Source organism: Luteibacter sp. CQ10 (genome assembly GCF_040900725.1).
In the GTDB taxonomy this organism is placed as follows: domain Bacteria; phylum Pseudomonadota; class Gammaproteobacteria; order Xanthomonadales; family Rhodanobacteraceae; genus Luteibacter.
This window is the reverse complement of the sequence record NZ_JAEUYM010000004.1, coordinates 1-378,755: the sequence shown is the minus strand read 5'-3', so window position 1 is coordinate 378,755 and position 378,755 is coordinate 1. Positions and strand designations below refer to the sequence as shown.

331 protein-coding genes, 6 tRNA genes, 1 other RNA gene and 2 riboswitches are annotated in these 378,755 nt (G+C 67.2%); of the genes, 230 read left to right on the top strand and 108 right to left on the bottom strand.

Annotated elements, in window-relative coordinates; translation table 11 throughout:
* Positions 1–682: 682 nt before the first annotated feature.
* The gene (ahcY, locus tag JNG39_RS17525) at positions 683–2,116 is read right to left on the bottom strand and encodes an adenosylhomocysteinase (protein WP_368313253.1); all 1,434 of its coding nucleotides are present in this window, start codon (positions 2,114–2,116) and stop codon (positions 683–685) included.
* A gap of 17 nt (positions 2,117–2,133) precedes the next feature.
* A riboswitch (S-adenosyl-L-homocysteine riboswitch) is annotated at positions 2,134–2,216 on the bottom strand.
* Positions 2,217–2,309: 93 nt separating this feature from the next.
* On the opposite strand from ahcY, the gene ppc reads away from it, so the two are divergent.
* Both ppc and JNG39_RS17515 read left to right on the top strand, forming a co-directional pair.
* Positions 2,310–5,015: a phosphoenolpyruvate carboxylase gene (gene ppc, locus JNG39_RS17520; protein ID WP_368313252.1), complete on the top strand. Its 2,706-nt coding sequence runs from the start codon at positions 2,310–2,312 to the stop codon at positions 5,013–5,015.
* A 93-nt stretch (positions 5,016–5,108) separates the two neighbouring features.
* Positions 5,109–7,067 carry a Cache 3/Cache 2 fusion domain-containing protein gene (locus JNG39_RS17515; protein WP_368313251.1) on the top strand — a complete coding sequence of 653 codons (1,959 nt, stop codon included), beginning with the start codon at positions 5,109–5,111 and terminating at the stop codon, positions 7,065–7,067.
* A gap of 153 nt (positions 7,068–7,220) precedes the next feature.
* Here JNG39_RS17515 and JNG39_RS17510 read toward each other — a convergent pair whose 3' ends face one another.
* The 3 genes from JNG39_RS17510 to JNG39_RS17500 all read right to left on the bottom strand — a co-directional run bounded on the left by JNG39_RS17510 (position 7,221) and on the right by JNG39_RS17500 (position 11,400).
* Positions 7,221–9,080, bottom strand: a complete 1,860-nt coding sequence (locus tag JNG39_RS17510) for an ATP-binding cassette domain-containing protein (protein ID WP_368313250.1) — start codon at positions 9,078–9,080, stop codon at positions 7,221–7,223.
* Positions 9,081–9,171: 91 nt separating this feature from the next.
* Complete coding sequence (locus tag JNG39_RS17505; RefSeq protein WP_368313248.1) at positions 9,172–10,203, bottom strand: aldose epimerase family protein; 1,032 nt, start codon at positions 10,201–10,203, stop codon at positions 9,172–9,174.
* Positions 10,204–10,218: 15 nt separating this feature from the next.
* Entirely contained in the window at positions 10,219–11,400 is a 1,182-nt protein-coding gene (locus tag JNG39_RS17500; protein WP_368313247.1) for a XylR family transcriptional regulator, read from the bottom strand.
* A 159-nt stretch (positions 11,401–11,559) separates the two neighbouring features.
* On the opposite strand from JNG39_RS17500, the gene xylA reads away from it, so the two are divergent.
* Genes xylA through JNG39_RS17475 form a run of 5 tightly spaced genes read left to right on the top strand, consistent with a single transcriptional unit; the run spans position 11,560 to position 18,227 of the window.
* The gene (xylA, locus tag JNG39_RS17495) at positions 11,560–12,876 is read left to right on the top strand and encodes a xylose isomerase (RefSeq protein ID WP_368313246.1); all 1,317 of its coding nucleotides are present in this window, start codon (positions 11,560–11,562) and stop codon (positions 12,874–12,876) included.
* 13 nt (positions 12,877–12,889) lie between these two features.
* Complete coding sequence (gene xylB, locus JNG39_RS17490) at positions 12,890–14,395, top strand: xylulokinase (protein WP_368313245.1); 1,506 nt, start codon at positions 12,890–12,892, stop codon at positions 14,393–14,395.
* Positions 14,396–14,425: 30 nt separating this feature from the next.
* Entirely contained in the window at positions 14,426–15,442 is a 1,017-nt protein-coding gene (xylF, locus tag JNG39_RS17485; protein ID WP_368313244.1) for a D-xylose ABC transporter substrate-binding protein, read from the top strand.
* Positions 15,443–15,497: 55 nt separating this feature from the next.
* The gene (locus JNG39_RS17480; RefSeq protein WP_368313242.1) at positions 15,498–17,045 is read left to right on the top strand and encodes a xylose ABC transporter ATP-binding protein; all 1,548 of its coding nucleotides are present in this window, start codon (positions 15,498–15,500) and stop codon (positions 17,043–17,045) included.
* A gap of 36 nt (positions 17,046–17,081) precedes the next feature.
* The gene (locus JNG39_RS17475) at positions 17,082–18,227 is read left to right on the top strand and encodes a sugar ABC transporter permease (protein WP_368313241.1); all 1,146 of its coding nucleotides are present in this window, start codon (positions 17,082–17,084) and stop codon (positions 18,225–18,227) included.
* 116 nt (positions 18,228–18,343) lie between these two features.
* Here JNG39_RS17475 and JNG39_RS17470 read toward each other — a convergent pair whose 3' ends face one another.
* From JNG39_RS17470 to metE, 3 genes are all read right to left on the bottom strand, one after another.
* Positions 18,344–18,868: a DUF4142 domain-containing protein gene (locus JNG39_RS17470; RefSeq protein WP_368313239.1), complete on the bottom strand. Its 525-nt coding sequence runs from the start codon at positions 18,866–18,868 to the stop codon at positions 18,344–18,346.
* Positions 18,869–18,993: 125 nt separating this feature from the next.
* Positions 18,994–20,217, bottom strand: coding sequence for a methionine adenosyltransferase (gene metK / locus JNG39_RS17465; RefSeq protein WP_368313238.1), 1,224 nt, complete (start codon positions 20,215–20,217; stop codon positions 18,994–18,996).
* Between the two features lie 239 nt (positions 20,218–20,456).
* Positions 20,457–22,748: a 5-methyltetrahydropteroyltriglutamate--homocysteine S-methyltransferase gene (metE, locus tag JNG39_RS17460; protein WP_368313237.1), complete on the bottom strand. Its 2,292-nt coding sequence runs from the start codon at positions 22,746–22,748 to the stop codon at positions 20,457–20,459.
* Positions 22,749–22,897: 149 nt separating this feature from the next.
* Positions 22,898–23,112: riboswitch (cobalamin riboswitch) on the bottom strand.
* Between the two features lie 42 nt (positions 23,113–23,154).
* On the opposite strand from metE, the gene JNG39_RS17455 reads away from it, so the two are divergent.
* A complete protein-coding gene (locus tag JNG39_RS17455; RefSeq protein WP_368313236.1) occupies positions 23,155–24,444 on the top strand; it encodes a glycosyltransferase in 1,290 nt (429 codons plus the stop codon).
* Positions 24,445–24,539: 95 nt separating this feature from the next.
* Here JNG39_RS17455 and JNG39_RS17450 read toward each other — a convergent pair whose 3' ends face one another.
* Positions 24,540–25,520 carry an aldo/keto reductase gene (locus JNG39_RS17450; protein ID WP_368313234.1) on the bottom strand — a complete coding sequence of 327 codons (981 nt, stop codon included), beginning with the start codon at positions 25,518–25,520 and terminating at the stop codon, positions 24,540–24,542.
* A 124-nt stretch (positions 25,521–25,644) separates the two neighbouring features.
* On the opposite strand from JNG39_RS17450, the gene JNG39_RS17445 reads away from it, so the two are divergent.
* From JNG39_RS17445 to JNG39_RS17425, 5 genes are all read left to right on the top strand, one after another.
* Positions 25,645–28,029 (top strand): membrane-bound PQQ-dependent dehydrogenase, glucose/quinate/shikimate family, encoded by a 2,385-nt coding sequence (locus JNG39_RS17445; RefSeq protein WP_368313232.1) that lies wholly within the window; start codon positions 25,645–25,647, stop codon positions 28,027–28,029.
* Positions 28,030–28,585: 556 nt separating this feature from the next.
* On the top strand, positions 28,586–30,652 hold the full coding sequence (gene fusA, locus JNG39_RS17440; RefSeq protein ID WP_368313230.1) for an elongation factor G: 2,067 nt from the start codon (positions 28,586–28,588) through the stop codon (positions 30,650–30,652).
* Between the two features lie 116 nt (positions 30,653–30,768).
* The gene (locus JNG39_RS17435; RefSeq protein WP_368313229.1) at positions 30,769–31,962 is read left to right on the top strand and encodes a molybdopterin molybdotransferase MoeA; all 1,194 of its coding nucleotides are present in this window, start codon (positions 30,769–30,771) and stop codon (positions 31,960–31,962) included.
* The gene (locus JNG39_RS17430; protein WP_368313227.1) at positions 31,959–32,492 is read left to right on the top strand and encodes a molybdenum cofactor guanylyltransferase; all 534 of its coding nucleotides are present in this window, start codon (positions 31,959–31,961) and stop codon (positions 32,490–32,492) included. The genes JNG39_RS17435 and JNG39_RS17430 overlap by 4 nt, the downstream gene beginning before the upstream one ends.
* Entirely contained in the window at positions 32,489–32,824 is a 336-nt protein-coding gene (locus JNG39_RS17425) for a hypothetical protein (protein ID WP_368313225.1), read from the top strand. Before JNG39_RS17430 ends, JNG39_RS17425 begins: the two co-directional genes overlap by 4 nt.
* 46 nt (positions 32,825–32,870) lie before the next feature.
* On the opposite strand, the gene fdhD is transcribed toward JNG39_RS17425, so the two are convergent.
* Both fdhD and JNG39_RS17415 read right to left on the bottom strand, forming a co-directional pair.
* Positions 32,871–33,725: a formate dehydrogenase accessory sulfurtransferase FdhD gene (gene fdhD / locus JNG39_RS17420; protein ID WP_368313223.1), complete on the bottom strand. Its 855-nt coding sequence runs from the start codon at positions 33,723–33,725 to the stop codon at positions 32,871–32,873.
* Positions 33,718–36,051 carry an FdhF/YdeP family oxidoreductase gene (locus tag JNG39_RS17415; protein WP_368313221.1) on the bottom strand — a complete coding sequence of 778 codons (2,334 nt, stop codon included), beginning with the start codon at positions 36,049–36,051 and terminating at the stop codon, positions 33,718–33,720. The genes fdhD and JNG39_RS17415 overlap by 8 nt, the downstream gene beginning before the upstream one ends.
* 305 nt (positions 36,052–36,356) lie before the next feature.
* On the opposite strand from JNG39_RS17415, the gene JNG39_RS17410 reads away from it, so the two are divergent.
* The 7 genes from JNG39_RS17410 to JNG39_RS17380 all read left to right on the top strand — a co-directional run bounded on the left by JNG39_RS17410 (position 36,357) and on the right by JNG39_RS17380 (position 43,484).
* Positions 36,357–37,682, top strand: coding sequence for a carbohydrate porin (locus JNG39_RS17410; protein ID WP_368313219.1), 1,326 nt, complete (start codon positions 36,357–36,359; stop codon positions 37,680–37,682).
* Positions 37,683–37,722: 40 nt separating this feature from the next.
* Positions 37,723–38,631 carry a LysR family transcriptional regulator gene (locus tag JNG39_RS17405; RefSeq protein WP_368313217.1) on the top strand — a complete coding sequence of 303 codons (909 nt, stop codon included), beginning with the start codon at positions 37,723–37,725 and terminating at the stop codon, positions 38,629–38,631.
* Between the two features lie 140 nt (positions 38,632–38,771).
* Positions 38,772–39,854, top strand: coding sequence for a 4-oxalomesaconate tautomerase (locus JNG39_RS17400; protein ID WP_368313215.1), 1,083 nt, complete (start codon positions 38,772–38,774; stop codon positions 39,852–39,854).
* A 29-nt stretch (positions 39,855–39,883) separates the two neighbouring features.
* Positions 39,884–40,606 (top strand): PIG-L deacetylase family protein, encoded by a 723-nt coding sequence (locus tag JNG39_RS17395; protein WP_368313214.1) that lies wholly within the window; start codon positions 39,884–39,886, stop codon positions 40,604–40,606.
* Complete coding sequence (locus JNG39_RS17390; RefSeq protein WP_368313213.1) at positions 40,603–41,295, top strand: 4-carboxy-4-hydroxy-2-oxoadipate aldolase/oxaloacetate decarboxylase; 693 nt, start codon at positions 40,603–40,605, stop codon at positions 41,293–41,295. Before JNG39_RS17395 ends, JNG39_RS17390 begins: the two co-directional genes overlap by 4 nt.
* 6 nt (positions 41,296–41,301) lie before the next feature.
* On the top strand, positions 41,302–42,174 hold the full coding sequence (locus JNG39_RS17385; protein ID WP_368313211.1) for an amidohydrolase: 873 nt from the start codon (positions 41,302–41,304) through the stop codon (positions 42,172–42,174).
* A gap of 20 nt (positions 42,175–42,194) precedes the next feature.
* Positions 42,195–43,484 carry a dicarboxylate/amino acid:cation symporter gene (locus JNG39_RS17380; protein WP_368313210.1) on the top strand — a complete coding sequence of 430 codons (1,290 nt, stop codon included), beginning with the start codon at positions 42,195–42,197 and terminating at the stop codon, positions 43,482–43,484.
* A gap of 34 nt (positions 43,485–43,518) precedes the next feature.
* Here JNG39_RS17380 and JNG39_RS17375 read toward each other — a convergent pair whose 3' ends face one another.
* Entirely contained in the window at positions 43,519–44,439 is a 921-nt protein-coding gene (locus JNG39_RS17375) for a glycosyltransferase family 2 protein (protein WP_368313208.1), read from the bottom strand.
* 125 nt (positions 44,440–44,564) lie between these two features.
* The gene (gene dusB, locus JNG39_RS17370) at positions 44,565–45,548 is read right to left on the bottom strand and encodes a tRNA dihydrouridine synthase DusB (protein ID WP_368313206.1); all 984 of its coding nucleotides are present in this window, start codon (positions 45,546–45,548) and stop codon (positions 44,565–44,567) included.
* A gap of 114 nt (positions 45,549–45,662) precedes the next feature.
* Between dusB and JNG39_RS17365 the strand changes: the two genes are divergently transcribed.
* Positions 45,663–45,863 (top strand): hypothetical protein, encoded by a 201-nt coding sequence (locus tag JNG39_RS17365; RefSeq protein ID WP_368313204.1) that lies wholly within the window; start codon positions 45,663–45,665, stop codon positions 45,861–45,863.
* Here JNG39_RS17365 and JNG39_RS17360 read toward each other — a convergent pair.
* From JNG39_RS17360 to JNG39_RS17330, 7 genes are all read right to left on the bottom strand, one after another.
* Entirely contained in the window at positions 45,853–47,118 is a 1,266-nt protein-coding gene (locus JNG39_RS17360) for a S8 family serine peptidase (RefSeq protein ID WP_368313202.1), read from the bottom strand. The genes JNG39_RS17365 and JNG39_RS17360 overlap by 11 nt on opposite strands.
* On the bottom strand, positions 47,115–47,753 hold the full coding sequence (locus JNG39_RS17355; RefSeq protein WP_368313201.1) for a zf-HC2 domain-containing protein: 639 nt from the start codon (positions 47,751–47,753) through the stop codon (positions 47,115–47,117). The genes JNG39_RS17360 and JNG39_RS17355 overlap by 4 nt, the downstream gene beginning before the upstream one ends.
* On the bottom strand, positions 47,750–48,328 hold the full coding sequence (locus JNG39_RS17350; protein ID WP_368313200.1) for a sigma-70 family RNA polymerase sigma factor: 579 nt from the start codon (positions 48,326–48,328) through the stop codon (positions 47,750–47,752). The genes JNG39_RS17355 and JNG39_RS17350 overlap by 4 nt, the downstream gene beginning before the upstream one ends.
* Before the next feature lie 75 nt (positions 48,329–48,403).
* Positions 48,404–49,159 (bottom strand): hypothetical protein, encoded by a 756-nt coding sequence (locus tag JNG39_RS17345; protein WP_368313199.1) that lies wholly within the window; start codon positions 49,157–49,159, stop codon positions 48,404–48,406.
* 27 nt (positions 49,160–49,186) lie between these two features.
* Positions 49,187–49,585: a c-type cytochrome gene (locus JNG39_RS17340; RefSeq protein WP_368313268.1), complete on the bottom strand. Its 399-nt coding sequence runs from the start codon at positions 49,583–49,585 to the stop codon at positions 49,187–49,189.
* 53 nt (positions 49,586–49,638) lie between these two features.
* Complete coding sequence (locus JNG39_RS17335; protein WP_368313198.1) at positions 49,639–50,991, bottom strand: cytochrome C; 1,353 nt, start codon at positions 50,989–50,991, stop codon at positions 49,639–49,641.
* A gap of 38 nt (positions 50,992–51,029) precedes the next feature.
* Complete coding sequence (locus JNG39_RS17330; RefSeq protein ID WP_368313196.1) at positions 51,030–51,569, bottom strand: cytochrome b; 540 nt, start codon at positions 51,567–51,569, stop codon at positions 51,030–51,032.
* A 171-nt stretch (positions 51,570–51,740) separates the two neighbouring features.
* On the opposite strand from JNG39_RS17330, the gene JNG39_RS17325 reads away from it, so the two are divergent.
* The 12 genes from JNG39_RS17325 to JNG39_RS17270 are packed head-to-tail and all read left to right on the top strand — an operon-like array spanning position 51,741 to position 63,963.
* Complete coding sequence (locus JNG39_RS17325; protein ID WP_368313266.1) at positions 51,741–52,178, top strand: FdtA/QdtA family cupin domain-containing protein; 438 nt, start codon at positions 51,741–51,743, stop codon at positions 52,176–52,178.
* Complete coding sequence (locus JNG39_RS17320) at positions 52,163–53,293, top strand: DegT/DnrJ/EryC1/StrS family aminotransferase (protein ID WP_368313195.1); 1,131 nt, start codon at positions 52,163–52,165, stop codon at positions 53,291–53,293. The genes JNG39_RS17325 and JNG39_RS17320 overlap by 16 nt, the downstream gene beginning before the upstream one ends.
* Complete coding sequence (locus JNG39_RS17315) at positions 53,290–54,546, top strand: O-antigen translocase (RefSeq protein WP_368313194.1); 1,257 nt, start codon at positions 53,290–53,292, stop codon at positions 54,544–54,546. The genes JNG39_RS17320 and JNG39_RS17315 overlap by 4 nt, the downstream gene beginning before the upstream one ends.
* Positions 54,543–55,481: a glycosyltransferase gene (locus tag JNG39_RS17310; RefSeq protein WP_368313192.1), complete on the top strand. Its 939-nt coding sequence runs from the start codon at positions 54,543–54,545 to the stop codon at positions 55,479–55,481. Before JNG39_RS17315 ends, JNG39_RS17310 begins: the two co-directional genes overlap by 4 nt.
* The gene (locus JNG39_RS17305) at positions 55,478–56,599 is read left to right on the top strand and encodes a hypothetical protein (RefSeq protein WP_368313191.1); all 1,122 of its coding nucleotides are present in this window, start codon (positions 55,478–55,480) and stop codon (positions 56,597–56,599) included. The genes JNG39_RS17310 and JNG39_RS17305 overlap by 4 nt, the downstream gene beginning before the upstream one ends.
* 14 nt (positions 56,600–56,613) lie before the next feature.
* On the top strand, positions 56,614–57,516 hold the full coding sequence (locus JNG39_RS17300) for a Wzz/FepE/Etk N-terminal domain-containing protein (RefSeq protein WP_368313190.1): 903 nt from the start codon (positions 56,614–56,616) through the stop codon (positions 57,514–57,516).
* Complete coding sequence (locus tag JNG39_RS17295) at positions 57,476–58,312, top strand: class I SAM-dependent methyltransferase (RefSeq protein ID WP_368313188.1); 837 nt, start codon at positions 57,476–57,478, stop codon at positions 58,310–58,312. The genes JNG39_RS17300 and JNG39_RS17295 overlap by 41 nt, the downstream gene beginning before the upstream one ends.
* Positions 58,313–58,325: 13 nt before the next feature.
* Entirely contained in the window at positions 58,326–59,486 is a 1,161-nt protein-coding gene (locus tag JNG39_RS17290; protein WP_368313186.1) for an amidohydrolase family protein, read from the top strand.
* A complete protein-coding gene (locus JNG39_RS17285; protein ID WP_368313185.1) occupies positions 59,486–60,202 on the top strand; it encodes a class I SAM-dependent methyltransferase in 717 nt (238 codons plus the stop codon). Before JNG39_RS17290 ends, JNG39_RS17285 begins: the two co-directional genes overlap by 1 nt.
* The gene (locus JNG39_RS17280) at positions 60,199–61,713 is read left to right on the top strand and encodes a radical SAM protein (protein WP_368313184.1); all 1,515 of its coding nucleotides are present in this window, start codon (positions 60,199–60,201) and stop codon (positions 61,711–61,713) included. The genes JNG39_RS17285 and JNG39_RS17280 overlap by 4 nt, the downstream gene beginning before the upstream one ends.
* 10 nt (positions 61,714–61,723) lie before the next feature.
* Positions 61,724–62,848: a glycosyltransferase family 4 protein gene (locus tag JNG39_RS17275; RefSeq protein ID WP_368313183.1), complete on the top strand. Its 1,125-nt coding sequence runs from the start codon at positions 61,724–61,726 to the stop codon at positions 62,846–62,848.
* A complete protein-coding gene (locus JNG39_RS17270) occupies positions 62,845–63,963 on the top strand; it encodes a glycosyltransferase family 4 protein (protein WP_368313182.1) in 1,119 nt (372 codons plus the stop codon). Before JNG39_RS17275 ends, JNG39_RS17270 begins: the two co-directional genes overlap by 4 nt.
* A gap of 90 nt (positions 63,964–64,053) precedes the next feature.
* On the opposite strand, the gene JNG39_RS17265 is transcribed toward JNG39_RS17270, so the two are convergent.
* Together JNG39_RS17265 and JNG39_RS17260 are read right to left on the bottom strand one after the other, a co-directional pair.
* Positions 64,054–65,277 (bottom strand): nucleotidyltransferase family protein, encoded by a 1,224-nt coding sequence (locus JNG39_RS17265; protein ID WP_368313180.1) that lies wholly within the window; start codon positions 65,275–65,277, stop codon positions 64,054–64,056.
* A gap of 4 nt (positions 65,278–65,281) precedes the next feature.
* Positions 65,282–66,724, bottom strand: coding sequence for a radical SAM protein (locus JNG39_RS17260; protein ID WP_368313179.1), 1,443 nt, complete (start codon positions 66,722–66,724; stop codon positions 65,282–65,284).
* 100 nt (positions 66,725–66,824) lie between these two features.
* Here JNG39_RS17260 and JNG39_RS17255 point away from each other — a divergent pair, with 100 nt between their 5' ends.
* Both JNG39_RS17255 and JNG39_RS17250 read left to right on the top strand, forming a co-directional pair.
* Positions 66,825–67,859, top strand: a complete 1,035-nt coding sequence (locus JNG39_RS17255; protein ID WP_368313177.1) for a serine kinase — start codon at positions 66,825–66,827, stop codon at positions 67,857–67,859.
* Positions 67,859–69,511, top strand: a complete 1,653-nt coding sequence (locus tag JNG39_RS17250) for an ATP-binding cassette domain-containing protein (protein ID WP_368313176.1) — start codon at positions 67,859–67,861, stop codon at positions 69,509–69,511. The genes JNG39_RS17255 and JNG39_RS17250 overlap by 1 nt, the downstream gene beginning before the upstream one ends.
* Before the next feature lie 9 nt (positions 69,512–69,520).
* Here JNG39_RS17250 and JNG39_RS17245 read toward each other — a convergent pair whose 3' ends face one another.
* Positions 69,521–69,655, bottom strand: coding sequence for a hypothetical protein (locus tag JNG39_RS17245; RefSeq protein WP_368313174.1), 135 nt, complete (start codon positions 69,653–69,655; stop codon positions 69,521–69,523).
* A gap of 67 nt (positions 69,656–69,722) precedes the next feature.
* Here JNG39_RS17245 and JNG39_RS17240 point away from each other — a divergent pair, with 67 nt between their 5' ends.
* The 5 genes from JNG39_RS17240 to JNG39_RS17220 are packed head-to-tail and all read left to right on the top strand — an operon-like array spanning position 69,723 to position 75,944.
* On the top strand, positions 69,723–72,290 hold the full coding sequence (locus tag JNG39_RS17240) for a TIM-barrel domain-containing protein (protein WP_368313173.1): 2,568 nt from the start codon (positions 69,723–69,725) through the stop codon (positions 72,288–72,290).
* Positions 72,291–72,293: 3 nt separating this feature from the next.
* Entirely contained in the window at positions 72,294–73,196 is a 903-nt protein-coding gene (locus JNG39_RS17235; protein WP_368313171.1) for a glycine betaine ABC transporter substrate-binding protein, read from the top strand.
* The gene (locus tag JNG39_RS17230) at positions 73,193–74,308 is read left to right on the top strand and encodes an ABC transporter permease (protein WP_368313170.1); all 1,116 of its coding nucleotides are present in this window, start codon (positions 73,193–73,195) and stop codon (positions 74,306–74,308) included. The genes JNG39_RS17235 and JNG39_RS17230 overlap by 4 nt, the downstream gene beginning before the upstream one ends.
* Positions 74,305–75,234, top strand: a complete 930-nt coding sequence (locus JNG39_RS17225) for an ABC transporter ATP-binding protein (protein ID WP_368313169.1) — start codon at positions 74,305–74,307, stop codon at positions 75,232–75,234. The genes JNG39_RS17230 and JNG39_RS17225 overlap by 4 nt, the downstream gene beginning before the upstream one ends.
* A gap of 5 nt (positions 75,235–75,239) precedes the next feature.
* Positions 75,240–75,944, top strand: coding sequence for an ABC transporter permease (locus JNG39_RS17220; protein ID WP_368313167.1), 705 nt, complete (start codon positions 75,240–75,242; stop codon positions 75,942–75,944).
* 153 nt (positions 75,945–76,097) lie between these two features.
* Here JNG39_RS17220 and JNG39_RS17215 read toward each other — a convergent pair whose 3' ends face one another.
* Positions 76,098–78,149 (bottom strand): M13 family metallopeptidase, encoded by a 2,052-nt coding sequence (locus JNG39_RS17215; protein WP_368313166.1) that lies wholly within the window; start codon positions 78,147–78,149, stop codon positions 76,098–76,100.
* Positions 78,150–78,364: 215 nt separating this feature from the next.
* On the opposite strand from JNG39_RS17215, the gene JNG39_RS17210 reads away from it, so the two are divergent.
* The 3 genes from JNG39_RS17210 to JNG39_RS17200 all read left to right on the top strand — a co-directional run bounded on the left by JNG39_RS17210 (position 78,365) and on the right by JNG39_RS17200 (position 82,671).
* Complete coding sequence (locus JNG39_RS17210) at positions 78,365–79,141, top strand: TenA family transcriptional regulator (RefSeq protein WP_368313164.1); 777 nt, start codon at positions 78,365–78,367, stop codon at positions 79,139–79,141.
* Positions 79,142–79,248: 107 nt separating this feature from the next.
* The gene (locus JNG39_RS17205) at positions 79,249–81,945 is read left to right on the top strand and encodes a putative bifunctional diguanylate cyclase/phosphodiesterase (RefSeq protein WP_368313163.1); all 2,697 of its coding nucleotides are present in this window, start codon (positions 79,249–79,251) and stop codon (positions 81,943–81,945) included.
* Positions 81,946–82,002: 57 nt separating this feature from the next.
* Positions 82,003–82,671 carry an HAD family hydrolase gene (locus JNG39_RS17200; protein ID WP_368313162.1) on the top strand — a complete coding sequence of 223 codons (669 nt, stop codon included), beginning with the start codon at positions 82,003–82,005 and terminating at the stop codon, positions 82,669–82,671.
* 128 nt (positions 82,672–82,799) lie between these two features.
* Here the strand turns inward: JNG39_RS17200 and JNG39_RS17195 are convergent, their stop codons facing one another.
* The 3 genes from JNG39_RS17195 to rsmI all read right to left on the bottom strand — a co-directional run bounded on the left by JNG39_RS17195 (position 82,800) and on the right by rsmI (position 86,014).
* Positions 82,800–83,171, bottom strand: a complete 372-nt coding sequence (locus JNG39_RS17195; protein WP_368313160.1) for a YraN family protein — start codon at positions 83,169–83,171, stop codon at positions 82,800–82,802.
* A 35-nt stretch (positions 83,172–83,206) separates the two neighbouring features.
* Positions 83,207–85,024 (bottom strand): penicillin-binding protein activator, encoded by a 1,818-nt coding sequence (locus tag JNG39_RS17190; protein ID WP_368313158.1) that lies wholly within the window; start codon positions 85,022–85,024, stop codon positions 83,207–83,209.
* A 162-nt stretch (positions 85,025–85,186) separates the two neighbouring features.
* The gene (gene rsmI / locus JNG39_RS17185) at positions 85,187–86,014 is read right to left on the bottom strand and encodes a 16S rRNA (cytidine(1402)-2'-O)-methyltransferase (RefSeq protein WP_368313157.1); all 828 of its coding nucleotides are present in this window, start codon (positions 86,012–86,014) and stop codon (positions 85,187–85,189) included.
* Positions 86,015–86,065: 51 nt separating this feature from the next.
* Here rsmI and rnpB point away from each other — a divergent pair.
* The 16 genes from rnpB to lpxC all read left to right on the top strand — a co-directional run bounded on the left by rnpB (position 86,066) and on the right by lpxC (position 103,399).
* Positions 86,066–86,431, top strand: an RNA gene (gene rnpB, locus JNG39_RS17180) — RNase P RNA component class A.
* A gap of 296 nt (positions 86,432–86,727) precedes the next feature.
* Complete coding sequence (gene mraZ / locus JNG39_RS17175) at positions 86,728–87,174, top strand: division/cell wall cluster transcriptional repressor MraZ (RefSeq protein ID WP_247370374.1); 447 nt, start codon at positions 86,728–86,730, stop codon at positions 87,172–87,174.
* Positions 87,175–87,219: 45 nt separating this feature from the next.
* Positions 87,220–88,143, top strand: a complete 924-nt coding sequence (gene rsmH, locus JNG39_RS17170; RefSeq protein ID WP_368313155.1) for a 16S rRNA (cytosine(1402)-N(4))-methyltransferase RsmH — start codon at positions 87,220–87,222, stop codon at positions 88,141–88,143.
* Positions 88,140–88,412, top strand: coding sequence for a cell division protein FtsL (gene ftsL / locus JNG39_RS17165; protein ID WP_368313154.1), 273 nt, complete (start codon positions 88,140–88,142; stop codon positions 88,410–88,412). Before rsmH ends, ftsL begins: the two co-directional genes overlap by 4 nt.
* Positions 88,409–90,214 (top strand): peptidoglycan D,D-transpeptidase FtsI family protein, encoded by a 1,806-nt coding sequence (locus JNG39_RS17160; RefSeq protein WP_368313152.1) that lies wholly within the window; start codon positions 88,409–88,411, stop codon positions 90,212–90,214. The genes ftsL and JNG39_RS17160 overlap by 4 nt, the downstream gene beginning before the upstream one ends.
* The gene (locus JNG39_RS17155; RefSeq protein WP_368313150.1) at positions 90,211–91,704 is read left to right on the top strand and encodes a UDP-N-acetylmuramoyl-L-alanyl-D-glutamate--2,6-diaminopimelate ligase; all 1,494 of its coding nucleotides are present in this window, start codon (positions 90,211–90,213) and stop codon (positions 91,702–91,704) included. The genes JNG39_RS17160 and JNG39_RS17155 overlap by 4 nt, the downstream gene beginning before the upstream one ends.
* Entirely contained in the window at positions 91,701–93,065 is a 1,365-nt protein-coding gene (gene murF / locus JNG39_RS17150) for a UDP-N-acetylmuramoyl-tripeptide--D-alanyl-D-alanine ligase (protein ID WP_368313148.1), read from the top strand. Before JNG39_RS17155 ends, murF begins: the two co-directional genes overlap by 4 nt.
* Entirely contained in the window at positions 93,055–94,137 is a 1,083-nt protein-coding gene (mraY, locus tag JNG39_RS17145) for a phospho-N-acetylmuramoyl-pentapeptide-transferase (protein WP_247370358.1), read from the top strand. Before murF ends, mraY begins: the two co-directional genes overlap by 11 nt.
* A gap of 6 nt (positions 94,138–94,143) precedes the next feature.
* Positions 94,144–95,364 carry a putative lipid II flippase FtsW gene (ftsW, locus tag JNG39_RS17140; protein ID WP_368313146.1) on the top strand — a complete coding sequence of 407 codons (1,221 nt, stop codon included), beginning with the start codon at positions 94,144–94,146 and terminating at the stop codon, positions 95,362–95,364.
* Entirely contained in the window at positions 95,361–96,446 is a 1,086-nt protein-coding gene (gene murG / locus JNG39_RS17135; RefSeq protein WP_368313145.1) for an undecaprenyldiphospho-muramoylpentapeptide beta-N-acetylglucosaminyltransferase, read from the top strand. The genes ftsW and murG overlap by 4 nt, the downstream gene beginning before the upstream one ends.
* Positions 96,443–97,885: a UDP-N-acetylmuramate--L-alanine ligase gene (gene murC, locus JNG39_RS17130; RefSeq protein ID WP_368313143.1), complete on the top strand. Its 1,443-nt coding sequence runs from the start codon at positions 96,443–96,445 to the stop codon at positions 97,883–97,885. The genes murG and murC overlap by 4 nt, the downstream gene beginning before the upstream one ends.
* Complete coding sequence (locus JNG39_RS17125) at positions 97,882–98,856, top strand: D-alanine--D-alanine ligase (protein WP_368313141.1); 975 nt, start codon at positions 97,882–97,884, stop codon at positions 98,854–98,856. The genes murC and JNG39_RS17125 overlap by 4 nt, the downstream gene beginning before the upstream one ends.
* Positions 98,853–99,590: a cell division protein FtsQ/DivIB gene (locus JNG39_RS17120; RefSeq protein WP_144915655.1), complete on the top strand. Its 738-nt coding sequence runs from the start codon at positions 98,853–98,855 to the stop codon at positions 99,588–99,590. The genes JNG39_RS17125 and JNG39_RS17120 overlap by 4 nt, the downstream gene beginning before the upstream one ends.
* Positions 99,591–99,598: 8 nt before the next feature.
* Complete coding sequence (gene ftsA, locus JNG39_RS17115; RefSeq protein WP_144915653.1) at positions 99,599–100,834, top strand: cell division protein FtsA; 1,236 nt, start codon at positions 99,599–99,601, stop codon at positions 100,832–100,834.
* 136 nt (positions 100,835–100,970) lie between these two features.
* Complete coding sequence (gene ftsZ / locus JNG39_RS17110) at positions 100,971–102,155, top strand: cell division protein FtsZ (RefSeq protein WP_368313139.1); 1,185 nt, start codon at positions 100,971–100,973, stop codon at positions 102,153–102,155.
* Positions 102,156–102,487: 332 nt separating this feature from the next.
* On the top strand, positions 102,488–103,399 hold the full coding sequence (lpxC, locus tag JNG39_RS17105) for a UDP-3-O-acyl-N-acetylglucosamine deacetylase (protein ID WP_368313137.1): 912 nt from the start codon (positions 102,488–102,490) through the stop codon (positions 103,397–103,399).
* A 295-nt stretch (positions 103,400–103,694) separates the two neighbouring features.
* On the opposite strand, the gene JNG39_RS17100 is transcribed toward lpxC, so the two are convergent.
* Entirely contained in the window at positions 103,695–104,153 is a 459-nt protein-coding gene (locus JNG39_RS17100) for a DciA family protein (protein WP_368313135.1), read from the bottom strand.
* 31 nt (positions 104,154–104,184) lie between these two features.
* On the opposite strand from JNG39_RS17100, the gene JNG39_RS17095 reads away from it, so the two are divergent.
* Positions 104,185–105,117 carry a M23 family metallopeptidase gene (locus JNG39_RS17095; RefSeq protein WP_368313133.1) on the top strand — a complete coding sequence of 311 codons (933 nt, stop codon included), beginning with the start codon at positions 104,185–104,187 and terminating at the stop codon, positions 105,115–105,117.
* A gap of 131 nt (positions 105,118–105,248) precedes the next feature.
* Positions 105,249–107,960, top strand: coding sequence for a preprotein translocase subunit SecA (gene secA / locus JNG39_RS17090; RefSeq protein ID WP_368313132.1), 2,712 nt, complete (start codon positions 105,249–105,251; stop codon positions 107,958–107,960).
* Positions 107,961–108,010: 50 nt separating this feature from the next.
* On the opposite strand, the gene JNG39_RS17085 is transcribed toward secA, so the two are convergent.
* From JNG39_RS17085 to JNG39_RS17055, 7 genes are all read right to left on the bottom strand, one after another.
* Positions 108,011–108,862, bottom strand: a complete 852-nt coding sequence (locus JNG39_RS17085) for a symmetrical bis(5'-nucleosyl)-tetraphosphatase (RefSeq protein ID WP_247370312.1) — start codon at positions 108,860–108,862, stop codon at positions 108,011–108,013.
* Positions 108,863–108,919: 57 nt separating this feature from the next.
* The gene (gene apaG / locus JNG39_RS17080; protein ID WP_144915634.1) at positions 108,920–109,303 is read right to left on the bottom strand and encodes a Co2+/Mg2+ efflux protein ApaG; all 384 of its coding nucleotides are present in this window, start codon (positions 109,301–109,303) and stop codon (positions 108,920–108,922) included.
* A 52-nt stretch (positions 109,304–109,355) separates the two neighbouring features.
* Positions 109,356–110,135 (bottom strand): 16S rRNA (adenine(1518)-N(6)/adenine(1519)-N(6))-dimethyltransferase RsmA, encoded by a 780-nt coding sequence (gene rsmA, locus JNG39_RS17075; protein WP_368313129.1) that lies wholly within the window; start codon positions 110,133–110,135, stop codon positions 109,356–109,358.
* Positions 110,132–111,127, bottom strand: coding sequence for a 4-hydroxythreonine-4-phosphate dehydrogenase PdxA (gene pdxA, locus JNG39_RS17070; RefSeq protein WP_368313128.1), 996 nt, complete (start codon positions 111,125–111,127; stop codon positions 110,132–110,134). Before pdxA ends, rsmA begins: the two co-directional genes overlap by 4 nt.
* Positions 111,128–111,132: 5 nt before the next feature.
* Positions 111,133–112,518, bottom strand: coding sequence for a peptidylprolyl isomerase (locus tag JNG39_RS17065; protein WP_368313126.1), 1,386 nt, complete (start codon positions 112,516–112,518; stop codon positions 111,133–111,135).
* Between the two features lie 31 nt (positions 112,519–112,549).
* A complete protein-coding gene (locus JNG39_RS17060; protein WP_368313124.1) occupies positions 112,550–115,066 on the bottom strand; it encodes an LPS-assembly protein LptD in 2,517 nt (838 codons plus the stop codon).
* Between the two features lie 119 nt (positions 115,067–115,185).
* Positions 115,186–115,746: a cob(I)yrinic acid a,c-diamide adenosyltransferase gene (locus tag JNG39_RS17055; protein ID WP_368313122.1), complete on the bottom strand. Its 561-nt coding sequence runs from the start codon at positions 115,744–115,746 to the stop codon at positions 115,186–115,188.
* Positions 115,747–115,800: 54 nt separating this feature from the next.
* Here JNG39_RS17055 and ubiH point away from each other — a divergent pair, with 54 nt between their 5' ends.
* The 3 genes from ubiH to JNG39_RS17040 all read left to right on the top strand — a co-directional run bounded on the left by ubiH (position 115,801) and on the right by JNG39_RS17040 (position 119,308).
* Positions 115,801–117,012 (top strand): 2-octaprenyl-6-methoxyphenyl hydroxylase, encoded by a 1,212-nt coding sequence (gene ubiH / locus JNG39_RS17050; RefSeq protein ID WP_368313121.1) that lies wholly within the window; start codon positions 115,801–115,803, stop codon positions 117,010–117,012.
* Positions 117,009–118,217, top strand: a complete 1,209-nt coding sequence (locus JNG39_RS17045) for a UbiH/UbiF/VisC/COQ6 family ubiquinone biosynthesis hydroxylase (RefSeq protein ID WP_368313119.1) — start codon at positions 117,009–117,011, stop codon at positions 118,215–118,217. Before ubiH ends, JNG39_RS17045 begins: the two co-directional genes overlap by 4 nt.
* A 296-nt stretch (positions 118,218–118,513) precedes the next feature.
* Positions 118,514–119,308, top strand: a complete 795-nt coding sequence (locus JNG39_RS17040; protein WP_368313117.1) for a dienelactone hydrolase family protein — start codon at positions 118,514–118,516, stop codon at positions 119,306–119,308.
* Between the two features lie 349 nt (positions 119,309–119,657).
* Here JNG39_RS17040 and JNG39_RS17035 read toward each other — a convergent pair whose 3' ends face one another.
* Positions 119,658–120,656 (bottom strand): polyprenyl synthetase family protein, encoded by a 999-nt coding sequence (locus JNG39_RS17035; RefSeq protein ID WP_368313115.1) that lies wholly within the window; start codon positions 120,654–120,656, stop codon positions 119,658–119,660.
* 269 nt (positions 120,657–120,925) lie between these two features.
* Here JNG39_RS17035 and ssb point away from each other — a divergent pair, with 269 nt between their 5' ends.
* Together ssb and JNG39_RS17025 are read left to right on the top strand one after the other, a co-directional pair.
* On the top strand, positions 120,926–121,525 hold the full coding sequence (gene ssb, locus JNG39_RS17030; protein ID WP_368313114.1) for a single-stranded DNA-binding protein: 600 nt from the start codon (positions 120,926–120,928) through the stop codon (positions 121,523–121,525).
* A gap of 382 nt (positions 121,526–121,907) precedes the next feature.
* Positions 121,908–122,681 (top strand): hypothetical protein, encoded by a 774-nt coding sequence (locus JNG39_RS17025; RefSeq protein WP_368313113.1) that lies wholly within the window; start codon positions 121,908–121,910, stop codon positions 122,679–122,681.
* Positions 122,682–122,751: 70 nt separating this feature from the next.
* Here the strand turns inward: JNG39_RS17025 and JNG39_RS17020 are convergent, their stop codons facing one another.
* On the bottom strand, positions 122,752–123,660 hold the full coding sequence (locus tag JNG39_RS17020; protein WP_368313111.1) for a LysR family transcriptional regulator: 909 nt from the start codon (positions 123,658–123,660) through the stop codon (positions 122,752–122,754).
* A gap of 97 nt (positions 123,661–123,757) precedes the next feature.
* Here JNG39_RS17020 and JNG39_RS17015 point away from each other — a divergent pair, with 97 nt between their 5' ends.
* On the top strand, positions 123,758–124,627 hold the full coding sequence (locus tag JNG39_RS17015; RefSeq protein WP_368313110.1) for an aldo/keto reductase family oxidoreductase: 870 nt from the start codon (positions 123,758–123,760) through the stop codon (positions 124,625–124,627).
* 81 nt (positions 124,628–124,708) lie between these two features.
* On the opposite strand, the gene JNG39_RS17010 is transcribed toward JNG39_RS17015, so the two are convergent.
* On the bottom strand, positions 124,709–125,836 hold the full coding sequence (locus JNG39_RS17010; protein WP_368313108.1) for an aminotransferase class I/II-fold pyridoxal phosphate-dependent enzyme: 1,128 nt from the start codon (positions 125,834–125,836) through the stop codon (positions 124,709–124,711).
* 111 nt (positions 125,837–125,947) lie between these two features.
* Here JNG39_RS17010 and JNG39_RS17005 point away from each other — a divergent pair, with 111 nt between their 5' ends.
* The 5 genes from JNG39_RS17005 (at position 125,948) to ligD (ending at position 131,603) form a co-directional block, all read left to right on the top strand.
* Entirely contained in the window at positions 125,948–126,826 is an 879-nt protein-coding gene (locus JNG39_RS17005) for an EamA family transporter (protein ID WP_368313107.1), read from the top strand.
* Positions 126,827–127,329: 503 nt separating this feature from the next.
* Positions 127,330–127,584, top strand: coding sequence for a hypothetical protein (locus JNG39_RS17000; RefSeq protein ID WP_144915597.1), 255 nt, complete (start codon positions 127,330–127,332; stop codon positions 127,582–127,584).
* Between the two features lie 147 nt (positions 127,585–127,731).
* Positions 127,732–129,642, top strand: coding sequence for a CocE/NonD family hydrolase (locus tag JNG39_RS16995; protein WP_368313105.1), 1,911 nt, complete (start codon positions 127,732–127,734; stop codon positions 129,640–129,642).
* Positions 129,643–129,808: 166 nt separating this feature from the next.
* Positions 129,809–130,729, top strand: a complete 921-nt coding sequence (locus JNG39_RS16990) for a Ku protein (protein ID WP_368313104.1) — start codon at positions 129,809–129,811, stop codon at positions 130,727–130,729.
* 1 nt (position 130,730) lies between these two features.
* On the top strand, positions 130,731–131,603 hold the full coding sequence (gene ligD / locus JNG39_RS16985) for a non-homologous end-joining DNA ligase (protein ID WP_368313103.1): 873 nt from the start codon (positions 130,731–130,733) through the stop codon (positions 131,601–131,603).
* 125 nt (positions 131,604–131,728) lie between these two features.
* Here ligD and JNG39_RS16980 read toward each other — a convergent pair whose 3' ends face one another.
* From JNG39_RS16980 to JNG39_RS16965, 4 genes are all read right to left on the bottom strand, one after another.
* The gene (locus JNG39_RS16980) at positions 131,729–132,949 is read right to left on the bottom strand and encodes an AGE family epimerase/isomerase (RefSeq protein WP_368313102.1); all 1,221 of its coding nucleotides are present in this window, start codon (positions 132,947–132,949) and stop codon (positions 131,729–131,731) included.
* Positions 132,946–133,923 (bottom strand): carbohydrate kinase, encoded by a 978-nt coding sequence (locus JNG39_RS16975; protein ID WP_368313101.1) that lies wholly within the window; start codon positions 133,921–133,923, stop codon positions 132,946–132,948. The genes JNG39_RS16980 and JNG39_RS16975 overlap by 4 nt, the downstream gene beginning before the upstream one ends.
* A gap of 81 nt (positions 133,924–134,004) precedes the next feature.
* A complete protein-coding gene (gene fucP / locus JNG39_RS16970; RefSeq protein WP_368313265.1) occupies positions 134,005–135,234 on the bottom strand; it encodes an L-fucose:H+ symporter permease in 1,230 nt (409 codons plus the stop codon).
* Positions 135,235–135,354: 120 nt separating this feature from the next.
* Complete coding sequence (locus JNG39_RS16965) at positions 135,355–136,404, bottom strand: LacI family DNA-binding transcriptional regulator (RefSeq protein ID WP_368313099.1); 1,050 nt, start codon at positions 136,402–136,404, stop codon at positions 135,355–135,357.
* 169 nt (positions 136,405–136,573) lie between these two features.
* Between JNG39_RS16965 and JNG39_RS16960 the strand changes: the two genes are divergently transcribed.
* From JNG39_RS16960 to JNG39_RS16945, 4 genes are all read left to right on the top strand, one after another.
* Positions 136,574–138,922 carry a GH92 family glycosyl hydrolase gene (locus JNG39_RS16960; protein ID WP_368313098.1) on the top strand — a complete coding sequence of 783 codons (2,349 nt, stop codon included), beginning with the start codon at positions 136,574–136,576 and terminating at the stop codon, positions 138,920–138,922.
* Positions 138,923–139,028: 106 nt separating this feature from the next.
* Positions 139,029–140,825 carry an ATP-binding protein gene (locus tag JNG39_RS16955; protein ID WP_368313097.1) on the top strand — a complete coding sequence of 599 codons (1,797 nt, stop codon included), beginning with the start codon at positions 139,029–139,031 and terminating at the stop codon, positions 140,823–140,825.
* Positions 140,822–141,268 carry a response regulator gene (locus tag JNG39_RS16950; RefSeq protein WP_368313096.1) on the top strand — a complete coding sequence of 149 codons (447 nt, stop codon included), beginning with the start codon at positions 140,822–140,824 and terminating at the stop codon, positions 141,266–141,268. Before JNG39_RS16955 ends, JNG39_RS16950 begins: the two co-directional genes overlap by 4 nt.
* Positions 141,269–141,293: 25 nt before the next feature.
* Positions 141,294–142,844 carry a response regulator gene (locus JNG39_RS16945; RefSeq protein WP_368313094.1) on the top strand — a complete coding sequence of 517 codons (1,551 nt, stop codon included), beginning with the start codon at positions 141,294–141,296 and terminating at the stop codon, positions 142,842–142,844.
* 32 nt (positions 142,845–142,876) lie between these two features.
* On the opposite strand, the gene JNG39_RS16940 is transcribed toward JNG39_RS16945, so the two are convergent.
* Positions 142,877–144,025: an alpha/beta fold hydrolase gene (locus JNG39_RS16940; RefSeq protein ID WP_368313093.1), complete on the bottom strand. Its 1,149-nt coding sequence runs from the start codon at positions 144,023–144,025 to the stop codon at positions 142,877–142,879.
* A gap of 109 nt (positions 144,026–144,134) precedes the next feature.
* On the opposite strand from JNG39_RS16940, the gene JNG39_RS16935 reads away from it, so the two are divergent.
* Entirely contained in the window at positions 144,135–145,010 is an 876-nt protein-coding gene (locus JNG39_RS16935; protein WP_368313092.1) for a LysR family transcriptional regulator, read from the top strand.
* Positions 145,011–145,182: 172 nt separating this feature from the next.
* On the opposite strand, the gene JNG39_RS16930 is transcribed toward JNG39_RS16935, so the two are convergent.
* Positions 145,183–146,589, bottom strand: a complete 1,407-nt coding sequence (locus JNG39_RS16930; RefSeq protein ID WP_368313091.1) for a sigma-54-dependent transcriptional regulator — start codon at positions 146,587–146,589, stop codon at positions 145,183–145,185.
* Between the two features lie 67 nt (positions 146,590–146,656).
* Positions 146,657–148,303: a PAS domain-containing sensor histidine kinase gene (locus JNG39_RS16925; RefSeq protein ID WP_368313089.1), complete on the bottom strand. Its 1,647-nt coding sequence runs from the start codon at positions 148,301–148,303 to the stop codon at positions 146,657–146,659.
* A gap of 287 nt (positions 148,304–148,590) precedes the next feature.
* On the opposite strand from JNG39_RS16925, the gene sucC reads away from it, so the two are divergent.
* Together sucC and sucD are read left to right on the top strand one after the other, a co-directional pair.
* Positions 148,591–149,751, top strand: coding sequence for an ADP-forming succinate--CoA ligase subunit beta (gene sucC, locus JNG39_RS16920; RefSeq protein ID WP_368313087.1), 1,161 nt, complete (start codon positions 148,591–148,593; stop codon positions 149,749–149,751).
* A gap of 14 nt (positions 149,752–149,765) precedes the next feature.
* Entirely contained in the window at positions 149,766–150,638 is an 873-nt protein-coding gene (gene sucD / locus JNG39_RS16915; protein ID WP_320550892.1) for a succinate--CoA ligase subunit alpha, read from the top strand.
* An 87-nt stretch (positions 150,639–150,725) separates the two neighbouring features.
* On the opposite strand, the gene JNG39_RS16910 is transcribed toward sucD, so the two are convergent.
* Positions 150,726–151,760: a reprolysin-like metallopeptidase gene (locus tag JNG39_RS16910; protein ID WP_368313084.1), complete on the bottom strand. Its 1,035-nt coding sequence runs from the start codon at positions 151,758–151,760 to the stop codon at positions 150,726–150,728.
* A gap of 498 nt (positions 151,761–152,258) precedes the next feature.
* Here JNG39_RS16910 and JNG39_RS16905 point away from each other — a divergent pair, with 498 nt between their 5' ends.
* Positions 152,259–155,258, top strand: coding sequence for a TonB-dependent receptor (locus JNG39_RS16905; protein WP_368313083.1), 3,000 nt, complete (start codon positions 152,259–152,261; stop codon positions 155,256–155,258).
* Positions 155,259–155,352: 94 nt separating this feature from the next.
* On the opposite strand, the gene JNG39_RS16900 is transcribed toward JNG39_RS16905, so the two are convergent.
* From JNG39_RS16900 to JNG39_RS16875, 6 genes are read right to left on the bottom strand one after another with little or no spacing between them, the layout of a single operon-like run.
* Positions 155,353–156,465, bottom strand: coding sequence for an NAD(P)/FAD-dependent oxidoreductase (locus tag JNG39_RS16900; RefSeq protein WP_368313082.1), 1,113 nt, complete (start codon positions 156,463–156,465; stop codon positions 155,353–155,355).
* Complete coding sequence (locus JNG39_RS16895) at positions 156,462–157,217, bottom strand: L,D-transpeptidase (protein ID WP_368313081.1); 756 nt, start codon at positions 157,215–157,217, stop codon at positions 156,462–156,464. The genes JNG39_RS16900 and JNG39_RS16895 overlap by 4 nt, the downstream gene beginning before the upstream one ends.
* Before the next feature lie 13 nt (positions 157,218–157,230).
* Entirely contained in the window at positions 157,231–158,064 is an 834-nt protein-coding gene (locus JNG39_RS16890; protein WP_368313079.1) for a MurR/RpiR family transcriptional regulator, read from the bottom strand.
* A gap of 9 nt (positions 158,065–158,073) precedes the next feature.
* Positions 158,074–159,165, bottom strand: a complete 1,092-nt coding sequence (locus JNG39_RS16885) for a dipeptide epimerase (protein WP_368313078.1) — start codon at positions 159,163–159,165, stop codon at positions 158,074–158,076.
* A gap of 12 nt (positions 159,166–159,177) precedes the next feature.
* The gene (locus tag JNG39_RS16880) at positions 159,178–160,647 is read right to left on the bottom strand and encodes an SH3 domain-containing protein (RefSeq protein ID WP_368313076.1); all 1,470 of its coding nucleotides are present in this window, start codon (positions 160,645–160,647) and stop codon (positions 159,178–159,180) included.
* A 13-nt stretch (positions 160,648–160,660) separates the two neighbouring features.
* On the bottom strand, positions 160,661–161,809 hold the full coding sequence (locus JNG39_RS16875) for a DUF819 domain-containing protein (RefSeq protein WP_368313075.1): 1,149 nt from the start codon (positions 161,807–161,809) through the stop codon (positions 160,661–160,663).
* 207 nt (positions 161,810–162,016) lie between these two features.
* Between JNG39_RS16875 and JNG39_RS16870 the strand changes: the two genes are divergently transcribed.
* The 4 genes from JNG39_RS16870 (at position 162,017) to JNG39_RS16855 (ending at position 169,312) form a co-directional block, all read left to right on the top strand.
* Positions 162,017–163,480, top strand: a complete 1,464-nt coding sequence (locus JNG39_RS16870; protein WP_368313263.1) for a transglutaminase-like domain-containing protein — start codon at positions 162,017–162,019, stop codon at positions 163,478–163,480.
* Positions 163,481–163,549: 69 nt separating this feature from the next.
* The gene (locus JNG39_RS16865; RefSeq protein ID WP_368313261.1) at positions 163,550–166,516 is read left to right on the top strand and encodes a carboxypeptidase regulatory-like domain-containing protein; all 2,967 of its coding nucleotides are present in this window, start codon (positions 163,550–163,552) and stop codon (positions 166,514–166,516) included.
* Between the two features lie 224 nt (positions 166,517–166,740).
* The gene (locus tag JNG39_RS16860; protein ID WP_368313074.1) at positions 166,741–167,436 is read left to right on the top strand and encodes a M15 family metallopeptidase; all 696 of its coding nucleotides are present in this window, start codon (positions 166,741–166,743) and stop codon (positions 167,434–167,436) included.
* A gap of 259 nt (positions 167,437–167,695) precedes the next feature.
* Positions 167,696–169,312, top strand: a complete 1,617-nt coding sequence (locus tag JNG39_RS16855; protein WP_368313073.1) for an NAD+ synthase — start codon at positions 167,696–167,698, stop codon at positions 169,310–169,312.
* A 171-nt stretch (positions 169,313–169,483) separates the two neighbouring features.
* Here JNG39_RS16855 and JNG39_RS16850 read toward each other — a convergent pair whose 3' ends face one another.
* Entirely contained in the window at positions 169,484–170,311 is an 828-nt protein-coding gene (locus JNG39_RS16850; protein WP_368313072.1) for an outer membrane protein assembly factor BamD, read from the bottom strand.
* Positions 170,312–170,380: 69 nt separating this feature from the next.
* Here JNG39_RS16850 and rluD point away from each other — a divergent pair, with 69 nt between their 5' ends.
* The gene (gene rluD / locus JNG39_RS16845) at positions 170,381–171,358 is read left to right on the top strand and encodes a 23S rRNA pseudouridine(1911/1915/1917) synthase RluD (RefSeq protein WP_368313070.1); all 978 of its coding nucleotides are present in this window, start codon (positions 170,381–170,383) and stop codon (positions 171,356–171,358) included.
* 3 nt (positions 171,359–171,361) lie between these two features.
* A complete protein-coding gene (pgeF, locus tag JNG39_RS16840) occupies positions 171,362–172,078 on the top strand; it encodes a peptidoglycan editing factor PgeF (protein ID WP_368313068.1) in 717 nt (238 codons plus the stop codon).
* Positions 172,079–172,183: 105 nt separating this feature from the next.
* Here pgeF and otsA read toward each other — a convergent pair whose 3' ends face one another.
* The gene (gene otsA / locus JNG39_RS16835; RefSeq protein ID WP_368313066.1) at positions 172,184–173,599 is read right to left on the bottom strand and encodes an alpha,alpha-trehalose-phosphate synthase (UDP-forming); all 1,416 of its coding nucleotides are present in this window, start codon (positions 173,597–173,599) and stop codon (positions 172,184–172,186) included.
* The gene (otsB, locus tag JNG39_RS16830; RefSeq protein WP_368313065.1) at positions 173,596–174,372 is read right to left on the bottom strand and encodes a trehalose-phosphatase; all 777 of its coding nucleotides are present in this window, start codon (positions 174,370–174,372) and stop codon (positions 173,596–173,598) included. Before otsB ends, otsA begins: the two co-directional genes overlap by 4 nt.
* Before the next feature lie 172 nt (positions 174,373–174,544).
* On the opposite strand from otsB, the gene clpB reads away from it, so the two are divergent.
* A complete protein-coding gene (gene clpB / locus JNG39_RS16825) occupies positions 174,545–177,127 on the top strand; it encodes an ATP-dependent chaperone ClpB (protein ID WP_368313063.1) in 2,583 nt (860 codons plus the stop codon).
* A 52-nt stretch (positions 177,128–177,179) separates the two neighbouring features.
* Here the strand turns inward: clpB and JNG39_RS16820 are convergent, their stop codons facing one another.
* Positions 177,180–179,669, bottom strand: coding sequence for a TonB-dependent receptor plug domain-containing protein (locus tag JNG39_RS16820; RefSeq protein WP_368313061.1), 2,490 nt, complete (start codon positions 179,667–179,669; stop codon positions 177,180–177,182).
* A 330-nt stretch (positions 179,670–179,999) separates the two neighbouring features.
* Here JNG39_RS16820 and JNG39_RS16815 point away from each other — a divergent pair, with 330 nt between their 5' ends.
* The 21 genes from JNG39_RS16815 (at position 180,000) to JNG39_RS16715 (ending at position 196,701) form a co-directional block, all read left to right on the top strand.
* Complete coding sequence (locus JNG39_RS16815) at positions 180,000–180,284, top strand: FmdB family zinc ribbon protein (protein WP_368313060.1); 285 nt, start codon at positions 180,000–180,002, stop codon at positions 180,282–180,284.
* A gap of 92 nt (positions 180,285–180,376) precedes the next feature.
* The gene (locus tag JNG39_RS16810) at positions 180,377–180,910 is read left to right on the top strand and encodes a DUF3011 domain-containing protein (protein WP_368313059.1); all 534 of its coding nucleotides are present in this window, start codon (positions 180,377–180,379) and stop codon (positions 180,908–180,910) included.
* A gap of 161 nt (positions 180,911–181,071) precedes the next feature.
* Complete coding sequence (aspS, locus tag JNG39_RS16805) at positions 181,072–182,841, top strand: aspartate--tRNA ligase (RefSeq protein ID WP_368313057.1); 1,770 nt, start codon at positions 181,072–181,074, stop codon at positions 182,839–182,841.
* 16 nt (positions 182,842–182,857) lie between these two features.
* A complete protein-coding gene (locus JNG39_RS16800; RefSeq protein WP_368313055.1) occupies positions 182,858–183,490 on the top strand; it encodes an esterase/lipase family protein in 633 nt (210 codons plus the stop codon).
* A 192-nt stretch (positions 183,491–183,682) separates the two neighbouring features.
* Positions 183,683–184,429, top strand: a complete 747-nt coding sequence (locus JNG39_RS16795; protein WP_144915503.1) for a YebC/PmpR family DNA-binding transcriptional regulator — start codon at positions 183,683–183,685, stop codon at positions 184,427–184,429.
* Between the two features lie 46 nt (positions 184,430–184,475).
* Entirely contained in the window at positions 184,476–184,997 is a 522-nt protein-coding gene (gene ruvC / locus JNG39_RS16790; RefSeq protein ID WP_368313054.1) for a crossover junction endodeoxyribonuclease RuvC, read from the top strand.
* Positions 184,994–185,590: a Holliday junction branch migration protein RuvA gene (gene ruvA, locus JNG39_RS16785; protein WP_368313052.1), complete on the top strand. Its 597-nt coding sequence runs from the start codon at positions 184,994–184,996 to the stop codon at positions 185,588–185,590. Before ruvC ends, ruvA begins: the two co-directional genes overlap by 4 nt.
* Before the next feature lie 5 nt (positions 185,591–185,595).
* Entirely contained in the window at positions 185,596–187,494 is a 1,899-nt protein-coding gene (locus JNG39_RS16780; protein ID WP_368313051.1) for a potassium transporter Kup, read from the top strand.
* 36 nt (positions 187,495–187,530) lie between these two features.
* The gene (gene ruvB, locus JNG39_RS16775; protein WP_368313049.1) at positions 187,531–188,571 is read left to right on the top strand and encodes a Holliday junction branch migration DNA helicase RuvB; all 1,041 of its coding nucleotides are present in this window, start codon (positions 187,531–187,533) and stop codon (positions 188,569–188,571) included.
* Entirely contained in the window at positions 188,568–188,957 is a 390-nt protein-coding gene (ybgC, locus tag JNG39_RS16770; RefSeq protein WP_368313048.1) for a tol-pal system-associated acyl-CoA thioesterase, read from the top strand. The genes ruvB and ybgC overlap by 4 nt, the downstream gene beginning before the upstream one ends.
* Positions 188,958–189,005: 48 nt before the next feature.
* A complete protein-coding gene (gene tolQ, locus JNG39_RS16765; protein WP_247370031.1) occupies positions 189,006–189,686 on the top strand; it encodes a protein TolQ in 681 nt (226 codons plus the stop codon).
* 16 nt (positions 189,687–189,702) lie between these two features.
* Positions 189,703–190,146 (top strand): protein TolR, encoded by a 444-nt coding sequence (gene tolR / locus JNG39_RS16760; RefSeq protein WP_144915485.1) that lies wholly within the window; start codon positions 189,703–189,705, stop codon positions 190,144–190,146.
* Positions 190,133–191,068 (top strand): cell envelope integrity protein TolA, encoded by a 936-nt coding sequence (locus JNG39_RS16755; RefSeq protein ID WP_368313046.1) that lies wholly within the window; start codon positions 190,133–190,135, stop codon positions 191,066–191,068. Before tolR ends, JNG39_RS16755 begins: the two co-directional genes overlap by 14 nt.
* 127 nt (positions 191,069–191,195) lie before the next feature.
* Entirely contained in the window at positions 191,196–192,512 is a 1,317-nt protein-coding gene (gene tolB / locus JNG39_RS16750) for a Tol-Pal system beta propeller repeat protein TolB (RefSeq protein WP_368313044.1), read from the top strand.
* Positions 192,513–192,765: 253 nt separating this feature from the next.
* A complete protein-coding gene (gene pal / locus JNG39_RS16745; RefSeq protein ID WP_368313042.1) occupies positions 192,766–193,275 on the top strand; it encodes a peptidoglycan-associated lipoprotein Pal in 510 nt (169 codons plus the stop codon).
* Between the two features lie 3 nt (positions 193,276–193,278).
* Complete coding sequence (gene ybgF / locus JNG39_RS16740; protein WP_368313041.1) at positions 193,279–194,115, top strand: tol-pal system protein YbgF; 837 nt, start codon at positions 193,279–193,281, stop codon at positions 194,113–194,115.
* 4 nt (positions 194,116–194,119) lie between these two features.
* Positions 194,120–194,812, top strand: a complete 693-nt coding sequence (gene queE / locus JNG39_RS16735) for a 7-carboxy-7-deazaguanine synthase QueE (RefSeq protein ID WP_368313039.1) — start codon at positions 194,120–194,122, stop codon at positions 194,810–194,812.
* Between the two features lie 19 nt (positions 194,813–194,831).
* Positions 194,832–195,515 carry a 7-cyano-7-deazaguanine synthase QueC gene (gene queC / locus JNG39_RS16730; RefSeq protein ID WP_368313037.1) on the top strand — a complete coding sequence of 228 codons (684 nt, stop codon included), beginning with the start codon at positions 194,832–194,834 and terminating at the stop codon, positions 195,513–195,515.
* A gap of 92 nt (positions 195,516–195,607) precedes the next feature.
* Entirely contained in the window at positions 195,608–195,796 is a 189-nt protein-coding gene (locus JNG39_RS16725) for a DUF3606 domain-containing protein (RefSeq protein ID WP_368313035.1), read from the top strand.
* Positions 195,793–196,044 carry a hypothetical protein gene (locus JNG39_RS16720; protein WP_368313034.1) on the top strand — a complete coding sequence of 84 codons (252 nt, stop codon included), beginning with the start codon at positions 195,793–195,795 and terminating at the stop codon, positions 196,042–196,044. Before JNG39_RS16725 ends, JNG39_RS16720 begins: the two co-directional genes overlap by 4 nt.
* 60 nt (positions 196,045–196,104) lie before the next feature.
* Positions 196,105–196,701, top strand: coding sequence for an HAD family hydrolase (locus JNG39_RS16715; protein ID WP_368313032.1), 597 nt, complete (start codon positions 196,105–196,107; stop codon positions 196,699–196,701).
* 22 nt (positions 196,702–196,723) lie between these two features.
* On the opposite strand, the gene JNG39_RS16710 is transcribed toward JNG39_RS16715, so the two are convergent.
* The 8 genes from JNG39_RS16710 to JNG39_RS16675 form a co-directional block, all read right to left on the bottom strand.
* Positions 196,724–196,799, bottom strand: a tRNA-Lys gene (locus JNG39_RS16710).
* A gap of 60 nt (positions 196,800–196,859) precedes the next feature.
* Entirely contained in the window at positions 196,860–197,804 is a 945-nt protein-coding gene (locus JNG39_RS16705) for a DedA family protein/thiosulfate sulfurtransferase GlpE (RefSeq protein ID WP_368313030.1), read from the bottom strand.
* 77 nt (positions 197,805–197,881) lie between these two features.
* Positions 197,882–199,291 carry a sensor histidine kinase gene (locus JNG39_RS16700; RefSeq protein WP_368313029.1) on the bottom strand — a complete coding sequence of 470 codons (1,410 nt, stop codon included), beginning with the start codon at positions 199,289–199,291 and terminating at the stop codon, positions 197,882–197,884.
* A 101-nt stretch (positions 199,292–199,392) separates the two neighbouring features.
* Positions 199,393–200,403: a phosphate/phosphite/phosphonate ABC transporter substrate-binding protein gene (gene phnD, locus JNG39_RS16695; protein WP_368313028.1), complete on the bottom strand. Its 1,011-nt coding sequence runs from the start codon at positions 200,401–200,403 to the stop codon at positions 199,393–199,395.
* A 51-nt stretch (positions 200,404–200,454) separates the two neighbouring features.
* A complete protein-coding gene (locus JNG39_RS16690) occupies positions 200,455–201,240 on the bottom strand; it encodes a LuxR C-terminal-related transcriptional regulator (RefSeq protein ID WP_368313026.1) in 786 nt (261 codons plus the stop codon).
* Positions 201,241–201,327: 87 nt separating this feature from the next.
* A complete protein-coding gene (locus JNG39_RS16685; RefSeq protein ID WP_368313024.1) occupies positions 201,328–203,235 on the bottom strand; it encodes an ATP-binding protein in 1,908 nt (635 codons plus the stop codon).
* Positions 203,236–203,347: 112 nt separating this feature from the next.
* Positions 203,348–203,920, bottom strand: a complete 573-nt coding sequence (locus tag JNG39_RS16680; RefSeq protein ID WP_368313260.1) for a nucleoside deaminase — start codon at positions 203,918–203,920, stop codon at positions 203,348–203,350.
* The gene (locus JNG39_RS16675) at positions 203,917–205,644 is read right to left on the bottom strand and encodes a glutamine--tRNA ligase/YqeY domain fusion protein (protein WP_368313023.1); all 1,728 of its coding nucleotides are present in this window, start codon (positions 205,642–205,644) and stop codon (positions 203,917–203,919) included. The genes JNG39_RS16680 and JNG39_RS16675 overlap by 4 nt, the downstream gene beginning before the upstream one ends.
* A gap of 101 nt (positions 205,645–205,745) precedes the next feature.
* On the opposite strand from JNG39_RS16675, the gene JNG39_RS16670 reads away from it, so the two are divergent.
* Together JNG39_RS16670 and JNG39_RS16665 are read left to right on the top strand one after the other, a co-directional pair.
* On the top strand, positions 205,746–206,018 hold the full coding sequence (locus tag JNG39_RS16670) for a DUF2007 domain-containing protein (protein ID WP_368313021.1): 273 nt from the start codon (positions 205,746–205,748) through the stop codon (positions 206,016–206,018).
* Positions 206,019–206,043: 25 nt separating this feature from the next.
* Positions 206,044–206,562 (top strand): adenine phosphoribosyltransferase, encoded by a 519-nt coding sequence (locus JNG39_RS16665; protein ID WP_368313020.1) that lies wholly within the window; start codon positions 206,044–206,046, stop codon positions 206,560–206,562.
* On the opposite strand, the gene JNG39_RS16660 is transcribed toward JNG39_RS16665, so the two are convergent.
* Together JNG39_RS16660 and oxyR are read right to left on the bottom strand one after the other, a co-directional pair.
* The gene (locus JNG39_RS16660; protein ID WP_368313019.1) at positions 206,556–207,149 is read right to left on the bottom strand and encodes a hypothetical protein; all 594 of its coding nucleotides are present in this window, start codon (positions 207,147–207,149) and stop codon (positions 206,556–206,558) included. The two genes, JNG39_RS16665 and JNG39_RS16660, sit on opposite strands and share 7 nt — an antisense overlap.
* Positions 207,150–207,205: 56 nt before the next feature.
* Complete coding sequence (oxyR, locus tag JNG39_RS16655) at positions 207,206–208,132, bottom strand: DNA-binding transcriptional regulator OxyR (RefSeq protein WP_368313018.1); 927 nt, start codon at positions 208,130–208,132, stop codon at positions 207,206–207,208.
* Between the two features lie 152 nt (positions 208,133–208,284).
* On the opposite strand from oxyR, the gene JNG39_RS16650 reads away from it, so the two are divergent.
* From JNG39_RS16650 to JNG39_RS16630, 5 genes are all read left to right on the top strand, one after another.
* The gene (locus JNG39_RS16650; RefSeq protein ID WP_144915438.1) at positions 208,285–208,833 is read left to right on the top strand and encodes a peroxiredoxin; all 549 of its coding nucleotides are present in this window, start codon (positions 208,285–208,287) and stop codon (positions 208,831–208,833) included.
* 194 nt (positions 208,834–209,027) lie between these two features.
* Positions 209,028–209,570, top strand: coding sequence for a carboxymuconolactone decarboxylase family protein (locus JNG39_RS16645; RefSeq protein WP_144915435.1), 543 nt, complete (start codon positions 209,028–209,030; stop codon positions 209,568–209,570).
* Positions 209,571–209,734: 164 nt separating this feature from the next.
* Entirely contained in the window at positions 209,735–210,094 is a 360-nt protein-coding gene (locus JNG39_RS16640; protein ID WP_368313017.1) for a DUF1428 domain-containing protein, read from the top strand.
* Positions 210,095–210,189: 95 nt separating this feature from the next.
* Positions 210,190–212,868 (top strand): M1 family metallopeptidase, encoded by a 2,679-nt coding sequence (locus tag JNG39_RS16635; protein WP_368313016.1) that lies wholly within the window; start codon positions 210,190–210,192, stop codon positions 212,866–212,868.
* 121 nt (positions 212,869–212,989) lie between these two features.
* Positions 212,990–213,997 carry a LacI family DNA-binding transcriptional regulator gene (locus JNG39_RS16630; RefSeq protein WP_368313015.1) on the top strand — a complete coding sequence of 336 codons (1,008 nt, stop codon included), beginning with the start codon at positions 212,990–212,992 and terminating at the stop codon, positions 213,995–213,997.
* 6 nt (positions 213,998–214,003) lie between these two features.
* Here the strand turns inward: JNG39_RS16630 and JNG39_RS16625 are convergent, their stop codons facing one another.
* Complete coding sequence (locus JNG39_RS16625; protein WP_368313014.1) at positions 214,004–215,137, bottom strand: Gfo/Idh/MocA family protein; 1,134 nt, start codon at positions 215,135–215,137, stop codon at positions 214,004–214,006.
* 131 nt (positions 215,138–215,268) lie between these two features.
* Between JNG39_RS16625 and JNG39_RS16620 the strand changes: the two genes are divergently transcribed.
* Entirely contained in the window at positions 215,269–216,171 is a 903-nt protein-coding gene (locus tag JNG39_RS16620; protein ID WP_368313013.1) for a phytanoyl-CoA dioxygenase family protein, read from the top strand.
* A gap of 7 nt (positions 216,172–216,178) precedes the next feature.
* On the opposite strand, the gene JNG39_RS16615 is transcribed toward JNG39_RS16620, so the two are convergent.
* Entirely contained in the window at positions 216,179–217,069 is an 891-nt protein-coding gene (locus tag JNG39_RS16615) for an alpha/beta hydrolase (RefSeq protein WP_368313011.1), read from the bottom strand.
* Between the two features lie 36 nt (positions 217,070–217,105).
* Here JNG39_RS16615 and prmC point away from each other — a divergent pair, with 36 nt between their 5' ends.
* Together prmC and JNG39_RS16605 are read left to right on the top strand one after the other, a co-directional pair.
* On the top strand, positions 217,106–217,924 hold the full coding sequence (gene prmC / locus JNG39_RS16610; protein WP_368313009.1) for a peptide chain release factor N(5)-glutamine methyltransferase: 819 nt from the start codon (positions 217,106–217,108) through the stop codon (positions 217,922–217,924).
* Between the two features lie 263 nt (positions 217,925–218,187).
* Positions 218,188–218,742, top strand: coding sequence for a hypothetical protein (locus tag JNG39_RS16605; protein WP_368313008.1), 555 nt, complete (start codon positions 218,188–218,190; stop codon positions 218,740–218,742).
* A gap of 89 nt (positions 218,743–218,831) precedes the next feature.
* Here JNG39_RS16605 and dxs read toward each other — a convergent pair whose 3' ends face one another.
* Entirely contained in the window at positions 218,832–220,727 is a 1,896-nt protein-coding gene (gene dxs, locus JNG39_RS16600) for a 1-deoxy-D-xylulose-5-phosphate synthase (protein ID WP_368313007.1), read from the bottom strand.
* 76 nt (positions 220,728–220,803) lie between these two features.
* Complete coding sequence (locus JNG39_RS16595) at positions 220,804–221,376, bottom strand: HNH endonuclease (protein WP_368313006.1); 573 nt, start codon at positions 221,374–221,376, stop codon at positions 220,804–220,806.
* Positions 221,377–221,677: 301 nt separating this feature from the next.
* Here JNG39_RS16595 and JNG39_RS16590 point away from each other — a divergent pair, with 301 nt between their 5' ends.
* A complete protein-coding gene (locus tag JNG39_RS16590) occupies positions 221,678–222,439 on the top strand; it encodes a SapC family protein (protein WP_368313004.1) in 762 nt (253 codons plus the stop codon).
* A gap of 202 nt (positions 222,440–222,641) precedes the next feature.
* Here the strand turns inward: JNG39_RS16590 and JNG39_RS16585 are convergent, their stop codons facing one another.
* The 3 genes from JNG39_RS16585 to JNG39_RS16575 form a co-directional block, all read right to left on the bottom strand.
* Positions 222,642–223,118 (bottom strand): GNAT family N-acetyltransferase, encoded by a 477-nt coding sequence (locus JNG39_RS16585; protein WP_368313003.1) that lies wholly within the window; start codon positions 223,116–223,118, stop codon positions 222,642–222,644.
* Positions 223,119–223,257: 139 nt separating this feature from the next.
* A complete protein-coding gene (locus JNG39_RS16580; RefSeq protein WP_368313001.1) occupies positions 223,258–225,033 on the bottom strand; it encodes an acyl-CoA dehydrogenase C-terminal domain-containing protein in 1,776 nt (591 codons plus the stop codon).
* Positions 225,034–225,053: 20 nt separating this feature from the next.
* Positions 225,054–225,545 carry a hypothetical protein gene (locus JNG39_RS16575; protein ID WP_368313000.1) on the bottom strand — a complete coding sequence of 164 codons (492 nt, stop codon included), beginning with the start codon at positions 225,543–225,545 and terminating at the stop codon, positions 225,054–225,056.
* Between the two features lie 158 nt (positions 225,546–225,703).
* On the opposite strand from JNG39_RS16575, the gene JNG39_RS16570 reads away from it, so the two are divergent.
* Together JNG39_RS16570 and JNG39_RS16565 are read left to right on the top strand one after the other, a co-directional pair.
* Complete coding sequence (locus JNG39_RS16570; protein WP_368312999.1) at positions 225,704–226,183, top strand: SET domain-containing protein; 480 nt, start codon at positions 225,704–225,706, stop codon at positions 226,181–226,183.
* A 100-nt stretch (positions 226,184–226,283) separates the two neighbouring features.
* Entirely contained in the window at positions 226,284–226,829 is a 546-nt protein-coding gene (locus JNG39_RS16565) for a type 1 glutamine amidotransferase domain-containing protein (RefSeq protein WP_368312998.1), read from the top strand.
* Between the two features lie 92 nt (positions 226,830–226,921).
* On the opposite strand, the gene fusA (JNG39_RS16560) is transcribed toward JNG39_RS16565, so the two are convergent.
* Positions 226,922–228,961 carry an elongation factor G gene (fusA, locus tag JNG39_RS16560; protein WP_368312997.1) on the bottom strand — a complete coding sequence of 680 codons (2,040 nt, stop codon included), beginning with the start codon at positions 228,959–228,961 and terminating at the stop codon, positions 226,922–226,924.
* Positions 228,962–229,254: 293 nt separating this feature from the next.
* On the opposite strand from fusA (JNG39_RS16560), the gene JNG39_RS16555 reads away from it, so the two are divergent.
* Both JNG39_RS16555 and JNG39_RS16550 read left to right on the top strand, forming a co-directional pair.
* Positions 229,255–230,247 carry a hypothetical protein gene (locus JNG39_RS16555; RefSeq protein ID WP_368312996.1) on the top strand — a complete coding sequence of 331 codons (993 nt, stop codon included), beginning with the start codon at positions 229,255–229,257 and terminating at the stop codon, positions 230,245–230,247.
* A 130-nt stretch (positions 230,248–230,377) separates the two neighbouring features.
* Positions 230,378–232,366 (top strand): hypothetical protein, encoded by a 1,989-nt coding sequence (locus JNG39_RS16550; RefSeq protein ID WP_368312995.1) that lies wholly within the window; start codon positions 230,378–230,380, stop codon positions 232,364–232,366.
* Here JNG39_RS16550 and JNG39_RS16545 read toward each other — a convergent pair.
* Positions 232,359–232,850 carry an RDD family protein gene (locus JNG39_RS16545; RefSeq protein ID WP_368312993.1) on the bottom strand — a complete coding sequence of 164 codons (492 nt, stop codon included), beginning with the start codon at positions 232,848–232,850 and terminating at the stop codon, positions 232,359–232,361. The genes JNG39_RS16550 and JNG39_RS16545 overlap by 8 nt on opposite strands.
* A 189-nt stretch (positions 232,851–233,039) precedes the next feature.
* On the opposite strand from JNG39_RS16545, the gene JNG39_RS16540 reads away from it, so the two are divergent.
* The 6 genes from JNG39_RS16540 (at position 233,040) to JNG39_RS16515 (ending at position 240,999) form a co-directional block, all read left to right on the top strand.
* Complete coding sequence (locus JNG39_RS16540) at positions 233,040–233,396, top strand: hypothetical protein (RefSeq protein WP_368312992.1); 357 nt, start codon at positions 233,040–233,042, stop codon at positions 233,394–233,396.
* Positions 233,397–233,429: 33 nt separating this feature from the next.
* The gene (xerD, locus tag JNG39_RS16535; RefSeq protein WP_368313258.1) at positions 233,430–234,356 is read left to right on the top strand and encodes a site-specific tyrosine recombinase XerD; all 927 of its coding nucleotides are present in this window, start codon (positions 233,430–233,432) and stop codon (positions 234,354–234,356) included.
* 96 nt (positions 234,357–234,452) lie between these two features.
* Positions 234,453–235,190: a DsbC family protein gene (locus JNG39_RS16530; protein WP_368312991.1), complete on the top strand. Its 738-nt coding sequence runs from the start codon at positions 234,453–234,455 to the stop codon at positions 235,188–235,190.
* Positions 235,191–235,397: 207 nt separating this feature from the next.
* On the top strand, positions 235,398–239,261 hold the full coding sequence (purL, locus tag JNG39_RS16525; RefSeq protein WP_368312989.1) for a phosphoribosylformylglycinamidine synthase: 3,864 nt from the start codon (positions 235,398–235,400) through the stop codon (positions 239,259–239,261).
* Positions 239,261–240,097 (top strand): glycosyltransferase family 2 protein, encoded by an 837-nt coding sequence (locus tag JNG39_RS16520; protein WP_368312988.1) that lies wholly within the window; start codon positions 239,261–239,263, stop codon positions 240,095–240,097. The genes purL and JNG39_RS16520 overlap by 1 nt, the downstream gene beginning before the upstream one ends.
* Positions 240,094–240,999 carry a DMT family transporter gene (locus JNG39_RS16515; RefSeq protein WP_368312986.1) on the top strand — a complete coding sequence of 302 codons (906 nt, stop codon included), beginning with the start codon at positions 240,094–240,096 and terminating at the stop codon, positions 240,997–240,999. Before JNG39_RS16520 ends, JNG39_RS16515 begins: the two co-directional genes overlap by 4 nt.
* A gap of 65 nt (positions 241,000–241,064) precedes the next feature.
* Here JNG39_RS16515 and JNG39_RS16510 read toward each other — a convergent pair whose 3' ends face one another.
* The 6 genes from JNG39_RS16510 to JNG39_RS16485 all read right to left on the bottom strand — a co-directional run bounded on the left by JNG39_RS16510 (position 241,065) and on the right by JNG39_RS16485 (position 245,334).
* The gene (locus JNG39_RS16510; RefSeq protein ID WP_368312984.1) at positions 241,065–242,207 is read right to left on the bottom strand and encodes an aldose epimerase family protein; all 1,143 of its coding nucleotides are present in this window, start codon (positions 242,205–242,207) and stop codon (positions 241,065–241,067) included.
* A gap of 169 nt (positions 242,208–242,376) precedes the next feature.
* Complete coding sequence (locus tag JNG39_RS16505; RefSeq protein ID WP_368312983.1) at positions 242,377–242,871, bottom strand: hypothetical protein; 495 nt, start codon at positions 242,869–242,871, stop codon at positions 242,377–242,379.
* Positions 242,868–243,131 carry a cell division topological specificity factor MinE gene (minE, locus tag JNG39_RS16500; protein ID WP_144915366.1) on the bottom strand — a complete coding sequence of 88 codons (264 nt, stop codon included), beginning with the start codon at positions 243,129–243,131 and terminating at the stop codon, positions 242,868–242,870. The genes JNG39_RS16505 and minE overlap by 4 nt, the downstream gene beginning before the upstream one ends.
* 2 nt (positions 243,132–243,133) lie before the next feature.
* On the bottom strand, positions 243,134–243,946 hold the full coding sequence (gene minD, locus JNG39_RS16495) for a septum site-determining protein MinD (protein WP_368312981.1): 813 nt from the start codon (positions 243,944–243,946) through the stop codon (positions 243,134–243,136).
* Between the two features lie 36 nt (positions 243,947–243,982).
* Positions 243,983–244,753 (bottom strand): septum site-determining protein MinC, encoded by a 771-nt coding sequence (gene minC, locus JNG39_RS16490; RefSeq protein WP_368312980.1) that lies wholly within the window; start codon positions 244,751–244,753, stop codon positions 243,983–243,985.
* Positions 244,750–245,334, bottom strand: a complete 585-nt coding sequence (locus tag JNG39_RS16485) for a GNAT family N-acetyltransferase (protein WP_368312978.1) — start codon at positions 245,332–245,334, stop codon at positions 244,750–244,752. The genes minC and JNG39_RS16485 overlap by 4 nt, the downstream gene beginning before the upstream one ends.
* A 195-nt stretch (positions 245,335–245,529) precedes the next feature.
* Here JNG39_RS16485 and JNG39_RS16480 point away from each other — a divergent pair, with 195 nt between their 5' ends.
* The 7 genes from JNG39_RS16480 (at position 245,530) to JNG39_RS16450 (ending at position 253,534) form a co-directional block, all read left to right on the top strand.
* Entirely contained in the window at positions 245,530–246,801 is a 1,272-nt protein-coding gene (locus tag JNG39_RS16480; RefSeq protein WP_368312977.1) for a sensor histidine kinase, read from the top strand.
* The gene (locus tag JNG39_RS16475) at positions 246,798–247,439 is read left to right on the top strand and encodes a response regulator transcription factor (RefSeq protein WP_144915358.1); all 642 of its coding nucleotides are present in this window, start codon (positions 246,798–246,800) and stop codon (positions 247,437–247,439) included. Before JNG39_RS16480 ends, JNG39_RS16475 begins: the two co-directional genes overlap by 4 nt.
* Before the next feature lie 225 nt (positions 247,440–247,664).
* Entirely contained in the window at positions 247,665–249,035 is a 1,371-nt protein-coding gene (locus tag JNG39_RS16470) for a polyketide cyclase (RefSeq protein WP_368312976.1), read from the top strand.
* 114 nt (positions 249,036–249,149) lie between these two features.
* Positions 249,150–250,085 (top strand): ABC transporter ATP-binding protein, encoded by a 936-nt coding sequence (locus JNG39_RS16465; RefSeq protein WP_368312975.1) that lies wholly within the window; start codon positions 249,150–249,152, stop codon positions 250,083–250,085.
* A complete protein-coding gene (locus JNG39_RS16460) occupies positions 250,082–250,816 on the top strand; it encodes an ABC transporter permease (RefSeq protein ID WP_368312974.1) in 735 nt (244 codons plus the stop codon). Before JNG39_RS16465 ends, JNG39_RS16460 begins: the two co-directional genes overlap by 4 nt.
* Before the next feature lie 4 nt (positions 250,817–250,820).
* Complete coding sequence (locus JNG39_RS16455) at positions 250,821–252,671, top strand: GldG family protein (protein ID WP_368312972.1); 1,851 nt, start codon at positions 250,821–250,823, stop codon at positions 252,669–252,671.
* A gap of 2 nt (positions 252,672–252,673) precedes the next feature.
* Positions 252,674–253,534 (top strand): cytochrome c oxidase assembly protein, encoded by an 861-nt coding sequence (locus JNG39_RS16450; protein ID WP_368312971.1) that lies wholly within the window; start codon positions 252,674–252,676, stop codon positions 253,532–253,534.
* Here JNG39_RS16450 and ppk2 read toward each other — a convergent pair.
* The 3 genes from ppk2 to hemA form a co-directional block, all read right to left on the bottom strand.
* Entirely contained in the window at positions 253,528–254,298 is a 771-nt protein-coding gene (gene ppk2, locus JNG39_RS16445) for a polyphosphate kinase 2 (protein ID WP_368312969.1), read from the bottom strand. The two genes, JNG39_RS16450 and ppk2, sit on opposite strands and share 7 nt — an antisense overlap.
* Positions 254,299–254,467: 169 nt before the next feature.
* Positions 254,468–255,550, bottom strand: coding sequence for a peptide chain release factor 1 (gene prfA, locus JNG39_RS16440; RefSeq protein ID WP_368312967.1), 1,083 nt, complete (start codon positions 255,548–255,550; stop codon positions 254,468–254,470).
* A gap of 29 nt (positions 255,551–255,579) precedes the next feature.
* Positions 255,580–256,851: a glutamyl-tRNA reductase gene (hemA, locus tag JNG39_RS16435; RefSeq protein ID WP_368312965.1), complete on the bottom strand. Its 1,272-nt coding sequence runs from the start codon at positions 256,849–256,851 to the stop codon at positions 255,580–255,582.
* Between the two features lie 164 nt (positions 256,852–257,015).
* Here hemA and JNG39_RS16430 point away from each other — a divergent pair, with 164 nt between their 5' ends.
* From JNG39_RS16430 to JNG39_RS16385, 10 genes are all read left to right on the top strand, one after another.
* Entirely contained in the window at positions 257,016–258,707 is a 1,692-nt protein-coding gene (locus JNG39_RS16430; protein WP_368312964.1) for a tetratricopeptide repeat protein, read from the top strand.
* Between the two features lie 110 nt (positions 258,708–258,817).
* Positions 258,818–259,432 (top strand): lipoprotein insertase outer membrane protein LolB, encoded by a 615-nt coding sequence (lolB, locus tag JNG39_RS16425; RefSeq protein ID WP_368312962.1) that lies wholly within the window; start codon positions 258,818–258,820, stop codon positions 259,430–259,432.
* A 67-nt stretch (positions 259,433–259,499) separates the two neighbouring features.
* Complete coding sequence (ispE, locus tag JNG39_RS16420; RefSeq protein WP_368312961.1) at positions 259,500–260,891, top strand: 4-(cytidine 5'-diphospho)-2-C-methyl-D-erythritol kinase; 1,392 nt, start codon at positions 259,500–259,502, stop codon at positions 260,889–260,891.
* Positions 260,892–260,931: 40 nt separating this feature from the next.
* Positions 260,932–261,008 (top strand) — tRNA-Gln (locus tag JNG39_RS16415).
* 50 nt (positions 261,009–261,058) lie between these two features.
* Positions 261,059–262,015 carry a ribose-phosphate diphosphokinase gene (locus tag JNG39_RS16410; RefSeq protein WP_256452143.1) on the top strand — a complete coding sequence of 319 codons (957 nt, stop codon included), beginning with the start codon at positions 261,059–261,061 and terminating at the stop codon, positions 262,013–262,015.
* Positions 262,016–262,096: 81 nt separating this feature from the next.
* The gene (locus tag JNG39_RS16405; RefSeq protein ID WP_247369721.1) at positions 262,097–262,732 is read left to right on the top strand and encodes a 50S ribosomal protein L25/general stress protein Ctc; all 636 of its coding nucleotides are present in this window, start codon (positions 262,097–262,099) and stop codon (positions 262,730–262,732) included.
* Positions 262,733–262,834: 102 nt separating this feature from the next.
* Positions 262,835–263,413, top strand: a complete 579-nt coding sequence (gene pth / locus JNG39_RS16400) for an aminoacyl-tRNA hydrolase (RefSeq protein WP_368312959.1) — start codon at positions 262,835–262,837, stop codon at positions 263,411–263,413.
* A 151-nt stretch (positions 263,414–263,564) separates the two neighbouring features.
* Positions 263,565–264,656 (top strand): redox-regulated ATPase YchF, encoded by a 1,092-nt coding sequence (gene ychF, locus JNG39_RS16395; protein ID WP_247369701.1) that lies wholly within the window; start codon positions 263,565–263,567, stop codon positions 264,654–264,656.
* A gap of 113 nt (positions 264,657–264,769) precedes the next feature.
* Entirely contained in the window at positions 264,770–265,225 is a 456-nt protein-coding gene (locus tag JNG39_RS16390; protein ID WP_368312957.1) for a RidA family protein, read from the top strand.
* A gap of 53 nt (positions 265,226–265,278) precedes the next feature.
* Positions 265,279–265,572 carry a hypothetical protein gene (locus JNG39_RS16385; RefSeq protein WP_368312955.1) on the top strand — a complete coding sequence of 98 codons (294 nt, stop codon included), beginning with the start codon at positions 265,279–265,281 and terminating at the stop codon, positions 265,570–265,572.
* On the opposite strand, the gene JNG39_RS16380 is transcribed toward JNG39_RS16385, so the two are convergent.
* From JNG39_RS16380 to JNG39_RS16365, 4 genes are read right to left on the bottom strand one after another with little or no spacing between them, the layout of a single operon-like run.
* The gene (locus JNG39_RS16380) at positions 265,565–266,038 is read right to left on the bottom strand and encodes an N-acetyltransferase family protein (protein ID WP_368312953.1); all 474 of its coding nucleotides are present in this window, start codon (positions 266,036–266,038) and stop codon (positions 265,565–265,567) included. The genes JNG39_RS16385 and JNG39_RS16380 overlap by 8 nt on opposite strands.
* Before the next feature lie 50 nt (positions 266,039–266,088).
* The gene (locus tag JNG39_RS16375; RefSeq protein WP_368312952.1) at positions 266,089–266,616 is read right to left on the bottom strand and encodes a phage tail protein; all 528 of its coding nucleotides are present in this window, start codon (positions 266,614–266,616) and stop codon (positions 266,089–266,091) included.
* A 29-nt stretch (positions 266,617–266,645) separates the two neighbouring features.
* On the bottom strand, positions 266,646–267,194 hold the full coding sequence (locus JNG39_RS16370) for a phage tail protein (RefSeq protein ID WP_247369649.1): 549 nt from the start codon (positions 267,192–267,194) through the stop codon (positions 266,646–266,648).
* Between the two features lie 10 nt (positions 267,195–267,204).
* The gene (locus tag JNG39_RS16365) at positions 267,205–267,729 is read right to left on the bottom strand and encodes a phage tail protein (protein ID WP_368312950.1); all 525 of its coding nucleotides are present in this window, start codon (positions 267,727–267,729) and stop codon (positions 267,205–267,207) included.
* A 373-nt stretch (positions 267,730–268,102) separates the two neighbouring features.
* On the opposite strand from JNG39_RS16365, the gene JNG39_RS16360 reads away from it, so the two are divergent.
* Together JNG39_RS16360 and JNG39_RS16355 are read left to right on the top strand one after the other, a co-directional pair.
* Positions 268,103–273,325: a putative Ig domain-containing protein gene (locus tag JNG39_RS16360; RefSeq protein ID WP_368312949.1), complete on the top strand. Its 5,223-nt coding sequence runs from the start codon at positions 268,103–268,105 to the stop codon at positions 273,323–273,325.
* 249 nt (positions 273,326–273,574) lie between these two features.
* Positions 273,575–274,042 (top strand): MarR family winged helix-turn-helix transcriptional regulator, encoded by a 468-nt coding sequence (locus JNG39_RS16355; protein ID WP_247369629.1) that lies wholly within the window; start codon positions 273,575–273,577, stop codon positions 274,040–274,042.
* On the opposite strand, the gene JNG39_RS16350 is transcribed toward JNG39_RS16355, so the two are convergent.
* From JNG39_RS16350 to JNG39_RS16340, 3 genes are read right to left on the bottom strand one after another with little or no spacing between them, the layout of a single operon-like run.
* Entirely contained in the window at positions 274,039–274,422 is a 384-nt protein-coding gene (locus JNG39_RS16350) for an STAS domain-containing protein (protein ID WP_368312947.1), read from the bottom strand. The genes JNG39_RS16355 and JNG39_RS16350 overlap by 4 nt on opposite strands.
* Positions 274,419–274,844: an ATP-binding protein gene (locus tag JNG39_RS16345; protein ID WP_368312946.1), complete on the bottom strand. Its 426-nt coding sequence runs from the start codon at positions 274,842–274,844 to the stop codon at positions 274,419–274,421. The genes JNG39_RS16350 and JNG39_RS16345 overlap by 4 nt, the downstream gene beginning before the upstream one ends.
* Positions 274,825–276,738 (bottom strand): SpoIIE family protein phosphatase, encoded by a 1,914-nt coding sequence (locus JNG39_RS16340; RefSeq protein ID WP_368312945.1) that lies wholly within the window; start codon positions 276,736–276,738, stop codon positions 274,825–274,827. Before JNG39_RS16340 ends, JNG39_RS16345 begins: the two co-directional genes overlap by 20 nt.
* 101 nt (positions 276,739–276,839) lie before the next feature.
* Between JNG39_RS16340 and JNG39_RS16335 the strand changes: the two genes are divergently transcribed.
* The 47 genes from JNG39_RS16335 to JNG39_RS16105 all read left to right on the top strand — a co-directional run bounded on the left by JNG39_RS16335 (position 276,840) and on the right by JNG39_RS16105 (position 312,394).
* A complete protein-coding gene (locus JNG39_RS16335; RefSeq protein WP_368312944.1) occupies positions 276,840–277,325 on the top strand; it encodes an acyl-CoA thioesterase in 486 nt (161 codons plus the stop codon).
* 175 nt (positions 277,326–277,500) lie between these two features.
* Positions 277,501–277,586: transfer RNA gene (locus tag JNG39_RS16330), tRNA-Tyr, on the top strand.
* An 18-nt stretch (positions 277,587–277,604) separates the two neighbouring features.
* Positions 277,605–277,678: transfer RNA gene (locus tag JNG39_RS16325), tRNA-Gly, on the top strand.
* A 26-nt stretch (positions 277,679–277,704) separates the two neighbouring features.
* Positions 277,705–277,780, top strand: a tRNA-Thr gene (locus tag JNG39_RS16320).
* 63 nt (positions 277,781–277,843) lie between these two features.
* Positions 277,844–279,034, top strand: coding sequence for an elongation factor Tu (gene tuf, locus JNG39_RS16315; protein ID WP_247369619.1), 1,191 nt, complete (start codon positions 277,844–277,846; stop codon positions 279,032–279,034).
* 90 nt (positions 279,035–279,124) lie between these two features.
* Positions 279,125–279,200: transfer RNA gene (locus JNG39_RS16310), tRNA-Trp, on the top strand.
* A gap of 13 nt (positions 279,201–279,213) precedes the next feature.
* On the top strand, positions 279,214–279,612 hold the full coding sequence (gene secE / locus JNG39_RS16305) for a preprotein translocase subunit SecE (RefSeq protein WP_144917079.1): 399 nt from the start codon (positions 279,214–279,216) through the stop codon (positions 279,610–279,612).
* 8 nt (positions 279,613–279,620) lie between these two features.
* Entirely contained in the window at positions 279,621–280,181 is a 561-nt protein-coding gene (gene nusG, locus JNG39_RS16300) for a transcription termination/antitermination protein NusG (protein WP_144917078.1), read from the top strand.
* Positions 280,182–280,371: 190 nt separating this feature from the next.
* Complete coding sequence (gene rplK, locus JNG39_RS16295; protein WP_247369617.1) at positions 280,372–280,800, top strand: 50S ribosomal protein L11; 429 nt, start codon at positions 280,372–280,374, stop codon at positions 280,798–280,800.
* Positions 280,801–280,803: 3 nt separating this feature from the next.
* On the top strand, positions 280,804–281,511 hold the full coding sequence (gene rplA, locus JNG39_RS16290; RefSeq protein ID WP_247369614.1) for a 50S ribosomal protein L1: 708 nt from the start codon (positions 280,804–280,806) through the stop codon (positions 281,509–281,511).
* Positions 281,512–281,858: 347 nt separating this feature from the next.
* Positions 281,859–282,383, top strand: a complete 525-nt coding sequence (gene rplJ / locus JNG39_RS16285; RefSeq protein WP_247369611.1) for a 50S ribosomal protein L10 — start codon at positions 281,859–281,861, stop codon at positions 282,381–282,383.
* Between the two features lie 47 nt (positions 282,384–282,430).
* Complete coding sequence (gene rplL / locus JNG39_RS16280) at positions 282,431–282,802, top strand: 50S ribosomal protein L7/L12 (RefSeq protein ID WP_144917075.1); 372 nt, start codon at positions 282,431–282,433, stop codon at positions 282,800–282,802.
* A 235-nt stretch (positions 282,803–283,037) separates the two neighbouring features.
* A complete protein-coding gene (gene rpoB, locus JNG39_RS16275; RefSeq protein WP_368312942.1) occupies positions 283,038–287,210 on the top strand; it encodes a DNA-directed RNA polymerase subunit beta in 4,173 nt (1,390 codons plus the stop codon).
* Positions 287,211–287,235: 25 nt separating this feature from the next.
* Complete coding sequence (gene rpoC / locus JNG39_RS16270) at positions 287,236–291,450, top strand: DNA-directed RNA polymerase subunit beta' (protein ID WP_368312941.1); 4,215 nt, start codon at positions 287,236–287,238, stop codon at positions 291,448–291,450.
* Between the two features lie 169 nt (positions 291,451–291,619).
* Positions 291,620–291,994: a 30S ribosomal protein S12 gene (gene rpsL / locus JNG39_RS16265; RefSeq protein WP_045829438.1), complete on the top strand. Its 375-nt coding sequence runs from the start codon at positions 291,620–291,622 to the stop codon at positions 291,992–291,994.
* 18 nt (positions 291,995–292,012) lie between these two features.
* Complete coding sequence (gene rpsG, locus JNG39_RS16260) at positions 292,013–292,480, top strand: 30S ribosomal protein S7 (protein ID WP_144917072.1); 468 nt, start codon at positions 292,013–292,015, stop codon at positions 292,478–292,480.
* A gap of 32 nt (positions 292,481–292,512) precedes the next feature.
* On the top strand, positions 292,513–294,642 hold the full coding sequence (fusA, locus tag JNG39_RS16255; RefSeq protein WP_368312940.1) for an elongation factor G: 2,130 nt from the start codon (positions 292,513–292,515) through the stop codon (positions 294,640–294,642).
* A 50-nt stretch (positions 294,643–294,692) separates the two neighbouring features.
* Positions 294,693–295,883: an elongation factor Tu gene (tuf, locus tag JNG39_RS16250; RefSeq protein WP_368312938.1), complete on the top strand. Its 1,191-nt coding sequence runs from the start codon at positions 294,693–294,695 to the stop codon at positions 295,881–295,883.
* A 470-nt stretch (positions 295,884–296,353) separates the two neighbouring features.
* Positions 296,354–296,665: a 30S ribosomal protein S10 gene (gene rpsJ / locus JNG39_RS16245; RefSeq protein WP_014402136.1), complete on the top strand. Its 312-nt coding sequence runs from the start codon at positions 296,354–296,356 to the stop codon at positions 296,663–296,665.
* A 20-nt stretch (positions 296,666–296,685) separates the two neighbouring features.
* Positions 296,686–297,327, top strand: coding sequence for a 50S ribosomal protein L3 (gene rplC / locus JNG39_RS16240; RefSeq protein WP_089978135.1), 642 nt, complete (start codon positions 296,686–296,688; stop codon positions 297,325–297,327).
* 11 nt (positions 297,328–297,338) lie between these two features.
* Positions 297,339–297,941 carry a 50S ribosomal protein L4 gene (gene rplD, locus JNG39_RS16235; RefSeq protein WP_368312936.1) on the top strand — a complete coding sequence of 201 codons (603 nt, stop codon included), beginning with the start codon at positions 297,339–297,341 and terminating at the stop codon, positions 297,939–297,941.
* Entirely contained in the window at positions 297,938–298,231 is a 294-nt protein-coding gene (gene rplW / locus JNG39_RS16230; RefSeq protein ID WP_144916958.1) for a 50S ribosomal protein L23, read from the top strand. Before rplD ends, rplW begins: the two co-directional genes overlap by 4 nt.
* An 18-nt stretch (positions 298,232–298,249) precedes the next feature.
* Entirely contained in the window at positions 298,250–299,071 is an 822-nt protein-coding gene (rplB, locus tag JNG39_RS16225; RefSeq protein ID WP_144916959.1) for a 50S ribosomal protein L2, read from the top strand.
* A 12-nt stretch (positions 299,072–299,083) separates the two neighbouring features.
* Positions 299,084–299,356, top strand: a complete 273-nt coding sequence (gene rpsS, locus JNG39_RS16220; RefSeq protein ID WP_029213892.1) for a 30S ribosomal protein S19 — start codon at positions 299,084–299,086, stop codon at positions 299,354–299,356.
* Complete coding sequence (gene rplV / locus JNG39_RS16215; RefSeq protein WP_144916960.1) at positions 299,356–299,691, top strand: 50S ribosomal protein L22; 336 nt, start codon at positions 299,356–299,358, stop codon at positions 299,689–299,691. The genes rpsS and rplV overlap by 1 nt, the downstream gene beginning before the upstream one ends.
* A gap of 15 nt (positions 299,692–299,706) precedes the next feature.
* Positions 299,707–300,438: a 30S ribosomal protein S3 gene (gene rpsC / locus JNG39_RS16210; protein ID WP_144916961.1), complete on the top strand. Its 732-nt coding sequence runs from the start codon at positions 299,707–299,709 to the stop codon at positions 300,436–300,438.
* A gap of 12 nt (positions 300,439–300,450) precedes the next feature.
* Positions 300,451–300,864 carry a 50S ribosomal protein L16 gene (gene rplP / locus JNG39_RS16205; RefSeq protein ID WP_144916962.1) on the top strand — a complete coding sequence of 138 codons (414 nt, stop codon included), beginning with the start codon at positions 300,451–300,453 and terminating at the stop codon, positions 300,862–300,864.
* The gene (gene rpmC / locus JNG39_RS16200) at positions 300,864–301,049 is read left to right on the top strand and encodes a 50S ribosomal protein L29 (protein WP_144916963.1); all 186 of its coding nucleotides are present in this window, start codon (positions 300,864–300,866) and stop codon (positions 301,047–301,049) included. The genes rplP and rpmC overlap by 1 nt, the downstream gene beginning before the upstream one ends.
* Before the next feature lie 11 nt (positions 301,050–301,060).
* A complete protein-coding gene (gene rpsQ / locus JNG39_RS16195) occupies positions 301,061–301,321 on the top strand; it encodes a 30S ribosomal protein S17 (protein ID WP_144916964.1) in 261 nt (86 codons plus the stop codon).
* A 13-nt stretch (positions 301,322–301,334) separates the two neighbouring features.
* The gene (rplN, locus tag JNG39_RS16190) at positions 301,335–301,703 is read left to right on the top strand and encodes a 50S ribosomal protein L14 (RefSeq protein WP_144916965.1); all 369 of its coding nucleotides are present in this window, start codon (positions 301,335–301,337) and stop codon (positions 301,701–301,703) included.
* Positions 301,704–301,717: 14 nt separating this feature from the next.
* On the top strand, positions 301,718–302,029 hold the full coding sequence (gene rplX / locus JNG39_RS16185; protein ID WP_144916966.1) for a 50S ribosomal protein L24: 312 nt from the start codon (positions 301,718–301,720) through the stop codon (positions 302,027–302,029).
* Positions 302,030–302,041: 12 nt separating this feature from the next.
* Entirely contained in the window at positions 302,042–302,581 is a 540-nt protein-coding gene (gene rplE / locus JNG39_RS16180) for a 50S ribosomal protein L5 (protein ID WP_045831134.1), read from the top strand.
* 20 nt (positions 302,582–302,601) lie between these two features.
* Positions 302,602–302,907 carry a 30S ribosomal protein S14 gene (gene rpsN / locus JNG39_RS16175; protein WP_144916968.1) on the top strand — a complete coding sequence of 102 codons (306 nt, stop codon included), beginning with the start codon at positions 302,602–302,604 and terminating at the stop codon, positions 302,905–302,907.
* Positions 302,908–303,083: 176 nt separating this feature from the next.
* The gene (gene rpsH / locus JNG39_RS16170) at positions 303,084–303,479 is read left to right on the top strand and encodes a 30S ribosomal protein S8 (protein WP_144917013.1); all 396 of its coding nucleotides are present in this window, start codon (positions 303,084–303,086) and stop codon (positions 303,477–303,479) included.
* 11 nt (positions 303,480–303,490) lie between these two features.
* On the top strand, positions 303,491–304,018 hold the full coding sequence (rplF, locus tag JNG39_RS16165; RefSeq protein ID WP_144916969.1) for a 50S ribosomal protein L6: 528 nt from the start codon (positions 303,491–303,493) through the stop codon (positions 304,016–304,018).
* Positions 304,019–304,048: 30 nt separating this feature from the next.
* Complete coding sequence (rplR, locus tag JNG39_RS16160; RefSeq protein WP_144916970.1) at positions 304,049–304,399, top strand: 50S ribosomal protein L18; 351 nt, start codon at positions 304,049–304,051, stop codon at positions 304,397–304,399.
* Between the two features lie 120 nt (positions 304,400–304,519).
* Entirely contained in the window at positions 304,520–305,029 is a 510-nt protein-coding gene (rpsE, locus tag JNG39_RS16155; RefSeq protein ID WP_144916971.1) for a 30S ribosomal protein S5, read from the top strand.
* Positions 305,022–305,219 (top strand): 50S ribosomal protein L30, encoded by a 198-nt coding sequence (gene rpmD, locus JNG39_RS16150; protein ID WP_144916972.1) that lies wholly within the window; start codon positions 305,022–305,024, stop codon positions 305,217–305,219. The genes rpsE and rpmD overlap by 8 nt, the downstream gene beginning before the upstream one ends.
* A 6-nt stretch (positions 305,220–305,225) precedes the next feature.
* On the top strand, positions 305,226–305,657 hold the full coding sequence (gene rplO, locus JNG39_RS16145) for a 50S ribosomal protein L15 (RefSeq protein WP_368312930.1): 432 nt from the start codon (positions 305,226–305,228) through the stop codon (positions 305,655–305,657).
* A gap of 5 nt (positions 305,658–305,662) precedes the next feature.
* The gene (gene secY, locus JNG39_RS16140; protein ID WP_247369572.1) at positions 305,663–306,988 is read left to right on the top strand and encodes a preprotein translocase subunit SecY; all 1,326 of its coding nucleotides are present in this window, start codon (positions 305,663–305,665) and stop codon (positions 306,986–306,988) included.
* Between the two features lie 123 nt (positions 306,989–307,111).
* The gene (gene rpsM / locus JNG39_RS16135) at positions 307,112–307,468 is read left to right on the top strand and encodes a 30S ribosomal protein S13 (protein ID WP_144916975.1); all 357 of its coding nucleotides are present in this window, start codon (positions 307,112–307,114) and stop codon (positions 307,466–307,468) included.
* Positions 307,469–307,480: 12 nt separating this feature from the next.
* On the top strand, positions 307,481–307,867 hold the full coding sequence (gene rpsK / locus JNG39_RS16130) for a 30S ribosomal protein S11 (RefSeq protein ID WP_007513384.1): 387 nt from the start codon (positions 307,481–307,483) through the stop codon (positions 307,865–307,867).
* Positions 307,868–307,878: 11 nt separating this feature from the next.
* On the top strand, positions 307,879–308,505 hold the full coding sequence (gene rpsD, locus JNG39_RS16125; RefSeq protein ID WP_029213873.1) for a 30S ribosomal protein S4: 627 nt from the start codon (positions 307,879–307,881) through the stop codon (positions 308,503–308,505).
* Between the two features lie 16 nt (positions 308,506–308,521).
* On the top strand, positions 308,522–309,520 hold the full coding sequence (rpoA, locus tag JNG39_RS16120; RefSeq protein ID WP_046967234.1) for a DNA-directed RNA polymerase subunit alpha: 999 nt from the start codon (positions 308,522–308,524) through the stop codon (positions 309,518–309,520).
* 208 nt (positions 309,521–309,728) lie between these two features.
* Positions 309,729–310,115 carry a 50S ribosomal protein L17 gene (rplQ, locus tag JNG39_RS16115; protein ID WP_144916976.1) on the top strand — a complete coding sequence of 129 codons (387 nt, stop codon included), beginning with the start codon at positions 309,729–309,731 and terminating at the stop codon, positions 310,113–310,115.
* Between the two features lie 365 nt (positions 310,116–310,480).
* Positions 310,481–310,981, top strand: coding sequence for a disulfide bond formation protein B (locus JNG39_RS16110; protein WP_368312928.1), 501 nt, complete (start codon positions 310,481–310,483; stop codon positions 310,979–310,981).
* A 42-nt stretch (positions 310,982–311,023) separates the two neighbouring features.
* Positions 311,024–312,394, top strand: coding sequence for a class II 3-deoxy-7-phosphoheptulonate synthase (locus JNG39_RS16105; protein WP_368312926.1), 1,371 nt, complete (start codon positions 311,024–311,026; stop codon positions 312,392–312,394).
* A 111-nt stretch (positions 312,395–312,505) separates the two neighbouring features.
* On the opposite strand, the gene queG is transcribed toward JNG39_RS16105, so the two are convergent.
* Positions 312,506–313,567, bottom strand: coding sequence for a tRNA epoxyqueuosine(34) reductase QueG (queG, locus tag JNG39_RS16100; protein ID WP_368312924.1), 1,062 nt, complete (start codon positions 313,565–313,567; stop codon positions 312,506–312,508).
* Positions 313,568–313,602: 35 nt separating this feature from the next.
* Here queG and JNG39_RS16095 point away from each other — a divergent pair, with 35 nt between their 5' ends.
* From JNG39_RS16095 to JNG39_RS16075, 5 genes are all read left to right on the top strand, one after another.
* Entirely contained in the window at positions 313,603–315,072 is a 1,470-nt protein-coding gene (locus JNG39_RS16095) for an NAD(P)H-hydrate dehydratase (RefSeq protein ID WP_368312923.1), read from the top strand.
* A gap of 4 nt (positions 315,073–315,076) precedes the next feature.
* Entirely contained in the window at positions 315,077–315,526 is a 450-nt protein-coding gene (tsaE, locus tag JNG39_RS16090) for a tRNA (adenosine(37)-N6)-threonylcarbamoyltransferase complex ATPase subunit type 1 TsaE (protein ID WP_368312921.1), read from the top strand.
* Positions 315,527–315,667: 141 nt separating this feature from the next.
* Complete coding sequence (locus JNG39_RS16085) at positions 315,668–317,230, top strand: N-acetylmuramoyl-L-alanine amidase (RefSeq protein ID WP_368312919.1); 1,563 nt, start codon at positions 315,668–315,670, stop codon at positions 317,228–317,230.
* A 187-nt stretch (positions 317,231–317,417) separates the two neighbouring features.
* Entirely contained in the window at positions 317,418–319,247 is a 1,830-nt protein-coding gene (gene mutL / locus JNG39_RS16080) for a DNA mismatch repair endonuclease MutL (protein ID WP_368312918.1), read from the top strand.
* Positions 319,248–319,331: 84 nt separating this feature from the next.
* The gene (locus tag JNG39_RS16075; protein WP_368312916.1) at positions 319,332–320,159 is read left to right on the top strand and encodes a DUF1684 domain-containing protein; all 828 of its coding nucleotides are present in this window, start codon (positions 319,332–319,334) and stop codon (positions 320,157–320,159) included.
* Between the two features lie 112 nt (positions 320,160–320,271).
* Here JNG39_RS16075 and JNG39_RS16070 read toward each other — a convergent pair whose 3' ends face one another.
* Complete coding sequence (locus JNG39_RS16070) at positions 320,272–321,054, bottom strand: enoyl-CoA hydratase/isomerase family protein (RefSeq protein ID WP_368312915.1); 783 nt, start codon at positions 321,052–321,054, stop codon at positions 320,272–320,274.
* A gap of 146 nt (positions 321,055–321,200) precedes the next feature.
* Between JNG39_RS16070 and JNG39_RS16065 the strand changes: the two genes are divergently transcribed.
* Genes JNG39_RS16065 through JNG39_RS16050 form a run of 4 tightly spaced genes read left to right on the top strand, consistent with a single transcriptional unit; the run spans position 321,201 to position 323,619 of the window.
* Positions 321,201–321,920, top strand: a complete 720-nt coding sequence (locus JNG39_RS16065; RefSeq protein WP_368312913.1) for an FKBP-type peptidyl-prolyl cis-trans isomerase — start codon at positions 321,201–321,203, stop codon at positions 321,918–321,920.
* A 60-nt stretch (positions 321,921–321,980) separates the two neighbouring features.
* On the top strand, positions 321,981–322,166 hold the full coding sequence (locus tag JNG39_RS16060) for a DUF1289 domain-containing protein (protein ID WP_368312912.1): 186 nt from the start codon (positions 321,981–321,983) through the stop codon (positions 322,164–322,166).
* Positions 322,166–322,771: a CoA pyrophosphatase gene (locus tag JNG39_RS16055; protein WP_368312911.1), complete on the top strand. Its 606-nt coding sequence runs from the start codon at positions 322,166–322,168 to the stop codon at positions 322,769–322,771. Before JNG39_RS16060 ends, JNG39_RS16055 begins: the two co-directional genes overlap by 1 nt.
* On the top strand, positions 322,771–323,619 hold the full coding sequence (locus JNG39_RS16050; protein ID WP_368312910.1) for a sulfurtransferase: 849 nt from the start codon (positions 322,771–322,773) through the stop codon (positions 323,617–323,619). The genes JNG39_RS16055 and JNG39_RS16050 overlap by 1 nt, the downstream gene beginning before the upstream one ends.
* 133 nt (positions 323,620–323,752) lie before the next feature.
* On the opposite strand, the gene JNG39_RS16045 is transcribed toward JNG39_RS16050, so the two are convergent.
* Positions 323,753–324,784: an oxidoreductase gene (locus JNG39_RS16045; protein ID WP_368312909.1), complete on the bottom strand. Its 1,032-nt coding sequence runs from the start codon at positions 324,782–324,784 to the stop codon at positions 323,753–323,755.
* Between the two features lie 110 nt (positions 324,785–324,894).
* Here JNG39_RS16045 and JNG39_RS16040 point away from each other — a divergent pair, with 110 nt between their 5' ends.
* Positions 324,895–325,698, top strand: coding sequence for an SDR family oxidoreductase (locus JNG39_RS16040; RefSeq protein WP_368312907.1), 804 nt, complete (start codon positions 324,895–324,897; stop codon positions 325,696–325,698).
* A 4-nt stretch (positions 325,699–325,702) separates the two neighbouring features.
* Here the strand turns inward: JNG39_RS16040 and JNG39_RS16035 are convergent, their stop codons facing one another.
* Genes JNG39_RS16035 through JNG39_RS16025 form a run of 3 tightly spaced genes read right to left on the bottom strand, consistent with a single transcriptional unit; the run spans position 325,703 to position 328,240 of the window.
* Complete coding sequence (locus JNG39_RS16035; protein WP_368312906.1) at positions 325,703–326,476, bottom strand: metallophosphoesterase; 774 nt, start codon at positions 326,474–326,476, stop codon at positions 325,703–325,705.
* Positions 326,473–327,420: a diacylglycerol kinase family protein gene (locus tag JNG39_RS16030; RefSeq protein WP_368312904.1), complete on the bottom strand. Its 948-nt coding sequence runs from the start codon at positions 327,418–327,420 to the stop codon at positions 326,473–326,475. The genes JNG39_RS16035 and JNG39_RS16030 overlap by 4 nt, the downstream gene beginning before the upstream one ends.
* Before the next feature lie 40 nt (positions 327,421–327,460).
* Positions 327,461–328,240 carry a phosphatase PAP2 family protein gene (locus JNG39_RS16025; RefSeq protein ID WP_368312902.1) on the bottom strand — a complete coding sequence of 260 codons (780 nt, stop codon included), beginning with the start codon at positions 328,238–328,240 and terminating at the stop codon, positions 327,461–327,463.
* Positions 328,241–328,354: 114 nt separating this feature from the next.
* On the opposite strand from JNG39_RS16025, the gene JNG39_RS16020 reads away from it, so the two are divergent.
* From JNG39_RS16020 to prpC, 4 genes are all read left to right on the top strand, one after another.
* Positions 328,355–329,932: an alpha/beta hydrolase gene (locus JNG39_RS16020; protein WP_368313257.1), complete on the top strand. Its 1,578-nt coding sequence runs from the start codon at positions 328,355–328,357 to the stop codon at positions 329,930–329,932.
* A gap of 126 nt (positions 329,933–330,058) precedes the next feature.
* A complete protein-coding gene (gene prpE / locus JNG39_RS16015; RefSeq protein ID WP_368312901.1) occupies positions 330,059–331,960 on the top strand; it encodes a propionate--CoA ligase in 1,902 nt (633 codons plus the stop codon).
* Between the two features lie 159 nt (positions 331,961–332,119).
* Positions 332,120–333,007, top strand: coding sequence for a methylisocitrate lyase (gene prpB, locus JNG39_RS16010; protein ID WP_368312899.1), 888 nt, complete (start codon positions 332,120–332,122; stop codon positions 333,005–333,007).
* 13 nt (positions 333,008–333,020) lie between these two features.
* The gene (gene prpC / locus JNG39_RS16005; RefSeq protein WP_368312898.1) at positions 333,021–334,178 is read left to right on the top strand and encodes a 2-methylcitrate synthase; all 1,158 of its coding nucleotides are present in this window, start codon (positions 333,021–333,023) and stop codon (positions 334,176–334,178) included.
* 128 nt (positions 334,179–334,306) lie between these two features.
* On the opposite strand, the gene JNG39_RS16000 is transcribed toward prpC, so the two are convergent.
* Positions 334,307–336,322, bottom strand: a complete 2,016-nt coding sequence (locus tag JNG39_RS16000) for an FAD-dependent oxidoreductase (RefSeq protein WP_368312896.1) — start codon at positions 336,320–336,322, stop codon at positions 334,307–334,309.
* Between the two features lie 281 nt (positions 336,323–336,603).
* Here JNG39_RS16000 and JNG39_RS15995 point away from each other — a divergent pair, with 281 nt between their 5' ends.
* From JNG39_RS15995 to JNG39_RS15970, 6 genes are all read left to right on the top strand, one after another.
* Positions 336,604–337,524 carry a hypothetical protein gene (locus JNG39_RS15995; protein WP_368312894.1) on the top strand — a complete coding sequence of 307 codons (921 nt, stop codon included), beginning with the start codon at positions 336,604–336,606 and terminating at the stop codon, positions 337,522–337,524.
* Between the two features lie 95 nt (positions 337,525–337,619).
* Positions 337,620–337,964, top strand: coding sequence for a hypothetical protein (locus JNG39_RS15990; protein ID WP_368312892.1), 345 nt, complete (start codon positions 337,620–337,622; stop codon positions 337,962–337,964).
* The gene (locus tag JNG39_RS15985; protein WP_368312891.1) at positions 337,961–338,650 is read left to right on the top strand and encodes a C39 family peptidase; all 690 of its coding nucleotides are present in this window, start codon (positions 337,961–337,963) and stop codon (positions 338,648–338,650) included. The genes JNG39_RS15990 and JNG39_RS15985 overlap by 4 nt, the downstream gene beginning before the upstream one ends.
* Positions 338,647–339,279, top strand: a complete 633-nt coding sequence (locus tag JNG39_RS15980; protein ID WP_368312890.1) for a hypothetical protein — start codon at positions 338,647–338,649, stop codon at positions 339,277–339,279. Before JNG39_RS15985 ends, JNG39_RS15980 begins: the two co-directional genes overlap by 4 nt.
* A gap of 3 nt (positions 339,280–339,282) precedes the next feature.
* Positions 339,283–340,680 (top strand): acetate kinase, encoded by a 1,398-nt coding sequence (locus JNG39_RS15975; protein ID WP_368312888.1) that lies wholly within the window; start codon positions 339,283–339,285, stop codon positions 340,678–340,680.
* Between the two features lie 150 nt (positions 340,681–340,830).
* On the top strand, positions 340,831–341,688 hold the full coding sequence (locus tag JNG39_RS15970; protein WP_368312886.1) for a hypothetical protein: 858 nt from the start codon (positions 340,831–340,833) through the stop codon (positions 341,686–341,688).
* Positions 341,689–341,865: 177 nt separating this feature from the next.
* Here JNG39_RS15970 and JNG39_RS15965 read toward each other — a convergent pair whose 3' ends face one another.
* On the bottom strand, positions 341,866–342,543 hold the full coding sequence (locus tag JNG39_RS15965) for a TerC family protein (RefSeq protein ID WP_368312885.1): 678 nt from the start codon (positions 342,541–342,543) through the stop codon (positions 341,866–341,868).
* Between the two features lie 284 nt (positions 342,544–342,827).
* Between JNG39_RS15965 and JNG39_RS15960 the strand changes: the two genes are divergently transcribed.
* From JNG39_RS15960 to JNG39_RS15940, 5 genes are all read left to right on the top strand, one after another.
* Positions 342,828–344,279, top strand: coding sequence for a bifunctional 2-methylcitrate dehydratase/aconitate hydratase (locus JNG39_RS15960; protein ID WP_368312884.1), 1,452 nt, complete (start codon positions 342,828–342,830; stop codon positions 344,277–344,279).
* Positions 344,280–344,474: 195 nt separating this feature from the next.
* Positions 344,475–345,572: an OmpA family protein gene (locus tag JNG39_RS15955; RefSeq protein WP_368312882.1), complete on the top strand. Its 1,098-nt coding sequence runs from the start codon at positions 344,475–344,477 to the stop codon at positions 345,570–345,572.
* A 162-nt stretch (positions 345,573–345,734) separates the two neighbouring features.
* Positions 345,735–347,312 (top strand): hypothetical protein, encoded by a 1,578-nt coding sequence (locus tag JNG39_RS15950; protein ID WP_368312881.1) that lies wholly within the window; start codon positions 345,735–345,737, stop codon positions 347,310–347,312.
* Positions 347,313–347,389: 77 nt separating this feature from the next.
* Positions 347,390–347,917, top strand: a complete 528-nt coding sequence (gloA, locus tag JNG39_RS15945) for a lactoylglutathione lyase (RefSeq protein WP_368312879.1) — start codon at positions 347,390–347,392, stop codon at positions 347,915–347,917.
* A 13-nt stretch (positions 347,918–347,930) separates the two neighbouring features.
* Positions 347,931–348,590, top strand: a complete 660-nt coding sequence (locus tag JNG39_RS15940; protein WP_368312877.1) for a rhomboid family intramembrane serine protease — start codon at positions 347,931–347,933, stop codon at positions 348,588–348,590.
* 100 nt (positions 348,591–348,690) lie between these two features.
* Here the strand turns inward: JNG39_RS15940 and rapA are convergent, their stop codons facing one another.
* The 8 genes from rapA to JNG39_RS15900 all read right to left on the bottom strand — a co-directional run bounded on the left by rapA (position 348,691) and on the right by JNG39_RS15900 (position 361,956).
* Positions 348,691–351,522 carry an RNA polymerase-associated protein RapA gene (rapA, locus tag JNG39_RS15935; RefSeq protein ID WP_368312875.1) on the bottom strand — a complete coding sequence of 944 codons (2,832 nt, stop codon included), beginning with the start codon at positions 351,520–351,522 and terminating at the stop codon, positions 348,691–348,693.
* 183 nt (positions 351,523–351,705) lie between these two features.
* Entirely contained in the window at positions 351,706–352,383 is a 678-nt protein-coding gene (locus tag JNG39_RS15930) for a Fe2+-dependent dioxygenase (protein ID WP_368312874.1), read from the bottom strand.
* An 18-nt stretch (positions 352,384–352,401) separates the two neighbouring features.
* On the bottom strand, positions 352,402–354,702 hold the full coding sequence (locus JNG39_RS15925) for a catecholate siderophore receptor Fiu (RefSeq protein WP_368312873.1): 2,301 nt from the start codon (positions 354,700–354,702) through the stop codon (positions 352,402–352,404).
* A gap of 203 nt (positions 354,703–354,905) precedes the next feature.
* Positions 354,906–355,898: a diguanylate cyclase gene (locus JNG39_RS15920; RefSeq protein WP_368312871.1), complete on the bottom strand. Its 993-nt coding sequence runs from the start codon at positions 355,896–355,898 to the stop codon at positions 354,906–354,908.
* The gene (locus tag JNG39_RS15915; protein ID WP_368312869.1) at positions 355,895–356,464 is read right to left on the bottom strand and encodes a chemotaxis protein CheB; all 570 of its coding nucleotides are present in this window, start codon (positions 356,462–356,464) and stop codon (positions 355,895–355,897) included. Before JNG39_RS15915 ends, JNG39_RS15920 begins: the two co-directional genes overlap by 4 nt.
* Positions 356,461–357,300, bottom strand: a complete 840-nt coding sequence (locus JNG39_RS15910; protein ID WP_368312867.1) for a protein-glutamate O-methyltransferase CheR — start codon at positions 357,298–357,300, stop codon at positions 356,461–356,463. The genes JNG39_RS15915 and JNG39_RS15910 overlap by 4 nt, the downstream gene beginning before the upstream one ends.
* Position 357,301: 1 nt before the next feature.
* A complete protein-coding gene (locus JNG39_RS15905; protein WP_368312866.1) occupies positions 357,302–360,949 on the bottom strand; it encodes a response regulator in 3,648 nt (1,215 codons plus the stop codon).
* Positions 360,950–361,047: 98 nt separating this feature from the next.
* Positions 361,048–361,956 carry a lysostaphin resistance A-like protein gene (locus JNG39_RS15900; protein WP_368312865.1) on the bottom strand — a complete coding sequence of 303 codons (909 nt, stop codon included), beginning with the start codon at positions 361,954–361,956 and terminating at the stop codon, positions 361,048–361,050.
* Positions 361,957–362,056: 100 nt separating this feature from the next.
* On the opposite strand from JNG39_RS15900, the gene JNG39_RS15895 reads away from it, so the two are divergent.
* On the top strand, positions 362,057–363,718 hold the full coding sequence (locus JNG39_RS15895; RefSeq protein ID WP_368312863.1) for an FAD-dependent oxidoreductase: 1,662 nt from the start codon (positions 362,057–362,059) through the stop codon (positions 363,716–363,718).
* 121 nt (positions 363,719–363,839) lie between these two features.
* Here the strand turns inward: JNG39_RS15895 and JNG39_RS15890 are convergent, their stop codons facing one another.
* On the bottom strand, positions 363,840–365,441 hold the full coding sequence (locus JNG39_RS15890; protein WP_247369314.1) for a peptide chain release factor 3: 1,602 nt from the start codon (positions 365,439–365,441) through the stop codon (positions 363,840–363,842).
* 178 nt (positions 365,442–365,619) lie between these two features.
* On the opposite strand from JNG39_RS15890, the gene leuS reads away from it, so the two are divergent.
* The 9 genes from leuS (at position 365,620) to JNG39_RS15845 (ending at position 377,688) form a co-directional block, all read left to right on the top strand.
* On the top strand, positions 365,620–368,367 hold the full coding sequence (leuS, locus tag JNG39_RS15885) for a leucine--tRNA ligase (RefSeq protein ID WP_368312861.1): 2,748 nt from the start codon (positions 365,620–365,622) through the stop codon (positions 368,365–368,367).
* Positions 368,368–368,369: 2 nt separating this feature from the next.
* Positions 368,370–368,903, top strand: coding sequence for an LPS assembly lipoprotein LptE (gene lptE / locus JNG39_RS15880; RefSeq protein ID WP_368312859.1), 534 nt, complete (start codon positions 368,370–368,372; stop codon positions 368,901–368,903).
* A 19-nt stretch (positions 368,904–368,922) separates the two neighbouring features.
* Complete coding sequence (gene holA, locus JNG39_RS15875) at positions 368,923–369,927, top strand: DNA polymerase III subunit delta (protein WP_368313255.1); 1,005 nt, start codon at positions 368,923–368,925, stop codon at positions 369,925–369,927.
* On the top strand, positions 369,924–370,565 hold the full coding sequence (gene nadD, locus JNG39_RS15870; protein ID WP_368312858.1) for a nicotinate-nucleotide adenylyltransferase: 642 nt from the start codon (positions 369,924–369,926) through the stop codon (positions 370,563–370,565). The genes holA and nadD overlap by 4 nt, the downstream gene beginning before the upstream one ends.
* 287 nt (positions 370,566–370,852) lie before the next feature.
* Complete coding sequence (gene rsfS, locus JNG39_RS15865) at positions 370,853–371,191, top strand: ribosome silencing factor (protein WP_247375295.1); 339 nt, start codon at positions 370,853–370,855, stop codon at positions 371,189–371,191.
* A gap of 6 nt (positions 371,192–371,197) precedes the next feature.
* Positions 371,198–371,668 carry a 23S rRNA (pseudouridine(1915)-N(3))-methyltransferase RlmH gene (rlmH, locus tag JNG39_RS15860; protein ID WP_368312856.1) on the top strand — a complete coding sequence of 157 codons (471 nt, stop codon included), beginning with the start codon at positions 371,198–371,200 and terminating at the stop codon, positions 371,666–371,668.
* A gap of 12 nt (positions 371,669–371,680) precedes the next feature.
* Positions 371,681–372,238 (top strand): nucleoside triphosphate pyrophosphatase, encoded by a 558-nt coding sequence (locus JNG39_RS15855; protein WP_368312854.1) that lies wholly within the window; start codon positions 371,681–371,683, stop codon positions 372,236–372,238.
* A 53-nt stretch (positions 372,239–372,291) separates the two neighbouring features.
* Entirely contained in the window at positions 372,292–373,776 is a 1,485-nt protein-coding gene (gene rng, locus JNG39_RS15850; protein ID WP_368312853.1) for a ribonuclease G, read from the top strand.
* A 45-nt stretch (positions 373,777–373,821) separates the two neighbouring features.
* Entirely contained in the window at positions 373,822–377,688 is a 3,867-nt protein-coding gene (locus tag JNG39_RS15845; RefSeq protein ID WP_368312852.1) for a YhdP family protein, read from the top strand.
* 601 nt (positions 377,689–378,289) lie between these two features.
* On the opposite strand, the gene JNG39_RS15840 is transcribed toward JNG39_RS15845, so the two are convergent.
* Entirely contained in the window at positions 378,290–378,517 is a 228-nt protein-coding gene (locus JNG39_RS15840; RefSeq protein WP_368312850.1) for a hypothetical protein, read from the bottom strand.
* Between the last annotated feature and the right edge of the window lie 238 nt (positions 378,518–378,755).

Below are 378,755 nucleotides of genomic sequence, written 5' to 3'. Positions count from 1 at the left end.
CCAACGACGTGCCGCGATGAAACACATCGCCCAAGGCCATGAGATCTCACCGGCCTGCCCGTGACCGGGCACCGGAAACGCTTTGATCGAGGAAGCAGGCGACGCCCTACCACGTCTTACGGGCGCACGTGACCACGCCGGGTAAGAACCGCAAGAAACATCTCAAGCCCGAACGGCGGGCGCCGCGGTTCGTCAACCGTGTCTGGAAGAACGCCAGACGGCCCGGTAACCGTTGAGGGTGTCGCCGCGGGGAAGCGGCAAGCGGGGTAATGCCTTAGACTTCGACATAGCCGAATCAACTCCGATTAAGTTGGTTGGGTCAGCGGGCCTCGCGGTGTGCTACCACCCTTGGCCCGCGCTTCTCACCGCATCGAGCGATGGTTGCCTGTGCAGCGCATTCGACACACGGCGCAGGCAACGACACGAAACTACCAAAACACGTCCGTGTTGTATGTAGTCGCCTGACATCCCCATCAGCCGTCGCCTGCTACCGAAGGGGGTGGGAGCCGATCGTATCGGCGAATCCTGCGAAGCGAGCGCTCCAGGCGATACGTAACGCTGAGTTGTTTCTCAGTCGGATCCGCTCATGATGTATCGATGCAACCCATAACGCTAAGCCGCGTTCGAGACAAAAGAAAGGCGCCCCAAGGGCGCCTTTCTCACGAGTCAACAACCCGCCCGATCAGTAACGATAATGATCCGGCTTGTACGGCCCTTCCACCGGCACGCCGATGTAGTCGGCCTGTTCCTTGGTGAGCGTGGTGAGCTTCACGCCGATCTGCGCGAGGTGCAGGCGGGCCACTTCCTCGTCGAGCTTCTTCGGCAGGCGATACACGGTCTTCTCGTATTTGTCCTTGTTCGCCCACAGGTCGAGCTGGGCGAGGGTCTGGTTGGAGAAGCTGTTCGACATCACGAAGCTCGGGTGGCCGTGGGCGCAGCCGAGGTTCACCAGGCGGCCTTCGGCGAGCATGTAGATGCTGTTGCCGGTGGAGGCGAAGGTGTAGCGGTCCACCTGCGGCTTGATGGTCTCGCGGGTGGCATCCTTCGACGCGTTCAGGCGATCCATCTGGATCTCGTTGTCGAAGTGGCCGATGTTGCAGACCAGGGCGTTGTTCTTCATCTTCGCCATGTGCTCGAGCGTGATGATGTCCTTGTTGCCCGTGGTGGTGACGTAGATGTCGGCCATGCCGAGGGTGTCTTCGACGGTGGTGACCTGGAAACCTTCCATCGCCGCCTGCAGGGCGTTGATCGGATCGATTTCGGTGACGATCACGCGGGCGCCGAAGCCCTTGAGCGAATGCGCGCAGCCCTTGCCCACGTCACCGTAGCCGCACACCACGGCGACCTTGCCGGCGACCATGAGGTCGGTGGCGCGCTTGATGCCGTCGGCGAGCGATTCGCGGCAGCCGTAGAGGTTGTCGAACTTGCTCTTGGTGACCGAATCGTTGACGTTGATGGCCGGCACCAGCAGCTTGCCGGCTTCGGCGAGCTGGTAGAGGCGGTGCACGCCGGTGGTGGTCTCCTCGGACACGCCCTTCCACTCGGCGGCGATCTTCTTGAACCAGCCCGGACGCGCGGCGGCCGTCTTCTTGACCAGGTTCTTGATGACCTGCTCTTCGTGGTTGCCGCTCGGGGTGTTGACCCAGTCGCTGCCGTCTTCGAGCTCGACGCCCTTGTGGATGAACAGGGTGGCGTCGCCGCCGTCGTCGACGATCAGCTGCGGGCCCAGTTCGCCCGGGTGGGTGAGCATGTCGAGCGTGCATTCCCAGTATTCCTCCAGCGACTCGCCCTTCCAGGCGAACACCGGCAGCTCGCCGGCGGCCAGGGCGGCGGCCACGTCGTCCTGCGTGGAGAAAATGTTGCACGAGGCCCAGCGGACCGAGGCGCCCAGCTCGCGCAGGGTCTCGGCGAGCACGGCGGTTTCCTTGGTGACGTGCAGCGAGCCGGAGAGGCGCACGCCCTTGAGGGGCTTCTCGGCGGCGTAGCGGGCGCGGATCTGCATCAGGCCCGGCATTTCCTCTTCCGCCATGCGAATGCGGCGGCGGCCGAGGTCGGCCAGGGAGATGTCACGGACCTTGTAGTCCTGGAAGGACGAATCTTTGGTGACGGCGTTCATGGGCGTAGCTCCGGAAGATCACGGGGGCGCCGTTGTGCGGGAAGCCGCGCCGAGCCTGGCCTTCGGGGGAACCCCTCCGGTCGCAGCGCCCCTCGGCGGGCGAAACGGTCCATCATTCTATCGCGGAATCCGCATGAAGGGATGAACACGCGAAATTAGGTACTCTCGGGATTCCACACCCAGCGAGAGTCCGATGGAAGCCGCACGCGATCCTGAATTCCTGCCCCACGACGGCCCCCTGCGCGAGGACGTGCGTCGACTCGGCGCCCTCGTGGGCCAGATGCTCGCCGAACAGGGCGGGCAGGCCTTCTTCGAGCGCGTGGAGAACGTGCGCACCACGGCCATCCAGCGCCGCCGTACCGGGGCCGACGTGGAGGCCCTGGCCGACCACCTCACCGGCCTGGACGCCGCCGACGCGGAGGCCCTGGCCCGGGCTTTCGCCACCTATTTCCAGGCGGTGAACGTTGCCGAGCGCGTGCACCGCATCCGCCGCCGCCGCGATTACCAGCGCGAGGGCGGGGCGCACCAGCCCGAGTCGCTGGCGGCCGTGCTGGCGCTGCTGAAGGAGGAAGGCGTCAGCCGCGAGGAACTGATCACGCTGCTGGGGCGCCTGGACGTCGAGCCGGTGTTCACCGCGCATCCCACTGAGGCCGTGCGCCGCTCGTTGCTGGAGAAGGAGCAGGAGATCGTCCGCGCGCTGGTCGACGAGTTCGACCCGACGCGCACGCCGCAGGAACGTCGCGACGACGACGCGCGCATCCTCATGGCGCTCTCGGCGGGCTGGCAGACGGCCGAGGCCTCGCCCGTGCGGCCCAGCGTGTCGGACGAGTTCGATCACGTGGGCTTTTATGTGTCCCGGCCGATCTATCGCGTGCTACCCGCGCTCTACGAATCGCTGCAGCAGGCCATCGACGAGACCTACGGCGAAGGCGTGACCCCGCCGCGCGTGCTGCGCTTCGCCACCTGGGTCGGCGGCGACATGGACGGCAATCCCAACGTCAACGCGCAGACCATCGCCTCCACGCTCTCCGCGCAGCGCAGCCTCGTGCTGGAACGCTACGTCGAGGACGTGAACGCGCTCGGCCGCCTGCTCAGCCAGACCGACGACCGGGTGAAGCTCGATCCGGCGCTGGGCAAGCGACTCGATGCCTACCGTGCGACGTTCCCCGCGGCGGCCGAACGTATCCGTCCCCGTCACGCCGACATGCCGTATCGGTCGTTCCTGGTTTTTGTCGCCGCGCGACTGGAAGCCACGCTCGACGACGCCGCGAACGGCTATCGCTCCGCGGATGAATTCATCGACGACATCGTGACGGTGGAGAACAGCCTGCTTCACCACGGTGGCCGCCATGCGGGTGCCTATGCGGTCACGCGCCTGCTCTGGCGGGCTCGCACGTTCGGCTTCCATCTCGCAAGGCTCGACGTGCGCCAGGATGCCCGCGTGCACGACGACGCGCTGGCGGCGCTGCTGGGCGACGCCGGGTGGGCGGATCGCGACGCGGCGTCGCGGGTGAAGACCTTGCGTCCCTACGCGGCGGGCGAGCGCAGCTTCGTCTCCGGCGCGGACCACGACGCGGCCGGGCTGTTGCGCGAGGTGTTCGCCACCCTGGCGGATTCGCGCAAGCGTTACGGCACCGAGGCCACGGGCCTCTACATCATCAGCATGGCCGAGACCGCCGCCGACGTGCTTGCCGTGCTCGCGTTGGCGCGGCGGGGCGGCCTGCTCGAGGACGGGCGCGTGCCGCTCGACGTGGCACCGTTGTTCGAGACCATCGACGACCTCAAGGGTGGCCCGGATACGCTGCGCGAACTGCTCGACGATCCGGTCTACCGCGCGCACCTGAAGTCGCGCGGCGACCGGCAATGGATCATGTTGGGCTATTCGGACAGCGGCAAGGACGGCGGCACGGTCGCCTCCAAGTGGAGCCTGCAACGCGCGCAGGTCGAGTTGCTGGAAGTCGCCTCGAAGGCGGGCATCCGCGTGGCGTTCTTCCATGGTCGCGGCGGCTCCGCCAGTCGTGGTGGTTCGCGCATCCTGCCCGCCCTGATGGCGTCGCCGCGCGGTTCCGTGGCCGGCGTGCTGCGCGTGACGGAGCAAGGCGAGGTGATCCACCGCAAGTACGGCATCCGTGCGCTCGCGGTGCGCAACCTGGAGCAGACGCTCGGCGCGGTGATGCGTGCCTCGCTGCGCCCACGCGTGGCCGAGGTGCGCGAGAACGGCTGGAAAGACGTCATGGCGAAGCTCTCCGATGCCAGCCGCAAGGCGTATCGCGAGCTCGTCGATCGCGAGGGCTTCGTCGATTACTTCCGCGGCGCCACGCCCATCGACGTGATCGAGCGCATGACGCTCGGCTCGCGCCCCGCGCGTCGTCGCAGCATGAAGGGCGTGGAAGACTTGCGCGCGATTCCCTGGGTGTTCTCGTGGACGCAATGCCGCGCGGTGCTCACGGGGTGGTACGGGTTGGGGTCCGCCCTCGACGCGATGGCGAAAGAGGGCGCGGAAGCCACGCTCCTGCAGATGGCCAACGACTGGCCTTTCTTCTCCACGATGCTCGACGACGTGGAGATGGTGCTGGCCAAGACCGACATCGATATCGCCGAGGCGTTCTCGAAGCTGGCCGGACCCTTGCACGAGCGGTTCTTCCCGCTGGTGCGCGAGGAGTTCGAGCGCACGGTGGGCTGGGTGTTGAAGCTGAAGGGGGCGAGCGAGTTGCTGGCGGGCGAACCGCGCCTGGCGACGTCGATCCGCCTGCGCAATCCGTACGTGGATCCGATGAGCCTGCTCCAGGTGGATCTGCTGAAACGCTGGCGGGCGTCGGGTGGCAAGGACGATGCGCTGCTGGGGGCGCTGGTGGCTTGCGTGAACGGGGTGTCGCAGGGGCTCCAGAACACGGGTTGATCGAGCTCAGGATTAAAGCTCGCCCGTCCCCTGCCGACACAGGAACATGGAGACCGCGTGCCGCGCGGTCCCGCTGCCATCGCAGGGCCTTCTATGAACGAATCCATCCGTCGCGCCTCCCGGCGCGGCTTGAGCGTGGGTGCCCGGCTGACGCTGCTCGTGGTGGGCATCGTCGCCGTGGGCATCGCCGTACTTACCGTGGTGATCACCACCCTCGTCTCGCGCGAGCTAGAGACGCGTGCGCGCGACGATCTCGCCCGCGGCAACCGTTCGATCATCGCCACAGTGAACACCTTCGGCGGCGCGTTGCTCGCCGAATCCGACCGCTTCCTCGCCATCTTCGAAGGCTACTACCCGCGCGGCGTCACCGTGGACGCCAACCGCCGCGTGCCCTTGGCCGGACGCTCGGTGCCCGTGCTGATGCACGACGGCAAGACGCTCAACGGCGATTTCGCCGCGGTGGACGATTTCTCCGCGCGTACCCACGTGATCGCGACGCTGTTCGTGCGCGATGGGCAGGACTTCGTCCGCGTGGCCACCTCGTTGAAGAAAGAGGACGGCACGCGCGCGGTGGGAACGTCGATCGACCATGCGCACCCGGCGTTTCCGCTGTTGCTGTCGGGCAAGGGGTACGGTGGTCCGGCCGTGCTGTTCGGCAAACCGTTCGTCACCCGTTACGAACCGATCCGCGATGCGTCGGGCACGGTCATCGGCGTGTTCTTCGTCGGCGTGGAGATCGCCAGCGAGATGGAGGGTCTGCGTCGCGAGATATCGGCCATCCGCATCGGCTCGAGCGGCCATTACGTCGTGGTGGATGCCGCGGCGGGCAAGCGCTATGGGTCGTTCGTCGTCGATCCGTCGGGCACGACGGCAGAGGGCGCCGCCCTGAAGGTACTCGATACCGACGGCCGGCCCGTGTTCGGCCGCATGCTGTCGGCGAAGCAGGGCGAGCTTCGCTATCGCGTGGCCGGTGGCGAGAAACTGGCCGTTTTCGCCACCGACCCGGCGTGGAGTTGGCTGGTGGCGGGCGTGGTCGACCTGGACGAGCTGTACGGTCCGGTGACGCGCTTGCGCACGATCGCGGCAGGCACGGCCGTCGTGCTGGTGGCCGTGCTTTCCCTGTTGCTGGTGATCGTGGTGCGCACGCGCATCACGCGGCCGTTGTCGGTGTCGGTCGAAGCCGCGGAGCGGCTGGCTTCCGGCGACCTCACGACGCGCCTGGCGAGCGAGCGCGGCGACGAGATCGGCCAGCTCATGAACGCCATCGACGGCATTGGCAACGGCCTGGGCGACATCGCCCGCTCGGTACGTAGCGCGTCGGTGAGCATGGCGGCCAGCACGGCGGAAATCGCGGCGGGCAACGTCGATCTGTCGCAACGTACGGAAACGCAGGCCCATGAATTGCAGCTCACGGCGACGAGCCTGGATCTGCTTACCCGCACCGTGCGCGACAACGCGGGGAATGCCGCGCGCGCGAGCACGTTAGCGGAAGGCGCGAGCGTGGCCGTGGTGCAGGAGGCCGGCGCGCTGCGCGAAGCGGTCGAGGCGATGAACGGCATCCAGGCGTCGGCGCAACGCATCGTCGACGTGATCGGCATCATCAACGGCATCGCGTTCCAGACCAACATCCTTGCGTTGAACGCGGCCGTCGAGGCGGCGCGCGCGGGCGAGCAGGGCAAGGGCTTCGCGGTGGTGGCGGAAGAAGTGCGAAACCTCGCGCAACGCAGCGCGACGGCGGCACGGGAGATCGAGTCGCTGATCACCGAGTCGGTGCAGCGCGTGGATGAAGGCCATGGCCTGGTGACCGAGGCCGGACGCGCCATGGAAGGGGTGATCGGCCGTATCGGCGACGTGAGCGGGCTGATGGGAGAGATCAGCCGCGCGTCGCAGGCGCAGTCGGAGCAGATCGGACGGATCAACCACGCGGTGTCGCGCATGGACGACTCGACGCAACAGAATTCGGCGCTGGTGGAGGAGGCGGCCGCGGCGGCGAAGAGCCTGGAGGGGCAGGCGGCGGAGTTGGCGCGGGTGGTGGAGGTATTCCGGCTTTAGAGCCGATGTGGCTCCGGCGCCTTCCCGAGCGTGGTCGCGCTGGGTTCCTGCGTGCGCAGGAACGACGAGCTGCAAGATCGTGGCGCGACGCACCTATCCCTCACGTCGTTCCTGCGCACGCAGGAACCCAGCGCGATGCATCCGGTTTTCGCCTCAGCCTTCGAGTTCTTCCCACCGGGCAAAGGCGGTCTCGAGCTCGGCCTGCAGCTTCACCAGCGCGTCGTTGGCCTTCGTGATCGCCGCCGCGTCCTGCTGGAAATACGCCGGATCGTTCATCGCCGCGGTGCGCTTAGCGATCTCCGCTTCGAGCTGCTCCAGTTTCGCGGGTAGGAGTTCCAGCTCACGCTGCTCCTTGAACGAGAGCTTCTTCTTTGGCGCCACCGGCGCGGGAGCCGGCGCGGCCGACTTCGGCGCGGCGGGCGCGGCCTTGACCTGGGCCACGGGCTTCTGCCGCAACCAGTCGCTGTAGCCGCCCACGTAGTCGCCGATGGCGCCGTCGCCTTCCAGCACCAGCGTGCTGGTCACCACGTTGTCGATGAAGTCGCGATCGTGCGACACCAGCAACAACGTGCCGGTGTATTCGCCGAGCAGTTCCTCGAGCAGTTCGAGGGTTTCCACGTCGAGGTCGTTGGTGGGTTCGTCCATCACCAGCAGGTTCGACGGCTGCGCGAACAGCTTCGCCAGCAGCAGGCGATTGCGCTCGCCGCCGGAAAGGCGCGTGATCGGCGCGCGGGCACGTTCGGGCGAGAACAGGAAATCCTGCAGGTAGCCGATGATGTGCTTGCGCTGGCCGTTGAGCTCGATGTATTCGCGGCCCTCGGCCACGTTGTCCAGCGCGTTCATCGAGTCGTCGAGCGCGATGCGGTGCTGGTCGAAATAGGCCACCTGCAGGCCGGTGCCGAGCGTGACCTCGCCCTCCTGCGGTTTGAGCTGGCCGAGCAGGATCTTCAGCAGCGTGGACTTGCCGGCGCCGTTCGGGCCCATGATGCCCACGCGGTCGCCGCGCATGATCGTGGTGGTGAAGTCGCGGATCAGCGTGCGGCCGCCGTAGGCCTGGGTGATGTGCTCGGCGTCGACCACCTTGCGACCCGATGCCTGGGCGTTGGCGAGGTTCATCTTCGCGGTGCCGGCGCCCTCGCGTCGCTCGGAACGCTCGCGGCGCATGGCCTTCAACGCGCGCACGCGGCCCTCGTTGCGGGTGCGGCGGGCCTTGATGCCCTGGCGGATCCACACCTCCTCCTGCGCGAGCTTGCGGTCGAAGTGCGCGTTGGCCTGGGCCTCGGCGTGCAGGCGTTCTTCGCGGCGGCGCAGGTAGTTGTCGTAGTCGCCCGGCCAGCTGGTGAGCTGGCCGCGGTCGATCTCCACGATGCGCGTGGCGAGCGAGCGCAGGAAGCTGCGGTCGTGGGTGATGAAGACGATGGCGCCGGCGAAGTTCTTGAGGAAGCCTTCGAGCCAGGCGATGGCCTCGATGTCGAGGTGGTTGGTGGGTTCGTCGAGCAGGAGCAGGTTCGGGTCTCGGACCAGCGCCTGGCCCAGCAGCACGCGGCGCTTCATGCCGCCGGAGAGATCGGCGAAATCGGTGTGCGCGGGAAGCTCCAGGCGTTCGATCACCTGCTGCACGCGGGAATCGAGATCCCAGGCGTTCTGCGCCTCGATCTTCGACTGCACCTCGCCCAGGCCGTCCATGTCGCCCTCTTCGAGCAGGTGGTGGTAGCGGGCGAGCAGGTGGCCCAGCTCGCCCAGGCCGTCGGCCACCACGTCGAACACGCTGCCGGAGGTGTCCTGGGGTACTTCCTGGGTGAGGCGGGCGATGCGGGTGCCACCTTGCAGGCGGATCTCGCCGTCGTCGGGGTGCAGCTCGCCGGCGATGAGCTTGAGCAGCGTGGATTTACCCGCGCCGTTGCGACCGACGACGCAGACGCGCTCGCCGGCGTCGAGGGAAAGGCCGACCTGTTCGAGCAGGAGCGGGCCGCCGACGCTGTAGTCGACGTTGAGGAGTTGGATGAGGGACATCCCCCTATGTTACCCGGATGGGCCCGCTTCGCAGGATTCGCCGATACGATCGGCTCCCACCCCTTCGGTAGCTAGCTCCCCAACCGAGGGATCAGACGGTATCGATGCGGTACCGGGTGTGCTGACGCCAGGTCTGTCCGGGGCGCAGGATCGCCCCTTCGGCCTCGGCCGTGTTCACCTGGTTCGGAAAGGCTTGCGCCTCCAGGGCGAATCCGGCGAAGGGCTTATAGTCCTCCCCTTGCCGGGCCGGCTGCCCGGTGAGCTTCTGCCCACTGTAGAACTGCAATCCGGGCCGGTCGGTCTCCAGGGTGAGGCGACGGCCGCTCCAGGGCTCGGTCACCACGGCGGCGGCGCGGGAGCCCGCGTTCAGCACGTAGCAATGGTCGAAACCGCCCACGAGCTTCAGCTGCGGATCGGGCCAGTGCAGGCGCGAGCCGATCGGCGCCGCCTCGCGGAAATCGAACGCCGTGCCGGCCACCGGCTGACGCCCGACGGGAATGGCCCCGGCCTCGATGGCGAGGAATTCGTCGGCGTCGATGCGGATGACGTGGTCGCGGATGTCCGGTCGCCGCTCGTTGAGATTGAAATAGGGGTGCGCGGTGAGGCTGAGCGGTGTCGGCGCATCGGTGGTGGCGACATAGCGCAGGTCGAGCGTGCCGTCGTCTTCCAGGCGCATGCGCAGGTCGACGCGCACCTCGCCCGGAAAACCACCGTCGCCCTCGGGGGATACCAGCCTCAGGGCGAGGCCGTCGCCGTCCGGTTCCACGTCCCAGCGTTGCAGGTGGAAGCCGTGCACGCCGCCGTGCAAGTGATTGCCGTGGTCGTTGCGGTCGACCTTGTAATCCACCCCGTCGAGGGTGAAGCGGCCGCCGCGGATGCGGTTGGCCCAGCGACCCACGATGGCGCCCATGTAGGCGTCGGACGCGATGTATTGCGAGGCGTCGGCATGGCCGAGCAGCACCTCGCCCACGCGGCCCTGGCGATCGGGCGCCTGCCAGGAGAGCAGCGTGCCGCCGAGGTCGGTGACGTCCACCTGTGAGCCGGTGGCGTTGCGGAGGGTCCAGCGATGCAGGGTGCGGCCGTCGGGCAACTGGCCCCAGGCGGTGGCTGAGGAAACGGGCATGGGCTCAGGGCGGACTCAGGTAGCGGCCGTCGGGGTGCGATGGAGGTCGAGGTACTGGCGCGGGGTGCAGTCGTACTCGCGACGGAACACCGCGTACATGTATTGCAGCGAGGTGAAACCGCAGCGCACCGCGATCTCGGCGAGCGGGGCCTCCGAGTCGGCGATAAGCTGGCAGGCGGTGTCGAGCTTGTGCTGCAGGATGGCCTGGTGCACGGTCTGCTTCAGCTCGCGCTTGAAGTGTTCCTCGAGCACGGTGCGCGACACGCCCACATAGTCGGCCACCTGCTCGGTCTTGATGCCGAGGCAGCCGTATTGGCGGATGTAGTGGCTGGCGCGCATCACGTGCGGACTGCGCAGCGGCTGGTATTTGCTGGACGCCTGCACGCTGATGCCCACCGGCGGCACGAGCACGCGGGCGGTGGAACAATCCACGCCGCGCAGCATCTGGTGCAGCAGGTGCGCGGCCGTGCGGCCCATTTCCTCGGCGCCCTGGATCACGGAAGTGAGCGGGATGCGCGTGAGCAGTTGGGCCATCGGATCGTTATCGATGCCGACGATGGCCACCTGGCCGGGCACCGCGATGCCGCCGATCACGCAGGCCTGGAGCAGCTGCCGGGCGCGGGCATCGGTGGCCGCGATGATGCCGATGGGCTTGGGCAACGCGGTGAGCCAGGCCACCAGTTCTTCCACCGCCGTGCCCCAGCCGCCGGCGGTGGTCGACTGGCCCTCGTAGACGATGCCTTCGACCGATTCCTCTTCCACGATGGACGCGAACGCGCGTTCGCGCTCCTGGGCCCACCGGCTTCCGGGATTCTGCGGGATGCCGTAGAAGGCGAACCGGCTGAGCCCCTGCTCGATGAGGTGGTCGTAGGCCAGGCGCACCAGCCGGGCGTTGTCGGTGGCGATGTAGGGCACGCCGACCGGGTAATCGGCCGGATCCTGGTACGAACCGCCGACCGCGACCACGGGGATGTGCAGGTCGCGCAGCGTCGCCTCGGCCTCGGGATCGTCGAAATCGGCAATGACGCCATCGCCCTGGAACTGGTGGATGTCCCGCATGCGGCTGCGGAAGTCCTCTTCCATGAAGAGGTCCCACTCGACGCGGGTACTGTTGAGGTAGTGTCCGATGCCGGCGATGACCTGGCGGTCGTACACCTTGTTGGCGTTGAACAGCAGTGCGATGCGATGCGGTGACATGGCCTGGGAAAGTAGCAGGATCACGGGGTCGGGGACATGACGCAGCGCGGCAATGAAAAAGCCTGCCGCCCCGTCGGAAATCGCAATTGCGCGAAAACGGCGCGCTGGCCGAGCATCGAAGGAATCCCTTACTCCCCATTGGTTCGTCAAGGAATCGTTATGTCGTATTTCTCGAGCATCCCGAAGATCGCCTTTGAAGGCCCCGGTTCGGACAACCCGCTGGCCTTCCGCCATTACGACGCCGGGCGCGTGGTGCTGGGCAAGACCATGGCCGAGCACCTGCGCCTGGCCACCTGCTACTGGCACACCTTCGTCTGGCCGGGCTCGGACGTGTTCGGCGCGGGCACCTTCGAGCGGCCCTGGCAGCAGCCCGGCGAGCCGATGGCGAAGGCGCGCGAGAAGGCCGATGCGGCCTTCGATTTCTTCTCGCGCCTGGGCACGCCGTTCTACACCTTCCACGACACCGACGTGGCGCCCGAGGGCAACGGCCTGGCCGAGTACCGCAACAACTTCGCCGCCATGGTCGACGTGCTGGAGAAGAAGCAGGCCGAGACCGGCATGAAGCTGCTGTGGGGCACCGCCAACCTGTTCAGCCATCCGCGTTACGCCGCCGGTGCCGCCACCAATCCGCAGCCCGAGGTGTTCGCCTATGCGGCCACGCAGGTGCGCCACGCGATGGAGGCCACGCATCGGCTGGGCGGCGCCAACTATGTGCTGTGGGGCGGCCGCGAGGGCTACGACACGCTGCTCAACACCGACCTCAAGCGCGAGCGCGCGCAGATGGGCCGGTTCTTCCAGATGGTGGTCGAGCACAAGCACAAACTGGGCTTCAAGGGCACGATCCTCATCGAGCCCAAGCCGCAGGAGCCCACCAAGCACCAGTACGATTACGACACCGCCACGGTGTACAGCTTCCTCAAGGAATTCGGTCTCGAGAACGAGGTGAAGACCAACCTCGAGGCGAACCATGCCACGCTGGCCGGGCACTCGTTCCACCACGAGGTGGCCACCTCGATCGCGCTGGGCGTGTTCGGATCGATCGACGCCAATCGCGGCGACCCGCAGAACGGCTGGGATACCGATCAGTTCCCCAACAGCGTCGAGGAAATGACCCTCGTCACCTATGAGATCCTGCGCGCGGGCGGCTTCACCACCGGCGGCTTCAACTTCGATACCAAGGTGCGTCGCCAGAGCCATGCGCCGGAAGATCTCTTCTACGGCCACATCGGCGCCATCGACACGCTGGCGTTGGGCCTGGAGCGTGCGGCGAAGATGATCGAGAAGGACACGCTGGCCGAACTGAAGGCGAAGCGGTACGCGGGCTGGGAGGGCGACTTCGGCTCGTCCATCCTGGAGGGCGGTTTCACGCTCGCCTCGCTGGCCGACGAGGCCGTCGCGCGCGACCTGCACCCGACGCACGTATCGGGCCACCAGGAGTTGCTCGAAAACATCGTCAACCGCTATATCTACGGGTGATATGAAACACGACATGGACGCTTCGGCTCGTTTTTACCTCGGCATAGACCTCGGCACCTCATCGGTGAAGGCCGTGCTTCTCGACGGCGCCGGCGCGGTGCGGGCCACCGCGTCCAGCCCGCTGTCGGTTTCCCATCCGCAGCCCCGGTGGTCCGAGCAGGATCCGCACGCATGGTGGTACGCCACCGAGACGGCGGTGACGGACGTCCTCAAGGCGGTGGACGCGCGTCGCGTCGCCGCCATCGGACTTTCCGGCCAGATGCACGGCGCCACCTTGCTCGACGACGCCGACCGCGTCCTGCGTCCGGCCATCCTGTGGAACGACGGCCGTTCCGACCTCGAGTGCGAGGCGCTCGAGCGCGTGCCGGGCTTTCGCGACATCACTGGCAACCTCGCCATGCCGGGATTCACCGCGCCCAAGCTCGCGTGGGTGCGCAAGCACGAGCCGGAGGTGTTCGCGAAGGTGGCGAAGGTGCTGCTGCCGAAGGATTACCTTCGCCTGCGGCTCACCGGCGATTACATAACCGATGCGTCCGACGCGGCGGGCACGCTATGGCTCGACGTGCGTAAGCGCGCATGGAGCGACGCGATGCTCGAGGCGACCGGCCTCGACCGTTCGCACATGCCGCTGGTGTTCGAGGGCAGCCACCCCGCCGGGCGCCTGCGCAAGGAACTCGCCGATCGCTGGGGCATGGACACCGTGCCCGTCGCCGCCGGCGGTGGCGACAACGCCGCCGGCGCGGTCGGCGTGGGGATCGTGCGACATGGGCAGGCCATGCTTTCGCTGGGCACGTCGGGCGTGTACTTCGCCGTGTCCGACGGCTTCCGCGCCAGTCCCGAAACGGCGGTGCACAGTTTCTGCCATGCGCTGCCCGATACCTGGCACCTGATGTCGGTGATGCTCAACGCGGCGAGCTGCCTGGACTTCACCGCGCGCCTTACCGGATTCCGCGACGTTCCCGCGTTGCTGGCGGACGCCGAGGCGAAGGGCCTGCACGAAAACGGCCCGTTGTTCCTGCCTTACCTCACCGGCGAACGCACGCCGCACAACGACGCGCACGCGCGCGGCTCGTTCACGAACCTCGGCCCCGACACCGACCGGGCCGACCTGGCGAACGCCACGCTCGAGGGCGTGGGCCTGGGCCTGCTCGACGGCCTGCTGGCCGTGGAAGGCACCGGCCTGGTCGCCGACGAGATCACGGTGATCGGCGGCGGCTCGCGCAGCGCCTACTGGACGCAGATGCTCGCCGACATCCTCGGCAAGCGGCTGGTGCTGCGCAGCGGCGGCGAAGTGGGCCCGGCCCTCGGCGCCGCGCGGTTGGCCCGCCTGGCCGTGGAGCCGGATGCGTCGCTGGACGAGGTATGCCCGATGCCGGGGGTCACCGCCGTGCGCGAGCCCGATGCAGCGCGTCATGATTATTTCCTGCAAACGCGCCACCCTCTGTTCCGCCTCAGTTACGAGCGGATGAAACCGTTGTATTCCCACGCCGCCCAACGCGACGATTCCCGCCCTTCCTGAACGGGCGACCCCTTACGCATGGAGAAGAGCATGAAACCCAAGGCCCTACCAACGTTGCTGGCCGTATCGATGGCCGCGGCCGGCGTGTTCGCCGCACCGCAGGCGCATGCGAGCAAGGATAAACCGGTGATCGGCTTCTCCATCGACGACCTGCGCGTGGAGCGATGGACGCGCGATCGCGACTATTTCAAGGCGGCGGCCGAGGCGAAGGGTGCCACCGTTTCCGTGCAGTCGGCCGACGCCAACGAGCAGAAGCAGATCCAGCAGATCGAGAACCTGATCGCGCGCAAGGTCGACGTCATCGTGATCGTGCCGTTCAACGCCAAGACGCTCACCACCGTGGTGGCCGAGGCGAAGAAGGCCGGCATCAAGGTGATTTCGTACGATCGCCTCATCCTCAACGCCGACGTCGACGCCTACATCTCGTTCGATAACGAGAAGGTCGGCGAGATGCAGGCCCAGGGCGTGGTCGACGCCACGGGCGGCAAGGGCAATTACTTCCTGCTCGGCGGCGCGCCCACCGACAACAACGCGAAGATCCTGCGCGAAGGCCAGATGAAGGTGCTCGATCCCCTCGTCAAGAGCGGGGCCGTCAAGATCGCCGGCCAGCAGTGGACCAACGAATGGCTCGCCTCGAACGCGCAGTCGATCATCGAGAACGCGCTCACCGCCAACAAGAACAACATCCAGGGCATCGTCGCGTCCAACGACGGCACCGCCGGCGGTGCCGTCGCGGCGCTGCAGGGCCAGAAGCTCGCTGGCAAGGTGGCCGTCTCGGGCCAGGATGCCGACCTCGCCGCCGTCAAGCGCATCAAGGCGGGTACGCAGACCATGACGGTCTACAAGCCGATCAAGCAGATCGCCACCGACGCGGCCAACCTGGCCGTGCAGTTCGCCAAGGGCGAAGCGCCCCAGTTCACCTCCAAGATGAACAACGGGAAGAAGGACGTGGACACCATCCTGCTCACGCCCCAGCCGCTCACGAAGGCCAACGTCGACATCGTGGTGAAGGACGGCTTCTACACCCAGGCCCAGGTCGGCAACTGACCGCCGTACGATCCGGCGGCGCCCGTCCGGGCGCCGCCATGCATAAGGAACGACCGTGAGCGACTACCTCTTCGAGATGCGCGACATCGTCAAGGAGTTTTCCGGCGTGCGCGCGCTCAACGGCATCAGCCTCGCGGTGCGGCCCGGCGAATGCGTGGGCCTGTGCGGCGAGAACGGTGCCGGCAAGTCCACCCTGATGAAGGTGCTGTCGGGCGTGTATCCCCATGGCACGTGGGAAGGCGAGATCCTTTTCGACGGCAAGCCGCTGAAGGCGGCTTCGGTGCGCGACAGCGAGGCCGCGGGCATCGTCATCATCCACCAGGAATTGATGCTGGTGCCGCAGCTTTCCGTGGCCGAGAACATCTTCCTCGGCAACGAGAGCACGAAGTTCGGCGGCGTGATGGATTACGACGCCATGTACGCCAAGGCCGAGGCCCTGCTCGCCCGGCTGAAGCTGAAGGACGTGAACGTGGCCGCGCCGGTGATGAACTACGGTGGCGGCTACCAACAGCTGTTCGAGATCGCCAAGGCGCTGGCGAAGAACGCGCGCCTGTTGATCCTCGACGAGCCGTCGTCGTCGCTGACCTCGGCGGAAACCGACATCCTGCTGTCGATCATCGAAGACCTGAAGCGCGAAGGCGTGGCCTGCGTGTACATCTCGCACAAGCTCGACGAGGTGGCGCGCGTGTGCGACACGGTCACCGTGATCCGCGACGGCAAGCACATCGTCACCAAGCCGATGAGCGAGATGACCACGCATTCGATCATCACGGCGATGGTCGGCCGCGAGATCGAGAACCTGTTCCCGCGCGTCGAGCACGCCATCGGCGACGTGGTCTTCGAGGCGCGGCACGTCACCTGCTGGGACGTGACCAACCCGCAACGCAAGCGCGTCGACGACATCTCGTTCAAGCTGCATCGGGGCGAAATCCTCGGCATCGCCGGTCTCGTCGGCGCGGGCCGCACGGAGCTCGTATCGGCCATCTTCGGTGCGTACCCGGGTCGCTACGAGGCCGAGCTGTTCCTGGAAGGCAAGCCGATCAAGGTGAAGAACCCCGAGCAGGCGATCAAGGCCGGGCTCTCGCTCGTGCCGGAGGATCGCAAGCGCCAGGGCATCGTCCCGCTCATGGGCGTGGGTGACAACATCACCCTGGCCGTGCTCTCGCACTATGCGCATGCGGGCACCATCGACCGGCAGGCCGAGCTGCAGACGGTGGATGCCGAGATCAAGCGCCTGCGGGTGAAGACGGCGAGCCCGGAGCTGGCCATCGTGGGGCTGTCCGGCGGCAACCAGCAGAAGGCGGTACTCACCAAAATGCTGCTGCCCGACCCGAAGGTGCTCATCCTCGACGAGCCGACGCGCGGCGTCGACGTCGGGTCCAAGTACGACATCTACACGCTGATGTTCGAACTGGTGGCTCGCGGCGTCGCCATCGTCATGGTGTCGTCGGAGATGCCCGAAGTGCTGGGCGTGAGCGACCGCGTGCTCGTCGTAGGCGAGGGCAAGCTGCGCGGCGACTTCAAGAACGTCGGCCTCACCCAGGAGCAGGTGCTCGCCGCGGCCATTTCGCATGCGGCCGAAGGACCGGCGCACGCCGCCTGACAACCCATTCCACGCGTCATCAGGAAGATTTCCTCCATGCAGTCGCAGAAAATCCAGCAGTTGTTCGTTCGCTACAAGATCCTCGCCCTGTTGATCGCCGTCGCGTTGATCTGGGTGTTCTTCCACGTCAAGACCGAACAGGCCTTCATCACGCCGGGCAACCTGTCGAACCTGTTCCGGCAGATGGCCATCACCGGCATGCTCGCCTGCGGCATGGTCTTCATCATCATCGCCGGCGAGATCGACCTGTCCATCGGCTCGCAGCTGGGCCTGCTCGGCGGGGTGGTGGCCATCCTCACCGTGAACATGGGGTGGGGCACCTGGCCGTCGATCGGCGCGGTGCTGGTGCTTGGCCTGCTGATCGGCGCGTTCAACGGCTTCGTGGTGACGAAGATGCGGGTGCCGTCGTTCATCGTCGGCCTCGGCGGCATGCTCGCCTTCCGCGGCATCGTGCTTTACGTGACGGGCAGCTCCACGATCGCACCGGCGCCGGACGACCTCATCGCGCTCGGCCAGGGATTCGTGCCTCCCATGCTGTCGCGCTGGATCGGCGCGGTGATCTTCCTCGCGCTGATCGGCCTCACGGTCCGCCGTCGCGTGCGCCGTTCGAAACTGGGGCTGCACCAGGCCGCGGTGTGGATCGACGTGGCGCGGCTGGTCGCCATCGGCGCGGTGATGGCGGGCTTCATCCGCATGCTCAACGACGCCAACGGCATTCCCATTCCGGTGATGATCCTGCTCGCGCTGCTGGCCGTGTTCACCTACGTCTCCACCCAGACCGTGTTCGGTCGCCACGTGTACGCCGTGGGCGGCAACATGGAAGCCACGCGCCTGTCGGGCGTGAACGTGGCGCGGGTGAAGCTGGTGGTGTTCGCGTTGATGGGTTTGATGTGTGCCTTCGCGGGCATCATCACGGTGGCGCGTACCGGTTCGGGATCGCCCTCGGCGGGCACGGGCGGCGAGCTGGATGCGATCTCCGCCTGCTTCATCGGCGGCACGTCGATGCGCGGCGGTTCGGGCACGGTCTACGGCGCGCTGATCGGCGCGCTGGTGATGGCGAGCCTGGACAGCGGCATGCAGCTGATGGACGTCGACAACTCGTGGCAGATGATCATCAAGGGCGTGATCCTGGTGCTGGCCGTGTGGGTGGACGTGCTGTCGGGGTCCAACCGCAACGGTTAATGCCGCTTCGTCGGCTTTTCGCCGATACGATCGGCTCCCACCCCTTCGGTAGCAGGGTGCCTCAACCTGCCTACCGAAGGGGTGGGAGCCGATCGTATCGGCGAACGCGGATCGCCTCAGCGCGTCGGTAACGCCTTCGCCATCTCCAGGTGATGCTTCAGCGTCGGCAAGGTCTTCTTCGCGAACGCCTTCATCTCCGGGTTCGATCCCTTCTCGATTTCCACCTCGAACGACGCCACCGCTTCCTCGTGGTCGGCGATCATCTGCTTGCGATAGGCCGCGTCGAACTCGGCGCCCTTCATGCGCGACATCGCATCCAGCGCCTTCTGCGCGTCGGGCAGCGGCTTGTCCACGAGCGAATAGCCCTTGTCGCCGGACTTGAGCGAGCGCAGTTCGTCGTTGGCCTTGCCATGGTCCTCGATCATGGTCTGCGCGAAGTTCTTCACCTGGCTCGACGACGACTGCTTCGTCGCCAGTTCGCTGAAGGCGACCTCGGCCAGGCCGGACGCTCCGGCATTCTTGAAGAAGCCCGCATCGGTGGGCGTGCCGCCCTGGGTGTCCTTTTCCTGCGCGAGGGCAGCCAGCGGCAGCGAGGCGGCGAGGAAGGCGATGGCGAGCAGGCGGGGGGCGGGCTTGGGCATGGTGGCGTCTCCTGGGGTTGCTTCACCGCAAGATGTCGCATCCCGCCCATGAAGCCGCCGTGAGACCCACGAAAAAAACGGGCGCCCGAAGGCGCCCGTCGAGGTGTCTCTGACGATCGTGCCGCTTACTTGCGCGCGGCGACCTTGCCACCCAGGCCCGCGGCGTCGCGCAGGAGGTCGGCCTTGTCGGTCTTCTCCCACGAGAACGCGGTGTAGGTGCTGCCGTCGGCGCCCTTCACTTCGTACGGCTTGCGGCCGAAGTGGCCGTAGGACGCGGTCGGCTGGTAGATCGGGTGCACCAGGTCGAGCATCTTGATGATGCCGTACGGGCGCAGGTCGAAATGCTTGCGCACCAGCTTCTCGATCTTATCGTCGGAGATCTTGCCGGTGCCGAAGGTGGTCACCGAGATCGAGGTGGGTTCGGCCACGCCGATGGCGTAGCTGACCTGGATTTCGCAACGGTCGGCGAGGCCGGCAGCGACGATGTTCTTGGCGACGTAGCGCGCGGCGTAGGCGGCCGAACGGTCGACCTTCGACGGATCCTTGCCCGAGAACGCGCCGCCGCCGTGACGGGCCCAGCCGCCGTAGGTGTCGACGATGATCTTGCGGCCGGTGAGGCCGCAGTCGCCCACCGGGCCGCCGATGACGAACTTGCCGGTCGGGTTGATGTGGAACTTGGTGTCCTTGTGCAGGAGCTTCGCCGGCAGCACGGGCTTGAGGATCAGCTCACGCACGCCTTCGACGAGGTCTTTCTGCTTCACGCCCGGATCGTGCTGGGTGGAAAGCACCACGGCGTCGATGGCGATGGCTTCGCCGGCTTCGTTGTAGCGCAGGGTGACCTGGCTCTTGGCGTCCGGACGCAGCCAGGGCAGCGGCGAGTTCTTCTTCTTGCGGACCTTGGCCTGCTGCTCCACGAGGCGGTGGCTCAGGTGGATGGCGGCTGGCATGTATTCGCTGGTTTCGTTGGTGGCGTAGCCGAACATCAGGCCCTGGTCGCCCGCGCCCTGTTCTTCCGGCTTCTTGCGGTCCACGCCCTGGTTGATGTCGGGCGACTGCTTGCCGATGAGATTGAGCACGCCGCAGGTCTCGCCGTCGAAGCCGACTTCCGACGAGTCGTAGCCGATGTCGAGGATCACCTTGCGGGTGAGGGCTTCGAGGTCGATCCATGCGCTGGTGGTGATCTCGCCGGCGACGATGGCGACACCCGTCTTCACGAGCGTCTCGCAGGCCACCCGGGCGCGCGGATCCTGGGCCAGGATGGCGTCGAGAACGGCGTCGGAGATCTGGTCGGCGATCTTGTCCGGATGGCCTTCGGAGACCGACTCGGAGGTGAAGAGGTAGTTGCTCATCGCGGGGATATATCCTTCTTTACGGATAAAGAGATAAAAGGGGCGCGCCATGATACACGCCCCCGCGCCGGTTTGCAGCGGCAAGGGTAAACCCCGGGGGTGACGATTGCATGGTGGTTAAGGCGCCGGGGGCCCTCTGGCCCCGTTCGCCGATACGATCGGCTCCCACCCCTTCGGTAGCAGTCTTCCTACCGAAGGGGTGGGAGCCGATCGTATCGGCGAATCCCGCGAAGCGAGGCCTAGACGGCGGCGGCGATCCTGGTCCGGGCCGCCTTGGCCACCGCCACCATCCCCGCCAGCGCCTCGGCCACTTCCGGCCATCCCCGCGTCTTCAGCCCGCAATCCGGGTTGATCCAGAGCTGGTCCGGCCGGAGCACCTGGAGAGCACGTGCCACCAGGTCGGCCATCTCGGCCTGGGCCGGCACCCGGGGCGAGTGGATGTCGTAAACGCCCGGCCCGATGCCGTTGGGGTACCGGAACCGCGTAAACGCGTCGAGCAATTCCATGCGCGAACGGCTGGTCTCGATGGAGATCACGTCGGCGTCCATCGCGGCCACGGCCTCGATGATGTCGTTGAACTCCGAGTAGCACATGTGGGTGTGCACCTGGGTGGCGTCGCTGACCCCGCCGGCGGTGATGCGGAACGCCTCCACGGCCCAGTCGAGATAGGCGGCCCAGTCGGCCCGGCGTAGCGGCAGGCCTTCGCGCAGGGCCGGTTCGTCGATCTGCACGATGCCGATGCCGGCCTTCTCCAGGTCGTGAACTTCGTCGCGCAGGGCGAGGGCGATCTGCCGGCAGACCTCGGCGCGCGGGAGGTCGTCGCGCACGAACGACCATTGCAGCATCGTCACCGGGCCGGTGAGCATGCCCTTCATCGGCTTGTCGGTGAGCGATTGCGCGAAGGCCGACCAGGCTACCGTCATCGGCGCGGGGCGGGCCACGTCGCCGTAGATGATGGGCGGCTTCACGCAGCGCGAGCCGTAGCTCTGCACCCAGCCGAAGGCGGTGAAGGCGTAGCCGTCGAGCTGTTCGCCGAAGTACTCCACCATGTCGTTGCGCTCGGGCTCGCCATGCACCAGTACGTCGAGGCCGACTTCTTCCTGGAAGCGCACGGCGCGGCGGATCTCGTCGCGCAGGATCGTCGCGTAGGCCCCGTCATCGAGCTTGCCCGCGCGATGCGCGGCGCGGGCGTTGCGCAGTTCGAGCGTTTGCGGGAACGACCCGATCGTGGTGGTGGGCAGGTCGGGCAGGCCGAAACGCTCGCGCTGCACGGCGGCGCGAAAGGTGAAGGCGGAACGGCGCCGGCCGAACTGGGGCGTGAGGCCGCGAACGCGGGCGCGCACGTCGGGGCGGACCACGACCGGTGACGCCAGCCGCTCGGCGACCACGGCGTGCTGCCGTGCGAGTTCCTGGCTGGCCGCGTCATCGCCGTTGACAGCATCGGCGTAGCGGCGCAGCTCGCCGATCTTCTGGCGCGCGAAGGACAGCCAACGGCCCCGTTCGCCGGGTAGCCGGGTTTCTTCCGAGGCGTCGATCGGCACGTGCAGCAGCGAGCACGAGGTGGATAGCCAGAGGCGATCACGGGAAAGGCGCGAGCGCAGCGTTTCGATACGGGGAAGGATGACGGCCGGATCGCTCAGCCACACGTTGCGGCCGTCGAGGATGCCCGCCGAGAGCACCCGTCCCGGCGGAAGCGCGTCGAGCACGGCATCGAGCTGTTCCGGCGCGCGGGCGAGGTCGACGTGCAGGCCCGCGACGGGAAGCGACGCGGCGAGCGCGAGGTTCGCTCCCAGGGCGCCGAAATACGAGGCGAGCAGGATGCGCGTGCGGCCGTGCGCGGCGATGGCGTCGTAAGCGCGGCGCAGCGCGTCGCGGGTGGCGTCGTCGAGATCGAGCACGAGCACCGGTTCGTCCACCTGCACCCAGTCGGCGCCGGCATCGGCCAGCGCGTCGAGCACGCCGAGCCACGCGGGCAGGAGGGCGTCGAGCAGGTCGAGCGGATCGCTGCCGTCGGTCGTCTTCGACAGGCGCAGGAAGCTGACCGGTCCCAGCAGCACGGGGCGCGCGACGTGCCCCGCCGTGGTGGCTTCGACGTATTCGGCCACGGCTTTTCGCGGGCGGGCCGCGAAGGTCTGTCCCGAGACGAGTTCCGGCACGATGTAGTGGTAGTTCGTGTCGAACCACTTGGTCATTTCCAGCGCGTGCAGATCCACCTCGCCGTCCTGGCGGCCGCGGGCCATGGCGAAGTAGCCGGCCAGGGGGTCCCGCTCGTGCAGCGCCCGGTAGCGTGCCGGGATGGCGTCGACCGCCACGGCGGCGTCGAGCACGTGGTCGTACAGCGAGAAATCGTTGACCGGCACGCTGTCGGCGCCCGCGTCGCGGGCGAGCTTCCAGTGGCGATGGCGCAGTCGCGAGGCGACCTCGAGCAGGTCGGCGGCGGTGGTGTCTCCTTTCCAGTGGCTTTCCAGCGCGCGCTTCAATTCGCGGCGTCGGCCGATGCGGGGAAATCCGGGGTAGGTCACGTGTGGCATGGCTATGCATTCCTCTTCATGGCAAAGAGGAGGGAAGGGCGGCTCGCCACGCGGCGCCGGGGCGTCGTGGGATGGGCCGTCGACCTTCGCCCCCGCGGGCGAACCGGTGCCGCCCTTGGGGAAGGGCGGACCCAGGTCGGACGGGGAGACGCATCTCCCCGGCCTGCGGCAGGTCTTCGGGCTCGTGGATGTGGCATCGCTGATGCCGCCTCGTCCGTCGCTTCCCAGGGCCGGGGCCCCAGTGCCGTGACGGCGTCGTCTCCACATACCGCTGCGGGGCAGCGCCGGACTCGCACCGGCTTCCCTCTTAGCTTTATCTTCGTATTCGAATACAAAGATAAAGACCGCTGGCGCCGCGAAAATTAGCCGTCCGGACGGCCGAAGTCAAATGCGTCACCATGGGCGGATGAAGCCACGGCACATCGTGTTCGCCACGGTCGGATCGCAGGGCGATCTGTTTCCCTTTCTCGCCGTGGGCCGCGAGCTGGCCGCGCGCGGCCACCGCGTGACGGTGGGCGCGCATGCCATGCACCGTGCCGCGGTGGCCGAGGCCGGCCTGGGGTTCGTGATGGCGAGTGGCATCGCCGAACCCGACGACAAGGCCGCCTTCGCGGCAAAGGCCTTCCATCCGCTGCGCGGGCCGCGTTTCGTGGTGCGCGACCTGGCCGCGGCCGACGTGGCGGCGAGTTACGCGGCCCTGGCGCCGGTGTGCAGGGACGCCGATGCCATCGTCACCACGACGCTCGCCTTCGCGGGGCAGATCCTCGGCGAGACCTCGCGCGGGACGTGGTTGTCGGCCGTGCTGTCGCCATCGGTCTTCCTGTCCGCCGACGATCCGCCCGCGACGGGCGTGGCCTGGTTCGATCGCTACCTGCGCGGTTCACCCCGACGTGGCGCGTGGTTGCGGCGCGCGGCGGAGGCGGTGACGTCAACCTGGACGGCGCCGGTACGGGCCTTCCGGCGTTCGCTGGGCCTGGCACCCGTGTCGGTCGGGGGCGATCCGTTCCATCGCGGGCAGCACGCGCGCGATGGCGTGCTGGCGATGTATTCGCCGTTGCTCGGCGCCCTGCCTGCCGATGCCCCGGCGCGCACGACGCTGACGGGCTGGTGTCGGTACTCACCGGCCGACGGCCTGCTCGACGCGGAGCTACGTGCGTTTCTCGACGCGGGCTCGCCGCCGGTGGTGTTCACCCTGGGCTCGGCGGCGGTGCATGCGGGTGAGGCCTTCCTGCGCGAGAGCATGGAGGCGGCGCGCATGCTCGACCGGCGTGCGGTGTTGCTCACGGGGTCACCGGTGTTGCGCGAGCGCCTGGGTGCATGGCATGAGAGCGTGTTCGCCGTGGACTACGCGTCCCATGGCGCCCTGTTCGAGCGCGCCGCCGCGATCGTGCATCACGGCGGCATCGGTACGACGCATGAGGCATTGCGCGCGGGGCGCCCTTCGCTCGTGGTGCCCCACGGATTCGACCAGCCGGATAACGCGGCACGCATCGCGCGCCTGGGTGTGGGAGCGGTGTTGCCCGCGTGGCGGTATCGGGCGGATCGGGCCGCGGTCCTGCTTCGCGGCCTTCTTGGCGAAGCATTGACTCGCGATCGGGCGATGCGTGCAGCCGACCGTCTGCGCGTCGAGGACGGGGCGCGGAATACGGCTGATGCCATCGAAGGGGCGATGCATCGTGGCGGCCGCGCTCCGTAGGATTCGCCGATGCGATCGGCTCCCACTCCTTCGGTCGCCGCCTTGCTACCAAAGGGGTGGGGGCCGATCGCATCGGCGAACCTTCGGAGCGAGGCCTACTGGAATCCCTCGACCGGATGCGGCGCGTAAGCGCCTTCCAGCGTCGCGATCTCCTCCTCGGACAGCTTCAACTCGATCGCCGCCACCGCATCGTCCAGGTGCTGCGGCTTCGACGCCCCCACGATCGGCGCGGTAACACCACGACGTTGCGCCACCCACGCCAGCGCGACCTGCGCGCGCGGCACGCCGCGTCGCTCGGCCACGGCCTTCACCGCCTCGACGATGGCGCGGTCGGAGTCTTCGGTGGCCTTGTACAGCGTGCCGCCGAACACGTCGTTGTCCTGGCGGAAGCTGGTTTCGTCCCAGTCGCGCGTGAGGCGGCCGCGGGCGAGCGGGCTCCACGGAATCACCGCGATGCCCTGGTCGACGCAGAACGGGATCATCTCGCGCTCTTCCTCGCGCTGGAGGAGGTTGTAGTGGTCCTGCATGCTCACGAATTCCGTCCACCCGTGCAGGCGCGAGGTGTAAACCATCTTCGCGAACTGCCACGCATGCATCGACGACGCACCGATGTAGCGCGCCTTGCCCGCCTTGACCACGTCGTGCAGCGCCTCGAGGGTTTCCTCAACGGGCGTGGTGGGGTCGAAGCGATGGATCTGCAGCAGGTCGACGTAATCCGTTCCCAGGCGCGACAGCGAATCGTCCACCGAGTGGAAGATCGCCTTGCGCGAGAGGCCTCCGAGGTTCGGCCCCTTGCCCCACCGATAGAACGTCTTCGTCGCGATCACCACCTCGTCGCGACGCGCGAAGTCCTTAAGCGCGCGTCCGACGACTTCTTCCGACGTGCCATCGGAGTAGGCATTGGCGGTATCGAAAAAGTTGATGCCCAGGTCGAGCGCCTTGCGGATGAACGGGCGGCTCTGCTCTTCGTCGAGGGTCCATGCATGGTTGCCACGGTCGGGAATGCCGTAGGTCATGCAGCCGAGCACGAGCGGTGACACCTCGAGGCCTGTCTTGCCGAACTTGACGTATCGCATGGGGGATTGCTCCGTGGGAGAAAGGCGGTCTACACGGCACCTATACCTGCCGTGGTTATCTTTATCAGCTTAGCGCGACCCGGCGCGACGTGCTGCGAGTCGCACGTTCTTTCGGAGAAGCGCCATGTCGACCATCATTTCATCACCTCGCCCACCACGCATCAGTGGTGCGGTGATCGCCATCCTCGGATTGCTGCTCGCCGCGGGCGGCGTCTGGCTGGTCGCCTTGGGCGGCTCGTTCTATTACCTCGTCGCCGGTGCGGCGGTGCTGGTCACCGGCGTGCTTCTGTGGCGTGGGTCGTCCGGCGCGCTGTGGCTGTATGCGTTGACGCTGCTCGCGACCGTCGTCTGGGCCGTCGGCGAAGTGGGCCTCAACGGCTGGTCGCTCGAACCGCGCCTGTTCGTGCCGATGCTGTTGGGCATCTACCTGCTGATGCCCTGGGTGCGGCGCAGGCTGACGCCAACGCGCGGAGGCGCGGTGGTGGTGATCGTCGCCGTGCTGGCATGCATCGCCGTCGGCACGGCGGGATTCATGCAGCCGGTGGGCACGCGCGGTGAGACGGTGGCACGCAACCTGCCCGACGGCGCGGATGCCTCCGTGCCCGATGGCGACTGGCAGTTCTACGGCCGCACGGCGAAGGGCGACCGCTTCTCGCCGCTGGACCAGATCAACGCGGGTAACGTGAAGAACCTCAAGCTCGCCTGGACGGCGCGCACCGGCGACACGATGCGCCCTGGCGAAGACAAGGGCGGCACCGACGCGGGCCACGAGTTCAACTTCGAGAACACGCCGATCAAGGTGGGCAACACGCTGTACGTCTGCACGGGCCACAGCTGGGTGGTGGCGTTCGACGCGGCGACCGGTGAGAAGAAGTGGAGCTTCGATCCCAAGGCGAACACCGACGCCGACGTCTACCTCGCCTGCCGCGGCGTCGCTTATTACGAGGCCCCCGCGGGCACGGCCACCGATTGCCCGCGCCGTATCCTGGCCCCGGTGCTCGATGCGCGACTGATGGCGTTGAACGCGGATACCGGCAAGCCGTGCGAAGACTTCGGCGAGCACGGCTTCGTCTCGCTCACGCAGTATCTCGGCCACGTGCCGGCGGGGTTCCATTTCGTCACCTCGCCGCCGCTGGTGCTGAAGGATCGCGCGATCCTCGGCGGCTGGGTGTACGACAACCAGGCCGAGAACGAGCCGTCCGGCGCGGTGCGCGCATTCGACCCGCTCACCGGCAAGCTCGTCTGGGCCTGGGACGTCGGCCACGACCCGCAGAACTGGCAGCCTGGCCCCAACGACCAGCTCACCCGCGGCACGCCGAACGCGTGGGGTGTGTACACGGCCGATCCCGACCTGGGCATGGTCTACCTGCCCATGGGCAACGCCACCCCGGATTACTTCGGCGGGCATCGCCGTCCGTTCGACGAGAAATACTCCAGTTCCACGGTGGCGCTCGACATCGAGACGGGTGAGCCGAAGTGGGTGTTCCAGAACACGCACCACGACCTGTGGGACATGGACGTGCCGACCGGCCCGTCGCTGGTGGACCTGCCCAGCGCGGGCGGCACGATTCCCGCCCTGGTGCAGACCACCAAGCGCGGCGAATTCTTCGTACTCGATCGCCGCACCGGCAAACCGGTGACCGCCGTCACGGAAAAGCCGGTGCCGCAAGGTGCGGTGCCCGGCGACCACACCTCGCCGACGCAACCGTATTCCACCGGCATGCCGTCGCTCACGCCCGAAGACCTCACCGAGCGCAAGTTGTGGGGTGCCACGCCCTTCGACCAGCTCATGTGCCGCATCGAGTTCCGCAAGGCGGTCTACAAAGGCCAGTTCACGCCGCCGCAGTTGAGCGACACCATCGTGTATCCCGCGTTCGACGGCGTGATCGACTGGCACGGCGCGTCGATCGATCCGTTCAACAAGCTGGTGATCGCCAACGCGAACTACATCCCCTTCATGATCAGCCTCGCGCCACGCGGGCCCGCTGAAGCGAAGGGACTGGTGAAGCCGTGGGACGGCACGGGCAACGAGCCGCCGGTGGGCGGCGGACTGGCCCCGCAATACGGCACGCCGTACGTCGGCAAGGTGCATCCGTGGCTCAATCCCATCGGCGTGCCGTGCAATCCGCCGCCGTGGGGCACGCTGGCCGCCATCGACCTGGTCACGCACAAGCTCGTGTGGGAACGCCCGATCGGCACCACGCGCGATACCGGTCCCTTCGGCACGCACGTCAACGCGCCGCTGCCGACGGGTATCTTCAACATCGGCGGCAACATGACCACGCGCGGCGGGCTGATTTTCATCGGCGCCACGGCGGACGATTACCTGCGCGCGATCGACGAGCGCACGGGCCAGGAGCTGTGGAAAGCGCGGCTGCCGGCGGGCGGCCAGGCCAATCCGATGTCGTATTCGGTCAACGGCAAGCAGTACGTGGTGATCGCGGCTGGTGGGCACAGCGGCTTGGGGACGCGGTCGGGGGATTACGTGATGGCGTATGCGTTGCCTTGAAGGGCCGTAGGCGGCGTCTTCGCGGATACCGGTCGCCACGCGCTAGGCTCCTGCGTGCGCAGGAGCGACGGCTTCCCTCACCGTCATCCCTGCGCACGCAGGGATCCAGCGCGAGGCAACCGGTTTTCGCAGCAGCGTGCCTACGGCTCTTGAAATCCACGGTAGCGCCCCGACCTAGCGAACCAGCGGTTGCCGCCAGCGAAGCGCCGGCGTAGCATCCGCCCCTCGAATCCGGAGCCATCCATGTCCCCGTGCAAGCACGCATTGATCCACCTGCCAACGAACGCCCCTCGGGCGCGTCGCGGGTGCGCGCGCGCCGGGAACGGCGGAGCCTCGTCGTAAGACGGGCCCCGGCCTCCATCGGATACCGAAAGCACCCGCAAGGGTGCTTTTTTTTTGCCTCTCGAAAACCGGAGCCACGTGCCATGAAGAACTGCCGCGAACCCCGATCCTGACCCGTTCCGCTCACGCCAGGGGCGACGGGAAAGCCTCGGGGAGTGCCTCGCTCGAGCCCATGCATCGAGCCCCTGGCGATCCTTGAAGGAACCGTTCAACCATGAGTACCCGAGACACCATTCCCGTCGGCCGTTGGCGCAACCTCGGCATCATCGCGCACGTCGACGCGGGCAAGACGACGCTGACCGAGCGCCTGCTCTACAAGACCGGCACGATCCATCGCACCGGCGAAGTGCACGACGGCGCCACGACCACCGATCACATGGAACTGGAGCGCGAGCGTGGCATCACGATCGGCGCCGCCGCCGTGCGCGCGAACTGGACGCCGGAAGGCGGCCAGCCGCATCGCCTCACGCTCATAGATACCCCCGGACACATCGACTTCGCCATCGAGGTGGAGCGTTCGCTGCGCGTGCTCGACGGCGCCGTGGTGGTGTTCTCGGGCGTCGCCGGCGTGCAGCCGCAGTCGGAAACCGTGTGGCACCAGGCGCGTCGGCATGGCGTGCCGCTGATGGCGTTCGTCAACAAGATGGATCGCCCCGGCGCGGACTTCGACGCGACCGTCGCGCAGATGCGCGACAAGCTCGGCGCGAATCCGTGGGTGGTGGCGTTGCCGGTGATCGACGGCGAGCACATCGTGGGGCTCGTGGACCTGGTCGGCGAGCGCACCTGGCGTTTCGACGACGCCGGCAAGCCGAGCGTGCATGCATGGAACGACGACGAACGCGCGACGCATGCCGCCGCGCGCGCCGACCTGGTGGCCGCCGTGGCCGATCGCGACGAGGCCCTGGCCGAAGCGTGGCTCGCCGAACGGCCCATCGACGCCGACGAACTGACGGCCGCCTTGCGTCGCGGCACGCTCGCGGGTCTCGGCCAGCCGGTGCTGCCGGGCTCGGCGTTCCGCAACGTCGGCATCGAGCCGCTGCTCGACGCGTTCGTGGCCTATCTGCCGTCCCCGGCGGATCGCCCCGCCGTGCCCGCGCACACCGACGACGGCGACACCGCGATCGCGCCCGACGCGAACGCGCCGCTGGCCGCGCTCGTCTTCAAGGTGGTGAACCAGTCGCATGGTCCGCTGGCCTTCGTGCGCGTGTATGCCGGTCGCCTGCACGTCGGCGACGCGGTGTGGCGCAGCGGTACCGATCGCGTGCAGCGCGTCGGCCGGCTGGCCGTGGTGCGCGCGGACGAGACCGAAGCGGTGGAATCCGCCGAGGCGGGCGACATCGTCGCCATCGCGGGCTGGAAGGACGTGGCCACGGGCGAGACGTTGTCCGACTCGCAGCATCGCGTGCGGCTGGAAGCCATCCAGGCGCAACCGGCGGTGCTTTCCTGGCGGCTGTCCCCGGAAAAATCGGCGGACCTGCTCAAGCTCGGCAACGGGCTGGCGCGTCTCGCGCAGGAGGACCCGTCCTTCCGCGTGGGCACCGACCCGGATACCGGCGAGACGCTGGTCTGGGGCATGGGCGAACTCCACCTGGAAGTGATGGTGGAACGCCTGCGTCGCGAGTGGGGCGTGCAGGTGCGCACGGGTTCGCCGCGCGTGGCTTACCAGGAAACGCCGGCCCGCGCGTCGGGGCCGGTGGAGGGCAAGCTCGCCAAGCAGACCGGTGGCAGCGGCCAGTACGCGCGCGTGGTGCTGTCGGTGTCGCCGGTGGAAGGCGATGCCAACCGCTACGAAGACCGCACCACGGGTGGCGTCATTCCGAAGCCGTTCCAGCTGGCGGTGGAGAAGGGCGTGCACTCGGCGCTGCTGAACGGGCCGCGCGGCTATCCGGTGGTGGGCGCCGAGGTGCTGGTGCTCGACGGCCAGGCGCATGCGGTGGACTCCAACGAGGGAGCGTTCCATCGTGCCGCGCAGATGGCGGTGAAGGCGGCGCTGGAGGCGACCGGCACCGTGCTGCTGGAACCGGTGATGCGCGTCTCGGTGAGCGCGCCGGGCGTGGCGGTGGGCGACGTGCTGGGCGACCTGCAACGGCGGGGCGGCCAGATCGTCAACCTCACCGATCGCCAGGAACGCACGGAGATCGACGCCGACGTGCCGTTGGCCCAGATCGACGGGTACAGCACGGCGTTGCGTTCGCTGAGCCAGGGACGGGCGTCGGCCACGGTGGCGTTCCATGCCTACCGGCCGGCAGCGGTGCAGGAGGGTTCGCGCAAGTCCGCGTGATGCGCTTCGCGGGATTCGCGGACACGGTCGGCTCCCACCTCTTCGGCAGCCAGGTTTCGTCAACCTGGCTACCGGAGGGGTGGGAGCCGATCGTACCGGCGATGTAGTCTTGCTCCATGATCGCCTACCCCGACGCGCTGTCCCTGCTCATCGCCGCTACGCCGCGCCTGGGCGATGAAGACGTGCGGCTGGACGACGCGATGGGTCGCGTCCTCGCCGCCGACGTCGTCAGCCCGCTCGCGTTGCCGGGCTTCGACAATTCGGCCATGGACGGTTTCGCCTTGCGCATGCCCGACGAGGGATGGCGCGCGGGACGCACATTCCACGTCGCCGCGATGCACGCGGCCGGCGATGCGACGGCCGCCTATCCCGGTGCCGAGGCGTGCGAGATCGCCACCGGCGCGCGCATCCCCGAGGGTTTCGACACCGTCGTTCCCGTCGAACGTTGCGAACGCGACGGTGACGTCGTGCGGTTGCTCCGCGACGAGACGCCGGGCCTGAACATCCGTCGCGCCGGCGATGACGTGGCGGTCGGCGACATCGCGCTTCCGGCGGGAAAACGCATCGACGCCGCCGCGATCATGTTGCTCGCGGCCTTGGGCATCGATGGCGTCACCGTGACGAGGCGCCCCCGCGTGGCGGTCATCACCACCGGTAGCGAGCTGCATGCCGATGGCCCGCTGCCCGAAGGGGGCATCCACGACTCGAACGGCCCTTATCTCATGGCGAGCCTCGCGCGCTGGGGCGCCACGGTGGTGGCCCGCGCTCGCGTGCCGGATACCGGCGACGCGTTCCGTCATGCGCTTCGCGTGGCGCTGGATGCCGAGGCCGATCTCATTCTCACCACCGGTGCCGTCTCCGCCGGGCGTTTCGATTTCGTGCCGACGACGCTGGCGTCGCTCGGTGCGCGCGAGCTGTTCCATAAGGTGGCGATCCGCCCGGCGAAACCCCTGATGGCCGCGCGATTCGACGACGGCCCGTTGGTGATCGGCCTGCCCGGCAATCCCATCGCGGTGGCGACGGGCTACCGTTTCTTCGTCGCGCCGACATTGCGTGCGATGGCCGGCATGGCGCCGGAACGGCCCCTTCGCCTGCGCCTGGCCGAGGCGCCGGCAGTGCGCGAAGGCATGCACCATTTCCAGCTCGGCACCATCCGCTCCGACGGCGGGGAGCCGGTGGCGTCGCTGCTGGCCGTGCAGGCCGCCTATCGCATCGCGCCGTTCACCCGTGCCGATGTCTGGCTGACGGCGGCGAACGCCTTCGGCGACGTCGTCACCGCGTGGCCGCTCGATCCCGCGGACGCGCCGTGATCGGCGGCCTCATCCTCGCCGGTGGACTCTCCTCGCGCATGGGCCGCGACAAGGCCATGCTGACCGTCGGTGGCGAGACGCTGCTCGATCGCACCACGCGCATTTTGCGCGAGTCCGGTGTGGATCGCGTGGACGTGAGTGGCGCGCGGCCGGGAGGCATCCCGGACCGCTACGCACAGTCTGGACCGCTGGGCGGCATCGCCAGTGCCGCGTCGGTGCTTCCCGACGGTGCATGGCTGATCGTGCCCGTGGACATGCCGCGCCTGCATTCCGACGTGCTCTTGCCCCTGATGGCAAGCTCCGCGCGTGCGGCGTGTTGGTCGCAGCATCCGTTGCCGATGATGCTGCGCCTGGACGACGACATGCGTCGACTGCTCGAGCGGATGATGGAGGAGGCCGATTCGAGGGGGCGGTCGCCTTTCGCGTTGCGTGCGCGGCTTGCGGGAGACGTGCTTCCGCTCGACGGTCTGGACACGCGCGGGCTGGTCAACTGCAATACCCCGGACGAATGGCAGGAGGCGAACGCATGAGGGTGCAGCTGGAAAACGACACGATCCGCATCCGGGTCGACGAGGACGAATTGGCGGAGTTGCTCGGCGACGTGGCGCTGCTCGGCTCCACGGCGTTCGGGAGGGCATTCACGATGCGCTATGCCATCGATGCGACGGATGGGGAGGTGTCGTTGGACGGCACGGCGCACGAGTGGCGGCTGGGGGTGCCGCGCGCGCAGCTGCTGGAATTGAAGTCGCGCTTGCCGAGCAAGGATGGTCTGGTGTTCGAGATTTCGGGAAACAACACGGCGGCGACACGGGTGCTGTTCGACGTGGACGTGAAGGATAGCCTGCGTCGTCGCAAGTCCTGATTCGCCGATACGATCGGCTCCCACCCTCCGGTAGGTCGTTAACCTCCTACCGGAGGGTGGGAGCCGATCGTATCGGCGAATCAAGGTCGAGCAAACGCCTGGGATGGCTATAGACATTGAACCGCCCCGGTCTCGCGAACCCGATGAGCGTGACCCGGCACTCGCGCGCCAGGTGCACCGCCAACGCCGTCGGCGCTGAAATCGCCACCACCACGGCCATGCCCGCCACGGCCGCCTTGGTCACCATCTCGTAGCTCGCGCGACTGGTAATCACCACGAAGCCGTCCCGCGTGCCGATGCCTTCGACGCTCATCGCGCCGATGAGCTTGTCCAGCGCGTTGTGCCGTCCCACGTCCTCGCGCACGAGCACGATGTCGCCGTTCGCGCGCGCCCATGCCGCCGCATGCACCGAACCGGTGAAGGCATTGATGGGTTGACGTTCACGCAGGCCCTGCAACGCGCGCTCGACCGCCGTGGCATCGAGGACGGGACCTTCACCGACGGGCGCCGGATGCCGCACGACATCCTCGAGTTCGCGGGAACCGCATATTCCGCATCCGCTTCGCCCCGGCATGAGCCGTTCGGCGCTTTTCGCGGCAGCCGGCGTCGTCGGCGATGCGCGTCGCACATCGACCAGCACGCCTTCCAGCATCTCGCGCACGTCGATCGAGGCGATGTCACCGATCGACGCCACCAGCCCCTCGGTCAACGCGAATCCCCGTGCGAAATCCTCGATATCCACGGGCGAAGCCATCATCACCGCGAACGGTTCCCCGTCGACGTGCATCGCGACGGGCACCTCCTCGGCGAGCCGGTCGGTGTCTTCGACGATGCGCCCGCCCTCGGCGCGCCACACCGGCCGCGTGGCGCAACCGGCGGGCGGCACGCCCTCGTCACGCATGCGCGGTCTTGCGCCGATGCGAAGGGTCGGGTGGCAGGGTGGACGCCTCGATGCGCACCGGCACCGACTTGTAGGTGGGCGTGCCCGAATGGCTGTCGTGGTTTTCCAGCGAGATGAGCGCATTGCCCTCGGGGAAATACATCGCCACCGAACCCTCGGCGATGTCGTAGGCCACGGCGGTGTAGCCGCGTACCGCACGCTGGCGGCCGTCGGCCACGTTGGCGCCGGTGGCGAAGATGTCGATGCGGTCGCCGTGCTTCAGGCCGCGCGCGGCCAGGTCCTTCTCGTGCATGAACACCACGTCGCGGCGTCCGCTCACGCCGCGGTAGCGGTCGTTCAGGCCGTAGATCGTGGTGTTGTACTGGTCGTGGGAGCGGATCGTGGTAAGCACCAGGCCGTTCTTCGGCGTGCCGGGATCTTCGTCCAGCCCCGGTGCCAGCAGGAAGTGCGCCCGCTTCTCCGGCGTGGCCCAGTCGCGCTCGCTGGCGGCGACGCGCAAACGGAAGCCGCCGGGCACGCGCACCCGTTCGTTGAAGTCGAAGAAGATCGGAAAGACCTTTTCGATATCGTCGCGGATGAAGTCGTAATTGCCGACGAGGCGATCCCAGTCGACCTTCGTCGCGGGCAGCGTGGCCTTGGCGATGCCGGCGACGATCCACGGTTCGGAGCGCAGGTGCTCGGACGCGGGCGTCAGCGAGCCGGCGGAGGCGTGCACCATCGACATGGAATCCTCCACCGTCACCGACTGCGGGCCGCCGGCCTGCTCGTCGAGTTCGGTGCGGCCCAGGCAGGGCAGGATGAACGACTCCTTGGCCAGCAGCAGGTGCGAGCGGTTGAGCTTGGTGGTGATGTGCACCGCGAGATCGAGCGTGCGCATCGCCTCGAAGGTTTCCTCGGTATCGGGCATCGCCACGGCGAGATTGCCGCCCAGCGCGACCATCGCCTTGGAGCGGCCTTCGCGGATGGCGAGGATCGACGCCACGGCGTCGTGACCGTGCGCGGTCGGCGGCTCGAATCCGTAGGTCTTTCGGATGCCGTCGTTGAGTTCGGCGTTGGGCTTCTCGGTGATGCCCACCGTGCGGTCGCCTTGCACGTTGCTGTGGCCGCGCACGGGACAGATGCCCGCGCCCTGGCGCCCCATGTTGCCGCGCAGGAGCAGGAGGTTGGCGATCTGCTGGACGTTCTCGGTGCCGTGCTTGTGCTGGGTGATGCCCATGCCGTAGCAGACGATCACGTTCTTCGCGTGGGCGTAGATGTCCGCGGCGTGCTCGATCTCCGCTCGGGTGAGGCCCGAGGCGCGCTCGATGTCGGCCCATTCGGTGCGGCGCACGTCGTCGGCGAGGGCGTCGAAGCCAAGGGTATTGTCGCGGATGAACTCATGGTCGAGCACCGGCTCCTCGCCGGCGTCCCGCGCGCGCTCGTCGGCCGCGATGAGCGATTTCATCATGCCCTTGAGCGTGGCGATGTCGCCGCCGACCTTCACCTTGTAATACGTGGACGCGATGCGCGTCGACTTGCCGGTGAGCATCTCGGCCGGGTGCTGCGGCGAGGTGAACCGTTCGAGGCCGCGCTCGGGCAGGGGATTGATCACCACGATCGGCACGCCGCGCAGCGAGGCGGCACGCAAGGTGGTGAGCATGCGCGGATGGTTGGTGCCGGGGTTGTGACCGAAGCTGAAGATCGCGTCGCAGTGGTCGAAATCCTCGAGCGTCACCGTGCCCTTGCCCGAGCCCACCGACCTGGGCAGGCCGACGCTGGTGGCCTCGTGGCACATGTTCGAGCAGTCGGGGAAATTATTGGTGCCGTACTCGCGCACGAACAGCTGGTAGAGGAAGGCGGCCTCGTTCGACGCGCGGCCGGACGTGTAGAACTCGGCCATGTTCGGGTCAGGCAGCGCGCGCAAGGCGGCGCCGATGCGGCGGAAGGCCTCGTCCCATTCCACCGGTTTGAAGGTGTCGGTCGCGGCGTCGTAAGCCATCGGATGCGTGATGCGGCCGAGGCCTTCCAGGGCGTAGTCGCTGAGTTTCCACAGCTCGCTCACGGGGTTGCTGGCGAAGAACTCGGGACGCACCCGCTTGGCGGTGGCTTCCCAGGAGACGGCCTTGGCGCCGTTCTCGCAGAACTCGAACGAAGAGGTTTCCTTCGGATCGGGCCAGGCGCAGCCGGGGCAATCGAAGCCCGTGGGCTGGTTGACCTTATGCAGCGCCATGGACTCGCGCGCGATGGCCATCTGGCCGCTGAGGGCGCGGGCCACGGCGCCCAGGGCGCCCCAGCCGCCGGCGGGGCTGTCGTATGGCTCGATGCCGGGAACCTTGGTGTCGCTCATGGCACGCTCGTCGGATGGTGGCTATGGGGAGTGATTCTACGCCCGGGAGACCGGCGCCACGGCGAGGTGCGGCCCGTCGTTGGCGACGCGTGTTGCAGTACCGCATGATGTCTTGCCGAAAATGCGCATGCCGGGCGGTGAAAGCCGCCCTGCCGCATGGTTCTTGGGATTGTGCAATGCACAAAGATCATGGCGTAACCGAAGTCATGAGTAACTTGCATAGCTGATAATCCTCGCTTCGCGTTGTTCCCGCACGGGCGCGGCGGCGAGGATGCCCCCGTTCTTGCTGGGGGGAACCCACGTCCATGTCACACCGTCTCGCTTTCGTTCTTGTGTTTCTCGCGCTGCTCGGCGTTTCCGCCGCGGACGCGCAGACCGTGCCCGGGACCGCGCCGAAGAGCGACGACAACCTCGTCGAGCGCCTGAAGGACGAGGGCGTGAAGCTGCGCTTCGTCTGGGCCAACGACTGGGCGGCGAGCGTGCGCGGTGGCGAACGCGTCGGTGCGACCAACGGCGGCGGTGCGGTCGGCGGTGCCGACTTCGACACCGGCAAGTTGTTCGGCATCAAGGGCGGCACCATCCGCCTCACCTTCGCGCGTTACTACGGCCACAGCGTGGCGGCCGACGACATCGGCGTGATCCAGAAGATCCAGGGCTACTGGTATCCGAAGCGCCAGTGGCAGCTCGCCCAGCTGAGCTGGGAGCAGCAGTGGGACAACCACGTCAACCTCATGGCCGGCCGCATGAACGCGACATGGCAGTTCGCCCGCTCGACTTACGGCTGCCGATTCGTCAGCGCGCCCGATTGTCCTTACCAACTCACCAATACGGCGGGCGGCTTCACCGGGTTCCCCTACGTGAACTGGGGTGCGCGGGTGAAATACCAGCCCGACGCGCGCTACGTTTCGATCGGCGCGTTCGAGATCAATCCCGAACGTCGCAACAACCATGGCCTCGTCTGGAGCCTGCACGACTCGAGCGGCGTTCTGGTGCCCGTCGAGGTGGGTTACGCGACCAGCTTCAAGACCGATCCGTATCCCCGCCACCTGAAGATCGGCGGCTGGTACAACTCGGCGGATTTCACCGACCCCGAGCTCAACGCCAGGGGCCAGCATCGCGCCCTGCTCGGCGGCACGGCGCGCACGTACGATGGCGGTCGCTACGGCCTCTACGTGCTGGGCGACCAGGTGGTCTACAAGCCCGACCCGAACAGCGACACGCGCAACCTCGCGGTCTTCGGCTCGCTGACCGGCCCCCTGGACAACGCCGAGAACTATACGTTGCAGTCCACCGCCGGCTTCATCTGGACAGGCCTGTCCGCGTCCAGGCCCACGGATTCGCTGGGTTTCCAGGCCACCTGGTTCCGTTTCAGCCGCAAGGCCGTCGGCTTCGAGAACGACGTGATCGCCCGGAACCATGGCAGCGGCACGTTCAGCCGCAACGAGCTGATGACCGAGCTGAACTACAGCTACAAGCTGTTGCCCTCGTTGAGCCTGGTGCCGAACCTGCAGTACATCGTGCATCCGGACATCCTGGGCAACACCGTGGGCGTCCGGAAGGTCTCGTCCAACGACATCGTGGTCGGCCTGCGCGTGATGCTCAACCTGGGTGGTCCAGGCAGCCCCAAGTGAGCCTGGGTCATAATCGGGCCGACACAGGCTGCCGTGCGCCGTGACCTTGGACCTGAAACACCTGCAAAGCTTCATCCGCATCGTCGAGTTCGGCAGCCTCACGCGTGCCGCGGCGACGCTGGACGTGTCGCAGTCGCTGCTCAGCCGCCAGGTACGCCAGCTCGAGATCGAGCTGGGCACCCACCTGCTCGAACGCAACGGACGCGGCGTGGTGCCCACCGAGGCCGGCCGCGAGCTGGTCGAACACGGGCGCGGCATCCTGCGCCAGGTGGAGGTGGCACGGCTTTCCCTGGGCAGCGTGCGTGGCGTGCAGGGCGGCAAGCTCGCCATCGGCGTGCCGCCGAGCGTGGGCTCCCTGCTCACGGTGGAGCTGGTCACGCGCTTCCGCGAGCGCTACCCCGCCGCGCAGATCAGCGTGGTGGAAGCCTTGAGCGCGAGCCTGCTGGAATGGCTGCAACTGGGGCGCCTGGACTGCGCGCTGCTGTACAACCCGGCGGTCAACGCCAACATGCGCTTCCGGCACGTGCACTCGGAAATGCTGCATCTCATCGGCAGCGCGCGTGACGGCATGCCGGAGAAGGTGCCGCTGGCCACGCTGGCCCAGTACCCGCTGATCATTCCCTCGCCGCTGCACTCGGTGCGCCAGCTGATCGAAGCCGATGCCGCGCGCTACGGCGTGGCGCTCGACATCCGCCTGGAAATCGATTCCGTGCGATCGCTGCTCGATCTGGTGGAGCGCGGGCTCGGCTACGGCGTGCTGTCGCGCAACGCGCTGTTCGCCCGCCGTGGCGACCACGGCCTGCAGGCGGTGCCTATCGTGATGCCCAGCATCATGACCCGCCTCGTGGTGGCCACGCCCACCCAACGTCCGATGAGTTCCATCACCGAACGCGCGCTCGCGCTGGTCGACGAGCTGATCGCCGAAGGCCGGCTCAACCCGGACGCCTGACGGCTCGTTGTGCATTGCAACATATGCATGTTTTGAGCGGTGGCATGCAATTCATGCATATCAGATAAGCGGCGGATCGCGTTGTTCGGCCGGCCGGGGGTGACGACCATCAACGCCATACCGTGATGGCGTATCGACCGATGTCCCACGAAATTCCCTGCTGGTACATGCGCGGCGGCACCTCCAAGGGGCCGTTCTTCCTCGCCAAAGACCTCCCCGCCGACGCGGCGACCCGCGACGCGGTGATCCTCGCCGCCATGGGCTCGCCGGACGACCGCCAGATCGACGGGCTGGGCGGAGCCAAGTCGCTCACCAGCAAGATCGGCATCCTGTCCATTCCGGCCGACGATGCCGCCGACCTCGATTTCCTGTTCGGCCAGGTCGGCATCGCGGAGGCCTCGGTCGACACCACCCCCAACTGCGGCAACATGCTCGCGGCCGCGTTGCCGGCGGCGATCGAGGCGGGCCTGCTGCGGGCCGACGAAGGCACCACCACGCGTCGCGTGCGTACGGTGAACACCGGCGTGGTCGCCGAGATCACCATCCTCACGCCCGGTCGGCGCCCACGGTACGACGGCGAGGCGCGGATCGACGGCGTGCCGCGCCCCGCGGCGCCGGTGACCTGCGGTTTCCTCGATACCGAAGGCTCGCTGGCCGGCAGCCTGCTGCCCACGGGTAACCTGCGCGACACCATCGATGGCGTGGAAGTGACGCTGATCGACAACGGCATGCCGGTGATGATCGTCCATGCCGCCGCCCTCGGCGTGCGGGGCGACGAATCGCCCGCCGATCTCGACGCGAACGTCGCGCTCAAGGCGCGCATCGAAGCGCTGCGGTTGAAGGCCGGCCCGCTGATGAATCTCGGCGACGTGACGAAGAAGCCAGTGCCCAAGATCACGCTCGTGTCGAAGGCCGCGCACGGCGGCGCGATCGGCACGCGCACCTTCATCCCGAAAGACGTGCACACGTCCATCGGCGTGCTCGGCGCCGTCACCGTCGCCACGGCGGCGGTGCTGCCGGGCACGGTCGCCCATGACGTGGCGTCGCCGGGGGAGGGCGACTCGCGCTCCCTGTCCATCGAACATCCCACGGGCGAGTTCAGCGTCGAACTCGGCCTGGAGGGCGACCGCGTCGTGCGCGCCGCCCTGTTGCGCACCGCGCGCCTGCTGATGCGCGGCAGCGTGCCCGTCTCTCCCTCGATCTGGCCCGGCCCGTCCGCCTGATCGCTCCCCCTTTCCCCACGGAGTCCCCCATGTCCGAGAACCGCACCGCGCTCGTCGTGAGCGCCCATTCCGCCGACTTCGTCTGGCGCGCCGGCGGCGCCATCGCGCTGCACGCCGAGAAAGGCTGGAAGGTGCACATCGTCTGCCTGTCGTTCGGCGAGCGCGGCGAGTCCGCCAAGCTCTGGCGGCAGCCGGGGATGACGATGGACAAGGTGAAGACCGACCGCCGCCGGGAAGCCGAAGAGGCCGCCGGCATCCTCGGTGCCAGCGTGGAATTCCTCGACATCGGCGACTATCCGATGCGCGCCGACCTCGACGTGGTGTTCCACCTGGCCAAGGTCTATCGCGAGCTGCGTCCGTCCTTCGTGCTGAGCCACTCGCTGAAGGACCCCTACAACTTCGACCACCCGCTGGCCACGCACGTCGCTCAGGAGGCCCGGGTGGTGGCCCAGGCCCACGGTCACGATCCGGCGGTGCCGGTGATCGGCGCGCCGCCCGTGTTCCTGTTCGAACCGCACCAGCCGGAACAGTGCGAGTGGAAGCCGGAGCTGTTCCTCGACATCACCTCGGTATGGGACAAGAAGAAGGCCGCCTTCGAAACGATGCGCGCGCAGGAGCATCTGTGGGAGTACTACACGCGCGTCGGCCTCCAGCGCGGTGCGCAGGCCACGCGCAACTCCGACTTCAAGATCACCTACGCCGAAGCCTACCAGCGCGTGTTCCCGCACGTGACGCAGGGCACGCTGGCATGATCGGCGTCGTCGTCCGCAACCGCCCGTCGATTACCCCCGAGCAGGCGCAGTCGCTGGCTTCGATGGGCGTGGCGACGGTGCACGAGGCGCAGGGCCGCATCGGCCTGCTGCAGCCGCCGATCGCGCCGATCCAGCGCGACGCCTGCGTGGCCGGTTCGGCGGTGACCGTGCTCGCCCAGCCCGGCGACAACTGGATGCTGCATGTGGCGGTGGAGCAGTGCCGGCCCGGCGACGTGCTGGTGGTGGCCTGCACCACCGAGAACACCGACGGCATGTTCGGCGACCTGCTCGCCACCTCGTTGATGTCGCGTGGCGTGGTCGGCCTGGTGATCGATGCCGGCGTGCGCGACAGCGCCGAACTGCGCAAGATGGGCTTTCCCGTGTGGGCCCGTGCCGTGCATGCGCGCGGCACCGTGAAGGCCACGCTCGGCTCGGTCAACGTGCCGGTGGTGATCGGCGGCCAGGTGGTGAAGCCCGGCGATGCCGTCGTGGCCGACGACGACGGCGTGGTGGTGGTGACCCACGCCACCGTCGATGCCGCCATCACCGCCGCGCGCAAGCGCACGCTCAACGAGGAGTCCAAGCGCGAGCGCCTCGCGGCGGGCGAGCTGGGCCTCGATATCTACGACATGCGCCCGAAGCTGGCCGATGCCGGCTTGCGCTACATCGACGACCTCCCGAACGACTGAAGAGCCATGAAGAGCTGCCTCCCTCCCGACCCGAATCCCGTCAAGCCGCGGCACGCGCTGCCGCCGAATGCCTGCGACGCGCATTGCCACGTCTTCGGCCCCGCCGACGTCTTCCCCTACGCCCCGGACCGCAGCTACACGCCGCCGGATGCCCCCTACGAGCACCTGGTGAAGCTGCACGACTTCCTCGGCCTCCAGCGCGGCGTGATCGTGCAGGCGAGCTGCCACGGCACCGACAACACCGCGATGATCGACGCCATTGCCCGGGGCAACGGTCGCTACCGCGGCGTGGCCATCGTCGACGACGGCATCGACGAGCGCGGCCTCGAAGCGCTCGATGAGGGCGGCGTACGCGGCGTGCGCTTCAACTTCGTGCAGCACCTGGGCGGCCGCCCGGACATGAAGGTGTTCTGGCGCGTGCTCGACAAGGTGGCCCAGATGGGCTGGCATGTCGTGCTGCACCTCGATGCCCAGGACATCGTCGAGCTCAACGACGACGTGCTGGCGAAGATCAGGGTACCCTTCGTGATCGACCACATGGCCCGCGTGCAGGCCGCCAAGGGCCTGGACCAGGCGCCGTTCCGCCTGCTGGTGGCGCTGATGCGCGACAATCCGCTGGCCTGGGTCAAGGTGTGCGGCGCCGAGCGCGTGTCGGTGGGCGAGCGTCCGTTCGACGACGCCATCCCCTTCGCGCAGGCGCTGATCGACACCGCGCCCGACCGCGTGCTGTGGGGCACGGACTTCCCGCATCCGAACATTTCCAAGGACATGCCCAACGACGGCGAGCTCGTCGACCTGATGTTCCGTTTCTGCCCCGACGACGGGCTGCGCCGGAAGCTGCTCGTCGACAATCCCGCACGCCTGTACGACTTCGCCTGATCCGCCCACCGAGTCCCCCCATGCCCGATACCACCGTCCACCTCCCGCCGGCGACGCCGCGCAAGCCCTTCTACCGGCAGCTCTACGTCCAGGTGCTGGTGGCGGTGGTCATCGGCGTGATCCTCGGCTACCTCTCGCCGAGGTACGCGGTGGCGATGAAGCCGCTGGGCGATGCCTTCATTTCGCTCATCCGCATGGTGATCGGCCCGATCATCTTCTGCACGGTGGTGACCGGCATCGCGGGCATGCGCGACATGCGCAAGGTCGGCCGCGTCGGCGGCAAGGCGCTGCTGTATTTCGAGGTCATCTCCACCATCGCACTGTTCTTCGGGCTGGTGGCCGGCCACGTGTTCCATCCGGGCACGGGCTTCGACGTGGACCCGTCGACGCTGAAGTCGGGGGAGATCGGCAACCTCGTGGCGCAAGGCCACAACATCGAGTCGATCCAGTTCGTCTTGTCGATCATCCCCACCACCTTCGTCAACGCGTTCGCCAAGGGCGACGTGCTGTCGATCCTGCTGGTCTCGGTACTGTTCGGTTGCGCGCTCGCCGCGATCGGCGAGCGCGGCAAGCCGGTCTACGACGTGATCGAAGCCGGCGCGCAGGTGTTCTTCAAGATCGTGCACTACATCACCGGCGTGTCGTCGATCGGCGCGTTCGGCGCCATGGCCTTCACCATCGGCAAGTACGGCGTGGTGTCGCTGGTGCCGCTGATGGAACTGATCGGCAGTTTCTACGTGGTGTGCATCCTGTTCGTGGTGCTCATCCTCGGCATCGTCGCGCGCATCGCGGGTTTCAGCATCATCCGGTTCTGCGGCTACATCCGCGACGAGCTGTTGATCGTGCTGGGCACCAGCTCGTCGGAAGTGGTGCTCGCGCCGCTCATGCGCAAGATGGAAGACCTCGGCTGCCCGAAGGAAACCGTGGGCCTGGTCGTGCCGACCGGCTACTCGTTCAACCTCGACGGCACCAACATCTACCTGACCATGGCGATCCTGTTCATCGCTCAGGCGCTGAACATCGATCTGACCCTGCAGCAGCAGATCACCGTGGCCATCGTCGGCATGCTCACCTCCAAGGGTGCCAGCGGCGTGGCCGGTGCCGCGCTGGTGATGCTCGCGTCCACCCTGAGCGTGGTGCCGGTGGTTCCGGTCGCGGGCATGGTGCTGATCCTCGGGATCCACCGCTTCCTCGGCACGGGGCTGGCCATGACCAACCTCGTCGGCAACGGCGTCGCGGCGATCGTGGTGTGCGCGTGGGAGCGGGAACTGGACCGGACGAAGTTGAACGCCGTGCTGTCGCGGCGTTGAGTCGTCGGACAACCTTCGGCGGCGCGTCCTTCTTCTAGCGCTGGCCCAGGGCCACGCGACCCGCGCGTACGACTTCCTTGCCGGCTCGCCAACTCCACGGAAGAAAGGCGAGCATCGCACCGGGCATGCCATGCCATAGCGTGCGCAAGGCGAGCTTCGGCTGGCCCGAACCGGTATGCAGCCGGGCCAGCACCAGCAGGCTTTCGGCCCGGCGGCGTCGGGCCACGGCCCTCAGGCGTCGGGTGGGAAGGGTATCGGCGTATCTGGCATACAGCTGCACCCAGCCTTCGTAGGCGAGCGTGCGGTTCGCGCTGTAGTTGGCGCCGTCGCCCACGCGGATCACGGCGAGGGATTCGTCGACGGTGACGACGGGACTGCGCAGCGCCAGGCGCACGTAGAGGTCGTAGTCTTCGCCGAATCGTTGCCCTTCGTCGAAGCCGCCCACGTCGAGCACGAGGTGCCGGTCGGCCATGACGGTGTCGATGGCGATGGCCGCTTCGATCGTGAGCAGGCGCTCGGTGATGTCGCCCGCGTGTGCGACCCAGGGGGCGAGATCGTCGCGAGGAAACGGATGGCCGTCGGGTCGGATCACGTCCGCCGCGGTGTAGCTCCATCGGCAATCGGGCGAGCCGCGCAGCGCGTCGAGTTGCCTTGCGAGCTTGGTCGGCCGCCAACGGTCGTCCGAATCCAGGAAAGCCAGGTAACGTCCGCGTGCCTTTCCGATGGCCGCGTTGCGTCCGATCGACGGGACGCCGGTATGCGGAAGCCAAAGCACGGTGATACGCGGATCGTGGAGCGAACGCAGGTAGGCACGGGTGTCTTCCGACGAGCCGTCGTCGGCGACGATCATCTCCCAGTCGTCGAACGTCTGCCCGATGGCCGAAGCGACGGCTTCACGCAGGTAATCCGTGCGGTTGTATGTCGGCAGGATGATCGAAACGGTGGGGGAGTCCATGCGTACGCGGTAACGGAGGCGGTGTCCGCGTGAGTGACGGTTCGGCGGGGGAAGGTTGTCGCGACGACCGTACGCCTCGCCGCAGGCCGGTGCCTACCGCCGGGCGTCCGATGTCCGCGGGGAAGTCATGCGGCCTTGAGGCCGGCCGAGAGCGCGTCGAAGTAATCCCGCGTCAGCCGCAACTGCGTCGCCGCGTCTTCCGCACGATTCACCACCTGACGGAACGCCGCGTTCTCGGGACGATCCTTCGCGTACCACCCCAGGTGCTTGCGCGCGATGCGCACGCCCATCGTTTCGCCGTAGAACGCGTAAAGATGTTCGAGGTGGCCGACGAGGATGTCGCGCACCTCCGCGGGCGAAGGCTCGGGCAGGAAGCCGCCGGTCGCCAGATGGTGCGCGATCTCGCGGAAGATCCAGGGACGGCCCTGCGCGCCGCGGCCGATCATCACGGCGTCGGCGCCGGTGAGGCGGAGTACCTCCCGCGCCTTCGCCGGGTCGACGATGTCGCCGTTGGCGAGCACGGGGATGGACACGCTGGCCTTCACCGCCGCGATGGTGGCGTATTCGGCCTCGCCTTCGTACTTGTCGGCGCGCGTGCGGCCGTGCACCGACAGCGCGGCGATGCCGGCGTCCTCGGCGATGCGCGCGATGGTGAGCGCGTTGCGGTGCTCGCGATCCCAGCCGGTGCGGATCTTCAGCGTGACGGGCACGTCCACCGCCTTCACCACGGCGTGGAGGATGCGCGCCACCAGGGGTTCGTCCTGCAGCAGGGCCGAGCCCGACCACACGTTGCAGACCTTCTTGGCCGGGCAGCCCATGTTGATGTCGACGATCTGCGCGCCGTTGTCGGCGTTGTAGCGCGCCGCCTCGGCGAGCATGCCCGGGTCGTAGCCGGCGATCTGCACGCTGACCGGCTCGGGCTCGCCGTCGTGGTCCATGCGGCGCAGCGACTTGCGCGTGTTCCACAGGCGCGGGTCGGCGGTGGTCATCTCGGACACCGCAAGGCCCGCCCCCATGCGCTTGCACAGGAGTCGGAACGGCTTGTCGGTGACGCCGGCCATGGGGGCGAGGACCACGGCCGGCGCGATGGCGTAGGGGCCGATGCGCATCGGGCGATTTTACACCCAAGCCATCCGTTGGGCCGGTATTGCACCATCCGGGGTATTGCCCGTTCTCCGCCGGCCCCCTATGGTCGGGGTGACGACGGCCAAGGGAGCCAGGGCATGCGGACCGCAAGGACATCCATCGCGCTCATCGCGGGCCTGGTGCTGGCGCTGGGCTGTGCCGTCGCCAGGGCGCCGGAGGCCCGGCCCTCCGACGCGGTCGTGAAGGCCTCCCGCGTCGATCACGCCGGGGGTGACCCGTGTCCGGCCCACCGTCAACGCTCGACCTTCTGCCGGATGTTCCGTCCGCTCAGCGCCTGATCGCCTCGACCGCCGCCGCGGCGTTCACCTGGAGCATGCCGTGGGTGACCGTGCTGGTGTCGAGCAGCACGTCGTGCACGCGCTTGGCGTCGATGGTGGGCGACACCGCCAGCAGCAGGGCGACGATGCCGCTCACGTGCGCGGTGGCCATCGACGAACCCGAGGTGAAATCGTAGCCGCCGCCGGGCTGGGTGGTGAGGATGTCGTTGCCCGGGGCGCTGAGCACGCCTTTCGGCGCGGGCGTGTTCGCGGTGGAACGCACCACGATCACGCCGGGCGCGCTGTCCGGGAATCCGAGGGAATCGCCATCGGGCGGTAGCGCGGCGATCACGATGCGGCCCTGCGAGATCAGGTGCGACAGCAGCTTGCCCAGCAGGGGATCGGCCGGACCGCCCAGGCTGAGGTTGACGATGCGCGCGTCGGTGTCGCCGACGGCGCCGAGCGCCTTGGCGAGCGTGAACGAGTTGCAGCGCGCGCCCCCTTTGGGGTCGGGGTACCAGCAGGCCTTGTAGACGCTGAGCTTCGCTTTCGGCGCGATCCCCACCATGCCCTGGTGGTTGTCGCCCACCGCGGCGATCACGCCGGCCACCTCCGTGCCGTGGCGATCGTCCGCGAACGCGGGGTCGTTGGCGCTGACCGCGTCGCCGGCGACGGTGACGTGCCCGGCGAGGTCGGGGTGCGTGGTGTCGGCCCCCGTGTCGACGATGGCCACGTGCACGCCGTTGCCCTGGGTCACCGCGTGCGCGACGGCCGCTTGCGTGTCGACGAAGCCGTGCTGGAGGTCGGTGTAGGGATCGTTGTAGTGATGTTCCGGCTCGGTCGTCGTCGAGGCGTAGACGGTGTAATCCTGCAACGGCTGGGCCAGGCGCACGCGGTCGTCCTTGCCCAGGTCGGCGATCAGCGCGTCGCGATCGACGCCTGCCGGCGGGCGCAGCACGATGCAGTACAGCCCGAGCGCGCGGATGGGCCAACCGCCCATTTCGTTCCAGCCGTAGCGCTTGCGCAGGTCGGCCAGCAGCGATCGGGCGCGTTGGCCCACGCCGTAGGTGGGCGGCGGCGCGTAGCCGATGAGGCTGGAACCGGCACGCGGCGGCGCCGGTGCGAGCGGGTTGTCGACAGCGAGCACGATGTCGCGCGTGGCGTCCATGCCGGTCACGCCGTCGGGCGGCTGCACGTCGTTCTGCGCCGGGCTTGCGATGGCGCAGAGCGGTGCCGCCGCCAGCGCGATGGCCAGCGCCACGCGGAAGAGATTCATGGCGAGCCCGTGGCCGGTTCGGCGAAGCGGATGCCCGCGCCGTGCAGTCGCTTGATCACGTCGGCCTGGGACGCCTGCGCGTCGTCGGAAACGACGGTATAGGCGCCGACGCTGTTGGGACCGCCGACCACGCTCAGGTGCTGGTCGCGGAGCAGCGTGTTCCAGCGGTCCACGCTCATGCTCTTCTCCGGCACCACGTGCAGCGCACCGGCCGGCGCGGGCGCCGACGGCGAGCTGAGCGTGCGATAGCTGGCGGGCGAACGGTCGTTGGTCCACAGCTTCATGCCGAGCACGCCGATGCCTACCGCCTGGACGAGCACGGCGGCCGCGAGCAGGCGAACCACCCACGAAGCGTTGGCGACCTTGCGCACGGGGGCACGCTGCGGATCGTCCGCGTCGATGCGGGCGAGCAGGCGGCGCAGGCCCAGCTCGGGATCGGGCTCGACGATGGGGTCGAGCGCCATGGCCAGGTGCAGGCGCTCCTGCAACTCGAACTCACGGCGGCAGTCCGCGCAGCCCGCCAGGTGTTCGGCGAACCACGCCTTCTGCGAGGCGCCGGCGCTGTCCTGGAGCACCCAGGGCATGGCTTCCCAGGCGCGGGCGCACTCGGTGCCGTCTGCGGTGGGACGGGTCATGACAGTTTCTCCTTGGACGGGGCCGTTTCGCCGGCCAGGCCCGGTAGCAGGTTGCGCAGTTTCACCCGCGCGTGGAACAGGCGCGCCTTCACGGTGCCGACAGGGCACTGCATGATCGCGGCGACGTCGTCGAGGCTATGCCCGATGCCGTAGACCAGTTCGACCACCACGCGCTGCTCGGGCGAGAGGCGGTCGAGGCCGCGGCCCAGCCAGTCGCGCATTTCGCGATCTTCGCCCGGATCGTGCGAGGGCACGCGGTCTTCCGGGATGCTGTCCTCGTCGACGGGCTCGCTGCCGTGCTGGCGCAGCGATTTCAGGCCGCAGCGATAGGCGATGCCCATGATCCAGGTGGAGACCCGCGAGTCGCCCTGGAACGTGCCGGCCTTCTGCCAGACGATCCAGAAGCAGTCGTTGATCACTTCCTCGATGATGTCGGCCCGCCGCGTGAGGCGGTTGAGGAAACGCGTGAGCCGGCCGTGGTAGGCGCGGTACATCGTGGACAGCGCGGCACGGTCGCCATCGGCCATGCGCTGCAACAGGATGCGGTCTGTGGGTTCGGTATCGGCCTGGCTCATGGGGGGGTCACGGCGTGGTTCTCGGACTCGTGAGTACCCACGCGGAAGAAAAAAGTTGCCGAGGCCCTCCGGGCGTCAGAAGCTGCGGGCTACCGTGGCGAGCCAGGGCGAGGCCTCGCGCTCGAACGGCCGCCGGTCGCGGTCGGCCATCACGCGAAGCAATTCCACGCGCCAGGCCCCGTCGGACCAGGCCAGGCCCGCGTTGCCGTAGGTGTAATGGCCGGACCCGGTGCCGTAGCGCTGGCCGTCATAGTAATGGTACGGCGTCACCAGGTAGCGGGCCACGCCGGCGCCGGCGGCCAGCGAGAGGTGGTCGGTCAACGGCCAGCGCAGGCCCACGTCGAGGGCGGCGCGTGGCGAGCCACCCCCATGCAGGCGCTCGGCCGCGCTGAGTCCCACGGTGAGCACGTCGCGGAAGATCACCGTGCCGCCCAGTTCCACGCGTTCGAATGCGCGCCAGGCGGGATTGTTCGGATAGCGGTAATAGAGCGCGGCGGCCTGGACCTGCCAGTCGTCGTCGATCCGCCACGCCTTGGCTCCTTGCAGCAGCGCTTCGGAGAAGCGCCCGATGGGCTTGGTCTGATAGCTGGCCGAGGCGCCGAACGACCACCCCGAGGACGTGAACCCGTTCACCGCGCCCTGGACGACGGGGCCGGGCGCGGACACGGGAATGCCCCGGTCGACCAGTTGCGAGCTGACCGCCACCGTCGCCGTCCAGTCGTCCGCGATCGCCGCACCGGGCAGGGCGGCGAGGGCGGCGAACAGCAGGAAGGCACGGCGTGCGGCCGTGCCTTCGCGAACGTCGGGGGATGGCTGTATGTCAGCCGTCATGGAATGGCGGTCGGCCCGTGGCCCGGTTCATTTCAGGGTCGCCAGGTACGACAGCAAGTCGTCGAGGTCCTTGGCGTTGTCCAGGCCATCGTATTTCATTTTCGAGCCGGCCACGGCCTGCTTCGCCGGTTGCGAGAGATAACCGTGGAGCTCGTCGGGGGTCCAGGTCTTTCCGCTGTTGCGCATCGCGTCGGAATAGTTGAAATCGCCGATGGAACCGGCCTTGCGGCCGACGATACCGAACAGGCTGGGACCTTTCTTGTTCGTTCCCTCCTTCACGCTGTGGCATTCGGCGCATTCGGACTTGAACACGTCCTTGCCGGCCGCGGCGTCGCCGGCGCGGCTGGCGGGGGAGGCCAGCAGCGTGCCGAGGAGGAGGACGCCCGCGGCGGCGAGGCGCGCGGGCAGGGGGCGGGTGGGGAGCATCGTCACGCTGGATTTCCTTCGTTGGGCTCGGGACGTCGAAAACGGGGAGGGCATCAGAACGCGAGGCTGGCCGTGACCACGAAGCCGTTGATGTCCTTGGCGTTGAGCGGCTGGACGCCCGGGGGGGCGCCGAAGATGTTCGAGCTTCGCCCGTTCAGGCGCAGGGTGCGGAACCAGGTCGCGGCAAGCTTCAGGTTGCCCTTGCTGATCCACGCGTCGTCCTTGCCGAACGGCGCCCAGAAGATCGTGAAGAAGTTCGTCGTGGCGTCCGGATCGGGCAGCACGGGGGAATAGCGCGCGGGATCGTCGGAGCCGGTGCCGCGCAGGTGCGACACGGTGATGCCGTAGGTCTGCCTGAACGTGTACGTGGCCGACATGATCTCGTCGCGAGCGGACCCGCGCGCCGGGGCGAGGGTGCCCGGTTCGAGCGGATTGGCCGGGCGGCTGCCGAAATGGCGGTGTTCGTAGATGTTGACGTAGCTGGCCTGGAGGATGTGTTCGCGGTTGCCCAGGTACTGGTACGTGAGGTCGTAGCCGTAATCGTTCAGTTCGTCGGTGGGGGCGGCGCGCGGAAGCCGGCGCTTGGTGGTGAGCGCGACCACGCCGGCGGAGAAGAACTGCTTGCGCATGTCCTTCATGTAGGCGAGGCGGAAATAACCGGTGTTGCTGAGGTGGCCCGGATCGGAGCCGGGGCTGAAACCGAGCTTGTCCTGGCCTTCCTGCGAGAGCGAGCGGTAGGTGCCCGCCTCGGCGTACCACACCTTGTCGTACACCGTGTACAGCGACGCGCCGATCACGTGGTTGTTCAGCGCGTTGGGCGCCGACGGATTGAGCAGCGTGCCGGTGCGGCCGCCCTGCGAGATGCCCGAGAAGCCGGGGAAAGCACCGATCGGGTCCTGGAAGCCCGGGCTGTTGTTCACGGTGACGCCGACGAGGGCGCTCTTGCCGGCGAAGGTGAGTTCCTTGGCGACGTAGCGCAGGTCCACGCTGCTCAACTGCGTGTTGTAGGTATTGTGGCCCGTGTGCACGGCCTGCACCTTGACGATGCCGCCCACGTTCTCGGTGAGGCGGCCGGCGATGAACAGGTCGCCCTCGGTGAGGTCGGTGGTGCCCCTGCCCTTCGCGGGGGCGACGTGGGTCTCCACCAGTTGCAGCGACAAAGGAATCTTGGTGCCTTTACCGTCGGTGTCGGTGTAGCCGCCGAGCTTGAAGCGCATGCCATAGGGCGTGAGCGCCGGACCGTAGGAACCGGCATGGCAATCCGCGCACGAGGCGCCGGTCTGGCGGGCGAAGGCCGGAATGGCGTGCGCGCCGTGGCTCACCAGCGAAAGCAGCAGTGCCAGGGCGGCCCCCCAGCCGGCGCGGCCGGCGCGGCGTGCCCGTCGTCGGAAGGAAAAAGGTCCCATGGATACAACTCCTCGTGTCGATGAAAGGGAGGCGGCCGTCACGGCCACATGCGGCGAAGCACGCCGTCGCGGCGGACCACGTGGTGCCAGAGGGCGGCGCCCGCGTGCAGGCAGGCCACGCCGAGCAGCACCCAGGCCACGTCGACGTGCCACGCCTGCAGGCGATCGGCGAGGTCGTCGTCGGCGGCCACGATGTGCGGCAGGGTGAAGCCGAAGAAGTGGATGGTCTGATCGGCGGCGCTGCTCAGCGCCCAGCCCAGCAAGGGCATGGCCAGCAGCAGCGCGTAGAGCAGCACGTGGGTAACGCCTGCGCAGATGTGCAGGAAGGTCGGCATCGGCACGGGCGGCGCGCCGCGCAGGGTGAGGCGCAATGCGAGCCGGACGGCGATCAGCAGCAAGACGAGCAGGCCGATATGGCGATGGCCTTCGAGCAGCCACAGGCGCAGGGCGCGTCCGGAGACTTCCTCGCGAAGCAGCGCCACGCACGCGCCGGCCGCCACCAGCAGGGCCATGAGCCAGTGCAGCCAGCGAATCGGCCGCGGATAGGGAGTGGCGGTGCCGCGTGTGTCCCGAACCATGCGTTGCGAACCCTTCTGGTGGTGTCCCCGCGAAGGCCCGTGCCGGGCCGTCGTACCGGATGAGTGCCGGGCGGGCTCCGAAAGGTTGTGCGCCCGTGCATGCAACCTTTGCAGGGCGTGCGCGGCACTCAGCTTCGACGGTCGCGACGCGGCCACGCGGGACCGATGACCATGGAGATCGAACGCATCCAGCTGGAGACGCACGGCGACCGCCGGGGCATGCTCGTGGCGCTGGAACCGAAGCTCAACGTGCCGTTCGACATCCGGCGCGTCTATTACATTTTCGCCACGCGCGAAGGCGTGCGCCGCGGCCAGCACGCGCATCGCCGGCTGACGCAGATGGCCGTGGCGGTGCGCGGCTCGGTCACCGTGATGCTCGACGACGGCACCGGGGCCGTGGAGACGCGCCTGAGCGATCCGTCGCAGGGGCTCCTGATCGGCCGCATGGTCTGGCGCGAGCTGTACGACTTCAGCGACGACTGCGTGCTGATGGTGCTCGCCGACCAGCCCTACGATCCGGGTGACTACATCGCCGAGTACGACCAGTTCCTGCGCGAGTCGCAGATCCCCGCCTATGCCGAGACCGTGGTGGCATGGCCGGGACGCTGACGGACGAGGTGCCGTTCCTCGACCTGCGCGAGGTGAATGCGCGCCACGCCGACGCGCTCAAGGCCGCGGTGGCCCGCGTCATCGATTCGGGCTGGTACGTGCTGGGCCGGGAGCTGGAGGCGTTCGAACGCGAATTCGCCGCATGGTGCGGCACGCGACACGCGCTGGGCGTGGGCAACGGCCTCGACGCGCTTACGCTGATCCTGCGGGCGTATCGCGATCTTGGCGAACTCTCGCCCGGCGACGAGGTGATCGCGCCGGCGAATACCTTCATCGCCAGCTTCCTCGCGGTCGACGAGGCGGGCCTGCGCGCGGTGCCGGTCGAACCCGACGAGGCCACGTTCAACCTCGATCCCGCGCGCGTGGAAGCGGCCATCGGTCCACGCACGCGCGCCATCCTCGCCGTGCACCTGTACGGACAGCTCGCCGATATGGGCGCGCTCGGCGACATCGCGAAGCGGCACGGCCTGTTGCTGATCGAGGATGCCGCGCAGGCCCATGGCGCGACGCGCGGCGGCGTGCGCGCGGGCGCGTTCGGCGATGCCGCGGGCTTCAGCTTCTTCCCGTCGAAGAACCTCGGCGCGCTGGGCGACGGCGGTGCCGTCGTCACCTCCGACGAGCGGCTGGCCCGGCGCGTGGCGGCCCTGCGAAACTACGGCTCCGAGGTAAAGTACCGGCATCCGCACCGCGGCGTGAATTCGCGGCTGGACGAGATCCAGGCGGCGATGCTGCGGGTCAAGCTCCAGCACGTGGACGAAGACGTCGCGACGCGCCGCGCGGTCGCTCGCCGCTATCTCCATGGCATCCAGCATCCCGCCATCGGCCTGCCGCGCGACGTGACCGGCGAGTCGCATGCGTGGCACCTTTTCGTCGTGCGCTGTGCGCGGCGCGATGCGCTCCAGCGCCACCTGCGCGAATGCGGCGTGCACACGCTGGTGCACTATCCCGTGCCCGCGCATCGCCAGGGTGCCTACGAGGGCGCGTGGGACGTGGCGTTGCCGATCACCGACCGCCTCAGCGCCGAGGTGCTGAGCCTGCCGATGGGACCGACGCTGGACGCCGACGCGATCGAACGCGTCATCGATGCCTGCATGGCTTTCGAGGCCGATCCGTGAACATCGCGCGCGCCGGCGCCTGGTCCGCCATCGGCACCGCGGCGCGCCTGGGCGCGGCGCTGGTCACGGTCAAGCTCGTCGCATGGCTCGCCGGTCCCGCCGGCGTCGGCCGGCTCGGCCAGTTCATGAGCCTCATGTCCGTGCTGGCGGTGTTCGCCGGCGGCGGCATCAACGCCGGCATCGTGAAATACGTGGCGGAATACCGCGACGATCCCGAGCGGCTGTCGCGCCTCCTCGCCTCCGCGCTCGGCTACGCCATCGCGGCTTCGTGCGTGATGGGCTGCGTGGCCCTGCCGTTCAGCCGTCCGCTCGCGACCTGGCTGCTGGGCGACCCCGGTTACGACGGCCTGATCCGCATCCTTGCGGTGGCGTTGATCGGCATTGCGCTGGTGAACTACGTGCTGGCCGTGATCAACGGCTTCATGGACGTGCGCCGCCTGGCCTTCATCCAGGTGGCCGGATCGATCCTCAGCGTGGCGCTCGCCCTGTGCCTGGCCCATGCGTTCGGCCTGTACGGCGCGCTGCTCGCGCTCGTGCTGGGTCAGCTGTTCTGGCTGCTGGTCGGCCTGCCGGCATGGTGGCGCAGCCCATATTTCAACACGCGCATGCTACGCGTCCGCTTCGACGCGACGATGACGCGGCGCCTCGCGGCCTTCTCGATCATGTCGTTGACCTCCGCGCTGCTGCCGCCGCTGGTCAACATCGCCGTGCGGGACCACCTCGCCGCCTCGCTGGGTTGGGAACAGGTGGGTTACTGGCAGGCGGTGACGCGCGTCTCCGATGCCTACCTGCTGTTCATCACCACCGCGATCAACGTCTACTATCTGCCGCGGCTCGCGGCGACGAGCGACCCGGGCGCGATCGGGCACGAACTGCGGCAGGCATGGCGCTGGCTGATGCCTGCCGTGGTCGTCATGGCCCTGGGCATCTACCTGTTGCGCGACGCCATCACCCGCCTTCTCTTCAGTGGCGGCTTCGCCGCCGCCAACGATCTCTACGCGCCGCAACTGGCGGGCGACGTGGTCAAGATCGCGGCCTTCGTGATGTCGTACCTGATGCTCGCCAAGGCGATGACCCGGCTCTACGTCGTGTCCGAATGCGTCTTCGCGACGAGCTACCTGGTGCTGGTCTACCTGTGCAGCGCGCGCTTCGGCCTCATCGGCGCGATGTACGCGTTCGCGATCAACTACCTGGCGTACTTCGCGTTCAACGCGGTCGTGGTGCGCCGTTTCCTCGGAGGGGCCGCCCGATGAACCGCCATCTCACCGACGAATCGCCGCTGGTCTCGATACTCATCCCCGCCTACAACCACGAGGACTTCGTCGAGCGCTGCCTCGACAGCGTGCTGGAGGACCCTTATCCGGCCAAGGAAATCGTGATCATCGACGACGGTTCGACCGACAAGACGGCCGAGCGCATCGCGGCGTGGATCGCGCGGCACGGGCACGAGGTGCCTTGCGAGTTCGTACAGCGGGACAATCGTGGCATCGCCACTACGCTCAACGAGCTGGCGGCGCGTGCGCGCGGCGAGCTGCTGCGCATCGGCGCGAGCGACGACTATTTCCTTCCCGGGGGGCTGCGCACGCTCGTTCGCTATCTCCAAGAGCATCCGCGCAAGGGCGCGGTCATCGGCGACTCCATCGTGGTCGATCGCGAGGGCCGGAAGATCCACGACAGCGGCATGTGCGACCTGCATCGGGCCGACAAGCGCGATTACCGCAGCGACGAAGGCATCCGGCGCGCGGTGATCTCGCGCTGGGCGGTGGGCGGCCCGGTCACGCTGCTTCGCCGCAGCGAACTGGAAACCGTGGCGCGCTGGACCGAGGGCCTGCGCATCGACGACTGGGACCTCTTCCTCCGCCTCGCGGCGCGCGATGCCCTGGGCTTCATCGATGCGCGCGTGTGCGCCTATCGGCTCCATGGCCGCAACATCAGCAAGACGAAGCATCGGGCCACGCGCATCCTCCACCTCGAGGAATCGCGCGACGTGGCGATACGGCGGCTACCGCTCTTCGACGAACCGTCCCGCACGCTGCTCCGCGCGCAGATCCACTACATCGGTGCGAAGATCGCCTTCCTTCAATCGCAGTACCGCCACGTAGCCGTTCGACTGGCCTGCTACGCGGTGCTGCGTCTCCGCTGGCACCTGCACCTGCCGGGACCGCATCCGCGGGCGGAGCGCGTATGAGGTCGCCCATCGCCTTGCCGTCGACCTACGTGGCGTGGCCGATGCTGCTGTCCTGCGCCGTGACCTGGGCGACTTACGCCTTGCCGCCCGGTTACGGCGACGGCGTGGTCCTGCTCGCGCTGGCAGCCGTGGCGGTGCTGGTCGCCGACCTGGCGTCGCGCGACCGGGTGCCGTCCGGTGCCGACTTCCGCGGCCGGCGTTACGTCGGCACGCGCGAGGGCTTCGTCGGCCTCGCGTTCGGCCTGGCGGTGTTCGTCTTTTGCCTGCTCGACGTCGCGCTGTTCCCGGCCGCGTTGCTGCACGACCCAGGGTCCTACGCCACCATGACAGGCGGCCACGAACATATCCGGCGCATCGCCGACATGTGCTGGACGCTGCCGGTCATCGGCATGCTCTGCACGCGCGTGCGCGTGCTCCGCCATGCCCTGGTGATCGCCGGCCTGGTGTTCCCCGTGCTGGTGATCGACCGCAACCGGATATTCGCGTCGTTGTTCTCCATGGCGCTCGTGATGCTGCTGCGCCGGGACGAACGGCGGCCGGTGCCGTGGAAGGCCGTCCTCCTGCTGGGCGTCATCGGTTGCGGCGCGTTCGCGGTGCTGGGGATGGTGCGCTCGGGTTCCGTCGCCCAGGTGCTCTTGCCGTTCGGTCCGCTGTACAAGCAGGCCCCCGCGGGCGTGCAGTGGCTGCTGCTCTACGTCACCGCCGGGCCTTACAACTTCGCCTCGATGCTCGCCAAGGGCTACCGCGATCCGGCCGTGCTGTTCGGGCAACTGTTGCCCGGCAGCGGCGTCGCGATGCCCCTGCCGCTGGATGCGTCGAACGTGAACGTGGGCACCGAGTTCCTGCCGTTCCTGTTGGCCGGCGGCCCCGTGCTCGCGATGGCCGCGTTCGGCCTGCTCTACGCGCTGATGCGCTGGAGCGTGCGCCGGCTGCACGGCGGACCTCCGTCGTTCTTCGGCCTGCTGATCTTCCTGCGCATGGCGTACGTCTGCGCGATGGCGCCGTTCGCGCCGCAGGCCTTCATCTGGATGAACTTCGGGTTCATCGGCCTGTGCCTGCTCATGCAACTGGCCGCGGCGTGGCTGCCCGATCGCCGGCTGCATACCCTCCCTCCCTGACGAGTCGACGCTTCATGCAACAGAACGAGATCTACCTGATCGACATGTGGCGCATCGTGCGTCGGCGGTGGCCGTGGACGGTCGGCGTGGCGTTGGCGACGATCGCCGCGACGTTCGCCGGGCTGCACATGGCCAGGAGCCAGTGGGAAGCCGTCGCCGCGATCCAGGTGGGGCAGGTGGGCACCGTGCCGCAGGGCGTCGATCCGAGGGTGGAGCCGTTCCAGCGCGTCCTGCTGCGTCTGCAGGGCAAGGCGTTCCAGGACGATGTGCTTCACGGCCTCGGCCTGGCCGACGAGAGCGACGAGGCGCGGCTGTACCGCGCGCGCACCACGCTGGATCCCGACCTCTACGCCAACGTGATCCGTGTGCACGTCCGGGGGTATTCCGCGGAGGACGCCCGCCAGCTGGCGATGGCGACGGTCGATCGCCTCGTGGCCTTGCACGCCGCCATGAGCCGGGCGCAACTCGAGGCCACGCGAAAGCGCTCCGCCGACATCGACCGGACGATCGCCGCGGCCGAGCAGGAGCGTGACCGGCTCACTCGCGACGCGGCCACCGCCGCGCACGGCGACGCGATGCTCGCGAGCCTGGCGCTGGCCAATGCCGATGCCGGCCTGCGCACGATGAAGCAGATCCGCGCCGACCTCGACGCACGGATGCTGCCCTCCGCCACGTTCCCCACGTCCATGCCCTGGCCGGTCACCGTGTCGCCGGGTCCCGTCGCGCCGGCGAAGGTCCCGCTGATGGCCATCGGCGTGCTGGCCGGGCTCTTCCTCGGCGTGGTGGCCGCGACGGCGGTGGACGCCCTTTCGCGTTCAACCAAACGCGAGCGGGCGGGCACTTACGGTGCAGAAGCCCGGCGCGGCGGAGAACGATATGAACCTGCGGCAACCCCTGGCGGCATCGACGCCGCTTGAGCAACGGCTGGCCCAGACCCAGCAAGCCTTCGATAGCGTGGCCGCCGATTACGACGGCCCGCGCGGCAACAATGAACTGATCCAGCGCATGCGCGACACCCTGTGGAACACGGTGCGCGAGAAGATGCCGTCGGGTTCGCGCCTGATCGACCTGGGTTGCGGCACCGGCATCGACGCGATCGAGTTCGCCCGCAGCCGCTTCCACGTCACCGCCACCGACTGGTCACCGCGCATGGTCGAGCGCACGCGCGCCCGCGCCGACGAAGCCGGCGTCGCGTCGCGCGTCGACGCGCGCCACCTCGGCGTGCAGGAGCTGGATCGGCTCGAAGGCGAGTTCGACGGCGCCTACTCCAACTTCGGTCCGCTCAACTGCGCGCCGGACCTGCGCGCCACGGCGACCGAATGCGCACGCCTCATCCGCCCCGGCGGTACGCTGGTGTTCTCGGTGATCGGACGCATCTGCCCGTGGGAGATGGCCCATTACTCGCTGCGCGGCCGTTTCCGCCGCGCGTGGGTCAGGGCCGCGCGCGGCGCCACGGCGGTGGGCATGAACCGCCACACGATCTGGACCTGGTACTACCTGCCGCGCGAGTTCTACGCCGCGTTCGCCGAGCACTTCGCGCTGGAGGAATACCGTGCGTTGAGCCTGTTCATGCCGCCGCCGTATATGGTGGATCGCTATCGAAAGCGGCCGTCGTGGTATGAGCGGCTGGGTCGTGTCGACGACCGTGTCGGCCACCTGCCGCTGCTTCGCGACATGGGTGACCATTTCTTGATCGTGATGCATCGCCGTTGAGCCCGGGCACGCCATGGACGTGATCTTCCACGGTGCGGCCGTCGTGCGCGACGGCCGCGCGGTACGCGAACCGCTGGCGGTTCGCGCAGGCCGCGTCGCGGATGCGCCGGGGCGGGGCGGCTTCGTCGTGTCGCTGCACGATCACCTGATCTTTCCCGGACTGGTGAACGCTCACGAGCACCTGCAGGTGAACGCCGTGCCGCCGTTGCCGGCCGACCGTACGTTCGCCAACAGCTACGACTGGATCGACGCGTTCCAGGCGCATTTCGACGATCCCGCCGTGGCCACCGCGCTGGCCGTGTCCAAGGCGACGCGCATGCGTCATGGCGCGCTGAAGAACCTGCTGGCTGGCGCCACTTTCGTGGCGCATCACGATCCGTGGCATCCCTCGCTCGACGCCGACGATTTTCCGGTATCGCTGCTGCGCGGGCACGGTTGGGGCTATGCGTTGAACGGGCCGGTCTTCGGACCCGACGTGCGCGGGGGCTTTCTCGCCACGCCATCGTCGAACCCATGGATGATCCACCTGGCCGAGGGCACGGACGAGCGTGCACGCGCCGAGCTCGCGCAACTGGATGCGATGGGCTGCCTGGCGGCCAACAGCGTGCTCGTGCACGGCGTGGGCCTCGACGACGAAGGCGTCGATAGGGTGATCGCATGCGGCGCGGCCGTGGTCTGGTGTCCGGCGAGCAATCGTCGCCTGCTCGGCCGCACGCTCGATCCGCGCCGGCTGTACGCGGCCGGGCGACTCGCCCTCGGCAGCGATTCGCGGCTGTCGGGATCGCGCGACCTGCTCGATGAACTGGCCTCGGCGACTGACGAGGGATTGCCGATGTCGGCCTTGCTCGACCTGGTGACGACCGCCGCCGCACGCATCCTGCGGGTGGCGGGGCGGGGCCACCTCGACGACGGTGCCGTGGCAGACCTGCTGATCGTCGCCGACCACGGCGCGTCGGCTCCCGGCAGCCTCGTGGGACGGCGACGCGCGGACCTGCGCGCCGTCGTGCGCGACGGCCGTCCTTGCGTGGCCGATCCCGACTTCGCGCCGTGGTTCGAGGCCGCGGGCATCGAAACCCTTGCCGTATCGCTGGACGGCAAACCGAAACTCCTCGATCGCCGTTACGCCGACCCGGCGATGTTCGCGCTCGAGCCGGGACTGGAGTACCTGCACTGATGCACGCCGACACCCCTGTCCTCGATCCCGTGCCGGCCTACGCGCTCTGGGCGGCATCGTATCCCGCGCACGCGCACAACCCGCTGATGCACGCGGAGGAGCGCGCGATGCTCGCGGCCATGCCCACGTCTTTGGAAGGCATGGCGGTGGTGGATGCCGGATGCGGCAGCGGCCGATACCTCCGCCACGTGCTCGCACGTGGCGCGGCGTCGGCGACGGGCGTCGATCTGTCGCCGGAGATGTTGCATCGCGCGGAAGAATGGATCCGCGCCGACCAGCGCGAACGGCTCACGCTCCGGCAAGGCAGCATCACGGCGTTGCCGCTGGGCGACGGCGTGGCGGACGTGACCGTGTGCGGACTGGTGGTGGGCCACGTGCCCGATCTCGACGCCGCGCTCGCCGAGCTGTGTCGCGTGACGAAACCGGGCGGCGAGATCCTGTGCAGCGATTTTCATCCGGTGGGGCAGGCGCTGGGCTGGCGTCGCGACTTCCGCGCCGACGGACGCCGCTATGCGGTACGGCATACCACGCACGCCTACAGCCGCTGGCACGACGCGTGCGCACGGCTCGGCCTGGTCGTGGAGGGCGTCTTCGAGCCGATGCTCGATCCGGCCGACATTCCCCCCGGTGCGCGTTTCGACCCGGTCGCCCTCGAAGTGCCCGTCGCCCTGGTCTTCCGCCTGCGGCGTTCCTTCCTTTCACGGCATGGCGCATGAATCCCTCGCCTAACACACTCCTGGTCAATCCCACCATCACGTCGCGCGCGAGCGCGCGCTTTCCGTTGTCGCTGCTCAACCTCGCGGCGTCGCTGGACAAGCGCGGCAGCAGCACCATCGTCGACGGCAACATCGAACGCGACACGGTCGAGGCGACCTTGCGCCAGCTCGAGGGCGGAGGGTTCGACGCCGTGGGCATCAGCGTGATGGGCGGCCCGCAGATGGCGCCGTCGATCGCGGTGTCCACGGCGATCCGCGAGCGGTATCCCTCGCTGCCGATTGTCTGGGGCGGTTATTTCCCCACGCTGTACACCGATACCGCGCTGGGCGCGCCCTACGTGGATTACGCGATCCGCGGGCAGGGCGAGGACACCCTGCCGGACCTGTTGGCCGCGCTAGCCCGTCCGGATCGCGACGTGTCGCGCATCGGCGGCCTGTCCTGGAAGCAGGCGGACGGCGGCATCGTGCACAACCCCAATCGCAAGTTCACGCACGAGGACCCGGGCATCGTGCTGCCGTACGACAAGCTCGGCGACCCGCGCCGGTACCTCGCGCGTACCTTCCTGGGCCAGCGCACGGCGGCGCACCAGGCCGCCATCGGTTGCCGCTTCCGCTGCACGTTCTGCGGCGTGGCGGCGATGTTCGGCGGCACCACCAAGCTGCCCGCCGTGGCCCGCCTCGAGCGCGACCTGAAGTACCTCAAGTACGAACTGGGCGCGGATTCGATCCAGTACTTCGATCACAACTTCTTCGACCGCGAGGAGGAGATGATCCCGCTGCTCGAGGTGATGGCCCGGTACGAGCTGCCCTGGTGGTGCTACGCCCGTTCGGACGCGTTGCTCAACATGTCGGAAAGCACCTGGAAACTGGTGCGCAAGAGCCGCCTGCGCATGGCCTACATCGGCGCGGAATCGCCTAGCGGCGCCATGCTCAAGGAGATTCGCAAGGGCACCCGGCCCGACCAGACGCTGGAGGTGGCCGAGCTGTGCCGGCGCCACGGCGTGATCCCCGAACTGTCGTTCATGGTGGCGCCACCGGAAAACACGGTGGAGGAAACCGAGCATACGTTCGAGTTCATCCGCGAGCTGAAGAAGATCAATCCCGCGTCGGAAATCATCGTGTACATCTACACGCCGCTGCCGGAGGGCAGCAAGCACGAGAAGGATCGCGGCAAGCGCGCGTCGACGCCATTGCTCGACCTCCACGGCGAGCCGGTGGTGTTTCCCGCCACGCCCGAGGAATGGACGCAGAAGCGCTGGGTGGATTACGCCTGCCATGCCGACGCCCCGTGGCTCACCGACGACCTGCGCCGGCATATCCAGGATTTCGTGACGGTGCTGCGCTGCAAGTTTCCCACCGTGCAGGACATGCGCTCGCCGCCGTGGGCCAAGCGCGGGCTGAGCGCGATGGCGTCGTGGCGCTACCGGCGCCGCCGCTACGACAAGCCGTGGGAGCTCAATCTCGCCAACCGGCTCGTTCGCCTGCGCTTGCCGCAGGTGTCCGGGCTCTGAGGACATCACCATGCGTGCCGTGCAGTTGAACCTGCATCCTGCGCCGGCGGATTGCCCGCCGGGCGACCTGTTCGACCGCTGGCCGTCGCTGGCCGACATCCCCGAGGCCGTGGCGTCGGGAGGCACGCGAGTGGCCGTGGTGCAGGCGGCCGCCTGCGACGAGCGCTTCGTGCGTCGTGGCGTCGACTATCGGTTTACCGACGTGCGCGGCCTCGAATCGGCGCACGCGCGGGGACGCCACTACGCGAACCTGCTGCGTGCGCTACGCGCCGACGTGGCGCACGTTCATAGCCTGGCCTATGGCGAAGACGTGCTGGCGATCTCGCGCGTGATGCCTTCCCTGCCGATCGTGGTGCAGGACCACGCCGATCGCGTGCCGCGCTGGTGGCAACGCCCCGCCTGGCGCCGCCAGTATCGCGTCGTCGACGCGGTGGCCTTCACCGCGCCGGGCCTGGCCGGCCGTTTCGAGCGGGTGAAGGCATTTCCGCCCTCGTTGCCGGTGGTGGCCGTTCCCGAAAGCAGCAGCCGTTTCACGCCGGGCGACCGTACCGCGGCGCGGGCATCCTGCGGCCTGGGAGGCGATCCTTGCGTGCTCTGGGTCGGTCATCTCGCGCGCGGCAAGGACCCCCTGACCGTGCTGGAGGGGTTTGCGCGACTTGGCGAGCGGCTGCCCGCCGCGCGCCTGTACTGCGTGTTCGGCAGCGCGCCGCTGCGCGACGAGGTGACCGCGCGGATCGAGGGCGACGCGCGCTTGCGTGGACGCGTGGCCCTGCTGGGCCGCGTGGAACACGCGCAGGTGCAGGTGCTCATGCGCGCCGCCGATATCTTCGTCGCCGGCAGTCATTCGGAAAGCTGCGGCTTCGCCTTGCTGGAAGCGCTGGCGAGCGATCTCGTGCCGGTGGTGACCGATATTCCCTCGTTCCGCGAACTCACCGGCAATGGCGCCGTGGGCGAGCTCTGGCCGGTGGGCGATGCGGCCGCGCTGGCCGAGGCGCTGTTTCGTACCGCCATGGCGCCGCCGGCGATCGGGCGTGTGCGCGCGCATTTCCAGGTGGAGCTTTCGTTCGCCGCGCTCGGTCGGCGATGGGCGTCGGTCTACGCGCGCGTCGCCGCGAAACGCAGGCATTCGGCATGAAGATCGCCATCGTCCTGCCGGGTGGGGTCGACCGCGGCGGCGAGCGACGGGTGATTCCCGCCTTTCTCGCCCTCATCGAGCGGCTGGCCTCGCGTCACGAGGTTCACGTCTACGTGTTCCACCAGGAACCGAGGCCCGCGCGATGGCCCTTGCGTGGCGCGACCGTCCACAACATCGGCGACGGCTGGACGCAGGCACGGGCGATCCGCGCCATTCGCGCGGAACATCGCGTCGCGCCGTTCGACGTGATCCAGGCGCTTTTCTCCGGCTCGTGCGGATGGGTCGCCGCCGTGGCCGGACTCACCCTCGGCGTGCCTTACACGGTGCATATCGCGGGCGGCGAGCTGGTCGCCCTGCACGGTATCGGCTATGGCGGTCGCCGCCGCTGGCGCAGCCGCCTGCGCGAGGCCTTCGTGCTGCACGCCGCCGCGTCGGTGAGCGCGGCGAGCGCGCCCATCGTCGAGGCGCTGGCCGGGTTGGGCGTGGGCGCGCGGCGCATTCCGCTGGGGGTGTGCCTGCAACGCTGGCCGGCCCGCGCGCCATGCGGACGCCGGCACGCGTCGTTGCGCCTGCTGCACGTGGCGAGCCTCAATCGGGTGAAGGATCCGCACACGCTGTTGCGTGCGCTGGCGATGCTGGTCGATCGCGGCGTGGACTTCGAAATCGACATCGTCGGCGTCGATACGCTGGACGGCGAGGTACAGGCCTTCGCTCGCGTGCTGGGCCTGGCCGATCGGGTGCGCTTCCTCGGGTTCCATACCCAGGATGCGATGCGGCCGTTGATGGAAGAAGCGGACCTGCTGGTGATGTCCTCGTTGCACGAGGCCGGTCCGCTGGTGCTGCTCGAAGCGGCGGTGGCGGGCGTGCCGTCGGTGGGAACGGCCGTGGGTCACTACGTGGAGTGGGCGCCCCGCGCGGCGTTGGCGGTGCCGACGGGCGATGCGGTTGCGCTGGCGGATGCCATCGAGCGGGTCGCCGGTGACGAAGCGCTTCGTCTGGAACTGGCAAGAGAGGCGCAGCGGATCGCCTTGCGCGAGAATGCGGATTACACGGCGCGGATGTTCGAAGGGATGTACGAGGCACGGGTGAAGCGGATGGGCGTCACCGCTTCGTAGCGTTCGCCGATGCGATCGGCTCCCACCCCTCCGGTAGGCAAGTTTCGATGACCCGGCTACCGAAGGGTGGGAGCCGATCGTATCGGCGAATCAGGGTGCGAAAGCCTGGCTACCCTGCGCCAACGCGCCCCGAACGACGTAAAGCGTATCCATCCGCGGCACCGGCCGCGTCAGCGCCGTGACGACCCGTCGCAGGTGCCCTTGGCGCACCCATTCCTGCCCCTGCAACCAGGCCTGCGTGCGCAACATGTCCACCCGTTCCTCGCGGCTCTCGCGCGATGGCCTCACGCGGCGCAGCAGCAACGTCGCGAGGTCGCCCGGCGTACGCACCCACTCCACGCCGGGGAGCAGGTGCAGCCACAGGTGGGAGCATGACGTGCTGGTGAGCGTTTGCCGCGACGAAAGGGTGCGCAGCAAAGGCGTGGTATCGCGACGCAACCGCTGGAGCACGGCGCGCGGTACGGTGCCCGGGAAATACCGGTCGACCAGCCGCAGTGGCGGATAGGCCCACCAGGGCGCTTCGTCGCCCTGCCACAGCGGTTCCCATGCCGCGCGGCGCATGCGTCGCGACAGCTGGGCCATGTCGTGCAGGTGCAGCAGGCGCAGGCTGCGCCCGCAAATGCTGCCCGCCGCGTGCAGCAGCAGGTGGGTCATGAGTGCGCCGGACGAAGGATAGGGGTTGATGCCGGGTACCGCGTCCGGCGCCCATACGATCGACGTGACGTCCACCACGCGGATCGGCAGGCGCTCGTGGATGCGCGTGTGAAGCTCGATGTTGATCGGCGTGTCGCGATGCTCGCCGAACGCCGTCGCGGGTCGAACGCCTGCCGGCTTGAACACCACGTGCTTCCACTGGCGATACGTTTCCTCGTAGCCGAACCCGGCCAGCACCGCCGCCGCCGCGTCGGCGTGCTCGGGTCGTACGAGCAGGTCGATGTCGGCCATGGGCCGTTCGCCCGCGACGTAGATGCCCAGCCCGTGCAGCGCGCTGCCCTTGAGCGCCATCATCGGCACGCCGAGATCGCGTGCTCGCGTGTCGATCCGCGTGAGCAGGTCGGCGATGCGGCGTTGGCGCAGTTCGACGTGCTCGCGCTGGGTGGCGAGGAAGTCCTGCCACTCACGCGCCGGCCAGACCGAACAGCCGGCCAGCAGCGGCGCCACGCCGTGGGCGACGGCCGCGGCGGCGGCGACGCGCCACGCCGTGTCGTTCCACGCGGGCACGTCGGTGCCCTGGCCGGCACGCGCCAGTTCGTCGGCCAGCGTTTCGGTGGTAAGCGACAGATCCGACTTCACCTGCTCGAGCGGCGGCAGCATGGCGTCAGCTCCCGGCCGCGATGCGTACGAACGGCGTGGGACGTTCGCTGCGGTGCTCGCGTTCGCGCGAAACCAGTTCATCCCAGGCCGTGTCCAGGGCGTCGCCGTCGCCGGCCAGCTGGGCGAGCACCTGGCGGTGGAGCACGTCGCGCACGTCGCGGTAGAACGCGGTGTCGTAGGCGCCGCGGAACATCATGTCCAGGTCGTCGCTCTCGTCCCAATGCGTCTTGCTGCCGAGCTGCGCGCGTACCTCCTCGAAGAATTTCGTGCCGGGAAGGGGATACGACACGCTGACGCCGATGTCGTCGGGCGCGGCGTCTCGCACGAGGGCGCGCGTGGCGAGGATGTCCTCCAGCTCCTCCCCGAGGTAACCCAGCTGGATGAAGAAACCGACGCGGATGCCCTGTGCGCCGAGACGTCGGCGTGCCGCTACCAGATCGGCCACCTTGGTGCCCTTGGTCATGCGGTCGAGTACGCGCTGGCTGCCGCTTTCCGCGCCGATCCACGCTTCCGCGCAACCCGCCGCCGCCAGTGCCTTCGCCATGCGTTCGCTGGCGAGGTCGGCGCGGGTCTGGATCATGAAGGGCACGGACCCGTCGCTCTCGGCGAGGTGCCCGGCGAACGCCGTGACCCAGTCGATGTGGAAGCCGAAGATGTCGTCGGCCATCCAGATGTGGTCCGGACGGTAGGTTCGCTTCAGGAAGGTCATCTCGGCCGCGACGTCCTTGGCGTCGCGCTGGTTGTAGTGGTTGCCCCAGATCGGTTTCGCGCACCAGTTGCAGCGGAACGGACAACCGCGCGACGCGGCCATGTTGAGGCTGAAATAGCCGTGGCGGTCCATCCACAGCGTGCGATAGGCCTCGACGTCGACCAGGTCCCAGGCCGGCAGGCCGCTGATGCGCGGGTCGGGCGGCACCACGCCGAGGCGGATCAGGCGGGTATCGCCCTGCGCGGCGGTCGCCACGCCCGGCAGGCCGTCGGTCCATGCGGCGGCATCGATGGCGGGGTCGCGCTCCAGGCGGTCCACCAGGGCCATCAGGGCCGCGATGCCCTCGCCGGTCAACACCGCGTGGGCGCCCGCGGCGAGAAACGCCTCGGGGTGATCCGACGCGTCGGATCCGGCGACCAGCACGCGGGCGCCACGCGCCCGTGCTTCGCCGATCATCCGGCATGCGGCCTCGCGCATGCGGCTCAGGCACATCTTGGTGAGGTAGTTGAAATTGTCTTCGTAGAAGACGACGAGTTCGGGCGAGGCGGCCGCCAGGCTCGGCGCGTAGTCTTCGACGCCTTCGGCGAGCATCGCGTCGAACAGCGACACCTCGTGGCCCATGCGACGCAACAGGGCGGCGATCTGGAGGGTGGCCAGCGGTGGATACGGCTTGCCCCGTTCCCATTGCTTGCGGTCGTAGCGAAGGAAGTAGGAATGGCCGACCTGAATCTTCAGCATGTGACTAACGCCTTTCGCGTCGTACGGACTTCGTGTAAGTGCCGGGGGATGGCGGGGAGGTTGCGGCAACCTTTCCCCTCCGGCGGCGCACCCACCGGGCATGACGACGATCACGGATGCCGACGCGACCGAGCCCGACGCCGATCCCTTCGGCGAACGCGCGGTCCTTTCCCATGCCGCGCGCTGGACGATCCTCGGGGCGAGCTTCCACGTGGAATCGGACAGCGAAGCCTTGCTCGCGTTGGCCGCGGAGGCGTACGAAGGGCTGCCCGCCCACCGTTTCGCGGCGGTGGCGCCGATGTTCCACGTCGAGCTTCGCCTCGTACCGGCGCGTGAGCGGGAGGCGGTTTCCGTGCCTCCACGCGTTCGCATGCGGGCGGGAGCGGGCCTGCTGTGCGGCGTCATGGACGAGTCCAACCACGTGGCGATCGCGCCCGGGCAACGGCGCGCGCTGGTCACGGTATCGGCCGACATGCTCGCCCGGCATCCCTATCACGTGCGCTACGAACTGATCGAGTTCGCGGTCTACCTGCTCGCCGCGCGCGGACAGGATCTCGTTCCCCTGCATGGCGCGTGCTTCGGACTGCAAGGGCGCGGCGTGCTGCTGCTGGGGCCGAGCGGCACCGGCAAGTCGACGCTGGCCTTGCATGCGCTGCTCGACGGTTTCGACTTCCTCGCCGAGGACGGCGTGTTCGTCGAGCCCAAGCAGATGCGCGCCACGGGCGTGCCGAATCACCTGCACGTACGCGACGATTCGCTGCATTGGGCGCAGGGCGAGGCGCGCCGCTGGCTCGACGAGGCCCCCGTCATTCACCGGCGCAGCGGCGTCGCCAAGCGCGAAGCCGATCTGCGCACCGGACCCGGCCGGCTCGCCGCGCGGCCGCTCGACCTCGTCGCCGTGCTGCTGTTGAGCGGACGCGTGGGCTCGGACGTTCCCATGCGCAGGCTGGCACGCGAGGAGGCGGTCGCCCGTCTCGTCGCCGACCAGCCCTACGCCGCCGGGCAACCGCACTGGCAGCGTTTTCTCGACCAGGCGCTGGCGCGCGGCGTGTACCTGCTCGACCGCGGCGCGCATCCGCGTGACACCCTGCGCCTGCTCGCGTCGTTGCTGGCGGCGGACGCGGCGGTCGCCTGATGACGGCGTTGCGCGAGCTGCGCGCCCTGTGGCACGTGCTGCCACGCGGCGAGACCGGCGCGTTCGTCGCGTATGTCCTGCTGTCGGTGGGCGCGGCGCTGGCCGGCAGCCTGTCGGCCGTGTTTCTGGTGCCGCTCGTGCATCCGGGAGGCCACGTCTCGCCCGTGGAAGGCGTGCAGGCGAACGCGCTGTGGTTCGCCGTGAGCGGCATCGTCTTCGCGCTGATGCGCTGGCAGTCGTCGCGCATCGGCGCACGCCAGGTGGGGCGATTGATCCATCACCTGCGCACGGGCGTGCATGCGCGCCTGCTCGACGCGCCCTTGCCTGAACTGGCGCACCTGCGCTCGGCGGAAATCGCCAACGTGCTCACGCACAACGGCGAATCGCTGGCGCAGGCCTTCCGCGCGATGCAGCAGATCGCGGTCACGGCGATCACGTCGCTCGCGAGCTTCGGTTTCGCCATAGGGATCTCGCCGGTACTGATGCTCACGGTGCCCTTCGTGCTCGTGCTGGTTCTCGCGACCTCGCGCCTTGCCGTCCGCGAACTCTCCGCGGTGGGCAAGCGCTATGTGGCCGACTACACCAGCCTGTTCTGGCACAGCGAGGATTTTCCGCGGCGCCTGCGCCACATCCGTTCGTTCGGCAGGGAAGCGGCGGAGCGGGACAGCTACGGCGACGTGTCGGCCAGCCTCGCCGACGGTTACCGTCGCCAGCTGGAACTGGTGGCGTCCAGCCGCGTCGTGATCGAACTCGCGGCCGCGGTGGGCATCCCCGCGATGTTCCTGCTGGCGCAGCGGTGGCATGGCGTCAGCAGCGAGTCGCTGATCGCGGTGGGGTTGCTGCTGGGCCGCCTGCTTCCCTACCTCATGTCCACCCGCGAGGCCTTCCAGCAATGGCGTGCCGCCATGCCCGCCCTGGCGCTCTGGCAGCGGTACATGGGCCTGCATGCCGGCGCGGAAAACGGCGGCGCCGCCGTCGCCTCGCCGGGCGAATTGCTCATCCGGCGCCTGCGCATCCGTCCACCGGCGGACGGCCTGCGCGTGGAGGGAATGCGCCTGGCGGCCGGCGAACTGACCCTGGTGAGCGGCGATTCGGGCATCGGCAAGAGCAGCCTCGTCGACGTGCTCTCGGGCATGGTGCCTGCCGAATGCTTCGATGCGGAACACGACGGCGTACCGATCGACGCGGCCGCCTATCGCGCGCTGATCGCCCGCGGCGCCTACGTGTGCCAGAACGTGCGCCCCTGGCAGCGCACGGTGCGCGAATGCCTGGCGTGGGCCGCCCCCGAAGCCAGCGAGGCGCAGATGCGCGAGGCGCTCGCCGACGTGGGCCTCGCGCGGCGTCTCGACGCCGGCGGCAAGGCTCTAGAGACGACCTTGAACGATGCCGACGGCAGGCTTTCGGGCGGCGAACTCCAGCGCCTGCTGGTGGCCCAGGTCATCCTGCGCCGGCCGGTTCTGGCGATCCTCGACGAGGCGACCAGCGCGCTCGACGCGGCGTCGGAGCTGGCCGTGCTGGGCGTGCTGCGACGACGCCTGCCGCGCAGCATCCTGCTGGTCGTCTCGCACCGTCCCGCCGTTGCCGCGCTCGCCGACCAGGTGGTGCGCATCGACACCGACGGCGTCGCCGTGACCGGCTCCCTGACCGCCTGAAGCGCCGCGTCATGCATGCGTTCGCCGCACGGGCGTACGCGCCAGCAGGCGGCCGGTACGGGTGACGATGTGCGGCGGCGTCGCGTCGCTCGGTCGCGCGACGGAAGCGGCGACGGCGATGTTCGAGCGGGCGGTTCGTGACATCCTTCACCGCCCGCATGCGGCAACGCGTCATAATGACGGCTTCGCCAGCCCGCAGGTCACTTCGTCCATGGAAGCCGCCGCCGCGCAACCCGAAGCCGTCGTCGAACGGGGCGACGTACGTTTCACCGTCCTCACGCCCCGCGTCATCCGCCTGGAATGGGGCGTCTTCCGCGACGACCGCACCCAGGTCGTGGTGCACCGCGCGCTCGACGTGCCGCCTTATCGCATCGACGAAGACGACGCCACGCTGCACATCGACACCGGTCTGCTCCATCTTCGCTACGTGAAGGGCTCGGGCCGCTTCACCGCGAGCAACCTCGAAGTGGCGGTGCGGCGTCCCGGTGGCGGCGACATCGTCTGGCGTCCCGGCGACGTGCAGGCCGCCAACCTCGGCGGCACCTATCGCACCCTCGACCGCTACGACGGCGACACCTGGCCGGACGGCAGCAAGCTGCCGCTGGAAGACGGCCTGATCGCGCGCGACGGCTGGCACGTGGTGGACGACACGGCGAGCTTCGGCCTCGACGACGACGGCTGGGTGCTCGAACGTCCCGAGGGCGAGCGGCAGGATCTGTATTTCTTCGGCTACGGCATCGATTATCGCGCGGCCCTGGCCGACTTCGCCGCCATCGCCGGCCCGCAGCCGCTGCCGCCGCGCTTCGTCTTCGGCTATTGGTGGTCGCGCTACTGGAATTACTCCGACGAGGAGCTGCGCACGCTCGGCGCGCGTTTCGAGAAAGAGCGCATTCCCCTCGACGTGCTCGTGCTCGATATGGACTGGCACACCACCCCGGGCCTCTCGCTGCGTCCCGGCCACGAGGAGTACGACGCTTTCGGCCAGCAGTCCGGATGGACCGGCTACACCTTCAATCGCAGTCTGTTTCCCGACCCGGCGGCGTTCATGCGCTGGGCCCACGGCGAGAACCTGCGCATCACGGTGAACCTGCATCCGGCCTCCGGCGTGATGCCGCACGAGGAAAAGTACGAGGCGATGGCGAAGGCGCTCGCGTGGGATACCTCTACGCAGGCGCCGATCCCGTTCGAGGGCACGTCACGCCCGTACATGCGGGCGTTGTTCGACACGATCCTGCATCCGCTGGAAAAGGAGGGCGTCGATTTCTGGTGGCTCGACTGGCAGCAGTGGCCCGAATCGAAGGCCCATCCGGGGCTGTCGAACACATGGTGGCTCAACCACCTGTTCTATACGGAGATGCAGCGCGACGGCGATCGCCGTGGCCTGATCTACCATCGCTGGGGCGGCCTCGGGAACCACCGTTATCCGATCGGTTTCTCGGGTGACAGCGTGATCTCGTGGACGTCGCTGGCCTACCAGCCGCATTTCACGGCCATGGCGTCGAACGTGCTCTACGGTTACTGGAGCCACGATATCGGCGGCCACACCTTCCACAAGCACATTCCCCGACCCGAGCGGCACCTGGAGCCGGAGCTCTACGCGCGCTGGATGCAGCTGGGCGTCTTCAGCCCCGTGTTGCGCACGCATTCGGCCAAGGAAGCCAGCCTGCACAAGGAACCGTGGCACTTCGGGCCGCCCTGGGGCGACGCGATCTTCGCGGCCATCCGCCTGCGCTACCAGCTGGCGCCGTACATTTACGCCGCCGCGCGGCAGGCCTACGACACGGGCATGTCGCTGGTGCGGCCGATGTATTACCAATGGCCCGAGCTCGACGAAGCCTACGCCCATCCCTCGCAATACATGTTCGGCGACGACATACTCGTGGCGCCGGTGACCGATCCGGTCGGCGAGGACGGCACCGTGGTGTTCCCCGTCTGGTTGCCCCCGGGCCTGTGGTACAGCCGCGACGGTGCCGAGGCGTTCGAAGGCGGCGGCGTGTTCGAGCGAGCGTACGCCCTGGAGGAAATCCCCATCTTCGTGCGCCCCGGCAGCGTGGTGCCGTTGTATCCGGAGGGCTTGCGCGACTTGGCGAGCGTGCCGGATACGTTGATCCTCCAGGTCTTTCCCGGCGACGAAGGCGCGACCGTGCTCTACGACGACGACGGTGCCAGCCAGGGCTACCAACGCGGCGAGTTCGCGCGCACGCGGGTGCGCAGCCGTCGGGGCGACCGCGCCCATCGCGTGCATATCGACGCGATGGACGGCCGGTACCGGGGCCGGCCGCATTCGCGATCCTATGTCGTGGAACTGCTGGACGCGGGCATTCCCGAACGCGTCGAGGTCAACGGCGAAGCGCTGCCGTACAGCGCCTCGCCCGCGCCGCGCACCTGGCTGTTCGACACGGCGTCGCTCTGCATCCGTGTCGACCTGGGCACGGTGAGCGTCGACGAGGCGCACGACGTCGTGGCCCGCTTCGCCCCCGAACACGCCTTGCCCAAGGGCCTGCTGCATCGCATCCGCCGGGCGGAGTTCGCCGTGCGTTATCTCAAGCAGGTATGGGGAGACATCTCCGCGCTGCCCGACGACGTGAACCTGGCCGGGCAGGCCGATCGCGTGCTCGCCTATGCGGTGGAGCATGGCGACGACCAGGGCAGGGCGCAACGGTTCACCGCGGCGGTACAGGCGTTCGAATCGCGTTTCGCGGGCCTCGTGGCGAGCGTGGCGGCCACGCCCATCGACGAAGCCTACAAGCGTACCTTCGCCGACCTCGTGGGCCGTTGATCGTTGCGCCGCGCGATCGTCTCGCTGCTGCTCGCGCTGGCCGCCTTCGCATCGCATGCGCAGGCGGTGCGCGTGGGCTCCAAGGCCGACAACGAAGGCGCGTTGCTCGGACAGATCGTGCTGCAGGTGCTCCGGCACGAAGGCATCCCGGTCGTGGATCGCACCCAGCTCGGGCCGACGTCGATCGTCCGGCGCGCGCTGGTCAACGGCGATCTGGACGTCTATCCCGAGTACACCGGCAATGCCGGCTTCTTCTTCCATCGTGAGTCGGACCCGGCGTTTCGCGATCCGCGTCGCGCGTACGCACTCGCCGCCTCGCTGGACGAGGCAGCGAACCGGCTCGTGTGGCTCGCGCCCGCGCCCGCCGACAACCATTGGGCGATCGGCGTGCGCGGTGACGTGGCGCGCGCGGCCGGGTTGGCGACGCTGGACGATTTCTCGCGATGGGTGCGTGCCGGCGCACGGGTGAAACTGGCCGGTTCGGCGGAGTTCGTCGAAAGCGACGCGGCGCTACCGGCCTTCCAGCAAGCGTATGGCTTCACGTTGCGCGGCGATCAATTGCTCGTGCTGGCCGGGGGCGACACCTCGGCGACGATCAAGGCGGCGGCCGAAGGCATCTCCGGGGTGAACGCCAGCATGGTCTACTCCACCGACGGCGCGATCGCGGTGACGGGGCTGACGGTGCTCGACGATCCCAGGCACATCGAAATGGTCTACCAGCCCGCGCCGGTGGTGCGGGAGGACGTGCTGCGCCGCTATCCCGCGATGCGCGCGCCGCTGGAGGCTGCCTTCCGTGCGTTGACGGTCGAACGCCTGCGCCGGCTCAACGCGCGCACGCAGATCGATGGTGAGGATGCGGGGAAGGTGGCGGCCGACTACCTGCGGCAGGAGAAGCTGCTGCCATGAGCCGCCGCCTCGCCCTTCCGGTCGTGGTGCTCTGCGCCGTCGGGCTCCTCGCCGCGCTGGCCCTGCCGTTCGCGCACGTCGCGCCCAACCGCCTGCTGAGCGGCGAGGCACGCAGCCCCCACGCGTCGATGCTGGCGCTGGCCTGGGTCGTGCTCGCGGTGACCTCGTGGGATCGGTGGCCTCGCGGCGTCTCAGTCGCCTGCACGGCGGTGTTCGCCGTGGCGTTGCCCTGGTTGCTGGCGGGCGATGCCTCGCTGTGGCTCGCGACGGCGCGCGCCACCACGCGCGTGCAGGCCGGCTTCTGGGCGATGTGGCTTTCCACCGGGCTCCTGCTGCTCGACCGACTGCGCGCATGGCGCCCGGGCTGGCGCGTGGCGACGTGGGCGGCCGTCGTCGGCGTGACGGTGCTGTCCGCCGCCATGGGGCGCTTCGACGGCGTGGCGGTCGTACGTGAATTCCACGCGCAACACGATGCGTTCGTCGACGCCTTGCTGATTCATTTGCGCCTGTCGGCCTCGACCTTGCTCATCGCCCTGGTCGTCGGTGCGCCGCTCGGCTTCCAGGCATGGCGTGCCCGTCGCACGGGGGGCGCGCTCGTCGGCGTGCTGGCCTTCCTGCAGACCGTGCCTTCGCTCGCCCTGTTCGCCTTGCTGATCGGGCCCTTTGCCTGGCTCGCGCGACAATGGCCGGCCCTCGGCGCGCTGGGCTTCGGCGGGACGGGCGCGGCGCCCGCCGTGTTCGCCCTGGTGCTCTACGCCTTGCTGCCGGTGGTGCGCTATACGATGGCGGGCCTCGACGCCGTGCCCGCCGACACGCGGGAAGCGGCACGCGGGCTGGGCATGACGCGCTGGCAATTGCTGGCCCGCGTGCAGTTGCCGCTGGGCTGGCCCGTGCTGCTCGCCGGCCTGCGCATCGTCGCGGTGCAGACCATCGGCCTGGCCGCCGTAGCCGCGCTGATCGGCGCAGGCGGCCTGGGGCGTTTCGTTTTTCTCGGTATCGGACAAGGGGCGGCCGACATGGTGTTGCTGGGTACGCTGGCGATCATCGCGCTGGCGCTGGCGGTGGACCTGCTGTTCCAGGGGTTGCTCGCATGGACGGAGCGCCGCGCATGATCGAATTCGACGGCATACGCAAACGCTTCGGCGGCCACGCCGTGATCGACGGCCTGTCGCTGCGCGTGGACGACGGCGAATTCTTCGTGCTCGTGGGCCCGTCCGGTTCGGGCAAGTCCACGCTGTTGCGCATGGTCAACCGCTTGGTGCTGCCCGACGAAGGGACGATACGCGTGGATGGCGAAGACGTGGCGAGCGTGCCGGTCGAGCGGCTGCGTCGCGGCATCGGCTACGCCATCCAGTCAGTGGGCCTGTTTCCGCATCGCACGGTGGCGGAGAACATCGCTACCGTGCCGCGCCTGCTCGGCTGGTCGAAGGAGGCCATCCGCGATCGCGTGGACGAACTGCTGGCGCTGCTGCGCCTGGACGAGCCCGGCATGGCGTCGCGCTATCCGCGCACGTTGTCGGGCGGTCAGCAGCAGCGCGTGGGCGTGGCGCGCGCGCTCGCCGCGCGTCCGCGCATCGTGCTGATGGACGAACCCTTCGGCGCGCTCGATCCGCTCACGCGCGAATCCTTGCAGGCCAGCCTCAAGGCGATCCAGCGCGAGACGAAGACCACCATCCTGTTCGTCACCCACGACATGGACGAGGCCTTCGGCCTGGGCGATCGCGTGGCGCTGATGCTTGACGGCAGGCTGGTGCAGACCGGCACGCCGAGCGAGCTGATCCGCGAACCCGTGAACGATCGCGTGCGCGATTTCGTCGGCGGCGCGCGGGCCCGGTTGCGCGAGCTGGCGCTGCATCGCGTGCGCGAGCGCATGCATCGGGGAGGCGTCGCGGACGGCGAGGCCGTGGACGCCGATGCGACCTTGCAGGACGCCCTCGGCGCGATGCTCATGCAAGGGCGCGAGCGCCTGCCGGTGAGCGAGGGCGGGCATGCGGTCGGTACGATCGACCTGGCCGACATGGTGGAGCGCCGCCGGTGAAGGCGGTGCTTCCGGCTATCGCGCTGGCGTTGCTGCTGATGGCGATGCCGCATGCGGGCGGGTGGTTCCATGCGTGGATGCCGGAGCTCTCGCATCCGCTGTACACGCGCACGTCGTTCGTGGCACTGACGGCGTCGCACGTCGCGCTCGTGCTGTCGGCGACCGTGCTGTCCACGGTGGTGGGGCTGTCGCTCGGGATTCTCGCCACGCGACCGGCGGGGCGGTCGCTGTTGCCGACGGTGCGCGCGGTGGCGGTGATCGGCCAGACCTTTCCGCCGGTGGCGGTGCTCGCCATCGCCGTGCCGCTGCTCGGTTTCGGTGCCGCGCCGACCTTCGTGGCGCTCGCGCTCTATGGCGTGCTGCCCGTGCTGGGGCAAACCGTGGCGGGACTCGATGCGGTCTCGCCCGCCGCGTTGCACGCGGCCGACGGCATGGGCTATGGGCGCTGGCGTCGATTGCTCGACGTGGAGTTGCCGTTGGCGGCGGGTCCGATCATGGCGGGCGTGCGCCTGTCGGCGATCGTCAGCGTGGGCACGGCGACCATCGGTTCAGCGGTGGGGGCGACGACGCTGGGATCGCCGATCGTCGAGGGATTGGTGGGCAACAACACCGCGTACGTGGTGCAGGGGGCGTTGCTGGTGGGAGCGTTGGCGTTAACGGTGGATGGGGTGCTGGGCGTGGTGGAGCGGAAGATACGGCGAGGGGTTTAGAGCCGCATCGTCGCTCACGGATAAGCGACTTCACGGCGCTGGGTCCCTGCGTGCGCAGGAACGACGAGCGGCAACATGAACTCCCGTCGCCCCTGCGTACGCAGGGGCCCAACGCCGTGTTTTCCGGTTTTCGCGACTCGGTCGCTACGCGCTTTACCAGATCCGCACGCGCTGCGTCGGATCCAGGTACAGCTTCTGCCCCGGCTGCGGCTTGAACGCGTCGTACCACGGATCGAGGTTGCGCACCGTCTGCGCGCGGAACGGTCCCGGCGCATGGCCGTCGCCGATCACCTGCTGGCGCAACGCCGCGTCGCGGGTCTTCGTACGCCAGCTCTGCGCGAAGGCGAGGAAGAAACGCTGGTCGCCGGTGAGGCCGTCGATCACCGGCGCGGGCTTGCCGCCGAGGCTTTCCTTGTAGGCCGCATAGGCGATGGCCAGGCCCGGCAGGTCGGCGATGTTTTCCCCCAGCGTCTGCTGGCCGTTGATGTGCAGGCCGGGCAGCGGCTCGTACTGGTTGAACTGCTCGACGAGGCGCTGGCCGGCTTCCTTGAAGTGTTTCTGGTCCGCGTCCGTCCACCAGTTGGCGAGACGTCCCTGCGCGTCGAATTCGGCGCCGGTGTTATCGAAGCTGTGGCTGATCTCGTGACCGATCACGGCGCCGATGGAACCGTAATTGGACGCGGCGTCGGCCTTCGGGTCGAAGAACGGCGCCTCGAGGATCGCCGCCGGGAAATTCAGCGCGTTCTGCAACGGCAGGTTCACCGCGTTGACCGTCTGCGGCGTCATCCACCATTCGTCGCGATCCACCGGCTTGTCCAGCTTGGCGACCTGATGCCGGTATTCGGCAAGTTCCGCGCGGTTGTGGTTGCCGAAGGCATCGTCGGGGCGGATCTCGAGCTTGCCGTAGTCGCGCCAGGTATCCGGGTAGCCGACGCCGACCTTGATGGTGGCGATCTTGGCCTTGGCCTTCTGGCGGGTGGCGGGCGACATCCAGTCGATGGTGTCCACGCGGGCGTCGAAGGCCTTCAGGATGTTCTTGACCATGTCCTGCACTTCCGCGCGCGAAGAGGCCGGGAAGTATTTCTTCACGTAGATCTGGCCCACGGCGTCGCCGAGGTCGGCGTTGGTCAGGCCCAGCGCGCGCTTCCAGCGATCGCGCTGCTTGGGGGTGCCCGTGAGCGTCTTGCCGTGGAAGTCGAACGAGAGCTGGTCGAAGGCCTTGGGCAGCACGAAGGCGTTTTCGTCGAGGGCGTGGAAACGCAGCCAGGCCTTCCAGGTGTCCAGCGGCTCGCTGGCCACCAGGGCGGCGAACTTCGTCACCGTGGACGGCTGCCAGACGATGAAGGTGGGCTGGTCGTCGAGGCCGGCCGCCTTGAAGTAGGCGTTCCAGTCGATGCCCGGCGCCTTGGTGGCGAATTCGGCGCGCTTCCAGGGGTTGTTGGCCTTGTGGATGTCCTCGCTTTCGACGATGGAGAGCTGGGCCTGGGCGATCTTCGTTTCCAGCGCCACGACGGCCTTCGCCTTGGCGGCGGCGTCCGGCGTACCGGCCTGGGCGAGCAGGGCCTGGACGTAGGCGGCGTACTTCGTGCGCGCCTCCACCATGTCCTTGTCGTCCTTGAGGTAGTAGTCGCGGTTGGGCATGCCCAGGCCACCCTGCAGCAGGTACGGGTAGTTCTTCGACGGGTCGTCCAGGCCCTGGGCCACGAACAGGCCGAGCAGGTGGCCGGTGTCCAGGTGGGTGGCGTTGATGGGATCGAGGTCGGCACGCAACTGCGCGCCGAGGGCGGTGGAGAGCGCGGGCTTGTCCTTGATGGCGTCGATGGCCGCGAGTGCCGGCTCGATCGGCTTGAGACCCGCCTTCTCGATGGCGGCCTCGTCCATGAACGCCTTGTAGTAGTCGGCGATCAGCCGTTCGTTGCTGCCCGCCGGCGCGTTGGCCGCCGCCGCTTCCTTGACCAGGTCGGCGTTGCGCTTCTCGGCCTTCTCGAACACCTGCAGAAAGATGCCCGTGCTGGCCCGATCGGCGGGGATCTGTGCCGTCTTTTCCCAGGCGCCGTTGGCGTAGGCGTTGAAGTCATCGCCCGGCTTGACGGAGCGGTCCATGCCTTTCTGGTCCACGCCCGAGGGAGCGCCGGCGGCGAGGACCGCGGAAGAAGCCAGCGAGCAGGCGATGGCTGAAGCGAGCAGCCGGGGGAGGGTGGCCATGGGTGCGGTTCCTTGAGGACGTGGACGCACACGATAAGCCCAGGCCTCCCGCTTTTGTCCATGACCGATGGACTAGCCGTCGCGCTTTCCGGGCGTTGGCGGGGGTTGTGCGCTAATGGCCGTCCGGCCTCGCAACGGGGCCGGCCAGGGTGTGGGCCGAGGGTCGCCCCCGGTCCGCCCGGACCATCCCACAGCTGATCCCAGGAGATCGCTATATGAACGCACGTTTCGAACTGACCGGCCCGCAGACCGACATCGCCAGTTATCCGCAGTGGGCCCAGGACATGGTGTCCGACTGCGCCGACGCCCGGCACGACATCGTCAGCCACGAGATGTGGACGGCGATGTGCGCCGCCACGCTCGACGCGGAAACCACCCGCAACTTCATGGTGGGCGTGTGGCCGGTGATCGAGCGCTTCCCGGGCTACATGTCCCACAGCCTGCTCAAGACCCGTTACGGCCGCAGCCCGGGCGACGACCTCGCCCGGCGCTGGCTGGTGCGCAACATCCGGGTGGAGCAGAACCATGCCGAGTACTGGCTCAACTGGGCCGAAAGCGCCGGAGTGTCGCGCGACGAGGTGCTCAATGCCGAGCCGCCCAAGGGTTCCCAGGCCCTGGCCGCCTGGTGCGAGGAGGTGACCCGCAACGATTCGCTGGCCGCGGGCATCGCCGCCACCAACTACGCGGTGGAGGGCGCCACCGGCGATTGGTCGCAAATCGTCTACGACAGCAAGGCCTACGCGGAAAGTCTGCCGATTAACGGCCGCAAAGCCGGGCTGCGGTGGCTTCAGCTCCACGCCGCATATGACGATACTCACCCCTGGGAAGCCCTGGAGATCGTTTGCACCCTGTTGGGACGCAACCCTCCGGTGGACCAGGTGGAGCACATCCGGGAGTGCGTCCGCCGCAGTTACGTCAGTATGAGCATCACGCTGGACCGCTGCATGGATGGCCTGACCTCGATCCGCAGGTTGAACGAGGCTGCCGCGTAACGCCAAAGTAGGGGACGATGTGGCGCACCATCACCAGGCAACGAACGACCGGGGTATCGATGCGATCCGCTGAAACCAGTCAGACATTGCCGCTCGCAAGGCGCCTGATGCCGCTGGCGTACGCGTTGGTCGCGGTCGTGGGTCTCGTGCTGGCCCTCACCTGGGGTGCGCTGCAGGTCCAGGTGACTCTCGCCGGTTTCCTCAACGGCGAGAGTCTCTGGTCCAAGGCGCAGAAAGAGTCGGTCATCACCCTCGACGCCTACGCCTCGCATGGCCGGCCGGGCGACCTGGCCGACTTTCGCCGCAACTACGCCGTGATGATGGCCGATCGCCAGGCCCGCGACGCGATCGCCAGCGGGCATTTTTCGCATGCGGAAGTGAAGGACGCCTTCGCCCGCGGCGGTGTGATTCCCGAAGCCATCCCGGGGATGGTGTTCATCTTCCAGTATTTCGACGGCATGCCCTATGTGCGCGAGGCGGTTGCCGAGTGGCGGTCGGTCGACGGCAGCCTGGCCGAGTTGAAGGAGATCGCCGACCGGCTGGAGCGCGGCTACGCGTCGCGCACCGTGCAGCCCGCGGACGTCGGCGCCGAGCGCGAGCGCATCGGCGCGCTCAACACCTATATCGAGCCCAGGGCCAAGGCGTTTTCGCTTTACATCGCCAACGGCGCCTCGTGGCTGGGCCGCGTGCTATTCGTCACCGTGCTGGGCGTGGCGATACTCGCTTCCCTGTTGTGGCTGCGCATGGCCACGCGCGTGCTCGCGGGCATTCGCGGCACCGAGGAACGCTACAGCCTGCTGTTCGACAGCGCCGCCGATGCCATCTTCATGGTCGACGAGGCCTCCGGGCGCATCCTCGACGCCAACCGCCGCGCCGCCAGCTGGATCGGCTGCGCGCGACACGAACTGAGCGGCATCCAGCTCGCCAGCCTCTTCGTCGAAGGGTCGGCCTATTCGGGCGTGGGCACCTTGCGCGGGGCCGACGGCATGCTGCGTCCGGTGGAAACCCAGAGCAGCCTGGTCGTGTGGGGCTCACGGCAGGTCTGCCAGGCCATCGTGCGCGACATATCCGACCGCGTGGCGATGGAGCAGGAGCGCAAGATCGCCGCGGAGGCACTGGCCAGCATCGCCGAAGGCGTGATCATCGCCGACGCCGACCGCCGCGTGACCACGGCCAACGATGCCCATACGGCGCTCACCGGCATGTCGGTGCAGGCACTGCGGCGCACCCGCTTCGACGCCACCCGCACGTTGCCCGACGGTCGGCCGCTGCCGGCGTCGCTGTGGGAGGCCGTGGCGGCGGGGAACAACTGGCAGGGCGAGGTGGAAAGCCGCCGCGCCGACGGCACCACGTATCCGGAATTGATGAGCATCAGCTCCATCCGCGATGCGGAGGGCCGTCCCCAGCACTACGTGGCGGTGGTCTCGGACATGACGGCGCGCAAGGCCGATCGCCAGCGCCTGCAACACCTGGCCACGCATGATCCGCTCACCGGCCTGGTCACCCGCTCGGAATTCGAGCGTCTCTGCGCCGAGGCCATCACGCGCGCCGCGCACGAACGCGGGGCGGTCGCGGTGCTTTTCGTCGACCTGGATGCGTTCAAGGTCATCAACGACAGCTACAGCCATGCCATCGGCGACGCCTTGCTCATGCGCGTCGCCGAGCGCATCCGGGCGCAGCTTTCGACCCACGACGTGGCCGGCCGCATCGGCGGCGACGAGTTCACCATCCTGCTCGGCGACCTGCGCTCGCGCGAAGAGGCCATGCTCGTCGCCGAGGCCCTGCTGGGCGCGCTCGCACGACCGTTCGACCTGGACGATTACGAGCTCTACGTGAGCGCGAGCATCGGCATTGCCGGTTATCCGCTCGATGGCAACGACCCGGTCACCCTCATCGCCAACGCCGACGCGGCCATGTACGTGGCCAAGACGGAAGAGCGCAATGCCTTGCGCTTCTATACGCCCAAGATGCACGCCGATGCGCGCCGTCGCCTGAAGCTCGCCTCGGAGTTGCGCCAGGCGCTCGCGCGCAACGAGTTCCAGTTGCTCTACCAGCCCAGCGTGGAAATGCGCACGGGCCGCATCGTGGCGGTGGAGGCCCTGATCCGCTGGCGCCACCCGGAACGCGGCAGCGTGCCGCCGGACGAATTCATTCCCATCGCCGAGAGCCTGGGACTGATTCGCCAGATCGACCAATGGGTGATGGAGAACGCCTGCGCGCAACTGGTGCTCTGGGACCAGATGCGCATGCCGCCACTGCGGATGGCGGTGAACGTGTCGGCCGGATCTTTCGCCCATCCCGAATTCCTCCCTGGCGTGAGCCAGGCCCTGACGAAGACCGGCGTGCCGGCCAACCGGCTGCTGGTCGAGCTGACCGAAAGCGCGATCCTGCGCCTGGGCGAGGACACCGAGCGGGCGATGCTCGCGCTGCACAAGCTGGGCGTGGCGGTGGCCATCGACGACTTCGGCACCGGGTATTCCTCGCTGGCCTACCTGAAGTTGCCGGCCGTGGCCTACCTCAAGATCGATCGCTCGTTCATCGCCGGCCTGCCCACCAACGGCAACGACGTGGCCATCACCGAGGCGATGCTGGCCATCGCCCGCAGCCTCGACCTGCACACGATCGCCGAGGGCATCGAAGGCGAGGCGCAGCACGATTTCCTGCTGCGTGCCGGTTGCCAGGAAGGCCAGGGCTTCCTCTATTCGCGTCCCTTGCCGCCGGACGAGATCGAACGGTTGCTGGTACCCCGCGCATCCGCCGCGTCGGGCAAGCGCCTTTCGCTGGTGCCGCCGAAGCGGGCCTAGGGTTTACCGTGGCGAACCCCATATGATGTCCATCGTTTTCACGAAGGACGTTTTCCCGTGTCTTCCCGCGATGCCATCGTTTTCCTGTTCGACGTCGACAACACCCTGATCGACAACGACCGTTTCAGCGCCGACCTGGCCGACCGCCTGGAACGCGACTTCGGCGCCGAGGGGCGCGAGCGCTACCGGGCCATCGACAAGGAGATCCGCGGACAGGTCGGTTACGCCGACTACCTGGGCGCGTTGCAACGGCTACGCGGCAAGGACAGCGATCCCCGGTTCATGGGGATGTCGTTCTTCCTGCTCGATTATCCGTTCGACGAGCGCCGGTTCCCTGGCGTGCTCGAAACCGTCGACCACCTGCGTACGCTGGGACGTCCGGTGATCATGTCCGACGGCGATACGGTGTTCCAGCCGCGCAAGATCCGCCGGGCCGGATTGTGGGACGCCTTCCGCGGCGACGTGCTGATCTACGTGCACAAGGAAGAGATGCTCGACCACATGCGGGCGACTTATCCGGCCGATCACTACGTCATGGTGGACGACAAGCCGCGCATCCTCGTGGCGATGAAGAAGCTTCTGGGCGACAAGGTGACCACGGTGTTCGTGAAGCAGGGGCACTATGCGGTCGAGAGCGAGTTCAATGGCACGCCGCCCGATATCACCGTGGCTTCGGTGGCCGAATTGGCGGCGCTGGGGCGCGAGGCGTTTCTCGCTCCGGCCTGACGTCGACGCGGACCCTTCGCCGATGCGATCGGCTCCCACCCCTTCGGTAGGCAGGTCGTCGGAGCCGTTTGGCTGGAAAGTCGTCGCGGCTTTGCTACCGAAGGGTGGGAGCCGATCGTATCGGCGAATCACGGTTCGAAGGCGCCACGGATCCACTCGACGTTCGACCCCTCGAACGCCACCACGTCGAACCGGCAAGGCCGCAACGCATCGCGCGGCCGTCGCGCTAGCCACACAAGCGCTGCGCTCACGATGCGCCGCCGCTTGGTCGCCGTGATCGACGCCAACGCTCCGCCGAACGCCGCGCCGCGCCGGTAACGCACCTCGACGAACACCAGCGTGTCATCGTCGCGCATCACCAGATCGATCTCCCCGTGCCGGCAGAGGAAATTCGCCTGCACGAAGCAAAGTCCGCGCGTTTCCAGAAACGATCGCGCCGCGCCCTCGAAACGATCTCCGGTGGCGCGGCGCGCGGTGGTCTTGCGGGAGGTGGTATTCAACGCGGACTCCTTTCCGCGCCGGGGTAGGGAGGGGATCAGCCGCCGCCGTTCTCGACGTCGGGGGCCGTGGCCGGCGCTTCGAGTTCGAGGCTACCGGCGACCGGACGGGCCACGCCGTCGGTGAAGCGCGCCCAGATGAGTACGCGACGCACCCGTCCGAATTCGTCGGCCACCAGCTGGCCAGTGGCGCCGGGCAGGTAGCTGCCGGGATGGCCCCGCATCCAGTCGACGTAGGGCACCAGGCCCCAGGCGTCCATGCCGAACGCGAACAGGCGGGCGGCCACGCCGCGCGTGGCCGGGATGGCATTGGCCAGGTCACCGCGACGGGCCAGGCCCGGTTGCGCGTCGAACAGCCAGGGCGCATCGCAGAACTCCACGCCTTCGAGGTCGCGATCCGACGAGGGATCGTCGTTGCCCGCGTATACGTGCGAGGTGGCGAACACCGGAAGGGTGTTTTTCGCCAGGCGCAGCTGGGGCAGCAGCAGGCGGGCCTGCTGCGGCTTCATGCTGATGAACACGCCGGCATCGGCCTGCTCCTCGGGGCTTTCGCCGACGTTGATGCCGGAGAGCTGCGAGGCGAAATCGATGCTTGCCGCATCCAGCGTGACCTGGCTCACCAGCGTGCCGCCGCGGGCCTGCCATTCGGCCTTGAAGGCGTTGCCGGCGCGGCGTGCGAAATCGTCGGTGGAGACGATCACCACCGCCTTGTGCAGGCCGCGATCGGCCATGTGGTCGGCGACCTGGGCGCCCTCGGTTTCCGGCAGCAGGCCGAACTCGCTGGCGCCGGACGGCGGCAGGTTCTTGTTGTCGCTGGGATAGTTCAGGGTGAGCATCGGGGCGGGCAGCGCGCCCTTGGCGAAGATCGCCGACACGCCCTCGCGGTTGAGCGGGCCGACGACGAAGTTCGCACCGTCGGCCACGGCCTTGTCGTAGGCGGACACGGCGTGCGCCGCGTCGTTGCCCGAGTCGTACACCACTACCTGCGGCCGCGGTGCGTTGGCGTGCGCCGAGTCGACGTAGTTGGTGAAGAAGCCGTCGCGGATCGCGGCCCCCGCGCCGGCCAGAGGGCCGCTCAGCGGCAGCAGGAGCGCCACCTTGTTCGGCACCTTGTAGCCTTCGCGCACGTTCTTGTCGCCCGTGACCGTACCCACCGCCTGGTCGAGTACGGCCGGGCTGCGGGTGGCGCTGCCGAGACGGCTCTGCGCTTCCACCACCCAGGGCCGCATCGGATCCTCGGCGGCCATCGGCGCCAGCCGTTCGGCCAGCGGCTGCGCGCCGAGGCCGGTAAGCAGGGTGAGGATCTCGCGGCGGTTTTCCTCGCGGTCGATGCCGTGCAGCTGTCCGTCCATCTCCACGCGGGTCTGCGCGGCGCTCCACGGATCGCCCGAGGCCGCCTGCGCGCGGGCGCGCAATTCGGCCAGCCGCTGGGCGATCTGCGCCGAGACACGCGACGACGGCTTGCCGGTGAGCGAGAGGGCGGTAGCGGGGTCGTTCTTCTTCAGCGCGATCTCGGCGCGCAGGGCGTCGAAGCGCAGGGCGTCCTCGCCTTCCAGGCGGGAGCGGCGGATGTCGGCCACCACCGGCGCGGCCCGGTCGAGCGCACCTTCCTGGCGATAGGCCTCGGCGGCGAGGAGCTTGAAGTAATCGCGGTGCGCGCCGTCCTGTTCGGCGAGGGCGAGATAGGCCTGCGCGGCCTGGTCGAACTGGCCCTTGGTGTAGAGGGCCTGCGCCGCCTGCGTCGCCTCGCCCGACGGCGCGGCGCCATGCGGTTGGGTGGTGCCGCCCGGCGTTACGCAACCGGCGAGGCCGGCGGTCAGGAGGAAGCCGAGGGTGGTGGCACGCATCGCTCGCATCGCGTTTTTCCTTGGTTGGACGCCGTCAAACGCCCGGATCATAGCTGATCGATCTGAATGGCCGGTGTGATGTGCCGGTCATACCGATTCGCCGATGCGATCGGCTACCACGCCTGCTACCGAAGGGGTGGGAGCCGATCGCATCGGCGAAGGGTGCTCGCCTCAGGCCCCGTAAAGCGCCTTCCGCGGCGCCCCCGTGATCGCCGCCGCCAGCTTCGCCGCCTTCGCCGGCGGCAGTTCCTCTTTCAGGATGCCGAACACGCGAAGCCCTTCGGCGATGCGTTCGTCCTCGCCCGTCTCGCGGCCGGCCACCATCACCACGAATTCGCCCTTCTGCTGGTTGGGATCGGCCTTCACCTGCTCGACCAGCCCGGCCAGCGGTGCACCGAGTACCGTTTCGAAGAGCTTGGTGAGCTCGCGGGCTACCACGGCTTCCCGGTCTGCGCCGAACGCCTCGCGCATGTCTTCCAGGCTTTCGACGATGCGGTGCGACGACTCGTAGAAGATGAGCGTGCGCGATTCACCGGCCAGTTCGGCCAATCGCGAGCGGCGGGCGCCGGCCTTCGCGGCGAGGAAGCCCTCGAACACGAACCGGTCGCTCGGCAATCCGGCCACGGACAGCGCGGCCACCACGGCGCTGGGTCCCGGCACGGGGCTTACCTTCAATCCGGCCATGCGCGCCGCGCGGACGAGGCGGAAGCCCGGGTCGCTGATCAGCGGCGTGCCGGCGTCGGAGACCAGGGCCACGTCGACGCCCCCGCGCATGCGCTCGACGAGGCCGTCGACGGCGGTGCGTTCGTTGTGGTCGTGCAGCGCCACCAGCGGCGTGTCGATGCCCAGGTGCTGCAGCAGGGGGCGCGTGTGCCGGGTGTCCTCGGCGGCGATCACCGCGACCCTGCGCAGCGTCTCGATGGCGCGCGCGCCGATGTCGTCGCGATTGCCGATGGGCGTGGCGACGACGTGCAGGATGCCGTGGCGGGCTGTGGACATCGTGGGTTCCGGTGGGGGCGACCGGGCATTCTATGCCCTATACTCCGCGATGGAGTCGGCCGGACAGTCGCGTCGCGCCTCGTGCGCGTCGAGGAAAGTCCGGGCTCCACAGGGCAGGGTGCCAGGTAACGCCTGGGCAGCGTGAGCTGACGGCCAGTGCAACAGAGAGCAGACCGCCGATGGCCCCGCGAGGGGATCAGGTAAGGGTGAAAGGGTGCGGTAAGAGCGCACCGCGTGCGGGGCTAACGTCGCACGGCACGGTAAACCCCACCCGGAGCAAGACCAAATAAGGGAACCATGACGCGGCCCGCGTCGTTCCCGGGTAGGTTGCTGGAGCCTGGCGGCGACGCCAGGCCGAGAAGAATGACTGTCACGTCGCAAGACGCACAGAACCCGGCTTACAGGCCGACTCCTTTTTCTTCCGGCACGGGCGGAGCGTCTTCCACGACGCTCCGCCCGCGTTTTACCTAAACCCCCATTCAGTCAAGGCCCGAATTTCGTCTCCGGGCGCAGCCCTATGTGTCAGCCCTCGTCGTAAAAAACCCCAACGATTCAACCACCTTCCGCCGGTTCCTCATAAATGGCTGGAATTGGTGATGAACCGCGCCTTTCTCCTTGATTCACAAGAAAAATTTCCTTGACAGTCTCAAGGGGCGAGACTATCGTGGGCTCCGGTGTGAAATCGTGGGATTTAGTGGGGTAACCAGCCAGTCATGTTCCAAGGCGAAACCGCCATCACGGTCGACGACAAGGGTCGTCTGACGATTCCGACCTCGTATCGGGATCTGGTGGCCGACGCCTGCGCGAACCGGCTGGTGATCGCCTACAACCCCTTCGAGACGGGCTGTCTGTGGATCTTTCCGTACGCGGAGTGGGAACAGGTCCGCGACCAGGTCAACGCGCTCCCCAGCGTCAAGGCCGTGCATCGCGCGCTGCAGATGAAGCTGGTGGGCGCCGCCGCCATCGTCGAGCCCGACGGTGCGGCACGCGTGCTCCTGCCGGCCAGCCAACGGGCCGCCGCTGGCATAGAAAAAAAGGCCGTGTTGCTCGGCATGGGCAACAAGTTCGAACTCTGGAGCGAACAGGCCCACCTCGCGAAGATCCGCCAGACCATCGGCGAGGACGAGATAAGCGACGACATGGCGGAGCTGCGGTTGTGACGACGAACTGATCATTTGACTGAAGTACGGGAGCGGGATGTGGCGATGGCGGGGCGCGAAGTGCACATCCCGGTGATGCTCGACGAAGTGGTGGAGGGCCTCGCCTTGCGCGAGAACGGGCGCTATCTGGATGGGACATTCGGCCGCGGCGGTCACGCCCGGGCCATCCTTTCCCGTCTCTCCGCCGACGGCCGCCTGTTCCTCATGGATCGCGATCCCACGGCCATCGCCGTGGCCGAAGCCGGTCTCGCCACCGATCCGCGCGTCAGCCTGCGCCACGACAATTTCGCCACCATGGGCGAATGGGCCGCGCTCGAGGGCGGCCTCGACGGCATCCTGCTCGACCTCGGCGTTTCCTCGCCGCAGCTCGACGACGCCAGCCGCGGCTTCAGCTTCATGGCCGATGCGCCGCTGGACATGCGCATGGACCCCACCCGCGGCATCAGTGCCGCCGATTTTCTCGCCCAGGCCGACGAAGCCGAGATCGCCGACGTGCTGTGGACCTTCGGCGAAGAGCGCTTCAGCCGCCGCATCGCCCGCGCCATCGTCGAACGCCGCGCCACCTCGCCGATCATGCGCACCGGCGAGTTGTCCGAGCTGGTGGCCCGTTGCGTCGGCCGCCGCGAGCCGGGCAAGAATCCGGCCACGCGCACCTTCCAGGCGCTGCGCATCCGCGTCAACGCCGAACTGGAGTCGATCGAGCGCGGCCTCGAGGCCGCGTTGGAACGGCTCAACGTCGGCGGCCGCCTCGCCGTCATCAGCTTCCACTCGCTGGAAGACCGCACGGTGAAGCAGTTCATCCGTTCGCACGAAGGCCGCGTGCAGGGCAACCGCCGCGCGCCGCCCACCGAAGCGAAGCCCGCCCGCCTCAAGCCGGTCGGCAAGGCGATCTTCCCCTCCGCCGCCGAGATCGCCGCGAATCCGCGGTCGCGCTCGGCGGTGCTGCGCATCGCGGAGAAGCTCGCATGAAGGTCTTCGGCGCCCTCTGCCTGACGATCCTGCTGCTGGCGGTCATCGCCAGCGCGATCGGCGTGGTGTGGACGCGCCACGAAAGCCGCGTGCTCTTCGTCGAGCTGTCGCGCCTGCAGAGCCAGAAGGACGATCTCGGCGTCGAGTATGGCCGCCTCGAGCTGGAGCAGGCCACCTATGCCGAGCCCAGCCGCATCGATGCGGAAGCCCGGGCGCGCCTCGGCATGTTCACGCCGAAACAGCAGGACATCCAGTTGGTGCGCCGATGAAGGCCCGTTACGGCAAGGCAGTAGTGCCCAGCCGCCGTCGCGGCCAGGGCCCGAGCCCGCGCAAGCGCATGACCGTCATGGTGGCGCTGCTGTGCGTGGCCGCCTCCGGCCTGGTCGTGCGCGCGTTCGACCTGCAGGTGGTGCGCAAGCAGTTCTACCAGGACCAGGGCGATGCCCGCTTCCTGCGTGAGATGCCCATCGCGGTGTCGCGCGGCACCATCTTCGACCGCAACGGCGAACCGCTGGCGGTGTCCACGCCGGTCGCCTCGATCTGGGCCAACCCGCCCGAGGTGCTGGAAAACGCCGACCGCATTCCCGAGCTGGCCCATGCGCTGCATGTCGACGCCGACGACCTCAAGCAGAAGATCGAGGCGCGCGCCGACAAGGAGTTCATGTACATCGCCCGCCAGATGCGCCCGGAAGAGGCGCAGGCCATCGTCGACCTCAAGATCCCCGGCATCGCCTCGCAGCGCGAATACCGCCGCTACTACCCGTCGGGCGCGGTGAACAGCCACATCCTCGGCTTCACCAACATCGACGATCACGGCCAGGAAGGCCTGGAACTGGCCTTCGACGAATGGCTGGCCGGCAAGCCGGGCGCCAAGCGCGTGATCCGTGACCGCATGGGCCACGTGGTGGAAGACGTCGAACTGGTCCGCGAGCCGCAGCCGGGCCGCGACCTCACGCTGTCCATCGACCGCCGCATCCAGTACCTCGCCTACAGCTCGCTGAAAGAGGCGCTGGAAAAGAACAAGGCCGACTCCGGCTCCATCGTGGTGATGGACGTGCACACGGGCGAAGTGCTCGGCATGGCCAACCTGCCGTCGTTCAACCCCAATGCGGTGCGCGGCAGCACGCCGCAGGAGCGCCGCAACCGCGCCGTCACCGACGTGGTGGAACCGGGTTCGACGATGAAGGCCTTTACCATGGCGGCGGCGCTCACCAGCGGCAAGTACACGCCCACCTCGCCGTTGATCGAGACCTCGCCCGGCAGCTGGATGATGGGCGGTCATCCCGTGCGCGACACGCACAACTGGGGCACGCTCACGCCCACGGGCGTCATCACCAAGTCGTCCAACGTCGGCGCGGCCAAGATCGCGATGACGCTCGATACCGATTTCCTCTACGACATGTACAAGTCGTTCGGCCTGGGCAACAGCACGGGCAGCGGCTTCCCCGGCGAAGCCTCCGGTTACCTGCCGGTGGGTCGCACCTGGAAGCCGATCGAGAAATCGCGCCTGGCCTACGGTTACAACCTCAATGTCACGCCGATGCAGCTGGCCGCCGGTTACGCCGCCATCGCCAACGGCGGCGCCTACCGCGCGCCGAGCTTCATCAAGGGCGCCGACAATCCGCCCAACCAGATCATCACGCCCGAGGTGGCGCACGAGCTGGTTCGCATGCTCGAGACCGTGCTCGCCCCCGGCGGCACGGGCTACGGTTTCGCTTCGGTCGCCAATTACAGCGTGGCGGGCAAGACCGGCACCTCGCACAAGAACTCGGCGGGCGGCTACTTCGCCAACAACTACATCTCCCTCTTCGTCGGCATGATCCCGGCCAGCAACCCGCGCGTGGTCACCGTCGTGGTGATCAACGATCCCAAGGGCGGCCATTACTATGGCGGTTCGGTCGCCGGCCCGGCCTTCGCCCAGGTGATGCAGGGCGCGGTCCGCCTCCTCGACATTCCGCCCGACAACGTCGGCCGCTGGTACGCCGGCGGGCCGAGCCAGGGCGGCATGATCAGCACCAGCAACGCGCCGCCCCAGGCGGACGAGAGCGCGGCGGAAGAGGTGGTCCCATGACCCTTCGCCTCGCCGAGCTGCTCGACGGGTTCGCCGACACCCAGGGTGCCGGCGATATCGTCGTTTCCGGCCTCGCGCTGGATTCGCGCGAGATCGCGCCCGGCCATGCCTTCGTCGCGCTGCGCGGCCTCAAGAACCACGGCATCGAGTTCGCCGCGAAAGCGGTGCATCAGGGCGCCGTCGCCGTCCTCGCCGAGCCGCCGTTCGACGCCGTCGACGCGGGCGTACCCGTGGTCACCGTGAAGGGGCTGCGCGAGCAGGTCGGCACCATCGCCGCGCGCTTCTACGGTGATCCGTCGAAGGCGCTGGACATCGTTGGCGTCACCGGCACGAACGGCAAGACCTCCACCGTGCAGCTGATCGCGCAGGCGCTGGCCTTCCTCGGCCGCAAGCCGGCCACCGTCGGCACGTTGGGCGCGGGTTTGCACGGCGCCATCGTCGAGGGTGAGCGCACCACCCCCGACGCCATCCGCATGCAGGCGCTGTTCGCCGAATTCCGCGATGCCGGCGCCACGCACGTGGCGATGGAAGTCTCCTCGCATGCGCTGGAGCAGGGCCGCGTCAACGCGGTGGCCTTCGACGTGGCGGTGTTCACCAACCTCACCCGCGACCACCTCGACTACCACGGCACGATGGAAGCCTACGGCGCGGCCAAGGCGAAGCTGTTCGCCTTCGAGGGCCTGCGCGCGGCGGTGATCAACGTCGACGACGCCTTCGGCCTGAAGCTCGCCAAGGGCTTGCCCGAAGGCGTGGCGAAGCTGCGCACCTCGATGGCGCACGACGCCACCGAAAAGGATGCCGAGATCCGCGCCGACATCGTGGTGACTTCGGCCAAGGGCCTGTCGTTCAACCTCAACACGCCGTGGGGCATGCGCACCGTGCGCAGCGCGCTGCTCGGTCGCTTCAACGTCGCCAATCTGCTCGCCGTGGCGGCGGTGCTCGGCGCGCTGGGCGAACCCTTCGATCGCATCCACGCCGCGCTGGAGTCGCTGCAGCCGGTCAACGGCCGCATGAGCCGCCTCGGCGGCGACGGCAAGAAGCCGCTCGTGGTGGTCGACTACTCGCACACCCCCGATGCCCTGAAGCAGGCGCTGCTGGCGCTGCGTTCGCATACCAAGGGTCGCCTGATCTGCGTGTTCGGCGCGGGTGGCGATCGCGACCAGGGCAAGCGCCCGATCATGGCCGGCATCGCCGAGCGCCTTGCCGACGTCGTGATCGTCACCGACGACAATCCGCGCACCGAAGACGGCGATGCCATCGTGGCCCAGATCGTGGCCGGCTTCGCCCACCCCGACACCGTGATGGTCGAGCGCGATCGCGCCTCGGCCATCGCCCTGGCCCTGGCCGACGCGAAAGCCGACGATGTCGTGCTGATCGCCGGCAAGGGCCATGAAACCTATCAGGAAGGTCCGGAGGGCAAGCGTCCCTTCGACGACCTCGCCGTCGCCGCCGAGGCGATGGCGCCCCGTGCCAAAGGAGTTCGCGCATGATGCGCCTTTCCGCCGTCGCCCTCTGGACCCGCGGCCGCCTGCAGGGCGCCGACGCCGAGGTGACCGGCTTTTCCATCGATACCCGTACGCTGACGCCGGGCGACCTCTTCGTGGCCCTGCCGGGCGAACGCGTCGACGGCCACGATTACGTCGCGCTCGCGGCCCAGAAGGGTGCCGTGGGTGCCCTGGTCACCCGCCCCGTGGACGCGCCGATCGCCCAGGTGATCGTCGACGACACGCAGATCGCGCTCGGCGACCTCGCCAGCGCGGTGCGTGCGCAGAGCAACGTCAGGGTGATCGGTATCACCGGTTCCAACGGCAAGACCACGGTGAAGACGCTCACCGCGTCGATCCTGTCGCGCCATGGCCGCACGCACGTCAACGAAGGCAACTACAACAACGAGCTGGGCATGCCGCTCACCTTGCTGGCGATGCCCGGGGACGCGAAGTACGCCGTGCTCGAAATGGGCGCCGGCAAGCCCGGCGACATCGCCTACCTTGCCGCCATCGCGCGGCCCGATATCGGCCTCGTCAATTCCATCGCGCCCGCGCATCTTGAACGCATGGGCACGATCGAAGGCGTCGCCGAAACCAAGGGCGCGCTGTATCAGGCGTTGCCGTCCGACGGCGTGGCCATCGTCAACGCCGACGACGAACGCTTCGCGCCTTTCTTCATGGGCCTGGCGGGCTCCCGCCGCGTGCTGCGCTACGCGCTGAACCATCGCGCCGACATCGGTGCCGACATCGTCGAGGAGCGCATCGACGGCACGCACTTCGTGCTCTCCACGCCGCACGGCGACGGCGACGTGCGCCTGCCGCTGGCGGGTCGTCACAACGTGGCCAACGCGTTGGCCGCCGCCGCCATCGCCATCGCGCTCGACGTGCCGGTGGAAACGATCGTCGAGGGGCTGGAGCAGGTGCCGCGCGTGGCCGGACGGCTCAACCTCGAGCCGATGCCCGGTGGCTGGACGCTGATCGACGACAGCTATAACGCCAACCCGGGATCCGCCGCCGCCGCCATCGACACGCTGGCGCTGGCCGACGGCGAACGCTGGCTGATCCTCGGCGACATGGCCGAACTCGGCCCCGACGCGGTGAACATGCACGCGAGCATCGGTGCATGGGCGCATGAGCGTGGGGTGCAGCGCCTCTTCGCCGTGGGCTTGAAGAGTGCCGCCGCCGCGCAGGCCTTCGGCCAGGGCGGTATGCATTTCCCATCGCAGGAGGACCTCGTGGAGGCTGCCTGCAAGCAGATCCACGCGGGCGTTACCGTCCTCGTGAAGGGGTCGCGCTCCTCCGGCATGGACCGGGTCGCCGCGGCCATGAAGAAGTACGCTGAAGGAGCATCCCATGCTGCTTGAACTGGCGGAATGGATGGCTCGGCACTTCACGTCGCTGCATCTGTTCCAGTACATCACCTTCCGCGCGATCATGGCGGCGCTCACCGCGCTGTCCGTGTCGCTGCTGCTGGGCCCCGCGCTCATCCGCAAGCTGGCCGCGCTGAAAGCCGGCCAGGTGGTGCGCAGCGACGGTCCGCAGACGCACCTGTCCAAGGCCGGCACGCCGACCATGGGCGGCCTGCTGATCCTCTTCGCCATCGGCATCTCCACGCTGCTGTGGGCCGATCTCGGCAACCGCTACGTGTGGACGGTGCTGTTGGTTACCGTGCTGTTCGGCGTCATCGGCTTCTACGACGACTACCGCAAGCTCGTGCTGAAGGACAGCCGCGGCCTCGCCAGCCGCTGGAAATACTTCTGGCAGTCGGTGTTCGGCCTCGCCGCCGCCGTCTTCCTGTACCACACCGCGCAGCTGCCGGCCGAAACCGCGCTCTACGTGCCGTTGTTCAAGCAGGTGGCGCTGCCGCTCGGCGCGCTGTTCGTGGTGATCGGCTATTTCATCATCGTGGGCTTCTCCAACGCGGTGAACCTCACCGACGGCCTCGACGGCCTCGCGATCATGCCGAGCGTGCTGGTGTCCGGCGCGCTCGGCGTCTTCGCCTACCTCGCTGGCAACAAGCTGTTCTCCGAATACCTCGGCATCCCGTCGATCCCGGGCGCGGGCGAGCTGGCGGTGTTCTGCAGCGCGCTGGCCGGTGCCGGCCTCGGCTTCCTGTGGTTCAACACGTATCCGGCCCAGGTGTTCATGGGCGACGTCGGCGCGCTCGCCATCGGCGCCGCGCTGGGTTGCGTGGCCCTCATCGTGCGCCAGGAAATCGTGCTGCTGGTGATGGGCGGCGTGTTCGTGATGGAAACCGCCTCGGTGATGCTCCAGGTCGGCAGCTTCAAGCTGCGCGGCAAGCGGATCTTCCGCATGGCGCCGATCCACCACCACTTCGAATTGAAGGGATGGCCCGAACCGAGGGTCATCGTCCGTTTCTGGATCATCAGCGTCGTGCTGGTGCTCATCGGTCTCGCCACGTTGAAGGTGCGCTAAGCGATCATGTTCGGCTTCGGCAACAAACAGGCACAGCGCCGCCAGGGCCCGCGGGGAAGCTTCGACATCCCGTTGCTGCTCGCCGCGCTCTCCCTGGCCGCGATGGGCGTGGTGATGGTCACCTCCAGCTCCATCGCCGTGGCCGACGGCTCGCACGTGGGTGCGTTCTACTTCCTGAAGAAGCACATCGGCTTCCTCGTGGGCGGATGCATCCTGGCCGGCGTCGCCATGCGCACCGAACTGAAGGTCATCGAAAAGCACAGCACGCTGCTGTTGCTGCTCGGCGTCTGCGGCCTGCTGCTGGTGTTCGTGCCCGGCTTCGGCATGCGCATCAACGGCGCGCGCCGCTGGATCAACCTCTTCATCACGAGCTTCCAGCCCGTCGAGGCGATGAAGCTCATCCTCGTCGCCTACCTGTCGAGCTACCTCGTGCGCCACCGCGAGGCCGTGGAATACGACCTGTTCGGTGTGGTCAAGCCGATCGGCGTGGCCGGCTTCATCGTGCTGCTGCTCCTGGCCCAGCCCGACTTCGGTTCGGCCGCCCTGGTGGTGGCCACCACGGTGGGCATGGTCTGGCTGGCCGGCGCACGCATGCGCAACCTGCTGGTGCTCGGCACCCCGCTGGTACCGCTGCTGATCTACGCGGCCACGGCCGAGGATTACCGAATCAAGCGTCTTACGTCCTTCCTCGACCCGTGGAAAGATCCGTTCAACGACGGCTTCCAGCTTACCCAGGCGCTCATCGCCGTGGGCCGTGGCGAATGGACCGGCGTCGGTCTGGGCTCGAGCGTGCAGAAGCTGTTTTACCTGCCCGAGGCGCATACCGACTTCATCCTCGCCGTGCTCGCCGAAGAGCTGGGCCTGGCGGGCATCGTGGTGGTGATCGGCCTCTACATCGTGCTCGTCGGCCGTGGCCTTTACATCGGCCTGAAGGGCGTGGAGCTCGGCCAGCGTTTCTCCGGCTACGTCGCTTACGGCATTTCGCTGATGCTGGGCTTCCAGGCCATGGTGTCCATCGGCGTGAACCTCGGCGTGCTGCCCACCAAGGGCCTTACCCTTCCGCTCATCAGCTCGGGCGGTTCGTCGGTGCTGATGACCTGCGCGATGGTCGGCGTGCTGTTGCGCGCCACCTTCGAGATCAATCGCGCCGAAGACGCCCGCCAGTCCGCCGTGCGCCAGCCGGCCGCGGCGGTGCCGACCTCGTCGCCGATCGGCGGTGTCGCATGAGCGGCCCGGTGCTGATCATGGCCGGCGGCACGGGCGGCCACATCTATCCGGGCCTCGCCGTCGCCGACGAACTGCGTTCGCGCGGCATCCCGGTCGCCTGGCTGGGCGCCGAGGGCGGCATGGAGACCCGCGTGGTGCCGGCGCACGGCCTCGACCTGCACACCGTCGCCGTCGGCGGCCTGCGCGGAAAGGGCCTGAAGACCCGCCTGCTCGCGCCGCTGATGCTCGTTCGCGCGCTGTTCGCCTCGCTGGCGGTGCTGCGCAAGGTGAAGCCGCGCTGCGTGCTGTCCATGGGCGGCTACGTCGCCGGACCGGCCGGCGTCGCCGCGAAGCTGGCGGGTATCCCGCTGGTGGTGCACGAGCAGAACGCCGTGGCCGGTTTCACCAACCGCAAGCTCGCCGCATTCGCCAAGCGCGTGCTCACCGGTTTTCCCAACGTCCTGCCGAACGGCGAGTGGGTCGGCAATCCGGTGCGTGCGCGCATCGCCGCGCTGCCCCCGCCGACACAGCGCCTTGCCGGCCATGTCGGCCGTCCGCGCCTGCTCGTGCTCGGCGGCAGCCTCGGCGCGCGCACGCTCAACACGGTGGTGCCAAAAGCACTCGCGCGCATGGAGGCCATGGGGGCCACGGTGCCCGACGTGGTTCACCAGACCGGCGAGCGCCACCTGCAGGACACGCTCGACGGCTACACCGCCGCCGGTAGCGCGGCGAACATCGTCGCCTTCATCGACGACATGGCCGGCGCCTACGAATGGGCCGACCTCGTGCTGTGCCGGGCGGGCGCACTCACCGTGGCCGAACTCTGCGCCGCCGGCCAGGACGCCGTGCTGGTGCCGTTCCCCCACGCCGTCGACGACCACCAGACGGTCAACGCGCGCGCGATGGTCGACGTGGGCGCCGCCCGCATCCTGACCGACGCCGCCCTGGCCGCCAACGATTCGCCGGATCTGCTCGCGAAACTGCTCGACGACCTGTTGGGCGATCGCGCGCGGATCCTCGCCGCCGCCAACGCGTCCCGCACGCTGGCCAAACCCGACGCCGCATCCACGATTGCCCGTCACTGCATGGAGGTATCCGCATGACGCCCGGTCGTTTGCGCGCCCACGACGATTTCATGACCTCGTTCCGCCGCGTCCATTTCATCGGCGTGGGCGGCGTCGGCATGAGCGGCATCGCCGAGGTGCTGAGCAATCTCGGCTACGAGGTGTCGGGTTCCGACCGCGCGCCGTCCCCCACCACCGAACGCCTCGCCGGTCTCGGCGTCGACGTGCGCATCGGCCACGATGCTTCGAACATCGACGGCGCCGACGTGGTGGTGACCTCCAGCGCCATCCGCCAGGACAATCCCGAGCTGCTCGCCGCCCGTGCGCAGCGCATTCCGACCGTGCCGCGCGCGGAGATGCTCGGCGAGCTGATGCGCTTCCGTCGCGGCATCGCCATCGCGGGCACGCACGGCAAGACCACCACCACCAGCCTCGTGGCCAGCGTGCTGGCCGAGGCCGACTACGATCCCACCTTCGTCATCGGCGGCCAGCTCAACGCGGCCGGCGCCAACGCCCGGCTGGGCACCGGCCAGTACATCGTGGCGGAAGCCGACGAATCCGACGGCTCGTTCCTCATGCTCTCGCCGGTGATCGCGGTGGTCACCAACATCGACGCCGACCACCTCGAGAACTACAACAACGACTTCGCCCAGGTGAAGAAGGCCTTCGGCGATTTCCTGCATCGCCTGCCGTTCTACGGCATGGCCGTGCTGTGCATCGACGACGAGGAAACCGCGAAGCTCGCCGAAGACACCTCGCGCCGCATGATCACCTACGGCATCGACAACCCGAAGGCCGACGTCGTCGCGGCCAACGTGCGCCAGGTCGGTTTCCAGATGCATTTCGACATCCGCCTGCCGGGTCATGCGGGGGCGTTGCCGGTCACGCTCAATCTGCCGGGCCGGCACAACGTGCAGAACGCGCTCGCCGCGGCGGCGGTCGGCTGGCAGCTCGGCGTCGAACCGCAGGCCATCGCGCACGCGCTGGCGCACTTCGAAGGCGTCGGCCGTCGCTTCCATCGCCGTGGCGAGATCGCCCTCGACAGCGGCCACGCACTGCTGGTGGACGATTACGGCCACCATCCCCGCGAACTCGCCGCGGTGTTCGCCGCCGCGCGTGGTGGTTGGCCGGAACGCCGCCTGGTGGTGGCCTTCCAGCCGCACCGCTACAGCCGCACGCGGGACCTGCTCGACGACTTCGCCAACGTGCTGGCCGAGGTCGACGTGCTGGTGCTCACCGAGGTGTACCCGGCCGGCGAATCGCCGATCGCCGGCGCCGACGGCAAGGCGCTGGCCCGCGCCATCCGTGCGCGCGGCAAGACCGATCCCGTGCTGGTCGACCACCCGCGCGACCTGCGCGACACGCTGTCCGCACTGGCGCGCGACGGCGACCTGATCCTGCTGCTGGGCGCCGGCGACATCGGCGCCGCGGCCGTCGAGCTCGGCAACACCGGTAACCTGAGGACCCGCACTCCATGAGCACCACCCGTTTCCCGCGCCTGGTCAACGATGCCGCCGACTTCGGCCGCGTGGCCGTGGTCATGGGCGGCAATTCGGCCGAGCGCGAGGTGTCGCTCAACTCCGGGCAGGGCGTGCTCACCGCCCTGCGCGCCCGCGGCGTCGACGCGCACGCGATCGACGGCATTCCCGCGCTGCTCGACGCGGTGCGCGCGGGCCACTTCGCGCGCGTGTTCAACATCCTGCACGGCGCGGGCGGCGAGAACGGCGAACTCCAGGGCGCCCTGCAATCGCTGGGCATTCCCTACACCGGCTCCGGCGTGCTCGGCTCCGCGCTGTCGCTCGATAAGGTACGGGCGAAGCTCGTATGGCTGTCGCTCGGCCTGCCCACGCCGAAGTTCAAGGCGCTGCCGCGCGGTGCCGACGTGCATGCCGCGGCGCGCGAGATCGGTTTTCCGCTGATCGTGAAGCCGGCCTGGGAGGGCTCCAGCGTCGGCATCACGCGCGTCTTCCAGGAATCCGATCTCGACGCCGCCGTTGAGCTGGCACGTCGCTACCCCGGCGACCTGCTGATGGAAACCCTGATCGAAGGCGACGCGGCCGAGGGCGGTGAATTCACCGTCGGCATCCTCGGCCGCGAGGTGCTGCCCACGATCAAGATCGTTCCGGCGAGCGCGTACTACGACTACAACGCCAAGTACATCGCCGACGACACGCAGTACATCTGCCCGGGTCTTTCCGGCGCCGCCGAAGACGACATGCGTGCGCTCGCGCTGCGCGCGTTCGACGCGCTGGACTGTTTCGGCTGGGGGCGCGTCGATATCATGCGCGACCGGCACGGGAAGAACTGGCTGCTCGAAGTGAATACCGCGCCGGGCATGACCTCGCATTCGCTCGTGCCGAAAGCCGCCGCCGTCGCGGGCCTGGATTACGAAGGCCTGTGCTGGCGCGTACTGGAAACCTCCATGGAACGGGAGGGCGCGAAGGCATGAAGGGAGCCGCCGCCACGCGGATCGTCGCCTGGGGCATCGCCATCACGTTGGTGGTGTTGCCCGTGGTCGGCGTGATGCAAGGCTGGTTCGCCGCCGGGCGCTGGCCGGTGACGCAGCTCAAGGTCGAAGCGGAGTTCGCGCACGTCAGCGCCGAACAGATCCGCAGCGCCGTGCTGCCGCGCCTGGGCAAGGGCTTCTTCGCCACCGACCTGGAAGACGTGCGCCGTGCCATCGGTGCGCTGCCGTGGGTGGAGTCGGTGGAAGTGCGCAAGCGCTGGCCCGACACGCTGCTGGTGCGCATCTACGAGCGCCAGCCCTTCGCGCGCTGGAACGGCGACCGCCTGATCAGCCGCCAGGGCCAGGTGTTCGACGCACCGGGCGCCGACCAGATGGGCGACCTGCCGCGGCTGTCGGGACCGGACTCGCGATTGGCCGAGGTGGTGAGCTTCTACGCGCAGGCGCGCAAATCGTTCGAGGGCAGGGCGCAGATGTCGGTGGTGGGCGTGACGCTTTCCGAGCGCGGCAGCTGGAGCGCGATTACCGACAGCGGCGCGGAGATCGTGATCGGCGACCGCGACCAGGCCGATCGTCGCCTGTCCCGCTTCCTCGACGTCTACCCACAACTCGTCGCGGGTCATCGTGGCGGTTTCGCCTACGCCGACCTGCGTTACACCAACGGATTCGCCATTCGGTGGCCCACGGAAAACACGGCCACCCCACAGGTCGGAAGCTGAGCTAAGACATGAGAAACAAGAACGACAAACAGCTCGTCGTCGGCCTCGACATCGGCACCTCCAAGGTCGTCGCGATCGTCGGCGAATACGAACCCGGCGAGCCGATCGAAGTGATCGGCATCGGCACCCACGTGTCGCGTGGCATGAAGCGGGGCTCGGTGGTGGACATCGAATCCACCGTGCATTCCATCCAGCGTGCGGTGGAAGAGGCCGAGCTCATGGCCGGCTGCGATATCCGCTCGGTCTACGCCTCGATCTCGGGCAGCCACCTGGAGACGCGCAATTCCCACGGCACCGCGGCCATCCGCGACCGCGAGGTGATGGCCGGCGACCTGGAACAGGTGCTCGAAGCGGCCAGCGCCGTGGCGATCCCCGCCGACCGCAAGGTGCTCTACAAGGAATCGCAGGAATACCGCATCGACGGCCAGGACGGCATCCGCCACCCGGTCGGCATGAGCGGCGTGCGCCTGGAAGCGAGCGTGCACCTGGTCACCGGCGCGGCCAGCTCGGTGCAGAACATTTCCAAGTGCATCCAGCGTTGCGGCCTCTCGGTCGACGAGCTGGTGCCGGCCGCCGTGGCCAGCGCGAAGGCCGTGCTCACCGAGGATGAACTCGAACTGGGTGTGTGCCTCGTCGACATCGGCGCGGGTACGACCGATATCGCCATCTATACGCAGGGCGCGATCCGCTACACGAAGTCGCTGCCGGTCGGGGGTGACCAAGTCACCAACGACATCGCGTACGGCGTGCACACACCGACCGCTCACGCGGAAGAGATCAAAATCAAATACGCGTGCGCGCTCGCCCAGCTCGCCCATGCCGAGGAAACCATCCAGGTGCCCAGCGTCGGCGATCGTCCGCCGCGTCGCCTGGCTCGCCAGGCGCTCGCCCAGTCGGTGCAGGCGCGCTACGAGGAAATCTTCGAAATGGTGCAGGACGAATTGCGCCGCTCGGGTTACGAAAGCCTCGTCGCGGCGGGCATCGTGCTCACCGGTGGCGCCGCCCGCATGGAAGGCGCGCTCGAGCTGGCCGAGGAAATCTTCCACAAGATGGTTCGCGTGGGCGTACCGCAGCACGTGTCGGGCTTGGGCGAGGTCGTGTCCAGCGAACTGCATTCCACCGGCGTGGGCCTGCTGCTGCACGGATCGCGATCCAGCGGCGGCAGCCGGGCCATGAATTCGGCGGTGGGCAACGTAGGCAACGTGGTCGAGAAGTTCCGCAGCTGGTTCACGAAGAACTTCTGACCGGCGACAGGTTTTTCATCGGTACCCGACGGATAAGGGGGGTGCCGGGGCAAGAGGATGGCCCGCAACCCGCGGTCGGCAGGAGCCGGTCACGGGAATCAACCAAAAAAACTAAAAGTTCTGCGGAGGACGGGAAATGTTCGAACTCATCGAAAAACTGGCACCGAATGCGGTCATCAAGGTCATCGGCGTGGGCGGTGGCGGCGGCAACGCCGTGGCCCACATGGTGAACTCCAACATCGAAGGCGTCGAATTCGTCGTCGCCAACACCGACGCGCAGGCGATGAAGACCTGCGGCGGTCGCACGCACCTGCAGCTCGGCGGCAACGTCACCAAGGGTCTCGGTGCGGGCGCCAACCCCGAAGTGGGCCGCCAGGCCGCGCTGGAAGACCGTGAGCTCATCGAGGAAATGCTCGAAGGCGCCGACATGGTGTTCATCACCGCCGGCATGGGCGGTGGCACCGGCACGGGCGCCGCGCCGGTCGTGGCGCAGTTGGCGAAGGAAAAGGGCATCCTGACCGTCGCCGTCGTCACCAAGCCGTTCCCCTTCGAAGGCCGTCGCCGCATGCAGGTGGCGCTCAAGGGCATCGAAGACCTCTCGCAGCACGTCGATTCGCTGATCACCGTGCCCAACGAGAAGCTTCTTTCGGTGCTCGGTCGCGAAGTGACCCTGCTCAACGCCTTCAAGGCGGCCAACGACGTGCTGCTGGGTGCGGTGCAGGGCATCGCCGACCTGATCACGGCCCCGGGCCTGATCAACGTCGACTTCGCCGACGTGCGCACCGTCATGAGCGAGATGGGCATGGCGATGATGGGCTCGGGCACCGCCCGCGGCGACGATCGCGCGCAGGCGGCCGCCGAGTCGGCCATCAACAACCCCCTGCTGGAAGACGTGAACCTCGCCGGCGCCTGCGGCATCCTGGTCAACGTGACCGCCGGTCCGAATCTCACCATGCGCGAATTCGACGAGATCGGTCGTGTGATCCACGACTTCGCATCGGAAGATGCCACCGTCGTGATCGGCACCTCGCTCGACCCCGAGATGCAGGACGACGTGCGCGTCACCGTGGTGGCCACCGGCCTCAATCGTGGCGTTGCCGCCAAGCAGCCGATGCGCCAGCCGGTGCCTCAGCAGGTGGAGATGCGCCAGCGTCCGCGTCCGGTCGTTTTGCGCACGGGCACCGGCAACGAAGTGGTCGACTACGCGCAGGCCGAACCGGCGCCTTCCATCCGCGCCGAAGCCGCCCAGCCCGCCAAGAACGCCGAACCGGCGATCGACTACCTGGACATCCCCGCGTTCCTGCGTCGCCAGGCCGACTGATCGGTTTTTTCGTCGTCTAAAGGCACGTTAAGGAAAACGTGGGCACGACCCCGGCATGGAGCCGGGTCGCCCACCGCTCCACCGCCGCTCCCGTCCGGGCGGTGGGGCGGTGCCGCCTCGCCGCAGGGAAAGCGTGGAATCAATTCAATAAGTTGCAAGTTCTTGATGCGGCGCGCAATTCAGTCGCATGGCAAATGAGAATGGCTCTCAGGAATTACTGAAGGAACGGTGAAGCGAGGTTGGACTGTACCGTCCGGTTTGTTTATTCCGAGGTTAAGACTGTGTTAGCATGTACGGTACTTAAGGCTGCTGCCGGCAAGGTTTGACCCAACATGATTAAGCAGCGCACGCTCAAGAACATCATTCGTGCCACCGGCGTCGGTCTCCATACCGGCGACAAGGTCTACATGACGCTTCGCCCGGCGGCACCGAACACGGGTATCGTGTTCCGTCGAATCGACCTCAATCCCGTGGTCGAACTGAAGTCGCGCCCCGAAAACGTGGGTGACACGCGACTCTCCACCACGTTGATCAACGGCGATATCCGCGTTTCCACCGTGGAACATCTGCTTTCGGCGATGGCCGGCCTCGGTATCGACAACGCGTACGTCGATCTTTCGGCGCCGGAAGTGCCGATCATGGACGGCAGCGCGGGCCCCTTCGTGTTCCTCATCCAGTCCGCTGGCATCGAGGAGCAGGACGCGGCCAAGCGCTTCATCCGCATCAAGAAGCCGATCATCGTCGAAGACGGCGACAAGTGGGCCAAGCTCGAGCCGTTCGACGGCTTCAAGGTGGGCTTCTCTGTCGAGTTCGACCACCCGCTGTTCAACAAGCGCAATTCGCAGGCCGAGATGGATTTCTCGACCACCTCGTTCGTCAAGGAAGTGAGCCGCGCCCGCACCTTCGGCTTCATGCGTGATATCGAAGCCCTGCGTGAGCGCAATCTCACCCTTGGCGGCTCGATGGACAATGCCGTGGTGCTCGACGACTACCGCGTGCTCAATGAAGACGGCCTTCGTTACGACAACGAATTCGTCAAGCACAAGATTCTCGACGCCATCGGCGACATCTACATGCTGGGCCACAGCCTGATTGGCGCCTATTCCGCGCACAAGTCAGGGCATGAGCTCAATAACAAGCTCCTCCGCAGGCTGATGGCCGACGCCACCGCGTGGGAAGAGGTCAGCTTCAAGGATCCCGCGAAGGCCCCCATCTCCTACGCGCATCCGGCCCAAGCCGTCTGAGCCGGTTCAGCAGCGATACCGAGAAGGCCGCGAGCGATCGCGGCCTTTTTTGTTTTTCGAGCCAGGGCATCGCACGCTCGGACACCGGGCGCTGGGTTTCAGCGATCCGGTCACCTACGATTTTTCTGGGATGGTGGCCGCCACCGTACCGCCCCATCGATGATCGATAACAGACCGCGCGCGTCAAATTTACGTGCAATTTAGGTGTCGACACGCTTCATGCGTGCTATAAAGTTCGCCACCTTGACGATCCGGTGCCGCTTACGCATCGCCGAGTCGCGAGGTAAGTGCTGGATTACTTAGGCTTTTCGGCCTTGGAGGCCAACTCAAGGAAGAGATCCCTCAAAAGGGGATCGGAAAGTGTCGCCGCGGCGGCCCGAAGGTGTCGGGCGACCTCGGTGGGAAGCGGTTTGTTCGGTTCGGGGGCGGGTTCCTCGACCGGCAGGGGGGCCACTTTCACGGCAACCGAGTGGGCCTGCGCGCCGAGCGCGCGCGCGGCCTCGAGGATCTGCGTCTGATAAAGGCGCACCCGCGAGGCCCAGGCCGATGAGGGCGCAAGGAAGACGAGCCGGCCGTCGCGCAGGTCCGCGAAGCGGATGTGATCGCGCATCGGAGCGGGAAACGTCGCGCGCAGCTGCCGGTCCAGCACGTCGAGGTCGCGGGCCCTATGGGCCAACGATGCGACGGACGCCACTTGAGCGATGGACGTGAGTCCACGCGTGGAGCGGCGGGGCGGCTGGGACGGCGGTGGCATGGACCGGCTTGAACGATTCGATGTGGAACGTATGCAGATCATACTCGTGTCACGCGGCCGTAAAGGGCCGAAAACACTCGACCTCACCTGTCGGCGCATGCGCTGCAAGGTGGCAGTCATGGTGCTGGCGGGCGTCCTTGGCATCGCGGGACTGGGCGCCGGCATGGCCCTGGCGGTGGCGGGGCCGAAAGACCGGGCCCTTGGTGCCATCGGCCGCATCGGCGACCAGGTGGCCGGCCAAGATGCCTCGGTGGCCGCCGTCAGGCGCGATGCGCAGCGTGAACTCAACGCCTTGGCGGTCAAGCTCGGGCAACTCCAGGCCCAGTCGGTGCGTCTCAACGCCCTGGGCGAGCGGCTGACCCAGGTCGGCAAGCTCGACGACGGCGAATTCAACTTCGACGAAGACCCGGGCCAGGGTGGTCCGGAGATCGCGACCGATGCGCCCGCCTACGCCTTCCCCTCCGCGCTCGACCAGAGCATCGATCAGTTGTCCGGTCAGTTCGACGCCCAACAGGCGCAACTGCAGGCGCTCAACGACATGCTTCTCGATCGCAAGATCGAATCGGGCCTGCGTCCCGCCGGCATGCCGGTGAGCGGCTACATTTCTTCGTACTTCGGCGGCCGGGCCGATCCGTTCAGCGGCCACAGCGCACGTCATACGGGTATCGACATCGCCGCGCCCAAGGGTACGCCCGTGACGGCGGTGGCCGAAGGCCTCGTCACCTTTGCGGGTCAGCGCAGCGGCTACGGCGATGTGGTCGAAATCGACCACGGCAACGGGTACATGACCCGCTACGCCCACAACAGCGTGCTGATCGCCAAGCCGGGCCAACGGGTCCATGTTGGCGACGAGATCGCCAAGGCCGGCTCCACGGGGCGGTCGACCGGGTCTCACGTGCATTTCGAGGTCTGGTACCACGATCGGGTGGTCAATCCGCTGGCGTACGTTCGCAGCCATCGCTGAGAAAGGGTTGAATCCCAACCGCGGCGCCGCCATCCGGAGGAAAGCCGGGGACGCACGTAGTATGATCGTCCCTTCTTGTGGGCGGCTTCCGAGCCACTCGCACCCTTTTCGTTTTCAGATCCGGATGATCGATGTTCAATCGTGCCCTGACGAGTATTTTCGGCAGCCGTAACGACCGCGTGCTGCGCGACCTGTCCAAAACGGTCAAGCGCATCAACGCCCTCGAGCCGGAGTACGAGAAGCTTTCCGACGACGCCTTGCGCGGCAAGACCGAGGAATTCCGCCAGCGTCTCGCCGCTGGCGAGACGCTCGACAAGCTGCTGCCCGAGGCCTTCGCCATCACGCGCGAGGCGGCCAAGCGTGTGCTCGGAATGCGCCACTACGACGTCCAGCTGATCGGCGGCATGGTGCTCCATTCGGGCCGCATCGCCGAAATGCGCACGGGTGAAGGCAAGACCCTGGTGGGCACCCTGCCGGTTTACCTCAACGCGCTGGAAGGCAAGGGCGTCCACGTCGTCACGGTCAACGACTACCTGGCTCGCCGCGATTCCGCGCAGATGGGCAAGCTGTACAACTTCCTCGGCCTCACGGTCGGCGTGGTGTATCCGGGCATGGACCACGCCGACAAGCGCGGTGCCTACGCGGCCGACATCACCTACGGCACCAACAACGAATTCGGTTTCGACTACCTGCGCGACAACATGGCGCTTAGCAAGGAACAGCGCCACCAGCGCGGCCTGCACTACGCCATCGTCGACGAAGTCGACTCCATCCTCATCGACGAGGCGCGCACGCCGCTGATCATCTCCGGCCCCGCGGAGGATTCCCCGCAGCTGTACATCTCCGTCAACAAGATCGTGCCGCACCTGGTGCGCCAGGAGACCGAAGAGGCGGCGGGCGACTACTTCGTCGACGAGAAGCAGAAGCAGGTGCACATGTCCGAAGAGGGCATGGAGCACGCCGAGCAGTTGCTGCGCCAGGCGGGTGTCATCGAGCCGGAGAGCGGCCTGTACGACTCCAAGAACCTGGCCGTGGTGCATCATCTCAACGCGGCCCTGCGCGCGAACGCCATCTATCAGCGCGATGTCGATTACATCGTGCGCGACGGCGAGGTCATCATCGTCGACGAGTTCACCGGCCGTACGCTGGCAGGTCGCCGTTGGTCCGACGGCCTGCACCAGGCGGTCGAGGCGAAGGAAGGCGTGCCCATCCAGCGCGAGAACCAGACCCTGGCGACGGTCACGTTCCAGAACCTGTTCCGCATGTACAAGAAGCTGGCCGGCATGACCGGTACGGCCGACACCGAAGCCTACGAATTCCAGAGCGTTTACGGTCTCGAGGTGGTGGTGATCCCCACCCACAAGCCGATGGTGCGCGTCGACAACCCCGATGCGGTTTTCCTTGGCCCCGACGCCAAGTTCAAGGCCGTCATCGCCGACATCAAGGCGTGCCACGAGCGTGGCCAGCCGGTGCTCGTGGGTACGGCATCCATCGACGTGTCCGAACTGGTGTCGGGCCTGCTCAAGAAGGAACGCATCCCGCACGAAGTGCTCAACGCCAAGCAGCACGAGCGCGAGGCGCACATCGTCGCCCAGGCCGGTGCGCCTGGCGCGGTGACCATCGCCACCAACATGGCCGGCCGCGGTACCGACATCGTGCTCGGCGGCAGTTTCGAGGCCGAACTCGCCGCGCTGCCAGCCAATGCGTCCGACGCCGATCGCGAAAAGATCAAGGCGGCCTGGAAGCAGCGCCACGAGCAGGTGCTCGCGTCCGGCGGCCTGCACATCATCGGCACCGAGCGCCACGAGTCCCGCCGCATCGACAACCAGCTACGTGGCCGTTCCGGTCGCCAGGGCGATCCGGGTTCCTCGCGCTTCTACCTGTCGCTGCAGGACAATCTCATGCGCATCTTCGGCGGCGAGCGCATCGGCCGCTGGATGCAGATGTTCGGCATGAAGGAAGACGAGGCGCTGGAAGATCGCCTCATCACGCGCCAGATCGAAAAGGTGCAGCGCAAGGTCGAACAGCACAACTTCGACATCCGCAAGAACCTTCTCGACTTCGACGACGTCGCCAACGACCAGCGCAAGGTGATCTACGCGCAGCGCGACGAACTGCTCGAACTCGACGACATTTCCGATATGGTCCGCGACATCCGCCTCGACGTCGTGGAAGGCATGGTGCGTCGCTTCGTACCCGCCGAGAGCATCGACGATCAGTGGGACCTTCCCGCTCTCGACCGCGAGCTCGCCAGCGAATTCAACCTGCGCCTCGATCTGCCGACGTGGGTGGAGCAGAAGCAGGACGTGGACGCCGAGGGCATCCTCGAGCACGTTCGCGAGGCAGTGGATGCCCTGTTCGCCGAAAAGGAAGCCCAGATCGGTGCGGAGACCATGCGCTCGCTCGAGAAGCACGTGATGCTCTCGGTGGTCGACAATGCCTGGAAGGAGCATCTCGCCAGCATGGATTACTTGCGCCAGGGCATCTATCTGCGCGGCTACGCGCAAAAGCAGCCCAAGCAGGAGTTCAAGCGCGAATCGTTCGAGCTGTTCTCCGACATGCTCGACCGAATCAAGACCGAAGTGGTGCAGATGCTCGCGCGCATCCGTATCCGCAGCGAAGACGAAGTGGCCGCCATGGAAGCCGAGCAGCAGCGCGCGGCCGAAGCGCAGCGCCTGCAGTTCCAGCACGCCGACGCGCAGGCGATGGCCCAGAACGGCGGTGAGACCGAGGCGACGGCGATGGCACCGATCTTCGCGGAGGGTCCGAAGGTGGGGCGCAATGATCCCTGTCCGTGCGGCTCGGGCAAGAAGTACAAGCACTGCCACGGTCAGCTGAGCTGATACGAAAAACCCGCCGAAAGGCGGGTTTTTTGTTTGGGATAGGGAGCGATTCAGTCCCCGCCGCCCTTGGGCTTCTGCCGATACGACTCCGCCTGCACGGTGATGTAGCTCGGCTCTTCGCCATCGATCCGCATGGCCGTTAGCTGTCCGCCCCAGACGCAACCCGTGTCGATCGCATACACGCCTAGCCCCGCGAAGCGTCCGAGCGCCGACCAGTGCCCGCAGACGATCTTCGTCTCGCGCCGACGCATGCCGGGTACTTCGAACCATGGATACATGCCGGGCTTCTGCGTGCCCGGCGTACCCTTGCCTTCGAAGTCGATGCGGCCGTTCACGTCGCAATAGCGCATGCGGGTAAGCGTATTGATGGCGGCGCGATGACGTTCCACGCCCTGGAGGCGGTTCGTCCAGCCGGGGGGGCGATTACCGAAGAGGTTTTTCAGGAGTCGCTGATAGCGCGGACCGCCCAGTTCGCGCTCGACTTCGAGCGCGGCGCGTTGGGCCTGGCGGAGCGTCCAACTGGGCGCAAGGCCTGCGTGCACCATCGTCCAGCCCAGCGTCTCGTCGTGGTGCAGCAGTTTCTGCATGCGCAGCCACTCGAGCAGCACCGGCGCGTCGTCGGCGAACAGCACCTCGCGCAATTCGGGATTGACGCGGGCTTGCGCATCTTCGCGTCTCTGCCCGATCGCGAGCAGGGACAGGTCGTGGTTGCCCAGTGTGATGACGCTCTGTTCGCGCAGCGAATGAATGAGTCGCAACGTGGCAAGCGACTCGCCCCCGCGGTTCACCAGGTCGCCGCAGAACCACAGGCGGTCGTTCGCCGGATCGAAGCGAATCTTCTCCAGCAGGCGCTGGAGTTCGGGGTAGCAACCCTGGACGTCGCCAATCGCGTAAACGGCCATCAGTCGAGTCGCTCCATGGCGCCGTTGCCGGCGTGCGGGCTTTCCATATGTTCGATCCTAATGGAGCGTGCGCGGGATCGATAGCACGAAGGCAGGGATCATCGCATCGAAGTGTGTGCCGTCGTCGGCCACCATGCGGTAGCTGCCCTGCATGGTACCGACGGAAGTCTCCAGGACGGCGCCCGAAGTGTATTGATAGGTGTCGCCGGGGCGCATCCACGGCTGCTCGCCGACCACGCCGTCGCCTCGGACCTCTTCGACCTTGCCGTTCGCGTCGGTGATGACCCAGTGACGCGTCATCAGCTGCGCGGCCGTGCCGCCCGCGTTGCGCAGCGTGATCGTGTAAGCGAACACATAGCGGTTGTCGGCGGGTTGCGACTGATCGGGGACGAAGCGGGTTTCGACCTCCACGTCGATCGTGTAGGGGGATTTGGAATTCATGGACCGATTGTCGAGGACGGGGAGGGGGCGGGCAAGTAGGCCCGCCGGGCCTTCACATGGCGTTAGCGAGGCGAACGAATTCGCCGGGAGCGAGTGTTTCCGCCCGTGCACGGGGATCGATTCCCAGCTCACGAATGGTGGCTTCGCCGACGAGGCCCTTCAATGTGTTGGAAAGCGTTTTGCGGCGCATGGCGAAGGCGGCCTTCACGACGGCGTGAATCTTCGCCGGATCGCCCTGCGGCCGTTGCTCGGGCGGCAGCGGCACCAGGCGCACCACGGCGGAATCGACTTTCGGTGGCGGCCTGAACGCGCCGGGCGGCACGGTGAAGAGCGGCGTGACCTTGCAGGCCAGCTGCAGCATGACGCTGAGGCGCCCGTAGACCTTGCTGCCCGGTTCGGCGGCCATGCGGTCGACCACTTCCTTCTGGAGCATGAAATGCATGTCCTGGATGGCCGACGCATGCTCGACGCAATGGAAGAGAATGGGGCTCGAAATGTAATAGGGCAGGTTACCCGCGACGCGCAGCCGTTCGGCGCCCAGTTCCCTCGCAAGCGCCGTGAAATCGACCTTGAGGACATCCGAATGCACGATGCGCAGTTCACCGACGGCGTCGGCACGCGCCTGCAGGCCCGGGATGAGGTCGGTGTCCAGCTCGATCGCGGTCATCTTCTTCGCCACGGCCAGCAGCGGCAGGGTCATGGCGCCTTCGCCGGGGCCGATCTCGACGACCGTGTCGCCGTCCTTCGGCGCGATGGATGAAACGATGCGGTCGACGTAGCGCTTCTCGTGCAGGAAGTGCTGGCCGAAACTCTTCTTGGGACGAGCGTTCATGCGGAAGCCCCGCGACGGGCGAGGTCGATAGCAAGGCGCGTCGCGGCGAACAGGCTGGCGGGATCGGCACGACCGGTGCCGGCGAGGTCGAGTGCCGTGCCGTGGTCGACGGACGTGCGGATGAAAGGGAGGCCGAGCGTGACGTTGACCGTGCGATCGAAGGCCTCGCTCTTGAGCACGGGCAGGGCCTGGTCGTGGTACATGGCCAGCACCGCGTCGTAGCGTTCGCGCATCGCCGGCACGAAGGCCGTATCGGCGGGCAACGGGCCCAGGAGGGTCATGCCTTCGCCACGCAGGCGGTCGAGCAGGGGAATGATGGTGTCCAGTTCCTCGCGGCCCATGTGGCCGCCCTCGCCGGCGTGCGGGTTGAGGCCCAGCACGGCGATGCGGGGGTGGCCGACGCCGAAGCGGCGGGCCAGGGCATCGTGCACGATGCGAAGGGTGCGCTCGAGCAACGGCGCGGTGATCGTGCCCGGTACGGCCGAAAGCGGCAGGTGCGTGGTGGCGAGGGTGACGCGCAGATCCGGGCTGGCGAGCATCATCACCACGTCGGCGTGCGCACGCTCGGCGAAGAACTCGGTGTGGCCGCTGAAGGCCATGCCGGCCTCGTTGATGCTGGATTTCTGCACCGGGCCGGTCACCACGGCATCGAAACGGCCGGCCAGGCAGCCGTCGGCGGCCACCGCAAGCATCTCGAGCACGTGGCGCGCGTTCGCCGGATCGGGGCGTCCGGCCACTGCCGGCGCGCCCAGCGGTACGTGATGCAGGCGGATGCATCCCGGTGCGCGCGTCGTCAGGCGCGAGCCGTCGTCGTCGAGGATGTCGAGTTTGACGCCACAGGTGTCCGCGGCCCGCTGGAGCAGGCCGCGATCGGTGATGGCGATCAGATCGGCGGGGAGCTCGCTCGCGCCGAGGCGGGCGAGCAGTTCGGGACCGACCCCGGCGGGCTCACCGGCGGTGACGGCGAGCCTCGGCAGGGTGGTCGCGTTCATGCCGGTTACTGCGCGGGCTGTGCCGCGGTCGTCGACGCCTGCTTGTCGTCGGGGTCTTTGAGTTCCGGCACGCGGATGTCCACGAACGACGACGAGCGCAACTCACGCAGGTAGTTCTCGTAGGCCTCGTCGGCCTTGCGGTTGCCGATGGCCTGGCGGGCCTGGTCACGCTGGAGCTGGTCGGTGAGATCGCTCTGCCGGGTACCGAGGCGCTGCAGCACGATCCAGCCGGCGTCGGTCTGGATGGGATGCGACACCTCGTTGTCCTTGAGCTGTTCGATGTTGTTGGCGATCGCGGCACCCCACGCATCCTTGGCGAACCAGCCCATGTCGCCACCGTTGTTCGCGGTGGTGTTGTCCTTGGATTCGTCCTTCGCGATCTTGGCGAAGTCCTCGTGCTTGTCGGCGACGCGGGTGTAGATGTCCTGCGCCTTCTTCTCGGCCTGCTCCGGGGTGACGATCTCGGAGGGTTTGATGAGAATCTGCCGGGCGTGGTACTCGGTGACGATCTGGCGTCCCGGTGCGCGCGTTTCCACGAGCTTGAGAATGTGGAAGCCGGTGGGGCCGCGCAGGGCCGGCGTGGTCTCGCCCGCCTTGAGCGAGGCCACGGCATCGGCGAACGCCGGCGGCACCTCGTCGAGACGGCGCCAGCCGAGGTCGCCGCCGTCGAGGGCGTCGGGCGCATCGGAGAAGCGGATCGCGGCGGCGTTGAAATCCATGCCGCCCTTGATCGCCTTGATGGCTTCCTCGGCCTTGGCCTGGGCCTGGGCGATGTCGTTGGCGCCGCCTTCGGCCGGCGTGCTGATCTGGATGTGGGCCAGATGCACTTCGCCCGCCTTGTAGGTGGGGCTGGCCAGCAGGTTGTTGACCTCGGCGTCGGTGACGGTCACCTGGTCGCGCACCACGCTTTCATGCAGCTTCTGGGCGATGATCTGGTCGGACAGCTGCTGGCGGAAGCCGGCGTAGCTGTAGCCGTCCTGTTCGACCGCGGCGCGGAGCTGGTCGAGCGACATCTTGTTCTGCTGCGCTACGTTGGCGGCGGCCTGGTCGACTTCCTGGTCGGAGACGTGGATGTTCTGGTCGCTGGCGCGCTGCACCTGCAGCTTCATCAGGATGAGGCGATCGAGCACCTGGCGGGCCAGGACGTCCTTGGGCGGCAGCTGCTGGGGATTCTGGGCGTACTGGCGCACGATGGCGTTGATGGCCTCGTCCAGTTCGCTCTGCAGGATGACGTCTTCTTCCACCACCGCGACGATGCGGTCGAGAGAGCCGTTGCCGATGCTCATGCTTCCCTGCTGCGGCTGGGCCGAGGGCAGGAGCTGGGCGTTGGCAGCCGGAACCACCGCCAGGACGGCGGCGGCGAGCAGGGAATAGGCGAGGATCTGCTTCATCGAGTAAGGGTGCCCGGGGCCTTTGCCCCTCTTATTGATAGCCAAGGATAGCACGGCGCAGGTAGGCGCCCGATTGCGGGTTGAGCGAGCCCAGGCCCTTGAATTCCACCTCGAACATGATCGCGTTGGCCGTGGAGCGGGTGTAGTCGTGCACGTAATGGCGGCCGAGTACGCGGAAGGCGACGCAGCAGCTGTCGTACTCGACGCCCACCGCCGCATCCAGGGTGCGATGCGAATAGGTGAAGGTGCTGAACGACGCACCGTTCGCCAGGGTGACCGGTACCACGTCGCGGCGGGCGAACACCCACCGCGCCAGCGCACGCCAGCGTTCGGACACGGGGTAGACCACCGACGTGTCGAATTGTTCCATCACGTTGCGGCGGTAGCGGTAGGAGAAGTTGATGATGCCGTCGCCCTTGATCCGTCGCTGGATCTGCAACGTGGCCAGGTCGGTATCGCGGCCCTGCTCGAACGGCAGGCCCTGGTCGTTCAGGTAGGGGCTGGCCTTCTTGTTCGGGTTCCACTGGTAGGAGCTGTTCAACCGCCACTTGTCGTTGAACTGGACGGCCAGCTGGGCCACGTAGTCGGATTTCTCGAACGTGGTGGGCGCGACGTAAGGCGCGATCTGGACGCGCTGGTCGTTGAAGTAGTGGATCTGGCCGACGCTGGCCGAGAGCCGTTCCACGCCGTTGTCGTCGAGCAGGCGCGTGGTGAGGGCCGCCGTGAGGTTGTTGGCGTCCATCTGCCGGTCGGCGCCGGAGAAGCGGTTGGTGGTGAACAGCTGCCAGAAGTCGAACGACATCTCGCTCGTGTCGAACAGCGGCAGGTTGTCCTGGTTGCGGTAGGGCACGTACAGGTAATACAGGCGCGGTTCGAGTGTCTGCGTGTAGCCGGTGCCGAACAGGCTCGTCTGGCGGTCGAAGATCAGGCCGGTGTCGAGGCTGGCGATGGGCAGTGAACGCGACGGGCTGCGCTGCGTGTAGTTGAATTTCTGGTAGTCGCTGTCGAGCTGGTATCCGGTGTAGCGGTATTCCACGCGCGGGCGCACGAACCAGGACGCACCCGAGAAATCCGCGGCGAGGTACGGGGCGATATCCAGACGATTGCCGTCCACCTGCCCCGGCACGAGCGGGTTGGGATTGACCGGCGCACGGTCCACCTTGCGGAATGCGACCACTTCGGAATCGACGCCGACGTCGAGCCAGTTATTGGCCGGCGCGTTGAGGTTGAACGTGCCGCGCGGCCAGCGACGGTAGGGCACCACGTAATTGGGCAAGCCGGCATCCACGTTCTGGTAGTCGTCCACGCCCAGCGATGCGCTCCAGTACTTGCCGCCCTTGGATACATAGGCGCTGGACGACAGCAACCCGATCGCCGACGAATAGAGGTCGTTGCTGAAATCGCGGAAGTATTGGTTGTCCGACGCGTGGTTGATGTTCGCGCCGAAGTTGAAGCCGTTGCCCAGGTTCGTCGAGTTGGTGATCTGCAGCAGGTAGCGCTGCGTGGAGCCGTCGCGGTCGCTGGTGCCGCTGATGTCCTCGTCGGGCCCCTTGTCGTGCGCCATATATTCGAAGTACACGCGGCCGTTGGTGCGCGGTTCCAGGTAGCGGAACTCGCCGCCCAGCATGAAGCCGCGGTCGGAGTAGTAGCGCGGATCGATGGTGGCGTCGTAGTTGGGCGCCAGGTTCAGGTAGTACGGCAGCGACAGGTATGTGCCCGAATGGCTCGACGAGCCGAAGGTCGGGTACAGGAAACCGCTCTTGCGGCGGTCGTCGAGCGGAAACGTGAAGTAGGGCAGGTACATGAACGGCACGCCCTTGAAGCGCATCGTCGCGCTGCGCGCCACGCCCACGCCCGTTTCCTTGTTGAGGTTCATGGTCTTGGCACGGAACTCCCACATGCGGCTGCCCACGTCGCAGGTGGAGTACGAGGCCATGGTGAAGCGGCCGTGCTGGGGATCCATCACCTTGGCGTGGGCGGCCACGCCGTTGCCGCGCGATTGCAGCAGCTGGTAGCGAACGTTGTCGGCGTCGCCCTGGTTGGGCGTGGTGGTGCCCGTCATGTGGTCGGCCGAGACGAGCATGCCCGCCTCCTGGTAGCGCACGTTGCCGCGGGCGTCGTAGGCCGTGGAGTCGGCGTTGTAGGTGACGTCGTCGGCGCGCAGCACCTGGTCGGCGCGCTCCAGGCGTACGCCGCCGGTCATGTGGTAGAGGTTGGGCTCGGGGCTCTCGACCTTGACGCCGCTGGTGTTGCCGTCGTCGATGCCCGAATGGACGTCGGTGACGGCGGTGTCGCGCAGCGTGGTGTCCTTGGTGATCGCCGGCTCGTAGAAGTCGAGCATCGCGTTCGGCCGGCACATCGCGTAGCTCAGCGGCCGGGGCGGGCAGATGAACGAGCCGAGCGGGCAGGTGTCCGCAACGGGCGCCGTGCCGGCCGCGACGGGTTGTGCGGGCGCCTTGTGCGCGCCCCAGGCGGCGCCGGAGACCACGAAGGCGACGGCGGTCGCCAGCAGGCGGCGTTTAGGCAGGATGCTGATGCGTGACGTCACGGGCGGGAGTCTTATCCGTTCAAAGGGCGCCAACTTAGCAGAATCGCCGTCCCGGCCGCACGGTGTGCATCCCCTGGGTGCGACGCCGGTCAGGAATGGCCTGAGCTTACACCCGCGTGTCAGCTTCGCGGGCGGCGCTCGTGCTGCCAGAGCACCTCGCCGTGGCCGCTGCGCCGGGCCAGTACGCGGGCCAACACGAAAAGCAGGTCGGAAAGGCGGTTCAGGTAACGCTGCGCCTCGGGCCGGACGGGCTCGACACGGCCCAGGGCCACCACGTCGCGCTCGGCGCGCCGGCAGATGGTACGGGCCAGGTGACAGGCGGCCGCCGCCGCGCCGCCGCCGGGAAGGATGAAATCCTTGAGCGGAGGCAGGTCGGCGTTGAATCCGTCGAGCACGGCTTCCAGGCGGTCGATGTCGCGACCCTGGACCATTTCCATGCCGGGAATGCACAGCTCGCCGCCCAGATCGAAGAGTTCGTGCTGGATCTGCACGAGCGCCTCGCGGATGTCGTCGTCCACCCCTGCGGCGGCGAGGGTCATGCCCAACGCGCTGTTCAGTTCGTCGACGGTGCCGTAGGCGTTCACGCGAAGGGAGTCCTTGCCCGTGCGGCTGCCGTCGCCCAGGCCGGTGCTGCCGTCGTCGCCGGTGCGGGTGTAGATCTTGGAGAGTCGATTGCCCATCGGACGATTCTAGCGGCCCGGACCACCGGGGCGGCAGGGGTTTATCATGCGTGCATGACCCCATCCCATCCCATCCTCATCGTCGGCGGCGGCCTGGTGGGCGCCAGCCTCGCCATCGCGCTGGATACCGCGGGCATTCCCGCCACGCTGGTCGAAGCCGCGGCCCCCCGCCTGGGCGACCAGCCCAGTTACGACGAGCGCAACCTGGCCCTGGCGCGGGCCACCGTGAACGGCCTGAAGGCCATCGGCGTGTGGGATGTCGCCGCGGCGCGCGCCACCCCCATCCTGCACATCCACACCAGCCGCGCCGGGGACTTCGGCAGCGTGCGCATGGATGCGGCCGATGAGGGCGTCGATGCCCTCGGTTGGACGTTGCCCGCGCGCGAACTCGGCGATGCGCTGCTGCGCCGCCTCGATCGTTGCCGCCTGCTCACGCGGATGGCACCCGCTCGCGTCGAAGGCATTCGGGCGGTCGACGGAGGGTGGGCCGTCACGGTGGCGGAGTCCGGCGGCGCGTCGCGCGAGGTCGTCACGCCGCTGCTGGTCGGTGCCGACGGCACCGCGTCCGGCGTGCGTGAGCGGCTGGGCATCGCCGCTAGGGAGCATGATTACCGCCAGTCGTTGTTCGTGAGCACGATGATGCCCGAGCGCGACCCACGGGGACGCGCCTTCGAGCGATTCACCGACCACGGTCCGGTGGCCGTGTTGCCGCTGGCCGAACGGCGCGTGGGCGTGGTGCTCACGGTCGACTCGGCGGAAGTGGACGCGGTAGCGGCGATGGACGACGCGGCCTTCGCGGCCTTCGCGCAGGAGCGGTTCGGCTGGCGGCTCGGCCGCCTCTCGCGGCCCGGCAAGCGTTTCCCCTACGCCATTCGCCGTGTGGCGGCCGATTCGGTGGTCGCAAATCGCGCGGTGCTCGTGGGCAACGCCGCGCAGACCATTCATCCGATCGGCGCCCAGGGCTTCAATCTCGGTTTGCGCGATGCGCTCACCCTGGCCGAACTCGTGGCCGATACGGTCGATCCGGGTTCGGAGGCGTTGCTCGCCGAATACGCCCGTCGTCGTGCGCCGGACCGGGACGGCACCATGGCGATGAGCCACGGACTGATCCGCCTGGCCTGCCTCGAGCAGCCGTTCCTCGGCCCCCTCCGCTCGCTCGCCATGTTGGCACTGGACCGGGTGCCGCCACTGCGCCACGCCCTGGGTCGCCGGGGCATGGGATTTCGCGCCAACGCGCCGTTCGCTGTGCGGGAGAAAACACCATGAATACCGTCTGGCAGGACGGCCCGCGTCGCCGTGGCGGCATGGCCGACGTCGCGGTGGTCGGCGGCGGCATGGTCGGTGCCGCCGCGGCGCTCGCGCTGGCTCGGGCCGGGTTCGAGGTGGTGCTGGTCGATGCGCGCGCACCGGCGGCGTGGTCGGCCGATGCGGAGCCCGACCTGCGGGTGGTCGGGCTCGCTCCCTCGTCCATCCGGCTTCTCGACGGGCTGGGGGCCTGGGACGGCATTCGTCGGGCGCGCGCCTCGGCCTACGAGCGCATGGTGGTCTGGGATGCCGAAAACGGTGCCACGATCCATTTCGACGCGGCCGACGAAGGCCGCGACGTGCTCGGTTACATCGTCGAGAACGACCTCGTGCAGGCCATGCTCTGGCAGGGGCTCGACGAGGCCGGCGTGCGTCGCGTCGTCCCTGGCGAGGTGGTTGCCTGCGAAACGCGCGACGATCACGCCCGCCTCGCACTGGCCGACGGCCAGACGATTCCGGCGCGGCTGGTAATCGCGGCCGACGGCGTGCACTCGCCGTTGCGAGCCATGGCCGGCATCGGTACGCATGGCCGCGACTACGCCCAACGCGGCGTCGTCGCCCACGTGGAAACCACCCTGCCGCACCAGCGCACCGCGTGGCAGCGTTTCCTGCCCACCGGCCCCCTGGCCTTCCTTCCGCTGGCCGATGGACGCTGCTCCATCGTCTGGTCGCTGCCCGACGCCGAGGCCGCCCGCGTGCTGGCACTCGACGACGAGGCGTTCCGCAACGAACTGGGCGTGGCGAGCGATTTTCGCCTGGGGCCGATCGGTGCCGTCACGCGACGCATGGGTTTCCCGCTTCGCCTCAAGCTGGCCGATCGGTACGAATCCGGGCGTATCGTGTTGCTTGGCGATGCCGCCCACACGGTGCATCCGCTGGCCGGGCAGGGAGTGAACCTCGGCCTGCGCGACGTGGCCGAACTGCGCGACACGCTGGTTGCGGCCCGCGATGCGGGGCGCGACATCGCCGCCACCCACGTGTTGCGCCGCTACGCCCGCCGCCGACGCAGTGCCGATGGCCTCGATGCATGGTCGTTCGATGCGCTGGCGCGCGTGTATGGGTGGAAGGCTTCGCCGCTGGTTGCCGCGCGTGGCCTGGGTATTCGCCTGCTCGATGGATGGGCGCCGTTGAAACGGCAGTTGATGCGCCACGCTGCTGGCGGGTGAGCGGGTCGCGGATCGTTCGCCGATACGATCGGCTCCCACCCCTTCGGTAGCGGGATCGTCGGGACGGGCTGGCTGCCCGAAGGGCTTCCCTTGTGTCGGCAGTGGGCTCATCGACCGCCCCGGTTATCCGATGGTCTCGTACCGCTTCGGTAGCCGGCTCGTCGAAAGTCCGCTGCAGGCGGATGGGAGCCGGCCGTGGCGGCGATCCTGACCACGCCGTGACCTCGCATGGGTATCGCATCGGTGACGACCGGGCAGACGCTATGCTTCCCTCATCTTCCCAGGGAGTCACTCCGATGCGTCGCTCGCTGCTTGCCCTATCCCTCATGGTTCTCGGTGGCGCGGGCTCCGCGCACGCTGCGATGGTCGCCAAGCCGGTCCAGTGGACCGACCAGGGCGTCACCTACAAGAGCTTCCTGGTCTACGACGATGCCGTGAAGGCGAAGCGCCCGGGCCTTGTGATGGTGCCGAACTGGTTCGGCGTGAACGACATGGCCGTCGCCAAGGCCAAGGACATCGCGGGCAAGGACTACGTGATCCTGCTCACCGACATGTATGGCGAAAATATCCGCCCGAAGAACGAGAGCGAGGCCAGTGCCGCGGTAAAGCCGCTTTACGGCGATCGAAAGATCATGCGCGAACGCGTCACCCGCGCCTTGCAGGCGTTGAAGGCGCAGGAGACGACGGCACCGATCGATCCGGCGCGCCTGGCCGCCATCGGCTTCTGCTTCGGGGGATCGAGCGTGCTCGACCTGGCCCGCGCCGGCGCCGACGTGGCCGCGGTGGTGAGTTTCCACGGCCTGCTCGCCGACGATTCGAAGCTGCCCGGCAACATCCACGCCGCCGTGCTGGCGCTCAACGGCGCCGACGACCAGAACGTGCCGGCGTCGCAGCGGGAGGCCTTCGAGAAGGAGATGACCGCCGCCAAGGTCGACTGGGCGTCGACCGACTTCGGCGGCGCGGTGCATTGCTTCACGGAGAAGGAAGCCACCGCCGCCACCGGCAATTGCCGTTATGACGACAAGGTGGCCAAGCGGGCTTATGCGGCGATGCGGGCGTGGCTGACCGAGGCGTTTGCCAGGAAAGGCTGAGGCGGCCGGGTTCGCCGATACGATCGGCTCCCACCCCTTCGGTAGACACTTTCCTACCGGAGGGTCGGGAGCCGATCGTACCGGCGAGCGCCAACAAGGCTCTGTAGCCGGTGATAGAACCGTGCCTCCTCCTACCGGCGGGTTGGGAGCCGATCGTATCGGCGAGCGCCAACAAGGCGCTGTAGCCGGTGATAGAACCGTGCCTCCTCCTACCGGCGGGTTGGGAGCCGATCGTATCGGCGAGCGCCCACAAGGCGCTGTAGCCGGTGATAGAACCGTGCCTCCTCCTACCGGAGGGGTGGGAGCCGATCGTATCGGCGAAAAGCCAACGAAGCGCTGAAGCGGAAACTCAGAACCGCCGCTCCACCGCGTAATCCGCCAGCGCCAGCAGGGCATCCCGGTGCGCCGACGGGGCCAGCGCGCCTAGTGCTTCCCTTGCCGCCGCCGCATGCGCTGCCGCCTTGGCGTGCGTGCGCTCCAGCGCCCCGGAATCGCGGATCGAGGCGACGATGCGATCCAGCGAATCCAGCCCGCCATGCTCGATGGCATGACGCAAGGACGCCAGCTGCTCGGCGTCGGCCGACTGCATGGCATAGATCAGCGGCAGGGTGGGCTTGCCTTCGGCGAGGTCGTCGCCGATGTTCTTGCCGAGGGTTTCGGCATCGGACACGTAGTCGAGCAGGTCGTCGGCGATCTGGAAGGCGTAGCCCAGTTCCATGCCGTAGCGGCGCAGTGCGGCCGTCTGCGTGTCGTCGAGGCCACCCAGGACGCCGCCCAGTTCGGTCGCCGCGGCGAACAGCACGGCTGTCTTGCGCTCGATGACCGCCAGGTAGGCCGCTTCGTCGACGTCGGCGTTGCCGATGTTGAGCAATTGCAGCACCTCGCCCTCGGCGATGGTGTTGGTGGTGTCGGCGAGGATGCGCATGATGCGCATGTCGTCGAGCTCGACCATCAGCTGGAACGAGCGCGAGTAGAGGAAATCGCCCACCAGCACGCTGGCGGCGTTGCCCCACAAGGCATTGGCCGTCTTGCGCCCGCGCCGCATGTCCGACTCGTCCACCACGTCGTCGTGCAGCAGGGTGGAGGTGTGGATGAACTCGATGATGGCGGCGAGCTTGGCGTGCTCCTTGCCCCCGTACCCGGCGGCTCCGGCCGCCAGCACGTGGAGCATCGGGCGCAGGCGCTTGCCGCCGCCGGCGATGATGTGGTCGGCGATGCGGTTGATCAGCACCACGTCCGAGGCCAGGCGGCTACGGATCAGCGCATCGACCTGGGCCATGTCGTCGGCGGCGAGGGCGCGGACGCCGGCGAAATCGAGGGAGGGCTGGCTTTCGGCGATGGAGTGCATGGTGCCTTGGGATGGGGTACGGGCGGATCAGCGGACATTATAGGGGTAGCCCGGTTGGGGAGCGTTCACGAAACCGGGCCGGCTTGTCCGATGTTGCCCTCGGAGTGGTGAAGGCCGTGACCGCGCCGGCGCGGACGGGTGTTTACGGCGGGGCCCCCATCGCAGAAACTACACGGTCCGCCCCCGCACCGGCGCCCCGTCGCCTATATCATCGGAGGGCGCCCTCCGGGTCATCCGGGCGGACCAGACACGCATCACGAGGGAAATCCATGGCACGCGGCATCAACAAGGTCATCATCGTCGGCAACCTCGGCGCGGATCCGGAGACGCGCTACACCGGCAGCGGCACGGCGATCACGTCCTTGCGCATCGCCACCTCCGAGAACTGGACCGACAAGCAGTCGGGCGAGAAGCAGGAACGCACCGAATGGCACCGCGTGAAGCTGTTCGGCAAGCTCGCCGAAATCGCGGGCGAATACCTGAAGAAGGGCCGCCAGGTCTACATCGAAGGCTCGCTGCGCACCGACAAGTACACCGACAAGGACGGCGTCGAGCGCTACAGCACCGACATCATCGCCAACGAGATGCAGATGCTCGGGGGCCAGGGTGGCGGTGAAGGCGGCGGCTTCGGCGGCGGCCAGGGCGGTGGCCAGCGTTCGCAGTCCCGCGGCAACTTCGGCGGCGGCCAGGGCGGCGGTGGCGGTGGCGGCAACTGGGGCGGCGGTGGCGGCCAGCAGCGCAGCGGCGGCAACGTCGGCGGCGGTTCGCGCGGCGGCGACGATTACGGCCAGCAGCGCGGTGGCGGCGCCCCGCAACGCTCGGCTCCGCCGGTCAACGAAGGCTTCGACGACGACGATATTCCGTTCTGAGGCATCTCCCCGCGAGTCCTCCGTAAAGCCCCCGACGCATCGGGGGCTTTTTTCTTGGCTCGTCGCGAACGTTCGTCTGGCTTCGCGCGACGGGCATCCATATTTACCACCTCATCGTGCCGGCACGCTCCTATCGTGACCTCTGGTACTGGGTCCGTTCGCGGGTGAGGTGAAAAGAATGGAAGTGCTTCGCTCCATGAATGCATGGGTTTCGGCAGGCGAGCACGTGGCGGCGCCGGCCGTGGATGCCTCGGGAGGGCGCTCTCCGGCGACGGCGGAACCCGTGGTTCGCAAGGTGGACGATCCGTGGATGAATGCCGCGTGCGGACGGCCGTCGACGACGGCGTCGCGCCCTCGCCGCGCGGCGGCCGTGGGGAGCACGGTGATCACCGCGCTGAACGCGAACGCGAAGCCGGAAACGAAGGCCAGGGCGACGCTGCCGAATGCCCTTTATCGTCTCTCGTACTCGTTGCCCGGTGTCGGCAACGGCCTGACCCAGCTGACTTTTCCCATGAAAATCGATGCGGCCCAGCAAAGGAGGGGGCCGAACGATGCGGGACACTATTACGCCATGCAATTCGACGTAAACGACTTGAAGGGACGCCGTGCGGCGACCGGTTATATCGGTTTGCAGCCGCGCCAGGATGGCAAGGCGTTGGTGGCTTTTTCCGGTTTCGGTAAATCGTTCCGTGCACCGTCGGGGATACCGAGTGCGGACGGAGGGCCGGGCGCGAGCAACGCGACGCTCATCGATTTCCGGTTCGGCCATACCTACGAACTCACGATCGAAAGGGATGCGGGCGATCGCCGGATGCTGAGCGCATTCGTGCGCGACGTTACCCGCGCGGCGAACCCGGGTGCCCCACGGTACGTCAAGAGCTTGCGTATGGATCGGGACGTGCTGTTGGCGGGCAGGCAGACCGGATTCGTCGAACACTACGGCAAGAGCCTCGGCAGGAGTTCGGACATCGCCTATACGGCGGGCACTTTCCATGCGCCCTTCGGCACCTCCGAGCAAGGCAAGATCCTGCATGGTTCGCTGACGCAGGGTGAGTTGCACGGACGTTTCCAGCATTCGACCCTTGGCCATCGCAGCATCACGACGGTCGGGCGACGAATCGTGGAGGTGGCACTCGGGATTCGTGGCGCAAGCTGAGGACGTTCCATGCGCGTGCAGCGACAGGGTTCGAGTGGCCAGGCGCGGAGGTGTTGGCGAGTCCGCCGTACTAACGAGGTTCCCGACGGGATCGCACGAACTCCACGAAGGCTCTCAACGGCGACGGCAGATGCCGACGCCCGGGGTAATACAGGAAGGGACCGCTGAACGTCTGACACCACGACTGCAGTATGGGTACCAGGGCGCCGCTGTCGAAGTGCGGCTGCAGCCAGTCTTCGAACAGGTGGATGATGCCGAGGCCGCCGACGGCGGCTTCCACGGCGAGGTCGAACGATGCCCCGGGGCGTACGAGCAATGGGCCGCTCGGGTCTACGCGGATGACTTCATTCCCGCGCTCGTATTCCCAAAGGGGCTTGGCGCCTCCCGAGAACTGGCCGCGCAGGCATGCGTGCTTCAGCAGGTCGCTCGGATGCTGCGGTGTGCCGTGCAGGTCGAGGTAGGACGGTGCGGCGGCGGTGGCCAGGCATTGCGTGCGTGGGCCGATGGGCAGGGCGATCATGTCCTGCTCCAGGCGCTCGTCGTAGCGGATGCCGGCGTCGCACCCCGAGGCCACCAGGTCGACGAAGCTGTCTTCGATCATCACCTCGACGCGAACCTCGGGATAGGCCTTCAGGAAGGCCACCAGGATCGGCGCGAGTACCGTGCGCGCGACGTTGGCCGGGACGTTGAGGCGCAGCGTGCCGGTGGGTCGGTCGCGGTCCTGGTTCACCACGTCGAGCGCGGCTTCCAGTTCGCCGAGGGCGGGAGCGAGCCGTTCGGCCAGGCGCGCGCCTACCTCGGTGGGCGCGACGCTGCGCGTGGTGCGGTTGAGCAGGCGCGCGTCCAGCCGGGCTTCGAGTCGCCGCACCGCTTCGCTCAGGCGTGACGGGGAGGTATTTCCCGCACGGGCGGCCTCGCGGAAGCCGCCCGCGCGTACCACGGCGAGAAAGGCGATGAGGTCTTGCGGATCGGCGTCCATTGTTCGGTTTTCCGTACAGCCCGTGCCGATTCCACCGGATTATCGTGCAACCGGTCAATCCCTATGCTCGTCGACGTAGTCAACCCTGGAGACGCAGATGAGCAACGTAAGCAAGGCCGGCACCTATGCCCTCGGCGACCGCCGCGTGAACCGCATGGGCTACGGCGCCATGCAACTGGCCGGGCCGGGCGTGTTCGGTCCGCCGAAGGATCGCGCCGCCGCGCTGGCGGTGCTGCGCGAGGCGGTGGCCTCGGGCGTGAACCATATCGACACCAGCGATTTCTATGGCCCGCACGTCACCAACCAAATCATCCGCGAGGCGCTGGCGCCCTATGCGGACGATCTCACCCTCGTGACGAAAGTGGGCGCGACACGCGGCGATGACGCCTCGTGGAACCCCGCGATGCGTCCGGACGAACTGCGCAGAGGCGTGGAGGACAACCTCCGCCACCTCGGCGTGGACGTGCTGGATGTGGTGAATTTCCGCAACATGGGGGCCATCCACGAGCCGAAGGAAGGGTCGATCGCCGAGTCGTTCGGCGCGCTGGCCCGCCTTCGCGAGGAGGGCAAGATCCGCCACCTCGGCTTGAGCAACGTGACGCTCACCCAGGTCAAGGAGGCCCAGGGCATCGCGCCGGTCGTGTGCGTGCAGAACCAGTACAACCTCGTGCAACGAAGCGACGACGCGCTGGTGGACGAACTGCACGCGATGGGCATCGCCTACGTGCCGTTCTTCCCGCTGGGTGGCTTCTCGCCGCTGCAGTCCGATGCGTTGTCGGCGGTGGCCGAACGCCTGGAAGCCACGTCGATGCAGGTGGCACTGGCTTGGCTGCTGCATCGTTCGCCGAACGTGTTGCTGATACCGGGGACGTCGTCGGTGGGGCATTTGCGCGAGAACCTGGCGGCGGCCGAACTGGAACTGTCGGCTGAAACCGTGGACGAACTCGAGGCGATCGGCAGGCCGTAAGCCCCGTGTGGGAGCCGACTTCGCCGGTGATGCCAGGTTGCGGCAATCCCCATCACCAGCGGAGCCCGCTCCCACGAGGTATCAACCGGTCAGGTACCGGTCGACTGATTCCAGCGCTTGCGCGCAATCGCTACGGCCGAAACCGATGCGGAATCGATCCGCGGGCGTGGGCATGAGACGCGACGCGTAATTCGATGCGGGCAGCAGCAAGACGCCCGCTTCGTCCACCAGTCGGTCCGCGAAGGTCTCCACGCCCTCGGCTCCCAGGTAACGCGGATAGGCCACGCAACCTCCGTCGGGCCGGTACCACTCGAAGCGATCCGCCCAGCGCGCGAAGAACCGGTCGAGCAGATCGAGGTTGCCGTCGATCGTCGCGCGGATGCTGGCGAGTATCGTGTCGCGCGCTTTCAGGGCGATCGTCGCCAGGACTTCCGACGGCCCCGCGTTACAGATCGAGAGATAGTGCTTGTAGCGCTCCATGCGCTGCAGCACGTCGCGATCGCGGCAGGCGATCCACCCGATGCGCAGGCCGGGCAGGCCGTAGGCCTTGGACATCACGCCCAGCGACACGCCGCGCTCGTAGGCGTCCACCGCGGCCGGCAGGTGCACGGCGCCCGTCGGGCCGAGCTCGCGGTACACCTCGTCGCTGAACAGCCAAAGGCCATGTCGGCGGCAAAGGTCGACGAGGGCATCGAAACGTTCGCGCTCGAGGATCTTGCCGGTGGGGTTGTGCGGGAAGTTGATCGATACCAGGCGCGTGTTCGGGCGGATGGTGGCGGCGACGGCATCGATGTCGAGCGACCAGCCGTCGCGAGGGTCCAGCGCCACGCCGCTCACGTCGCAGATCGAGGCGGGGACGGTTTCCGCCGATTGATAGTTCGGCGTGACCACGATGGCGTGGTCGCCGGCGTCGAGCAGCACCTTCATCGCCACGTAGAGGCCTTCCTCCGCGCCCGCGAAGCAGAGCACGTCGTGGGCCGCGCGTGCCTCGTAGAGCCCGGCGATGGCCTGCCGCAGCTCCGGGTCGCCGTAGGTCTGGGTGTAACCCAGGTGCAGCGTGTCGAAGCGTTCGCGATCGTCGGGGGCGGCCAGGGCAAGCAACGCCGAGAGGCGCATGCTTTGCGCGTCGGATGCCGCAAGGTTGTAGCGCGCCGCGAACTCCCAGCGCGAGAAGTAGGTTTCCAGGCGGAAGTCGGGAAGGGCGGTCATGGCGGCGTTCCGGAAGTGACGAGACTATTTGTCTCAAATTTATAAAAAGTATTCAACGGGTGCGGGTCCGTCGCTCTCCCGCGGGCGGAGCGATGTCGATACAGTTCGCCGATGACCCACCATCGTCCCGTTCCCTGGCTCCCGGCCTTGGCCGTCCTCGGCTCCATCGTTTCGCTGTCCGTCGGCACGTCGTTCGCCAAGCGGCTGTTTCCGCTCGTGGGCGCCGAGGGTACCTCGGCCTTGCGCGTCGGGTTCTCCGCCCTGGTGCTCCTGGCTCTGTGGCGCCCCTGGCGCTGGCCGCTCAGCCGTCGCGATGCCGGCTACGTGATTCGCTATGGGCTCACCCTGGGCCTCATGAACCTGCTCTTCTACATGGCATTGCGGACGATTCCCTTCGGTATCGCGGTCGCCATCGAGTTCAGCGGGCCGTTGGCGGTGGCGATGCTGTCGTCGCGCCGCGCGGTCGACTTCGTCTGGCTGGCCTGCGCCATCGTCGGCCTGACCATCCTGCTGCCGCTCGGCCACGACGCCGCCCTCGACCGGACCGGCGTCCTGTTCGCGCTCGGCGCGGCGATCTGCTGGGCACTGTACATCCTGTTCGGCAACCAGGCCGGCCACCTGCATGCGGGGCACTCGGTGTCGCTGGGACTCGTCGCGGCGAGTCTTATAGTGGTGCCGTACGGCGTGGCCCACGCCGGCGCGAGCCTGCTCGACCCCTGGGTGCTGCTGGCGGGCCTGGGAGTGGCCGTGGTGTCCAGCGCGATACCCATGTCCCTGGAAATGATGGCGCTCAAGCGCCTGCCCGGGGAGACCTATGGCGTGATGGTGAGCATGGAGCCGGCGGTGACCGCGTTGCTGGCCATGGTCCTGCTCGGCGAGCATCTCGTCCCCTCGCAATGGCTGGCCATCGGTTTCATCGTGGCGGCCTCCGTCGGCAGCACGATCACCGTCGGACGGGCCCCGCCGCCATCGGCCGAACTGGCCGGATAGCGCTTCGAATGACCTTCGGAGACGGGCAATTGACAACCCGTACGTGGCTAGTCTCACTGGCGATTCGCAGGACACGAACGTGCTCGATGGCGCCGTGAACCGGGCCTGTACGCCGATGTTCGGACCTCCACGCGTGCCTCTCACCTCTCGCGGATCATACGTTTGCGTGATAATCGCCGTTGCTGCCGACCGTCCGTCCCGCCCCATCGCCCGGCGTCGTGCGGTTTTGGGGTGTAAACTGCAACTTCGTAATGACAAAATGATTCGCCGGCCGCGTGCGTGAAGACCCGATTCCTCTGAAAATGAGCGGGAACGTGTCTTGCCTCCGGCTGGGCTCGCTTCACCGTTGTCCGATCCTTTCGCGCGACCGTCCCGGATGGGAGCGCCCAGGGGTGTTACATTGATCCGCCGGCAGGAGCGGCGAAAGCCGTAGTGGGCCCTTCGTTCGAGGGGTACCTGCGCCGTGCCTGCATCCATAAATAACGAATGAGGAGTCTCCCATCATGAAGCTTGCTTCGATCACTGTCCTGGCCTTCGCCGCCGTCGCCGCCCTGTCGGGTTGCAACAAGTCCGACGATTCGGCCGCCAACGCCCCGGCCGCCGCTTCCACCGCCCCGGCTGCCGCCTCGACCGCCGCTGCCGCTCCGGCGGACAACAGCGCCGCTCCGGCCGCTGCGTCGACCGCCGCTCCGACCGAGGCTCCGGCCGCCGCCGGCACGGCTGCTCCGGCCCCGGCTTCGACCGCCGCCCAGCAGTAATACGCCTCATCGAAAGCCCGTCGCGCCTCCAAAGGCGTGGCGGGCTTTTTTCATGCCACGGGAAAGCATGACCGATGGCCTAGGTGATGCCATGCCGGATAGGGCAGGCTTGGAGGGTTTCGTCCCAGCCAACCGCAGGAAGGTCCCATGCCCGTCTCGCGTCGTCCCCTGTTCGTATCGCTAGCCCTCTCGCTGGCGGTCGCTTGCCCCTTCGCCGCTGCCCAGACCGCGCCGATGACGCCGGACATCCCGGCGAAGTTCGACCAGCCGACCGCCGCCAACGATTACGTCAAGCGGACCGTCGAGATCCCGATGCGCGACGGCGTGAAGCTGCATACCGTCATCGTGATTCCCAAGGGCGCGAAGCACGCGCCGATCCTGCTGACCCGCACGCCCTACAACGCCGATAGCCGGGCCGCTCGCAGCGATTCACCCACCATGCGCAACCTGCTGCCCGAGGGCGACGAGGTGTTCGTCGATGCCGGTTACATCCGCGTGTTCCAGGACGTGCGCGGCAAATACGGCTCCGAGGGCGACTACGTCATGACCCGGCCGCTGCGCGGCCCGCTCAACGACACCAAGGTCGACCATTCCACCGACGCCTGGGACACCATCGACTGGCTCAGCAAGAACGTGCCCGAGTCGAACGGCAAGGTCGGCATGCTGGGCTCCTCGTACGAGGGCTTCACCGTGGTGATGGCCCTGGTCAACCCGCATCCGGCGCTCAAGGTGGCCGCGCCGGAAAGCCCGATGGTGGACGGCTGGATGGGCGACGACTGGTTCCACTACGGTGCCTTCCGCCAGACCAACTTCGATTACCTCACCGGCCAGAACACCAAGCGCGGCAAGGGCACCTCGGTGCCGCGCGAGGGTTACGACGATTACGCCAACTTCCTGCGCGCGGGCTCCGCCGGCGACTACGCCCGCGCCAACGGTCTCGACCAGCTGCCTTTCTGGCGCAAGCTCAGCGAGCATCCCGCCTACGACGCTTTCTGGGAAGAGCAGGCGCTGGACCGCGAGATGGCGAAGCAGCCGCTCAAGGTGCCCACGATGTGGCTGCAGGGCCTGTGGGACCAGGAAGACATGTGGGGCGCCATCCATAGCTATCAGGCGATGGAGTCCAAGGACAGGAACAACGACATGAACTACCTGGTAATGGGCCCATGGCGGCACAGCCAGGTGAATTACAACGCCTCGTCGCTGGGTGCCCTCAACTGGAGCGGCGATACCGCGTTGCAGTTCCGCCGCGACGTGCTGCTGCCGTTTTTCAACCAGTACCTCGTCGACGGCGCGCCCAAGGCGAAGACACCGCCGGTGTTCATCTACGACACCGGCGCGGATCACTGGGACCGCTTCAACGCCTGGCCGCAGGGCAAGACGACGAAGCCGCTTTACCTCGAAGCGAATGGCGGCCTCTCGTTCACCGCCCCGGCCGAGGGTGCGGCGAAGTACGACGAATACGTGTCCGACCCGGCCAAACCCGTGCCCTACGTGCCGCGCCCGGTGCACTTCGCCGATCGCCAGTCGTGGACGACCTGGCTGGTGCAGGACCAGCGCTTCGTCGACGGCCGCCCCGACGTGCTCACCTACGTCACCGAGCCGCTGAAGGAACCGCTGCGCGTGGCCGGCGCGCCCCAGGTGAACCTCTACGCCTCCACCAGCGGCACGGACAGCGACTGGGTGGTGAAGCTGATCGACGTCTACCCGGACACGAACGCCTCGTCGCCGACGATGGGTGGCTATGAGTTGAGCGTGTCGATGGACATCTTCCGTGGCCGCTATCGCGAGAGCTTCTCGGCGCCGAAGGCGCTCACGGCGAATACCCCCTTGCAATACCGGTTCGGCCTGCCCACCGTAAACCACACCTTCCAGCCCGGCCACCGGGTGATGGTGCAGGTGCAGTCGTCGTGGTTCCCCCTGTACGACCGCAACCCGCAGACCTACGTGCCGAACATCTTCTTCGCCAAGCCGTCGGATTACGTGAAGGCGACGCAGCAGGTGTGGCACACGGCGGGGATGGCGAGCGCCATCGAGTTGCCGGTGGTGCAGGGTAAGTAACGACGGGCCAGCTTGCTTCGCCGATACGATCGGCTCCCACCCCTCCGGTAGTGAGCTTGCTACCGGAGGAGTGGGAGCCGACCGTGTCGGCGAAGGGGCTAGCCTCGACCTCGCATCCACATGCCCGGGGTGATCCTCAGGGTCCCGTGAGCCCGAGGATCGCCCCATGGCCCGTCCCATCTGGACCGGAACGCTCTCGTTCGGCCTGCTCAACGTGCCCATCCGCCTGATGTCGGGCGAGCGGCGCAACGACCTGCATTTCCGCATGCTCGACCAGCGCGACAACACGCCGGTCCGCTATGAGCGCGTCAATGCCGAGACCGGCGACGAAGTGCCGTGGAAGGAGATCGTCAAGGCCTTCGAGTACCAGAAGGGTAGCTACGTGGTGCTGGAGGAGGAAGACATCCGCCACGCGGCCAGCGACGCCCATGAAACGGTGGAGATCGACACGTTCGTCGACGGCACCGAGATATCCCCGGCTTACTACGAGAAGCCTTACGTGCTGGTGCCGGCGAAGAAAGCCGAGAAGGGTTACGTGTTGCTCCGCGAGACCCTGAAGAAGACAGGCAAGGTCGGGATCGGCCGGGTGGTGATCCGTACCAAGGAATACCTCGCCGCGGTGTATCCGCAGGGCGATGCGCTGCTGCTCAACCTGCTGCGCTACGCGTCGGAAATCGTGGATGCCGGCGAGTACGCGCTGCCGGACAAGGCGGCATCGGATTACCGGATTTCGTCGCGCGAGATGGACATGGCGGTCGACCTTATCAAGTCGATGTCGGGCAAATGGAAGCCGACGGATTACCGCGACGAATTCCGCGACAAGTTGCGCAAGGCGATCGAGAAGCGGCTCAAGAGCAAGGGCGTCACCGCCACGGTCGACGACGAGGACGAGCGCACGCCGGAGAACGCCACCACCAACGTCGTCGACTTCATGGCCTTGCTGAAGAAGAGCATCGGCGCCAAGGAGCGCACGCCGGCGAAGAAGACCGCCGCCAAGAAGGCGCCGGCCAAGAAGGCGGCGAAGAAGGCCGCGACGAAGAAGACGCCCGCGCGCAAGGCGCCAGCGAAACGACGCCGGGCGAGCTGACATGGCGGCGCTCACCATCGCGGGCGTCAACGTGACCCATCCGGAGCGCGAGGTGTTCGGGCCCGGTGGGCCGAGCAAGGGGGAGATGGCGGCGTACTACGAGAGCGTCGCGGCATGGATGCTTCCTGAGCTCGCGCGTCGACCGCTGTCGCTGGTGCGTTGCCCCGGCGGCCTGGGCAGCGCGTGTTTCTTCCAGAAACACCATGCCGACACGCTGGGCCGTCACGTCAAACCCGTGGTGCTGGAAGAGAAGGGCGGCGATGAAGCGCAGTACATCTATGTCGAGGACGTCGCCGGGGTCATCGAACTGGTGCAGATGAACACCCTCGAATTCCATCCCTGGGGTTCGCACGTGGACGATCCGGACAAGCCCGATCGCCTCATCTTCGACCTGGATCCCGCCAAGGGCGTGCCTTGGAAAGACGTCGTGGCGGCGGCGCGCGAGATACGCGAGCGCCTGGGCGATATCGGCCTGACGAGCTTCGTGCGCACGTCGGGCGGCAAGGGCTTGCACGTGGTGGCGCCGTTCCGAAGAGGACCGTCGTGGGACGCGGTGAAAGCCTTCTGCGAAGGCATCGCCGATGCCATGGTCGCCGATGCGCCGAAGCGCTACATCGCGCAGGCGAGCAAGGCCAAGCGCGAGGGCCTGATCTTCATCGACTGGCTGCGCAACGCGCGTGGGGCGACGAGCGTTACCGGGTGGTCGCTGCGGGCGAGGGAAGGGGCGCCGGTGGCGATGCCCGTGCGCTGGGAGGAGATTGCCCGCCTCAAAACGGGCGCGGCGTTCGATATGAAGAAGGCGCTGAAGCGGGCGAAGACGCTGGAGACCGATCCGTGGGCCGACATGGCCAACCTGAAGCCATCGCTCCCGTAGCGACTCACGGCCCTGGGTTCCCGCGTGCGCAGGAGCGACGAGCTACGAGATGGTAGTCCGTCGCTCCTGCGCACGCAGGAGCCCAGCGCCATGCGCGCGGTTTTCGCGAGGAGCCGGTTCGGCTCTTACTTCCCCTGCATCCGCCGCAACGACGCCATCACCTCGTAGCAAGCGCCCATCGTGTGATAGTCGGTCTTGCCGGCGGGGCTCTTCTCGTCGTCGTACTTCTCGTTCTTGCGTGTGAGGATGCGATACCAGGCGCCGTACTTATGGTCGACCAGGTGTTCCCAGCTGTACGCCCAGATCTTCTCGTACCACTGGTCGTAGGACGCATCGCCGGTGGCTTCGAAAAGCAGTTGCGCGGCGGCCAGCGACTCGGCCTGCACCCAGAAATACTTGTCGTCGTCGCACACCACGCCCTCGGGATCGAAACCGTAGGCGATGCCGCCGTATTCCTTGTCCCAGGCGAATTTCAGCGCATCGTCGAACAGGTGGCGCGCGGTCGGCACCAGCCAGTCCTTGTGGCGCGACGTGCCCTTGGTGTAACGCTCGAGCATCATCAGCAGCTTGGCCCACTCGGTCTGGTGGCCCGGCTGGAAGCCCCACGGGCGGAACAGGTGCTTCGGATTGTCGATGTTGTATTCCCAGTCGATCGACCAATCCGGGTGGTAATGCTCCCAGATCAGCTTCTGCGGGGTCAGGCCCGCCTGGCGCTGGGTCATGTTGTTCGCCAGGAGCATGGCGCGATCGAGGTAGCGATCGTCCTTCGTGGCTTCCCACGCGGCGATCATGGCCTCGGTCATGTGCATGTTCGCGTTCTGGCCGCGATAGGTGGTGAAGTTCCAGTCCTTGTCGGCCTCGTCGCGATACAGGCCGTGCTCCGGTTCCCAGTAGCGCTTTTCGAGCAGGTCCCAGATCTCGTTCTGCCAGCCCTTCGCTTCCTCGAAGCCCACCTTCACGCCGCACGAGTAGGCCAGCAGCATGAAGGCCAGGCCGTAGCAGTGGTTCATCTGGTCGTCGCGCTTGCCGTCCTGGATCGTCCAGGCGTAGCCGCCGGTTTCGGGATTCAGGTGAACCTCGCGCAGGTACTTCAGGCCGTGCATCGCCAGGTCCTTGTCCTCGGGCTTGTGGAACTCGAGGTAGGCCATGGCGTGGTTGAACACGAAACGCGTGCTCGACACGAGATGGCGATGGCCGCGGTCGTAGACCGAGCCGTCGTCCTTGAAGTACTGGAAGAACCCACCGGCCTTGTCGACCTCGTTGGGCGCATAGAACTTCATGGTGGTGGCGACGTGCTCGCGCAGGACGTCGACGTTATGGAAATCGGGGAGGGGGACGTTCGTCATGCGTGCTTCTCCATGAAGGCCTTCACTTCGGCCTGGTCGGGGATGGCGGTGAACGAGCCTTTGCGGGTGGCGGTGATCGCGCCGCAGGCGGCGGCGTAACGGATCAGCGCGACGAGGCGTGCCTCGTCGGCCACCAGCGCATCGAGGTCGGCCGGCTTGACGCGCTGGTCGGCGAGGCGGGCGAGCAGGCCGCCCACGAAGGCGTCGCCGGCGGCGGTGGTATCCACCGCGTCCACCCGGTAGCCGTGGATCACGCCCCGCGCCGTGCGCGTGAACCAGCGCATCGGCTCGGCGCCGTCGGTCACCAGCAGCAGGCGCGCGTGGCCCTGCCACAGGCGTTCGAGTACGGATTCGTCGTCGCCGCCGTCGTGCACGGCGGCGAACTCCTCGGCGCTGAGCTTGATCACGTCGGCTTCGGACAGCGTCTGCCACAGGCGCGGCAGCTGGTCTTCGCCCTTGGGCCACAGGGCCGGGCGAAGGTTCATGTCGAAGCTGACCAGCGCGCCCGCCTCGCGGGCCCGCTGCATGCCCACGATCGTGGTCCGGGCGATGGCCGCCTCGGTCAGCGAGTTGGAACAGACGTGGAAGACGGCCAGGCCGTCGAACGCGTTGGCGCGGAAGTGCTCCGGGCGGAACAGCAGGTCGGCGGCGGGCGGACGGTAGAAGCTGAAGCTGCGGTCGCCCTTGGCGTCGTGGGCCACGAAGGCCAGTGCCGTGGGCGCCTCGTCGGTGCGGGCGACGTCCTCGGTGCCGACGTCGAGGTCGGTGAGGCTCTTGAGCAGGAAGTCACCGAACATGTCGCGGGCCAGCATGCCCGCGAAGCGCGCGCGACCGCCCAGGCGGGCGGCGGCGACGGCCACGTTGGCGGGCGCGCCGCCGGCGAAGGGTACGAAAGCGGGAGGCTGACCGGCGCCGCCCTGGGGCTGTGCGTGGAAATCGATCAGCGCCTCGCCGAAGCAGAGGATGGAAGACATGCGAACGGCGTGTCCTTGGGGGCGAGGGATGGAAAAAACACGGTGGCCGGCATCGTGCCGGCCACCGTCATGCGGATGGGATCAGCGCGACGCGACGGGCACGTTGCGGACCTTCGAGCCGCTCAGGCCATAGAACACGATGTACGCGTAGCAGATGAGCGGAATGAAGAAGGCGTGTTGCAGGCCGATGGCATCGGCGATCACGCCCTGCAGCCAGGGAATGATTGCGCCGCCCACGATGGCCATGATCAGCAGCGACGAGGCCTTGCCGGTCAGCGGGCCCATGCGCTCGATGCCCAGCGAGAAGATCGTCGGGAACATGATCGAGTTGAACAGGCCGATGACGACGATGCTGTACACCGCGACGGTGCCGGTGGTGACCATGGTGGTGATCACCAGCAGGGCGTTGATCACGGCGAACACGGCCAGCAGCATGCGCGGCGAGAACCTGGCCAGCAGCGCCGAGCCGATGAAGCGGCCGACCATCGCGCCGCCCCAGTAGAACGCCACGTGGCTGGCGGCGACCGCGCCGGTCATGTTGCCGATTTCGGGCAATTGCAGGTAGTTGATCATGAAGCTGCCGATCGACACCTCGCCGCCCACGTAGAAGAAGATGCCCAGCACGCCGAAGAACACGTGCGGGGTCTTCAGGGCGTCCATCAGCGAGTGCTGGCTGTCGTCGGCCTTCTCGGTGGTTTCTTCCAGGGCGGGCAGCTTGAACAGGTAGACGCCGATCGCCAGCAGCACGAGCACCACGGCCAGGCCGATGTACGGACCCTGCACGGTGGAGGCTTCGTGCGCGCGATAGGAGATCTGCTCCGCGGCGTTCATCTTCGCGATGTCGGCGCTGCTCTTGACCTCGCTGGAGAGGATGAGGAAGCCGCCGAAGAACGGCGCGAGGAAGGTGCCGAACGAATTCAGCGCCTGGGCCAGGGTGAGGCGGCTGGAGCTGGTCTTCTCGGGGCCGAGCAGCGCCACGTAGGCGTTGGCGGCCACCTGCAGCACCGTGATGCCCGTGGCGAGGATGAACAGCGCGCCGAGGAAGAAGCCGTACACGCGCATGCCGGCGGCGGGCCAGAACAGTGCCGCGCCGATACCGGAGACGATCAGGCCGGCGACGATGCTCTTCTTGTAGCCCAGCGCGGCGACGACCCGGCCGGCGGGCAGCGACATGATGAAGTAGGCGCCGAAGAAGGTGAACTGGATGAGGAGCGCCTGGGCGTAGTTCAGTTCGAACACGGCCTTCAGGTGGGGGATGAGGATGTCGTTCAGGCAGGTCAGGAACCCCCACATGAAGAAGATCGTCGTCATCACGCCCAGGGCAAGGGGGAAGTAGGTGTAGCGGGTATCACCCGTACCCGCCGAAGACGACGAGCTGGGCAATGGCGAAGGACCTGTGGCCATGGGGCGCTCCTTTGTTTGTTATTGGTATTAGGGTGAAGTCGGCGGGCAGCTGCTTTCGCGCACTACCAGCCGGACGGGGGCGATCGTATAGGCCGTATCCGTCTCGGGATTGCCCAATCGTTGCAGGATCAGTTCGGCGCTGCGCCTGCCCAGGCCCCGCGGGTCGACCGCGATGGTGGTGAGGGGAGGCACGCAGACCGAGGCTTCGGCGACGTCGTCGAAGCCCGTCAGGGCGAAATCCTCGCCGGGACGGCGTCCGCGGCGCGTGAGCCCCAGCATCAGGCCCAGCGCCACGGCGTCGTTGTAGCAGACCGCCGCGGTCGGCGCCGGATCGCGCGCGAACAGCGCGCCGGTCTGGCGCGCCGCTTCCAGGCGCGTCGGCGCGCTCTCGATGAGCCAGTTCGGCTCCACCGTGAGGCCCGCGTCGCGCATGGCGCTCATGTAGCCGCGGCGGCGCTGTTCCACGGAGCTGGAATCGCGGTGGCCGCCGAAGAAGGCGATGCGCCGGTGGCCGAGCGCGATCAGGTGCTCGGTGGCCAGGCGCGCGCCGTGTTCGTTGTCCATTTCCAGCGTGTCCCAGCGATGGGTGCCTTCGTCGTCGGGCAGTTCGCGGTTGAACACGAGAAGGGGGGTGTGCATGCCCACGGCGGAAAGCACGCGCTCGCCTTCGCTGCCCTCGGCGGGCGACAGGATGATGCCCGCCGGGCCGTGCTCCACCAAGGAGGTGAGCACGGCCTGCTGGCGCTCGGGCGATTCACCCGTGTTGCCCAGCAGGGTGACGTAGCCGGCGCTGGCCAGCGATTCGTCGGCGCCGGCGGCGAATTCGGCGAAGAAGGGGTTGCCCAGGTCGTTCACCACCAGCCCGATGCTCGATGAGGTGCGGCGGCGGAGGTTGGCGGCGGCCCGGTTGTAGACGTAGCCTTGCCGCTTGAGCTCGGCCTCGACGCGGGCCCGGGTGGCGGAGTTGACGAGCGGGCTGCCGCGCAGCACCAGCGAGACGGTGGCTCGCGATACATCGCAACCTTGGGCGATATCGGCCAGCGTCACCTTGCGGCGCTGCGGGGTGGTCCTCGGCATCGTTACTCCTTCAAACGATCTAAACCGGGCGATGATCGCGCGGTGGTGTCTTGGATGCATCACGCACTGCAACATGCGCGACGTCGGCATCTTTGCTACTTTCTGACTGTTTGTCACGATCCAAATGATCCTGACCGCGAATCACGCGTCCATTCGAGGGGTACCACCGATGCCGAACCCGTCCCGCCTGCGCCGCGGCCTGCTTGCCGCCGCCCTGTACCTGGCCCTGCCCGGGCTCGCCCTGGCCGCGTCCTCCGGCAAGGGGCACGACGCCGTCGCCTCGGTCGACCCGCTGATCGGCACGGGTGGCGACGGCCACACCTTCCCCGGCGCGACGGTTCCCTTCGGGATGATCCAGCTTTCGCCGGATACGGCCATGCCGGATTTCAAGCACGCGTACAAATACGCCGCCGGCTACCAGCACGGCGATTCGAGCATCATGGGTTTTTCCCATACGCATTTCTCCGGCAGCGGCCATTCCGACCTGGGCGACGTGCTCGTCATGCCCATCGCCGGCGACGTGAGGCTGGACCCCGGTTCCCCCGACCAGCCCGGTAGCGGTTACCGCTCGCGTTTCGACCACGCGAGCGAGAAAGCCGAGGCAGGGTACTACGCCGTCACCCTGGCCGACTACGGCGTGCGTGCCGAGTTGACCGCCGGACGGCGGGTGGGCTGGCACCGCTACACCTTCCCCAAGGGCAAGCCCGCCCACCTCCTGCTCGACCTGCGCCCCAGCATCTACGATTACGATGGCAAGGTGCTGTGGTCGTCGCTGCGCGTGCGCGAGGACGGCACGGTCACCGGCGGCCGCACCACGCGTGGCTGGGCCCCGGGCCGCCAGTTGTATTTCGCCATGCGCTTCAACCAGCCGCTGGCCTCGCGCAGCCTGAAGAACCGCGAGCAGAACGTGCCCTACCGGGGCTTTTCCGGTCCGGGCAACCGCGCCGAAGACACCGACGGCCTGAGCGGCCGGGCGCTCGAGGGCGTGTTCGACTTCGGCAACCTCGACAAGCCGCTGGTCGTGAAGGTCGCCATTTCCTCGGTGAGCGAGGACAACGCCGTCGCCAACCTCGACAAGGACGGCGCCGGCTTCGACTTCGACGCCCGCCGCGGCGAAGCTCGCGACGCCTGGGAGAAAACCCTGTCCGTGGTCGACGTGCAGGCCCCCGCGCAGACCCGCAAGACGTTCTACACGGCGATCTACCACGCCATGCTCTCGCCCACGCTGTCGATGGACGTCGACGGCCGCTACCGCGGCCCGGACGACCAGGTGCACCAGGCCAAGGGCTTCGACTTCTATTCCACCTGGTCGCTGTGGGACGTCTACCGCGCCCAGCAGCCGCTGATGACCCTGCTCGAGCCGGAAAAGAGCAGCGATTTCGTCAGCTCGCTCATCGCCGCGCGCGAGGCCAGCCCGTTCGGCATCCTGCCCGTGTGGGCATACCAGGGCATGGAAACCTGGTGCATGATCGGCTACCACGCGGTGCCGGTGATCGCCGATGCCTATATGAAGGGCATCCGCGGTTACGACGCGAACAAGGCCCTGGAGGCCATGGTGGCCAGCGCCACCTACGGGCCCTATGGCGGCCTGGACGATTACATGAAGCTCGGCTACGTGGCGATCGACCGTTCGCCGGAAGCGGCCTCCAAGACGGTGGAATACGCCTTCGACGATTGGTCGCTCGCGCAGATGGCCAAGGCCATGGGCAAGGACGACATCGCCGCCACCTTCAACAAGCGCGCCGGCAACTGGAAGAACAGCTTCGACACCAAGACCGGCTTCCTGCGCGCGCGCAAGAGCGACGGCAGTTACCGGGAGCCGTTCGACCCCTCGTCGGCCGCCTACGGCAGCGACTACACCGAAGGCAACGCCTGGCAGTATTCCTGGTACGTGCCGCAGGACGTCGCCGGCCTCATCGACGCGCTCGGCGGCGCCGATGCCTTCGTCAAGAAGCTCGATTCGGTGTTCGACGCCAAGGTCGACCCCAAGTCGTTCGCCCACGTGGAGGACATCACCGGCCTCATCGGCTGGTACGCCCACGGCAACGAGCCCAGCCACCACGTGGCATACCTCTACGACTATGCCGGCCAGCCCTGGAAGACCCAGGAGCGCCTCACCGAGATCATGAAGAGCCAGTACTCGCCGACGCCGACGGGGCTGGTGGGCAACGACGATCTCGGCCAGATGTCGGCCTGGTACACCTTCACGGCGCTGGGCTTCTACCCGGTGGCGCCGGGCAGCAACCAGTACGTGATCGGCCGCCCGTTCGTGGAAAAGGCCACGCTCAACCTTTCCAACGGCAAGCGTTTCACGGTCAGCACCGACCACCTCGACGCGAAGCACCCGTATGTCGGCAAGGTCACGCTCAACGGCAAGCCCCTGGACCGCACCTTCATTCGCCACGAGGAGATCGTGGCCGGCGGTGAGCTGCATTTCTCGATGCAGGAGGCCCCGGCGAAGGATTGGGCGACCGGCAGGGGCGCGCAGCCGTACTCCATGAGCCAGCCCGCGAACTGACGGGTTTCTTTCGCTCCCGTCACGCGGACTTCACGGATGTAAACCGCCCCCGCGTTTACAATGCCCGTTCTGGCCGAACGGGAATCGTCGCGGGGATGACGGAAGCATGATCGAACGCATTGGGTTGCGCTGGCGGCTGGTAGGCCTGCTCGCCGCCGTGCTCGCCATCGTGGCTTTGCCGTACGTGGTGACCCGGTCCAGCGCCGAAGATGCGCTGAATTCGCGCGACTGGGTGACCCATACGGCCGACGTGAAGGCCAACGTCTACCGGCTCGATGCCGTCCTGCGCAGCAGTGAGGCGGCCATGTACACCTTGCTGGCCGGGGCGGAACACGACCCCGAACTCGACGAACGGATCGAGGCCCCACGCCGGAAAGTGCCGGAGATCCTCGCCTCGCTTCGTGAGATGACGCGCGACAACGCCGATCAGCTCAACCGGCTGGGCAACATCGAATCCATCGCGAGCGGGCGGCTCGCGCTCACCGACCAGGCCATGGTGCGCCTGAAGTCGGGCGACCGTGCCGGCGCGTTGGCCTCGATGGAGGATGCACGCCACATGTTTCCGGTGCGCGCCAAGGTGCTCGAGCTGCTCGACGAGGAGTCCAAGCTGCTCGGCGCGCGTCGTGCCCAGGCCCAGGGCCTGGCGTCCAACAACCGCGTGGTGCTGCTGGTGGCGGCGCTGGCCCAGATCGCCCTGCTCGGCATCGTGGTGATGGTGTCCGAGCGGCAGATCGCCATCCGCCTCGCCGCCGAATCGAAGACGGCCGAGGCTGTGATGCGCTCGCAGCTCATCGTGCAGGCGGTGCGCGAGCCGATCGCCATGCTCGACGGGGAATTGCGCACGCTGCTGGTCAATACCGCCTTTGCCGAACTCTATGGATTCGATACCGAAAGCGGCATCAACCACCCGTTGAACGAGATCGGCGAGGGGGCGTGGAGCGATACGGCGCTGCTCCAGCGACTGGCCGACGTGATCGCGCGCGATCGCGAGCTGTGGGATTACGAACTCACCCAGCGCACCGTCGACGGGGTCGATCGCTTCGTGGTGATCAACGCGCGCCGCATCGAGCAGCCCGACGACGCCACGCCGGCGGTGTTGCTGACCGTGAGCGACATCACCGCGCGAGCGCTCGTCGAACAGAAGGTCAACGAACTCAACCGCCAGCTCGAAGGCAAGGTCGAGCAGGTGTCCGACGTGAACCGCGAGCTGGAGGCCTTCAGCTACTCGGTGTCGCACGACCTGCGCGCGCCGTTGCGGCATATTTCCGGCTTCGCCGCCAAGCTGGAAGCCCACCTGGGCGACCGCGCCGACGACCGCATGCGCCACTACATCGACGTCATCGGCAGTTCGTCGCGGCGCATGGCGCAGCTCATCGACGACCTGCTGGTCTTCTCGCGTCTCGGCCGCGGCGCGCTGCGCCTGCAACCGGTCGACATGCAGTCGCTGGTGGAAGAAGCGCGCTCGCTGGTGGAATCGGACGTGGGCACCCGTCGCCTCGAATGGCGCATCGCGCCGATGCCCATCGTCATCGGCGACGAGAACATGCTGCGCACCGTGTGGCAGAACCTCATCGGCAACGCCGTGAAATACACCGGCAACCGGGAAGTCGCCCGGATCGAGATCGGCCTGGACCGCACGAGCGCGGGCGACTACGAATTCTTCGTGCGCGACAACGGTGCCGGCTTCGACATGCAATACGCGGGCAAGCTGTTCGGCGTGTTCCAGCGCCTGCACCGTGCCTCCGAATTTCCCGGCAACGGCATCGGGCTGGCGAACGTGCGACGCATCGTTGCCCGCCATGGCGGACGTACCTGGGCCGAGGGCGAGATCGACCGCGGCGCCACCTTCCATTTTTCTCTACCGGCCTCGGACGTTCCGGGCGCAAGAACGGGTGATTCATGAACAAGCGCGACCTGCGCACCATCCTCCTCGTCGAAGATTCGATGGCCGACGCCGAAATGGCGATCGACGCGCTTCGCGAGGCGAAACTCGCCAATCCCGTGGTGCACGTCGAGGATGGGGTGGAGTGCCTCGACTGGCTGCATCGTCGAGGCGCGCACGCCAATCGTGGTGACAGCGAGCCGGCGGTGATCCTGCTCGACATCAAGATGCCGCGCATGGACGGTCTCGAAGTGCTCCAGCATCTTCGCTCCGAAGAGCAGTGGAAGCGCCTGCCGGTGGTGATCCTCTCGTCGTCGCGCGAAGAGAGCGACCTCGCGCGCAGCTGGAACCTGGGCGTGAACGCCTACGTGCTCAAGCCCGTCGACGTCAATCAGTTTTTCCAGGCGGTGCAGACCCTGGGGCATTTCTGGGCCGTGCTCAACCAGCGCCCGGACGGCGAGTAATCGGGCAGGGGCAGCGGATACCGTCATGAATGGCCAAGGGCAAAAGGTCAGGATCCTCCAGGTGGAAGACAGCCCGCTCGACGCGGAGCTGGTGTTGACCGAACTGGACCATGATGGCCTCGATTACGAGGTGCATCTGGTCGACGACGAGAAAGCTTACGTCGAGGCGCTGGACTCGTTCCATCCCGACATCGTGCTTTCCGATCTGAGCTTGCCGGGATTCAGCGGCGAGCGTGCGCTGGAGATATTGCGCGCGCGCGACGCCGCCGTTCCCTTCATCTTCATTTCGGCCACGCTCGGCGAGGAAGCCGCGATCGAGGCGCTGCGCAACGGCGCCACCGATTACATCCTCAAGCAGAACACCGCGCGCCTGGCCTCGGCGGTGCGCCGCGCGCTGCGCGAGGCGGAAGAGCAGCGTGCGCGTGCGCGCGCGGAGCAGGAACTGATTCGGGCGCAGCGTTTCGAAAGCCTCGCCTTGCTGGCCGGCGGCCTCAGCCACGACCTGCGCAACCTGCTGCAGCCGCTTCTGCTTGCCGGCGACACGCTGGAAGACTACGCCGACGATCCGCGCCTCGCTCGCCTGGGGACGCTCGTGCGCGATTGCGGCCGTCGTGGCCTGGAGATGGTGTCGTCGATGCTGTCGTTCGCGCGTGGCGCGCGACGCGCGGAACAGGTTCGCCTGGGTGCGTTGCTGGATGCGTTGAAGCTGCTCATGCAGGGCAGCGTGCCTCGCACGATCGACATGAGCATGGACATCGTCGATCCGGACGTGTCGTTCGAAGGCAACCACACCGAACTGCAGCAGTGCCTGCTCAACCTCTGCCTCAACGCGATACAGGCGATGCCCGAAGGCGGTTCGCTACGCATCGAAACGGCGCAGGTGAACCTGGCCGACGATTTCTTCGTGGAAAACGAGACGGCCGAGCCGGGCCGCTACCTGCGCCTGTCGGTGATCGACACGGGCGCGGGCATGCCCGAACCCGTATTGCGGCGACTGTTCGAGCCGTTCTTCACGACGAAGGAGGGCGGTACCGGGCTGGGCCTGCTGTCGTGCAAGCGCATCGTGGCCAGCCATGGCGGCCTGATGCGCGTGCGTAGCCGCGAGGGCGAGGGCACGCAGTTCCATCTCTACCTGCCGTTGGCCGTGGAGCACGAGGATACCTTGCCGGGCATGGAATCCATGCTGCAGGGCGAGGCCGAACGCGTGCTCGTGGTGGTCGAGGAAGCCGTGCAGCTGTCGCTGCTGGTGGATACCCTCGACGCCTACGGTTATCAGGCGGGTGCGAGCCAGAGCGGCACGGCGGCGCTGCAATGGATCGAAGCGCACGGCGTGCCCGACCTCGTGGTGATGGACGCCGACATGAACCTGTTCACCGGCGTGCGCACGCTGGCCGCGTTGCTGGATCACGGTTATCGCGGCGCGGTGCTGCTGCTGGCTCGGTCGGATTCGCCGCCGAACCTCGACGAACTGCCGCAACTCGATCACCTGTACGTGCTCAACAAGCCCGTGCCGTCGCATGCGCTACTGCGCACCGTGCGCGAGGCCCTCGATGCGAGCGGTGCGGAAACGGGCTGAACCCTGACCACGCGTCCCGCAGAGACGCGTGGTCACGCCGTCAGCTGCTTGCTCCGCAGCCAGTCGCGAATGGCCTGGACGAGTTCGGCCTTGCGCTCCAGCGGCAGCCAGTGCGCTCCCTGGAGGTTCGTCACGGTGAGGTCGGCGCAGGCCGCGCGCATCGGATCGCCCAGATGATTGCCCTGGATGGTGTTCATCGGGTCGTAGGTACCGTTGACGAACAGCACGGGCATCGCGAGATGTCCGCCGTTCGGCGCCTTGGCCGCATAAGCCGTGTTGGCATCGTCGTTGAGATACCACGCGCAGGGCGGGCGAAACCCGTGTGCCTCGAACGATTTCACCAGCGTGTCGAAGTCCGCCGCCGGCCAAAGCGCGGGATCGGGCCGGGTCGGCGGTGCACGATGCGCGGGGCCGAAGCGTCCGCCCTTTGACGTGACACTCGCGTTCGCCGCCGGCTCGCGCATCGTCGACGGATTGCCGGGCCGGAAGATGGAGGCCAGCGAGGACGCCTTGTCGGCGTCCAGATCGGCCACGGCCGAGGCGAAGTGCGTGGTGTAGTAGCGGTAGTAATCCCACTGACCATCGGGGAACCGGTCCGCCGGGTAGATCGACCGGTCGACCAGCGGCACCAGCGTGCGCAACGTGTTGCCGGTGGGGAAATACGGCACCGAGATCAGTACGGCGCCGCGGCAGCGCGCGGGTTCGTGCGACACCAGCGAGGCGACGGCGACGCTTCCCCAATCGTGCCCGATCCAGATCGCCGGCGTGCCGCCGAGATGATCGTGCAGCTCGATCATGTCCGCCACCACCTGTTCCTGCGTGTAGGCCCCGGTGGCCGCCGGCGCGGAGGATCCGCCGTAGCCGCGCATGTCGGGCGCGATGCAGCGCCAGCCTTCGGCGGCGAACGCGTCGATCTGCGCCCGCCAGACCAGGCTCAGTTCCGGCCAGCCGTGGAGGAAGAACATCAGCGGTCCGTCGGCCGGTCCTTTCTCCAGGTAATGCGTGGCATGGCGCGGCGTGGCGAACGTGTGCGAGGTCGGCGCGGGCGAGGGCGCGGCCCAGGCGGCTTTCGGCAGGACGCTCATCGCGAGCATGCCGAGCAGGAACGTGCGTCGGTCGAGCGTCGGCGCGTGCGTGGATGGGAGGTGCGGCGGGTCGGCACGATCATCGGTCGGGGTCATGGAAGGATCGTAGGATGGAAGGGTATTCGCCACTATCACTACAATCGCGAACGAGGCTGTAAGCCGCACTTCAAGGTGAGCGATGCGAGCGAGGGATTCCTTAGAGGGAGTGGCCATCTTCGTCGCCGCGGCGGAGGCGGGCAGTTTCTCGGAAGCCGCCCGGCGCCTGGGCATGTCGCCCTCCGCGGTGAGCCAGGCCATCGGTGCGCTGGAAAAGCGGCTCGGCACGCCGCTGTTCCGTCGCTCGACCCGTAGCCTGAGCCTGACCGACGTCGGCGACGACTACCTGCGCACGGTGGCGCCCGCGCTCGCGTCGCTGCGACAGGCCGCGGACGACGCCTCGGGCCGGAGCGGACGACCGGCCGGGCCGCTGCGCCTGACCATGCCGCGGGCGCCTTTCGAACTGCACATCGCGCCGGTGCTGGTGGCTTTCCAGGAGCGTTATCCCGACGTGGATCTCGAGATCGCGGTCGAGGCGCGCCTGGTGGACATCGTCAAGGAGGGCTACGACGCCGGTTTGCGCTACGGGGAACACCTCGACGGGGACATGGTCGCCGTCTGCGTCGCGCCCGCCGCGGAGGCGATTCTCGTCGCGTCGCCGGTTTATCTCGATGCCCGGGGCGTGCCGGGGATGCCGGACGACCTGCGCGAGCATCGCGCGATCGCCTGCCGCAGCCAGGGTACCGGCCTGGTCATCCCCTGGACCCTGCGCCGCGGAGGCGACACCGTGTCGTTCGTGCCATCGTCGGCGGCGGTCGTGCACGACCTGGCGTCGCAGATCGCCCTGGCCGTCGCGGGCCTGGGCATCGCCAGCGTGCCGGCCGGGATGGCGGCCGACCCCGTCGCCGCCGGAAAGCTCGTGCACGTGATGCCCGCATGGTCCCACCCGATCGGCGAGCTCTACCTGTACTTCCCGAGCCGGCGCCACCAGTCGGCGGCGTTGCGGGCGTTCGTGGCTTTTCTCAGGGAAAACAAAAGCCGATGAGCGGTGTCGATATCTCGGGCGAGAGGCGCCGGGTTCCTGCGTGCGCAGGAACGACGAGTAACGAGATTCCACGTTGCCTACGAAATGGCCTCACGTCGTTCCTGCGCACGCAGGAACCCAGCGCCTTCCGTCGGAGCAGGCGAACGCGCTCCATCGGCTCTTCGCTAAGCGATCAATCGATCCCGAGCTTCTTCAACTTGTACCGCAACGCCCGGAACGTGATTCCCAGCTTCTTGGCCGTCGCCGTCTTGTTGTAACGCGACTCTTCCAGCGCCTTGATGATCGTGTCGCGCTCGATGTTCGAGATGTAATCCTCGAGCGAACCGTCATGGCCGGCGGCCACCGGCGCGGGAATGCCCGCCGCCGCGGCGAGCACCGATTCCGGCGTGGCCTGCGCGGGCGCCGCGGCAGGCGCGCGTTGCGGCAGCATCAGGTCGTCGGCCTCGATGGTGTCGCCCTCGCACATCGCCATCGCGCGCTCGAGGATGTTTTCCAGCTCGCGCACGTTGCCGGGGAAGTGATACGCCTCCAGCGCCGCCAGGGCCTCGGGACGCAGGCGATTCGGTGCCGTGCCCGCTTCGTCGGCGAGCTGGCGCAGGACGAAGTCGGCCAGTTTCGGCACGTCGCCGCGGCGCTCGCGCAGCGGCGGCACGCGCAGTTCGATGACGTTGATGCGGTAGAAGAGATCCTGGCGGAACAGGCCCTGCTCGACGAGCGCGGCGAGGTTCTTGTGCGTGGCCGAGAGGATGCGCACGTCGACGGGAATCTCGTCGCGGCCGCCGATGGGACGCACGGCTTTTTCCTGGATCGCGCGCAGCAGTTTCACCTGCATGTGCAGCGGCAGCTCGGCGACTTCGTCGAGGAACAGCGTGCCGCCCTGGGCGGCCTGGAACAGGCCTTCCTTGTCGGCGTGCGCGCCGGTGAAGCTGCCCTTGCGATGGCCGAAGAACTCGCTTTCCATCAGTTCGGAGGGAATGGCGCCGCAGTTCACCGGCACGAAGGCACCGGCCGAGCGCGGGCCCAGCTCGTGGATCAGGCGGGCGACCAGTTCCTTGCCCACGCCGGATTCGCCGGCGATGTAGACGGGGGCCTGGTTGCGGGCGAGCTTGGCGATCTTGCCGCGCACCTCGGCCATCACGGGCGAATCGCCGATGAGGCGGTCGGCACCGGGACCGCCGGCCGCCTTGGCCCCGCTTTCCGCCTTGCGCTCCTCGGACAGGCGCAGCGCGGTGCGTACGAGGCGGCGCAGCAGGTGGATGTCCACCGGCTTGGAGACGAAGTCGAAGGCGCCGGCCTTCAACGCGTTGACCGCGGCATCGACGTTGCCGTAAGCGGTGATCATCGCCACGGGCATGTCGGGATAGCTGGCCGCGATCAGTTCGATGATCTCCTGGCCGCTGCCGTCGGGCAGGCGCATGTCGGTGAAGCAAAGGTCGTAACGACGCCCCGCCAGGGCGTTTCGCGCATCCGTGACGCTGCCCACGGCGTCGACGTCGAGTTCCATTCGGCCCAGGGTGATGGTCAGCAACTCACGGATGTCCCGCTCGTCGTCGATGACCAGTACGGTCTGCTTGCTCATGGGGTCCGGAAAATTCGGTGAATATTCTCAATGTACCCGCCCCGGCCGCGAGAGCAAAGCGCCGGGCTCATGCCTGGGCGGCGGCGGGCAGCGCCGCGGCGCTGCGCGCCGGGGGCGTGAGGCTCACCCGGAAGCAGCTGCCACCGCCCGCCACGCGCACGTATTCGAGGGCGGCCTGGTTGGCTTCGCTCATCTGCCGGGCAAGGTAAAGCCCCAGCCCCGTGCCGTATTCGTGCGTGGTGAAGAAGGGCTCGAAGATCTGCGCGGCCACCTTGGGCGGAATGCCGGGACCGCGGTCGATGACCTCGACGATGGGTACGCCGGCCTCGGAGTGCCGGGCCACCACCATCACCCGTGCCGGCTCGCCGGGCAGGCGGCCGTAGCGCAGGGCGTTCTGCACGAGGTTCCAGATCACCTGCTGGAGGTGCTGCGGATCGGCCACCGCGGCCACGGGCTCGCTGCCCGAGACGGCGCGCAGGATGTCGGCCCCCAGGTCGTTGCCCTGCTTGTACTCGGCCACGAAGTGATGCACCCACTGGCTGAGATCGAGCGTTTCGGGGCGCGAGCGCTCGCGCCGCGAGAGCTGGAGGATGTTCTCGATGATCTCGTTGAGCCGCGAACAATGGTTGTTGATGATCTCGACCATGCGCAGGTCGGTATCGTTCATGTCCGTGGATTCGGCGAGCAGCTGCGCCGAATAGTGGATCGCCGCGAGCGGATTGCGGATTTCGTGCGCGATGGAGGCCGACAGGCGCCCGAGCGAACTCAGGGTGAGTTCTTCCGCGCGGCGCGACACCAGCGAGGTGTCGTCGAGGAAGATCAGCACGTGGGAGTCGTCGTTGGGCGCCAGGCGGGAGAAGCGCGGCACCACCTCGGGCGTGCCGTCGGCCAGCATGGTGGCGCTCTCGTCGAGCTTGCCCGAGGTGCGCCAGTGGTACAGGCGACGCGAAAGCTCCGGGGCGAGGGTGCCCAGGTCGCGCTGGTCGGCCGAGGGGTTGCCCATCAGCATCCAGGCCGATTCGTTGAGCTGGTGGATGCGGTTGCTCTCGTCCACCAGCAGCACGCCGGTTTTCATGCGGCGGATGATCAGCTCGTTGACCTGGGCGAGGTTGGCCAGGTCGAGGCCGCGCTGCTCGGCGAGGGCCTCGGAGGCGCGGATGTTGCGCCCGAGCAGGTAGCACAGCGTGGCGCAGGCGAAGTAGGCCGCGCCGAACAGGCCGTATTCCGCCAGTTCGCGGTCCGTCGTGCCCGAGGCGTCGGCCAGGTCGAACACGGAATGGCCGAGCATGCCCAGGGTGGCGAGCGCGGCGAAGAACATGGACAGGCGCAGCGGCAGAAGCAGGGCGCCGGTGGCGATGTTCACCGCCAGCATCATCGATACGCCCATGCGCACGTCGTGCATCAGCACCAGGGCCAGCAGGGCGGCCACGATGTCCAGCACCAGCCCGGTGGAGACGATGAGGATCGGACGGTTGAGCGATCGGCGGGTGCGCGCCACCAGCACCAGGGCGGCCAGCAGGTAGGCCATGCCCAGCAGGCGGGCGAGCAGAGGTTCGGGCAGCGCGGGCCAGGTCAGGTGCTCGGGCCGGAAGGCCAGGGCGGTGTAGACCGCCGCCTGGCCCAGCCGGAAGTAGTTGAAAAAGAACAGTTCGTGACGCGGGCTGGTCGGCGCTGTGCCGGTCTTGGCCGCCTTGGTCGGCGCGGGCGTGGACACCGGTGATGTTCTCCGCGGGCGGGCCCGGCGGGGCCCTCGATGCCCGTCAGTATAGGGGCGGCCCCGGCGCCGGCAACACGCGTCGGCGGCAGTGTGACGGGGGTCCGGAAAGCCCCCGTGCGGCGGCGTATGCGGCGGCGCCCCTTTCCTTCCGGGGCGCCATCCGGGAAAATACGCGGCCGTATTGCGTGAAAAAGGCGCAATCGCTCCACCTCCCCACTCCCGTGCGAGTCGTTCGCGGCCGCGCGCTTTTCTCACGAGTTTTTCCCGTTCGCTCGAGGTATCGAATGAATTTCCACGAGTACCAGGCCAAAGAACTGTTCGCGAAGTACGGCATCGCCGTGCCCCCGGGCAAGGTCGCCAACTCTCCCGACGCCGCCGTCGACGCCGCCAAGCACCTGGGCGGTTCGCAGTGGATGGTCAAGGCCCAGATCCATGCCGGCGGTCGCGGCAAGGCCGGTGGCGTCAAGTTCTGCCGTAGCCTGGACGACGTCCATGCCGCCGCCAAGGGCATGCTCGGCACCAACATGGAAACCTACCAGTCGGCCGGCCGCGCGCTGCCGGTGAACCTGGTGCTGGTGACCGACGCGACCGACATCGCGAAGGAACTCTACCTCTCGATCCTCACCGATCGTGACACCAAGGCCATCTCGTTCATCGCCTCCAAGCACGGCGGCGTCGACATCGAGCAGGTCGCTCACGATACCCCCGAAGACATCCACACCCTCGTGGTGGACTACGTCGAGGGCCTGCAGCCGTACCAGGCGCGCGAGCTCGCGTTCAAGATGGGCCTGGAAGGCAAGCAGGTGAACCAGCTGGTCAAGATCATGCTGGGCCTCTACAAGCTCTTCAACGAGAAGGATCTCGCCCTGGTCGAGCTGAACCCGCTGGCGATCCTCGCCGACGGCAACCTCGCCGCCCTCGACGGCAAGGTCAATTCCGACGACAACGCCGAGTTCCGTCACCCGGACCTCGCCGCCATGCGCGACCTCACGCAGGAAGACGCCGCCGAAGCGGCCGCCGTCCAGCACAACCTCAACTACGTCACCATGGACGGCTCGATCGGCTGCATGGTGAACGGCGCGGGCCTGGCCATGGCCACCATGGACGTCATCAAGCTGGCGGGCGGCGAGCCGGCCAACTTCCTCGACGTCGGCGGCGGCGCCACCAAGGAGCGCGTCACCGAGGCGTTCAAGCTCATCCTGTCGTCCGACAAGGTCAAGGCCATCCTGGTCAACATCTTCGGCGGCATCGTGCGTTGCGACCTCATCGCCGAGGGCATCATCGCCGCGGTGAAGGAAGTGGGCCTGAAGATCCCCGTGGTCGTGCGCCTGCAGGGCACCAATGTCGAGCAGGGCCGTGAACTGCTGGCCAACTCGGGCCTGGCGATCACGCCGGCCGACGATCTCAACGATGCGGCCCAGAAGGCCGTGGCCGCCGCGGCCTGAGGAGCGAAAGCAACATGAGCGTCCTGATCAACAAGAACACCAAGGTCATCGTGCAGGGCTTCACCGGCCAGCAGGGTACCTTCCACGCCCAGCAGGCGATCGACTACGGCACCCAGATCGTGGGTGGCGTCACCCCGGGCAAGGGCGGTGCCGAGCACATCGGCAAGCCGGTCTTCAACACCGTGCGCGATGCCGTCGACCAGACCAAGGCCGACGCCTCGGTCATCTTCGTGCCGCCTCCGTTCGCGGCCGACTCGATCCTCGAAGCGATCAACGGCGGCATCAAGGTCATCGTGGCCATCACCGAGGGCATTCCGGTGCTCGACATGATGCGCGTGAAGAACGTGCTCAAGTCGCACCCCGATGTCGTCCTCGTCGGTCCGAACTGCCCCGGCGTCATCACCCCGGGCGAGTGCAAGATCGGCATCATGCCGGGCCACATCCACAAGCCGGGCAAGGTCGGCATCGTGTCGCGCTCGGGTACGCTGACGTATGAAGCCGTGTTCCAGACCACCAACGAAGGCCTGGGCCAGTCCACCTGCATCGGCATCGGCGGCGATCCGATCAACGGCCTGAACTTCATCGACTGCCTGAAGCTCTTCCAGGACGATCCGCAGACCGAAGGCATCATCATGGTCGGCGAGATCGGCGGCAGCGCCGAGGAAGACGCGGCCGAGTTCATCGGCCAGTACGTCAAGAAGCCGGTGGTGTCGTTCATCGCCGGTGCCTCGGCCCCTCCGGGCAAGCGCATGGGCCATGCCGGCGCCATCATCTCCGGCGGCAAGGGCACGGCGGCGGCGAAGTTCGCCGCACTGGAAAAGGCGGGCGTCACCACGGTGAAGTCCCCGGCCGACCTCGGCAAGACCCTCGCGGGCCTGATGAAGTAAGCCGTTCGCTCCGGTTCGCCGGTGCGGGAAAAAAGCCGCGGCCTTCGGGCCGCGGCTTTTTTCATGGCCATGACGGCGAGGGAGCCGTTATCCCTCGATGACGACCCGTTCATGGAACGGCACGTCCGCCCCGGCGATCACATAGTTGCGGACGCGCCGCTCGTTTTCCTTCGTGTATGCGTAGCATTTCGACCGCAGGCCGAAGGCGTACGGGTACATGTTGCTTTCGCACCACCAGCCACCCCAATAGAGGATGGCGCTGTCGGCGTGCTCGGCACCCAGCAGATGGCCTGCTTCATGAGCCACTACGCGGTACGATCCGTCGAGCGAGGCGATGGCCGCCGAGCCGCCCTGATACGCGAGCCCATAAGCTCCCGAGGGCAGCACCGGGCCCGTCAGCAGCACGAACTTCTCCATGTGCGTTTCGGACGCCTGCTCCACCAGGCGAACCCACGCGGACCCACGTTGAGCGATCAGTTCGAGCGCATTCGCGTTCCTCATGTCCAGGTTCGTGATGTCGTGTGGCGCAGTGTAGTAATGCGACGTGACGGCCTTCTCCACCTCGGACTGGTGGTAGTGCACGACGATACGCATGGAGGGCAGCACGTTGTCCGTCATGTCCTTCAACCACCATGCGACGTAGTCGGCGTGGATGTCGTCCGCCGTATGCCGTTCGCGCAGGTTGTCGTGAAGGAAGAAATGCACGTCCAGCGTGCGCACCCCCTCGACCGGCGTCGGGTCGACCGACTTCCTCACGCGAACCTTGGACGGTGAGTCGATCGCGCTGAGGCCTCGCGATGCTCTCTCGCCGTCGCCGATGTCGATGTGGTCGTCGCTTCCCGTCAATACGACCTCCTTTCCATCGAGCGTGCCGGCGTACACGACATGTGTCGTGCCGTCGGGAAATACGGCTTCCACGGGCAGCCTGCGGTCGACGGTAAGCGAGCCGGCGCGCTCGTCGCCGTCGTCGGCGTGCGCCGCGCGATGGTGGACGGATAGCGTCACCGGAAGACCGTTCGATACGCTCGCGTCGAAACGGGCGGTCACGTCCGTTTCCGCGGCGTACACGGGCGGGATCGCCAGCGCGATGCAGGCGAAGAGGCGGCGGAGGTGGGTTCTCATAGTGTGTTTCATCACGTCTCCATGTGATCGTGTCGGTGGAAGCGCGCGAACTTAGGTGATTTCACGTCGCAATGCACGTGAACGACGCGGGTCGCGGTCGAGGCCTACGCGATCAGGCGCCCCGTCGGAGGTTTCGCCTGAAACAAGCAGTGCATCACGATGAAATCATTTGGACGCCTAAATGCTTGACACGCCGTCCGGATGATGTGCTAGCTTTGACGCATAGCAGCATGTGCCGAAGGGGTTCATCATGCGCCACTCCAACGTTGCCAGCGTCTCCCGCTGGGCCCTCGCGCCTTGCGCGCGATGTACGCACTCGCATTGACGACATGACGCCGGGCGGTCGATCGCCCCTCGTCTAGCCGACCGATTCCACGAACCGACGCCTTTCCGGCGCAACGGGCGCTCATGTTCGCCCGACCGTCACCCTCGCATCGTCACGCCCCGGCGTGGCGCGATGACGGCCGTCCCCCTCTCATCGTGCACTTCAGGAGTTCCATGCTTTCCTTCCGACGATCGATCCTCGCGGCTTCGCTGCTCGCCGCCCTTTCTCCCGCCGCATTTGCCCAGTCAACCACCGGTTCGATCTACGGCCAGGTCGATGGAGGGCGGGGCGATGTCGTTCGGGTGACGAGCGATACGGGGGTGTCCCGTGACGTGCCCGTCGACGACCGGGGACGCTACAGCGCGGCGCAGCTTCCGCTGGGTACGTACTCGGTGTCGGTGGTGCATGCGGGTGCGGTCACGAGATCCCGCGATAACGTGAGCTTGCGCGTGGGATCGGGTGTGGAGGTATCGTTCACCGCGACCGAGGCCACCGACCTGGGTGGCGTCGACGTGCGGGCGAACGCCCTGCCATCCATCGACGTTTCCACGGTGGACTCGCGCACCGTCGTCACCTCGCAACAGTTGGCCAAGTTGCCGTTGGGGCGCAGTTCCGAGGCCATCGCGCTGCTGGCCCCGGGTGCCGTGAACAACAGCGGCAGCTACACCAGCGCCACGGGCAATTCGCTGGTGTCGTTCGGCGGTTCGGCGGCGAGCGAAAACGCTTATTACGTCAACGGGTTCAATACCACCGACCCGTTGCGCGGCTTCGGCGGCATCTCGTTGCCGTATGGTGCCATCGAGCAGGAGGAGGTTTTCACCGGCGGCTACAGCGCGCAGTACGGACGTTCCGACGGTGGCGTGATCAACGTCGTGGGCAAGCGTGGCACCAACGAGTGGCATGCGGGAGCGCAGCTCATATGGGAGCCGAACGGACTGCGTGCCGACGGAAAGAACAGCTACTACACCAACGGCCTGCCGCCGCAACCGGTGGCGGGCCGCCTGTTCCAATTGAATTCCGCAAGCACGCGCACGTCCACCACGGCGAGTCTCTACGGCGGCGGCCCGTTGGTGAAGGACAAGCTCTACATCTTCGCGGCCGCGGAAGTGGAGCGGCAGACAGGTGCGGTCGCCAACGACGTGACGCAGGCCACCCCTTACCGCTCTTATCGCTATCAGCTGCCACGTTGGTACACCAAGCTCGACTGGAATATCAACGACAGCAACATCGTCGAAGTGACCGGTGCCTCGGACAAGACCGAACGCTCGGGAACGATCTATTCCTACGATTATGCCGACGGCCACCGCGGCCCGCGCCTGTCCGGCGCCAATAACGAGAAGTTCGGCGGCGACGTCTACACGGCCAAGTACACCGGCTACCTCACCGACAATCTCACGATCAGCGCGCAGTACGGCAAGATGCGCACGAACAATTACGTCTCGCCGTCCGGTTACGACGAAAACGCGGTCTACATCGACGATGCGCAGTTCCAGAATCCGGCGTTGACCGGGGGTGTTCCGCGAACGTCGGGCCAAACGGTGACGTCGCTATCCAATCCCGGTCGACGCAACGAGACGACCAACACCCGCTTCGACGTGCACTACACGCTCGGCGACCACACCATCACGCTGGGCATCGACAACCAGCAGGCCCGTGCCTTCGACCAGGGCACGGCCACGTCGGGACCGGGTTACTCGTGGGACTACCAGCAGGGCAACCCCTCGTTGCCGATTTCCACCGGCCTCGGGGTGGACGCGCCGGGCAACTACCCCGGCGGTGAGGATGGCTATTACGTGATACGCGGCGTGTCGTCGAGCCTCGCCACGGTGCGTTCGAGCCAGCGCGCGCAGTACGTGGAAGACGCGTGGCAGGTGTCCGACCGCTGGCTGCTCACGCTGGGCCTGCGCAACGACCAGTTCACCAACTACAACGCCAACGGCGACCAATACATCAAGCAGACGTCGCCGCAGTGGGCGCCGCGCCTGGGCTTCAGCTGGGACGTGAACGGCGACGCGAGTTTCAAGGTGTACGGCAATGCCGGACGCTACTACCTCGCGCTGCCGTTGAATCCCGCGCTCAACGCGGCCGGCGGTGCATTGAGCACGTCGCAGTATTTCACCTACCAGGGCATCGCGCCGGACGGACAGCCGACGGGATTGACGGCCATCGCGCCCGGCGTTCCCGTGTCGGCCAACAACAACTTCGGCCAGCTTCCCGATCCGAAGACCGTCGCGGCCCGTGGCATGAAGCCGGAAAACCAGGACGAGTACATCCTCGGCTTCACCAAGACCTTCGGCCCGGAGTGGGTCTACGGGGCGAAGCTCACCTACCGCAAGCTGCGTAACGCCATCGACGATTACTGCGACATCCAGCGCATCGTCGAGAAGGGACAGTCGCTCGGGCTGAACATCGACACGGCGCAGGCGAACAGCTGCTACCTGTTCAATCCCGGCCAGGCGAACACGTTCGTGTTGCTCGATACCGCGGGCAACCACGTCGACGTGCCGATCACCAACGGGGAGCTGGGTTTCGATCGTCTCAAGCGCTCCTACTACAGCCTGGAGCTGCTGCTCGAGCATCCGTTCGACGGCACGTGGTATGCCCGGGCCAACTACGTGTTCTCGCGCAGCTACGGCAATACGGAAGGCCAGCTTCGCTCCGACCTCAATCAGACGGCGGCGTCCACGAGCGAGGACTGGGACAATGCGTACATCATGGAGCACACCAACGGTCCGCAGAGCAACGACCACACGCATCAGTTCAAGCTGTTCGGGTATTGGCAGGTCGCGCCCGAGTGGCTGGTGTCGGCCAACGTGAGCATCGTCTCCGGCACGCCGCGTCATTGCCTGGGCTACTACGGTCCGGATCACGAGGACCCGGGCAAGTACGGCGGCCATTACCATTACTGCGATGGCGAGCCGTCGCCGCCGGGTACGCAGGGGCGCACGCCCTGGATCCGTCAGATCGACCTGGGCGTGAGCTGGCGCCCGGGCTTCGCCGAAGGAAAGCTCGCCTTCAACGCCAACGTGTTCAACCTGCTCAACGAGCAGCGGGCGTTGCAGCAGTATCCTTACTCGGAAGCGGGACCGGGCCTGCCCGAGCCGCAGTTCGGGGTGATCACGCAGCGGCAGGCGCCGAGGTATGGGCGGTTGAGCGTGTCTTACGATTTCTAGGAGCCGATTCGACGTCTCGCGAGAATCGGACGCCAGGCGCTGGATTCCTGCGCACGCAGGAATCCAGGGCGAAGAGCTCCAGCACGCGGAGAGGTCACAGGCGCGAGGGCGAAAGTATGTCCCGGGTGATGCCCGCATCCACCAGGTGCGCGGGCAACTCCCGCCCCAACACCAGCATCGCGCAGGCCTCGCCCATCGCCGCGCTGGTCTGGATGCCGTAGCCACCCTGTGCCGCCAGCCAGAAGAACCCCGGCGCATCCGCGGCATAGCCGCCCACCAGGTCGCCGTCGGCGACGAAGCTGCGCAATCCCGCCCAGGTGCGAGTGGGCCGGCGAATCGACATCGTGGTGGCATGCTCGATGCGATGGATGCCCAGGGCGATGTCGTAGTCCTCCGGCTGCACGTCGTGCGGATGCGTGGGATCGGCGTTGGCGGCCGAGCCCAGCAGCAGGCCCGCGTCGGGCTTGAAGTAGAACGATTCGTCGACGTCCACGACGAACGGCCAGCCCGCCGTGGCGACGTCCGCGGGCGGTTCGAACAGGAACGCCGAGCGGCGCCGCGGTTCCAGGCCGATCGGCGTCACGCCGGCCAGCGACGCCACGCCATCCGCCCATGCTCCCGCGGCGTTCACGACGATCGCTGCCCGGATCTCGTCGTCGATCCTCCAGCCGTGCCCGTCGCGCTCGATCGAGCGCACCTCGGCATGCATGCGGAGGTCCGCGCCTCGTGCTTTCGCGCCGCGAAGGAAGGCCTGGTGCAGTTCGTTCACGTCGATGTCCGCGGCGTCCGGTTCCCATAGCCCCAGGTAGGCGGACGCCGGTCGAAGCACGGGAACGCGGGCGAGGATGTCTTCCCGGTCGAGCAAAGCCAGGGAAGGCGTGCGCGTGCGCAAGCGTCGATAGTCCGCATGCAACGCGTCGGCCTGGTCTTCCCGAGCCACCACCAGCGAGCCCCGGCAGTGCAGGATCGGCTGTGCGGCGAAACCCTCCGGCGGACGCGACAGGAACGGGCGCGTGGCCCGGGTGAGCGCGCGAACCTGGGCCGAACCGTACGTTTCGCTGAAGTGGGCCGCCGAACGTCCCGTGGTGTGCATGCCCGCGAACGCCTCGCGCTCCAGGACGAGCACGCGGGCGTGGGGCGCGAGGAAATACGCGAGCGACGCGCCGGCGATGCCGGCACCGATGACGACGACGTCATGGGTGCTCATGGGGCGGGGAGGTTCCAGGCATCGCGCAGGCGAACGTAGTCGTCTTTCGGAAGCAGGACGAAGACGGGCTTCTTCGTGGGATCGAGCCAGGCCAGCAGGCGTTCCATCGCGCCTTCCGTCATCGCCGTGCAGCCGACGGTCGGCGAGGTGGGCGACTTCCACAGGTGGGCGAAGATGCAACTGCCCGCCCCCTTCTTGCCGTCGGCGTTGTGTTCGATGACGAAGCCGATCCGGTAGGCGCGATCGCCGTTGAAATGCAGGTCGCGGCGCATCGCCTCGGTCGCGCCGGCCACGGCTTTCGGGCCGACCTTGGCCTCGTCCACCAGCTGGTTGTAGTAAGGCGAGCCGTCGACGTCCACGCAGTAATCCGAGGCCTTGAGCCCCATGTAGGGCATGGCCGTGGGATGGGTCTCGGCATAGCCGAAGGCCGTGCCGATCCGGAACACGCCCGCGGGGCTACGTCCATCGCCCTCGCGCTTTTGCGGGCCGTCCGTCTGCGCCGGGCTGAGCCCCCGGCCCCATGCGCTGCCGGCCTTGCCGATGGTGACGTCGGTGGCCTCGCCGTCCGCCTTCCAGCGGGTACCGTCACGCACGTAGGTGCGCAGGGTGCCGTGGTCGGCGTTCCAGCCCTCGGTGGTGACGACGATCATCTGCCGCGACACCGACCACGCCACGGGCGCCTCGTAGGCGAGGGCGCCGGTGGACAGCGACAGGGCGAGAAGGCCGGTGAGGCGGAACGCGCGCGTGGGCATGGGAGGATTCCGGTCAGGGTTCGAAGAGTTGATGGATGCGATCGAGGGCGTCCACGTAACGTTGGTGACGGCCGCCGTCGCCTTCGCACAGATGGACGAAGATGCGGTCCATCAGTTGCTGCACGGTCGACTGGTAGATCAGCGACTGCACGTAGGAGGCGTCGTCGTGCGCGGCGACCACGAGCGAAAGATCGGCCATCGCGCGAAGCGGGTTGGCGGTATGCCGCGTGACGCTCACCACGCGACCGCGCCGCTCGCGGAAGTGGCGGGCGGCCTTGGTCAGCAGGGGAAGCCGGCCGTGTTCGGAGAACACGACCAACACGTCGCCCGCACCGGCCAGGCCGACTTGCGCCGCCAGGTCGCCGGCATCGTGCTGGCGCAGGGCGACGATGCCCAGGAGCGACAGGCGCAGCGCGAACGCATGCGCATGCAGGTCGTCTTCGCCCAGGCCGATGAGGAACACTTTCCCGGCGGCGCCGATCGCATCGGCGGCATGGGCGATGACGTCCGGCGGATTGATCGACTCCGTGGCTTCCTGTGCGCGCGTCTTTCGCTCCCAGAGCATGGCGCCCACCGCGTCGCCGGCATGCCGGGCATCGGGTGCCTCGTCGTCGTCGGCGCGGCCGATGGCCTCGCCCACGGAGTACTTGAGATCGGGATAGCCACGAAAGCCCAGCTTCTGGGTGAACTTCACGACGCTCGACTGGCTGATGCCCAGCGCGTTCGCGAGTTGCTGCGACGAGTAATCGCGCAGCAACTGGGCGTTTTCCAGCACGAAATCGGCGATGCGCCGCTCCACCGCCGACATGCGGTCGCGTTCGGAGCGGATCTTCACCAAAGGAGACATGGTCGCTTCCTACAGGACTTCCAGGCCGCGGATTTCGCGGATGCCGAGGCCGGGGGCGTCGGTGATGGAGATTTCCGACTCGTTGAAGGTAACCCCTCCGTCCACCGGATCGTAGGCGCACAGCGAGGGACCGTCGAGGTCCACCTTGGTGATGACGTCGGCCTTGGCCACGGCCACGTGCACGGCGGCGGCCACGCTGATGCTCGATTCGAGCATGCAGCCGATCATGCAGTCGATGCCGTGCAGCCCGGCGATGTCGGCGATGCGGATGGCGTTGGAGATGCCACCGGTCTTCATCAGCTTGATGTTGATGATGTCCGCCGCGCGCATGCGGATGAGTTCCATCACTTCCAGCGGACCGAACACGCTCTCGTCGGCCATCACCGGCGTATGCACGCGCTCGGTGACGTAGCGCATGCCTTCCAGGTCGCGCGCCTTCACCGGTTGCTCGACCAGCTCCAGGCGCACGCCGGCGTCTTCCAGCGCGTGCAATGCATAGACGGCTTCTTTCGCCGTCCAGCCCTGGTTGGCGTCGAGGCGAAGCAGGGCGCGGTTCTCCACGGCGGCATGGATGGCGCGCACGCGTTCGATGTCCACGCCGATGTCCTTGCCGACCTTGATCTTCAGCGATTCGAAACCGCGCTCCACGGCGGAGACCGAATCGGCCACCATCTTGTCGATGTAGTCGACGCTGATGGTGATGTCGGTGGTGATCACCGGATCGCCGCCGCCGAGCAGCTTGTAGAGCGGCGCGCCGTAGAGCTGGCCCCAGAGGTCGTAGACGGCGATCTCGACGGCGGCCTTGGCGCTCGTGTTGCGCTCCATCGCGCCCTGGATCAGGCGCGTGAGTCGGTTGAGGTCGGCCACGTCCTGCCCGATGAGGCGCGGCGCGATGTAATGGCGGATGGCATCGAGCACGGAGCCGTGCGTGTCGCCGGTGATGACCGCCGTGGCCGGGGCCTCGCCGTAGCCGATGCGGCCGTCGTCGGTATGCACCATCACGACGATGTCTTCCACGGTGTCGACGGTGCGCAGGGCGGTCTTGAAGGCGGTCTTGAGCGGCACGCGGAGCATGCCGAAGCGGATGTCGGTGATCTTCATGGAATGCGCCGTTTAGCGGATGCGGACGATGCTGGTCATGCGGTCGACGAAGGTGGCGTCGCCGTTGAACATCATCGGCAGGAGGGGCGTGACGGACACCGCGTTGAGCTTCACGTGGCGCAGGCTCCCGTCGGCCTGCCGGTAGCTCATGCCGCCCACGTCGTGGATCACGTAGGGCTGGCCGTCGATCTTGCCGATCACCATCATCACGTGGCCGGGGATGTAGACGAGGTCGCCCACCTCCAGCGCCATCGCCGCCTTCACGCGGGCGTCGTGGTGGTCCTTGTCCGTGTACACGGTGTGCTGAAGGCCCGGGCTGATGCTCTGGTCGCGCGTGTTGCGCGGCATCTGAACGCCCATGCTCCGGTACACGTCGGAGACGAAGCCGCTGCAGTCGCGGCCGTTGTAGGCATGGCCCCAGCCGTACCGTTCGCCGAGGAACTTGAACGCCTGGCGGATGACGTTCGCCCGCGTGAGCGGCAGGTAGTCCGGCGACGAATCCGCGTTGCGCTGGAGCAGGGCGGGATGGAACGACAGGTCGCCCTTCGCGTCGCGCACGGGCAGGCTGAGCGTCCACGAGGTGTACGCGGTCTGCCCGTTCACCGGCTGGTCCGGCGGCACCGCGGTATCCAGCGGCACGCGCGTGCCCATGTCCAGTTGCAGCTCGGAAAGCGCGGGCGCCTCGGGCGTGTAGACGGTGTCGGGTTTCGCGCCGGTGATCACCCGGTAGGGCGTGGCGTCCACGTGCGCGAAGATCGCCTTCGCGTCGCCGTAGGCGACGTCGTCGGCATGCATCCAGGCGGCATAGCGCGGGCTCACCACGAAGAGCCAATGGCCGTCGCGGCTCGCGTGCACCACCACGAGCGGATCGCCGGGGAATAACGTGCTTTCCTGGAAGCGGTCGATGTCGGTATCGCCCGCGTGGCTGAACACCCGAAGATCGGTGGGATAGCCGCGCAGGGCGCTGCGGCGCACGGCCATGCCGTAGCGTGGCGTCACGTCGACGGGCACGGCGTCGAGGGCGGCGTTCGCCATGATGGCGTCGACGGTAGCCGCGGGCACGGGCTTGCCTTCGACATCGAACAGCGGTTTCGACGGCGCCTTGGTGAGCTTTTCGATCCAGCCCTTCACCTGTTCGCGCGGCAACGTCGCGCCGAAGTGGCGGATGTCGTGCATGGACGGATCGAGCCGCGCCACCCTGTCGTTGAGCGCGGCGATGGCGCGCGCGTCGAGCACCACGGCGTCGGCGTCCGGCAGCCGGCTCACCCAGTACGAGGGGTCCAGCTGCGCGTCGGTGACGCCGAGCACTCCGGAAGGCGGGAGGTTCGTTTCGCCGATGCGATCGGCTCCCATCCCTTCGGCGGGAAGGGTGCTACCGGAAGGGGTGGGAGCCGATCGTATCGGCGAAGGGGCTTGCGAGTGCGCCTTGGCCGACGCGAGGGCCAAGGCCGCCACCAGCAGGGTGGTGCGAAGCATGTTCATACCGAGGTCCATGTCAGGAAGCCAGCGACGACAGCACGGAAGCCACGAGCAGGCCGAAGCCCGTACCGAGGATATAACCGAGCAAGGCCAGCAGGATGCCCACGGGCACCAGCGAGCGGGAATACGTGGCGGCCAATACGGGCGTGGCGGCGACACCGCCGATGTGGGCGAGCGAGGAAATGCCGCAAAGGTACAGGTCGAAATGGAACAGGCGCGCGAACAGGCACAGGAAGACCGCGTGTGTGGCGATGACGGTGACGCCGCACACGAGGTACAGCGGCGCCGCGGCGATGCCGGCGAAGCTGCTCTGCGACGCCAGCACCGCCACCACCGAGATCAGCAGCGCGCTCGATACGGCCTGCGCGCCGGGCAGCCTGGCCAGCGGCGTATGCGCGGCGACGAGGCCCGCGGCGGTGGCGATGAGGATGGTCCAGGTGGTCGCCGAGACCATGTTGCCTATCGGCATCAAGCTGCCCAGCACCGTGGACAGTGCGGCCACGCCCACGGCGATGCCCAGCCAGAGCAGCACGCTGTCGCCGGTAGCCGGTGCCCGCGTCACGGCCTGCGCCACCGCCATGTCCGCGCTCGACGTTGCGCGCGTCCATCGGTTGAACGCCGGCGCGAGGCGGGCGACGGAGAACAGCACTACCACCCACATCGAATAGCACAGGGCATCGGTGAGCAACGACGTCGCCAGCGACGCATCGGCCATGCCGATGGCCTGCTTTACCGCGATCATGTTCGCGGTACCGCCCATCCAGCTTCCCGAAAGCGCGGCCAGCGGCTTCCAGCCGTCGCCGGGCATCCAGTGGCGGAAGAGAAGGAAGGTGATGACGAAGGCGGCGAACAGGCTGATCGCGGTGCAGGCGAAGACGCCCAGCACGCGCGGACCCAGGGCGAGGATCGCGCGCAGGTCGCAGTTGATCATCAGCAGGAAGAGCAGGGCGGGCACCATGCGGGTCACCAGCATGTCCTGCGCCGCGTGGATCGCCGGCGTGGCCGTCCACGTCCCGGCGACCGACAGCGCGGTGACGGTGAGATAGGTGAGCACGATAGGAGGGAGCACCTCGAACACCTTCCAGCCGAAGCGGCGTTCGATCGCGGGCCAGAATCCCGCCGCAAGCAGCATCACGGCCAGGTAAGGCCAAACCGACTGGATCACGCGTCCCCCTCCGGGTGGTGTCGCCACGGCGTCAAGGAATATCTATTCCTGACGAGTTGCGACGAAGCATAAATTATTGACCGACGTTTGCAAGGATGTTACACAGCCAGGACGCACGACCCACCCACCACGGTTCGACGGGGATACCGAACGGTGAAAGCGGCCATCCGACCAGCGATCTTCCGCCATGCGCTCGCCGTGTGCCTGATGGTGCTCGCGCTGGATGCCAGGTCCGCGCGGGGCGATACCAGCCTGCCCAGGTCGCCATGGCCCGAACCGATCGCAAGCGACATCGATGCCGGCCACTTCAGGACCGCTGAATCCGCCATCGCCAAGGCCCTCGCCCAACCCGGCCTCGACGATACCCGGCGCGCCGCGCTGCTCTTCCAGCGCGAACGCATGCGCCGCATCCTGCTCGACTTCACCCTCGACGCCGATGCGGTGAAGACGCGCCTGCGCACGTCGATTCCCGATCTCACCGACGCTGAATTCGCACGCTGGGACGCCACGGGGCTGCTCGAGAAGCAGGTCGTCGATGGCCGCACGCTGTACTTCAATCGCGCACCGGGCAACCTGTTCCGCGTCAGCGCGGAGGCCCGTGCACGGCGGAAAAATCCCAAGCCGTTCGACGACGGTCCCAACGAAGTGCTCAACGACCACCATCGCGCGATCCGCGCCGAGGCGTTGCGCACGGGTAGGGTCAACGTGCTGCCCATGCGCGAGCGGGTGACGCAGACGCTCACCGTGCATCCCGATGCGGTGCCCGCGGGCGAGACGATCCGTGCTTGGATTCCCTATCCGCAGGACATCCCCGGCCAGCAGGACGACATCCGCCTCGTCGGCAGCGAACCGGGCAAGGCCGAGGTCGCACCGGCATCCACCGCGCAACGCACGGCCTATCTGGAAAAGAAGGCCGAGGCGGGCAAGCCCACCGTCTTCTCGGTGACCTATGAGGTGACCCTGCGCGGCCGTTACGTCGACATCGATCCGGCGAAGGTGAAGCGCGTACCGATCACCCCCGACCTCGCGCCCTACGTGGCCGAGCGCGCACCGCACGTGGTCTTTACCGACGACATGCGCGCGTTCTCCAAGAAGGTGGTGGGCGACGAGACCAATCCCTACCGGATCGCGCAAAAGCTCTTTGCCGCCGTCGACGCGATTCCCTGGGCTGGCGCGCGCGAATACTCCACGATCGCCAACATCGGCGACTACACGCTGCACGCCGGCCACGGCGACTGCGGCGAACAGACGTTGCTGCTCATCACGCTGCTTCGCCTCAACGGCATACCGGCGCGCTGGCAGTCGGGGTGGATCTTCTCGGACGGCCGTTACGACAATATCCACGACTGGGGCCAGCTCTATCTCGCGCCTTACGGCTGGGTGCCGATGGACGTGACGTTCGGACGCCTGGTGCCCGGCGCGCAGGCCAGGCCGGGCGACGACCGCCTGGCGTGGTTTTACCTCGGCGGCCTGGACGCCTATCGCATCGCGTTCAACGACGACTTCTCGCAGCCGCTGGTACCGGCCAAGACCTTCTTCCGTTCGGAGACGGTCGACTCGCAACGCGGCGAAGCCGAGTGGAAGGGCGGCAACCTTTATTTCGACCAGTGGGACTACGACTTCCGCTGGCAGCGCCTGGACATGCCGCAGGGGGGCGGCCCGGCGCGCTGACGGCGGCAAACACAGCCCGTTACATCATCTTATGGGAGTGGGGAGATGGGGGAGATCAGCACGCGGCGCATGCCGCGCCACGCCGCGCTTTGCATGGCGGTCTGCATGGGCCTGTCGCTGGGCGGCGCCGCACACGCGGCCAACACCGACGGCTCGATCGTTGGTCGCACGCGGCCGGGTGCCAGCGTTACGGTGCGCGACCCGTCGACGGGGCTGACCCGCACGGTGACCGCCGACCGCGACGGCAACTACCGCTTTCCCTTCCTGCCCATCGGTCACTACACGCTGGACAGCAGCCTCGACGGCCAACCCGTCGGCGAGGCCGCCCAGGTCAACGTGAGCCTGGGTAACGCCACCACGGTGAACCTCGTCGACCGATCGAAGGCCACCACCGAACTCGAAGGCGTGCGGGTGAGCGCGCCGGTGGTGATCTCGGCGGTGGACGTCAGCTCCACGGAAACCGCCACCAACATCAGCCGCGAGGAAATCCGCCGCCTGCCGGTGGATCAGAACGTGCAGGCCGTGGCCCTGCTGGCGCCGGGCGTGAACAAGGGCAACGCGGGCTTCGGCGGCATCTCGTTCGGCGGTTCGTCGGTGGCGGAAAACTCGTTCTACGTGAACGGCCTGAACGTCACCGATTTCTATAACCGCAACGGCTTCTCCCAGGCTCCCTTCGCCTTCTACCAGGAATTCCAGGTAAAGACCGGCGGCTACTCGGTGGAGTTCGGCCGCACCACCGGCGGCGTGGTCAACGCCGTCACGCGGTCGGGCACCAACGAGTTCAAGGCCGGCGCCGAGATGACCTTCGAGCCCAGTGCCTGGCAGGCCGCCGCGAAGAACCGCTACTGGGACGGCGAGCGCTACATCACCTCGTCGGAAGACCGCTACTCGCGCACCAAGATGAACGTGTATGCGTCCGGGCCCATCGTGAAGGACAAGCTGTTCTTCTTCGCGATGTACGAGGCACGGGGCTACACGCCGCAGAACACCGACAACGCGGGCACCGTGCTCACCCAGAACGACACCGATTCCGGCTTCTGGGGCGCGAAGGTCGACTGGCACATCAACGACAAGAACCTGTTCGAGTTCATGGCCTTCTCCGACAAGGACAAGAACGTGGGCAAGGTCTACAGCTACGACTACGACACCGATACGCTCGGCAACAAGAACGACGAAATCTACAGCGACACGGGCGGCCGCAACTGGGCGGGCACGTTCACCAGCTACCTGGTGGACAACCTGTCGATGAAGCTCATGTACGGCCGCAACGAGCGCGAGTCGTTCACGCGTGGCCAGTCCGACCTCGACTGCAATCCCGTCGCGCGAGCCACCGGCGTCGCCGGTCCCGGCGTGCCGCTGGGATGCAGCACGAGCACGGCGGTGGAAAAGCGCAACGACACGCGCAAGCAGTCGCGCGCCGATTTCGAATGGACGCTGGGCGACCATGTCGTGCGTTTCGGCTACGACCATGAGATCGACACCTCGGACTACTCGCGCCATTACCCCGGTCCGGGGGCGTTCTACTACAACATCTATCCGACCACGTCGGGATCCACCATCGAGAACGGTGGCGTGGTGCCCGCCGGTTACGATGCCTACGTCCGTGCCCGTCGCTACGAGATCGCCGGTACGTTCGAAACCACGAACAGCGCCTATTACGTCGAGGACAACTGGAACATCACGCCCGACCTCCTTCTCAACGTGGGCCTGCGCCGCGACGCCTTCGACAACAAGACCGGTGAGGGCCGCAGCTACATCAAGATGGACAACATGATCGCGCCGCGCCTGGGCTTCTCCTGGGACGTGAAGAGCGACGGCACGATGAAGGTCTTCGGCAACCTCGGCCGTTATTACCTGCCGGTCGCCAACGTGATCAACATCAAGCAGGCCGGCGGCCTGCTCGACGAGCGCACCTACTACGGCTTCGGCGGTTACCAGATCCTCGATCGCAACGGCTCGTCCTATGCGATACCCGTGCTCGGCCCACAGATCGGTGGCGTGGATACGTCGCAGGGCGACGGCACGGTGGGCGACCTGCGTTCCGAAGTCGACAAGCACATGGACTCGGTGTACCAGGACGAAGCCATCCTCGGCTTCCAGCAGGCCATCTCCGACACCTGGTCATGGGGCGTGAGCGGCACCTATCGCAAACTGCACAACGCCATCGACGACATGAACATCACCGCCACGCCGCAGTGCGGCCCCGCGGGCAAGATCGGCTATGTGATGGCCAACCCCGGGCGCAACGTCACCGTGTGGGGCGATACCAACTGCGACGGCGTGGCCGACGGTTACCTCACCATCGACACCTCGAAAGAGGGCTGGGCGCTCTACGACGCCTCGGGCAACTACCTCGGCCAACGCGGCTGGAAGAAGCCCAAGCGCACCTTCGCCTCGATGGAGTTCCAGCTCGACCGCGCATGGGACGACAAGTGGATGTTCAACGCCTCCTACGTGCTGTCGTGGAATCGCGGCAATGCCGAGGGGCCGGTGAACTCCGACACCAATTTCGACGACACCGGCCGCACGGAAAACTTCGACGATCCCTGGGTGAACCTCTCCAGCGGTTACCTGCCCAACGATCATCGCCACCAGTTCAAGCTGCGAGGCACCTACGCGATCAGCAAGCAGTGGCAGGTGGGCGCGGACCTCACGGCGCTGTCGGGGAGCCCGATCACCGGATACGGCGTGGGTAATCCCTACGACAAGACCGTGTACCACAGCTATTTCATCTGCGTGGAGAACTGCACGGATCCGGTGTCGGAGAACCGGGTCTACAGGGCGTCGCCGCGCGGTGCGTCGCGCACGCCTTGGACCTTCGACCTGGGCGCGAGCATCACCTACCTGCTTCCGCTGGACGAAAAGAACAACCTGCGCGTGAAGCTGGCGGTCTACAACCTGCTCAACCAGCAGCGCACGCTGGGCGTCGACCAGGACCTGCAGACCTCGGTCGGCGGGCTCAACCCGACCTACCTGCAGCCGCAGCGCTTCCAGTCGCCGCGGTTCGGACAGCTCACGGTATCGATCGACTTCTGAGAGCCGATGTCGTGTTCTCGTCCATCATGAACCGGGGGCGCTGGATTCCTGCGCACGCAGGGCGCCTTCCGCCGCCCTCGATGAGAGGTACCATCGAGCGGAGTACACGCGTTGCCTCGTGCCTCGGCAGAACCAGCGCTTGGACGACGAATCGTGGCTGGCGCGCTCCACTCCCTGCCAGCCGGGCATGACCAGGACCGATCGCGATGCCGACTTCCACGACCATGACTACCTGGCTTTTCCTGGCCCTCGCGCTTGCCCCAGGCGTGCGGGCGGACGATGCGTTTCCCCTGTCCCACGCCCGCACGGCGGCCGAGGCGGGCCTGACCGACGTGCGCTCGCTCGTGCCGGACATCGACGAGGACATGCGCTACGCGGGCGCGGACAATTTCACCGGCGCACCGGTCGATGGGTATCGGGCACCGAAGTGCTTCCTTCGCACCGCCGCCGCGAAGGCGCTCGCCGCCGTCGACGCCGACCTGCGTGGCGAGGGGTACCGGCTTCGCGTATGGGATTGCTATCGACCCGCCCGCGCCGTCGCCGCGTTCGTTCGGTGGGCGGGCGATCTGTCGGACGTGCGCACGAAGGCGGCGCACTACCCGAACCTCGGCAAGGACAAGCTGCTCGGCGAATACATCGCTCCGGTATCCGGGCACAGCCGCGGTGCCACGGTGGATCTCACGCTGACGCGTTGCGATGGGGGCCATTGCGTGCCGCTGGACATGGGAACGGATTTCGATGTCTTCGATCCGCTGGCGCACACCGACGACCCGCGCATCACGGCCGCGCAGCGGGCGAACCGGCAACGGCTGAAGCGGGCGATGCAGGCCCACGGCTTCGTCAACTATCCGGCGGAGTGGTGGCATTACTCGCTGCCGGCGGCCGCTTCCGCGGCGATCTTCGACGTGGAGGTGCGGTGACGCGGCAGTCCACCCATCGTCATTCCTGCGCACGCAGGAATCCAGCGCCGCCAGGTGGGCTTTCGCGAGGCGGCCTCCTGCGAAAAGCCGATGGAGCGTCGTCGCGAAGGTCGTGGACCGGGGCGCTGGGTTCCTGTTTTCACAGGAACGACGGTGCGGGGCGCGGCGTTGCCCGAAGCGACTTGGCGCCGCTTCCGACGCGGCTCCCACGGCGTCCGCGCGGTATCATGGGCGATCCCCGCGACCGCACGGATCCCCCATGTCCATCTTTCGCTTCGCCCTGGCCCAGTACGATTTTCCGGTCGGTGCCACGGCCGGCAACGCGCTGAAGGTCAAGGCCTTGGCGGCCGAGGCGCGCGATCGCCTCGGCGCCTCGCTCATCGCGTTTCCCGAGCTCACCCTGTCGGGCTACCCGCCCGAGGATCTGCTCCAGCGGCCGAGCTTCCTCGCCTCCTGCGCCCGTGAACTCGAGGAGCTCGCGCCGTCCATCGACGGCATTTCGGCGGTGGTCGGGCATCCGGATACACAGGGCGAGGTGTACAACGCCGCCTCGCTGATCCGCGAGCGCCAGGTCGAGTGGACGTACCACAAGCAGGCGCTGCCCAATTACACGGTGTTCGACGAGAAGCGCTACTTCCGTCCCGGCGACACCTCTCGCGTCTTCACCATCGAAGGCGTGCGCGTGGGCATGCTCATTTGCGAAGACATCTGGGAGGCCGAACCCGCCGCCCAGGCGGCGCAGGCGGGTGCCGAACTCATCCTCGTGATCAATGCATCGCCCTACGACAAGCGCCAGGCGTCCACGCGCGAAGCGCTGCTGCGCCAGCGTGCCGTCGACAACGGCGTCGCCATTGCCTACGTAAACCTCGTGGGGGGGCAGGACGACCTCCTGTTCGACGGACATTCGTTGCTGGTGCAACCCGACGGCAGCATCGCCGCGCGCGCGCCGTCGTTCGAGGACATGCTGCTGGCCGTGGACTACGACACGCAGGCGAAGCGCCTCGCGGCGGTCGACTGGCCGGCGGATCGACCGACCTCGAGCGAAGCCGTCATGTACGCCGGCCTCGTGCGCGGGGTGCGCGACTACGTCGGCAAGAACGGCTTCTCCGGCGTGCTGCTCGGCCTGTCCGGCGGTATCGACTCCGCCCTGACCCTCGCCATCGCGGTGGATGCGCTGGGCAAGGACAAGGTCACCGCGGTGATGATGCCCACCGAGTACACCTCCGACCTGTCGTTGCGCGAAGCCAAGGCCCAGGCGGAGCACCTGGGCGTGGAATACCACGTGCTGCCGATCGAGGGCATCTACCAGGCGTTCACCGGTACGCTGGCGCCCGTGTTCGCCGGGCGCGCGCCGGACATCACCGAAGAGAACCTGCAATCGCGCGCGCGCGGCGTGCTGCTCATGGCCATGTCGAACAAGACCGGCCGCCTGCTGCTCTCCACAGGCAACAAGAGCGAAATGGCGGTGGGCTACGCTACCCTCTACGGCGACATGTGCGGCGCCTACGCGCCCCTGAAGGATGTGTACAAGACCGTGGTATACGGTCTCTCGCGCTGGCGGGCCGCCATCGACGGGGCCATCCCCGAGGCAGTGATCGAGCGCCCGCCCTCGGCCGAACTGCGTCACGACCAGACCGACCAGGATTCGCTGCCGCCCTACGACGAGCTGGATGCCATCCTCGAGCACTTCATCGAGGGCGAGGCCTCGGCGGAGGACATCATCGCCGCCGGCCACGACGACACCACGGTACGCCGGGTGATCCGCCTCGTGTTCATCAACGAGTTCAAGCGCCGCCAGGCGGCACCGGGACCGCGGGTGACGACCAAGGCGTTCGGGCGGGAGAGGCGTTACCCGATCACCTCGGGCTGGCGATAAGCCGTCCTTCCTGTGAAAACAGCAAGCCAGCGCCCCGGTCTCGGGTACCCGCGGTCGCTTTCCATCGGCGTTTCGTAGGGGGGCTTCTCGCTAAAACCTGCCCTATCGCGCTGGGTTCCTGTTTTCACAGGAACGACGAGCAAAAAAAAGCCGGCTTTCGCCGGCTTCTTCTTAGTGGTGACCCGAGAACGGAATCGCCTTCCTCAGCGTCGACGGGTGGTGCGGCCACTCCGGATCGGTGAGGTAGGGGTGGTCTGGGTAGTTCAGGGCCAGCACCTGGCGGGTCTGGTCGGCCAGCGGCTTGCGGTCGAGGGCCAGGTAGCTGCGGGTGAGGATCGCCAGGGCGTCGGCGGTTTCCGGCGACTGCTGGTAGTGCTCGATCACGTACTGGGAGCGGTTGGCCGAGGCGATGTAAGACCGGGTGCGCAGGTAGTACTCGGCCACGTTCACCTCGAAGCGGGCCAGCTGGTTGCGCAGGAAGATCATGCGCTGGCGGGCGTCGGTGGCATAGGCGCTGTTCGGATAACGACGGGTCAGCTGGCTGAAATCGTCGAACGCGGTCAGGTTGAAACCCTGGTCGCGGCGCGTGGAGGCATCGGAGCTGCGGTTGAAATAGCGCTCGATGAAACCGCCCGTACGGTCGAAATTGATCAGGCCGCGCAGGTAATAGGCATAATCTGCGTGCTTGTGGGTCGGAAACGTCTTGATGAAGCGGTTGATCGTCGAGTACGCGTCGTCCGGCTTGTTGTCCTTGTACTGCGCGTAGGCCAGTTCGATCTGGGCCTGCTCGTTGATGTCGCCGGACGGGAAGCGCGCGATCAGGCGCTGATAGGCCTTTTCCGCGGCGGCATAGTCGGCGTGCTCGAGCGACTCGTGGGCGTTGGCGTACAGCCGCTCGACCGGCATGGTGTCGATCGTTTCCTTCTTGCTGCGAAACATCGAGCAGGCGCTCATCGACAGGGCGAGGAGGAGCAGAATGGTGATCTTGGTTGCACGCATTGAGAGAGTTCGGATGCTTGAGCGAAAGGGCATGATAGCCGAAACCGGCCGCCGGCCGGGCGAGGTGGTATGACGACGAAGGTAAGGCACGAGGCCACGGTCCCCGTGGCGGCGGCGGGACGGCGTTTCGACCAGTCCCTGGCCGAGATGTTCCCCGACTATTCCCGATCCCGGCTCACGGCCTGGATCAAGGAAGGCAAGGTGCTGCTCGACGGCGCCCCCGTGGCGCCCCGGCACCTGGTGCGGGGCAACGAGACGGTGGTGCTGGAGGCGGAGCTGGCGGCCGAGGTCCACGCCCAGCCGGAGGACATCGCCCTGAACATCCTCCACGAGGATGCCGACCTGATGGTGATCGAGAAGCCCGTGGGGCTGGTCGTGCACCCGGGTGCGGGCAACCCGGCCGGTACGATGCTGAACGCGTTGCTGCACCACGACCCCGCGCTGGCCGGGCTGCCGCGTGGCGGCATCGTGCACCGCCTGGACAAGGACACCTCGGGCCTGATGGTGGTGGCCCGGTCCATCGCCGCGCAGACCGCGCTGGTGGCGATGCTGTCCCGGCACGACGTGCACCGCCAGTACGAGGCGGTGGTGCTGGGCACGATGGTGGCCGGCGGCACGGTGGACGAGCCGATCGGCCGCCACCAGCACGATCGCCTGAAGCAGGGCGTGCGCGACGTGGAGATGGGCGGCAAGGAGGCGGTCACGCATTACCGCGTGCGCGAGCGTTTCCGCGCCCACAGCGTGCTCCAGTGCAACCTGGAGACCGGCCGCACCCACCAGATCCGCGTGCACATGGCCCATATCGGCCATCCCCTGGTCGGCGACCCGCTTTACGGCAACGGCCTGCGTCTGCCCCGCGGGGCCGGCCAGGCCCTGATCGATGCCCTGCGCGGCTTTCGCCGGCAGGCCCTGCACGCCGAGAAGCTCGCGTTCGAGCATCCGGTCACCGGGGAGTACCTGGAGTTCGATTCCCCGCGCCCGCCGGAGCAGGAGGCGCTGATCGAGGCCCTGCGCGCCGATACGCTCGAGCATCCGATCGAGGATTGACCCATGTGGATTCGTCCGGACTGGGAGGCGACCGTGGGCGCGGCGGTGTCGACGCGGCAGGGCCCCGGCGTGTCCGAGGGGCCCTATGCCCGGTTCAACCTCGGCCTGCGCTCGGGCGACGACGTGGATGCCGTGCGGGCCAACCGCGCAGCGCTGATCACGGAGCTCGGCCTGCCCGCCGAGCCCCTATGGCTGCGCCAGGTCCACGGCACGGCCGTGGCCGAGGGGCTGCCCGCGGCCGAGGAGCCGGAGGCGGACGCCGCCGTGGTTTCCGGTCCCGGGCGGGTGCTGGTGATCCTCACGGCGGACTGCCTGCCCGTGCTGTTCGTGTCGGCCGACGGACAGACCGTCGGCGCGGCGCACGCGGGTTGGCGCGGATTGGCCGCCGGCGTGCTGGAGCGGACCGTGGAACGCATGGGCGCGGATGGCGTGCAGGCGTGGCTGGGGCCGGCCATCGGCGCGGCCTCCTATGAGGTGGGCGAGGAGGTCCGCGCGGCGTTCGTCGATGGCGATGCCGGTGCGGTCGCGGCCTTCGTGGCGACGCGGCCCGGGCATTGGCTGTGCGATCTCTACGCGCTGGCGCGGCGTCGATTGGCGGCGGCGGGCGTTGGCCGGGTTTCGGGGGGCGGCTTCGATACGTTCACCGACGAGCGGCTTTATTCGTACCGGCGCGACGGGGCGAAGAGCGGGCGGTTCGCCTCGCTCATCTGGACGCGCTGAGGGTTCGGGATTCGCCGATACGATCGGCTCCCACCCCTTCGGTCGATACCTCGCTACCGAAGGGGTGGGAGCCGATCGTATCGGCGAATCGGGCTCGCGAGGCGCTCAGGGCGCCATCACCGGCGTCGGCACGTAGATCTCCGGCTTCACTTTCGGCGGCTCCATCAACGCATGCAGGAACGCGTTGCGCCATGCCGTGATGTCGTTGCGTTCGAGCACGTCCATCATCGACTGCCAGCGCATGCGGCGCTCCTTCAGCGGCATTTCCAGCGCGCGCTTCAAGGCCTCCGACACCTCGTCGAGATCGGACGGATTCACCAGCAGCGCCGCGTCCAGTTCCTGCGCCGCACCGGCGAAGCGCGAAAGCACCAGCACGCCGGGGTCCTGTGGATCCTGGCAAGCCACGTATTCCTTCGCCACGAGGTTCATGCCGTCGCGCAGCGGCGTCACCAGGCCCACCTTGGCCGTGCGGAAATAACCCGCCAGCACCTTGTGGCCGAACGACTTGTTCACGTAGCGGATGGGCACCCAATCCGGTTCGGCGTACTGACCGTTGATGTGCCCCGCGCTGCGCTCCAGCTCGCGACGCAGCGAGCGGTACTCGGGCACGTCAGAACGCGAAGGCGGGGCGATCTGCAGCAGCGATACGCGCCCGCGAAGGTCCTTGTGGTCGCGCAGCAGCCGGGCGAAGCCCTCGAAACGCTCCGGCAGGCCCTTGGAATAGTCCAGGCGATCCACGCCGATGATCAGCGCGCGATCGTCGATGGAAGCCTTGAGCTTGGCGACCGCGCCCGCGTCCTCGGCGCGATGGGCCAGTTCCACCGCCTCGGCGGTGTCGATGCTGATCGGGAACACGCCCGCACGGAAGATGCGCCCGTTGGCCGCGCGGATGCGTCCGCCCGTGCGCATCGCGGCGCCCAGTTCATGCAGGAAGTAGTCTTCCAGCGCGCGCAGGTCGCGCTGCGTATGCAGGCCCACGAGATCGTACGAGGCGAAGGATTCGAGGATCTCGCGGTGGCGGGGCAGGGTGATGAGCAGACCGGCCGAGGGCAGCGGGGTATGCAGGAAGAAACCGATGCGGTTCTCCACGCCCAGTTCGCGCAGCATCGCGGCCAGCGGAATCAGGTGGTAGTCGTGCACCCAGACGATGTCGTCTTTCTTCAGCAGCTTCGCGACGCGCTTGGCGAAGATGCGGTTGACCCGCAGGTAGCCTTCCAGGTGGTCGCGGCGGTAATCGACCAGGTCGCCGCGGTAGTGGAACAGGGGCCAGAGCGCACGGTTGGCGAAACCGCTGTAGTAATCGTCGTGGTCCGCCTTGGAAAGATCGATGGTGGCGTAGCTGATGTGCCCGTCCTCGACCTCATGCAGCTCCTTGCCCGTTTCGGCGGCCAAGTTGCCGCTCCAGCCGAACCAGAGGCCGCCCATTTCCTGCAGGGCCGCGTTCATCGCGGAGGCCAGGCCGCCGGTCTGGGTCTGCTTGGGCAGCGCCACCCGGTTCGATATGACGACTAGTCGGCTCATGTTGCGTTTGCGGCTCCCCGCGTGAGTGTGGTCTTCACGGTGTTCAGCCAAGCGTGGACGTCGGCCGGGCTAGACAACGTGAACGCCGCGTGCGTCGGCGTCCTGTCGCCGATGCGCACCGAGGCGCCGCCACGCTCGTTCACCAGCGCGAAGGCATGTTCATCGGTGAGGTCGTCGCCGAGGTAGACGGGAACACGGCCACGAAACGGCGCTTCGTCGAGGAACCGGGACACGGCGATGCCCTTGTCCATGCCCCGGGGCTTGAACTCGTATACGCGGTTGCCCGGCTGCAGTTCGAAGCCGCGGAAGGCGGCGACGATCTCCGGGGCGCGTCGGGCCAGTTCCGCGTCGTATTCCGGACGCTCGCGGCAATGCAGTGCCACCGACCAGCTCTTGTCCTCCACGCGCACGCCCGGCAACGCGTCCCCCACGGCGTGCACCGTGGCACGCAGGCGCGACAGTTCGTCGCGGTCGACCGACATGGTGGTCACCTTGCCGCGCCCGTCCCGGCGCTCGAGGCCGTGTTGGCCGGCGGCGGCCCAGCCGGGTCGGCCGAAGATGCGGTCGAGCCCGTCGACGGGGCGTCCGCTCACGAGGGCGAGGGCGCCGCCGAGAGCGGCGTGCAGCGTATCCAGCGTGGCGACGAGTCCGGCGGCGGGGGCCACGGCGTCCGGATCGTCGGCGAAGTCGAGCAGGGTGCCGTCGGCATCGAGGAAGAGGGCGCTTCCGGGATGGATAAGATCGGACGGCGGTGGCGGGAGGCGGGCGGTCACGGCGGCTCCATGGAAGGAAACCGGTCGAGGATGCCCGTGCGAACGTGAAAGATCCGCTATCTCCCGCGCGTGATATACCGTTGAAGCCGAAGGATCTCACCCGCATCTGTGACGCCAGAGGCGGTCGCGGGGAGGGTCCCGGGGGCGCCGGAACCTTTCGGAGACTACAACCATGCGAATGGACAGACTCACGTCGCGTTTCCAGCAGGCGCTGGCCGATGCGCAGTCGCTGGCCGTCGGCCGCGACCACAACATGATCGAACCGGTGCACGTCATGGCCGCGCTGCTCGACCAGCAGGGCGGATCCACGGCACCCCTGCTCACCCAGGCCCAGGTCAACGTGCCGGCGCTGCGCCAGCGCGTAAACGAGATCCTCGACCGCCTGCCGAAGGTGAGCGGGCAGGAAGGCACGGTCAACCTCGGCAACGACCTGAGCCGCGTGCTCAATCTCACCGACAAGCTGGCCCAGCAACGTGGCGACCAGTTCATCGCCAGCGAGCTGTTCGTGCTGGCGGCGCTGGAGGATCGCGGCGAACTCGGCGGCGTGATGAAGGCCGCCGGGGCCACGAAGGAGCGCCTGGAGGCCGCCATCGACAAGCTGCGCGGCGGCGAGAAGGTGCAATCGGAAAACGCCGAGGAGCAGCGCCAGGCGCTGGAGAAGTACACCATCGACCTCACCGAGCGCGCGGAGAGCGGCAAGCTCGATCCGGTGATCGGCCGCGACGAGGAGATCCGTCGCACGATCCAGGTGCTGCAGCGTCGCACCAAGAACAATCCCGTGCTCATCGGCGAGCCCGGCGTCGGCAAGACCGCCATCGTCGAAGGCCTCGCCCAGCGCATCGTCAACGGCGAGGTGCCCGAGGGCCTGCGCGACAAGCGCGTGCTGTCGCTCGACATGGGAGCGCTCATCGCCGGCGCGAAGTTCCGCGGCGAATTCGAGGAGCGCCTCAAGGGCGTGCTCAACGACCTCTCCAAGCAGGAAGGCCGGGTCATCCTCTTCATCGACGAGCTGCACACGATGGTCGGCGCGGGCAAGGCCGACGGCGCGATGGACGCGGGCAACATGCTCAAGCCCGCGCTGGCGCGCGGCGAGCTGCATTGCATCGGCGCCACCACGCTCGACGAATACCGCAAGTACGTCGAGAAGGACGCCGCGCTCGAGCGCCGCTTCCAGAAGGTCTACGTCGGCGAGCCCAGCGTGGAAGACACCATCGCGATCCTGCGCGGCCTGAAGGAGCGCTACGCCGTGCACCACGGCGTGGAGATCACCGATCCCGCGATCGTCGCGGCCGCCACGCTGTCCGCGCGCTACATCCCCGATCGCCAGCTGCCCGACAAGGCCATCGACCTGATGGACGAGGCCGCGTCGCGCATCCGCATGGAGATCGATTCGAAGCCGGAAGAACTCGACCGCCTGGAACGGCGCCTCATCCAGCTGAAGATCCAGCGCGAGATGCTCAAGAAAGAGCAGGACGACGAATCGAAGCAGCGCCTCGCCAACCTCGAGGCCGACATCGAGAAGCTCGATCGCGAGTTCTCCGACCTCAACGAGGTATGGAAGTCGGAAAAGGCCACGCTGCAGGGCGCCACGAAGATCAAGGAGCAGATCGAGCAGGCCCGCCTCGAACTGGAAGCCGCGCAGCGCCGCCAGGACTACGGCGCGATGAGCGAGATCCAGTACGGCCGCCTGCCGGCTTTGGAAGCGCAACTGGCCGCGGCGCAGCAGGCCGAGAAGCAGGATTTCACGCTTCTGCAGGATCGCGTCACCGCGGAGGAAATCGCCGAGGTGGTCGCGCGCTGGACCGGTATCCCGGTGGCGAAGATGCTCGAGGGCGAGCGCGAGAAGCTGCTGCACATGGAAGAGGCGCTGCACGGGCGCGTGGTGGGCCAGGAAGAAGCGGTGCGTGCCGTTTCCGACGCGATTCGTCGCGCGCGCGCCGGCCTGTCCGATCCGAATCGTCCGTACGGTTCGTTCCTGTTCCTTGGTCCGACCGGCGTGGGCAAGACCGAGCTGTGCAAGGCGCTGGCCGACTTCCTCTTCGACACGCAGGACGCGATGGTCCGCATCGACATGAGCGAGTTCATGGAGAAGCACTCCGTGAGCCGGCTGGTCGGCGCGCCTCCGGGTTACGTGGGTTACGAAGAGGGCGGCTACCTCACCGAGGCGGTGCGTCGACGCCCCTACAGCGTGATCCTGCTCGACGAGGTCGAGAAGGCCCACCCGGACGTCTTCAACATCCTGCTGCAGGTGCTCGACGACGGCCGCCTCACGGACGGCCAGGGCCGCACCGTCGATTTCCGCAACACGGTCATCGTCATGACCTCGAACCTCGGGTCGAACCTGATCCAGGAACAGGCCGGCGACAGCGAAGCGGATTACCTGCAGATGAAGGCCTCGGTGCTCGGCGTGGTGCAGGCGCACTTCCGCCCGGAGTTCATCAACCGCCTCGACGACCTCGTGGTGTTCCGTCCGCTGGACAAGAAGCAGATCCGCGCCATCGCGCGCATCCAGCTGGACTACCTGGGCAAGCGCCTGGCCGAACGCCAGCTGGGCCTGGAGATCACCGACGCGGCGCTCGACCTGCTCGGCAGTGCGGGCTTCGATCCCGTGTACGGCGCGCGTCCGCTCAAGCGCGCGATCCAGCAGCAGTTGGAGAACCCCCTGGCGCAGCGCATCCTGCAGGGTGCGTTCTCGCCAGGCCAGACGGTGACGGTGGACTCGGACGGCAGCCACCTGATCTTCACCGCAGCCTGACCCGGACGGCCATCGTTCGTTCGCGCACGATGGCCGTCCGCCTTGCGTTCGGTCAGAAGCGGAAGCCGACCTTCGCGTAGTAATACCGCCCGTTGAAGCCGAAGGGCGACAACGCCGAGTACTGCAGGCCGCTGAAATAGTCCTCGCCGGTGTTCGTCGGGCTCACGCGCGTCGGGTACTGGTTGGTGACGTTGTCGACGCCCAGCGTGAAGCTCCACGCGTCGAGCGTGTAGCCCGCCGACGTGTTCAGCAGCCACCGCGCGGCGAACGTCTGGTCCGTCGACGCGTCGGTCGTCACGCGCGTGACCGCGCCGTAGCGGGTGAGGTCGGCGTGCGCATGGAAGCCGCCGTGCGACCAGTCGCCGCCGAGGACGTATTTGGTGCGTGGCGTGGCCTTGGTCAGCAGGCCCTGGCTCGAGCGGCCGAACAGTTCGATGCCCTCCGACGCGTTCGCCTGCAGGATGGCCGGGGTGGCGGCCACGTCGAGCACTTTCACCTTGTTGTAGTTGCCGCTGGCCATCAGGTCGAATTCGCCGGCGTTCGTGGTGGGAATGCGGTAATTCACCACCAGGTCCGCGCCGCGCGTGCGCGTGGTCGCCGCATTGGCGAAGTACTGGACGGCCGTGACCTGCTGGCCGGGCACCACGCTGTTGAAGTACGCGGCGAGCACCGGATCGGTGAGGCTGATCGTGTCGGAGTACAGGATCTGGTTCCAGATGCGGATCTGGTACACGTCCAGCGTGGCGCTCAGGTTCGTGAGCGGTTCCCACACGGCCCCGAGGCCGTAATTGAAGGATTTCTCCGGTTTGAGCGCCTTCGCGCCGAGGGCGACCGCGGCCGGGTCGGAGGTGCGATACGTGCCGGTCTGCGCGAGCTGCCCCGTGCTGGGATCGATGATCGTCACGACGGACTGGTAATTCTGCTGCGCGAGCGACGGGGCACGGAAGCCGTTGGAGACCGTGCCGCGCAACGCGAAGTCCGGCGTGAACTGGTAGCGCATCGAGACCTTGCCCGAACGGGTCGCGCCCGCGTCGCTGTAATGCTCGTAGCGTCCGGCGATGCCGGCGGAGAACCGATCGGTGACGTCGGTTTCCAGATCGACGTAGGCCGCCTGGCTGTGGCGGGTGAAGCTTCCCGCGGCGGAGGGCGAGAGGCCGGGGAAGACCTGCGCGCCACCGGCGTACGGGGTATCGGTGCCGGGAATCAGGGTGGCCTGGTTGAAGTAGTACGAATCCGGATCGCCCGCGTCGATCTGGTACTTCTCCCTGCGGTACTCGGCACCGAACGCGAGCGTCAGCGGATTGGGCAGCCAGCCCACGCTGAAGTCCTTGCCGATGTCCACGTTGGCGAGCGCCTGCGAATTCTTGAAGGTGCCCGCGTTGAAGTACGTCGGCGACTGGCCGGTGGAGTAGTAGAGGTTGGTGTTGATGCTGTGGGCGACGTCGAAAACGAGCGAATTGATGCCGTAGTTGCCCGAAGCGTCCCAGCGCCAGCCACCATCGGTCGTGCCCTTGATGCCGAGGATGGCGGTGCTGTCGTTGGTGTGGTTGACGATCTGCGGGAGGAAGCCGTCGGGATACACCTCGGGCACATTGCGGGCGTTGGTGGCGCCGCGGTAATAGCCGTTCGACGTCACGTCGCGCCGGCTCAGGCTGAGCACGCCGTACAGGTCCACGTTATGCGCCACGGCGTACTGGAAGTTGGTGAGCGCCTGGTAGGTCTTCACCGCGGGATCGCCGTAACGCTGGTGCGCGATATTGCCGTCGGCCGCCTCTTCGGGCGTGAACAGGCTCAGGGGCGCCGCGCGGTTGGTGTTCATGGTGTTCTGGTAATTCCACGCCACGCGCAGCCAGCCCTTGGCGTCGGCGCCCTTGCCGCCCAGGTCGACGCCCATCGAGCCATCGATGCCGTTCGTCGCGCCGTCGCCCTTGTCCATGACGCCGCCGTTGGCGGTGATGATGTTCGATCCCGCCGCGGCGCCGTGTTTGAGCACGATGTTGATCACTCCCGCGATGGCGTCGGAGCCGTACTGCGCCGCGGCGCCGTCGCGCAGCACCTCGATGTGGTCGATGGCCGAGATGGGAATGGAATTGAGGTCCGCCGGCGCCGAGCCGCGGCCGACGGAGGCGTTGTAATTGACCAGCGCGGAGGTGTGGTAACGCTTGCCGTCGACGAGCACCAGCGTTGCGTCCGGCGACAGGCCGCGCAGGCTGGCCGGGCGTATCGCGTCGTTGCCGTCGTTGATGGCCGGGCGGGGGAAGTCGAGCGAGGGCAGGAGCCGGGCCAGCGCCGTGGCCAGTTCCGGGCTGCCGGTGGACGTAAGGTCCCGTGGGGTGAGCACGTCGATAGGGGACAGCGAGCTGGCTTCCGTGCGCGTCGTCGTGCGGGTGCCGGTCACGACGACCTGGTCGAGCTGTCGTGCCTCGCCCGCCTGGGGCGGTGAAGCCGCTTCCTGGGCGTAACCGGGGGTTACGATCGTGAGGCCAAGGATCGGTAGCCAGCGGCTTCCGGGCTTGCGTCGGAGGGTCGTGCCTTTCGTCATCGGTGCTTTCCCCAGGGCGATCTTGTCGGCACGCGGGGCGCGGCACACCCCGCGACACGGCCGGCGGCCGTGTTGGATCGAGGCTAGGCAGGGCTGTTGCGGTGCGTCAATACGACAGTTTCGTTTTGCGCCAATAAGGGGAAAGTGCGCTACGAAACACCTTAAAAAAGGGATTTGGTACGAAACTGGCTTGTTTCGCCATTTTGGTGCAATGCGAAAAAGCCGGCGGCATTCGTCGGGTGTGGCGGTGCCCCGTTACCCGGGCGCAGGATTGAAAAGGCCGCGCGCCACCCGATAATGGCCGGCTGGTGCTCCCGAGGAAGCCTTTCCATGCCCATCTACGAATTCCAGTGCCAGGCCTGCGGCCACCGCTTCGACCGCCTGCAGAAGATTTCCGACCCCGATCCCACCGTCTGCCCGAACTGCGGCGAACCCCGCGTGGGCCGCATGCTGAGCGCCCCCCAGTTCCGCCTGGCTGGCGGCGGCTGGTACGAGACGGATTTCAAGAAAGACGGCGACAAAAAGCGCAACCTGGCCGACAACGGCTCGTCCGCCCCGGCTCCCGCGCCCGCCCCGGCACCGGCGCCCGCGTCGTCGAGTTCGTCGGACACGTAATCTTCCCGCAAGAATCCATTCAATCCGCGTTGCAGTTTCTTGCGATAGCGTGGCCTCCGACGATCGGTCGCAACTGACGAGGAAGTAGGGGCATGCGTGCATTTCTTGGTGGGATCGCCGTGGCGGCGATGGCGTTCGCGATGGGGGCGGTGTCGTTCCCGGCACAGGCCCAGCGCTACGGTGGCGGCGATACCCGCGATTGCGGAAGCAAGGACGGCCATCGCGGCGAATGCCGTGTCGGCTGGCGTGACGCCCGCCTGGTCCGGCAAGACTCGAAGGCGGCCTGCATCCGTGGTCGCACATGGGACATCGACCGTGGCGTGCTATGGGTCGACGACGGCTGCCGCGGCATCTTCGCCGAAGCCGGTGGCTGGGGTGGCGACCGCCCGGGCTGGGGCGGCGGACGTCCCGGCGGCGGCTGGGGTGGCGGCCGCTACCAGGAAGTGGATTGCGGCAGCCGCGACGGCCGTCGCGGCTTCTGTCCCGTCGACACGCGTGGCGGCGTGCGCCTGGTCCGGCAGAACTCGGATGCCCGTTGCCAGGAAGGCTACAGCTGGGGCGCCACGCGCGACGGCATCTGGGTCGACCACGGTTGCCGCGGGTTCTTCGGCGTAGGCGGTCGCTGAGGTATTCGCGGCCGGGACACTGCCGGCCTCTGGGTTTCGCCGCGGGCCGGTCCCGCGGCGATTCCGCCGGTTCTCGCGGCAGGAAAGGCCCCGGATCTGCTACGATCCGGGGTCTTTTCCCACGCCATTCACCGCCCTGGGGCGGCCGGAGCTTCAAGCGCATGCGCACCCATTTTTGCGGCCTCATCGACGAGTCGCTGATCGGCAAGGACGTGACCCTTTGTGGTTGGGTCAACACCATTCGCCTCCAGAGCCATACGGCCTTCGTCGATCTCCGTGACCATGAGGGCATCGCCCAGATCGTGATCGAGCGCGACAACGCCGCCGCCTTCGCCGTCGCCGGCGAACTGGGCTACGAATACGTGGTGAAGGTCGCCGGCCAGGTCCGCAAGCGCATCTCGGTCAACGACAAGCTCAAGACCGGCACCGTCGAGTTGGTGGCCGACACCGTCGAGATCCTCAACGCCGCGCGCGACCTGCCGTTCGCGCTGCACGAGACGCCCAACGAGGACCTGCGGATGACCTACCGCTACCTCGACCTGCGCCGTCCCGAGATGCAGCACATGATGCGCACGCGCACCGCGCTGGTCCGCGCCCTGCGCCGCTATCTCGATGCCGCCGGCTTCCAGGACATCGAAACCCCGATCCTCACCAAGGCCACGCCGGAAGGCGCGCGCGACTACCTGGTGCCCAGCCGCGTGCACGCGGGTCAGTTCTACGCGTTGCCGCAGTCGCCACAGCTGTTCAAGCAGATCCTGATGATGGCGGGCTTCGACCGCTACTACCAGATCGCCCGCTGCTTCCGCGACGAAGACCTCCGCGCCGACCGCCAGCCGGAGTTCACCCAGCTCGACCTCGAGTTCGCCTTCGTCGAAGAGCACCACGTGCAGGACTTCGTCGAAGACCTCATCCGCCACGTGTTCCGCGAGGTGCGCGGCGTGGAGCTCGACGCGCGTTTCCCGCGCATGACCTACGAAGAGGCGATGCGCCGCTACGGCTCCGACAAGCCCGACCTGCGCAACCCGCTGGAACTGGTGGACGTGGCCGACGCGGTGAAGCACATCGAGTTCAAGGTGTTCGCCGAGCCGGCCAACGACCCGGCCGGCCGTGTGGCGGCGTTGCGCGTGCCCGGCGGCGCCGCGCTGTCGCGCAAGGAGATCGACGGCCTCGCCGAATTCGCCGGCAAGTACGGCGCGAAGGGCCTGGCCTGGCTCAAGGTCGACGACCTCGCCAAGGGCCGCGAGGGCATCAACTCGCCGGTGGCCAAGTTCCTCGACGATGCCGCGCTCGAACAGGTGCTGACGCTCACCGGCGCCGCCGACGGCGACATCGTGTTCTTCGGCGCGGGCCGCTGGAAGACCGTCACCGACTTCATGGGCGCCGTGCGCCTGAAGGTCGGCCGCGATCGCGGCTTCGTCGAGAACACCTGGAAGCCGGTGTGGGTCACCGACTTCCCCATGTTCGAATACGACGACGAAGAACAGCGTTTCGTCGCGCTCCACCATCCGTTCACCGCGCCCAAGGTCGACGACATCGCCGACCTGCGTGCCAACGCCGCCGTCGCGGTGAGCCGCGGCTACGACATGGTGCTCAACGGTAACGAGATCGGCGGCGGATCCATCCGCATCCACCGTCCGGAGATGCAGAGCGCGGTGTTCGACCTGCTCGGCATCGGCGCGGAAGAGGCCGAGGCCAAGTTCGGCTTCCTGCTCAAGGCGCTGCGCCTGGGCGCGCCGCCCCACGGCGGCCTGGCCTTCGGCATCGACCGCATCGCCGCGCTCATGGCCGGCACCGAGTCGATCCGCGACGTCATCGCCTTCCCGAAGACCACCAGCGCGCAGGATCTGATGACCGACGCGCCGTCGCCGGTGTCCGAGCCGCAGCTGAAGGAACTGCACGTACGGGTGGCCGCGGAGCCGCCGAAGGCCTGATCGGTCCGGTTTGCCGATGAATGCCCTGCCTCCCGTCGACGTCCTCCTGCTCCACGGCCTGTGGATGCGCGGGTTCGCGATGGCGATGCTGCATCGTCGTCTGCGTGACGAGGGGTTCCGCGTCCACCAGTTCGAATACATGAGCGTGGCCGCGCCGCCGGAACAGGCCATCGAGCGTCTGCGCCGGCGCATCCGTGGGCTGGGCCCCGGTCCGGTCCACGTGGTGGGGCATAGCCTGGGCGGCATCCTGGCCTTGCTGGCCTGTCGTGACGACGACCTTCCCGACGGTCGCATCGTCTGCCTGGGCTCACCGCTCAATGGCAGCGGCGCCGCGCGGGGGCTTACCCACAGCTGGGGCGGCGACATGCTGCTGGGCCGCTCGCGTGAACTGCTCGAACACGGGCTCGACCGCTGGGACGGCCATCGCGAGGTCGGCATGATCGCCGGGCGCCAGCCCGTGGGCCTGGGTTCCCTCATCGGCGAACTGGGTGACCAGCACGACGGCACGGTGGGCGTGGAGGAAACCCGGTTGCCCGGACTGGCTGCCCATTGCGTGCTGGAAACCAGCCATACGGGGATGCTCGTATCGGCCGACGTGGCCCGGCAGGTGGCGGTTTTTCTGAGGGAGGGGCGTTTCGACGTCGCTTGAACCGGGCGCGCCCGCAAGCCTGATTCGCCGATACGATCGGCTCCCACCCCTTTGCCGGGGAGCTTGCTACCGAAGGGGTGGGAGCCGATCGTATCGGCGAATCCCGGTCGCGACATCGCCCCGATTCCCTTCGCGAGACCCACTTCCGCTAGAATCCCGCCCCTGTCCGTCCGGTATGTCCAGGAATCGAACATGGGTAGAGGCCCGTCCATCGAAGGTCGCAAGAACGCCGAAGACGCCAAGCGCGCCAAGGTGTTCACCAAGCTGATCCGCGAAATCACCATCGCCACGCGTGGCGGCGTGCCCGACCCGGCCGGCAATCCGCGCCTGCGCGCGGCCGTCGACAAGGCCCTGGCCGCCAACATGACCAAGGACACCATCGAGCGCGCGATCAAGCGCGGCTCGGGTGCCGACGGCGGCGCCGACATGCACGAGATCCGCTACGAGGGCTACGGCCCGGCGGGCACCGCGCTCATCATCGACTGCGTCACCGACAACCAGACGCGCACCGTCGCAGACGTGCGCGCGGCGCTCACCAAGCTGGGCGGCAACATGGGCACCACCAATTCGGTGGCGTTCCAGTTCACTCGCGTGGGCCAGGTGGTGGTACACACCGGCGGCGACGCCGACGTGGAGGCGAAGCTCGAAGAAGCCGCCATCGAGAACAACGCGGAAGACATCGTCATCGAAAACGGCATCGGCACGGTGCTGCTCGCCGCCGATCCGATCGCGGTGGAAGCCATGCGCAAGGCGCTGGCCGCCGCCGGCTTCGAGATCGACGGCTCCGACGTGGTGATGCGTCCGAACGGCCCGCTGGTCACGCCCACGGGCGAAGCCCTCGAACAGTTCCAGAAGCTGCTGGCCCGCCTGGACAGCCTCGACGACGTGGACGAGGTGTACCACAACGCCATCCTTCCGCAGGAAGCGGACGACGAGTGAGGCCTTCGCGGCCTCCTTCGCACCCGCCCGTGTTACATCCGCTGTCATGACCCGCATCCTCGGCATCGATCCGGGCAGTCAACGCACGGGCGTCGGCGTGATCGACGTGGCGGACAACGGCGCGCTCACCCACGTGTGGCACGGCGCGCTGATGGTGGCGGGCGAAGAGACCTTTCCCCTGCGCCTGAAACGCATCTTTGACGAACTCTGCGCCATCATCGGCGCGCACGGTCCGGCGGAAGCCGCGATCGAGCGCGTCTTCATGGCGCGCAACGCGGATTCGGCCCTCAAGCTGGGCCAGGCGCGCGGCGCGGCCGTATGTGCGGTGGTCAGCCAGGGAATCGTGGTGCACGAATACGCAGCGACCGAGGTGAAACAGGCGGTGGTCGGTACCGGCCGCGCCGACAAGACCCAGGTCCAGCATATGATCGGGATGATCCTCGGCATCAAGGGTCCGCTTCAGGCGGACGCGGCCGACGCGCTGGCGATCGCCATCGCCCATGCGCACACCCGTTCCAGCATCCACCGCGTGGGTATCCCGCGCACGGCATGGAGACGTCGCCGATGATCGGCCGCCTGCGTGGCACTCTCATAAGCAAGCAACCGCCGTCGCTCCTCATCGAGGTGGGTGGCGTCGGTTACGAGGTCGACGCCCCCATGTCGACCATCTACGACCTGCCGGCCACCGGCAAGGAAGTGATCCTGCTCACCCATTACGCGGTGAAGGAAGACGGCGTGTCGCTCTACGGTTTCCTTCGCGAAGCCGAGCGCGCCATGTTCCGTCACCTGCTCAAGGTGAGCGGCATCGGCGCGAAGATCGCTCTGGCCGTGCTCTCGGGCGTGGCCACCGACGAGCTTTCGCGCCTGGTGCACGCGGGCGACGTGGTCGCCCTCACCAAGATTCCGGGCATCGGCAAGAAGACCGCCGAACGCATGGTGGTGGAGTTGCGCGACCGCGTCGACGCGGTGGGCGTGCGCCTGCCGGTGTCCGCGGTGGGTGAGGCGGTGCCCGCCGATCCCGTGGGCGAGGCCACGGTGGCCCTCCAACAACTGGGCTACAAACCGCCCGAAGCCCTCCGCCTGGTCACCAAGGTGGCCGCCGAGGGCGATTCGGCCGAAGCCATCATCCGCAAGGCGCTGCGCGCCGCGCTGGGGAGTTGAAATCCATGGGCATGACCCACGAGGAAGAGCTGCGCAACGCGCACGGCAGGAAGCTCGCCACGCTCGCCCTGGGCGCCATCGGCGTCGTGTTCGGCGACATCGGCACCAGTCCGCTCTACACCATGAAGGAAACCCTCGGCACGCACGGGATGACCCCGCAGCCCGAGGCCGTGCTGGGCGTGCTTTCGCTGATCTTCTGGTCGTTGCTGATGGTGATCTCGCTCAAGTACGTCACCTTCGTGATGCGCGCCGACAACAAGGGCGAGGGCGGCATCATGGCGCTCATGGCCCTGGCGCAGCGAAGCGTCAGCGGTTCGCCCCGCGCGCGCTGGGTGCTGGCCGCCATCGGTATCTTCGGCGCCTCGCTGTTCTACGGCGACGGCGTGATCACGCCAGCCATGTCGGTGCTCTCGGCGGTGGAAGGCCTGGAGGTCGCGGCGCCCACGCTCGATACCTACGTGCTGCCCATCTGCCTGGTGATCCTGCTGGTGCTGTTCGCCATCCAGCGGCACGGCACCAATCTCGTGGGCAAGGCGTTCGCGCCGGTGATGGTGGTGTGGTTCCTCGTGCTGGCCGTGCTCGGCATGCGCCAGATCATGGCGCATCCGCAGGTACTGTTCGCGCTCGATCCGCGCCACGCGGTGAGCTTCTTCATGTCGCACGGCAAGCAGGCCTTCATCGCCCTCGGCGGCGTGGTGCTGGCGCTCACCGGCGGCGAGGCGCTGTATGCCGACATGGGCCACTTCGGCAAGAAGCCCATTCGCTATGCGTGGTTCTTCTTCGTGCTGCCCGCGCTGCTGATCAACTATTTCGGCCAGGGCGCGCTGCTGCTGCACGACCAGACCGCCATCGAGAACCCGTTCTACAAGCTGGTGCCCGAGAACCTGCTGTACCCCATGATCGCCCTGGCCACCGCCGCGGCCGTGATCGCGTCGCAGGCGGTCATTTCCGGCGCGTTCTCGATGACGCGCGAAGCGATGTCGCTGGGCTACTCGCCGCGCATGGCCGTGGTGCATACCTCGCGCGAGATGTCCGGGCAGATCTTCGTGCCCTGGATCAACCGCCTGCTGCTCGTACTGGTAGTGCTGGCCGTGCTGGGCTTCCGCTCGTCGAACAACCTCGGCGCGGCCTACGGCATCGCCGTGACCGGCACGATGACCATGACCACGCTGCTGGCGCTGGTGGTGGCCAAGCGCCGCTGGAACTGGCACTGGTCGGCGGTGATCGCCGTGGGCGTGATCTTCCTCATCACCGATCTCGCGTTCTTCGGCGCCAACGCGCTGAAGATCGCCCATGGCGGCTGGTTCCCGCTGGTGCTGGGCGTGGTGATCTTCACCGTGATGACCACCTGGCGCCGTGGCCGCGACCTCGTGGTGCGCGAGATCAAGCAATCCGGCCTCGCGCTCGAACCGTTCGTGGCCAACATCGCCGACCACCCGCCGCTGCGCGTGCCGGGCACGGCCGTGTTCCTCACCGCCAACCAGAATTCCGTGCCGCACGCGATGCTGCACAACCTCAAGCACAACAAGGTGCTGCACGAGCGCAACGTGCTGCTCACCGTCGAAATGCTGGAGACCCCGGTGGCCGATTACGACGAGCGCATGGAACTCATCGAATACGGCGGTGGCTTCTACGGCCTGCAATTGCGCTACGGTTTCGCGGAAGACCCGAACATCCCGCTCTCGTTGTCGCGCGCGAGCAGCCTGGGCATCGACTTCGACATGATGGACACCACGTTCTTCCTGTCGCGCGAAACCATCGTGGCGGACGTGCGTCGCCCCGGCATGGCCCTGTGGCGCGACAAGCTCTTCGCCTTCCTCGCCCGCAACGCGCTGCCGGCCACGGCGTTCTTCCAGATCCCGGGCAACCGGCTGATCGAGCTGGGTGCGCAGGTCGAGATTTGACCTCCCACCCCCTCTGGTAGATGCCATAATGCGGCCATGTCCGAGCACCGCATCATTTCCTCCGCCGCCGCCATGGACGACGAGGCGCTGGAAGCCAGCATCCGCCCGAAACGCCTGGCCGAGTATCTCGGCCAGCGGGCGGTGCGCGAGCAGATGGCCATCTATATCGAGGCCGCCAAGCGGCGCGGCGGGGCGCTCGACCACACGCTGATCTTCGGTCCGCCCGGCCTGGGCAAGACCACGCTCTCCCACGTGATCGCCAACGAGCTGGGCGTGAACGTGCGCTCCACGTCCGGTCCGGTGCTCGAGCGCGCGGGCGACCTCGCGGCGCTGCTCACCAACCTCGAGGCGCACGACGTGCTCTTCGTCGACGAGATCCATCGCCTTTCGCCAGTGGTGGAGGAAGTGCTCTACCCGGCGATGGAAGACTTCCAGATCGACATCATGATCGGCGAGGGCCCCGCGGCCCGGTCGATCAAGCTCGATCTGCCGCCGTTCACGCTGATCGGTGCCACTACGCGCGCCGGCCTGCTCACCGGTCCGCTGCGCGACCGTTTCGGCATCATCCAGCGTCTGGAGTTCTATAGCGTCGACGAGCTGACGGCCATCGTGCGCCGTGCGGCACGCATCTTCGGCGTGGAGTGCGACGTGGAGGGCGCGATGGAAATCGCCCGCCGTTCGCGCGGTACGCCGCGCATCGCCAACCGGCTGCTGCGCCGCGTGCGCGACTTTGCCGAGGTGCGCGGCGACGGCCGCATCGACCACGCCCTGGCCAGGGCGGCTACCGACATGCTCAAGGTCGACGCCGAGGGCTTCGACGATCTCGATCGCCGCCTGCTGGGCATCATCATCGAAAACTTCGATGGCGGCCCGGTAGGCGTCGAGTCGTTGGCCGCCGCGCTCAGCGAAGACCGCGGCACGCTCGAGGACGTGGTCGAGCCCTATCTCATCCAGCAGGGCTTCCTGATCCGCACGGCGCGAGGTCGCATGGCCTCGGCCAAGGCCTGGCGCCACCTGGGACTCAACCCGCCGCCACGGCAGGCCGCGACGCCCGATCTTTTCCAGGACGAGCCATGAGCGTCTTCCAATGGCCCATCCGCATCTATTGGGAAGACACCGATGCGGGGGGCCTGGTCTACCACGCCAATTACGTCCGCTTCATGGAGCGGGCGCGCTCGGAGTGGATGCGCGCCCAAACCATCGACCAGAGTACCCTGCGGTCCACCACGGGCCTGGGCTTCGTCGTCCGCGACATGCAGATCGATTTCCTTCGTCCGGCCCGTCTGGATGATGAACTCCTGGTAAGCGTGGCCGTCAAAGAGCACCGTTCAGCCAGTATCCTTTTCGATCAGGAGATCGTTCGCGGGGATGCGGCCCTGGTGCGCGCCACGGTGCGCGTGGCTTGCGTCAATTTCGACACGATGCGGCCGGCCCTGGTGCCGGACGGCCTGTTTCCTGCCTGACCCTTTACTACCCAAGCCTTTGATTTTACGGCGGAGAGCCTTCTTGCGATGAACGGTGGACTCAATATTTTCAAGCTGGTCTCGGAAGCGAGCCTGCCCGTGCAGCTGGTCATGCTGCTCCTTCTGGGGTTCTCCTTCCTCTCGTGGGTGATCATCATCCGCAAGTACACCCAGCTGAAGCAGGCCCACGCCAACGCCGAGGCTTTCGAAGACCGCTTCTGGTCGGGTGCTGACCTGGCCGCGCTGTTCCGCGAGGTGGGTAACCGCGACGGCCAGCACGGCATGGAAAACATCTTCGAGGCCGGCTTCCGCGAATTCGCCCGCCAGCGCCAGCGCCGCATCACCGATGCCAACCGCGTCATGGAAGGCTCCGAGCGCGCCATGCGCGTGGCCGGCACCCGCGAGATCGGCAAGCTCGAGCAGAACCTCGAATTCCTCGCCAACGTGGGTTCGATCAGTCCTTACGTGGGCCTGTTCGGCACGGTGTGGGGCATCATGGGCGCCTTCCAGGGCCTGGGCGAGATGAAGGACGTCACCATTTCCGTGGTAGCCCCGCACATCTCCGAAGCGCTGATCGCCACCGCCATGGGCCTGTTCGCCGCCATCCCGGCCGTGTGGGCGTACAACCGCTACGCCAACAAGGTCGAGCGCGTCGCGTCGCGCTACGAGGTCTTCCAGGAAGAATTCTCCTCGGTGCTGCAGCGCCAGCTCCATACGGACGAGGCCTGAGCCCGGAGTTTCCCCGATGCGTACTTCCCACCGCCGTCAAAAGCGGAAGCTCAAGTCCGAGATCAACGTCGTTCCCTATATCGACGTGATGCTCGTGCTGCTGATCATCTTCATGGTCACCACGCCCATGATGAACCTCGGCGTGGACATTCAGCTGCCGCAGACCAACGCCAAGTCCCTTCAGGACAAGAAAGACCCGATCGTGGTCTCCGTGGATGCGGAGGGCCAGGTCTACCTGACCGCCAACGGCGCCAAGCGCGAGCCGGTCAGCATCGACGACTTCAGGAAGAAGATCACGGCGTTCCACGACGCCAACCCGGAAATCCAGGTCCTGCTCGCGGGCGACGACCGCGTGGGCTACGGCAAGGTGTACCAGATCCTCCCGATCCTCCAGGAAGCGGGCATCTCCAAAATCGGCCTCATGAGCCAGCCGCAGTCCGCGCAGAATGGAAAACCGTAACGGCACGTCCATCGCGGTCTTCTGGGCCGCGGTCCTCCACGTCGGCATCGCGGCCTTCCTCTGGCTCGCGGTGACCTCGTGCACGTTCTGGGAAGAGTGGGGCGACAAGCTCGGGATTCCGCGCGAGTGGAATCCGCTCAAGTGCGAGGCGCCCATCCTGCTCCCGGGGCAGCCCATCGAGGCGGTGCTCATCGGCCCCACCGGGGCGCCGCCGCCGAAGCACACGCAGAAGCCGGTGCCCAACACGGTGCCTCCGCCGCCGGCCCAGCCCACGCCGACGCCCCCGCCGCCGGAGAAGCCGAAGGTCGAAACCCTGCCGCCGCCGCCGAAAGTCCCTGCCCTGAAGGACCAGGAAAAGGTCGTCGACGACGCGGTGCAAAAGGCCGAGGACGCCAAGCGCCTGCAAGAGGAGCAGCAGCGCCAGCGCCAGGCCGAGATCGACGCCCAGGAAGAAAAGCGCAAGGAAAAACAGAAGCAGATCGACGAGATCTTCAAGCAGCTCGATGCCGCCAAGTCGAACACGAAGCAGGCCGACTCCAGGAAGAAGCAGGCCGAGCAGCAGCTGAAGGATCTGGCCAACGCCAAGGACGACGGCCGCGAGGACCTGCCCTTCGCCGAGAAGCCCCAGACCGGGCAGAACGGCAAGGACGACAGCAAGCAGGCGGCCTACATCGCGGCCATCCAGAATGCCGTGACGCAAAACTGGCTGCGGCCGGAGAACATCGGCAACGGTGCCTGCATCGTCCACGTGGTGCAGATTCCGGGCGGCCAGGTGCTGAGCGCCAAGGTCGATGCCAGCTGTCCGTTCGACGGCCCGGGCCGCGCTTCGCTGGAAAACGCGGTGCTCCGCGCCCAGCCGTTGCCGTACCAGGGCTTCGAGGATGTCTTCCAGCGCAACCTCACCTTCACGTTCCGGCCGTAATGATGGTTCGGCGTGCCCGCGTGGCCATGGCTGGCGCGGGGCATTCAGAATCGGGTCAGTCAGGTCCATCGGAGCCCGCTTACCATGCGGGCGCCACTTTCTCCTTCAGGTCGCAATGAATCAGCCCATGCGCAAGACGATCCTCCGTTTCGCCGCCGCCCTCGCCGGGCTGGCCGCCCTCGTGGCCGGCCCCGCCGCCGCCCAGTCGCTCAACGTGGAAATCGCCAAGGGCGTCGCCACCGCGACGCCGATCGCGGTGGTTCCCTTCGCGCAGGCCGGCGGTTCGCCGCTGCCGACCGACGTCGCCGACGTGATCCGCGCCGACTTCAACCGTTCCGGCAAATTCCGCTCGCTGGACAAGAACGACATCGTCGAGACCCCGTCGCAGGGCTCGGACATCAAGTTCGCCACTTGGCGCCTTCTCAAGCAGGACTTCCTCACCATCGGCCGCATCAGCGATGCGGGCGGCGGCATGGTCAAGGTGGAGTACGAGCTGTGGGACGTGAACCGTCAGCAGAGCCTGCTCGCCCAGTCCTTCACGGCGCCCACGGGTGACCTGCGTGGCGTGGCCCACCAGATCGCCGACCAGATCTACGAAAAGATCACCGGAGTCCGTGGCGCGTTCTGGACCCGCATCGCCTACATCACGGCGGTCGGCACGGGCAACAACACCACGTACTCGCTCATCGTGGCCGATTCGGACGGCTACAACCCGCAGGTGGTGGCCCGCTCGCGCGAGTCGCTGCTCGGCCCGGCGTGGTCGCCCGACGGCACCAAGATCGCCTACGTGTCGTTCGAAAGCGGCAATTCGGCCGTCTACATCCAGAACATCTCCACGGGATCGCGCAGCCTGATCGCCTCGCACCCCAAGGGCATCAACAGCGCCCCGGCCTGGTCGCCCGACGGCAGCAAGCTGGCGGTGAGCCTGTCCTACGTGGGTAACCCCGAGATCTTCGTGATCGACGTGGCCAGCCGCACCGAAACCCGGATCACCAACAACTTCGCCATCGACACCGAGCCGACCTTCACCCCGGACGGCCAGAGCATCCTGTTCACCTCCGACCGCTCGGGCAAGCCGCAGATCTACAAGACGTCGGTCAGCGGGGGCAATGCCCAGCGCGTCACCTTCCAGGGCGGTTTCAACGCCAGCGCCGACGTGAGCTACGACGGCAAGCAGATCGCGATGGTGCAGGGCAACGGGAACGTGTATCGTATCGCCATCATGGACCTTAGCCTGGGCGGTCAGGTGCGTTTCGTGTCCCCGGGCAACGTGGACGATTCGCCCAGCTTCGCGCCCAACGCGAGCATGCTTCTCTATGCGGCATCGCAGGGTACGCGTGGCGTCCTGTATGCAGTTTCGGCAGACGGCCTGGTGCGCCAGCGTCTCGTCCTTTCGGACGGCGACGTGCGCGAACCGGCATGGGGGCCCTACAGACAGCGCTGATGGCGCGCCCGCAGGGGGCCGCGACGTCGGCAACGTCCAGGGAGGGGCGCGGTATTGCCGCGCCCTTTTCGCGGGCGATAAGGAATAATGGAACACCCGGCGGTCACTCGATGGCTGACGGAGCGAGGGCGTAGGGTGCGGGACAGCGCCCCGTCAACGTGGATGCAAGTAGAAAAACAGCCGGTCAACCGGCGGTGTCTGTCCCGAAACCGTAAAACGACTGTCGGAACTCAACTGTTTGAAGGAACGTCCCATGAATAAGACCGTTACCATCACCCTGGCCGCCCTGCTTTGCGTCGGTGCGGCCGCTTGCTCCAAGAAGCAGGTCAAGACCCCGCCGCCGGCCGAGTCGGCCCCGGTCACCCAGACCCAGGCTCCGACCAACGACGGCAAGTACCAGCCGTCCGACCTCGACACCGACGCTTGCCTGCGTCAGCGCGTCGTCTACTTCGACTTCGACAAGAACGACGTCAAGCCGGAGTTCGAGCAGATCATCGCCTGCCACGCCAAGTACCTGCGTGACCGTCCGATGTCGGCGATGACCCTCGAAGGCAACACCGACGAGCGCGGCACCCGCGAGTACAACCTCGGCCTCGGCGAGCGTCGTGGCAATGCCGTCTCCAGCGCGCTCCAGGCTGCCGGTGGTTCGGCTGGCCAGGTCAACGTGACCAGCTACGGCAAGGAAAAGCCGACCTGCCGTGAGCACAACGAAGACTGCTGGGCCAAGAACCGTCGCGTCGAGATCGTCTACACCGCGAAGTAAGCAATGAAGAAGACTCTGGCTAATCGTTTCACGGCCAGGCTTGGCGTGGCGGGCGCGATCGCGTCCGCCACGCTTTTTGCTCTGCCCGCCATCGCCCAGGACCGCCTCAGCCTCGCCGACCGCGTGTCGCGGCTCGAGCAGCAGAGCCAGGCCAACGCGGGCACCACGTCGCTGGTGAACCAGGTCAGCGATCTCCAGCAGCAGGTAGCCCAGCTGCAGGGGCAGATCGAAGAGCTCCAGCACCAGAACAAGCAGCTCCAGGATTCCCAGAAGGCGCAATACGCGGATGTCGATTCGCGGTTGGGCCGTATCGAGAAGGGTGGCGCGCCAGCCCAGCAGCAGCCGTCGGCTGCCGCATCGACACCTCCGCCCGCGACGCCCGCGGCCGCTGCCGCGTCGCAGGCACCTTCCGCACCCGCCGCCGCGTCCACCAGCCCGGGCCAGGCCGCGCCTGCCGAGCAGGCGGCCTATGACGCCGCGTTCAAGTCGCTGCGTGGCGGCGACTACGTCACCGCATCGCGCGGTTTCCGCGACTTCCTCACCAAGTACCCCGACAGCGCGCTGGCGCCTAACGCGTACTACTGGCTGGGCGAGTCGTACTACGTGACCATGAACTACCCGGTCGCGATCGAAGCGTTCCAGCGCCTGGTGAAGAACTACCCGCAGAGCGAGAAGGTCTCCGATGGCCTGCTCAAGGTGGGTTATTGCCAGATCGAGCTGAAGCAGCAGGACGCCGCCGTGGCGACGCTCAAGCAGGTCGTCGCGAAATATCCGTCCAGCAAGGCCGCCGGCCTCGCCCAGGAACGCCTGCGCCGTCTGCAGCGCCAGACGGCCAACTGATCCCATGAACGGCAACACCGCAACGCCGGCGGACGTTCCGCCGGTCGCACCCGTCCGGGAGCGCCTGCGGATCACCGAGATCTTCCATTCCGTGCAGGGCGAGGCCGATGCCATCGGCTGGCCCACGGTCTTCGTGCGCCTCACCGGTTGCCCGTTGCGCTGCGTGTGGTGCGACACCGAATACTCGTTCCATGGCGGTCAGTGGCACGACATCGACGCCATCGTGGCGCAGGTGGCCAGCTACGGTGCCCGCCACGTGTGCGTCACGGGTGGCGAACCGCTCTCGCAGAAGCGGTGCCTGATCCTGCTGCGCAAGCTCTGCGACGCGGGGCATGAGGTATCGCTGGAGACCTCCGGTGCGATCGACATCGGTCCTGTGGATCCTCGCGTGCGCAAGGTGATGGACCTCAAGGCGCCGGACTCCGGGGAGAGCGCGCGCAACCTCTGGTCCAATCTCGACCATCTGCTGCCGCACGATCAGGTGAAGTTCGTGATCGCCAGCCGTGGCGACTTCGAATGGTCGCGCGACGTCGTTCGCGAACACGCGCTCGATACGAAGGCGATGGTGCTGTTCTCGCCGGTGTGGGGCAAGGTCGGCCCGCGCGAACTGGCGGAATGGATCCTCGACGAACGCCTGCCGGTGCGTTTCCAGTTGCAGTTGCACAAGCTGCTCTGGAACGACGCGGCGGGACACTGATTTACAGGAAACGCATGTCATGAACACCACGAACACTCCGCGCAAGGCCGTTATCCTCGTGTCCGGCGGCATGGATTCCGCGGTCACGATCGCGATGGCTCGCGAACAGGGCTTCGAGGTGTATGCGCTGAGCGTGGCCTACGGCCAGCGCCACAGCTCCGAACTGGAGGCGTCGGCGCGCGTGGCGAACAGCCTCGGCGCCGTCGCGCACAAGACGGTACACGTCGACCTGCGCAGCATCGGCGGTTCGGCGCTCACCGCCGACATCGACGTGCCGGAAGACGGCGGCGACGGCATTCCGGTCACCTACGTGCCGGCGCGCAACACGATCATGCTGTCCATCGCGCTGGGTTGGGCCGAGGTGCTGGGTTCGACCGATATTTTCTGCGGCGTCAACGCGGTGGATTATTCGGGTTATCCGGACTGCCGCCCGGCCTTCATCGAGTCGTTCCAGGCGCTCGCCAACGTCGCCACCAAGGCGGGTGTCGAGGGGGCGGGCATCCGCATCCACGCGCCGCTGATGCAGATGGGCAAGGGCGACATCGTCCGCGAAGGCGTGCGGCTGGGCGTCGACTTTTCCGAGACGGTGAGCTGTTACCAGGCCGACGACCAAGGCCGTGCGTGTGGTCACTGCGACGCCTGCCGCCTGCGCGCGGAGGGTTTCGCCAAGGCGGGCGTGGCCGACACCACCCGTTACGCCTGACCGCACCATCCTCCCTCCCGGACACGGTACCCGGCGTCACGCCTCGATAACCTCGCGCGTGATAAAGCTCGTCCTTGCCTGAGGACCTTCCCATGACCGTCGATTCATTCGTCGCCGCACCCGCGGACCTGACGAAAGTGAACATCTGCCTGCGCTCCGATATCCGCTACTGGACCCGTGTGCTGCAGGTGAGCGAGTTATCGCTACGCAAGGCGGTGATGTCGGTGGGGGAGGCGTCGTGGGACGTGCGGAGCGAACTCCGCCGGTTGCGTCGCAAATGAGTCAGGACAACGCGCGTCGTCGCGTCTTTATTTTCTACCCGAGCATCAACGAGCGCACGTGGCGGGTTCTCGTCCCCGGCGGCGCCATCGAAGTCTTTCCGAGCGAGGGTCGCGCCGTGGAGTTCGCCCTGGGATGGGCCGCCTCGGCGGGTGCCAAGGGCATCGTCGACGTGGTGAGGCAGACGATTTCCGGAGGGTGGGTACCGGTATTCGCTCCCGGTCAGGCGCCCGGCAAGCTCGCGTTCTGACGCTCGTGCGATGGCGCGCCGTGACGGCCGCGCTTTTTCGCATGGGATACCATCCGGGCGATGAAGAACATCCTTTTCGACCTGGATGGCGTGCTGGTGGACTACCAGCCTTCCGTCCGCATCGAACATATCGCCATGACGCTCGAACGCAGCGCGTCCGACGTGCATGCCGCGATCTATGGGTCGGGTGTGGAAGCCGCCGCGGACGCGGGACGTCTGGGGCCGGACGAGTATCTCGAGGCCCTGGGCAAGATCATGGGCCTGCGCTTGCCCGTGGATGTGTGGACGGAGGCCCGCCGGCGGGCGACGCGTATACGACCGGCTCTCATGTCACGCATCGCGTCGCTGGCTTCGCAAGGCGTCGGGGTCGGCATCCTCACCAATAACGGGCACCTGTTCGCGGCGCAGTGGGAACGTATCGTGCCGGAGCTGTTTCCGCTTTTTCGCGGACGAGCCCATGTCGCAGCCCAGTTCGGCGCGACCAAGCCGGATCCCCGCGTGTATGCCGCGGTCCTGGGAGAACTGGGGTGGATCGCACAGGACACGTTGTTCATCGACGACGCGCAGGCGAATGTCGACGGTGCGCTCGAGGCGGGACTGGCAGCGCGCTGTTGCGGGAGCGAGGACAGCGTCGGCGAGGTGCTAGCGTCCTTGTGACGCGAGCGGGCCGTGATGCGAATGGTGGGTCGTGACGGATTCGAACCGTCGACCTACGGATTAAAAGTCCGCTGCTCTACCGACTGAGCTAACGACCCATACGCGAGAAGCCGGCTAGTTTAGACGGCAGGGGAGGGGGGCACAAGTCGTGGGCCGGATCAGGTGGCGAGGACGATGGCTTCCACGTCGCGGCCGGAGTCGCGCCACGCATCCAGGCCGCCGGTGAGCGGGCGGACGTTGGCGAATCCCAGCTTGGTCAGGCGCTCGGCGACCTTGGCGGCCGACACCTCGTTGGGGCACGAGCAATAGATGATCACCGAGGTGTTCCGTGGCAGCGTGGCCAGTTGGGTGTCGGCGCTGGAGAAATCGAACAGGCGCGACCCGGGGATCACGTAGGGGTCGTCACGGCGGCTCGAGGCCGAGCGCACGTCGACGATGAGTGCGCCGGGATCGCGCGCGAGCAGCATCGACAGCTCGTCCACCGAGATGCGGCTGCGGCGCAGGCTGGCGATGAGCAGGGCGCGGCGGACGTAGCGGAAGCCGATCCACACCAGCAGGCCGGCGGCGGCGAGAGCGGCCATGCCTACCCCGAACTGCCGCAGCAGGGTCAGCACGGCGTCGATCTGCCGGTAGAACACCATGCCGGCCGACAGGCCCACGACGACCCACAGGGCGGCGCCGGCGAGGTCGTAGAGCGTGAAACGCGAGAAGCGCGTGTCGCCCGCGCCGGCGATGGGAATGGCCACCAGCGAAAGGCCGGGGATGAATCGCGAAATGAGCAGGAGCTTGACGCCGCGCTTCTCGAAAAAGCCGCTGGCTCGCCGCACGCAGGTGTCGGGCGAGAGCGAGACGCGACACAGGCCGTCAAGCACGCGGTAGCCGAAGCGGCGGCCGGCGAGAAACCAGGCGGCGTCGCCCGCGAAGGCCCCGGCGAGCGCACCGACGAAGGTGGGCAGTACCAGCAGGGGCGACGAGGCCGTGACCAGGCCCGCGCCGACGAGGATGAGCGTAGGCATGGCGGGCACGGGCAGGCCGATGGCGGCCGCGAACGTACCCAGGAACGCCACCAGGGGCGCGGTATCCGACCAGTTCACGCTTGCCACGACCTGATGCCCCTCGCCTTATCGCGGCAACGATACGCCGGTCCGGCGTTGCCGCACAGAGGGGGCGAGGCGTTCGGTCACCGCCGCTGAAGCGGTGCCCTCAGCGACGCGCGCTCCGGGCGCGCGCTGCCCATGGCCACGCCGGGCAGGTATACCCAGTAGAGCGTGCCCCGGCCCGGACGGGAACGCACGCCGATGGTGCCGCCGAGGGTGTCGGCGATCCGTCGCGCGATCGCCAGTCCGAGCCCGAAGCCCGGGTGACCCGGCAGGCGCGTGAAGGCCTCGAAGAGGCGCTCCTGCTGCGCCGGTTCGATGCCGATACCGTTATCGCGCACTTCCAGGCGAACGTCCGCGCCGCGTCGGCGCATGGCCACCAGGACGCGGCCCTGCGGCGCGCACGCCACCGCGCTGGTCAACAGGCGGTGGAGCAGCTCGCCCAGCAAGGCGGGATCGCCACGCAGGGGCAGCGCGCCGCCACGCCAGCGCACGTCGACGCCCAGCCGGGCGGCGTCCGGGGCGATGGCGGCCCTGGCCCGCACGAAGAGATCGGCGGCCAGCAGTTCGACGGGCTCGGGCTCCACCGCGCCGGCATCGAACCGGGCCATGTCGAGCAGGCCGTCGAGCAGTTCGCCCAGCCGGGCGAGGTTGTGTTGCATTTGCCCTTGCACGGCTCGCTGCCGCAGGTCGTCGCCCGGCTGCATACCGGCGACGAACAACGACAGCGCCTGGAGCGGTTGGCGGAAGTGATCGCCCATCTGCTCGAGGAATCGCGTGTGCCGTGCGATCTCGTGCAGCCGCAGGCGCAAGGCTTCGGCCATCGCCGCGTCCTGGCGTTCGCGCAGGCCGGCCAGTTCGGTCAGCAGGGCGTCGAGCGACGCCGCGTCGTCGATGGTCGTCGCGCCGGTGCGTGGATCGCGAGGGTGCAAGGCCCGGTCGAGTCGCTCGCGCAGTTGGGCCAGGGGCGCGGCGGCCTCGCGCTCGATCGTGCGCGCGCCGAACGCGAAGGCGAAGAGGATGCCCGTGGACAGCAGGCCCGTCATCAACCATGCGGCGAGGCGCCGTTCGTGCAGTGCCGACGCGTCGCTGAAGGTTTCCATCTCGCCGAGCGGCGTGTTCAGGCGGACGCTGAGCCGCGGCGTGGCCGGGGAACGCCGTCCGCTGTCCACGACCAGGTCGGGAAGATCGTCGCGATGCAGGATCACGCGATCCGTCGGCGCGCTGCGAGCCAACGCGCGTCCGATGAGATCGCGCAGGCGCTCGTCGCCCAGCCCCGGAGTCACCACCGATCCGATCCGCACGGCCTGGATGCGGGCCACGTCGAGCGCCTCGGCGGAGCTCGCGCGCAGGTGCACGACGGCCAGCATGAGCGTCAGGGCGAGGGCGATGAGCGTCGTCGGCAACAATCCCTTGCGGACGATGTGCCGGTGTGGCGACGCGGTCCTGTGGGTGGGGAAGAGCGGCGCGAGCATGGTGTGCCCTTCGGGCATGGAATCTCGTGACGAATCTATGAAACGCGCCGCCGATGCGCGATAGCCAAGGGGAGGTAAGCGGCATGGCCTAGGCCTTCCGGTCTAGGCCGTGCGGCGGATCACTTGCCGTGCAACTGCGCCACGAGGCGGTCGTGATCGGCCTCGATCTTGCGCAAGCGAGCCTGCCTCGCCGCTTCGCTGACCCATTGGGCGGAGCTTGCGCGACGTTTTTCCAGGCTGTATTCGATGTTGGCGAACGGCACCAGCTCGTCGTCGTTGGCCGGGGCGAAACCGCTGATGTCGTGGATGAGCTTGAGGTTCGCCTGTTCCCGCGCACGGTTGCCGCCCTTGCCGTAGGACGTGATGAACGTCGCGATCCGATCGCGCAGCGACGGCGGCAGGTCGTCGCGCACCACGATCACCGCGTGCGGAATGAGCGAGGATTTCCAGATGACGCGCAGGCGCGCGTATTGCTCGGGGAAATGCTGCCTGAAGCGCTCCAGGTCCGCGGTGTTGTTCGTGGCCACGTCCACTTCGCCGTTGGCGACCGCCAGCGCGTTGTTCTGGTGGTTGTCCACGTGCACGTGGGCGAAGAACGTGTCCGAGTCGAGGCCGCGGGCCGCGAAGAGCTGCGTCTCCGGAACGAGGTATCCCGAGACCGAAAGCGATTCGCCGCGCGCGAACGTCCAGCGGCCCGGATGCGTGAGCATCTGGTCGAGCGTGCGGATGCGCGAACCGTCGGCGGCAAGCAGCACGGCGTAATAACCCTTCGAGCCGTCCGTGCGGGTGAGCTGGGCGATCGTGCGCATGTTCTGCCGGGTGACGGCATCCAGGGCGAGACGGCCGGAAAGGAAAGCGATGTCCACCCGCTGTTCGCTGATCGCCTGGGCGATGCCTTCATAGGTGGTGACCGAGACGGAACGCACCGGACGCCCCAGCGATGTCTGCAGGTCGTCGAGCATCGGTCGCCAGGCTTCCAGCGACTCCGCCGGACCGCCGATGGGCAGGATGCCGAAAGTGAGAGGTGCGTTGGGGTCTTCGTCATCGGCGAAGGCGTGAGCCGTCGAGGCGCACGCGAGGAGCACCAGCAAGACGAATCCGAGCGCGCGCCACTTTGCCGAACCAAGCATGGCCTGCCCCTGCCGGAATCCGCGTTCTTTCGCGAATCCCTTCTTGCCGTGTCAGTCGCCCAGGTGTTGCGCGGCGACCAGTGCCTCGAGGCGGTTGCGCACATGGAGCGCGCGGAAGATGGCCGCGAGGTGGATCTTGACCGTGCCCTCGCTGATTTCGAGTTCCCTCGCGATCAGCTTGTTCGGCTTGCCCTTCGCCAGCAGCTTGAGTACGTCGATCTGCCGGTCGGTGAGTACCGTCGCCAGGCGTTCGCGCGTGGTGAGGCCGTCGCCGCCCGACGTCGAAAACGGCGACGACATCGGCGCGTGGTTGCCGGCGGGCTTCATGGCCTCGGGCGGCACGTACACGCCGCCGCCGACGACCAGCCGCACGGCATTGAGGATCACGTCCGGCGGCGACGACTTGGGAATGTAACCCTGTACGCCGAGGTCGAGCACTTGCCGGATGGCACCGGAATCTTCCGTGCCCGAAAGCACGATGACCGGCCTTTCGCGCGAGGTCGAGACGACGTTGGCCGAGGTTCTGGATCCCGGCTTCAATCGATGCTCCGTCCTGTCCTCGATGCCGTCCTCGTTCTTGTCGGTGGCGTCCGCGTGCGTGAGATCACCCGCGGCACGGAGCTTTTCCACCGCTTCCCTGATGTGCTGCAGGCCGTCGGCTCCCGGCATCGCCATGTCTATCAACGCGAGGTCGGGCAGCGGGGAGGTGTTGAGCAACTTGCGCAACTGATCCACGTTTTCGGCCTCGACGAACTCAACGTGATCGCCCAGCTCGCGAAGCTTGAGCTTCACGCCTTCGATGATGAGCCTGTGATCGTCCGCGATCAGAACGCGCATTCCAGTCCCTCCGCCCGCCGTGCCACGAGCTCCCCGTAAGGCGCAACATAGCTTCCTGCCCGCCCGGGGGCAAGCAGGCCATGTGGCTCAGACGGCTGCATGATGGACAGACCAGGCCGAAACCATTACGTCGAGCAGCCGATCGGGCGACACCGGCTTGTAGAGCACCTGCGTCGTCGCCGTGTCCACGTTGCGCAGGTAGTCGCTGCGCGTCTCGCCGGTGATGAGCACGCGGGCGAACGGGGGCGGATCGCCGGGCCGGCGGCGGTAGTAGCGGTCCAGCAGGGCGATCACGTCCAGGCCCGTGCCTTCACGCAGGCGCAGGTCGGAAATGACGATGTCCGGCGGCTGCATCCACTGGTGCACGGCCTCCATGGCCTGCTGGGCGTCTTCGGCGGTCTGCACCTCGCAGCCCCAACTGCCCAGCAGGAAGCTGATGCCGGCGAGGATGCTGGGTTCGTCGTCGATCACCAGCACGCGCATGCCGGTGATGTCCCGGCGCGGGACGGGTTCCGACAGCGGCGCCGGCGCGGCTTCCGGCACCCCCGGCTGGACTTCGGGGAGCGTGACCGAAAAGACACTGCCCTTGCCCAGCGTCGAGCGGACGCTGGCCTGCGTGCCGAGCAGCCCGGCAAGACGCTGCACGGTCGAGAGCCCCAGGCCGAGGCCGCGGCGGGTGCCTTCGGGCCGCCCCGCCTCGGGGCCGCTCTCCACGCGGTAGAACTCGTCGAAGATGTGCCGCTGGTGCTCCTGGGCGATGCCCAGGCCGGTGTCCCAGACGTCCACGCGCACGGTGCCGTCGAGGCGGCGTCGCGCGCCCACCAGCACGCCGCCGCAGCGCGTGTAACGCAAGGCGTTGCTCACCAGGTTGTTCAGGATACGGGCGACCATGGTGCGGTCGCTGCGCACCCACAGGCCCGTGGTGCGCACCACGAGGCGGAGGTCGTGCTGTTCGGCCACCATGCGGAAGTTGACGCTCACCTCCTCGAACACCTCGTCGAGCGCCACGTCGCGGATCACCGGGGGCATGGCGCCCGTCTCCAGGCGCGAAAGGTCGAGCAGCTCGCTGAACAGGTGGTCGAGCGCCTCGACGCATTCCTGGATGTGCGCGATGCGGTTGAGGCGCACCGGGTCGAATTCGTCCACGGCCAGGCCCGAGGAAAACAGCGTGAGCGCATAGAGAGGCTGGCGCAGGTCGTGGGAGGCGGCCGCGAGGAAACGCGCCTTCGCCACGCTCGCGGCCTCCAGCGCCGCGTTCTTGCGGGCCAGTTCCTCGGTGGCCTGGGCGATCTCGCGTTCCATGCCGATCTGCGCGTGCAGCAGCTTCGATGCCGCGCCGTTGAAACCGCGCTGCAGGTCGCCGATCTCGGTGTCGTCGGTGACCGGCACCACCACCGTGCGGTCGCCCAGGCCGAGCTGGCGTACCGCGATGGCGAGGTTGCGCAGGGGGGCGCTCAGCCAGCGGGCCGTGGACCAGCCGATGCCCACCGCGATGAACAGGCTCAGGGACAGCCAGAGCAAGGCGTTGTGCACGCTGGCGCGTTGCGCGGAAACGGCCTCCTCCACGCTGACGTCCACGGTGACCGAGCCGACCACGCGATGGTTCACCGGATCGAGCACGTCGCGCGATACGGTGAGGCTTTCGTCGTCGTCCACCGAGCCGTTCACGCGGTCGGCGAGGATCTCGCCGTCGGGGTCGGCGATCCGCACGCGGGCGACCTGCGGCAATTGCACGATCGATTGGGCGATGCGACCGAGGTCGCGGCGCTGCCCATCGCGCAGGGCGTCGCCGGAGACGGAGGACGCCTGCTGGGCGATGGCGTCGGCGGTGGAGCGGCCCATCTCATGGAGGGTGTCCATCTGGTGACGCGTGAGCAGGGTGACCAGCAGCACGGCGCTGATCGCCGTCGGCACGAGCGCCACGCACGTCAGGCGTTGCACGAGCGACGTGCGGCGCCACACCTTTTCCAGCCATGAAACCGGTACGTCACGCATGCGCATCCCCTGTCGCCGACCTTCCAGGCGACGTAGGGCAAGCCTAGCGCAGATTGGCGAAGGGACGGCATCCCCGCCATTGGCCTCGGCCAACTGGCCGAGGCGCGGAAGGTCAGTAACGAGCGCCGGATTCGCCGTACGCGCGCAGGACGTCGCGGGCCTGGTCGCGCAGGATGTCGCGGCGCACGGCGATGCCCCGGCGTTCGAGTTCGCCCGCCCAGTCGGCGGGGAGGGGGCCTTCGTCGAACGGGGTGAGCTCTTCCACGTCGTCGGCGCGGGCGCCGATCAGCAAGGTGTCGATGCCGGCCCACACGGTGGCGCCGTAGCACTGGCAGCAGGGTTGCGAGCTGGTGGCGAGCGTGAAGGCGCCGCTGCGGCGGCCGTCGTTGTCGGTGTTGAGGCGAAAACGCTGCATGCGCTGCTGCGCGAGCATGTAGGCCATCATCTCGGCGTGGGCCACCGAGCAGGTGTGGGGGACCACGCGGTTGACGCCCACGGCGACGATGCGGTCGTGCTGGTCGAACACGACGGCCCCGAAGGGACCGCCGGTGGCGCGCTCGACGTTGAGCGCGGACAGTTCGATGGCAAGGCGGATCTTCGGCTCGTCGCCGGTGTACGGGATGTCGGTCTTTACCGCCTGGTGGACCCACGCGGGCAGCGTGAGGTGGACCTGGGCATACATCACGACTGTTTGGCCCACGAATCGCGCAGGGTCACCACGCGGTTGAACACGGGGCCATCGTGCGTGTGGTCGTGCATGTCGGCCACGAAGTAGCCCAGGCGCTCGAACTGCATGCGGTCTTCGCGCGCGGCACCGGCGGCCGTCGGCTCGACATAGCCGTGGACGACGCGGCGCGATGCCGGGTTGAGGTGATCCTTGTAGGTCTTGCCGTCGGCGTCGTCATCGGGATCGGTCACGTCGAACAGTCGGTCGTAGAGGCGCACCACGGCGGGCACGGCGTCGCGCGCGCTCACCCAATGGATGGTGCCCTTCACCTTGCGGTCGGCACCTGGCATGCCCGAGCGCGTGTCGGGGTCGAGCGTGCAGCGCAGCTCCACCACGTCCCCGGCATCGTTCTTGACCAGTTCGTCGCAACGCACGATGCCCACGCCGCGCAGGCGCACCTCGCCCTCGGGCTTGAGGCGATGGAAGCCCTTCGGCGGCACTTCCGCGAAGTCGTCGCGCTCGATCCACAGCTCGCGTGCGAAAGGCACCTCGCGCGTGCCGAAGGAGTCGTCCTTCGGATGGTTGGGGAAGGTGAGCGTTTCGCGGTGGTTCTCGTCGAGGTTGGTGATGACGAGCTTCAGCGGATCGATCACGGCGAGGCGGCGCGGGGCGGTGCCGTCGAGGTCTTCGCGGATGCAGCCTTCGAGCACGCCCATGTCGATCGTGCTGTTCTGCTTGCTGACGCCGATGCGCTCCCAGAACAGGCGGATGCCCGCCGGCGTGAAGCCGCGGCGGCGCACGCCCGCGATGGTGGGCATGCGCGGATCGTCCCAGCCGTCGACCAGGTTTTCGGACACCAGCGTGATGAGCTTGCGCTTGCTCATCACCGTGTAGTTGAGGTTGCCGCGCGAGAACTCGATCTGCCGTGGTTTGCTCGGCACGGTGGGCAGGCCGGCGGCGACCAGCGGCTGCCACAGATCGGGATCGTTGGCGAGGTCGACCTTGTCGACGCACCAGTCGTACAGCGGACGGTGGTCTTCGAATTCCAGCGTGCACAGCGAATGCGTGATGCCTTCGACCGCGTCGGACAACGAATGCGCGAAGTCGTACATCGGGTAGATGGGCCAGGCGTCGCCGGTGTTCTGGTGGTGCACCTTGCGGATGCGGTACAGCGCCGGGTCGCGCAGGTTGATGTTGCCCGAGGCCATGTCCATCTTCGCGCGCAGGGTCTTGCTGCCGTCGGCGAATTCACCGGCGCGCATGCGCTGGAAGAGGTCGAGGTTTTCCCCGATGGAGCGGTCGCGATACGGCGAATTGCGGCCCGGTTCGGTGAGGGTGCCGCGGTATTCGCGCACCTCGTCGGCCGAGAGGTCGTCGACGTAGGCCACGCCCAGGCGGATGAGCTTGCACGCGGCGCGGTAGAACACCTCGAAGTAATCCGAGGCGTGGCGCAGCTCGGCCCACTCGAAGCCCAGCCACTTCACGTCGCGCTGGATGGCCTCGACGTATTCGATGTCTTCCTTCGACGGGTTGGTGTCGTCGAAGCGAAGGTTGCAGGTGCCCGCGAACTCCGAGGCCAGGCCGAAGTTGAGGCAGATCGATTTGGCGTGGCCCAGGTGCAGGTAGCCGTTGGGTTCCGGCGGGAAGCGGGTGTGGATTTTCGCGTGCTTGCCGGAGGCCAGGTCGTCGCGGACGATCTGGCGGATGAAGTGCTGCTGCAGGACGGGCGTTTCGGTCGACATCTCGAAGGACTCGGAGGGTGGGTCGCGGCAAACTGTCGAGTTTACCCATCTTGGATGAAGGGTGCTTGCCGCACGGCCGGGCCGCGCGGTAGCTTGGCCCCATGCGGATCGCCTACCACGCCGAGACCCTCATCGACGCCCACCTGGTCAAGGATGCGCTCGAGCACGCGGGCATCCCGGCCTTCGTCTCGGGGGAATTCCTCATCGGGGCGATCGGCCAGTTGCCCGCCCGCGATTTCATCGAGGTGAGGGTGCCCGAATCGGCCGGCGACGCGGCGGATGCCATCGTCCGCGACATCGAGGCCCAGCTCGCCGAGGCCCGGGCCGCGGCGGCGGCCGACGACGACTTCGGCGCGACGACGATCCCCGCCTGACGCGCGCCCCTTCCCAGGATTTTCCATGCAGGCCATCCACGACCTCGTCCGCGACGTGCCGGACTTTCCGAGTCCCGGCGTCCTGTTCAAGGACATCACCCCATTGCTTTCCGACGCCCGTGCCTTCGGGCAGTGCATCGACGCCCTTTGCGAGCCCTGGCGCGAAGCATCCGTGGGAGCCGTCTGCGGCATCGAATCGCGTGGCTTCATCTTCGGCGCCGCCATGGCCCGCGCGCTGGGCGCGGGTTTCGTCGCCCTGCGCAAGAAGGGCAAGCTGCCCCCGCCGGTGATCGGCATGGACTACGGCCTGGAATACGGCCGTGACCGCCTGGAAATCGGCCGGCACACGCTCTCGCCAGGCGAGAGGGTGATCGTCGTCGACGACGTGCTCGCCACCGGCGGCACGCTGGAGGCCGGGCGGCGGCTCGTCGAGCAACTGGGGGCCGAGGTGATCGGTGCCGGCGTGGTGATCGAACTGGAGGCCCTGGCCGGCCGCGCGCGCTGGACGGGACCGGCGCCGCTGCACGCGCTGGTGCGTTACTGACGCTCGTCCAGCCGTTCGATCAGCACGATCTCGCTGGCACCGGGGCCATCGTCGTCGCGGGCCAGCGAGGTGGCGAGGTGCCAGCCATCGTCACGGCGCACGTCCACCAGTTGCCCCTCCACATGCACGATGTCGCCCGGGCGCACGTCGCGCAGCTTCGTGGCCATGTCGTCGTTGGCGGGCACCATGTGCATGTTGGCGCTGGAGGATTCGATCTCCTTGCGCGGAATGGGGTAGTCGTCGGCGTACCAGTAGTAGAGCCGGTTGGACTGCGAGATGCGGATCTTGCCCAGCACCTTGTCCTCGGCCATGCGGCCCCAGCCCAGCGCGAAGTCGGTGGGGGCCAGCGGCGCGAGTTCGTCGAGCTGGTAATCCTCGCGCGACAGCACGCGTACGGTCATCGCGATGCTGGCGCGGGGCTGCAGGGTGAAGTGTCCGATCGATAGCGGATGCCCATGGGCGATCGCATGCTGCTCGGGCGCGCCCACGGCCGATTTGCCGTGGGCGAGACTCCCACCGCCGTGCGGCCAGAACGCGTAGGCGGCCCAGGCGCACAGGAGAATCAGGAGGGCGAGCCAGAAGCGCATGTGGCCAAACCTTGGACGAGATGAAACCCCAACGGCTCAGCCGCCTTATCGTTGACTTAGGCCGCTCGCCCGCTGGCGGCCTCGGTGCTGAAGAGCTCCTGGGGAATGGCCCGGATCACCTCCGCCAGCGCCTGGAAAAACGGTGTCATGGCCGAGCTCTTCCGCCACAGCATCGCGATGCGCCGGCTGGGAGCGGGCGATTCGAACGCCACCAGGCTCACGTTGGGCGACTGCGCCACGGGCGGCTTGACCGCGAGGGCGGGCAGGAGCGTGATGCCGACGTTGGCCGACACCATCTGCCGCAAGGTTTCCAGGCTCGTCGCCCGGAAGCCGGTCTTCTCTCCCGCGCCGGCCAGGTGGCAGACCTCCAGGGCCTGGTCGCGGAGGCAATGGCCGTCTTCCAGCAGCAACAGGTTCTGCTCGGCCAGGTCGTCCATGCGCAAGGGCCCATGCCGGGCCAGCTCGTGGTCGTTCGGCACGGCAAGCACGAACGGCTCCTCGAACAGGAATTCCGTGTGCAGCGACTCGTCGTGGACGGGCAGGGCGAGAATGCCGGCATCCAGCGTGCCCTCGCGCAGCATGTGCAGCACCTGCTCGGTCTTTTCCTCGCGCAGCAGCAGCTCGAGCCGGGGAAAGCGCTCGCGCAGGCGCGGCACCACGTGGGGCAGCAGGTAGGGTCCCAGGGTGGGAAAGATGCCCAGGCGGATCGTGCCCGATTCGGGATCGCGCGTGCGCTGGGCGATCGACTTGATCTCGTCCACCTGCGACAGCACGCCGCGCGCGCGACGGGCGATTTCACGACCGGTTTCCGTCAGCAGCACTTTCCTCGGAGTACGTTCCACCAGGGCGACGCCCAGCTCGTCCTCGAGCTTGCGGATCTGCGTCGACAGCGTGGGCTGGCTGACGAAGCTGGCATCGGCCGCGCGACCGAAATGGCGGTATTCCGCCAGCGCGACGAGGTATTGCAGGTCCCTGAGGTTCATGGGTGGGCTCGTGGGTCTTGATAGTCCGAGCCTATCACATTCATGTCTACAATCGATTTGAGATATGCGGCAAGGGTCGCTAACCTTAGTGACTCAGTCGCGTCACCAAGCGCGCGCAGAGTTCCAACACACCCTCAAACTGGAGAGTCGAGATGCTGACCATTGGCGATAAGTTCCCCGAATTCAACCTGCTGGCCGTCGACGGTGGCCCGCTGGCCAACAAGATCGAAGACGCCTTCACCACCATCTCCGACAAGTCGTACGAGGGCAAGTGGAAGCTGGTGTTCTTCTACCCGAAGGACTTCACCTTCGTCTGCCCGACCGAGATCAAGGGCTTCAGCGACCTGAACGAGCAGTTCGCCGACCGTGACTGCCAGATCCTGGCCGCCTCCACCGACTCCGAGTTCGTCCACCGCGCCTGGCGCATGGACCACGCCGACCTGAAGGACCTCAAGTTCCCGATGCTGGCGGACATCAAGAAGGAGCTGACCACGGCCCTCGGCATCCTGACCGCCGACGGCGTCGCCCAGCGCGCGACCTTCCTGGTCGATCCGAACGGCGAGATCCAGTTCGCCTACGTCACCGCCGGTTCGGTCGGCCGCAACCCGGACGAAGTGCTGCGCGTTCTCGACGCTCTGCAGACCGACGAGCTGTGCGCCTGCAACTGGAAGGCCGGCGACGAGACCCTCAAGGTCGCCTAAGCCTTCACCGGTCGTAAGTCCCGCGTCGTTCCCCTCCCCATCCCCGTGCGACGCGGGCGCCCTGGAGGCGGTGAAGTTCGCTTCACCGCCTCTTTTTTCGAGTGTCATCCCCGATTCTTTCGCGTGAACCGGCCCCTGGGGCCGAGATATTCCGCGCCCCTTTCGTATCTCCCTTCACGATAAAGGTGCAACCCATGAGCATCGCCGATCTGCGCAGCACGCTTCCCGAATACGCCAAGGACCTCAAGCTCAACCTCGACTCGGTGCTGAGCGAGGCGGGCGCCCCCGGCCTCAACAAGGCGCAGATCGCGATGATCGCGCTGGGCTCGGCCATCGCCGCGCGCTACAAGCCGCTGACCGAGGCGATCGCCGTGTTCGCCGGCGAAAACGCCAGCCCCGAGCAGGTGACCGCCGCCAAGGGCTCGGCCGCCATCATGGGCATGAACAACATCTACTACCGCTTCCAGCACCTCGTGTCGCACCCTGAGTACGAGACCCTGCCGGCGAAGCTGCGCATGAACGTGATCGGCGCCTACAAGGGCGACGCGAAGAACGATTTCGAGCTGGTCTCGCTGGCGGTGTCGGCAGTGAACGGCTGCGGCATGTGCATCGACTCGCACGACAAGGTGCTGCGCGATGGCGGCGTCTCGGTGCAGGCGATCCAGAGCGCGGTGCGCATCGCCTCGGTGATCCACGCCGTGGCCGTGGTGCTCGAGCAGGCCGAAGCCGCGGGCTGAGGCACCCCGTTCGCCGATACGATCGGCTCCCACCCTTCCGGTAGCGAGGTTTCTACCGGAGGGGTGGGAGCGACCGTGCCGGCGAATCCTGCGAAGCGTCGACTTGCGGACGACTCGAAGCCGGACCATCCTCGACCCACCCAAACGCGTGGAGGAGGGGTCCCATGAGTTACGTCGATGGTTTCGTCTGCCCGGTGCCGGAAGACAAGCTGGGCGAATACCGCAGGATGGCCAGGAAGGCGGGCAAGATCTGGATGGAGCTCGGCGCGCTGTCCTACCACGAGTGCGTGGCCGACGACGTCAAGCCGGGCAAGGTCACTTCGTTCCCCCAGGCGGTGAAGCTGAAGCCGGGCGAGGTCGTGGTGTTCTCGTGGATCGTCTACAAGAACCGCCGCGAGCGCGACCGGATCATGAAGAAAGTCATGGAACATCCGGGGCTTGCGGAGTGGTCCGATCCGAAGAACCTCCCGTTCGACGGTAAACGCATGTTCTTCGGCGGTTTCAAGCCCATCGTGGAGTATTGACGCGCTGCGGTAGAAACAGGGGTGCCTTCTGGCACTGTGTCGAAGGTCACCCCAGTTCGCACGATGGAGGAATCGTCCACCAGGGGTTCCCCGTCATGCATCGTCTCGTACGTCCGCTTCTCCTCACCGCGCTCGCCGCCGCCTGCGGCACGGCGCTCGCCGCCGGCACGGATGCGCCCCCCCTTGGACACCTGCCCAACTGGGCACAGCCGGAGAGCTACAAGCTCTCGTTCAAGGTCGATCCGAAGCAGGAGACCTACTCCGGCTCCACCACGGTCAAGGTCAAGCTGACCCAGGCCTCCGATTTCATCTGGCTGCACGGCAAGGACCTCAAGGTGTCCAAGGTCGTCGTCACCGACGCCGCCGGCAAGAAGCACCAGGGCAAGTACACCGTGGCCGCCGAGAAGGAAGGCGTGGCGCGCGTGGACCTCGGCGCGAAGCTGGACGGCGAGATCACCCTCGCCATCGACTTCACCGCGCCGCTCAACAAGCAGCTGCAGGGCCTCTACAAGGTCTCGCACGAGGGCGTGCCCTATGCGATGACGCAGATGGAGCCGGTGTCGGCGCGTTACGCGTTCCCGGGCTTCGACGAGCCGATCTTCAAGACGCCGTACGACATCAGCCTCACCATCCCCGCCGACGACCAGGGCGTGGCGAACACCGCGCAGATCAAGGAAGAAAAGGCCGGTGCCGGCTGGAAGACCCTGACCTTCTCCACGACCAAGCCGCTGCCGACCTACCTGGTCGCGTTCGCCGTGGGTCCGTGGGACGTGGTCAAGGGCCCGGACATCACGCCGACCCAGTACCGCTCCACCGCCACCCCGCTGCGCGGCATCGCCGCCAAGGGTGAAGGCCATCGCATGCAGCACGTGCTGGGCGAGACCAATTCGATCATCCACACGCTCGAAGACTATTACGGATTCGGCTACCCGTTCGATAAGCTCGACCTGCTCGCCGCCCCGGACTTCAGCGCCGGTGCCATGGAGAACGCGGGCCTCGTCACCTTCCGTGACTGGCTGCTGCTGATCGACCCGGATTCGGCCGCCCAATACGTGCGTGGCTCGTTCAACGTCAACGCGCACGAGCTGGCCCACCAGTGGACCGGCGATACCGTGACGATGGCCTGGTGGAACGACCTCTGGCTCAACGAGGCCTTCGCCACCTGGATGCAGCAGAAGGTGACGCAGAAGGTTCACCCGGAATACCGCGCCGACCTCGACCGCGTGCGCGGCGCGCAGGGCGCGATGGGCAACGACAGCCTCGTCAGCGCGCGCAAGATCCGTCAGGAAATCACCGGCAACGGCGACATCGAGACGGCGTTCGACGGCATCACCTACCAGAAGGGTGCGGCGGTGCTCGGCATGTTCGAAGGCTACGTCTCCGAGCCGACCTTCCAGAAGGGCATGCGCGCCTACATCCAGAAGCACAAGTTCGCCAACGCCACCGCGGACGACCTCGTCGACGCCATCGCCGAGGCCGCCGGCCAGGGCGAGCAGTTCAAGAAGGCGTTCAACAGCTTCCTCGACCAGTCCGGCGTGCCCTACGTCACCACCCAGGTGAAGACCGAGGGCGGCAAGACCGTGCTCGAACTCAAGCAGAGCCGTTACCTGCCGCTGGGCAGCACCGGCGACGCCAACCGCGTGTGGGGCGTACCGATGTGCGTGCGCTACGGCACCGGCGGCGGCGCGAACAAGGTCAAGTGCGAGATCTTCGATCAGGCCACGGGCAGCATGGTGCTCGACGGCGCGGCGAAGGGCACCTGGGTGATGCCCAACGCCGATGGCCGCGGCTACTACCGCTTCGCGCAGGGCAAGGCGGATCTCGCCGCGCTGTCGAAGGTGGCGGGCACGCTCACCGACGCCGAACAGCTGGCCTATGCCGATGCCGTTCGCGCCGGGTTCCAGCACGGCGACCTCGACGCGGGCGACGTGCTCGCCGCGTACAAGCCGCTCACCGCCTCCAAGGTGCGCGAGGTGTCCACCGCGCCGATGAACACGCTGGAGTGGATCTTCTCGAACGAAGCCACGAACGACGCGCAGCGCGACGTGGTGCGCAAGTGGGCCGCCGACGCCTACCTGCCGAAGCTGAAGGCGCTGGGCTATCGCAAGAAGGCCGGCGAGCAGGACAACGACACGATCACCCGCACCACGCTCGCATCCTTCCTCGCCGGTGACATGGACAACGCCGAGGTGCGCGCCGAACTGCTCAAGCAGGGCGACGCCGCGCTGAAGACGAAGGACGGCCACCTCGACCTCGACGCCGCCGATCCCGACCTGCTGGGCGCGTCGCTCGGCGTGGCGGTGCAGGAGCGTGGCGCGCCCGCGGTGGATGCGCTGATCGCGGAAATCCCGAAGACCTCCGATCCGGCCAAGCGCAACGCGATGCTGAGCGCACTGGCGGAAACGAAGGACCCGGCGCTGGCGAACAAAGCCCGCGACTTCGCGCTCGGCAAGGACGTGAAGGTGGGCGAGATGGCGATGGTGCTCAGCGGCGGCCGTCACTCCGAGGCCTCGCGCAACGACCTGTGGAAGTGGTTCGTGGCGAACTACGACAAGATCGTGGCTCGTACCGGCAGCTTCGCCGGTGGTCGCCTGCCCGCGTTGGGCGCCGGCGGCAGCTGCTCCAAGGCCGAAGCCGATCGCCTGTCCGCGTTCTTCGACAAGGATCGCCTGTCGAAGGTGAGCGGCGCCGAGCGCGGCCTGGCGCAGACCAGCGAGTCGATCCTCCTTTGCTCGGCGTTGAAGGCCAAGCAGGACCCGAAGACGATTCGCTGATCGGTCGAAGCGTTGCGTATGAAAAGCCGGGCGAGTCATCGCCCGGCTTTTTTTATGCCGGTGCAAACGACGCCCTCGCCCGGCGGCCGTCACGGTGCGTGACTGCGCTAACCTAACGCCCATGAGTTCACGCCCGCCCGCCCTGCCACGGCCCACCGCCCGCGATGTCGCGGAAGCCGCGGGTGTGTCCATCTCCGCCGTGTCGCGCACCTTTACCGAAGGCGCGAGCGTCTCGGCGAAGACGCGCGAGCGCGTGCTCGCCGCCGCGGCGGCGCTCGGCTACCGGCCCAATCCCCTGGCGCGCAGCCTCATGACGGGCCGTACCGAACTCATCGGGCTCGTCTCGAACCACTTCGCGAATCCGACCTTCATGGAGGTCTTCGACCTCTTCACCCGCGAGCTGCAGGCGCGCGGCCTGCGCCCGCTGTTGGCGAACCTCGGCCAAGACGGGGACGGCGGGGCCGCGTTGGACATGCTGCGCCAGTACAACGTCGACGCGGTACTGATCGCGACGTCCGCGCCGCCGGACGGCTTCGCTGCCTCGTGCCGCGCGGCGGGATTGCCCGTGATGCACGTGTTCGGTCGCGCCGGACGCACGTCGCCCGTGCCGGTCGCCACGGTCGACAACGTCGCCGGCGGTCGTCTCGCGGCGGATGCGATGCTCGCGCGCGGTCTGCGCCGCCTCGCCTTTCTCGGCGGTTCGGCGCACGATGCCTCGACGATCGATCGCGGCAACGGTTTCGCCGACGCGGCAGGCAAACGGCTCCGTCACGCGATCCACGCGGGCAACTACACGCACGAGCACGGCCGCGTGGCGATGCATGCGCTCCTCGACCGCGATGACGGCATCGACGGTGTGTTCTGCGCGGACGACGTGCTGGCGATGGGGGCGATGGACGCCTGCCGCGAACGTGGCGTCCGTGTGCCGGACGATGTCGGCATCGTCGGATTCGACGACATGCCGCTGGCGGGCTGGGCCGCCTATGCACTGACGACGGTGCGTCAGCCGATCCGCGACATGGTGCTGCACGCGATCGAGCGCATCGTCGCGTGGATGGAGAACCCCGATACCGTCCCCCGCAGCAGGCTGTTTCCCTGTGAGCTGGTCACGCGTACGAGCCTGGGCTGAGGCAGGCTACCCCGTCACCTCCCCGAGCGACACCCAGCGCCGCTCGCGATGCGACACGAGCGCGGCGGCGATCACGCGATCCACCTCGTAGCCGTCACGGAAGGTCGGCCACACGCTTTCGCCCGTGGCGATCGCCTGGAGGAAGTCGCGCATCTCGATGGCGATCTGCTCGTTGTACCCGGTGCCGTGGCCGACGCCCTGGTTGAAAGCGAGGTAGTCGGGGTGCGCGGGACCCATGAGCAGCTTCTGGAAACCGCGCCGCGCCGAATCGCGCGAGGCGTCGTACAGCCAGAGGGCGTTCTGGTCTTCCTGGTCGAAATGGATGGCGCCGCGCGTGCCGGTGATGCGATACGTGTAGCCCATCTTCCGCCCCGCGGCCATGCGGCTGAAGCTCAGGCTGCCCGTCGCGCCGTTCGCGAAGCGCAGCAGCATCTGGCCCTGGTCGTCGTTCTCCACGGCTTCCGGACCGGACGGGCCCTGGCGCGTGGGCTGCACGATGCGCGTGTCGGCGACGAGGCTATCGATGGGTCCGACGAGCCGCAGGCACGCGTTGACGATGTGCGACGCCACGTCACCGAGTGCGCCCGCTTCGGTGCCGGTCGCCACGCGCGTGCGCCACGACGCGGGCAACGCGGGATCGTGCAGGTAATCCTCGACGTGTTCGGCGGTGACCTGGATCACCTCGCCGATCTCGCCGGAGGCGATGATCTGGCGTGCGAGCTGGCTGGCCGGCGTGCGGATGTAATTGAATCCCACCATGTTCGGGATCCCTGCCTGCTCCGCCGCCTCGGCCAGCGCGAGCGATTCTTCGGCCGACGTGCCCAGCGGTTTCTCACAGAAGACCGGCTTTCGCGCCGCGACGCAGGCCATCACCATCGCGGCATGCGTGCGCGGCGGCGTCGCGACGATCACGGCCTGCACCTGCGGATCGTCGACCAGGGTGCGCCAGTCGCCCGTCGAGCGCGACCAGCCCCAGCGGGCTGCGTACTCCGCCGCACCGGCGTCGCTGGACGTCGCGATCATCTCGCAGACGGGTACTCGCTCGGGTTCGAACGTGGGGGCGACGGTCTTCAGGGCGATGGTGTGTGCTTTGCCCATGTATCCGGCGCCGATCAGTCCGATTCGCAGTTCGTTGTTCACGTGACGTCCCGCAGCGATGGAGCGTCCGACTCTACGGATGTTGCAGTGCAATTTGCAAGCGCTTGCAAATCGGCCTAGCGTGTAGCCGTCGGGGCACTCCCGTCCCCAGCCCATCCCGTGCAGGAGCCGCCATGAACGCCCACGCATCCGTCGTCGCCCGCCAGCCGCTCACGATCCCCGTCTTCACCGAAGACGCCCTCGATACCGACGCCATCGTCCACGAATTGCTCGACGGTATCGGCGCCGTCACGCTGCGCGGTCTTTTCACGCCGGCCGAGATCGCCGACGCGCGCACGATCGTGATGCGCGAGTCGGACCTCGACGCGGCCGGCGGCAAGGTCACGCACTTCCAGGGCGATGCGGAACGGGCGGGGCGCATCAACCTTCAACGCCGCGTGTGGAACCTGCTGGCGAAAGGCGACGTCTTCTCGCGCATGGCGGCACACCCCGCGATCATGCGCGTGATGCGCGCCTTCATCGGCAGCGAGTTCATCATGGGATCGATCGCCGCGAACCGGATCCTTCCCGGCGGGCCCGGCCAGGAGCCGCACATCGATTATCCCTATTGGGACTTCCATTCGCCCGAGACGCATCCCGCGCGCATCAACTCCACCTTCGCGCTGAATGCGCAGGCGACGATCATGCTCGACCCGTTCACCGAGGAAACGGGCGCCACGGCCTTCGTGCCCGGCAGCCAGCGCGAGCTCCACTATCCCGACGAGGGCGACCGCTTCTTCGAGCGGTGCGAGCGCATGCTCGGCGAGCCGGGCGACACCGTCGTCTTCTTCGGCGCGGTATGGCATTGCGCCATGCCCAACCGCAGCGCGATCGACCGCTCCGCGATCATCACGCAGTACCTGCCGAAGTTCGTCAAACCGATGGAAGACTTGCCCGCCGCCTTACCTAAAGCGTTCGTCGAGAACGCCAGCCCGGACATCCGTCAGTTGCTGGGCTTGAACTATCCTTACCCGGAAGTGCTCGACGCGGCGCGTGGCGGCAATGCGGAAGGGCGCGACGTCATGAAGCAGCGTTGACCGGCGATTACGGGCGCACGTTCCCGTTCTCGCGGGAACGGCCGTCGCGGCGCGCCGTCTCGGCATGGATGAATCGCATCACGTCATCCATCACCGGAGCGGCGCGATGCAGCGGCCCCAGGGCGAAGACGAGCTTTTCGTGGCCCAGTCCGGGATAGAGCTTCAGTTCCACCGGCTCGCCCATTTGCCGGTAACGGCCTTCGAGCGAGATGGCCTCGGCGGGATACACCTCGGTATCGGCCTCCCCCTGGAGTAGCAGGGCGGGCGGTTCGTCGCCGTCGACGAAGTTGACCGGTTGCGAACGTGCCTGCTCCTCGGCGGTGCGGCCGAACATGTCGAGATAGGCCTTTTCATCCAGTGGAAGGAAGTCGAACGCGCCGGCGACGCCGATGAGGCCGGACAGGTCGCGTGGCGCCATGCCCACGGCGGCAAGCCACTGCTTGTCGGTGGCGAGCATGGCCGCGATATGTCCGCCGGACGAGTGGCCCATCACGAAAAGCTCGGAGGCGTCCCCGCCGAACATCGCCGCATGGTCCTTCGCCCATCGCACGGCGTCCGCACCGTCGCGGAGAAAGCCGTCCATGCGCACGGCAGGCCAGTGTCGGTAATCGGGAACAATGGCCACCACGCCCCGGCGAGCCAGTGCCTCGCCTACCCAGCGATACCAGCCTCGCCGGCCGAAGCGCCAGTCGCCGCCGTAGAAGTACACCACCACCGGCGCGTGCGCGGCATGGAGGGGGGCATAGACATCGAGCGACAGGTCGCGCCCGGGTGCGAACGGGATGTCGCGATGGTCGACGATGCCGGAACCGGACTGCGTGGCGTTCACCGCCGCGAAGAAGGTCGCGTGGCAGCCGGTCAGGCACAGCAGGGCAAGCAGGAGGGAGGAAAGGCGCATCCGCGGATTGTAGGGCCGAGCCACTACAATGCCTGCATGAACGATATTCGCACGATCCTGCGCCAAGCGACCGATGTGTTGGGTGACCGCCTGGAAGCGGAAGCCCTGCTGGCTCACGTACTCGGCGTCGATCGCGCCTGGTTCTTCGCGCATGCGGACGACGTGCCTGCCGCCGAAGCGTCCGCTCGCTTCGAGAGCGTGGTGAGGCGGCGCGCCGATGGCGAACCGGTGGCATACATCACGGGGCGCCGGGACTTCTGGTCGCTGTCGCTCGAGGTGACACCGGCGACGCTGATTCCTCGTCCGGAAACGGAGCGGTTGGTCGAGTTGGCGCTGGAGAGATTGCCCCGGGGCGGGCGGGTGCTCGATCTTGGCACGGGGAGCGGCGCCATCGCCCTCGCGCTGGCCCGGGAGAGGCCCGATACCACGGTGATCGCGGTGGACGCGAGCGAAGATGCGCTGGACGTCGCGAACCGCAACGCGTGCCGACTTGGCCTGGAGCGGGTGACGTTCCGCCTGGGGGACTGGTTCGCGCCCGTCCGCGACGAACGCTTCCATCTGGTAGTGAGCAATCCTCCCTATATAGATCAATGCGACGAACACCTGGCGCTGGGCGATTTGCGTTTCGAGCCCCGGTCCGCGCTCGTATCGGGAAGCGACGGTATGGACGATATACGCAGGATCGTTCTCGATGCGCCTGACTACCTTGTCAAAGGAGGATGGCTGCTGTTCGAACACGGTTGGAACCAAGGCCACGATGCGCGCATGACGTTCGACACGTCGATATGGCGGGAAGTGTTCACGGCTGCCGATCTCGAACTGCGTGACAGGGTCACCGGGGCGCAGCGGCTCTGAAGGCTCCGGCGCGGACGACGGGGGAAGCTATGCCGACCTTGGTGGCAGACGCGCCGAGGTCGATGTTGCCGACGATGGAGTAGCGTCCCCACGAATTCAGTCGCTTGGGCGGTGTTGACGATCTCTACGACAAGGCCACGAATTTGCCGGACCCTGCAAAGGGGGACAGCATCATGAACAGGGGGCCAGGCAGGGTCGATTCCGACACGGTACAAGGAATGATCGATTACAAAGGCAACGTCCAGCGTAAGGAACCCTAAGGTATGAACGGCTCTTTTGGCGCGAAGATCTTTCTTTGTTTCGTTCTTCTTTGTCCCGGACTCACCTGGGCTGCCAGCCAAGCTCTTTGGGGGTATCCCTGCGACGTGTTCATGTCCGCTGCATGTCTTAGGCTGCCTAACGACATGTCGATTAGCTATGAGGTGCCCGCCGATTTTGGGATATATACCGTGAGCCGGTCCGGAGAGGCGTTTCTGTCCATTTACGTCGGTTCGGCGCCTCGACTGCCTGATCTAGCCAGGGCGTCGTTAAAGCTGGATGCCAAGGGCTACAAGATCAGGGGCTTTCATTCGACGGTGCAAGACAAGGAGCGCCTGGATGTCATCGTGCTTCCCACGGAGAAGGGCGGCGATGTCGTTCATTTATTCGCTCGGCTTTCCGAGGATAAACGCGATGCCATTGCCATGGTTGTCGCGGGGCTGCGGCTTTGTAGTCGGCCTACGCCGGAGCTAGTCCGCTGTCCCTTGCTTAGCGAGCCCGGCAAGGAGATCGCGGATTGGGTGCGTGCGCAACGGCTCAGTGGCGCCCCATCTCCATAAGGCGCTCGAACGATGGCGATCGCACGAAACGGCCACCGTGGTACCGAGGCCGTTAGCCACGTGAGATGCTTTCGGAAACCCGCGACGCCTTAAACCGCGCTCGCCACCGGCGCATCCACGAACTGCGGAAAGCGCGCGCGGATCGCTTCGCGGATCTGCGGCAGGTCGAGTCCGGCCATCGTCAATACTTCCTCGCGGCTGCCGTGGTCGAGATAGGCGTCGGGCAGGCCGAGGTGGAGGATGGGCAGGGTCACGCCGTGCGCGGCCAGGCACTCGGCCACGCCCGCACCGGCACCGCCGGCGATGGCGTTGTCCTCGATGGTGACGAACGCGCCGTGCGTGCGCGCCATCTCGAGGATGAGTTCCTCGTCGAGCGGCTTCACGAAACGCATGTTGACGAGCGTGGCGTCCACTTCGGCGGCGATCACTGCGGCGGGCGCGAGCATGGTGCCGAAGGACAGGATCGCCAGCCCGTGGCGGCCGCGACGGCGCACCTCGGCCTTGCCGATCGGCAGTGTGTCGAGATCGGGCGACAGCCGGGCTCCCGGTCCGGTACCGCGCGGGTAGCGGATCGCGGCGGGCCCCGCGTACTGGAAGCCCGTGCTGAGCATCATGCGGCACTCGTTCTCGTCGGCCGGCGCCATGATCATCATGTTGGGCAGGCAGCGCATGAAGCTCAGGTCGAAGCTGCCCGAATGCGTGGCCCCGTCGGGGCCGACCACGCCGGCGCGGTCGATGGCGAAGGTGACGTCGAGGTTCTGCAACGCCACGTCGTGGATGGCCTGGTCGTAGGCGCGCTGGAGGAACGTGGAATAGATCGCCACGACCGGCTTGGCGCCTTCCACGGCCATGCCCGCCGCGAGCGTCACCGCGTGCTGCTCGGCGATCGCCACGTCGAAGTAGCGCTGGGGGTATTCCTTGGAAAAACGCACCAGTCCCGAGCCCTCGCGCATGGCGGGAGTGATGCCGAGCAGGCGCTCGTCGGCGGCGGCCATGTCGCAGAGCCAGTCGCTGAAGATATCGGTATAGGTGGGCTTGGCCGGCGCGCCCTTCTTCACGAGGCCGGCGACCGGATCGAACGGACCCACCGCGTGGTACTCGATCTGCGCCTTCTCGGCCGGTTCGTAGCCCTTGCCCTTGGTGGTCATGACGTGCATGAGCTGCGGGCCGGGCAGGTCTTTCACCGTTTCCAGCGCGTTCACCAGCTGGGCCATGTTGTGGCCGTCGATGGGGCCGGTGTAGTGGAAGCCCAGTTCCTCGAACAGCGTGGACGGCACGAACATGCCCTTGGCGTGTTCCTCCCAGCGCTTGAAGAAGCGGCCGAAGAAGGATTCGCGCGGCATGGCCTTCTTGGCGCGTTCACGCCACGCGTTGAGCGTGCGGCTGGACATCGCGCGGGCCATCATCTTGGTCATCGCGCCGACGTTTTCGCTGATCGACATGCCGTTGTCGTTGAGGATCACGAGCATGTTCGGTTCGATGCCGCCACCGTGGTTCAGGGCTTCGAAGGCCATGCCCGCGGTCATCGCGCCGTCGCCGATCACCGCCACGACCTTGCGCGGATCGCCGCGGCGCTGCAGCGCGATGGCCATGCCCAGCGCGGCCGAGATCGAGGTGGACGAGTGACCCACGCCGAAGGTGTCGTACTCGCTCTCGTCGCGGCTGGGGAACGGCGCGAGGCCGTCCTTCTTCTTGATCGAGGTGATGCGGTCTCGTCGACCGGTGAGAATCTTATGCGGATAGCACTGGTGCCCGACGTCCCAGACCAGGCGATCCACCGGCGTGTCGAAGACGTGGTGCAGTGCCACCGTCAGCTCCACCACGCCCAGGCCCGCGCCGAAATGACCGCCCGAGGAGGCCACCGCCTCGATCAGGTAGCGGCGCAGCTCGTCGGCGATGGCCGGCAGTTCGTCCGCCGGGAAACGGCGGAGATCCTCCGGCGAGTCGATCTGCGCCAGATACGGGTAGTGGGAGAGGTCGTTCATGCCCGTATTGTTGGCCTACGGGCGTGTCGGGGCAAGGGACGGGGTGTGAAAAACCGCAGGCGCGCCGGGCGCGGGTTCAGGCCCGGCGGCGGTCGCGGGGCAGGTGGCTCACGAGGAACTCCATCTGGTCGGCCAGGATGTTGCGGTTGGAAAGGATCAGGTGCTCCACCCAGCTCGGCCGGTAAGGCACCGCCAGGAGAGGCATATTGGCCTGTTGCGGCGTGCGGTTGCTCTTGCGCAGGTTGCACGACAGGCAGGCGCTGACCACGTTTTCCCATTCGTCCTGGCCGCGCTTGGACAGGGGCACGACGTGGTCGCGGGTGAGGGCGTGGCGGGTGAACTGCTCGCCGCAATACAGGCACAGGTGCCGGTCGCGGGCGAACAGGGCGGTATTGGTGAGGGCGGGTGCCGGATCGATGGCGTGTTCGCGGCAATGGCCCGTGCTGGCGACGATCGGATGGAGCTGGAGGGTGCTCTGTTCGCCGCTCTCCCGGCTGATGCCGCCGTGGACCGTGACGCAGGGGTCGCCCAGGGTCCAGGCGACCACCCCCCGGACGTAGAGGCAGACGGCGTCCTGCCAGCTGATCCAGTCGAGGATCCGCCCGCCGGCGTCGAGCGACAGCACGCGGGTGGCGTGCAGCGCCGCCATTTTCGGCAAATCCTCTTGGTGCACTTCCATCGTCATCGGGTCTCGTCCTTCACGTACGCGAAAGAGCGTTCCAGCAAGCCGAACTCCGTGCGGTTCGCGGCGCGAACCCGCCCCGCATGGGGGCGTTGGTCCGAGCATAGCCCATAATTGCTACAGAAAAGCACCTCCTCGGTATGGTTCTTGCGGGGCTGTAGCAGTCATCGGGCGCTGTTATAGTGGGGATTCGCATGTGAGCCCGGCGGGTTTGGAAGGGGGGCCGGGGTGGCTTCCCAGGTCCGGCGGGTCCAAGAGGGATTGAACAGTGGCAGAAGTGCTTTTCTACGAGCGTCCGGTTCCCCTGAACCGTACCGCCCACCGCGATCTCCGCCTGAAGGCGGTGAACAACATCAACTTCGCGAAGCAGGCCCATTCGGTGCCGCTCACCGGCGTCGAGTTCGCGCCGGCCTCGCGCGACTTCCCGATCCTGTTCGCCGGCGACAGCATGGAAACCGCGGGCCCCATGGCGCTGCTGGGCCTTCGCCAGAACGAAAACCTGCTGGTCGGCAAGGACGGTTTCTGGGAGCAGGGCCTGTACATCCCGGCATTCGTGCGCCGCTATCCCTTCGTGCTGGCCGAGAAGCCGGTCGGCACCGAAGGTGACGATTTCACCGTGTTCCTCGACGAGGCCTACGAAGGCTTCAACGACAGCGAAGGCGAGCGTCTCTTCAACGAAGACGGCACCGACGCGCCGGCGCTGACCAATGCCGTGAACTTCCTGGGCGAGTTCCAGGATCACGTGGCCCGCACCCAGTGGTTCATGGGCAAGCTGCGCGAGCACGACCTGCTCGAGCCGCGCACCATCACCCTGCAGAAGGAAGGCAAGGGCATCAACCTCAACGGCCTGTTCGTCATCAACGAAGAGAAGCTGCGCGCCCTCGACGAGAAGACCGCGCACGAGTTCCTGCGCGAAGGCGCCTTCGGCTGGATCTACGCCCACCTCGTGTCGCTGGCCAACATCGACCGCATGGCCCAGCGTCTCGATGCGCGCGAGCGTGCGGAAGAGGGTACGACGACCGCTGCGTAAGCGTTCGCCGTCGTGCTCAATGAAAGGCCGCCCGATGGGCGGCCTTTTTTTGCTTGTTCGTAGGTAGTTCGTCGCGCCCTCGAGCGAAAGGCGCTGGGTTCCTGCTTTCGCAGGAACGACGAGCTACGAGATTCACCGCTGCGCACAAGGCAACCTCGCGTCGTTCCTGCGAAAGCAGAAGCGCAGTGCCTTGCGTTCGGTTTCAGCGAACCGGCCGGGCCATCCGCACCAGGTCCGTGTCGAACCCGTGCTTCGCATACAGTTCGCGGGCCTTCTCGTTTCCCGGAAACACGGCCAGGGTCACGAACTGACAGCGATGTTCCTTGGCCCATGCGTAGGCGTGGGCGAGGAGGGCCGCGCCCACGCCGTTGCCCTCGTGCTTCTCGGCGACCGCGATGTCCGAGATATGACAATTGTCGCGGTGGGTGAAAAAATCCTTGGTCTTCTGCAGGTGGACGAAGCCCACCGCCTCACCGTCGTCGTTTTCGGCGATGAAGATGTAGCTGTTGGACGGTTGCTCGTCCAGGTGCTTCACCAGGTCGGCCTCGATACCCTTCAGGCAATCGGTCTTCGTGCGGCCGTTGGGCAAGGGGAAATGGATGAAGCGGTGGACCAGGCCGAGGATGAAGTCGTCGTCGTCGCTCTCGGCGAGGCGTATGCGGTACGGGCTATCGCTCATCGTGTGTCGAACCGTTGGGTGGGCGTCCGGGCCCGGTCAGTTCTACACCCGAAGGGCGGGCGGGAAAAGTCCCGTCCGCCCTTCGGCGTGAGTCGCCCTGTCGCAGCGAACCGTCGGATGGACGGCCCGGCGCCGGGTATCAGGCCACGTCGGGCAGCGTCGCGACGCCCGCTTCGATGGCCGCCTTGTGCAGGTGGATGCGCGGCAGGATGCGGGCGAAGTAGAAGGCGGCCGTATCGCGCTTGGCCTGCTTGCCTGCCGTCGACAGCCGCGAACCGTCGGCGGCGGCCACGCTGCGTGCCCAGGCATAGGCCAGGGCGACGTAGCCCGAGAAGTAGAGGTAATCGACCGCGGCGGCGCCCAATTCCTCGGGGTTGGCCTGGGCCCGGGCGGCGATGTCGCGGGTGAGTTCACCCCAGGTCGTGGCGGCGGCGGACAACGGGCCGATGAGCGGCTTCAGGCTCTCGTCGCCGGCGTGGGCCTGGCAGAACGCGCCGATCTCGGCCAGGAAGTGCTTCAGCCCCACGCCCTGCAACTGCATGACCTTGCGGCCGAGCAGGTCGAGCGCCTGGATCTGGGTGGTGCCTTCGTAAAGGGTGATGATGCGCGCGTCGCGGACCAGCTGCTCCATGCCGTGTTCGACGATATAGCCGTGTCCGCCGAAAATCTGCAGGGCTTCCTTGGTGCATTCCTGCGCGGTTTCCGTCAGCAGCCCCTTGATGATGGGGATGAGGAACGAGAGCAGTTCGCCGGCGTTTTTCCGTGTGTCGGCATCGGGATGGCGGGCCTCGATGTCGCTCTGCAGCGCCGCGTGCAGCGCGAGCACGCGGCCGCCTTCGACGAAGGCGCGCTGGGTGAGCAGCATGCGGCGTACGTCGGGATGCACGACGATCGGATCGGCCGGCTTCTCCGGCAGCTTTGGACCGGACAGCGCACGCATCTGCAAGCGCTCGAGGGCATAGCGCAGGCTGCCCTGCAGGGCAGCCTCGGAAATCGCCAGCCCCTGCACGCCGACGCCCAGGCGCGCCGCGTTCATCATGGTGAACATCGCCATGAGACCCTTGTGCGGCGGGCCGATGAGCCAGCCCTCGGCCTCGTCGAAATTCATCACGCAGGTGGCGGAGCCCTTGATGCCCATCTTGTGCTCGATGGCGCCGGCGGCCAGGGTGTTGCGCTCGCCCACCGAGCCGTCCTTGTTCACCTTGAATTTGGGCACCACCAGCATCGAGATGCCCCGGCTGCCGGCCGGCGCGTCGGGCAGGCGGGCCAGCACCAGGTGCACGATGTTTTCCGCGAAATCGTGTTCGCCGGCGGAAATGAAGATCTTGGTGCCGGTGACGCGGTAGCTGCCGTCGCCATTCGGCTCCGCGCGCGTCTTCAGCAGGCCGAGGTCGGAGCCCGCCTGTGGTTCGGTCAGGCACATGGTGCCCGTCCACGTGCCGTCGACGATGCGCTTGAGGAACACTTCTTTCTGCCAGTCGTCGCCGTGGTGCGCTATCGCGTCGATGGCGCCGTGCGAGAGCAGCGGATAGATGCCCCAGGCCGTGTTGGCCGAGTCGATCATCTCCTTGGTGAGCAGGCCGAGCGCGGCCGGAAGGCCCTGGCCGCCGGCGGCCTCGCTCGCGGTGAGGCCGGTCCAGCCGCCCTCGGCGTATTGGCGATAGGCTTCCTTGAACCCCTTGGGCGTGGTGACGGTGGCCGTGGCCTTGTCGTAATGGCAGCCCTCGGCATCTCCGGATGCGTTCAGCGGCGCGAGCACCTGTTCGGTGAAGCGGGCCGACTCATCGAGCACGGCGTCGATGAGTTCACGGTTGTGCGCTTCACCGCCGTCGAGCCGGGTGAGCACGTCTTCGGCGCCGAGCACGTCGAAGAGCGCGAAGCGCATGTCGTCGAGGGGGGCTTTGTAGTTCGTCATGGAGGCGTCCGGAACAAGGGTCAGGGAGAGCGGTAGGTATCGGGAATGCCGGGCACGGGCGACAGCCAGTTCCTGCCGTGCACGGTGAACGTGCGCGGCTTGTCTTCTTTTTCGGCCGTGCCGGTGATGCGGCCTTCGATGGCGTAGGGAAGCGAGCCCGAGCTGCCCTTGGCGGCGAGGTCGGCCAGCGCCTTCGACATCTCGGGGGTGGGCAGGATGTCCACCCGGGTGACGTCCGCGGCGAAAGCGGGGATGTCCTGATCGATGCGTGCATCGAGCAGCACGCCGCCCAACTGGGCGACCTGGAGCGTGCCCTGGAACCGGTCGAACGACATGCCGCCGTAGCTGTTGCTGCGCACGCGCAGCGTCACGTGCCACGTTCCGCCGGGCTTGGCGGTGACTTCCTGCAGGGTGACGGTCGGCGGAAAAACGCTTTTCTTCGCGGGCCCGCAGGCAGCGAGCAGGACCAGCGTGGCGAGAACGGCCGCGCGAGGGAGGGAGGTGCGGAGCATCGGTGTCATCCAGGGCTTGGCGGCATGGGACGTCGAAACAGCGACCGATGGTAGCGCCCATGCACGGCAGGCGCGAGACGGGCGTTTGAAACGCGGTTCCCAAGCGGGTGCGGAGCAGGCATCATGACCGGATCGCCTCGCTGGACCTCTTGCCCCACATGACCCGTCGCATCGCAGCCCGCCGCTCGCCCATCCATGGAAATGGCGTCTTCGCCACCGCGCCGATCAAGGCCGGCGAGGAAATCATCGAATACAAGGGTGACCACATCACCCACGCCCAGGCCGACAAGCGTTACGGCGACGGCGGTGAAACCGGCCATACCTTCCTGTTCACGCTGAACGAGAAGTACATCGTCGACGGCAACAGCAACGGCAACACGGCGCGCTGGATCAACCACAGCTGCGATCCGAACTGCCAGGCGCTGATCGAGGAAGCGGTCGAGGGCAAGCCCACCAAGAACGACCGCGTGCTGATCGAGGCCATTCGCGACATCGCTCCCGGCGAAGAGTTGACCTACGACTACGGCATCACGCTCGACATGCCGCACACGGCGAGGCTGAAGAAGATCTGGGCGTGCCGGTGCGGCTCGCCGAAATGCATCGGCACGATGCTCAAGCCCAAGCGCAAGGCGAGGTAAGCCGTTCACCTTTGCCCACGGCGCGCCGACATTCACGCGACGCGCCGCTCATTCGCCGGTTTCCATGCTTGGGGTACCTTCCCCCGCAAGGAGATTCCCGATGGCGAACAAGACGCTTTCCGGCCGCCGCATCGCCGTGCTGGCCACCGACGGCTTCGAACAGTCCGAACTGACCGAACCCAAGCGCCTGCTCGAAGAGGCCGGCGCCAAGGTCGACGTGATCGCGCCCGGCGATGCCGGCCAGATCAAGGGCTGGGACAAGAAGGACTGGGGACAGTCCGTGCCCGTCGACGTACACCTCGATAAGGCCGATCCCGGCAGCTACGACGCCCTGGTACTCCCGGGCGGCGTCATCAATCCCGACCACCTGCGCACCGACGAGAAAGCGGTCGGGCTGGTCAAGGCCTTTGGCCAGTCCGGCAAGCCCGTGGCCGCGATCTGCCATGGGCCGTGGACGCTGATCAACGCCGGGCTCGTGAAAGGCAAGAAGATCACGTCGTGGCCATCGCTCCGCCAGGACCTCGACAATGCCGGTGCCCGCTGGGAAGACAGCGAAGTGGTGACCGACGGCAACCTCATCACCAGCCGCAAGCCGGACGATATTCCGGCGTTCACGCAGACCTTGATCAAGGCCTTGGCCGCCTGATCCGCCGCCCAAATTCTCCCACCTTTCAGCGATACACCGTCTGCCGAAGGGTGGGAGAAAACCCTGTCCGCGAAGCCTGCGAAGCACGCGCGTCAATCGTCCTCGTCCTTCGGTTTCCACGCTTCCGCCAGCCGTTTTTGCACTCCCGGCGGTACCACGTCGTAATGGCTGAACGCCATCGCATAGCGTCCCTGCCCACCCGTCATCGACTTCAACTGCGTCGGATAATCCACCAGCTCCGCCAGCGGCACGCGGGCCCGGATCATCGTCTCGCCACCGCGCAGGGAGTCGGTGCCCATGATCTGGGCACGTTTCGAGGCGAGGCCGCCGGTCACGTCGCCCACGTATGCATCGGGAATCGATACCTCCAGGTCCACCACCGGCTCCAGCACCTGCGGCCGTGCTCGCGACACGGCATCGAGAAACGCCTTGCGTCCCGCGCTGATGAAGGCCACCTCCTTGGAATCCACGGGATGATGCTTGCCGTCGTAGACGGTCACGCGTACGTCCTGGATCGGATACCCGGCCACCGCACCGCCGTCCAGCGCCTGGCGCACGCCTTTCTCGATCGCCGGGATGAACGGCCCGGGGATCACGCCTCCCTTCGTTTCGTCGCGGAAGTCGAAGCCGCTTCCGCGCTCTACCGGCTCGACGCGCAGGAACACCTCGGCGAACTGACCGGCGCCACCGGTCTGCTTCTTGTGCCGATGATGCCCCTCGGCATGGCCGCCGATGGTTTCGCGATAGGCGACGCGCGGCGGATGGGTGATCACGTCGATGTCGTATCGCGCCTTCATGCGTTCGAGCATGAGTTTCACGTGCAGGTCCGACAGCCCGTAGATCACCGTTTCGTTGAGTTCCTTGCGGTGCTCGACGCGAAAACAGGGATCTTCTTCGGCCAGCCGCGCCAGCGATTGCGACAGCTTCTGTTCGTGCCCTTTGTGCGCCGGTTCCACCGCGAGGCCGTACATGGGCGCCGGATAGGCGGCGGGTTCGAGATGGATGCGGCCTTCGTCGGCGGCATCGTGCAGCACGGCGTCGAAGTGGATGTCGTCCACCTTGGCCACCGCGACGATGTCGCCGGGCAGCGCCTCGTCCACCTCGACGTGTTCGCGCCCTTTCAGGCGGAAGAGGTGGCCTACCTTGAACGGCTTGCGGCCGTCGTCGACCAGCAGTTGCGAATCCTTGCGCACGGTGCCCTGCCATACGCGGAAGACGCCCAGCTTGCCCACGAAGGGATCGTTGACGATCTTGAACACGTCGGCCACCACGTGGCCGTGCGCGTCGGCGCTCACCGGGAAGGGCTCGCCGCCGGCGTCGCGGAACGGGGGCGGATTGGTTTCCGTGGGGCAGGGGAGGATGCGTTCGATCAGTTCGAGCAGCTCCCCCACGCCGATGCCGTCGCGCGCGCCGGTGAACACGATGGGTACGAGGTGGCCGTCACGCAGGCAGTGCTCGAGCGCGCCGCGCAGTTCGCCCGCGCCCAATGAGGATTCGCCGGCCTCCAGGTAGTGTTCCATCACGGCGTCGTCGATCTCCACCACCTGGTCGATGAGGCGTCGGTGGGCCTCGCCGGGCGAGGAGAAATCCGTGTCGCCGCCGGTCTGGAAGAACGCGTCGCGCACGGCATGGCCTTTCGAGGCGGGCAGGTTCAACGGCAGGCATTCGTTGCCGAACTCGGCACGCAGATCGGCTACCAGCGCGGGCAGGTCCACGCCCTCGGCGTCGATGCGGTTCACGATGAGGATGCGTGCCAGCCCGCGCTCTTTCGCGTGGCGCATCATCGAGCGCGTGCCGTGCTCGATGCCGTTGGCCGCATTGACCACGACGGCCACCGTGTCGGCGGCGGCCAGGGCCGCCAGCGCGGGTCCGCGGAAATCGGCGTACCCGGGGGTGTCCAGCAGGTGGATGCGATAGCCGTTGCGCTCGATCGAGGCGATCGACGCATCGATCGAATGGCCCCGGGCCTTTTCCATCGGGTCGGTGTCGGAGACGGTGGTGCCTCGTTCCACCAGGCCCATGGCGTTCAGGGCGCCTCCGTAGTGGAGCATGGCTTCGAACAGCGTGGTCTTTCCGGCACCGGCGTGGCCGGCGAGAGCGAGGCTGCGGATACGTTCCGTGGATGGCGACACGATGCGACCCTCCTTCAGTGGAAGGGATGCGTGGGACGCGGCGTCGACCTCGGCGTCGCCTCTCGCACGCCTCCCGGCATGACGATGGCGGGCCGTCACGGTCGTCCGGCGGGGCCGGGCGGTCATGGCGGAGATGGTTGGGCGTGGGCCCGGTCCAAGGGTTCTCCTTCCCGGGACAGGAATCAAGTGCGGGGGAATCTTCCGGCCCATGTGCTGTCCGTGGTCCGGTGCTTACGCTGTATTTAGCGCCGCGCCGCTATCCTCGTTCATCTTTTCCAGGGACTTCCTGACGCGTGCAATATCCCGGCAAGGCGCCACCGCCGTTCGTCGAACCCCACCGGCTCACGCCGGACGACGCGCCGCGCCACCACGGGCTGGCGCCGATCGATGCCGCCACCATCGCGGCGCTGCGCGCGATCGGACGGCGCCCGCCGCCGCGCGATCGCGTGCGTTTCACGCTGGCGCTCGCGGCCGCGCTGGCCTTCCACGTGGTCCTGGTCTTCTTCGTCGGCTACGAGATGCAGCCGCGCCGGCTGGTCGACTTCGCGGCGCCCGACGATACCCCCGACGTGCTCGAGGTGCGCTTCATCGAGCCGCCGTCCGCGGCCGCCGTGGCGAACGTGCCCCCTCCGCCGCCCGTGGTCTCGCCGCCGCCGAAGGTGCGTTCGTCGGAAGCCACGCGTCCCGAGCCGCCGCGACCGAAACCCGCCGAACCCGAGCAGGCTCCCCCCTCGGAAGCGCCGCCGGCGCATCCGGCGATCTTCGGGGCCGACGGCAGCATCGCCGCACCGGTCCAGTCCGTGGGCCATGCCGCCACGCAGGCCGATTTCGTGGCGCGCAAACCCACGGACGACGCACACATCATGTCGCGGAAGAATCCGGTGACCTACAAGGAAACCCGTTTCGAAAAGGACTGGGCTCCGCGCGACGAGAACGCCTTGAGTGGCGGCATGCGCCGGGCGCTGGAAAAGAGCACCCTGAAGAAGACCTTCGATCTCGGCCACGGCGTGAGGGTCAATTGCGCCACCGTGCTGTTCGTGTTGCCGGCCGGATGCAGCGGCGAGGACCCGTCCAAGGCATCGGCCAAGGACGGCGACGCGCGGCTCAACATGGCGCCGGCGAAACCGCTCTCGGCCGATCCCGATCCACCCGCGGCGCCGAGCGAAGCGCAGTGCATCGCCGCCTATCGCCGCGACGAGCGGGTGATGGAAGGCTGCCCCAGCGATACGCCGTTGAAAGCGATGGACCAGGAAAACGCCGAGCGTTCGCGGCGCACGGGCGGGTAGGGCCGAACGGACGCCTGCGCGGGAACCATCGTCGCGGCCGCAGGCACCGGCCTGCGCCGGTGCGACGGTAGGGATGCCTCGGCGAAGCGCGTGATTGTCTGCGGCGCGTCCAACATGGACACTACCGCCGATGCCTACGCTTCCCCCGGACAGCGATCCCTCGATCGCCTCGACATCGCTGCCCGTCTCGCCGCGCGAGGCGGCCATGCAGGCGCTCGTCTATCGCCGGACGCTTCGGCAGAAACCGGGCGCCAGCGGACGCCGCATCGCCGGATGGGTCGGCACGATCCTGATCCACGTCTTCTTCCTGTTCGCCATGGTGCTCGGTCCGGCGTATGTGCCGCCTCCGCCGCCGCCCGAACCGGAGTCCACCAATGCGCTGCAGGTGCGCCTGATCGACAAGCCGCCACCGCCCAAACCGCCGGCGCGCGGCACGCCATCGCGCGCGCCCGTCGTGCAGACGCTGTGGAAAACGAAGCATTCCAAGGCCAGCTCGGCGTCGAGCGGCTCGCGGGCGGCCGCCGTCGCGAGTGCGGCGAAAACCCGCCCGGCCGTGGCGACGCCGGCCGCGCCCGTGTCCAGGACGAAACCCGCACCGAAACCCGCCGCCCCGCCGCCCAGCGTCGAAGCCGTTGCGCAGAAGCCGCCCGTGCCGCCAAAGGCGCCGCCCCGGCAGCCGGATCTGGAGCGGGTGCCCATCCCGGCGCAGGCGCCGCCCGACCTCGCGGTCGATACGCCGAAACCGCAGGTGGTGCCGCCCCGTTTCCAGCCCGACCCCGTGCGCAAGCCGCAAGTCGAGGGCACGGCGCCGATGCCGCCACCGGCCTCGTTGGCGATCCCTCCCACGCCGGCATCGCAGATGGCGGTGACGCCCGAGACGCCGCAGATCACCTCCGATCACACGGCGCCCGTTCCGACCGTGGCGATGACGCTCGCCACGGTGCCGCGTCCGGAGGTGGAGGCATCGTCCGCGCCACCCACGCCGCAGGACACGCCCCTGCCCGCCATCGCGCAGGAGCCCTCGGCGCCGCCCGCCCCGCAGCTCACGCCGGTGGATCGTCCTGTGCCGCCGAAGGTCGCCGTGGAGGCGATCCGCGCGCCGGCCGTCGAGACGGAGAGCGAGCTCGAAGCCGTGCCGTTGCCCGACGCGGTCGCGAAGCCTGCCGTCGGCGCACCGGACACGTCGCCGGACCGTCCCGTCGTGCAGGCCCCGGCGGTCACCCCGGCGGAACTTCAGCGTCCGGTCGCCGGCGCCGATGCCAGTCCTTCGCCACCCGGCGAGGCACCCGGTGCGAACGCGGCGGGTGAATCCACCGCGCAGGCTGCCGCCCAGCAGGGCAAGGTCGGCGAGCGGTCCACGCCATCGCCGAGCGGATCGAGTATTCCGTCCGCCCCGGGCGTGACCACCGCCTCGGCGTCGGGTTCGAATACGCCCGGGGCCAGTGCCGAAAGCGGCAAGCCGGGCGCGCCGAGCGGCGTGGAAGACAGCAATCGCCTCACCGGTGCCAACGGCACGTCGGATCGCGCCGATGGCGTGGTGGGCGGACAGGGCGACAAGACCGGCCAGGTCGGTGCCTATACGGAACTGAAACCGCGCGGCGACGTCACCCTGCATCCCGGCGCGCACGTGCACGTGGACTACCAGGCGACGCGCTTCGACAAGGACTGGACGCCGAAGAACGAATCCTCGGTGGACACGGCCGTACGACGGGCGGCGGACAAGGCGACGGCGCACTTCACGGTGCCGTTGCCGCGCGGACTGCGCTTGAACTGCGTGGCGGGCCCCGGTAGCGCGGGCGGCAAGATGAACGCCATTTCGCTGCTCACGCTCGGCTGCGGCGGCGATCCGCCGCCGAAGCCCGATGCCGCCAACGCGAGCAACCTGGTGAAGAACCAGACCATGGCACCGTCCAAACCCCTGGCCCCCGACCTGCCGCCCGCCGATTCGTCCACCGTGGCGGCCGCTCCGGTGGCGGTCGACAACGCCGCCTTCTGCGCCACCGCGCGCGTGGCCGGCGGGCCCTTGCCCGCCGCCTGCGCGCCGTCGATCAAGATCAACGTGCAGGCCGCCCCTTCCGCCAGCGGCTCATGGGTGCCCGCCAGCGATCAGTTCAAGTAGGCAGGCGGCGGACCTCGGTACCGGCCAGCATGTCGTGCACGCCGCGTCGCCGATGGTCGAAAAGGGCGGGCAGCAGGAGCAGTGCCCAGCCCACCAGGGGCGCGGCCAGCGCGACCCGTAACGAGGTCAGCGGATAAAGCGCCAGCAGGAGCAGGGGGAGGGCAGCCACCACGAGGCGGATGAGCCCGCGTCGCCCACCGGCCGCGCGACCGGCGGCGTCGGTCACGCGGATGCGCCACGGGCGCATGCCCAGGGTCTGGCCGCCCCGCGTCCAGGAAACGAAGAAATACGCGCCCACGACCAGCCCCTGCAACGGTTGGTACCACCAGGCCAGCAGGTGGCCCCTCTCGTCGGCGATGCGGCCACCGGTGACCACCTGCGCGATCAATCCCACGACCATGACGATGGCGACCACGGCGAGCAGGTCGTAGACGATGGCCGCGAAGCGGCGCCAGGCAGGGGCGATCACGGAAGCTGCATTCATGGCGCCATTATGCGTCGACCGAGGCCCGTGGCGTTTCCCGGCCGGTGTTCCTTGCCGTTCAATGGACTCTCTTCCGGCGATCCGTTAACACCCATCGATTTTTCGGGGCATACGACGCGTCTGCGCGTAGTTTTTCGAAAGCGCCCCCAAGGCGCCTTTTATCCACTGGACGCACTGAAGGAGATGGCCGTGGCACTGGAATTCGACGTAAGCGTACTCACCGGTTCGTTGAAGAAGAAATGGCAGGATATCGACAAGGACGAGACCGTTTCGCCGGTCGAATTCCAGTCGCTGAGGGATGAGGCGGACAAACGTTTCACGGCGACGCCCGCGCTGGCGTCGATTCGAGCGGGCGCCCAGTTGGATGAAGCGTTGGCGACCTTCCAGCAAGCCGCGGATGAATTGTCCGAAGCCATGCAGCGCGCGGCGCTTGCCGCTCGGCGGCTCAAGATGTCCGAGGCCGATCGCGGGTCGTTGAAAGAAGGCATGGAGTACCAGCTTTCCTACGTCATCGCCGCGTACAAGACCAGCGTCGAGCGCCTTTGAGCCGGGCAGGGCGGACATGAGACCATCGTGTCCATGTCCACCCACGAACACCCCGCGCCAGGCGGCATCGCCCCTGCCGATACCCTCCTGATCGCGCGTTTCATCGAGCGAGTGTGGTCCGAGGACGGCCTGGCCGAGCGTACCCTCGAGGCATACCGGCGCGACCTGGAGCAACTGGCGCGCTGGTTGACGACGCGCGGCCGAACGCTCGATACGGCCGGTCGCGACGATCTGTCCGCCTATCACGGCAGCCAGCCGGTGTCGGTGCGCAGCATGGCGCGACGGCAATCGGCCTTCCGGCGCTTCTATGCGCAACTGGCCCGCGACGACGGCGGGCGCGAAGATCCCACCCTGCTCATGCAGCGCCCACGCATGCCGCGCGGCTTGCCCAAGGCGCTCGCCGAACGCGAGATCGAGGCCCTGCTCGTCGCGCCCGATACCGGCACGGCCCTGGGCATGCGCGACCGTGCGATGCTGGAATTGATGTACTCGTCGGGCCTTCGCGTTTCGGAACTCGTCGAGTTGCCGCTCGTCGGCCTGAACACGCGCCAGGGCGTGTTGCGCGTGACCGGCAAGGGCGGCAAGGATCGCCTCGTGCCGGTGGGCGAGGAAGCACTGGCTCATATCGACACCTACCTGCGCGAGGCCCGGCCCGGCCTGGCCCAGGGGCATGGGCAGCCGGCGGCGCTGTTCCTCTCCCGCCGCGGCGACGCGATGACCCGGCAGATGTTCTGGACGCTGGTCAAGCGCTACGCCGTGCAGGTGGGCATCCCGGCCAAGCGCGTATCGCCGCACGTGCTGAGGCATTCGTTCGCCACCCATTTGCTCAACCATGGCGCCGACCTGCGCGCCCTGCAGATGCTGCTGGGTCACAGCGCCCTGAGCACGACGCAGATCTACACGCTGGTCGCCAAGGAAGGGCTGAAGCGTCTTCACGCGCAGCATCACCCTCGCGGCTGAGACTTCCATGCCACAATCGGGGGAACCGATGGCGCGGCGCGCGTTCCAACAGGGCCGCGTCCCCACCTTCCCCCGGTTACACATGGAGCCGTACCGATGTTCAAGAGACTTCTCCCCGCGCTGATGCTGGGCGCGTTCGCCGTCACCGCCTGCGCCGCCGACGATGGCGGCAAGGCCGCCCGTGAGGCCGTCGAGGCGCTGGCGCCCGGCATCAAGGTCGAAAGCATCACGCCCGCGCCGATGGCGGGTTTCTACCAGGTCGTGGCCACCGGCCGCATGGTCTACGTGAGCGCCGACGGCCGCTACATGATCAACGGCAACCTCATCGACCTCAAGGACAAGACCGACCTGAGCGCTGCCGCCTGGGCGGGCACGCGCAAGGACGCCCTGGCCAAGGTGCCGGCCTCGCAACGGCTCATCTACGCGCCGGCCAACCCCAAGCACACCGTCACCGTGTTCACCGACGTCGACTGCGGCTTCTGCCGCCAGTTGCACGCGCACATCGACGAGTACAACAAGCAGGGCATCGCGGTCGAATACGTGTTCTGGCCGCGTGAGGGCGTGAAGACCACCGCCGGCAACGACACGCCGTCGTATACCAAGGCCGTGTCGGTCTGGTGCGCCTCCGACCGCAAGAACGCCTTCAACGAAGCCATGAAGGGGGCGGCCGTGAAGCCGGCCTCGTGCACCAATCCGGTCAAGGACGAATTCGAACTGGGCGAGCGCCTGGGCGTGAACGGCACGCCGACCATCGTCACCGAGAAGGGCGACGTGATCGGCGGCTACCTCACCCCGGCGCAGATGCTGAAGGTGCTCGACGCCAAGGGCGGCTGATTGTCCGAACGGCGGCGATGAAGCCGACCCGGTAGGAGCCGATTCATCGGCGAAAAGCCAACGGCGCGGAGACGCTGCGACGCTGATCGCCGATGAATCGGCTCCTACCGAGCGAGAGCGAGGTCCGGGGGGCCGTCGGCCGCCAAACATGCTGCCCCGCAACATCATGTAGAATAGGCGAATTCTCCCTGCGCCTTTTCCCCCAGCATGATCGCTATCGATGGGCAGAGCGCCCTTTCTCCGTTTCGCCTCGAACGACTGAACGCGCACCTGGAAGCCCTGCACCATGGCGTGCGTGTTCAGGCGGCCTGGTTCACCTATTTCGTGGACGCCGCCTCGCCGCCGGAAGGCGAGGCCCGCGCGCGGCTCCTGGCCGTGCTGGAGGCGAAGGACGCCGCTCCCGAAGACGCCAGCCTCTGGGTGGTGCCGCGCCTGGGCACCATTTCGCCCTGGTCGAGCAAGGCCACCGACATCCTGCACGGCGCGGGTTTCGACGTGCGTCGCGTCGAGCGCGGCATGGCCTGGCGCGTCAGCGGCCTGCCGGCCGCCACGCACCCGGCCTACGCCTCGGTCATGGCCGCGTTCTGCGATCCCATGGTGCAGTCGCCTCTCACCACCCTCGCCGACGCGGCGGGGCTATTCCTTGCCGGTGAGCCGGGTCCGCTAGGCCACGTCGAACTCGACGGCGACGCGCGCGCCGCCCTGGCCGAGGCCAATGGCACCCTGGGGCTCGCGCTGGCCGAGGACGAGATCGACTACCTCGCCGAGCGCTACGCCGAGATGGGCCGCGCGCCCACTGACGCCGAGCTGATGATGTTCGCGCAGGCCAACTCGGAGCATTGCCGCCACAAGGTGTTCAACGCCACGTGGACGCTCGATGGCCAGGCGCAGGACGCCTCGCTGTTCGGCATGATCAAGAACACGCACAAGGTCTCGCCGAAGTTCACGCTGTCGGCTTACCACGACAACGCCGCGGTCATCGAGGGCTACGAGGGCAGCCGCCTCTTCGTCGACCCGAACGACGGCGTGTTCCGTACGGTGAAGGAATCCGCGCCGTACGCGATCAAGGTCGAAACCCACAACCATCCCACCGCCATCGCGCCGTGGCCGGGTGCCGCCACCGGCGCCGGCGGCGAGATCCGCGACGAGGGTGCGACCGGTCGCGGCGGCAAGCCGAAGGCCGGCCTCACCGGTTTCTCGGTGTCGCACCTGCGCATTCCCGGCCTGCCGCGTCCGTGGGAGAAGGAACGTCCGCTGCCGCCGCGCATGGCCACGGCGTTCGAGATCATGCGCGACGGCCCGCTCGGCGCCGCCGCGTTCAACAATGAATTCGGCCGTCCCGCGCTGGGCGGCTACTTCCGCACGTTCGAGCAGGAAACCGGCGAAAAGGGTCTTCGCCGCGGCTACGACAAGCCCATCATGATCGCCGGCGGCCTGGCCGCCATCCGCGAGCAGCACGTGCAGAAGCGCGACGTGCGCCACGGTGACAAGGTGATCGTGCTCGGCGGTCCGGCCATGCTCATCGGCCTGGGAGGCGGCGCCGCCTCGTCGGTGGCCTCGGGCACGTCGAGCGCGGAACTGGACTTCGCCTCCGTGCAGCGCGACAACGCCGAGATGGAGCGCCGTTGCCAACAGGTGATCGACGCCTGCTGGGCGCGCGGCGAGCGCAATCCCATCGTCAGCATCCACGACGTTGGCGCGGGCGGCCTGTCCAACGCCATTCCCGAAATCCTCAACGATGCGGGCGTCGGCGGCGTCATCGACCTCTCGAAGGTGCCTTGCGACGATCCCACGCTCTCGCCGATGCAGGTGTGGAGCAACGAGTCGCAGGAACGCTACGTGCTTGCGATCGGCCCCGACGACCTGGCGCTGTTCGAGTCGTTCTGCACGCGCGAGCGCTGCCCGTTCGCGGTGGTGGGCGAGGCGACGGAAGAGGCGCGCCTGATCGTGCGCGATCCGCGTCGCGATCTCACCGTGATCGACCTGGGCATGGACGTGCTCTTCGGCAAGCCGCCGCGCATGCATCGCGACGCGGCGCGTGTGCGTCCGCGCGTCGACCTCGTGGCCGACCTGACCGGCATCGGCATGGACGAAGCACTGATGCGCGTGCTGCGCCTGCCCGCCGTCGGCAGCAAAAACTTCCTGATCACCATCGGCGACCGCACCGTCGGCGGCCTCAACCATCGCGATCCGATGGTCGGCCCGTGGCAGGTGCCGGTAGCCGACGTGGCCGTGACCATGACCGACTTCGACGGCTACGTCGGCGAAGCCATGGCCATGGCCGAGCGGGCGCCGGTCGCATTGCTGTCCAGCGCCGATGCCGCGCGCATGGCGGTGGGCGAGGCGCTCACCAACATGGCCGCCGCGTCCATCAAGCTCGACGAGGTGCGCCTGTCCGCGAACTGGATGGCCGCCGTTAACCACCCCGGCGAAGACGCCGCGTTGTTCGACGCGGTGAAGGCCGTGGGCATGGAGCTGTGCCCGAGCCTGGATATCTCCATTCCGGTCGGCAAGGACTCGCTCTCCATGCAGACCGTGTGGACCGACGACGACGGCAAGAAACAGAAAACCGTGTCGCCGGTGTCGCTCGTCATCACCGGTTTCGCCCGCGTCGACGACGTGCGCCGCACGCTCACGCCGCAGCTCAGGCTCGACCGTGGCGACACCGACCTGTGGCTGATCGACCTCGGCGCGGGCCGGGACCGCCTCGGCGGTTCGGCGCTCACCCAGGTGTTCAACCGCGGCGGCGGCGTGCCGCCCGATCTGGACGACCCCAAGCGCCTGCGCGGGATGTTCGAACTGATCCAGGAGGCCAACCGTGCCGGCCTGCTGCTCGCCTATCACGACCGCTCCGACGGCGGTGCCATCGTCACGCTGCTCGAAATGGCCTTCGCCGGCCATTGCGGCCTCGAGCTTCGCCTCGACGGCTGGGCCGACGCCACGTTGCGCGCGCTGTTCAACGAGGAACTCGGCGCCGTCGTGCAGGTGGCCTCGGCCAACCGCGAAGCGTTCGAGCAGTTGCTGGTCAAGCACAATCTCGCGGGCATGACGCACAACGTCGGCCGCCCGAAAGAGAAGCTCGGCATCAAGCTGCACCTCGGCGGCGAGACGCCGTTCAAGTGGAACTGGACCGAACTCTTCCGCGCGTGGAACGAAACCAGCCACGCCATGCAGCGCCTGCGCGATAACCCGGCCAGCGCCGACCAGGAAAGCGAATGGCGCCTGGACGATGCCGACCCGGGCATCTCGCCGAAGGTCACGTTCGATGTCGCCGAAGACATCGCGGCGCCGTACATCGCCACCGGCGCGCGCCCGCGCGTCGCCATCCTGCGCGAGCAGGGCGTCAACGGCCAGGTCGAGATGGCCGCCGCGTTCACGCGTGCCGGTTTCGACGCCGTGGACGTGCACATGACCGACCTGGCCACGGGGCGTCACCACCTGAAGGACTTCCGCGGCCTCGCCGCCTGCGGCGGGTTCTCCTACGGCGACGTGCTTGGCGCCGGACGCGGCTGGGCCACGTCGATCCTCTACAACGACGCGTTGCGCGAGCAGTTCGCGCGGTTCTTCGAAGACGGCTCCAAGTTCGCCCTCGGCGTGTGCAACGGCTGCCAGATGCTGTCGCAGCTCAAGGACATCATTCCCGACGCGAAGCACTGGCCGCAGTTCCTGCGCAACCAGTCCGAGCAGTACGAAGCGCGCCTGGCCACGCTCGAGATCCTCGATTCGGGCAGCGTGTTCTTCCGCGGCATGGCCGGTTCGCGCATCCCGGTGGTGGTGGCGCATGGCGAGGGCCGCGTGCATTTCCCCAACGTCTGCAGCCCGTCGAAGAGCCATGGCGCGGCTCGGTTCGTGGACAACCGCGGCAAGCCGACCGAGCACTATCCGCTCAATCCCAACGGGTCGCCCGGCGGCCTCGCGGCATTCACCGCCGCCGACGGCCGCGTCACCATCATGATGCCGCACCCGGAACGCGTGTTCCGCAGCGCGCAGATGAGCTGGCATCCGGAGCAGTGGGGCGAAGATTCGCCGTGGATGCGCATCTTCCGTAACGCCCGGGCCTGGGTGGGCTGATGCTCACCAGCATCGTCGTCGTACTCGCGAACAGCGGTCCGCTGACTCGCGAGTGCGTGACGCGCGCGCTCGCGAGCGACGTGCCGGTGGAGGTGATCCTCGTCGACAACGGCTCGTCCGACGGCGTACCCGAATCGATCGAGCGCGCCCATGCCGGCGACGATCGCCTGCGCGTGATTTACAACCGCGCCAACCTGGGTTTCGGCCCGGCGGTGAACCGTGGCGTCGCGCAGGCTCGCGGTGAACGCCTGCTCGTACTCAATCCCGATTGCCTCGTCGACCCCGACACCATCTCGCGCATGGCCGCGCACCTCGACCTGCATACGGCGATCGTGGGTGCGGTGGTGGTCGACGAAAACGGCCGTCCCGACCCCGCGTCGCGACGTTACGACCCGCTGCTGCGCCGCGCGATCAACACCAAGCTCGGCCGTGCCGGCGGCATCGATATCGCCGGTCCCTTGCCCGAGGGGGCCGAGGACGTCGAGATCGTCTCCGGCGCCATCGTGCTGATGCCCCGCGCGGCGTTCGATCGCCTGGGTGGTTTCGACGAAACCTTCTTCCTGCATTGCGAAGACATGGACCTGTGTCGTCGTGCGCGCGACCTGGGCTATCGCGTGGTGCTCGCGGGCGACGTACGCGTGTTGCACGGCAAGGGCGTGTCCAGCCGTCGTCGTCCGGTGTTCGTCAGCCGACACAAGCATCGCAGCATGTACCTGTGGTTCCGTCGGCACGATCCGGCCGCGAAGAATCCACTGGTTCGCGCCGTGGTGGGCGCGGGCATCTGGGCGCACTTCCTGGCGAAGCTACCCGGCCAGCTGTTGCGGAAGCGCCGATGAGCGACGCTCCGGCGAAAGGGGCGGGCCTCGCCACGCTGGGGTTGCTCGGCGTGACCGCGGTTTGGGGGTCGACCTTCGTGATGATCAAGGACGTCGTCGGCCGGATGCTGCCGATCGACTTCCTCGCGGTGCGTTTCGCCATGGCCGCGGCGGTGATGCTGCTGGTGTTCGCCGTGCCAGTCCGGCGACTCGGTCGCACGCGGACCCTGCATGGCCTCGCCCTGGGCGTGCTTTACGGCGTGGCGCAGTGGTTGCAGACCGAGGGGCTGGCGCTCACCTCGCCCAGCGTCAGCGGCTTCGTGACCGGCATGTATGTGGTGATCACGCCGATGCTCGCGTGGATGATCTTCCGGCAGCGCATGCCCGCCAGCACGTGGGTGGCGGTGTTCCTGGCGCTGGTCGGCCTCGGCGTGCTCGCGCTCAACGGTCTTTCCGTGGACCTGGGCGTATGGCTGACGTTGGGCTCCGCGGCGCTCTATGCCCTGCACATCGTGGGCCTGGGCCACTGGTCGAAACCGGGCGATGCGTTCGGCATGTCGGCGATCCAGATGGCGGCCATCGCGATCGTCTGCCTGCTGGCGACCCTGCCGCACCACGGCCCGTCCTTGCCTCCCGACGGCAAGGCCTGGGCCTCGGTGATCTACATGGCCCTGGTCGCGGGCGCGTTCGCCATGCTCGTGCAGACCTGGGCACAAGCCCACATGCCCGCCACGCGCGCGGCCATCGTGATGACTACCGAGCCGGTATTTGCCGCCGGCTTCGCCGTGGCCCTCGGCGTGGATGCGCTGACCTGGCGCATGGCGGGCGGTGGCGCGCTGGTACTGGCGGCGATGTACCTCGTGGAGCTGGCGCCGCGCTTCCGCCGCAAGAAGCCGATGGAAGCGCTGCACCACGAGGTGTGAACCGGGGCGCTGGGTTCCTGCGCACGCAGGAACCTGGCGCCATCACGTCCGGTCGAGCGAGAACGTCACTTCGCGCTCTTATCCACCGAAAACCGATACGTCATCTCGTTCCGATACGTCTGCCCCGGCGCCAGCCGCGCCGATCCGAACGAAGGCTGGTTCGGCGTATCCGGGAACAGCTGCGGCTCCAGCGCGAACGCATCGCCCTGGCGATAGATGCGTCCCGACTTGCCCGACGTGGTGCCGTCGAGAAAATTGCCCGAGTAGAACTGCAGCCCCGGCTGGTTCGACCACAACGACAGCACGCGTCCGCTCTTCGGGTCGCTCACGCGAGCCACTTCGCGCGGTGCGTCGGTCGCCTTCCGCGAGATCACCCAGTTGTGGTCGTAACCGCGCCCGAACACGAGTTGCTGCTCCTTCGCGTCGCGCACTTCACGCCCGATCGGCTTGGCCTTGCGGAAGTCGAAATCGGTGCCCGCCACCGAACGGATCTCACCGGTGGGAATGGCCGTGGCGTCGGTCGGCAGGTAGGCGTCGCCGGCGATCATGAGGTTCTGATCCATCACGCTACCCGATCCCTCGCCCGCGAGGTTCCAGTAGGTGTGGTTGGTGATGTTGACGATGGTCGGCGCATCGGTGGTCGCCGCGTACGCGATGGTCAGTTCGTTCTTGTCGTCGAGCGTGTAGGTGGCGGTGGCCGTGAGCTTGCCAGGATAGCCCTGATCGCCGTCGGGGCTGACGTAGGTGAGGGTGACGCTGGGACGGTCGCCCGGGGTGACCTTCGTGACCGTCCACAGCACTTTGTCGAAGCCGGTCTTGCCGCCGTGCAGGGAGTTGGGGCCGTCGTTCACCGGCACCTGGTAGGCCTTGCCGTCGAGGGTGAACTTGCCCTTGGCGATGCGGTTGGCGTAACGGCCCACGGTGTCGCCGAAATACTGCGGTTTGGCGAAGGTGCCGGCGATGTCGGGATAGCCCAGCACCACGTCGGCGCGCTTGCCGTCGCGGTCGGGTAGTTCGAGCGAATAGAGCGCCGCGCCGAGGTTGAGTACCTTCGCGGTGACGCCGTGCGCGTTGCTCAGCGTAATCACCCGTACGTCATGCCCATCGGGCGTCATGCCGAATGAGGCTTCCTTCGCGTCGCCAGCCAGGGCACCCATCGGCAGCGCCAGGAGGATCGCGGCCGCCAGCACCGCGTGTCGCTTGCTCATCGTCCACTCCTTTCGTGAGAAAGACAGGACGACAGCATTTTGTAGGACAAATCACAAGGTGCGCTGCGTCATCGCGTGTCGCCCGTCGCGAAAATCAGGCGGATCGCCGTGGAACCCGACCTGCGCCGGGATGACGATGCCCTGGAGTGCAGGGGGCGCAGGCCGGTGCCTACGGCGAGGCGTCCGAGGGGGCGATAAGGCCGCGCTGCAGGAGAAAGGCCCGGGCCTCCGGGGCATCCTGCTCGAACCATGCCCGAGTGGAACCGAGCCTATAGGTGTAACCCCAGCGATCCATGTCGTCCATCAAACGCGCCGAACCGACCGACGGCAATCGCCCCGCCAGCACGATTTGCAGGTAGCAGGTAGCGTCTTCTTCCTCGATGGAATCGGTCGCGTCGGTATGCACCAGCGCGCGCTTTTCCTCGGGCAGCACGAGGAGGTGGCAGGCTTCATGCAGCAGCGAATGCACGGGCGTATCCGCGCGCGCGTAGACCGTGGTGCCGATGATGCCGGCTTCGGTATCGCCCCAGTAGCTGCCGGGAATGGCCTCGCCATCGGCAACCGCCACCAGCGTCAGCCCATGGTGGGCGAGCAGGGTGCGCGGTTCGTCGAAGCCGATGTCGCCGACGCGGAGCACCGCGTCGGCGGGATCGACCGGACTCATGCGCCGGGCTTGCCGTCCGGCAGGGCGACGGAAAGTTCGAGCACTTCGTGGCCGCTGTCGCGCTCGAGGTTGATGTTCACGGCCTCGACGTCGACGTTGACGTACTTGCGGATGACTTCGAGCAGCTCGTTACGCAGGAGCGGCAGGTAGTCGGGACCGCCGCGCGTCGAGCGTTCCTGGGCGACGATGATGCGCAGGCGCTCCTTGGCGACGCCGGCACTCGGTTCGGGTTTGCGCTTCAGGAAATCGAGGATGCCCATGCTTAGCCTCCGAACACGCGCTTGAGGAAGCCCTTCTTCACCGGCTCGAGGAAGCGCAGCGGCCGTTCCTGGCCGAGGATGCGGGCGACGGTGTCCTTGTACGCCTGGCCGGCGTTGGAGTTGTCGTCGAGGATCACCGGCACGCCGGCGTTGGACGCGGCCAGTACGTTTTCCGATTCGGGGATCACGCCCACCACGGAGATGCCGAGGATTTCCTCGACGTCCTTCACGCTGAGCATCTCGCCCGCTTCGACGCGGTTGGGGTTGTAGCGGGTAAGCAGCAGATGCTGCTTGATCGGCGCCTCGCCCTTCTCGGCGCGACGGGTCTTGCTGGAGAGCAGGCCCAGGATGCGGTCGGAGTCGCGCACCGAGGATACTTCGGGGTTGACCACCACCACGGCGTGATCGGCGAAGTACATCGCCAGGTGGGCGCCCTTCTCGATGCCGGCCGGCGAATCGCAGACGACGAAGTCGAAGTTTTCCTTCGCCAGCTCGTCGAGCACCTTCTCCACGCCTTCCTGGGTGAGCGCGTCCTTGTCGCGCGTCTGCGACGCGGCGAGCACGTAGAGGTTTTCGTGGCGCTTGTCCTTGATGAGCGCCTGCTTGAGCGCGGCCTCGCCGTGCACGACGTTGACGAAGTCGTACACCACGCGGCGCTCGCAACCCATGATGAGGTCGAGGTTGCGCAGGCCGACGTCGAAGTCGATGACGGCCACTTTCTTGCCTTCGATGGCCAGGCCGGTCGCGAGGGAGGCGCTGGTGGTGGTCTTGCCGACCCCGCCCTTGCCGGAGGTGACGACGATGATTTCAGTCAAGGGATGTTTCTCCGCGAAAATAGCGTGGGATCGGCGTCACAGGCGCGCGATCATGAGTTTTCCATTATCGAGCCAGCATTGCACGGCCTGGCCCTCGAATTCCTTGGGAATGTCTTCGAACACGCGGTAGTGCCCGGCGATCGCCACCAGTTCGGCGCGGAAGTCGGTGCAGAAGATGCGTGCGGATTCGTCGCCCTGCGCGCCGGCCATGGCGCGACCGCGCAGGCCGCCGTAAACGTGAATGGAGCCGTCGGCGATCACCTCGGCACCGTTGGCGACGGCCGCCATCACCACGAGGTCGCGATCGCGCGCGTAGATCTGCTGGCCCGAACGCACCGCGCCGCCGATGTGTTGCTGGGCGGTGGAGGGCGCGTTCGCCTCGTCGGAGGCGGGCGCGGTCGGCGCCGCCGGGGCCTGGCGCGCGGGTGCCGGCGGGTCGACCGGGACCGCGTCGCCCTGGCCCGGCTCGTACTGCGCGCGGAACTTGGCGATCAGCGGCAGGTTCATCCGTTCGGCGAGGGCTTCGGTCTCGCTGGTGCCGTAGGCCAGGCCCACCGGGAGCATGCCGGCGGCGCGGATGGCTTCGAGCAGGGCGTCGACCATGCCGTCGTCGGGCAGGCGCGGCAGGTGCGAGAGGTCGAGCACCACGGCCGTGCGCGAGAACATCTGCGGCGCCGAGCGCACGCGGCGTTCGAGTTCTTCCACCAGCGCGGCGGCATCGACGCGACGCACGCGCACGCAGGCGATGCCCACCTGGCCGAAACGCAGGTCGCAGGCGGCTTCGAGGGATTCGGCGCGGGCGCTCATGCGCGAGCCTCCGGCAGCAGGCGGCCGCGAAGCCAGTCGACGTCGGGGAGGCCGCCCTGGTCGAGGTAGCGCTCGCGCACGAAGGGGAAACTCGGCAATTCACGCGCCAGGAGGCTCACCTTGGGGCCTTCTTCGCCCATCTGTTGCTGGCCGACTTCCTGGAAGCCCATGGTGCCGTGGAAGAGCACGGTCTGGTCGTTGCGGGGTTCGAGAAAGACTTCGCAGGTCAGGAGCGGCACGCGTACCTCGGCAAAACTCTGTACATCGCTATAGAAGATGCGGCCCAGTCCGTGGCCACGCGATTCGGGGGCGATCACGATGCGGTCGATGTACACGAAGCTGTCGTAACGGGACTGGAACCAGCGGAAATTGGTGCTGTGGTAGCCGGCTTTCTCGCGCATGGCGATGAGGAAGCCGAGCAGGCGGCCGTCCTGTTCGGCCACGCGGAAGTAATCGGCGATGTCGAACAGGTGGCGCAGCCGGCTGGGGTCCGTGGCGAGGATGCTGGGGCCGCCGGCGTTGTTGAGCGCCAGCACGGCATCCAGATCGTGCTCGCGCACGTCGCGGATGGCAGGGGCCATTCGTTGCTCCGCAAAAGGTCTGGGAAGGAGGCGGCCCCAGGCCGCCGGATGGCCGCATTATGACACGCCATGCCGGGGTGTGGCGTGCGCCGGGGAGATGTAAAACCGTTGTAAAGCCGGTGCTTGGGTGCGCCGGTGCCGTCCGGGGCCACACGTGACCTCCGTCAGGTGGCGGTGCGCCGTCGAAGCCCTATGATGCCCGGCATGTCGACGATTCAGCTCAATCACGTTCGCCTGCTCAGGTATGCCACGTATTTCGTGTTCCTCTGCGTGGGCCTGCCCCTGTCGATCCAGCGCGTCGGTAACGGTCCCAACCAGATCGGCGATATCGCGCTGCTGACGTGGACGGCGTGTTACCTCGTCTTCGGGCTGGTCTACTGGCTGTTCACCCGCGACCTGGGCCTGCGCGCGGATGGCGTCACCCGTCTCACCGTCCTGTTGATCCTCACCGGAACCGCGCTGGCGGTGGGCGTGATCAGCAAGAGCGGACTGGCCGCGCTGCTGCTCACGATGGTCGCCTCGGTGGTGCCGTGGCTGGTGAGCATGCCCATCGGCATGGCCTGGATGGTGGCCGCCCACCTGGCACTGGTGCCGATGTTCATGAGCTTCCAGCTCACGTTCGTCGGTGCGCTCATGCAGTCGTGCCTGTATTTCGGCTTCTCCGCGCTGATGTTCATCTTCTCCATGGTGGCCAACCAGCAGGCGGAAGAACGCGAGGAACTTCGCCGGCTCAATTCCGAACTGCGCGCCACGCGGGCGTTGCTGGCCGAATCCACCCGCATCGCCGAACGCATGCGCATCGCGCGCGATCTGCACGACCTGGTGGGACACCATCTCACGGCGCTCACGCTCAACCTCGAGGTGGCCAGTCATCTCACCAACGACACCGCGCGCGAGCACGTGGTGAAAGCGCAGACCACCGCCAAGCAGCTGCTGGCCGACGTGCGCGAAGTGGTGAGCGAACTGCGCCAGGACGACGCCATCGACCTCACCCAGGCGCTACGCAGCCTCACCGAGGGCGTGCCGGGCCTCGACGTCCACCTGGGCATCCCGCAGCGCTTCGGCGTGGAAGATCCGCGCCGCGCGCAGATGCTGCTGCGCTGCGTGCAGGAGGTGCTGACCAACACCGTGCGCCACGCCAAGGCCCGCAACCTGTGGCTTACCTTCCGCCATAGCGGCCCGGACGAGCTGCGCCTGGAAGCGCGCGACGACGGCACGGGCGCGGCCGAGGTCAAGCCCGGGAACGGCCTCAACGGCATGCGCGAGCGCCTGGCCGAATTCGGCGGCACGCTGGACATCGGCACGGCGGAGGGCGGCGGCTTCCGGCTCGTCGCGCGGCTACCGCTGGGCGAAGAACCCACGCTGGCCCATGCCCCCGCGCGGCCCGCCCTGAATACCGGGCTTTCCGACGATCACGAAGGACCGTCGCATGCCACACTTACCACCCACCTCGAGGGTCACCCATGATTTCCGTCTGCCTCGTTGATGACCAGAATCTGGTTCGCCAGGGCATCCGTTCGCTGCTCGACCTCGCCGGCGATATCCGCGTGGTGGCCGAGTGCGCCGACGGGGCCCAGGCGGTGCAGACGATTCCGCAGGTACGCCCCGACGTGGTGCTGCTGGACCTGCGCATGCCCAACATGAGCGGCCTGGAAGTGCTCCAGGCGCTCGGCGGGCGCAACGAACTGCCGCCCACGATCATCCTCACCACCTTCGACGACGACCAGCTCGTGCTCTCGGGCCTGAAGGCCGGTGCGCGCGGCTACCTGCTCAAGGACGTCTCGCTCGACCAGCTCGTCGAGGCCGTGCGCACCGTCGCCGCCGGCGGTTCGCTGGTGGCGCCCATGGTCACCCAGCGCCTGCTCGCCGGCGTGGGCCGCATCCAGAACCAGTTCACCAGCCTCGAACAGCCCGACCCGCTGACCGAGCGCGAGACCGAGATCCTGCGCCTGCTATCCGGCGGCTACAGCAACAAGGAAATCGCCAATTCGCTGCGCGTGGCCGAAGGCACGGTAAAGAACCACGTCTCGAACATCCTTTCCAAGCTGGGCGTCCGTGACCGTACCCGGGCGGTGCTCAAGGCCCTGGAACTGGGCATCGTCTGACCCGTAGCTGACCGGGGCGGGCACCCACGGCTTCTCCGGCCGAAAACCGACTTGTGCCAGCTTGCAAAAAAGGGCAGGGGACCCAATGGCGTTCCCCGCCGCGAGCAAGTACCATCAGTCCTTTCGGCGCTGGCGAACCCCTGCCACGGGCCGATTCTTCAGGGGTGACCGCCGGGTCCACAACCGTGCGTGGAGCCTGTTCAAAGACGTTCGGAGAACCGTGGAATGACGCGTCTGCTAGAATTCATTGTCGCCATCGTCATCGTCGCCATTCTTGGCGTCGTCGTTGGCGTCGCCATGCCCTCGACCGGACACGTCGAGCGCGAAATGCTCATCAGCAAGGATTTGCGCCAGGTCTACGACGTTTTCAGCAACTTCCGTCGTTTCCCTGATTACACGGTCCTTCGCTCGTTCGATCCGAAGGTCCAGTTCGAGCTGTCCGGCAAGGCCTACGGCCCGGGCGCCAAGATCGCCTGGAAAGCGGACGACAAGAAGGTGGGCGACGGCTCCCTCGAAATCGCCTCGGTCGATCCCTCCTTCGCCGCCGTCACCGACGCCGGCAAGGGCACGATCGTCTGGAACCTCGAGAACGGCTGGCGCGGCCACGACAAGAAGTTCACCATCAAGCTCGAGCGTACCGGCCGCAGCCAGAAGCTCGTGAAGGTGAATTGGTCGTACGACGTCACCTACGGCTGGAACCTGGTCGACCGCTTCTCCAACCTCTACATCCATGGCGATCCGGATGCGCTGATCCAGTTCAGCCTCTCGAACCTCCAGAACGTGATGGCGGCCATCCCGAACATCGACTACAGCAAGATGGTGCCGTCGATCGTCGACCAGCCGGCCAAGCCGATCCTGTTCGTCTCGACCACCGCGCCGCGTACGCTCGACGACGTCGACACCGCTTCGGACAAGGCCATGGCCGAGATCCAGGCCGCAGCGAAGAAGCTCGGCGTGAACGTCGTCAGCCCGCGCATCACGTTCACCACCAACTGGGGTGACCAGAACTACACCTTCGACGTGGCCGCCGAGATCGACGCCACCACGCTGAAGATCAACGGCCAGGACGTCGAACTGACCGCCGCCCAGCGTCCGTCGCTCGACGCCGCCGCGCCCGCCGAGGCGTCCACCGCCGCTGGCGCCGCGCCGGCCGCCGATGCCGCCGCGACCCCGGGCAGCAAGGACAAGCTCGGCCGCGTGGTCGTCGACGGCAACGTCAAGGCCGTGCTGGCCTTCGGCGGCAAGGCGCTCAAGGCCGAATGGAACGGCACCGGCGCCGGTCTGCCGCAGACCCGCCAGATGCTCGAGGCCTACTCGCAGACCCACGGCTACAAGTTCGACGACGTCACCTTCCGCGCGTACGACATCCAGGTGAAGGCCCCGACGAACAACAAGGGCACCATCGAGGGATACGACGAGCAGAAGTTCGAGATCTACCTGCCGCTGCAGGGCGACAACGTGCCGGACCAGACCCCGGAACAGGAAGCCGGCATGAAGCAGCCGGGCCTGGACGACACGGCCCCGGCCGGTTCCTCGTCGGCCCCCGCGCCGGCAGGCACGGCCCCGGCCCCGGCCAGCACCGCCGCCGCGCAGTAATCCTCGCGGTTCGGTTCAGAAAGAGCCCCGGCATCGTCCGGGGCTTTTTTTTGCGAAGGCGCCCGTCGCACCGGCCTGCGCCCGTGCGACGTGTCATTGGCTACACTGAAGGCGATGATCGAAACCGACCGACTCACCCGCTGCTATGGCCCGCTGACCGCGGTCGATGCGCTGACCCTGCGTGCCGAGCCTGGCCAGGTGCTCGGCCTGCTGGGCCCCAACGGCGCGGGCAAATCCACCGCCATGCGCATGATCGCCGGCTTTCTCACGCCCACCTCCGGCACGGCCCGCGTCTGCGGCCACGACGTGCGCAAGGAGCCGCTGGCGGCCAAGCGAGCGCTCGGCTACCTGCCCGAGGGCGCGCCGAGCTACGGCGAAATGACCGTTCGCGAATTCCTCGCGTTCATGGTTCGCGTGCGCGGCCTGGAGCGTGACATCGCCTATCGCCGCTTCGACGAGGTGGTGATGCGGCTGGAACTCGACGAGGTGCTGGAGCAGACCATCGGCACGCTCTCCAAGGGGCTGCGGCGCCGCGTGGGCCTTGCCCAGGCCATCCTGCACGATCCTCCCGTGCTGATGCTCGACGAACCGACCGACGGCCTCGATCCCAACCAGAAGCACTCCGTGCGCATGCTCATCGATGCCATGGCGCGCGAACGCACGATCCTGATCTCCACCCACCTGCTGGAAGAGGTGCACGCCTTGTGCAACCGCGTGGCGATCATCGCCAATGGTAAGCTGCTGGCCGACGCCACGCCCGCCGAACTCGAAGCGCGTTCGCGCTATCACGGCGCCGTCTCATTCAGCGCGGCGGGCAGCGGCGTGTCGCGCGAGATGCTGGCGCGCATCCCGGGCGTATCGATGGTGGAGGTCGATCCGCTCGACGGCCGCGTCACGGTTTTTCCCCGCCCAGGCCAGCCCATCCTCGACGACGTGCAGGCGCTCCTGCGCACGCAGAACCTCGAGGTGTCCGAGATCCAGCTCGAGCGTGGGCGGCTCGACGAGGTGTTCCGGCAGATCACCACCGTCCCCCGGGGAGGCAGCGCATGAGTGCCGTGACGGCGATCGCGCGCCGCGAGCTGTGGAGTTATTTCGTCACGCCGGTGGCGTACGTGTTCATGGTGATCTTCCTCGTGATGGCGGGATTGCTCACGTTCTACACAGGCGATTTCTACGATCGCGGGCTGGCCGACCTGCAGCCCTTCTTCGATATGCACGCCTGGCTCTACCTGGTGCTCGTACCGGCGGCCACGATGTCGATGTGGGCGGAGGAACGGGCGTCCGGCACGCTCGAGCTGCTGTTCTCGCTGCCGGTGACGATCTCCCAGGCCGTGCTGGGCAAGTTCCTCGCCGCCTGGGCGTTCATCGGCATCTGCCTCGCCCTGACCTTTCCCATCTGGATCACGGTGAACTACCTCGGCGATCCGGACAACGGCGTGATCCTCGCGGGCTACGTGGGAAGCTGGCTGATGGCCGGCGCGTTCCTTTCGATCGGCGTGTGCATGTCGACGGTGACGCGCAGCCAGATCGTGGCGTTCATCCTCACCGCGTCGGTGTGTTTCCTGCTGCTGCTCGTGGGCCAGCCGCAGGTGCTCGATTTCCTGCAGGACACCGTGCCGCCGAAGCTGATCGGCGCCATGGGTCAGTTGAGCCTTTCGCGCCACGCCGGCGCCATCGCGCGTGGCGTGCTCGATCTTCGCGACCTGGTCTATTTCTTCGCGACCATCGTGGCGTGGCTGGCGGCGAGCGTCGTCGTGCTCGACCTGAAGAGGACGCGCTGACGCCATGCGCAAGCCGCACCTCTCCCGTTCGTTTCTCCTGCGGCTGGCGCTGGCCGGCATCGCGCTGCTGTTCATGGCGACGGTCGGGCTCAGCTCCATGTCGCTGCGCACGGCGCGCGTCGATCTCACTTCCGACCGCATCTATACGCTCACCCCGGGCACGCTGAAGATCGTCGACGAGCTTCGCGAGCCCGTGACCGTCACGCTGTATTTCTCCGAGCACGCCACCCGCGACCTTCCGCAGTTGCGAAGCTACGAGCAGCGCGTGCACGAAATGCTGCGCGAGATCGCCGTACGCGCCCATGGCCGCATCCGCCTGAGGGTCATCGACCCGGTGCCGTATTCCGACGACGAGGACGCCGCGCAGAGCTATGGCCTCACGCCGGCGACGGGCGGCAGCAACGGCGAACGGGTGTTCTTCGGTCTCGTGGGCACGGGCGGGCAGGGCGGCGTGCCGCCGCAGTCGATCCCCTTCTTCGATCCGGCGCGCGAGGCCTTCGTCGAATACGACATCGCGAAGCTGCTCTACGAGCTGGGCATGCCGAAAAAGCCGCGCCTGGGCATCGTCAGTTCGCTGCCGGTGGAGGGCAACCTCGTGATCGGCGAGCCGGCCTGGACCGTGGTGCACCAGCTCGACCAACTGGCCGACGTGGTATCGATCGATCCGGCCGGGCTGACGCGCATCGATCCGTCGATCAAGCTGCTGCTGCTCATCCATCCGAAAAAGCTGTCCGACGACGCGCTCTACGCCATCGATCAGTACGTACTGCGCGGTGGCCGCCTCGTGGTGTTCGTCGACCCGGATTCGGAGATGGATAGCGCGCCGCTCGTGGACTCGCACGGCGTGGTCGACGACCACGATTCCGACCTGCGTCGTCTCTTCGAGACATGGGGCGTGGTCTACGATCCGACGAAGGTGGTGCTCGACCGCTCGCAGGCGCTCACCATCGAACTCAACGGCAACACCGTGGCGCACCCGGCGATGCTCGGCCTCGGCTCGCAGGACCTCAACCACGACGACGTGGTCACGGCGAGCCTGCAGCGGGTGAATTTCTCCTCGGCGGGCTTCTTCGACCTGGCGGCCGATACGAAGGCCCGCCTGATGCCGTTGGTGCAGACCTCCGACGAAGCGACCGTGGTGCCGGCACAACGCGTGCGCGACGCCGCGGGCGACCCGTCGACGCTCCTGGACAACTATCAGCCGACGCACGAGCGCTACGTGCTCGCCGCGCGCCTGCGCGACGTGTTCCATACCGCGTTCCCGGAGCGGAAAGAGCCGGGGCACCTCGACGTGGCCGCTTCGGTCGGCGACATCATGCTGGTAGCCGATACCGACATGCTGTCCGATCGCCTGTGGATCGACGTCCAGCCGCTGCTGGGCCAGCAGCAGCTCACGCCTTTCGCCAACAACGGCGACTTCGTCGCGAACATCGTCGATAACATGGGTGGCTCGAGCGCGCTGTTGTCGATTCGCGGCCGTGCCAACCTGCAGCGTCCGTTCACGAAGGTGCGGTCGTTGCAGGCCGCCGCCGATCGCAAGTTCCTCGTCAAGAAGCGTGAGCTGGAAACCGAGCTCTACGACACCCAGCGCCGCCTCGCGGAACTCCAACCGGCCAAGGGCAACGGCGGCGGTACCACCACGGCGGAGCAGCGTCGCGAGGTGGAGAAGTACCTCCAGCGCAAGCTCGCCATCGGCAAGGAGTTGCGCGACGTGCAGCACCAGTTGAACGCGGAGATCGACGCGCTGGGCTTGCGCCTGAAGTTCATCAACATCGTGCTGGTGCCGGGCCTGGTGGCGCTGGCGGGGCTCATCTACGGGTGGCGCCGCTCGCGGCGTGGCCGGCGCGCGGTGTAGTGATGACGGGCGGCGTGCTGAAGTGGATCGTGCCCTGGGAATTTTCCTGGGTGTTCCTCGCCTGCTTCGTCACCGCCGCGGCGCTTTACGCCACCGGCTCGCGCCGCCTGCGCGTGCCGTGGGGGCGGCGCCTGGCCTTCTGGACGGGCATGGCGATGGTGTACGTCACGCTGCATTCGTACTTCGACTATTTCGCCGAGCACGAATTCTTCATGCATCGCATCCAGCAGGTGCTGCTGCATCATCTTGCGCCGTTGCTGATCATCGCGGCCTATCCCGGTACGGCGCTGCGCGCCGGCCTGCCGCTGGCCGTGCGTGTGCACCTGCGGCGCGTGGGCGGCTCCGCGCTCGCACGCGTCTGCGCCGCGGTGCTGCTCAACCCGGCCTTCGTCACGCTGAGCTTCGTGGCGCTCATCCTCGTCTGGCTCATCCCCGACATGCAGACGCTGGCCATGCTCGACTGGCGCATCTACCGGGCCATGAACTGGTCGATGATCGCCTCGGGACTGGCTTATTGGTGGCTGGTGCTCGATCACCGCCCGAAACCGCCCGGGCGCATGTCGCCCGGTATCCGCGTACTCTCCCCGGCGTTCACGATGACGCCGCAGATCGTCGCCGGCGCCATCGTCACCTTTTCGCGCACCGACCTGTATCCGATCTTCGAGATCTGCGGCCGAGCGTTCACCATGAACGTACTCACCGGGCAATTGATCGGCGGCGTGATCATGTGGGTGCCCGCGGCGATGATCGAAAGCGCGGGCGGCCTGCTCGCGTTGCGCCAGTGGCTGCGCCTGTCGCGGCTGGGGCGGCTGCCGAAGCGGCCGCTCCCGCGACCGCGACGTGCAGCGATGGTGCGTCAGTAGGCCTTCGGCACCTTCTCGGCCTTCACCGTCACCTTGTCCTTCTTCGGCTTGCCCTCGAGCGGCGGCAGGTCGATCTCGCCCTCGGGGCAGAGCGTGTCGGGCAACTGGTCGAGCAGGTGGCGGATGAGGTTTAGCCGGCCGGTCTTCTGGTCGTTGTAGTCGGCGATGAACCAGGGCGCGTGCTTGGCGTGCGTGCGCTCGATCATCACGTCGCGCAGCTTGCCCATCTGCGCGTATTTCTCGCGGCCCTTGAGGTCTACCGGCGAGAGCTTCCAGCGCTTCAGCGGGTCGTCGGCGCGCTCGGCGAAGCGCTCTTCCTGGATGGCCTGGTCGACGGTGAGCCAGTACTTGAACAGCAGGATGCCGTCGTCGGTGAGCAGTTTCTCGAAGGTCGGACAGGCGGCCATGAAAGCGTCGTACTGTTCGGGCGTGCAGAACCCCATGGCCGGCTCCACCACCGCGCGGTTGTACCAGCTGCGGTCGAACAGCACGAGTTCGCCCGCCGAGGGCAGGTGCGGCACGTAGCGCTGGAAATACCACTGGCCTTCCTCGGCCTGCGAAGGCTTGCCCAGGGCCACGACGCGCGCGGCGCGCGTGTCGAGCTTGTCGATGATGGCCTTGATGGTGCCGCCCTTGCCGGCGGCGTCGCGGCCTTCGAGGATCACCACCATGCGCTTGCCGGTCTGGCGCAGCCAGCGGGTGAGGCCGACCAGTTCGATCTGCAAGGCCTCGAGTTCATGCTCGTATTTCTTCTTCTTGCCCATCGGGAGACTCCTTGGATGAGGAGTCCACTATGCCCGATGATTCGTCACGGCATCGTCTGGCCGGGCTTCGCCCGGATCGCCGATGCGATCGGCTCCCACCCCTTCGGTAGGGAGGCTGCTACCGAAGGGGTGGGAGCCGATCGTATCGGCGAAACAGGTTGCGAAAGCGTCAACCGCCAGCCGTCAGCGTCTGCAGCTCATCCGCCTGGTGCTCGCGCGTCAGCGTATCGATCAACTCGTCCAGGTCGCCCTGCATCACCTCGGTCAGCCGATAGAGCGTGAGGTTGATGCGGTGGTCGGTGATCCGCCCCTGGGGGAAGTTGTAGGTACGGATACGCTGGCTGCGATCGCCCGAGCCCACCTGCAGACGCCGCGATTCGGCCTGCGCCGCGCTCTGCTTGCTGCGTTCGGCGTCGAGCAGGCGGGCCTTGAGCAGGCTCATCGCGCGGGCGCGATTCTTGTGCTGGCTGCGTTCGTCCTGGCATTCGACCACGGTGCCGGTGGGCAGGTGGGTGATGCGAATGGCCGAATCGGTCTTGTTCACGTGCTGGCCGCCCGCGCCCGAGGCCCGGAAGGTATCCACCTTGAGATCGGCGTCGCGGATCTCGATGTCGTCCACCTCGTCCTGTTCGGGCAGGATCGCCACGGTGGCGGCCGAGGTGTGGATGCGGCCCTGCGATTCGGTTTCCGGAACGCGCTGCACGCGGTGCGTGCCCGATTCGAACTTGAGTTTCGAATAGGCCCCGCGGCCCTCGATGCGCGCCACGATTTCCTTGTAGCCGCCGTGCTCGCCGTCGTTGGCGTTGAGGATTTCCACGTGCCAGCGCTGGCGCTCGGCATAGCGCGCGTACATGCGGAAGAGGTCGCCGGCGAAGATCGCGGCCTCGTCGCCGCCGGTGCCCGCGCGCACTTCGAGGAAGAGGTTGCCCTCGTCGCGGGGATCTTTCGGCAGCAGGAGGATCTGAAGCTCGCCATCGAGTTCCGCCAGGCGGTTTTCGATGCGCTCGACATCGTCGGCTGCCATCTCGCGCATGTCGGGGTCGTCGAGCATCGCCCGGGTGTCGGCCAGTTCGCGCTCGGCGGCGTCGTGCTCCTTCAGCGACGCGGCCACCGGCTCGAGCTGGGCGTATTCGCGCGACAGGTCGCGGAAGCGGTTGCCGTCGGCAAGCACCTCGGGCTGGGCGAGCAGCAGGCCGACTTCTTCGTGACGTTCGGCGAGGGCTTCGAGTTTGCGGCGGATCGAGGGGGTCATGGCATGCACGAAGGGCGGCTAGCCGCACATCATGCGGAAACCTCGTCGTCCGGGTCCAGTCCGTAGAGGCGGCCGGCGGCGTGGAGGAGGTCGAGGTCGCCCGAGAGGGCGGCATCGCGCAGGCGGGCGCTGGGCGTATGCAGGAGTTTGTTGGTGAGCGTGTTGGCCAGGAAGGCCAGTGCCTCCTCGGCCGTGCGGCCGCGGGCCAGCATGGCCTGGGCCTTGGCCAGCACCTCGTCGCGCTGTGCCTCGGCCGCCGAGCGCATGTCCACGGCGGGATTGCGCAGGGTGAGGGCGCGGCGCCACGACATGTACCGCTCCACCTGCAGATCGATGATGGCGTCCGCTTCCCGGGCGGCCAGCTCGCGCGAGCGGCGGTTCTCGTCGATCACCTGCCGGAGGTCGTCGATGCCGTACAGGTACACGTCGTTCAACTGGGCCACTTCCGGCTCGATATCGCGCGGCACGGCGATGTCCACCATGAACATCGGGCGGCGGCGGCGCTCGGCGATGGCGGCCTTCACCATGGAGCGGGTCACCACGGGCTGGCGCGAGGCGGTGGAGCTGATGACGATGTCGGCCTCGGCCAGGTGGCGGGGCAGGTCGGCCAGCGCGATGGCATAGCCGCCGTAGCGGCCGGCCAGCTCCTGGGCATTTTCGAGGGTGCGGTTGGCGACGAGCAGGCGCCGCACGTTCTTGTCGGCGAGATGGCGGGCGGCCAGTTCGATGGTTTCGCCGGCGCCGATCAGCAGCACGCACGCCTGGCGAAGGTCGGTGAACACCTGCTCGGCGAGGCGCACGGCCGTATAGGCCACCGACACCGTGTGCGCGCCGATGCGGGTGTCGGTGCGCACGCGCTTGGCCACGGCGAAGGTGTGCTGGAGCAGCCGCTCCATGGGCGCGCGCAAGGTCTGCGCGCTGCGGGCCTGCTGGTAGGCGTCTTTCACCTGGCCGAGGATCTGCGGCTCGCCCAGCACCATGGAATCCAGACCCGTCGCCACGCGGAACATGTGGCGGACGGCGTCCTGTTCGTCGTGCCGGTAGAGGAACTCGTCGAGACGTTGTGGGGTCAATCGATGTTGCCGGGACAACCATTGCCCCGGCACGCCCTCGGCGCCATCGGCCACGCTGCAATACAGCTCGGTGCGGTTGCAGGTGGAGAGGATCATCGCCTCCTCGACCCCGGGTTGACGGGTGAGGTCGCCCAGCGCCTCGGTGGCCACCGTGGCGTCGAATGCCACCTGCTCGCGCAGGCTGACCGGCGCGGTGAGGTGATTGAGCCCGAGGGCGATGAGTGGCATGACGGGCTTGGGTCGGTGTCGGTGGCGTCGGCTAAGCTAAGGGCGCATTGTGCGCACACAAGGCTTCCGCATCCTACGACGGAGCCTGTGGAAAAACGACGGAGACTAGTGTGCTGAGCGGTCGGTCCAAGTTCAAGCGAGTGCGGCATTTTGTGGTCCTGTGTGTGCTGGGGACCGGCCTGGCCGGTTGCGCCGCCACGGCGACGAAACCCGAGGCCCCCGAGGCGCTGCGCACGGGCGTGCAGCCGCTCGACCGCCTCCAGGTGGCGATCGTGCCGCCCGAGCGTGACCTCCAGGCCCAGTTGCTGGCGGGCGATTTCGCCATCGCCCACAACGATCTCAAGGCCGCCGCGACGGCCTACGGCAACGCCTGCCAACTGAGTTCGGACGCCACGGTGGCGGCACGAGCCACCGAACTGGCCCTCGCCGTGCACGACCAGGACCTCGCGGGCAAAGCCCTGGATCGCTGGGCCAGGCTGGGCGCGAAGCCCCTCGATCTCGCCGAAGGGCGCGCCCGCATGGCGCTGGATCGGGGCGACACGCCCGAGGCCGGGCGGCAGCTCGAAGCCATGGTCGCCACGGGCGACCCCAACGCCTGGCGCGAATTCGGCCGTACCCTGGCCCTGGCGCGCGATCCGGCGCAGGCGGGACAACTGCTCGAGAAAATCGCCACGCCGCAGCGCCTGCCTAACGATTCTTCCGCCTGGCTCGCCATGAGCGGCCTGGGCGAGTCCTTCGGCCGCCACGACTACGCCAAGGCGATCGGCGAGGCGGCCGTGGCCCGCTTCCATGATGGCGACACCTACGCGTGGTCCGCCCAACAGGCCTTCCGCGCCGGCGACAAGGCAGGCGCGCAGAAGCTTTTCGCCAAGGCGGTGGCCAAGGATCCCAAGAACCCGCGCCTTCGCCTGGCCTACGCCACGCTGCTCGTCCAGGGCGGCGACGAGAAAGGTGCGGCGAAGGTGCTCGCCACGGGGGCGCAGAACCCGGACACCTACACCATGCGCCTGGGCCTGGCCGCACACGCCAACGACAAGGCCGGCCTGCGCCGTCTCTACGAGGAAATCCAGCGCCAGCCCGATGACGTGCAGACCGCCAATGCCTTCACCCTGGGCCAGCTCGCGGAAATCCTCGGCAAGCCTGAAGACGCCCTCGACTGGTACGCCGCCGTGGGCGAGGACGATCCCCGCGATTTCGACGCGTCGGTGCGCAGTGCCGTGGTGCTGCACCAGCAGGGCAAGAACGACGAGGCCCACGAGGTGGTGGCCGACCTGGAGACCGCCTACGCCGATCGCCCCGACGCGCTGCGCAAGGCCTTCGCGGTGGACGCCGAACTGTACATGGACAGCGGTCGCTACGATGCCGCCGCTTCGTCCTACGACAAGGCCTTGCGGGTGAAGGCCGACGATCCGGAGATGCTCTACGGTCGCGGGTTGGCCTATGCCGAGGCCGGCAAGATCGACCTCGCCGTGGCCGACCTGCGCAAGGTGCTGGAGATCAAGCCCGGCGACATCGAGGCCAGCAATGCGTTGGGCTATACGCTGGCCGATGCCGGGCGCGACCTTGCCGAGGCGCAGGCGCTGATCCAGGCCGCGCGCACGGCGCGCCCGGACGATCCGTCGGTGGCCGATTCCTGGGGTTGGCTGCAATTTCGCCAGGGCCAGCTCGACCAGGCCGAAAGCACGCTGCGCGGCGCGTGGTCGCAACGCAAGGATGGCGACATCGGCGTGCATCTGGCCGAGGTACTGTGGTCGCGCGGCGAGCACGACGAAGCCCGCAAGGTGCTCAACGAAGTGCGCCGCATCGATCCGAAGAACGCCTCGCTCGCGAAGACCGAGCAGAAATTCAAGCCGTGAGGCACTCCCGATTCGCCGATACGATCGGCTCCCACGCCTCTGGTAGGAAGCTCGCTACCGAAGGGGTGGGAGCCGATCGTATCGGCGAATCCCGCGAAGCGAAGAGTCGAATGTTCCGTCCAAGACACGCCCTGGTAGCCCTCGCGCTCCTGCTCCTCACCGCCTGCGCCACCACCCGCGCCCCCGTCCGCCAGCCGGGTGACGCCGTCACCCTCGGCCTGCAGGAACAACGCGAACGCAGCCTCGCCGACACCGACCACTGGACGCTGCAAGGCCGCCTCTCCGTATCCGACGGCAAGGACTCCGGCTCCGGCAGCCTCACTTGGCGGCAGGACGGCGAGCGGTACGAATTCACCGTGCGCGCCCCCGTCACCGGCCGCAGCTTCCGCCTCGTCGGTGGCCCGGACGGCGCCGACCTCGAAGGCCTCGACGGCGGTACCCGCCACGGCGCGGATGCCGAGAGCCTGATGGCCCAGGCCGTCGGCTGGCAGATTCCGATGAGTGAACTGAAGCGCTGGGTGCTCGGCCTGCGCGCCGACGCCGGCCCGGCCGACATCGCCTTCGGCGCCGACCGCCTGCCGTCGCGCCTCGTGCAGGACGGCTGGACGGTCGACTACAAGCAGTGGGATGCCACGCGCCAACCGGCGATGCCGTCGAGGGTGTTTGCCGAAAAGGCCCCGTTCAAGGTCCGCCTCTCCATCGAAGACTGGCAGCTCGGCCGCTGACGCGGCTGCCGAAGGTCGCGACCACGCCCTTCGCTATAATTCGCCGATTTCGCCGACAGGCCACCCGATGCACTACACCATCACCCGCGCCCGGGCCGACCACGCCGAGCGGCTGTGCGCCATCGAGCGCGCGGCCGTCGAGCTGTTCCGTGGGCACGCGGCGTGGCCGTCGTATTCCTCGATGTCGCTGCCGGTCGAGGTGGTGCATGCGCTCATTGCGCGCGGACTGGTCTGGGTGGCGCTGGCCGACGACGAGCCGGTCGGCTTCGTCTGCCTCGATGCGGCGGGTCTCGCTCCGGGCGTGATCGGCATCGCCGAGATCGACGTGCTTCCCGAATTCGGTGGGCGCGGCATCGGGGCGGCCCTGGTCGAGAAGGCCTGCGCCTGGGCACGGGAGGCGGGCTATCGCCGCGTCGACCTCGGCACCCTCACCGACGTGCCCTGGAATGCGCCTTTCTATGCGAAACACGGTTTCGTCGCCGCGGACAAGCACGCGCCGGAATTCGCCCAGGCACTCGCCCGCGACCGCGAGAACGGTTTCCCGGACCACCTGCGCGTCTTCATGAGCCGCCCGCTGGCCCCCCTGGCCACCGGCGACTGGAGCTCCTGGCCCGCACCGGCCAAGCTCAACCTGTTCCTGCGCATCGTCGACCGCCGCGCCGACGGCTACCACGAGCTGCAGACGGTATTCCGCCTGCTCGACTGGGGTGACGAAGTGCGCCTTCGGGTGCGCACCGACGGTGTCGTCGCCCGGCCGGGGGACATCCCCGGCGTGCCGGAAGACGCCGACCTCACCGTACGCGCCGCCCGCCTGCTGGCCGAGGCCACGGGCACGCGGCTCGGGGCGGACATCGAGGTGTCCAAGCGCATTCCCATGGGCGGCGGCCTGGGCGGAGGCAGCTCCGACGCGGCCAGCGTGCTCGTGGGCCTCAACACCCTCTGGCGCACCGGCCTGGACGAGGACGCCCTGGCCGCGCTGGGCCTGCGTCTGGGGGCCGACGTGCCGGTGTTCGTGCGCGGTCGTTCGGCCTGGGCCGAGGGGGTGGGCGAGGCGCTCAGCCCCCTGCGGCTGCCCCGGCGCTGGTACGTGGTGGTGGACCCCCACGAGCACGTGCCCACGGCGGCCCTGTTCGCCGCGCCCGAATTGACACGACATGCCCCGCGGGCGACAATTTCGTCCTTTGTTTCCGGGGATTCGGCGGAGAACGCCTTCGAGCCCGTGGTTCGCGCGCGTCATCCGCGCGTGGCGGCGGCGCTGGACTGGTTGGCGGGCTTCGGCCGTGCGCGGTTGTCCGGCAGCGGCGGCTGCGTCTTCCTGGAAACGAAAACCCACGAGGCGGCGCTTGCGATCGCCTCGCGCTGTCCACGGGGCCTCACCGCCCACGTGGCGGCAGGTGTCGATCCTTCGCCGCTGCTGATGGCGCGGGGGCGGATCGAAACCCGGTTGATCGAGTCGTAAGACGGGAAGGGCCGCGGGCCGCGGCAAAGCCAAGAATTGTTGGGGCGTCGCCAAGCTGGTTAAGGCACGGGATTTTGATTCCCGCATGCGCAGGTTCGAATCCTGCCGCCCCAGCCACCGTTTTCGGTGGCAAGCCGATCCATCCCATCTCGCCAGGAGCACCCCTCGTGGATACGTCCACCCCGATGCTGTTCAGCGGCAATGCGCATCGCGCGCTCGCCGACGACGTCGCCGCCCGCCTGGGCATCCCCTTGGGCAAGGCCCTCGTGGGCCGCTTCAGCGACGGCGAAGCGCAGGTCGAAATCGAGGAGAACGTCCGCAAGCAGGAAGTCTTCGTCATCCAGCCGACGGGCGCGCCCAGCGCGGAAAACCTGTTCGACCTGCTGGTGCTGGTGGATGCGCTCAAGCGCGCCTCGGCCGGCACGGTCACCGCGGTGATGCCGTACTTCGGCTACGCCCGCCAGGATCGCCGTCCGCGCTCGGCCCGCGTGCCGATCACGGCGAAGCTGGCCGCCAAGATGATCGCCACGGCCGGTGCCGACCGCGTGCTCACGATCGACCTGCACGCCGACCAGATCCAGGGCTTCTTCGACATCCCGGTCGACAACGTTTACGCGTCGCCGGTGCTGCTGGCCGACATCTGGCGCCATCACAGCATGGACGACCTGATCGTGGTCAGCCCCGACGTCGGTGGCGTGGTGCGTGCGCGTGCGCTCGCCAAGCGCCTGGACGACGCCGACCTGGCCATCATCGACAAGCGCCGCCCGCGCGCCAACGTGGCCACGGTGATGAACATCATCGGTGAGGTGGAAGGGAAAACCTGCGTGCTGGTCGACGACATCGTCGACACCGCCGGCACCCTCTGCGCCGCCGCGGCCGCCCTGAAGGAAAAGGGCGCCCGCAAGGTGGTCGCCTATTGCGTCCATCCGGTGCTCTCCGGCGCGGCCATCGACAACCTGGAGCACTCTCAGCTCGACGAGCTGGTGGTCACCAATACGCTGCCGTTGCGCGACAACGCCCGTAACTGTGCGAAAATCCGTCAGTTGTCGGTCGCGGAACTGCTCGCGGAGACGATCCGCCGCATCGCCTTCGGCGAATCGGTGAGCTCGCTCTACATCGACTGATCCATCGTTTTTCGGGCTCCCCTGGTCGCGGGGGAGTCCTTTACCCACCGCCGCGAGGCGGTTTCACTTGAGGCAACACCAATGGCTACCAATCATCAGCTCACGGCCACGAGCCGCAAGATCGAAGGGAAGGGTGCGAGCCGCCGCCTTCGTACGGCGGGCTACGTGCCGGCGATCGTCTATGGCGCGGGCGAAGCCCCGCAGGCGATCCAGGTCCTTCACAACGACATCCTGCTCGGCTCGCGTTTCGAGTCGTTCTACTCGTCGGTGATCGAACTGACCGTCGACGGCAAGAAGCAGAGCGTCCTCATCAAGGACTGGCAGAAGCACCCGTTCAAGCAGCTCATGCTGCACATGGACTTCCAGCGCGTGAACGAGAACGAAGCCGTTCGCGTCGCCGTGCCGCTCCACTTCCTGAACCAGGAAAAGTCCCCCGCCGGCAAGACCGCCGGTCTGGTGATCTCGCACAACCTGACGGAAGTGACGGTCTCCTGCCTGCCGAAGGATCTCCCGGAGTTCATCGAAATCGACCTGGCCGACCTGAAGGCCGGCGACATCATCCACCTCTCGGACCTCAAGCTCCCGAAGGGCGTGGAAGTGCCGGAACTGGGCCTGGGCAAGGAGCACGACGTCGCCGTCGTCACCGTGGCCTCGATCCAGGAAGAAGTCGATCCGACCGCCGAAGGCGGCGACGCCCCGGCCGAAGAGAAGAAGTAATCGGCACCCTGTGGGAGCCGATTCATCGGCAGAACGCCAACGAAGCGGTGATGCCGCTCCATGGCCGCCGAGGCGGCTCCCACACAGGTTCCGTTTGCAAGCATGGCTTCACTACGTCTCATCGTCGGCCTCGGTAACCCCGGGGCCGAATACGTCAGGACCCGGCACAATGCCGGGTTCTGGTGCGTCGATGCCCTGGCCCTCGACCAGGGCGAGCGCTGGTCGTTCGACGGCAAGCTGCACGGCGAAACCTGCAAGATCCGCCTAGACGGCGAACCGGTCTGGCTGCTCAAGCCGGCCACTTTCATGAACAAGAGCGGCATCGCCGTCGCCTCGGCGTTGCGCTACTACAAGATCGCCCCGGAGGAGTGCCTCGTCGCCCACGACGAGCTCGACCTGCCCCCGGGCACCGTGCGCATGAAGTTCGACGGCGGCCACGGCGGCCAGAACGGACTGCGCGACATCATGGCCCACCTGGGCCACGGCAAGTTCCATCGCCTGCGGGTCGGCATCGGCCACCCCGGGCACAAGGACAAGGTCACGCCCTGGGTGCTCGGACGTCCCAGCGCCGCCGACGAAGAGGCCATCATGATCGGCCTCGGGCGCGCGTTCGACGTGCTGCCCCTCGCGCTGTCGGGCAAGTTCGAGGAAGCCATGAAGCGCTTGCATACGGCTGCGTGAACAGCGAACCGTAAGGGAGTGGCGCAGAGGTTCCTTGCGACGCCCACGGTTCACAGGCCGCAAAGCGGCCGACTCACAGGGCCGTAGGCCCGACTTACGGGGCGATGCTCGGTAAGCCACCCACATCGCGACATCATCGAGAGCATCGCCCATGGGCATCAAATGCGGCATCGTCGGTCTGCCTAACGTCGGCAAGTCCACCCTCTTCAACGCGCTGACCAAGGCCGGCATCGCGGCGGCCAACTTCCCGTTCTGCACCATCGAGCCGAACACCGGCATCGTGCCCGTGCCCGATCCGCGCCTGAACGAGCTGGCGGCCATCGTGAAGCCCCAGCGCATCATTCCCACCACCATGGAATTCGTCGACATCGCGGGCCTCGTGGCCGGCGCGTCGAAGGGGGAGGGCCTGGGCAACAAGTTCCTCGCGCACATCCGCGAAACCGACGCCATCGCCCACGTGGTGCGCTGCTTCGAAGACGGCAACGTCATCCACGTGGCGAACAAGGTCGATCCCATCGCCGACATCGAAACCATCGACACCGAGCTGGCGCTGGCCGACCTCGAGTCCGTGCTGAAGGCGTTGGATCGCGCCACGCGTGCCGCCAAGGCCAACGACAAGGACGCCCTGGCCCGCAAGCCCGTGCTCGAGAAGCTCGCCAAGGTGCTCGACCAGGGCAAGTCGGCGCGCACCGCCGGCCTCGACGCGGAAGAGAAAGCCCTCGTCCGCGACATGTTCCTCATCACGCTCAAGCCGATCATGTACATCGCCAACGTGGCGGAAGACGGGTTCGAGAACAACCCGCACCTCGACGCCGTGCGCGCCCGCGCGCAGGAAGAGGGTGCCGAGGTGGTGCCGGTATGCGCCGCCATCGAGGAAGAACTCGCCCAGCTCGAGGACGCCGATCGCGACGAGTTCCTGAAGGACCTCGGCCTGGACGAGCCGGGCCTCAACCGCGTGATCCGCGCCGGTTACAAACTGCTCGGCCTGCAGACCTACTTCACCGCCGGCGTGCAGGAAGTGCGCGCATGGCAGGTCCGCGCCGGTTCCACCGCGCCGCAGGCGGCAGGCGTCATCCATACCGATTTCGAGCGCGGTTTCATCCGCGCCGAAACGGTGGCCTACGACGACTACATCAAGTTCAAGGGCGAGCAGGGCGCGAAGGAAGCCGGTCGCCTCCGCCTCGAAGGCAAGGAATACCTCGTCAAGGAAGGCGACGTACTGCACTTCCGCTTCAACGTCTGACCGACATCCCATCGAAAGGCCCCGGCGATCCCGGGGCCTTCTCGTTTCGATCGGTCAAGAAGCCCGCCGCGTGCGGGCGTAGCGTGGTAGCTCCCACGAAGGAGCCGCGCGTCATGATCGAACGCCTCAACGCCCTCGGCATCGTGTTGCCGCCGCCCCTCGCCGCGCTGGGTTCGTACCGCGTCGTCTCCGTCGACGGCGACACGGCCTACGTCTCCGGCCTGGGACCTTTCATCGACGGCAAGCCGGTCAAGGGGCGCGTATCGGCCGAGTTGTCGCTGGCGGAAGGTTACGACGCCGCGCGGCTCACGATGCTGATGATCCTCTCCTGCCTGCATGACGCGGTCGGCCTCGATCGCGTCGAACGCTGCACGCGCCTGACCGTCTACGTGCGCGCCATCGACGGCTTCACGCAACATCCCGCGATCGCCGACGGTGCAAGCGACCTCCTGCGTGACGTGTTCGGCGCAGACCGTCTTCCGGCCCGCAGCGCGCTCGGCGTGCATACGTTGCCGATGGGTATTCCGGTGGAAATCGACAGCGTTTTCAGGTTGTCACCGCGCGCTTGAACCGCCATCCCGGACGCGGCATGCTCGGGGTTCGTATCGGGGAATGACGACTCATGCGCTTCCTGCAGCTTTCCGATTTTGCCGGACGGATCGGCGACGCATTCTCCGTCGACGTCGAAGGGCAGGCCGCCTCGTTCACCCTGGTCGAAGCCGTTCGGCTGCCTGGCCGCCCGGTGCCCGGCATGGTTCGCGAGCCGTTCTCGCTGGTCTTCCGCCATGAAGCAGCCGTCGTGTTTCCCCAGCGCATCTACGCCATGAACGGCTCGACCCTGGGCGATTTCGGCATCTTCCTCGTGCCGGTCGCACGAGACCGCGACGGCTTTCTCTACCAGGCGGTGTTCAACTGATCCACTGCATCGCGAGGTGCGAACCATTTTCGCCGATCACCTGAAAACCGAGTCGCCGATAGAAGGCCTGCGCGTGGTGATTGGCCTGACTCACCTGCAACGTCACGCTCTGCCGGGCGCGTGCGGCCCGTGACATCAGCGCCTGCATGAGGCGCGTGCCGTGTCCCTTTCCCTGGTCGCCGATGCACAGGCTGATATCGATCACGTGGCGATGGTCGTCGCGATCGTCGACGTAGAACCTTCCCACGGGAACGCCCTGTCGTTCGACGATGAAGAAATCCGCCCGGGCGAAGTGCGTCACATAGTGCCGATGCTGGAGCGCGAACTGGGAATCCAGGAAGGCGTCAAGCACCGCTTCGGGCCATGGCACGATCGCGAGTTCGCCGGCTCGGGAGTCCGCGTAGAGACGCCTCAGGAACGCCACATCGCTATCCGTCGCCCGCCGCAGGTCGAGGCCCTCCGGCACGAGGTCGGAGACCGACCCCGTGCATGGAGGAAACGGCGTCCATGGGCCGTTCACGAAAACGACGGAAAAACGCCCTCGATGGCAATGCAGTAATTCAGTACGAGATACGGCTGTCGATTCTCATGCGGCAGGGTGCCGCCCGTGGCACCGATCGTCTGCGGGGCGAACATGCTGTTGAGGGGTGGCGTGCCGTTGATGAAGCTCGAGGCCTTGGTCGAATTTCCCAGCGCCGCCCCCGCGTTCGGTGCGGTCAAACGATTGGTGCCCTGGACGTATGCGTTCAGGGCGTGATCGTGATTCGGCATCTGCGCGCTCAGCAACGTGATCGATTCGGAGCCGGCGGCTTCCCCCAGCACCATGGGCGGAAGCCCCGGGCCGGTGCCCTGGCTCGCCGGGGCGCGCCCGCAGTAGTTGGGCAGGGCGAACGTGGTGGTGCCGTTGCCGCCGTAGTTCGTGCCGAGCAGGGCGAAGAGCGCGCTGTATTGCTGGATCGAAAGAATCTGCCCGGCGCAGAGTAGCCAGCCCTGGGTCGGGTAATTGAAGCCGAACAGCCTGATTTCACCGATGTAGGGATCCATGACGATTTCTCTCTGATGATCGGGTCGGGTCAGGACTGCGACGGAAAGACGCCGAGGTAGGCGATGCAGAAGCTCGCCACCAGCGTCGGCATCATGTTGTCGTGCGGCTGATTGCCGCCCTGGGCCTGTAGGGTGTTGGCGTTCATGGGCGCGGGCTGCACCGTGACGGGGTTGATGTAGAACTGGTCGGCGGGTGCCGGCGGCGGCGCGTTGTTGACGATGGCGGCCGTCATCAATCCGTTCGGCGCGCCCGACGTCGCATTCGCGGTGACCGCGTACATCGGGTGGCTATGGGTGGGAAGCTGGGACGACGTCAGCGTCACCTGCAGCGTGCCGCCGGTCGAGCCCAGGGGGCGCGGCGTCAGGCCCAGGCCGTTGCCCTGGTGAAGCGGCACTTGTCCGCGAAGATCGGGTACGCCGAAGGTCGTGATCCCATCGCCGCCATAAGTGGTTCCCAGCAGCGCATAGAGAACTTCGTACTGGGCGATCGACTTCAGGCTGCCGTCGCACGCGAACCAGCCGTCCGGGATGCGCGGAAAACCGAAAAGGCGAATCTCGCCTACGTATTGGTCGCTCATGGAAATTCCGTCAGGACTGATGGGGAGGGAACACGCCGGTCAGCGCGATGGCGAAGCTGATCGTCCGGAAAGGCTGCATGTTGGCGTGGCCTTGACCGCTGCCGTTCGGGCCGACGGTGGTTCCGGCAAGAGGCACCTTGGGGCCGCCCGGATCCCCATAGATGAACTCCGAGGGATTGTTCGCGAAGTAATTGCCGCCGGGTGCCTTGATCGTGGCGCCCTGGTTCGTGGCGATCACGAAATGGTTGTGCGCCGGCATCTGCTGTTCGGTGAGCACGACGTTCTCCACGCCCGCGGATTGGCCGATGGGATAGTTGGAGCCGCCCGGCAACGGGCCCTGGCCGACCGGCGTGCGGCCCTGCAGGTTCGGCAGCATGAAGTTGCTGGTTCCATTGCCGCCATAGGCGACGCCGAGCAAGGCGAACAACGCCGAATTCTGCGCGATGGGCAAGGTCTGCCCATTACAGAGCGCGTACCCTCTCGGCGCGAAGTTGAAGCCGGCCATCATGATCTGGCCGAGATATGGATCGGACATCGTTTTCCCCCATGGATGCGCGGGCTGGAGTGACGCGCGGCCGACTCTTGCCGGTTTGGCAAGATGAATTCAAGTGCCGATTCGCTGCGCCTTGGCGTACGCGTCGAAACGCAGTCGATGCATGGAAGCCCGTCGGCGAAGCGATGCCCCAACCGATGCGGACGACGGTTGAATTGCCGAATTGACGTAATCAGCGGCTTTCACACGACGGCGCAAAACGCCGGGGTAAGATAAGATTTCTCACAGGGGAGAAACGCCAGCGCGCATCGCGTCATCCGGATGTCGGAGTCGTCGCGCTGGCTTGCAGGGGAAAAACATGTTGCCGTTGTCGTCGAACGGACGTAGCGCGAAGGCGCTGCGCCGGAATAGGGGTGTGCCGCATGCGCTGGCATGGTTGCTGTTGCTATGGATCGGCGTCGCGTCCAACGCATGGGCCGATTGTTCCGGCACGCAGACCGCGCAAGTTCCGAGCGGAGGGACGGTGTTCTTCAACTGCGCCGACTCGACGGGCGGGTTTTCGCAAGTCATCACGCCGCCGCAGCACGGTACCGTCGATCCGAACGGAGGCACCGACACCAACCCGTTCGGGATGCCTTACGTAAACAACGGCGACGGCGCGACCTCCGACAGCTTTACCGTTACCGATGGACAGGGCGTTCCGGTGAACTTCGTGGTGACCATCGGCGCCGCGTCGTTGACGATTACGACGACCAGCGTGCCATCGCCCACGTACAACGTTTCCTACTCGCAGCAGGTGCAAGCCACCGGCGGTACCGCGCCGCTGACGTTTTCGATCTCCAGCGGTGCCTTGCCCCCAGGCATTACCTTGTCGAGCGGCGGCCTCCTTTCCGGCACGACCGTCCAGACCGGCACCGCGAGCTTCACCGTGCGCGTGACGGATTCCGCCTCGCACACCGCCCAGCAGTCTTTCAGCGTCAACGTCGCGGAGCCGCAGATCACGCTGCAGCCCACGACGGTGCCCAACGGCACGCGCGGTGTGGGCTACACGTCGACGACCCTCTCCGCCACCGGCGGCGCCGGTCCCTACGCCTTTTCCGTCAGCGCGGGTTCGTTGCCCAATGGTCTGTCGTTGTCTCCGGGCGGCGTGCTCAGCGGCACGCCCACGACGGCGAATACCTTCAATTTCACCGTACGTGCCACCGACGTCAACGGTATCTCCGGTATCGCGTCGTACACCGTGGTGATTTCGGCGCCGCCGTTGTCGATCTCGACCACCAGCCTGAACGCGATGGCCTACGGCCAGCCCACCTCCCAGCAGGTGCAAGCCACGGGTGGAACTCCGCCGTATACCTACACGATCACCAGTGGCGCACCGCCGGGCATCGTCATCGCCGGTGACGGCACGATCTCGGGTACGCCCACCTCGGCGGGCGTCTACGACATCGCCGTGCACCTTGCCGATGCGGCCTCTCAAACGGCCGACAAGACGTTCACCGTCACCGTCGCCACGCCCAGCCTGACGATCGCGCCAACCAGTCTCCCCGCGGGCGTGGCAACCCGTGCCTACACCACCACCACGGTGACGACCACGGGCGGCGTCGCGCCCTACACGTATACGCTGAGCGGCACGTTGCCGAGCGGCATGACGTTCGATGGATCCGCCGGCACCTTCAGCGGCACGCCGACGCAGTCGGGCGACTTTCCGGTCTCGGTCATCGTCAAGGACAGCACGCCGAACAACAACAATACGCCGGCGACGGCCACGCAGAACTACACGTTGCAGATCGCCGCGCGGCCGACGATCACGGTGGCGCCGGCCAGCGTGGCGAACGGCACCTACCACCAGCCGTATTCGCAGACGTTTACCGCATCCGGGGGAACGGGTTCGTACACGTTCTCAGCCACCGGCAACCTGCCACCGGGCCTGGCGCTAGGTGCGGGCGGTGTCCTCTCGGGTACGCCGACGACGGCTGTCGGCGGACCGTTCAACTTCACCGTCACCGCCACCGACGGGCAGGGTTTCACCGGCGACGGGAATTACTCGATCATGATCGCTGCGATCGCGCCGGGCAAGCCCACCGGCGTCTCGGCGACGGCCGCCTCCGGCGCCGCGTCGGATCCCGCGTCGGCCGTGGTGTCGTTCTCGGCGCCGGCGGAAAACGGCGGCTCGCCCATTGCCGAATACGTCGTCACGTCGGACCAGGGTGGTTTCACCCAGTCCGGCGCGGGCAGTCCGATCACCGTTGCCGGACTCGCTCGCGGCACGAGCTACCGCTTCACCGTCACCGCCCGGAACCAGGCGGGCCTGACCGGCGATGCGTCCGATGCCTCGGCGGCGGTGACGCCGATGATCACCGACACGATCACGTTCCCGCCCCCCGGCGCGCAGAACTTCGGCACCACGCCCACGCTGACGGCGTCGGCGGCATCGGGGCGCCAGCCGACGTTCTCCTCGACGACCCCACAGGTCTGCACGATCACGTCCGGCGGCACGCTGACGTTCGTCAAGGCCGATCCGGCGTGTTCGATCACGGCCAGCCTGGGTGCCAGTGGCCCGTACGAAGCGGCGGCGCCCGTCACGAGGACGTTCGCGGTCAACGCCATCGCGCCCGGCGCGCCCGTCATCGGGCAAGCGACGACGACGCCGGTCGCGGCGGGGCAGGTCACCGGTACGGCCAGCGTATCGTTCTCGGCCCCGGCCGATAGTGGCGGGTCGACGATCACCGGCTACACGGTGACGTCGCATCCGGACGGCATCACGGCCTCGGTCGGAGCGGGCGCGACGAGCGCCACGGTCACGGGTCTTACCCTGGGGCGGCCGTACAACTTCACCGTGTCGGCCACCACGGGTTCCGCGGGTGCCGGTCCCGACTCGGGCACGAGCAACACGGTGACGCCGATGGCCGGGCAGGCCATCACGTTCGACGATCCGGGTTCGAGGAACTTCGGCGAACTCGTCGACCTGCATGCCACGTCGACGTCCGGGCTCACCGTGTCGTTCGCAAGCCAGACGACGAACGTCTGCGAGATGAAGTCCGCGACGCAGATCCAGGGCATCGCGCCGGGCACGTGCACGGTCCGCGCGAGCCAGGCGGGCTCCGTCGCGTACGAGGTCGCTCCCGCGGTCGACCGGTCGTTCACGATCCTCGTGCCGGGCGGCGCGGTGACGATCACCACCGCATCGCTTCCCGCACCCACCCGCGGCGTGGCCTACGCGCAGACCATCGTGGCGGCCGGTGGTGCGCAGCCGTATACCTTCACGCAGAGCGGTGCGCTGCCCAACGGCCTGACCTTCAACAACGGAACGATCTCGGGAACGCCCACGCAGTCGGGTTCGTATTCGATCCAGGTGACCGTCACCGACCAGGCGAGTCAGACCGACTCGAAGGGTTACTCCTTCACCGTCATCACCCCCGCGCTCACCTTCACTCCCGCCTCGTTGCCGGTCGGCAAGGTCGGCGCCGCCTATCCGGCCACCACCATCGCCGCCTCCAGTGGCATCGCGCCGTACGCCTATGCGGTAGCCTCGGGCACGCTCCCGGCCGGTCTGACGTTGTCGTCGGGGGGCGTCCTCAGCGGCACGCCGACCGGCGCGGGTTCGTTCCCGATAACGATCAGGGCGACCGACAGCTTCGGCGAGACGGGCGATCAGGCCTACACCGTCACGGTCGGCGATGCGACGCCTGTCGCGGTCGACGACGCCGCCACGGTGGGTGCGAACGGTAACGTGAGCGTGCCGGTCACGACCAACGACACCGGCGGTCCGATCACGAGCATCGCCGTGAGTCAGCAGCCTGCGCACGGCACGGCCACGGTCAACGGCCTCAACGCGGTGTACACGCCGGCGCACGACTTCTTCGGCACCGACACCTTCAAGTACACCGGCACCGGTCCGGGAGGTACGTCGAATGCGGCGACCGTGACCGTGACGGTGTCTCCCGGCGTGGTGCCCACGGTAACGACGCACAAGGCTACCGTGCTTGCCGGAAAGCCGGTGACGATCCATGCTGCCGAGGGAGCGGCCAACGGTCCATTCACCGCGACGGCCGTCGTCGATGCGCCGTCGAGCGGTAAGGTGCAGGTGCAGGGCACCGATCTCGTCTACACGCCCGCGGAGGACGCCTCGGGCGACATCACCTTCACCTACACGTTGAGCAACGCTTTCGGCGCATCGCAGCCGGCCCAGGTCACGGTCACCGTCAATCCGCTGCCGGTCGCTCCGCCGGTATCCGCCACCGCGCTGCAGGGGCGCGATGTGCGGGTGAATCTCTCCGCCGGTGCGCGGGGCGGCCCGTTCACCGGCGCCGACGTGGTGTCGGTGTCGCCGGCCCATGCCGGTGCGACCCGCATCGAAAGCGCGGCGGATGGCTATACGCTGGTGTTCAACGCCGCGCCCAGCTTCACGGGCGGCACGGTGCAGATCGCCTATACGCTGCGCAACGCCTACGCCACCTCGGCGCCGGGTTACGTCACCGTGACGGTTACGCCGCGTCCCGATCCGTCGAAGGATCCGGAAGTGCTCGGCGTGCTCTCGGCACAGGCGGACGCTACCCGCCGCATGGCGGTGGGGCAGATCAGCAACTTCCAGCGTCGTCTGGAGATGCTGCACAGCGGCGGTGCCAACGGTTTCACCAACGGCATCACGATCGCTTCGGCGGGCTCGAGCCGCGGCAAGGATGCGTATGCCGACCTGCGCAGTGCGCATGACGAAGCCAGTCGCCGTTACTTGGTGCAGCCGGATGCCGATTCGGCCGCTTCCACGGCTAATGCCACGTCGCAGCACGGCACCCTGCCGGGCGACGTCTCGGTGTGGACGGGGGGCGCGGTCAACTTCGGCAAGAGCCAGGTCGGCGGCAGCGACAACGGCACCGACTTCACCACTTCGGGCCTGAGCTTCGGCGTCGACAAGCAGTTCAGCGACAAGCTCGCGATCGGAGCGGGCGTCGGCTACGGCCACGACAACAGCGACGTCGGCAACAACGGCAGCCGCAGCGCGGTGGACAGCTACAACGTGGCGCTCTACGGCAGCTATCGTCCGACCGCGTCGTTCTACATCGATGCACTGGCCGGTTATCAGTGGCTGTCGTTCGATTCGCATCGCTTCGTCACCGCCGATGGCAACCGGGTGACCGGCAGCCGCGACGGCAAGCAGTGGTTCGCATCGATGTCGGCCGGATACAACCATGTGGGCGACGACATGCAGTTCACGCCCTACGGCCGGCTCGACGTGGCCCGTGCGCGCCTGGATGCCTTCACCGAACACGGCGACGACGTTTACGCACTCGACTATCGCGGCCAGACGGTGAAGACCACCACGGCGACGGTGGGTGTGTTGGCTCAGTGGTCGGCCAAGCGCGACTATGGTATCTGGGCTCCCCAGCTACGCGCCGAGTTCGGCCACGACATGCAGGGCTCCAGCCAGGCCGCCATCCGCTACGCCGATATGCTCGACGGTCCGCTGTACCGCGCCACGCTGTACCGGCAGTCGCGCAACCACACCTTGCTGGGCGCGGGCATCGTGCTTCAGACCAACGGCGGGTGGATGCTGCGCGCGGAGTACCAGAACCAGCTGGACAACACGAGCCGCGACAACCAGTCGATCTTGCTGGGCGTGGAGAAGAAGTTCGGGCCGTGACGGATGGCTAAGGCATGAAACGAAAAGCCCCGGCGAATGCCGGGGCTTCTTTGTGGGGCATCGCGAAAACCGCCTGCGCAGGAGCGACGTGAAGGTCGATGCGCGCAACGGTGACGCTCGCAGCTCGTCGTTCCCGCGCAGGCGGGAACCCAGCGCCTTGAGCCCGGTTTTCGCGAGGCGCACGGCCCGATACCAAAAAGCGCAATTGAATCGCTTGCAAAGCAATATCGACGTCCCTACATTGCTTTCATGAGCAAGAAAGCCCTCCCGCCCGGCCTCGAAGCGCCCCGCACCCTCGACGGGCAGTTGTGCTTCGCCCTGTACTCGGCGAACCTGGCGATGGGCAAGCTCTACCGCCAGTTGCTGGCGAAGCTCGACCTCACCTATCCGCAATACCTGGTGATGCTCGTGCTGTGGGAGGGCGACGGCATGACGGTGTCCGACCTGGGCGAGCGGTTGTTCCTGGATTCGGCCACCCTCACGCCGTTGCTCAAGCGCCTGCAGGCGGCCGGTCTCGTGCAGCGCACGCGGGGTACGCGCGACGAGCGCCAGGTGATCGTCACGTTGACCGACAAGGGCAGGGCGCTGCGCGACGAAGCGAGCCATGTCCCCATGGACGTCTTCTGCGCCACGGGGTGCGAGGTCGACCAGTTGGTGGGCCTCAAGGCCCAACTGGAAACGCTTCGCTCGGGCCTTATCGCCAACAACGAGGGTTAGTCGCGCGGCGGGGTCAGTTGTTTCTGGATGTGGTCCAGGTACTGGTCCAGCTCGGCGACGCTGGCGAACACTTCGGCCACCGGTACCGCCTTCACGATCTCGAACACCTTCCTCACCTGCGGCGGCGGATTGAGCAGCAGCGTGCGGCCGTTGCGATCGCGCATCTGCTTGCGCAGCACGGCGAGGCTGCGCAATCCCGCGCTGCTGATGTAGTCGAGCGCGGACAGGTCGAGCACCAGGGTGCCGCCGTTGTCCACCAAGGGCGTGATGTCGCGCATGGTCTCGTCGAAGCTGGCGAAGGTCTCGGCATCGAGGCGCCCTTCGAGCCAGACGGTGCTCCGCTCGGGGGTGGGACTGTCGCTGCGGACGATGAGGGTCATGGAGAGGACTCGTCGGGGAGGGTGGGGCAGAAGCGGGCGACGGTGATGTTGCGGTTGCCGTGGCGGGTATATTCCAGGGCGTCGGCGATGTTGTGGATCAGGTGCAGGCCGAGGCCGCCGATCTCGCGGTCGGCGATGTCTCCGGCCAGGTCCGGAAGCTCGTGTGCGCGCGCATCGAAAGGCTGGGCGTCGTCTTCCAGCTTCAACTGCACGTGATCGCGATGCACGTCGATGGAAATCCGTATTTCGCCGTCGCGCCCGTCGGGATAGCCGTGGCGGACGATGTTGACCAGCAGCTCTTCCAGCACCAACCGCACGTCGGCACGGCAGGCCTCGTCGATGTGGTGGCGGTCCAGGTGACCGGCGGCCTGCTCCAGGGCGACGAAGACGTCCTCCAGCCGATTAGGAATGCGCAATCGCATCGATCCGGACTCCTTCCGTGCGGCCTTCGTGCCAGGTGAGCGCAAGCAACGCGATGTCGTCGTAGGCAGCGGCGCCCTCGACGTAGGCGTCCACGTCGTGCAGCACGCGCTCGACGTAGGTTTCCGGCGTGGCGTCGCCATCGACGCGCGACACGCTTTCGAGCAAGGCGTCCGTCCCGAAGAGCCGCTGGTTTCCCGCGTGCGCTTCGCTGACGCCGTCGGTGTACATGAGCAAGGTATCGCCCCCCAGTAACGAGAGTACCCGTACAGGGTACCTCGCTTCGGGATCGAGGCCGAGGGCGGGGCCGGTTTCCACGTCCACCGGCAAGGCGCCGCCGCCGGCATGCAGCACCGGCTGCTCATGGCCGGCGCTGGCCAGGGTGAGCAGTCCCGTGCCGGTTTCCACCACGCCGCAGAGCAGGGTCACGAACATGCAGGTGTCGTTTCCCTTGCACAATTCCCGGTTGAGGGCCTCGAGGATGTCGCTCGGCGAGCGGGCATGGGTGGCCAGGGTGCGGGCGAGGGTCACGGTGCGAGCCATGAACAGCGCCGCCGGGATGCCTTTGTCGGAGACATCGCCCACCATGACGCAGACATGCTGGGCGCCCAGGGCGAAATAGGTGTAGAAGTCGCCACCCACGGCCGAGGCGGGGCGCAGGGTGGCGTGCAGCTCGATGCGGCCGTCGCCATCCAGCCAGTGCGGGGCGGGAAGCAGGGCGAGCTGGATCTGGCGGGCGATCTCCAGTTCGCTGGCGATGCGCTCCTGTTCCCGCGCTGCGCGCTTGGCCGAATCGATGTGCCCGGAGAGCTGGTGCCGCATCTGGTCGAAGGCGCGGGTGAGCCGGCCCACTTCGTCGTCGCGGCGCACGTCGGGCAGGACGAAATCGAGGTCGCCACGGGAGACGTTTTCCGCCCGGTCGGCCAGCACCGTGAGCGGCGCCATCAGGCGCCGGGTCATGGTCAAGGCGATCAGCGACACCCCGATCAGCGCGAGCATGCCGAGCACGAGGTCCACGAGGTAGGTTCGGCGAAGGTCGGCGAGCACCTCGCGTTCGGGCATGGTCAGGCCGATGGTCCAGCGGGTGCCCTGGATCGGCACGAAATACACCCAGACCGGCTCGCTGACCCGGCCGCCCTCCTGCGGCGTGATGCGCACGGGGGTGCGGCCCTGGGCCACGGCCGAGAGCAGGGGCCGGCTGCCCCGCGTGCCGACGTAGGACAGCCAGTCGTGGGCCAGGAACTCGCCATCGCTGTCGAGCACGAACGCGGAGGCATGGGCCGGCTTGTCCAGCGAGCCCAGCAGGGCCTGAAGCCACTCGAGGCTGATGGTGGCTTCGACCACGCCTTGCACGGGGACCGACCTGCCGGGAATGGCGATGGTGTAGCCCACCTGGGTGTCCGGTCGCGTCGCCGTATGGAACGGCGGCTGCCAGCACCCGGCGTCGCAGTTGAGGCCGCGCACGAACCACGGGGCCGTCCAGTAGGGGGCGGGATCGGCCCGGTGGCTTTCCATGGCGATGCGGCCACCCGGCGACCGTCTCGCCACCGGGGCGTCGTCGTCTTTCGGGGCGCCGGTATCCCGGGGAATGAACGCGCTGCCGATCGCGACGATCTCCGGATTCACCGCGAGGGCGTCGTGCAACAGCGCGGCCGCTTGGTCCCGTCGGGTGCCGAGCTGTCCGGCGAGTACCCGGGCCACGCGCGCCACGCCGTCGATGCGGCCCTGGATGCGCGCCGACGCGGAGGCGGCGATGGCGGCCGCTTCGTGGCGGGTCTGTTCGAGCATCTGCTCCCGGGTGTGCGAAAGCATCAGGCCGCCGGTCACGATCAGCACGATCGCCGAGCCGGCGAGTACTCCCAGGGCGAGCCGCGAGGCGACACTGCGCAGGACCATCGCAAAGGCTCCGGTGGGGTATGGGGAAAAATCTATGCTGACGGAAGCGACGTCACAAGCGCGTCGCCCGCATAATGGCCATTTCCCAGCAAGGCCGCACCATGTCCGGTACCCAGCGCGAAGTCGAATTCCGTTTTCTGGCCCAGCCCACCGACGTCAATTTCGGCGGCAAGGTTCACGGAGGGATGGCCATGAAATGGCTCGACCAGGCCGGCTACGCCTGCGCCGTGGGCTGGAGCGGGGCCTATTGCGTCACGGTGTCGGTCAGCGGCATCCAGTTCCTGGCCCCGATCCTCATCGGCGACCTGGTCACGGTGCGCGCCCGCCTCATCCACACCGGCACCTCGAGCATGCATCTGGCCGTCGACATCCTCGCCCGCGACCTGCGCAGCGGCGAGCAGCGCCTGGCGACCAGCTGCGTGATGGTCTTCGTGGCCATGGACAAGGCCGATGGCGGCAAGCCCACGCCGGTGCCGCCCTGGACGCCGGTGGAGGCGAGGGATATCAAGCTGCAGGAATACGCCCTGAAGCTCATGGAGATGTCCCGGGCGATGGAGCCGCTCGTGAAGGCCACCCGCGAGGCCTGAGCGGCGTTTTTCGCTTCACATGCAGCTAACGCCCCTGTACACTTCGCGGCCCACCCGCCGACCACCCGTATCGGTGGGGTTGTCCAGGGCTCCCGGAAGCATCCCCGGCGTGATTCGAACGTGCGGAAGATGTTGACAGTATCCGGGGCGCTCGCGACAATAGGCGTTCTTTGTTGGAGGAATACCCAAGCGGCCAACGGGGGCAGACTGTAAATCTGCTGGCTTACGCCTTCGGTGGTTCGAATCCACCTTCCTCCACCAGTACGAGTTCCGCGTAGTGCGGGAGTAGTTCAATGGTAGAACTTCAGCCTTCCAAGCTGATTGTGCGGGTTCGATTCCCGTCTCCCGCTCCATTGTTCTTGCACGCGCTGCGTTTCGTGCTCATGTAGCTCAGTCGGTAGAGCACTTCCTTGGTAAGGAAGAGGTCGCTGGTTCGATTCCAGTCATGAGCACCATCTTCGTCGTCCGCGACGGTTCCTTTTTCACTATCTCATTGGCTCCAGCGGAGTTTAGCGCTCATGGCAAAGGGTAAGTTCGAACGCACCAAGCCGCACGTCAACGTCGGCACCATCGGCCACGTCGATCACGGCAAGACCACGCTGACGGCTGCCCTGACCAAGGTCGGCGCCGAGCGTTTCGGTGGCGAATTCAAGGATTACGGCTCGATCGACGCCGCGCCGGAAGAGAAGGCTCGTGGCATCACGATCTCGACCGCCCACGTCGAATACGAATCGCCGACCCGTCACTACGGCCACGTCGATTGCCCGGGTCACGCCGACTACGTCAAGAACATGATCACCGGTGCCGCCCAGATGGACGGCGCGATCCTGGTGTGCTCGGCCGCCGACGGCCCGATGCCGCAGACCCGTGAGCACATCCTGCTCTCGCGTCAGGTCGGCGTGCCGTACATCGTGGTGTTCCTGAACAAGGCCGACATGGTCGACGACGCCGAGCTTCTCGAGCTCGTCGAGATGGAAGTCCGCGAGCTGCTCTCGAAGTACGAGTTTCCGGGCGACGACACCCCGATCATCTCGGGTTCGGCCCGTCTCGCCCTCGACGGCGACCAGTCCGACATCGGCGTGCCGGCCATCATCAAGCTGGTCGATGCGCTCGACACCTGGATCCCGGAGCCGCAGCGCGAAATCGACAAGCCGTTCCTGCTGCCGGTCGAAGACGTGTTCTCGATCTCGGGTCGCGGCACGGTGGTCACGGGTCGCGTCGAGCGCGGCGTGATCAAGGTCGGCGACGCGGCCGAAGTCGTGGGTCTGCGCGATACGCAGAGCACCACGGTGACCGGCGTCGAAATGTTCCGCAAGCTGCTCGACCAGGGTCAGGCCGGTGACAACGTCGGCGTGCTGGTCCGCGGCCTGAAGCGTGAAGACGTCGAGCGTGGCCAGGTGCTGGCCAAGCCGGGTTCGGTCACCCCGCACACGAACTTCGAAGGCGAGATCTACGTGCTTTCGAAGGACGAAGGCGGTCGCCACACCCCGTTCTTCAGCAACTACCGTCCGCAGTTCTACTTCCGTACCACGGACGTGACGGGTTCCATCAAGTTGCCGGAAGGCACCGAGATGGTGATGCCGGGCGACAACGTGAAGATCACGGTCGAGCTGGGCTTCCCGATCGCCATGGACGAAGGTCTGCGCTTCGCCATTCGCGAAGGCGGCCGTACCGTCGGCGCCGGCGTGGTGTCGAAGATCATCAAGTAAGATGTGACGCTGGCCCCTTGGGGTCGGCGCCCTGTCGCGGGGCGGTCGATGGTGCATCGTCCGCCCTTGCGGTTTAACCGTTTCACTTGTACGCCAGTAGCTCAATTGGCAGAGCAGCGGTCTCCAAAACCGCAGGTTGGGGGTTCGAGTCCCTCCTGGCGTGCCACTCCTGAGCGCGCATGAACACGAAGGCACAAGAAGCAGCCAAGGGTGTGGGCCCGGCCGATATCGGCAAGCTGGCGCTTGCGCTGGTCGTGCTCGCCGCCGGTATCGCCGGCTTCTACTATTTCTCCGATAACCCGTCCGTGCCGTCGTTCGTGCGCGTGATCGGGGTGATCGTCGCCGTTGTCGCCGCCCTGGCGATCGGTTCCTTCACGGTCCCGGGCCGTAAACTGCGCGGCTTCGTCGCCGAGTCGCAGTTCGAGTTGCGCAAGGTCGTCTGGCCGACGCGCGACGAAACGCTGAAGACCACGGGTATCATCATCGTGGTCGTCATCATTCTTTCGCTGCTGATGGGCTTGATCGACTGGTTGTTGAAGACGATCGTGCTCGATTGGCTGCTCAAGCTCGGACATTGAGGTAAGGCATGAGCAAACGCTGGTACGTCGTTCACGCCTATTCGGGGTTCGAGCAGCAGGTTCGCAAGGCCCTCGAAGAGCGCGTCAAGCGCGAGGGTATGGAAGAGAAATTCGGTGAGATCCTGGTTCCGACCGAGGAAGTCATCGAAATGCGCGGCGGCCAGAAGCGCCGTAGTGAGCGCAAGTTCTTCCCTGGCTACGTTCTCGTCCAGATCGAAACCGATACCAGCGGCAAGACGCCGCGTATCGACGACGAATGCTGGCATCTGGTCAAGGAAACCCCGAAGGTCATGGGTTTCATCGGCGGCACTGCCGACCGTCCGCATCCCATTCGCGATAGCGAGGCCGACAACATCCTGAGCCGCGTGCGCGAAGGTGTCGAAAAGCCCCGCCCCAAGGTGCTCTTCGAGCCGGGCGAGATGGTTCGCGTCACCGATGGTCCGTTCAACGACTTCAACGGCGTGGTCGAAGAGGTCAACTACGAAAAGAGCCGCCTCCGCGTCGCGGTGCTCATTTTCGGTCGTTCCACCCCGGTCGAACTCGAGTTCGGCCAGGTCGAGAAGGCCTGAGGCGCTCATCACGCCTTATCGGCACGGGGTTTGCTTAACCCGGGCCGACTGCCTATAATGCCCGGTCCACGCTGGAGCTTTGTGCTCCGGCGTGTCCGTGTTTCAGGGGTCGCAAGAGCGATACCCATCACCCCCAGGGATGGTCTACAGCGAGGAGCCGCAAGGCGCCAGCACTCGCGAGGAATGTAAAATGGCAAAGAAAGTCATTGGTTACATCAAGTTGCAGGTAAAGGCCGGTCAGGCCAATCCGTCGCCGCCGGTCGGTCCGGCGCTCGGTCAGCGCGGTCTGAACATCATGGAGTTCTGCAAGGCCTTCAACGCCGCTACGCAGAAGCTCGAGCCGGGTCTGCCGATCCCGGTCGTGATCACCGCCTACTCCGACCGTACCTTCACCTTCATCACGAAGACCCCGCCGGCCTCGATCCTCCTCAAGAAGATCACGGGCGTGGCCAAGGGCTCGCAGAAGCCGAACACCGACAAGGTGGGCAAGGTCACCCGCGCCCAGCTCGAGGACATCGCGAAGCAGAAGGAGCCGGATCTCACGGCTGCCGATCTCGATGCCGCCGTGCGTACCATCGCCGGCAGCGCGCGTTCCATGGGTCTGGTGGTGGAGGGTTAAGACATGGCAAAGCTCACCAAGCGTATGAAGGCCGCCGCGGCCGCCGTCCAGCCGGGCAAGACCTACGCGCTCGACGAAGCGCTGAAGATCGTCAAGGACAACGCCAAGGCCAAGTTCGCCGAATCCGTGGACGTCGCCGTCCGCCTCGGTATCGACGCCAAGAAGTCCGACCAGGGTGTCCGTGGTTCCTCGCTGCTGCCGCACGGCACCGGCAAGACCATCAAGGTCGCCGTGTTCGTGCCGCCGGGTGAGAAGGCCGATGCGGCCCTCGCCGCCGGTGCCGACGCCGTCGGCATGGACGACCTCGCCGAGAAGATGCAGGCCGGTGATCTCGACTACGGTCGCGTCATCGCCACGCCGGACGCCATGCGCGTCGTCGGTAAGCTCGGCCAGGTGCTCGGTCCCCGTGGCCTGATGCCGAACCCGAAGGACGGCTCGGTCACCGCCGACGTCGCCACCGCCGTGAAGAACGCCAAGGCCGGTCAGGTCAAGTTCCGCAACGACAAGGGCGGCATCATCCACGCCACCATCGGCAAGGCCAGCTTCGATGCCTCGCAGCTCGCCGACAACCTCAACGCGCTGCTCGGCGACCTGCTCAAGGCCAAGCCGGCGGCCGCCAAGGGTCAGTACATCCAGAAGGTGGCGCTGTCGAGCACCATGGGCGTGGGCGTGCCGGTCGATACCTCGACCGTGACCACCTCGGCCAAGTAAGACGTTTGAACGACCCGCGCCGGTTCGCCGGCGTGGGCGCGTTTTTGAGGGCGGCCGCGGTTGAAACACCGCGGCAGCCGTCAAAGACCGCAGGCGCGATCAGCGCGCGACGGCGACGAGCAGGGAGCTCGTGTTGGCACGGACACGCCGTCGTCGAGAGCGGGATCGCTTAATCGGATGCCTCCACGGATCCGGCCTGCGTAGATGGTGCAGCCCCTTCTGGTATTCGTTTCGAATCTGGAAAGGCCACCACCCGGGACGGTTTCCCGTCCCCGACGTCACGGAGGATGTCGCCCAGGACCGCAAGCGGCAGGAGTCGCGAGCGGAGTTCAAATTGGAGGAGTGCAATGGCTCTCAATCTGTCCCAGAAGCAAGAAGTAGTCGCCGAGCTGGCAGAAGTCGCCGCGAAGGCTCACTCCTTGGTCGCCGCCGAATACGCGGGCACCACGGTCTCCCAGATGACCGAGATGCGCAAGAAGGCGCGCGAATCGGGTGTGTTCCTCAAGGTTGTGAAGAACACGCTCGCCGCACGCGCCGTGGCCGGCACCGAGTTCGAGGTCGTCTCCGACGCCCTGACCGGTCCGCTGCTGTATGCGTTCTCGACCGAGGAACCGGGCGCCGCTGGCCGCCTGATCAAGGAATTCGCGAAGACCAACGACAAGCTCAAGCCGAAGGTCGTCTCCATCGAGGGCAAGCTGTTCGACGCCAAGCACGTCGACGTGCTGGCCTCGCTGCCGACCCGCGAAGAGGCCCTGGCCATGCTGGCCCGCGTGCTGGCCGAGCCGGTCACGATGTTCGCCCGCGCCATCAAGGCCGTGGCGGACAAGCAGGGTGGTGGCGAAGTCGCCGCCGAAGCCCCGGCCGAAGCCTGATCTCGTTGACTTTTTCTCATCGAAACCCATTTCAAAGGTAAGAAACAATGTCCACCCTGACCACCGAACAGATCGTTGAAGCCATCAAGGCCAAGTCCCTGACGGAAATCATGGAACTGGTGAAGTCGATCGAAGACACCTTCGGCGTCTCGGCTGCCGCCCCGGTTGCCGTTGCCGCTGCCGGTCCGGCCGCTGCCGCTGCTGAAGAGCAGACCGAGTTCGACGTGATCCTGAAGTCCGCCGGCGACAAGAAGGTCGACGTGATCAAGGCCGTCCGCGCCATCACCGGCCTGGGCCTGAAGGAAGCCAAGGACCTCACCGAGGCCGGTGGCGTCGTGAAGGAAGCCGCTTCGAAGGAAGACGCGGCCAAGTTCAAGAAGGATCTGGAAGCCGCCGGCGCCACGGTCGAACTCAAGTAATCGGCGCCTTGCGCGCCTGCTGTTCGATTTAGCGTCAAGGCAAGCCTGGGGGCGAGAGCCCCCGGGCTTTGCCCGTTCCAAGAGCTCCACCCGTTCCACCCTGTCGGACATGGGACATCGCGATTCGAGAGCGCCGGCACGGGCTCCGCGGTTCGAATCCCGATCTCCGATTTTCGATTCACCTTAAGCCGTCGCGATGAACGACGGCACTACTGAGACCGAGGCGGTAACCACCATGACCTACTCGTTTACCGAGAAGAAGCGCATCCGTAAGGATTTCGGCAAGCGGCCCCCCGTGCTGGGCGTGCCCAACCTGCTGACGATCCAGACCGACTCGTACAAGGAATTCCTGCAGGAAAACGTGAACGCCAAGGCGCGCGAGGAGAAAGGTCTCCATGCCGCGCTGAAGTCGGTGTTCCCGATCGCCAGCTACTCCGGCAACGCCGCCCTCGAATACGTCGACTATCGCCTGGGCGAGCCGCCGTTCGACGAGCGCGAGTGCCGCAACCGCGGCATGACCTTCGGTGCGCCGCTGCGCGCCACCGTGCGCCTGGTCATTTACGACAAGGACAGCCCGGCCTCGAAGAAGGCCGTGAAGTACGTGAAGGAGCAGGAGGTCTACATGGGCGAGATCCCGCTCATGACCGAGACCGGCACCTTCATCATCAACGGCACCGAGCGCGTCATCGTCTCGCAGCTGCACCGTTCGCCGGGCGTGTTCTTCGACCACGACCGCGGCAAGACGCACAGCTCGGGCAAGCTGCTGTTCTCGGCCCGCGTCATTCCTTACCGTGGCTCGTGGCTCGACTTCGAGTTCGACCCGAAGGACGCCCTGTTCACCCGTATCGACCGTCGCCGCAAGCTGCCGGTGACGGTGCTGCTGCGCGCGCTCGGCTACAACAACGAAGAGATGCTCAGCATCTTCTTCGAGCACAACGTGTTCCACCTCGGCAAGAAGGGCGGCGTCACGCTCGACCTCGTCGCCGAGCGCCTGCGTGGTGAAACCCTGAGCTTCGACCTCGTGGTCGACGGCAAGGTGCTGGTCGAGGCCGGCAAGCGCATCACGGCGCGCCACGTCCGCCAGCTGGCCAACGAGAAGATCGCCACGCTCGAGGTGCCCGACGACTACCCGGTCGGCCGCATCGTCGCGATCGACATGGTCGACAAGGACACCGGCGAGATCATCGCCGCGGCCAACGACGAGCTCACCGCCGACCATCTCGAGCGCTTCCGCAAGGGTGGCATCGAGACGGTGCCCACGCTCTACGTGAACGACCTCGACCGCGGCGCGTACATCTCGAACACGCTGCGCATCGACAGCACGCGCACGCAGCTCGAGGCCCTGGTCGAAATCTACCGCATGATGCGCCCGGGCGAGCCGCCGACCAAGGACGCCGCGCAGAACCTGTTCTTCAACCTGTTCTTCACCTTCGACCGCTACGACCTCTCGGCCGTCGGCCGCATGAAGTTCAACCGTCGCGTGGGCCGCAAGGACATCGTCGGTCCGGGCGTGCTTTACGACCACAAGTACTTCAGCGAGCGCAAGGAAGAAGAATGCCAGCGCCTGCTCGGCGAGCTGGGTGAGACGTCGGACGTCCTCGACGTGCTGCGCGTGCTCATCGACATCCGCAACGGCACCGGCACGGTCGACGACATCGACCACCTGGGCAACCGTCGCGTGCGTTCGGTCGGCGAAATGGCGGAGAACACCTTCCGCATCGGTCTCGTCCGCGTCGAGCGCGCGGTGCGCGAGCGCCTGTCGCTGGCCGAATCCGAGGGCCTGACCCCGCAGGAACTCATCAACGCCAAGCCGGTCGCGGCGGCGGTGAAGGAGTTCTTCGGTTCGTCGCAGCTCTCGCAGTTCATGGACCAGAACAACCCGCTGTCCGAGGTGACCCACAAGCGCCGCGTCTCGGCGCTCGGACCGGGCGGCCTCACCCGTGAACGCGCCGGCTTCGAAGTGCGCGACGTGCACCCGACCCATTACGGCCGCGTCTGCACCATCGAAACGCCGGAAGGCCCGAACATCGGCCTGATCAACTCGCTCGCCGTGTACGCCCGCACCAACACCTACGGCTTCCTCGAGACGCCGTACCGCAAGGTCGAGAACGGCAAGGTGACCGACAAGGTCGATTACCTGTCCGCCATCGAGGAGGGCGACCACGTCATCGCGCAGGCGAACTCGCCGCTGTCGAAGGACGGTCGCTTCCTCGAAGACTTCGTCTCCTGCCGCTTCCGTGGCGAGTCGGAGCTGCGCCCGTCGGCCGAAATCAACTACATGGACGTCTCGCCCATGCAGACGGTGTCGGTCGCGGCGGCGCTCGTGCCGTTCCTCGAGCACGACGACGCGAACCGCGCGCTCATGGGCGCGAACATGCAGCGCCAGGCCGTTCCCACGCTGCGCAGCCAGAAGCCGCTGGTCGGCACGGGCATCGAGCGCGCCGTGGCTCGCGACTCGGGCGTCACCGTGTCCGCCCGCCGTGGCGGCGTCATCGACCAGGTCGATGCCGCCCGTATCGTCGTGCGCGTCAACGAAGCCGAAGTGGGCGACGACGATGCCGGCGTCGATATCTACACGCTGACCAAGTACACCCGTTCCAACCAGAACACCAACCTCAACCAGCGTCCGCTGGTGAACGTGGGCGACGTGGTGGCGGTGGGCGACACGCTGGCGGACGGTTCCTCGACCGACCTCGGCGAGCTCGCGCTCGGCCAGAACATGCTCGTGGCGTTCATGCCGTGGAACGGCTACAACTTCGAAGACTCGATCCTCATCTCCGAGCGCGTCGTGCAGGAAGACCGCTACACCTCGATCCACATCGAGGAGCTCACCTGCATCGCCCGTGACACGAAGCTGGGCGCCGAGGAAATCACCGCGGACATCCCGAACGTCGGCGAGCAGGCCCTGGCCCGTCTCGACGAGTCCGGCATCGTCTACATCGGTGCCGAGGTGAAGGCCGGCGACATCCTCGTGGGCAAGGTCACGCCGAAGGGCGAAAGCCAGCTCACGCCGGAAGAAAAGTTGCTCCGCGCGATCTTCGGCGAGAAGGCCTCCGACGTGAAGGACAGCTCGCTGCGCGTGCCGCCGGGCATGGACGGCAACGTCATCGACGTGCAGGTCTTCACCCGCGACGGCATCGAGAAGGACAAGCGCGCCAAGCAGATCGAAGAGACCGAACTCAAGCGGATCCGCAAGGATCTCGACGACCAGTTCCGTATCCTCGAGGGCGCGATCTACGCCCGCATGCGCACGCAGCTCGTCGGCAAGAGCGCGATGAGCGGTCCGGCCGGCCTCAAGCGCGGCACCGTCATCGACGATGCCTACCTCGACGGCCTGAAGAAGGACGACTGGTTCAAGATCAACGTCAAGGAAGAGGAAGTCTCCGAGTTCCTCGAGCGCGCGGCCGAGCAGGTCAAGCGCCACAAGGAGAACTTCGACAAGCGCTTCAAGGAGAAGCAGGGCAAGATCACTCAGGGTGACGATCTCGCCCCGGGCGTGCTCAAGATGGTCAAGGTCTACCTCGCCGTGAAGCGCCGCATCCAGCCGGGCGACAAGATGGCGGGTCGTCACGGCAACAAGGGTGTCGTGTCGATGATCGTGCCGGTGGAAGACATGCCGTTCTCCGCCGACGGCCGTCCGGTCGACATCGTGCTGAACCCGCTGGGCGTGCCGTCGCGTATGAACATCGGCCAGATTCTCGAAGTCCACCTCGGTTGGGCGGCGAAGGGCCTGGGCCACAAGATCGACGCGATGCTCGAGGCGCAGGAGAAGCCGGCCAAGCTGCGCGAGTTCCTCAACGAGGTCTACAACCACGGCAACGCCGGTGCCGAAGGCGCCGTGCGTCACGTCGACCTGGCCTCGATGAACGACGGCGAGATCATGAACCTCGCCGATAACCTGCGCGATGGCGTGCCGATGGCCACCCCGGTGTTCGACGGTGCCGAGGAACACGAGATCAAGCACATGCTGAAGCTCGCGGGCCTGCCCGAGTCCGGTCAGACCATCCTCTTCGACGGCCGTACCGGCGAGGCGTTCGATCGCCCGGTCACCGTCGGCTACATGCACATGCTGAAGCTGAACCACCTGGTCGACGACAAGATGCACGCGCGTTCGACCGGTCCGTACTCGCTCGTCACCCAGCAGCCGCTGGGCGGTAAGGCGCAGTTCGGTGGCCAGCGCTTCGGCGAAATGGAGGTCTGGGCACTCGAGGCCTACGGCGCCGCCTACACGCTGCAGGAAATGCTCACCGTCAAGTCCGACGATGTGCAGGGCCGCAACCAGATGTACAAGAACATTGTCGACGGCAACCACGAGATGGCGGCGGGCATGCCGGAATCCTTCAATGTGCTCGTGAAGGAAATCCGCTCGCTCGCGATCGACATCGAGCTGGAAGAGATCAACAAGTGATCGTCGCGGCTACCGGAGATTACGCATGAAAGACTTGCTCAATCTGTTCAACCAGCAGCGACAGACGCTGGACTTCGACGCGATCAAGATCGCCCTGGCTTCGCCGGAGCTGATCCGTTCGTGGTCGTACGGCGAAGTGAAGAAGCCGGAAACCATCAACTACCGCACGTTCAAGCCCGAGCGTGACGGTCTGTTCTGCGCGGCCATCTTCGGCCCGATCAAGGACTACGAGTGCCTGTGCGGCAAGTACAAGCGCATGAAGCACCGTGGCGTGGTCTGCGAGAAGTGCGGCACCGAGGTCACCCTGGCCAAGGTCCGTCGCGAGCGCATGGGCCACATCGAGCTGGCCAGCCCGACCGCGCACATCTGGTTCCTGAAGTCGCTGCCGTCGCGCATCGGCCTGATGCTCGACATGACCCTGCGCGACATCGAGCGCATCCTCTACTTCGAGGCCTTCGTGGTCATCGATCCGGGCCTGACCGCGCTCGAGCGCGGCCAGCTGCTCAGCGAAGACCAGTACCTCGAAGCCACCGAGGAGCACGGTGACGAGTTCGACGCCCGCATGGGCGCCGAGGCCGTCTACGAGCTGCTGAAGAGCCTCGACCTGCCGGGCGAAGTCATCCGCCTCAAGGAAGAGATCTCCTCGACCAACTCCGAGACCAAGCTCAAGCGCCTCACCAAGCGCGTGAAGCTGATCGAGGCGTTCCTCGAATCCGGCAACAAGCCGGAGTGGATGGTCATGACCGTGCTTCCGGTGCTCCCGCCGGATCTGCGCCCGCTCGTCCCCCTGGACGGCGGCCGTTTCGCCACGTCCGACCTGAACGACCTTTACCGTCGCGTCATCAACCGCAACAACCGCCTCAAGCGCCTGCTCGAGCTCGCCGCGCCCGACATCATCGTGCGCAACGAGAAGCGCATGCTGCAGGAGTCGGTCGATGCGCTGCTCGACAACGGCCGTCGCGGTCGTGCCATCACCGGCACGAACAAGCGCGCGCTGAAGTCGCTCGCGGACATGATCAAGGGCAAGCAGGGCCGCTTCCGCCAGAACCTGCTCGGCAAGCGCGTCGACTACTCGGGCCGTTCGGTCATCGTGGTCGGCCCGACCCTGCGTCTGCACCAGTGCGGCCTGCCGAAGAAGATGGCGCTCGAGCTGTTCAAGCCCTTCATCTTCGCCAAGCTCCAGGCGCGCGGCGAGGCGACCACCATCAAGGCCGCCAAGAAGCTCGTCGAGCGCGAAGAGTCGCAGGTGTGGGACATCCTCGAAGAGGTGATCCGCGAACATCCGGTCATGCTCAACCGTGCGCCGACGCTGCACCGCCTGGGCATCCAGGCGTTCGAGCCGGTGCTCATCGAAGGCAAGGCGATCCAGCTGCATCCGCTCGTCTGTACCGCGTTCAACGCGGACTTCGACGGTGACCAGATGGCCGTGCACGTGCCGCTCTCGATCGAGGCGCAGCTCGAAGCCCGCGCGCTGATGATGTCGTCCAACAACATCCTCTCGCCCGCCAACGGCGAGCCGATCATCGTGCCGTCGCAGGACGTGGTGCTCGGCCTCTACTACATGACCCGCGAGCTGGTGAACGCGAAGGGCACCGGCATGGTGTTCGCGAACATCGGCGAAGTGCGTCGCGCCTACGACAACCGCGCCGTGCAGCTGCACGCGAAGGTGAAGGTGCGCGTGCGCGTGCTCGAACAGGGTGAGGACGGTCAGGACGTGGCCCGCCAGCAGCTGGTGGACACCACGGTCGGTCGTGCGCTGCTGGCCGAGATCATTCCCGAGCGTCTGCCGTTCGCGCTGGTCAACGTCGAGCTGACGAAGAAGAACATCTCGCGCCTGATCAACCAGAGCTACCGTCTGCTTGGCCTGAAGGAGACCGTGGTCTTCGCCGACAAGCTGATGTACACCGGCTTCCGTTTCGCCACGCGCGCCGGTATCTCCATCGGCATCGACGATATGCGCATCCCGGACGAGAAGAAGGGCATCCTGGAAGAAGCCGAGAAGGAAGTCGTCGAAATCCAGGAGCAGTACCAGTCGGGTCTGGTGACGGCCGGCGAGCGTTACAACAAGGTGGTCGACATCTGGTCGCGCACCAACGAGCTCGTGGCCAAGGCGATGATCGACGGTATCGGTACCGAGAAGGTGCCCGATGCCGAAGGCAACCTCGTCAACCAGAAGTCGATGAACTCGCTCTACATCATGGCCGACTCGGGCGCGCGAGGCAGCGTGGCCCAGATCCGCCAGCTCGCCGGCATGCGCGGCCTCATGGCCCGTCCGGACGGCTCGATCATCGAGACGCCCATCAAGGCGAACTTCCGCGAAGGCCTGAACGTCCTGCAGTACTTCAACTCCACCCACGGTGCCCGTAAGGGTCTCGCGGATACGGCGCTGAAGACGGCGAACTCGGGTTACCTCACCCGTCGTCTCGTCGACGTGGCGCAGGACGTGGTCATCACCGAGCACGATTGCGGCACCGAAGACGGCGTCATCATGTCGCCGATCGTCGAAGGCGGCGACGTGGTCGAGCCGTTGCGCGAGCGCGTGCTGGGCCGTGTGGTGGTCGAAGACGTCTACGCCCCCGGCGACGACGACGAGGCCATCGTCACCCGCGACACGCTGCTCGACGAATACCTGGTCGACAAGCTCGACAAGGCCGGCGTGCAGATGCTCAAGGTGCGTTCGCCGATCACCTGCCGTGCCAGCCACGGCGTGTGCGCCCTGTGCTACGGCCGCGACCTGGCCCGTGGTCACCTGGTGAACATGGGTGAGGCCGTGGGCGTCGTGGCCGCGCAGTCCATCGGCGAGCCGGGCACGCAGCTGACGATGCGTACGTTCCACATCGGCGGTGCGGCGTCCCGTGCGGCCGCGGTGGATAACGTCACCGTCCGCACCACCGGCGCGCTGAAGTTCAACAACCTGAAGTCGGTCGAGCACTCGGCCGGTCACCTCGTGGCCGTGTCGCGTTCGGGCGAAGTGAGCGTCATCGACGCCAACGGTCGCGAGCGTGAGCGTTACAAGGTGCCCTACGGCGCCACGATCTCGGTCAAGGACGGCGATCCGGTCAAGGCCGGCCAGACCGTCGCCAACTGGGATCCGCATACCCACCCGATCGTCACGGAAGTGGCCGGTGTGGTCCGCTTCATCGACTTCATCGATGGCGTGACCGTCCAGTCGCAGACCGACGAGCTCACCGGCCTCGAGTCGGCGGTGGTCACCGACCCGAAGCGTCGCGGTACCGCCGCGAAGGACCTGCGCCCGATCGTCCGCCTGGAAGACAGCAAGGGCCGCGAGCTCAAGCTGCCGGGCACCGACATCGCAGCCCAGTACTTCCTGCCGGCCGGCGCGATCGTGTCGATCCAGAACGGTGCCGAAGTGGGCGTGGGCGACGTCGTCGCCCGTATCCCGCAGGAAACCTCGAAGACCCGCGACATCACGGGTGGTCTGCCCCGCGTGGCCGACTTGTTCGAAGCCCGTAAGCCCAAGGAGCCGGCGATCCTGGCAGAGCGCTCGGGTATCGTCAGCTTCGGCAAGGACACCAAGGGCAAGCAGCGTCTCATCATCAAGGACGTGGACGGCAACGAGCACGAAGAGCTGATCCCGAAGTGGCGTCAGGTCATCGTGTTCGAAGGCGAGCACGTGGAGAAGGGCGAAACCGTCGTCGACGGCGAGCCGAATCCGCACGACATCCTGCGCCTGCTGGGTGTCGAGCCGCTGGCCGCCTACCTCGTCAAGGAGATCCAGGACGTCTACCGCCTCCAGGGCGTGAAGATCAACGACAAGCACATCGAGGCGATCATTCGCCAGATGCTCCGCAAGGTCGAGATCGTCGAGCCGGGCGATAGCACCTACCTCCGCGGCGAGCAGGTCGAGCGCGTGCGCATCAACGAGGAGAACGACCGTGCCGAGGCTCGTGGCGAGCGTCGTGCCGACTTCGAATCGGTGCTGCTGGGCATCACCAAGGCCTCGCTGGCCACCGAGTCGTTCATCTCGGCGGCCTCGTTCCAGGAGACCACCCGCGTCCTCACCGAGGCGGCGGTCCGGGGCACCCGTGATACGTTGCGTGGCCTGAAGGAAAATGTTATTGTTGGGCGGCTAATCCCTGCGGGTACGGGTCTGGCCTACCACGCTTCGCGTCGTAGCCAGGGCGGTCTGACGGCTTCGGAGCTGGAAACCCTCTCGGGTTCAGCCCCGGTCGTCACGTTCGAAGAGGCTCCCGCCGGGTCCAACGATAGCGCCGAGTAAGGCCCCGTACGGGCCTTGCCCGTACATACGAAATGAGGCGCATGGATGCGCCTCGTGTTCGGAATCAGGGACGATGGGCGCCGGTCCAACCGGGCGGCGCACGTCAACAACGCTTATACGGCGGGCCGATCTATCGGTCTGCCTTTATGTTTCTCAGGAATAGCTTCGCATGACGACAGTCAACCAGTTGGTGCGCAAATCCCGCAGCCCGAAGGCGTACAAGAGCGCCTCGCCGGCCCTGCAGAGCAGCCCGCAGCGCCGCGGTGTGTGCACGCGCGTTTATACGACCACCCCGAAGAAGCCGAACTCGGCCCTGCGTAAGGTTGCCAAGGTGCGCCTCACCAACGGTTTCGAAGTCATCAGCTACATCGGTGGCGAAGGTCACAACCTCCAGGAGCACTCGGTGGTCCTGATCCGTGGCGGTCGCGTCAAGGATCTCCCGGGTGTGCGTTACCACACCGTTCGCGGCAGCCTCGACTGCGCGGGCGTGACCAAGCGTCGCAAGTCGCGCTCGAAGTACGGCGCCAAGCGCCCGAAGGGCTGAGAGTAAAGGACAAGAATTATGTCGCGTAAAGGTTCCCATCCCGCCCGTGTCGTCCTCCCGGACCCGAAGCACGGAAGCCAGCTCATCGCCCGTTTCATCAACATGGTGATGAAGTCCGGTAAGAAGTCCGTCGCCGAGTCGATCGTCTACGGCGCCCTCGACCACATCGGTGAGAAGCACGCTGAAGCGGTGCAGCTCGTCGAAAAGGCCCTGGGCAACATCGCCCCGGCCGTCGAGGTGAAGTCCCGTCGCGTCGGCGGTGCCACCTACCAGGTGCCGGTCGAAGTCCGTCCGGGCCGTCGCATGGCGCTGGCCATGCGCTGGGTGATCGAGGCCGCCCGCAAGCGTGGCGAGACCTCGATGCCGCGCAAGCTGGCCGCCGAGCTTCTCGAGGCTGCCGAGTCCCGTGGCGGCGCCGTCAAGAAGCGCGAAGAAACGCACCGCATGGCAGAGGCCAACAAGGCCTTCTCGCATTACCGCTGGTAATCCCCTCCAGCTACAAGATCTGAGGAAAGACCGTGGCACGCACCACTCCCATCGAGCGCTACCGCAACTTCGGCATCATGGCTCACATCGATGCCGGCAAGACCACGACCACGGAGCGCATCCTGTTCTACACCGGTGTCAGTCATAAGATTGGCGAGGTGCACGACGGTGCCGCAACGATGGACTGGATGGAGCAGGAGCAGGAGCGCGGTATCACCATCACTTCCGCCGCCACGACGGCGTTCTGGAAGGGTATGGACCGCTCGCTCCCCGAGCACCGCTTCAACATCATCGACACCCCGGGACACGTCGACTTCACCATCGAAGTGGAGCGCTCGCTCCGCGTGCTCGACGGTGCGGTGTTCGTGCTCTGCGCCGTGGGCGGTGTGCAGCCGCAGTCGGAAACCGTGTGGCGCCAGGCCAACCGTTACAAGGTGCCGCGCCTTGCGTTCGTCAACAAGATGGACCGCACGGGTGCCAACTTCTACAAGGTCGTCGACCAGCTGAAGGCCCGTCTCGCCGCCAACCCGGTGCCGATGCAGGTGCCGATCGGCGCCGAAGACAACTTCGAAGGCGTGGTCGACCTCCTCAAGATGAAGGCCATCAAGTGGGACATGGAGTCCCAGGGCATGAAGTTCGAGTACGTCGACATTCCGGCCGATCTGGTCGAGAAGGCCGAAGAAGGTCGTACGGCCATGATCGAAGCCGCGGCGGAAGCCACGGAAGAGATGATGGACAAGTACCTGGGCGGCGAAGAGCTGACCGAGGCCGAGATCATCGAGGGCCTGCGCCTGCGCACGCTCAAGAGCGAGATCATTCCGGTCTTCTGCGGCACCGCGTTCAAGAACAAGGGCGTCCAGGCGATGCTCGACGCCGTCGTCAATCTGCTCCCGTCGCCCATCGACCGTCCGCCGGTCGAAGGCATCAACGAAGACGAGCAGCCGGATACCCGTCCGGCCAAGGACGACGCGCCGTTCTCCGCCCTGGCGTTCAAGATCATGACCGATCCGTTCGTCGGCGCGCTGACGTTCTTCCGTGTCTATTCGGGCACGCTGAACGCCGGTGACCAGGTGTACAACCCGGTCAAGTCGAAGAAGGAGCGCATCGGCCGCATCCTGCAGATGCACGCCAACGAGCGTCACGAGCTGAAGGAAGTCCGTGCCGGCGACATCGCCGCGGCGGTCGGCCTGAAGGACGTCACCACCGGTGACACGCTGTGCGCGCAGGATCACATCATCACGCTCGAGCGCATGTCGTTCCCCGAGCCGGTGATCTCGATGGCGGTCGAGCCGAAGACCAAGTCGGACCAGGAAAAGATGGGTATCGCCCTCGGCCGTCTGGCCGCGGAAGATCCGTCGTTCCGCGTTCGTACGGACGAAGAGTCGGGCCAGACGATCATTTCGGGCATGGGCGAGCTTCACCTGGACATCCTGGTGGACCGCATGAAGCGCGAGTTCAACGTCGAGGCCAACGTGGGCAAGCCGCAGGTGGCTTACCGCGAAACGATCCAGGCGTCGGACGTCAAGTCGGACTACAAGCACGCCAAGCAGTCGGGTGGTAAGGGTCAGTACGGTCACGTCGTGATCGAAATGTCCCCGATCTCCGATGCCGACCGTGCGGACGAGAAGATCGCCGCGGGCATCAAGGACGACTTCCTGTTCATCAACGACATCACGGGCGGCGTGATTCCGAAGGAATTCATCCCGTCGGTCGAAAAGGGTCTGCGCGAGACCATCACCTCGGGTCCGCTGGCCGGCTTCCCGGTCGTGGGCGTCAAGGTCAAGCTGGTCTTCGGTTCGTACCACGACGTCGACTCGTCGGAAATGGCGTTCAAGCTCGCCGCGTCGATGGCGTTCAAGCAGGGCTTCTCGAAGGCTCAGCCGGTACTGCTCGAGCCGATCATGAAGGTCGAGGTCGTGACGCCGGAAGACTACGTCGGTGACGTGATGGGCGATATCTCGCGTCGTCGCGGCATGCTGACCGGTCAGGAAGAGACCCCGTCGGGCAAGACCGTCAATGCGATGATCCCGCTGGGCGAAATGTTCGGTTACGCCACGTCGCTTCGTTCGCAGACCCAGGGTCGCGCCACGTTCACGATGGAATTCGATCATTACGAGCCGGCGCCGAAGAACATCGCCGACGAGGTCATGAAGAAGTCCTGATAAGGGCTTCTTCTTCAATACATACAACGTTCTTTTAGAGGTTCAGAGTCATGGCAAAGGGTAAGTTCGAGCGTAATAAGCCGCACGTCAACGTCGGCACCATCGGTCACGTCGACCACGGCAAGACCACGCTGACGGCTGCGCTGACGAAGGTCGGCGCCGATCGCTTCGGCGGCGAGTTCAAGGGCTACGACGCGATCGACGCAGCGCCGGAAGAGAAGGCGCGCGGCATCACGATCTCGACCGCTCACGTCGAATACGAATCGGCCACCCGTCACTATGCCCACGTGGATTGCCCGGGTCACGCCGACTACGTCAAGAACATGATCACCGGTGCCGCCCAGATGGACGGCGCGATCCTGGTGTGCTCGGCCGCCGACGGCCCGATGCCGCAGACCCGTGAGCACATCCTGCTCTCGCGTCAGGTCGGCGTGCCGTACATCGTGGTGTTCCTGAACAAGGCCGACATGGTCGACGACGCCGAGCTCATGGAGCTCGTCGAGATGGAAGTCCGCGAACTGCTCTCGAAGTACGAGTTCCCGGGTGACGACACCCCGATCATCAAGGGCTCGGCCCGTCTGGCGCTTGAGGGCGACCAGTCGGAGATCGGTGTGCCGGCGATCATCAACCTCGTCGATGCGCTCGACAGCTGGATCCCGACGCCGGAGCGCGACGTCGACAAGTCCTTCCTCATGCCGGTCGAAGACGTGTTCTCGATCTCGGGCCGCGGCACGGTGGTCACGGGTCGTATCGAGCGTGGCGTGATCAAGGTCGGCGACGAAATCGAAGTCGTCGGTCTGCGCGATACGCAGAAGACGGTCGTCACGGGCGTGGAGATGTTCCGCAAGCTGCTCGACCAGGGTCAGGCGGGCGACAATGCCGGTCTGCTGCTGCGTGGCCTGAAGCGCGACGACGTCGAGCGTGGCCAGGTGCTGGCCAAGACCGGCACGATCAAGCCGCACACCCAGTTCGAGGCCGAAGTGTACGTGCTGTCGAAGGATGAGGGTGGCCGCCACACGCCGTTCTTCAACAACTACCGTCCGCAGTTCTACTTCCGTACCACGGACGTCACCGGCGCCTGCAAGCTGCCGGAAGGCACCGAGATGGTGATGCCGGGTGACAACGTGAAGATGGAAGTCACCCTGCTGAAGCCAATCGCCATGGACGAAGGTCTGCGCTTCGCTATCCGCGAAGGCGGCCGTACCGTCGGCGCCGGCGTGGTTGCCAAGATCACGGCGTAATCGGGTACCGCAAGGTATCTGAGAAGGGCGGGGGCGTCAGTCCCCGCCTTTTTTTATGCCGCGGGCGAAAACATCGAGCCCATAGCGTTCGTTGGTCAAAAAGCTTCCAATTTCCAAACCGATGGGGTATGCTCGTCGGGCTATATCCCTCGAGTCTCTTTATGGGGATTCGAATACCGCGAAATGAGGTGCATGGAATGCGCTTCGAGTTCGCAGGCAAGGAAGCCGGGTGGGGTGCCAAGGCCACAGAGCGTAAGCTCTGTTGACCTATTTGTTTGTGCGCTCTATACTTTTCTGTCTGGGCAGGTCGTTTACGCGGCCTGCCTAGCTTTTTCGGGTCGTTCCGGGCGGGCGTTCAGTCCTCCAGAGCGGCCCGTTGCGGTACCTGTAAGTGGCAAATGGGTTGTGCGGAGTGGCGAGAAGCCACTTCGAATCACAAGAACGTTCTTTCGATAACAGGACACGGTTTTATGGCGAACCAAAAGATTCGCATCCGGCTCAAGGCGTTCGATCATCGTCTGATCGACCGTTCGGCCAGTGAAATCGTCGAGACGGCCAAGCGCACCGGCGCTACGGTCCTCGGCCCGATTCCGCTGCCGACCAAGATCGAGCGCTACACCATTCTGGTGTCGCCGCACGTCGACAAAGATGCCCGCGACCAGTACGAGACTCGTACCCACAAGCGCGTTCTGGACATCGTCGACCCCAACGACAAAACCGTGGACGCGCTCATGAAGCTCGATCTTGCGGCTGGCGTTGACGTCCAGATCAAGCTCGGCTGAGCGGACTAAAGGATACGAAGATGAGTATCGGACTGGTTGGCCGCAAGTGCGGCATGAGCCGGCTCTTCACCGAAGACGGCCGCTCGATTCCGGTGACGCTGATTGAAGCGACCCCGAATCGCGTGACGCAGGTGAAGACCGAAGAAAACGACGGCTACAGCGCCGTGCAGGTCACGACGGGCGCGAAGCGCGCCTCGCTCCTGACGGCCCCGCTGAAGGGTCATTACGCCAACGCCAAGGTTGAGCCGGGTCGTGGCCTGTGGGAATTCCGCGTGTCCGCGGAAGACGCGGGCAAGTACGCCATCGGCACCGAGATCAAGGCGGACGACGTGTTCACCGTCGGTCAGACGGTCGACGTCGCCGGCGTGTCGAAGGGTAAGGGCTTCCAGGGCACCATCAAGCGTCACCATTTCAAGATGGGCGACGCCACGCACGGTAACTCGCTGTCGCATCGCGCCCCGGGCTCGATCGGCCAGCGCCAGACGCCGGGCCGCGTGTTTCCTGGCAAGAAGATGTCGGGCCACATGGGTGCGGTGAACCGCACGCAGCAGGGCCTGGAAGTTGTCAAGGTCGACGCCGAGCGCCACCTGATCGCGGTCAAGGGCGCTGTCCCGGGCGCGCCGGGCGGTGACGTCGTGATCCGTCCGACGACCAAGGGTTGAGGAGAGACGCCATGGAACTCAATGTTATTGGCGCCCAGTCGCTTACCGTTTCCGACGACGTGTTCGGCGGTGAGTACAAGAAGGCCCTCGTGCACCAGGTCGTGACTGCCTACCAGGCAGGCGGCCGTGCCGGCACCAAGGCGCAGCTTTCGCGCGGCGAACTGTCCGGTACCACGAAGAAGTTCAAGAAGCAGAAGGGCGGCGGCGCCCGTCACGGTGACTACCGTGCCCCGATCTTCGTCGGCGGCGGTGTCACGTTCGCGGCCAAGCCGCGCAGCTTCGAGCAGAAGGTCAACCGCAAGGCCTATCGCGTCGCGATCCGTTCGATCATCGCCGAGCTGACCCGCCAGGGTCGCCTGAAGGTGGTCTCGGAGCTCTCGATCGACAAGCCGAGCACGAAGGGCATGATCGCCAAGCTCGCCGAGCTCGAAGTCAAGGGTCGCGTGCTGCTGGTGTCGGAAGACTCCACCGAGGCGCTGTACCTGTCCGCCCGCAACATTCCGTACATCCACGTCGTCGACGTGCTGGCCCTGAATCCGGTCAGCCTGGTCGGCAGCGACTTCGTCGTCATGACGGTGGACGCGGTCAAGAAGGTCGAGGAGTGGCTCGCATGAGCACCGAACGCACGCTCAACACGCTTCGCGCGCCGCATATCTCCGAGAAGGCGGCTCGTCTGGCGGAGAATAACCAGTACGTTTTCGTCGTGGCGCCCGAGGCGACCAAGGCTGACGTCCGCGCAGCGGTGGAACACCTCTTCGACGTCAAGGTCGTGGACGTGAACCTCGTGAACACGAAGGGCAAGGTCAAGTCGTTCCGCTTCCGCCAGGGCAATCGCCAGGGCAAGCGCAAGGCTTACGTGCGCCTCGCCGACGGCCACACGATCGACGTGTCGGCCAAGGCCTGAGCCAGGAGTTGAATTGAGATGGCACTGATCACTCACAAGCCGACCTCCCCGGGCCGCCGCGACGCAGTCAGCGTGCGGACCGAAGGTCTGCACAAGGGCGCCCCGTACGCGCCCCTGACCGAATCGCAGAAGAAGACCGGCGGTCGCAACCACTTTGGTCGCATCACCACCCGTCATCGTGGCGGCGGTCACAAGCAGGCTTACCGCATCATCGATTTCAAGCGCGACAAGGAGGGCATCGCCGCCGTCGTCGAGCGTCTGGAATACGATCCGAACCGCACCGCGCACATCGCGCTGCTGTGCTACGCCGACGGCGAGCGCCGCTACATCATCGCGCCGAAGGGCGTGGCGGTGGGCGACCGTCTCGTGTCGGGTTCCGACTCGCCGATCAAGCCGGGCAACTGCCTGCCGCTTCGTTCGATTCCCGTCGGTTCCACGATTCACTGCATCGAGATGAAGCCGGGCAAGGGTGCGCAGATCGCGCGTTCCGCCGGTGCCTCGGTCCAGCTGGTCGCCCGCGAACAGGGTTATGCCACGCTCCGCCTGCGCTCCGGCGAAATGCGCCGCGTGCCGGTCGAGTGCCGCGCCACCATCGGTGAAGTCGGCAACTCGGAGCACAGCCTGCGCAAGCTCGGCAAGGCCGGTGCGAAGCGTTGGAAGGGCATCCGTCCGACCGTCCGCGGCGTCGTCATGAACCCGGTCGACCATCCGCACGGCGGTGGTGAAGGCCGTACCTCCGGTGGCCGTCATCCGGTCAGCCCGTGGGGCACGCCGACCAAGGGTTACAAGACGCGCAACAACAAGCGCACCCAGCAGTTCATCGTGCGTCGTCGCAAGTAATAGGAAACGATCATGCCGCGCTCTCTAAAGAAAGGTCCGTTCGTTGACCTGCACCTCGTAAAGAAGGTGGAAGCCGCCGTTTCCGCCAACAACAAGCGTCCGATCAAGACCTGGTCGCGTCGCTCGATGATCCTGCCGGAGATGGTCGGTCTGACCATCGCCATCCACAACGGCCGCCAGCACGTGCCGGTGCTCATCAACGAGAACATGGTCGGGCACAAGCTCGGCGAGTTCGCGGTGACCCGCACCTACAAGGGCCACGCCGGCGACAAGAAGGGCAAGTGATGAGCACCGAAGCCAAAGCGATCCTGCGCAGCGCCCGCATCTCGGCGCAGAAGGCACGCCTGGTGGCCGACCTGGTCCGCGGCATGCCCGTGGGCCGGGCGAGCGACGTGCTTGCCTATACCAACAAGAAGGCCGCCCACCTTGTTCGCAAGGTGCTGCTCTCGGCCGTCGCCAACGCCGAGAACAACCTCGGCGCCGACGTCGACGAGCTGAAGGTCTCGCGCATCTTCGTCGACGAAGGTCCGGCGATGAAGCGCATGTACGCCCGCGCCAAAGGCCGCGGTTCGCGCATCCTGAAGCGCACCAGCCACATCACTGTGGTTGTGGGCAACTGACTGGGGTAAGAGACGATGGGTCACAAAGTTCATCCCACCGGTATCCGCCTCGGCATTGCCAAGGACTGGAACTCGAAGTGGTACGCCAACAAGGGTGAGTATGCCCAGTACCTCGCTGCCGACCTCAAGGTCCGCGAGATGCTGCGCAAGAAGCTCGCCGCCGCCGGTATCTCGAAGATCCAGATCGAGCGCCCGGCCAAGACCGCCCGCGTGACGATCCACACCGCCCGTCCGGGCGTGGTGATCGGCAAGAAGGGCGAGGATATCGAGAAGCTTCGCAAGGAAGTCACCGACATGATGGGCGTTCCGACGCACATCAACGTCAGCGAAGTCCGCAAGCCGGAACTCGATGCGCAGCTGGTTGCCGAGTCGATCGCGCAGCAGCTCGAGCGTCGCATCATGTTCCGTCGCGCGATGAAGCGCTCGGTCGGCAACGCCATGCGCCTCGGCGCCCTGGGCATCAAGATCAACGTCTCCGGCCGTCTGAACGGCGCCGAGATCGCGCGCTCCGAGTGGGCCCGCGAAGGTCGCGTGCCGCTTCACACCCTGCGTGCTGACATCGACTACGGCACCGCCGAAGCGAAGACCCAGTACGGCATCATCGGCGTGAAGGTGTGGGTCTACAAGGGCGAGATCTTCGACCTGGCGGCCGCCACGGCCGAGTCGAAGGAAGAACAGCAGCCTCAGCAGTCGTCGCGTCGCGAGGGTGGTGACAACCGCCGCGATCGTGATCGCGCTGCGAAGTAAGGAGCCGGTGCCATGTTGCAACCGAAGCGTACCAAGTACCGCAAGATGTTTAAGGGCCGCAATGACGGTCTGGCGTTCAACTCGAACCTCGTGAGCTTTGGCGAATACGGCCTCAAGGCTACGACGCACGGTCAGCTGACCGCGCGCCAGATCGAAGCGGCACGTCGTTGCATCACGCGCTACGTGAAGCGTGGCGGCAAGTTGTGGATCCGCGTGTTCCCGGACAAGCCGATCACCCGTAAGCCCATCGAAGTCCGAATGGGTGCAGGTAAGGGTGGCGTCGAGTTCTGGGTCGCTCTGATCCAGCCGGGCCGCATGCTTTATGAAATCGAAGGCGTCGACGAAGCGACCGCACGCGAGGCCATGCGCCTTGCCGCTGCCAAGCTCTCGGTCCAGACCCAGTTCGTGTCCAGGGCGGTGATGTAATGGCCATCAAAGAAATCAAAGAGAAGTCGGCGGACGAGCTGAAGCAGCATCTGCTGGACCTTCGCAAGGAGCAGTTCAATCTGCGCATGCAGAAGGGCTCCGGTCAGCTCACTCAGCCGCACCAGCTGCGCCGCGTCCGGCGCGACATCGCCCGCACGAAGTTCGTGCTCGGCGGAAAGAAGTAAGGGTGGCTGACATGAGCGATAACCAGAAGGCGGCGCGTACCCTCGAGGGCCGCGTCATCAGCAACAAGATGACCAATACGGTCACGGTCCTGATCGAGCGCCAGGTGCAGCACCCGCTGCTCGGCAAGATCATCCGCCGTTCCACCAAGCTCCACGCGCACGACGAAACCGGTGCGAACGAGGGCGACGTGGTCCGCATCGCGGAATGCCGTCCGCTGTCGAAGACCAAGCATCACCGCGTGGTCGCGATCGTCACTCGCGCTGAAGTCTGAGGAGGGTGCAGCCATGATCCAGATGCAAAGCACGCTTTCCGCAGCGGACAACAGCGGAGCGAAGGAACTGATGTGCATCAAGGTGCTGGGCGGCTCCAAGCGCCGTTACGCCGGCATCGGCGATGTCATCAAGGTGACCGTCAAGGACGCCATTCCTCGCGGCAAGGTGAAGAAGGGTGAGGTCTACAACGCCGTGGTGGTTCGTACCGCCAAGGGCGTGCGCCGCACCGATGGTTCGCTGATCCGTTTCGACGGTAACGCGGCCGTGCTCCTCAACAACAAGCTCGAGCCGATCGGTACCCGTATCTTCGGGCCGGTTACCCGCGAGCTGCGCAGCGAGAAGTTCATGAAGATCGTCTCGCTCGCGCCCGAAGTGCTCTGAGCGGAGGCCAGACCATGAACCGTATCCGCAAGGGTGATCACGTCGTCGTGATCACCGGCAAAAACAAGGGTCAGCGCGGTGACGTGCTGCGTGTCGATGGCGACCGCGTGGTCGTCTCGAACGTCAACGTCATCAAGCGTCACACGAAGCCGAACCCCCAGGCCAACCAGCCTGGCGGTATCGTCGAGCGTGAAGCCGCGATCCATATTTCCAACGTCCAGCTCTTCAACTCCGCCCAGAACAAGGGCGAGCGCGTGGCCACCAAGACGCTCGAGGACGGGCGCAAGGTGCGCGTGTTCGTCTCGGGCGAAGTCGTCGACGCGTAAGGAACCGAAGTCATGACCCGCCTTGAAACGTTTTACAAAGAGTCGGTAATGAAGAAGCTCACGGAGCGCTTCGGTTACCAGAACGTCATGGAAGTGCCGCGCATCACCAAGATCACGCTGAACATGGGCGTGGGCGAGGCTGCCGGCAACAAGAAGATCCTCGAGAACGCCGTGGCCGACATGGCCAAGATCGCCGGTCAGAAGCCGATCACGACCAAGGCTCGCGTCTCGGTCGCGTCGTTCAAGATCCGCGACGGTTGGCCGATCGGTTGCAAGGTCACGCTGCGTCGTGCCCAGATGTGGGAATTCCTCGATCGCCTGATCAACATCTCGCTGCCGCGTACGCGCGACTTCCGTGGTGTTTCGGGTCGTGCCTTCGATGGCCGTGGTAACTACAACTTCGGCATCAAGGAACAGATCATCTTCCCGGAAATCGACTTCGACCAGGTCGACGCGCTGCGCGGTATGGACATCTCCATCACCACGACCGCGAAGAGCGACGAAGAAGCCAAGGCGTTGCTGGAAGCCTTCAGCTTCCCGTTCCGCAACTGATCGCCAGGTAGAGAGAAGACATGGCAAAGACCTCGATGATCGAGCGCGACCTCAAGCGCGCCAAGCTCGCCAAGAAGTACGCCGCCAAGCGCGCCGAACTGAAGGCGATCGTCCTGAGCGCCACCGCCTCGTATGACGAGAAGATGGACGCCCAGACCAAGCTGCAGAAGCTCCCGCGTGATGCCAGCCCGTCCCGTCAGCGCAATCGTTGCGCCCTGACCGGTCGTCCGCGTGGCGTCTACAGCAAGTTCGGCCTCGGCCGCAACAAGCTGCGCGAAGCCACCATGCGTGGCGACGTGCCGGGCCTGCGCAAGGCCAGCTGGTAAAAGAGCTACCCGCTCGACCCGGAAGGGCCGGGCGGGGCGTCCTGGGCAGAACTTGTCCAGGTCGTCATAGCCTGATATGATCGTCGGTCTGCGCAATGCAGACCGACGGTTTGTCGGCTTTACAATTTAAAGATTTCCGGTCATTCGGATATCGGTGCACTCTCAAGGGTTTTTTTATGAGCATGACTGATCCCATCGCCGATCTGTTTACGCGCATCCGTAACGCCCAGGCCACGGGCAAAGCGGTTGTTCGTATTCCGTCGTCGAAGATGAAGCTGGCGCTCGCCAAGCTTCTCCAGAACGAAGGCTACATTCTCGACGCCCGCGTCGCCGACGAAGACGGCAAGCCGGTTCTCGAAATCAAGCTGAAGTATTTCGAAGGCCGTCCGGCTATCGAATCCATTTCCCGCGTCAGCCGCTCCGGTCTCCGCGTCTACCGCGGCAAGGACGAGCTGCCGAAGGTCCTCGGTGGCCTGGGTATCTCGATCATCTCCACCTCCGCCGGTCTGCTGACCGACGCACAGGCCCGTTCGAAGGGTCTGGGTGGCGAAATCATTGGCCAGGTGGCGTAAGGAGTCCCGATATGTCACGTGTAGCCAAGAAGCCCATCACCCTGCCGAAGGGTGTCGAACTCTCGGTCGCCAACGGCACCGTTTCCGTCAAGGGCCCCAAGGGCACCCTGACCACCCATGAACTGCCGGGCGTGACGTTCGCGCAGGACAACGGCGTGGCCACCATCGTTCTCGCCGAAGGCGCCGACGACAAGTTCGGCGGCACCGCCCGCGCGATCGTCGCCAACATGGTGCTCGGCGTGTCCAACGGCTTCGAGAAGAAGCTCGAGCTGGTCGGCGTGGGTTACCGCGCGCAGATGCAGGGCAAGGCGGTCAACCTGTCGCTCGGTTTCTCGCACCCGGTCGTTTTCGAGGCGCCGGAAGGCATCACCATCGAAACCCCGACGCAGACGGAAATCCTCATCAAGGGTTCCGACAAGCAGCTCGTGGGCCAGGTAGCCGCGAAGATCCGCGCGTTCCGTTCGCCGGAGCCCTACAAGGGCAAGGGCGTCCGTTATGCCGGCGAGACGATCATCCTGAAGGAAGCCAAGAAGGCCTAATCGGCCTATCCGCTTCCTGGAGACGAGACGATGAACAAGAACGAATCCCGCCTGCGCCGCGCCAAGTCGACCCGCGCCCACATCCGTGAGCTTGGTGTCCACCGCCTGAGCGTGCATCGCACCGGTCAGCACCTGTATGCCCAGGTCTTCGCGCCGAACGGCACCGTCGTGGCTTCCGCCTCGACCGTGCAGAAGTCGGTCGCCGAAGGTCTCAAGAGCAAGAAGAACGTCGAAGCCGCCGGCACCGTCGGCCGCATCGTCGCCGAGCGCGCCAAGGCCGCCGGTGTCGAATCCGTCGCGTTCGATCGCTCGGGTTTCCGTTACCACGGTCGCATCAAGGCTCTTGCCGAAGCGGCTCGTGAGGCCGGCCTCAAGTTCTAAGAGGCGTCAGGCCACGACGCCGGTCCCCACGGGCCGGCGTCGCCTGCTCCACCTACAACTCCAAGCGGCGACCGAGCCGTAAACAGAAGTCCCGGCATCCCCGGGCTATCAGGAAAAGAGATGTCCTCGACAGATCGCGAAAATTCGGACGGCATGCTTGAAAAGCTGATCGCCGTCAACCGCGTGGCCAAGACCGTCAAGGGTGGCCGCCAGATGAGCTTCACCGCGCTGACCGTGGTCGGCGATGGCGAGGGTCGCGTCGGTTTCGGTTATGGCAAGGCCCGTGAAGTGCCGGTCGCCATTTCCAAGGCCATGGAGCGCGCCCGCCGCAACATGGTGAACATCGAACTGAACAATGGCACGTTGTGGTATGCCGTCAAGGCCAACCACGGTGCCGCCCGCGTCTTCATGCAGCCCGCCTCCGAGGGTACCGGCGTCATCGCCGGCGGTGCCATGCGCGCCGTCCTGGAAGTGGTGGGCGTGAAGAACGTTCTCGCGAAGGCCGTCGGTTCGCGCAACCCGATCAACCTCGTCCGCGCGACGATCAAGGGTCTGCAGGCCGTCGCCTCGCCGAAGCGCATTGCCGCCAAGCGTGGCAAGACCATCGAAGAGGTGCTGGGCAATGGCTAAGAACACCGAAACCGCCGGTACCGTCCGCGTGCGCCTGGTCAAGGGCCTCCGCGGCGTGCAGGGGCGCCATCGTCTGAGCGTGAAGGCACTGGGCCTGAACAAGCTCAACGACGTGCGCGAACTGAAGGATTCCCCGCAGGTTCGTGGCCTGATCAACACGGTCTACTACCTGGTCCGGGTCGAGGAGTAATCAATCATGCGTCTTAATGACATCAAGCCCGGCAAGGGCGCCCGCAAGACCCGCACCCGCGTCGCTCGCGGTATCGGTTCCGGCCTCGGCAAGACCGCCGGCCGCGGCCACAAGGGTCAGCACGCCCGCGCCGGCAACACGCATCGCTTCGGTTTCGAAGGCGGTCAGATGCCGTTGCAGCGTCGCCTGCCGAAGGTCGGTTTCCGCTCGCTCAAGAAGGCGGATACCGAGCAGGTCATGCTCTACAAGCTGGCTTCGGTCCAGGGTGACACCATCGACCTGATCGCGCTTCACGCCGCTGGCCTCGTGTCGAGCCGCGCCAAGAAGGTGAAGGTCGTGCTCAAGGGCGAAATCAACCGCGCCATCAAGCTGCAGGGTGTGCTCGCGACGGCCGGTGCCAAGGCCGCCATCGAAGCCGCCGGCGGCAGCGTGGAGTAAGCCTCGTGGCTGGAGCGCAGGGCAACAAGCTCGGCTCGCTGGGCAAACTGACGGAACTGCGTCAGCGCATCCTGTTTCTCATCGGTGCGCTGATCGTCTTCCGCCTGGGTTCGTTCATTCCCGTGCCGGGCGTGAATCCCGAGGCGATGACGAGCCTGGTCGAGGGGGGCGGTGGTCTGCTGAACATGGTCAACATGTTCTCGGGCGGCTCGCTGTCCCGCTTTTCGGTGTTCGCGCTGGGTGTGGTGCCTTACATCTCCGCATCGATCGTGGTGCAGATGATGGGTTCGGTGGTGCCGTCGCTGATGGCGCTCCGTAAGGAGGGCGAGTCGGGTCGTCGAAAGATGACCATGTACACGCGCTTCGGTACGGTGGGCCTGGCGGCATTCCAGGCGTTCGGCATCGCGGTGGCTCTGCAGAAGCAGGTCGCGCAGGGCGGTAACCCGGTGGTCTACATGCCGGGTGCGGGCTTCATCATGGCGTCGGTGGTCGGTCTCACGGCCGGCACGATGTTCCTTATGTGGCTGGGTGAGCAGATTACCGAGCGCGGTATCGGCAACGGTATCTCGATGCTGATCTTCGCCGGTATCGTCGCCGGCCTGCCGGCAGCGGTGGCCCATACGGCCCAGCTCGCGGCGACGGGCCAGCTGAACCCGCTGCCTCTGCTGCTCGTTCTGGTGACGGTGTTCGCCGTGACGGCATTCGTGGTGTTCATGGAGCGTGCCCAGAGGCGCATCACCGTGAACTACGCGAAGCAGGGTGGCCAGCGTCAGTTCCAGCAGCGTCAGGTCTCGCACCTGCCGTTGAAGATCAATATGGCGGGCGTCATTCCGCCGATCTTCGCGACCAGCCTGCTGCTCTTTCCCGCGACGGCCGCGACCTGGTTCGGTTCCGCCAGTCAGTCCCGCTGGTTGCAGTGGCTGACCACGGCACTGAGCCCGGGTGAGCCGATCCACGACATCGTGTTCGCGGTGCTGGTGATCGGATTCGCCTTCTTCTATACGGCGATCGTGTTCAACTCGCAAGAAACGGCCGATAACCTCAAGCGTTCGGGTGCGTTGATTCCGGGCATCCGTCCGGGTCGCTCCACGGCGGATTACATCGATGGCGTCATGACCCGGCTCACGGGTGTCGGCGCGGTCTACATCGTGTTGGTCTGCCTGGTGCCCACGTTCATGCAGAACGCCTGGCACGTCCCGTTCTATTTCGGCGGCACTTCGCTGCTGATCGTGGTGGTGGTGGTGATGGACTTCATCGCCCAGGTTCAGGCCCATCTCATGAGCCACCAGTACGAGAGTCTGCTCAAGAAGTCCAATCTCCGCCGCAGCTGAGACGCGGCGGGGGTCCAAGTAGGGTAGGCCTTGGCGCCCAGCGCCGCAGGGCTTCCCGTTTAGGTTAAATCAGGTTAGAATTGCGCGTTTACCGCGCACGAAGCACATCGGAGACAGTACATCATGGCGCGCATCGCGGGTGTCAATTTGCCGGTCCAGAAGCATGTCTGGGTTGGTCTGCAGAGCATTTATGGAATCGGCCGTTCGCGGGCGAAGAAGGTCTGTGTCGACGCTGGCGTGGTTCCCACCACCCAGATCAAGTCGCTGAGCGAGGGCGAAGTCGAGAAGATTCGTGCCGAGATCGCCAAGTACACCGTCGAGGGCGATCTTCGCCGCGAGATCGGTATGGCGGTGAAGCGCCTGATGGACCTCGGTTGCTATCGTGGCCTGCGTCATCGTCGCGGCCTGCCGGTGCGCGGCCAGCGCACGCGTACCAACGCCCGTACCCGCAAGGGTCCGCGTCGTCCGATCAAGAAGTAACGGATACCGAACATGGCTAAGCCGGTTAAAACCAAGAAGAAGATCAAGCGCGTTGTCACGGATGCCGTGGCCCACGTGCAGGCTTCTTTCAACAACACCATCGTCACGATCACCGATCGCCAGGGCAATGCCTTGTCGTGGGCGACGGCGGGTGGCGCGGGTTTCCGCGGTTCCCGTAAGTCGACCCCGTTCGCTGCCCAGGTTGCCGCCGAGAAGGCTGGCCGCGCTGCCGGCGACTACGGTGTGAAGACCGTGGAAGTTCGCATCAAGGGCCCCGGCCCGGGCCGCGAGTCGGCCGTGCGTTCTCTGAATGCGTTGGGCTACAAAGTGCTCAACATTATCGACGTCACGCCGATTCCGCATAACGGCTGCCGTCCCCCCAAGAAGCGTCGCGTCTAAGGAGCATAACCATGGCCCGTTATCGTGGAGCTACCTGCAAGCTGGCGCGTCGTGAAGGTGCCGACCTCGGTCTGAAGAGCCCGGCTCGCGCGCTTGATTCCAAGTGCAAGCTCGAAAACAAGCCCGGTCAGCATGGCGCCAACAAGCGCGCCCGTCTGTCCGACTACGCCGTGCAGCTGCGTGAGAAGCAGAAGGTCAAGCGCATTTACGGCGTGCTTGAGCGTCAGTTCAGCAACTACTACACCAAGGCTTCGACCCAGAAGGGCAACACGGGTGAAAACCTGCTTCGCCTGCTGGAAAGCCGTCTCGACAATGTCGTCTATCGCATGGGTTTCGCGGTCACCCGCGCCCAGGCCCGTCAGCTCGTGGCTCACAAGTCCGTGACGGTGAACGGCAAGAAGGTCAACGTTCCGTCGTACCACGTCCGTCCGGGCGACGAAGTGTCCCTGACCGAGAAGGCGCGTACCCAGCTGCGTGTACAGGAAGCTGCGACCATCTACGACACCATGGACCTCCGTCCGTCGTGGGTCGAAGTCGACAGCAAGAAGTTCGCGGGCACGTTCAAGGCCGTTCCGGATCGTGGTGATCTGCCGGCCGATATCAATGAAGCCCTGATTGTCGAGCTTTACTCGAAGTAATCCACCGGAGCCTTGCATGGCAGTATCGTCTACTAGTGTGCTGCGGCCTCGTGGCCTCAGCGTCGAGCAGCTTGGAGCGAACCGCGCGAAGGTGGTGGTCGAGCCGCTCGAGCGTGGCTTCGGTCACACCCTGGGCAACGCGCTGCGTCGCGTGCTGCTCTCTTCGATTCCGGGTAGCGCGATCGTCGAAGTCGAAATCGACGGCGTGCTGCACGAGTACACCACCCTTGAGGGTCTGCAGGAAGACGTCATCGAAGTCCTGCTCAACCTCAAGGACGTCGCCATTCGTCAGCATAGCGGTGATGAAGTCACCCTTACGCTGTCCAAGAAGGGTAAGGGTGTGGTCACCGCCGGCGACATCGCGGTCGATCACTCCGTCGAAATCGTCAATCCCGAGCATGTGATCTGCCACCTCACCAAGGATGTGGCCCTGAACATGCGTTTGAAGGTGCGTCGCGGCGTCGGCTACCAGCCGGCCAGCGCGCGCCAGCATCCGGACGATGAAACCCGTCCGATCGGTCGTCTGCAGCTCGACGCGTCGTTTGCGCCGGTTCTGCGCGTGGCTTACGAAGTGGACGCGGCTCGTGTCGAGCAGCGCACCAACCTCGACAAGCTCGTGCTGGATATCGAAACGAACGGCACGATCGGTGCGGAAGACGCCGTGCGCAAGGCGGCGGAAATCATCAACGACCAGCTGTCGGTGTTCGGTGATTTCTCGCGTCGCGAGAGCGATTCCACCAAGGCGGAAAAGGGCGGTTTCGACCCGCTCCTGCTGCGTCCGATCGACGATCTCGAGTTGACCGTCCGTTCGGCCAACTGCCTGAAGGCGGAGAGCATCTACTACATCGGCGATCTGGTTCAGAAGACCGAAGTCGAACTGCTCAAGACGCCGAACCTTGGCAAGAAGTCGCTGACGGAAATCAAGGATGTGCTGGGTGGGCGGGGTCTTGCCCTCGGCATGAAGCTCGAAAACTGGCCGCCGCCGGGTCTGTCCCACGGCATGCAGTTGGGCTGATGTATGACGGGGCGATCGGTTTTCGATCGCCCCGATCCTTTGCGAGGCCAGCGGATGCATCGTGCATTTCCGCTGGAGATTCAAAGCGGTCCACAGAGGCCGTGCTCTTATAACGAGGCGTTTTGACAGCCTCGAATAGCGGGTAACCGCGGGAAGTCGCTCATCCTGACCGGCTTTTCATAACAACAGACTAGAGAGAGTCATCGCCATGCGCCACCAGAAATCCGGTCGCAAGCTCAACCGTACGAGCAGCCACCGCGAAGCCATGTTCAAGAACATGGCGTCGTCGCTGATCAAGCACGAGCTGATTCGCACCACCCTTCCCAAGGCCAAGGAACTCCGTCGCGTCGCCGAGCCGCTGATTACGCTCGCGAAGAACGATGGTGTTGCCAATCGCCGTCTCGCGTTCTCCCGCCTGCGCGACAAGCAGGCGGTGGGCAAGCTCTTCGTCGAGCTGGGTCCCCGTTACCGCGAGCGTCCCGGCGGCTACCTGCGTATTCTCAAGTGCGGCTTCCGTCCGGGCGACAACGCTCCGATGGCCTACGTCGAGCTCGTGGATCGTCCGGAGAAGACCGAAGCCGTCGACGCCGAGTAAGCGTTAGCGGTTCGAGTGAGATCCCACCCTGGCAGGGCAACCTGCCGGGGTTTTTCTTTTGGCGCGCGCTGGCGAGGCGATACATCCGTTCCGGGCGTGACCATCGGTCGGTTGACGTGGTCCCGACTTAAACAGGGTTCGCTTACGTTCGTCGGTCATGGCCGCGCCATCGATGAGTGCGAGGTGGCCACAGTCACGATCATCCGCTCCTGTCGCCGCGTGTCGTCCTTGGGCCAGGTACCCGTGGCGATACAACAAATTTCGTTGCAATTCATCGACATGGTTGCAGACGAAACTTCGAGACACGCTGGCAAGTAAGTGCACAAAGCGTTAACGTGGGTGTCCCGCAACGCAACAAGCGCCCCATGAATCCTCGCACCTGGTCGTTTCGCACACGCTATCTCGCCGGTTTCCTCGTTTGCGTGGCTCTGATGGGTTTTGCGCTCTATGCGCAATACGTCATGCACCTGGATCCGTGCCCGCTGTGCATCTTCCAGCGTATCGCGGTGTGCACGATGGGGCTTTTCTTTCTCGTCGGCGGGCTCCACGGTCCACGCAAGGCGGGCACGCGTGCGGTCTACGCCGTATTGGTCACGTTGGGCGGGCTGTGGGGTGTCGTCACCGCCGGCCGTCATCTATGGCTGCAGAGCCTGCCCGCCGACCAGGTTCCCGCCTGCGGTCCCGGGTTGGGCTACCTGTTCGACGCCTTTCCCTTCATGAAAATGCTCAAGCTCGCCTTCACCGGTTCGGGTGAGTGCGCCAGGATCGAGCCGATCCTCGGTCTTCCCATGCCCGCGTGGACGTTGCTCTGGTTCGTTGCCCTCATCGCATCGGCCCTGCTGGGCGTCCGCCGTACCGTTCGTTGATTTCCCCCGCGCCACGAGCGCATTCACTCAGGCACCGCCGTCATGCAGCACAACCTCAAAACCGTAGCCTCCCCGTCCCTCGACTGGGCGCCGGGTACGTGGCGGTCGAGGACCGCCCTTCAACAGCCGATGTATGAGGACGCCGCCGAACTCGCCGACGCGCTCGCGCAACTGGGCGAGTTACCGCCGTTGGTCACGTCCTGGGAGATCCTCAAGCTCAAGCAGTCCATTGCCGACGCCCAGGCCGGCGAGCGTTTCCTGCTCCAGGGCGGCGACTGTGCCGAAAGCTTCGCCGACTGCACCAGTCCCATCATTTCCAATCGGCTGAAGGTGCTGCTGCAGATGAGCCTGGTGCTCGTGCACGGCCTGAAGAAGCCGGTGCTTCGCGTGGGCCGGTTTGCCGGCCAGTATGCCAAGCCCCGTTCGGCCGACGCGGAGACGCGTGACGGCGTGACGTTGCCCGCGTTCCGTGGCGATCTGGTCAACAGCCCCGAATTCACCCCCGAGGCGCGTCGCGCCGATCCGCGTCGCCTGATCAAGGCGCACGCGCGTTCGGCGATGACCATGAACTTCGTTCGTGCGCTCATCGACGGCGGTTTCGCCGACCTGCACCATCCCGAATACTGGGATCTGGCCTGGGTGGATCATTCGCCGCTGGCGGCCGAGTACAAGCGCATGGTGGCCAGCATCGGCGACTCGCTTCGCTTCATGGAGACGCTGGGTGGCGAATCCATCTCGTATTCGCGCGTGGACTTCTACACGTCGCACGAGGCCCTGCTGCTGCACTACGAGGAAGCACTGACCCGCCAGGTGCCCCGCCAGGACGGCTGGTTCAACCTGTCGACGCATTTCCCGTGGATCGGGATGCGCACCGCCGCGCTCGATGGTGCCCACACGGAATATTTCCGCGGCATCCGCAACCCCATCGCGGTGAAGGTCGGCCCGACGGTCGAGCCGGACGACCTGCTGCGCCTCATCGACGTGCTCAACCCGAACGAAGAGCCCGGCCGCCTCACGCTGATCCATCGCATGGGCAACGACAAGATCGGCACGCGCTTGCAGCCGCTGCTGGAGGCGGTGAAGCGCGAAGGTCGCCGCGTGTTGTGGGTGGCCGATCCGATGCACGGCAATACCGAGAGCACCAGCAACGGGTACAAGACGCGCCGGTTCGCGAACATCTCCGGCGAGCTCGATCAGGCGTTCGACATCCACGCGGCCGTGGGTACGCGCCTGGGCGGCGTGCACCTGGAGCTGACCGGCGAGAACGTCACCGAGTGCCTGGGCGGCGCGCGCGGGTTGGTGGAACAGGATCTCGACCGGGCGTACAAGTCGATGGTCGATCCGCGCCTGAACTACGAGCAGTCGCTGGAACTGGCGATGTTGATCACGCGCAAGTCGAACGGCATGGGTTGATTCGGGCGTTCGCTTCGCGGGATTCGCGATAGGATCGGCTCCCACCCCTTCGGTAGGCAGATACGCATCCCGCCTGCCGAAGGGGGGAGCCGATCGCATCGGCGAACGGAACTAGCCGTGACGCGACAGGGCCCACGCGACATGCTCGCGCACCAGGGCCGACACATGATCGGCACGGGCGCGAAGCGCATCCACGACCTCGGTCGAGGTCGGCGCATTGCCCAGCCCCACGGCAAGGTTGCGCAACCAGCCTTCGTATCCGGTACGCCGAATGGCCATGCCCTCGGTACGTGAGAGGAATTCGTCCTCGCTCCAGGCGAACAACTCGACGAGCTTCGGCCCGTCGAGGCTGTGCCGCGGTGCGAAATCGGGTTCGGTCGCATCCTGCGCGAACTTGTTCCAGGGGCAGATCAACTGGCAGTCGTCGCAGCCGAACACCCGGTTGCCCATCGGCGCGCGCAGTTCTTCGGGAATGCTGCCCTTGAGCTCGATGGTGAGATAGGAAATGCACTTGCGCGCATCCAGGCGGTAGGGCGCGACGATCGCCTGGGTCGGGCAGATGTCGATGCAGCGCCGGCAGCTACCGCAATGCGCGCTGGCCGGCTCGTCCACCGGCAGGGGCAGGTCGGTGTACAGCTCACCAAGGAAGAAATACGAGCCCGCGCGTTTATTGATGACGACGGTGTGCTTGCCGATCCAGCCGAGGCCCGCGTTCCGGGCCAGGGCCTTTTCCAGCACGGGAGCGGAATCGACGTACGCGCGGTAAGAAAAATCGCCGATGCGATCGGTGATGCGGGCAGCCAGCTTCTGTAAGCGATGGCGCATCAGTTTGTGATAGTCGCGTCCCAGCGCGTAGCGGGCGATATAGGCTTTCTCGCTGTCGTGGATCACGTTCCAGGCGTTGGCCGTGCCGGGGGGAATGTAGTCCATGCGGACGGATACCACGCGCAGCGTGCCCGGTTCGAGCTCCGCCGGACGACTCCGCCGCGTGCCATGGCGGGCCATGTAGTCCATCTCGCCGTGGTGGCCGTCGGCCAGCCAGCGTTCGAGATACGCCTCATCGTCGCCCAGCTCGGTGCCGGCGATGCCGACGTCGGCGAAGCCGAGCTCGCGCGCCCAGCGCTTGATGTCCAGGGCGAGTGCGGCGTAGTCGATGTCGGTGGGGGCGGGCATGCGTCCATTTTACCGGTGACTCCTATAATCGTCCGATGACCGCGCCCTCCATCGACATCGCCCTCTTCACATCCGAACAGGCCCGCGCCATCGACCGGCGGGCCATGGATGAAGCCGGCATCCCCGGTTTCGAACTCATGACCCGCGCCGCGGCGGCGGCATTCGCCATGCTGCGCCGTCGCTGGCCGGACGCCGCGCGTCTGCGGATCGTCTGCGGCAATGGCAACAACGGTGGCGACGGCTATCTCGTCGGACGCGACGCGCTGGCGGCGGGCCTTGCGGTGCAGTTGTTCGCGCTGGGCGCGCCGCACGCCGGGAGCGATGCGGAGCGAGCTTGCCGCGCCTTCGAGATGCAGGGCGGTCGGGTTCTGCCGTGGGGAGACGTCGCGGACGCCGCCGACGTCGTCGTCGATGCGATCTTCGGCACCGGCCTCAATCGCGCGCCGGAGGGGGAGGCGAAGGCGGCCATCGAGGCGATCGATGCGGCCGGCCTCCCGGTACTGGCCCTGGACGTGCCTTCCGGCTTGTCCGCCGACACCGGCGCCGCCCCCGGCGCGGTCGTGCGCGCCACGGCGACCGCCACCTTCATCGTCCACAAACGTGGCCTGCATACGCATCAGGCCGAGCTGGCCGGCGACATCGAACTGTTCGACCTCGGTGTGCCCGCCGGGATGCGCGAGCCGCCCGATGCGCTGCTGCTCCAGCCGTCTTCCTTGCCGCGGCGCCCGCGCGATTCGCATAAGGGCGCCAACGGCCACGTGCTGGTGATCGGTGGCGACCACGGCATGGGCGGCGCCTCCCGCATGGCCGCCGAGGCCGCGCTACGGACCGGCGCGGGCTTGGTCAGCGTCGCCACCCGTGAGGACAACGTGCCGGCGATGAACGCCGCGCGTCCAGAACTGATGGCGCACGGGGTCAATGGGCCGCAGGCGCTCGCTCCCATGATCGATAAGGCCTCCGTGCTCGCCATCGGGCCGGGTCTGGGCCAGGGCGCCTGGGGCCACGCCTTGTGGACCACGGCCCTCGATGCCGACCTGCCGACGGTACTCGATGCCGACGGCCTCAACCTGTTGCATGCCGAGCCGCGTCGTCTTCCGGCGAGCTTGGTCATCACGCCACATCCCGGTGAAGCCGGCCGGCTTCTCGGCGCATCGACGAAGGACGTGCAGGCCGATCGCTTCGCCGCGGCCCGTGCACTGAGCCGGCGCTTCGCCGCCACCGTGGTGCTCAAGGGCAACGGCAGTCTCATCGCCGCGCCCGACGGGCGGATTTCCGTCTGCCCCTGGGGCAATCCGGGCATGGCCAGTGGCGGCATGGGCGACACGCTGACCGGCATCGTCGCCGGCCTGCTCGCGCAGGGGTGCGACACCTATGAGGCGGCCTGCCTCGGCGTAGGGCTGCATGCTCGCGCGGCGGATGTCGCGGCGCGAGGCGGTGAACGCGGACTCCTCGCGGGCGACCTGCTCGATCCGCTGCGTCGATTGGTCAATGGGCTGGAGAGCTGAACGCATGGAACATCACCTCGCCGACGAAGCCGCCACCGTCGCGTTCGGCCAGCGTCTTGCCGCCGCCTTGCCCGGTGGGCTCGTGGCCTACCTGCATGGCGACCTCGGCGCCGGCAAAACGACCTTCGCCCGCGCCTTCCTGAAGGCCCTCGGCGTCGGCGAACGGGTGAAGAGCCCTACCTACAGCCTCGTCGAAGGCTACGACATCGGCTCGCGCCGTGCCTTCCACCTCGACCTCTATCGCATCGCCGACCCTGGTGAACTGGAATGGCTCGGGCTGGACAGCCTGGCCGAGCCGGGGGCGATCGTGCTGGTGGAGTGGCCCGAACGTGGGGTCGGGGCGTTGCCACCCGTCGATCTCGAGCTTCGCTTCCGGCACGAGGCGCAAGGCCGGGTGGTGGCGATGGAGCCCCGATCCGACGTGGGGCGGCGCCTCGTGGCGGCCCTCGGCTGACCCCTGTCGTGTTTCATTGCCGATTTTCGTCATCGGTTGCCACACATTCCTGTACGGTCGTTGACGAAGTATTTGCAGGTCATGGATTAGAAAGGGAAAAAATCTTGCAATCCTATGGCGCATGCAGTTCAATCCGGCCGTATGAGGGGAATCACTAACAAACTCGGCCTCCTCGCGTGCGTGACCGCCGTCGCGATGCTGGCCCCTGCCGCCGCGTCGGCGGCCGACGTGAAGGCCGCCCGTGTCTGGGCCGGCCCTGAATACACCCGCGTGGTGTTCGACCTGTCCGGACCGGCCACCTACAAGATGTCCCAGGGTGACGTGCCCGGCACCATCGTGCTCGACATTGCGGGCAGTGCGGTGGCCGGCGACTTCGCGGCGCCGAGCGGGCAGGGCCTGTTCAAGTCGATGTCCGCCGCCAGGCAGGGCGGCGTGGCACGCATGACCGCGCGCGTCGACGCCCAGGCCAAGCCGAAGAGCTTCCTTCTGAAGCCCGCGGGCGACTACGGCTATCGCCTGGTGCTCGATCTGTATCCCGGCGGCCAGGCCGATCCGGGAGACAACACGCCGTCTGACGACGACGCGCCGGCCGTCGCCGCCGCACCGGCCGCCCGCTCCAGATCGGCCGCTGCCGCGCCGACACGGGGCAAACCGCTGCCGGCCGCCCTCACGGGCGAGCGAAAGGTGATCGTGGCGATCGATGCCGGGCACGGCGGCGAGGATCCGGGTGCGCGAGGCGCGACGGGCCTGCGCGAGAAGGATGTCACCCTCCAGGTGGCCCGTGAGCTGGCCGACCAGATCAACCGCCAGCCGGGCATGCAGGCGTTCCTGACCCGTACCGGCGACTACTTCATTCCGCTCAAGCGCCGCTACCAGATCGCCCGCGAGCACAACGCGGACATGTTCGTCTCGATCCACGCCGACGCCTTCAAGAATAGCGACGCCAAGGGTTCGTCGGTGTGGGTGCTGTCGCCGCGTGGCAAGACGTCCGAGGCCGCCCGCTGGCTGGCCGATCGCGAGAACCGGGCCGACCTCGTCGGCGGCGTGTCGCTGGACGACAAGGACGATTCGCTGGCCGCCGTCCTGCTCGACCTGCAGCAGGGCTACGCCATGCAGGCCAGCGAATCCATCGCCGGCAACGTGCTCAAGGCACTGGGCCGTCTGGGTCCGACGCACCGCGGCTACGTCGAGCGTGCGAACTTCGTGGTGCTGCGTTCACCCGACGTGCCCTCCATCCTGGTGGAGACGGCGTTCATCACCAATCCCAGCGAGGAGACCCGCCTGCGCAACCCGGCGCATCGGCAGGAACTGGCCTCGGCCGTGCTGGGTGGCGTGCGCAACTACTTCGAATCCATGCCGCCGCCGGGTACGTGGTTCGCCGCGCAGGCTGCGCGGCGCAATGGTACGTCCTTGGCGAGCGTCACGTCGCCGGCCCCCGCCGCGCCCATCGTCGCCGACGCCGGCGCCGTCGCGTCCACCGCGGTGAAGGCGGTGACGAAGAAGACCGTGGCCAAGGCCGATACGCCGACGCGCAGGGGCCGGGCCGACGAGGACGTGCGTGACCTGCATCGGGTGAGTCGCGGCGAGACGCTGACCGGCATCGCCCAGCAGTACGGGGTGTCGGTGGGCGCGTTGAAGATGGCCAACAAGATGACGGACAACAATGTCCGCATCGGGTCGGTAATGGTCATTCCGTCCGGTTGACATCCATCCGGCCATACAACGGGCTCGGTAGGCGCCGATTCATCGGCGAAAAGCCGACGGAGCGATGACGCCGTAGCGCCAATCGCCGATGAATCGGCTCCTGCCAGGCAAAAGCAGGGGCCGGGAAGCGGTCGGTGGCCCCATCGGCTATCCTTTCGACCTTGCAAGTCCGTAAGGTCCCGCCCTCATGCCCATCCGTGTCCTGCCACCCGAGCTGATCAACCAGATCGCGGCCGGCGAAGTGATCGAGCGTCCCGCCTCGGTGGTGAAGGAGCTCGTCGAGAACAGCATCGACGCCGGGGCGCGTCGCATCGAGGTGGACATCGAGCAGGGCGGTACCCGGCTCATTCGCGTGCGCGACGACGGCGGCGGGATACCGCGCGACGAACTCCCGCTCGCGGTGGCATCGCACGCCACCAGCAAGATCGGCAGTTTCGACGATCTCGAGCGCGTGGCAAGCATGGGGTTTCGGGGCGAGGCACTGGCCTCGGTGTCGTCGGTGGCGCGTTTCTCGCTGACGTCGCGGCATGTCGGCGAGGATGCCGCCTGGCGCATCGAGGTCGACGGCGGTCGCCTGCAGGAGGCACGCCCCGCGCAGCATCCGCAGGGCACCACCATCGAGGTGCGCGACCTCTTCTACAACGTGCCCGCGCGACGCAAGTTCCTCCGTGCCGAGCGCACGGAATTCGCCCATATCGACGACCTGCTCAAGTCGCTCGCGCTGGCGCGCGAGGGCGTGGACATCCGCCTTACCCATAACGGCAAACCGGTGCGGTTGCTCAAGCCGGCGCGCGACGAGAATGCCGCGCTGGCCCGCGTGGCCGAAGTGCTCGGGCCGGAATTCCCCGGCCAGGCGCTGCGCGTGGAACACGAGGCGGCGGGATTGAGCCTGTCCGGCTGGGTGGGCATGCCCACCGCCTCGCGTGCGCAGGCCGATCAGCAGTACTTCTACGTCAACGGTCGCCTGGTGCGCGATCGCATCGTGGCGCATGCGGTGCGCCAGGCGTATTCCGACGTGCTGTTCCACGGCCGGCATCCGGTGTTCGTGCTGTTCCTCCGGCTCGATCCCGCCGGCGTCGACGTGAACGTGCATCCGGCCAAGAGCGAAGTGCGGTTTCGCGAGCAACGGCTCATCCACGACTTCCTCTTCCGCACGCTGCACGAAGCCCTCGCGCAGACGCGTGCCGGCGTGGCGGTCGCGCCGGGCGAAGAGGTGTCCGTGCCGGCGGCGGCATCCGCGACGGGCATGCCGTCGCGCCAGTCCGCGCCGCAGGCGATGCCCGCATGGCCGTCGTTCGCCAGCCAGCCGCGCCTGAGCCTCGGCGTGCGCGACGAACCGCTGGCCGACTACGCCACGCTGTTCGGCGGCGCCTCTTCGGCAGCGGCCGCGCCGAGGCCCCTGCCGGTGCCGTTGAACGAGACGGACGGCGACGTGCCGCCGCTCGGCTACGCGATCGCGCAGCTCAAGAGCATCTACGTGCTCGCCGAGAACGAGCATGGCCTCGTGCTGGTCGACATGCACGCCGCGCACGAGCGCATCACCTACGAAAAACTCAAGAACGGGCGCGTGACCGCCAACCTGCGCTCGCAGATGCTGCTGGTCCCGTTGACCGTGGCGGTGAGCGCGAAAGAAGCCGCGGCGGCGGAAGAGCATGCCGATGCACTGGCCGAGTGGGGGCTCGAGTTGTCGCGTAGCGGCCCGTCCGGCGTGGTGGTGCGACGCATTCCGTCGTTGCTCGAAGGAGCCGACGTGGCGCAGCTCACGCGCGACGTGCTGGGCGAGCTGGCGCAGCACGGCAGTTCGCGACGGCTGGAAGAACTCGAGAACGAACTGCTCTCGACGATGGCCTGCCATGGCTCCGTGCGCGCGGGGCGCCGCCTCGGCATCCCCGAGATGAACGCGTTGCTGCGCGAGATGGAGGCCACCGAGCGCTCGGGGCAGTGCAACCATGGACGGCCGACCTGGGTGCAGCTGTCGCTGGGTGAGCTGGATAAGCTGTTCCTGCGCGGGCGTTGATGCTTCACCCGACTTGGGCCCGCTTCGCGGGATCGCCGATGAATCGGCTCCTACGCATTCTTCGCATGACGGACTGGGATTTCGATGACTTCTCATGAAAACGAGGTGGCGAAAGCCCGTGCGCATCGCCTCGACCTGCTCACCGCGCCTGGCGGCTGGCTGAGCCTCGTCGGTTTCGACTGGTTGCGGGAGGGCGTCAACCGCATCGGTCGCGCCGACGACAACGACATCGTGTTGCAGGCGGGTCCCGATCACCTGGGTACGATCACGCTCGCTGCCGACGGCGTCACCACCATCGCGTTCGCGCCGGGTGTCGAAGCGCTCGTCGACGGCGAAAAGCAGCAGCACGCGACGCTGTCCGACGATGCGCCGGGTCGACGTTCCACCGAGGTTCGCTTCGGCACGGCGCAGTTGTTCGTCATCGTGCGCGACGGTCGCAAGGCCATCCGCGTGAAGGACTCGCAGGCCGATACGCGGGTGAACTTCAACGGGCTGGACTATTTTCCGATCGACGCGTCGTGGCGCGTGACGGCCGACTGGGTGCCGTTCGATCCGCCCTACGAGCTCGAACTGGGCACCGTGATCGGCACCATCGAGACGGAACGCGTGCCGGGCAAGGCCGTATTCACGCGCGAAGGGCGTACCTTCGAGCTGTACCCGTATCACGAGACGCCGGACGCGCTGTTCTTCGTGTTCGGCGACCTGACCGGCGGCAAGGAAACCTACGGCGCGGGTCGTTTCCTCGACACGGGGTTGCCGGTCGACGGCAAGCTCGTGCTCGATTTCAACGAGGCGCGTAATCCGCCCTGTTCGTTCACGCCGTACGCCACGTGCCAGCTGGCGCCGCCGGAGAACCGGCTGGACGTGCGGGTGGAGGCGGGCGAGCTGAACTATCGCGGCTCGCCGCATTGAGGCGAGCCGCGCTGTCGCTCGGTAGGAGCCGATTCATCGGCGAAAGCCAACGCCAGCGGAGACGACGGAACGCTGATCGCCGATGAATCGGCTCCTACCGAGCAAGAGCAGCTCAGGCACCTCGGAAGCTCGGCTTGCGGCGTTCCAGGAACGCCGAGGTGCCTTCGCGCATGTCGTCGGTGGAGAATGCGATGGCGAAGCCCTGCGTCTCGAAGGCGAGCCCCTGGTCGATGGCGCATTCCCCGCCCTCGATCACCGCGTCGAGGATGCCCTTGAGCGCCAGTGGTGCGGCGGCCGCGAGCTGGTCGGCCATGGCATCCACCGCGGCATCGAGTTCGTCGGCGGGCACCACGCGCGTCACCACGCCCAGGCGTTCCGCACGCGCGGCGTCGATCTGCTGGCCAAGCAGGCACAACTCCAGCGCCGCGCCACGGCCGGTAAGGCGCGTAAGGCGCTGCGTGCCGCCAAAGCCGGGGATAAGGCCGAGGCCGATCTCGGGCTGGCCGAACTTCGCCTTCTCGCTGGCCACGCGCAAGTGACAGGCCATCGCCAGTTCCATGCCGCCGCCGAGGGCGTAGCCCTGGATCCGGGCGATCACCGGCTTGCCGAGGCGCTCCACCGTGAGCATCAGCTCCTGGCCGGCGCGCGAGGCGGCCTGGGCCTTCACCGGGGACCAGGCGGTCATCTCGGAGATGTCGGCGCCGGCCACGAAGGCCTTTTCGCCCGCACCGGCGAGCACCACCACGCGCACCGCGTCGTCCTGCGCGGCCTGGCGGAAAGCCAGGGTCAATTCGCCGATGGTCTCGCGGTTGAGCGCGTTGAGCTTGTCGGGGCGGTTGACGACGATGGTGCGGACGGCGCCGCGATCGGAGGTGCTGACGTTGCGGAAAGCCATGGTGCGGTCCTGGCGATGGGATGAAGACGGCGATGGTAGCAGGGGAACCTTTACCCCCTTGGTGGCGTCTGAAGGCCATTGGGCGGGCGAGAGGCGGATGGACTATCCTCAGCCACGCCAGAACGTCCGGATCCACGGAGAACGGGATGTCACGCTCGCGTTACCTCGCCATCGTCGCCGCGTCGCTCTGCCTGGGCAGCGCGCTGGCGCATGCGCAGTCGGCGCCCGGCGCGCCGGTGTCCGGCGCACCGGCCATCGACAAGGCCAAGCTCTCGTACGCCATCGGCTATCAGATCGGTACGCAGTTCGCCAACAGCGCGCAGCCGGACGTCGACATTGCCGTACTCGTGAAGGCCCTCCAGGACGGTTATGCGAAGCGGCCGCCCGGCGTGCCCATCGACACCATGCAGCAGCAGCTGGTCAACTTCGACGCGAAGGTGCAGCGCGATTCGATGGTGGAATTCCGTCGCGTCGCCGCCGCCAACGCCAAGCGCAGCGCCGATTTCCTCGCGAGCAACCGCACGCGCCCGGGCGTGGTGACGTTGCCCTCGGGCATCCAGTACGCCGTGATCAGCAAGGGCAACGGCGCGCAGGCGCAGCTCACCAGCACCGTGGTGGTGAACTATCGCGGCGCGCTCATCGACGGCACGGAATTCGACAGCTCCTACGCCCACGGCAAGCCGGTCACCTTCACCGTCAACCGGGTCATTCCGGGTTGGCAGGACGTCATCCCGCGGATGCACGTGGGCGACAAGTGGAAGGTGGTGATTCCGCCGGCCCTGGCCTACGGCGAGCGTGGCGAGCTGCCGCGCATCGGGCCCAACGAGGCGCTGGTGTTCGACATCGAACTGATGGATGTCCGCTAGGCCCGCCGGCGATCGACCGGTCAGCGGCCGGGTCGCCGGCGCGCTAGAATGATGGGCGGTATGGTCACCGCCTCTTCCTCTCAGCTTCCCCTTACGCCCTGCACGGGGGTGTGCCGCATCGGCGCACGCGGCCTGTGCGAGGGTTGCCTGCGCACGCTCGACGAGATCGCCGGCTGGTCGCGGCTCGACGACACCCAGAAGCTGTGGATCATGGACGAAGTGCTGCCGAACCGGCAGGCCGGCTGATGGACGAGATGCTTGCCCGCCTGCACGGTGCCCTGCTGCCGCTGGAAGCGCCGCCGGGGCCGCGCGGCTGGAACCACGACGACATGGCCGAGCTGATCGGCGACGGGCCGCGTCGTCGCGCCGCGGTGCTCATCGGCATTCGCGACGACCGTGAGCAGAACGTCGTGCTCACCCTGCGCACCGATACCCTCCAGCAGCATGCCGGCCAGGTCGCCTTTCCCGGCGGCCGCGTGGAGCCGCACGATCACGATGCCGTCGCCACCGCCCTGCGCGAAAGCCACGAGGAAATCGGTCTCGACGCCGGCTTCGTCACGCCGCTGGGCTATCTCGAAGCGTTCGAGACGATCAGCGGCTACTCGGTGACGCCCGTGGTGGCGCGCGTGGCCGCCGACGCCGTGCTCAAGCCCGATCCCGGGGAGGTGGCCGAGGTGTTCGAAGTGCCGTTCGGTTTTTTCCTGGAACCGGCGAACCTGCGCCGGTATACGATGGATTTCCGCGGCCATCGCCGCGACATGGTCGAGTTCCTCCACGCGGGTTATCGCATCTGGGGCGTGACGGCGGCCATCCTGCTCAACCTCATCAAGCGGATGGGTCGATCATGCTGATGTCACGCACTGTCATCGATGTGGATACCGCCGCGACGCTTCCCGCGTCGCAGGTGCTTTTCGTCGATTGCCGATTCGATCTCGCCGATCCGGGCAAGGGCGACCGCGAGTATGCCGAGGGCCATGTGCCCGGCGCGGTACGCGCGGACCTGGATCGCGACCTTTCCGACATGGCCACGCCGTCGAACGGGCGTGGACGGCATCCGCTGCCCGAACGCGCCGCGTTCGAAGCGTTTCTCTCGCGCATCGGTTTTCGCCGTGAGCTTCAGGTGGTGGCCTACGATGCCGCCGGTGGTGCGCTCGCCGCCGCGCGTTTCTGGTGGCTGGCACGCCTGGCGGGATTGGACAACGTGGCCGTGCTCGACGGTGGCTGGCAGGCATGGCTGAAGGCGGGCAACCCGGTGGAATCGAAGGTGCCCGAGCGCGCGCCGACCTCCGTGCGGGCGTGTTTCGACGCCGCAGGCACGGTGTCGGCCGAAGCGCTTGCACAGGGGCTCCAGGACAAGCGCATCGTGCTTCTCGATGCGCGTGCGGGAGAGCGTTATCGCGGGGAGGTCGAGCCGCTCGATCCGGTGGCGGGGCACGTGCCGGGCGCGCGCAACCGCCCGTTCGCCGAGAACCTGAAGGACGGATGCTTCCGTGCGCCCGAAGAACTGCGTCGTCAGTTCGAGAAGGCGATCGGTTCGCATCCGCCGGACACGACCGTGCATATGTGCGGTTCGGGCGTGACCGCGGCGCATAACCTGCTGGCGATGGAGTACGCGGGGCTTTGCGGATCGCGGTTGTATGCGCCGTCGTGGTCGGGGTGGGTGAGCGATCGCTCGCGGCCGGTGGCGACGGGTCACTGACGCGTTCGCAGTCCGGGTTCGCCGATACGATCGGCTCCCACCCCTGCTGCAGGCCGTTCGAATCGCGCCCTAGGGGTCCCTGGTAGAGCGTCTCTACTGAAAGAGTGGGAGCCGATCGTATCGGCGAATGGCGTTACAGCGGCACCGTGCGCCTTTCGCGCGCCGATACCTGCGCCGCCTCGATCACCCGGATCACGTCGCGCGCCTCGCGCGGGTTCACCGGCACCGGTGCATCGTCGCGGATCGCCGCGGCCATGCCCTCGTAAAACGCCGTATACCTGCCTGGCAAGGTATCGATGGTGCTCACGCTGCCGTCCACGTCGGTAAAGCGACCGAACGACGCGGGATCGTCCTCACCCCAGCCTTCGCCACCGGGGCGCCGACCTTCGCGCAAGGCGGCCTCCTGCCCATCGATGCCGTACTTGACGAAGCTTCCGCCGTCGCCATGCACGAGATAGCGCGGTCCGGGATCGCGCACGAGTACCGAGGCGTGCAACACCGCACGGCGGCGCCCGTAGTCGAGCACGAGATGGAAATAATCGTCGGCGCGTGCCGCGGCCCGCTGTCGCGCGAGGTCGGCCGTGATGGCACGAGGCAGGCCGAACAGCACGAGCGCCTGGTCGATCAGGTGCGCGCCGAGGTCGTAGAGCAGCCCGGCACCCGCGGCGTCGGTCTCGCGCCAGCCCTGCTTGATCTCGGGACGGAACCGGTCGAAATGCGCCTCGTAATAGGCCACCTCGCCGAGGCGGCCGTCGTCCACCAGGCGCCGCACGGTGAGGAAATCGTTGTCCCAGCGACGGTTCTGGAACACCGAGAGCTTGCGGCCCTTGCGCTCGGCCAGCGCGATCAGCGCCTCGGCCTCGGCAGCCTCGAGCGTGAAAGGCTTGTCGACCACCACGTGCTTGCCCGCCTCGAGCGCGGCGCGCGCCAGGCTGGCATGGCTTTCGTTCGGCGTGGCGATCACCACCAGCTCGATCGACGGATCGGCGATCAGGTCGCGGGGATCGTCGTAGGCCCTCGCTTCGGGAAAGTCGCGCTGGATGTCCTCGCGGCGACGGCTGCCGATGGACGCCAGGTGAAGACCGCCCGAGGCGGCGATGAGGGGCGCATGGAAGAACGCGCCCGCCGTGCCGTAGCCGATGAGGCCGGTGGATATCGGTTGCATGGTGGCTCCACGAGTGGACATGGCGTCAAGCCTAGCGCGGACCGCCTGAGCGTTTCGTTTAGGTTCGGGCTTTTAGGATCGGGCTTTCCGTCTCCATCGAGGACTACGACATGGTTGCCCCGAAGAACGCGTCCCCCGTCCCGTCCATCGCGAGCGAATGGCCTGGCAAGGTGGTCCTGGTGACCGGCGGGGCGCAGGGCATCGGCAGGGGCATCGCCGAGGCGGTGCTCGCGGCTGGCGGCAGCGTGGCGATCGGCGATCTCGATGCCGAAGCCGGCAAGGCCTGCCTCGACGAATGGGACGTGGGCGACCGCGCGTCGTTCGCCGTGCTCGACGTGTCGAAGGAAGCCAGCGTCAGGCGCTTCGTGGCGGCGGCCCGGCGCCGCTTCGGCCGCATCGACGGGCTGGTGAACAACGCGGGCATCGCCGGGCCGGAGAACGGACCGCTGGAGGATCTCGACTGGGCGGAATGGAAACGCCGTATCGACACCAATCTCGGCGGCACGTTTCTCTGCTCCAAGCACGCGTTGCCCGAGTTGAAGAAGGCCAACGGCGCCATCGTGAACGTGTCGTCGTCCCGAGCGCACCAGTCAGAACCGAACACGGAAGCCTACGCCGCGAGCAAGGGCGGGATCGTCGCGTTCACGCATGCGCTGGCGGTCAGCGCGGGCCCGGTGCGGGTCAACGCGATCAATCCGGGGTGGATCGTGGTGGACGAGTGGAAGAAACCCTCGCAGCGTAAAAAACCGAAGCTGTCGGCGGCCGATCATGCGCAGCACCCGGTGGGGCGCGTCGGCCTCCCACCGGACATCGGCGCCTTGGCGGTGTTCCTGCTGTCGTCGCAGGCGGGGTTCATCACGGGAGAGAACTTTACCGTCGACGGCGGCATGGCGCGGCGGATGCGTTACGTGTGATGGTTCAACGAAGCAGCGGAATCAACGTCTGCGAACCCGCGCGAAACGCCTTTTCCCCTTCCGCATAGTTCCATTGTTCCACTTCCACCTGCGCCGCCTCGTGCCGCATCACGTGGAACGAATTGCTGATCCCGTCGCGAATGCGATGGGACAGGGCCGTACCCGCCTGCACCGACCACGTGCCTTCGCGTAGCTGGCGCACGTAGGGCAGGTGGATGTGGCCGCCGAGCACGAGGTCGGCGCCGGCGGCGCTCCATGCGTCCACGGCCGCTTCATGGTTGATCAGCAGGTTGGCGACGTCCTTCTCGCGGATCACGTGCACCGGCTGGTGGGTCACGACGATGCGCAACTGCGTATCGCGTGCCTGCCGAAGGCGTTTCGATACACGGTCGATCTGCGCGGGCGAGACTTCGCCATTCTTGTGTCGCGTCGCGCGCACGGTATTGACGCCGATCACGAGCAGGTCGCCGGCGTCGTGCACCGGCTCCAGGTCGCGACCGAATACGCGCCGGTATCCACCGAACGGATCGACGGCGCGGGCCAGCAGGTTGAAAAGGGGAACGTCGTGGTTTCCGGGAACGGCCAACGTCGGCCTGGCGTAGCCGTCGATGAACCGGCGTGCCGCATCGAACTGCGCGCGCCGGGCACGCTGCGTCACGTCGCCCGAGAGAATCACCAGGTCGGGTCGCAGCATGCCGATGGCCGCGTGCAAGGCATCGACCACGTCAGGCCGCTCGGTACCGAAATGCGTATCGGAAATCTGTACGACGACGCTCAACCCGGGTCCTCCCCGGGTTGCCGCTCGCCGGAGGAGATGAGCACCAGGGGTCGCGGCGCGGCGCGGAACACGATGGGCGGATCCTGCCAGAAGATTTCGCCGTCCACGGCCACCTTCATTTTCCGGCGATGGTGTTTCGGGCTCACCGTGATCTCGCGAAACGGAAAGCTCACGGCGTTCTCCGCGTCGCCAAGCCTGCCCAGGGCGCCGCGCAGGATGATGCCCAGCATCGTGAGCCGGCCGATGGGACGAAGCACGAGTCCGGCCAGCGCGCCGTCGTTGCGCCGCACGTCGGCGGCTTCGGGCAGGCCGATCTTCTCCAGTTGCAGCGCGTTGTTGCCCACGAACAGCGTGGGCGTGCGCAACTGGCGCGTGCGCTCGCCGTCGCCGACCTCGATGCGAAGCGGGCGATAACCGCGCAGCATCGTCGCCAGACCCGACCACAACGCCACGATGCGATGGCGACCGAGGCGTTGCTTCCAGGCCTCGCGGTCTTCGAGCACCTGCGGGTAAAGCCCCAGGCTCGCGTTCACCAGGAACAACCGATCGTTGACCATGCCTGCCTGCACGTTGCGCGGCGTGCCCGCGAGCAGGGCGCCCACGGCTTCGTGCGTATCGGCCGAAATCCCGTGCGTGCGGCCGAAGAAGTTGAAGGTGCCTTGCGGCAGCACGCCGAGTGGCAGTTGCTCGCGCCATGCGGCACCGGCTACGCCGTTGATCGTGCCGTCGCCGCCCGCGGCAACCAGGGCCCCGCCCACCTCCTTGGCATGGGCCGTGGCCTCCCTGATCACGTCGAGCGGATCGTCGTTCTCTTCGATGAGGAAAAAACGATGGGGCCGCCTCGCCGCGTCGAGCAGCGTACGGATGGTGTCACGGGTTTCCGCCGCGTCGCGGCGTCCCGATCCGGCGTTCATGACGATGGCGAGGGGCAGGTCGTTCGGCATGGCGCAACGAGACCATCGTGGGCGTCATGGCCGCATGAAATTACGTCAGCGCCTTGCGCCCTTCGCGCAGGCGGAGGTATTCCGCGCTGCCGGCGCAGAGGGTGAGCCAGCCCAGCCCGGTGGCATAGCCCGCCAGCACGTCGCTGAAGTAATGAACCTGAAGGAGGATCCGCGAGATGCCCACCACGGTGATCGTCGCCACGGCAGCGAGCACGATGGCGCGATGCGCGCGCGGTGGGCTGAGCACCAGCAGCACGTAGGCGAGCATGCCGTAGAACACCATCGAGCCCGAGGCGTGCCCGCTGGGAAAGCTGAAGCTGTGTTCGACCACGAAGCCGTGGTCGTGGAGGGGCCGTTCGCGCTGGAAAACGGCTTTCAGGCCGCTGTTGATCAGCGCGGTACCCACGAGGGTGGTGATCCAGGCGCCGGCCAGGCGATGGTGCCGCCGGACGAGCAGCGCGACGAAGACCAGCAGCGTGGCGGCGCCTACCACCAGGGGATCGCCTGCGCGCGTCACCATCGCCACGACCCGAAGCACGGGCACGGGCATGTTCGCGCGCAGGTCGCTGGCAAGGCTGGCGTCGAAGACGGTCAGGCCGCTCTGGTCGCGCACCTGGATCGCCACGGCCGTGGCGAGCAGGCACGTCGCGGCGACCACCGCCAGCACCGTGGCCGGACGGAGGAAGCCTCGCGATGCGGGGTCCAGGCCCTCGCGTCGGCGAACGGCGCGTCGCCAGGCCAGGTCCGCGCCCAACAGCGCCACGGCGAGCAGCGTGGCCCAGAGGGACAGGGCATGGGTACTGATCCATTCGGCGTCCAATACACGGGCTCCTCATCTCATGGCACGATGCGGCGATGTTGCCATGCCGCGGCATTCGCGGCCCATGAAGGGGTTACCACGATGAAGCGTTCGTTGTCCCGCACCGCCCTCGCGATGGGCTTGCTCGCCGCGCCCTTGTGCCTTCACGCGGACGACGCGCCGCTGGCACATCGCATCGTCCGCGTGACGCTCGACGGTACCGGCATCCAGGCCACCTCGGGGCGGCTGCTGCTGTTCGCCACGCAGGCCGATGCCGCCCGCAAGGCCGCGAAGGACAATAAGGTGGATGCCGTGGATACCAACCCCTTCCAGCCGAAGGCCGTGTCCATCGCCGCGCGCGACGTCAGCTGGATCGCACCGGGCCAATCGCTGGACATCGACACCGACGGCGAAGCGTTCCCGGAAGGCTTTTCCGCGCTGCCTCCCGGCGATTACCTCGTGCAGGCCGTCCTCGATGTCGGCCACGACTACAACTACCTCGGTCGCCACGAGGGCGACGTGCTGAGCGACGTGGTGCCGGTGAAGCTGACGCCGGGCGGTGCGTTGCCCACGCTGAAGCTGAACCACGTGGTGCCCGCGCGCGACCCGTGGCAGTTGCCGCCCTCGGCGCCGCAGGCGGTTCGCGACGCGCTGCCCGAAGCCCGTGAGCATGCGCATGCCGAAATCATGCAGAGCCCCGCGCTCACCGCCTTCGCCGGCCATCCGCTGTCGATCCGCGCCTGGGTGGTGACGCCGCCCGGTTACGACGCGAAGGGCTCGACGCGTTATCCCACCGTCTACGTCACCCACGGTTTCGGCGGCAGCTTCGACCGTTACGCGGGCACCATCGCCACGGTGTGGTCGGCGATGAAGAACAAGGACATGCCGCCGATGATATGGGTGCTGCTCGACGAGTCGGGCCCCACCGGCACGCACGAGTTCGCCGACTCGGTCAACAACGGCCCGTGGGGCCAGGCGCTCACCACCGAATACATTCCCTGGCTGGAGGGCCGCTACCGCATGGACGGCAAACCCAACGGCCGCTTCCTCAACGGGCATTCCTCCGGCGGCTGGGCCACGCTGTGGCTGCAGACGCGTTACCCGAAGGTGTTCGGCGGAACCTGGTCCACGTCGCCCGATCCCAGCGACTTCCACGACTTCACCGGCATCGATCTCTACGCGAACGGTGCCAATGCCTACAAGAAGGCCGACGGCACCGTGAATCCGCTGGTACGCGACAAGGGGAAGGTCATCGCCACCTTCGAGACCTTCGCGAAGATGGAGCGCGTCATCGGCCCCTACGGCGGCCAGCTCGCCTCGTTCGAATGGGTGTTCTCGCCGCGCGGCCAGGACGGCCGCCCCCAGCCGATGTTCAACCGCGACACCGGCGCGGTGGATCCGGCCGTGGCCACCTACTGGCGTGATCACTTCAACATCGCCCAGCGGCTTCGCACGCGCTGGCCCGAGCTGAAGCCCGACCTCGACGGCAAGATCCACCTTATCGTGGGCACGGCCGACACCTTCTACCTCGATGGGCCTGCGAAACTTCTCAAGGACACGCTCGATGGCCTGCATGCCAAGAGCGATATCCGCTTCATTCCGGGTCGCACGCACTTCGACCTTTACCTCGAAGGCGACGACCGGCAGGCGTTGCTGAAGAAGATCGCGTGGGAGATGTACGAGGTGGCGCGGCCGGGGCAGGGCAGGAAATAACCGAGCGAGCGGACCCTGTCCGCACCCACCCCTTCTCCCAGCGATTCCATCGGCGGCTTCGACCAAAGTGGCAAGGCGGTTCCAGGTCGGCTGCCATACCCTTTCGACATTCACGGGAGGTGCGCGATGGGCTATGAGGAAACCTGGCGCCGGTCGGTCGACGAGCCCGAGGCCTTCTGGGCCGAACAGGCGGCGCGCATCGACTGGCATACGCCGCCTCGTACGATCCTCGACGACGCCAACCCGCCTTTCCGGCGGTGGTTCGTCGGCGGCACGACGAACCTCTGCCACAACGCCGTCGACCGCCACCTCCGGGCGCGCGGCGACCAGCTCGCCATCGTGGCCGTCTCGACCGAGACGAACGTCACCCGCGAGATCAGCTACCGCGAACTCCACCGCGAGGTGAACGCCTTCGCCGCCACGCTCGTGGCACTGGGGGTGGGCAAGGGCGATCGCGTGGTGATCTACCTGCCCAACGTCGCCGAAGCGGTGTTCGCCATGCTGGCCTGCGCGCGCATCGGCGCCATCCATTCGGTGGTGTTCGGCGGATTCGCCGCGCACAACCTCGCGCTGCGTATCGACGACGCCGAGCCGAAGCTCCTGGTCTGCGCCGACGCCGGCATGCGCGGCGGAAAAGTCATTCCGTACAAGCCGCTGGTGGACGCCGCGCTGGACGAAAGCCGCTGCCCGCCACCGCACGTGCTGATCGTCGACCGTGGACTCGATCCCGGCATGAAAACGACGCCCGGACGCGACGTCGACTACGCGTCGCTGCGCGAACGCCACCTCGATGCGACGGTGCCGATCGAGTGGCTGGAGTCGAACGAACCGAGCTACCTCCTCTACACCTCGGGCACCACGGGGCGGCCCAAGGGCGTGCAGCGCGACGTCGGCGGCTACGCGGTGGCGCTGGCGTTGTCGATGACGGCGATCTTCGACCTCTCGCCGGGCCAGACCATCCTGTGCACCTCCGACGTGGGCTGGGCGGTGGGCCATTCGTACAACGTCTACGGACCGCTCATCGGCGGCTGCACGGCGATCCTCTACGAAGGCCTGCCCACCCATCCCGATCCGGGCATCTGGTGGCGGCTGTGCGAGACCTACGGCGCGCGCACGATGTTTTCCTCGCCCACCGCCGTGCGCATCCTGAAGAAGCAGGACGAGGCCTGGCTGAAAAAGCACGACCTCTCCGCCCTGAAGTGGATCTTCGTCGCGGGCGAGCCGCTGGACCGGCCCACTTACGACTGGCTCACCCAGGGCACGGGCAAGACGGTGATCGACAATTACTGGCAGACCGAAACCGGCTGGCCCGCGCTGTCGCTCATGCCGGGCCTCGACCTGAAGCCGGTGAAGCCCGGCTCGCCCGGCTTTCCCACGTTCGGGTACCGCATGCGCGTGATCGACGAGGCCACGGGCGAGGACAAGGCCCCCGGCGAGAAGGGCGTGCTGGTGATCGAGCCGCCGTTGCCGCCGGGTTGCCTCAGCACGATCTGGCGCGATGACGAGCGCTACGTGCGCAGCTATTTCGGGCACTTCAAGGAACTGTTGTACAGTTCGCTGGACTGGGCCGTACGCGACGCCGACGGCTACGTGTTCATCCTCGGGCGTACCGATGACGTCATCAACGTGGCCGGCCACCGGCTGGGCACGCGCGAGATCGAGGAATCGGTGGCGACGCTGGGGGCGGTCGCCGAGGTGGCGGTGGTCGGCGTGGCCGACGAACTGAAGGGGCAGGTGCCGGTGGTCTTCGCCACGCTGAAGCAGGGTGTCGCCGATCATCCGGTGGACGTGGCGCATGCGATGGAGCGCCGGGTGGTGGAACTGCTCGGCGGCCTGGCGAGGCCGGCCTGCGTGTACGTGGTGGCGGCCCTGCCCAAGACCCGCTCCGGCAAGCTGTTGCGGCGCTCGTTGCAGGCGCTGGTGCAGGGAAGCGATCCGGGGGATCTGTCGACGCTGGACGATCCGGGGGCGCTGGAAGGCATCCGCACGGCGCTGGACCGCGGGCCGCATTGCGGCCATCGCCGCTGAAGCGGCTCCTACCCAGCGCGGTATGGCATCGTGCGGGTTGGCTCTTCCTCGGCAGGAGCCGATTCATCGGCGATAAGCCGACGGAGCGGTTTAGCCGCACCGCAACAAGGCTTGAACACGTCCCCGCGCTAAAATGCTCCCCTTTACGCGGAGAGTTCCATGGCACAGCAACCCTCGCCCGGCGCGCGTTTCCGCGCCGCGCTGGCGGCCGAGACGCCCTTGCAGGTGATCGGCGCGATCAACGCCAACCATGCCCTGCTGGCCAAGCGCGCGGGTTTCCGCGCCATCTATCTCTCCGGCGGCGGCGTCGCGGCCGGTTCGCTGGGCCTTCCCGACCTGGGCATCAACACGCTCGACGACGTGCTCACCGACGTGCGCCGTATCACCGACGTGTGCGACCTGCCGCTGATGGTGGACATCGACACCGGCTTCGGCCCGAGTGCGTTCAACATCGCGCGCACGGTGAAGAGTCTCATCAAGTTCGGTGCCGCCGCGTGCCACATCGAAGACCAGGTGGGGGCCAAGCGCTGCGGCCATCGCCCCGGCAAGGAAATCGTCAGCGCCGGTGAGATGGCCGACCGCGTCAAGGCTGCGGCCGATGCCAAGACCGACCCGGATTTCTTCCTCATCGCCCGCACCGACGCCATCGCGGTGGACGGCGTCGACGCCGCCATCGAACGCGCCATCGCCTGCGTGGACGCCGGTGCCGACGCGATCTTCGCCGAAGCCGCGTACGACCTGCCCACCTACAAGCGCTTCACCGACGCGCTGAGCGTTCCGGTGCTCGCCAATATCACCGAGTTCGGCCAGACCCCGCTGTTCAGCGCCGAAGAACTCGGCGGCGTCGGCGTGGGCATCGTGCTGTATCCGCTGTCCGCGTTCCGCGCCATGAACAAGGCCGCCGAGAACGTCTACACCGCCATCCGCCGCGACGGTCACCAGCGCAACGTCATCGACACGATGCAGACGCGCGAGGAGCTCTACGACCGTATCGGCTACCACGACTACGAGCGTCGCCTCGACGCTCTTTTCTCCAAGAAGGGTTAAGGAGTTCAAGCCTATGAGCGACACCACCACCCAGGCGGCCGGGCCGAAGCCGAAGAAATCGGTCGCCCTGTCGGGCGTGACCGCCGGCAACACCGCGTTGTGCACGGTCGGCCGCAGTGGCAACGACCTCCACTATCGCGGTTACGACATCCACGATCTAGCCGCCAAGGGCTCGTTCGAAGAAGTGGCCTACCTGCTCGTGCACGGCGTGCTGCCCAACTGGATGGAGCTCAACGCCTACCGCGCCAAGCTCAAGCGCCTGCGCGGCCTGCCCGCGCCGGTGAAGGGCGCGCTGGAGTTGCTGCCCGCCGCCACGCACCCGATGGACGTGCTGCGTACCGGTGCGTCGATGCTCGGCACCGTGCTTCCGGAGAAGGAAGACCACAACGCCACGGGTGCGCGCGACATCGCCGACCGCATGATGGCGAGCTTCGGCTCGATGCTGCTGTACTGGTACCACTACAGCCACAACGGCAAGCGCATCGAGACCGAAACCGACGACGAGTCCATCGCCGGCCACTTCCTGCACCTGCTGCACGGCAAGAAGCCCAGCGAATTGCATTCGCATTCGCTCGACCGTTCGCTGGTGCTCTACGCGGAGCATGAATTCAACGCCAGCACCTTCGCCGCCCGCGTCATCGCCGGTACCGGTTCGGACATGTATTCGTGCATCACCGGCGCCATCGGCGCGCTGCGCGGTCCCAAGCACGGCGGCGCCAACGAAGTGGCGATGGAGATCATCGCGCGCTACCGCGACGCGGCCGAGGCGGAAGCCGACATCCGTGCGCGCGTGGAGCGCAAGGAAATCATCATCGGCTTCGGCCATCCGGTGTACACCGTGTCCGATCCGCGCAACGAGATCATCAAGGAGATCTCGCGCAAGCTCTGCACCGAAGGCGGCAACCCGCGCCTGTTCGAGGTGTCGGAGAAGATCGAGAAGCTGATGTGGGAACAGAAGAAGATGTTCCCCAACCTCGACTGGTACTCGGCCTCGGCCTACCACATGATGGGCGTGCCGACGGCGATGTTCACGCCGCTGTTCGTGATCGCCCGCACGTCGGGCTGGAGCGCGCACGTGATCGAGCAGCGCCAGGACGGCAAGATCATCCGCCCGAGCGCGAATTACACGGGGCCGGAAGACCAGTCGTATACGCCGATCGAGAAGCGCTGAGCGTGTCGCGACCTGGCTATCGCCGCTGAAGCGGCTCCTACATGAGCGGGGTGCGACCCACCGTGGACCCTCGCTCACGTAGAAGCCGATTCATCGGCGATCAGCCAACGAAGCGGTGACGCCGTCGGTCAGAGCGAAGCCGCCAGCCGGGTCGCGGTATCGATCGCCCGCTTCGCATCCAGCTCCGCCGCCACGTCGGCGCCACCCACGAGCCGCACGTCCACGCCCTTCGCCACCAACGCCTCATGCAGGTCGCGATTCGGCTCCTGCCCCGCGCAGATCACCACGTGGTCCACCGGAAGCACCTGTGGCTTGCCGTCGATCTCCAAGTGCAGCCCCTCGTCGTCCACGCGCCGGTAGGTCACACCACCGAGCATGGTGACCTTCTTGTTCTTCAGCGTCGCGCGATGTACCCAGCCGGAGGTCTTGTTCAGCCGCGCGCCGGGGCGGCCCTCCGTGCGCTGCAGCAGCCATACCTGACGCTCCGGTTTCTCCGGCTGCGCGGGCATCAGCCCACCGGGTACCGTCATGTTCATGTCCACGCCCCATTCCTTCGTCCAGCGGGCGAGGTCGGTGGTGGGGGAGGGCGCGCGCTCGGTGAGGAATTCGGCCACGTCGAAGCCGATGCCTCCCGCGCCGACGATCGCCACGCGCGGACCGACGGCCACGTCTTTCTGAAGCACGTCGACGTATGAGATCACCTTGGCATGGTCGGCACCCTCGATGGCGACGCCGCGTGGCGTCACGCCACTGGCGAGGATCACCGTGTCGAAGCCCGACGCGAGGGCGTCGGCCGTGGCTTCGGTACCCAATCGCACGTCCACGCCCGTGGCATCGAGGCGATGGCGGAAGTAGCGCAGCGCCTCGTGGAATTCCTCCTTGCCGGGGATGCGCTTGGCCATGTTGAACTGGCCGCCGATCTCGGTCGCGCGGTCGAACAGCGTCACCGCATGCCCGCGTTCGGCCAGCGTGGTGGACGCGGCCAGTCCCGCCGGGCCCGCACCCACTACGGCGATGCGTTTCTTCGCGATGGTGGGGGTGATGGTCAGCTCCGTTTCGTAGCACGCGCGCGGATTCATCAGGCAGGTGGCGCGGCGGTTCTCGAACACGTGGTCGAGGCAGGCCTGGTTGCAGGCGATGCAGGTGTTGATGGCGGCCGGCGTATCGGCCTTGGCCTTGTTCACCCACTCGGGATCGGCCAGCAGCGGACGGGCCATCGACACCATGTCGGCATCGCCGCCGGCAAGGATGCGTTCGGCCACGTCGGGCATGTTGATGCGGTTGGTGGTGACCAGCGGGATGCCGACCTCGCCCTTCATGCGCCGGGTCACCCAGGTGAACGCGCCGCGCGGCACGCTGGTGACGATGGTGGGCACGCGCGCCTCGTGCCAGCCGATGCCGGTGTTGATGATCGTGGCGCCGGCGGCTTCGATCTTCTTCGCCAGGGTGACGATGTCGTCCCAGGGCTGGGCATCGTCCACGAGGTCGAGCATGGAGAGACGGTAGATGATGATGAAGTCGTGGCCGACGGTCTCGCGCATGCGCCGCACGATTTCCACGGGAAAGCGCATGCGGTTCTCGGCCGAACCACCCCAGCGGTCGCCACGGCGGTTGGTGCGCGCGGTGAGGAACTGGTTGATGAGATAGCCCTCCGAGCCCATGACCTCCACGCCGTCGTAACCGGCGTCGCGGGCCAGGGTCGCGCTGCGCACGAAAGCGTCGATGGTGCGCTCGACGCCGCGCGCGCCGAGGGCGCGCGGGGTGAACGGCGTGATCGGGGACTTGATCCGCGATGGCGCCACCGAGAGCGGGTGATAACCGTAGCGGCCCGCGTGGAGGATCTGCATGCAGATCGTCCCGCCCTCCGCATGCACGGCACGCGTGACCTTGCGGTGGCGTGCGACGTGCCAGGGCATCGACATGGTGCCCGACATCGGCTTGAGCCAGCCGCGCAGGTTGGGCGCGATGCCGCCGGTCACGATCAGGCCGACGCCGCCACGGGCCCGCTCGGCGTAGAACGCCGCCAGCTTGTCGAAGTCGGCGGCCTTGTCTTCCAGGCCGGTATGCATCGACCCCATCAGCACGCGGTTGCGCAGGGTGGTGAAGCCGAGGTCGAGCGGAGCGAGCAGGTGCGGGTAGGCCACGAAAGAAGTCCGGTTCAAACGACCGTTCGAATGATCCGGGTAAGCGCCCGCCGGGGCAAGGGCCGGCGCAGCAGGGGCGAAACGCGATGTATCGGCGGATTTACACGCCGTGCGTGAGCGCCGCGTGTAGGCCGGGCCGAAAACCGCGGCGCATCGCGGTTTTCGGCCCCTTTCGAGCCCAAGGCACGCTCCTTGCTCGATTCACTCGCCTGATGCGTTGGCAGGGCGACTCGGGCGTTCGAACACACCGCGGTTTCGAATCAAGAACAGGAGACTCTCCCATGCGCAAGACCCTCATCGCCACGGCGATCTGCTTCGCTATCGGATTCGCCCTGCCGGCCATGGCCGACGACACCCAGACCGGCGGCGCCGGTCCCTCGGCACAGCGCAGGTCACAGGCCTATGCCGACAGCTTCAACGACAGCTCCACCCACACCAACACCACGATGACCACCAACACCAGCTCGTTCAACACCACCAACGCGGTGGCGACGAGCACGTTGAACGGCACCGTGTCGGGAAACAACACCATCAGCCTCGGCAACGTCGCCGTGAACCTGGGCAGCGCCAACGGCGCGCGCGGCGGTTCCGGCGGTGAAGGCTGGGGCGGCAACGGCCGCGGCGGAAGCGGCGGCGACGGCGGCAACAGCGGCCGTACGACGGCACGCGGCGCGGTGGGCGGCGACTCGTCCACCGAAAGCGGCGGCGCCTACGGCGCGTCCATGGCCTGGGGTGGCGACACCAGCGGCGACGGCGGCAATGCCTCCGGACCGGGCGGACGGGCCAACGCGCGCGGCGCGGGTGCCGATTCGGCCACGGGCGGATCGACCGCCAGCACCGGCGGCGCGTCGGCCAGCACGGGCGCGACCTCGACCTCCGGCGACTCCTCGCCGACCTCCACGGGCGGAAGCTCGACGGGCGGTGCGGGTGGCACGGCGACGGCGATGTCGGGTGCCGGCGGCGCGGGCGCCAGCGGCGGCGACGGCATGGGCGGCGCGGGTTCGGGCGGTGCGGGTGGCTCCGGCGGCAACGGCGGCTCCAACTCGGTCGCCACGGGCGATTTCAGCATGGCCAACGACATGGGCAGCGCGGGTTCGGCGCTGGCCGGCGTCGGCAACTTCGCGGCGAACAGCGGCGCGAACGGGCTGATCCAGCAGAGCGTCAACGTCCAGGCCAACCTGAGCGTCGGCGGCGCGCCGTAACCGAAGGCTCGTCGAGTGACGAAGGCACGGGACGCGCTCGCCGCGTTCCGTGCTTCCCGAGGGGACTCCCCACCTCCAGGAGAATAGCGATGCGGATGTACACCCCCCACGCTGCGCTCGTCGCGTCGATGCTGTGCGTCGTGTCGACGGCGGCCGTGGCCCAGGCCGCGCGGCCCTCGTCGTCGTTCGGCGCGGCCACGCCGGTCGATCGGCTGCAGACCATGACGGGCGGTACGGATACCCACGTCAACAACATCACCACGCAGGAAAGCAACGGCACGGTGACCGACAACACCGCGCGCAACACCTACAGCGGAGGCAATTTCGTCGGCGACAACGCCTTCGGCAACTCGGCCGGCCTGTCGACCACGATCCAGAACTCCGGCAACAACGTCCTCATCCAGAACAACACGATCGTCAACCTGCGGATGAATCCGTGAAGTCGCCGCTCGCCCTCGTGACGTTGACGGCGCTGGTGCTGGCAAGCCCGTGCGCCTTGGCGAACAGGGCGGAGGTGCAGACCAGCCCCGGCACGTCGTATCCGGTGAAGATGACGAGCCTCAAGGAGGCCCGTTTCCGCAACACCATCCGGCAGAAATACGACTTCAGCTGCGGCTCGGCGGCGGTGGCCACCCTGTTGACCTATCAGTACGCGTACCCCGTCGACGAGCAGGCCGCGTTCGACATGATGTACGCGAACGGTGACCGCCGGAAGATCAATACCGAAGGGTTTTCGCTGCTCGACATCAAGCGCTTCCTCGCCGCCCGCGGCTTCGAGGCCGACGGTTTCGAGGTGTCGCTGGAAAAGCTCAGCGACGAGGGTGTCCCCGCCATCGTGCTGATCGACGAGCGCGGCTATCACCATTTCGTGGTGGTGAAGGGCTACAAGAACGGTCGCGTGCTGATCGGCGATCCCGCCCGGGGCACGCGTTCCATGTCGAAGCGACGCTTCGACGACATGTGGAAGAACCACATCGTCTTCGTCATCCACAACGAACGCGACCGCGCCATCTTCAACAGTCCGCGCGACTGGGCGGTCGCACCCGCGGCACCGATTTCCGAGGGCATCGAACGCAACGGCCTCGGCCCCATCGTGATGCCCAAGCGCGGACCGGGGGACATATGAACACTCGACGATTGCTGATCGTCGCGGCCATCGCGTGCGCCACGAGCGGCACGACGTTCGCCGCGAGCTTTCCCGTGGCCCATGCGCTGCCCGATGCGAGGCTGGATACGATCCGTGGCGGCTTCGACCTGGGCGACGACCTGCGTGCGTCGTTCGCCCTGGAACGCACCGTGCTGGTCAACGGCGTGGAAGCGATCCGCACCTCGGTGAAGATTCCCGACGTGGCGAGGATGAGCATCGACCAGGCCAACGCATTGGCCGCCGCGTTGCGCACCACCGTGGTGACCAATGGCCCGGGTGGGGTCGTCAGCGATGCCGCCGCGAGTGCCGTGCAGGCCCCGGCGGTGGCGCAGGCCGCCACGGCACCGGTGACGGTCAACGCCGTATCGACAGCGTCGCAGGCGGCGGCCGCGGGCCAGGCCGTGGCCGCCTCGCCCCCGAGCGGCATCACCACGGCGACGCTTCCCGCGTCGTCCGTTCCAGGACTGGTCTTGCAGAACGCGCTGGACAACCAGGCCATCTCGGCCACCACCACGATCGACGCATCCGTCAATACGTCGAGCTTCCTGCAGGGGATGCGCATCGACGAATCGGTAAGGAACGCGGTGATCCAGTTTCGGGGGAATTGACGCATGTATCCCAATGGCAGGGTGATGCAGGCAAGCAAACGCGTGGGCATGCTGTCGCTCGCGGTATTGCCGATGTGGATCGGCGCGTGCCTGGCGCAGGAGGCTCCGGTCAGTCCGGAGTTGCGTGACAAGGTCGAGGCGCAGGGGCGGCGGATCGATGCGATGCGCACGCGCATGGCCGAACAGCTGGCCGAGCTCGAGCAGATGAAACGCGACCTGGCGGCGCAGGAGCAGCAATACGCCGAATTACGCAAGGCGGTAGGCCTGTCGACGCTCGACGACGCGCGGGCGACCGGCGTGCCGGGCGGCGTCGCCGGTGCGCAGTCCGCGCCGCCCCAGGATCAGGCGCCGCCGTCGACGCCCGCGCCCGGCGCGCCGACGGCGCCCGTCGCGCAACCCGTGGCCGCGTCTCAGCCGGTGGGCAGGCGGCCCGCGCAAGACGAGCGTCCGCCGGAAGTCGCGCCTATCTTCGACCAGCCCGGCGTGCTCACGCCACGCGGCAAGCTCATCGTGGAGCCGTCGTACCAGTACGGCTATTCGTCGAGCGATCGCGTCACGCTGGTGGGTTACACCGTGATTCCCGCCATCCTCATCGGCCTGGTCGACGTGCGCCAGGTCAAGACCACGACGCAGACCGGCGCGGTGGCTTTCCGCTACGGCCTCACCAACCGCATGGAACTGGAAGTGCGCGTGCCCTACGTCGACGTGCACACCGACACGATCAGCCGCGAGATCTTCACCGGCACGGCGCAGGACAGCCTGTTCACCACCAGCGGCAAGGGACTGGGCGACATCGAGGCCACGTTGCGCTACCAGCTCAACGACGGCGGCGCCGACAAGCCCTATTACGTGGGCTGGTTCCGCGCCAAGTCCCGCACCGGCCGCGATCCGTTCGAGGTGACCAGCGATTGCGTCACGCGCTGCGTGGAGAACTTCACGGGCACCGGCTTGCCGTTGCGCAGTCCCACGGGTTCCGGATTCTATTCCGCGCAACTGGGCCTGACGTGGCTGTACCCGTCCGACCCGGTGGTGTTCTTCGGCAACTTCAGTTACCTGCATAACTTCGAACGCAAGAACGTCAGCCGGAACGTGCTGCTGGCCGGCAAGCAGTTCCTCGGCGACGTGAAAGCGGGCGACATCGCCGACGTCAGCATCGGCATGGGCCTTTCGCTCAACGAGAAGGCGTCCATCAGCATCGGCTACGACCAGGCGTTCGTCGGCCGCACGAAACAGAACGACAGGCCGTTGCCCGGCTCGGCGCGAGCCACGCTGGGCTCGTTGCTCATTGGCGGTTCCTATCGCTTCAACGAGAAGGAAACACTGAACGTCACGCTCGGCGTCGGCGTGACGCGCGATACACCAGATACGACGGTCACGGTGAGGTTGCCCATCACACTTTAGGTATTCACAAGGCTTTCACTGTCAGCGCACCGTGAACGCGTTTGAAACACGCGCGGGTTCCCCTGCACATCGTGCACACATCATCCCTCATTAAGATTTCGCTCGGGGTTCGATACATCACCGATACGAAATCTTAAGCAGGGAGTTTTCATGCGCACTCGTCCACATCGTTTTGGCAAGGTCACCACGGGTCTGGCCCTTGCATCACTGGCTGTCTTCGGTGCCGCGGCACATGCGCAGGACAGCTCTAACAAGAAGTCGCAGTCACGGGCGCTGGACAACATCAGCCTCTGGGTCGGTGGCTACTACACCAACAACGACACGACCATCGGTGCCAAGACCGGGTTCCTCAACACCACCGGCGACGTGAATCTCGAAGACGATCTCGACTTCAAGAAGCACAAGACCGTGCCCCGCGCCCGCCTGGATTTCCTCATCGGCGAGCACCAGGGCTTTACCTTCGATTACTACGAAGTGGATCGCTCGCACTCGAAGAGCCTTTCCGAGCAGATCAACTTCCTCGGCCAGCCGATCTCGGCGGATGCCTACGTCAAGGGCAACCTCAAGTTCACCTTCGGCAGCGCCGCGTACAAGTGGTGGTTCGGTACCGGCGACGACGTGTTCGGTCTCGGCATCGGCGCGGCCTATTACAAGGTGCGCTACGGCATCAACGGCACGGTCACGGCGATGGGCCAGACCGAGACCGATGGCGCGTCGGGCAGCACGAACGCATGGGCGCCCAACCTGCAGATCGGCTGGCGCCACGCGTTCAACGACCAGTGGCGCATGTACTTCAACGCCTCCGGCGTGAAGAAGAACGGCGGCACCCTCAACGGGCACATCTGGGACGCCGCGCTGGGCGTGGAGTGGTTCCCGTGGCAGAACGTCGGCTTCGGCGCCGAGTATGCGTACACGAAGATCCGCCTGCACCAGGACAAGCGCAACTACGATCTCGACCTGGACATGAAGCTCAACGGACCGGCGGCTTACGTCCGCTTCCGGTTCTAATAACCGGAAAGGCCGCCTTCGGGCGGCCTTTTTTTTCGTGGGAGGGTCAGCCGCGTCCTCGGACGCGCGACGCTGGGTTCCTGCTTTCGCAGGAACGACGTGAGGCTACTTTGTAGCAACGGTAAATCTTGCTGCCCGTCGTTCCTGCGAAAGCAGGAACCCAGCGCCTCCGTCCTCCTACGAAGCGTTGCCGCGCCTACGCCGCGCCACCAGCCAGCCCCCGCCACACACCGCCAGCACCAGCACCACGTCCAGCACCCACGCCGCCCACGGCCGCGCGTCGAACCACGGCGCCGTCAGGTGGTCGTGAGCGATCATCCTCGCCGCCGTCCAGGCGATGGCCCCGGCACCGATGTAGACGATCACCGGGAAGCGCTCGATCAGCCGCAGGATGAGGGTGGAGCCCCACACCACCAGCGGCACGCTGATGGCCAGTCCCAGCACCACCAGGCCCATGTGGCCCTTGGCCGCGCCGGCGATCGCCAGCACGTTGTCCAGGCCCATCAGGGCATCGGCCACCACGATGGTCCGGATGGCCGACCAGAAGCTCGAGGCCGCGCTCACGTTCGGATCGTGTTCCTCGTGCTTGAGCAGCTTCCAGGCGATGGGCAACAGCAGCAGGCCGCCGGCCAGCATCAGGCCGGGCAGCTTCAGCAGCCAGATCACCGCGAAGGTGAGGGCCACCCGCAAGGCGATGGCGCCGAAGGTGCCCCAGAACACGGCTTTCTTCTGGAGATTCCGCGGGAGGTTCCGGGCCGCCAGCGCGATCACGATGGCGTTGTCGCCGGCCAGCACGAGGTCGAGCAGGATGATGGCGGCCAGGCCGGAGAAGAATTCGGGGGTGAGGAAATCCATGGGCATCCTTCGCGCGCTTCGAGAACGAATGCGGCGAGCGACGGGTACGCGCGCCCGTCGTTCACCGCAAAAGTCTCGTTCCCGGCGCGAAGCCGCCGCGACGACCGGGACGCGTGGGGCGTCCGTACTGACGATCGTCGCGCACGGGGCGCAGCGCCCCGCGGAACTACTCCCCTTTGGGTTGTAGTGGCGGGCATTGTGGTGCTTCAGTTGCGGCGCGGCAAGACGGCCCGGGGGGCAGCGGTTAAAATCGGCGGCTTTCCCAACCCCCTCACGAGAAGTCCATGAGCGCACACGACATCCGTTCCGCCACGCGTCCCGATCCGGACCAGCCGCTGGTGGACATCGCCAACTACGTGGCCGATTACGCGATCGACTCGCAGGAAGCCTACGACACCGCGCGCTACATGCTCCTGGACTCGCTGGCCTGTTCCGCGCTGGCCATGAAGTTTCCCGACTGCGTGAAGCACCTGGGCCCGGTCGTGCCGGGCGCCACGCTGGCCGGCGGCACCCGCGTGCCGTTCACCTCGCACGAGCTCGATCCGGTGCAGGCCGCCTTCGCCATCGGTACCCAGATCCGCTACCTCGACTTCAACGACACCTGGCTGGCCGCCGAATGGGGGCATCCGTCGGACAACCTCGGCGCCATCCTCTCGGTGGCCGACTACCTCTCGCGCAAGGCGGAAAAGGAAGGCGGCAAGCCCCTGACCGTGCGTGACGTGCTGGGCTACGCGATCAAGGCCCACGAGATCCAGGGCTGCTACGCCCTGAAGAACAGCTTCAACCGCGTCGGCCAGGACCACGTGATCCTGGTGCGCCTGGCCTCCACGGCGGTCACCACGGCCATGCTGGGCGGCGACAAGGACCAGATCACCACGGCCGTGTCGCACAGCTGGATCGACAACGGCGCCCTGCGCACCTACCGCCACGCGCCGAACACCGGTCCGCGCAAGAGCTGGGCCGCCGGCGACGCCTGCCGCCGTGCCGTCACCCACGCCATCAACGCCGTCTACCGCAACGTGGTGGGCTATCCGTCGGCCTTGACGGCCAAGACGTGGGGCTTCTACGACGTGGCCTTCAAGGGCAACGCGTTCCAGTTCGAGCGCCCGTTCGGCAGCTACGTGATGGAGAACGTGCTCTTCAAGATCAGCTTCCCGGCCGAGTTCCACGCCCAGACCGCGGTGGAGTGCGCCATGCAGCTGCACGCCCAGGTGGGCTCGCGCATCGACGAGATCGAGAAGATCGTCATCGAGACCCAGGAAGCGGGCGTGCGCATCATCGACAAGACCGGTCCGCTGGCCAACTACGCCGACCGTGACCACTGCATCCAGTACATGGTGGCGGTGCCGCTGATTTTCGGCCGTCTCACCGCCGACGACTACAACGACGACGTGGCCGCCGATCCGCGCATCGACGCCCTCCGCGAGAAAATGACCGTCGTCGAGAACCCGCAGTTCACCAAGGATTATTTCGATCCCGAAAAGCGCTACATCGGCAATTCGGTGCAGGTGTTCTTCAAGGACGGTTCCAGCACCGAAAAGGTCTCCATCGATTTCCCCATCGGCCACCGCAAGCGCCGCGCCGAGGGCATCCCCGTGCTGCTGAAGAAGTTCGAGTCGGCCCTGCGTGCCGAATGGCCCGCCGAGCGCGTGGAAAAGGTGCTCGCCGTGACGTCCGTGCCGGAAAAGCTCGATGCCATGCCCATTCACGAGTTCATGACGCTCTTCACGGCTTGATAATGGCCGTGACTCAAGTATGAACGACGTTCGGCGGCAGTGCCCCAATTGTTTGATTTTTGCTAAACTGCCGCCGCCCGTTGAAGGGGTTTAAAAGCGAGGGACGGCCGAAGTCCCCGGATTCGACAGAGTTCTACGCGCGATTTCCGTCTGGGGTGGAGCGCGGACGCGAATACCAATAATGAGGAGACACCGATGAAACGTAAGGGCTTGTTTTTGCTGATTGGTTTGGCCCTGGGCGGCGTGGGTGCCGTTCACGCGCAGGAATCCGCCGACACGGCGGGTAACGGCTACGACGGCCGCTGGTACATCGCCCCGACGGTTGGCGGTTACTACAACGACACCGATCGCAACACGAACAGCCGCCAGGTCTACTACGGCCTGGGCTTCGGTAAGTTCATTTCCAACAACGCTTCGATCGACATCTTCGCCGATCGCACCAAGCGCGATAACGACGGCACCGGTCACTGGGCCAACAACAGCTACGGCGTTGCCGCTCGCTTCTACGCCGGTGCGTGGGACAGCTGGCGTCCGTACCTGCTGGCCGGTGTGATGGGTTCGTACCACCACAACCCGTCGGACAACGGCTGGTCCCCGGCCGCCGAGCTCGGCGTCGGCGTGTCCAAGACCATCACCGACAGCTCCGACTTCCGCGTGGAAGCCGGCTACCGCTACGACTGGGACGACAAGACCGTTCGTAGCGAGAATGGCTACGGCGACTGGTTCCTCGGCTTCTCGATCGTGTCGCGCTTCGGCGAGCCGCCGGCTGCCCCGGCTCCGGCCCCGGCCGCTGCTCCGGCCCAGCCGGACTGCTCCACGCTCGACAGCGATGGCGACGGCGTGAACGATTGCGACGACAAGTGCCCGGGTACGCCTTCCGGCACGATCGTCGGTCCGGATGGTTGCCCGCAGAAGGTCGTCATCGACCTGCGCGGCGTCAACTTCAAGTTCGACCGTCCGAAGAAGGGCGAGACGAACATCGGCCCGACCCTGCAGGAGCCGACCAGCGAGTCGCTGGGCGTGCTTGACCAGGCTGTCGACACCCTGCAGCGCTACCCGCAGGTCAAGGTCACGGTTGCCGGCTACACCGACAGCGTCGGTAAGGATGCCTACAACCAGGGTCTGTCCGAGCGTCGCGCCAAGATCGTGTACGACTACCTGACCTCGCACGGCATCACCGCCGACCGCCTGGAAGGCCCGATCGGCCACGGTGAGAACAACCCGATCGACACCAACGACACGGCCGAAGGCCGCGCTCGCAACCGTCGCACGGAACTGCAGGTTCAGCAGTAAGCCGCGCAGCATCGGTAGCTACAGAAAGGAGCCCGGCGAAAGCCGGGCTCTTTTTTTTAGTGATTCGACGCTTCGCAGGATTCGCGGGCCCTGTCCGCGAGGGGATTCTGGCAGTGTAGGCTGTGCTCGCGGACGCACGGACGTCCGTTCAAGGACTCCCGAATGGCAGCTACCCTCCCGCGCCGCCGCTTTACCGGCGGCGACCTCAACGGCGTGCTCGGCCTCGTGGTCGACAACCTGTCGATCCTGGCCTTCCTGGCCACGGCGCTCGTCGGCATCTTCGGCGTGCCGGCCGATATCGTGTTCCGACGGATGTTTCCCGGCACCGCCCTGGGCGTGCTGCTCGGCAACCTGGCCTATACGTGGATGGCCCGGCGCCTGGCGCACCGCACCGGGCGCCACGACGTCACCGCCATGCCGCTCGGTCTCGATGCCCCGACCAGCATCGGCATGGCCCTGTTGGTGCTCGGCCCGGCGTTCGCCGCTTACCGGCAGGCCGGGATGGATGCCCTGTCGGCCGGCGAGGCGACGTGGCGCCTGGGCATGGCGTCGCTGGTGGTGATGGGGATGCTCAAGTTCGTTCTGTCGTTCGCCGGGGCATGGGTGCAACGGTCGGTGCCGCGTGCGGGCCTGCTGGGGTCCATTGCGGGCATCGCGTTGGTGCTCATGGGTTTCCTGCCGCTGGTGGAGATCATGCGCGTGCCGGTGGTCGGCTTCGCGGGCCTGGGTGTCGTGCTCTACGCGCTCGTCGCGAAGCGTCGATTGCCTTTCGGCCTGCCCGGGGTGCTCGGCGCGTTTTTCGTCGGCGTGCTGCTCTATTACGGGTTGGGACCGATCGGATGGCTGGGTAGCGGTTATCACGCGCCCGCCGCATGGCAGTGGCGCATCGGCTTCCCGTGGCCCACGCTGGGCTTCGTCGACGGCTTTTCCGCCACCGTGCCCTACCTGCCGCTGATCCTGCCGTTCGGCCTGCTGATGGTGGTCGGCGGCATCAACGTCACCGAGAGCGCCCGCGCGGCCGGCGACGATTACCCCACGCGCGACATCCTGCTGGTGGAGGCCTTGGCGACCCTCGTCGCGGGGATCTGCGGCGGCGTGGCGCAGACCACGCCGTACATCGGACAGCCTGCCTACAAGGCGATGGGTGCGCGCACCGGCTATACGCTGGTCACCGGCCTGGTGATCGGCCTGGGTGGCGTGCTCGGCTATCTCTCCAATCTCGTCGAACTGCTGCCCGTGGCGGTGCTGGCGCCGATCCTCGTCTTCGTGTCCATCGGCATCACCACGCAGGCCTTCGAGGCCACGCCGCTGCGGTATGCCGGCGCGGTGGTCTTCAGCTTCTTCCCCGCCATCGCGCGCATGCTGGCGATCAAGCTGGGCGATCCGTCCATCGTCGACCCGGCGCATTTCGCCGCGTTGTATGCGGACGACAGCCATGGCGTGTCCGCGATGGCGGTGATCGCCATCCTCGGCAACGGTTTCATCATCACCTCGATGGTCTGGGCGAGTTTCGTCGTGGCGATGATCGACGGGCACGTGCGAAAGGCGGCGGGGATCGTAGCCCTGGGCGGCGTACTGACGCTGTTCGGGATCATCCATTCGGTGGATCCCGTGGGCACGGTGTACCTGCCGTGGATGCTGGACGTGGGGCAGCGGGGGCTGGTGTGGCAGTTCGTCGCGGCGTACGGGGCGTTGGCGGTGGTGTTGGCGGGGTTGTCGTTATCTTCCCGCCGCGAATGACCCGTCATCCCTGCGTACGCAGGGACGATGGTGAGAGAGGCTGCTACCCTTGCCGGATACATTCCCCGGAGCTCCCCATGCCCCTTTCCGACCTCACCTCGCTCCCCGGCGTCACCGCCACGCCGGATGCGGCCACCCATGGCTTCGTGTTCAACCACACGATGATCCGCGTGCGTGACCTCGACGTATCGCTGGATTTCTACACGCGCGTGCTCGGTTTTACGCCGGTCTACAAGAACGTGTTCGCCGAGGCCGCCTTCACCATCGTCTACCTCGTGCTCGTCGGCGATACCTCGGTGATTCCCGATGACGACGACGCGCGCAAGGAATGGGTGCTGCGCCAGAGCGGCGTGCTCGAGCTCACCCACAACCACGGTACGGAAAAGGAAGCGACGACGCCGTATCACAACGGCAACAGCGAACCGCGCGGCTTCGGCCACCTGTGCGTGAGCGTGCCCGACGTGAATGCGGCCTGCGCGCGTTTCGAGGCACTGGGCGTCACCTTCCAGAAGCGCCTGGCCGACGGCCGCATGCGCCACATCGCCTTCATTCGCGATCCCGACGAATACTGGATCGAGATCCTCCAGCCCACGCCGTTGGCCTGAGGCATCGCCGCCCATGTTCGGTCGCCTGCTTCCCGTTACCCGTAACCTGCTCATCGCGAACGTCGTGCTGTTCGCGTTGCAGATGCTGCTGAACGACGCCGACACGCTGGCGGTCACCCGCTGGCTGGGACTGTGGCCCTACGGCCACAGTACGGTGGTCGACATGGGCAACGGGCAACTGGCCACGTTGGGCTTCCAGCCGTGGCAGCTCGTCAGCTACGGCTTTCTCCATGGCAGCGTGATGCACATCGTGCTGAACATGTACGGCCTGTACATGTTCGGCAGCCTCATCGAGGGCGTGATGGGCGCGAGGCGCTTCGCGATCTATTACTTCGTATGCCTGGTGGCCGCGGCCGTGGCGCAACTGGCGGTGCTCTACCTGTTCGAGCCCGACCGGATGTTTCCGACCGTGGGCGCTTCGGGCGCGGTATTCGGCTTGCTGGGGGCGTTCGCCATGCTGTTTCCGCGCGAGAAGCTGATCCTGATTCCGATCCCCATCGGCATTCCGGCATGGCTGTTCGTCACCCTATACGGCGTGGCGGAACTCGTCTTCGGTATCACCGGCACGCTGGCCGGGGTAGCCCATTTCGCCCACCTGGGCGGGCTCATCGCGGGATTGGCACTGCTGTGGGCGTGGGGCGTTCGACCGCCACCCCGCCGTTGGCAGGGCTAGCCCTTGCTCGGTAGGAGCCGATTCATCGGCGATGCCTAACGGTGTCGCGACCTGCGATCGCCGCTGAAGCGGCTCCTATCGAGCAAGGCAAAGGCCGCTGCTAGCGCATCGAGAGGAAGTCAGGGCTCACCACGAAGCGCACCGCATCCAGGCGCACCCGTGCATCGGGCAGCGCCGCGAGCAGGGCGTCGCGCTCGGTGGCGACCGCCTCGACTTCGGCCGCCGTGATCGACGGATTCACCGCACGCAGCGCGAGCAGGCGGGCGTATTCCGTGCCCAGTTCCGCCGTGGCCGCGTCGATGGCCTCGTACTTGAGCACCTCGGCGCGCGCCTCGGCGAGGTCCTTCGCCTGTTCGAGCATCGGCGGCACGAGCTTGGAGAGGAACTTGCGGTAGCGCGCCACGTCGATGTTGCGGTCGCCGGCAAGGCGCAAGGCCTTGTCGCTGGGTCGATAGCCCGGGCGTTCGGTCAGGCGCGTGTCCACCGTGAGCACGAGCGGCGTGGCGGGCAGGAAACGTTCGGCGTCGAGCGCACGGTCGGCCACCACTTCCACCACGTAGACGGCCTGCAACAGCACCGTGCGCACGGGCAGGGCGTCGTCGACGAGGAACGCGGCGTTGCCGGCCTCGCCGGACACCAGCAGATCGACCGCGGCGTTGACCATGGGATGGTCCATGCGCAGCAGGGGCAGGTCGTCGCGCGACAGCGCCACCTCGCGCGAGAAGGTGATCGACAGAGGGCCGTCCGCGAAGCCGGGCAGGCCGTCGGTGGAGAGGTATTGCGGATCGAGTAGCACGATGTCGCGGCTCAGTTCTTCCGCGTGCACGCCATAGCTTTCGAACAGGCGCTGGATGAACGCGTCGCGTGCAGGGTCGTCGTCTTCGCGCGCGAAGGTCTCGGCCAGATCGTTGGCATGGGGATCGCGGCTGGCGGCCAGTTCGAGCAGGTGATCGCGGCCGGCGTGGATGAGCGCGGAAAGCTCTTCGTGCGCCGCGCGGGTCTCGGAAACGAGCGAGTCGAGTTCCTGGTCGCGATCGTCGTCGCCGCGCGCATGCTCGTCGGCCAGCGAGGAGAGCAAGGTGCCGAAACGGCGCAGCAGCTCGCGGCCGTCGGCCGGGCTGGAGCGGAACGCGTCGAGGCCTTCGTCGTACCAGCGGGCGAGCACGTGCTGCGCGCTCTGCGCGAGCACCGGTACGTGAATGGTGATGTCGTGCTTCTGGCCAATGCGATCGAGGCGGCCGATGCGCTGTTCGAGCAGGTCGGGATCGAGCGGGAGATCCCACATGACCAGGCGGTGCGCGAACTGGAAGTTGCGGCCTTCGGAGCCGATCTCCGAGCACAGCAGCAACCGCGCGCCGTCGGGCTGGGCGAAGAAAGCGGCGTTGCGGTCGCGCTGGACGATGCCCAGCCCCTCATGGAAGCGGGCCACGCCGACGCCGCTCCGGGTGCGCAGGGCGTCTTCGATCGCGAGCACCTTGGACTGGCTGCGGCAGAGCAGCAGGAACTTGTCGGCCGGATGCGCGTCGAGCAGGCCGATCAGCGCGGTGAGGCGCGGGTCGTCCGCGTAATCGAATTCCAGCGGCGCGGGCGGCTGCTGGATATCGGATCGGAATTCGGCCAGCAGGGCCTCGCGGCGTCCGGGCGCAAGCGTGCCCGGGTCGATCGCGAGGATCTCCGGCGCGCGGCGCGGGAAACCGCCGATGCCGGCGCGGCGGTTGCGGAACATGGCGCGACCGGTGCCGTGGCGATCGATCAACGCCGCAAGCAGGGCGTCGCCCGCGTCGGGGCGATCGAGCAGGTGGGCCAGTTCGCGGTCGCCCTTGAAGCGCTCGGCGAGCAACGCGCGCTGGTCGGCGTCGAGCGTCTTGCCTTCGGCCAGGGCGCTGGCGAGGTCGGACAGCGGCGCGTAGCCGGTCGCTTCGGCGAGATAGGCGTCCAGGTCGCCGTAACGCTGCGGATCGAGCAGCCGCAGGCGGGCGAAGTGGCCGGCCCGGCCCAGTTGCTCGGGCGTGGCGGTCAGCAGGATCACGCCGGGCGTGGCCGCGGCCAGTTCTTCCACGAGGCGATAGCGCGGGCTCGCTCCCTCGGGCGCCCATTCCAGGTGATGGGCTTCGTCCACCACGATGAGGTCCCAGCCGGCGTCGACGAGCTGGCGCGCGCGGCGCGGCGTGTTTTCGAGGAAGGCGAAATCGGCGATGACGAGTTGTTCGTCCTCGAAGGGATTGCGGCCGTCACTGGCTTGCTCGATGGCCTCGCAGCGCTCCTCGTCGAAGATCAAGAACGACAGGTTGAAGCGGCGGAGCAGCTCGACGAACCACTGGTAGACCAGGGTTTCGGGTAACAGCAGCAGCACGCGTCCGGCGCGGCCCGCGGCCAGTTGGCGGGCGAGGATCATGCCGGCCTCGATGGTCTTGCCCAGACCGACTTCATCGGCCAGCAGCACGCGTGGCGGCCGACGCGCGGCGGCGATGCCGGCCACGCGAAGCTGGTGCGGTACCAATCCGATACGCGAGGATTCCAGTCCCCAGGCGGGGGAGCGGCGGGCGTCGGCGCGACGGCGCAAGGCCTCCAGGCGCAGGTCGAAGCGATCGTTGGGCTCGGTACGGCCGCCGATCAGGCGGTCGTCGGCCTGCGACATGGCCTGTTCGTCGTCGAGCTGGCCTTCTTCGAGTTCGCGGCCCTCGCCGCGATAGACGAACAGCCCCTCGCGTTCTTCCACGCGTTCGACGAGGAAGGCGATGCCCTTGCCCGAAACGCGCTGTCCGGCGCGGAATTCGGCGCGGACCAGCGGGGCGCTGTCGGTGGCATAGGGGCGCAGCACGCCCGCCTTGGCGAAGAGCACCTGCACGCCGCGTCCCTCGACGCGAAGAATGGTGCCGAGGCCGAGCTCGGGCTCGGCGGTGGAGATCCAGCGTTGACCGGGTTGGAACATGCTTGGGGGAAAGCCGACATCGGGGGGAGGGGGATTATCCCGCCCCCGGGCCGCGATGCCTACCTTTCGTTGTCGCGGACCCTTCGCCGACGCGGTCGGCTCCCACCCCTTCGGTAGCCAGATCGTCGAAACCCGACGCCCGAAGGGGTGGGAGCCGATCGTATCGGCGAATCCTACGGAGCGTCAGGTCTCGGCCCAGCGACGAAGGAGATTGTGATACACGCCCGTCAACTGCAGGATCGAGCCTTGGTCCGCCCCGTCGGCCGACAGCTTGCGGATGGCCGTATCCATCTCCAGCAGCAAACGGCGCATGCCGTCGTCGCGCACCATGCTCTGCACCCAGAAGAACGACGCCACCCGCGCACCGCGGGTGACGGGGGTGACGCGATGGAGGCTCGACGAGGGATACACGATGGCGTCGCCGGCGGGCAACTTCACTTCGTGTTCGCCGTAGGTGTCGCTCACGATGAGTTCGCCGCCGTCGTACTCCTCCGGTTCGGCGAGGAAGAGGGTGACGGACACGTCGCTGCGGATATGAATATCGTCGCCCGCGCCCATCACGGCGCCGTCGATGTGGAAGCCGTATTCGCCGCCGCCTTCGTAGCGGTTGAAGCGCGGCGGCAACGTGCGCAGCGGCAGCACGGCCGAATGGTAGAGCGGATGCACGCGCAGCGCCGCGAGCACCCTCTCGCCCAGCTCGCGACGCACCGGTGAGGCTTCGGGCAGCTGCAGGTTGCGCTTCACGCGGGCGCCCTGGGGACCGACGGTCTGCCGGCCGTCGGTCCATTCGGCGCCATCCATGACCTTGCGCATGCCGGCGACCTGCTCCTTGCTCAGGACCTCGGGAACGTGCAGGAGCATGGTGGTCTTCCCCTTGCGTCAGAAACGGATGTTCGCGCTCAGCATCGCCGAGCGGGGCGTGGCCGGAGTGTAACGGTAGCCGCTCTTGTTGATCGCCGCGACGTAGTCCTTGTCGAAGAGGTTGTACACGTTGAGCTGCAGGTCGACGTGGCGGTTGACCTGGTAGCTCGCCATCGCGTCGAACACCCAGTAGGCCTTGGTGTAGGCAGGCGTGCCCACCGCGCCGTCGGTGCCGCGCTTGAGTTCCCCGCTGTAGCGTGCGCCGCCGCCGACGGTGAGGCCGAAGGGCAGGCGATAGGTGGTCCAGGACGTGAAGGCTTTCTTCGGCGTGTAGGCCAGGTCGTCGGAGCCGTCAGCGGTGACGACCGAGCCCTTCTTCACCGTGGCGTCCATGGTGGTGAAGCCGGCGCTGACCGCCCAGTTGTCCGTGAGCTTGCCCACGGCGGTGATTTCCACGCCCTGCACGCGCTTCTTGCCCACCTGGTAGTACTGCAGGTCGGTCGGGTCCTGCACCACCTCGTTGGTGACCGTGGTGCGGTAAAGCGCGGCGGTGAGCAACAGCTTCTGGTCGATCAGGTCCCACTTGGTGCCCACCTCGGCGGTGCGCGCCTTCTGCGGGTCGAACAGCGGGTTGTCGGCGCTGTTGGCCGAGCTGGACAGCGTGAGCGTGTTGCCGCCCGGCGGCTCCTGCGACTGCGCGACGTTGACGTAGATGCTGCCGTTGGCGGTCGGCTTGTAGAGCACGCCGAGCTTGTAGTTGAAGAGGTTGTCGCTCTTGCTCGCGTCCACGCCGGGCACGATGGTGCCCGTGGGCCGGGTACCGCAGGCGGGGCCGCCGCGGCCGCCGCAGGCCACGAGGCTGTCGAACTCGGTCTTGTAGTGGTCCATGCGCACGCCGGCGTTGACCTGCCAGTGGTCGCCGAACTTCACCGTATCGAACAGGTACGCCGCCTCGGTGGTGGTCTTGGCGTCGCTATGCGCGCCGGTTTCGCCGTAGACGAGGCCGCGTACGTGGGAGTCGGGTGCGTAAAGGTTGGCGGCGGGCCAGGTGCTGCCGCCCAACGCGCCGAAGCCGATCGTGCGGGCCTTTTCCTGCGTGAGCTCGATGCCCGCGCTGATGTCGTGGGTGACCGCGCCGTCGCCCAGGTGCGCGGTGAGGTTGGTCTGGTTGGTGGCGATGCGGTTGGCCTGGTGCTTGAAGGTGGGCAGGCTGCGCGCGATGGTCCAGGTGGACGGATCGGCCGGGTTCGGGGTGAGCAGGTTCGCGGTCGAGCCCATGAACGAGGTGAGCAGGTAATCCTGCGTGGTGCGGCCCAGGCGCGAGGTGTTGTGCAGGGCGAGGTTCTCGTTGAAGTCGTGTTCGACGATCACCGTGAACATGTCCTGGGTGTCGCGGTCGTGGTCCTGGTCGGTGCCGTAGAAGTTGCTCGGATCGACCTTGGCGGCGTCGTTGAGAAAGCCGCGCTTGTCCGGCGCGCTGTAGCCGGGCAGGCCGATGGTCGGCACGCCGCCGTCGGGGCGGTTGTTCTGCTTGATGTGCAGGTAGTCGAGGTACACGCGGGTGGGCGTGCCCAAACCGAAGGCAAGCGACGGAGCGACGCCCCAGCGGTCGTTCTTCACGCGGTCGCGGCCGTAGACGCCGCTGTCCTGGCCCATGACGTTGAGGCGGAAGGCCTTGTCGCCGTCGAGCGCCTGGTTCCAGTCGGCGGTGGCGCGCTGGCGCTGTCCACTGCCGGCCTGCACCGAGCCGGAGATACCGTTGCCCAGTACCGGCTGCTTGGTGACGAGGTTCACCGCGCCGGTGGGCGAGGTGCGGCCGTATTCGGTGCCGTCCGGACCCTTGGTGACCTCGACCTGCTCGATGTTGAAGACATCGCGCGACACGGTGCCGAGATCGCGCGCGCCGTCGACGAAGATGCTGCCCGAGGTGTCGAAGCCGCGCATGTAGATGGCGTCGCCCGTATTGGTCGCGCCGTTCTCGCCCACGTAGAACGTACCCACGCCCGGGCTGTTGCGCAGCGCTTCGGTGAGGGTGGTGGCGCCCTGCTGCTGCATGATTTCCTTGCCGATCACCTGGATCGACTGCGTGGTGTCGAGCAACGACTGGGTGAACTTCGGCGAGGACACCTTATCCACGCGGTAGTCGGACGAGCGATCGGCCTCCACCTGCATGCCGGGCAGCGCCTGCGCGTCGTTGACCTTGGCCTGTTGCGGCGGCGCGTCGACGGCGGCGGCGCCGTGGGCGAGGGTCAGGAAGACGGCGGCACCGACGGTGCGCGCGGCGGGGGCGGCATGCTTGCGGCTCTTGATGAAGGCCATGGAGGGTGGTTCCTTGTAGCTGACGAAATTCGGGACGCACGGGTCCGCGCGGGCCGGATGGCTCACGGTGGGACGGCTTGGGTTGCCCCTGGCGGCGCTTACAGAAAGCTTATCGTAATCTTAATGAGAACGAGTTGCAATTAGACTTCGAAGCATGCCCAGTGCCCTGCGACCGGTTTTCGCCAAGCGGTGATGCGGCTCGTCTAGGCCGCCAGAACGCTCCGGTTCTTCCCGCCGCGCTTGGCCTCGTACATCGCCCCGTCGGCCGACGCGACCAGCCGGTCGTAGGCGTCGCCGTCGCGGAATAACGTCACCCCGATACTCGCGCCGATATGCGCGGGAATGCGGGCTCCCGCCACATCTAGCATGTAAGGCTCGGCGATCACCTCCCCCAACGCGCGGCAACGCGCGAGCGCGTTTTCGGCGTCGCTGGTGCCGTCGAGCAGCAGCGCGAATTCATCCCCGCCCAGGCGAGCCACCGTATCGCTGGCGCGCGTTCGCGCGGCCATGCGTGCCGCGATGGCCTTCAGCAGCTCGTCGCCCGCGGCATGGCCATGGCTGTCGTTCACGCCCTTGAAGCCGTCGATGTCGATGTAGGCCAGTGCGAACGCATGGCCACCGTCGTTCGCCGTGGCGATGGCGCTTTCCAGCCGCTCGCGGAACAGCGTGCGATTGGGCAGGCCGGTCAGGGCGTCGTGCATGGCCTGGTGCCTTACCAGCTGTTCCATCCGCGTGCGCTCGTTCACCTCGCGGGTGAGCTGTTCGTTGCGCAGCGACAATTCATCCAGCGCGGTTTGCAGCAGGGCGCGGGCGCGGTACAGGTCGAGGAAGACCTTCACCTTGGATTGCAGGATCACGTCGTTGATCGGCTTGGCGATGTAATCGACCGCGCCGGCGGTGTAGCCACGGATGCGGTTGATGTCGTCGGCATAGGCGGCGGTGACGAAGATGATCGGCGTCTCGCCCATGCCGTCGTTGTCGGAGATGAATTGCGCCACCTCGAAGCCGTCCATCTCGGGCATGTTCACGTCCAGGAGCACGAGCGCGAAGCGGTGGTCGAGGCAGAGCGCGAGGGCATCGTTGCCGCTGGCCGCTTCGTAGATGTCCGCGTCCACGCGGGCGAGCAGGCGGCGCATGGCGACGAGGTTGGCGGGGGTGTCGTCGACGACGAGGATCTTGGGGCGAGTGCTGGTCATGACATGCAGAGTCGGTTGAGCGCGGCCGCGATGGCGTCCAGGGGCAGGCACGCGTCGGCACCGGCGATATCCAGCCCCGCTCGGGGCATCACGTCGGCTTCGGCAGTGGAGGGATCCTGCACGATGGCGTAGCCTCCGGCGTCGCGCACGGCCTTGAGGCCCTGCGCTCCGTCGGAATTGGCACCGGTCATGAGTACGGCGATGAGCCGTTCACGCCAGGCGGCGGCAGCGGTTTCGAAGAGGACGTCGATCGAAGGGCGCGCATAGGCGACTTTCGCGTCGACGCTGAGGGAGAAGTGGAAGTTGGATTCGACCAGCAGGTGGTAGCCGCTGGGAGCCACGTGCACGGTGCCCGGATCGGTGGACTCGCGCTCGTGCGCCTCCTTGACCGGCAACACGCTGTGGCGCCCGAGCAGTTCCACGAGCAGGCCGACGTCCGGCGACCCCGTGTGACAACACACGACGATCGGCACGGGCAGGCGCGGATCGAGACCGGGCAGCAGGCGCTCGAGGGCGACCAGGCCGCCCGCGCTGCAACCGATCGCGATGGCCGCGTAGGCCGTCATGTCTTCAGCGCCTTCGCGCCGGAACCGCCCAGTTGATAGATGCGCAGGGCACCGTCGATATGGGTGAAGCACGACGCGGCGGGCGAGAAGTCGATGTTCTCGCGGGTACCCAGGCAGAGGAAGCCGCCGCGCACGAGGCTGTCGCGGAACAGGCCCAGGGTGCGGTCCTGCAACGCGTTGCTGAAGTAGATCAGCACGTTGCGGCAGAGGATCAGGTGGGCCTCGCAGAACACCTCGTCGGTGACGAGGTTGTGGTTGAGGAAGGTGACGTTGCGGCGCAGGCGCTGGTCGAGCTTGATGAAGTCGTAGCGCGCGCTGTAATAGTCGCTGAAAGAATGCGAGCCGCCCGCCTCGAGGTAGTTGCGCGACCAGTCGCGCGCCTCGCGCGTGGCGTAGATGCCTTCGGCGGCCACGGCGAGGGCCGCGTCGTTGAAGTCGGTGGCATAGATGCGCGATCGCTCGTACAGCCCGGCCTCCTCGAGCAGGATCGCGAGCGAGTACACCTCCTGCCCGTGCGCACAGCCCGCCTGCCAGATGTTGATTTCCGGGTAGGAGGCCAACACCGGCAGCACCTTGTCGCGGAGCGAACGGAACACGGCCGGGTCGCGGAACATCTCCGACACGGGCACCGACAGGCCTTCGATGACGCGAGGGAGGAATCCCTCCTCGTGCAGGATGCGATCCACCAGGCGCACCACCGTGCCGCTCTCGTGCGTGCGCACCAGCTGCTGCACCCGGCGCTTCAGCGACGCCGGGGCGTATTCGCTGAAGTCGTGGCCGTGGCGCAGGCGCATGGCCTGCACGAAGAGCTGGATCTCGATGTCCTCGACGTCCACCTCAGTCCCTTGCCGGCAACCACACGCGGATCATCGACAGCAGGCGGTCGACGTCGATCGGCTTGGAAAGGTAATCGTTGGCGCCGGCCTCCAGGCACTTCTCGCGGTCGCCGCGCATCGCCTTGGCGGTGAGCGCGATGATCGGCACCCGGGCGACCGCCGGTTTGGCGCGGATGGCGCGCATGGTGTCGTAGCCGTCCATCACCGGCATCATGATGTCCATCAGCACCAGTTCGAGGCCCGGGTCCCGGTCGAGCGTGTCGAGGGCTTTCTGGCCGTCCTGCGCCATGGTGACGTCGATGCCCTTCGCGCGCAGCACCTTCGACAGCGCGAACAGGTTGCGCATGTCGTCATCCACCAGCAGCACGCGGCGGCCACGCAGGTCGGCTTCGTCGATGCCCGTGCCCTGCGCGGCGGCCTGCGCCCGGCCGCCGCCGTGGCGAATCGAGTGCAGGAACAGGCTCACCTCGTCGAGCAGGCGATCGGGCGAGCGCGCGCCCTTCACCACGATGCTGTCGGTGTACTGGCGGATACGCATGCTCTCCTCGCGCGAGAGGTCGCGGCCGGAGTAGACGACGACGGGAGGCGTATGCCCCAGGCGCGACAGGTGCTCGAGGAATTCCATGCCGGACATGCCCGGCAACCCGAGGTCGAGCACGATGCAGTCATAGTCGGTGCCGGTGGCGAGCGAAAGGGCTTCCTCGCCCGAACCGGCCTCGTCGATGACGATGGAATCGTCCTTGAGCAGCGTGCGCACGGCGGTGCGCGCGTCGGCGTCGTCGTCCACCACCAGCAGGTGGCGCGTGCGCCCTTCGGCGAAGTGCAGCAGGCGGTCGAACGCGGTGGCGATCGATTCGCGGCTCACCGGTTTGGTGAGGAAGCCCACGGCGCCCAGTTCGAGGCCTCGGCTGGCATCGTCGGTGGCCGAGATGAAGTGCACGGGAATGTGCCGCGTGGCGGCATCGGACTTCAGGCGCTCGATGACGGTCCAGCCGTCCATGCCCGGCAGCATCACGTCGAGCAGGATGCCGGTGGGCCGGTATTGCCTGGCCAGCGCCAGTCCGGATTCGCCGTCGCCCGCCGCGAGCACGCGATGGCCCTTGCGATGGATCATGTCGGCGAGGATGCGGGCGAAGGCGGGGTCGTCCTCCACCACGAGGATCGCCGTGTCTCCCGGCGCGATCGTGGCGCGGTCGTCGTCGATGGTCTCGACGATGAGCGCCGGGGACAGCGGCAGCGTGGCTTCGGCCGCGGCCTGTTGCCGCGGCACCGGCTGCGGGCGCTCGCCCGATTCGGGGGCGTTCTCCGGCAGCACGAGGGTGAAGGTGCTGCCCTTGCCGGCCTCGCTCGCCAGCGAGATGTCGCCGCCGAGCAGGTTGGCGATGCGCCGCGAAATGGCCAGGCCCAGCCCCGTGCCGCCGTACTGGCGGCTCGTGCTGGCGTCCACCTGCTCGAAGGCATGGAAGACGCGATCGAACTTGTCGGCGGGAATGCCGATGCCGCTGTCCGTCACCGCGATGACGATGGCGTGGGCGCGATCCAGCCCCTCGGGGACGCGCACGTCGGCGCCGGGGCGGCCGATGCGCAGCCTGACGCCGCCTTCGGACGTGAACTTGAACGCGTTGCTGAGCAGGTTGTTCACCACCTGCTCGAGCTTGCCGCCGTCGGTGCGGATCGTGTCGGGCAGGCCGGGTTCGAGCGTCACCTCGAAGGCGAGCTTCTTTTCCTGGGCCACGTGGTTGAAGGTGCGGCCGAGCATGCGCGACAGGTCGGCGAGCGAGAAGGCGTCGACCGCCAGCTCCATCTTGCCCGCTTCGACCTTGGACAGGTCGAGGATGTCGTTGATCAGGCGCAGCAGGTTGCTGCCCGCGTCGTGGATGATGCGGGCCGATTCCACCTGCTCGGTGGTGAGGTTTTCCTCGTCGTTGTCGGCGAGGCTTCGCGACAGGATGAGCAGGCTGTTGAGCGGCGTGCGCAGCTCGTGCGACATGTTGGCGAGGAATTCGGACTTGTACTGGCTGGCGCGGGCCAGCTCCTCGGCCTTGTCCTGGGTGTCCTTCTGCAGGCGTTCCAGGGCGTCTTTCTGCTGGTTGAGCGTGGCGCTCTTCTCGCGCAGCTCTTCGTTGGAGGCATGCAGCTCTTCGGTCTGCACGCGCAGCTCTTCCTCGGACGCGACCAGGCGCTGCGACTGCTCTTCCAGTTCGGCGGTCTTGTTCTTGAGCTCTTCGTTGGTGGCGCGCAAGTCTTCCTGCTGGCTGCGCAAGGCTTCTTCGGAGGCGCGCAGTTCGTCGGCCTGGCTTTGCGTGCGTTCCAGCAATTCGCTGGTGCGCAGCGCGCGGGCCAGGTTTTCCAGGGAAAGCGCCACGATCGGCATCAGCTCGTCGAGCAGGCGCTGCTGGATGTCGGTGAGATGGGTGAAGCTGGCGATCTCGACCACGCCGAGCAGGGCGTCGCGCGAGGCCACGGGCATCACGATCACGTTGCGCGGCGAGGCTTCGCCCGTGCCCGAATGGATGCGGGTGTAGTCGTCCGGCACGTCCTGCAGCACGATCCCGCGGCGCTCGGCGGCGGCCTGGCCGACGAGGCCTTCGCCCATCGCGTAGTCGACGGCGACGTGGCGGCGCTGGCGGAAGCCGTAGCTGCCCAGCAGTTCGAGGCGGGCGGTCTCCTCGCGGAACACGTAGAACACGCCCACGCCGGCCTTCAGCGTCGGGACCAGTTCGCCGACCAGGGCGTCGGCGAACTCGCGGTAGCTGGTGGTTTCCTGGAGGCGGTTGGAGATCGCCGTGACCGAGGATTTCATCCACGACTGGCCCGCCGTCTCGATGGACATCTCCTTGAACACCTGGAGCGCGCGGGCGATCTTGCCGATCTCGTCGCGGCGGTCGCGCTGGTCCACCTCGATGGTGTGGTCGTGGTTCGCCAGGCGGGTCATGAGCCCGGTCATCTCGACGATGGGGCGGGTGATCAGGCGGGCGGTCATCCAGATCACCACGCCGCCGAGGAGCAGGCAGGCCAGCAGCGAGGCGACATTGACGTAGCGCGTGGTCGCCAGGGTGGCGTCCAGCGCTTCGTTTCGGCGGTCGAGCAGGCTTCGTTCGGTGGCCGACATCTCGTCGATCAACCGGTTGACGTCGCTCATGAGGATCGTGCGCCGCGAGAGGTATTCGTGGCGGATGGCGTCGCGTTTCATGACCGCCTCGGGCGAAACCGCGTCGCCGGCGGCGCGGATCGGGTCCAGGCCCATGGTCCGTACTTCGGTCTTCCAGCGGTCGAGCATGTCCTGCAGGCGGTCGATGCGGCCCTGTTGCAGGGGATTGTCGGCGGTGAGACGGCGCAGCTCCGCCATGCTCTTGGCAAGGTCGCGATCGGCGTTTTCGAAGTCGGCGAATTCGTTGGGCGACTGGTTCAGCAGGTAGCCGCGCGAGGCGACCTGGCGCGACTGCGCGTCGTTGCCGACCTGGGCCATGGTCAGCAGCACCACGTAGGTGTGCGACGACCAGTTCCGCGTCTCCGCTTCCCTGGACAGCGTGACGAGGTTGGCGACGCACGCGGCGACGAACAGCGCCAGGAGGGCGCCGATGGCGAGGACGATCTTGCGCTGCAAGGGCTGGTCAGCCAGCCAGGTGCGCTGCGTTGTATTGGACATGCGATGACCGGTGGGGGAACGGGGACGGGGCGCGGTGCCCGGCGCTCTACGACGGTGTTACATCGAAACGGTGCGCCTTGTCCTTGGCGGCCGACACATTATCCGCGATCCGTTCGCGTGGCGTTCGAACGGCGTCGCCAGAAGGGAGGCACGAGGCTGTGCCTGGACACGGCGACCCACAGGCAGGCGGCGGTGATGACCGAGCCCAGGGCGAGGGTGACCACGGACGCCTCCACGCCGAAGGCGCCGCCGGTGAGCCATTCCGGTCCTTGCAGGTGCGAGACCAGCAGGCCGCGCTGGTCGAAACCGGATACCGGGGTGCCGTAGAGCGGTCCTTCCGCCACGTTCCAGGCGGCATGCGCCCCCATGCAGACCCACAGCGAGCGGGTGACGTGGAAGAGCAGGCCGAACAGCAGGCCCGCCTCCAGCGCGATGCACGCGGCGCTCCATACGGTGGCGTTCGGATTCCACAGGTGTCCGCCGCCGAAGACGGCGGCGGACACGAGCAGGGCGGCCCAGGTGCCGAGCCCCTCTTCGACGATGCGGAAGATCACGCCACGGCTGACGATTTCCTCGCCGACGCCCGCGCCCACCCCGAGCACCAGGATCGGCCCGAGCCAGTGCGCGTCGTGGTTCACGCCGGTCACCACGTAGACGCCCATGGCCCAGAGCGCGCCAACGACCAGGGACATCGCGGCGAGACCGCCGGCCATGCCCAGCAATAGGTGGGGGACGGCCTTGCGTGGCGCGAGTTCGTGGACGCGTCGCGATTCGACCGAGCGGACCAGCAGCCAGTAGGCCAGCACGGCGGGCGCCAGGCGGAAGGCCTGGATCAGCGGGGTGACGTCGTCGAAGGGGATCGGCCCGGTAGGCAGGCCCAGGCCCGCGTAGACCCGCCTGGCGACGAGCCCCATCAGCACCATGCAGGCGAAGAAGATCACCAGGCGGCCGGGTGCGGAACGGGCGATGCGGGCGGCGAGGCCGGGTCGGGATTCGGTCGGCGTCATGTCGGCCTCAGGGTGGGTTTGCGCGTGCAGTCTACGCAGGCATGATGGTGCCGGATACGCTCATCATCCCATCCCTCTCGCGCGACCGACGGAACCCCCCATGAGCAAGCCGAACCCGAACGACCCGTCCAGTCCGATGAACCGCCGCGAACAGGTCTTTCCGCATCTCGACGCCGACATGGGCGCACGTATCGCCGGCTACGGCGTGGAGGAGCGCGTGCCGGCCGGCACGGTGCTGTTCCGTCGCGGACAGCGCCACATCGACTGCTTCTTCGTCGTGGAGGGGTCGATCGAGATTTTCGACGTCGGCAAGGACGGCGAGCCGAACATCTTCGTGGTGCACGAAGCGAACCAGTTCACCGGCGAGGTGGATCTCTTCAGCGACCGCCAGGCGATGGTGAATGCCCGCACCGGCTCCGACAGCCGCCTCATCCGCCTGGATACGAGCGCCTTCCGCCGCCTTGTCTCGGGCGAGCCGGACATCGGCGAGATCCTCATGCGCGCGTTCATCCTCCGCCGCGTGGAGTTGATCCAGACCGGCACGGGCGGCGTGACGCTGGCCGGTTCCGCCCACGCTGCCGATACGGTGCGCCTGCGCAGCTTCCTCATTCGCAACGGCTATCCCTACCGCCTGCTGGACACCGATGTCGACGAGGACGCCAGGCACCTCATCGACGGATGCGGCATCGACGCGACGGAGTGTCCCGTGGTGATCCTGCCCGACCGTCGCGTGCTGCGCTGCCCGACCACGGCCGAACTGGCCGACGAACTGGGCATCACCATCGAGCTGGACGCCGACCACACCTATGACGTGGCGGTGATCGGCGCGGGCCCCGCGGGCCTCGCCGCCGCCGTGTACGCCGCGTCGGAAGGCCTCGACACGCTGGTGCTCGAAGCCCTGGCGCCGGGCGGCCAGGCCGGGACCAGTTCCAAGATCGAAAACTACCTGGGCTTTCCCACCGGCATCTCCGGGCAGGCCTTGGCCGGCCGCGCGCACGTGCAGGCGATGAAGTTCGGCGCGCACGTGGCCGTCGCCCGTTCGGTCGAGCGGATGGATTGCGCCGGCCGTCCGTACCGGTTGCACCTGGACAGCGGCGACGTCGTGACGGCGAAGTCGGTGGTGATCGCCACGGGGGCGCGCTACCGCAAGCTCGACCAGGTGGATTACGAACGCTACGAGGGCCAGGGTATCCACTACGCCGCCACGGCGATGGAGGCCACCCTGTGCGCCGGCGAGGAAGTGGTGGTGGTCGGCGGCGGCAACAGCGCCGGTCAGGCCGCGGTGTTCCTGGCACGCACGGCGGCGCACGTGCACATCCTCGTGCGCGGCGAGGGCCTCGCCGCGACGATGTCCGACTACCTCGTGCAGCGGATCATGCAGTCGCCGAAGATCACGTTGTATTCGCATTGCCAGGTCGACCACGTGGACGGCGACACCTACCTGCGCGAGGTGGGCTGGTTCTGTCGCAAGACCGGCGCGCAGACACGAAAGAAGATCGGCAGCCTGTTCGTGATGATCGGCGCCGAGCCGAACACGGCCTGGCTGAAGGACTGCCTCGACCTCGATCGCAAGGGCTTCGTGCTCACCGGCCGCGATGCGGACGGTTTCGCCACGCCGTCGCCTTACGCCACCACGCTGCGCGGCGTGTTCGCGGTGGGCGACGTGCGCTCGGGATCGATCAAGCGCGTGGCGTCGGGGGTGGGCGAGGGCTCGGTGGTGGTGCAGGCCATCCACCGGTTCCTCAATCCGTCGCCGATGTAGGCCTGTTGGCACCCTGCTTTGCTCGGTAGGAGCCGATTCATCGGCGATTCCTAACGGTGTCGCGCGCATGCATCGCCGATGAATCGGCTCCTACCGAGCGGGGTGCAGCGAGAGCGAGCTTTTAAACCTCGACCGAAGCGGCATGCTCGCGCGTGGCCGAGAACCGCACCTGCGGCCAGCGCTCCTGCGCGAGCTGAAGGTTCACGCGCGTCGGCGCGAGGTAGACGAGTTCACCCGCCGCATCGATGGCGAGGTTGGCCGCGTTCTTCTCGCGGAATTCCTCGAGCTTCTTCGCATCGTCGCAGTGGATCCAGCGCGCCGTCGCCACGCCCACCTGCTCGAAGCTCGCGTCGACGTTGTATTCGTCCTTCAGGCGATAGGCCACCACGTCGAACTGCAGGACGCCGACCGCGCCCAGGATGAGGTCGTTGGACATCAGCGGACGGAAGAACTGCGTGGCACCTTCCTCCGACAGCTGCGCCAGGCCCTTCTGCAAGGCCTTCATCTTCATCGGATCGCGCAGGCGCGCGCGACGGAACAGCTCGGGCGCGAAGTTGGGGATGCCGGTGAACGACAGGGGCTCGCCCTCGGTGAAGGTGTCGCCGATGGTGATGGTGCCGTGGTTGTGCAGGCCGATCACGTCGCCGGGGTAGGCCGTCTCGACGATCTCGCGGTCGGAGGCCATGAAGGTGAGCGCGTTGGCGATGCGCACCTCCTTGCCGGTGCGCGTCTGCTGCATCTTCATGCCGGCGGTGTACGTGCCCGAGCAGATGCGCATGAAGGCCACACGGTCGCGATGGGCCGGGTCCATGTTGGCCTGGATCTTGAAGACGAAACCGGAAAGCTTCTCTTCCTCGGGCTTCACCTCCCGCGTGAGCGTCTGCCGCGAGCGCGGCGCGGGCGCGTGCTCCACGAAGAAGTCGAGCAGCAGCTGCACGCCGAAGTTGTTCACCGCCGAGCCGAAGAACACCGGCGTCTGCTTGCCGGCGAGGTAGGCTTCGATGTCGAACGGGTTGGAGGCGCCGAGCACCAGCTCCAGCTCGTCGCGCAGGTCGCTCAAGGCTTCCTCGCCGATGCGGGCGGCGAGTTCGGGGTGGTCGAGCCCCTGGAAGATGGTGGAATCCTGGCGGGTGAAGTTCTTGCCCGGCTCGAACACGTGCACTTCGTCGAGCAGCACGTGGTACACGCCCTTCAGGCGCGACCCCATGCCGATGGGCCAGGTGAGCGGCGCGCAGGCGATGCCCAGCACCGATTCCACCTCGTCGAGCAGTTCGATGGGCGAGCGGCCCTCGCGGTCGAGCTTGTTGATGAACGTCATGATGGGCGTGTCGCGCAGGCGGCACACTTCCATGAGCTTGATGGTGCGTTCCTCGACGCCCTTCGCGCAGTCGATCACCATCAGGGCGGAGTCCACCGCGGTGAGCACGCGGTAGGTATCTTCGGAGAAGTCCGCGTGGCCCGGGGTGTCGAGCAGGTTGACGATGGCGTCGTTGTACGGGAACTGCATCACCGACGAGGTGACCGAGATGCCGCGCTCCTTTTCCAGCGCCATCCAGTCGGAGGTGGCGTGGCGGGCTGCCTTGCGGCTCTTCACCGAGCCGGCCATCTGGATCGCGCCTCCGAACAGCAGCAGCTTTTCGGTCAGCGTGGTCTTGCCCGCGTCGGGGTGGCTGACGATGGCGAAGCTGCGCCGGCGCCGGGTTTCGGAAAGGTGTGTGGCCATGGATGCGAAGGAGTGTCGATGGGCTAACCGTCTATTCTAGCGCGGATTTGGACGCCGCCGAGGGTAGGCGGCCACGCCTCGGGCTTGGCCCCGGGCGCCCCGTGGGATAGTCTCCCGCGATTAAGCGCCGCGCCCCGACGGGGCGGCCGTTCAGCCTTTCATCCGGTACCCAGACACCATGCAGGACACCCACGACCAGGGAACGCGCGAGCAGGGCGGTTACGCCCCCGACGCCGTCGAGACCGCCGCCCAGCGCTTCTGGCAGGACACGCGCGCCTTCGAGGTGACCGAAGACGCGGGCAAGCCGAAGTACTACTGCCTCTCGATGCTGCCGTACCCCTCCGGTGCCCTGCACATGGGCCACGTGCGCAACTACACCATCGGCGACGTGATCAGCCGCTTCCAGCGCCAGCAGGGCAGGAACGTGCTGCAGCCGATGGGCTGGGACGCCTTCGGCCTGCCCGCCGAGAACGCCGCGATCAAGAACCGTACCGCGCCGGCGAAGTGGACCTACAAGAACATCGAGCACATGCGCGAGCAGTTGAAGCGCATGGGCTTCGCCTACGACTGGACCCGCGAGGTCACCACCTGCCGCCCCGAGTATTACCAGTGGGAACAGGTGATGTTCACCCGCCTGATGAAGAAGGGCCTGGTTTACCGCAAGAACAGCGTGGTGAACTGGGACCCTGTCGACCAGACCGTGCTCGCCAACGAGCAGGTCATCGACGGCCGCGGCTGGCGCTCGGGCGCCGTCGTCGAAAAGCGCGAGATCCCGCAGTGGTTCCTGAAGATCACCGCCTACGCGCAGGAGCTGCTCGACGGCCTCGACGCGCTGCCCGGCTGGCCCGATGCGGTCAAGACCATGCAGCGCAACTGGCTGGGCCGCTCGCAGGGCCTGGAAATCACCTTCGACGTGGACGGCCAGGCCGAGCCGCTGAAGGTGTTCACCACGCGCCCCGACACCCTGATGGGCGTGTCCTACGTGGCCGTGGCGGCCGAGCATCCCATCGCCGTGCGTGCCGCCGAGGGCAACGCGGGGCTGGCTGAATTCATCGAGAGCTGCAAGTCCGGCGGCGTCTCCGAGGCCGAGCTGGAAACCCAGGAGAAGCGCGGTTACTACACGGGCATCGACGCCGTGCACCCGATCACCGGCGAAAAGGTGCCGGTGTGGGTGGCCAACTTCGTGCTCATGGGCTACGGCACCGGCGCGGTCATGGCCGTGCCGGGCCACGACGAGCGCGACTGGGAGTTCGCCCAGAAGTACTCGCTGCCGATCAAGATGGTGGTGGTCGACCGCGGCGTGCTCGACGCGCTGGCCGAGATGAAGCGCGACCTGGCCAGGGGCGAAGCCACCGACGCCACCCAGAACGCGCTCGACGGCGGCCATTCGGACGCCTATGCCACCTCGGCGGCGGTGGAAACCGTGCGCACTTTCGAGAGCGACATCCAGGAAGCCGGTGCCTACACCGAGCACGGCTACCTGGTGAATTCCGGCGAGTTCGACGGCCTCGACTTCGACGCGGCGTTCGACGCCATCGCGGCGAGGCTCGAAGCCGCGGGCCGCGGCGAGCGCCGGGTCAACTGGCGCATCCGCGACTGGGGCGTGAGCCGCCAGCGTTACTGGGGTTGCCCGATCCCGGTGATCTATTGCCCCACCTGCGACGCGGTGCCGGTGCCAGAGGACCAACTGCCGGTGGTGCTGCCCGAGGACGTCGAATTCTCCGGCGTGCAGTCGCCTATCAAGGCCGACCCCGAGTGGCGCAAGACCACCTGCCCGAACTGCGGCGGCCCGGCCGAGCGTGAGACCGATACCTTCGATACCTTCATGGAATCGAGCTGGTACTACGCGCGCTACACCAGCCCCGGCGCGAACGGCCAGGTGGACGAGCGGGCCAATTACTGGACACCGGTCGACCAGTACATCGGCGGCATCGAACACGCGATCCTGCACCTGCTGTACTTCCGCTTCTATCACAAGCTCATGCGCGACGAGGGGCTGGTCGACAGCGACGAGCCGGCCACCAACCTCCTGTGTCAGGGCATGGTCATCGCCGAGACCTACTTCCGCAAGGAAGCCGACGGCTCCAGCACCTGGTTCAACCCGGCCGACGTGGACGTACGGCGCGACGAGCGCGGCCGCATCGTGGGCGCCACGCTGCGCAGCGACGGCGAGCCGGTGGAGATCGGCGGCACCGAGAAGATGTCCAAGTCCAAGAACAACGGCGTGGACCCGCAGGCCATGATCGCCCGCTATGGCGCCGACACCGTGCGCCTGTTCTCGATGTTCGCCGCGCCGCCCGACCAGTCGCTGGAATGGAACGAGGCCGGCGTGGACGGCATGGCCCGCTTCCTGCGCCGCCTGTGGCGCGACGTGACCGCGCACGCCGAGGGTGGCAAGGGGCAGGGCGTCCTCCCGGCCGGCGACGCCGCGCGCAAGACGCTGCGCCGCCAGTTGCACGAAACCATCCAGAAGGTCACCGACGACATCGGTCGCCGGCAGTCCTTCAACACGGCGATCGCCGCGCTGATGGAACTGCTCAACGCGCTGAACCGCTTCGACGACCCGAGCGAGGAAGGCGTGGCCCTGCGCCAGGAAGCCTTCACCGCCGTGGTGCTGCTCATCAATCCGTTCACGCCGCACGTCGCCCACGCCCTGTGGCAGGTGCTGGGCCATGGGGAAACCCTGGTCGAAGACGCCGGCTGGCCGGTCGTGGACCCCTCGGCCCTGGTGCGCGATTCGCTCACCTACGCGGTTCAGGTCAATGGCAAGCTTCGCGCTACCATCGAGGTGCCGGCGTCGGCGTCGAAAGACGAAGCCGAAGCCATGGCGAAGGCCGTGCCGCAGGTGGCCGCCCAGCTCGAGGGGCTCACCGTGCGCAAGGTGATCGTCGTGCCGGGCAAGATCGTCAACATCGTCGCAGGATAACCATGAGCCTGAACCGTTTCCGCCCGTTGCGCGCCGTCCTGGTCGCCACCGCCGTCGCCCTGCTCGCCGGCTGCGGCTTCCATCTTCGCCAGTCGGCATCGCTGCCCGAGGGGATGAAGAAGATCCACCTCACGGTATCGGGCGGCGGCAAGCTCGAACGCGACCTCTCACGCGCGCTGGAGAACTCCGGCGCCGAGATCGTCGACAAGCCCGGTGCCGATTCGGCCGAGCTGGCCGTCACCTCCAACACGTTCCGCACCGATTCGCTCACCGTGAGCGGCACGGCGCGCGTCACGGAATACGCCGTGCGCTACCACGTGGATTTCAACGCCCGGGCGCCCGACGGCACGGTCCTCGTGCCGAACCAGTCGGTCGACATGTCGCGTGAGTTCAGCTACGACGCCACCAATACCATCGGCACGGCGAGCCAGACCGAGGAGCTGCAGCGCAGCCTCATCGGGGACATGGTGCAGTCGATCCTGTTCCGCCTGCAGGCCGCCGGGGCGCACCAGGCGGCGAAGCCCGCCGCGCAGTGACGGAGCCTTTCGCGTGCCGATGAATGCCGGCCAGTGGCAGAAGCACCTCGCCGGCGATCGCATGGCGCCGGTGTACCTGCTGGCGGGCGAGGAACTGCTGGTGCTCGAAGCCGCCGACGCCGTGCGTGCCATGGCGCGGCGCCTGGGGTATGCCGAACGCGAGGTGCTCGAGGCCGACAGCCGCTTCGACTGGGACGACCTGGCCCGCGCCAGCGCCGGCCTGTCGCTGTTCGCCACGCAGCGGCTGCTCGACCTGCGCCTGGCCGGCGGTCGTGCCGGCAAGGACGGCGGCGCGGCGATCACCGAATTCGCCGGTAATCCGCCACCCGACACCACGTTGCTGATCACCGCCACCGAGTGGAGCAGCAAGCACGAAGCGGCCTGGACGAAACACGTCGACCAGGCGGGCGTCCAGGTCGTCTTCAACGCGCCGCGTCCGAACGAATGGGTGCAGTGGGTGGGTGCGCGACTCGCATCGCGAGGCCTGCAGGTCACGCCCGATGCCGTGGCGATGCTCGCCGAACGGGTGGAGGGCAACCTGCTCGCGGCCGCGCAGGAAGTCGACAAGCTGGTGGTGCTGGCCGGCGACCGCCGACTCGATGCCCCCACGTTGGAAAGCCTCGTGGCCGACAGCGCCCGTTTCGACGCCTTCAAGCTCACCGACGCGGCCTTCGCGGGCGACGGCGCGCGTGCCCTGCGCATCCTCGCCGGCCTGCATGCCGAGGGTGAGGAGCTGATCGCCCTGATGGGCTGGATGGTCAATCAGTTGCAATTGGCGCTGCGCCTGGCCAACGCGCGCGATTTCGCCGCGCAGGCGAAGGCCGAGAGGCTCTGGCCGGCGCGCGAACAGCTTTTCCGCAAGGCCCTGCGCCGCGCTCCGCGCGAACACTGGATGGCCTGCCTGGCCCGCGCCGCGCGCATCGACCGCATGGCCAAGGGCCGCGAGCAGGGCCATCCCTGGCTCGAGGCCGAGCGTCTGGTGGCCGCCATCGCCGAGCCGCGCGCGGCGGTGGCCCTCGCATGAGCCATCCGCGACCGCTCGCCATCCTCGGCGGCACCTTCGACCCCGTTCACAACGGCCACCTGCGCGGAGCCTGGGAGGCGGCCGAGGCGCTCGACGCCGAGGTGCGCATGGTGCCTGCGCGCACGCCGCCCCATCGTCCGCCGCCGGTGGCCGATGCCGCCGGGCGCGTGGCCCTGCTGCGCGCCGCCCTCGCCGGGCAGGACCGCCTGACCCTCGATACCCGGGAGCTGGATCGCGACGGGCCGTCGTATACCGTCGACACCCTGGCGTCGCTGCGCGGGGAGATCGGGCCCGAGCGTCCGCTGGTGCTGCTCGTCGGTGCCGACGCCTTCGCCGGCCTGGCGTCCTGGCACCTCTGGCGGCAGCTGTTCGAGCTGGCCCACATCGGCGTGCTGACGCGGCCGGGTGGGGCACACGCCCTGGACGGCGAGCTGGCGGATTTCGTCGACGGCCGCCATGCCGAACGCGTGCATGGCCCGGCGGGGACGGTGCTGGATATCCCCATCACGCCACTGGACATCGCCGCCACGGCGATCCGGGAATCGTTCGCCGCGGGCAACGAGCCGCGCTTCCTGCTGCCGTCGGAGTGCTTCGCCGACGAGGCGCTGCTGGCGCCGTACCGGGCGTTGGGGCGCTAAGAGCCGTAGCGTCGCGGTCGCGGAAACCTGGCGCTGGGCGCTGGGCTCCTGCGTTCACAGGAGCGACGGACTCCAAGCTTGCCACTCGTCGCTCCTGCGAACGCAGGAGCCCCAGCGCCGTGAAGCGGGTTTTCGCCGAATTCCCGCCTACGGGCATTTGACGCGCCCCGCCCCCCGGAAAGGTATAATCCATCCCACCCGGCACTTCCGCCGCACGAGGTTTCCGCATCTTGAGTTCTCCCGCCCCCCGCAAGGCAAAGTCCAAGTCCGCCGCCAGCAACGAGCATCTGCGTCAGCGCGTGACGGCCGCACTGGAAGACCTCAAGGCCAAGGACGTCCGCGAAATCGACGTTCGTGGCAAAACCTCCATCGCCGACGTCCTGTTCATCGCCTCGGGCACCTCGGCACGCCACGTGAAATCGATCGCCGACGAGGTGGTCAAGTTCGCGAAGGAAGCCGGCGTGATGCCGCTCGGCGTCGAAGGCCAGTCCGAAGCCGAATGGGTACTGGTCGACCTTGGCGACATCATCGTGCACGTGATGCTGCCCCGCATTCGCGAGTTCTATGGGCTGGAACGTCTCTGGACGGTCGGCGACGATGCGCCGCCCGAAGCCGCCAACGACTGATCGCGCGTGAAGGCGCGCCTGATCGCCGTCGGCGAACGCATGCCGGCCTGGGTGGCCGAGGGCTTTTCCGAATACCGCAAGCGGCTCTCCCATGAGCTGCCGCTCGACCTGATCGAGATACGCCCCGGCGCGCGCGGCAAGGGGCGTGACGACGCGAAGGCGATCCTCGACGAGGGTGCCGCCATCCTCGCCGCGCTGCCGCGCGACATCCACGTGGTCGCGCTCGACGGACGGGGCAAGGCCTGGTCCAGCGAAGATCTCGCCCAGCAGCTCGAACACTGGCGCATGGGCGGCCGCGACCTGGCTTTCCTCATCGGCGGCCCCGACGGCCACGCGCCCGACGTGCTGGCGCGTGCCGACCAACGCTGGTCGCTGGGGCCGCTCACGCTGCCGCACATGCTCGTGCGGCTGGTGCTGGCCGAACAGCTCTACCGCGCCACCACCCTGGTGGCCGGCCATCCCTACCATCGCGCCTGAAGGAACCGCCTCGTGCTCTACCTGGCTTCGCAGTCACCGCGCCGTCGCGAACTCCTCGGCCAGATCGGCGTGGAACACCGCACGCTCGACGTCGACGTGGAGGAGGTGCGGCGCCCGGGCGAGACGCCGGAGGCCTACGTGTCGCGGGTGGCCCGCGACAAGGCCCTGGCCGGGTTCGCGGCGGTGGCGCAAGAGGCCGGTGCGCGCGTGCTCGCCGCCGACACCGAGGTGATCCTCGGCGACGAGGTGTTCGGCAAGCCGCGCGACGCCGCCGACGCGGCGGCCATGCTCGGCCGCCTGTCGGGCGTGGAGCACCGCGTGCTTTCGGCGGTCTGGCTCGTCGACGCCGGCGGCGAACACGATGCGACGGCACTTTCCACGGTACGCTTCGCTGCCCTCTCGGCGGCCGACATCGCGGCCTACGTGGAGAGCGGCGAATGGTTCGGCAAGGCTGGCGCGTATGCGATCCAGGGCCGCGCCGCGGCCTTCGTGGAACACCTTTCCGGCACATACTCGGGTGTGATGGGCTTGCCCTTGCACGAAACTTCCCGACTCCTCAGGGGTCAGTGACAGGTCATCCTCGCGCGGGCTATAAGACGCGGGAATTGAAGGAGAGGGGCGCAGTGAGCGAGGAGATCCTGATCAATGTCACGCCGCGTGAGACGCGCGTGGCGATCGTCGAAAACGGCATGCTGCAGGAGGTCCACGTCGAGCGCGCCCAGAAGCGCGGCTACGTGGGCAACGTGTACAAGGGCCGGGTGCAACGGGTCATGCCGGGCATGCAGGCGGTATTCGTGGAGATCGGGCTGGAGCGCGCCGCGTTCCTGCATGCCTCCGATATCGTGCGCGCGCCTCTGCACACGGCCGAAGCCGAGGGGGGGAAGTCCAACGGGCACGGTCCGGTCCCGTCCATCAGCGAGCTGGTGCACGAAGGCCAGGAAATCGTGGTGCAGGTGGTGAAGGATCCCATCGGCAGCAAGGGCGCGCGCCTTTCGACGCATCTGTCCATCCCGTCCCGTTACCTCGTGCTGTTGCCACACTCGCGCACGCTGGGCGTGTCGGTGCGCATCGAGGACGATGCCGAGCGGCAGCGCCTGAAAGACGTCATCACGCCGCTCCTGGGCGACAACCCGCTGGGTTACATCGTGCGCACGAATGCCGAGGGCCAATCGGAAGAATCCCTGGCCTTCGACGTCACCTACCTGGGCAAGGTCTGGCGCGTGGTGCAGGAAAACATCGCCAAGGCCAAGGTCGGCGAGCGGGTGTACGAAGAACTGTCGCTGCCGCTGCGCTCGCTGCGCGATTCGCTGAACGACGGCATCGAGAAGGTCCGCGTGGATTCACGCGAAACCTACGAGAAAACGGTCAAATTCGTTCAGAAGTTCATGCCGGTGCTGTCCGACCGCGTCGAACACTATTCCGGCGAGCGCCCGATCTTCGACCTCTACGGCGTGGAAGACGAGATCCAGCGCGCGCTGCGCAAGGAGGTGCCGCTGAAGTCGGGCGGCTACCTCATCGTCGACCAGACCGAAGCGATGACCACCATCGACGTGAACACCGGCGGCTACCTCGGCAGCCGCAACCTCGAGGAAACGGTGTACCGCACCAACCTCGAGGCGGCGCAGGCGGCGGCGCGCCAGCTTCGCCTGCGCAACCTCGGCGGCATCATCATCATCGACTTCATCGACATGATCGACGACGAGCACAAGCGCCAGGTGCTGCGCATGCTCGAGAAGGGCCTGCAGCGCGACCACGCCAAGACCACGGTCTACCCGATGTCGGCGCTGGGCCTGGTGGAAATGACCCGCAAGCGCACCACCGAAAGCCTGGAGCGCCAGTTGTGCGAGCCGTGCCCGGCCTGTAGCGGGCGGGGCACGCTGAAGACGGCCGAGACCGTCATCTACGAAATCTTTCGCGAGATCACGCGGGCGGTGCGGCAGTTCAACGCGCAAAAGCTGCTGGTCATGGCAAGCCCCAAGGTCGTCGGACGCATCCTCGAGGAAGAATCGGCCGCGGTCGCGGAACTGGAAGAGTTCATCGCCAAGAGCATACGCTTCCAGGCCGAAGAGCATTACTCGCAGGAACAGTTCGATGTCGTTCTCCTCTAAGGATTTTCACATCCACCTGACGGAGCGCTGCCGGAACGCCAGGCGGTGAATCCGGCCTGGCGCCATCGCGTACGACGCCTGCGGTTCTTCCTCGTTGGACTGGTCGCGAGCGTGCTCGTCGCGCTCGCCATCGCCATGGCGCTGGGCCAGTTGCTGTTGCCGTTGGCCGCGCGCTATCCCGGCCGGGTGGCGGCGACGCTGAGCGAGAAGCTCGGCCGGCCGGTGACGTTCGCGTCGCTGGAAGGTTTCTGGCAGCCCTCCGGGCCCCTTTTCGTCATGCGCGACGTCAGCGTCACCGGCGAGAACGGCGGGGCGCCGCTGCACCTGCCGCGCGCGGCGTTGAAACTCGATTTCGGCGGCCTCGTGCTGCCATCGCGGCACCTCTTGAACCTGCGCCTGACCGACCTGCGCCTGGGGCTGCGCCGCGCCGCGGATGGACGCTGGAGCGTGGACGGTTTCGCCGCCGGAGGCGGTTCGCAAAAGGTGTCCCTGGGCCAGATGTCGGCCGACCTGTGGCTGAGCAACCTGCGGCTGGACATCGCTGACGAGGGCACGGATCGCCATTACGGACTCGTCGCCGACCAGTTGCGCATCAGCATGCAAGGGCACGTGGTGCGAGCCGGAGGCACGTTGCGCCGCGAAAACGGCGGCGGCCTGTTGACCACCGCCGCGCGTTTCGCCGACGACGGCTCGTCGGGCATGGTCTATCTCAAGGGCAGTCAGGTCGATTTCGCGGCGTTGACGTCCGACATCGAGGTAGGCGGCTATACCCTGGCGAAGGGGCGCGGCGGCTTCGAAACCTGGGTGCAATGGCGCGACGCCCACGTGGCGCGTTCCACGTCGCGCATCGATCTCGACGGTCTGAAGGTGCGAGGGCCGGACCGCATGGTGTCGACCGAAGGACTGCACGGCCTCTTCGACATGCATGCCGATGCCACCGGCAACCAACGTCGCTTCGATTGGGCAGGGGCGGACGGCAGCGACGTGGCCCTGCTGCTGCACCAGGAGTCGGGCGCTTCGCGTGGCACGCTGGTGGCCCGTCATCTCGAGCTGGCGCCGCTCGTGCCCTGGGCCGGCGTGCTGCCGCAGCTTTCGCCGACGATGGCGCGTTGGCTGGGCGAGGGACACCCGCGCGGTCGCTTCGACGAAGCGCGCGCCGACTGGGATTCCTCCGGCGGTCTGCACGTCGCGCATGCGACGTTCTCCGGCCTGGGCATCGACGCCAGCGGCAAATTGCCGGGTGTGTCCTCGCTGCACGGCGAGATCTTCGGCGACGGCGAGGCGATGGTGTTGAGCCTGCCGCACCAGGCCACCGTACTCGACGCGACCGGCGTGTTCCGCAAGCCGTTCGCCATGTCCTCGCTTGGCGGCGACATCGCGGTATACCAAGACGACGACGGCTGGCATATCGGCATCGATCCGCTCGATTTTCGCGGGGAGGGTTTCGGCGGGCAGGCGCGTGGCGAATTCGTGCTGCCGTCGGGCGACGGCGGACCGTTCATGGATATGTACGTCGGCCTGGGCGAGGGGGAGGTGTCGGCGGCGAAGCTCTTCTGGCCGGTGCATTCGATGTCGGAGGCCGCTCAGAACTGGCTCAACCGCGGCCTGGTGTCCGGACACCTTCGTGGCGGGTCGGCGGTCTTCCGCGGCAACCTGAGGGACTTCCCATTCCGTAACCACGAAGGCCGCTTCGATGCCAGCGTGGACATCGACGACCTGGTGCTCGACTACGGCAACGGCTGGCCGCGCGCCGAGGGCGTGACGGCGGTCGCCAGCTTCACCGACAACGGCATGCTCGTCGATGCGAGTGAAGGTCACGCGCTCGGTAACGCGGTGAGCCACGCGACGGCGGCGATCGCCGACTTCGCCGACAGCACGCTCGACCTGCGCGTGAACGGCGTCGGCACCGGCGCCAGCTATCTCGACTTCGTCAAGAACAGCCCCGTGGGAACGAACAGCCGCGAGACGCTCGACCGGATGCAGCTCGGCGGCAGCGGTGAATTCGGCTTCAACCTGCTCATGCCGTTGAAAAACGCCAAGGACTTCACGCTCGACGGCAAGGCCACCATCCGCGACGCCGATCTCGTCGCCGACGCCTGGAAGCTGCGCCTGGACAAGATCACTGGCGACATGAGCTTCGACGGCAAGGGCTTTCGCGCCACGGGCCTGAAGACCGCCTTCCGGGGTCAGCCCGCCACGCTCGATCTCGCCATCGCCGGCGGCACGGACGATCCGTCGAAGATCGTCAGCGCTTCGGTCCAGGGCGCGTTCACCGTCGACGAACTCGTCTCCGGCTACGACAACCTCAAGTGGCTCGGCGATATCGCGAAGGGCAGGGGGCCGTTCCGCGTGGGCTTCGAGCTCGCTCGCGCGTCGCAGGACGAGCCGACGCAGACGCTCACCGTGGATTCCGATCTGCGCGGCGTCGAGTTGCGCATGCCCACGCCGGTGAAGAAACCCGCCGCGCAGGCGGAGCCATTATCGGTGCGCGTCGGCCTGCCGGTGGACGGCGCGCAGCTGGACATCGCGTTGGGCGATGTCGTGCGCGGCCGCCTGCGCCTGCCCGACGAGCCGCGCCGGGTGCCATTGGCCGCGGCCTTCAACCTCGGCAGCGGCGTGCCGTCCACGATGCCGCCTGAGGGTTACCTCATCGGCGGTCATGCATCGCATCTGGACGTCTCCGGGTGGGTGCAATACGTGGTCGGCCTCTCCACGGGCAACGATGGGCCCGGCCTGTATGGCCTGGATCTCACCACTGACGATGGCGAAGTCTTCGCCCAGCACTTCAGCAACATGCACCTGGTGGCCACCCCCGGGCCGAAGGAACTGTCCCTGCGCGTCGACAGCGACGGCATGGTCGGACAACTCACCGTGCCCAACGACGATCTTCGTCGCCGCGGCATCACGGCGCGCATGGACAAGCTCTGGTGGCCGGCTGCCGAGGATGCCGCCGACGCGGCGAAGAAGGGCAAGGCCGTGGCCGGTGCCGCCGCGACGACGGCGGCGACCGTGGCCCACGCCGAGGAGGCGAGCGCGACGAAGAAGCCGGCCGACGCGAACGAAGCGGGCGTGGCGCCGTCGAGTCTTCCTCCGTTGCACCTGCACGTGACCGATATGCGCCTGGGCAAGGCGAAGCTCGGCGAAGCGCGGCTGGAGACCTGGCCGACCGACGAAGGCATGCACATCGACCAGTTGCGCGCGCAGTCGAAGCAGGTACAGATCACCGCATCGGGCGACTGGAACGGCGACGACAAGCACAGCCGCACGCACCTGACGATCGACTTCGCCGCCGAAGACGTGGCGCGCATGTTCGACGCGCTGGGTTTCGCGGGCATCCTCCAGGGAGGCCGCACGTCCGCGCGGCTCGACGCCATCTGGCCCGGCGGGCCTTCCGCGCTGGCGTTGGCGAACATGAACGGCTCGCTGAAGGTCGACATCGCCAACGGTCGCATCCTCGAAGTGCAGCCTGGTGTCGGCCGTCTTTTCGGGCTGGTCTCGGTCACCGAACTGCCGAGGCGCCTCGGCCTGGATTTCGGCGACGTGCTGGGCAAGGGCTTCGGCTTCGATTCGATCACCGGCGATTTCCAGTTCGCCGATGGCACGGCGACCACGCAGAACCTGAAGATTCGCGGCCCGGCGGCGGAGATTTCGATCACCGGCCGCACCGGCCTGCGTACGCGCGACTACGACCAGCAATTGCTCGTGGTCCCGCACGTGGGCAACAGCCTGCCGGTGGTGGGTGCGCTGGCCGCCGGTCCGGTGGGCGCGGCAGCGGGCCTGGCCGTGCAGGGCATCCTCGGCCATGGCCTCAACCAGGCGGCGCGCAAGCGATATCACATCGGCGGCACCTGGGATAAACCGGTGATGACGCCGCTGGACAAGGACGTACCTTCGGCGCCGCAGAAGCCGTAGTGACGCAAGCGCCCGTCGCACCGGCGCGGGCCGGTGCCTACGGCGAGGCGGTTGGTTCTCGCGTCGCCCTGCAACCGGTTCATTCGCTTCCAGCGAATGCATGTGTCCACGCACCTTCGGCGCGAAGAGCGGTGTGGATCGAGGCGGTCGCCCCGACCGCGCGCCCTGTCGGCCGCACGTCACCCGTCCCCTTCGGGGCACGGACCTCTACGCGGGATTCTTCGACTCGACATCCTGTCTCGGCGAAGAACGCCGGTCATCCTGACCGGCGCCCCTGCGGGGTCTCTTCCGCTCCGAGGTCCTCGGGCGCCTAACGCGGCCGACAGGGCGCGCGGCCGGGGCTCTTTCGGCGGTGCGGTGTCGGGTGAGGCGGTGATGTTGTGGGAGCCGACTTCGTCGGCGATTCAAGCGTGCGACATGCTTGCGGCGCGGAGATCAAAAGCCGATGGAACGTTCTCGCTCCCTCGGACGAGAGGCGCTGGGTTCCTGCGTGCGCAGGAACGACGTGAGGGGGTTATACGCCACGGTCAATTCTTGTAGCTCGTCGTTCCTGCGCACGCAGGAACCCAGCGCGGTGCATGCGGGCAGGCGACATGCCCACCTACGCCTTGTCCCACTGCATCCGCCCATGCGCCTGCATCGCACATCGCGTTCCCATCGCCGTCAATGTACTGACCGCACCCAATGCCAACGCCATCCGCTGCCGATCCGGCAATTCCGTCTCCTGCATCGATTCCACCAACAGATCGGTTACCCCACGCGCGTACTGCAACCATTCCGCCGCACGGTTCAACAGCTCATCCACCGTCGCGTCCGGATCGAACGTCAAACACTCATCCATAGAAAACCCTCCAAGGTGCGGCACGCCACCAACGACGTGCCGCGATGAAACACATCGCCCAAGGCCATGAGATCTCACCGGCCCGCCCGTGACCGGGCGCCGGAAACGCTTTGATCGAGGAAGCAGGCGACGCCCTACCGCGTCTTACGGGCGCACGTGACCACGCCGGGTAAGAACGGCAAGAAACATCTCAAGCCCGAACGGCGGGCGCCGCGGTTCGTCAACC

Coding starts and splice junctions, on each gene's coding strand:
- lpxC (WP_368313137.1), top strand. CDS start 102,488: ATGATTAAGCAGCGCACGCTCAAGAACATCATTCGTGCCACCGGCGTC.
- queC (WP_368313037.1), top strand. CDS start 194,832: ATGAACACCACGAACACTCCGCGCAAGGCCGTTATCCTCGTGTCCGGC.
- otsA (WP_368313066.1), bottom strand. CDS start 173,599: ATGAGCCGACTAGTCGTCATATCGAACCGGGTGGCGCTGCCCAAGCAG.
- JNG39_RS15890 (WP_247369314.1), bottom strand. CDS start 365,441: ATGGCCACACACCTTTCCGAAACCCGGCGCCGGCGCAGCTTCGCCATC.
- JNG39_RS17435 (WP_368313229.1), top strand. CDS start 30,769: ATGATCGCCTACCCCGACGCGCTGTCCCTGCTCATCGCCGCTACGCCG.
- JNG39_RS16615 (WP_368313011.1), bottom strand. CDS start 217,069: ATGCGCCTTTCCTCCCTCCTGCTTGCCCTGCTGTGCCTGACCGGCTGC.
- ybgC (WP_368313048.1), top strand. CDS start 188,568: ATGAGCGTCTTCCAATGGCCCATCCGCATCTATTGGGAAGACACCGAT.
- prfA (WP_368312967.1), bottom strand. CDS start 255,550: ATGACCCCCTCGATCCGCCGCAAACTCGAAGCCCTCGCCGAACGTCAC.
- JNG39_RS16565 (WP_368312998.1), top strand. CDS start 226,284: ATGGCGAACAAGACGCTTTCCGGCCGCCGCATCGCCGTGCTGGCCACC.
- JNG39_RS16070 (WP_368312915.1), bottom strand. CDS start 321,054: ATGGCTTTCCGCAACGTCAGCACCTCCGATCGCGGCGCCGTCCGCACC.
- JNG39_RS17230 (WP_368313170.1), top strand. CDS start 73,193: ATGAGCCGCCGCCTCGCCCTTCCGGTCGTGGTGCTCTGCGCCGTCGGG.
- JNG39_RS16595 (WP_368313006.1), bottom strand. CDS start 221,376: ATGGCGGCGCTGCACGCCACCCGCGTGCTGTCGCTCGACGCCGGCGGG.
- metE (WP_368313237.1), bottom strand. CDS start 22,748: ATGCCACACGTGACCTACCCCGGATTTCCCCGCATCGGCCGACGCCGC.
- JNG39_RS17295 (WP_368313188.1), top strand. CDS start 57,476: ATGAACCTGCGGCAACCCCTGGCGGCATCGACGCCGCTTGAGCAACGG.
- JNG39_RS16605 (WP_368313008.1), top strand. CDS start 218,188: ATGAACGGCTCTTTTGGCGCGAAGATCTTTCTTTGTTTCGTTCTTCTT.
- rpmC (WP_144916963.1), top strand. CDS start 300,864: ATGGCCATCAAAGAAATCAAAGAGAAGTCGGCGGACGAGCTGAAGCAG.
- JNG39_RS16105 (WP_368312926.1), top strand. CDS start 311,024: ATGCAGCACAACCTCAAAACCGTAGCCTCCCCGTCCCTCGACTGGGCG.
- JNG39_RS17285 (WP_368313185.1), top strand. CDS start 59,486: ATGCACGCCGACACCCCTGTCCTCGATCCCGTGCCGGCCTACGCGCTC.
- fucP (WP_368313265.1), bottom strand. CDS start 135,234: ATGACGACGATCTTCTTCATGTGGGGGTTCCTGACCTGCCTGAACGAC.
- JNG39_RS17215 (WP_368313166.1), bottom strand. CDS start 78,149: ATGGCCACCCTCCCCCGGCTGCTCGCTTCAGCCATCGCCTGCTCGCTG.
- fdhD (WP_368313223.1), bottom strand. CDS start 33,725: ATGCGTGACGAGGGCGTGCCGCCCGCCGGTTGCGCCACGCGGCCGGTG.
- ligD (WP_368313103.1), top strand. CDS start 130,731: ATGGCGGCGCTCACCATCGCGGGCGTCAACGTGACCCATCCGGAGCGC.
- JNG39_RS15950 (WP_368312881.1), top strand. CDS start 345,735: ATGGCAGCTACCCTCCCGCGCCGCCGCTTTACCGGCGGCGACCTCAAC.
- JNG39_RS17305 (WP_368313191.1), top strand. CDS start 55,478: ATGAGGTCGCCCATCGCCTTGCCGTCGACCTACGTGGCGTGGCCGATG.
- lptE (WP_368312859.1), top strand. CDS start 368,370: ATGAGCCTGAACCGTTTCCGCCCGTTGCGCGCCGTCCTGGTCGCCACC.
- JNG39_RS16030 (WP_368312904.1), bottom strand. CDS start 327,420: ATGCCGAACGACCTGCCCCTCGCCATCGTCATGAACGCCGGATCGGGA.
- JNG39_RS16690 (WP_368313026.1), bottom strand. CDS start 201,240: ATGCGCGTTCTGATCGCGGACGATCACAGGCTCATCATCGAAGGCGTG.
- JNG39_RS16575 (WP_368313000.1), bottom strand. CDS start 225,545: ATGCTCCGCACCTCCCTCCCTCGCGCGGCCGTTCTCGCCACGCTGGTC.
- rpsC (WP_144916961.1), top strand. CDS start 299,707: ATGGGTCACAAAGTTCATCCCACCGGTATCCGCCTCGGCATTGCCAAG.
- JNG39_RS17210 (WP_368313164.1), top strand. CDS start 78,365: ATGAACGCACGTTTCGAACTGACCGGCCCGCAGACCGACATCGCCAGT.
- rsmA (WP_368313129.1), bottom strand. CDS start 110,135: ATGAACGCTCGTCCCAAGAAGAGTTTCGGCCAGCACTTCCTGCACGAG.
- JNG39_RS17255 (WP_368313177.1), top strand. CDS start 66,825: ATGACGACGATCACGGATGCCGACGCGACCGAGCCCGACGCCGATCCC.
- JNG39_RS16635 (WP_368313016.1), top strand. CDS start 210,190: ATGCATCGTCTCGTACGTCCGCTTCTCCTCACCGCGCTCGCCGCCGCC.
- JNG39_RS17270 (WP_368313182.1), top strand. CDS start 62,845: ATGAAGATCGCCATCGTCCTGCCGGGTGGGGTCGACCGCGGCGGCGAG.
- JNG39_RS16040 (WP_368312907.1), top strand. CDS start 324,895: ATGGTTGCCCCGAAGAACGCGTCCCCCGTCCCGTCCATCGCGAGCGAA.
- JNG39_RS16960 (WP_368313098.1), top strand. CDS start 136,574: ATGCCGAACCCGTCCCGCCTGCGCCGCGGCCTGCTTGCCGCCGCCCTG.
- rplK (WP_247369617.1), top strand. CDS start 280,372: ATGGCAAAGAAAGTCATTGGTTACATCAAGTTGCAGGTAAAGGCCGGT.
- prpB (WP_368312899.1), top strand. CDS start 332,120: ATGGCACAGCAACCCTCGCCCGGCGCGCGTTTCCGCGCCGCGCTGGCG.
- JNG39_RS17035 (WP_368313115.1), bottom strand. CDS start 120,656: ATGCACTCCATCGCCGAAAGCCAGCCCTCCCTCGATTTCGCCGGCGTC.
- secA (WP_368313132.1), top strand. CDS start 105,249: ATGTTCAATCGTGCCCTGACGAGTATTTTCGGCAGCCGTAACGACCGC.
- JNG39_RS16880 (WP_368313076.1), bottom strand. CDS start 160,647: ATGAACATGCTTCGCACCACCCTGCTGGTGGCGGCCTTGGCCCTCGCG.
- JNG39_RS16910 (WP_368313084.1), bottom strand. CDS start 151,760: ATGAGAACCCACCTCCGCCGCCTCTTCGCCTGCATCGCGCTGGCGATC.
- rplR (WP_144916970.1), top strand. CDS start 304,049: ATGAACAAGAACGAATCCCGCCTGCGCCGCGCCAAGTCGACCCGCGCC.
- metK (WP_368313238.1), bottom strand. CDS start 20,217: ATGAGCAACTACCTCTTCACCTCCGAGTCGGTCTCCGAAGGCCATCCG.
- JNG39_RS17120 (WP_144915655.1), top strand. CDS start 98,853: ATGAAGGGAGCCGCCGCCACGCGGATCGTCGCCTGGGGCATCGCCATC.
- JNG39_RS16475 (WP_144915358.1), top strand. CDS start 246,798: ATGATTTCCGTCTGCCTCGTTGATGACCAGAATCTGGTTCGCCAGGGC.
- prpE (WP_368312901.1), top strand. CDS start 330,059: ATGGGCTATGAGGAAACCTGGCGCCGGTCGGTCGACGAGCCCGAGGCC.
- JNG39_RS16470 (WP_368312976.1), top strand. CDS start 247,665: ATGACGCGTCTGCTAGAATTCATTGTCGCCATCGTCATCGTCGCCATT.
- ybgF (WP_368313041.1), top strand. CDS start 193,279: ATGAAGAAGACTCTGGCTAATCGTTTCACGGCCAGGCTTGGCGTGGCG.
- JNG39_RS15960 (WP_368312884.1), top strand. CDS start 342,828: ATGAGCGCACACGACATCCGTTCCGCCACGCGTCCCGATCCGGACCAG.
- rpsG (WP_144917072.1), top strand. CDS start 292,013: ATGTCGCGTAAAGGTTCCCATCCCGCCCGTGTCGTCCTCCCGGACCCG.
- rplX (WP_144916966.1), top strand. CDS start 301,718: ATGAACCGTATCCGCAAGGGTGATCACGTCGTCGTGATCACCGGCAAA.
- clpB (WP_368313063.1), top strand. CDS start 174,545: ATGCGAATGGACAGACTCACGTCGCGTTTCCAGCAGGCGCTGGCCGAT.
- JNG39_RS15990 (WP_368312892.1), top strand. CDS start 337,620: ATGTACACCCCCCACGCTGCGCTCGTCGCGTCGATGCTGTGCGTCGTG.
- JNG39_RS16980 (WP_368313102.1), bottom strand. CDS start 132,949: ATGACGAACGTCCCCCTCCCCGATTTCCATAACGTCGACGTCCTGCGC.
- JNG39_RS17335 (WP_368313198.1), bottom strand. CDS start 50,991: ATGGGACCTTTTTCCTTCCGACGACGGGCACGCCGCGCCGGCCGCGCC.
- JNG39_RS17505 (WP_368313248.1), bottom strand. CDS start 10,203: ATGCCCGTTTCCTCAGCCACCGCCTGGGGCCAGTTGCCCGACGGCCGC.
- JNG39_RS15955 (WP_368312882.1), top strand. CDS start 344,475: ATGAAACGTAAGGGCTTGTTTTTGCTGATTGGTTTGGCCCTGGGCGGC.
- JNG39_RS16800 (WP_368313055.1), top strand. CDS start 182,858: ATGAATGCCCTGCCTCCCGTCGACGTCCTCCTGCTCCACGGCCTGTGG.
- rpoA (WP_046967234.1), top strand. CDS start 308,522: ATGGCAGTATCGTCTACTAGTGTGCTGCGGCCTCGTGGCCTCAGCGTC.
- JNG39_RS16945 (WP_368313094.1), top strand. CDS start 141,294: ATGAATGGCCAAGGGCAAAAGGTCAGGATCCTCCAGGTGGAAGACAGC.
- JNG39_RS16515 (WP_368312986.1), top strand. CDS start 240,094: ATGAGCGACGCTCCGGCGAAAGGGGCGGGCCTCGCCACGCTGGGGTTG.
- JNG39_RS17100 (WP_368313135.1), bottom strand. CDS start 104,153: ATGCCACCGCCGTCCCAGCCGCCCCGCCGCTCCACGCGTGGACTCACG.
- JNG39_RS16780 (WP_368313051.1), top strand. CDS start 185,596: ATGGGCATGACCCACGAGGAAGAGCTGCGCAACGCGCACGGCAGGAAG.
- JNG39_RS16370 (WP_247369649.1), bottom strand. CDS start 267,194: ATGAGCGACCAATACGTAGGCGAGATTCGCCTTTTCGGTTTTCCGCGC.
- JNG39_RS16755 (WP_368313046.1), top strand. CDS start 190,133: ATGGAAAACCGTAACGGCACGTCCATCGCGGTCTTCTGGGCCGCGGTC.
- ppk2 (WP_368312969.1), bottom strand. CDS start 254,298: ATGGGCAAGAAGAAGAAATACGAGCATGAACTCGAGGCCTTGCAGATC.
- rplC (WP_089978135.1), top strand. CDS start 296,686: ATGAGTATCGGACTGGTTGGCCGCAAGTGCGGCATGAGCCGGCTCTTC.
- dxs (WP_368313007.1), bottom strand. CDS start 220,727: ATGAACGACCTCTCCCACTACCCGTATCTGGCGCAGATCGACTCGCCG.
- leuS (WP_368312861.1), top strand. CDS start 365,620: ATGCAGGACACCCACGACCAGGGAACGCGCGAGCAGGGCGGTTACGCC.
- queG (WP_368312924.1), bottom strand. CDS start 313,567: ATGCCCGCCCCCACCGACATCGACTACGCCGCACTCGCCCTGGACATC.
- JNG39_RS17445 (WP_368313232.1), top strand. CDS start 25,645: ATGTCGACCATCATTTCATCACCTCGCCCACCACGCATCAGTGGTGCG.
- JNG39_RS17040 (WP_368313117.1), top strand. CDS start 118,514: ATGCGTCGCTCGCTGCTTGCCCTATCCCTCATGGTTCTCGGTGGCGCG.
- JNG39_RS17425 (WP_368313225.1), top strand. CDS start 32,489: ATGAGGGTGCAGCTGGAAAACGACACGATCCGCATCCGGGTCGACGAG.
- rplF (WP_144916969.1), top strand. CDS start 303,491: ATGTCACGTGTAGCCAAGAAGCCCATCACCCTGCCGAAGGGTGTCGAA.
- JNG39_RS17045 (WP_368313119.1), top strand. CDS start 117,009: ATGAATACCGTCTGGCAGGACGGCCCGCGTCGCCGTGGCGGCATGGCC.
- ssb (WP_368313114.1), top strand. CDS start 120,926: ATGGCACGCGGCATCAACAAGGTCATCATCGTCGGCAACCTCGGCGCG.
- JNG39_RS17385 (WP_368313211.1), top strand. CDS start 41,302: ATGAAGAGCTGCCTCCCTCCCGACCCGAATCCCGTCAAGCCGCGGCAC.
- JNG39_RS17415 (WP_368313221.1), bottom strand. CDS start 36,051: ATGAGCGACACCAAGGTTCCCGGCATCGAGCCATACGACAGCCCCGCC.
- JNG39_RS16975 (WP_368313101.1), bottom strand. CDS start 133,923: ATGTCTTCCATCCTCTGCTTCGGCGAGGCGCTGATCGATTTCCACGCA.
- rplO (WP_368312930.1), top strand. CDS start 305,226: ATGCGTCTTAATGACATCAAGCCCGGCAAGGGCGCCCGCAAGACCCGC.
- JNG39_RS16045 (WP_368312909.1), bottom strand. CDS start 324,784: ATGCAACCGATATCCACCGGCCTCATCGGCTACGGCACGGCGGGCGCG.
- JNG39_RS16640 (WP_368313017.1), top strand. CDS start 209,735: ATGAGTTACGTCGATGGTTTCGTCTGCCCGGTGCCGGAAGACAAGCTG.
- JNG39_RS16820 (WP_368313061.1), bottom strand. CDS start 179,669: ATGACGAAAGGCACGACCCTCCGACGCAAGCCCGGAAGCCGCTGGCTA.
- JNG39_RS16855 (WP_368313073.1), top strand. CDS start 167,696: ATGTCCATCTTTCGCTTCGCCCTGGCCCAGTACGATTTTCCGGTCGGT.
- rpsJ (WP_014402136.1), top strand. CDS start 296,354: ATGGCGAACCAAAAGATTCGCATCCGGCTCAAGGCGTTCGATCATCGT.
- JNG39_RS17240 (WP_368313173.1), top strand. CDS start 69,723: ATGGAAGCCGCCGCCGCGCAACCCGAAGCCGTCGTCGAACGGGGCGAC.
- JNG39_RS16110 (WP_368312928.1), top strand. CDS start 310,481: ATGAATCCTCGCACCTGGTCGTTTCGCACACGCTATCTCGCCGGTTTC.
- JNG39_RS16405 (WP_247369721.1), top strand. CDS start 262,097: ATGGCTACCAATCATCAGCTCACGGCCACGAGCCGCAAGATCGAAGGG.
- tolQ (WP_247370031.1), top strand. CDS start 189,006: ATGAACGGTGGACTCAATATTTTCAAGCTGGTCTCGGAAGCGAGCCTG.
- JNG39_RS17390 (WP_368313213.1), top strand. CDS start 40,603: ATGATCGGCGTCGTCGTCCGCAACCGCCCGTCGATTACCCCCGAGCAG.
- sucC (WP_368313087.1), top strand. CDS start 148,591: ATGAATTTCCACGAGTACCAGGCCAAAGAACTGTTCGCGAAGTACGGC.
- JNG39_RS15940 (WP_368312877.1), top strand. CDS start 347,931: ATGTTCGGTCGCCTGCTTCCCGTTACCCGTAACCTGCTCATCGCGAAC.
- pth (WP_368312959.1), top strand. CDS start 262,835: ATGGCTTCACTACGTCTCATCGTCGGCCTCGGTAACCCCGGGGCCGAA.
- rapA (WP_368312875.1), bottom strand. CDS start 351,522: ATGTTCCAACCCGGTCAACGCTGGATCTCCACCGCCGAGCCCGAGCTC.
- JNG39_RS16520 (WP_368312988.1), top strand. CDS start 239,261: ATGCTCACCAGCATCGTCGTCGTACTCGCGAACAGCGGTCCGCTGACT.
- JNG39_RS16505 (WP_368312983.1), bottom strand. CDS start 242,871: ATGAGTCCGGTCGATCCCGCCGACGCGGTGCTCCGCGTCGGCGACATC.
- secE (WP_144917079.1), top strand. CDS start 279,214: ATGAACACGAAGGCACAAGAAGCAGCCAAGGGTGTGGGCCCGGCCGAT.
- JNG39_RS16940 (WP_368313093.1), bottom strand. CDS start 144,025: ATGACCCCGACCGATGATCGTGCCGACCCGCCGCACCTCCCATCCACG.
- JNG39_RS16885 (WP_368313078.1), bottom strand. CDS start 159,165: ATGAAGATCACCGACATCCGCTTCGGCATGCTCCGCGTGCCGCTCAAG.
- JNG39_RS15975 (WP_368312888.1), top strand. CDS start 339,283: ATGTATCCCAATGGCAGGGTGATGCAGGCAAGCAAACGCGTGGGCATG.
- rluD (WP_368313070.1), top strand. CDS start 170,381: ATGACGACGAAGGTAAGGCACGAGGCCACGGTCCCCGTGGCGGCGGCG.
- purL (WP_368312989.1), top strand. CDS start 235,398: ATGATCGCTATCGATGGGCAGAGCGCCCTTTCTCCGTTTCGCCTCGAA.
- JNG39_RS17350 (WP_368313200.1), bottom strand. CDS start 48,328: ATGAGCCAGGCCGATACCGAACCCACAGACCGCATCCTGTTGCAGCGC.
- JNG39_RS17365 (WP_368313204.1), top strand. CDS start 45,663: ATGCGGACCGCAAGGACATCCATCGCGCTCATCGCGGGCCTGGTGCTG.
- JNG39_RS16450 (WP_368312971.1), top strand. CDS start 252,674: ATGACGGGCGGCGTGCTGAAGTGGATCGTGCCCTGGGAATTTTCCTGG.
- JNG39_RS15995 (WP_368312894.1), top strand. CDS start 336,604: ATGCGCAAGACCCTCATCGCCACGGCGATCTGCTTCGCTATCGGATTC.
- rpsS (WP_029213892.1), top strand. CDS start 299,084: ATGCCGCGCTCTCTAAAGAAAGGTCCGTTCGTTGACCTGCACCTCGTA.
- JNG39_RS17190 (WP_368313158.1), bottom strand. CDS start 85,024: ATGCGAGCGATGCGTGCCACCACCCTCGGCTTCCTCCTGACCGCCGGC.
- JNG39_RS16530 (WP_368312991.1), top strand. CDS start 234,453: ATGTTCAAGAGACTTCTCCCCGCGCTGATGCTGGGCGCGTTCGCCGTC.
- ruvA (WP_368313052.1), top strand. CDS start 184,994: ATGATCGGCCGCCTGCGTGGCACTCTCATAAGCAAGCAACCGCCGTCG.
- JNG39_RS17250 (WP_368313176.1), top strand. CDS start 67,859: ATGACGGCGTTGCGCGAGCTGCGCGCCCTGTGGCACGTGCTGCCACGC.
- JNG39_RS16650 (WP_144915438.1), top strand. CDS start 208,285: ATGCTGACCATTGGCGATAAGTTCCCCGAATTCAACCTGCTGGCCGTC.
- JNG39_RS15905 (WP_368312866.1), bottom strand. CDS start 360,949: ATGTCCAATACAACGCAGCGCACCTGGCTGGCTGACCAGCCCTTGCAG.
- rplE (WP_045831134.1), top strand. CDS start 302,042: ATGACCCGCCTTGAAACGTTTTACAAAGAGTCGGTAATGAAGAAGCTC.
- JNG39_RS17205 (WP_368313163.1), top strand. CDS start 79,249: ATGCCGCTGGCGTACGCGTTGGTCGCGGTCGTGGGTCTCGTGCTGGCC.
- ispE (WP_368312961.1), top strand. CDS start 259,500: ATGCACTACACCATCACCCGCGCCCGGGCCGACCACGCCGAGCGGCTG.
- JNG39_RS16645 (WP_144915435.1), top strand. CDS start 209,028: ATGAGCATCGCCGATCTGCGCAGCACGCTTCCCGAATACGCCAAGGAC.
- JNG39_RS16965 (WP_368313099.1), bottom strand. CDS start 136,404: ATGCCGAGGACCACCCCGCAGCGCCGCAAGGTGACGCTGGCCGATATC.
- JNG39_RS17510 (WP_368313250.1), bottom strand. CDS start 9,080: ATGTCCCTCATCCAACTCCTCAACGTCGACTACAGCGTCGGCGGCCCG.
- JNG39_RS16850 (WP_368313072.1), bottom strand. CDS start 170,311: ATGCGTGCAACCAAGATCACCATTCTGCTCCTCCTCGCCCTGTCGATG.
- JNG39_RS15965 (WP_368312885.1), bottom strand. CDS start 342,543: ATGGATTTCCTCACCCCCGAATTCTTCTCCGGCCTGGCCGCCATCATC.
- rpsD (WP_029213873.1), top strand. CDS start 307,879: ATGGCCCGTTATCGTGGAGCTACCTGCAAGCTGGCGCGTCGTGAAGGT.
- JNG39_RS17450 (WP_368313234.1), bottom strand. CDS start 25,520: ATGCGATACGTCAAGTTCGGCAAGACAGGCCTCGAGGTGTCACCGCTC.
- JNG39_RS17395 (WP_368313214.1), top strand. CDS start 39,884: ATGTCCGAGAACCGCACCGCGCTCGTCGTGAGCGCCCATTCCGCCGAC.
- holA (WP_368313255.1), top strand. CDS start 368,923: ATGAATGCCGGCCAGTGGCAGAAGCACCTCGCCGGCGATCGCATGGCG.
- ppc (WP_368313252.1), top strand. CDS start 2,310: ATGGAAGCCGCACGCGATCCTGAATTCCTGCCCCACGACGGCCCCCTG.
- JNG39_RS16510 (WP_368312984.1), bottom strand. CDS start 242,207: ATGAGCAAGCGACACGCGGTGCTGGCGGCCGCGATCCTCCTGGCGCTG.
- JNG39_RS16930 (WP_368313091.1), bottom strand. CDS start 146,589: ATGAGCAAGCAGACCGTACTGGTCATCGACGACGAGCGGGACATCCGT.
- JNG39_RS15895 (WP_368312863.1), top strand. CDS start 362,057: ATGAGCAAGCCGAACCCGAACGACCCGTCCAGTCCGATGAACCGCCGC.
- rplJ (WP_247369611.1), top strand. CDS start 281,859: ATGGCTCTCAATCTGTCCCAGAAGCAAGAAGTAGTCGCCGAGCTGGCA.
- JNG39_RS16460 (WP_368312974.1), top strand. CDS start 250,082: ATGAGTGCCGTGACGGCGATCGCGCGCCGCGAGCTGTGGAGTTATTTC.
- JNG39_RS16860 (WP_368313074.1), top strand. CDS start 166,741: ATGACTACCTGGCTTTTCCTGGCCCTCGCGCTTGCCCCAGGCGTGCGG.
- dusB (WP_368313206.1), bottom strand. CDS start 45,548: ATGCGCATCGGCCCCTACGCCATCGCGCCGGCCGTGGTCCTCGCCCCC.
- JNG39_RS17455 (WP_368313236.1), top strand. CDS start 23,155: ATGAAGCCACGGCACATCGTGTTCGCCACGGTCGGATCGCAGGGCGAT.
- oxyR (WP_368313018.1), bottom strand. CDS start 208,132: ATGAACCTCAGGGACCTGCAATACCTCGTCGCGCTGGCGGAATACCGC.
- JNG39_RS16900 (WP_368313082.1), bottom strand. CDS start 156,465: ATGAGCACCCATGACGTCGTCGTCATCGGTGCCGGCATCGCCGGCGCG.
- apaG (WP_144915634.1), bottom strand. CDS start 109,303: ATGAATTCCAAATCCCCCTACACGATCGACGTGGAGGTCGAAACCCGC.
- murC (WP_368313143.1), top strand. CDS start 96,443: ATGACGCCCGGTCGTTTGCGCGCCCACGACGATTTCATGACCTCGTTC.
- rpsQ (WP_144916964.1), top strand. CDS start 301,061: ATGAGCGATAACCAGAAGGCGGCGCGTACCCTCGAGGGCCGCGTCATC.
- JNG39_RS16390 (WP_368312957.1), top strand. CDS start 264,770: ATGATCGAACGCCTCAACGCCCTCGGCATCGTGTTGCCGCCGCCCCTC.
- JNG39_RS16550 (WP_368312995.1), top strand. CDS start 230,378: ATGCCTACGCTTCCCCCGGACAGCGATCCCTCGATCGCCTCGACATCG.
- rplA (WP_247369614.1), top strand. CDS start 280,804: ATGGCAAAGCTCACCAAGCGTATGAAGGCCGCCGCGGCCGCCGTCCAG.
- JNG39_RS17380 (WP_368313210.1), top strand. CDS start 42,195: ATGCCCGATACCACCGTCCACCTCCCGCCGGCGACGCCGCGCAAGCCC.
- JNG39_RS16950 (WP_368313096.1), top strand. CDS start 140,822: ATGAACAAGCGCGACCTGCGCACCATCCTCCTCGTCGAAGATTCGATG.
- JNG39_RS17265 (WP_368313180.1), bottom strand. CDS start 65,277: ATGCTGCCGCCGCTCGAGCAGGTGAAGTCGGATCTGTCGCTTACCACC.
- JNG39_RS16990 (WP_368313104.1), top strand. CDS start 129,809: ATGGCCCGTCCCATCTGGACCGGAACGCTCTCGTTCGGCCTGCTCAAC.
- JNG39_RS16545 (WP_368312993.1), bottom strand. CDS start 232,850: ATGAATGCAGCTTCCGTGATCGCCCCTGCCTGGCGCCGCTTCGCGGCC.
- JNG39_RS16085 (WP_368312919.1), top strand. CDS start 315,668: ATGAGGGGAATCACTAACAAACTCGGCCTCCTCGCGTGCGTGACCGCC.
- rpsL (WP_045829438.1), top strand. CDS start 291,620: ATGACGACAGTCAACCAGTTGGTGCGCAAATCCCGCAGCCCGAAGGCG.
- JNG39_RS16675 (WP_368313023.1), bottom strand. CDS start 205,644: ATGTCGACCGAAACGCCCGTCCTGCAGCAGCACTTCATCCGCCAGATC.
- pal (WP_368313042.1), top strand. CDS start 192,766: ATGAATAAGACCGTTACCATCACCCTGGCCGCCCTGCTTTGCGTCGGT.
- minC (WP_368312980.1), bottom strand. CDS start 244,753: ATGAGCGCCCGCGCCGAATCCCTCGAAGCCGCCTGCGACCTGCGTTTC.
- JNG39_RS17320 (WP_368313195.1), top strand. CDS start 52,163: ATGGCCGGGACGCTGACGGACGAGGTGCCGTTCCTCGACCTGCGCGAG.
- JNG39_RS17055 (WP_368313122.1), bottom strand. CDS start 115,746: ATGGGCAATCGACTCTCCAAGATCTACACCCGCACCGGCGACGACGGC.
- JNG39_RS16365 (WP_368312950.1), bottom strand. CDS start 267,729: ATGTCCGATCCATATCTCGGCCAGATCATGATGGCCGGCTTCAACTTC.
- mutL (WP_368312918.1), top strand. CDS start 317,418: ATGCCCATCCGTGTCCTGCCACCCGAGCTGATCAACCAGATCGCGGCC.
- JNG39_RS16480 (WP_368312977.1), top strand. CDS start 245,530: ATGCCCGGCATGTCGACGATTCAGCTCAATCACGTTCGCCTGCTCAGG.
- JNG39_RS16870 (WP_368313263.1), top strand. CDS start 162,017: ATGGTGCTCGCGCTGGATGCCAGGTCCGCGCGGGGCGATACCAGCCTG.
- pdxA (WP_368313128.1), bottom strand. CDS start 111,127: ATGAACGCGACCACCCTGCCGAGGCTCGCCGTCACCGCCGGTGAGCCC.
- rplW (WP_144916958.1), top strand. CDS start 297,938: ATGAGCACCGAACGCACGCTCAACACGCTTCGCGCGCCGCATATCTCC.
- xylB (WP_368313245.1), top strand. CDS start 12,890: ATGGACGCTTCGGCTCGTTTTTACCTCGGCATAGACCTCGGCACCTCA.
- queE (WP_368313039.1), top strand. CDS start 194,120: ATGAACGGCAACACCGCAACGCCGGCGGACGTTCCGCCGGTCGCACCC.
- JNG39_RS17020 (WP_368313111.1), bottom strand. CDS start 123,660: ATGGACGCCGATCCGCAAGACCTCATCGCCTTTCTCGCCGTGGTACGC.
- rpoC (WP_368312941.1), top strand. CDS start 287,236: ATGAAAGACTTGCTCAATCTGTTCAACCAGCAGCGACAGACGCTGGAC.
- JNG39_RS17330 (WP_368313196.1), bottom strand. CDS start 51,569: ATGGTTCGGGACACACGCGGCACCGCCACTCCCTATCCGCGGCCGATT.
- JNG39_RS16720 (WP_368313034.1), top strand. CDS start 195,793: ATGAGTCAGGACAACGCGCGTCGTCGCGTCTTTATTTTCTACCCGAGC.
- JNG39_RS17280 (WP_368313184.1), top strand. CDS start 60,199: ATGAATCCCTCGCCTAACACACTCCTGGTCAATCCCACCATCACGTCG.
- JNG39_RS17360 (WP_368313202.1), bottom strand. CDS start 47,118: ATGAATCTCTTCCGCGTGGCGCTGGCCATCGCGCTGGCGGCGGCACCG.
- JNG39_RS16065 (WP_368312913.1), top strand. CDS start 321,201: ATGTCACGCTCGCGTTACCTCGCCATCGTCGCCGCGTCGCTCTGCCTG.
- JNG39_RS17245 (WP_368313174.1), bottom strand. CDS start 69,655: ATGTCACGAACCGCCCGCTCGAACATCGCCGTCGCCGCTTCCGTCGCG.
- rsmI (WP_368313157.1), bottom strand. CDS start 86,014: ATGTCCACAGCCCGCCACGGCATCCTGCACGTCGTCGCCACGCCCATC.
- JNG39_RS17275 (WP_368313183.1), top strand. CDS start 61,724: ATGCGTGCCGTGCAGTTGAACCTGCATCCTGCGCCGGCGGATTGCCCG.
- tsaE (WP_368312921.1), top strand. CDS start 315,077: ATGGAACATCACCTCGCCGACGAAGCCGCCACCGTCGCGTTCGGCCAG.
- JNG39_RS17515 (WP_368313251.1), top strand. CDS start 5,109: ATGAACGAATCCATCCGTCGCGCCTCCCGGCGCGGCTTGAGCGTGGGT.
- tuf (WP_368312938.1), top strand. CDS start 294,693: ATGGCAAAGGGTAAGTTCGAGCGTAATAAGCCGCACGTCAACGTCGGC.
- JNG39_RS16725 (WP_368313035.1), top strand. CDS start 195,608: ATGACCGTCGATTCATTCGTCGCCGCACCCGCGGACCTGACGAAAGTG.
- JNG39_RS16020 (WP_368313257.1), top strand. CDS start 328,355: ATGGGCTTGCTCGCCGCGCCCTTGTGCCTTCACGCGGACGACGCGCCG.
- JNG39_RS16485 (WP_368312978.1), bottom strand. CDS start 245,334: ATGGCCCCTGCCATCCGCGACGTGCGCGAGCACGATCTGGATGCCGTG.
- rplV (WP_144916960.1), top strand. CDS start 299,356: ATGAGCACCGAAGCCAAAGCGATCCTGCGCAGCGCCCGCATCTCGGCG.
- nadD (WP_368312858.1), top strand. CDS start 369,924: ATGAGCCATCCGCGACCGCTCGCCATCCTCGGCGGCACCTTCGACCCC.
- pgeF (WP_368313068.1), top strand. CDS start 171,362: ATGTGGATTCGTCCGGACTGGGAGGCGACCGTGGGCGCGGCGGTGTCG.
- hemA (WP_368312965.1), bottom strand. CDS start 256,851: ATGCCACTCATCGCCCTCGGGCTCAATCACCTCACCGCGCCGGTCAGC.
- xylF (WP_368313244.1), top strand. CDS start 14,426: ATGAAACCCAAGGCCCTACCAACGTTGCTGGCCGTATCGATGGCCGCG.
- JNG39_RS16345 (WP_368312946.1), bottom strand. CDS start 274,844: ATGCGATTGCGCATTCCTAATCGGCTGGAGGACGTCTTCGTCGCCCTG.
- lolB (WP_368312962.1), top strand. CDS start 258,818: ATGTTCCGTCCAAGACACGCCCTGGTAGCCCTCGCGCTCCTGCTCCTC.
- minE (WP_144915366.1), bottom strand. CDS start 243,131: ATGGGCATCCTCGATTTCCTGAAGCGCAAACCCGAACCGAGTGCCGGC.
- JNG39_RS17400 (WP_368313215.1), top strand. CDS start 38,772: ATGTCCCACGAAATTCCCTGCTGGTACATGCGCGGCGGCACCTCCAAG.
- JNG39_RS16060 (WP_368312912.1), top strand. CDS start 321,981: ATGGTCACCGCCTCTTCCTCTCAGCTTCCCCTTACGCCCTGCACGGGG.
- rpsN (WP_144916968.1), top strand. CDS start 302,602: ATGGCAAAGACCTCGATGATCGAGCGCGACCTCAAGCGCGCCAAGCTC.
- JNG39_RS16955 (WP_368313097.1), top strand. CDS start 139,029: ATGATCGAACGCATTGGGTTGCGCTGGCGGCTGGTAGGCCTGCTCGCC.
- JNG39_RS17500 (WP_368313247.1), bottom strand. CDS start 11,400: ATGTCACCGCATCGCATCGCACTGCTGTTCAACGCCAACAAGGTGTAC.
- JNG39_RS16075 (WP_368312916.1), top strand. CDS start 319,332: ATGACTTCTCATGAAAACGAGGTGGCGAAAGCCCGTGCGCATCGCCTC.
- JNG39_RS17475 (WP_368313241.1), top strand. CDS start 17,082: ATGCAGTCGCAGAAAATCCAGCAGTTGTTCGTTCGCTACAAGATCCTC.
- JNG39_RS15980 (WP_368312890.1), top strand. CDS start 338,647: ATGAACACTCGACGATTGCTGATCGTCGCGGCCATCGCGTGCGCCACG.
- nusG (WP_144917078.1), top strand. CDS start 279,621: ATGAGCAAACGCTGGTACGTCGTTCACGCCTATTCGGGGTTCGAGCAG.
- ftsZ (WP_368313139.1), top strand. CDS start 100,971: ATGTTCGAACTCATCGAAAAACTGGCACCGAATGCGGTCATCAAGGTC.
- rplP (WP_144916962.1), top strand. CDS start 300,451: ATGTTGCAACCGAAGCGTACCAAGTACCGCAAGATGTTTAAGGGCCGC.
- ahcY (WP_368313253.1), bottom strand. CDS start 2,116: ATGAACGCCGTCACCAAAGATTCGTCCTTCCAGGACTACAAGGTCCGT.
- tolB (WP_368313044.1), top strand. CDS start 191,196: ATGCGCAAGACGATCCTCCGTTTCGCCGCCGCCCTCGCCGGGCTGGCC.
- rpsK (WP_007513384.1), top strand. CDS start 307,481: ATGGCTAAGCCGGTTAAAACCAAGAAGAAGATCAAGCGCGTTGTCACG.
- JNG39_RS16375 (WP_368312952.1), bottom strand. CDS start 266,616: ATGGATCCCTACATCGGTGAAATCAGGCTGTTCGGCTTCAATTACCCG.
- JNG39_RS16620 (WP_368313013.1), top strand. CDS start 215,269: ATGAACGCCCACGCATCCGTCGTCGCCCGCCAGCCGCTCACGATCCCC.
- ftsA (WP_144915653.1), top strand. CDS start 99,599: ATGAGAAACAAGAACGACAAACAGCTCGTCGTCGGCCTCGACATCGGC.
- JNG39_RS16385 (WP_368312955.1), top strand. CDS start 265,279: ATGCGCTTCCTGCAGCTTTCCGATTTTGCCGGACGGATCGGCGACGCA.
- JNG39_RS16685 (WP_368313024.1), bottom strand. CDS start 203,235: ATGCGTGACGTACCGGTTTCATGGCTGGAAAAGGTGTGGCGCCGCACG.
- murG (WP_368313145.1), top strand. CDS start 95,361: ATGAGCGGCCCGGTGCTGATCATGGCCGGCGGCACGGGCGGCCACATC.
- ftsL (WP_368313154.1), top strand. CDS start 88,140: ATGAAGGTCTTCGGCGCCCTCTGCCTGACGATCCTGCTGCTGGCGGTC.
- JNG39_RS16865 (WP_368313261.1), top strand. CDS start 163,550: ATGCCGCGCCACGCCGCGCTTTGCATGGCGGTCTGCATGGGCCTGTCG.
- JNG39_RS16700 (WP_368313029.1), bottom strand. CDS start 199,291: ATGCCCGAAGGGCACACCATGCTCGCGCCGCTCTTCCCCACCCACAGG.
- ubiH (WP_368313121.1), top strand. CDS start 115,801: ATGACCCCATCCCATCCCATCCTCATCGTCGGCGGCGGCCTGGTGGGC.
- rpsH (WP_144917013.1), top strand. CDS start 303,084: ATGAGCATGACTGATCCCATCGCCGATCTGTTTACGCGCATCCGTAAC.
- JNG39_RS16660 (WP_368313019.1), bottom strand. CDS start 207,149: ATGCGCTTCTGGCTCGCCCTCCTGATTCTCCTGTGCGCCTGGGCCGCC.
- JNG39_RS15930 (WP_368312874.1), bottom strand. CDS start 352,383: ATGCTCCTGCACGTTCCCGAGGTCCTGAGCAAGGAGCAGGTCGCCGGC.
- JNG39_RS17310 (WP_368313192.1), top strand. CDS start 54,543: ATGAACCGCCATCTCACCGACGAATCGCCGCTGGTCTCGATACTCATC.
- rpoB (WP_368312942.1), top strand. CDS start 283,038: ATGACCTACTCGTTTACCGAGAAGAAGCGCATCCGTAAGGATTTCGGC.
- JNG39_RS16905 (WP_368313083.1), top strand. CDS start 152,259: ATGCTTTCCTTCCGACGATCGATCCTCGCGGCTTCGCTGCTCGCCGCC.
- phnD (WP_368313028.1), bottom strand. CDS start 200,403: ATGCTTGGTTCGGCAAAGTGGCGCGCGCTCGGATTCGTCTTGCTGGTG.
- JNG39_RS17155 (WP_368313150.1), top strand. CDS start 90,211: ATGACCCTTCGCCTCGCCGAGCTGCTCGACGGGTTCGCCGACACCCAG.
- JNG39_RS17225 (WP_368313169.1), top strand. CDS start 74,305: ATGATCGAATTCGACGGCATACGCAAACGCTTCGGCGGCCACGCCGTG.
- gloA (WP_368312879.1), top strand. CDS start 347,390: ATGCCCCTTTCCGACCTCACCTCGCTCCCCGGCGTCACCGCCACGCCG.
- JNG39_RS15970 (WP_368312886.1), top strand. CDS start 340,831: ATGCGCACTCGTCCACATCGTTTTGGCAAGGTCACCACGGGTCTGGCC.
- JNG39_RS17065 (WP_368313126.1), bottom strand. CDS start 112,518: ATGAAGCAGATCCTCGCCTATTCCCTGCTCGCCGCCGCCGTCCTGGCG.
- tuf (WP_247369619.1), top strand. CDS start 277,844: ATGGCAAAGGGTAAGTTCGAACGCACCAAGCCGCACGTCAACGTCGGC.
- JNG39_RS17325 (WP_368313266.1), top strand. CDS start 51,741: ATGGAGATCGAACGCATCCAGCTGGAGACGCACGGCGACCGCCGGGGC.
- prmC (WP_368313009.1), top strand. CDS start 217,106: ATGAACGATATTCGCACGATCCTGCGCCAAGCGACCGATGTGTTGGGT.
- JNG39_RS16995 (WP_368313105.1), top strand. CDS start 127,732: ATGCCCGTCTCGCGTCGTCCCCTGTTCGTATCGCTAGCCCTCTCGCTG.
- JNG39_RS16350 (WP_368312947.1), bottom strand. CDS start 274,422: ATGACCCTCATCGTCCGCAGCGACAGTCCCACCCCCGAGCGGAGCACC.
- tolR (WP_144915485.1), top strand. CDS start 189,703: ATGCGTACTTCCCACCGCCGTCAAAAGCGGAAGCTCAAGTCCGAGATC.
- ftsW (WP_368313146.1), top strand. CDS start 94,144: ATGTTCGGCTTCGGCAACAAACAGGCACAGCGCCGCCAGGGCCCGCGG.
- JNG39_RS15900 (WP_368312865.1), bottom strand. CDS start 361,956: ATGACGCCGACCGAATCCCGACCCGGCCTCGCCGCCCGCATCGCCCGT.
- JNG39_RS17085 (WP_247370312.1), bottom strand. CDS start 108,862: ATGGCCGTTTACGCGATTGGCGACGTCCAGGGTTGCTACCCCGAACTC.
- prpC (WP_368312898.1), top strand. CDS start 333,021: ATGAGCGACACCACCACCCAGGCGGCCGGGCCGAAGCCGAAGAAATCG.
- rpsM (WP_144916975.1), top strand. CDS start 307,112: ATGGCGCGCATCGCGGGTGTCAATTTGCCGGTCCAGAAGCATGTCTGG.
- mraY (WP_247370358.1), top strand. CDS start 93,055: ATGCTGCTTGAACTGGCGGAATGGATGGCTCGGCACTTCACGTCGCTG.
- JNG39_RS15920 (WP_368312871.1), bottom strand. CDS start 355,898: ATGACCAGCACTCGCCCCAAGATCCTCGTCGTCGACGACACCCCCGCC.
- JNG39_RS16050 (WP_368312910.1), top strand. CDS start 322,771: ATGTCACGCACTGTCATCGATGTGGATACCGCCGCGACGCTTCCCGCG.
- JNG39_RS17010 (WP_368313108.1), bottom strand. CDS start 125,836: ATGACCGCCCTTCCCGACTTCCGCCTGGAAACCTACTTCTCGCGCTGG.
- xerD (WP_368313258.1), top strand. CDS start 233,430: ATGTCCACCCACGAACACCCCGCGCCAGGCGGCATCGCCCCTGCCGAT.
- JNG39_RS17095 (WP_368313133.1), top strand. CDS start 104,185: ATGCAGATCATACTCGTGTCACGCGGCCGTAAAGGGCCGAAAACACTC.
- rplL (WP_144917075.1), top strand. CDS start 282,431: ATGTCCACCCTGACCACCGAACAGATCGTTGAAGCCATCAAGGCCAAG.
- ruvC (WP_368313054.1), top strand. CDS start 184,476: ATGACCCGCATCCTCGGCATCGATCCGGGCAGTCAACGCACGGGCGTC.
- mraZ (WP_247370374.1), top strand. CDS start 86,728: ATGTTCCAAGGCGAAACCGCCATCACGGTCGACGACAAGGGTCGTCTG.
- JNG39_RS16455 (WP_368312972.1), top strand. CDS start 250,821: ATGCGCAAGCCGCACCTCTCCCGTTCGTTTCTCCTGCGGCTGGCGCTG.
- JNG39_RS16890 (WP_368313079.1), bottom strand. CDS start 158,064: ATGTCTCCTTTGGTGAAGATCCGCTCCGAACGCGACCGCATGTCGGCG.
- JNG39_RS16895 (WP_368313081.1), bottom strand. CDS start 157,217: ATGCCCACGCGCGCGTTCCGCCTCACCGGCCTTCTCGCCCTGTCGCTG.
- JNG39_RS17340 (WP_368313268.1), bottom strand. CDS start 49,585: ATGCTCCCCACCCGCCCCCTGCCCGCGCGCCTCGCCGCCGCGGGCGTC.
- rplB (WP_144916959.1), top strand. CDS start 298,250: ATGGCACTGATCACTCACAAGCCGACCTCCCCGGGCCGCCGCGACGCA.
- JNG39_RS17260 (WP_368313179.1), bottom strand. CDS start 66,724: ATGCTGAAGATTCAGGTCGGCCATTCCTACTTCCTTCGCTACGACCGC.
- JNG39_RS17160 (WP_368313152.1), top strand. CDS start 88,409: ATGAAGGCCCGTTACGGCAAGGCAGTAGTGCCCAGCCGCCGTCGCGGC.
- JNG39_RS16670 (WP_368313021.1), top strand. CDS start 205,746: ATGCGGATCGCCTACCACGCCGAGACCCTCATCGACGCCCACCTGGTC.
- JNG39_RS15925 (WP_368312873.1), bottom strand. CDS start 354,702: ATGGCCTTCATCAAGAGCCGCAAGCATGCCGCCCCCGCCGCGCGCACC.
- JNG39_RS16715 (WP_368313032.1), top strand. CDS start 196,105: ATGAAGAACATCCTTTTCGACCTGGATGGCGTGCTGGTGGACTACCAG.
- JNG39_RS16570 (WP_368312999.1), top strand. CDS start 225,704: ATGACCCGTCGCATCGCAGCCCGCCGCTCGCCCATCCATGGAAATGGC.
- JNG39_RS17125 (WP_368313141.1), top strand. CDS start 97,882: ATGAGCACCACCCGTTTCCCGCGCCTGGTCAACGATGCCGCCGACTTC.
- JNG39_RS16580 (WP_368313001.1), bottom strand. CDS start 225,033: ATGACGAACTACAAAGCCCCCCTCGACGACATGCGCTTCGCGCTCTTC.
- JNG39_RS16630 (WP_368313015.1), top strand. CDS start 212,990: ATGAGTTCACGCCCGCCCGCCCTGCCACGGCCCACCGCCCGCGATGTC.
- JNG39_RS17375 (WP_368313208.1), bottom strand. CDS start 44,439: ATGGACTCCCCCACCGTTTCGATCATCCTGCCGACATACAACCGCACG.
- JNG39_RS17355 (WP_368313201.1), bottom strand. CDS start 47,753: ATGACCCGTCCCACCGCAGACGGCACCGAGTGCGCCCGCGCCTGGGAA.
- JNG39_RS16585 (WP_368313003.1), bottom strand. CDS start 223,118: ATGAGCGATAGCCCGTACCGCATACGCCTCGCCGAGAGCGACGACGAC.
- JNG39_RS16795 (WP_144915503.1), top strand. CDS start 183,683: ATGGGTAGAGGCCCGTCCATCGAAGGTCGCAAGAACGCCGAAGACGCC.
- rplD (WP_368312936.1), top strand. CDS start 297,339: ATGGAACTCAATGTTATTGGCGCCCAGTCGCTTACCGTTTCCGACGAC.
- rpmD (WP_144916972.1), top strand. CDS start 305,022: ATGGCTAAGAACACCGAAACCGCCGGTACCGTCCGCGTGCGCCTGGTC.
- rpsE (WP_144916971.1), top strand. CDS start 304,520: ATGTCCTCGACAGATCGCGAAAATTCGGACGGCATGCTTGAAAAGCTG.
- JNG39_RS17345 (WP_368313199.1), bottom strand. CDS start 49,159: ATGACGGCTGACATACAGCCATCCCCCGACGTTCGCGAAGGCACGGCC.
- JNG39_RS16355 (WP_247369629.1), top strand. CDS start 273,575: ATGAGCAAGAAAGCCCTCCCGCCCGGCCTCGAAGCGCCCCGCACCCTC.
- ruvB (WP_368313049.1), top strand. CDS start 187,531: ATGTCCGAGCACCGCATCATTTCCTCCGCCGCCGCCATGGACGACGAG.
- JNG39_RS16340 (WP_368312945.1), bottom strand. CDS start 276,738: ATGGTCCTGCGCAGTGTCGCCTCGCGGCTCGCCCTGGGAGTACTCGCC.
- JNG39_RS15915 (WP_368312869.1), bottom strand. CDS start 356,464: ATGACGGCCTACGCGGCCATCGCGATCGGTTGCAGCGCGGGCGGCCTG.
- JNG39_RS17290 (WP_368313186.1), top strand. CDS start 58,326: ATGGACGTGATCTTCCACGGTGCGGCCGTCGTGCGCGACGGCCGCGCG.
- rsmH (WP_368313155.1), top strand. CDS start 87,220: ATGGCGGGGCGCGAAGTGCACATCCCGGTGATGCTCGACGAAGTGGTG.
- JNG39_RS17300 (WP_368313190.1), top strand. CDS start 56,614: ATGCAACAGAACGAGATCTACCTGATCGACATGTGGCGCATCGTGCGT.
- JNG39_RS17005 (WP_368313107.1), top strand. CDS start 125,948: ATGACCCACCATCGTCCCGTTCCCTGGCTCCCGGCCTTGGCCGTCCTC.
- JNG39_RS16815 (WP_368313060.1), top strand. CDS start 180,000: ATGCCCATCTACGAATTCCAGTGCCAGGCCTGCGGCCACCGCTTCGAC.
- JNG39_RS17015 (WP_368313110.1), top strand. CDS start 123,758: ATGAGCAACGTAAGCAAGGCCGGCACCTATGCCCTCGGCGACCGCCGC.
- rplN (WP_144916965.1), top strand. CDS start 301,335: ATGATCCAGATGCAAAGCACGCTTTCCGCAGCGGACAACAGCGGAGCG.
- JNG39_RS16055 (WP_368312911.1), top strand. CDS start 322,166: ATGGACGAGATGCTTGCCCGCCTGCACGGTGCCCTGCTGCCGCTGGAA.
- aspS (WP_368313057.1), top strand. CDS start 181,072: ATGCGCACCCATTTTTGCGGCCTCATCGACGAGTCGCTGATCGGCAAG.
- murF (WP_368313148.1), top strand. CDS start 91,701: ATGATGCGCCTTTCCGCCGTCGCCCTCTGGACCCGCGGCCGCCTGCAG.
- JNG39_RS16810 (WP_368313059.1), top strand. CDS start 180,377: ATGCGTGCATTTCTTGGTGGGATCGCCGTGGCGGCGATGGCGTTCGCG.
- fusA (WP_368313230.1), top strand. CDS start 28,586: ATGAGTACCCGAGACACCATTCCCGTCGGCCGTTGGCGCAACCTCGGC.
- JNG39_RS17470 (WP_368313239.1), bottom strand. CDS start 18,868: ATGCCCAAGCCCGCCCCCCGCCTGCTCGCCATCGCCTTCCTCGCCGCC.
- JNG39_RS16335 (WP_368312944.1), top strand. CDS start 276,840: ATGTCCGGTACCCAGCGCGAAGTCGAATTCCGTTTTCTGGCCCAGCCC.
- rplQ (WP_144916976.1), top strand. CDS start 309,729: ATGCGCCACCAGAAATCCGGTCGCAAGCTCAACCGTACGAGCAGCCAC.
- JNG39_RS17000 (WP_144915597.1), top strand. CDS start 127,330: ATGAAGCTTGCTTCGATCACTGTCCTGGCCTTCGCCGCCGTCGCCGCC.
- ychF (WP_247369701.1), top strand. CDS start 263,565: ATGGGCATCAAATGCGGCATCGTCGGTCTGCCTAACGTCGGCAAGTCC.
- sucD (WP_320550892.1), top strand. CDS start 149,766: ATGAGCGTCCTGATCAACAAGAACACCAAGGTCATCGTGCAGGGCTTC.
- JNG39_RS16095 (WP_368312923.1), top strand. CDS start 313,603: ATGACCGCGCCCTCCATCGACATCGCCCTCTTCACATCCGAACAGGCC.
- JNG39_RS16465 (WP_368312975.1), top strand. CDS start 249,150: ATGATCGAAACCGACCGACTCACCCGCTGCTATGGCCCGCTGACCGCG.
- JNG39_RS17410 (WP_368313219.1), top strand. CDS start 36,357: ATGTCACACCGTCTCGCTTTCGTTCTTGTGTTTCTCGCGCTGCTCGGC.
- JNG39_RS16665 (WP_368313020.1), top strand. CDS start 206,044: ATGCAGGCCATCCACGACCTCGTCCGCGACGTGCCGGACTTTCCGAGT.
- xylA (WP_368313246.1), top strand. CDS start 11,560: ATGTCGTATTTCTCGAGCATCCCGAAGATCGCCTTTGAAGGCCCCGGT.